Here is a 461373-nt window from a genome sequence, read left to right as displayed (position 1 = left end):
ATAAACGCCCCTATGATCAGCACGTCTATCATCGCGGCAGGCTCATAAGTACGTTTATGCTTTAACATGCCTTTGGCATAACGACCTGCACCCAAGTGCATCCAGTCTTGTCCGCGCTCTTTCATGATACCTAGTACTTGCTCGTAATGCAGCATCTCCTCGCGTATGAGTTGTGCCAGTTTGCACTGCAAATCATGGGCAAACTCATAGCGAAAGATAAGGTTCATCGCTGTTCCCGCTGCCTTTTTTTCGCAGTTGGCATGATCTTGAATAATTAGAGGTATATTATTCACTGCTGCATCAATCCAAGCTTGCGAAGTACGCGCGCCCAAAAACTCATAGACAGCGCTCATATCAACTTTGGTAGGGGGTCGTAGTTGCTGGCCATCCTCGTCTTGTACTCTACTATCATCGCTGTCGTCCGCAAAAAAGACTGATGAAGTATTATTGGTCTGTGTTATCTCTAAGTGTTCAACATTCATAATCTAGTAGCTATCCATAAAGTATTAAATTTCATCACTGTGCACCGATTATATCAAGTCAGCTGCCATTGAGGCATGACTTTGAGACTAAATAACTATTGAAATGATTACTTACAGTTTAACTTTACTCCTTAGTCGTCTACTCGATATGCAATACGTAAGTTATCAAAGCCTGATGGAGCATAGGGTATCACTACAGAGCAATGTCAACATTTAGCCACAAAATAGCATATCCTTGTTAATTTTTTGATTTGATAGTAGGATAATATTTTGCGGTGTAGTTACAATCAAACATCAATCCCAAGATTAAATCATCAAGCGCCAAATACTTTGATGCCAAATACTCTTAAGCCATGTGTTTTTGAGTATTTATATGTCATCTACATTCAACAAAAACCTGATAGTCATAACTATTACCAAATCATAAGGACATCTGTATGAGTCAGTATTCTCAAACCAACCGTATCCAAAAAGGAATTCTTGCCATTGACCAAATCTTGTACGACTTTATTGAAAATGAAGTCCTACCCAAAGTTGGTTTTGACTCAGACAGCTATTGGTCAGGGTTTGAGAAGGTTATCAAAGAATTTACGCCGCGTAATAAGGCACTGCTTGCCACTCGTGATGAGATGCAAAAGCAGATCGATCAGTGGCATCTACAACATCCTACCAAAAACGGCGAAATCGATACCGCAGCTTATAAGCAGTTTTTGCAAGAGATCGGTTATTTGTTGCCAGAAGGTGAGGACTTCAAAGTCAGCACGCAAAATGTCGATGACGAGATTGCACATATCGCAGGCCCGCAGTTGGTAGTACCTGTACGTAACGCTCGTTATGCATTGAACGCCACTAACGCGCGCTGGGGCAGCTTGTATGATGCCCTATATGGCACAGATGTGATTAGCGATGAAAACGGTCAAGAAGCCACTGGCGGCTACAACCCAACTCGCGGCGCCGCCGTTGTCGCTTATGCCAAAAATTTCTTGGATGAAAACTTCGCTTTGGCCTCAGGGTCATACCGTGATGCAACAGGCTTTAGAGTTGTAGATGGCGCGCTTGAGATTGTACAAGGCGAGAGCAGCACCAAGCTACAAGATGCGAATAAGTTCGTAGGCTACGTCGGTGATGCCAATAGCCCAACAGGAGTATTGCTCAAGAACAACGGCCTACATGCCGAGATTCAAATCGATAGCGCTCATCCAGTGGGCAAGGATGACCCTGCTGGTATCAAAGACGTCTTGTTAGAGTCTGCTATTACTGCGATTCAAGATTGTGAAGATTCTATCGCTGCTGTGGACGCCGAAGAAAAAGTCGAAGTTTATCGCAATTGGTTAGGTCTTATGAACGGCGATCTGCAAGAGACCTTTGAGAAGGGCGGCAAGACGCGTACGCGTAAGCAAAACCCAGACCGCGAATATACGACGCCAGATGGCGGTAAGCTGATTTTGCCCGGCCGCTCGTTACTGCTTATCCGTAACGTCGGTCATTTGATGCAAAACCCAGCCATCTTAGTTGATTTGGGTGACGGGCAAGAACAAATCTTTGAAGGGCTTATGGATGGCTTGATCACCCCGTTATTAACTCTAAATGACCTAAAAGGCAAAAGCGAGCTATCCAACTCACGCAAAGGCTCTATGTACATCGTTAAGCCAAAAATGCATGGTCCTGATGAAGTCAAAATGGCAAACGACTTGTTCAATGCGTCAGAGGACTTATTAGGTCTTGAGCGTAATACGCTCAAAATTGGCATTATGGATGAAGAGCGCCGCATGACAGTCAATCTAAAAGAAGCGATTCGTCAAGCTAAAGAGCGCGTGATCTTCATCAATACAGGCTTCTTGGATCGTACAGGTGATGAGATGCATACTAGTATGAATGCTGGCGCGTTCGTACCTAAAGGGGATATGAAGTCGCAAGCTTGGCAGCCAGCCTACGAGCAGTGGAACGTTGATATTGGCCTTGAAGTTGGCTTGCAAGGTCATGCACAAATCGGTAAAGGCATGTGGGCGAAGCCTGATGAGATGAAGGAGATGATGGAGACCAAGGCGGCGCATCCAAAATCAGGTGCTAGTACCGCTTGGGTACCCTCACCAACAGGCGCGACTTTGCATGCTATGCACTATCATCAAGTCAACGTTGCGGACGTACAAGACGAGCTAAAATCTCGCGCGCGCGCGAGTCTCGATGATATCTTAACCATACCGCTTGCTGCTAATACTGATTGGAGCGATGAAGAGATACAAAACGAGCTTGATAACAATGCGCAAGGTATCTTAGGTTACGTGGTACGCTGGGTTAACCAAGGCGTTGGCTGCTCAAAAGTGCCAGATATCAATGATGTGGGTCTCATGGAGGATCGCGCAACACTGCGTATTTCAAGTCAGCATATTGCCAACTGGCTCCATCATGACGTGGTGAGTGAAGAGCAAGTTATGGAAACCATGAAGCGTATGGCAAAAGTCGTCGATGAGCAAAACGCAGGTGACAATAGCTATCAGCCTATGGCAAATAATTTTGAGCACTCTTATGCCTTTAAGGCTGCTTGTGATCTTGTATTCAAGGGTCGCGAGCAACCAAGCGGTTATACTGAGCCTTTATTGCATCAAGCTCGCCTAGATCTAAAGGCTAATTTTTAAAAGTAAATAATTAACCTGCTTGCAAGCTCGTTAAGAACAGCGTCATCTATCTTAGGATAGGTGGCGCTTTTTTGTGGGTAAAAATTTATTTATCAATGAATACGGTTTTCTCGATAATAGTTATAGGTATTAAATACAATATAATGATATTTTTTTCGGTTTACGAATGTTGTCTAAGGCAAATAAAACGTTGTCTCTAGAGAATATTTGACACACAGTAGAAACAATTAGCTCAAAAAAATGTTGCAAATTATGTCAGAGTTGTTATGCTTATAGCCGAAGTATGAGTTTGGTAACGGATGTTACACATTGAAGTGTTAAAAGCCAAATTTTACATAAGGGTTACATGTAAGCATACGATTCTTTAAGTAATGGTTTTTTACCTGATAGTGATAGACATACCACACTTTTTTGAACAGATTCCGGTCGTCAGTTACATATTTTATCTTTTGAGGATTTGTGACGATACCATTACGGGCACCAGCTAATGATAGCCAGCCTACTACTAAAATTGTAAGTGGAGATACCCCATGAAAAAACTACTTTTAGCCACAGCAGTTGCTGCTCTATCTGTATCAGCAGCGCAAGCTGCTCCAACGGTCTACGGTAAGATCTTTATCACTACTGATTATGTCAACGCTGATAACGATGTCGATGACTCTGATTCGTTGCAAATTAACTCTAACATCTCGCGTATTGGTTTCAAAGGCTCTGAAGCTATGACCGCTAATACTGATGTTATCTATCAATTAGAGTATGGCATTGCTGTTGATGGTGAAGATAGAACGTTCCAAAGCCGTGATACCTATCTTGGTCTTGATAACCAAGACTTTGGTCAGTTCCGTTTTGGTCGTAACTATTCAGTTGTTGATTATGTTAACAACGTCACTGTTAACGAAGGCTACTGGGATAACCTAGGACCAGCTAGCGCTGACTTTGGTGATGCTAATCTTATCGATGCATTGAACATGACAGATGCGAACCGTGTTAATAACTCTATCGTCTGGATCGCGCCTAAGTACAACGACTTACCATTAGAGCTAGCCCTTATGTATGGTGCTGACGAAGATTTTGTCGTAGACAGCGATGATCGTAGTGAAGGTTTTGGTGCATCATTGATGTTTGATCCAGGTATGGGCTTTACCGCTGGTGTTGCTTATAGTAATGATCTAAACATTCCAGGTAGTATCCTACGCGGTACGGCTAGTGTTGATCTAAGCAATTACGTTGCTTACCCTGTAACCGTTGGCGCTATGTATCAGCAGACTGATTTCGATACTAGCGATGACTTTGGTAGTGAAAACGAAGACGGTTTTGTAATCAGCGCTGAGATGGGTCTAAACAACTTCGCTCGCCCAGCGACTGTCTATGCTCAGTATAACAACACGTCAAACATTGATGGTTTCGACAATGCTGATTCAGATCAGTTGGTCGTTGGTGGTACGTACGAGTTTAAGAAAAACATGATTGCTCATGCTTATATCGGCCAAAACTCAGCAGATCTTAACGATGTTCAGCTTTTACAAGATGACGGCGAGACGCTTGTTACTCGTGGTAACGATCTTGACGTATTCGCTATCGGTGGCGGTTTAGAATATATCTTCTAAATTTAACCCCTTAGAGCTAGTACAAAAAACTCATCCTTCGGGGTGAGTTTTTTTATTTTATAATCAATAGTGTGTTTTAAACAGCAGCGTGTATTGAATAATAGGTTCCGTAAAATTAATAGTAACAACTGTGTAAATTTTGGTTTTTCATATTACTGTAATATTTGTTTGGTAAAGTTGTGTCTAAGTAATGCTTCTAGCTCATATATATAAATGTTTTATAGAGTAGCACCTTGCCATTATATGTATCAGCCAATTTATCACTCAAATCGTAAAGTGGAGATATCCTTTGAAAAAATTACTTTTAGCCTCAGCAATTGCAACGCTATCAGTTTCTGCCGCTCAGGCAGCGCCAACTGTCTACGGTAAAGCATTCGTGACTGCTAACTATGTCAATGCTGAACTTGACCGTCAGTCTATGGATCTACCTGGTGATACTATCAACGGTAACGAAGATAATAGTTCGGTGCAGGTTAGTTCGCACTCTTCACGTATAGGGTTCAAAGGTTCTGAGCCGATAACCGCAAATACTGATGTGATCTATCAATTAGAATATGGCATCGCCGTTGATGGCGAAGATAGAAACTTCAACAGTCGTGATACTTATTTGGGTCTGACTAATCAGAATGTTGGTCAATTCCGTTTTGGTCGCAACTACTCAGTGATTGATTACATCAACAATGTCTCGCGCAACGAAGGGTATTGGGACAATATTGGCGCTAGTAGTCTGGACGATAGCTCTATCGCTAGCGCTTTGACATTAACGGATGGTACTCGTATCAATAACTCGATCGTTTGGATCGCGCCAAAGTACAACGATTTGCCATTAGAGCTTGCTTTGCAGTACGGCGCTGATGAGTCTCTTGTCTCTAGTAATGACGAGCATGATAGCGGCTTTGGTGCTTCCTTATTCTTTGACGCCGGTACAGGCTTTACCGCTGGTATTGCTTATGATAAAGACATGAGTATCAGTAATACCAATGACTTTGATGAGGTGATTGATCCTATTACGGAGGAAGTATTAGAAAACTCTTTTTCTGAAACGACAGGCGGTGATATATTACGCATCACAGCTTCTGCCGATTTAGGTAAGTACATGGCTTACCCGATTACTTTGTCTGGTTTGTATCAGCAAGCGGACTATGACTATCGCGGAGCTAAAGAAGAAGATGCTTTTGTTATTAGCGCTGATATGATACTGACTAACTTTGCTCGTCCAATGCAAGCTTATATCCAATATGATAAGACCAACAACGTTGGCGGTATTGATAGCTTAGATTCTGACCAAATCGTTGTTGGTGGTAAGTACGAGTACAAAGACAATATCATCGCTCATGGTTATGCAGGGATTAACTCAGCTGACAGTGACGACATCAATGCTGACGTATTCGCTATTGGTGGCGGTTTAGAATACATCTTCTAGTCTAAGCCTTGTATCGATATTATTGTTAAGAGCTCATCCTTCGGGGTGAGTTTTTCATTAAAGAATTTTACTTACCAATCTTGACAAAATTACGAAGTGGAGACACTTTATGAAAAAACTACTTTTAGCTACAGCAGTTGCCGCACTGTCTGTATCAGCTGCTAATGCTGCACCTACTTTATACGGTAAAGCCTTCCTCACTACCGATTATGTTAATGCCGAGCTTGACGTTGAAGAGACTGTAGACACTGATTTTGACGGCGATATACAAAGAATCAATAACGATAGTGATTCATTGCAAGTGAACTCAAACATCTCACGTTTAGGCTTTAAAGGCTCTGAGGCCATCACTGCCAATACTGATGTCATTTATCAGTTAGAATACGCTATCAACATCGATGATAGCGGCGATGACAACATTGGCTTCAAAAGCCGTGATACCTATCTTGGCCTGGCTAATGAGCAATACGGTCAATTCCGTTTTGGTCGTAACTACTCGGTAACCGATTATGTTCTTGATAACGTACTAGTGACCAAAGGCTATTGGGATAACATTGGTGCCAGTAGTATTAATGGCGGAACCGTTGCTGAAGCGTTGACTATGACTGATGGCGGCCGTATTAACAACTCTATCATGTGGTTTGCGCCTAAGTATAATGACTTGCCATTAGACTTAGTACTACAGTACGGTGCTGATGAGACTTTTGTCTCTGATAGCGATGATCGTGACGAAGGTTACGGAGCTTCATTGAACTACAACCCAGGCACAGGCTTTACGGTTGGTGTGGCTTATGATAAAGACATGACCATCAATGGAGACATCCTGCGTGGTACCGCAAGTTTAGATCTAAGTAACTACATTACTATGCCAATTACAATGGGACTGCTATACCAGCAAGCTGATTATGATGGTCTTGGTGAAGAAGACGGCCTAATCGTTAGTGCCAAAATGGGTCTAGATAACTTTGCTCGTCCAGCAGCTATTTATGCGCAGTACAATAAAACAGATAGCTTAAGTGGTCTTGACGGCAATGACTCTGACCAGTTTGTGGTTGGTGGTCAGTACTTCTTTAAAGACAATATGATTGCGCATGCTTACGCTGGTTATAACTCTGCTGATTTAGACAATGATAGATTCTTTACCCGTGAAGATGTAGACGGTGATAATGGTGAAGTTGTTAGTGTTCGTGGTAGCGGTGATGCAAACGTTCTTGCTATCGGTGCTGGTCTAGAATACTTATTCTAATCTAAATGCAAGACATGGTTTATTAAGAACTCATCCTTCGGGGTGAGTTTTTTGTTTGCTTTATTTAATCTTTAGAAATAGGTAAGCTTAAACTATCGATTTTAAGAATGGTTTGCATAGCTATCAGTCAACATTTTAATAAATAAGTAGAGATATGTTATGAATAAGCGACTCATCGCCGCGTCGATTATCAGTTTACCTATGACAACAACTTATGCCGTGCCAGAGATCTACGGCAAAGCTTTTGTCACGGCCGATTACGTTGATAGTCAAGCAGACTACAGTCATCGTAGTGATGTTTCTGATTTATCCGATAGTGGCTCATTACAAGTCAACTCAAACTCTTCGAGACTTGGATTTAGAGGATCTGAGGCGATAACAGACAATACGAGCATCATTTATCAGCTGGAATATGGCGTTGATTTTGATGGTGAGGGCAGCCGCAATCTGTTGAGCCGAGATACCTATTTAGGTCTCAAGGGCAAAGGTGTTGGCGAATTTCGTTTTGGTCGCAACTCCTCTATTTTAAGTTATGCTTATGAGCCTGTCGTCACCAGAGCTTATTGGGATAATTTGGGCAAAACTAAGCTGGGTTCTGATGAGCTCGTCTCAGCGCTTAATATGATTGACTACACGCGCAAAGACAATTCAGTCATATGGATAGCTCCAACTTATAAGCATTTTAACCTAGTGGCGCAGTATGCAACTAATGAAAGCCAGAGCATAGGGCGTGATGATGGTTTTGGGGCGTCTTTAACTTATGATAAAGACGGTATTAGAGCTGGCGTGACCTACAGTCAGGATATCGAGGTACGCGGTAGTATTAATGCCTCAAGTGAAGTTACTGACGGTGATGATGAGCAAAGTCTCGACTATAGCGGTGAGGTCATACGCGCTACGCTGACGGTAGATCTAGATGAATATATTGATATACCAGCGCCGCTCACAATGGGGCTGCTATACCAGCAAGCGGATTATAATTTTAGAGGGTCTAAAAAAGAAAAAGGGTTGATTGCGAGCGCTAAGGCATCACTAGATAATTTTGCGCGTCCTACTAGCGTATATCTGCAGTACAACCAGACAGACAACCTAAATGGTATTGGTAACAATAAATCCAAACAGCTGGTGCTGGGTGGTGAGTATGATTTTAAAGACAATATCATCGCTCATGCTTACATCGGCAAAAACTCAGCGGACTATACTGATCTTGTGAATCAAAGCCGCGGCGTCGCTGATATTGAGGTCTTAGTCATTGGCGGCGGTCTTGAGTATTTGTTTTAATCTCATTGCCCAAAATGAGAGATTTGAGCGAGTTTAGCTTTTGCTCTATATTTCATGGCGTATTTTTAGTAAAATCCTTCTTTACCAATTATTGATGAGTACTATGACCAAATTTATATTTGTGACCGGTGGGGTCGTGTCCTCACTAGGAAAAGGAATCACCGCTGCTTCCTTAGCCGCCATATTAGAAGCGCGCGGCGTCTCTGTAACCATGACCAAGATGGATCCGTATATCAACGTCGATCCCGGTACTATGAGTCCCTTCCAGCATGGCGAGGTATTTGTCACCGAAGATGGCGCTGAGACAGATTTGGATTTGGGCTACTACGAGCGTTTTCTGCGTCACTCAAAGATGAGTAAGAGCAATAATTTCACCAGTGGCCGTATCTACCAAAACGTACTTAATAAAGAGCGCCGCGGTGAGTATTTAGGCGGCACGGTACAGGTCATTCCGCATATCACTGATGAGATCAAAAGTAAAATTCTAGCCAGCGGTGAGGGCTACGACATCGCCATTATCGAGATTGGCGGTACGGTTGGTGATATCGAATCACTGCCCTTTATGGAAGCCGTGCGTCAGATGCAAGTCGAGCTGAGCCGCAATAGAGCCATGCTGATGCATTTGACACTAGTACCTTATATCGCCAGTGCTGGCGAGACCAAGACCAAACCGACTCAGCATTCGGTCAAAGAGCTGCGCTCTATCGGCCTGCAACCTGATATCTTAATCTGCCGCTCTGATCACCATATCTCTCAAGACAACCGCCGTAAGATTGCGTTATTTACCAACGTGGAGGAGCGTGCGGTTATCATGTGTGAAGATGCACAAAGCATCTATCAGATACCTCGTACGCTTTATGAGCAAGATCTTGATGATTTGATTTGTGAGCGTTTTGGTTTAGACGTACCAGAAGCCGATTTGAGCGATTGGGATAAAGTCGTTAAAGCGCAGCTCAATCCTGTATCCACGGTCACTGTTGCTATGGTCGGTAAGTATGTTGAGCTACCTGATGCCTATAAGTCGATTAATGAGGCACTGCTTCACGCTGGCATCACTCATCAGACCAAAGTCGTCATTGACTATATCGACGCTGAACATCTAGAGAGCGATAATGCTCTATACGCGCGCCTAAGTGAGGCTGATGGCATTTTAGTCCCAGGTGGCTTCGGTGAGCGCGGTACAATGGGTAAGATAAAAGCCATTACTTACGCCCGCGAAAACAACGTCCCGTATCTTGGGATTTGCTTAGGTATGCAGCTGGCAGTGATTGAGTATGCGCGTAATGTGCTAGGTATTGATGCTAATTCGTCAGAATTTGATCGCAAAACGGCAGAACCTATTATTGGTCTGATTACCGAGTGGTTAGACGAGCGCGGTGAGCTACAGATTCGTAGTGATGATTCAGATCTTGGCGGTACGATGCGCTTAGGCGCGCAGCAAGCGGAGCTGGTCGCAGGTAGTAAGCTTGCGCAAATATACGGCGCTAACAATATCACCGAGCGTCACCGTCATCGTTATGAGATGAACAATCGCTATATTGAGCCACTAGAGCAAGCGGGCATGATGATATCAGGCTACTCTGCCAAGCAGCATCTGGTCGAGTCGGTTGAGATCAGCGAGCACCCTTGGTTTATCGCGGTACAGTTCCATCCTGAATTTACTAGCTCGCCACGCGGTGGTCATCCGCTGTTTAATAGCTTTGTCAAAGCGGCAAAGAATTATAATGATAAATAAGCTATAGCAATTGTTTTAAACTTTAGCCAATAAAAGACTAATCTACGGATTGGTCTTTTTTTATATCCGATTGAGACGTTTAGCCCTCAATCTTTATCAAATAATGAACTAGGTTGAATTATGAGCTGAAAATAGCGAGAGAGACGATTACGTTCGTGGACTTTTCTTTATCGTTGTATCGGTTACAATAGCGATAAGTCTTAACATAAATTGTTGATAACAATAAATAGGAAAACGAATAATGGATAATGTATTACAGGCGCAGTCACATATTGAGCTAAAGACCCCTAATAGCAAAATTATCAATATTGGCAACGATCAGCCGTTTGTACTTTTTGGTGGGATGAATGTCCTTGAATCAAAAGAGATGGCGTTTGAGATCGCTGAACAATACATCGAGATATGTGAGCGTCTGGGCATCGGCTATGTGTTTAAAGCCAGCTTTGATAAAGCCAATCGCTCAAGCCTACACTCATATCGAGGCCCGGGGCTCGAGAAGGGTATTGATTGGCTCGGACAAATCAAAGAGAAGTTTCAAGTGCCGATTATTACTGATGTGCACGAGCCGTATCAAGCGCAGCCCGTCGCTGAGGTATCTGATATTATCCAGCTGCCTGCGTTTTTATCCCGTCAGACGGATCTGGTAGAGTCTATGGCAAAGACAGGCGCGATTATCAATATCAAAAAAGCCCAGTTCTTAGCGCCGCATGAGATGCGTCATATTATGAATAAATGCTTAGAGGCGGGCAACGACACCCTCATCTTATGTGAGCGTGGAAGTGCTTTTGGCTATAATAATCTGGTTGTCGACATGCTCGGCTTTGATACGATGAAGCAGATGAATGTGCCAGTGTTCTTTGATGTGACGCATAGCTTACAGCAGCCAGGCGCTCGTAGTGATAGCGCAGGCGGGCGCCGCGAGCAAATAACGACGCTTGCGCGTGCTGGCATGGCAACGGGACTAGCAGGGCTGTTTTTGGAAGCGCATCCTAATCCAGAAACTGCGAAGTGTGATGGCCCATGCGCGCTCAGAACCAGTCAGCTTGAACCTTTTTTAAGCCAGCTCAAGCAGATCGATGATCTGGTAAAAAGCTTTGCGGTGTTAGATACTCATTAAACAAGGGTGAGAGCAACAGAGTAGCTAAATTTGTAATAAAAGGATAAGGCAATGGCGATTAAGATGGCAAAGGTCAGCATTGAGAATATCGATGATGCTGAGGGTTTGGATAGTGTGATGACTGCGCTACAGAATATAACTGGCGTCGTTGCGGTAGAGCTTGATGCGGATACTAATACAGCGCTTATCCGCTATGACGATACCGATACCAGCATTCATGCGTTCACCGCAGCGATTAGTATGGTCGATTATGTGACGCAGCCATTTCCGATTGACGCGCCGCAAAACCCTGACAATTAAATTTTAATCATGAGTAGTCGCGAACTTCTTTACCAAACTGAGTTGATGTTGGTACTGATATCGCTTAGGGTATAAAGGTATTAGCTTATTCCAAGCTTATAATTAACATTAATTTGATCTAATAAAGGAGCCTAGCATGGCACATCAAACTAGAATTATTAAGATTGACGGTATGACTTGTGACAAATGCGTAGAGAGTGTACACGGCGTGACCACCGAGCTTGAAGGTCTCATCAGCATGACGGTTGAGCTACCAACCAATCAGGCGACCGTTACTTTTGATGACACTATGACCAGCGCGGACGAGATCGCTGCAGTCATTACTGAAGGCGGTTTTGATGCCGAAGTCGCTAACTCATAATTTTAGAGTACGATCTCAAAACCAGCTATCATGGCTGGTTTTTTTAATGGCAGTCTCATTACTGAGTGGTAGCAAGGCTATTCACTACTGATAACCGCTTAATCACTTGCATTAGCGGTAATAGCAACCATCTTATTACTATAGTATGTTTTTTAGTATAATAAAATGCATTGCTAAAAATTGTATCCCTATCCATCGTATTTTGAGTTTTATCTATGACTGATTCTAGCGCCGCGACTGATTCTAACTATGATGCTGGTACTGCCAACAAGGTCAGCAATGAGGTTAACACCGATGTTGAGTCAAACACTCAGCAAGCGCCGCAACGTGCGCATTTGCAATTGGCGATTGACGGTATGTCGTGCCAAGCCTGTGCCTCGCGTATTGAAAAAGTGCTCAATAAAAAGCCCTCTATCTATGAGGTGAGCGTCAACTTCGCAGGTGAGACTGCCAATGTTGACTACAACCCTAGCGAGACCACACCAGAGCAAGTCACAGAGTGGGTCAATAAAACAGGCTTTGTCGCCAACCTGCAAGCTGGTGACTCGCTGTTTGCGCAAAACGATGAGGATACGGCAACCAAAAGGCCATGGCGACTGATTGCGCTTTGGATATGTCTGGTGCCATTTTTGGTAGGTATGGCAGGCATGCTAGTAGGACAGGGTATGGCGTGGATGCCGCCAGTATGGATACAGTTTATCTTGGGGACGATCGTCCAGTTCGGTTTGGCATTGCCTTTTTATAGTAGTGCTTGGGCGTCACTCAAAGGTGGCCTCGCTAACATGGATGTACTTGTGGTCATCGGTACCGTGACTATTTGGGCGTATTCTACTTATCTGTGGCTGACGCACGGTGATGGCAGTCTGGCGAGTTTGTTAAATATCGAAGGTCATGGCCCTGGGGTATATTTTGAAGCCGGAGTGATGGTCATTGCCTTTGTACGTACAGGTAAATATCTAGAAGAGCGCACCAAAAAGAGAAGTCTAAACAGTATTGATTTACTGCTATCGCTCACCCCAGATGAAGTTGAATTAGAGCAGCCCAATGGCGATTTTCACAATGTTGCTCTAAAAGACGTGCAAATTGGTGATATCTTGCGGGCTAAGCAAGGTAGCCGCGTGGCAACCGATGGCACTGTTGTTGACGGTAGTGGCTGGTGCGTTGAAGGTCATTTGACAGGGGAGTCGGTACCGCTCAAAAAAGACGTTAACGATACGCTACTGGCAGGTGCGCTCGTTGAGAATGGTAGCTTGCTGTACCGTGTCAGCGCCAAAGGCAGTGATACTAAGCTTGGCGATATGGTACAAGCGCTCAGCGACGCCCAAGGCTCAAAGGCCAAGCTGGCGCGCCTTGCCGATAGAGTCACCGCTATTTTTGTGCCCGTCGTAGTGGCCATTGCCGTTGCGACTTTTGCACTGACATGGTGGTTTACCGGTAGAGTCGATACCGCACTAATGCATGCTGTATCTGTCTTAGTCATCGCCTGTCCTTGTGCGTTAGGCCTTGCCACGCCTGCTGCGATTATGGCAGGGATGGGGGTCGCGGCGCGTCATGGCGTCTGGTTCAAAGACGCGCAAAGTTTAGAGGCAGCGGGCGATATAGATACAGTTGTGCTGGACAAGACAGGTACGCTAACGATAGGTAAACCTGTGATTGTCGATCAAGTTATGGTCGATAAGTCGTTAGCTGTCGATGATGTGTTACAGATTGCCGCAAGTGTGGAGGCTCATGCCAGTCATCCGCTAGCGACTGCCCTTATCAATGCAGCTATAGAGCGCAATCTGCCATTACTAGACGTCACTGACGTCAGCGTCATCAAAGGCGCAGGTATTCAGGCCACTATCGCAGGCTTAGGACTCATAAAGGTGGGCACAGCTGAGTTTGCTGAACTAAATTTACCTAAACATATGCCCAAGGTTTGGAGTATTGCCAGTACGGTCGCCGTCAGTATCAATGATGAACCGCTTGGCGCTTTTGCACTAGCAGATGATCTAAAAGACGATACGCCGCAAGCGATTGCCGCCTTGCAAGCCGCTGACATTAATGTGGTGCTTATGAGTGGTGATAAGCAGTCTGTGGTCGATCATGTGGCAGGGCAACTGGGTATCACCAAAGCTTATGGCACGATGAGTCCACGCGACAAGGCCAGTCAGATTGCCAAACTTCAAGCAGCAGGTCACAAAGTGGCAATGGCAGGTGACGGCGTCAATGATGCACCCGCTATGGCGACCGCTGATGCCAGTTTTGCGATGTTTGAGGGGACTGATGTGGCACAGCACAGCGCGTCTGCACGCTTGATGGGCGAGTCGCTCATGCATATTGATGCGGCGCAAAAGATCGCTCAGGCCACGGTACGCAATATCAAACAAAACTTATTTTTTGCGTTTATTTATAATTGCTTGGGTATTCCTCTGGCAGCTTTTGGATTTTTGAACCCGATGATAGCGGCAGCAGCGATGGCGCTTAGCTCCATATCAGTCTTGATGAATGCCCTACGTTTAACGCGCTTTAAGACTGAGGTTGAGCTGACGAATACCGTGTCAGGTTCTAATGCTAAGGTGAATACTAGCAAACCAAAAGTGATAGACGCTTAACATTTGCAATCATAAAATCTTATTTGTTTATCATGTATTTTCGCGCTCTAACTGACGCGATGAATCGCTTATTGTTGTCTCGAAGATGGGCGATGTTTGACAAAATTTATGCTATGATGCCAAGCATTATCACGAAATTTATTTTTGTTTATAGCTTGCCCTTTTTATCCCACAAACTTGGCATGACCAAAGGAACGATTAGACATTATGTACGCTGAAGAAACCACTAACGATATCGCTATCAAAGACATCCGCGCTCGTGAAATTTTAGACTCACGAGGTAACCCAACGATTGAAGCTGATGTGATCTTAGCTGATGGGACTATTGGTCGCGCTGCTGCACCAAGTGGCGCGTCAACAGGCTCACGTGAAGCGCTTGAGCTACGTGATGGCGACAAGGATCGTTATATGGGTCGCGGCGTCAAAAAAGCAGTGGCTAACGTCAATAGTCAAATTCGTAGTGCTTTGATGGACAAAGACGTCACCGAGCAGCAAGCGATTGATGATGCAATGATTGCTCTTGATGGTACCGAAAACAAGGACAACTTGGGCGCTAATGCTATGCTTGCAGTGTCTCTTGCTGTTGCCAAAGCTGCTGCAAAGGCGCAAAGATTACCGCTACATCAGTACATCGCTAATCTGCGCAATCAGACGTCGCTGACGATGCCGGTACCTATGATGAATATCATCAATGGTGGCGAGCATGCGGACAATACGGTTGATATCCAAGAGTTTATGATTGAGCCTGTGGGCTTTACCAGTTTTTCAGAAGCATTGCGTGCCGGTACCGAGATTTTTCATAGCTTAAGGTCGGTGCTTAGATCACAAGGCTTAAATACTGCTGTTGGTGATGAAGGCGGCTTTGCTCCTGATCTGCGTAGCAATGAAGAAGCCATTACTGTCATTATGCAAGCGATTGAGCAAGTAGGTTATAGCGCAGGCAAAGACATTTACCTAGCGCTCGACTGCGCCGCTACTGAGTTTTATAAAGACGGTAAATATGTCTTGGCAGGCGAGGGCAACAAGTCCTTTGATAACCAAGGGTTTTCCGATTACCTCGTTGGTCTTACTCGCCAGTACCCTATCATTTCTATCGAGGATGGTTTAGATGAGTCCGATTGGGAGGGCTGGAAGTATCTAACCGAGCAAATCGGGGATAAAGTACAACTGGTCGGCGATGATTTATTTGTGACCAATCCTGCTATTTTGCAAGAAGGCATCGATAAGCATATTGCTAATGCTATTTTGATTAAGTTTAACCAAATTGGCACCTTATCAGAGACGCTTGATGCTATTTATTTAGCGAAGAAAAACGGCTACGCCACGATTATCTCGCACCGCTCAGGTGAGACTGAAGATAGCACGATTGCTGATCTTGCCGTAGGTACCGCAGCAGGTCAAATTAAGACAGGCTCCTTGTGCCGTTCAGATCGCGTTGCTAAATACAACCAGCTTTTGCGTATAGAGCAGCAAATTCGTGCCAGCTATCGCGGCGCTGATGAGTTCATCGGTTTACGCGGTTAAAACCATTCAAACAAAGCAGTGTGTGATTTTGTACCCAATGACATACTGCTTTTTATTTGTACTTAGTATCCTTATATTTTGCGCGCCTACTATGAAATACTTTAGCCAGTTTATACTATTAGCTTTTGCAGTTGCTGTGTTGATGGGCCTGCAATATCAATATTGGCTGGGTGAAAACGGTCGATTTGAGCATAGTAAGCTCAGTGCCCAGATTGATAATCAGCAGCAGCTCAATGACAACCAAGTTGCAGCCAATAACTTACTACGCACTGACGTAAGCGATTTAAAAAATGGACTTGAGGCCGTAGAGGAGCACGCGCGGCTAGATTTGGGGTTGATCAAACCCAATGAAACCTTTGTTCAAATATCTACTGCACCAACAACGCATAGTCAATAACATAGCATATGGCGATGCTATAACTTATCATTAGTATGAGCTCTTTTTTTATCACGAACCTCTCACATGAATAAAACCCCTAAATTGCATGCAATGATTGTCGCTGCTGGTCGCGGCAGCCGCTTTGGTGCGTCTGTGCCTAAGCAATATACTATTCTCGGCAATCAGACTCTATTGCAGCATAGCGTTGGGAGATTAGCTCAAAGCGAGCAGATTACCGAGTGTTTGCTCGTTGTGGCAGCAGATGATAATACAGCGCAAAATCTAAAATTTGCAATGCCTGTTTTCTACGCCACTGGTGGTACTGAGCGTTGGCAATCCGTCAGCGCAGGGATAGAGGCCATCATGAGTAAAGGCGCAAGTGATGATGATTTGATTCTTATTCACGACGCAGCACGTCCTACTGTGCCTTTAACAGATATAGATGAGGTTATTGCGGCGGCCAAGCTTGAGCCTTATGGCGCTATTTTAGCAGCACCAGTAGCGGATACTCTAAAGCAAGCGCAGCAGGACGATACCTCACGGTGCTACGTCTCTCATACTGTTGATCGAGAGGGCATGTGGCAAGCACAAACCCCGCAAGTCTTTCGTGCAGGAGCGCTCACAAAAGTACTTGAGCATGTGGCGCTGCAACATTTGAGTATCACTGATGAAGCCAGTGCTTTTGAGTATCTAAACTTACCAATAAGACTCGTTACTGGTAGTCGGCAAAACATCAAACTGACCTACGCCGATGATGAGCTACTCATTTTATCTTTAATACAGTCACAAAAATAATTTGATGAGCTACCGCAAAATGTAGGGTGGAGAGCGTAAATAAAAACAACTCTCATCTATATATTCAATATTTGATATATAATTGTCAATAACTAATAATTATAATTCTGACTAGTCAGAGAAATTATGTTTTGCTATTGGTACGTAATTAGCCTATGATGTAACCATCTTAATACAATAAATATAAAACAAATTAAATCAATAATATAAGACTAGTTTTAGTAGTTATTGATTTACAAACCGTATAATAATAAGGAGAGGCTGATTGTCACCTGTGCATGCTATGACAAATTCAGATACCAAAGATCTTTATCAACTGGTTTACATCAGCCGCATTACTACTGCTGGACTTGTAGGTTCTAGCACACTCAATGATATTGCAAAATTAGCGACACAGAACAATTACAACAACGATATTACGGGTATCCTTTGTTACGGCAATGGCTACTTTTTTCAGTGTGTCGAAGGTCGCGAGCAAGACCTGACAAACCTAAAAAACCGCTTACTATTAGATGATCGTCACAAAGATTTAAAGATACTAGACTTCTCAGAACTTGATGAGCGTCATTTTTCTGGATGGTCGTTACGCTCAATTGTACTTGAGCGCTGTATGGTCAAGGATATGAGAATCAAGGCATTGATGCCTTTTAAACCTTATAATTGGAATTGTGATGAATACTTACAGTTCTTAGAGGTATTGCATCATTTATATGATGATATTGATCAAAAAGGTGAGTCTGATACTCAGCCTATTAAATATAGTGCGCTTGGCGTGACACTTAGCAAAGTTGTCGGTGAACACCAAGCTTTCTTTTTAATTCAATCTGTACTAGCCTTATTAATCATTATGACTATACCTTGGCTACTTATGGCGGATAAAATCTAAAACCTAAAGTTTAATAAAAGCTGGCACTTGTTGTCAGCTTTTTTATGCCTTAGGTATGAGGGATATACGAGCAGTTTTGCAAACACAAAAACATAAAAAAACCTTCAAGCTCTATCATAGAGTTTGAAGGTTTTGAAATGCCAAAGCATTTATATATGGCGTCCCCAGGGGGATTCGAACCCCCGTTACCGCCGTGAAAGGGCGGTGTCCTAGGCCTCTAGACGATGGGGACTAGGTACTACGTCTTCAGCTGCTTTCACCATTTATGCCGAAGTGGTGCATATTCTAATAGCGTCGATGCTTACTGTCAAGCCTTTTTCGACGTTTTTTCAACATCAAATATCTTTTTTTGAGTGCACGTCTTGGATGTAGATTTTTACGTTTGAGATGGTAGCGAATCCATAGTGAGGTAATAGCACTAATCGTCAAAGCAAGTGCCATATAGCCAAAGATAGTGCCCCATACCATGTAATGTGGTTCCATAACCAAATCCCTCTTAGTAAACCTAGCACTTTCAATTACAAATCACTGAGGTTATGTTGATGACTTAGCTCATCTAAGGGATGTCTTTAGGTTATGCTAGCTATCAATAGCCATATCTTCACCAATCACATACCAAGATGTCAAAGTACAAAATAAATACTAAAGCGCTATGAAAGGCATATACCTAACCTTAAAATTAGTCGCTGTCTTATTAGTATCTATTAACTTTGAGCGATAAACCAGTGCTGGCAAACTAAAGTTACATGTTACTTATGTTTGTTAGCATCAGCTTCTATGTGAGTGTCTGTAGGTTCTGCGTATAATGCATTGGGCAGCATAGGGTAGTGATTGAGAATATGACAGAATAGCTCGGCTGTTTTTTGGGTATCATATAGCGCCGAATGGGCATCATTACCGTCAAACTCAAGCCCCGCCGCCTTGCAAGCGCGGGCGAGTACTGTCTGACCAAAAGCAACCGCTGCGAGTGTCACCGTATCAAACACTGAAAACTGATGAAAGGGGTTGTGGTTTTTGCTATTGGTACGCACAACTGCAGCGTTCAAAAAGTTCAAATCAAAGTGTGCATTGTGACCGATTAGCACGCACTGGCGGCAGTCCTCAGCTTTTCGCACTTCTTTTAGACCCTTAAATATTCGTCGCAGAGCAGTTTTTTCATCTTCTGCAATAGCTTTACGCATTGGGTTGTTTGGGTCTATACCCGTAAAATCCAGCGCGCGCGGCTCTAAGTTTGCCCCTTCAAAAGGCTCAATATGAGCGTTCAGCGCCGCGCCAGGATAAAATACCCCTTGCTCATTCATCAAGATAGGAATACAAGCGATCTCTAACAGGGCGTCAGTTTGCGCGTTGAATCCTGCAGTTTCGACATCGACGACGACTGGTAAGAACTTACGAAAGCGCTCTTTTAAGGTCATTGGCGCTGGAATGTTAGTGGTATGATCATCTGTTTGGTCACCCACTGGTTTTATATCGGTCGTCGTATCGATAATATCCTTGTCTACTACAGCTACATTTGTATTATGGCTTGTATTACTTTGAATGGTCATATCAGGTTGTATCACTTGTTATAAGGGGTGGTGTTAAACTTTTAGCGACCAAGGCAGGGTTTCACCCGCCATGAGCGGCGTTAAAGTTGAGCCATCAAAGTAAGGGTAGTCACTGGGCACTTGCATTGGGGTTTTTACCAAAGTAATAGTACTCTCATTCACAGGCAAGCCATAGAACTGTGGCCCAAAACGACTGGCAAAGCCTTCTAATTTATCTATCTTACCGACACTATCAAAAGCAGTGGCGTACAAAGGCATGGCGATCGCTGAGCTATAACAACCCGCGCAGCCGCAAGCGTTTTCTTTTTGATCAGTAGCATGCGGCGCTGAATCTGTACCCAAAAAGAACTTGGGATTACCACTGGTCGCCACGTCGAGTAGCACCTTTTGATGTTTTTCGCGCTTTAGGATAGGTAAGCAGTAAAAATGCGGCTTGATACCACCAAGCAGTAAATGGTTGCGATTAAACATGAGATGCTGCGGGGTAATTGTCGCTGCAATCTGGTTGCCTTGTGACAGTACAAAATCAGCGGCATCACTGGTCGTGATATGCTCTAGTACGATTTTTAGCGTTGGAAATTTTACGATAATTTGCGCTAAGACATCATCTAAAAAGCGTTTTTCACGATCAAAGATATCGACATGATCGTGCGTGACTTCGCCATGCATAAGTAGCGGCAGATCGTGTTTTTCTAGCGCTTCAAAAACATCTACCAGACCATTGATATCTGTAACACCATCTGCAGAGTTGGTCGTCGCTCCAGCGGGATAGAGTTTGACCGCCTCGACGATGCCAGATTTTGCTGCGTTTTCGATATCTTGTACGCTAGTATGGTCCGTCAAATATAGCGTCATACGCGGGTCAAAGCCAGTTTTGCGCTCAGCTACAAGGTTACTCTCTTCTAGATGCCTGAGAATACGAGCGCGATAATTACGAGCCTCGTCAAAGGTTTTGATTGGTGGTACTAAGTTTGGCATGCAGATGACGCGGTTAAAACTCTTAGCTGCATGAGCGACAGTCGTCGCTAGCGCTTGATTATCACGTAGATGAATATGCCAATCATCTGGCTGCAAAATAGTAATTTGTGTTGTCGAATCAGTAGTCGGGTTCATAGCACTCTATTATTAGATGTAAAGATTGAGGAGGGTGATCGTTGATCGTATTTGGCTGTGGTCATAGTAACAGATTTGCTAGCTTGACTGAATATGCACGTCGCCTCTATGCCTAATTTATTGAACCCGCTGTTCCTGCAATTGTTAAATTTAAAGATGAATCCATAGATAAAGGGCGGTTTGGCGTAGTGATACTTTTGCCTATAGTAAATATGATGTACACTGAGCGTCTTATTGACCGCTTAATGTTTATTAGCACTCTTTTGTATTATCAACTTATCATAACAGGAGTTATTTATGGCTCAGCTTGATCCCAAAAATATTAATAAAATTGTACTCGCCTACTCAGGTGGTCTTGATACCTCAATCATCGCCAAGTGGCTACAAGAGACTTACGACGCTGAGGTCATTACCTTTACCGCTGACATCGGTCAGGGCGAAGAGGTTGAGCCAGCTCGCGCCAAAGCACAAGCGATGGGTATTAAACACATCCATATCGAGGATCTACGTGAAGAGTTCGCTCGTGATTATGTGTTCCCGATGTTCCGCGCCAACGCGATTTATGAGGGCGAGTACTTATTAGGTACTTCTATTGCGCGTCCACTAATTGCCAAGCGTTTGGTTGAAATTGCCAAAGAACACAGTGCTGACGCCATAAGCCATGGAGCGACGGGTAAAGGCAATGATCAAGTACGCTTTGAGCTTGGTGCGGTGGCTTTATCACCAGATGTGGTAACGATTGCTCCTTGGCGTGAGTGGGATTTGTCGAGCCGCGAAAGCTTGATGGACTATGCCAAAGAGCATGACATCGCTATCGACTATGCAGGCAACAAGACCAAGTCGCCTTATTCAATGGACGCCAACTTGCTACACATCTCTTATGAGGGCGGTATCCTAGAAGATCCGTATGCTGAAGCAGAAGAAGATATGTGGCGCTGGTCAGTCAGTCCAGAGAACGCGCCTGATGAGGCTCAGTATTTAGAGTTAGAATATGAAAAAGGTGATATCGTTGCAATCGATGGCGAAGCGCTAAAGCCTTATGAGGTGATGATTAAGCTTAACGATATTGGTGGCAAGCACGGTATTGGGCGCTTAGATATTGTCGAAAACCGCTACGTCGGTATGAAGTCACGTGGCTGCTATGAGACACCAGCGGGTACGATCATGCTAAAAGCACACCGCGGTATTGAGTCATTGACCCTTGATCGTGAGGCGGCGCATCTAAAAGATGAGCTGATGCCGCGCTACGCTAAGATTATCTATAATGGGTATTGGTTTAGCCCTGAGCGTATGATGCTACAAGCTATGATTGACAAATCACAAGAATATGTCAACGGTACCGTACGCGTCAAACTATACAAAGGCTGCGTGAGCGTAGTCGGTCGTAAGTCAGATGATTCCTTATTTGATGAAAAAATTGCTACTTTTGAAGATGATGCAGGCGCGTATGATCAAAAAGATGCTGAGGGCTTTATCCGTCTAAATGGTCTACGTTTAGCTATCGAAGCCAGCCGTGGTCGTGATTTGTCAAAATAACGCAGCTCTATATCAATCAAAGAACAATAAAAATCTAAAGAGCAATAAGAAAGAGGCATCAAATATGATGTCTCTTTTTTTATAGCTTTTATAACCTCTTCATCTTTATAACTTCCTTACCTTTATTATTTAAAAGACTAATGCTCAGCATTGTCACTTATTTTTTCTATAACTTCTTGTTGCTGGGCGCTCTCACGCTTATCTTTTTGGACAACCTTTTGAGTCACACTAGTTCTAGGATCGGCCTGCTTTGCTTGATACTTAATCATGGCCAAAACGCTCAAGAAAGCTATGACTGCTAGAGTAATCCAAATAACAGGATTCTTCCAAAGTGGGTACGACTTAAAAGACGCGGTGCTATCAGCGCTAGTGGCTTGTGCACTGTCAAGACCACCGAGTAGTGCTAGGTTCACAAGTGGCGGCGTAGGAGCACTAGCGGGCTCTGAGGCAATCTGCAAACGATTGCGACTTAAATAGATATCAGCTATTTTTGCCAGCTGCAATAACCAGCGCTGATGCGGTAATGCAATAGCGCTCATAGGCTCGAACATGAGTAAGTCATCATGCTGATCGCGCTGAACGTTTTGGGCTGAGCGCCCAATCGCTTTTAAATAATTAGGCGTCGCTTGTTGCATGTCCTGTACGGGATGCACTTGAGTACTATCAAAGCCTGTTAGCTGATACCAATAGCTATCAAACGGCGAGATGTTGTTTGTTTTTACAATCTCAGTTCTCACAATTTCAGCCTGTACGACCTCAGTATTTGATACAGCCAAATCTGCTGGCACGTTGTTTTTGTGCTCAAGCGTATGATCAAAACGCGCTGCTGCCAAAAACTGAGGCTGCAGTGCAAACCATTTATCTAGCTCCTCACTATCTAATTGACTATATTCTGACAAAATAGCCAGCTCACGTATAGCGATGACGCATAGTGAAGTCAGTAGGGTGTTAACCTTTATAGGACTAGCATCGATCTCGTCGGCGATACGAGAACAGGCTTGCTCGATAGTGGCACTATCTAAAAAAAGGGTATCGGTAACATCGTGACGATGATAAAGCGCGCTTTTGATGGTCTCAAAGCTCATGGCATTATGTTGGCGCAGATCTTTTATTGCGCTACGTCCAAATAGTTTTTTGCTGACGGCTTGACTACTGTGACGCTGATGATAGGCAAGTAATGCGCTGACAATGGCTTGCAGGCTTGCTGTGGTAGCGCGGCGTGCTTGCGGTATAGACAGGGCTGCTGCATCGGCTAACAAGGATACTATGGGCTGCGTATCTTGATATAGAAAATCATACATCGACACGCTGGTCGGTGAAATAGTCGTCATAATCTGCTAGCATCAAAAATGTACACCTATATTACGGTGCTAAAGAGCCTGATACAATCCCCTCTTACAGATTTTATCGTCATATCCAAAAACCTATTTTTCTACTTGTTTTTTTGTTTAATTGAAACGTTCATTCTTTTAAGTGGTGTTACTACATTTTAGGATCACAACTATGGATAATAAATCCAGCAAGCATATTTTAATTAATATTAAAGCGCAAACTTTAGCGTTATGTAGTGATGAAGCTGTTCTTAAGCAGTATAGAGTCTCTACTGCCAAGAGTGGTATCGGTAGCCGGCAAGACAGTGGCTGTACACCGCTGGGTCAGCATATTATCGCTCAAAAAATCGGCGATAAGGCTTCTAAGAACACCGTATTTGTCGGTCGCGTGCCTACGGGTGAGATTTACGAGTCGAGTCTTGGCGCTCAGCATCCTAACCGAGATTGGATACTCAGTCGTATCTTATGGCTAAGAGGTCTTGAAAAGGGTGTTAATAAAGGATATAACGAGCGCGGCGGCTGCGACACATTTAATCGTTATATCTATATTCATGGTACACCTGACAGCGAACCTATGGGAATCCCATACTCGCATGGTTGTATCCGCATGCGTAGTGATGAGGTTATCGAGCTGTTTGATTGGGTAGAAGAAGGTACACCTGTCACTATCGTTGAAAGCTAAGAGCAAAGGTTAAAGGTTAAAGGTTAAAGGTTAAAGGTTAAAAGCAAGCTAACTTCGACTCGTTGAACAAACAAAAAAAGACAGCTCATTTGCATAGTGCTGTCTTTTTTGATGTAAATACTACCAAAACGGTGTTTGCTCGCGAACTTTAGATAGGCGCTTATTGCAGCGTTTATGACTCTTTGCAAGCTTAGCTGCGAACCATCCTGCGCCATACAAGGCTTGGCTGTCTGTCACTGATTTTTGTTGATAGCGCTGCTGATACTGGCTGTAGTCGTGATATTGTCCTAGCGCCTTTTGTGCTTTTTTTAGACGCTTTAGCCAGCGCTCGCTTTTCTTTTTTGAATACAAAGGCGCTGCAAACGCGCTTAGGTAACGTAAGTCCTTGAGGCGGCGACGTACTTTATGCAGTGCCTCTATATCGCTGTTATTTGAATTACCAGCGCTTAACTCTCTAAAATCTTGCTCTGCTTTTAAGCGTTTACTATCTCGTTTGGATAGTATTTTTGGGAGTTTATCTCGCGCAAGCTTATTTGTCTTGGTATCAGTGCTTGCATCGCTCATGGTAAATGCAATGAGCTCAAGTAAAGTTAGCTGAAAGTCGTTAGCGCGCACCGCGTCAATAGGGGAGATTTTGATCTTGTCGATTTGCGTGCTCCAATCGACGCTTGGCGCACCTTGCTCAATAAGCGCAGGCTCGATATGCGTGATTATATTCGTCAAGTCGCGATACTCACCGAGAAGTCTTTGTGTCTGCTTGAGGATAGGCTGCCATTCAGGGTTGATTTGTTCTGAGAATTTTTTAAATGATTTTAGCGCTACTCGTAAGCGATGGATACCGATGCGCAGTTGCAGAATATGCTCGTCATCGTCGCTACCTGCCACAATGGCGCTACTGTTCGGCAGTATCTGCAATAAACAATTATGAACTGCTGCGCGTACAAATACAGGCAGGCTAGTGTCTTTATCGATATCGAAGTGCTTAAAATCTGTCTTGACCGCTGGGCTGTGCGCTTGTTCGTTAATTAATAAACCGCCACGCTCCGCTTTAGTCACTGTTGATAGGCACAGCTTATAGCGTTTGCACCATGTCTTGGCAGTAGCGAATAAAAAGTCCACTTCTCCTGATATCAGTTCAAACTCTATCTCCTGAATAGGGTAGCGCTTTTTGGTACCACTAATAATTTCACCATAATCATAGGCAAGCTCAATAGCGGTTTTATTGCCATCCTCTTTTTTACTATCGTCTTCTATGATGCTAGTGCCTTCTAGCAGGCGTGTGATACGCATGACATCAGTGACGTATTGACAGGTTAACTTTTTACTTAGTTTTTTGAGATTAAAATCTGTCAGTATAGGTTCGATTGGAGTGTCTTGATACAAGCTAAGATCAGGCAGTAGCGTATCTGTCATGAGCATGAGATTGACTTGCTCGTTATCTAATATCGCATTGTGCTCTGTGCGCGCGGCAATACCATCGCCGCCAGCTTTGATGGTCTGAACCCAAGTGTCACCCTCTAAGCGAATACGTAGACCAATACCAGCTTGAGCCAGTAGTTGCTTTGGCGTATCAAAATAATAAGCCGCCATATGCGTTTGTTTAGAGGATTTGACCTTGGTTTGACGCATCAGACCTTTGAGCCGCGACTCTGGCACTAGAAATTTCAATTCTATCTCTTGCATCATGTTCTCCTATATTGTGTAAGTTTTGCCTGCTAAGCTTGGCATACATTACAATCATCGTATGAGAGAGGGCGGCTGATGACAAGTAAAGTTTTGACGTTTTGGCAATAAAAAAGCCACCCTACGTGTAGTAGAGCGGCTTTTAGTTTTAGATATTGAGCTTAGCGTTTAAAGCCCAGTTTCTAAAGTTTGGCGATTAGCCGAACTGGTTCATGGTGTTTTTGCCACCACCAGCTTTTAGAGCGTTGTCACCTGAGAAGATCTCTTTGTGATCATCACCAAGGTCAGAACCCGCCATAGCTTGGTGCTTCACGCATGAGATGCCTTCGCGGATCTCTTTACGTTGTACGCCAGCGGCATAAGCAAGCATACCTTCTTCACCGAAGTAGCCTTTAGCCAATTCATGTACGCTAAGAGCAGTCGTGTGATAAGTAGGTAGAGTAATTAGATGATGGAATACACCCGCTTCACGTGACGCATCTTTTTGGAAGTTTTTAGCGGCTTCATCAGCAGCAGCGTCCAATTCAGAACCGTCATAATCAGCGCTCATTAAATCATCTTTATTGTAAGCTGAGATGTCTTTGCCTTCTTCTTCCCACTGAGCGATGATCTGCTTACGGAAGTTGAGCGTCCAGTTGAACGATGGGCTGTTGTTATAGACCAGCTTCGCTTTTGGCTCTTCTTCTTTAATACGATCAACCATCATTTTGATGTGTTCAACGTTTGGCGTAGGTGTCTCGATCCATAGTAGATCAGCACCATTTTGCAAAGCAGTTACGCAATCAAGTACGACGCGATCGATGTTCGTGTCTTCACGGAACTGATACAAGCCATTTGCTAAACGAACAGGACGTACTAGTTTGCCGTTGTGCTTAAGCAAGCTGTCGTTCTCGTTAGCGTTCTCTAAAGTGACTTCTTCCATTTCGATAAAGTCGATGTATTTAGAAGCTAAATCACCTGGCTCCTCAGATACTGGGATTTTTTGCGTGAGTGATGCGCCTTCAGAATCGGTACGAGCAACGATGATACCGTTTTCAACACCTAGCTCTAAGAATGCATAGCGAATTGCATTCAATTTAGAGATAAAGTCTTCATGTGGTACGGTTACTTTACCCGCTTGGTGACCACATTGCTTGGCATCAGATACTTGGTTTTCGATCTGGATAGCACAGGCACCCGCTTCAATCATTTGCTTAGTGAGCAAGTAAGTCGCTTCTTCGTTACCGAAACCGGCATCGATATCGGCGATGATTGGCACAACGTGTGAATCGAAGTTTTCGATTTTCTCTTGAATAGCTTTGGTGTCTTGACCCGCTTCTTCGGCAGCATTTAGCTCACGGAAATAGTCGTTTAATACTTTGGCATCTGCTTGACGAAGGAAAGTGTAGATCTCTTCGATAAGCTTAGGTACTGACGTTTTTTCGTGCATAGATTGGTCAGGTAATGGACCAAACTCAGAGCGAAGGGCGGCAACCATCCAGCCTGATAGGTAGATATAAGTTTTTGACGTCGTGCCAAAGTATTTTTTCTTAGCATACATGGTTTGCTGAGCCACAAAACCGTGCCAAGCGCCTAAAGACTGCGTGTACTGAGACGAGTCATTGTCATAATCTTCCATGTCTTGACGCATGATGTCAGCGGTGTACTTAGCGATGTCCAAACCTGTTTTGAAACGGTTTTGAACCATCATACGGGCCGCATCAGTCTCGCTGATGTTCTGCCAGTTACCGTGCTTTTGCTTAAGTTCACGTACTAAATCGATTGCTGACTTGTAAGTAGTTGACATCTATTGTCTCCTTGGTGGGGTGTTAAAACTTGCGAAAACTAAATTAAAAAGGTTAGCGAGCGTTATAAGTTACTATATTTTTAGTTACTGTATTTTGATCGTTGTTTTAAGCATCAAAATAAAACGAGCATCGCAGCCTGTGCTTAATGATAACAAAATCTGATGATATAATGATAAGTTTATACTGAGATACTTATTAGTAGTCATACTTAGTGGCAGTAATAATATAATGGTCTAATAAATCTGCTTTTGATATAGGTATGTCAGCTTGCGCTAAAAGCACTAAAAGCACTTATGCTGTATACTTCAAGGCCTCAATGGCATTCACTATAGCCATTTTATCAAGATTTATCTAATTTATGACCGTTATCTTTGGTATTCAATATAGTTATAGTATAATAAAATCATGTACTTAAATAAGATAAATAGTATTGTGTTTGCATCGACGTATCTATTGAATTTGATAATAACCGATTTTAAGACATCAGCAGCATAACTAAGCGCCCGTTTTTGAGCGGTGCACGTTTAAGGCAAAGAGACAAACGTATGAATTTGCAAAGGGTTGATTTAAATCTATTGGTGCATCTAGATGTACTGCTTCGAGAAAAAAACGTCACGCGAGCCGCTGAGCAGTTGGGCATCACGCAGCCTGCGATGAGTAACATATTGCGCCGATTGCGTAAGCTGTTTAATGATCCTTTGATGGTGCGCTCATCAGAGGGCATGACGCCAACAGAACGTGCGCTTGAGCTGCAACCTCGCATCAGAGAGATACTAGCAGATCTAACCCAAGTTCTCGAGCCGCGTACTGAGTTTCGCCCTTATAGCACCTCAAGAGTTTTTCGAATTATGACCTCAGATTATGCTGAGGCAACTTTGGTGCCTAGACTGGTCAAAGCACTGCGCTCTGAGGCTCCTAATGTTATCTTAGATTTTTTGACGCCATCGGACGTCTCTTATCGGGATATGGAGCAGGGGCGCGTCGATTTAGCTATTAACCGTTTTAACGAGATACCACAAAGCTTTCATCAAGTGCTCGTATGGCGTGACACCTTTAGCTGCCTGTTGTCATCAGAGAGTCCTTATGCCAATCGCTTTAATCTCAAAAACTACCTAAAGGGTCAGCACGTTTGGGTCTCCAAAACAGGTATGGGCGTAGGGTTTGGCGTGAATCCTGAAAAATCTGGCGGACTTGGTTCTATTGATCAGGCACTTCAGCGCTTGGGTCAAAAACGTCAAATTAGCGTCTTTACACGTCACTATCAAATGCCCGCTATGCTCGCTGCCAATAAAGATCTCATAGCGACGCTACCTACTCGCGTCGCCCGTATGCAAGCTAATAACGATAGTATTATTATGGAAGATCCACCGTTTTTTATTCCTGAATTTGAGCTCACAATGGCATGGTCACCGCTTTTGCAGCATCATCCTGCCCATCGCTGGTTACGTCAACTGATCATGCATGTGGCGCGCCAAGTCGTCGCTGATGAAGAAAGCCAGCAGCAGGACATTCCTGTGATTAATAAACTCTTTTAATATTAGATTATCACTCAAGCCAAAACCAGTACTTGTAGTGCTGGCTTTTTTGCTTGTGCCTTTCTATTATATCGATAGAAACCTATTAAGCTATTCTTTATAAATCAGTCACATCTTTAACATTTAGAACACATAACTTCATATCTTGTAAAATTAAAAGCCTAAACGTCTGTTACTATGATTTGGTGTTAAATAATAAATAGTATTCAAAAAAAGATAATTTGATGCATTTGCATCAACAAATTCATATTAATAAGAAGGACATAAATCATGGCAGATATTACTACGGTAAACCCAGTAACGGGTGAAGACATTAAAGAATATAATTATATGAGTAACGATGAGGTCAACAACATTGTTGAAGCCTCGCACGAAGCTTTTTTAGAATGGCGTAAAACGAGTCATGAAGAGCGTGCCAAAGTAATTAAGTCTATCGGTGAAACTTTAGCCAAATATAAAGAAGAATTATCAAAACTGATGACTGAAGAGCGTGGTAAGCTTTATAATCAAAGTTTAAGCGAAGTAGATTTGTGTATAGGAATTTGCGACTATACTGCAGAGAAAGGCGTTACCGCTCTTGCCGATGATGTACGCGATATCGAAAATATGAAAAAAGGTATCGTCACTTATCAGCCGATCGGTGTTATTTATGGTATGCAACCTTGGAACTTTCCAGCTTATCAAGTATTCCGTTATGCCATTGCTAACTTGATGGCGGGTAACAGTATTTTATTGAAGCATGCCGCTAATGTGACAGGCTCTGGCTTATTAATCGAAAAAATCTTTCATGAGTCTGATCTGCCAAACGATCTATTCCGTACCATCTTAATTGACCATGATCAGTCAGAAAAACTGATTGGTAATGATAAAGTGCGCGGTGTTACGCTCACTGGTAGTGATGATGCAGGTAAGGTTGTTGGTCAACAAGCGGCAAAAGTCCTCAAAAAAGTTGTGTTAGAGCTTGGCTCAAATGACGCCTTTATTGTTCTTGAAGACGCTGATTTAGATCTTGCTGTAGAGACTTGTACGCAAGCGCGTCTTATTAACAATGGTGAGACTTGTGTTGCAGCGAAACGTTTCATCGTTGTCGATAGTTTGTATGATGAGTTCCGCGATCGTATTGTTGAGAAGTTTTCGAACACCAAAGCTGGTGATCCTATGGACGATAGCTCTGATATTGGCCCATTAGCACGCAAAGACTTGCAAGAGAAATTGCACGAGCAAGTCGAAGAGAGTGTCAAAAAAGGGGCTACGATTTCAGTTGGTGGTAAATTACCAGAAGGTAAAGGTAACTTCTATCCAGCTACGATTTTAGAGAACGTAAAGGAAGGTCAGCCAGCTTATGATGATGAGCTATTTGGTCCAGTCGCTTCACTAATTCGTGCCAAAGATCAAGACGATGCTATGCGTATTGCCAATGACAGTCGATATGGTTTAGGCGGCGCTATCTTCTCTAAAGACGAAGATAAAGCTATCCGTTTAGCAAGCGAGCAATTTGATACTGGTATGGTTTATATCAATGGCTATGGTCTTGCAAATCCAGCGCTACCGTTCGGTGGCGTGAAAAACTCAGGTCATGGCCGCGAACATGGCGGCTTTGGTATCAAAGAGTTTGTAAACATTAAAGGTTTGCATATTCATAGTAGCTAAGATCCTATACGGTCTTCAAAGCTAAGATGATTGAATAACAAACGATACAAAGCCCAGTCACTTATATATTAAGCGACTGGGCTTTTTGTGTACGTGTCATTTTTAAGTTGGATAATATTAAGAGATATACTGTGATTATTGGTCAATGTACAGAGTCAATGGTAGCACTGGTAGATAGTCATTATTTTTTAACAAATCACTATCGAAGGTCAGTATTCCTTTAGCGATAAGCAGTAGTGTCCAAGGTAGCAGTTGATGCTCAAGTTTTTGTACACGTTTTTGCAAGCTATCAGCAGTATCTTTGGGATTAACTTCCAATAAAGCTTGGGTCAAAACAGTACCTGCATCAAGCTCTGCTGTGACAACATGAACACTACAGCCATGATAGCGCTCGCCAGCTCTGATAACTCTGTTGTGAGTATCAAGACCCTTATAAGCGGGAAGTAAAGAGGGATGCAAATTAATCATTGGAGCGATAGAATGCTGGATAAAATCTGAACTCAACACTCGCATAAACCCAGCCAACACAATCAAGTCAGGTTGCCACGCTGCAATTCGGCGACTGGCATGGCTCTCAAAAGTCTTGATGCCCATGCGTTTGCCATTGGCAACATGCGACAATACGGCTACTGGGATATCAGCGTCTGTCGCACGCGTAACTGCATAAGCATCCTCACGGTTACTGATAACTCCAACGATTTCTATTGGAAGCTCGCTTGAGTGCATAGCATCAATCAAGACTTGCAGATTACTACCGCTACCAGAGACTAAAACAGCAACGCGCAACGGCTTAGCTGCTTGACTCACTCTCAAATCAGACATTATCTATAAACCACAGCTTCATCTTGACGATTAATCATTTCACCAATTTGCCACGCTTTTTCACCTGCATCATTTAGCGTATTGATTGCCGCTTGTGCTTTGTCTGCTGGCACTACGATAACGAAGCCAACACCGCAGTTAAAGGTGCGATACATCTCGCTTTGCTCGATATTACCTTGCGCCTGTAACCATGTGAATAACTCCGAGAACTGCCAGCTACTCGTATCGATACTAGCGGCTAGGTCATCTGGCAATACACGTGGCAAATTGTCAGTGAGACCGCCGCCTGTAATATGTGACATAGCATGTAGAGCTTGATTGCCAAGAGTGTCTTGTAGCGCTTTGATGGCCTCGACATAGATACGCGTTGGTGCCATCAGTGCGTCTTGGATAGATTGACCATCTAACTGCTTATCGCTGCTAATGATATCGATACCGCTGACCTCAACGACCTTACGCACCAGTGAGTAACCGTTTGAGTGTGCGCCGCTCGATGCAAGAGCGATTAACACATCACCCTCGGCAACGTTTTCACCCGTGATGACCTCGCTTTCTTCAACCACGCCAACACAAAATCCAGCCAAGTCATAATCATCGTCTTGATACATGCCTGGCATCTCAGCGGTCTCGCCACCGATAAGGGCACAATTTGCAAGCTTGCAACCTGCGCCAATACCTGTGACTACAGTCGCTGCGACGTCGATATCAAGCTTGCCTGTCGCGTAATAATCTAAAAAGAATAATGGCTCAGCCCCGCATACCAGCAGATCGTTGACGCACATGGCGACCAGATCAATACCAATAGTGTCATGACGATTCAGTTGCAAGGCCAGTTTAAGCTTAGTGCCAACGCCATCAGTGCCAGAGACGAGGAGGGGTGAAGTGTAACCGGTTGGGATGCGGCACAGCGCACCAAAGCCGCCAAGACCACCAACCACTTCGGGACGAGTAGTGGCTTTTGCTACGGATTTGATTCGTTGTACCAATGCATCACCTGCATCGATATCGACGCCTGCATCTTTGTAGCTTAAAGAAGTCTTGTCACTCATGGTCATCTCACAGTCATATATAGAAGTTAAAATAGCAGTCATACAAAGTTTAATTAAGGTGCGCGCATTATACCCAAAAACAGTAGGCACCCGCAAAACAACTTACCACTTTTGGGCGTATGCTAGATATAAATGTCAAATAAAACGTCAAAACACAAAAAAAGACTGCTTTTTTACTAAAGTCTGCAATAATGTGTGACATTAGGGCATCTCCAACAAGCCCTCCCATATTAGTCATCAGTACTCATCGCTATCATATAAATGAGCTTAATCGTAGGATTACGATCAATGATTACCCAGCCTATAGATCCCTTTTTTCGGCGTTTGTTTTTAGTTACTGTTATCGTAGTCTCACTACTACTTTTGTACTTATTGACGCCAGTGATTATCCCCTTTCTTGTCGCTTTTATTCTCGCCTATTTATTCAACCCTTTAGTCAAAAGATTGTCTAAGTATGTCAGACGCTGGATTGCGATTATTGTGGTATATACAGCGATTACGACTGGTATGGCAATACTAATGTGGTGGCTTATACCTACGCTATGGCATCAGTTGCAATCTGCTTGGGAGTATTTGCCAAAGGTTATAAGCTGGTACAACGATGTGGTAAGAGACTGGTTTAGTACCAATACCAATGTCGTTATGCCCGCGTTAGAGGTCAGCGGTTTTTCTGATACTTTGGTTGAGTATATGCAGACGCATTACAACATCTCTGATGCTAGCCTCTGGATGAGTCAACTCGTTGCCTCGAGTATGAGCTTTGTCAATAACGCCGGCTTGATTGTCTTAGTTCCTATTTTGACGTTTTATTTTTTGTTCAACTGGGATAAGCGTCTACATAGTTGGAAGATGGCGATACCAGCCGCCTATAGCAAAAAAGTCATTGGCATCGCTCAAGAGTGTGATCGCGCGCTCATGGAATTTGTAAAGGGGCAGCTGCTGGTTATGGTGCTCTTGGGGGTAGTGTACGCGGTGCAGCTACAATTAATAGGGCTGGAGCTTGGACTCACTATTGGGATGTTAGCCGGCGTTGCCAGCTTCGTTCCTTACTTAGGGTTTGGTTTGGGTTTTATCGCCGCTATCATTGCCGGTCTCTTTCAGTTTGGCTTTGACTGGTTTTATTTGTCGCTGATCGCAGGCGCGTTCTTGGTAGGGCAGGCGGTTGAAGGTTACGTATTACAGCCATTACTATTAGGTGACAAAATCGGTCTATCGCCGCTATGGGTTATCTTTTCGGTATTGGCAGGCGCTAGTATATTAGGGTTCGTTGGGATGCTTATCGCACTACCAGTATCAGCGGTTCTTAATGTCTTGTTTCGTCATCTGTATGGCTATTATCTAACTACAGACTTTTATAAAGGACGTAAGCAGTTAGAGTTATTTGAAAAAAAATAGCACAAGCTTTGGATACCAATGTAGTGACTTGGCAAGTATAACGGTGAAAGGACTTGTCAGTCATTTTGCAAATATGGTATATATAGGCGCAGTGTCTGATTATCATTGCTTGTGGTGACAAGAGCGATATTTAGACAAATGGATTAGCAATTTTACTGGTTTATGGCAAACAAGGATGTGACTCATAGAGCAATCAAAACTATGAAACATTTAGCGTCTACCTCTGCATAGCATATGGGGTATAGCGCAAACTTAAGTTGGTGAGCAATGGCCCAATCACAGCTAAGTCTCAATTTAGACATCAAGCACGATGCAAGCCTTAGCGACTTTTCAGGTCCAGGTTGGATGTCAATTATCGATGCAGTACGGCAGTTGCATGTCGGTCTGATCGGGCAGCTGTATCTGTTTGGTAGTCCTGCTACTGGCAAGTCGCATCTGCTCTCCGCCATTTGTGAGTCGTTCATTGATATGGACAAATCTGCAATTTGCTTATCTTTAAACGAGCTGATTCATACCGATGTCAATGTACTGTCCTCTTTGGAGAATTTCGATGTCATTGCTATTGATGATCTAGAGGTGTTAGAGCAAAGCCGTCAGTGGCAAGAGGCACTATTTCATCTGATCAATCGTAGCCGTGAAGGACAGCGTCAGCTATTATTTGCAGCCAATAAGCCTGCAAGCGAGCTACCCTTTGAGCTCAGAGACTTGCTGACGCGATTGGCACAAGCGCCGACTTTCAAGGTACCTGATGGGCAAAACATATCGGATCGCCAAGCGCTATTGCAGTCCATTCTTCGTCGCCGCGGCTGGCAGTTTGATGAGCGTATACTCCATCATTTACTAAGCGAAGGCCCGCATCGTATCGGCGCGTTAATAGAGGTCTTGGTTTACATACAGCCCATGTTCTCAAATCTGGGTCGTAGTAATATATCAAAAGCGGTCATCAGTGATGCGCTGCGTACTATCGATGAGCAGACATTAGCCGCTGAGCTTGCTGATATCACTCAAGAGACGCAAACAGACAACCAAATTGCCAATCAAGATCAACATACTATGCCGCTAGATTTTTAATAGATTTAGGCTTTTTGAGTTGATGACATCTATTGTCATTGAATTTAAAGAGGTGGCATTTCACCCTTTTAACCCTTTATAGGACATATTATGACTCTCTCGACAGCCTTACTCAAAAAGCTAGCTGTAGGTACCTTAATCGCGGGCGTAAGCTCAGTATCTATGCTCTCGCACGCAGCAGTGACTTTACTTGTTGATGACAATATCAAAGTTACCGCAATCAACGGTCAAGAGATCAAGCAAAGCGTGTTTCAGCCTTTAACCAAGTCATTTACTCTACAACCTGGTCAGCATGCTATTACCGCCAAATACGATCGTCTGTACAAGCTGCCACGTGACGAGCATGACTATTTACGTTCAGGTAATGTCAGTGTTACGGCAAATCTAGCAGACAACCAGACGTATCGCCTCACTATGCCTAACCAGCCAGAAGAGTATACAGCTGCAAAGGAATATGCTGAGCGTCCAACGCTCGCGGTACAGCAAAACAATACGATTATTGCCAGTCAGCAAAGCATGAGCGGCAATCAAGGTGGAATATTTTCAGGGATAGGCAAAGCATTGGGCGGCGTCTTTGGTGGTAGTGGTGATGCAGAATTACAAAACCAGCAAGCCATAGCAGCTCTAGGCCAGCCTTCTGCTGCACCTGTGGCAGCGACGCGCAATACCACTAATACAAACGCAGTGGTAACGACTGCTCCAGCTGCAACGCTTAGACCAACTACGAGTACCTTAGATAACTTTATGCAAGTATGGTTACAAGCGACGCCAAGCGAGCGTGAAAAGATACGCCAGTGGATACAGCAATAAATTAACACCATTAGACGAAAAAAAGCACCTAGTATACTAGGTGCTCTTTTAAATGACGCTTTAGCTATCAAGTACAGCTTATTTGGCTAAAAACGCATTATACATCCAAATGAGTTTTTCTTGTTGTTGTACGTACTCATCGAGCAAGTCAGCAGTACCTTGGTCATCACTTTGCGCGGCTATTGCAGACACTTCGCGCTGCTCTTCAATAAGTGCTTGCAAACCAGTAACGACGCCTTGTACACAAGCGTTACCATCATGAACGTTTTTGTCCTCATTAATGCTAGCGTGCTGTGCAAAATCGCTATAGGCATGAAGTGGCGTTTTGCCTAGCGTTAAAATACGTTCAGCGATTTCGTCAATTTCAACTTGCAAGTTGGTATAAAGTTCTTCAAATTTTTCGTGTAAAGAGAAAAAGTGCTCGCCTTTAACGTTCCAATGATAACCACGAACATTAATATAAAAGACGTGATAGCTCGATAGTAAGTTGTTTAACTTGGCGACAATCTCACTCATATCTGCTTTTTCTAGACCGATTTGATTCGTTGTATTATTACTCATAATATTGTCCTTGTAATTGAGTGTTAATTTGCACAGCAAGAAATTTGGGATCTACTTCATATCTTTGCTATACAAGTTAGTTTTTACGATAAAAGTAAATAGGTTTAGCCTCTTAATGACTTCTACTATAGCAAGTAAACATCAATAAGTTAAATTGAATAAACTCACGTACACGATATGTTTTATAAAATTACAGTGCCATAAGTGTTAATATTACAGGCTTTTTATTTTGGCAGTTGTATATTTGCAGTTTGCAAACCGCGAATAGGCACTACCTCTTGCAGATGTTGGCGTACCGTATCAATAGGAAATTTTTCTGCCTTTAGGCGTTTGGGTATGATTTGGCTGCCTTGCTGACCCTTAAGCTCAAACATCATAATCAGATAATCATCCGTCTCATCCCAGCTCTTAATTGCGCTCCATGGAACAACCGCTTGCTGGGTCGAGCCTGCGCGCATTTGCATACCGCGCATTTGCGGGTTTTGCATCAGATTTGGCTGACTGACAGGCATCGCCATTACCAGGCCATGTTTTTGTACCCCAAGTTTCATCTGACGCATCTCATCAGGCATCTCTTGCTCAGCCACTTGTTTATCAAACTGCTTTTTGACGTACCATTTAAACCCAAGGGTACGAACCAGCATATAGATAGCGACTGAAACCAGCATAAGCCAAAAGATAATCGTTGAATAACCCGTCAAAAACACTAATCCTGCGAGTGCTAAGATGACTACAACTGCCATGATGATCCACTCTTTTGTCTTAAAGCTTGAGAGACCAAAAGAGGGGCTAGCACTGGCAAATAGCTCGTACTGTGCTTGATGGAATTCGGCCTCGGTCATGTTTAAGGCGATAGGTTGCAGCGTGTAGGGGTACAAAGCCATAAAAGTTTCTCAGATGCTTGATGGTTGGATGCTTGGGTTTGAGGGCTTGGCAACTAAAAGTGTGATGGTTAGATGACTCATTATCAGACATCTAAGCTTACGCGCCAAGCTTTGATGCGCTTATCTTACCGAAAAGCGCTCCTAAAAGAAACAGATTAGCTTATCTATAGTCAAAACGTGGTCAAATCTGTCATGGCTTGGTATCATAGCAGCTGTTTTTTATTTTTTGACATTCCTCTTTTACCACTTTTAGCGTTACAGGCACCCCTTATGATTGATCCAAAACTCTTACGCGGCGATTTGAGCGATTTACAACAGCAGCTGGCCACTCGTGGCTACGAGCTTGATATGGAGTTCTGGCAAACCATCGAAAATGAGCGTAAATCGCTACAAGTCAAAACCGAAGAGTTGCAATCGCGCCGTAATGCGGGTGCTAAGCAAGTAGGCGCGCTAAAGAAATCAGGCGAAGATGCCAGTAGTCTACTCAGTGAGATGCAAAGCGTTAGCGGTGAGATTAAGGCAGCCGAAGACGAGCTGCGCACCTTACAAGAACGCATTACCCAAGCGGCGCTACAAATCCCTAATCTGCCAGCTAGCGATGTGCCCGCGGGTACCTCAGAAGACGATAACGTCGAAGTACGCCAGTGGGGAGAACCGCGCCAGTTTGACTTTGACGTAAAAGACCATACGCATATCGGTGAGACGCTCGGTATGCTTGATTTTGAAGCCGCTGCCAAGATTACGGGTAGCCGCTTCAATGTACTAAAAGGTCAGCTAGCACAGCTGCATCGCGCGCTGATTCAATTTATGCTCAATACCCATACGATGAAGTACGGTTACACTGAGACTTATGTGCCTTATATTGTCAACAGTGAGAGCTTAAAAGGCACAGGTCAGTTGCCTAAGTTTGAAGATGATTTGTTTAAACTGACCAATCATACCAATAACGAAGATACGGACTTTTACTTGATTCCAACGGCGGAAGTACCGATGACCAATTTGGTACGCGGCGAGCGTTTGGATATCAAAGAGCTACCATTGAAGTTCACCGCGCATACGCCTTGTTTTCGTAGTGAAGCGGGCTCACATGGTCGTGATACCCGTGGTCTAATACGCCAGCATCAATTTGAAAAGGTCGAAATGGTCAATATTGCTACAAGTGAGCAGTCCGATAGCTTGCTAGAGGCGATGACCGAGCAAGCAGAATATATCTTACAGCAGCTAAATCTGCCTTATCGTACCATGCTGCTCTGTACCGGTGATATGGGATTCTCTGCGCAAAAGACTTATGACATCGAAGTGTGGTTGCCAAGCCAAGAGACATACCGTGAGATCTCTAGCTGCTCAAACTGTGGCGATTTTCAAGCACGCCGCATGGGTACCCGCGTCAAAGACGGTAAGCAAACCAGTCTTGCGCATACGCTTAATGGCTCAGGTCTAGCGGTCGGTCGTACTTTACTTGCGGTTATGGAGAACCATCAAAACGCCGATGGTAGCATCACCATTCCAGAAGTGCTGCGTCCGTTTATGGGCGGGGTTGAGACTATTTCGATTTAAAAACTCTTTTCATTTGAATACATACGCATAAGCCACACCATTTTTTGGCGTGGCTTATAGCTATTATGGTAACATTGCAGCTAAATTTTATACCTTATTTCTGAGTCTATCTCTTTATCCTCCATACTTCTTATTTGAATATTAGGACCCGCTATGCCCACCCCAATTAACGAACGCAAACTTGCCAATGCTATCCGTGTACTCTCATTTGATGCGGTGCAAAAAGCCAATTCTGGACACCCAGGCGCGCCGATGGGTATGGCTGATATTGCTGAAGTTCTGTGGCGCAAATTTTTGAGACACAATCCTGCTGATCCACAGTGGCACAACCGTGACCGCTTTGTGTTATCGAACGGACATGGCTCGATGCTGATTTATTCACTACTGCATTTATCAGGTTATGACGTCAGCGTTGACGACCTAAAGGGCTTTCGTCAATTGCACTCTAAAACCCCAGGTCATCCCGAGCTAGGTTATACGCCAGGGGTTGAGACTACGACGGGTCCACTAGGTCAAGGTATCGCTAACGCCGTTGGTTTTGCTATTGCTGAAAAGACACTAGCCGCGCAGTTTAATCGTGACGGACATAACATCGTTGACCACCATACTTATGCGTTCTTGGGTGATGGCTGCTTGATGGAAGGTATCAGCCATGAAGTGTGCTCACTCGCTGGCACGTTAGAGCTTGGCAAATTAGTCTTCTTTTATGATGACAATGGTATCTCCATCGATGGCGATGTCGAAGGCTGGTTCACTGATGACACCCAAATGCGCTTTGAGTCTTACGGCTGGCAAGTCATCAAAGTCGATGGCCATGATACGGATGCAATTACCCAAGCGACTGAGCAAGCGATCAAAGAGACTAGCAAGCCAAGCTTAATCATTTGCAAAACCACTATTGGCGCTGGTAGTCCAAATAAGCAAGGCAAAGCCTCCAGCCATGGTGCACCGCTTGGAGATGATGAGATCGCTTTAACTCGTGATGAGCTGGCATGGAAGCACGCACCATTTGAATTAGATGACGAAATCTATGAAGCATGGGATGGCAAAGCCAAAGGCGATGTCATGCAAAAGAACTGGGAAGCCAACTTTGCCGCTTATAAAAAGGCTTATCCAGAGCTAGCAAGTGAGCTAAAGCGCCGTTTAGAAGGCGAGCTACCAGCCGACTTTGAGACTCAAGCAAAAGACTATATCCAGCAAACTCAAGAGCAGGGCGGCGATGTCGCTAGTCGTAAAGCCAGCCAAAACGCGATTAATACTTTGCAGCCATTATTACCAGAGCTGATGGGCGGTTCTGCCGATCTCGCAGGCTCAAACCTAACACTTTTTAAAGATGCCAAGGGTATCGAAACTGATAGCGATGGCAACTATATCTATTACGGCGTACGCGAATTTGGTATGACCGCGATTGCCAATGGTATCGCATTGCATGGCGGCTTTATCCCTTATGTAGCAACCTTCCTCATGTTTATGGAATACGCGCGTAACGCCGTTCGTATGGGCGCGCTTATGAAGCAGCGTATCATCCATGTCTACACGCATGACTCTATTGGTCTAGGTGAAGATGGCCCAACCCATCAGCCGATTGAGCAATTAACGAGCCTGCGTACCACACCGAATCTGCGTACCTGGCGTCCGTGTGATGCAACCGAATCCGCTACGGCTTGGGTTGAAGCGATTAAGTCTGCTAATAATCCATCGGCACTGATCTTTAGCCGTCAAAGCTTGCCCCATCAGGCCCGTGACAGCGAGCAAGTCACTAATATCACCAAAGGCGGTTATGTCTTAGCCAAAGAGCAGGGTGAGCTAAAAGCAATTATCATCGCGACAGGTTCAGAAGTTGGCCTTGCGATGCAAGCGCATCAAACGCTTAGCGAAAATGGCGTTGGCGTCCGTGTGGTCTCTATGCCCTGTGCGGAGATCTTTATGGAACAAGACGCTGATTACCGCGACTCGGTATTGCCTGCCACTATCCGCGCCCGCGTCGCAGTGGAGGCCGCGCATGTGGACTACTGGTACAAGTTCGTCGGTCTTGATGGTAAAGTCATCGGCATGACCACTTATGGTGAATCTGCGCCTGCTAGCGATTTGTATAAAGAGTTTGGTATTACCGCGGATGCGGTGGTTGAAGCGGTAAATAGTTTGGCCTGATTTGTAGGCTGCGGCTTTAACCCAGTACTTAGCTATGATTCATAGTTAAATTGAAGAGATTGTAAGAGGAGGAGCTGCTGGATAATTCCGGTGGCTCTTTTTTTTGGTTGGTTTCTGGTGTGTTAATTTTTGGAGCTGATCCTGCCTTTTACATCCTGATTACTATCAAATCTCCAAAAAGATGGTTAGGTTAGTGTCTAGGCATGACTCTTGATGTAGGGTCAAACATTTAATATTACAAGCTTCATCCAAACTACGTGCTAATAGTATCGACAAGATATTCTCGGCGACGAAATCGTCAACATTTTATTGATATTTGTTTACCTTTCTGCTTAACTAAGCCTAAGTTTAATTTCTCAATAGTAAAACTTGTTTGCAAATCAAGTTTTAGAATAATACTTTTAGGGCACTCATATGGCAGCTTATATCACAGTAGGCGCAACTACCACACATGGCGGTAAAGTGATTACAGGATCACCTTATACCACCCATAACGGTGTACAAGTCTCTCGTAAAGGCGATAAGGTCATTTGTAGAAAATGCAAAAAGGTTACTACTATTCTGACAGGTGATCCTACCTTTATCGTTGATGGCGCACCGATTGCCCGCAGTGGTGATGTAACGAGCTGCGGCGCTAAATTGATTGCTATTCAGCAGTCGTTTTGCGAATCAGATTTTGAGGTAGCTGGCGTTGAGCAACCAGAATTTGAACAGCCAGCGCCTCTGGTGTTTCCTAAGTCTGACCCAGCAGAGGTGTTTGCAAGCTTTGCTGCTAATAATGAAGAGAGCCCTCAGACTGAAATGTCTGATGAGGCGTTAGGGGTTTGGGTTGACGTCACTACCCAGCAAGCTTTAGATGAGGGTGGTCTCTGGGCTGGAGCAGGTACACGCGAAGAGATCATTTACCAAGAACGTCTAAATTCTTTATGGATAGATGTCAATGGTGATCGCGACAAATACTATGAGGGTGTACGTAAGATTGGAGATGAGGCAGGATTAGTCTTAGATATCATGTCATTTCCATTGGGCGCAGGTGCTGTAGCTGCAAAAACTGGCGTTAAAGCTGGGCAGTATGTTATCAGGAGTAAGGCGAAGTCAATCAATAAAGCGAAAATTAAGAACAACAATCAGATTGATGATGATTTAGGCAATAAGCCTTTAGGAGGAGCGCATCGTGCGAATCAATACTCTCATAACTGGCAAAAAGCAAGTTTAAAAGATGCAAGAAAAAAATTTGCAGGAGATAATCCAAAGGTCACTCATACCGAGTCTGGTAAAATAATACATGAAAACAGAAAGACGGGTGTACAAGTCGTTTATGATAGAGAAGGTGATTATTTCACAGTAATAGATAATTCAATCAAGGGTAAACGCAAATATCTAGATTTGAATGGTAATGTGCCAAATAATAAGACATTATCAAACGGTAAGAAAGCTGGTAGAAGTAAATCTGAGTATCGTGAAGCAACGCATTTCAAAGTTGAGCGATAAGGAGTAAATATATGAAAACTCGAGAAATTGTGGTGCCGATATCGAAGCAAGCCGAATTCAGGCTTGATTACGATATATGTGAAGATAATGACTTAGTAGAATATTCATTAAGTGAAGAAAAATTTTATAAGCTTTTCAATCTTGGTTTTTTTCATCAATTGAATGCAGAATTAGATTTAATGATTGATGATTACGAACAGGAGGAGATATTAGAAAATAAGTTAGATCAATTAAAAGTTTTTATGAACAGCTTTATGCAGCAGCATCCAGACAATCAGATTCTTAATGATCTTAATGAACTTTTTCAAATTGCTTACGAAAAGCGAACAGGCGTGTTTTTCTTTTTTTAAATATGTTTAGCTGCAAAAATATGGAATACTTTTTAAAAAACTTAAAATGGCTTATCAATGCGTTTGCTTTAAAACCTGAACTTCTATAGTCAATCCAAAATAAAATTGGTACAACCCATATCATGAAACAGTTTAGGTAAATTATTCTCCATCCACCCTTGGCGCAAAAACTTCGCCTGTGCCCATTTTTTCTCAATAGGGTTTAAATCGGGACTATAAGGCGGTAGAAATAGCAGGCGATGACCATGTCTATTGAGCAATCTCTGAACGCGTTTGTGAAAGCTAGCGTTATCCATGACAATCACGCATTTAGTTTTAAGGCTTGGTATTAGCGTGTCTTTGCACCAGTTGTAGAATATATCGCCATTGATATTCTTTTCGAAGTAATCTAGGGCAAATAACGCTTTTTTATATAAGGCACCAATAACGTTGGTGCGCTTTTTACCTTGCCAGTTATAGCAATCAATGCAAGGGGTTCCAATAGGTGAATAACCATGAGAACGAATGGTTTCAGCCTCGAAGCCACGCGCGTATATGTATACAATTGCATAGCCTTGAGCGATGTAGTCGCCCAGTTTACTTAGATATTTAGCTCTGTTTAATGGGCAAGCTTTTGGATGCTCTAAGGTCTTTTTTTTGACTGATACCAAGACGTTTTAAAGCGGCCTCGATGCCCGACTTACTACATCCAAAACGCTGTGCTCTTTCGTACATGTAATCGTCAGGATGTTCTTTAACATCATTAAGTAGCACGTCATCTGGTATTTTATAGGGTTTGGTTTGCCTGGTTGTTTTGCTATGAACACGTCTCTTCCAGTTCTGTATGGTGGTTGGGCTGAGATTATAGAATTCAGCTGCCTCGGCAAAGGTCATACCCTCGTCTAAGCTTTTTAGTACTTGTTTGCGAAAATCTAGCGAGTAAGTCATGGTCTTTATAATAACAATTGGGTTTGATAATTAGTTTATAACACTTTTAGGTGGGATTGACTATACTATTCTGACAGGTGATCCTACCTTTATCGTTGATGGTGCACCGATTGCCCGCAGTGGTGATGTAACGAGCTGCGGCGCTAAATTGATTGCTATTCAGCAGTCGTTTGCCGAGTCGGACTTTGAGGTGTTTAGGGTTGAACAGCCTGCGCCTAGGATGGAGCAACCTGAGCCTTTAGTATTTCCTAAGTCGGATCCTGAGGCTTTGTTTGCTAGCTTTGCAGCTTCTGATAGTGATGAAAATATCACTGTAGATAATTACGATGAAAACGGTAACTATTTAGGTACTTATCGTTTAACAGACGGAACTAGCGATTTGTCTGCTTCAATCGCTTCCCCTATGCCAATACCTTTCCCAGGTTCTTTATCACTTCCTAGAGTACCAGCAGGCGTCAGACCCTATCCTTTTACAAACACATATGACCTCCAAAATCCTAAAAATCCATTTGGAAAAAAGTGTCAAGACTTACTTAAAAAAATAAGTAATATAAGGGAACAACTTCATAAGCGAAATAAAGAATTAATTGAAGATGAAAATAAATTACCAGAAAGAGGGATAAATCTTCCAAATTGGGCTACAAAACGTGGTCATCGTGCAATAATACGTATTCAAGAAAACAACCTAAGAAAGAAGGAACAAGAATATGACCAAAACTGCCAATTTCTCGCATAAAGTTGAGATATATAATATAGCTGGCGAGGAAAAATGCTCTTTAATCTCTAATACGATTAAAGAGAATAAACCTGTATTAAGAAGTCTGGTTTACGAAAATCAATTCTTAAACGATTTAGTTATCGACAACCTGATGTTCGAGTTTGGGGAGTTTGACTATACTAAATTTAATAACATTCGTATGACTTCAACAGATCTAGTTGGTGTTTGGGTTACTGATGCTATTTTTTCAGAGTGTGAAATATCAGATGTCTTAGTATATGACTGTACGATGTATGGAGACATATTTAAAAATTGTACGTTCAATAATGTTATTTTCAAAGGTGTTAGTTTAGGAGGAAGCGTATTTAATAACTGTACTTTTGATGACTGTAAATTTACTTCAGATCACATTAATCATTTTACTGATTTATCAGGAGCTATTTTTTCAAACTGTACCCTAAAGAAAACTATTTTTGACGATATTGATATAGATAAAGACACAAAATTACCTCTATAAAATTTTTTCTGGTTCAACTTATTAAGATAATGAGGATTGTAGCTAGTGAAGAAGATGTGCGTAGTTTCATCTGGTTATCAAGAATTCAAGTTGTGCCATTAGTAAGTAGAGGGTAGTTATGAAACCACTATTATTTGGACTATGTTTACTATCTATCTCATTCACTGCTTGTCAGGCAGAGCCTACTACCGAGTATTACCTAACGCCTATTGTTACCGGGCAAGTATTAGATAAAGATACTAGTGAGCCTCTAGATGGGGTAACTATTATTTACACCAGTAGAGAGTTTGTTGAAACAAATAAAGATGGTTTTTTTAGATTACCTGCTATTAAATATGATGTATCTTCTTCACCTGATTACTGGGAATTAAATCAAATAAGTGAAAGCAGCATGGCAGTGCATAGAGAGAACTATAGAAGAAAGTCTTACTGGAACTTCGGTTTCCCAAGACTTAAAGTAAGCAGGTCTTTTGAAGTACCTGAATACGTTCATATAGGCGAGATATACCTTGAAAGATTGCCTTCTGGTGTAAGCATGAATGATGTCGAAGACGACTTTATTGAAAATATGACGTTTTGTCAGCCAAATGAGTCACAAAAAGAAGTGAACTGTATTCCTATGCCAGACGGAGTGAACCGTGAAGATCTTAAGTGAAATTAGCTTATTTAGTCTCGTTTGCCTGATAGCTCTGGTAACTACTTCTTGTATTGCGCAAGAGCCTGAAGTACTTTATGTGACACCTGCTATAAAGGGTCAGCTTATTGACGGGCAAACCGAACAGCCCATTAGTAACGCTACGGTTTATCTAACAGACGACATCCAAGACACCTCTGATGACACAGGTCGCTTTGAGCTGCCCGCTATGCAAAAGATAGCTACAGATGAGATGGACGCAGACTATTTCAATGCAATAGCTGAAGATGCCAATATCATGATCGATACGCAAGGCTATCAGCGACGTCTGTTCGCAATTGATGGCATAGCTCAACCTGAGAGTACTGATTTGAAGACTGCCGTTACTGTTGATATGGGCAATGTTTATTTGAAGCCGTTACCTAATGATGTGCATCGTTATGGAACCGTATATGAATATATAGGCAATATGCCCTACTGCCAGCCTACTGAGTCGCAAAAAGAGGTCAATTGCATACCTGTACTAGAGGGTAAAAGCTATGAGCAAGTCAGTCCGAATCAGCCTATTCAATAAATAGTTTTTAACGAGAATTTGATGGATCTAAAAAGCCTAAATCACTTAACTCAGTCTTTATTATTAGCTACGACGCTATCAGTCGGCTTAACCGTTTCAGCTTGCTCAGCGGAACCTTTAAATATCACTGAATCAGTAAAGCAAAATGATCCTAAACAAACATATGAACTTGGCCTTGCCTACTACGAGGGTGATTCTGTTCCTGAAGACGATGACAAAGCTTTTGAGCTATTTCAAGTAGCTGCCGATCAAGGCTATGCGCCTGCTGAATACTATTTAGGTCTAATGTATTATGACGGTTTGGGAACAGAAAATGACTATCAAAAAGCATTTGCATGGATGCAAAAAGCAGCCAATCAAGAATACGCTGATGCTCAATTTAGTCTCGGTATTATGTATGGAAGTGGAGTAGGTATTGATCAGGATTATGAAAAAGCCATGCAATTGTATTTATTAGCAGCTGATAATGGATCTTTTAATGCTCAAAACAATATTGGCACGATGTACTATTTTGGTAGAGGCGTCACACAAAGCTATACTAAAGCTTTTGAGTGGTACAAAAAAGCTGCTGAACAAGACGTGGGTCTCGCACAATTTAATCTTGGTGACCTTTATGAACAAGGTCAAGGCGTGCCACAAGATTACGAAAAAGCATTTGAATGGTATAAAAAAGCCGCCGATCAAGGCAATCAAGAGGCTAGTAACAGAATCGGCAAACTAGTAATAGACGGAAAAATAGATAATAAAGATATCGTTATATATAGTACTGAAGATACTGGACTCACATTAGGTGATATTGAAGAGATGAGCCAATGATAATGATGACTGTATGAGCCAGTAGTTTTTAGCTCATGCAGTCACTAGTTTATGAAATGTCTAACAACTCCATCACTCCGCCAAACCATCCAACATCGTCTTCACTTCAGTCACGTATTGACCCAAAAGGCTATCAATATAATGCTTTTATGACTGTACAATGTATGGAGACGTATTTGAAAACTGTACGTTCAACAGTGTTGTGTTTAAAGGTGTCAGTTTAGGGGGAAGTGTATTTAATAACTGTACTTTTGATAATTTCAAGTTCACATCAGATCATATAAATCATTTTACTGATCTATCAGGTGCTATTTTCTCAGAGTCCACATTAAAGAAAACTATTTTTGACAATATTGATATAGATAAAGACACAAGATTACCCCTATAAAATCACTTCTGTTCCAACTCCCTGAAATGATTGGAGTACTACAGGTGGATCGTTTACGAAAGCAGTAGATAATAAAGTCTCCTTATTCACTAAAGGTGATCCTAAATGCTTGCTAGAGGAAACCATGACTATCATTTAGTCTTAAATTCTACAACACGAATCAATATTTTAGTTCAATTGTTGGTTCAGGTTGTTTTTAGTGAGTTTTCATAGGATGCGCCCAGCGCATCAACGCATGAATAGGAAACAGATAGATGAATATGTTTATTTACGCAAATGACCATACACTAAATATTATATTTCGCTTACTTCACAAACTTTGCGTCCGAGCGCAACACGATAGCTTTTGCCGAGGGACGAGGTACGCATAAACCATTAAAGAAAACCGACCCATACCTCGCATATTTCCCCACTGTTAAAGTAGCAGATGCTGAGGCTAATCATTTGTCTTTTTATACTTTTGATATAAGACCAAGTAAATGAAATAGCCTTTAACTTTGAGTAGAATAAAAGCATATTGGTGCGTGGAACGCACCCTACAGCACTTTTTAAGCCATAAAACGTCTTATCCTTGAACCAAAAAGAATGACTAGAAAATATTCTAGTCACTCTTTTTTAAATCTGGCAACCCTTAGTTCGCCGCTACCAGCTGACCTGATATCTCAAGTGGTATGTCATTACCAACGAGGTTTGGAAACGCGGTAACGCCGTAGTCGTATCTGTTAATGGTGCCTGTTGCCTTAAACTTGATAACAGGTTGACGGGTGGCAGGGTCATTTTGAACGTTGTTGAGTTTGACCTTGACGGTTAGCGGCTTGGTTTGTCCTAGCACCGTAAAATTGCCAGTAACGTTCGCTTCTTTTGCGTTAATCATGCTGACCTTTTTGGAGACAAAGGTCATTGTCGGATATTGCGCGGTGTTGAGCAGCTCTTTGCGGCGCAAAAAAGCGTTACGCAGAGTGCCACCTGCATCGATGCTGTCAGTTTTTACTGTAAAGTTGATGGTTGTGCTCGTAGGGTTTTTTGCGTCATAACGGATTGAGCCATTCATATCATGAAACTGACCTTCTACCATACCATTGCCAAAGTAGGCGACTTGAAAGTCTACTTGAGTTTTGGGTAGATCCAGTTGCCATTTTTGCGGAGTCGCGGCTTGAGATATCGTAGGTAGGGATAGCAATAAGCTAGCGGCGAGGGTGGTGTTCATAATTGCGGGGTTCATACTCATAGTCCGTGACGCACTGTAAAATGTGTTTGTATTGTAATAGGTAATAAGGGAGTAGCCTACTATATTTGGCACTTTACCCTGTACGATTAAAGTTATCAGTCATTGCGTGGGTAGATTGATAAAGTCATATAAGTGATAATAATGAAACGTTTTGGCATAAAAAAGAGCGACTAAAATAATTTAGTCGCTCTTTTGTTTTAAGGTAATTGCAAGGTTTATACCTAATTAGCCCTCAAAGGTACTGTACTCTTCGTTTTGACCGACGATCTCAATGAAATTTGGGTTTAGATCAGACAGTTTTTGAGCACCAGTGAGGAGCATGGTTGATCTTAGATCATTATTGATGTGCTCAATGACGGATTGTACGCCTTGTGCGCCGCCAAGGCCCAGACCATACATCATCGGACGACCGATAGCGACGGCGTCAGCACCCATAGCCACAGCGCGAACGATGTCGATACCACGACGTACGCCGCCGTCTAAGATAACAGGTACGCGGCCAGCAACGATCTCAACGATAGGGGGTAGGGCAGTAATGCCAGCAGGGACACCATCGATCTGACGACCGCCGTGGTTTGAGACTTGAATAGCATTGGCACCTGCGCGGATGAATCTATCGGTATCATCAGGACGCAAAACACCTTTGACGATAACGGGTAGTCCTGTGAATGTCTTAATAAATTGAATGTCTTCGGTTGTGAGTGAGGTCTTTTGATCAAAGAAGTTACCAAAACCGCCCTTTTTAGGATCATGGTTGGCAAAGGTAGCATCAGGACGGAATGGGCTGCCCATAGCTTTAAAGTCCTCTGGCTGGCCTGGGCCTAGAGCGTCAGCGGTCAAGATAATAGCGGTATAACCAGCCGCTTTGGCACGACTTAACAGTGAGCGCGTTACTTTTATATCATTGTTCCAGTACAGCTGAAACCATTTTGGACCCGTAGTGGCCTTGGCGATCTCCTCTAGCGTTGCGTTTGAGGCACCCGATGAGCAATACAAGGTATTAGCAAGACCTGCGCCGCGAGCGGTGTCTTTTTCGCCTTGCTCATGCACCATCATATGTGCGCCCATAGGCGCTACCATGACAGGAGACGGCATATTTAGACCGAGCAGACGCGTTGAGATGTCGATATCATCGTTGGTTAAACCGACTAAGCGCTTGGCTGCAATGCGATAATCATTAAAAGCACGGCGGTTTTCACGTAGGGTCCACTCATCACCTGCGCCGCCTGATACAAAGGCATAGCCTGCTTTTGGAATAGCGGCGCGTGCTTCAACTTGCAAGCGATCTAAGCTAATAATATTGAGTTTTTTCTCAGCCGTGCTTGCCATATAAGGTACAGCGGGACGGCTGGCATCGTTTGCTGCTGCGAACACTTGGGTGCTCATTAGCGGTAGAGCACCAAGACCGACGCCTGCGGCGCCTAATAACTTGCGTCTTGAAATCGTTTTTTGCTTAATTCGTGAGTGGTATTTACTGATGGTTTCATTATTCTTCCTTTAATTAATGAGAACTGATATGAGCATTTGTCAGAGCATTATAATAAATAATGAATGTTTGATGTTAACTATTTATTAACTATGCGCTACGACAGTTAATTAAAACTTCAAATTACTGATTATTTGTTATATATTATTACAGGTTAGTAACTTCTTGTGATTTGATCTATCCATTCTCTAACTTTTTTTGTCGCCGAGTCAATATTATTGTTTCAATTATATTAAGGACTATTATGGTTTTATTCAAAAAATCCATGCTGACTCTTGCCAGTCTGACCCTGTCAGTTGCGGCGTCTGCAGCGTCCGATACGGGCATTAGTGTCGATAAATCCAACATTACGACTCGTGCTGTATTGCCAGACTTTACTGTTGGCATGTGTGATGATGCCGCACCTACTTTAACCAAACTCAAAGATAATCTGTATCGTCATACCAATGGTTCAGGGCTTGCAGTCCAAAGTGGTATCGTTATGATTACTGATGAAGGCGCGTTAGTTGTCGATGCAGGCGCGACTTGCGCGGCCCAGTGGCTTAGCAAAGAGATCCAAAGCCGCTTTGGTGTTCCTGTCAAATACAACGTCTTGACCCATGCTCACGCCGATCACATGGCAGGTAGCAGGTAGTCAAGTGTTTCAGCAGCAAGGCGCGACCATCGTCGCTCATAGAAACGCGATCGAGCCTGTCATTGGCGAGAGAATGCCGTATGCTATTCCAGATAAAGTGTTCGATGAAGACATGACCATTACCCTTGGCGGCGAGACCGTTGAGCTACACCGCGTCGATCCTAGTCATTCAAATAGCATGACCATGGTACTATTCCCGCGCCAAAAAGCCCTACAATGTACTGATGTCTGTCAAAACAAAACCATGCCATACAATGACTTTTTAGACTTTTACTATGATGGCTGGATTGACACTTTAGATTGGGTCATCGCACAAGACGTCGATATCATCGATATCGGTCATTACACGCCCGCGACCAAAGCTGAGCAAGTGGCGCTACGTGATTACATGGTCGATTTGCACAAGCAAGTTCTGACGCTTGAGCGCGCAGGTCAAAGCTGGGATCAGCTCTATCGCAATGTTAAGTTTAGCCCAGAGGTACAAAGCTGGACTAACTTTAGCAATATGAAAACTCTCAATACGCTTGGCATGCACCGCTGGGTAAAAAATCATCGCCGCGGTATGTGGTAGGCTACTGTTTATTAAAAGCCAAAAGCTAAAAGCTAAAAGCTAAAATTTAATAGTGATAAATGAGTTGTTAGAATCATCTAGCAGCTCTTTTTTATGAGTTAACATATTCATAGGGTCACTCAAACTAGGATATATTATGAAAACTATCCATCATCCTGCAAATAAACGTGGCGGCTCCTATCAGGGTTGGCTAAAATCTAAGCATACCTTTAGCTTTGGCGACTATTACGATCGCGCGCGGGTCGGCTTTGGCGCACTTAAAGTCATTAACGATGATCATATCGAAGGCGGGCACGGACTTAGCTCACACTCTCACCGTAATATGGAGATTGTTAGTATTCCATTATCGGGCACGCTGTTGCACAAGGATAATATGGACAACGAGAGTATCATCAAAAGTGGTGAGATTCAGATCATGTCAGCGGGTACAGGCGTCGTACATTCTGAGAGTAATGTCAGCCTAGATATACCTGTGAAGTTCTTACAAATTTGGCTAGAACCTAACAAAAAAAACGTCACTCCGCGCTATCAGCAGGTCAGTATTATTGATTTGCTAAAGCATAACCAATTCGCTCAAGTGCTATCACCAAATGCAGATGACGCAGGCTTGTGGATTTATCAAGAGGCGTGGTTTAGTGTCGGTGAGTTTGATGCAGGCGTGACCAAAACTTATGCCTTAAATGACACCAGCAGTGGCGCTTATGTCTTTATGATTTCAGGCAGTGTGATTATCGATGGCACTGTATTGCAGCCGCGTGATGGCTTGGGTATTACCGAGACGAATAAGTTTGCGATGGATGTCATTAGCAAGGCGCAGGTACTGGTGATGGAAGTGCCAGTTAGATAACTATTCTAAGAATATAGGTTAAGGATAAAAACCATGTCTCTTATGTCCAGTTTCAAAGGTGTTTTGGGCGAAACCGTTATTAATGTCGCTATGTGGCTCAAGCTTGAAAAAGACATTTATCATCGTTTAAACAATATTACCTTGCCACTAGCTAATGACGGTAGTACCCAGATCGATCATATCATTGTTTCAGTGTATGGCATCTTTGTGATTGAAACCAAGAATTATAAAGGCTGGATATATGGTAGAGAAAAGCAGCGTCAGTGGACGCAAGCCTTCGCAAATGGTCAAAAATTTAAATTTCAAAATCCACTTCGGCAGAATTATCTACACATCAAAACGCTAGCGGATCTGCTTGAGCTGGATATGAGTTACTTTCATTCTATGATAGCCTTCATTGGTGAGTGCGAGCTTAAGACGCGTGATGAGCTGCCAGAGCATGTACTAACGAGCGGTATGGCCTCTTATGTAAAGAAAAAACAGGATAAGGTACTCAGCGAAGAAGAGGTCAAGTCTATCGTTGAGCAGATTGAGACTAATAGATTTAATAAATCTTGGCGTACTAATCGGCAGCATAAAGCCTATTTAAAAAATAAACATAGCACTTCAAAGAAAAACAACTCTAACACTACCAAAGAGTCTGAGAGGCAATTAGACGTTAAATCATCCTCGAAACTAACAGCAAAAAAGACGCTTAAGAGTAGTGAGGTACATCAGTGGTCAGGTCAAGTTGAACAAGATGATCCGTCGAGAATGCCATTTACGAGCGAAAACGCGGTTTTTATGACGCCGTTTGAGGTTGTAGATGACAAAAGTGAGTCGCTTAGGGCGTTTGAGCAACCAATAGCGATTCTTGAAGACATTAAAAAGCCTACTATTTTGGCCCAAACCATGACTTGTCCAAAATGTAATAGCGAGATGCTCAAGCGCGTGGCTAAAAAAGGCGCGCGTCAAGGTCAGGTATTTTACGGTTGTAGCCAGTTTCCCAAATGCCGCGGGGTGATGAATATCAACTAAGAATCATTCGACATCTACCGCACAAATCTCAGAGCGCACAATAAAACGCTTACCCTCTGGTATCTCAAGCGAAAAACTTGCGCCGCGACCATTGACCACATCGATAGTTAGATCGGTATGTTGCCACAGCTTATGCTGCGCACGACCCATATAAAACGGACAGCCTGCCAGCTCACCGACGAACACATCTTGAGCGCCAGTCTTAAACTCGCCTAACGGATAGCACATCGGCGAGCTGCCATCACAGCAGCCGCCAGACTGATGGAACATGAGATCGCCGTGTTTGGACTTCAATAGCTCGATTAATTCGGCGCAAGACGCTGTCGCTGCAAGTTTCATAGTGTACTCCTTGTCTTTTAGTCAAGATTTTCCAAAATTGCCCTGTCATAACATAAAAGGTCGCATTGTTCTTAGTCATACTATTAATAGTATGGCATCAAAAACAATACGACCATTTTTTAGAGTTTCAATGACAAGTGATAGCAATACTGATATAACATCGCAATGCTACCTGTTAATCACTACATGGTATAGTCAATCACAATACGTCCCTCGATCTTGCCATCACGCATACGATCGAAGATATCATTGATATTCTCGAGTGGTTCAGCGGCAACGGTCGCTTTCACTTTGCCTTTAGCTGCCATATCTAACGACTCTTGTAGATCAAGGCGTGTACCGACAATTGAGCCGCGAATAGTAATACCGTTCAATACCGTATCAAAGATAGAAACTGGGAAGTCGCCTGTAGGTAGGCCATTACAGACTAAAGTACCACCACGTCTTAACATGCTTAGTGCTTGCTCAAACGCTGTAGAGGATACCGCTGTGACTAGTACTCCATGCGCGCCGCCGATTTCCTGTTGTAGGTACTCGCCAGGATCTGTGTTTTTGGCATTAACAGTGACTTTAGCGCCGAGTTTTTCGGCGAACGCTAGCTTTTCATCATCAATATCGACCGCAGCAACATTAAGTCCCATAGCCACAGCATACTGTACCGCCATGTGACCGAGGCCGCCGATACCTGAAATCACTACCCAATCACCAGGCTTGGTATCCGTCATTTTTAGGCCTTTATAGACAGTGACACCTGCGCATAAGACAGGGGCAACCTCTACAGAGTCGACGCTTTCTGGGATAATGCCTACATAGTCGGCGTCCGCCAGGACATACTCTGCAAAGCTACCATTGACCGAATAGCCTGAATTTTCTTGCTTTAGGCACAACGTCTCCCAGCCACCTAAACAATGCGTACAGTGTCCGCAAGCAGAGTAGAGCCAGGGCACACCGACTCGGTCGCCTTCTTTGACGTGATGGACGTTGTCGCCGACAGAGGTGATGATACCGACGCCTTCGTGTCCAGGGATAAATGGTGGACTTGGTTTGACTGGCCAATCTCCTTCAACGGCATGAAGGTCCGTGTGACAGACGCCTGAAGCCTCCATTTTTACTAAGATCTGACCGGCACCTACGGTTGGGATGTCTACTTCTTCAATCTGTAGCGGTTGATTAAACTCATGTAGGACAGCTGCTTTCATTTTATTAGCCATGTTACTTACTCCTTGAAATTGCTTTATAGATTAATGCTTTATAAACATTAATCAGTGAGGCGCCTTATGGGTCTAATCATAAAGCGCTGTGAACAAGTGTTTAAAAGAAGCCCATCGCTTTAGGACTATAAGAGACCAGCATGTTTTTGGTTTGCTGATAATGGTCGAGCATCATTAAGTGGTTTTCGCGTCCAATGCCGGATTGCTTATAACCGCCGAATGCAGAATGCGCAGGGTAGATGTGATAGCAGTTGGTCCATACGCGTCCAGCTTGAATACCACGTCCGAAGCGGTAAGCTTTGTGTACACTACGCGTCCAAACGCCAGCGCCCAGGCCATATAACGTATCATTAGCGATACTCATCGCTTCTTCATCGTCTTTAAAAGTCGTGACCGCAAGTACGGGACCGAAGATTTCTTCTTGGAACACGCGCATGTCGTTAGTGCCTTCAAAGATCGTCGGCTGTACGTAATAGCCATCGCCAAGATCGCCGTCATGTTTGGCACGCTCGCCGCCGACCAATACTTTTGCGCCTTCTTTTTTACCGATATCTAAGTAAGATAAGATTTTCTCTAATTGATCAGAGCTGGCTTGCGCGCCAATCATAGTATCGGTATCGAGTGGGTTGCCCATCTTAATGGCTTTGACGCGCTCAACACAGCGTTTGATAAACTCATCATAGATACTCTCATGCACCAGCGCGCGTGAGGGACAAGTGCAGACCTCGCCTTGGTTCAGGGCGAACATAACCAGACCTTCGACCGCTTTATCCAAGAAGTCATCATCTTCATCCATAATATCGGCAAAGAAAATGTTGGGGCTCTTGCCGCCCAGCTCTAGCGTTACTGGTATGATGTTTTCGCTAGCGTATTGCATGATAAGGCGACCAGTAGTGGTCTCGCCAGTAAAGGCCACTTTATTAATACGCGGATTGGAGGCAAGAGGCTTACCTGCTTCGACACCAAAACCATTAACGACGTTGACGACACCTTTTGGTAGAATGTCAGCGATGCCAATGGTCTCAAGCATAAACAGGATAGAAGCTGGTGTTTGCTCGGCAGGCTTTAGTACCACACAGTTACCAGCGGCAAGCGCGGGAGCGAGCTTCCATACGGCCATCAGAATGGGGAAGTTCCACGGGATAATTTGTCCGACAACGCCGAGAGGCTCATGGAAGTGATAAGCAACGGTGTCTTCATCGATCTGGCTGATGCCGCCCTCTTGCGCGCGGATAGCACTGGCAAAATAGCGAAAATGATCAATGGCGAGTGGTATATCAGCGGCTAAAGTTTCGCGTACCGCTTTGCCGTTTTCATAGGATTCAGCGATAGCAATGGCCTCGAGATTGGCCTCCATCTTATCGGCAATTTTGAGTAGTAGATTAGCGCGCTCAGTGACACTAGTTTTGCCCCAAGCATCTTTGGCGGCATGCGCGGCATCTAAGGCTTTTTCGATATCGGCTTCTTTTGAGCGTGCCACTTGGCAGATGGTTTTGCCATCGATAGGACTTGGGTTATCAAAATATTCACCATCAGTGGGCGGCGTCCATTCTCCATTAATAAAGTTGTCGTACTTGTCACGGAACTGAACGGTGCTATCTTGGGTGTTGGGATAGGGGTATAACATAAACGATTCCTTGTTAAGTTGGTGCTATCAGTACAGGCTAACTCTTGCCTGTGGGTCTACTTAATAGCGTATAAAAAATATAATAAAATTAAGTATTTATAAAATAGCTTTTACTCTTAGCGGTGTTTTATATAAAAGCTATTACCTTATCCTACTAAGCTTTTGTAAGAAGTGATAGTGACTAATAATAGTCATATGTTAGTGCTGCGATAACTTTAAGTTATCAATGCGCAAGTTGTTAAAAAGGTTCGCAAAGCCTGATGAGCTGTTATAATAATTGCCATTTATTTAGCCTACCGCGCCTTGGTAGCTCACTTATCTTTTAGACTACTGGTTTGGATCTATGCGTCAATCTTCTGCTCTTGATATCTTGCAAACAGGCCAAAATGTCTTTTTGACTGGCTCAGCAGGCTCAGGCAAGACTTATACCCTCAATCAATATATTAATTATCTGCGTGCACGCCGCGTCCCTGTTGCAGTGACGGCTAGCACTGGTATTGCTGCAACGCATATGAATGGCACGACGATACATAGCTGGTCGGGCATTGGCATCAAAGATGAGCTGACGGATCGAGATTTGACCAACTTATCGCGTAAGCAATTTTTAGCCGATAGACTCAAAGACACTGCTGTCCTCATCATTGATGAGATATCGATGCTCCATGCCAAGCAGCTCAATCTAGTCAATCAAGTGCTCAAACACGTGCGCAAAAACGATAATGCTTTTGGCGGGATTCAGGTCGTCGTCGCTGGTGACTTTTTTCAGCTGCCGCCTATTGGCAGTCGCGGCGAGAGCAATCGGGACAAGTTTGCCTTTATGTCTGAGGCTTGGCTTGATGCCAAGTTCCATATCTGCTACTTATCCGAGCAGCATCGGCAGGTAAGCGAGGCGGCAAATGGTGGTTTAGATTTGGATGACATTCTCAATCAAATTAGGCGTCAAGAAGTCACCTTTGAGGCTATCGAGGCGCTAGAGGCAACCTACGATCAAGACGTCGATATCAGTCGCACACGGTTATATACCCATAATCTCAATGTTAATAAGATCAATGACAAGGAGCTTGCCGCGTTAGAGGGCGAGACCATGCGCTTTGAGGCAAGTGCCACAGGGGATAGTAAGCTCGTTGATACGCTCAAAAAAACCGTACGTACCCAAAATGATCTGACGCTAAAGGTCGGTGCTAAAGTGATGTTTATCAAAAATAACACTGAGCTTGGCGTCTCTAATGGCACGATGGGCGAATTGGTTGGTTTTGCCGCAGTAAAAATCGATGACAAGGACAAAGCCCAAAATGATGCTTTAATAGCGAGCGATAAAAAAGCTATTGAAATCGATGATAATGATGGGGTCAGCACCGAGCAAAAAAGTGCAAAACAACAAGAAAGGTCTAAATCTAAACAACCTGCTACGCAAAAGATGCCCGTCGTCAGGCTCAACTCAGGGCGCGAGGTCGTCGCTGAGGTAGAGGAATGGATCATCGAAGATGAGAGCGGAGAGGTATTGGCAAGCTATGAGCAAGTGCCGCTGTGCTTAGCATGGGCGATTACTATCCATAAATCGCAAGGCATGACCTTGGACGCCGCTGAGATTGATCTGTCGCGTACCTTTGAGCTGGGTCAGGGTTATGTCGCGCTCTCACGCCTTAAGTCACTGGCAGGACTACAACTGCTTGGCATGAACGATATGAGCTTGCAACTAGACCCATTAGCACGCGGAGCCGACAAGCGCTTTTTGACACTATCAGAAGAAGCGGATGCCAATTACGCGATGCTTGATGACAAAAGCATGAAACAGGCGCATGATAAGTTCATCCTAAAGTCAGGTGGCACCCTGAGTCAATCAGTAATCGATGCTTATGAGGGTCTACAAAAGCGTCGCCGCGAGCGCATAAAAGCGGTGCAGGACAAAAAGCAAAAACTAGGCAACCAAGTCGCTGATAAGTCAGAAAGCACGCTATTATTGACTAAGATGCTGCTGGAGGAGAGCTTGTCCATTGCCGAGATCGCGCAAGAGCGCGAGCTGGCGCAGTCGACAATCATGCGTCATATCAGTGAGCTCAAACGCCAAGATCCAAGCCTTGCCTGTGATCATCTGCGTCCTAATGATGAAGTCATGACCGCTGTTGGTAATGCTTATGTAGCGATTAAAGTGGCCAATAATCCTAATGACTTTAACGATGATGGTAGCGTCAAGATTAAGCCTATTTACGAGAGTCTTAAACAAAGCGTGGACTATAATGCTATTCGCTTGGCACTCATATTTATCTCGCCTTAAATTATCGTGCTTTGAGTGTTACCGTGCTTTGGTTGTTATCGTGCTTTAAGTATTATCGTACTTTAAACAGTCGCTATGTCACAATGATAAGCGCTCTGTCCCTACCTTTTATAGCGATGCCTTTTTATGCCTGATTTTTCTAGCGCTATTTATCAATTGACGCCCAATCCTATCAAAAATACCGCTGTCACTAGCGCGCATGCTCAGCCACTGCGGGTGGCGATTAATGGTTTTGGTCGTATCGGGCGCAATGTGCTACGAGCCATGATAGAGCGCTTTGAGGTGCTTGGACGTGCTATCCACATCGTCGCTATTAATGACTTAGCGCCTGCTGATATCTTGTTGCATCTGTTAAAGTTCGATAGCACTCATGGACGCCTAAGCCGTCTTGGGGTGAGCGCCGATATCATAGAGGATGATAGTGAGACGCAGCTGTGCTTGACCAAAAACAGCCATACTTACTGTATTCGTATGCTTAGTGAGCCTAATCCTTCGCAATTGTTGTGGGCGACGCTTGAGATTGACGTTGTACTAGAATGCACAGGTCATTTTCGCTCTTACGAGCAAGCTAGCATGCATATTGACGCAGGTGCGCGGCAGGTGATCATAGGCGCAGCTCCCTTTGATACGGTTGATGCTTGTATCGTCATGGGTGTTAATACTGATATGCTTACCTGCAAGCTACCGATTATCTCAAGCGTCTCTTGTACCACACAAGCCCTAGTACCACTTATCGACACGTTGGACAAAGCCTTTGGTGTACGCTCAGCGATGATGACAGAGATTCATGCGGTGACTGCTGATCAAAACGTCCTCGATCAAGCGCACCGCGATCCGCGCCGCGCTCGAGCTTCAGGTCACAATATTATCCCAACTACATCAAGTAGTATCGCCGCCACCGAACGCGTCCTACCCGCAATGGTCGACAAGATTAATGGGCATTCTATTCGCGTACCGACTATCGATGTCGCTGCCATAGATGTTACCTTTGTTTTGAATACGCCCGATGTCAGTATTGACGCTATAAAGAGTGCACTACTAACAGCTAGTCAAACGCATCTATTGGGGATTATGGCTTATACCGATGAGCCGTTGGTATCGAGTGATTTTATCCATCAGCCAGAGTCGCTGATTATCGATGGTCAGCAGCTCATGCAGGTGGGCAGTCAGTACAAAGTGTTTGCTTGGTACGATAATGAATGGGGTTATGCTAATAGGCTGCTTGATATGTGCTTACATCTAGCATCGAGCAAAGCGCATCGCCATAACTAAAAGCATCGGCAAAATAATTTGATTTTTTTGAGCTACGCGCTTGCATTCTCATATCATATCGCTATAATGATGCACAAATGGAGACGTGGCAGAGCGGTTGAATGCACCGGTCTTGAAAACCGACAAGGGTTCATAGCCCTTCGAGAGTTCGAATCTCTCCGTCTCCGCCAAATTTGATAGTTAATATTTTAAAGAAAAGCCCTAATCACTTGCTGATTAGGGCTTTTTCTTTATTGGACAAAAATTAAAATTAAGTAAACTTAATGATTGATTGTAAGTGAATTAATGTTTATTATTTTGACCTCTTTAAACTCAAGGTCGTAATAATGAAAAAAATAATACTGTTGGCTGTTATGAGTGCCAGTCTTTTGGGCTGTGGTAGTGATGACTCTAGACCAGGAGTAATGCCTGGTATACCAAAACCAATCAAACCTTCTACTCCTACCAATCCTTCTAATCCATCCAACCCTACAAATCCACCTACAGACTCTGGTAATCCTCCTAGCGAACCGGTTGAACCTGCTAGTGTGCTACTGTCAGGTATTTACACAGGTATCACAGGACAAGGTGAGATCGCGCAGGGCTTAGTAGATGACAACAAAAGAATATGGGTGGTCTATTCTGACAATCTGCCGGATGTGTATCCACTAGGATTTGTAAGTACCAATCAGAACGTAGTAGGTAATAGTGGCGAGTTTAGCGTCAATGGTAAGAACTATTCTTATGATGATAGAAGTTCTTTTGATGTGACGATTACTGGCAATTATAAAACAGCTAAGACAATAAAAGGGCGAATATTTGATGTACCCTCAAGATCTACTACCTATGAAGTAGACTACGACGACGCGTTATCTGCCAGAAAACAAAGTCTAGCTGCTATTAATAAAGTATTTACTGGTATCGCTTATATTACAGGTGATACAGACGCAGGTGAGCTCGTTCTTGATGTCAAATCAAACGGTTCTTTTACGGGTGAAGATGAATCGGGTTGTAGAATGAGTGGTAAATTCACCCTAGCGACGTCGCAAAGGTACTTTGATAGTACAGTGACATTTGGCGGTGCGCCTTGCTTTGCACCTAGAGAGACTATTACGGGAGTTGCGCTATTAGATGAGAACAATGAGCTAATAGTCATCGGTACAGACGCGAATAGAAGTAAAGGAATTTACTTTAGTGGTGAAGAATAATAAATAATTCTTAAAGAAATATATAATATTAATAAAGCCCTAATCACTTGCTGATTAGGGCTTTTATTGTGGGCAGCACTTTAAGACATTACTTAAAATAAATATTACTCTAACGCGTTATTGAACTCAATAGTTTGACCATCGGCCAAAGTTAGTGTGCCATCAACAATGCTGATAGTGACCGCCTGCGTGTTTCGAATAGCGCGCATGACGTTGATGTCCTCAATACTACTATCGATGATAATCTTGCCAGACTGTTCAGGCTCGATAGTCGGCACAAAACTCGTTAATGGAACATTAAACTTTTTGCCCTGAGTGAGCTTGGCGTCTTTCATCATCAGCGTACCTTCAAAGCTCTCGATAGGTACACTGCCGTGATTGGAGAGCATAAACTGCATTTTAACCTGATTGAGACTATCGCTGTCGCTGGTTTTGACAGGGAGCAGGGCAACGGGATAAGTTTGTGCAGTTACCGCGCTATTGGATTGATTGGCGACAACAGGGCTCTTTTCTCCCGTTGGATTATCAGGATGCAGGCGCTCGTACTCGCGCTGTTGTAGTAGTGCTTTTTCAATCGTAGTACGCGGCATCGCTCCTGACTCATAAGCGCCGCTAAGCTTCATACGTAGCATATAGCGACTCAAAACCTGCCTATCGCTCTCAGGCAATTGCTCAAAGGTATCACCCAATTGCGCCTGCCATTGATCCGAGTTGGTCGGTATGGTCTGTTTTGCTGGATCATTTTGCGGCATAGAGCAGCTAGTTATCATCGGTACAACCCCTAGCGATAAGGTTGCAAGTAGAGCAGTACTCAAGCGCTTTATCATGATTCACTCCTTATAAGCACACATGTTATGTCTTATTCTTAGAGCTTTAATATACCGCGTTTACTCAATGAATGGGAATGCTCATCACGTTATCTTTTGCAAGAGTTAGCTCAATTTAAAGTTAGCACAATAAAGGTAAGCCAGATTAATGGAAAATAGAATAAGCAAGCAAAAGGTAAGTATAAAAAAAGGCTAAGCACTCTAGTAGCGCTTAGCCTTTTGTATTTTGCCTTTTTAAATCTTAAGCCTTTATTCGTCTTTTTCTAGCTCAGATAGAGAATGAATAATACTGTTGTTGTGCGTAGTAATAATCGCCTGATCAATAATGCGCTGACTTACGCCATGTTTACGTAGGGTTTCGATAAAGACCTCATCGTGCGCAAGCGTGTAGTCTTGATGATCACGGTCAAGACCTTGACGGATGTAGAGACGTATTAACCCCTGAATACGTTTAAACCCTAGCTCCTCTGAGGTAGCCGTCAACAAACCAATCATCTCCTCAGACAAACGGATACTTACTGGGCGCATCACCTTTTGCGGATGATCTGAGAACTTATTTTTTATATGGACAGGTATCATAATAAACCATTGTTTGTAGTGATATTATAAGACAAAACACTAGGATGAAATCAATTAAGCAAAACTATGCTCACCATACAACAAATACTGCCAAAAGAACACCTTATTGTTCAACCGCTATAAAACCTATAAGCACAAAAAAACCTCTATCAATAATAGATAGAGGTTTTCGTTGTTTGTACAATTAAATAGGGTTCAAACAACTAAATATGGCTCCTCAACCTGGGCTCGAACCAGGGACACACGGATTAACAGTCCGACGCTCTACCAACTGAGCTATTGAGGAATAAGGGGTGATAACGACTGGTTACTATCAAGCGATAAGCTTGTTTGCGTTATGTGGAGCACATTTTAGCCAAGTCTCTTGGTTGTGTCAACCTAGATAAGCGAATAACACTAAAATTTATTAAATATGCGTAAGCTTATACAGCGAGCATACTGGCATAAAAAAACCCTCATCAAAGTGATGAGGGTCTTGGCAAATGCCATAATCGAATCTAAAGAGTACTGCTAAAATTTGGCTCCTCAACCTGGGCTCGAACCAGGGACACACGGATTAACAGTCCGACGCTCTACCAACTGAGCTATTGAGGAATAAATCACTGCTGACAGTGAACTTAGCATCTGTTCTAATGAGTTCGTGCTAAGTGGGGCGTATTCTAACAAAGATAAAAAATACGTCAAGCTTTTTTGTCTATTTTTTTTATTTGGCTAAATATAGAGAATGAGCAGCTTGTCATCTTAACGGATGACTCTTGATGGGCTCTTTTGTCTATTTTTAATCTATGATAATAGTTTGTGTCAGTTGATTGCGAAGTTACAACAATAAAGGTGCAGCCTTATACTATAATTATTTGGACGCTGACTATTTAGATTTTATACAACAGCGAACGCCTTTAATAAGATAAAACCAATAAAAGTAGGGACTCTATTATGAATAATAACGCTAATAAACTAAGCATCGTTATTACTGGTGCAACCTCTGGTATCGGCAAGCAGTTGGCAAAAGATTATCTATCAGATGGTCATACTGTATATGCCGTTGGCCGCGATGATGAGGCGCTCGCTGAATTAAAAGAGTTGGGTGCCAATCCTATCGATTTGGACTTGATGGACCGCGATAAAGTGATAGACGCCTTTAATGATATCGATAAGATTGACTTAGCCATTTGCGGCGCGGGCATGTGTGAGTATTTAGACATGCCAAACTTTGATAGTGAAGCCTTTATGAAGGTAATGTCAGTCAATATGGGTACGCTGTCACACGCTATTGAAGGCGCATTGCCAAAGCTAATTGAGTCCAAAGGTCGCTTGGTGGGTATAGGGTCGGCATCCGCTTATGTACCGTTTGCACGCGCTGAGGCTTACGGAAGCTCAAAAGCGGCAATTCACTATCTTATGAAAACCTTGCAAATCAGTCTTGCGCCTTTTGATGTTGCGGTCAGCCTAGTCGTTCCTGGTTTTGTCGAGACGCCAATGACCAAACAAAATGACTTTCCGATGCCCTTTATTCAGACGACTGAGCAGGCAAGTCAAGCTATTCGTGATGGTATCAATAGCGGCGATGACGTTATTGAATTCCCCAAAAAGCTCACGCTACCGCTCAAAACATTGGGCGCATTGCCAGATAGGGTTTGGCAGCAAGTCAGCGAAAAGCTCAATAAAAAGTAAGAGGCGTACGCTGCAAATATTAAGCCGCTATTTTTACATTTATCACAGATAATAAAGTTATACAAAGGAAAAGCCATATGTCGTTTATGCGTCGCAAACGAGCATCAAAAGAGCAGCTGACCCATAATAAGGACAGCAGTAAGACGGACACTAGTATCAGTGATGATTCAAAGGGATCAAATAAGACTCGCGTGGCTATTATTGGCTCAGGGGTATCAGGTTTGAGTTGTGCTCATTACCTAGCCGCGCATCATGACGTGACTATATTTGAAGCCAATGATTATATCGGTGGTCACGTCAATACCATTGATGTGGCGTTGCAATATGGCAAAAAGACCAACGACGACAACGTCGAAAAAAGTGCAATAGATACTGGCTTTATTGTCTTTAATGAGCGCACTTACCCTAACTTTTTTCGTCTGCTTCATGAGCTACAAGTCCCGTTTCAAGCGACTGATATGAGCTTTTCGGTTAAGAACATCGCTCGCAAGTTTGAGTATAACGGTCATACGATCAATACCTTGTTATCTCAGCGCAAAAACGTACTTAATCCAAAGTTTTGGCAGTTTGTCAAAGACATTGTGCAGTTCAATAAGCACATTCGCAAACTGCGTCAAGATTATGATAGCGTGCGCGTGCAAGGCGGCGATGTCAGTGCATTTACCGAGCAAACCTTGGGCAGTTATTTGGCAGGTGAGCGCTATGGTCAGCTATTTACAGACAACTACTTGTTGCCTATGGTGTCGGCGATTTGGTCGACTAGCCTAAAAGAGGTACAAGCCTTTCCATTAGTGTTCTTTGCTCAGTTCTTTGACAATCATGGCCTGCTCGATGTGGTTAATCGCCCGCAGTGGTTCACTATCAAAGGCGGCTCTAAGCAATATGTGAATAAGCTGGTCACAAAGTTCGTTAAGGCGGGCGGTACAGTGCGGGTCAATAGTCCTGTAGAGTCTGTCACTCGCCATGATGATAGCAGTGGTGGATCAGTTACATTAAACGTCGTGAGCTACGACGCAGCAGAGCAACAAGCCCATAGCGAAGAGCTGGTCTTTGACGAAGTTATTTTTGCTTGTCATGCAGATACCGCGCTCAAGTTATTAGCCGATGCAAGCCTTGATGAGCAAGAGGTGTTAAGTCACTTTCGCTTTACGGAAAACACGGCGGTTTTGCACACTGATAGTAGCGTCTTACCCAAAAAGTCACTAGCATGGGCCAGTTGGAACTATCTAATAGATAAGCAGACGAGCATTGCAAATCAAGAACAGATGGGCAAGGAGTCGCCAGCTAACAAACCGGTGCTGACTTACCATATGAATATATTGCAGCGCTTGACCAAGCAGCATAATTATCTAGTCACGCTCAACCATGATATCGATCCGGCGCAAGTGATCAAAAGCATCGATTACAGTCATCCAGTATTTGACAATGAGATGATTGCAGCGCAAGGGCAGTGGGCGCGCATCTCTGGTAGTGGCTTGCATACGCACTTTTGCGGTGCTTATTGGTTCAATGGCTTTCATGAAGATGGCGTACGTAGTGGACTGCGCGTTTGCCAAGCGTTAGGGAGCGCTATTGAGATCAAAGATGAGGTCGATGCCAGTCATATCCCTGATAGTGATAGCACCCATACGCCGTTTCGCTATAGAGATTTGCCCGTTAAAGCTGACAAAAAAACGCGCCAACTCAAAAAACGCCAAGTGCAGACGGCAACGACCAATCAAGAGCTGGTCGCTTATGTCGCAAGCTTGCAACTGACAAATGCGCCTAGTAAAGGCAAAACCAAAAAACGTGGTTTTTTCTTTGGCCGTAAAGCCTAACATATGAGAGAGTCATGAGCACAAATCCTGCTAGTGAACACAAGAGTATGACGAGTGATAAGGGTTTACCACATCAGCTGTTTAGTGGCACCACTTGGCACACCCGCTTATTGCCAAGCATACATAAGTTTGCTTACCCTTATCGCTATTGGGGCATCAATATCAGTGCGCTCGCAGCAGGGCAGGATCTACCTGAGATCAATCTATCAGTGTTAGGCAGTAAATGGCTCAAAAGACTGCCCCTGTTCTCAGCCAAACATAAGGCATTACAGCAGTTTTTTGCCGATGATTATTTGCAAGAAAAAGCAGATGATACTCAAAAAAAGACAGATGATAGTAAGACTAAAAGTAGTGATAACGCTATACAAGCGCTAAATGAGCGTCTGACTCAAGCCTTTGTGACTCAAACAGGTAGCAAGCCTACAGGCGATATGATGGGTATGCTTGTGTGCCGTAATGCAGGATTGTATTTTAGCCCAGTCAATTTCTATATAGGCTTTGATAGCAAGCAAACCCCTACGCACTTATTGGCAGAGGTTTCTAACACCCCTTGGGACAAGCGTCATTACTATGGGTTTTTATTACAAGGGCAAGAGACCGAATTTTGCCATGACAAAAACTTTCACGTCTCACCCTTTAACCCCATCGATCAGCTCTACCGCTGGCAGGTGAAAGTGACTGATCAAGATGACGACTGCTTGCACGTTCGCATTGCGATCGATATCAGTGACAGACGCGGTGAGGTGCTAAAGACTGGTATAAAAATGTCAGGCGTGCCAATGACGACGCGATCGATACAGCATAGCTTACGCAAAAACCCGCTAATGAATATGACCTCATTGACCCGTATCTACTGGCATGCTTTTAAATTATTTGCTATCAAAAAAGTGCCTTATATTAATTATGATGAAACGCTTGCTGATAGTAAGCAAGGGCGTGAAGAAAGTAGCAAGGACAGTAAGTACTATAAATAACCCCTTTATCTCTCTGCAACTGTATGAAAGGATGATTAAACGATGTCAGTACGACCGACCGAACGTCAGCCGACGACCCGATTAGAAAAGATTAATGCCCGCATGAGCCAAACGCTCAGTGACAGCGCTATCTTACAACCTGTCAATAAAGGCATGAATAACCTAGCTCGAAAGGCAATATTTCAGGCGCTCAAACGCGTTCAGTTTGGCGGCATTACCATTATTGAAGCGTTTACGCAGTCTATCGATACGCATAGTTTCGGTGATAAATCTTTGAGTCTAAAAAGTAGCTCAGCAGTAGGGCGTCATGCCCTGCATGTGACGTTGAGAATCTATGATATCAGTGTCTATCGTCAGCTATTGTTTGGCGGCTCTATCGCCTTGGCAGATAGCTACATCAATGGCGAATGGGACACCGATGACTTAACGGGGTTGATACGCTTAGCGGCGCGTAACTTAGCCGTACTCAATAAATTAGAGAACCGATTTGCTGGCATTAGTAAAGCGTTTGAAAAAGCCAAGCATCAGCTACGTAGCAATGATCAGTCTGGCTCTAAGTCTAATATCTTGGCGCATTACGATTTGGGCAATGATATGTATCAGCGCTTTTTAGATGAGACCATGATGTATTCATCTGCTGTTTATCAAAACTCCGAGGCGACCCTGAGCGAGGCGCAGCAGCATAAGCTTAAGCTGATTTGCAAGCGCTTGCAACTGACAGCCAACGATCACGTCATTGAGATTGGTACTGGTTGGGGCGGTTTTGCTATTTATGCGACCAAAAATTACGGCTGCCAAGTCACCACGACGACGATATCTGACGCTCAGTACGATGAAGCCAAGGTGAGAGTAAAGGCTGCGGGCCTGTCAGATAAAATTACTTTGCTCAAACAGGACTACCGTGAGCTGACAGGGCAGTATGACAAGCTTGTCAGTATTGAGATGATCGAAGCGGTTGGTCATGAGTATTTGCCAACCTTTTTTGCCAAGTGCAATAGCTTACTTAAACCAACAGGGCTTATGGTGCTACAAGCTATCACCTTTAATGATCAAAACTATGAGGACTATATAGATTCCGTCGATTTTATTCAGACGCATATCTTTCCAGGTGGTTGCCTGTTGTCTAATCAAGAGCTAAATACCCAGTTTACTAAGCAGACGGATATGGTCATCAAGCAATTACATGATTATGGTTTTGATTATGCGCACACATTACGCGACTGGCGCATAGCCTTTATGTCGCAGCGTAAAGAGATCAAAGCTTTGGGCTATGATGAAGCCTTTATTCGTCTGTGGGAGTTTTACTTTTGCTACTGCGAGGGTGGATTTTTGGAGCGCACTATTGGTGTGGTGCAGCTTACTGCAGTCAAACCTGACAACATCGATATATTGCATTTTTCTGATTCGCCTGCAGCTGATCTGATAGATAAGCCTACTGACACTACAACAAACCTGCGCAGCGCTCCTAGCACTGCGGCTGCGTTTGGCTAAAAGTACACTACTGAGCGTTTTACCAGATTTACAATTAAATGACCTAAAGCTATAACGATTACTAAATCTATATACATCATATTAAAGTACAGTTAAAGCATAAAAAATAATTGGGACCTGTGTTTGGTTATTACAAAAGGATATTATTATGGGCTATACATTTGTTTATCTAGTTGCTGTTGCTATGTTTTTAGGCGTAGATTTTGTCTGGTTATCAACGATGAAAGGGCTGTTTTATGAGGAACGTATAGGTCATCTGTTGGCGGATGAACCTAATATGATGGCGGCAGCTGTGTTCTACATGTTCTATATCTTAGCGCTATGCATTATCGTCCTTTATCCGCAGATAAAAGCGAACGCCTCTATCGGGCACATTTTCTTATTAGGTGGTTTACTTGGCTTGATGGCTTATGGTACTTATGACTTTACTAATCTTGCGCTATACAAAGGGTATACACTTGATACTGCTTTGGTAGATTTTACTTGGGGTGGCTTTTTAACAGGTACAGTGAGTGCTGGCACGGCTTGGTTGGCTTATCGCTTTAACTGGCTAAATAAGACGGCATCAGCTTAGGTGTTTGAGCTACAAGAAAGAGCGGTTTAATTTAGGTTAAGCCGTTTTTTTGCTGTTATCAATTTGCACTAGATATCCGCCTGCTGTATAACTGACAGATAAATTTTGCAACGATAAACGTTACAACGACCAAGGACAACTATGGCTCAATCTAATACCTCATCTACTGCCAAAAAAGCACCGCTAAACCATGAGCTTTATATGTCGATACTGATGACGCCTGATATGGCAAACTTCATTGGTAATGTTCATGGTGGCGACTTACTTAAAATGCTCGACCAAGTCGCTTATGCTTGCGCCAGTCGCTACAGTGGTAACTATGTGGTGACCCTATCCGTTGATCAAGTAATGTTTCGTGAGCCTATCTATGTCGGTGAGCTCGTTACCTTTGCCGCTAGCGTTAACTATGTCGGCACCACTTCGATGGAAGTAGGTATACGAGTAGAAGCAGAGGACGTGCGCGCACGTACAGTCCGTCATACTAACAGCTGCTATTTTACGATGGTAGCTATCGATGATAATGGTAAACCTACGCCAGCCCCGCCGCTTGATCTAAAAGATCCTATGCGTCAATGCCGCGCCGATGCAGCGCTTGAGCGTAAACAGTTACGTATGCAAAGCTCACACCGTCCCAGCTGTGATCTAGACGCGCCAGTCGAGAATCCGACAGCTATGCAAAAGCAGGACAGCAAAGATTTGTAGCATTTTTATAAATAGCGGTAATTACAAATAGCGATAAGAACGATTAAGCATAAAAAAAGGTCACTTATAAAGTGACCTTTTTAAATTAGACATACGTGTTAATTATAAGTTATTTCTTTGGTGCATTAGCACCGATGAACCATGCATCTTTATCTACAACGCGGCTTACCTCAGTTAGCAAATCAGCGGTATCTTCATCGCCTGCGTCACCCGCAGTATCGATCGCTTCACGTAGCGTTTCAGCAATTTTCTTATAACGGTTAGTCAGCTCACGAACATGCTGATCCACTTCTGTAATATCAGTGGGATAAGTTTCTAATATTGAATCTTCAGCGACGCGTTTAGAGATACCGTTTGCTTTGCCGCCCAAAATGACAATACGCTCTGCTACAGTATCAAAGGCTTCAGTTAAACGATCATAGGTGTCATCTAGTAACTGATGCACACCAATAAAGCCAGTACCTTGCAGATTCCAATGGCACTGCTTGGTGTCCATGCTCAGATCCATCAAGTTTGCTAGGTTTGAATTAAGTAGGTCTACCATTTTTTTGGCAGTGTCGTCATTGATTCCACTCGCGTAACGTTCTCTCATATTATGCTCCATTATTTATTAGAATTTAGATTATTTATTTAGCTTAACTGATTTCGATTTGGGTGTTGCTCAATTTCAGTATCTATACTAACAGTTTGAATTGATGATTGAACCCTAGACTATTAGGCTTTGTTGAGTGGTCATGTAATAGCTTTGTTAATCGTGAAAAGCTTTGTAAATATATCGTCTAGCGTGTAAGTTTTATACCCAAATCTTGATCGATATAGAGGGGGTGAATCAATACGTCTATCCTCTATTCGTCTACAAATCAATCAAACAGCGCTTACTAAGTAACCTTCAATAAACGACTTCTGAATACTTAGCACAAATAACACGTTGTTTTAGCTCTTTTTGCTAAGTAAGACTTGGTGTAAATAGCCTTTAAAAATAGTGCTAAAACCCCATAATGTTATAAACCTATTGAATAAGACAGTTCTTATGCGTATGCCTGAACCGCGCTCGTCGCGTCAGTTAAATCAATTGGCCTCTCAGTTACAAGGCGAAGCTGAAATTGTTGGTGTCAATGCGTCTGGAACGCAAATATCGAGTCGCGCCTTTGAGATGGTGACTGACTTTGAGCCTGCAGGCGATCAGCCGCAAGCCATCGATAAGCTCGTCAAAGGGATTAATAGTGGTATGGATGAGCAACTGTTACTTGGCGTGACAGGCTCAGGTAAAACTTACACTATGGCAAAGGTCATATCCGAGTGTCAGCGCCCAACGATCATTATGGCGCATAACAAGACGCTGGCGGCGCAGCTATATGGTGAGTTCAAATCGTTTTTCCCGAACAACGCCGTTGAATACTTCGTCAGTTATTACGATTACTATCAGCCTGAAGCCTACGTCGCGGCATCCGATACCTTTATCGAAAAAGACAGTGCTATCAATGATCATATCGATCAGATGCGCCTGTCAGCCACCCGCGCGCTGCTTGAGCGCCGTGATGCAATCATCGTCGCTTCGGTCTCTTGTATTTATGGTCTAGGTGATCCTGAGAGTTATCTTAAGATGCTGCTCCACATTGTTGTCGGTGACAAAATAGATCGCACCGCAACGATCAAGCGTTTGGTTGAGATGCAATATACTCGTAACGAGCTGGACTTTGGGCGTGGTACGTACCGCTTGCGTGGTGAGCTACTTGATATTTATCCAGCTGAGTCTGAGCAATTGGCAGTACGCGTGCATCTGTTTGATAATGAAGTTGAAAAAATTACTTGGTTTGATCCGCTAACGGGTAAGACCGTGCGTAGCGTGCCGCGTATTACTATCTATCCTAAGTCACATTACGTCACCCCGCGTAATAAGTTGGATGCGGCTAGTATCACTATTCGCGAAGAGCTTGAGCCGCGCCTTGAGTATTTTCGCGATAATAACAAACTGATTGAAGCGCAGCGTCTTAAAGAGCGTACCCAGTATGATCTTGAGATGATACAACAGCTCGGCTACTGTAACGGTATCGAGAACTACTCACATCATCTCTCTGGTCGTCCGTGGGGTGAGGCGCCGCCAACACTGTTTGATTATATTCCAGAGGATGCGCTGCTGTTTATCGATGAGTCGCACGTTACCGTCTCGCAAATTGGAGCAATGTATAAAGGCGATCGCTCGCGTAAAGAGAACTTGGTCAATTACGGCTTTCGTCTGCCTAGTGCGATGAACAATCGACCTATGAAGTTTGAAGAGTGGGAGCGTATCAAACCCAAGACTATTTATGTGAGTGCGACGCCTGCACTGTATGAGTATGAGCACAGCGAGCAAGTGGTCGAGCAGGTCGTGCGTCCAACGGGACTTATTGATCCTGAGATTGAGATACGTCCCGTGCTGACCCAAGTCGATGATGTGTTATCTGAGATTACCAAGCGCCGCGAACTTGATGAGCGTGTGCTGATTACCACTTTGACCAAGCGTATGTCCGAGGATTTGACCAGTTATCTTAAAGAATACGATGTCAAAGTCGCCTATCTGCACTCAGACATTGATACCGTTGAGCGTATGCAAATCATTCACGAACTGCGTACAGGCGTGCATGATGTTTTGGTCGGCATTAACCTCTTGCGTGAGGGTCTAGATATGCCCGAGGTGTCACTGGTGGCGATATTTGATGCCGATAAAGAGGGCTTTTTGCGCTCAGAGCGCGCGCTGATTCAGACCATTGGTCGCGCCGCGCGTCACTTAAACGGCAAGGCCATACTCTATGCCGATCGCATCACGCCAAGTATGCAAAAGGCGATAGATGAGACCGACCGTCGCCGCGAAAAGCAAGTGGCATTTAACCTTGAGCACAACATTACGCCAAGGGGCGCGCGCCGCAGTATCACGGACAAGATCGATACGGGTGATGATCTGGACGCTAACGACAATCAAGCGATTCCGGTCAAGAGCAATCTGCCAGATGTTGATATCAGTATTTTACGCAGTCCTGATCTGCTCGCCAAAGAGATCAAGCGCCTAGAGAAACTTATGAAGCAGTTCTCTCGTGATCTCAAGTTTGAGGACGCCGCAAAAACCCGTGACAAAGTGCTAGAGCTAAAAGCGCATCTGCTTTAAGAGCGTTGATATACATATTATTAATATTTAGCAAAAGGCGAGTTATCCTTTGGGTGGCTCGCTTTTTTACGTTTAGCTATTTTTACTGTTTACTGTTTACTGTTTACTGTTTACTGTTTACTGTTTACTGTTTATTAAAGACAAGCAACTTATAAAAAATAAGCAGCCTTCTTATAAATAACATACTTTCAAATCATCCTTACCAACCACAAACGCAGTTTTACATATCCTAGCTTAAAATAGTTGGGTATCTCTTATACTATAAACGTATGCCGTATGACCTTCAGGTTATATTTAACGTGATTCACAAATAGGTCTACTTGCAAAATCAAAACTATTTTATTAAGGCTACGATTATGGATGTTGCATCGTTATTTAAAAAAGGCGTAGAAAAACAACTACTTGATGTTGATGACTATATCTTTACGCCTGAGCGCATTGATATGGTGGTAGATGAGGGCAACCTGAACTGTGTGCTTAATAGCGATGGTTCAGTCAATATTTTTTATAGCAAAGAAGGTATCACTGACGTGAGAGCTGCTGCACGCAAGCATCCTTTTACCGATTTTGATACCGAGCTCCATCATGGTATTTATGACGATGTCATCGAAGATTTGATCGATGGTGTCAATGAGATTATCAATAGTCATTCTAAGTACTTTCGCATGAATAAAGTGTTACCTATGACTGCCGCTTTAGGTGACACTGACTTGATAAGCGAGAACGACAAGTACTAATAAGTAAGTACTAGATTTTAATGAATAGTTATCAAACCAGTTAAGAGATTTTAGTAGTCATTTGGAGCATTATTATGGATGTCGCAGCACTGTTTAAAAAAGGCGTAGAAAAAGAATTACTAGATGTTGATGATTACATCTTTATACCTGAACGTATGGATATCGTCGTCGATGAAGGCGATCTGGTTTGCGTATTAAATAGCGATGGTAGTGTCAATATATTCTATACCAAAGAGGGCATTACTGACGTAAGAGCGGCTGCGCGTAAGCATCCTTTTACCGCTTTTGATACTGAATTGCATCATGGTATTTATGATGATGTTATCGAAGATTTGGTTGAGGGCGTTAATGATATTATTAATACCAGCTCAAAGTACTTTCGGCGCAGTAGAGTATTACCTGTTGCTATGCAGCCTGAACCAATAACTCAAAATCATATCTAAACTTTACTGGCGCAATCTCAGTCATATTACCTAAAAAGCACCCCATACGCTAAATTGACGTATAGGGTGCTTTTTTAGTTTTGTATATTTTAATAGTATCTTGACTAGCGGCTTATGGCGTAACGATACTGCCATAGCAGCTTTGTAGCGACTTTGCGACCACTCGTGCGACTAGCTGCGTGCGGTAGCTTGCATCAATAGCGGCATTACCTAGCTCAACGATAGTTACTTGCTGCGGGGCTTGTTCGCTAACGCAGCCACATACTCGAGATTTGACCGCTTCTTCTTGAGCCTCGGTCATAGCGGCACTCGCAATCTGCCACGTCTTTTGACTCTCGATTTGACTGCGGCACTGATTGTCGATAGCGGCTTTGAATACGTTCATGCCGATCTCATTAGCTGCTCCTATAGCGTCACCTGAATTGTTGGTTCCACCCGTTGTGGTACAGCCTGCAAGTGCAAAAGCTGTAAGCATCGTAGCTGGCAGTAATAGTTTTTTCATAACAGTATCCTTTAATTATCAATAAATAAGCACTAGCGCATAATAACTGATTTTATGACTAAAAGTGCGGCTCTAATACTTAAACCTATCACTTAATCCTATGACTAAATTAAGGGCAGGCGCATCCCTCAAACATTGCGGGCAGCTTAGGTAGGTGAGGACGCAGTCGTTTAAGTCAGTCACCATATGTAGAAGTAGCCCCAGTCCAATTATCCTAAAAGGTTTGCGCACAAATAACATTGCCATATAGACGATCATCGCATAGTAAGTATGAAGCGGATGAAAGTTGATACTACAGCGATCGGGCGAAAATATTGGCGTGGCTAGTAAATGGTCTAAATCAACGAGCATAGTAGCAAGCAAAATTAAATAGACGCGTTTGTAGTCCTTACGAAAGAACACGTAAGCTATGAGTAGCGGCATACCAAAATGTAAAAAGTAATGGATAAGCGTCTGATTCATTGCTTTTGGGTTCAAATAGACATGAGCGCTCAGTATAGCGCTAGTTAGTAATCAATTGCCGCTCGCAACAAACAAAAAACCAGCTAAGACATAAGGTCCAAGCTGGTTTTGACAGATAATAAGATAGTTGTACTTAGTAGTCTCTAGACATTTTTACTATGCTGCTTTGACTGAATGTCTTTTGCTAACTTATAGCACTCATCGACATGATCGGTAGCGATTTTTTTGAAAATAGTATAGCCCATAGTCGCGGCAACCAATTGACCACCTAATGGAATAAACTTGGTAACTTGCTTAGCAGCAATTCGACCACCAAAACCCTGAATGGTCTTTTTAACGATACCACGCGTAGCCATAAGACCTGCAAAGTCTACTGTACGATCTTTTAGGGCTTTCCAATGAATCTCACGCGACTCAAGATCAACTGCTGACTGACGGCCTTCAATGAGACCAAAACGTTCGCTAATCTCTGGAATGAGCTGAGTGAGCATACCTGCATCAACAGCTACGTCAAAAAAAGGCACTGGTATGACTGCCACGCCAGCTGAATATTTAGCGCGTTTTTTGACCAATTTATAGCAGTCTTTTTTGATTTGTTCTAAATCTAAATTTGGGTCAATGGTATTAGGAAGTTTTTCAGCTTTTGGCGTCGTTTTCATAAAATATCCTTTTAAGTTACACAATTATTAATACATATATAGAAGTAATTTGCTGCCTAACAGTGTAGTCAATTATGAGCGTTATACCATTATAGCTTTGTAGCGAAATGCAGAATATTGGCTTAAGATTGCACAGTTTTTGTAAATACAATGACCTATTTTAGGTCTATCTCATTTACGGTAATACCAATTAGTTAAAGTCACAGCACTAGAGCGATATCTATAATTATCATTGTGACCCTTTATAAAAGCCAGTAGAATACGCTCATGCTAAATTTAACTCCCCGTTATACGGGTACTCGCATCGACGAGCTACCCGCCGCACTGCAGCCACTTGCTGCTCACTCTTTTACTCTAGCCAGACTATACGCAGGTCGCGGTATCACTGCGCCTGATGAGCTAGAGACTGGCCTTTCGGGTCTACTGCCAGCAGAGCATTTGCATGGTGTTAGTCAAGCCGTTCGTCTCTTAGATAAAGCTATCGATGAGGGTTTACGTATCCTTATTGTTGGTGACTTTGATTGTGATGGCGCAACGAGCACTGCGCTTATGGTGCGGGCGCTGAGCGCTATGGGCGCGGTCGTTGATTTTATCGTGCCTGATCGCTTCAAGTATGGGTATGGTCTGACCCCTGAGATTGTCGAGTTGGGTATTCAGACGTATCATCCTGATATGATTGTCACCGTTGATAACGGTATCTCAAGTCATGAAGGTGTGGCACGCGCGCAAGCTGACGGTATCATCGTTATCATAACCGATCATCATCTCACCACCAAGACCGTGCCGCCTGCTGAAGCTGTGGTCAATCCTAATCAGATAGATTGTGGCTTTGCTAGTAAAGCACTTGTCGGCGTCGGCGTAGCGTTCTATGTCTTAGGACGCTTGGCGAAATTGCGCCGCGCGGCAGGTAAGTCTACTGTGCAAGTCAGTCAACATTTAGATCTAGTCGCGCTTGGCACTATCGCTGATGTCGGCGTACTCGATAAAAACAATCGCACGCTCGTACATCATGGGCTTACTGCGATTCGCCAAGGGCGCTGTAGCCTTGGAATATTGGCGCTTCTTGAACAAGCAGGGCGCGATCCCAAGCAGATGCAAGCGCAGGACTTTGGTTTTGTATTAGGGCCACGTATCAATGCCGCCGGTCGCATGGATAACATGCGTATTGGTATTGACTGCCTGCTGACTGAGGATTGGAGTACCGCGCAGCGCTTGGCTCATGAGCTTGAACAGCTCAATCGTACGCGCCGTCAAGTCGAAGGCGAGATGCGCGCGCAAGCGGATACTATCGTACAAACCTTGATCACCGACAATGGTGATGATGAGGCAGTAGATGATAACGATGACGATACCATCTGCCATGATCGCACACATAAAGAGAGTGCTCGCAATACAGAAACCAATGACGGTGCAAAAACTAAGGCGAGCCGTAGTATCATTTTATATAAAGATGACTGGCATCAAGGCGTTATCGGTATCGTCGCAGGGCGGCTAAAAGAGAGCCATTACCGTCCTAGCATCGTCTTTGCGCCCGCCAATACAGAACGTACGGGTGATGATGATCCTATTAAAGGTTCAGCGCGCTCTATTGCTGGCGTGCATATCCGTGATGCTATTGAGCAAGTAGCTGAGCAGCATCCTAATCTGATTAGCCATTTTGGCGGGCATGCCATGGCGGCAGGTTTGACTCTAAAACGACGCAATTTTGAAGGCTTTGTCAATGCTTTTGATGCGGTCATGGCACAATTAGAGGATGAGGTATTTGCTGAGCAAAAATTTACCGATGGGCCTTTGCAGGCTTGCGACTTTAGCTTAGGATTCGCTGAGCATTTAGCCAATGCCAGTATTTGGGGTCATGGCTTTGCGCCGCCGATATTCGACGGTGTCTTTGAGGTGCTTAGTTTTAAGATACTAAAAGATAAGCACCTAAAGCTATCTCTGCGTTATCCTGATGTGCAATATCCTATTGAGGCGATTTATTTTAACTTCGATAACGAGGTGTGGGATTACCGCGCGCAAAAAGTGCACCTGCTGTTTCAGTTGGATATTAATGAATGGAACTCTAAGCAAAGCTTGCAGTTGATGGTTAGAGATTTGGCTATAGTGGCATAGCTTGTCAAAATACAGCTACACTTATCAAACCAATACACATAAAAGCGTCAACGTCATGCGAAGTTGGCGCTTTTTAGTATCGCCACTCAAGCGTTGGAAATTGCCAATCAAAGCGAATCGCTAGCATTCGTAGCGTAAAGATAGTCGCCATCGTAACGATATCAGTGATCCAATCGCTAAACCCTAAGTTACGCAGCGCAAAATAGAGCATACCGCCTGTTAAAGCGGCGGAGATATAAATCTCTTGCTGCAACACCAGCGGAATCTCATTGCAGATCATATCGCGGATGATACCGCCGACGATGATCGTGATGACGCCAAGTAGTAGCGCTACAGGGACATTGGCGCCCATGCTATCCGCGACCTTGATACCGATTAAGGTAAAGGCAGATAGACCAATAGTGTCAGAGAGTTTGAGGAACTTATCGACTCGTACGGAGTTTGGGTGAAAGAAAATCTGCATAACCAGTGATGAGATAGTAATGACGGTCAAGTAGCTCATATCGACCATCCAAAACAGCGGGTGACGATCTAAGATAACATCGCGTACTGTACCGCCGCCGATTGCCGTGACGATAGAGACTAGCAAACAGCCAAAGACATCGAAATTTTTGTGCTTAGCCAGTATCGTCCCTGAAATACTACAAGCGACGATACCGATCATATCGAATAAATACAGCAAAGAGCGCGGATCAAAAGTGGTTATCACTGCCGTGTCTAGGGCAATAGTTAGCATGAGCGACTCTCATTTTTAATCATTTTAATATGCAAAGCGTTTTACTTGTCACTTGACCAAGCGGATAGAAGGTAGATGCCAATCAAACTTTAAGGCAAACATACGTACCCCAAAGATAACCAGAAGCATAATAAATTCGTTAATACCCGCGCTGATCCCTAGGTACTGAAGGCACAGATAAGTCACTGAACCTATGACGCTGGCGGTAATATAAATCTCACGCTGCAATACCAGCGGTATCTCATTACAGATAATATCACGTAGCAACCCGCCAAGAATCGCTGTCCATACGCCCATCATTACTGCAATGAAGGGTGATGCGTCCATGTTTAACGCCACCTTAAACCCAATCACGCTAAAAGCGGCCAGACCAATAGCATCAAAGAGTTTGAGAGCATTATCGATCTTGTGATACAAATGAAAAAATATCTGCAAAATAAGGGAGGTCATGGTAATCACAATGACATAGGTCAAATCCGTCATCCAAAACAGCGGATGTCGATCCAATGCCATATCTCTTAAAGTACCGCCGCCGATAGCGTTGACCATCGACACCAAGATACAGCCAGCAATATCAAAACCCTTGTGCTGCGCCAGTAAAGTTCCAGCAATGGCGCAGGCAATGACCCCAACCATATCTAACAAATACAATAAAATATCGGGGAAAATTAAATCATTAACCATAGTGATATTGCCAGTTGTTGACGTGTGGAGTATTAAAAATAAGAGTGCATACCGTGTTTCAAATCAAGGGTTTACGCTAAAAACTTTGACAATGCAGGGCGCTAACCATCCTTTGCAAATAATATCAGCCCAACAACAATCAATCCGATACCTACTAATCCCATCACTGATGGCAGCGCATTACCTAGCAGCAAGATACCACCTATCAAGGCAAATATCACTTCGCTTGCCTGCGTTGAGTCGACGCCAGCCACTTCGCTGGAGGTCACGGCTTGATCACGAGCATACAAAAATATAGTCGTTGCCGCGACCCCTGCCAATAAAGCCACTAATAGAGTATTAAACAGCTGCGAGGTATCGGGTAATTTGGGACGCACTATAATGCCTAAAGCGAGCCAAAATGGCAAACTCCCAAGCGTCATCAGCCATACTTTATTAAAGGCGTTTTGTAGAAGCGTAGTCTCAATCGTTGGAATACGAGCAATTAAGCCTTGGAGCACAGTAGGATGCGCCGCGAGTGAGTGAGCACAAACATCCTCTGTAATCATATCTGCGCCTGATATGACATCATCAAAAGCAGGTCTAGCGGCTAACGTTGGTACTGTATCATCAGCACTACCTTGTTTCGCCTCGTCTTTTTTAACGTTGCTATTCTTAGCCTTGATGCTTTTGGCATTGATGCTCTTAGAATTAATGCTCTTAGAATTAAACGACACTTGCCAGACGAGCTGATTACCAATGGGATAACAAAAGGCGGCTAGGAGGGCAGGCAATGCGCCCAGCAGAAGCATCTCAGCCATATTGATATCTGATACGGTAGAAGCACGCAAACCTTCGCTGACATTGACCAGTACTACGCCGATAAACACCAGCAAGGCATAAATGATAAATTTCCTATCAAAGCGTTGACCAAAGGCGAGCAGCACCAATAAACTGGTCACAACTGTAAACATAAAGGTCGCAGCGACTACCCAGCCGGCGACGTGATCCGCGGCGTAGCAGATGCCAGTGTAAAAGACACCAAAACCGATACTGCCTGTGATACACCAAAAGCCCCAGTGCTCAATAAATAAAACGCCAAGCGCTTTAATACGTCCAAAACCAAATTGCAGGACAATAATGGAGGTGATAATGAGCCACATAAATACGTAGCGTAGGCTCGCTGACCAAAACCAATGACCACCAGCATCACTCATCAGCTCATTTAAGATGAAAGTTGAGCTAAAAAACGCGCCCGCCAATAAGCCTAGTAAAATCAGTTTGACCATCTCACATCCTTTACCTAAGCTTGTTTGTCTATACTCAGTTCAGTAATAGAAGCGCTATTTGCCTTTAGCATCCGCCCAAATAATCTTGTGCAGTTGCAACTGAAAGCGAACGGGTAAGGCATCAGCGAGCATCCACTCGGCAAGCTCGCGGGCGAGCACCGGCACCTCGGGGCTGAGGTCTTCATTGACATCGTCTGCAACATTAAACATCGGAGAGAACCAGACGGTACCGACCAATTCGTTAAGTTGATACTCAATGAGTTTGGTCTTTGCCCAGTCATAATCAGTGCGGTTCATAATCACAAACTTGATCTGATCATGCGCGGTTAAGTGGTTTAGGTTTGACCATAGATTCTTATCCACCTCGCCTGAGCTTGGGGTTTTAAGATCCATAACTTTGCTCACTGCTGTCGGCACGTCCTTAACACTCAATGCGCCCGCGGTCTCAAGTGATATCTCGTAGCCTTGACTCAATAAGCGCTTCATCAGCTCAATAGCATTAGGCTGCGCGAGCGGCTCACCACCTGTAAGACAAATACGGGTGCAAGGGTAGCTTTTGATGGTATCGATGATAGCCTCAAGCGACTGACGTACCCCTCCTGTAAACGCATATTCAGTATCACAGTAGACACATCTGAGCGGACAGCCCGTTAAGCGTACAAATATCGTCGGCAAGCCTGAGGTGATGGCTTCACCTTGCAAGGAATAAAAGATCTCAGTCAGGCGTAGACCGGCTTCGGGGTCAGTGACAGGTATCGATGAGCTGCGGAGTAGGGTCTCAGTCATAAGATTATCTAATGTGTTTAATGGTAAATTAAGAGAATTATAACGTAAGCGGCGCTATTAAAGGATGCTGTAAAACTAAAAAGAAGATGCTAAAGGTTGCCCTTCGCATCTTCTTTATTCTTAAGTAGTAGTCAGCGGCTACTACTTAAAGTGTCATGATTAATCTAAACGAAGCAGCTCATTAACTGCTGTTTTAGCACGGGTTTGCGCGTCAACTTTTTTGACGATGATAGCCGCGTATAGACTGTGCGTACCGTCCTCTGATGGCAGGCTACCTGGCACAACGACTGAGCCTGCTGGCACGCGACCACGATGAATCTCGCCCGTTTCGCGGTCATAAATCTTAGTGGATTGACCGATATAGACACCCATAGAGATGACCGCGCCTTCTTCTACAATGACGCCTTCAACAATCTCAGAGCGCGCGCCGATAAAGCAGTTATCTTCAATGATGGTCGGGTTGGCTTGTAGTGGCTCAAGCACGCCGCCGATACCTACGCCGCCTGATAGGTGGACGTTTTTACCGATTTGTGCGCAGGATCCAACCGTCGCCCATGTATCTACCATCGCACCTTGATCGACATAAGCGCCAATGTTGACGTATGACGGCATCAGTACCGCGCCTGCTGCGATATACGAGCCCTTGCGAGCGACTGCTGGTGGTACGACGCGTACGCCTGCTTCTTTAAACTGCTCCTCACTCCAATCAGCAAATTTGGTTGGGACTTTGTCATAGAACTGGATATGATCGCCCGCTGCTTGCACATAATTGTCGTTTAAGCGAAACGAGAGCAGTACTGCCTTTTTTGCCCACTGATTGACGACCCATTCGCCATCCTTTTTTTCAGCCACGCGCAAGCTGCCATTGTCTAATTGCTCAAGCACTTGCTTAATAGCATCGCGCACGTCCTGTGGCATGGTCGCTGGGCTGTACTCGTTACGGTTTTCAAAGGCTTGTTCGATAGTTTGTTGTAATGACATAAAAATCCCTAAAAATTAAATAAAAACGGCTTAGTAAATAAAATTTTGCCTGCTGTATTGTCGCCAATTTAGCAGCTTTTAGCAAATAAGTTCAGCATAAGCGCCTAAAACATTAGGCATCTGACGTATGACGCTCTATCCATGCCAAGATATCTTGATAAACGGTTTGGTTGTCTTGCTCATTTAATGGCTCATGGCGCATATTGGGGTAGAGTTGGATGTCTACTTGAGTAAATTTTTGCTTTTTTAGATGACGAACAACGTTGTTGACGCCGCTACCCATATCGCCGATAGGATCGTTTTGACCACTGACAAATAGCATCGGAAAGTCTTTGCTAATAGTAGTCGCCCAAGTTTTGCGCAGACCAGTATCCATCAAGCTAAACAAGGTCAAAAAGCCATTATTGGTAAAGTCAAAACCAGTAAGCGGATCAGCTTCATAAGCGGCGATATTGTCAGGATTTTCGCTAATCCAAGCAAAAGGTGAGGAGGATATGCGATTATTTAATTGACTATTAAGAACTTTGTTCATCACTTTTGCAAATATAGGGTTGGTCTTTTTCGGCGCCGCTTTTGCGAGTAGTTTGTTAATAGGTAGCAGAACTTTAGTCAAGGGGTTAGCGTCAGCAGTTCCCATAAGGATCGCCCCTGAAAAATCATGCGCGTGGTGCTTGAGTACATTACGGATGATAAATGAGCCCATCGAGTGACCCATAACGAAATGCGGTACCTCAGGATGACGCTCTTTTAGGTTATCTGCCATAACGATGACGTCTTTGAGTAGCGATTGAACCGGATGCTCCTCACCGAAAAACCCCAACTCATCTGGCGACTTGACCGTTTTGCCGTGACCAAGCTGATCGTAAGTGGCAACTGCAATACCCTGATCTGCCAAGAACTGCGCAAAGTCGCTATAGCGCGCGCTATGCTCACACATACCATGTACGATAAGCAGTGTTGCTGTGATTTTGGTACTATTATCGCTCGGCTCAAAAAAGGTGTGATGCAGATAATGGCTATTGTCCGATGAGGTGATTTGTCCAGTCGTACTCATAAAGATTCCTTGATAGATTGAGTGAATAATATAGTGTTCTTGTCAGCTTATTGTAGGTTAGAGTTAGGCTTTGCACGCTTGAGCGCCTTTGATGGTTCTTACCACGAATGTTATCTGCTTTTGCGGTTAAAGGGTTACTATCCAAAATGACTAAGTCGGCTAATACTAAGGTATAGGCGTATGCTAAAACTAATTTAACGACAAAGCTATGTGTGGTCAAACCTATTTATGTCGTTATCTTACAGTAGACTCACTCAGTAGCGCGCCTATTTATGCTTTACTAGCGCATCTATGAAGTGATTACTATCTATCATTGTTTATCGTAAAAGTGCTTTTATCATTATGAAAAAATTACCTATAAAAAAACTACTCTTAGCAGGAGGCGGTCATGCTCATATTGGTCTGCTACGCCGTTTGCGTACCAAACGCCCTGATCATTTAAATATAGCGATGATTAGCGAGCAGTCGCAAAGTCTGTATTCTGGCATGTTACCTGGCTGGATGGCAGGACATTATAGCCTGTCTGATATTAGTATCGATGTCTTATCTTTATGCAAGCAGGCAGGTGTCAACCTCATCAAGAGCGCGATTACCAGCGTAGATGCTGACGCGCAAAATGTGGGAACGGCTGATGAGGGTCATCACAGTTATGATGTGTTGTCACTCAATACAGGAGCGGATACTGATTTGAGCTGGCTTGTACGCGCCCAATTGCCTTTGAATCAAGACTCTTTTGATCAGATGCCTAAAGCCGACACCCCAAATAATAGTGTCATTCCTATAAGACCACTCCATCATTTTGTGCAAGCATGGGAGGACATCCTAGCAGACGCGCGGCAACGAAATCATTACCAATTGGCTATCGTTGGCGCAGGAGCGGCGGCGACCGAGATCGTTATGGCAGCAAAAGTTGCCCTACAATCGATTAATCCCAATCATCAAGTCTATCTGATCTGCGGGCATGATTTGCTATCAGGGTTCGATACCAAATTCACTCAGCGCGTGATCAAGCAGCTTGAGCGTTTGGATATCCCAATCATTTATGAGCGCGCGCAAGATTACGTAGGCGGCGAACTCGCTATGGATACCAAGTCTATGCCTATAAATAGCGTCATTGCCGCAACTGGCGTGATGGGAGCAGCGTGGACGCAGAGTACCACTCTTGAAACAGTGGATAAAGGCTTTATTGCTGTGAATTCAGTACAACAAAGCAGCTCACATGCTAATGTGTTTGCGGTAGGTGATGTCGCCACCCGTACCGATACGGATATGGCGCATTCGGGCGTACATGCAGTACATGGCGGCGCGATAGAGGCTGATAATCTAATGGCGTACTTAGCTGATGAGTCCCTAAAAACGTATAAACCGCGCTCGCGTACTTTGTATTTGCTATCCTGCGGCGATAAATACGCTATCGGTAGCTGGGGCAGTTATAGTCTACAAGGTCACTGGATTTGGTACGTCAAACGCTATATCGACAAGCGTTTTGTCGATTCATATAAGTAGGATTCTGTAAAGGCAATATCAGATAAATTGATTTATAAAACAATAGTTTATCTATATCAATTATTAAGTTACACGGACTATCACCCCGCGTCACAATAGAAAAATTAAATAGTGTAATAATAAATGAGTTATCACTCAAAAATACTATTTATCTTTAAAGTTTTCATATATTCTGCTTGTATAGTCAATACTAAACAAAATGGATACGTTACTTAATAACGCGAAACTGGTATAAATTTTTCTGGCTTGCTGCGTCTACGCAGACAGAGGCTGTGAAAAATTCATCCCAGTCCCGCTGTATCATTTTTTATACTGAACTGACTATATGTGTAGAGAAAAAACATCTATAGATAAGATGTGCCACTCTATAATTAAAATATTTTAAAAATCACAACTGTCATCACTCAAAGGTCATACGCTATGAAATCAACTATCGAGCTGCTTGAACATACGGATTTTCCTGCTATTAAGCGCCGTAAATTAACCACGCTGCAAGTCAATCTAGGTTACCTGTGCAATATGTCCTGCGTGCATTGTCATGTGGCAGCAAGCCCTTATCGTACTGAGATGATGTCGCGCGAGTTGGTTGAGCTGATTTTAAAAGTACTGCAAGCACAAAATATCGATACGCTTGATCTCACAGGCGGCGCACCTGAGATGCATGACGATTTTAAATACTTAGTCGTCGAGGCTCGTAAACTTGGCGTTAAAGTCATTGATCGCTGTAATTTGACGATCTTGATGGAAGAAGATTTTGAGAATATGGCGCAGTTCTTAGCGGATAATGGCGTCGAAGTAGTCGCCTCACTGCCTTGTTATTCGTTAGAGAACGTCGATAAGCAGCGCGGCAAAGGCGCGTTTGATGACAGTATTTTAGGGCTACATAAATTAAACGCGCTTGGCTACGGACGTGCAGATACAGGTCTGATTTTGAATCTAGTATATAACCCACAAGGCGCGACCTTACCGCCCAATCAGCAGATGCTAGAGGCGGACTATAAACGTGAATTAAAAGAGCACTTTAATATAGAGTTTAATCAGCTTTTTGCGTTGACCAATATGCCGATTCAACGTTTTGGTGCGGTACTATTGGCTAAGAACGAGTTCCATCCTTATATGGATTTGCTCAAAGATAACTATGATGCGGGGAATCTTAAAGAGGTGATGTGCCGCTCGACCATTAGTGTTAATTGGCTCGGCGAGCTGTTCGATTGTGATTTTAACCAGCAGCTTGAGATGCCTGTACCCAATAAATCGCGCCAGCATTTGCGCGATCTGCTCACCCAAAATCCTACTGGTGACGATATCGCTATCGGTGACCATTGTTACGGCTGCACAGCAGGGCAAGGTAGTAGCTGCGGCGGCGCTTTAGAAGACGAAAAAGTAAGTGCGACTTAGAGCTAGTTCTAAGCACCTTGATTTAAAAAACTTATCAGCATTAACGGAGCTCATCTCATGCTTATAACTAAAACTCCATTTTCTAAAGCTTTAACGACCAAAGCCCTTATTGCCGCAAGCCTTATGCTATCAAGCGCTGCCTATGCTGATTTTAACCACAGTGCTTGGGACAGTTTACTAAATAAAAACGTCAACATGACCAACGGGGGCAAAGCATCTGTCGTTAATTACAATGGCATGAAAGCGGACCAAAGCAAGCTTGATGGCTATTTGGCAGCGACGGCTAAGGTCAGTCGGTCTGAGTTTAACCGCTGGAGCAAAGATGAGCAATTGGCGTTTTTAATCAACGTCTATAATGCGGGTACCGTAGATTTAGTGCTGACTAAGTACCCTAATATAAAGTCGATTAAGGATATCGGCGGTATATTTAGCTCGCCTTGGAAACAAGACTTTGTCAACGTACTGGGTAAAAAGCGCTCGCTTGATGATATCGAGCACAACCTGATTCGCGGTTCTGGGCGCTATAATGAGCCGCGTATTCACTTTGCGGTGAACTGTGCTAGCATTGGTTGTCCTGCATTGTTGGATGATGCTTACACAGGCAGTAAACTCGATAAACAATTAGAGCAGGTCACTAGTAAATTCTTAGCCGATAGCAGTCGTAACCGTCTCAAGGGCAGCACACTTGAGGTCTCACCCATATTTAAGTGGTATAAAGAAGACTTTGAGAGCAACTGGCGCGGCACCAAAGATTTAGAAGGGTTTTTGGCGCGTTATAGCTCGTCATTAGGACTTAATAAATCACAAACTGCTGACTTAAAAAGCGGCAAGACCAAGATCAGTTATACCAATTATAATTGGAATTTAAATAAGAAGTAGTGAGATAGCATGCCCACGGTTTCTATTATCGTTCCTATACTCAACGAGGCAAATAATCTGCCTCGTTTGTTTGCGCATCTCATTGGGCTAAACCCATCACCGCAGCAAGTTATCTTGGTTGATGGCGGCTCACATGATGACTCTTTGGTGTTGGCTCAAAAGTTTATTGCAGATTTAAAAAACGATAATCAATCAGGTATCGACTGGCAAGTGATTAAGTCACAAGCAGGTCGCGCGCGGCAGATGAACAAAGGCGCGTCCTTAGCGACAGGCGACATACTACTATTTTTGCATGCTGATACTAAGTTGCCGACTCAAGCTGTTACTGATATAACCACTGCTATCCAAGTTAAAGGATGGGGTCGTTTTGATGTACGTCTAGACAGTCCTGATTGGACGCTAAAGCTAGTCAGTAAAATGATTAACTATCGCTCGCGGTTGACTAGTATTGCCACGGGCGATCAAGCTATTTTTATTAAAAGAAAAGTTTTTGAAGAAATAAACGGCTATCCCAATCAAGCCTTGATGGAAGATGTCGAGATCAGCAAACGCTTAAAATCTATCGGCAAACCTGTTTGCTTAAAAAGCAAAGTCATTACCTCAGCACGGCGCTGGGAGCAGCACGGCACTTGGCGCACGATAGTTCTGATGTGGCAGCTGCGCTTTGATTATTGGCGCGGCGTATCGGCTGATAATATCTGGCAGCGGTACTACCAATAAAAGAATAAACTTTCACCATGAATCAAAAACGATCCACTTGTATTATTCTCTTTGCTAAGTTTCCCGCTCGTGGCATGGCAAAGACGCGCTTGCAGCCTGCGCTTGGAGTTGCAGGCGCAGCTTGTATGGCGCGACAATTGCTATTACATAGTATTAGTCAAGCGCTAGCGACGGGGTTTAGCGTTGAGTTATGTGTCAGTCCACCTCCTAATGATCCGTGCTGGCAGACGCTAGGTTTGCCTGAGTCATTAATATGGTCAGCACAAGCTGATGGTGATTTGGGAGAGCGTATGTATACGGCTAGTACGCAAGCTTTGGCAAAGTTTAAAAAGGTGTTGTTGATAGGAAGCGATTGTCCCAGTTTGACAGCGGCAGTGATTCAAGATGCCGCGCAGCAGTTAGACAACTCACATAGCGTGATGATTCCAGCCTCAGATGGTGGATATGTGCTGTTTGGTTTTAAACAAGCTGATGCTAGCTTGTTTTCAAACATTGAATGGAGTACCGCAAGCGTTGCCTGTATTACCCAGCAGCGCATACGTGACTTAGGATGGTCACTTACAAAACTAGATACTTTGCATGATATCGATGAGCCAGAGGATTTACAGTATCTGCCTAAAGGTTGGCTTGATGGTTATAGGTAATTCAATATAAAAACGATGCAGCGAGATGAAAATTTATTTTTCGCAGCATCGAGCGGCGTAGGCACAGCACGCAAGAAAAACAAACTTTGATTGAGCGACTTGATAGCTACATATCTAATTTATTTGGATTCGACTATATAAGCTAAATAACGATTAATTTCTGATGATTTGAAATGCAAAAGCCATCAAATAATTTGATGGCTTTTTTACGCAATAGCGATTGATACTATTTAGGCAATAGCGCGCTAATCTTTGCTTTTACCTCATCGCTCATAGCGTCTACTGGCGTCACTAGTGCTTGTGCTAGCGCATTATGAGCAATAGAGTCAGGCTGCTCGCTTGCGAGTAGGGTGACGGCCTCTTTGATAACTTGCTGCGCATTATCCGCGTTTTTCATCAGGTTCTGAATCGCATAATCAGCACTAACGTCTGCCTCAAAAGGGTGCCAAGAGTCAAAATCGGTGACTAGCGCAAGCGTGGCATAAGCGATGCTAGCTTCACGCGCCAGCTTAGCTTCTGGCATGTTAGTCATACCGATAATATCAGCGTTCATTTGGCGATACCACTGCGACTCAGCACGAGTAGAAAATTGTGGCCCTTCGATACAAACGTAAGTCGCCTTTGGATGACACTCACCCTCAGATATTTGCGCTTGAGCGTAAGCACGAGTCAAAATATCAGCAACTTTGGTACATAAAGGATCAGCCATCGAAACGTGAGCGACTGCGCCTGTACCAAAATAAGTACTAGCACGATGCTTAGTCATATCGATCATCTGATCAGGGACGACCATATCTAACGGTTTAAGCTCTTCTTGCAATGAGCCGACCGCTGATACTGACATTATATAGCGTACCCCTAAAGTCTTCAGCGCATAGATATTAGCGCGATAAGGCACTTTTGACGGTGTAAACTTATGCCCTTGACCATGACGTGTCAAAAAAGCAACGGTCACGCCATTTAATTCACCTAAGACAATATTATCGGATGGCTTACCATAAGGCGTCGAGATGCTGACGCTACGCTGGTTAGTCAAGTCTGCCATTTGATATAGACCGCTGCCGCCAATGATAGCGATGTCAGCCAAGTGTTTTACAGTGTCTTCTTCTGTTGAAGTCATAGAACGTTTCCAGATGTTTAACAATAAGTATTTAGCTAAAAAACTCAATAAGACAGATAACTAATTTTTGAACAGATACTGCTAGCGTTTAGTAACTCTCTGAAACACACCCTGAGCCAGTGCTTTAACAATCATCGTCTGACTTTGTGCAAAGCCTTTGTACTTGGGTAAATCGTCTTCTATATCTTCTACTCGGCTATCATAGAATAGATGCATCGTCGGATCAGGCAGGGCATCGACATTAGGATAGTTGTCGGTTGGCACTAGCATAAGCGCGCCGCCCATCGCCTTCTCAACACTTGGTTTATGACAGCGTTTGCAAAGTCCACGGTTGATATTTGGCGGTAATTTCCAACGGCGAAAACGGGTTTTGTTAATATCTAATTCGCTTAGATCTGACTTAAATAAGACTGTCACATCATTGTATGCTTTACCCGTATATTCTTGGCAAATGGTGCAATGACAGATAAAGCGGCCGATAGGAGCATAATTTATCGTATAAGTATTACTATAACAAGAGCAAGAGCCTTGTTGCGGTGTAAATGCTTGGCTCATAAGATAATCCTTTTTCGGTAGGCAGTTTATTATTGCTTCAAAATATAACACTATTATGGCCTGTGAATGTAGCTGCTTTGCACAAAGGTGGTAAAAGCGCTTTGACAATAAAAAAAGAGACCTAAGTAGATCTCTTTTAATCACTAGCTTATCTGATTACTAGCTAGCAGCCCAATTTACCCTCAGCCTCAAGCGCTTTTTTGCTACGAATTGGTGCTGGACAATCCTCACCATAATATTGACGATCGGCAAAGTAGCTTGAGCGTACCATGGGACCGGCCCAGATACTAAAGAAGCCAATTTTTTTGCCATAGTCCATATAGCGCTGAAACTCGTCTGGATGCACATAACGATCAACTGGTGCATGGTTTTTACTAGGTTGCAGATATTGACCAATAGTAATCATATCGACGTCGTGTGCTTTTAGGTCATCGAGTAGGGCATAAATCTCTTCTTCAGTCTCACCAAGACCAACCATAAACCCGCACTTGGTAGCGATATCAGGGCGACGCTCTTTATAAAGCTTGAGCAAGTCTAGTGAATGCTGATAGTCAGAACCGGGACGGAAGGCTTTGTATAGACGGGGCACGGTTTCGATGTTGTGGTTAAAGACATCTGGCGGTGTTTGTGTCAACAAATCTAAAGCCACTTCCATGCGACCACGGAAATCTGGTACGAGTATTTCAATTAAGCAATTCGGGCTAAGCGCTCTTGATTCATTGAGCACTTCAACGAAATGCGCCGCGCCGCCATCTTTGAGATCATCACGATCGACAGAGGTAATGACCGCATATTTAAGACCTAGGCCTAAAATCGTCTCAGCGGTATGACGCGGCTCGTCTTTATCTAGCTCGTTCGGACGACCGTGTCCGACGTCGCAGAATGGGCAGCGACGGGTACAGATATCACCCATAATCATAAAGGTCGCCGTACCATCAGCGAAGCACTGGGGTAGGTTAGGGCAAGCAGCTTCTTCACAGACGGTATAAAGCTTTTGCTCGCGCAGTGTGGCTTTGATACGTGCCACCTCGCTAGGTGACGACATCTTAACCCGAATCCAATCTGGCTTTTTTTTGGCCTCGACTGTCGGGATTACTTTAATTGGGATACGGGCAACTTTATCGTAGCCACGCAATTTTTCGCCTTGCACCGCTTTTTTGGGTTTGGCTTTGGCAGCAGGGACATAACTTTGAACGGCATTTGTCATAATCAATGATCTCTTAACCCTTGATAGGATAAGGGTTTATGGAATTATCGGCATGCTTTGTAAGTGCCTTTATTATAGCAGATATTGCGCTCAGGTTTTATTATTCAACCCTTTACTCTATAGCTTGTTGTGGTTTAAATTATCGATATCTATGCCCAAATCGCTAAATACTTCAATAGCCGCGCGAAAGGCTTCTTGGGTGGCGGGCGCGCCGCAGTAAGGCAGACTGTGCATGAGCACTTCTTGAATCTCAGCAACACTTGCGCCGTTATTAATCGCGCCGCGGATATGACCTTTTAGCTCGTTTGGGCTTTTTTGTGCAATCAAAAAACCTATCGTAATGAGTGAGCGGTATTTGCGAGGTAGGACGGACTCATCTTGCCACGTTGTACCCCAAGCGTGCTCGACGATCCAGTCCTGTAGCGGCTGGGTAAAATCTGTCGCCGCTTCTAACGAGCGCTTGACATGCGCCTCTCCCATGACTTCAGTACGTACTTTGAGACCATTGTTATAATTATCTGACTTATCGTTGTTGTTCATGATTTGTCCTATTGCAGCGGTAAAGTTTCGATTTGCTCTAGATGTCGAAGTAAACTTCTAAATATATAAGCGCTTAACTATTTAAAAACAGTATAACAAATAACTAAAATCTGTTTAATACAGGTTCAATTCGTTCAATGATGAGACCATTTTTATAATAAATGTTCAATATCGCTATCGTATGAGGTCTTTTGTTGGCTGAGCCATTAACTTTTTAGTCGTTTTAGGCTATATTAGCAGGAATAATTACTCCGCTTATTATTCAATAATATAGTCACTCAAAATCACCCTTATCCAAAATTGCACACGAATGCAGGCAGTCACACTGACTACCCACGCCGTGTGCTCACTCCAACTGACAAGGAAGACCTATATGTTAGAAGCTTATCGTAAACATGTCGCAGAGCGTGCTGAGCTAGGAACGGTACCACTACCGCTTAGCGAAAAACAAGTTGCTCAATTGGTAGAGATTCTAAAAAACCCACCAGCAGGCGAAGATGAGTTCCTAATGAACTTGTTAGAGAACCGTATCCCAGCTGGCGTTGACCAAGCGGCCTACGTAAAAGCTGCATTTTTAGCTGCTATCTTAAAAGGTGAAGCATCATCACCACTTATCAGTAAGCAAAAAGCCGTTGAAATCCTAGGCACTATGCAAGGTGGCTACAACGTACAGCCATTAGTTGCGGCACTAGATGATAAAGAGGTTGCTCAAGACGCTGCCGAAGCACTCAAGAAAACTTTGCTAGTGTTTGATGCCTTTAATGACGTCACTGAAAAAGCCGAAGCAGGCAATTCAATTGCTAAAGAAGTGGTACAGTCTTGGGCCGATGCCGAATGGTTCACGGGCCGTGCCGAGGTACCACAGAAATCGACTTACACAACGTTTAAAGTGACTGGCGAAACCAACACCGATGACTTGTCACCAGCGCAAGATGCGTGGAGCCGTCCTGACATCCCATTGCATTCATTAGCCATGCACAAAAACTCTCGCGACGGCATCACTGCTGACGAAGAGGGCGTTGTCGGTCCAATGAAGCAGATCGAAGCGCTAAAAGAAAAAGGCCATCCACTCGCTTATGTTGGTGACGTCGTTGGTACGGGTTCTAGCCGTAAGTCTGCGACCAACTCAGTACTGTGGCTGATGGGTGAAGATATTCCTAACGTGCCAAACAAACGTGGTGGCGGCCTGGTACTAGGTAACAACATCGCTCCTATCTTCTTTAATACTATGGAAGATTCTGGCGCATTACCAATCGAAAAAGTAGCGGTTGATAACCTAAACATGGGTGATGTGTTTGACATCTATCCGTACGAAGGCAAAATCACTAAGCATGACTCTGATGAAGTATTGTCAACGTTCAAGCTAAATTCACCGACCTTGCTTGATGAAGTTCGTGCTGGTGGCCGTATTCCATTAATCGTTGGTCGTGGTTTGACTAATCGTGCTCGTGAGTACATGGGTCTTGGTCATTCAGACGTATTTGCTAAGCCAGAAGAGCCGGCTGATACTGGTAAAGGCTTTACCCTTGCACAAAAAATGGTTGGTAAAGCTTGCGGCCTGCAAGGCGTACGTCCAGGTATGTACTGTGAGCCTAAGATGACTACAGTTGGTAGTCAGGATACTACGGGTCCAATGACTCGTGATGAGCTAAAAGATTTGGCATGTTTGGGCTTCCAAGCAGACCTAGTTATGCAGTCATTCTGTCATACGGCTGCTTATCCAAAGCCAGTTGACGTTGAGACTCAGCACACACTACCTGACTTCATCATGAACCGCGGCGGCGTCAGCTTACGTCCGGGCGATGGCATCATTCACTCGTGGCTTAACCGTATGCTACTTCCAGATACCGTTGGTACTGGTGGTGACTCGCATACTCGTTTCCCAATGGGTATCTCGTTCCCAGCTGGTTCTGGTCTGGTCGCATTCGCAGCAGCGACTGGTGTTATGCCACTTGATATGCCTGAGTCTGTCCGTGTCCGCTTCGTTGGCGAACGTCAGCCTGGTATCACGCTACGTGACTTAGTCCATGCGATTCCTTATCAAGCGATTAAAGAAGGTTACTTGACTGTCGATAAGAAAGGCAAAATCAACGAGTTTAACGGCCGTATCCTTGAAATTGAAGGTTTAGAAGACCTAACGGCTGAGCAAGCATTTGAGCTATCTGATGCCTCAGCTGAGCGTAGTGCTGCTGGTTGTACTATCACCTTATCTGAAGAGTCAGTGACTGAGTACTTGAACTCAAACATCACGCTGCTTAAGTGGATGATTAGTGAAGGCTATGGCGATGCGCGTACTATCAGCCGTCGTATCGAGCAAATGCAAGAGTGGCTCGCCAACCCAAGCCTAATGCGTGCTGACGAAGATGCAGAATACGCTATCGATATGACCATCGATATGAGCACGATTAAAGAGCCGATTCTTTGCTGTCCGAATGATCCAGACGATGCAAAAACCTTGGCTGACGTCGCTGGTGATACTATTGATGAAGTCTTTATCGGCTCGTGCATGACCAACATCGGTCACTTCCGTGCAGCAGGTAAACTGCTACAAGACGTACCAGCAGGTAGCCTGAAGACTCGTTTATGGATTGCGCCACCTACTAAGATGGATGCGCGTCAATTGATGGAAGAAGGGTACTACAACATCTACGCTCAAGCTGGCGCTCGTACTGAAATGCCTGGCTGTTCATTATGTATGGGTAACCAAGCACGTATCGCACCGAACTCTACTGCGGTATCGACTTCTACCCGTAACTTCCCGAACCGTCTAGGTCAAGGCGCTGATGTATACCTAGCCTCTGCAGAGCTTGCTGCAGTAGCCGCGGTACTTGGTAAATTGCCAACTAACGATGAGTACCAGCAATACGCTGGCATGCTCAACAGCATGGGCGAGGAAGTGTATCAGTACATGAACTTTGACCGTATGGAAGAGTACACTGAAGAAGCGGATAAAATTAACGTTGCTCAGTTGACCTAGTATTTGCTTTCAAGCTAATTAGTTAGATAAAAATAAACCCCGTATCTAAGTGATACGGGGTTTTTTATGTTATGACAAAACAAAATATAAATAAAGTTTGCAAACTTTTATTGAGTGATTATAATCAAAAGCGTTCGCTTATTTTTAGTGAGCAACTTTGTTCTAACTGATTATCACTATGGAAATTAAAAATATGCTTGATAAAGCGACGCCGCCACCCTTACCACAGAATACTGTCAATAATAATCATGCTGCAGAAGCAAACTACGGGATTATTGATTGGTTTAAAAAAGGCTTGAGAAACTATGTTAACTTCTCTGATCGCGCTCGCCGTAAAGAATATTGGTATTTCTTCTTAGTGCAAATGGGCTTGATCATCGCAGCGATGGTGCTCGATGCAATTATATTTAGCTCGGAAACTGGGCTGTTTTATATTATAGTTGTGCTTGGGCTATTCTTACCTGGCATTGCTGTTTCTATACGCCGCCTTCACGATACTAATCGCTCAGGATGGTGGTTTTTGATATCCATTGTGCCGCTAATAGGCTCTATCATATTGCTAGTGTTTATGGCTAGCGATACTAAGCGTGAAACCAATCAATGGGGTCCGCCAGCAAAGTAAGCTTGAGATTATTATTTAATTTTAGATAATATTAAAAATACAGCCAAAACATATCATTTAAAATCAAAATATAGTGTTTAACTATTAAGAACCTAAAAACCCTTTATTAATAAACTTTTGCCAAAATAAAGGGTATTTTTAGGACTTACTTACCCTGATAAACTGGCTTACGCTTCTCCATAAAAGCGCTAATACCTTCTTTAAAGTCATCGGTCACTGCCATTAAGTTTTGCTGTTCGACTTCCATATCGAGTGCTTCATTGAGTCCAGAGTAAGCATGGACATTTAGCATATGCTTCATAGAGGCAAGAGCCTTGCCTGGTAGTTGACTCAAACGTGTGGCTAATGCCATAACCTCGCTATCTAGCTCCTCAGCGCTGACGACTTTATTGACTAGATTTAGGCGTGCGACATCTTCTGCCTTTAACTTATCACCAAGCATGACCAGCTCAGTGGTTTTGGCAGCGCCGATTAATTGATTTAATAGATAAATACCGCCTGCATCTGGAATCAGACCAATATTGACAAAGGCTTGCACGAATTTTGCATTATCACTAGCAATACGAAAGTCACAAGTGAGCGCTAGATTCATACCTGCTCCAGCGACTGCACCTTCTAGCTTTGCAATGATAGGTTTATGAATATTACGCAGTTTTAGGCTGACTTCGGCGACTTCGCGCAGCATAAAATCAAGTTTGGCGACCAGCGCTTCGGACTCCATACCATTCTCAAGCATCTCTCCTATGTGACCGCCACTAGAGAAGTTATTATTTGCGCCTTGCAAGACAATAACGCGTACCTCATCATCTTGGTCCGCTTTTTCAAGAGACTCTAGCATTGCTTGCTTGAGCGGCGTACTAAAAGCATTGAGTGTTTTGGGATCGTTCATGGTGATAGTAGCGATATGATTGTCGCTTTGATAGTCGACGAGAGCCTGAGACATGTTATATCCTTTAAAAGGTTGGGAGTGACCAAATACTATAGCAGTTTATGATAAGGATAAACCCCATTCTATGCACTTTAACGCCACTATAAGACATTAAAACGACTCGTGCAAAAATACTACTGTAAAAGCGGGTCTTTGTGACTTATCCTAATACAGGATACCAAGTTGCTTTGGTCAAGTCGCTTTAACCGTATCCAAATACGGATACCTGAACACTAATACCAACACAAGGAAGTCGTTATGCCATTTATCAAGATCAATAATACCAATATATATTATGAAGACAGCGCGCCAGATGATCAGCAAAAGCCTGTTATGCTCTTTGCTCACGGACTGCTATGGAATACGCGTTTGTTTGAAAATCAAGTAGAGCATTTTAAAGACGATTATCGCTGTATCGCTTTTGACTTTCGCGGGCAAGGGCAGTCACAGATTACCAAAGACGGCTATGATATGGACACGCTGGCAGGTGATGCAATTGAGCTACTCAATATACTAAATGTCGATAGCTGCCACTATGTTGGACTATCAATGGGTGGTTTTGTCGGGCAGCGCGTCGCTATTAAGCGCCCTGATCTATTAAATACGCTGACGCTAATAGATACCTCTGCTGATGCTGAGGATCCGGACAATATTCCTGGCTACAAGAAGCTTGTGACTGCAATTCGCTTTTTGGGAATGAAACGGGTGAGCAAAAAGGTCATGCCGATTATGTTTGGCACGACCTTTTTGAACGACAAAGCACAAAAAACTGCCCGCAAAGAGTGGCTGTCCATGCTACAGAGTAATCGTAAGAGCGGCGTCGTCAAGGCAACAACTGGAGTAATTGAGCGTCAAGGCATCTATGATCAGCTCGGCAGCATTACCACACCGACGCTCATCATTGTGGGTGACGAGGATGTGGCAACGCCTTATAGCAAGGCTGAGCGTATGCACTTTGCTATCGAAGGCTCTAAGCTTGCGGTCATTAAAGGCTCAGGACATACCTCAACGGTAGAGGCGCCTGATGCCGTCAATAAAGTGATGAGCAAATTTTTAGCCCGCCAGTCTTAGTACTCGTCAGTCCTAGTATCAGTCATCTTAGCTAATTTTTAGTACTTGCCAGCTGCATATGGGGTTGTCGTTTTAGCGCAGCCCCATACTCTGAGCTGATGATACCTATCATAACCAGCGCAAGCGCGATAATATGATTCATGGTCATCATCTCGTCTTTAAAGAACATTACCCCCATTACCGCACCAAACACAGGTAGTAGGTTCATAGCCAATGACGCCCGATTAGCGCCAATCTGAATGACGCTCTCCATATAAAACAGCTTAGAGATAATGGAGATGAATATCGCAATATAAAGCAACATGAGCCAGCCACGCCAATCTGGAAAGTGAATACCGTTTTGTGCCAAATCATAACCATAAAACGGCGTCGCAACCACTAAACCTGCCAAACTCATCGCCCACATGAGACTTGCCCAATGAATCTTGGGTGCATGACGTAGTGCAATAGAGTAGGCAATATAAATACCTGTGGTCACTAAAGCCAAAGAGTCGCCAAGCGCAAAGTTATATTGCGATAATATAAAAGGCTGTCCCCCTGTCAAAATCCAAATCACACCGATAAAAGCAATCCCAATGCCTAGCCACTGCAATAGGTGCGGATTATCCTTGTAAATAAAAGCGCTAAAACAAATCACTCCAAAAGGTATTAGTGCCGTAATAATAGACACGTTGACGACGGATGCTCCCATTGAGAATGCGCTATATAGAACAATATTAAATAAAGCAAAACCACCCCCGCCAACGATAAACAACCACAGCCAATGCTGCTTAATCACCGCCCAATCTTTTTCAATAAGCTTGCGAGCAAAAAACGTCAAGATAAGGGTGGCAATAAACCAGCGAAAAAACGTCATCTCATACGGGGTTAGCCAGCCTTTGCCAAGCTTGCCTGTCACGTTGCTTGTCGCCCAAAGTAGGGGCGCTAATAAAAGCATAACGTAAGGTGCTGGTAATCCATTTTTAACCATAATAAGTACTCTTTAAACCAGCTTAGTTATTGAATGTTTTAAACTTAATAAAACTCATAAAAATGATGCACAGGCCCTTGACCTTGCCCCACCTCAAGCTTGTCTGCGTGTTGTAGCGCGCCAGTTAAATAGGTTTTTGCTTTTGCGCAGGCAATATCTAATGGCTCGCCGCGCCCCCAATTGGTCGCAATCGCGGCTGACAACGTGCAGCCTGTACCGTGACTGTTTTTGGTATTGACACGCACGCTTTCAAACCATTGATGCACGCCGTCGACGTACAGCAAATCTGGCGAATCGTCTTGCTGTAGATGTCCACCCTTCAAAAACGTCGGTACTGCTAGCTGTTTGGCTTGCGCTAGCATCTCGTCACGATTTTTGGCTTCATCTTCACCAAGCAGATCTGCCGCTTCTGGTAGGTTGGGCGTAATGAGTCCGACTTGGGGTAGCAGTTTGCGCATCGCTGACAGTGCATCTGCGTCAAGCAGGCGGTCACCACTTTTGGCAACCATGACGGGGTCTAGTACCACCTTTTTAGGTTGATATTTCGCTAAGGCCTTAACCACGCAGTGAATCATGTCAGCGCTGCCCAGCATACCGATCTTGACCGCATCGACGCGCACATCACTAAACACCGAGTCAATTTGCGCGCGTACCATCTGGGTAGGTAGCATCTGGATTTGCTGGACGCCTTGGGTGTTTTGCGCGACGACGGCGGTGATCACGCTCATCGCATAGCCGCCATTGGCGCTAATGGCTTTAATATCAGCTTGAATACCCGCGCCGCCAGTACAGTCAGTACCCGCAATCGTTAAAATATTGGCGATCATTGTTTTGCTCCTAACAAGGTTTTGGCGGCGATTTTTGGATCGAGAGCGGCGCAAACTGCTGACACTACAGCGATACCATCACAGCCTGTGGTATAAACATCAGCTGCATTGTCTTGACCGATACCGCCGATAGCCACGCTAGGCAATTGACTCTGTGCGACCAGAGTTCTCAAGCCTTCTATACCGATAGGCGGCGCGTGATTAAGTTTGGTTTGAGTGGCAAAGACAGGACCGATACCGACATAGTCCAGTTGCGAGAGATGCTTGGCGTGCGCTACTTGTAGCTCATTGAGAGTATTAATCGACAGTCCCAGCCAAACGTCCGCGCCTAAAATAGCTCGCGCTGCATCGATTGCCATATCGCCTTGACCAAGATGTACGCCGTCAAGCTGGGCTTTTTTGGCAATAGCAACGCGATCATTCATCACGAGTGGCACGCGTCCAGCGATGGCTTCTTTGAGCGCGCAGGCTATCTGGTACAACTCATCATCGCTAGCGTGTTTATCGCGCAGTTGTACCATCGTGACGCCGCCGTCAATCGCTGCGCAAACGGTATCAATCAAACCGCGCTCCGTGCACATGGCGCTATCGGTAACTAAGTACAAGCTCAGTGCCTCGCTAGATTTGTGCGTGGTTTTTGGGGTAGAGGTATTCATATAATGGTCACCTTGGCATTGTTAGAGACTTGATCGGCGTCTAAGTGATAAAGGGCGTCCAAGAATTCAACGTAGAAGCTACCAGGACCTTTGGCTGCCTTGTCTGCCAGCTCACCTGCTTGTCCGTAATAGCAGAGTGCACTGATGACAGCGCCTGTCAGATTATCGCGGTTACTACCGATAAAGCCGCCGATTAAAGCCGTCAGTGCACAGCCAATCGCGGTCACACGAGTCATCATAGGTACGCCATGATGTACGCTCCATTGCTGCGTGCCATCAGTGACCCAATCGACCTCGCCTGTGACGACGACGACTTTGGCATGTTTGGTGAGAGCTTCGGCGGCAACTTTGGCTGCCTCAACGGTATCGCCACTATCAGGACCACGGCTTTGACTACTCATACCCGCTAGTGCCAAAATCTCAGAGGCATTACCACGGATGACATCAGGCTTGAACGCTAATAAGCGCTCACAGCTTTGCAAGCGGTAAGCGGTAGCGCCGACTGCTACAGGGTCTAAGACCCAAGGGATATTTTGCTCATGAGCGACTTGTGCGGTTGTCAGCATGCTATCAAGCCAGTCTGGCGATAACGTGCCAATATTGATGGTGAGCGCATGAGATAAGCGCACGAACTCTGGTGCTTCTGTTTGGGCATGTACCATAGCAGGCGAGGCACCAGCGGCTAGTAAAACATTGGCTGCGGTGCTCATAGCGACAAAGTTAGTGATGTTGTGTACTAAAGGCGCTTGAGTACGAAATGAGGTAAAGCAAGAATGAATCGATTGAGGATGCATTTTCTCTCCATAACTAAAAATGGCAGGCGAGAAAACACATAGCATCACGAGTGGATACGGTGACGGCTATACACTCCCTACGCCAGTATGATCTGGATCAGGTTCTAAGGGTACATCTCAGCCTAACGGCGCCCCTGTGAATAACGTTTTGATATTTTATATAATAACTTTTAGGATAAAGGTTTTAATCAATCTATACCAATACAAAGCATCTTACCGAGCTTATCAAAGTAATACAATACAAGACTTGGTAAATCTAACTTACATTCTTGAATTAAATTCATTGCTGTTGTTATTAATTGTCCCAAACACTTCGGCGCGATTGACGATCTCAGTCGCCCAAGCGCGGTGAGTCGCAGGCTCTAACATGGTATTGTTAAATTTAAACACCGCTTTTGCCTCAGTATGGAGGATAGCTTGCGCCTCATCAAGCATATTTATCGGCACACAATAAGCCTGCTGCACTAAGGCAATTTGGCTGGGGTGAATGACGGTTTTGCCTACCAAACCCAAACTAACATCGCGTCCAAGCTCTTGCATAAACAGCATCGGCTGATCGAGATATTCAAAGACAGGGGCAGACAGATAAAAGCCATGCGGCACAAAGCAGCCCAGCAGCTGATAGGCCAAAGTACCTATAGGCGTGTCATAGACGATACTGTTTTTGGGGCGGCGCAGGCGCAAGGTGGCAAACAAGTCATTGCCACCGATACGTAGGGCAAAGACTGGCTGACTAAAGGCTTCTTTAAAGCCGATAGCCAGCTCTTGATTATGGTGCGGATTAAACAGCGCAGCAGTCTCAAGCGTTGGCATCAACAGCTGATCGTCACTTAAGTTCTGACAGGCCATACGCCAATTGGACAAGCTACACATATCGACTTTGGGCATGACAAAACCGTCGAGCAGATCGATATGAGGATAATCTGCTAACTGCTGTAGCATCATCGGATTACGTGGACGCACAAATACTAGCGGGCGCGTTGGCTGGCCTTGAATTTTTGCCTGAGTATTATTTGATGGCTTATTAATGGTATCTTTATGCGCTGACCAAGTACTTAGCAGAGTCTGCAAACGCTCAAGTGCCAGCTCGACATCATTGTGGCTGACCGCATCCTCAAGGCAGATAATAATACTGTTAATCGTCGGTAACTTATCGCGCTTAATCACTTGCCAAATATCCTCACGAGTGGCTGGCATATATAGGCTAGCACCTAACTGATAAGGATGGTAAGTGATCGGCTTAATCATATCGTGACGCTCAGTGATCAGATGCGTATAGGACTGAGTATGGCTATAAATATTTGATTCGTTGTTTGACGTATCTGACATAGTAGGCATCATAAATAAGTGAGTATAAAATTTTAATAGACAGGATTTATCAAGGACTAGGTCGTTAAATGCTAATCTTTTTAGCTACGCTGCTTGATCAAAGTAATGGCTTGATAAGGCAATATTTTATCACCTAAGACGTTAATAGTGATATCGCGATCGTCGCATAAATGCCTTAATAATACCGTATCCCGATGATCGGTGCTCGCCAGCAAAATGCGCTCAGGATCACGGCGTAATATCGCTCGCGTCGCTTCGGCAATGGTCGGTTTGATACGATTGCGATTAGTAATATGATAATCCGCCGCTATTTTATCTATAAGCCGAGCAGTCTGGTAGCGTGGCTGCTTAAAAGTTGGCAAACGTTGCAAGGGCTTCGTCAAGGCGCGGCGCGCGGCATCACTATGATCGACGAAGGCTAAGCTATGATCTACCTCTACTAAGTTATCATAAAATACACTGCGATGTAGTCCCGATTGTGGCTCGGTATACAGGCTACGCGATATCAGTCCTGACACCGTACTATTTAGTAGACCTGATGGAATGAGCCAGTCCTCCTCGCTCGCCGCAAGCCAAGCGACACCTGCTGGGTCAGCGAGTGTCAGGAGGGGAATAACGTCTTTTCCTTGATGAAAAATAGTAGCAAAATGAGGATGACTGCTATCGTTAAATGGCTGAAGGCTACGTGCCAACTCCTGATAAATCGCGCCTTTGCCTGTCCAGCCATCGACAAATATGATAGGACTGTTTGGATGAGCATCTAATATCATCTGCATAGCGATAGGATCCAGGCCGCGATCACGAATGATGCTAATGCCATAATGCACACTGGGCAAGTTATAGTCGCTATCGCTATCGTCTGATAGGGCACGCTGCAATAACACGCCAATCGGCAAACCTGCCCGCACTAAGCTGATCAGTACCAGCGGATGCTCATTATCGACTGTCTGCACAAAGATATCGTGCAATGTATAAGCCAAATTAGCAATATCAGTCGCTGTTCTATCTGTACCTTGCGCTAATGCCTGCTGGTATAATTGCTCGTGCATCGTCGTTGGTGCTTGCTCTAGGGTCAACATGTCCGAATAATGACGCTGCCCGCTTTGAATCAGCGCCTCTTTTTGTTGAGTAGGCACATCGGCAACCGCATCTTTATCGACGATGTCGAGCAGTACGGTGACGTCAGAAGATAGGTAGCTGCCTGAGCCGTATTTATCTAATTTTTGTATATTATGATGGGTCATAAAGATGTTTTACTTGTATAAGCGATTGTTATTAATATTCTAAAATCAAACTTACTTGCGACTAGTATGGTCATGCATTTGACCATGATTGGGCATGCCGTACCAGTCAAGCAATTGTAGAAAGGGTAAATCTGCTAAGCTATCACCAAAACCAAAACTTGGACGTTTGACATCTAAATGCTGGTCTAATAAAAACTGCACCGCGTGACGCTTATGCACCGCATGTGGCAGTATCGCAAGATTATTAGCGTTCACATGGACATAAAAGTGTCGCTCAAAATCACGTATGAGTGTAGGCAATTTTTTAGCCAATTCTTTTAGCGCTTGATGGTCTTTTTTTGCGTGCTTTATCGCTAGATAGATGGTTAATTCTTTGTTACTAGAACCAGTACTAAAGCTGTCGATATGCGGCGTAAATACCAGATGACTGTTCTCATTTTTGCTATGAGTTGCAAATAGCTGGCTAAGCTGGTGAAGCTTGTCTTGCAAAGGACTTAGCTGCTGATACATATGCTGCTGCCACGCGCTCAAAAGCTTACCATCATTGGTCAAAACAATCGCGCCATGAGTCAGCACTTGCCAGCTGTCAAAAGGCAGTTTAACGCGTTTAATCTCGTCTCGATCGCGTGCAGTGACGACTATCAATTCAGTGCTCGCAAGGAGCCAATTAAAAAAGCTCGCTTGACGCTGGCTCATAAAACTTAACGGCTCGCCTTGTTTATTTACCGTGGCGCAGACTAAGCTCTCAGATTTAGCCGTTGGCAAGTCCCAAGCGTCGATCTTACGCTGCGTTTGAAATAGCGTATCGTCTAAATCCATGAGCGCGTAGGGTTTGATGATTTCGGGGTTGGTCTGGAAGAAAGGGGTGGTCATAAAAGTGTCCGTTAATGAAGTATAAAGTTAAAAAAGCTGGTCGCGTAACCCACCTTTTCGTAAGTTTAAACGGTGGGTTACGCTTCGCTAACCACACCCTAGGCTAAATCTAGACTTCCATCATCACAACCTACCACCAAAACATTATCTAAACCTTGCCACATATCATCCACACTATCAGCAGCCGTTTCCACGCACAATACAATCAAATCCCAATCGCTAGGCTCGACATTATAAGCAAAATTAGTCATGCCCAATCCATAATTGTCATGAAAACTGATCATGGTAGTAATCGCACCACCGAGTGCGATAGGCGAGCGCGTTAAGGCGCTAAACTTCACTTTATTCTGTGAGTCAGTATTTTGCTCAAGCCATTCTGCCAATAAAAACGGCAACCACACAAACTCATTACTACCGAGTACTAAAATCCGCGCAGGCAACTGTGCTTTATCAAACGTCGCTCGTCCACTAAAACGGGTAAATGAGGACTGAAACCCTGCAAGATAATCAGCAAAGCCATCGGTACTATCGAGTGTCGGAAAGCGTCCCCAATTGCCAGTATTACCCAACGGCTGCGAGCCTGCTTCTGTGGTATCTACCGAAGGCATAACGATAGGTTCAGGATTGGGTGCATCCGTCCATTGCCACGCCCCAGACAATAGATGATGACGCTGAAAGTCGATATCAGGCAAACGAGTAGAGATGTAGTCATCAGCATCAGGTGCCTCTTGATTGAGTGACCAATCCACCAAAGTCGTTAGATGCACTTGTTCTAACTGGCTTAGACCAGAGTGACGTAGAGCGGTCACCACGTTAACGCAAGTATTACCCGTTGAGGCTTCGTCATCGACCATAATCAAGGTCTTGCTGGCGAGTAGCTGCTCTTGAGTGATTCTATCAGAGCTTTGATAAATGAGATGCTGGCTGGCGTGACTATGATCTTCGCTAAACGTCGTCAGCAAAGTCTCCTTATTATTATCGCTATGCTGGGCATGGCGCGTAGAGTTTAGTAGTAGCGCGTTAGAATAGCGCGTTTGTAGCGCTTGATGAACGCCTGCCGACAATCCCACGGCAGTCTCCGCCATACCTATGACCAAAATGGGTTCAGGCAGATCGTTAGGCACTAAACTTGCCAAATGCGTAAAAGCAGTGCGCATGGTACTAGGCGCGACAGGAATATGCCGACCTAAGACTTTTGAGACAAACAAAAAAGCACGTTTGGGATTGATACGCTGCGCAAACCCAAGTAAGTCTTCTAATTGACAAGGGGTATTATTATCTAGTGCGCTATTGGTTTGATAAGTTAAATTCAAGGTACCGCGAGGTAGGGTGATGCTCGTACTGTGTTGCTGATTTGGCATTCATATTCCTTGGTGTTTCTAATTTTCGATATTTAGTAACGTTATAATTTTATATAAGTGTAAAGGGATTTTAACCCTGACAACCCACCAGCCATAGCGCACTGCGGCTTTGTTTGCTTAGTTGTGGTGTGCTCAACGTTGAGGTTGATACAGAGTGTGAGTTATTCAAACTAATACCAGCGCTGGCAAGCAGGGCAGATAATAACTGAAATTTCACTGCATAGTTCATATTTTGTGCCTGTTCATGAACGAGGCTGGCTGTCACCATACCGATGACCTCGCCTGTTGGCAATAATAAGGGACTACCACTAGAGCCAGGTTGGATAGGCGCGGTAAATTGCATATAGCGGATATCATCGCCAAACCCTGTCAACCCCGAGATACAACCTTGGGTCACTTGCAACTGACTACTGACGCCTGATAGCGGAAAGCCTAAGGTGGTAATGGTCTCGCCTAATATATCTGAGCACTGCTGGGCAAGTGGTAGATGGCTCGGTAGTGGCTCGCAAACTTTAATGATAGCTGAATCACTACCGATGTCGCTCATCACCACTTGCGCCTCGCGGTCAGGCTGCCCTTGCTGACGGATACCTATCATCGCTGCCGACTCAATGACATGATAGCAGGTCAGTAGATGATAGGAATCAATCGCGAACGCTGTACCCGTCCACGTCTCGCCAGGGGTGACATGACGCGGTGGGCGCGATTCATTATTGCGCTGGTCTCGTTGCTGCTGCTGCGCGGATTGAATGAGCGCATGAGTATCTGGCAGGCGAGTATCTAAGCTCACCTGCACGCGCTGCTCTAGGCTTGTTAGCCCTTGGGTTGAGCTCTCACCCAGCGCCCTGCACTTAAACTGACCATTACGCTGATAAATCTCTAATATTATAGCGGCTTTGACATGACGCTCATTGGCTACAAATTCATAATGAATAGCACTATCATTCAAAGTCAGACTGATAGTGTCTAATTCAACCGCTGGTAAATCTAAACTCGGCTCGTAGTAAGTATAAGCAATGAGTTGCAAGTAGCTCACGTTTTGCGTCTCAAACAATTTTGGCAAATTAAGTTGCCATGCGCTTGGGTTGTTAGCATCATCTAGCTGCGCCCAGTCTTTGGACGCATGTAGATAGGCGGGACTACAAGCGGCTTTTCGTCTGTCATCTAAAGGCAACCAAAGCAGACCGAGCTGCTGACCAAATGTAAGCGAATTATTGGCTGTAAAAGCGACTAAGCAGTTGGGTTGCTCAATAACCGTATTTGCGCCTAACACTAGCGTCGTCTGTGCGCTCATCGCTTACCCTCTGCTTGAGTTTTTGTCATGGGCTTAGTCCCTAAATTTACCCTTATAAATATACAGTTATGTTGTGCATAAGCGTATCTATTCTAACGGTTTTTGCAGAGAATTGGAGGGCAAAGATATTTTGATGAACTTAATCAATTACCGTGAACATAAGTCTGATAGATAATTAAAAAACAATGTACTAGAATATGCCGCTGAACGAAACTGGATTTAAAAGTAGAGCTATATTACTGCAAATTGGTGAGCATTACTCTTTACTCATATTTCCTAGGTCCTAGCACTCATTCTTGGGTCAGCCGTGCTATCTGAGCACTTTTTTATAGTAGTCAGTGATATGGAAAATAACTTTGAGGTGGATTCAGTATCTCGCCGCACGCAGTACTTTCGAGTGATCTTGATGGGTGTCAGCGCTTTTGTGATTAATACTACAGAATTTGTCCCTGTAGCACTGCTCAGCGATATCGCCAAAGACTTTTCGATTACAGCCGCTGAGACTGGCTGGATGTTGACGCTGTACGCTTGGGTCGTCGCTCTTATGTCATTGCCTCTGATGCTATTGACCAGTAGGTTTGAGCGTAAGCGCTTGCTACTGGCTATATTTGTAGTCTTTATTGCCAGTCATGCTTTATCTGTATTTGCATGGAGTTTTCAGGTTCTCTTGGTGAGCCGAGTAGGGATTGCCTTTTCGCACGCGATATTTTGGTCCATCACTGCAGCGATAACGCTGCGAGTAGCGCCTGAGGGCAAGCGAGCATTAGCGCTTAGTATATTGGCTACAGGGACGTCTTTAGCGCTGGTATTAGGCGTGCCTATAGGGCGTATATTAGGTCAATGGTTTGGCTGGCGTACCACCTTTGCAGGTATCGGAATCATCGCTTTTATCGTGTTTGTGCTACAAGCAAAGCTGCTGCCCACATTGCCCAGTATGTTTAACGGCTCCTTTAGAAAAATTCCAGAACTGCTTAATAATCCTTTGTTGGTCAGCCTTTATTTATTCTGCTTTATCATCTTTACCGCAGATTATGCCGCTTATACTTATATCGAACCTTTTTTAAATCGGGTCGGCGCGATGAGTGAGAACTTAGTGACGCTTATTTTATTATTATTTGGCGGCGCAGGACTCATCGGCAGTTATATATTTAGTCGCTGGAGTGACAGATCGAGCACGACCATGATGCTAGCATCCACGGTGCTCATAATAGGCGCAATGCTACTCATGTCATGGACGGCAACGTCGATATGGTTATTTGGCATAGTCACCATAGTTTGGGGTACCGCCATGATACTGCTGATGTTGACCATCCAATCCAAAGTGATAGAAATCGATATTAACGCTCAAGACATGGTGATGGCGATGTTCTCTGGCATCATCAACTTAGGGATAGGTACGGGTGCATTGCTAGGCGGTTACGCAGTCACCTATATCTCACTCTCAAGCGTGGGTTACGTCGGCGCTGCTATTGCTGTGTTAGCGCTGCTACTCGTTATCGTTATGATCAAGCGGTTTCCTGAATTACGTGCCAACAACCATTAAATCATTACCTATGATAAAGGCGCATCTTATTATAGGTAATGACCCAGAATAAAAACGACCTTACTATAGTGCTTGCTCTTCTATCTTCACACTGGTCATAATCGAGCGTACCTGACAAGGTGTGATTTCTTTGACGATATCCTCAAGTTTGGGCTTGTCCGTGAGTCCAAGCCAATAACCAAATCCCACTTGCGTCAGATCGACGCCGCTATGAGCCGTATAACCGATACCACCTGAGGGTCGCGAGTTGATCTCAAGGACGCGGTGCAGGCCTTCATCATCAGCTTTGGTCTGTACGCTGACGATACCGTCGCAGCCAAAGGCTTTAATCAGCGGAACGACAACCTCCATAACCGGCTTCTCATAACCAATGTGCTGAACTTTTCCCGTCTTATGACGGGTGATTGCGGCCAAGACTTCGCCATACTCACAGACCACGTCGATAGAGTACTCTTGCCCTGGTAAAAAAGGCATAAGCAGCATAGGAGTAGGGCGCTCTTTTACCATTTGACTATTGGTATAAGCACTTATAAATTGCTGGGTATTTATTTTTTTGGCTTCGGTAAAGTACAAGTGCTCAAAACTATCGTAGGCCTCATCTGACGCTTTGCTAGAGTCAAGCCGCCAAAATCCTTGGGCAAAGATACCTGTGACTGGCTTTACGCATAGCGGCTGATGACTATGCTGGGCCAGAAGGGCTTTTAGCTCAGCGGTAGTATCAAACCGCCAAGCGTCTGCTACGGGGATATTATGAGCATGACATTGCTGCATAAAGGCAAACTTATCATCGATAGACTCTAAGGCGTCAACGCTCGTTGCGCCCGTCAATAGACGAATACCAGCAGCGCTAAAGGTATCACGGTGCGCTTCATAATCGATACCATTGCGACCCGTGAGGAGCACCTTTACCTTTTGTTGTTGGGCTTGCTCTAATACAAACTGCCAACGCGGCATAGTAGGCTCAGCTTCAACAGGGTTATCTGTCAATGACTCATCATCGCTGATACTTAAATGGGGCTCTCGATAAATACTATCTGCACATTCAAATATCTCAGGTCTATTATGACGATGTGAAGCGATTACGTGAAATGGTGTGTTAGATGTTGCTTTGAGAGCTTGCAAGCTTGCGAGCATATCGCGCTGGCTTGACTGTCCTTCTGCAAGCCAAACACTGGCTATATCTGTAGTAGTACGAGTGTCGCTGGGCATAATTAATCCAATGAATCGGTGATGAATATCAGCATTATTATATACACTGTCATAAGCTATAAATACCATAATCGAGCATTAAAAAGCTGATGGCATCCATGCTACTATAGGGCAATCAGACTACACTATTATAGACAATCAAGGATTATTCATGAGCCAAACCCAAGTCCAACAACTGGTTGCTGGTGCCAATGCGCCACTGCCAACTGATAATATTAGCATCCGTATTTTGAGTCAAAACGCGATTGATTGCGCCGCTTACCGCTTAACGAGCGAGGGCAAGGTGCGCGGCGATGGCGATATGATATTTTATGGGCAGACCCGCAGCGATGATGGTAGCGTGAGCTTTCGAGGGCACGACAGCGATGGATTCTTTGATATTAATCTGCCAGCGCAGCCTGCAACTATAGATAAGATTGCTCTGGCGTTCTCAAGTGCGCAAACCTTGGCACAGATCGGCGATGTCGACATCCAAGTATTGCAAGGCAGTCAAGTGCTATTAACGAGTCAGTTGAGCGCGAGCGGTCGCAATGAAAAAGCGATTATCTTAGCAGAATGTTATCGTCGTCAAGGCAGCTGGAAGTTTCGCTTTATCGCTCAAGGATTTGAGGGCGGCCTAAAACCTTTGTCCGAGCATTTCGGCGTTGAAATCAGCGATGATGCACCTGTGCAAGCACAAAGCCAGAACCAGTCTATCAATACCCAAAAGCCTATGAACACCCAAAAGGCAGGTAGCACTCAAACCAGTACACCGCCGCCGATTCCCGCTAGTCCTTCAATTAACCTTAGCAAAATCACCTTAACCAAGAATCAATCCAGTATTAATCTAAAAAAACGCGACGATTTTGGCAAAATATCAGTCAACTTAAATTGGAATCAGCGCCCAGATACCGCTAAGCAAGCGCCCAAAAAAGGGCTGCTGGGTGATCTGTTTAAGCAGCATAAATCAGGTGGAATTGATCTTGACGTTGGCGCGATGATTCATCTCAAAAACGGTGAGAAAACGTTAATCCAAGCCTTGGGCAATCGTTTTGGTAGTTTGCAGTCTGCGCCTTATGTCCTATTGCGTGCTGATGATAGAACCGGACAAGTCAGCGGCGGCGAGTGGCTCGATATCAATGGTCAGCAGTGGGCTCAAATTGAAGAGGTGTTTATCTTTGCCTTCATTTACGAGGGCGCGCCAAACTGGGCACAAACAGACGGGGTCGTAACCATTCATGTGCCTGATCAGCCGCCAATCGAGACCAGATTAACTGAAGGCTCAAATAACTCACCAATGTGCGCCATTGCACGTTTAGTCAATCAGCAAGGCAGTATCAATGTTGAGCGTATCAACCAATACTTTAAAGGTCATCAAGAAATGGACAAGGCTTTTAATTGGGGCTTTAGCTGGAAGCGGGGGAGTAAGTAAGCGCTTTAGTATAAGTAAAGCAATAGCATGATAAACCAGTCCACATTAACAAAAACCGCCTAACGATTAACGCTGGGCGGTTTTTTGACTCTAATAAATCTTTAAATAAATAGCATTAAGCATGCGGCGTGATAGCTGGCATCAAGTCATGAAAAGTGCGACCAGAGGCCGTCTCGCCAATGGCGTGCATTTTCCACTCATTATTATGACGATAAACCTTTGCCATAATCATTGCCGTATGTGTCCCTTGTGATGATAAGTTATAGCGTGCGACCTCAGTATTGTTATTGGCGTTTACGATACGGCAAAAGGCATTCTCTACCGTCTCGAACGTTTGACCGGTAAAGCTATTGACAGTAAATACGAGAGAGACCACATTAGCTGGCACACGTGCAAGATCAACATTGATGACTTCATCATCGCCGTCGCCATCGCCTGTGCGGTTATCGCCCGTGTGCACGATACTGCCGTCTTTTGACTGTAATTGGCTAAACCAGATGGCATCGACCGCTTGCTTATTACTATCGAACATAATGCATGACGCATCCAAATCGATAGAGTCGCCGCCACTACCGCCGCCAAACAACTTACCTAAGAACCCGCCTTTTTTATCCTGAGGACCTTGGAATACATCCCAGCCAAGACCTAGCTTGACTTTGGTAAGCTCGCCGCCTGCTTCTTTACTTAGAGAGATCTTTTGACCTTTTTGTAGACTAACTGCCATGTCGTTATCCTTATAATAGGTGTGCGTGGAATAAATCGCGAATAAGCAAAAATTTATTTGAATACAAAAAATAAGTTATAAAATATTATCTAAAAATCCACCGCCGCCGCCGCGTCCACCTGAGCTACTACCCAAGATGCTTTGTAGCCAGCCCTGATAGCTATCACGATTACGCGAGCATATGATGACTTTTCCTGAGCCTGAAAAGTTAAGTACCATGCCCTCGCCACTAGTGACTGAATTGATAATATTACTCATGATGCCTTTTTTCTTGCTCGTTGAGACCGAGAGTTTGTACTCAAGGTTTGAGTCCCAGCAGACCACATGACCATTATCAATAATCACGTCTTTGTCAGGTGTGACCTCAATTTCGAACAAGGAGCCAAAACCTGAAACGACAACTTGGCCTTTGCCTTGCGTTTGCATGACCATAAAGCCGCCGGTATCTCCAAACACGGCGCCGCCAAGGTTACGTTGAATATTGGCTCTGATATCGACACCTGTTTGTGCAGCGACAAAAGCGCCATCACTTAACGTATATTGCTGCGCGCCGACATCGATGATTTGCATGTCACCGTCAAGGGTAGGGGCTAGCAAACAATCGCCTTCGCCGCCTGTGGCCTCAATCTGCTGTTGAAACAGGGATTCGTCATTGGCAAAGCGGCGCATAAGCGACTGCATAAGGCCGCCTTGCAATTTACCTTTGAGCTCAAGGTTGGACTCCATCATCACCATAGCATTGGCTTCGCAATAAATTGAATCACCCTTTTTTAGATTACAATGCAAAAAGGGTTCAATAGTACCAATTAAGCTAAATGTCGCCGCCATGAGTTGCCTATCCTTATGCTAATAATTTTGATGTGTGCCTTAAAGCTCACGTATAAATATTAAACCCTAAATAATTTTAAAGCTACCAAACACGTAAAGAGACGTCCTTGATAGCTTATGAAATAGTTATTCTAAAGAATTAGAATATCAGAGAGCCGCGACTATACATTAACGCCATAAGAAGACGCTAATGGTCCAAGACCACCGCTAAAGCCTTGACCAACGGCGCGGAATTTCCAATCGCCGCTGTGACGATAGAGCTCACCAAAGATCATCGCCGTCTCAGTGCTACCATCTTCTGATAAGTCATAACGGGCAATCTCGCTATTACCATTGTCATTAACGATACGAATATACGCCTCGCCGACTTGACCGAAGTTCTGATTACGGCTTTGACCTTCATAAATAATAGCACATAGCGCAACTTTGCTCACATCAGCAGGAATGCTGGCTAGATTGACTTTGATTTGCTCATCATCGCCGTCGCCTTCACCCGTACGGTTGTCACCTGTGTGCTCAACCGCGCCATTATCTGACTTTAGGTTATTAAAAAAGATAAAGTCCTGATCATTACGTACTTTGCCTGACTCGCCAACCAAAAATCCGATAGCATCTAAATCAAACTCTTGACCGTCGGTGGCACGTGGATCCCAGCCCAAACCAACAGTAATGTTCGTGAGGCCCGGTGCTTCTTTTGATAAGTTTACGTTGCCGCCTTTTGATAAGCTAATAGCCATAAAATTGTCCTTTGGTTTTATAATTAAAGTGAGATAGAACACACGACGCTAGATAATTTTGAACTCTCGTATTTATCCTTTAATCTAATTGCTTACATTTAGATCATATAAGAACGTCAAAACTGCGTGTGGTTACGTTTTACTATACTAATCCCATAGCGAGTAAGCAAGGCGAATTTTGTCTATACGCTATATGTTTACTAAGACACACTACACTTGTAACTTAACGATACTTCTGCACATTAAAAATACTGCTATTTGACTTTTGCCCTAAGTTTAGAGTAAAAAAATAGGTTATATCAACGGTGTCGATATAACCTATTATCAATACTTTGCTAATCCAGCTGCCGAATCTTTGGGTCGGCATCGTCAGCAGAGTTTAGCAGAGCCTCCATCTTACGATGCTTAAGCGAGGCTAGTAGCGCCCAACCAATAAAGGCAATACCGATAAGACCAGTGATCAGCTCTGGCACATGGAACTTGACGGACAGTAGCATGATGACGGCAAGCGCACCGATAGCATAGTGAGCGCCATGCTCAAGATAGATAAACTCATCAAGCGTGCCTTTATCGACCAAAAAGATCGTCATTGAACGTACAAACATCGCACCAATGGCCAGACCTAACATAATGACGATAACGTCGTTGGTAATTGCAAAAGCGCCAATCACACCGTCAAAACTAAACGAGGCATCGAGCACTTCTAGATATAAGAAACCGATAATACCGCCGCGCATGATAGCGCTAGTCGCTTGACCGGTACTATTGCCTTGCTCATCTAGCTCCTCTTCAAGATCACCCTCTAGCATTCCAGAGATAACTTGAACGCCCAAATAGACCAAAATACCCCAAACTCCTGCGATCAATACTGCAGCCGCTTGCGTCTCTGCTGCAAAGGATACGGCAATCATTAACACAATTAGCGCCACAAAGACACTCATCGCATCGACTTTACCTAGCTTTGCAAGGCGGCTCTCAAGCCACTCAAACCAATGAATGTCCTTGTCATCAAAGACAAAGTTTAAAAATACCAGAAGCAAGAAGATACCACCAAAGGCTGAAATCTCAGCATGATGCGCCATCAAGCGAGCTGAGTACTCTTCAGGATTGTTCAATGCCAAATCAATAACTTGCATCATACCCAAGTCAGCAGTCACTGCGACGATAACGATAGGGAAGACCAGACGCATACCAAAGACGGCGATCAAAATACCGATGGTCAAGAAGATCATTTTCCAAAACTCATCCCAGCCTTTGAGCACTGAGGCGTTAACGACCGCGTTATCAAAAGATAGCGAGATCTCCATCACCGCCAAAATAGCAGTAATCGATAGCGTAGCGATTAGCCCGCCGATACCACCATGTGAATATCCCCACCAAGCGGCTACTGCCAAGGCAATAGCGGTGAAGATAAAATCTAAATAAAAATGTCTCATGACACATCCTGTCTGATTGTACAGTGCACTATAAAAGTCAAATTTGAGCGCTCGCTTAAAAAGGTCTAAGCTATAAAAAGGTGACTATAATAAGCCACCTTGGAACGCGAATATTTATGCTGCTTTGTCATAAAAGCCATTATATAGCGTTTAATAATGAATACTAATAATGATGTCGACGCTACGTTCTAAATCTAGCTATATGTATTGTGGCAAAATGCCAAATATAAAGTGCTTGACCTTGTATTTGGCAAGTCGTTACACAAAAATACGATAACAAGCGCGATCAGTAATAGACCATCACTCGATATCGTATAAAGACCAGCAGCTAGATTAAATAACTATTGATAAGCTATATTAGATATCAACACCGTACTGCTGACACATAGCTTGCAAGCCACCTGAATAGCCTTGACCGACGGCGCGAAACTTCCATTCGCCATTGTGACGATACACTTCACCAAACACCATCGCGGTTTCGACAGAATAGTCCTCTGCTAAGTCAAAACGGACCACTTCAGTGCCGCTCTCTTCATTAACGACGCGGATAAAAGCGTTGGCAACTTGACCGAAGTTCTGACTACGAGCAGCAGCGTCATGAATAGTCACAGTCACTACCACCTTGTCGACGTCGCTTGGTACTTGGGTCAGATTGACTTTGACCACTTCATCATCGCCATCACCTTCGCCTGTGCGGTTATCACCAGTGTGTTCGACTGCGCCATTGTCAGATTTGAGCTGATTATAAAAGATAAAGTCATGATCACCGCGTACTTTGCCCGCCGTATTTAATAAAAACACGCTAGCATCAAGATCGAATTCGGCACCAGAGGTCGCGCGCTCGTCCCAGCCAAGACCAATCAGCAATTTGGTTAGATTGGGATCAGTTTTGGTGAGCGATAAATTACCGCCTTTATTTAATGATAAAGCCATAGTGGCATCCTTTTTATTAGAATAAATGTATTTACTGACATCGAATCAATATCATCATAATTCAGTAACGCTCTATCATAACAACAAAAAAAGGGCGAATCAAAGCAGCATTAACGGTGTTTTGGTTATCAGCGCTGACGTATCTCAAAGCTTTGATGGATAGGTTTTTTGATATTAAAATCAAAGCCAATGGTCTGATGCGTGATATCTGTAATGTCATAGCGCTCAAGCAACTGCTCGTCCAATTCAAAACGGGTAAAGTTGTTTGAGAAGTAGAGCACACCATCAGCAGTCAAACGATTCATCGCGCGATTGATCAAGGCAGCATGATCACGCTGGACATCAAAGGTGCCTTGGAACTTTTTAGAATTAGAAAAAGTCGGCGGATCGATAAAGATAACGTCAAACTGCTCAGTATTGTCTTTGATCCACTCAAAAATATCGGCAGCGACAAAGGCGTATTTACTACCGCTCAAGTCTAAGCCATTCAGTGCAAAGTTTTGCTTACCCCAATCGAGATAATTTTGTGACAGATCGACGCTGGTGACTTTTTTGGCACCAGCTAAGGCCGCGTGGACGCTGGCAGTACAAGTATAGGCAAACAAATTGAGCACCGATTTGCCGCGACTATTAGCCTTAATGCGCGCGCGCATATTACGGTGATCGATAAACAAGCCGGTATCGAGGTAGTCGGTAAAGTTGACATAAAAATAAGCGTCGTCTTCACGTACGATATAGAACTTACCTTTTTTCTCAGTAGTGGCCTGTTTGCTGTATTGATCGTTGCCAGATTGACGGGCGCGAGTCTTGATAAAAACTTGCTCACGGTTGATATTAAGCACCTCACGAATACCCATTAGCGCAAGATTAAAGCGTTTTTTGGCGGTTTCTGGTGGTATGGTTTTGGGCGGCGCATACTCCTGTACGTGCGCGTAATCGCCGTAGAGGTCGATGGCGACTTTGAAATCTGGCAGATCAGCATCGTAGACGCGCACATTACTAACGTTATCTTTTTTAGAGAGTTTTTTGAGTTTGCTCAGATTTTTTTGCAAGCGATTGATAAAGTCTTGACCTTCTTCGACATCGATTTCGCGCTTCTCAAACTGTTTGACCAGATTACCTGTTTGCGCTGCAATCAGTTTGCCGTAGCGAAAATAAACGGTGATTGCACCATTATGACAGCGTAGAGTTTGCGGCTCTTTGATCGGTAAGATATCGACTTGCTCGACATTGGCGGCCAAAATACCGAGCATAGGATCAACACCGCTACCTGCGAAGCTATCTTGGATAATGAGTCCTAATGATTGGTACAGCGGTCTTATCATATCCTCTTCACCTAAGCGCTCGCCATAGGGCGGGTTAGTGATAATTAGAGGATTGCTCAAGCGACCATCTTGCGCCATAGGACGTAGCGTGCTTTTGAGCTGATTCAGCGCCTGCGTCTCGATATCGAGTAGGGGCAGCAAGTCTTGAAGACCTGCTGCAATTACATTTTTTTCGGTGGCGATAATAGCGCCTGCATCCGCATCAAACCCTAAGATAAGCGGCAAGGTATCAGGCTGCTCAAGGGCAATAGCTAGCGCCTCGCAATGACGAGTTTGCGCCTCATCTATCATCGCCTGCCATAGCGTCTCATCATGATGCTGCCACTCATAAAAGCCAAACTGATTCGCTGCTTTGTCAATGCCGACTGCGTAATCACAATGCATGAGCAGGGCTTCGATAATAAAAGTACCCGAGCCGCACATAGGATCTACAAGAGCGTTATAGAAAGGCGTACCATCGTTGTTTTTTTGGTGCCAGCCTGCACTATAGAGTAGAGCGGCGGCCAAGTTTTCTTTGAGCGGGGCGTCGGTCATAGCGACGCGATAGCCGCGGCGGTGCAAGCTAGTACCAGATAGATCTAGATACAGCTCAGCTTGCTTATCATTAACAGTTGCAAATATCGCAAAATCTGGGTTTTTGCTATCGACGTTAGGACGACTCTCAAAAGCTTCATTAAAGGTGTCGGCAATGGCGTCTTTAACCCGCAGCATCGCAAATTGCTGGCTGACGGCTACGCGCTTATCAACAGATAGGCGAATAGCAAAGGTCTGCTCTAAGCTAAATTGCTCAGTCCAATTGACGGACTTGGCGAGGCTATATAGCTGCTCTGCGACATCGTATTCGGTATTGATGTTTTTGCGCTTAATGAGCATAAGCACTCTAGACGCCACACGCGACCACAGGCAAATAGTGTAGAGGTCACGTAGCGTACCCGTTACCGTCAGACGCCCAGTGCTCTTGATATCGCTTGCAATACCGAAGCTATCAAGCTCAGTTTGCAGCGGCGTCTCAAGGCCATCGGCACAGGTAATAATAAAATCGTAAGATAGCTCCGTTGATGCTACTGGAATGGAGGCGGGCGCGGTTGGTTCGGTCATACAGATACCTGGCTAAAAAAGCGAATCAAAGAATAATAAGATAACCAACGATTTTATCACACATCAAGCGTTATCGCTTAAGAGTAGTTGTTAAAGCAAATTTACAACACGATTTTTTAGAAAAAAAGGAGTGGATGTAACATCAGATACTCTAAGCCTACTTACTATCTTTGGTTAAAGAGACATCAGGCTCTATAGATTGCGTCGTTGTCGCAAAAGGCTTGGTCGGGATAGGGTAGTCGACATCTTTTGGCATGAGCAGACGCATGTGCGGATAAGGGGTTGAGATACCAGCGGCATCAAAAGCATTTTTGATATGCTCTTGCATGTCCTCTTTAATCTTGGGCATGCGGGCGACTGAGGCGGGTTTGACCCAAAAGCGCACGATAAAAAATACGCCATATTCGCCAACTTCAGCTACAGTCGCTGAGGGTTCAGGACGCGAGAGTACCACTTCTGTGTCGGTAAGTACCCCAAGTATTTGCTCACGTGCCTGACTGATATCATCTTCAAAAGCGATACGCACGCGCACGTTAAAGCGCACAAAGTTCTTGGAGGTCAAATTGGTGACCTCAGAGGAGGCCATGTTGGAATTGGGAATAATTACAGTTATATTGTCACGAGTCAAAATATGCGTCGTGCGCAGGGCTATGACCACCACGCGTCCCTCATTACCATTGATATTGATCCAATCGCCGACCTGAAAGGATTGCTCGAGCAAAATTGTAATACCCGCGATAAAATTAGCAAGCGTAGACTGCGCGGCAAAACCAACCGCCAAACCGACAATCCCTAAACCTGCAACCAGTGAGACAATATCAAAACCAAACTGCGCCATGACGCTGGCTAGACCCAGCACCAGTAAGATGACGGACAATATATTTTTGAGAAGCTGCTCAATGGAGGCATTTAGCCCATAATGCTGAAGCACTCTATGAATAATTTGACCCGATGAGGTCCAGAGTACGTAATAAATACCAGCCCAAATACAAGCTTTAGCTGTGGCTTTTACGGTAGCAGGTTCAAAATTAATCTGACTCATAATAGCAATGAGACTTGCCACAATCCAGATATAGCGCAGTACTGAGCGCATGATTTTTTCGCGGCGATCACTTAGGTGAATTCGCTCTTTGTTATGCTTGATTAAGTAGATAAGCAGCCAATAAAAAAACCCTAATATTGCCAGCAATATCAGGATTTTTATGCCAGTACTGACCAAATCAACCGCTTGAGCAGACCAATCAAGAGAGTCTTCTTCTAATGAGCCGCCAATTGCTAAATACAAGCTGGTATAGAGATCACGCAATATCTCCTTAAAAAAATCAGCAATACCAGCGAATGTCATTATCTTATCCACGCTCCGTTCAATTATGAAGTGCTAACTTTGTTAGAGCCACGCAAACAGACTCTAATTTTAACCTAAGTAATGAGTGGTTTTGTAGCAGTAATAACATTTAAACTAAGAGTTATCTTTTTGGGTATCGATAGTTTGATAAGGGATGTCCATTTTATGCTGGACATCACGCAGCGCTGTGCGTAGTCCTTCCAAAATAGTAGGATGATAAAAAGGCGCATCAAGAAGTTGTTTTACGGTGATATGGTTGGTGATAGCAGTAGCGAGAATATGCGCAATGTATTCTGCATCTGGACCTACCATGCTTGCCCCTAGTACTTTGTCTGTCTTTTTACAGCCGTAAATATGCAAAAGCCCGCAGTTGACACCCATAATGCGGCTACGCCCTTGATTATCAAAGCTGGCTTTGCCAATCACAAATTCCAGATCAGATTCATCTTCAATCTCAGGCAATGACATACCGACGTTGATGATTTGCGGTGCACAGAACACAATAGACATAGGCGTCGCAGGTTTGCGCAAATAAGCACCTGAGTTGTCTGGGCATACAGAACTCCCTGCGCTAAAGCCTTCATCACTTGACACATGCAACAGCGGAATATGAGCATTGGCATCACCGACGATATAGACCTCAAGATCGCCTATTTTCCCTGTATTGATATCTAAGTTTTTTGGACGGTTCTTATCATCAAGCTCAACGCCAAGATTCTCAACCCCCACCTTGTCGATACTGTTACGGCGTCCCGTAGCAACCAGTACATAGTCGCCCTGCCAGTAGCCTTCAATATCGTCTTTGTCTGTGTAATTAATAAAGGCGACTAGATTACCATTGTCGTTATGCTGAGTACCAAGCTCGTCGATACTGCTGTTTAGGTTCATCGTCATCTCACCGCCTAAGCAGTCGATAGCTTTAGCATTAATATCATCGTCTTTGAGACCTGCTACGCGGTTTTTTTGATTAAAAAGAGTTACAGACACACCAAGACGGGCAAAAGATTGTGCCAGCTCTAGACCTATTGCGCCTGCGCCGATGACGGCTATCGAATCAGGGAGATCTGACAACTCAAACACGGTGTCCGAAGTCAGTAACGTATCACCAAGCTTATCCGCCCAGCCATCAGGAATAAACGGCTTACTCCCTGTTGCAACGATGATTTTGTCCGCTTTGATTAGCTCGTCATTGACTTCAATGAGACCATCTTTATTGATATGCGCGCGTCCTGATATTTTTTTATCATCAGGCCAGCTATCAACTTGTTTTTCAAGAAAGCTCTCAAAGTGACTACGCTCTGCTTGGACGCGTGCCATCACCTGTTTGCCGTTGATAGTCACGTCACTATGAATACCGAACTCTTCAGAGTACTTGGCTTCATGGGCACGCTCTGCTGCTGCAATAAGCAGTTTACTTGGCATGCAGCCTACAGTGACACAAGTCGTTGTCCAAAAGCCATCATTGATAATGATCGTGTTTTTGATGGTTTTATTAGCCTGACGAAAAGCATTTTGACCCGCAGTACCAGCACCGATAACCGCAACAGTCACTTTGCGAGTTATGTCTTTTTTGCTTGAGTTGTCGTTAGTCGTTGAGTCGTTATTCATAATAGTCCTAGATAAATGATTTATATTTTAATGACATAAGTGTATATAGGCTTGGGATGAGCGCTACCTTTAAACCTCTAAGGCGTGAGCATTTGTAACAATCTATCGGTATAGCCTTTGGCACGTAGATTACGCTGCGCGTGAGTCAGATCACCTTGCTTATCGAACACAAAGGCCGATCGCACCAGCCCCATGGTCATTTTGCCATACATGTTTTTTTCTTTAATAACGTCAAAGTACTGGCATAGTCTCTCGTCAGTATCGCTAATGAGCGGGATATGCAGGTCATGCTTGTCGATAAAGCTTTTGTGAGAGTCAGCGCTATCACGGGAGACGCCAATAATACTATAGCCTAGATCTTCAAAGGTGCTCACATAAGTCGTAAACTCAGTGGCTTGCAAGGTGCAGCCTGGCGTGTTGTCTTTGGGGTAAAAATAAAGTATCAGTCCTTTATCTGTATGCGCGATCAGCTCTTTTAGACTGATATTATCTTCAATAAAGTGACCATCAAGCTTACGTACTAAGGTAACAGGAAAGTCTGGTAACTCAATTGTCTCTGAAGTTGGTTTTGCCATAATAGATTTGCCTTTTTTGTTATAGTTTGCTTATCGCATATCAGTCTTACACTTTGTTTAGATATTGGCAACGGCTAGCAACAAAAAAAGACTGGTAGTGACCAGTCTTTTATAAATCTTTACTTAAGCTTAAATAGCAAATATAAGCTATGCAGGTTTTTGCGGCTGCTTGAGATCTAAACCTGTCGTGCATTGTTGCAAATCTCTTTGCATTTTTTTGACATAAGGTAGGCCTGAGGGATCTTTTTTGTCCATGGCGTAGCTCTCAATCTCCCACATCTGACCGATCGTCATATTGCTGCGCACACCAATAGTGCAATTACACAGCTTAGTTGCGGTGTTTTTGTCTGCGACTTTATATTTGACTGCGCCATTGACACAGGTATTAATATTGTCTTGCTTAATGTTGGTTGCGTTCGCTTGTGGAATAGCGACAAGACCGAGCAGGGCTAAGGGTAATACGTGCAACACCTTCATAATAATCCTTTAATTAACAACAAACGTCGTCATAAGATAGCAATTATAGGGCATAAATAAAACCATAGGCGTGCTGTCATGATGCAATCAAATGTTACGCTTTTATGCACAAGCTTCGTCTATAAGATAGACTCTACAACCGTTATTATCATCATCGATAGTGTGTAGGATCAACCGCGCCTGCTTGAGCGAACCCCTGGCGACGCAGCACGCAGCTGTCGCAAACACCACAAGCGCGGCCTTGGTCATCGGCCTGATAACAGGAGATAGTCTGAGCATAGTCAACGCCAAGTGATAATCCAAGCTCGATTGTTTGCGCTTTGGAGAGCTGTTGCAGTGGGGTTTGGATGCTCAAGTGATGGCCTGTGACGCCCGCTTTGGTCGCAAGATTTGCCATAGTTTCAAAGGCGGCAATATATTCAGGGCGACAATCTGGATAACCTGAATAATCGACCGAGCTGACCCCGATGACGATATGATTGGCATCAGTGACCTCAGCGACGGCTAAAGCGTAGGATAAAAATATAGTATTGCGCGCTGGCACGTAAGTATTAGGAATCGCATCATTATCGATCTCATCACGATTTTTGTGGGAGAAGGTATCAGTATCGCCATCTGGTACGATCATGCTGTGATCCGTAAGCGAGGAGCCGCCAAGTTGCGCAATATCGATATCGATGACGCGGTGATCGACTCCAGCCGTTTGCGCAATAGACTTTGCTGCGACAAGCTCGCTATTATGACGCTGACCGTAGTTGAAACTGACGGCGGTCACACTAGCATAACGTGCCTTTGCCCAATACAGGCAGGTCACAGAATCTAGGCCGCCCGATAGTAGGACAACGGCATTTTGTGCGCTATCGATAGTATTAGAAGTGGAGTCAGTCATAAGCCTCTCGTTATATTGCGTAACGTCTAGTCTCACGTGTGACGCTTGCTACTAGAAGTAATATTTGCGAATAAAGCGCGCTATTTTAGCAAATTTACCGTCAAGATATAAGCATAGTATAATGATATGCTACGCGACTGGGATGACGCACATCTACAGCGCTTGGCCTCGATATTTAAAGCCATGCAAAATGTAGCCCCGTCACAGCTGGCAGATCGAGAACTGTTTGATTTTGAAGGACTAAGCTTAGCGCGCAATGATAATGAGCGTGCTTTTGAGGGGCAAAACATACAAGTGGGACAAAGCGCTAGTCTCAAAAAGATGAATCTACCAGTGGCTCCATCAACTCAAGACTTTCACTCAAAACCGACTCAAAGCGGCGATAGTAGTCATTTGCCACAACATCACAATGCCATGCAAAAAATTCCGACAATCAACCCTATCCTCTAAACACAAAAAAACCAGCGGTTTATAAGCTGGTTTTTATTTGATGCTTTTAAGAGCTTGATTTGTCAAATACAGGCAACGGATCAAAACTAACCTCAGAGCGTGGCAGCCGCGCCACATCACGCATACGCCAATCAGCTGCGCCATCACTACTCACTTGTAGATAGTACTTGGCTTTGAGTGGGTCAATATCGACTTGAGCCGTATATTTATTACCGTCTTGATGTTTTAATACCACATCGCGATCTTTTTTGATATCAGTGGCATGAGAGATGGACAATTCTAGAGTATCAGGGTAGGTAAGCGCTGTGCCATTTTTGAGGGTACCTGTCTGCACACTTTGTTCAGGATAGTTGAGATAAAAGACAATATCGCCGTTCTCTGAAAAGCGCATATCACCATGCAACTCTAAATCGTAAGTGAGCTTATCTCGCGATACGTCATGATACAGAGTTTTGCCATCCATATACCAATCATCGCGCACCACGCTATCACGAATCTGATAAGAGTAATACACGAAAAAAATACAAGCGACGACCACAAAGGCGGGTAAGCCAATGACAAAGATGATCACCATGTAGTTCTTGTACCAAGGCTGACTATCCTGATGCTTAAAGTTCGATGATGAAGTAGACATAAAACACCTGCTATATAATTAATGACGTAACTTACTGTTTATTAACTATCAAGGTACTAACGAACAAGACCAAGTCATTAGTCTTGAGTGATAAAGACATTATCCTTACTCACGCTATACTTACCATCTTCGCTGACGACATTCAAAGTAATAGGCGTTTGTCCAGGTTCTACGACAGCAGGGTCGCCATAAACGCTAACGGACATATCAAAGCTCTCGCCAGCTACTAGTGGCACATCATTAAAGCGTAGCTGCAAACTTAAACCATCTTGTGGTTCCAAGGTAATTTTGTAGGTGTGTTCATCTTGAGTTTTGTTCGTTAACTTGACGATGTAGCTGTTCTCGATCATACCTTGGGCGTTAATAGACGATAACTGATTGCGATCACGGCGAATATCGATCTCTAAGGGGACACGATCGGTTAAGGCAAAGACAAGCCCACCGCACAAAATAGCAAGCAGTGCTAAATACGCGAACAGGCGAGGACGCAGCACGCGACTAGGTTTCTTTTCAGCCAGCTGGCGCTCAGTAGTATAGCGGATTAGGCCACGCGGATAGCCGACTTTATCCATGATCTCGTTACAAGCATCGACGCAAGCGGCGCACTGGATGCAAGCCACCTGCAGACCGTCTCTAATATCGATACCTGTTGGGCAGACCTGTACACACATAGTACATTCAATACAGTCGCCTAGATGGTCAGGATTGGTGCCCTTTTTACGTGGACCACGTGGTTCGCCGCGCTCGTAATCATAGGAGACAATCAAAGTATCTTTGTCGAACATGACGCTCTGAAAACGGCCATAAGGGCAGATCTGGATACACATCTGCTCACGCATATAGCCTGCATTGGCATAGGTGGCGAAGGTAAAGATAAACATCGATACCCATATCCAAGTCGGCCAATCAGGAAAAGGGATAAACCCTAGCATCTGCCAACTACCAAAAATATACTCAGTACCAGCGACATAACTGACAAAGGTGGCTGCAGTGATAACAGAGAGTATGAACCAAATCAAATACACTAAACTACGCTTAAACACTTTGGTTGGACTCATTGGGGCTTTATCGAACTTGATACGCTTATTACGATCGCCAATGACCCATTTTTCGATATGCTGGTACAAATGTGTCCAAATAGTCTGTGGACAAGCATAGCCGCACCATACACGCCCTGCAAATACGGTGACCATAAACAAAGTAAACGCAGCAATTAATGCAAAAGCGGCGATAAAGTAAAAATCTTGGGTCAAAAACGTCATACCAAAGATATAATAATGCTGAGAGGGTACATCAAACCAAATCGCTTGCCGCCCATCATAACGCAGCCACGGCAACAATAAAAACAACGCCAAAAAAAAGTACATACTAGCGACGCGAATATTTTGATAAAACCCTGTCACAAACCGAGTATGGACACGCTGTTTGGTCGCATCTAGGTCAATTTGTTTGATAGGGATTTTATTAGATTGCGATTCTGACATGACATGCCTCTCAAAAGAATCAGTCTACTATGAGCCATAATAGCTATGTATAGCGCCGCTCAATAAGTACGGGTTTAAAACCTCGATTGTGCTCGCTAAAAAACAGGCTACCGATAACAGATATTTTATCATTACCCCTACTATAAATGGGGAGATAATCAAAAAAAACAATCGCTTATCGCAGCATTAAAAAGTAATGATTGAAATACTAACGACATCACAACGCTAAATACAGGTATATAAAAAAATATAAAAAAGGAGAGCTGCAATAACAGTTCTCCCTTTTGGTGTTCATCCATTTATACAATAAACGTCTAAAGCTCAGTCTATAATAATATGCTTAATTAGCTACAGTTGCTTGTTCGTTGTTTTGACTATTAGTAGCAGTAGCAGTCATAGGCGCAGCTGCATTACTTCTGTCAGACAGTGAATATACGTAGGCTGACAATAGCATAATACGCTCATTACCAAGCTTAGTTTCCCATTCAGGCATAACGCCTGCACGACCATAGCGTAGGGTATCACGAACCGTTTCGCGCTCACCGCCGTACAACCATATATTATCGGTCAAGTTCGGCGCGCCCGTTGAAATCATGCCCTTACCTTCAGGTCCATGACACAGTACGCAGTTAGTAGGCTCTTTAAAGATACTCTCACCCTGAGCAACTAGAGTTTGATCAAGCTCACCGTTACTAGTACTGCCATTGTTTGGAGATAAAGAAAGTACATATTCAGCTACTGCACGTATGCCTTCCTCACCAAGCTGATCACGCCATGCAGTCATACCACCCACGCGGCCATTGTGTAGCGTTGTAAGAATATGATCAGCACCGCCACCATATAACCAATCATTGTCTGTTAAGTTAGGATAGCCTCTAGCACCTTTAGCATTAGAACCATGACAGACAGAGCAGTTTTGCAAAAATAGACGGCTACCTACTTTGAGTGCATTTGGATCTTGTGATAGCTTCTCTACGGCTGGCGCAAGCTGGGCAACCTTCTCATCAATACGGGTTTGAATATCCGCTGGTGGATTCTCACTACGACGCATAGTCGTCTGCAATTCGCTCAGCTCATTGAGTATAGTCGTCGCCTCTGTTGCACCAGCTCTAGCTAAGATAGTTTGCTCAAAGTTACTGGTAAAGATTCTATCATTCTCTTCAAGCTCGCTAAAAAGCTCGTTCTTTGACGTCCAAGGAACCGTTTCGCCATCGACTTCAACAGTAGCAACGCCATTCCAATGCGACGGCAAGATGGCTGGAAAAAATATCCAGTAAGCCACGCCCCAAACAATAGAGCCAAAAAATATTACCAGCCACCATTTTGGCAGCGCTTTGTCATATTCTCGAATACCGTCGTACTCATGACCGGTTGTACCGTCTTCTTCTACATCAGGTTTGTACTTAAGTACAAATAATAATACCCCAAGAATGAAAACCCAGCACCCAATACTAAGTATGGTTATCCAAGAACTCCAAAAAAATGTCATGGTTTATCCTTATTGCGCTGCTCATCAGACAAAGATTGAATATGCTCGTCATCAAGCGCAAGTTGTGCATCTTCTTCGAAGCGTTTTTTATTTTTTGGTGAATACGCCCACCATGCAACGCCTATAAAAGCGATGAAAGCAGCTACCGTTGCAAATATTTGTAAATCACCAATACCCATTAGCGCTGTCCTTCCATTGCAGTACCGAGCTGCTGCAAGTAAGCAACTAAAGCATCAAGCTCAGTGGCACCAAGTACCGCATCTGGCGCGCCATCGATGTCCTCTTGCGTATAAGGAACACCGAAACGATCACGGAACAATTGCATTTTGCTCTGAACTTTAGCGCCATCAACTTCACTCGTTGCAAGCCAAGGGAAACCTGGCATAACAGACTCAGGAACTAAAGATCTGGGCGCGATTAGATGCTGCTTTTGCCAATCTTCAGAATAACGTCCACCCACTCGTGCTAAATCTGGCCCCGTACGTTTTGATCCCCAAAGAAAAGGGTGATCCCACGTCGATTCAGCCGCGCGCGAGTAGGGACCATAGCGCTCAACTTCAGCGCGTAATGGACGTACCATTTGCGTATGGCACACATGACAGCCTTCACGGATATAGATATCCCGACCTTCAAACTCAAGCGCTGTCCAAGGTTCCATTGCAGGCAGAGGCTTGTTCACCCCGCCTTCTTCAGCAGGTTTATAGTCATATATTAAGGGTACGATCTCAACAAGCGTTGCAAAGCTGATTGCGATGACGATACCGATAACGAGCAAACCTGTGTTTTTTTCAATAATTTCATGCGGTGTACCAGCCATGATTGCTCCTTATACTTTAGCGGTCTGTGGTTCATCAACACTAGGATTATGATCTGTAGGATCAGCGAGCATTACAGGCTTACCTTCTGGCATCTTAATAGTGCGATAGACGTTATAAGCCATGATGAACATACCTGATACATAGAGCAGACCACCAAAAGCACGACCTATGTAAGGATAATGCGAGAACTCAACCGTATCAACAAAGCTATATACCAGTGTTCCATCAGGGTTGGTTGCAAGCCACATCATGCCTTGACCGATACCTGATATCCACATAGAGACGATATAAAAGATAGTACCTGCAGTCGCTAACCAAAAATGCGTGGTAATCAAACTGATTGAATACATCTTAGGCTTGTTATAAATACGTGGAAGTAGCACATATAGTGAGCCGATTGTAATCATACCGACCCAGCCAAGAGCTCCTGAATGCACGTGACCAATAGTCCAATCGGTATTATGCGACAAAGCGTTCACTGTCTTAATAGACATCATCGGACCTTCAAAGGTCGACATCGCATAAAAGGATAACGCCACAATCATAAAGCGAATGATCGGATCGGTACGCAGCTTGTCCCAGCTACCTGATAGCGTTAATACGCCGTTAATCATACCGCCCCATGATGGCGCGAATAGAATAATTGAGAAGACCATCGCCAGCGACTGCGTCCAATCTGGAAGCGCAGAGTAATGAAGATGATGACCACCTGCCCACATGTATGCTGCAATCAAAGCCCAGAAATGCACAATAGACAAGCGATACGAGTAGATAGGACGACCAATCTGTACCGGTACAAAGTAGTACATCATGCCCAAAAAGGCTGCTGTTAGATAAAAACCAACCGCGTTATGACCATACCACCACTGTACCATCGCATCGGTAGCACCGCCATATAGCGAATAAGACTTAAAGGCGCCGACAGGGATTGCCATACTGTTGACAATGTGTAGTAGCGCAATAGTAATAATAAACGCAGCAAAGAACCAGTTCGCCACATAGATATGTGACGTCTTACGCTTAATCAAAGTACCGAAGAAGACGATGGCATAAGATATCCATACTAAAGCGATTAAGATATCAATCGGCCACTCAAGCTCAGCGTACTCTTTAGTCGATGTTAAACCCATAGGCAGGGTAATGACAGCAGCAACAATGACTGCCTGCCAGCCCCAAAAGGTAAACCACGCCAAATATGGAGCGAACAGCCGAGTCTTACAAGTGCGCTGAACAATATAGTAGGACGTGGCAAATAGCGCACAACCACCAAACGCAAAAATGACCGCATTCGTATGTAGCGGTCTTAATCGGCTAAATGTCAGCCATGGAATGTCAAAATTGAGTGCGGGCCAAGCCAATTGTGATGCAATGAATACACCAAGGCTCATGCCGACAATGCCCCAAATGACGGTCATCGTCGTAAAGAATCGCACGATAGTGATTTCATACTCACTATCAACGGGGGCGATTGCTGTGTTTTGTAAACTCATGGGATGATTCCTATACAGCCTAAATTATCAACAGAATTAACCATAACTACATTAGAAAATTGAGCGGTAGGGTCTTATCGTATAAAACAGGGAGTATCTTAAACGCTTACATGGGATTAGTGTAATAAGCGCAAAATATCGGTGCTCGATCAAGACTGAACATTACACAAGACAAAGGGGATAAGATAAATATCAAAGCTAAACAGTAGGGTGGTGACCATCATTAACTGTTTGCATAACTCTTAAAATCACGTCTACGTAATGTTTGGTTAAAACTCCCGACTCTGTTTAAGGGTATTGTAACGCAATATTAAGTAAATATCATCAGAACTGTGACCCAAAATACAAACTCTTTGGTAAATTATTTTGCAGACAACTTATTATTAAAAGAACGCTTATGCCCTTGAATTATGATTTGGCTACTAATTACCGAACAGCGATTACCGTGACTTTTTGTTACTATTTTATGATAAGTGCCAAGTTGGGGTTTTACTTATCGCAGCTTAGCCGACTATAATGAAATGGAAAACGGTCTAAGACCAAAATAGGATGCTTAGAGTCACGTGACTTTAACAAGTCAGAGGCGTTTAGCGAATAGCGCTTATATTTTAAGCGAGTCACTCCTAAGTATCATCCCCTTTTAACAATTTTGAATGCCTACATGGTTAAACAATGAGGCATTTATTAAGGATAATAATATGGCAGTTTTTTTGACGGACGCATGGTTTGATGAAGTTGAGCAATTAGGTCAGGACGCAGGCGAGCTTAATTTGCCGCCAGCACTCGCTAACATGGTCATTAATCTAAAAGTCTCTGACGGTGATGAGGTTATCGAAGCTAACTTTGCCGATGGATTATTACATCGTGGTCTTAATGATGAGGCGACCACTACTTTACTGCTTGATCGCGAGACCTTGCAATCTATTATCACAGGGTTTGATATGAACCAGATCATGGGCGCCTTTATGAGTGGCAAAATTCGCGTTGAAGGCGATATGTCGCAGCTTATGGCTGTTCAGACTGCTCGTCCAAGCGCTGAGCAAAAAGAGCTGTTCAAAAAAGTAAAAGCTATGACCACTATGGCATAAGAGCAATGGCTTAAAAGTAAGTTCACTATAGAAGTATGATAATTAAGCTTCCAATTAAAAAGAGCCTCTAATGTTTAGAGGCTCTTTTTTAGTGCTAGTGGGTAGTAAAAATTTTAGTTACTGATTCTCTTTGTAGATTGCTGCTTGCAGCCAGATATTTGCTTGTATGTAATCATTGACTTCAATAGCATTGTTCTGTTCTGTGTTTACAGCGCCAATACGCACGACGAATGGATCAGCGTCTTGCTCGCGCAAGATGACCACATCAAACAAAATAATGGACTGACCATTAAAATGAGTCTCTTGCTTACCCAGTACTTGTCCTTGACACCATGCCTCATCTTCTTGACCTAGAGTATCACCAAACAAGTATGCACACATATGACCTAAATTGATCTCAATAGGCGCCATCTGCTCTTTGGTTTCAGGCTCCCACTCTTTGATCTGCTCTTGAACGTCCTTTGGTACTTGACCGTCATTGGCGGCGACAATGTCATTAAAAGCGCGGTGATAGCGAATAGCATCGACATCTTCAACCAAAATAGTCTCACTTTGCTCGCTTGGACTGATCTCATGTGCCCACGCGCTAAAATTGACGAAGTAAAGCTCGTCCTGCTTATAAAGCTGATGGTTGGCGGTATAGAGCTGATCAAAAGCATAAATAATACTGCCATCAACAGTGCGCAGCCTTAGCACTGCATCTTGAGTATTTTCGTTAACGATAATACGCTCGATTCGGCATTTGAGACCGTAAGGACCGTCCACGCAAGGGTAGGCGTTAATAAAGCACTCAGGCTTGCCATCACGCATGGCGAGTACTTGATTAATATGGCAGGGCTGGTTTTCTGAGAGCAATAAGCATTTGTCCTCAGCACTAGCATTGCCATTGAGACCCTTTGGCATAGTCGCTTTTTCGATCATGAGTTGGAGCCACTCAGGCACATCACGGCTCAAATCGTCCGTTAATATGCGCCAATGGTCACCATGACCGGCAGTTTGCTCATCGCTCAAAGTTACTTTTGTGGGGGTTTGTACATTCTTATATTGATAGTTAATAGTCATGAGAGTACTCAAAATGTAGTCAGTCGCAGGATCTGATTATAAAAGCTTGCTTACATAGAGATAAATAAGTGACCGATAACGGTTAACAATACCTAGCCATAATAGGCGCACGCTTTTTCAGTCCTGTTAATGGGTGAATTCGTCCTTAGCATACAATGCTTCTTAACATACAATATATAGGTATGAAAATAACCAATAGCAAGCCCTTCATAAAAAATAATGATATCGCCTTTATTTTTGCCAAAAAAAATACGCGCAGTTTATATGAATCACTGGCACATAGGATCTAATTTGTGTCAAACTAGCCATTTTTTGGCGACCAGCACCAACGGTATGTCTAAAACCCTATCTGTTAGTAGGGCTTACTTTTTGGTGGCAGTTTTGATAACGCTTGGATTGTCAGACAGCCTTTGAGCTATTTTAAAATGCAAGCCATCTACTATAGATAAGATAAAGAGTTTAACTATGTTTCGTCCTTTAGCGTTATTTATTGGCTTGCGGTATACCCGAGCAGAGCGCAGTAATCGATTTATCTCCTTTATATCCTTGATATCTATGGTCGGTCTGACTTTGGGTGTGGCAGTACTTATTACAGTGCTCTCTGTGATGAACGGCTTTGATCGTGAGCTTAAAACGCGAATACTAGGTATGGTGCCGCAAGCTACTGTTATCTCGTCAGAGGTGATTGGCAACTGGGAACAATTAGCAGATCAAATTGAAGAAGATCCTGAGGTTACCGCTGTCGCGCCTTTTATTCAGCTTCAAGGCATGTTGACCTCAAACGGTCAAGTGGCTGGCATCATGGTGACGGGCGTCGAGCCTGATTACGAAAAGAACGTCTCTATTATCAACGATAATATGGTTGAAGGCGACATTGACACCCTAAAAAATGGTGATTTTAGTATCGTTTTGGGTGAGGAGATGGTGCAATCATTAGGCCTGCGCTTAGGCGACAAAGTGACGCTGGTATTGCCAGAAGCCTCACCTTCTGCAGCAGGCGTGATACCACGCTTTAAGCGCTTTACCTTAACGGGTATCTTTAGCATTAGCCCAGAGGTCGACAGCTTGATGGCGTTTATTCCAATGGGTGATGCAGGCAAGTTGCTGCGTTTGCCAGAGGGCGCTCAGGGTATTCGTATGAAGCTTGACGATCTATTTAATGCACCACTTGCTGCGCAAAATGCCGCAGATATCGCACCTAATCAGCTCTATCCTAATGACTGGACGCAGACGCATGGCAATCTATTTGGTGCCATCCAAATGGAGAAAGCCATGGTTGGCCTGCTGCTTTTCTTAATCATCTTAGTTGCCGCCTTTAATATCGTCTCAAGTCTTGTGATGCTCGTCACTGACAAAAAAGCTGATATCGCCATCCTCAAAACCTTTGGTGCTTCTCCGCGCCTGATAACGCAGGTCTTTATGGTGCAAGGAGTCGTCATAGGAGTGATTGGTACCGTAGCAGGAACGGTTCTTGGAGTCTTATTTGCGCTCACAGTGAGTGATATTCTAGGCTTTATTAATCAAAGCTTTGGCCTTAATCTATTTGACGCCTATTTTATTAATTACTTGCCCTCGCAGCTGCGTTTGACTGATGTGGTGCTTATCACTGGCGTATCATTTGTCCTAAGCTTTTTGGCAACGATATATCCTGCGCGCCGTGCCGCTAGAATCCAGCCCGCTCAAACGCTGCGCTATGAGTAATAGCTGACGTTTGAGTAACGCACGAATTTGATACTATCTATCAATTTATTACCTGACAAAAATGATTATAAAGGAAGCGCTATGTCTGCCATTTTAGAGGCGACCAACATTAGCAAGATATATGACGAAGGGGCCGTACGTACTCAGGTGTTGACGGGTCTGGATCTAACCGTCAATGCAGGCGAGCGTATTGCTATCGTTGGTACCAGTGGTTCAGGTAAGAGTACGTTGCTGCATTTATTAGGTGGGCTTGATACGCCAACCAGCGGTGAGGTCTGGTTACATGGTAAGTGTCTTAATCAGATGAATGAGACTGAGCGCGGCGCAATGCGTAACCAGCATCTGGGATTTATTTATCAGTTCCATCACTTGCTTGCAGAGTTTACGGCGGTCGAAAATGTAGCTATGCCGCTACTGATGCGTCCAAAGGTCTCAACCACTGATGCTCGCGCGCAGGCGATTGAGATATTAAATAATGTCGGATTGGATCACCGCCTCAACCACAGACCAGGGGAGCTATCAGGCGGCGAGCGTCAACGCGTTGCTATTGCCCGCGCTTTGGTGACGAAACCCTCACTCATACTCGCTGATGAGCCGACAGGTAATCTAGATTATGACAATGCGCAAAGTGTCTTTGGGATGCTCTCAGAGCTACAAAGCACTATGCAAACGGCGCTACTTATGGTTACTCATGATCGCAATCTTGCGGCGCTCGCTGATCGCCAGCTATTGCTGCGTAATGGGCATTGGGAGACGTATTAGTTTATTTTGTCCAACAGGATTTGACCAAGTAAACGAGTGTGATTTGACTTTGATGGTTAAGGAGTAACAACGATGTTTAAGTACGATGATCCGATTGCCGCTTTTGGGAGCGCAGAGGAAGGCAATGACCCGATAAGACCTTATCTAGATCCTACCCTATACGACACAGTGGATAGAGACAATCAGATAAAGATGCTCAAGGCGGTGTTCGACGCCATTACTTTGGGCGGCGTAGATTACGACTTGAGTGCGCAAACCAGCGCAGAGGGTAGAATGCGTTATACGCTCACTAAAAATAGTGAAGTTGTGATAGTCCTATTTATGGAAAGTAACTTTTCAGATCTTGTTATTGAAGCGATTAACGCCACGCAAAAAAGTTAAGAATAATTCATTTAAACCCTAACCTTTAAAGAGTGTTAGTTACTATTAACGCTTTTTTTTAACGCTTTCTTTTTTTCTTTTTCGCTCGAAGTCGTTGACGATTTTGCCAACTACTAACCGTCTTATAGCGCCAAATTGCTTTGAAGGCTAGTCCGCAAATAATACTGCTGATAATAGCCAATATGGTAAGACCTAAGCAAAACGCCGGCAAAGAGACAAATCCCTTGTAAGTCACAAAGGGATTTGCACCATCTGATAATACCCATAAACTAAAATCTGCAATCATTCTGCCAATCAGCCGAAGACTGATCATTGGCACGTCCATAATTTTGGCACCAATATAGTAGCCTGCGTAAAATATAGGTAGGGTAGTGAGCGGGTTAGTAATCCATGTCAGACCAAGCGCCATAGGGACGTTGGCTCGAAATATCAGCGCGCCTATCAAGGCTAGCAGCATCTGACCGGGTAGCGGAAAAAAAGCGCTTAGCACACCGATATATACCGCTTTATTTAAACTATGACGATTGAAATGCCACAAGCGTGCATCTGCCAAATGCGGCGCAAATAGCTTCATTGTGCGACTTTCTAAAATCTTTTCTGGTGTCGGTAGCAGATTTTTGAGACGTTTTTGAGACACAGGCTTGCCTTGAATGATTATTTAAAGCCCGCTCAACGTCTAACGAGAGGCTGGTAGGTCGTGATTGTAAACGTGAGAAGATGCCAATAACCTTAACACGATAACGAGTATAGGGTAATATAAAAAAAATTGCTAATATGCGGCTAATAAGTTACTAGTGTTCAGAGCATGTCATCCGACTAATAATAGATGAGCATCACTAAGCAAGGAGTATCAGTGTATTGGTTGATAGGAAGTCTGATTATTAGTGTTATGCTCGGGGTTTTATCCGTTGCAAACCCTCTTATCTTTTCTGCCACTTCGCTATTCATACCTGATACTTATGCGTCAGTACTTATCTATGTTCTGAGCGGTATTTCTCTTATTCTGATCATCTTGAGCACGCGTCAAAGGGCACTCACGGATAAAGGCTCAGCCTCTTCTAAACCTATTTATCATCTACTGTACTATACGTTTACTACGGCGCTCATTCTACTGCTGGTAGTGGGTAGCGCGCTACAGGTTGTTAGTCACTATCAGCAAGCAGAAACTACAAAAATCACTGATTCTATGCGGGTGTCAGCGCTGGTCACCATCGAAGGCGTCAGTGACAGTGTGTACGATACACAAGCGAGCAGTGGTTATCGGCAAGTCGCTACTATCAGCCATCATGCGCCGCAAGTCACTCAGATGACGGCAGCTGAGCTCAACGCAGATTTAGTAGATATACATAATACCGATGACTCAGTATATAAAGTATTGCTAAGTGCTTATCCCAAATCCTCAAACGAGTCTCTTAACCGACTAAATGACTTGCGTCCAGGCGATCAGTTGTTTATGAGCTTGACCCTAGCGCCGCTTGCCACATCAGAGCAGGCAATGAACAATCCTTCGGGTTTTGACAGTTATCGCTGGCTGCGCGCGCGTCATATCGACGGGGTAGCCACTATCAATCAAGTCGGCATGCCGATTGCTAATATTACAGAGCCCTCAGCACTTAATATTGAGCCATCAGCGCTTAACATTGAGCCATCAGCGCTTACGACCCAACAATCACCCTCTTATCTTACCGTTTTTCGTACCCGTATTGATCAAGTGCGTTGGCAATTACGCCAGCATTTTTATCACAACTGGGGCACGCAAACCGAAGCTGAGCAACAAGCAAAAGCCGTCACACTCAGTTTGCTGACGGGCGATCGTAGTCTAATCAATCGTAGCACCAAAGACTTGTATCAGTTAGCAGGCATCTCGCATTTGCTCGCCATCTCAGGCACGCATGTATTGTTTTTAGCCATTGTTATGGCAGGGCTTGCGACCTTTGTATTTGATCGCAGATTACCTGTGCTTTATCGCTATGTGCCGCGCTGGCAGGTGCGCTGGCAGGTAATGATCGTGGCTGCCTTTATTTATGCGCTATTTACAGGTTTTGATGTGCCTGCAGCGCGTACTGCTTGGACGCTGCTGGCTATAGGGGTGGTGCGTTTAACCCTGCTACCGCTAAGTACTGTGCGCGTGCTACTTGGCTTAGCCATTGTTATGGCATGGGTCGATCCCTTTGTGTTGTGGCAAGCGGGTTACTGGCTGTCCTTTATCGCTGTGGCTTTGCTACTAAAGTATGAAAGCGCTTATGGATTGCAAAACAAGACAGTGTCTCGCTCTTTGCAAACTAATTCGCCTCAAGCCTTAAAAGGTAAAAAAACAGCGCAATGGCTATCCGCCTTTAAGCGCTTATTTAAGCTGCAATGCTGGTTGTTTGTCGCTTTGCTGCCAGTGACGCTATTACTCTTTGGTAAGGCTTCGTTATGGGGCTTGGTTATTAACCTGTTCGCTATTGGACTCTTTGGCTGGGTGATTGTACCGCTCAACCTACTAGCAGGGCTGTGTTATCTGGTTGCGCCTGTCATAGCAGATATGATTTGGGCGCTTGTGAGTACCCTAGTAGCAAGTCTGCACACATCAATATTGTGGCTGACGTCGTTGCCTACACTCTTTGATGCATGGGTTTATACCCCTGTAAATGCAGCGATATTGCTCATGGCTTTTTTGGTGCTATTGCCTTGGCTATTGCCACGCGGACTCATTAGCCGAGTGCTGGCGGTACCACCCTTGACGCTGTTAGTAATGAGTGTCTATGCCAATCAGCAAACCTTAGTGCAGCTGCCAACTTTGTATATATTGCCAACAGGGGACAGGTACTTAAGCGCCGCTGTACTACGATACCCAGCTACTGATCAAAGTGTTAGCAGTTGGCTATTTTTAGCTGATCACATGTCTCAGACTCGCACTAGAGCCAATACGCTGAGCGCGCAGCAGCTCTCAAAAAGCTTGGAGCAGCAGCTAGGGACGCTCTCTGTCAAGCGCTTGGATGGTATCGTTGTACAAACCGCATTAAGCGCTTCAAACAATCAGAAAAGCAGCACTCAAACTACCAATATAGAATCTACTGACATTCTACTTAAAACCGTCTTTGAACTCGTGCAGCGTATACCCGTCAGTCAATACTGGCAGGCAGGTCGTCATGATCTTTGGCAAGATAAACAACGAGCTTACCAATTCAAAAGTGGTACTGATAAATCAATAACCGCGCAGCGCTGTCATGCGGGCAAGACTTGGCAGATGGCAGATAGTGAGCTTGCGATTACGGCGCTGACAGGGTGGAGCGAGATTGATGATGCTAGTGTATGGGACTGCGCCATAGCGCTCGATAGTGGTATGCCTATTCAAGTAGTAAAGTACAATCCAACTGATCCGCTACAATCGCCTTTGTTATCTGACAATAAGCATTCGCGTATCGTACTAGACGCCGCCACTCACAACCGAGTCTGGCAGATGTGGTCGCTATTATGTGACATCAAACCCTTTACCGCTGACCAAGAGGTAACTTGGCTTAGCCATAGTCGCTCACAGGTAACTGGCGAGGTATTAGCTCAGCACCGGGTAGCACAAACACATACTTATAATGGGATCCTCTTGCCAGCTGCGCTTGCGCTTGATGATGATCCTTAAACATTGGGTAAAACGCGAGGTTTTATAGTTTCTAATAGCCAAGCTATTGAAGCCGGAGTAGAATGCCACCATACTTATAGCTTAGTTTATCGATTTAGCATGTTATCAACCTAGGAAGCTCTATGCCCAACTGGCCACCAGACCCTAATAAACGTCCTGAAAACTCGGCAAACCAGATGCAGCCCGCGCCGCAGCCGAATGGACAAGAATGGCGTCTCATTGAAAAAACTTTACTAGCCAGTGTACAAGAACAACGTCGTGCACGGCGCTGGAGTATCTTTTTTAAGCTCCTCACCTTTGGCTATATTTTATTTGTATTATTAGCATTTAGTCGTAGTTGTAGCAGTGACAAGCCTGCAGGTATTGATGGTTTTGATACCAGTCAGCCGCACCTAGCAGTGGTGGAGTTACAAGGGGTCATTAGTAATGCTGATGTGGCTAATGCTTATGATGTCAATGATGCTCTAACGCGCGCTTTTGAGAATCCTAACTCTAAGGCAGTTGCTCTTGATATCAACTCGCCGGGTGGCTCTCCTGTGCAGTCTGATGAGATTTGGCAGACGATGGTCGATCTGCGTGCTGAGTATCCAGACAAAAAGCTCTACGCAGTTATTGGTGATATAGGGGCCTCTGGCGCGTATTATATTGCCTCAGCGGCGGATGAGATTTATGTCAACCCCTCAAGTTTGGTCGGCTCCATTGGTGTGATTATGCCAAGCTATAATATCGAGGGCTTGATGGACAAGGTTGGCGTAGAGGATCGTACGATTACCGCAGGTGAGTACAAAGATATTTTAAGCTTGTCTCGTCCCTTAACTGAGTTTGAAGAGCAACACGTCGAAGGCGTGCTGGCCAATACGCACAAGCACTTTATCAATGCGGTCAAAGAAGGTCGCGGTGATCGACTCAAAAACCCTGAAGAGAATAATCTATTTTCGGGACTGTTTTGGACCGGTGAGCAATCTATAGATTTGGGACTGGCGGATCAAACGGGTAGTATCTCAAGCCTTGAGAAGCAGCTTGAGCTGGACAATATCGTTAATTATACGCCAATAGACCCCTTCCAATTGTTTATGGATCGATTTGCAGTCAAGCTTGGTGCAGGTGTCGGCTCTAGTATCTCTCTTGATTTATTATCAAAAGAAGAGAGCGCAGGCCAGATGCGCTAAGTGTTCTATACCTATTTCGTGTATGATGATAAAGGCTGAGTATAGTGATATGCTCAGCCTTTATTTATGTCAAGATTCACAGTCTATGTACAATTTAATGAGAGCCTGATATGAGCGTCATCACCGCGCAAACCTTTGCATCCCTACCAGTATCAACCAAAACACAAAAACCTGTCTTGCATTTTGCGCATGCGAATGGAATGCCAAGCGCAGTGTACGCGCCTTTTTTTGCAGGCTTAAGTGAATTTTTTACGATTGAGTATATACCGCTGTTAGGGACAGATCCCGATTATCCTGTTGATAATCATTGGCGGCGTCTTACCCAGCAAGTGATAGATAGCGTCGAGCGTACCTGCGAGGAGCACGGTACCGCGCAGCTCGTCGCTGTCGGTCACTCGCTCGGTGCTATGTGTACGTTGCAAGCGTTATACAAAGCGCCCAAACGTTTTAATCAGGCAGTGCTTATGGATCCGCCATTGATATATGGACGTAGCAGTTTTTTGATGCACCTAGCCAAAACGGTAGATAAATTGCCCATGATGAATAACCAATCGATGGATAAGTTGTCGCCATCAGGAATATCCAAACATCGCCGTGATGTTTGGGATAGCCGAGACGATGCTTATGAGCAAATGCGTAATAAGCGTTTTTTTAAGGATTTTGATGAGCGCAGTTTTAAAGGTTATATCGAGCATGGGTTACATACTCGCGCTGATGGTAAGGTCACTTTGGCTATTCCCAAAAAAAGCGAAGTTGCTGTCTTTAGAACCAACCCCTCATTGTATTGGCTAACCCCAAATCATGCTCCAAAGCCACCAGTTGAGCTAATCATTGGACAGGAGAGTGTTTTTTTAAAACGTAAATTTCCACAAAAAATAAAAGCGCGCTTGGGCATAGATTTTCAAACTCACCCAGGCGGTCATATGTTTCCGCTTGAGTACCCAGATAGCGTGGCCGCGCAAGTGCTAACGCTCATTAAAAAACAGCTAAAAACCTAAATAAAATATTATGCCGATTGTATCAAGTGCTACTGATAACGAGATGACAAACCACAAATCCACACCGCTATTTTCAACCTTTAGTGTGATTGCGCTGATGGTCTTTATGGTGATGGGATTTTTTATCAGTCAACTCATAGGCGTGTATATTGCAGTCAAGCTGTTTTTACCCGATGCAGACACGTTATCAATGGGTACGCTATTTTATATCGGCAGTAACGATGGCACTGTCGTTAGTGTCTCAATTATCATCACCAGCTTGCTTATCACCGCTATTACTCTAGGTATTATTCGTATAAAAGGCGGTAGTATAAGTCAGTACTTAGCGTTTAGACCTTTTTCAGTCGGTATCGGTATAGGAATGTTTGCGCTGCTACTGCTGTTTGCAATTGCTAGCCAGGCAGTGACCTATTGGGTAGAGGCGACGCCGCTGATCTTCGTTGACCCTCTGTATCAGTCGGTAAGCTCAGTGTGGCTGCTTATCTTTGCGATGGTGATAGCAGCGCCTGTCTACGAAGAGTTGGTGTTTCGTGGTATTTTGTGGTCAGCGATTAGTGAGCAGTTTGCAGGCTCGCGCGGCACTATTGTTGCCAGCGTAATTACTAGTTTGATATTTGCGCTTATTCATATCCAATACGGCTGGTATGAGATCAGCACCATTGTCTTATTAGCACTGCTGTTTTGTTATGCGCGTATCAAATCAGGCTCTTTGTGGTTGCCTATTTTGCTACACATTATCAATAACGGCATCGCTATGTGGCTGTATATCTCGCAGGTGGGCTAAACATCAGGATTAAGCTGCAAAATCTCATCCGCTGCCCGTTGTATGTCTTTGATCGTCAAGTCAGGCTTACCACTTAAGGCTTGACGCCATCTGCGCGCGCCTGCTAATCCTTGAAACAGACCTAAGTAGTGCCGCGCCATCGTCGGTAAGCGCTCGCCTTTATTCACTTGCTGCTCTAGGTACGGATAAAGCTTGGCTAGAATATCTGAGCGTCTAGGAATAGGAGCATCCCATAAGCCATTAGCTTCTGCTAATAGGTAGGGGTTGTGATAAAACGCGCGACCGATCATTACGCCATCGATATGCTCTAAGTGCGCTTTTATATCTGCCACAGTTTCTATACCGCCATTGATCTCTATCATTAGATCTGAAAAGTCTTGCTTGAGGCGGTAAACATCATCATAGCGTAGTGGCGGGATTTCGCGGTTTTGTTTGGGACTAAGGCCTTGCAGCCAAGCAGTACGCGCATGCACAATAAAGCGCTGACAGCCAGCGTCAGCAACCGTTTGGACAAAGTCGCTCATAAACTCATAACTGTCAAAATCATCGATACCGATGCGGTGCTTAACGGTCACAGGAATATCAACTGCCGCTTGCATATGCTTAACTAAGCCTGCAACAGTTTTGGGCTCTGCCATCAGACACGCGCCAATCTTGTTATGCTGCACGCGATCAGAGGGGCAACCGACATTGATGTTGACCTCATCATAGCCATACTGCTGGGCAAATACAGCGCACTGGGTCATCTCGTCAATATCAGCGCCGCCAAGCTGTAACACTAAAGGATGCTCGCTCACATCAAAGCGCAAATGCCTATCTCTATGACCGTAAATTAGCGCGCCTGTACTTATCATCTCGGTATACAAATACACCTGCGGGTTAAACAGACGCGCAAAAAAACGATAGTCCGTCGTCGTCCAATCGATCATGGGTGCAACAGATAGGCGTTTTTGTGTCATATCCAGCATATTGATCGCCTTAATACCTCATAACTGCTCAAAAAACCTTTCCTTAGAGTCCAATAGCCTATCACTCTGTACGATAAACCAAATCGTCAATTTTTTTCATGTCAGGTAAATTATAAAAATACAGTCCCATCATAATACCGACAAAGCCGATGAATGCTATGTACAAAGCAGGCGCAAAACTAATATACATAGTCGCGTAGGCCAGACCGAATGGGATAAGACCACCAACGATACCATAAGTAATATTGTAAGAAAAAGACATACCCGTCAGGCGTACATTGGTTGGAAACAGTTGTATCAAAATAGCAGGCATCATCCCGACAATACCTGCACAAAAGCCTAAGATCGCAAACATGATTAGGATATAATCACCGCCTGCCTCCAGATGGTAATAAAAAGCGAATATCTGAGCGATGAGCAAAATAGAACCAACTGCTAAAACCTTACCAAAGTTTTGGTAGTCTGAGATGATGCCATAAAAAATACAGCCCAAAATCATAAATACTACGCCAAGACTATGAGCAAATCCAAACAAATCACTATCGGGGGCAAAACGCAGCTCAATTAAATCAGGCAATATCAATACGATGACTAAAGTGATGCTAGATATAATCAAGGTCAACATCATATTGATAAATATCGAGTGCTTGCAGTGTTTAAATAATAACGTGAAAGGTTTATTGGTATAACTGATAGTCTTATCAATATCGTGTCTTGTGCTTTTTAGATCAACAAAAAAAGGCGTCTCATTAATAGTGCGCCAAAACAATAGCGGTAAAAAGCTTAAAGTGGCAGCGACAAAGAAGGGAATGCGCCAGCCATAGTCTACCATCTGCTCAAATGTCAGCGTGTTATTAAGCCATATAAAAAAACCATTAGAGAATAGCACTCCTACAAAAAAACTAGCCGTCACATAAGCGCAGCCAACCGAGAGGTATTGACGCGGGACATGCTCTGCGACAAATACCCAGGATAAAGGTACAAAAACGCCAAACGCCATGCCCTGTACCAAACGCAGTAAAATAAATAGCGCAGGGGCGAATATGCCCCACTGCGCGTAGGTCGGCAGGCACGCCATCGCAAGTAAGCTTATTGCGGTAACGAGCATACTCATAAGCAGGACGGGTTTGCGCCCCTTTATATCGCCATAGCGCCCAAAGAGTATACCGCCTAGAGGACGCGCCAGGTAGCCAACAGCAAATAGACCTAGCCCTTGTAGTTTTGCGGTGTTTACATCGATGGTACCAGGGAAGATAGCAGTCGCAACTGTATCGGCAATATAGAGGTAAATCAAAAAGTCGAAAAAAGTAATCGCAGTGCTCAGACAGATAAACAACACCGTATTTCTATCTTTAGATGACATCAACTCATAGTGAGCAAGAGGGGACATAAGCGTTCAATCCACAAGTAAAAGTAGCGATCAAAATCTCTACTCGTATATCTAAACTAAAATAGATCAGTCATTTTAAAGACTAATCATCAAAAAAGCATATAGGTATAAAGGAGTAGAGTTATAACAACCAATCAATAGGGAGGAGCGACATTATAGTAAGCCAAATGTGATCCGCCATATCGACGCGCGGCTCGCTATCATAAATAATGGGCTTACCATCTTTAATAGTATGCCACTGCAAGGTATCGTCATCTATAAGTTTGACCTCATAAGCCTGCGCGAGTAGATCATCACTTAATGCTTGGTGCAATTGCTGTGCCAGCTCGTCGTCGTTGATAATGACGCCCATTTCGGTATTAATATTAGCAGAGCGTGGGTCAACGTTGTACGAGCCGATAAACACTTGATGGTCATCGATGGCAAAGGTCTTGGCGTGCAGACTGGTTGATGACTGGCTACGAGCTTTCCACAGTTTGTTTTCACGTTTCTCTTCACTTGCCGTTGATTTTAGCTCGTATATTTTGATGCCAGCGCGCAAAAGCTCAGGTCGCCATTTACTATAGCCTGAGTGTACAGCGGTCACATCGGTGGCATCAAAAGAGTTGGTCAAAATTCTAATCTCAATACCAGATTTTGCCAAGGCGACGAGGGTCTCAACGCCATCTTTGGTCGGTACAAAGTAGGAGGAGATAATCGTGAGCTTCTCGGAGGGACTACCAAGTAGCGTACGCAGTTGATGCACCAAGTTGGTATCGCTGGCAACGGTTTTGGTCAGCTTGCCGACATCATCACTCAAAAACTGCATATCCGTCCAGCGAAATGGCACTTGTTTATTGACCAAATCTTTGTCAATAGTAGAGTCCTCAATCGCATTGCGATATACCGCCAAGCTACTGTTTGCGTTACTTTTCTCTTCTTCTTTAAGCTTGTTTAAACCGTCTAAAAAGTCAGTAGTCGCCCCTTTGTCTAAAGTGACTAGAGTTTCGATATCAAAGGAGATGGGCGCTGACCAATAACTGGTAAAGCTATTATCAATGTCGGCGACGACTTTACCAATGAGTAAAACATCTAAGTCTGCAAACTGGCTGCTTTGATCATTACTTAAGTATTCATTACCAATATTACGGCCACCGATAATGGTGATTTGCTTATCAAAAATCATGCTTTTATTATGCATACGCCGATTGATACGCGGCAGACCGGTGACAAAATTTAGGGTCTGAAATTTGCGATGCATCAAAGGATTGATAATACGTACAGCGGTATTAGGGTGACTGGCAAAGCGTAGCAAGGTCTGATCAAGCTTAGCATTACTATTAAAATCATCTATAAGCAGGCGCACGATAACGCCGCGCTCAGCGGCCTCCCACAAGTCTTTGAGCATGAGCTGACCGGCTTGATCATTGTGCCAGATATAGTACTGTACATCGATGCTACGTGTTGCCATATCCGTCAAGATGCTACGCGAGGCGAAGGCATTGGCGCCAGTGACAATCGGATGATAGCCTGAGAGCTCTGGATGAATGTCGTTTTGCTCACTGATCGCATTGATCAAATCAGTGCTAACACGCACAGTATTGTCATTACTATTGTCTTGATAAAGCGCATTTAGCCGTGCTGATAGGTTTTGGCTATCAGGTAGGTGCGGCTGATTGGGCAGAGCCTGACAGCCACCAAGCGCTAGAGATAGTCCAAGTACCAGACTTAGATGCAGACGACTTGGGGTTAAATGAGACAATGACATAACGGGTTTACCTTAATGAGCTTGAAGTGCTAAAGAATACAAGAGGATAATAGCACTAATTGAATCAGACCAAATAGCTGTACTCACTGCAGATTTTTAATAGAGCTCTTTATTCGGCGCTCATCTTATCAGTTGCATCTAAAGCTGCCTAGATAAACTACGTTACTTTTTGCGAGTGATAATCGACATTGTTTTGTGCCTCATGCTGGTTTGCTTACTGCTGTCAAAAACTTATCAAAGTCAGCTTGAGAGTGCTTAATATTCAACAGACATCATCAAAGCAGATGTTTGAGATAAAGTGACATGTTATGATAGCGGTCAGTAAAAATTAGCCCAAACATTAACTAAACATTAATAAGAGCAAGAACCACGGAAAAAAGTGTTATGAGTGATTCGCAAGAGCAGAGTAATCTTATAGACAGTGATGATAGTGGCCTAGATACAAACTGGCGTTCTGACGCGTTAGATTTGGACGCAGGCTACGGCATGCAAACGATTGCTGTACGCGCAGGACAGCACCGCAGCGATGAAGGTGAGCACTCAGAACCTATCTATACGACTAGCTCCTACGTCTATGCTTCAGCAGAAGACGCTGCGGCCCATTTCAATGGTACTAAGACGGGCAATGTCTACTCGCGTCATACCAATCCAAGCGTACGCACTTTTGAGCGCCGCTTAGCCGCGTTAGAAAACGGCGCGCGCGCAGTAGCAACTGCCTCTGGCATGGGCGCAATCTTAACCATGTGTTTGGCGTATCTTAAACAGGGCGATCACCTGCTCGCTGCCAATCAACTATTTGGCTCCTCTATCGGACTGTTTAACAATTATGTTGCCAAGTTTGGGGTCGAGGTCAGCTATGTGGATTGCTTTGACAACGACGCTTGGGCGAATGCGGTTCAACCGAACACTAAGGTGATCTATTGCGAAAGCCCGAGCAATCCATTAGCACAAATTTGCGATATCGGCTATTTAAGTGAGCTATGCCGCGCTAATGATATCTTGTTAGTCGTTGATAATTGCTTTGCTTCTCCTGCCATTCAGCGTCCACTAGATTTAGGCGCAGACGTGGTGATTCATTCGGCAACTAAATACTTAGATGGTCAAGGCCGCGTATTGGGCGGCGCACTTGTGGGTAGCGACAAGCTTATGCAAGAGGCGTTTACTGTGGTACGCTCAGGCGGTATCAGTATGAGCCCGTTCAATGCGTGGGTATTTACCAAAGGACTTGAGACTCTTAAATTACGCATGCAAGCGCATTGCCAAAATGCCAACCAAGTCGTGCAGTTTTTGGTCAATCACCCCAAGGTCAGATGCGTACATTTTTCAGGCTTACCTGATCATCCTGCTCATGACTTAGCGACCCGTCAGCACCATATGAAAGACGGCTACGGTGCCATCATGGGCTTTGAGGTTGCAGCGTCTGAGACTCATGATGCAAAAGCGGCGGCTTGGCATGTGATAGACTCAACTACAATGATCTCCATTACCAACAACCTTGGTGATGCTAAAACGACGATTACCCATCCTGCGACCACCACGCACTTTCGCCTAACCCCTGAGGCGCGCGCTGAGGCTGGCGTCAAAGATAGCTTGATACGTCTGTCAGTGGGGCTAGAAGACGCTGAGGATATTATCAAAGATTTGGCGCGCGGTTTAGACAGTTTATAAAGATAGCGCTATAATCACTTATTACAATTTTACTTATTTATCAAAACCACTCGTTTATCAAAAGAAGAGGCCATTATGAACATTCAAGCACTCATGCAACAAGCGCAAACGATGCAAAAGAAAGTCGAAGCCAACGTCGAGAACGCCAAAAAAGAGCTGGCTAATAAAGAAGTACAAGCAGAAGCGGGCAGTGGTCTGGTCAAAGTGACCATGACTGGTCGTCACGTGGTCAAGCGTATCAGCATTGATCCAAGTCTTTTAGAGGACGAGCCTGATATGATCGAAGATTTGATCGCTGCCGCTATCAATGATGCGGTTCGTCAAGCGGATGAGTTATACGAAGAAACGATGACAGGCGCGACCTCTGGTATGGGCTTGCCACCTGGTATGCAAGGCATGTTCTAAACTTTGACATTCAAGTACCACTGCAAAGATGCTCAGAGATGTTGACTCTAGCAGTCAAAACATGGGGTTGTTATCACGACGATACGACCCCATTTTTATACCTATCATTTAGTATTCATTGTTAATAGCGAAAGGATGACAATTTGCTTACTGCTAAATTTGATCAGCTCGTCAAACAGCTACGTATTTTGCCAGGTGTAGGGCAAAAGAGTGCCCAGCGTATGGCGCTGCATTTATTGACCAAAAAGCGCCCTCAAGGTATGGCGCTCGCCCAAGCGCTCGACGAGGCAATGCGCGATATCGTTGAATGTCAACGCTGTCATAGTTTTAGTGATGATAACGTCTGTCCCTTATGCCAAGACCCTAGGCGTGATGAGACCACTCTATGTGTGGTTGAGACTGCCGCTGATGTGATGGCCATTGAGCAAACGGCAGGCTATCGCGGCCTATATTTTGTATTAGGCGGACATTTATCTCCGATTGATGGTATTAGTGCGGATGATCTTAATATCGATCAGCTGGTTTGGCGGGTTAAACAAGAACCCGTTGACGAGCTGATACTGGCGACAGGGACAACCGTAGAGGGGCAGACGACCGCGCACTTCATCAGTGAAGCGGTCAGTCGCCATGTCAAAAAGGTCACACGCTTGGCACAAGGTGTGCCCATGGGCGGCGAGCTTGAGTACCTTGACAGCATGACCTTGGGGCAAGCGCTACAAAATCGCTCTTTTTTATAAATTAAAATCTGTAGTAAGCTGCTTATTGTAGTAGTCAAATTGACTTATAATAAGTGAGCAATTGCCCATTTGTGTTGCTATACTTTATTTTTAGTATCTAATCTTAAACGTTGCCAGCGTTTGACCGTTCTGGCAACGTTTTCTTCTTATTCCTATCTATGCAGGTATCTGCCCGTGTCCCATGTTCTAACTGATACAAACACTCAAGTGTCCGATGCTAGTATTTTAAAAGCAGACAACATGCAGACATCAATGCCCAAAGAGCCCGATATCGATGCTTTGTTAGACATCGCCGATGAGGCCAAGGTTACTTGGGTACGCGAGCAGTATCAGTTAGGGGCAGTCATCAAAGCGCTCAAAGTGTGCGGGCGTGTGGCATTAGATACCGAATTTATCAAGCGTGATACTTACTATCCGCGTTTGGCACTTGTGCAGCTTAATGTCGGCGATCATATTTACTTACTTGATGCACCAAAATTGCAATTGAGCGAGTTTTGGCAAGCGCTAACAGAAGTGGATGTGGCTATTTGGCATGCCTGTGGCGAGGATTTAGGGATATTTTATTTGCTATCAGGTTGCCCGCCATTGACCAATATTTTTGATACCCAAATTGCACTGTCTTATTTAACAGGACAGTTGCAAATGGGTTATCAGCAGGCGCTAGATGAGCAGCTCGATATGCACATTGATAAGGAGCACAGCCAGTCCGATTGGCTCCAGCGTCCATTAACCGATGAGCAAGAGCAGTACGCTATTGATGATGTGCGCTTTTTGCCTGCGCTGTATTTAAGTATAGAGCACGCGCTCAAATCAAAAGGTTTATACGATTATGTCTGGGCCGATTGCCAGCTCTATGCCTCAGAGCTATATGAGACGCAGCATATCGAAGATGATGCTATGTATTTGACCATGGCAGATTATCGATACAACGCGCAGCAAATGGCAGTTTTGCAAGCGGTAGCGACTTGGCGCGAGCAGCTGGCGCGCGCGACCAATCAGCCGCGCACCTTTGTCATCAAAAAACAAGCGGTACGTGAGATCATCACCGAAAAGCCTAACACCATGCGTGAACTGGCGCACAAGACGACCATGCATCGTAGTATGCTGCGTCTATATGGTGAGGAGTTACTCACTATCATCAAGGATGCAAAGGCGCTACCTGCGGCCGAGCAACCAGCGCTCATAGCGCCGCCTTATCGCTCAAAAAACAAAGTACTCTCAAAAGCGGTGCAACAGGCAATAGACAAACAAGCTGAAAAGATAGGCGTGCCTACCAGCGTGCTCATGCGCAAAAAGTGGCTACATCAGTTATATGAAGTGATTGCCTATGACAAGGATTTGTCTGATATGCCACTAGGTTTACAAGGCTGGCGCTATGAGTGGGTCACGCAGACTTTGATACCCGTCATTGAAGAGCACAAGGTTGAGCTAAAGCAGGGCATGGGGGTTAGGTAGAGCTAGTCACGATTAAACGCTCCATTGTCTAAGAAATACACCACTTGCCAAGCGACTTGCTTTTTAAAAAGCATACCCGTGTGCGTGACAGGCAAAATAATATGATCAGTGGCGCCGGCAAGCTGAGTCTCGCTCACATAAACGGTACCATCATGCGCTAACCGCTTAACAGTCAATGAGCTATCCGCTTTACGTAATTTACGATTATGATAACTTAAAATGGGCTGACCTAAACCTTGCGCTTTATTGCCTGCAATAACGCCAAGCTCGATACCTTTTGGCAGTGGCGCAACTGTACCATCCAACGCTTGCTCATAGGATTTACCGACGATAGCAGGCGCTAATCGCCAGATATAATCGCCACTTACGCTGCCCAAGTGGGGCGTTCCCAAGGTGACGCAGCGCCCGATTTTCCACTTGGGGTAATGTGCAACAAAATCTCGAATGATCAAACCGCCTAAGCTATGACCGACGAGATCTATCGACTGATCAGGAAAGTGATTATTCTTAAGCCACTCATTGAGTCGTGCGCTATTGGTTTTGATGCCATCGCGCATGCTGCGATAGCCGTACTGGTGAGTCCTATAGCCTTGTGCTTGCAAGCGTTTGGCTAATGGGCGCATGACCCAAGCGGTTTGATGGAGACCGTGTATGAGGATAACGCGGTTTTTTTGTGACATGTTTGTTTTGATACCCTAGGTTATAAAATGAGCAGACTTCGCTATCATAAAGGAGTCGTGACGAACTGGCAAAATAAAACCTCCATATCAATGATTAATATGGAGGTTTTTTAATTCAAAAATTTTTAGTGCTACATATAGTTTTCGATACTTGGGCATGAACACATCAAGTTTTTGTCGCCATAGACATCATCCACGCGAGCAACACTAGGCCAGAACTTATGCGCGCGGATATAGGGCAGCGGGAACGCAGCGGTATCACGGCTGTACGGATGCGACCACTCGCTATCGGTAATCATCGATGCCGTATGCGGCGCGTTTACTAGTGGATTGTCCTCTAGTGTCCAACCGTCATCGCCAGCTTTGGCTTTCATCGCCTCATCTTTGATAGATTTGAGCGCGTCGATAAAACGATCTAGCTCCTCTTTAGATTCAGACTCGGTCGGCTCTATCATGAGCGTACCTGCTACTGGGAAACTCATCGTTGGCGAATGGAAACCGTAATCCATCAAGCGCTTGGCGATATCGCTCTCAGTGATGCCCGTCTCTTCTTTTAGCGGACGGATATCGATGATACATTCGTGCGCGACGCGGCCGTTTTTGCCCGTATAGAGTACAGGGTAGTGATCCCGTAAGCTGTCAGCGACGTAGTTGGCATTAAGAAGCGCCAGTTTAGTGGCTTCAAGCAGACCGTCACGGCCCATCATCGCAATATACATCCATGAGATCGGTAAGATACTCGCAGAACCATACGGCGCGGCTGATACCGCTGAGCAGTCATTTGGCGCATTGTGTACAGGGCTTAGGACATGGTTGGCTTTAAACGGTGCTAGATGCGCTTGCATACCGATAGGGCCCATACCTGGACCGCCGCCGCCATGCGGAATACAAAAGGTTTTGTGCAAGTTCATGTGCAAGACGTCTGCGCCAACATCAGCAGGTTGCATGATACCGACCTGAGCGTTCATGTTAGCGCCGTCCATATAGACTTGACCGCCGTGCTTATGAATGAGGCTACAGATATCACGGATACCTTCTTCAAACACGCCATGCGTCGATGGATAAGTGATCATCAACGCGCCTAAATTGGCACTGTGCTCCTCGCATTTTTCTTTTAGATCATCGATATCGATGTTGCCGTTGTCGTCGGTTTTTACCACAACGACTTTCATACCCATCATAATGGCAGTCGCAGGGTTGGTACCGTGTGCTGACATAGGAATCAGGCAGATATCACGATCCGTCTCGCCTAGAGACTCATGATAGCGGCGAATGGCTAAGAGACCTGCGTACTCACCAGAGGCGCCAGAATTGGGCTGCATAGAGATATCATCAAACCCTGTGATGGCTTTGAGCTGCTCTTGTAAGCTATCGATCATCTCGATATAACCGCCAACTTGGTCGCGCGGTGCAAACGGATGCACGTTGGCAAATTCAGGCCAAGTAATCGGTAGCATCTCACTGGTGGCGTTGAGCTTCATAGTACAGCTGCCAAGCGAGATCATACTGCGGTTCATCGCCAGATCTTTGTCTTCTAGTGACTTTAAGTACCGCAGCATCTCGTGCTCAGTATGATGCGAGTTAAAGACGGGGTGGGTCAAGATATCATCAGTACGCAGATGTGCGCTATCGAGTGATACGCTCGCATTTTGGGGTAAGTCATGAGACTTGCTGACAAACAATTGCGTCAATACTTTAAAATCTTCAACATCACTGGTTTCACTAAAGGCGACCCCAATCTTGGTATCGCCATGACGCCATAAGTTATAACCGACATTATCCGCGTTTTCAAAGATTTGCGTCGCCATTTTCTCAGAGCCGCAGTCGACAACGACGGTATCAAAGAACTGGTCATGGACGACGCTTACGTTATTATCGTTATCGCTATTATTTCTAATCACATCAGCAAAAGCAGTAGCAAAGGCATGGATGCGAGTGGCAATGCGCTTAACGCCCGTTGGACCATGATAGACGGCGTACATACCAGCTAGGTTAGCGAGCAAAACTTGTGAGGTACAAATATTTGAGTTGGCTTTTTCGCGGCGGATATGCTGCTCACGCGTCTGTAGTGCCATGCGCAGAGCGGTATTGCCTTGCGAGTCTTTTGAGACGCCGATGATACGACCAGGGGCTGAGCGCTTAGCTTTGTCCAAAAACGCAAAGTAGGCGGCGTGTGGACCACCAAAACCCATTGGAATACCAAAGCGCTGAGTGCTACCGAGCGCGATATCTGCACCCATATCCGCAGGAGACTTTAGCAACACCAAACTCATGATGTCGCTGATCACAGAGGTATAGGTTTTCTTTTCTTTGACCGCGCTGATGACGTCAGTTAAGTCTTTGACATCGCCTTCAACCCCGACATACTGAAAAATTGCGCCAAAATAATCGCCAGACTTAGCGAGTTCAAAATCACCAACGATGACATCCCAACCAAAATACTTGGCACGCGTATGAATGACATCCAAAGTCTGCGGATAAATACGCTCATCGACGAAGAATTGCGTGGATTTGCTTTTGCTCATGCGCTTAGACATCGCCATCGCTTCAGCTGCCGCAGTCGCTTCATCTAATAGTGAGGCACCAGCAAGCTCAAGACCAGTCAGATCGATACAAACTTGCTGGAAGTTAAGCAAAGCTTCTAAGCGACCCTGAGCGATTTCTGCTTGGTAAGGCGTATAAGCGGTATACCAGCCTGGATTTTCAAGTACGTTACGCTGAATGACTGCTGGCATGCGTACAGGCGAGTAGCCTTGGCCGATATAGCTTTTATTAACAGTAATGTTATCTGCCATCGCGCGCAGTTTGGCAAGGGCGGCGTGCTCACTCATCGCCACAGGCAGATCTAGCGCTTTATTTAAACGTACTGGCGCAGGGACAGTATCATCAACGAAAGTGTCCAAATCGCTATAGCCGATAGCGCTGAGCAAATCTGCTTGCTTGGCATCGTTAGAGCCTAAATGGCGATAGACAAATTCAGCTTCATTAAACAAGCCTTTAAAAGTATCGAACGTCGGTTGTTGAGAGAGAGTCATGACAGTCCTTAAGTAAGCTTTAGATATTGAGTATTGAGAGTTAAAAATGGCAAGCGGCTTATCTTGATCTTGCTACACGTAATGCACAAATTGCGCGTCATCGAAACGAAACTGAGCGCTATAAATACCATTGTCCGCACGCTCGCCTGCGCCAATCATCATGACCACATGATGATCATCACCAAGACTAAGCAAACGCTTCATCGCAGGCTCATCGAAGCCGCCCATAGGGCAACTATCAAATCCGTGTGCACGCAGGGCTAGCATTAAGTTTTCAGCCGCTAAGGCTGTATTATTGGTTGCCCAGTTTTTGACATCATCAAAGGTATAGTAAGGGGATTTGATCGGTCCTTTGACTTGGCGAAAGACTTGCGTCGCGCTCCATTTAGCAGCCGATATCACGTTGGCAGGACCACGCAAAAAGTCTAAAGCGACCACTTTGGTATAGTAGTCTTTGACCTTTTTGGGTATCGGGGTTTCTGGATACTCGCGTAGTATCTGCTGCGCGTGATCGTGCCAGATATCAGTGCGAGCGACGACAGCGATTAGGCGCGCTGAAGTTTTTGCCGCGTTTTGACCCATACAGTTTTTGATCGCTTTTTTGCGCTTTTTGTCGCTATCAATGACATAAAACTCCCATGGCTGTAGATTGCTCGAGTTCGGCGCGAGCATAGCTAAGCGCAGGCAGTCGGCCATTACCTCATCTGGAATAGGGGTGTCAGTGAAACGGCGTACCGAGCGGCGCGACTCAACCACTTCGCGAAACGCTTGTAATTGCGGCGTATGCTCAGGCATAGCGAGATCAGGGTTTGGGCTGGCGTTCTCAGTAGTCATATACAAGTCCATACTGGCGGCAAAAGGAGGTGAGTGATAAATAATTATCAACAGTCTAGCTATTTGGTAGAGATAAGCTTAGCCAATAGCAAGTACTGATAATAATGTTGATCTAAAGTAACATTAGCTGGACCAGCCTAGGTTCAGACAAGTTCAGATAAGAGGTATAACGTTTATCGGTACAGATACCAGCGGATGCCAGTATCTGTATTCTTGCCAATATCTGTACTATTCAAGTGCTAGCGTTTGCAAATGATAGCTGTTAGTTTTTGAATACCTAAAAAGCAATTACAGCTCGTTTTCGTACTCGTCAGCCGTCATCAAGGCCTCAAAATCATCCATATTGTCAGGTTTCATTCTAAAGAACCACCCTTCGCCGTATGGGTCTGAGTTGATGATTTCTGGATCGTCTTCTAATGCTTCATTGATAGCGACAATCTCACCTGATATTGGCGCGTATACGTCAGAGGCGGCTTTGACAGATTCAACCACTGAGATCTCATCATCAACGGCAATCGTATCGCCCACATCTGGCAATTCGACGAATACCACATCACCTAATAGGTCCTGCGCGTGATCAGTGATGCCAACGGTAATGGTGCCGTCGTCTTCTAGACGTAACCATTCGTGACTGGCGATGTACTTAAGTTCTGCTGGGATATTGCTCATGGTCTCTCTCCTAAATGATAGAGGATGGTTTAAAAAGTTAGAGTGTAAAGCGAATACGAACCAAAACCAAGAGGAAGATAAAATCTACCCATCAGCTTTGATAATTAATCAAATTGTTGTTTACCATTACGTACAAATGGTAGCTTGAGTACGCGAACGTCAACGAACTTGCCCTTACCGCGTAGATCCACTTGTACGGTATCTTCATCAGTGATGCTGGCAGGAACGCGGGCGATAGCGATAGAGTGTTTGAGGCTAGGGGAGAAGGTGCCACTGGTGATAACGCCAGTTTGCTCTCCACTTGTCCCCTGATTAATGGTCACGCTCATGCCTTCACGCAATACGCCGCGGGTGGTAAGTAATAGGCCCACTTGCTTCATCGCCGTATTGTCGTCTTTGGACTGTTTACGCTTGCTGACCATAGCGCTGCGACCAACAAAATCACGCTCGTCTTTGAGCGCTAAGGTCCAGCCCATGTTGCTCTCATACGGGCTGATGGTCTCATCCATATCGTGACCGTAAAGGTTCATGCCCGCTTCCATACGCAAAGTATCACGTGCACCAAGCCCTGCTGGTTTTATGCCGTGCTGCTTTAATAACTCAAAAAATGCAGGCGCGTCATCACCGTGCATGATGACTTCGACGCCATCCTCACCCGTATAACCTGTACGGGCCACGAACCAGTCTGTGCCTTCGATATCAGTAAGATCAGCACCAACAAAGGGCTTAAGTCCCGCTAGTGTCTCACCCCAGCTCGGCTTTGCCTCAGCTAATTTGGCGACGGCATTAGGGCCTTGAACCGCGAGCATTGCAAGCTCGGTGCGCTCGGTAATAGTGATATCAAAGTCTGTAGCGACTGTATTAAATTGTGCGATGTCTTTATCACGAGTGGCAGCATTGGAGACAATACGGTATTCGCTCTCATCTTCGGTCATGAGATAAACGATCAAATCATCAATGATACCGCCGTCTTCATTGAGCATAGGCGAGTACAGAGCCTTACCAACCGTTTTTAGTTTGTCGACATCGTTTGCTAGCAGCTTTTGTAGCCAAGCTTTACTATCAACACCCTTAACATCGACGATCACCATATGCGACACATCGAACATACCTGCATCAGTACGCACCGCCTCATGCTCTTCGATTTGTGAGCCGTAATGAATAGGTAGCTCCCAACCCGAAAAATCTACCAGTTTGCCGTCGCTATCAACGTGCGACTGATATAAGGGAGTGCGCTGCGGCGCTTGAGTATTAAGAGCATTGTGAGTGTCGGTCATAACAAATCCTTGTAAACGCTAGTCGCAGTAACGACTAAAGCGTTAAGCAGTAGTGGGAGGCAAGTTCGCTTGGCGTAAACTTGACTTTAAAGGTAGCACAAAAGGGGTGCACAATAAATAAAGCATAGACCAAACAAGCGCGTAAGCTCGTTTAGCAAAAGCCCTATCTGTCCTGTGACCTGAGATTTTCAATACGCCGTTATAATATTAGCTTTTAATTGAAAGTTAATAGCAACGTATTTTCTCCCCTTCGGTGGGTAAGGGTAATAATGCATCACCTTTACCGCTCTCCAGATTTGTTATGCCTAAGGTATGGGTTAATATGCGTTTAAACGTAACAGCATAAACCTAATAGACATGGGTTATTCAGTCCTTTGTACCTGAGCGATTGGCAGGGTAGATGCGCCTTCGGTGGTCTCATAACATAATCATAAACTCGTATGAGACTCTCTCCTGAATAACGCCTTTATTATGAAAGGTTCACTGACCTTTTACAAGTCATGGCCTGATAAATTTTATAAGAATAGTATTTTGATGTTAAAGGCTAGACCATATCGATTTACCATACCCAAACGTAAAGCCGCTAATGATGCAAAGCTGATTTGTGCTAATCTACAATGAATTCAATTTATAGGCCAATTTTATGCATTGTGATATTTATAAATTCCCCAAGCACAGCGATATGTATGTTTACATCGCCCGTCCTGATTTCCCTGATGATACTGATGAGCTCAAAGACTGGCTTGGCGTGTTGCCTAAAGACTTTCGGTCGACGCTTGGTCAAAGTAAGTTTGTGATGCATCTGGATTTGGATAGCACCTCTAAGCTGGCTCGCGTTGATAAAGATGAGGTACTCGCCAAATTGCAGTCGCAAGGCTATTATGTGCAAATGCCGCCGCAAGACGTGATGCGCCGTCAAGCTGAGATGCGTGCTAAAGAAGCGCAAGACAAAAGGTATGACTAAAACGCTGTCCACGTATGCATTTGGGTATAAAGCCGTGTTAAACTAGCGGTCTATGACACTTCTTTTGCACGCTAGCGTTTTAATGACTCATTACGCTTAGCGCTACACGTTCGATAGTGGCTAATAACCTAGGTATATAAAACACGTATGGATTGGTTAAAAAATATTTTACAGTTTCTGCCTTTAGATACGCTGAGTGATATCCTCGGTGAGATCGTTATTTGGTGGAGTCAGATGGTCAAAGGTGTACCGCCTGCGGATCTGCCGATGTACGCTTATATAGGTGGCACGGTCGTCGTCCTACTATTATGGCTTCTCGTCGCTCGTATGCTACCGCGACCACTGGGCGGTATGACTTGGATGGTACTATTTGCAGTACTGCTTGCGCCAGGAACGGCTTTAGGTGATCCAAGCTTGCTTGCTCCTGCGAGTATCGGCGTCGTCTACGCGCTTATGATGAAAGATACGACAGCGGCAATCAATAGTGCCTTACCGATACTAGTTGTACTGGTAGTCGGTTTATTTATTGGGTTTTTATGGCAGCTTATTCGCGGCGCGTTTGAATCTAGCCTTGCCAAAGCACGCGCAAATTCTGCTGAGGATACTCAGGCGACGATGCAATTAACAACAGGTCATCTGGCAATGGATAACTACGCCGCCAAAGACAGCCTAGACGCTAGCAGCGCCGATAGTACTAATGCTAATAGTATCAGCCTGCATAAGACTCAAGAAAAAGTACCACTTACGCAGGCACCTATCGTTGAGACTGAACCTAAAAAGGTGAGAAAAGGCTTTTATAGTGAAGAGTCTGCCGCGCAAAGAGTGATTAAACGAGTCAAACCTTCTGTTGAATTAGATAATCCTGCCAACAAAAAGCACAATGAGGAATAAAAAGCACAATGAAGGATAGTAAGTATTAAAGTAGCTAGATATCATAGCAAGTAGACAAGGCTTTAAAAGACACTTTTGGGTGTCTTTTTTTATGACTACCGAAGAGTAATAGATACCGAAGACGAACGCATGAGTATTTTGGCATTAACAGCGCCTGTGCTACTCTAAACCATCCCTTTTTATACGTTAATAACAATGATAGAGATCCAATTATGAGTATTGATAATTCTGCCACTAGTGACAACCTCAAAACCTTTACGGGGACCAATAATTATATTGCAACTGATGACTTGCAACTGGCGGTCAATGCGGCAATGACCTTGCAAAAGCCACTTTTGATCAAAGGCGAGCCGGGTACGGGCAAAACTTTACTGGCAGAAGAAGTCGCCCAAAGTCTAGGTATGCCGCTTATCACATGGCATATCAAATCAACGACCAAAGCTGAGCAGGGACTATACGAATATGATGCGGTGTCGCGTTTGCGTGACTCGCAACTCGGCGATGACAAGGTCTATGATATTGGCAACTACATCAAGCCGGGTAAATTGTGGGAGGCGTTCACCAGTGAGGAGCGCTGCGTCTTATTGATCGATGAAGTCGATAAAGCAGACATTGAATTTCCCAATGACTTATTGCATGAATTAGACAAAATGTCTTTTTATGTCTATGAGACAGGCGAGACGGTTACTGCTACCCAGCGCCCTGTGATTATCATCACTTCAAACAATGAAAAAGAGCTACCTGATGCGTTTTTGCGTCGTTGTTTCTTTCATTATATTGACTTCCCTGAAGAGCAAACCATGCGTCAAATCATCGACGTGCATTTTCCTAATATTCAAGAAAAGCTGGTCAATGATGCGCTTGATATCTTCTATAAGCTACGTAATATCCAAGGTCTTAAAAAACCGCCTTCAACATCAGAACTGGTTGATTGGCTCACATTGTTGCTCGCCGATGACATGGCACAAGAAGAGTTAGAAGAGAATTTGCGCGGTGAAAAGTCCATTCCGCCATTATATGGCGCTCTGCTCAAAAACGAAGCCGATGTCAATTTATTACAGCGCTTTGCCAATATGATGCGCCGTTAACACCTGCCAGATAGGTATTTTATGTTTGTAAAATTATTCTATACCCTGCGCACTTATGGCGTACCCGTCAGTACGCGTGAGCTACTCGATCTCAACGCAGCGCTAGATAAAGGCCTGATGATGCAGCACGCATTATCATCACAGGAAGCGGACACAAAGCTGCCTGCCTTTGCCAGTCGTGAGGATATGTATCGACTTATCAGACTGTGTATGGTCAAAGACGAGCGTCACTTTGACAAGTTTGATCGGGCGATGAGCGACTATTTTGAAGGCGTCGATAGCTTAGATATTGATGAGTTGATGGGCAAGCTTACGGATGTGCCACAGGAGTGGTTAGATCTAAAACTTGATCCCAAAAACCTCACCGAAGAGCAGCGGCGTCTACTCAAAAAATACGGCTCACTTGAGGAGCTCATGAAGGCGCTTGAGGAGCGTCTCAAAGAGCAAAAAGAGCGTCATCAAGGCGGCAGCAAGTGGGTCGGTACGGGCGGCACATCACCTTTTGGTGCTTATGGCGATCATCCAGAGGGCGTGCGCGTGGGCGGGGAGTCGCGTAAGCGCAGCGCCGCTAAAGTATGGGAGCAGCGTAAATATCGCAATCTTGATGATGACAATCTGCTCGGCACGCGCCAAATTCAGATGGCACTACGTAATCTACGCCAGTTTGCCCGCACCGGTAGTGACGATGAGCTAGATATCCATGAGACTATCAAACGCACTGCCAAAAAAGGCGTACTCGATATCCATATGCAGCCTGAGCGGCGCAACCGCGTCAAAGTGCTCATGCTATTTGATATTGGCGGTAGTATGGACATTCATGTCGATGCTCTAGAGAAGTTATTTTCTGCGGCGAAAAACGAGTTTAAGACGTTAGAGTTTTTTTACTTTCATAACTGCCTATACGATTATGTCTGGCAAGATAACAATCGCCGCCATAGCGCGCGTATGCCGACCTATGAGCTACTCAATAAATATGGGCGCGAGTATCGGGTTATCTTCGTTGGAGATGCGTCAATGTCGCCATACGAGCTGATGACGGTCGGCGGTAGTGTTGAGTATATGAATAACGAAGCAGGGGTAGTGTGGCTCAAGCGGGTGCTCGATCACTTTGATAAAGTCGCTTGGCTTAATCCTGAGAACCCCGCCTACTGGCACTATACACAAACCATCAATGAGATAAAAAAAGTGTTCGATAATAAGATGTATCCCATGACTTTGCACGGCGTTGAGGACATGACGTCTTATTTGGCGCGTTGATTTTTTATCCTTGTGCTATCGTAGCGCTTTAAACCCAAAGGTTTGAGGCGCTATTTATCTATGACCACTCCAACCATCACGCCCATCTCTTTTTTGTCGTGTTTATCAATACTTGGCGCGTAGAGCGCAGAGGCAATACCGCCATCCAAAAATAGCGCATTTGGGCAGCTTAAATTGTCCTTGAATAAAGAAGCGAAAGCGTAAAAGTTCACCAGCTCATTACTATTAACGAGCTGCACGCTACCATCCTCACAAACACCGACACCGTTACGAAATTTTAGTGAAGTGCTATCGGCATTAAACTCTGGGTGAATGTCGCCGTTTATGACTAGCATCGGTCCTGATTGGGTGGCGTAACTGGGTCTTGCTTCACCATTTTTAATTAACGTATCCAAAACATTACTTTCAGTAATTTGTACTAAGCCTGCTTTATTCCACCACAATACACCATTAGGCAGTAAATGAAAATTGCCACCGCCTTCGTTTAAGTTAAGCGCGCGAATCTCTTGACCCTCTATCACCGTATAACCAATAGGGGCATACGCTTGATTATACATACCTGCGTTCATCGCAAAGGCTAGGGTTTGCTCATCTGGCAGGCGAGCTAAAAGAGTGTCAAAGGTCAAAAGCGTCTGCTTTTTATCATCTTGCCAAAACAGTTTGAGCTGATAGTCATCGCCAGCAAGCGCTTCTTGACTAATCTGACACGCACTATAGCTAAAAGGGCTATCTTGACTTGAGCATGACCAGTCTTTATTCGATATGTCTGTGATATTTGAATCAACAGGCTGGCAAGCGCTCAACGTTAATGCCAAAAAGACAGTAACGCTTGCCATGATAGTAGTAGGGTACATACTTACTTTAGGTTCTCATTGATATCTTCTGTAACGTCTTCAATAGATTCTATACCGTAGCTGCGAGTTTTTTTACCTTTGTCTCGCGAGTCTTTGTTATAAGCAATGAGCGCATCATTATCAGGCAAAAAGGTATGAGCATCCGCCATTACCCACATCTGGTTAAAGACATCTGCGCGCGCACTGTGATCGAGCAAAGCGCCTTCGTCTGTAAAGTAATAAAACTTAGATAGTAGCTTGATCTGACCGTCATCTAAGCGCCGTGCGATATGATAGGGCTTTAATTGACTAGGATGCTCAAGTCCAACTGCACCGACGATACTGGCGAGAGATTTGAGGGTGTTTTTGTGAAAGCTAGCTACGCGCTCAGCTTTGCTTGGCACATCAAGCGCCTTTTGGCGATACGGGTCTTGAGTCGCAACGCCTGTCGGGCAAGTGTTGGTATGGCATGAGCGCGATTGAATACAGCCCACTGCAAACATAAAGCCGCGCGCTGAGTTACACCAATCTGCACCCAGAGCCAAAAAGCGGGCAATATCAAAGCCTGAGACGATCTTGCCACTAACACCAAGCTTAATCTTGTCACGAATACCAGCACCAACTAGAGTGTTATGCACGAGTAAAAACCCATCAATCAGCGGCATACCGACATTATCCATAAACTCGACAGGGGCGGCTCCCGTACCACCCTCAGCGCCATCAATAACGATGAAATCAGGATAGTTGTCAGTCTCCATCATTGCTTTGACAATCGCCATAAACTGCCAAGGTTGCCCGACGCATAGCTTAAAGCCGACAGGCTTACCCCCTGATAATTCGCGTAATTGCTGCCAAAATGCGACAAGTTCGAGTGGCGTGCTAAATGCGCTATGCGAGGAGGGCGATACGCAATCCTGACCCATAGGCACTTGGCGCGTATCTGCAATCTCTTGAGTGATTTTTTCACTAGGAAGAACGCCGCCCTTACCTGGTTTGGCGCCTTGTGAAAGTTTAATCTCAATCATTTTAACTTGCGGCTCGATGGCTTTCTCGGCAAAAGATAAGGGATCAAAGCTACCATCGTCATGACGGCAACCAAAATAACCCGTACCCAGCTCCCAAATCAGATCGCCGCCGAACTTGCGGTGATACGGACTGATCGCACCCTCGCCAGTATCGTGAGTAAAGCCGCCCATCTTGGCGCCTTGATTGAGTGCCATAATAGCATTAGCGGAGAGACTACCAAAGCTCATCGCTGAAATATTAAACACCGACATGTCATGCGGCTGCTGACAATGCTCGTTACCAACCGTAATGCGAAAGTCTTGTTTTTCTAATGGGTGACTAACTGCCGATTGCAAAAACCACTCTTTACCATGATGATATAAATCATCTAGTGTCCCAAAAGCATTGGTATCGCTGACATTTTTGGCACGTTGATACACAAGCGCACGCTGCTGACGTGAAAACGGGACTTGTTCTTTATCATCTTCAAGTAAATACTGGCGAATCTCAGGACGAAAGTCCTCAAGCACGTAGCGGATGTGACCGGCGATAGGGTAGTTGTTTAATATAGAATGCTTGGATTGAATGAGATCATAAACCCCGATGGCGACTAATGCCCCACCGATGAGAATGAGCCACCAGTTGGTCAACAGTAAGCCTGCCAAAAAGAGTAAAGCGGCTGCAGCCAAGGTGCTATAGCGTAGCAAAAGACCAATGAGGTAGGAGTCTGATTTAGGTTCAGCGTTTAGGTTGGTACGAGATTGGGGCATGACAAGCTCAGCTATTAGAAACAAAAAAAGGCGATAAGCGGTTGCATAAACAACACGCCTTATTATAACTCGATAATATAGTGACTAAATGATAGTTGAGTAACGATAAGCTAATGTTTGGTTGTTTATTAAATATTCAAGCGCGCTCAATCCGCTCAGCCAACGCCTGCAACTTCGGCACAATCTGTGCCGCATACTCATCCGCATCCCAATTCGCCCTTGGCACGCTAGCATTGAGAGAATAGCCATAATGACTTGTAGTGGTATCGAATACGCCAACGGCTACTGCCAAGATATCGGGCGAGAACTCACCGTCTGATAGGGTATAGCCGTTTGCCTCGTAGAATTTCGTCGCCTTAATTAACATACTTTGTGCTTGCTGATAGTGTTCTTTATTTAGCTGATCTTGCAACTTACTATCAATAACACTTTGCCGAGTTGGCGTACTGACTGCATAAAAAGCGCGTCCGATAGCGGTTTTATCAATGGGGACAGCAGAGCCCACTTGTAGATTGACCGACAGGCGCGCGGGGCTACGATGACACGCCAAGTAACGCATCTCGCCTTCAACCTCTGTCGCTAGATTGACTGATACTTCATGGTCAATGGCGAACTGGCGCAGTAAAGGCTCAGCGATTGCTACCATATCATGACGACTCCATGCCGATGCGCTCAGACGTACCGCGCTGCTACCAAGCTGATAATGACCATGCGGCGTGGTACGCAAAAACCCAAGCGCGGTTAAGGTATGAATTAGACGAGTAACCGTGGCCTTAGGTAGTCCGCTCATCTGACACAGTTGCTGATGGCTCAATACTTCATCGTTTTCGAAAGCTGCTAATAGAGCTAATCCGCGACCCAAAGCGGCGACGAATTGTCGGTCTTCATCGACTTTACTTTGCTTAAGTAGATCCGTAGTGCGCGACAACAAGGAGACATTTGCCATTGTATTTTTAGTCATGATGTTCCCAAACTTAAATTAAGTATTTACAAGTCAAATTATTTCTGCTTTAATAGTTTTACATTATGAAACTTAGTTTCGCACAGTGAAACTTCAACGTCAAGTATAGTATTTAATTTGTTTGACAAGATTGAGCGATTCAACCAAACCGCACGTCAAGGAGCACGACATGGCACCTATTACCAACACCCGTACTAATGCTAGCCCAAGCTTTGATTGGGAAGATCCGTTTTTACTTCGTGATCAGTTAACTGACGAAGAGCGCATGGTCACTGACAGCGCGCGTCAGTTTTTTCAAAAAGAGCTGATGCCTGGCATCCTAGAGGCCAATCGCAATGAGAACTTTGATCGCAATATTATGCGTCAAATGGGTGAAATGGGACTGCTTGGCGTAACGATCGAAGGATATGGCTGTGCAGGATTATCGAGCGTAGCTTATGGCTTAATCGCTAAAGAGATCGAAGCGGTAGATTCAGGATATCGCTCAGCGATGAGTGTCCAGTCAAGTCTTGTGATGCATCCGATACATGAGTACGGTACCGAAGAGCAAAGAGAAAAGTATCTGCCAAAGCTGGCCTCAGGTGAGTATGTCGGCTGCTTTGGTCTAACAGAGCCTGATTCAGGCTCAGATCCTGCTTCTATGTCGACGCGTGCACGCGCTGTTGATGGCGGTTATGAGCTCACTGGTAGCAAGATGTGGATCACCAATAGTCCTATTGCTGATGTATTTGTCGTCTGGGCAAAAGATGACGAAGAAAAGATTCGCGGCTTTATCTTAGATAAGGGTATGAAAGGTCTATCAGCGCCGAAGATTGAAGGCAAATTCTCCCTGCGTGCGTCTATCACCGGTGAGATCGTCATGGACAAAGTATTCGTCCCAGAAGCCAACGCCTTCCCAGATATTCGCGGCTTAAGCGGTCCCTTTGGCTGCTTGAATAAAGCGCGTTACGGTATCGCATGGGGTTCTATGGGCGCCGCTGAGTTTTGCTGGAAAGCGGCGCGTCAATACACCCTTGATCGTAAGCAATTTGGTCGTCCATTAGCGGCGACGCAATTGGTGCAATTGAAGCTTGCTAACATGCAAACAGAGATTGCGCTTGGTTTGCAAGCGGCTCTACGCGTTGGTCGCTTGATGGATGAGCATAACGCCGCGCCTGAGATGATATCACTCATTAAACGTAACAACTGCGGCAAAGCGCTTGATATCGCCCGCGTTGCCCGTGATATGCATGGTGGTAACGGTATCTCTGATGAGTATCATATCATTCGTCACGTGATGAACTTAGAAGCGGTCAATACCTATGAGGGTACGCATGATATTCATGCACTGATCCTAGGCCGTGCACAGACGGGTATTCAAGCTTTTTTTTAATACACTAAAAAGCACGATTTAAAAATAATGACGCACGTTACTGTTTGGCTACTCAAGGCTTAATGGTCGCGTGCGTTTTTTAGTTTTATTTAATTATTCGAAAACAGCACCGCAGAACGTTTCGAGATAAGGAGACTATTATGGATGATATATATATAAAAGATGCCAAGGTTCAAAATAATAACGATACGATTAACAAGGATAATCAAGGCGCCTTACAAGGGATAAAGGTCTTAGATTTATCCAGAGTGCTCGCAGGGCCATCTTGTACGCAGGTTCTCGCAGATCTGGGCTGCGAGGTGATTAAGATTGAGCGTCCAGATATTGGTGACGAGACTCGGCACTGGGCGCCGCCTGCCTTTAGCGATGGCACTTCTGCGTACTATGCAACTATCAATCGCAATAAAAAATCACTCACTGTCGATATTACAACTAAAGCGGGTCAAGAGATTATCAGACAGCTCATTAGCGATAGCGATATCGTCGTCGAAAACTTTAAAGTCGGCGGGCTCAAAAAGTATGGCTTAGATTACGACAGCCTCAAGGAGCAACACCCGCGTTTGATCTACGCCTCATTGACAGGCTTTGGGCAGACGGGTCCTGATGCTAAGCGCCCAGGTTACGACTATATTATTCAAGGTCAATCAGGACTGATGAGCATCACAGGACCTAGTGATGGTCAGCCGCACAAGGTTGGCGTGGCCGTCGTTGATTTGTTTGCAGGCTTGCAGCTGACTATCGGTATTCAAGCCGCGCTCATAGCACGCCAGCGGACAGGTCGCGGTCAGCACGTTGATGTGGCGCTACTCGACAGCGCCCTTGCTATGCTTGCCAATGTCGGCATGAATCATCTAGCATCAGGCGAAGTGCCGCCAAGACTTGGCAACCAGCATCCCAATATTGTCCCTTATCAAGTGTTCGCAGGCGAGAGCGATCAGCACTTTATCTTAGCGTGTGGTAATGACAGTCAATTTGCCAAGCTATGTGAGCTTATGGATATGGACTGGCATACCGATAGCCGTTTTACCACTAATCCCGCTCGCGTCAAAAACCGCAAGGTATTATGTGACGAGCTGGTAGTTAAGTTCGCAGAAAAGCCACGTGATTATTGGTTAGATGCCTTAAATCAAGCAGGCATACCCTGTGGTCCGATTAACAACGTTAGTGAAGCGCTAGCTACGCCGCAAGCACAGGCGCGCGGTATGATTGTCGATTTTGCAGCGCAGGGCAGTCCCGTACGAGCGCTGGGCAATCCGATTAAATTATCCGAGTCGCCCGTCAGTTATCGTACGCCGCCGCCGCGTTTGAGCGAGCATACCGATAGTACGCTTGCTGATTTGGGTTATGACACCGACACTATCGCTAAGCTGCGCGCCGATGGAATTGTATAAACAATGAATTTTAGACAAAGGAATGCTTAGTATGAAAAATAAAATGAAAATATACAGCCACGACAATCTCAGTCTGCACCGGCCACTGCCGTATTATTCTTATGGCAAAATGCATGAGCCTTTAGAGATACCAGAGCGTATGACCGAGCTACTCAAAGCGCCAAAAGCGCTGGGACTAAGCGTAACCACTGCTAGAGATTTAGGCATGACGCCGATACTCGCGGTACATGATTTTGGTTATGTTGAGTTCCTCAAAAACGGCTATAGCGAGTGGATGGCAGTAGAGGAGGATTTAGGGCCGCAAGTACAGACAGGGATATTTGTGCCTTATGATAATCCTGGTTTGGGTATCATGGCAAAGGCTGCTAAGTACCAAGCTGATGATAGTGCGCCTATTAGCGAGCATTCGTGGACGTCTATCTACTGGTCGGCGCAAACCGCGTTGACAGCAGCTGATGCGCTACTAAGCGATGATAGCGGTGACAGTGACATGCAGTTGTGCTTCTCACGTCCGCCCGGTCATCACGCGCGTAAAAGCGCTGCTGGTGGATTTTGTTATCTAAATAACGCTGCCATCATCGCCGAACATCTGCGCCAAAAGTACTCAAAGATAGCCATCATCGACACCGACATGCATCATGGTCAGGGTATCCAAGAGATATTTTATGATCGCAGCGATGTGCTTTATACCTCAGTACATGGCAGTCCGATCAACTTTTATCCTGCGATTACTGGGCACGAGTTTGAGAGAGGTAGAGGCGCGGGCACAGGCTACAACATCAACTTTCCGATGCCGCACGGTACTGATGAGGCAGGCTTTTTTGACTATGTTGATCAGTCTATTGCAGCGGTAGAACTTTTCAATCCTGACGTTATCGTACACGTATTGGGCTTTGATGTTTACAAAGACGATCCAGAAGCCAGGTGTTCAGTCAGCACTGAGGGTTTCAAAATCTTGGCACAAAAAATGATGGCGCTAAATAAGCCTATCATCGTCTTGGTCGAGGGCGGTTATTATATTCAAAAGCTGGATGATAATCTAAATGCGTTCTTATCAGGGTTAATAGAAAGCCGCGCGAGTGATTAAAAAAGGTTGTTAACCATTTGCTAATACCTGTTCACCATTGATTATTAGCGATTAGGCAAAAAGCCCAAGCGCTGCTCGATCTGCTCGGCTAGTTCAATTAATACGGCGCTGACCTCTTCGCGTTTGGCGTCGTACTCCACTTGTAAAAAGCTCACTGCCATGCCTGCGACCGCGTTGCCTGCCGCGTTACGTATGTACGTCCCTAAGCAGTACATGCCATCACGCAGCTGACCGTCATCCAAAGAGATCCGGCTACTATGAATGGCGGTGAACTCATCGGACAACCGAGCAAAGTTATCGACGCTATTAGGAGTAATGGCCTTTGGTAAACCGTCTTCATAGAGCGACTTGACTTGATGCATAGGCAAGGTTGAGAGCATGGCTTTGCCTGTTGCCGAGAATACCGCTGGCACTCGTACGCCTGCGCGAAAGGTAAAGCCCAGCGGCGCTGGCGCTTCATGACAGGCCAAAAACACCACCTCACTCATATCAAGTTTCGATAAAGTCACCGTATGCTGAAGCAGTATTGGATAGTGCATGATCAAGTCTTTAAAAAGCTGGATGATACCTTGCTGCTGCTCGTATTTACCAGCCCAATACAAAAGGTATGACCCCAGATGAAAGCGATTGTCTGCGTCTTTATAGATGACGTGCTTGGCTAGCAAGCTTTGCAAAATATTATGAGTTGAGCTGCGCGGCAGGCTTAATTCTTTGGCAATATGAGCGGCGCTCAAGGGCTGGGTGCTTGCGGTAATCAAATCTAGTATCTGAAAGGTTTTATCTAATGCAGGGACGGCAATCGTGCTCATAAGTGACCTATAAATAAAGGTAAATAATAACAAGTAGAATTAAATGATAATAAAGGGTTATCAATAAAGCTTTTCGAGCAAACATTTATGTGGCAACGAAAGTGGTAATAGGGGTTGCAAAAGTTATCCTATCGTTCCTATAATGATGTCTCATATATAGAATAGTTGTTCAGTATATTGAACAATAAAAGTCTTAGCAATCACTAATTATGACTATAAGTACTCTATAACATTCAATACAAGTTTTAAAAAAAATAAGTTTTTGAATATAGTTTGCTAGTCATCACATTTATCATTAACAGGGAGCGTTACTATGTCAGATACTTCATTTTCGTTATCGAATCCAGAGCTACTCAAACAACAGTGCTTAATCAAAGACGGCTGGCATGCGGCAAGTGATGCTGAGACGATCGACGTTACGAACCCTTTTAATGGTAATGTCATCGGTCATGTGCCAAGTCTGACGAGCGAGGACGTCAATGCAGCGGTTGAATATGCTCATAAGGCACAAGTAGAGTGGGCAGCCAAAACCCCGCAAGAGCGTTTTGATCTATTGCAAAGATGGGCAGACCTCATCGATGATAACAAAGAAGATCTTGCGATCTTGATGACCGCTGAACAAGGCAAGCCGCTCACTGAGTCGCGCGGCGAGATCGGCTATGCTAATAGCTTTATCCGCTGGTTCGCTGAGGAAGGCAAGCGCGTCTATGGCGATGTCATTCCAGCCACCAAAACATCACTGCGTTACGTTGTTCTCAAGCAGCCCGTTGGTGTGTGCGCAGCGATCACCCCTTGGAACTTTCCAGCGGCGATGATCACTCGTAAAGCTGCGCCTGCTTTAGCTGCGGGCTGCACTATGATTATCAAACCTGCAACCGAAACCCCATTTTCAGCATTAGCGCTAGGCGTCTTGGCAGAGCAAGCTGGTATTCCTGCAGGCGTCATTCAAGTGGTCACGGGCAAATCATCGGTCATCGGTAACATTCTAACAGGGGACGCCCGTATTCATAAGCTCTCATTCACAGGCTCAACCGAGGTCGGTCGTACTTTGATGGCTCAGTGTGCGCCTACTATCAAAAAGCTCTCACTAGAGCTAGGCGGTAACGCGCCATTTATCGTCTTTGATGATGCCGATTTAGAAAAGGCGGCTGATGGTCTTATCGCCTCCAAATTCCGTAACGCTGGTCAAACCTGTGTCTGCGCCAATCGCGTTTATGTACAAGATAGCATTAAAGACAAATTCTTAGAGGTCTTTGTCAAAAAGGTCGCTGAGCTTAACGTCGGGGATGGCATGAGCGAAGGCGTTGATATTGGGCCACTAATCAACAAAAAAGCACTAGAGAAAGTCCAAGCGCTACTCAAGGACGCTTTGGACAAAGGCGCGACGCTTATCACAGGCGGTAGCACCAATGAGGCATCAAGGCTAAGCTATAACCCAACTGTGGTCACCGATCTAAACACGGACATGGATATCGCTACCGAGGAGATCTTCGGCCCCATCGCTACTATTTTTACCTTTAGTGATGAGAGCGAAGCTATACGCTTGGCCAATGACACTATCTACGGCTTAGCTGCTTATTTTTATAGCTCAGATTTTGCCCGTGCATGGCGCGTCACCGAAGGTCTAGAGTACGGCATCGTCGGTCACAATACGGGTCTAATCTCCACAGAAGTCGCGCCCTTTGGCGGCGTCAAACAGTCAGGCTTTGGCCGTGAAGGCTCAAAATACGGTATCGATGAGTACGTCGTTACCAAATACTGGTGCTCTGATGTTAGCTAGTACCAGCTTGACAGCATATAAAAACGCTAAGAGCGAAAAGTTAAAACCATAAAATCTAATGAGTGCTAATAAAAGGACAAGTCTCATGACCACGACTACTAATATGACTAATAAAGATATACTTGCACGCCGCAAAGCGGTTTTGCCAACTGGACTTGGCGTCGCCTTTCCTGTGTTTGCCGCGCGTGCCAAAAACGCTGAAGTTTGGGATGTAGAAGACAATCGCTATATCGATTTTGTCGGCGGTATCTCAGTACTAAACACAGGTCACAGCCATCCAAAGATTACCCAGCGCGTCCATGAGCAGGTCGATAAATTCACCCATACTGCCGCGCAAATGATCAACTACGAGATCTATGTCGATCTCGCCGAAAAGTTATGCGAAAAAGCACCGATTAGCGGTGAAAAGCGCGCGTTCTTTTTGACGACTGGTGCAGAAGCGGTTGAGAACTGTATCAAGATTGCTCGCGCTAAAACAGGTCGTCCAGGGGTTATCTCATTCGTCGGCGGCTGGCATGGTCGTACGCTAATGTGCATGAGCCTGACGGGTAAAGTCATCCCTTACAAAAAGAATTTTGGTCCAATGCCAGGTCCTGTGTTTCATGCACTGTTTCCAGCAGAAGAGCTTAACGTCACAGAAGAGCAAGCACTGCATAGCTTAGATATGATCTTTCAAGCTGATATCGATCCTACTGAAGTGGCGGCAATGATCATTGAGCCCGTACAGGGCGAGGGCGGTTTTCACCAAGTGACGCCATCCTTTGCCAAAGCATTGCGAGCTATCTGTGATGAGTACGGCATCGTGTTGATTTTTGATGAGGTACAGTGCGGCTTTGCCAGAACCGGTACTTTATTTGCCACTGAGCAGCTAGGTGTTGAGCCTGATCTGATGACTAGCGCCAAGAGTTTGGCAGGCGGTTACCCCATATCAGCCGTCATAGGACGCGCGGACATCATGAATGCCCCGCAAATTGGCGGTCTTGGTGGTACTTATGCCGGTAACCCTATTGCTGTCGCGGCGGCGTTAGCGGTACTTGAGGTCATCGAAGAGGAAAACCTACTTGAGCGTAGTATCCAAATCGGTGACAAGATAGCGGCTTATGTCAAGGGTTTGAACCTAAGTAGTATTGGTCATATTCGCCACAAAGGCGCGATGCTTGCCTTTGAGCTGATCGATAGTGACGGCAAACCTGATGCTGAAGCGACTGCCACTCTAAAAGCCAAAGCGTTTGAGCATGGCTTATTACTCGCCTCTTGTGGTATGCATGGCAATGCGATTCGGGTGATGGTGCCGCTCACCGTTGAAGATGAGGTCTTGCAAGAAGGACTCGACATTATTGGTAATATTTTAAAATCTTAATATATAAATATAATGAATTACGTTATATTAGTTAATATATGTTGACCAATAATTAAGATAACCGCTTGCAGTATATGATTTCAGAGTAGCAAGGTTGCTTTTAGGATTGATGTCCTAGTACTAAACTTAGCAAAAGCGCCTTGCATGATAAGGCGCTTTTATTTTTGTGAAAAGCAGGATTCATAAGCAGTAATGAAAAACAGTTAACACAAAAGACATATCGAGAGTACGCCAGCACACGCTGTCGTTTTATTATCAAGGATGACATACGGACAAGGAGCACACTATGTCTGCAATGAAAAAATCGCTAGGGGTGGTCGATATTATCGCCCTAGCATTCGGGGCCATGGTCGGTTGGGGCTGGGTCGTTTTAGCCAGTGGCTGGGTGGTTTCAGCAGGAACTTGGGGCGCGATTACTGCGTTTTTGATCGGTGGTATTGCGGTCGTCATGATCGGAGTCACTTACGCCGAGCTATGCTCCTCCATGCCGATTACAGGCGGGGAGCATACGTATACGCATAGGGCACTTGGGGTCAACGTCTCCTTTATTTGCTCATGGAGTATGCTCTTTGGCTATTTATCGGTCGTCGCCTTTGAAGCGGTGGCGCTACCGACGGTCGTAGAATACCTCATACCCAATTATAATCAGGGTTATCTGTGGAATGTGGCAGGCTGGGATGTTTATGCGACGTGGGCGGGCGTCGGTATGGCAGGCTCTATTTTAGTCACATGGCTCAATACGCGTGGTCTAGAGGTGAGTGCTTGGTTCCAAAAGACCGCCGTAGCAGGCATTTTGATCGTTGGTGTGTTATTGTTCATCGGCGCAGTGTTGTTTACGCCTGAGAATAGTACTGCTCAATTGTCACCTGCGTTTGTTGGTGGTATTGGCGGTATTATGGCAGTTATTGTCATGGTGCCCTTTATGTTTGTAGGTTTTGACGTCATTCCGCAAGCGGCAGAAGAGATGGACTTAACTCGTCCTAACATTGGTAAATTCTTGATTGTCTCCTTAATCGTTGCGGTCATTTGGTATATCGCTGTTATTTGGAGCGTGGGCGTCACCTTGCCATTAGCGCTAGCTGAAACCTCTACGTTAGGTACCGCTGATGCGATGGAAACGGCATGGAGTGGTAAATGGGCTGGAGTGTTATTGGTCATCGGCGGCGTACTGGGTATCATGTCAAGCTGGAACGCCTTCTTGATCGGGGGTAGTCGTCTGCTTTATGCGATGTCAAAAACACACATGCTCCCTGCATTTTTGGGTAAACTGCATCCTAAGCACAACACTCCTATCAATGCGATCTTGTTGATTGGTGGACTTGCAACACTTGCGCCGCTATTTGGTCGCAAAATGCTGGTTTGGATTGTGACTGCAGGTGGTTTTGGCGTTGTCATTGCCTACACCTTAGTCGCCTTGTCATTTTTGGTATTGCGTTATCGTGAACCTAATATGGTACGTCCATTCAAAATCCCTGCGGGTAAAGCGGTCGGGGTCGTGACGATTATTCTAAGCTTGGGTTTATTCGTGCTATACCTACCTGGTATGCCATCCGCGCTTAGTGGTATTGAATGGTCAATATTTATTGGCTGGACTATCTTAGGTATCATTTTCTTTGCCTATGAGTCGATCAAAAACCCAGGTAAGAGCAAAGTGGTTATGGATAAAGAGCTTGAGGAGCTAAAAGTAGTCAACCAGCACTGGCTCACACAAAACCCACCTAGAAGGTAAGTCATAAGCACAGAAGAGCCTCGAATACAAAAAAGCCTAACGATAACGTTAGGCTTTTTGTTTGATTAAAGATTAGTTTCCTAAAGCAGCTAGAGATTAAGACTTATCACGAATAAGCTTATAGTTTAAGAATTCAGTGATACCTAATGTGCCAAGCTCACGACCAAATCCTGAGCGTTTAACACCGCCAAATGGCGTGTTGGCCTCAGATCCAGACGGAGCATTAATGGTGACCATACCGACTTCTAACTTGTCAGCGATATCAGCGGCGAGATCGGCATCTTGCGTTTGAATAGAAGCGCCTAAACCAAAGGGTACGTCGTTAGCAATCTCAATAGCATGAGCGATATCGCGCGCTTTGTATATGACAGCGACCGGGCCAAATAGCTCTTCGCTATAGACGTTCATAGAGCTGTCAACATCAGCGAGGACGGCAGGCGCAAACCAAGCACCTGCTTTGTCATTACTCATGCCGCCTTCAACCAGTACCGTAGCCCCGCCTTCGATTGCGCTATCAAGCTGCTTTTGTAGATTTTCAGCAGCGCTCTGTGAGGACATAGGACCGATAAAGGTATCTTCTTGCATAGGATCAGCGGCTGAAATACCGCGAACCGCATCAGTAAAGCCTTGTACAAAGGGCTCATAGACGTCTTCTACTACAATCAGACGTTTGGCCGCATTACAGGCTTGTCCTGTATTACCGAAGCGACCAACAATAGCGTTTTGCACCGCTTGAGCGATATCAGCATCTGCGGTCACGATAAAGGCATCAGAACCACCAAGCTCTAGCACGACTTTTTTAAGCGCGCCGCCAGCTATTTTGGCTACTGCTGCACCTGCACGCTCAGAGCCTGTCAATGACACGCCTTGTACACGCTTGTCTTCAATAATAGTCGCCGCTTGATCGTTAGTGGCATACACATTATTATAAACGCCTTCTGGAAGACCGGCATCTTTTAGGATATCAACGATGACTTCTGCGGTATTGGGACACTGAGGCGCGTGCTTTAAGATAATGGTATTGCCAGCGACGACGTTTGGTGCGACAAAGCGAGCAACCTGATAGTGCGGATAGTTCCATGGCATGATACCGAGCAGTGCGCCAACGGGAAGTTTTTTGACTGAAGCTGAGCCTTCATCCACATCGATGGTATTAGGCGCTAGTAGCTCTTGGGCGTTGTCCGCATAGTAGCGATAGATCTGCGCAACTAGGCCAAGCTCACCTTTGGCTTGTGCGACAGGCTTGCCCATTTCAGTGGCAATGATACGTGCCAACTCATCTTGACGCTCGTCATAGATGTCAGCTACTTTATTGAGTATATCTGTGCGCTCGCTAAGCGAGGTTTTTTGCCACTCTTGATAAGCACTGTCTGCTTTTTCAATAGCATTTTGGATATCTTGGTCGGTGGCAGTAGTGTAGGTATTTTCAACTTCGCCTGTAGCGGGATTGGTAACTTGATATTCGCTCATATATGTTCCTTGGGTTAAATTCCATTTTAGTTATTTTATAAAAATCATAATGATAACTAGAGGGTAAGCAAGAATTGCCTACGTACTCATGACGATAATATAGCATACGATACGGATGCCTATACGCAAATAATCGATTAAACAAAACCTATTGACAAAAATATGTTGGCTAAATTAATGACTTACTTAGACGGATACGACCGGCTACTGTATTTCTTACGCCCATCCGTCTTGTATCACTTTTGATTATATAAAAGACTAGGACTGACCGGCTGGCTGCTGTTGAGTGATACAGTGAATATTGCCGCCGCCATAGACAATCTCACGAGTTTGCACGCCTATGATTTGATGATGAGGAAAGATATTCTCAAGCTGGGCAAGCGCTAGGCCATCGTTACTATCCTCGTATTGCGGTACGATTACCGCGTTATTACAGATTAAAAAGTTAGCATACGAGGCAATACATAAATCACCAGATTGGCGCGCTTTGGCATCATCAGACGGCGCGATGTTATAGTTTTTGGGCAAGGTAACCGCCTCCTTGGTACAGCACAGCTTATGCACCTTTAAACGTCTACCCTTTGCATCTGTCATATGTGATAACTGCTGATAGGCTTTTTGTGTGGCGGCAAAGAATGGGTGAGTCGGGTCGTCGGTGAACAGACACACCGCTTCGCCAGGACGGGCAAAGCAAGCAATGTCATCGATATGTCCCGTGGTTTCATCAGGATCAATACCATCGTCTATCCACAGCACCTTTTGCGCATTTAGATAAGCTTTGAGGGTGTCCTCAATTTGTGACTCATTTAAGTGCGGATTACGCCCAGGGCTCAGCAAGCACATGCGAGTCGTCAACACGGTACCTTCGCCATCAACATGAAACGCGCCGCCCTCCATCACAAAGTTGTCTGTGCGGTAGCGCTTGATATCTAAATAATCACATAGGCGCGCAGCAAGCTTATCGTCATTGTCCCAAGGCGCGTACAGACCATCAACGTTGCCGCCCCACGCATTAAATACCCAATCACAAGCGCGCAGCTCTCGGTTATCGTTAATCAAAAACGTCGGAACAATGTCACGCGCCCACGCATCATCACTTAGCATGGCGATGACTTCGATATTCTCAGGCAAGCTATCACGGCACTCTTGATAATCTATAGGATTGACGAGCACGGCAACCGCGCAAAATGGCTCAATTGCCAATGCTACTGCTCTATAAGCGGCTTTGGCAGGGACCGCATTATCACGCCAATTATCCGCCCGGTGCGGCCAGACCATCCAAACCTTGTCTATAGGCTCAAACTCAGCTGGCATGTAAAAGCCGTCTGCGACTGGAGTAGAATTCAAGATTAAACTTTTAGATAAGGGTTCTTGTCTTTGTTTATTGGATGTCGACATATAAACCACCTTTATAAATAGGCTATTGGGTTAATAAGCTTTTGGAGGTAATCGCGTATTAGCCATGAGTCAGTAAAGTGCCATACATGGAGGGACGGCGGTCGCGAAACACGCCCCATTGCTGACGATCACGGGCAAGCTTATCCAGATCAAAACTGGCACTTATGATCTCAGGTTTATCCGCTGACGCTTCTTTAATAATCTCGCCGCGCCCATCAGTAATAAACGAGCTACCGTAGAATGACATGATGCTATCAGTGCCTTTTTGCGTTATCGTCTCTGAACCGATACGGTTAGAGGCAATTACGGGTATGAGATTGGCGGCCGCATGACCTTGCATACAGCGCTGCCAGTGTCCCTTTGACTCTATACCAAGCGTGGGCTCATCGCCAATTGCTGTGGGGTAGAGTAGTAATTCGGCACCCATTAGCGCCATACTACGCGCGCATTCTGGAAACCATTGATCCCAGCAAATACCCACGCCTATCTTGGCATATTTAGTCTTCCACACCTTAAATCCTGTATCCCCTGGGGTAAAGTAGAACTTCTCAGCATAAGGAATGCCATCTGGGATATGGGTTTTACGATAAGTGCCAAGTACCTCGCCATCAGCATCAATGATGGTCACACTATTAAAAAAGGTATTGCCTGAGCTCTCATAAAAGCTAATGGGCAAGACTACTTTTAGCTCTTTCGCTAGTGTCTTAAAGTGCGTGATAGCGGCGTTATTCTCGACGGTGCTTGCCATTTTAAAATAATCAAAGTTGTGTACTTGGCAAAAATAAGGCGTCTCAAATAACTCTTGCAGCAAAATGATATTGGCACCCGCTTTTGCAGCCTTAGTGACCAAGTTGCTTGCTGTATCGATGTTCTTTTGCTTATCCCAACCACAAGCCATTTGGGTCGTTGCAACGGTAACCGTACGCATAAGAAGATTCCTTTTAGTGATAATAAATAGAATATAGGCCAAAACGATTCAGCGAAGTTGAAATAGCTTTTTATGGTGTGCTTTGCCTATACCGACTGCGAAAACATCATTCCAATCTTGCGCTACAACACGACGTATCCGTTTTACTTAATTGGTAATCAATAATGGGCAATTACCGATTCGCAATTGCCCATTGTGTTGTAACAATACTGTATCGTTAATAGTTGCGCTTATTACCGCTTACGCCATCAAAAACCCCAAACCTAAGAAGGTCACAACGGACAGTCCAGCACCGAGCATGGCATAAGGAAACTGCGTAAAGGCATGTTGCATCGGAGAACACCCAGCGCCTTGAGCGGCAAGTAATGAGGAGTCACTAAAGAAACACGCGTGACTACCAAAAGAGGATGCTGATAGTAAGGCACCAATCATCAGCGGTGTGCTTACGCCAAGCGCTAAAGAGATTGGGAAGACAATCGGCATCGCAAGAACATATAGACCCCAGCTCGATGAGGTCGCAAACGTCAAGAACGCCATCACTGCAAAAATAACTGCTGGGAAAATAACAACTGTCATGTAAGGCGTAATGGCATCGATAACATACGTGGTCATACCCAGCTCATCATTGATCGCTTTTAAAAAGAAGCCGCCGACAACCGTTGATAATGGATACAGCATGACTTTGAAGCCTTTAAAAATTGCCTCAACTTGAGTCTCGAACGCCAAAATACCTTGTATCCAGTACACAACAACAGTCACAAAACAGGTCAGTAGAGCGCCGCGTAGTAAGTCAATCTCAAAATAAATAGTTGAGATAATGAGTAATATCATTGGAAAAGCAAAGTTTGCAATATTGGCTTTAAATGATAGTTTGCGTTTGGCTTTAACGTTAGAGACCAGTTGCTCTTCGACAAATGCCTCAGGAACAGGGTTGCCCGCTTTAGCGCGTTTTTCTGCTCTTTTCATTGGGCCCCAATCACCCAAAATACCATAAGCGACTAAGAATACGATGAGTAGAGCAAACCAAGCATAGGCCATATACGGGATAGCAGTAATATAAAGACCAATACCTTCACCATCGCCTGCAACACCGTTCTCTTCTAGTAGTCCTGCAAAGTATACTGCCCAAGTCGATATGGGGACAATAATACACATAGGCGCTGCGGTAGAGTCGACGATGTAAGCGAGCTTCTCACGGGAGACGTGATAGACATCGGTCAGTTTTTTGACAGAGGTCGATACTGCCAGACAGTTGAGATAATCATCGATAAAGACTACGACACCTAACGCAAAAGTGGCTAGCAAGGATTGCCGGCGCGACTTGATGATTTTTTGTAGCCATTCACTAAAGCCATCCAAGCAGCCGCTAATCTCAAGCAACTGAATGAGACCACCCATCAGACCACAGACCAGGACGATCCAGATAATCGTCTCATTGCCCAAAACTGCTGACATATTATCTGCAAAAGGGGTGATCAAATCAAAAGGGTTGAGCATGACAAGTCCTGCCACGCAGCCTGCTATCATTGACTCAAAAGGACGTCTGGACACAATAGCGACCACAAGGACCAGTAAGGTCGGCAATAACGACAACGCGCCCCAAGACTGGTCCGCATCATGGCTAGTGGCTAGCCAGGCAAAAACAAGATAGATCGCAACAGCTGCGACTACGGTCAAAAACACTCGCTTATTATGATACTGCTGCTCAACTGCTTTGTTGAGTTTCATGTTCATAAATACACTCCCTGTAAACGCTCATTATTTTTATAGAGCAAAATCACTCTTATTTATGGTCGGCAAGTTGTCATCTATCCACTTGCCAAAAACCATCACAACACTCCTTTGTTGTGATGGGGTCATGCTAACAAGTAAAACAAATCGCTTGATTCATATAGCCACTACAAACCAGTGCGATCCTTTAGGGCATACCACCACGATCCCATGACAGAGTAAGGCACACGTAGCGCGCGCCCACCTGGGAAGGGTATCCATGGGATCTTGGTAAAAGTATCAAATTCATCAGTTTTGCCGTTGATAGCATCTGCTAAGATCTGACCAAATAGGTGCGAGCCGGTGACGCCATGACCGCTATAGCCATGAGCAAAATAGACACGCTCGTGTAATTTACCTAGCTGGGGTACGCGCGAAAATGACAAGGCAAAGTTACCGCTCCACGCGTAATCGACTTTAGCGTCACGTAGCTGCGGAAAAATTTTGTGCATATTAGGGACGATTTTGGCAGCGATATCCTCAGGATCTTGACCACCGTAAACAGAGCCGCCACCAAATAACATGCGTTTGTCGGCTGATAGACGATAATAGTCCAAGATATAACGCACATCCTCGACACAAACGTCAGAGGGAATCAGCGTATCAGCTAAATCACCGAGAGGTTCAGTAGCGATAATCTGGGTGGATACTGGCATAACGCGGTCGGTGAGCTTGGGGATGACCTTATTAAGATAAGCATTACCGCAGATAACCGCTTGCTTACAAGTTACTGTGCCAAACTCGGTAATGATTTTGATCGCATCATCACCATACTCAACGTCGACAACCAAAGTATTCTCGTAGATAGTGCCGCCCTTTTGCTCAACAGCTGCCGCTTCGCCTAGCGCCAAGTTTAGCGGATGAAAGTGCCCGCCTGAGTGATCGATGATGCCGCCGACATAAGCGTCGGTATTGATATACTGCTCGATGCCTTGCTTGTCCAGCATCTCGCGATCATGCATACCGTGGCTTTCCCACAGCGTATGCGTATTTTGTAAGTCCTTTAATTGACTGGCATTAAAGGCGGCAAAGATGTTTTTTTCTTTAAGATCGCAGTCGATATTATAGTCATGAATAAAGCGGCGAATGATTTTGCCGCCGCGCGTGACCAATTTACCCACAAAATCTGCGTTCTCTTGACCATAAGACTTTTTGATCTTCTCAAGGCTAGCATTAAGCCCATTAACGATTTGACCGCCGTTACGACCAGAAGCACCCCAACCAATCTGCGCGCCTTCTAGTACCACGACTTCGTGATCGCTCTCAAGCAAATGCAGCGCTGCTGAGAGGCCACTATAGCCGCCGCCAACCACACAGATCTCAGCCTGAATGTCGTCTTTTAATGTGGGACGATCAGGCTTTGGGTTACGACTAGCAGCATAGTAGCTGTCAGGGTACTTTCCTTTGTCAGAGTAGTGCGGAATATTGCGCGTATTGTTGCTCGCATGACTAGTCGGCTTACTCGTCTGCGTGTTTTGCTCATTGGGCGGTGTAATAGGGCTATTTGACATCTTAGACATCCTGTAGATAAGTGAGGTATTCAAGATTGGTAACTTGCTGAGCAAAGCGCTTGGCTTCTTGCTTTTTGACTGCAGTGAGCAGCTCAATCATCTCGGTTGGGAATAGCGCATCGATCAGATCGCTCTCTTCAAACTTACGAATCGCTGAGAGCCAATCTAACGGCAGCAGTTTAAGCTCAGTCTCATCATAAGTAATATCATTGATAGGGTTTGGCGCTTCAAGCTTATTTTCAATACCATAGAGCATGCCGGCGAGTACGGCGCTACAGACCAGATACGGATTAGCATCAGCACCTGATACGCGGTGCTCGATACGGCGCGCGCGCGAGTCGCCACCTGGTATACGGACTGCCGCCGTACGATTCTCATAGCCCCATGAGATATTGTTTGGGGCAAGTGTCCCTGGAGTAAAACGGCGATAAGAGTTGACATGCGGGGCGAACAACAAAGTGCAATCAGACATCGTCGCAAGCAGACCTGCTACGGCGTGACGCAGCATGTCTGAGCCTTCATCACTACCATCATCAAAGACATTGTTACCGTCTTTGTCGAGCAAGCTACAATGCACATGAAAGCCATTACCAGATTGCAGACCAAAAGGTTTTGCCATAAAGGTGGCGGTCAGCTTACGTCGTGCGGCAACGGTTTTGACCACTTGTTTGAACAGTACCGCATCGTCAGCAGCCTTTAAGGGATCATCGACATGCAACAGATTAATCTCAAACTGACCACAGCCATTCTCAGCTAAGGCGGCATCGACTGGGATATCGAGTTTTTTGCACTGCTCGTAGATCTCGTCCAAAAACTCATCGAACTGCAGCAAATCATTGATACTTAAAATGGAGGTTTTGTTGAGCCTTAGACCACTCTTTGGACGAATAGGCGGTTTGGGCGTCTCACCCTCAACATAATCAACCAGATAAAACTCAAGCTCAGTTGCCATAACAGGCGTAAGGCCAAGCGCTTTAAAGCGTTTACTGATGTAATCGAGCACGTGTCTGGCATCACCATAATATGGCTCATTGTCTTCGGTATAGAGCCAAACCGGCAATAGTGATGAGGGCGCACTAGTATTTAATAGTGGAAAAGCGGCACGACCAGTAGGACGAGCAATAGCGTCTATATCGCCATTAGACTGAGAGGACTCGATGACATCTGCGCCCCAAATATCGACACCCAAAATAGAGAGCGGCAAGCGGATACTACCGTTTTGCGCTTTGTCCATTTGATCAAAAGGAATACGCTTACCTCGTAGTAAGCCGTTGATGTCGCCTGCTGCAATATAAACATATTGTGTATTGTCTGTAGAGTCGACCATTCCGTTGGTTGCCGTCATATCCGTTTTCCTGTTGAAGTAATAAAAACTGTGTTCTATGTATCATAAAACCAGAGTGATAAATCGTATCGATAATAAACGCTAACCTTATATTTCTTCTGCCAAATGAGTGACTTAGCTAATGACGGTTCGCATTTGCGAGTTATGCTATTGCTATCTTTAGTATGGCTAATGAATTACAATATATTACCGAAACTTATAGTTGTCAATTTTTATTTAAAAAGTATCGTAAATAGGCTTTAAAAGTCGTTTTTAATCATTAATACAAAGAAGTGTGATTTATAGTTTACATTTTGATAAGCTCCGTGTTAAATTTCAATAGAGCAAAAATGTATCGCGACTACAACTTCACCTACTACTATATTTTTACCTACTACTTAGGAATCATTTTATGCAGCCATCTAAACCTATTATCGCCATCGTATCTTGTCACAAGATGATCGACGGACAACCGGGTCAGTCGGTATATCAAAAATATATCGATGCGGTACAGCACTATGGTGGCAATGCGATTTTATTGCCCAATACGGCGGCTGAGGATGACAATTTTGACGCGCTGATGACTATGGTTGACGGGATTTTATTGACAGGAAGTTATAGCAACGTTGCACCAGACAGATACGGCGCGACCCATATTGAAGAAAAACAAGATCTTGGCCGAGACGCGCTGAGCTTTAAGCTGCTCGCTTATGCGGACAAAAATGACGTGCCCCTGTTGGCAATATGCCGCGGACACCAAGAGATGAATGTTTATTTTGAGGGAACGCTATATCCTGATTGGCGCGATGTTGAGGGGTTTTTTGAGCCACATTTAGAGGACAGTACTCAGCCTCTAGAGGTACAGTATCAGCCCGTACACGATGTGCTTATTCAGCCTGACGGCAGATTGGCAGCGTTTGGAGACACTTGGCATGTGAACTCACTACATAAACAGGCTATCAATAAAGTAGGTGCGCGCTTATTTGTCGAAGCAGTCGCCCGTGATGGGATGATAGAAGCAATAAGCTTATTAGAACATCCCTTTATGATTGGTGTACAATGGCATCCTGAGTTAAATTATGCGCAAGATCACTTGTCCAAGTTTTTATTCACGGAATTTATCGACCATGCCCGCAAAAAATCTACCAAGCAGTAAGCACCAAGACCATAAAACGACTTTTAATGATGATGAGGTTAGTAATAACCACACCATTGATAGTGATGACAATAGTGACGATGAGGCGTGCGCCAGTGCAAATAGTCTCAATCAAGACGTCGACATCGATAACGGCTTAGACAATGAAGCTGAAAATGACGGGTTAGATACTCACGCTACTCCGCAAAAAAGCGAGTTGCAAGAAGAGAATATCGGCAAAAAGGTCAATCAGCTGCGCCTAGCTAAGGGCTACTCGCAGCGTAAACTTGCTAGAATGGCGGGACTCACGAATACTTCTATTAGCTCCATCGAGCGCAATAAAGTCAGTCCAGCGGTCAATACCCTAAAGGCGATACTCGAGGTGTTAGGTTCTGATCTTACTACCTTCTTTAGTGATGAATGGCAAGCGCCAAAAGCCAGAGTGGTCGTCACGCCAAAGGACTTGTTAGAGATTAGTGAGCCTGGCTGCCGTGTATCGCTCAAGCAAGTGTACAACCATAGCACTACTAAAAATCTTGGATTCTTGATAGAAACTTATCAACCAAACAGCTCGACTGAGGAGAAGATTGCTCATGAAGGGGAGGAGATCGGCACAGTCATCGAAGGCAAGATTTTGATACGAATCGATGAGACAACTTATTTGCTTAACAAAGGCGACAGCTACGTCATCGACACCAATCGCCCGCACACGTTTATGAATCCAAGCGATAGCATTGCTCGCGTTATCAGCGCCCATACACCGACGACTTACTAATGAGTATTATCATCAAAGCTATGAGTGGTCACACTTTTCTCGTTTATCGTTTTTTTATTCATGCTTTTAGAATTTAGGCGATCAGTTTGTTTTTCTAATATTATCTTAGACTCGCCCATAGCTTTTGGCGACTTTTTTAATAGCTCAACTTTGGTATTGTTGACCCTTTTATGTGTGGACTCCACCATAGGGTTATCCGCTTTGAGCTGTTTTTTTACTCTTTTGGCGGCGGAGACATTGACAAGTAATTGCTCTTCAAAAAGTGCTTGATCATAGAGCGCATTGTAAACGGCCAAAGTTTCGCTAATCATCTCACGCATGGTAAATTCATTGGTCATCTCAGGCCGAGTTACGCTCTCAAGCTGATGCCTGACCGTTTTACACAAGGCCACAGCGTTGTATTTTTTGACCAGTCCCTGTGGGTACAAGGGCTGCAAAATCTCACTAAAAGCAGCTTGATCCCAGCCTACTACAGGCGTACCTAAATGAATAGCCTGTAGAGCATTAATACCGATGGATTCAGGCTGATTGGCTAGTGCCATGACAATATTGGCCGCTGATAACCACTCGCGCATATCATTGCGCTTGCTACCTACATAAGTAATGCGCTCAGCCAAACCTAATGCATTAGCGCGCTGACGAAAATCCTCATGCGCCACATCACTCTCGCGGTAATCCTCATCCATAATGATGACATGAATCAGCGGAAAATCCTCTTGCAGATTCCCTAAGATGTCAATCAGCCATTCTTGACCATACTCATTGCCGATAATCGTAGGAAACACCAGCCATTTTTTGTGTTCAAGTTCAGGGTATTCTGCAAAGGTATGACGCAGCCAGTATACTGATGGATTGTGCCGATAAGGATAACGCCGTGTATCAACGCCGCGGTAGATGCGTTTGATAACTTTGGGATCGGCCTCTTCTCGGCGCAACCCCTTTTTTAGATAATTGGTTACGCTATCTGATACGGTGATGATGGTGTCGACATCGAGCAGGGCTTGCGAGTACTTATTGATCGGATAAAAGCCGTACATTGTAGAGACCAGTTTTGGTCTACGTTTAACTTTGGCTCTTTTAAGCGCCAAGTGTAGTATCCAAGCAGGCGTTCTTGAATGGATATGTATGACATCAGGGCTGTATTTTTCGACTAAGCGCCGTAAGGTGTTGACCTGTAACAATGACAACCAAGACTTTTTATTCATGTGCAGCTGATGATAGATATTGCCATCACGCTCCAAGCGCTTGACGAGGTCATTATCTTTGTTAGCGCTGGCAACAATGATAGAGGTATGACCGTTTTTGACCAGAGCACGCCCAAGATGAAAAATACCGCGTTCGGATTCATCGTGCTTTAGGGAGGAGAGCAGGCGCATAACGATCATAATAGAAGGCGACAACCATAAAATATAATAAGTTGAGAATATAGTAAGCTGATATTGTCAGTCATAAATACAAAAAACTCAACCTTATAACCAGATTGAGTTCTATAAATAGGGTTAAGTACTTTTTTGCTGACACTTTTGGTAAAGTATCTTTGCGAGCATCTCTTTCCTACCTTTTCTTTTGAAGATGGTCGGCATTGGGTAAAATTTGCTTTTCGCTCAAATACTTCCAATAGCGCTGCGGCATGTGCTGTCTATGCAGGCGAGTGTTCTTGCGCTCTTTGATATTGACATTCGTAAAGTAGCCTTGCCAAAAGCGCTGATAGCGCTGCTCATCCTCGCTATGAATGCTCGCAGGATTGCGTAGTACCGCGTCATCAAGATCGGTGATGGTTTGTAATTCAGCGGGGCGCGTCGGTGTGCTCAGGCTCTTGTCATAGTAGATACCATAACCGCGTGCTAAGTCATAGATTGCCCAATGCTGATCTTGATAACGCTGACGAAAATGCTCGCCAATTATCGGCAAGACATTAAAATCCGGTTCAACTCTAGCAAAATAAATGTCGTCAGTAGTATGCTCAAAGCGTACAAAAGCCTCCATCCGATGCTTTTCGCGGTGCACAGACTTAACAGTCTGTACCAACTCCAAAACGTCTAGATGACCCAAATCTTCCAAAACATTACGCCGAGGAAAATCAATCGCATATTTAACGATATGAAATAGCGTCGTACCAATATGATCTTTTTCAGATAAAAACCCCCATAAGAGCTTGCGCATACCAGAGCGACCAAGCAGGGCATTGAGTTTTTTGAGGACACGCTGCGCTTGCTCGTCACAAGTTGTCAGAGTCGTGGCCGCGCTAATGAGCGAGGGTACATAACGATCCTCAGCGACAAGCTGCAATAGCTCATGGTTTTGCAGTTTGTGTTCATAGACGTAATAGACCGCACTGAGCCAACCCTCAAAGGTCGGCTCATATATCAAAATAGTCGGCGTCACCTGACCCACTGCAAAGTTATCTTTTAAGACAAGCTGCGACATAAATCATCCTATAGCTATCTGATCGTTTTAAACAAGTTTACGAGCATGTTAAAACAGTGCCAGCTGACCACTACGCTGATCTTTGTATTTGGTTTGCGTTTGTGCAAGGACATACTGGCGAAAGTTGTCACGTGTGAGATGCGATAGATGCTCGTTTTTACCTGTCGTGGCAATGAAGTATTTGGCACGATTGACCGCTGCTCCCATTTTCTTTAGGTGCTCTAAGGTCAATTGATTGAATTTGCGTGCTTTGACGATTTTCTTCGCGGTTCTAGTACCAATGCCTGGTATACGGACGATCATCTCATAAGGTGCGGTCTGAATATTTACCGGAAAACGCTCGCGATGACGTATCGCCCAAGCCAGCTTTGGATCACAGTCTAAGTCCAAAAATGGGGATTCAGGCTCGACAATTTCGTGCGCACCAAAACCATAAAAACGCATGAGCCAATCAGCCTGATATAGACGGTTCTCGCGTACCATAGGGACAGGCGTGCCAATCGCTGGCAGACGAGTGTCAGAGAGCATCGGTACATAGCCTGAGTAGTAAACACGCTTGAGATCATACTCTTTATAAAAATGGCTAGACAGCTGAATCACTTGCAAATCTGTCTCATTGCTTGCACCGACAATCATCTGACTGGTTTGACCCGCTGGCGTGAATTTCGGTGCTTTTTTATGCTTTTTTTGGCTCTCGCGGATGGTGATGATTTCAGTCTTTACTGTTTCCATCGGTGCTTTTAATTCGTCATGCGACTTCTCAGGGGCAAGCAGTGCCAAACCTGATTTGGTCGGTATTTCAATATTGACACTGAGACGATCCGCGTACAGACCTGCTTCTAATAAAAGCTCTTTTGAGGCCCCAGGAATGGTCTTTAGATGAATATATCCATTAAAGCGCTCACGAGTACGCAGTAGCTTTGCGACCTCAACCAAGCGCTCCATCGTATAGTCGCCACTCTTAAAAATACCTGAGCTCAAAAATAGCCCCTCGATATAGTTACGACGATAAAACTGCATGGTGAGATCAACCACTTCTTCAACGCTAAAAGCCGCGCGCGGAGTGTCATTGCTTTTGCGAGAAGTACAGTATGCACAATCATAAATACAATGATTGGTGAGTAAGATTTTGAGGAGGCTGACGCAGCGACCGTCTTCGGTATAGCTGTGACAGATACCTGTCGCTGAAGCATCACCCAAACCGCCGCCTTGATTTTTGCGCGTGCCAGCAGATGATGAGCAAGACACATCATATTTGGCCGCATCGGCTAAGATGTTGAGTTTGCCTTGAAGTCTTTCGTAATTGATGGTTGCCATAGAGGAGATTACCAATTCGTTAGTAGGGTGCTATTTTACCAAATTACGCGGTAAGTCTTTGTATTTATTGCAGAATTGATAGCTCTATACGACAACGGTTGTCGCATAAAAAAACCTCAAATCTTTTGAGAAAATTTGAGGTAGTTCAACTAACAACGATAAAGTCTAGTCATAAATCACTTTCATGATCTCATACTCGACCACGCCTTTTGGCGTTTCGATACGGGCTTCGTCACCTTCAGACTTGCCAATAAGACCACGAGCGATAGGGGAATTGACTGAGATTTTACCTGCTTTAAAGTCCGCTTCATCGTCGCCTACGATCTGGTAGCGTTTTTCTTCTTCGGTGTCCATGTTTTCAATGACGACTGTGACACCGAATACCACGCGGCCTTCTTGTTTGAGGGTTGAGATATCGATCACTTGCGCGCCGCCAAGCTTGGCTTCGATGTCACGAATACGCGCTTCACAAAAGCCTTGTTGCTCACGTGCAGCATGGTATTCAGCGTTTTCTTTGAGGTCACCATGTTCGCGCGCCTCGGCGATAGAGGCAGTAATACGCGGACGATCGACCGTTTTTAACTGCTTTAATTCGGCTTCTAAAGCTGCGTGTCCTTCTAGAGTCATAGGGTAGCGTTGCATGATTTTTCCTTTAACCAATAACATCACACCACCTCCTACTCCTAGCGGATAGTGAGATGGTGCTAGTGGGGGTTGAATCTAATAATAAGAGAGGGCTTAGCGCTACGATAGCCAGTAATGCTACATGAGCGAAACAGACGTACTAAAAAGCATAGTCGCAGTCTTGCCACTATGCTTTTTTAAAAGTACGGGTATAAGCCAACAAAATTGTCGTTACGCCTAATCTACTGAATTTATCAAATTAAGTCAATAGAGTAAATATATACCGCCTGACAAGTCAAGCTCGACACGTTGAGTTAAGCTATAGGTTTGGCCTGTGCATGCAAGTCTTGTAGCTTATAAACATCGAAAGGCAAATCAATGGCGTAAGACTTACAAACTGCGTCAGCCGCGCCTAGAGTCGTCACATAAAACACTTTACCTTGCAAAGCGCTGCGGCGAATAGAGAATGAATCCTCTTGTGCCTGCTTGCCTTCAGTGGTATTGATAATAAGGTCGATTTTGCCATTTTTCAAGGCATCGACAATGTGCGGGCGACCCTCAGTGACCTTGTTGATTTGCTGACAGTCAATACCAGCATCAGCGAGTACCTGTTGCGTGCCAGTGGTCGCTACGATATCAAAGCCATAATCAACCAACTGGCGGGCGATAGGGGCAATCTGCGCTTTATCGCTATCACGTACCGAGATAAAGACCGTTTTGCTCTCGCCGTCAGTGGGCAAACCAGGCAGGCGCTCATTACTACCAATAACCGCTTTATAAAAGGCCTCGCCAAAGGTTTTACCAACGCCCATGACCTCACCCGTTGATTTCATCTCAGGGCTCAAGATTGGATCAACACCTGGGAACTTGGCGAAGGGGAATACGGACTCTTTGACCGCAAAAAACGACGGTACAATCTCCGTCATAAAGCCTTGATCTTTGAGCGACGTGCCTGCCATACAGCGCGCGGCAACCTGTGCAAGGGAGGTACCGATACATTTAGAGACAAAGGGTACCGTACGCGCCGCGCGAGGATTAACCTCTAAGATATAAACGGTCTCGCCTTTGACCGCGAACTGAACGTTCATCAAGCCAACCACACCAAGCTCTTTTGCCATAGCGATAGTCTGCTCGCGCATGACATCACATAGCTCATCTGATAGTGAGTAAGGTGGCAATGAACAGGCTGAGTCGCCGGAGTGCACGCCTGCTTGTTCAATATGCTGCATGATGCCGCCGATGACCACATCAGTGCCATCACTGACACAATCGACATCAACTTCAATAGCGTCGTCTAAGAAGCGATCTAGCAGTACCGGCGCTTCATTAGAGGCTTGAACGGCGGTGCGCAGGTAATGTCTAAGTTCATCTTCGTTATAGACAATCTCCATCGCGCGGCCGCCGAGTACGTATGAAGGGCGTACGACTAATGGATAGCCGACGTCTTTGGCTTTCACTAAACCGTCCTCTAAGCTCGTCGCAAGCGCGTTTGAGGGCTGAATGAGGTTTAACTGATGAATCATGTGCTGGAAGCGTTCACGATCTTCTGCGCGATCAATAGCGTCAGGACTGGTGCCAATGATGTTGACGCCTGCTGACTCCAAAGCGCGGGCAAGTTTCAACGGGGTTTGACCACCGAACTGAACGATGACGCCATCAGGTTGCTCTATACGGACGATCTCAAGCACGTCTTCTAACGTAATCGGCTCAAAGTAGAGGCGATCTGAGGTGTCATAATCGGTCGAGACCGTTTCAGGGTTACAGTTAACCATGATGGTTTCATAGCCATCTTCACGCATGGCAAGAGCGGCGTGTACGCAGCAATAATCAAACTCAATGCCTTGACCGATACGGTTAGGACCGCCGCCGATAACCATGATTTTTTTCTTGTTAGTCGGATTGGCCTCACATTCGCTATCGTAGCTTGAGTACATATAAGCGGTGCTCGTCGCAAACTCTGCTGCTGCCGTATCTACGCGCTTATAAACAGGATAAATGTTTAAATCCCAACGCTTTTTGCGCAGCTGTTTTTGTGAGACGCCAAGTAATTTCGCCAAACGTAAATCCGACAAGCCTTTACGCTTAAACTGACGAAGGTTGGTCTCATTTAAGCCGGCAAAGCCTAGCGAGCGTACTCGAGTTTCAGTCTCGATGATATCTTCAATCTGCACGAGGAACCACGGGTCAATATTGGTCAGCTTAAACACTTCATCAACGCTCATGCCGATACGAAAGGCGTCGCCAATATAAAAGATGCGCTCAGGCGTTGGAATAGTCAGGCGATTGGTAATCTCGCTACGAGCTTTGCTGGTGCTAACTTTAGCTAAGTCAATTTGCTCATCAAAACCATCTGCACCCGTCTCTAAGCCGCGCAGTGCTTTTTGCATAGATTCTTGAAAGTTACGGCCAATCGCCATCACTTCACCGACCGACTTCATCTGTGTCGATAAGATATTATCTGCTTGCGGGAATTTCTCAAAGTTAAAGCGTGGAATCTTGGTGACGACATAATCAAGCGTTGGCTCAAAGCTTGCTGGCGTTGCGCCACCAGTGATATCGTTTTGCAGTTCATCCAAGGTATAACCGACGGCTAATTTGGCGGCGATACGCGCAATCGGAAAGCCTGTTGCCTTTGAGGCGAGCGCTGATGAACGCGACACGCGCGGGTTCATCTCAATGACGACCATACGGCCTGTCTTAGGATTGATACCGAACTGTACGTTTGAGCCGCCCGTCTCAACGCCGATCTCACGCAGTACCGCCAGAGACGCATTACGCATGATTTGATATTCTTTGTCTGTCAAAGTTTGTGCTGGGGCGACAGTGATAGAGTCGCCAGTGTGCACGCCCATCGGGTCAAAGTTCTCAATGGTACAGACGATGATACAGTTGTCATTTTTGTCACGAACGACTTCAGTTTCGTACTCTTTCCAGCCAATCAAGGACTCATCGATCAGGAGCTGATGAGTTGGCGATAAATCAAAACCGCGCTCGCAAATCTCAATAAATTCATCGCGGTTATATGCGATACCACCACCTGAACCGCCCATAGTGAATGAGGGGCGTATGATACACGGATAGCCCATTTTTTCTTGGGTGGCAAAGGCTTCTTCCATGGTATTGGCAGTCTCAGCGCGCGGACATTCTAGACCGATACGTTTCATCGCTTGGTCAAAAAGCTCACGATCTTCTGCCATCTCGATGGCGTCTTTGGTCGCACCAATCAGCTCACAGTTGTATTTTTTGAGTACGCCATGCTTGTCCAAATCTAGCGCACAGTTGAGTGCGGTCTGTCCGCCCATCGTCGGCAAGATAGCATCAGGTCGCTCGACATCGATGATTTGTTCAACGGTTTGCCAAGTAATCGGCTCGATATAAGTGGCATCCGCCATATCGGGATCAGTCATGATGGTGGCTGGGTTTGAGTTGACCAAAATAACTCGGTAGCCTTCTTCACGAAGAGCTTTACACGCCTGCGCGCCTGAATAGTCAAACTCGCACGCTTGGCCGATCACGATGGGGCCTGCGCCAATGATAAGAATGCTTTTTATGTCGGTACGTTTTGGCATAATGTTTTTAAGTCCTATTTTGGCGGTTTAAAATTTAATTAATATCTGTATGGTTGGACTGAACTGAGTTTGAATCGTCAGGTAAATTGTCCCAGTAATCTGTATCAAGTTTTTTTATGCTAATAGTTTGTTCAATCTGAACACCTAATCCGTATTTGTAAATATATTCAGCTAATTTTTGACCATCTATTAAGACGATTCGTGCATTGGATAGGTTTTGAGCATAAGTAATAGCATCAGCGGAGAATCTAGAAGTAGTAATAAAGACACCTTTATTTGCGTTATCACCTAATAGGGCACCAGCAAAACTTTGAATATCTGGACGACCGATAGCACTGCCTTTGTTATAGCGTTTAGCCTGAATATGTATTCGGCCTAAACCCAATACATCTTCATAGATTTCGCCATCAATACCACCATCTTTGGTGTATGGCGTCACTCTCCCTGCTTTTTCAACAGCACCGCCATAACCCATTTTTTGTAGTAGCTCAACAACTAGACGTTCAAACGCTATAGGCGTTTTAGTCAAAATAGTATCTAGTATCTCGTCATAAGTTTCTTGACGAATAGTTTCGTAGGAGGCATAAAGTTGTTCTTGTGGTGTATTAGTGTTTTGGTTAACACTATTTTCTCTAACACCTTGTATTAGCTCGATTTCAGCTGGTTTTTCTATCTGTCTTTCTGCCATTTTTCGCTTAACAAAGATATTAATATCTTCATTACTCTTACCTAAAAAAGATTTTCCTAAATCATTAATTTGGTAGTATCCTCTTTTTGGTCTGTCTAATATTCCTGTTAAAGCAAAATAACTTAATGCCCAAGAAATCCTATCAACTAATATAAGCCCATTACCTGATTCATATTCCTCTGATGCTTCTTCCTTAGTAAGGTTAAAATGTTTTATAAGAGGTTCAGTAAACTCTGATTTTTTCCATACTTCACCGTCTTTTAAAAGCAATAGTATAGGTTTTCTTAAATCATCAAAATGTGGAATACTCATTACTATTTTTTCGCCTTTTCCATCATCTGCGCAAACTTAGCAAATAATTCAGCAGCGTCATGCGGGCCAGGACTCGCTTCTGGATGACCTTGGAAGCTAAAGACGGGTTTATTGGTCAGCTCAATACCTTGGTTAGTTCCGTCAAACAATGAGCGATGGGTGACTTTGACGTTATCGGGTAAGCTGGTTTCGTCAACCGCAAAACCATGGTTTTGACTGGTAATCATCACCAAACCGGTGTCCAAATCTTGTACAGGGTGGTTAGCACCATGATGACCGAACTTCATCTTCATCGTATCCGCGCCGCTGGCAAGCCCAACGAGCTGATGGCCTAAGCAGATACCAAAGGTCGGAATATCCGTCTCTTCGATGATATGACGCACGCTATCGATAGCATAATCACAGGCTGCTGGATCACCAGGACCGTTCGATAAGAAGATGCCGTCTGGGTTCATCGCCAGTACGTCGTCAATTGGCGTTTGCGCAGGGACGACGGTCACGCGTGCGCCGATATCGACCAGCATACGTAGGATATTGGTCTTGGTGCCGAAGTCATAAGCGACGACATTGTATTTGTGCTCGATATGGCTACCAAGCTGCTTATAGAACCCGCCCGTACCGCTATCATGGCTACCAGGTGCATCGCGGTTGAGTAGGGTGTCGGATAATTCCCACGTACCTGTCGTCCACTCAAAGCCATCTGGATGAGTCGCTTCTTTTGCTAGATCCATACCCTTGAGACCTGCGAAGTCTTTTGCCAGTTGGATGGCCTGCTGTACATCATCGTCACTGATGGTCTCGCCATTTGAGGCGGTCATGATGCAGCCGTTTTGAGCACCTTGCTCACGCAAAAGACGAGTCAATTGACGGGTGTCAATCTCAGCGATAGCCACGGTATCGTGACGCTTAAGGTAGTCGCTTAGTGATTCGGTGTTACGAAAGTTTGAGGTGACCATTGTCGCATCACGGATAATGAGACCCTCAGCCCATACCTGCTGTTTAAAATCGATATTGCCCGCTTCACTGTCCTCATCGTTGGTACCTGTATTGCCGATATGCGGGTAGGTGAGGGTGACCAATTGACGCGCGTAGCTTGGGTCTGTGAGGATCTCTTGATAGCCTGTCATCGCTGTATTAAAGACGACTTCACCGACGCGGTGACCTTGGCTGCCTATACTGATACCGCGAAATACTGTACCGTCTGCTAGTGCCAAAATTGCTTGTGTCTGGGTCAATGATTTCAAGGATTGCCTCCGCTATTAGTGATAAGTGTCATCGAGTTTTGTTTATATAAAGGGCTTCTCGCGTAGACCTTTAGTAGCCTCATTTAAATTAGATAATGATTACTTGATAAAGAGGCTGCGAGCAAAAATTTTCCACAAAAAAGCGAGAAGACATCATAGATGGAATTTACAACACTCACAAAATAGTGAAGAGGTAACTCGCATCATGTCCACTCGCTTAGGCATAGATTTTGCGCATTATACTAGAGTTTTATGATTAGAGCTAGCATTGTACGTGTGAATAAATGCTATGAGCATACCTCTTATTCAAACTGATAATGCAGACTCAAACCGTAGTAATCAGGCGCAAGGCTGGTGGCAATATGCAACTTATCATCATAGCTTTTGGTGAGATACATACTACTAGCAATGCCTAATAAGGCACCAGCAAAGACGTCGCCTGCGTCATGCTCATCGGACTCTATTCTACTGTAGCCGACAAACCCTGCGCCAATGTAGGCGGGAATACTATACTCAAATCCGTAACGTTTATGGATGAAACTGGCCCCTTGAAAGGCGACTGAAGCATGACTTGAAGGAAAAGAGTTATCGCCCTCAGCATTAGGGCGCTCTTTATCAACGACGGCTTTTAGCGCATAAGTTGTCGCCACAGTGGTGCCAAAAGATCGATAAAACTGTCCGCGACCTGTTTTGTCATCAAAATAATAGGTGCTACCATAGGCGATTGCTGGAATAGCTACCGCAACGACGCTACCTGCTTTTTCTAGGTTTGAGTTACTGTCCGCGTAACTGACATTCATTATTAGTGAGCTGCTAGCTACTAGTAATAAAGACAGGGGCATGTGGCTATTCATAGCAAGGTTTCCAAAGATGCTTTTGTTTATGACTGTCAAAGTGGTATTATTCGCATCACTAATGAGTGTTTAGGGCGCCCCCATTTTAGGGTAATTAACTCTTATAACCTATGAAATTTTTATCAAATTTCAATCGTCCGTTTTTGATATAGTCGATACCAAATAAAACAGATACGTCGTGTTGTAGCGCGAAATTGAAATAATTTTTTCTTGCGTGCTGTGCCTACGCCGCTTGATGCTGCAAAAAAACCATTTCAATCTCGCTGTATCGTTTTTATATTGAACTGACTATAGCTAATTTTCAAGATTTTACTTATTAAGTACTACAATGCTTTTTTATAATTAACAAGGATACGTTATGATTTATCAATATTTAGAAAAAAAGCCTGAATTTGCCAGCCCTTTTAACGGCTGGGTCGCTGATACGGCGCGCGTTATAGGCGATGTATATTTAGGTCATCAAGCAAGCGTCTGGTTTGGCGCGGTTATTCGCGGCGATAATGAGCGCATTCATATTGGCGACTATAGTAATGTACAAGAAAATAGCGTGATTCATACTGACGCAGGCATCGAGGTCAAAATCGGCAATCACGTGACCATCGGACATTTGGCTATGTTGCATGGCTGTGAGATTGATGATAATAGCTTGATCGGTATCGGTGCGGTGATATTAAACAATGCCAAAATCGGCAAAAACTGTATCATCGGTGCCAAGGCATTGGTGACAGAGGGCAAAGTGATTCCAGATAATTCTCTTGTAATGGGCGCACCTGCCAAAGTCGTCAAAACCTTGAGCGATGAGCAAGCCGCTATGCTAAAGCTCTCTGCTATGCATTATGCAGATCGCTGTCAAAAGTTTAAGACCGGTCTGGTTGAGATTGAGCAGCCAGAGTAAAGCTCTGTCAGAGAGGCTTTTTTTTGCAAAATTATATATAAATGGCTCTACACCACTAGCATCATAACCAGCCAAATAATAGCAAAGATAATAATGCCAAAGACCATACCGCGAAAGACATCGTGGCGTACTGAGTAATCATTACTATAAGGCTTGCTATGAGCGCTATCACTTAGATTCAAGGCGCTAACGCTATCAGCGCCTGAGCTTTTACCAACGACAAAACCGATAATGATACCCAGCAAACACAGCGCAGGCGTAAATAACCAAAATATATCACCGCTACCTATGCCTAGCACTGAGCGAATAACAACGATAGCTAAGTCGATAACCAAACCGCCAAATCCATAAAGCGCGCCATTTAATAGCGCATATACGAGGCGCTCGCTAAAGGATTGATACTCCTCGCCCATTCGGCGACGCCTAATCTCTTTGATTGAGTGTGCAGGACGCCGAGGCTTGGCAAACACACTCGGTTTTGGCTTTTGCTTAATAGGTTTCATAACGTTTTTTGTCATTTGGCTTGTATTGGGTGGTTGTACTTTATAGTTGTACAGACATGATGGTAAGCTAGCATGATTTTACGTACTTAGTCGTCTATTTACTCAACTTTTGCGTGTATTATTTACCAATTTTGTTATTTCTGAGATTTCAATATGAGCACATCATCTGCAAACGATTTACGTACGTTAGCGCTGTTCGATCTTGATCATACCTTACTCGATGTCGATAGTGACTATCTGTGGGGCGAGTATATCGTCAAACACGACCTCGTAGACGAAGCCGAATATCGTACTGCTAATCAAAAATTCTATAACGATTATATTGAAGGCACGCTTGACGCCACTGAGTATAACGAATTTGTGGCGCAGTTTTTGAGCACTCTGCCGATGGATAGACTTTGTGAGCTGCGCGAAGACTATATCAAGTCAGAGATTGAGCCGCATATCAGACCAAAAGCGATGGAGGTATTGTGTCATCATATTGAACAAGGTCATGACGTGGTGATTATCTCAGCGACCAATGACTTTGTGGTGTCTGCTATTGCTAAGCGTTTTGGGATAGAAGACGCCAATGTATTATCAACGCCTCTTGAGATCATCGATGAGCGCTATACGGGCAAGCTTGCGGATAAGCCCAATTTTAAAGAAGGTAAAATTTATCATCTGGATAAATGGATCGATAAAAAACAGTTGAACGGCATTAAATTTGAGAAAACGTATGCTTATTCAGACTCCAAAAACGATATCCCGCTACTTGAATGGGCGGATGTGGCAGTTTGTGTATCACCCGATAAGGCTTTGCATGCGCATGCGTTAGCACATCGCTGGGCAGTTGAGGATTGGTCGATTTAGCTTATAATTACTCAGCGATGTCATTGTAATGAGTAGTCGACAACATCGATTTTAATAATAATTATTTTTGACGTAGGCTGGGTGTTTAACACAGCTTCAGGACTTTGCAAATTTAAAATGCTGGGTTAAAAATCCAGCCTACAACAGACACTATTACTCAGTAAAAACCACAGGAAAATCAATGGAAATCAATCCCTATCAAGAACAAATCAAAGACTTATCTGAGCGTGGACAGGATCTTCGGAGGTATCTTTGACTTCGATGGTAAGCAAGAGCGCTTAGAGGAAGTCAATTTAGAGATGGAAAGTCCTGAGTTATGGAACGATCCAGAACGCGCGACCAAAATCAGCAAAGAAAAGAGTTTTCTTGACGGTGTTATCGATGTGGTGGTCTCGCTTGAAACCACGCTAGAAGATGCGTCGGCAATGCTTGAGCTGGCGGTAGAAGCTGAGGATGAATCTCTGCTTAAAGATGTACAAAATGAGCTGGATAGTGCCGAGCAGCGCGTTGCTGACTTAGAGTTCCGCCGTATGTTTAGCGGTGAGATGGATCCCAATAATTGCTACTTAGATATTCAATCGGGCAGCGGCGGCACTGAGGCACAAGACTGGGCAGAGATGCTACTGCGTATGTATACGCGCTGGGCGGAAGCTCATGGCTTTAAGGTGGACGTCATTGAGGTGTCCTCTGGCAGCGTCGCGGGTATTAAGTCGGCGACTATCGAGATCAAGGGCGATTATGCCTTTGGCTGGCTACGTACTGAGATTGGCGTACATCGTCTCGTGCGCAAGTCACCGTTTGACAGTAATAATGGTCGTCATACTTCGTTTGCCGCCATCTTTGTGTCGCCTGAGATTGACGATGATATCGAGATCGATATCAATCCAGCGGACTTGCGTATTGACACCTACCGCTCATCGGGCGCAGGTGGTCAGCACGTCAACACCACGGATTCTGCGGTACGTATCACTCACGAACCAAGCGGCGTGGTGGTGACCTGTCAAAATGAGCGTAGTCAGCACGGCAATAAAGCGACCGCAATGAAAATGCTCCGCGCCAAGCTCTATGAGCTTGAGATGCAAAAACGTATGGCGTCGCAGCAAGCGGTCGAGGATAATAAGTCTGATGTCGGTTGGGGTAGTCAAATTCGCTCGTATGTGCTTGATGATTCGCGTATCAAAGACTTGCGTACGGGCGTTGAGATCTTTAATACGGGTGCGGTACTCGACGGCGATCTCGATCAATTTATCGAAGCGAGTCTTAAGGCAGGATTGTAAAAACACTTTCGATATTTAAATAAATCCAAATTTAAGGAAAATTATGCCAAGCGTTAATAGTTATTTTGATGACAAAGTCACGTCCATCGCCTTTCAAACGGCTACGCTTCCCGCTACTGTCGGCGTTATGGAAATTGGTGAGTACGAGTTTGGCACCAGCGAATTTGAAACCATGAGCGTAGTCAGTGGTGCGTTGACAGTCAAATTGCCTAAGAGCGATGAGTGGCAAACTTTCAAGGCTGGCGAGTCATTCACAGTAAAGGCCAATCAAAAATTCAATGTCAAAGTAGATGTAGAAACGGCTTATTTATGTACTTATGGTAAGTAGTGGTTTTTAGATACGGACTAGAACACTACTACTATAAGAACGCCAAGTGTAATGCTTGGCGTTTTTTATGCGCAATACTTTTTTTACACAGTATTACACTTTATGTGCGTCAAACACACAGCGCCGTATTAGATATTTACCTATGATTAAGCTCATAAACTTTACTTTTAAGGGTATAGCACATGGCAACAGCGACTGAGCAAGTCATAGACGATCTGCGTCACGATTATGAGCGCTTAGCTCGCCGCGCTAAGCTGCGTTATGTCAGCGATGATGAGCCAGGATTTACGCGAGTACGTTGGGGTCGCGGCTTTACTTATCGAGATGCTACGGGCAAGACGGTCAAAGACAAAGCCTTGCGCCGACGTTTTGAAGAGCTGGTTATTCCGCCGATGTGGACTGAGGTCTGGATATGCCAAGATGACAAAGGACATCTGCAATCGACAGGGCGTGATCTCAAGGCGCGCAAGCAGTACTTGTATCATCCAGCATGGAACAACGTGCGCGATGAGGCTAAGTTCGATGCGATGATAGGGTTTGGCGAGGCGCTACCTCTCCTGCGAGCACAAGTTGAAGTCGATCTGGAGGCCGAGTCCTTATCGCGTACCAATGTGCTCGCAGCTGTAGTCAAACTGCTTGAGACCACTTTGATCCGTGTCGGCAATAGTCGTTATGCCAAGCTCAATAAAAGCTATGGTTTAAGTACTCTGCGTAGCAAACATCTAAGCGAAACGGATGAGGGACTCGCTTTTGATTTTGTCGGTAAAAGCGCTAAAGAGCATCATATCGAGCTGCAAGACGAGCGCTTGATAGAGATTGTACAAGCCTGCTCTGAGTTGCCAGGGTATCAGATATTTAAGTATTTAGATGAAAATGGCGATAAACAAGAGGTTGATAGCGGCGATATCAATGACTATTTGCGTGAGCATTTATGCGCTGACAATAACAATAACAATAACGATGACAGCTGTACTGACAAGCGTTATAGCGCTAAGGATTTTCGTACGTGGATGGCAAGTGTGCTCGCGGCAAGCTTTTTATATGATGAATTGCAAGGCAAAGATGGCGATGAGATTTTAGCAAGTGCACCTGATAGTAAAGCGCGTCAAGACTTAGTCACGCAGATGGTAAAAGATGTGGCTGATGAGCTGGGCAATACGCCATCTGTTTGCCGCGCATCCTACATTCATCCGCGCGTTATCGAGCAGTTTTTGGCAGGGCAGTTTTATGAGCCGTACAAGCAGGCGCGCCAAGGTCGTAGCAAAAACTTCCAAAGCCAAGACGAGAAAGCTTTACTTAACTTTTTAAAAGCGTCTAACCCTGATGACTTGTCTTCAGCAGCATAAAAATGAGACAGTATGTATTGAAATAAATATGCAAATGCGTTATTAATAGACAAACGTTAATGGTAATAGGTCGCTACCGTGAGAGATTCGGTATAGACTTTGATAACGACTTTATTTTTAGTTCATTATTTTGCTAAAGGATTAGCTTATGACCGCTGCCAATCATACTCAACCAATCAGCTACACTGATTATTATAACAACTTCACTATGGATGCCTTACTAGAAGAGATCTTTGGCACTCATGTCGAGGATCGTCTCAATGCCTATACCGCGTGCTGCGGTCGTCATGTACGTGATGGACGAAGAGACCATACCGCACTGGTGCACGAAGATAACGCAGGCAAGATTACCCGCATGAGCTTTGGCGAGCTTGATGATGCTAGCAATACTATCGCTCAGCTCCTTAAGTCTTACGGCGTACAGGCAGGCGATAGGGTAGCGACTATGCTGCCGCGTACGCCTGAGCTACTCGTTATCGTACTGGCCACTTGGCGTTTGGGCGCGATATATCAGCCGTTATTCACCGCTTTTGGTTATGACTCTATCAAATACCGTATGGACAAAGCTGCGACCAAAGTCGTCTTTACCGATAATGACAATCGCAGCAAGTTTGAGGATTTAGCGAAGCGAACTAAGATGGTATTGGTCGAGCGTGCAACTGACGAGCAGACTTGGAATGATGACAATTATTACGAAAAATTTGCCGAAATGGCGTCTGAGTCAGAACCTATCGCTGCCGCCGAACTAGATACAGATGCGCCATTTCTACAGATGTTTACCTCAGGTACTGTTGGCAAATCAAAAGGTGTGAGCGTGCCTTTATCGGCGCTTCCTGCGTTTTATCTCTATATGCGTTATGCCATTGACCTACGCGAGGACGATCACTACTGGAATATGGCTGATCCTGGCTGGGCATATGGCTTGTATTATGCGATTACAGGGCCGCTACTAATGGGCGTAACCACTTACTTTAATGAAGCAGGCTTTGATGCGACCAACACTCGCGACTTTATGCTACGCCACAAGATTACCAACCTTGCCTCCTCGCCAACCGCGTACCGTATGATGAAATCAAGCGGCGTGTTTGAAACCTCCAGCGATTCTGCTAACGAGTTATCCTTGCGCTGCGCTAACTCGGCAGGCGAGACCCTAAATACCGAAGTGGTGAGCTGGATTGAGAGTCATTTAGGCTGCAAAGTTTGTGATCAGTACGGGCAGACAGAGACAGGCATGACGTGCTGTGAGCATCATGCTCTCGATCATGATTGCCCAGTAGGTTCTATGGGCATGGCATTGCCAGGACATACGCTGGTGGTCTTAGATGATGATATGCAAGTGTTGCCTGATGGTGATCAAGGTCAATTGGCCATAGTAGTCAGTCAGTCGCCCGCGTTTTATTTCCCAGGTTATAGCTGGAATGAAAAGCAGGCGTTCTTTGAGGATTACTACCTGACAGGGGACGTGGTTGAGCGTCATAGCGATGGGACGTATTGGTTCTCAGGGCGCGATGATGACATTATCACCACCGCAGGATATCGCGTCGGTCCGACCGATGTCGAAAACACGGTTATGGAGCATGACGCTGTTGCCGAATCGGCAGCGGTCGGTGTCCCTGATGAGATACGCGGTCACAATATTAAGTCGTTCGTGGTACTCAAAGACGGCATAACAGGTAGTGATGAGATTGCTCAGCAAATAAAAGACTTGGTACGCGAGCGCCTATCGACTCATGCTTATCCACGCGAGATTGAGTTCGTTAGCGCATTGCCAAAGACGCCAAGCGGTAAGATACAGCGGTTTTTGCTGCGTAGCTTATCTGCTGAGTAGTCTGTTGGCCCAATAAATCTTACCTATTCAAAATTTAAAATATAAATAAGGAAATAATATGCAAGTTAAAGATAATAGCTTTTTGGTCACAGGCGGTGCTTCAGGACTCGGCGAGTCAGTGGTTCGAGCGCTTGTGGCTCAAGGTGGCAATGTCGTCATCGCTGATCTCAATGAGTCAGCAGGACAAGACTTGGTCAGTGAATTAGGAGATAAAGCTCGCTTTGCCCGTTGTGACGTGACGAGCGGCGATGAGGTACAAGCGGCTGTTGATTTAGCAGAACAAGCATTTGGCGGCTTACAAGGCTCTATCAATTGTGCAGGTATCGCCGTGGTACAAAAGCTGCTCGATCGTGATAATAATCCCGCTGATCTTGAGCAGTTCACTCGCGGCGTCACTATTAACCAAGTTGGCTCATTTAATGTCGCACGTTTAGTGGCTTCTAGTATCGCTAAGCGCACAGCGGCCAACGCTAGTCCTGACAATGAAAAAAACACAGATAACGGCATCATTATCAACACCGCCTCTATCGCAGCCTTTGACGGTCAAGTCGGGCAGGCAAGTTACGCCTCATCAAAGGCAGGTGTGGTTGGTATGATGTTGCCGCTGGCACGTGAGCTGACTCGTCACGGTATTCGGGTGATGACCATTGCGCCGGGCGTATTTGCGACGCCGATGATGAATACGATCCCTGAAAAGGCGCGCGAACAATTAGAGGCCGCCGTACCGTATCCCAAGCGTTTAGGCGACCCAAATGAATTTGCCAAATTGGTCACTCATATCATCGACAACGCTTATCTTAATGGCGAAGTAATACGTTTAGATGGCGCTATTCGTATGGTGTAAGTCATTTGCAGTTCACTCTCTAAAGAGACACAAAGCTTTTTTCACTTAACCTTCATTATTTTTGCATACAGAAATCTTATTTTGTTTGCTATATTTATAAGCGTTTATTCTTAAATAAAGTAGATTCTTTATGTCTCTGTCTACCAATAACATCAGCCAGCCAAGCAAGAGCAAGCATCCCAAGATCAGGGTGCTTGCTCTTTTTGCTATCGGTCTAGTCGCTGCAGGTATTATAGGCCTGGTTCGTTACGACAAAACCCCTTTTCGCACCCAAGGCTCTTATGCCAGCACAATTGCTATTCCAAGTAACGTAGCGATTGATAAAGTCTTCGTCGATAAGTCCGAGCGCACTATGCAACTGCTGGACGGTGATAGAGTCATCAAATCCTATCATATCGCCTTAGGAGAAAATCCCGTCGGACATAAGCAGCAAGAGGGCGATGAGCGCACGCCAGTCGGTACTTATACGCTCGACTACAAAAACGAGAACTCCATCGCCTATCGCTCTATTCATATCAGCTATCCAAATAGTGCGGACAAGGCACGCGCTAAAGTTCTTGGCGTCAGTGCAGGCGGTGACATCATGATTCATGGGCAAATGAATGGGCTAGGCGATTTGGCTTGGTACAATCAGCAGCGTAACTGGACGGACGGCTGTATTGCAGTCACTAATGATGAAATGGACGAAATCATGGATCTCATCACCCTTGGCACAACGATCGAGATTGTAGAATAGATATTTTTAGCCTAACTGAGTTATCGATAAAAAACGTCTGTTTAAAACTTATCTCTTCTTTCAATATCTTGCTTGAAAATTTGCGCGGTATACCTATTAATAATATAAGCTTGATATCATTGTTTTTGGTAGGGTTTTAATCAAAGCTATATATCATCTGCTTTGGCCCTCACACTATAAAGTCATTATTTATTATTGACAAGGGCTAATTGGGAGTTGAAATCATCTCCTTTGTCCCTTATATAGATAGCAACCCAAGGTTAGCGGCGTCATTACATACTTATAAAAGTCGCGGCTAGCCATTTATTATTAGAGGATACTTTATGAGATTCGAAAAATTTACGCAAAAGTTGCAAATCGCTATACAAGAAGCGCAGAGCCTCGCTCTAGGTCATGACCATACCGGCATAGATCCCGTGCATCTACTGGCTGTCTTATTACAAGATGAGTCGAATTTGTCCATATGTCAGCAGGCAGGTGCGTCCATTCCTGCGCTCAAAAACGGCGTCGCCAAAGCGTTAGATAGCCAAGCGACCATTAGCGATCCCACAGGGGACGTTAACCTAAACCCAAACTCGGTCAAAATCTTGAACTTGGCAGATCGTCAAGCGCAAAAAGAGGGTGATGATTTTATCGCGACCGAATGGGTGCTTTTGGCATTAGCGGAGCAAGGCGAAACCAAAAAAATATTCGAGAGTGCAGGCGTTACGGCTAGCAAAATGAAAGACGTCATTGAGCAATTGCGCGGTGATGATACGGTTGATAATCAAAACGCCGAAGATCAGCGTGATGCGCTTAACAAGTACACGATTAATTTAACGCAGCAAGCTGAGGCCGGTAAGCTTGATCCCGTGATTGGCCGTGATGAAGAGATTCGTCGTACCATTCAGGTGCTCTCACGCCGTACCAAAAATAACCCTGTGCTCATCGGTGAGCCAGGCGTCGGTAAAACCGCGATCGTTGAGGGTCTAGCGCAAAAAATCATCAATGGTGATGTGCCAGAAGGGCTACGACGTAAAGAAGTGTTGTCACTTGATTTAGGCGCGCTAATCGCAGGCGCTAAATTTCGCGGTGAATTCGAAGAGCGTCTCAAAGCGGTGCTCAGTGATCTAGCTAAGCAAGAGGGCAACGTTATCTTATTTATCGATGAGCTGCATACGATGGTCGGTGCGGGTAAGTCTGAGGGTGCAATGGACGCCGGTAACATGCTAAAACCTGCGCTGGCTCGCGGTGAGCTACACTGCGTTGGTGCAACTACATTGGATGAATACCGCAAATACATCGAAAAAGATGCCGCGCTTGAGCGTCGATTCCAAAAGGTACTCGTCGATGAGCCAACCGTCGAGGACACTATCGCCATCTTGCGCGGTCTCAAAGAGCGTTATGAGCTGCATCATGGTGTCGATATTCAAGATAGCGCCATTATCGCTGCGGCGCGTATGAGTCATCGCTATATCACAGATCGCAAACTGCCTGACAAAGCGATTGATTTAATCGATGAGGCCGCCAGTCGTCTACGTATGGAGATGGATAGCAAACCTGAAGCGCTAGGTAAGCTCGATAGCCGCTTGATACAGCTTAAGATGCAGCGTGAAGTACTCAAAAACGAAGAAGATGCAGGCGCGCAAGCAGAACGCAAAATGCTCGATATGCAAATCGACGAGCTCGAAAAAGAATACGCTGATCTTAATGAAGTGTGGCAAGCTGAAAAGGCATTGGTCAAAGGCAGTCAACAGCTCAAAGATGAGCTAGATAAAGCCCGTATCGCTTATGATAAAGCCAGCCGCGAAGGCGATTACGAGACCATGAGTAAGCTGCAATATGAGACCATCCCGCAGCTTGAGCGCCGTATCAACGAGTCGGATTTGGCTGAACAAAAAGAGCAAGCCGGTGAGCCTGCAGGTGCTAAACTACTACGTAATAAAGTCACCGATAACGAAATCGCAGAAGTCGTTGCCGCAGCTACAGGTATCCCTGTGAGCAAAATGATGCAAGGCGAGCGCGATAAAATGATCGCTATGGAAGATAAACTCCATGAGCGCGTTATCGGTCAAGACGAAGCGGTGGAAGCGGTGGCTAATGCGGTACGCCGTAGCCGCGCAGGTCTATCTGACCCCAACCGTCCTTCTGGCTCGTTTTTATTCTTAGGGCCCACAGGTGTTGGTAAAACAGAGCTGACCAAGTCGCTTGCCAACTTCTTATTTGACTCTCAGGACGCTATCGTGCGTATCGATATGAGTGAGTATATGGAGAAGCATAGCGTTAGCCGTTTGGTGGGCGCGCCTCCAGGATATGTCGGTTATGAAGAAGGCGGTACACTGACCGAAGCGGTACGCCGTAAGCCCTATAGCGTCATCTTGTTTGATGAGGTCGAAAAAGCGCATCCTGATGTGTTCAATATCTTGCTACAAGTGTTAGATGATGGGCGTTTGACCGATTCGCAAGGCCGCGTTGTAGACTTTAAAAATACCGTTATTATCATGACCAGTAACTTAGGTTCACATAAGATTCAAGAGATGGTCGGTGAGAGTTACGAGGATATCAAAGCTGAGGTTATGGAGTCGGTCGGGCAGCATTTTCGTCCAGAGTTTGTCAACCGTATCGATGAGATCGTGGTCTTCCATCCGCTCGGTATGTCGCAGATGGCGGGTATCGCTGAGATTCAGATTGATAGATTACGTCAGCGCTTGCATGAGCGTGAGCTCGATATCGAGTTGTCACATGATGCGATGAACAAGCTTGTCGCAGTCGGTTATGATCCAGTCTATGGTGCGCGTCCACTCAAACGCGCCATTCAGCAAGAGATCGAAAATCCACTGTCGATGAAGCTCTTAGCTGGTGACTTTGTCGCAGGAGATATCATCAAAGTTGAAGTAGATGCTAATGACAAACTGACCTTTGGTAAGTTGCGAGTCAGTTAATCGTACCGGTAGTATTATCCCAAACCCCTTATCTGCGAGCGCAGGTAAGGGGTTTTTTATAGAAAAACATAATCTGTACGCCAATTGTGCTCTTGCTTGCTATATTAGAAATATAGTCAATTTTGCCTAAAAATAAATAGGGATAAATATTATGACCATTTATAGCAAATATAATAGCGCACCACTAGCCATAGCCGCATTACTAGTAAGTACCGCCGCTTGCTCTGAACCGACAACAGCCAATATAGAGCAAAGTAGCTCAGCGAGCATGTCACAAGCCAATGATACTAAAAAACCTGAATTTACGACCCAAGCTGTCGCGACCTTTAATGAGCCGTGGGCGATGACTGCTCTACCAAAAACAGGAAATGACGCGCTTAAGTTACTAGTCACGCAAAAGTCAGGTGAATTGCTTGTGGTCGATACGCAGACGGGAGCCAAAACTCAAGTCGCAGGTGTGCCAGAGGTGGCTTATGGCGGACAAGGCGGCTTAGGAGATGTGACTTTAGCGCCAGATTTTAGGATGACTAATGCCATTTATATCAGTCATGCCGAAGCGGGTAGTGGTGCTGATAGTAATAAATATGGGGCAAGGGTTATCAAAGCGACGCTTAGCGGTTTAGATACCGATAAGCCAAGTCTACAAAACATCAGCACTATCTGGCAGCAAAACAAAAAAATCGATGGGCAAGGACATTATAGTCATCGCTTGTTGTTCTCACCTGATGGACGCTACCTTTATATCAGCTCAGGCGATCGCCAAGAAAAACAGCCTGCGCAAGATATGAGCTTGAATCTTGGCAAAATTATCCGCTTGCATCCTGACGGGACTATCCCTAGTGACAATCCTTATGCCAACAACAACGACATCAGCGCCCAGTTTTGGAGTACGGGTCATCGAAATGTACTCGGTATGGCGTTCGATGAGTCGGGCCGACTATGGAGTAACGAGATGGGACCTCGCGGCGGTGATGAGTATAATTTGATCGTCAAGGGCAATAACTATGGCTGGCCTGTGGTCTCAAACGGTCGTAATTATTCTGGTACAGACATACCCGATCATGATACTCGTCCTGAATTTGAGCCGCCTAAAGTCTCTTGGACGCCTGTTATTTCACCATCATCTCTAAGTATCTACACCTCAGGCAGTCAAAACGACTTTCCAGCCTGGCAGGGCAAGGCTTTGATGAGTGGATTATCCTCCAAAGCGCTTATTGTTGTTGATATGGACGCGGCAGGCAGTGCCAGTGAGCGCTATCGCTATGATATGGGCGCAAGAATTCGTAATGTGACAACCGTAGAGGGTCAGGTATGGCTGCTTGAGGATGGCGATGATGGCAGATTGCTACAGCTATTGCCTCAATAACAATACTATCGCTCAATCACACTGCTACTGTTTTGATAGAGCAGTAGTTTTATTAATAGTGAAACAATGTTTTTAGTTGATGATATTGAGGTTTGTTTCTATTCAATAAGGACTTGTAAGTACTTGGTTTATATTTGATAGTTGTGCGTTATCTTGTTAAGGTAAAACTCCTAAAAAATTAAGGTTACTTAGCGAATGGATCATGTAAAAGTTGAAAGGCTTGGCCCTTTTCCTAGGGTAAACAAGTCCGTCTTCATCACATCGAGTATTCTCATTGTTGGTTTTATTATTTTTGGCGCATTTTTCACTGAAACTGCTGGTGCGCTTTTTAGTTATCTGCAAAGCTTTATTACGACTAATTTTGGCTGGTTCTTCATTTTACTTATGAATGTGGCTTTAGTCTTTTGTATTTATCTTATAGCAAGTCGCTATGGTGATATACGTTTAGGTCAGCAAACCGAGCGACCGCAGTACAGTCTGGGGTCTTGGATCGGAATGCTATTCTCAGCGGGTATCGGTATTGGCCTGGTTTATTGGGGTACTGCTGAGCCGTTATATCATTATATGGCACCGCCTGTAGGTGAACCTGAGACCATGGAAGCTGCCAAACAGGCGATGAATATCTCATTCTTGCATTGGGGACTTCATGCTTGGGCAATCTATACTATCGTTGCCTTATCATTAGCTTACTTTCACTTTAGACGTGGATTGCCACTCTCTATTCGTTCAACGCTATACCCGATATTAGGCCAGAGAATCTACGGGCGCTGGGGCCATACTGTTGATATCTTAGCGGTATTTGGCACGATGTTTGGCGTTGTGACCTCACTAGGCTTAGGGGTCATGCAGATCAACTCAGGACTTGAAAACCTATTTGGTCTTCCTAATAGTCTTGGTGTGCAATTTGCGATCATTGCCTTTATTACTCTGCTGGCTTGTGGTTCTTTGATGCTTGGACTTGATAAAGGTATCAAGCGCTTGAGTGATATCAATATGGGTTTGACAGGTTTGCTATTAGCATTCATGGTCATTTTAGGCCCAACACTATTTATCTTTGATAGTTTCTTTGAAAACATTGGTAATTACCTAGCGGCAGTGGTCCCACTTAGTTTTTGGGGCGAGTCGTATAGCGGTACTGATTGGCAGAGCGGTTGGACGATATTTTATTGGGCATGGTGGGTAAGCTGGGCACCATTTGTTGGTGTATTCATTGCGCGTATCTCTCGCGGTCGCACTATTCGTGAGTTCACTTTAGGTGTGCTACTAATACCCATGACTATTTTGTTCTTTTGGTTCACAGCTTTTGGTGGCGTAGCTATCCATATGGAGCTACTTGCTGCCCTTGATCCTGCTCTAGTAAGCCCTGGACTAATAGAGGCAGTACAAGCAGATACAGGTAGCGCAATCTTTAAGTTGGTTGAGTATTATCCGTTAACGAAACCACTTACTCTACTAATTGTCATTATGATTGTTTTGTGGTTTGTCACCTCGTCTGACTCTGCAAGCTTTGTCATTGACATGCTCACCGCAGGCGGCGATACCAACCCACCAAAGATTCAGCGTCTGTTTTGGGCGACGATGGAAGGGTTTATTGCCGCAATTTTGCTCGCTGCAGGTGGGCTTGGTGCATTGCAAGCGGCGGCTATTGTAGCAGGACTACCCTTTGCTATCGTCATCTTTGTCATGATGTATGCCTTGTGGCGTGGTCTTGGCCGTGATCGCTTGATTCTTTATCGTGCGCAGCAGCGTTTCATTACTGATGAGTCTATTGATCATAATACAGCTAATGAGTTCACTGATGAGCATCTACTAAAAGGGCCACCAAAGATCGTTAAAGGTGACTAAATATTCATCATAGCGTTTAGACCCTAATTTATAGGTAAATTAGGGTCTATTTTTTGTCAAATATTTAAGTTTGCTTTGGTCATTTGATAAAACAAACTTGAATGTTTCACTAGTATTTTTAATAAAGCTAACACTGTTAGGTTAGCGTTAAAGTTGATAATTGGCTCATACCTTGGTATGGTGACGCAATTTTAACTTTTGGAACCCCTATGGATCATGTAAAAGTTGGCCGATTAGGGCCTTTTCCGCGGGTAAATAAACCTGTATTTTTGACTTCTGCGATTTTGATTATTGTTTTCATTATCTTTGGTGCATTATTCAATGAGCAAGCAGAAATTGTTTTTAACGAAGCCAAAGCTTTTGTATCAATACGCTTTGGTTGGTTCTTTATTGTCGTGGTCAATCTGGCGCTCTTGATGAGTGTGTATCTTATCTTTAGCCGCTACGGTGATATTCGGCTGGGCCATCAAACCGAGAGACCTGAATATAACCTGATATCCTGGATCGGTATGCTGTTCTCAGCAGGTATCGGTATTGGACTATTGTATTGGGGTACCGCTGAGCCGCTATACCATTATATGGCGCCGCCACTTGGTGATCCTGAGACCGTTGAAGCTGCCAAGCTTGCGATGAATATTTCATTCTTGCATTATGGTTTTCATGTCTGGGCCATTTATGGCATTGTCGCTTTAGCACTGGCTTATTTTCATTACCGCGTTGGCTTGCCCTTAGCCATTCGCTCAACGCTCTATCCGTTAATCGGCAAAAAGATTTATGGCTCTATGGGTCATACGGTCGATACCCTAGCGGTATTTGGTACGATGTTTGGTGTGGTAACGACGCTAGGGCTTGGGGTATTACAGATCAATTCAGGTCTTGATACTTTGTTTGGTATCCCAAATAACATTACCACGCAGATTGTGTTGATTGCTGTGATTACTGTGTTTGCAGGGATGTCACTGTTCTTGGGACTAGATAAGGGTATCAAGCGCTTAAGTGATATCAATATATTCTTGACGATCGTGCTACTGAGTTTTGTGATTATCTTGGGTCCGACGCAGTTTATCCTTAATAGCTTCGTCGAGAATATTGGTAATTATCTACATCAAGCCATACCATTAGGGTTATGGACAGAATCGTATGAAGGTGAAGAGAATTGGCAGCAGTATTGGACTATTTTTTACTGGGCTTGGTGGATTAGCTGGTCACCATTCGTTGGTGTATTCGTTGCACGTATCTCTCGTGGTCGTACGATTCGTGAGTTTATCTTAGGCGTGTTATTGATACCAGTTACCATACTATTTATCTGGTTTACCGCTTTTGGCGGTGCTGCGGTCAATATGGAGCTTATGGCGGCAGCTGATCCTGCTATTATGAGTCCAGGTTTGGTTGATGCTGTACGCGCAGACAGTGGTAGTGCGATCTTTGCGTTGATGGAATTTTATCCCCTGACTAAAGCGGTATCCTTCTTGATTATCGTGATGATCGTACTCTGGTTTGTCACCTCATCAGATTCTGCCAGCTTTGTCATTGACATGCTGACCTCAGGTGGTGATACCAATCCGCCAAAGATTCAGCGACTGTTTTGGGCAGGTACAGAAGGTGTTATCGCTGCAGTACTATTGGCAGCAGGCGGGCTAGGAGCCTTGCAGGCGGCATCCATTGTCTCAGGTTTCCCTTTTGCCATTGTTATTTTGATTATGATGTACTCGCTTTTGCGCGGTCTAAGCCGTGATCGCTTGATACTTTATCGTAATCAGCAGTGGTTTATCACCGAAGAATCCGCTGAGCATAATTCAGCCAATGAATTCCGTGATGAAGAGCTACTAGACGGACCGCCTCCGATCGATAAAGACGTTTAAATATAAATTGTAGCTTTTATTGATTAATGCCTAGCTTTTATAAGCTGGGCATTTTTTTGCATGGTTAGTAAGAAGTTTTCACTAGCAGTGAGTTATAAGTAATCAAGCCATTTACGACAGACAAAAAAACAGCCTATTATGAGAATAGGCTGTTTTTGATGGTGCTTGTGATTTTTGACGTTATTTAGCAGACTTATCATCTTGGTTAAGCTGTACGTAGTTATCAAAGTTCTGAGCGTAATCCGTCAAGTTATCGCTGAGCATTTGGCGATACTGTTTGACATAGAACTCAACAATATCGTCTTTTTCTTTGGCAAAATCTTCACCCTTAACGAAGCCAATAGAGGCGACTGAAGCGCTATAACGGGCAGCGGCGTATAGTAGTGATGCGCCTACTTGACCCGAATGTGCGTCTGGACCTAGCTGGCTGTTAGCCACGCCAATGATAGCGTCAGCACGCTGATAAAACGCCTGCATCTCAGGAGTAATCTCGACAGTGTTGTCTGTATTTAAACCATCTTGCTGAATAGGGTCATGATTTTGAACATTATCTTGTGACATAAGGGACTCCTAATAAGGGTAGTATGAGCATTATAAAATTTACAAACCGGCATCTGCTTTTAAAATATCGGCTTTGTCTGTTTTTTCCCAAGTAAAGGCGGTCTCAGAGCCTGGGCGACCAAAGTGTCCAAAAGTCGCCGTTTGCTGGTACATAGGCTGGAGCAAGTTAAGCATACGCGTAATACCGTAAGGGCGCAGATCAAAATGCGTGCGAATCAAGCGAATAATCTCATCGTTACTGATCTTGCTCGTTCCAAAGGTATTGACCGAGATAGACGTCGGCTCAGCGACACCGATAGCGTAACTCACTTGTACTTCACAGCGCTCAGCTAGACCTGCAGCGACAATGTTTTTGGCGACATAACGTACCGCATAAGCAGCGCTGCGATCGACTTTTGAGGGATCTTTTCCACTAAAGGCACCGCCGCCGTGACGCGCCATACCGCCATAAGTATCGACGATAATCTTGCGACCTGTGAGCCCCGCGTCTCCAACAGGGCCACCGATAACGAACTTGCCCGTTGGGTTAATATGATAGCGGGTTCCTGCGTGTAGTAGCTCAGCGGGCAGTACCTGCTTGATAATATTCTCCATAATAGCTTCCTGCAAATCGCTTTGCGAGATACTAGGATCATGCTGGGTGGAGAGGACGACCGCATCGATAGCCACAGGGCGACTGCCATCGTATTTGAGAGTAACTTGCGCTTTGGCATCAGGGCGCAGCCATGGCAGATCGCCTGCGCGGCGCAGCTCAGACTGGCGCTGCATAAGACGATGGGCGTATTCGATGGGAGCTGGCATCAAGACGTCAGTCTCATTGCTTGCATAGCCAAACATAAGCCCTTGATCACCTGCGCCTTGCTCTTCAGGATCAGTGCGGTCAACGCCTTGAGCAATCTCAGGAGACTGTTTGCCGATCATATTGATCACCGCGCAAGTCTCACCATCGAATCCTAAATCTGAGTGATGATAGCCGATACCATTGACCGTATCACGAACGAGACGCTCGATATCGATATTGGCGGTCGTAGTAATCTCGCCCGCTAAAACAACCGCACCTGTTTTGACAAGGGTTTCGCAGGCGACGCGCGCTTGTAAGTCTTCACGCAGAATAGCATCAAGAATGGCATCTGATATTTGGTCAGCCATCTTGTCAGGATGACCTTCGCTCACGGATTCTGAAGTAAATAAACTGTATTCACGCATAATAGGGTCGCTTAATGGTAAGGACTGGAGTTTACAAGCTCAGTCATTAGTAAAGGTATAGCAAAATATAGGAATAAAAAATTAGCACATTTTACCGTGTATCGCGCCAAAACTCTAGCGGTGGATAGGACTATGACGTAACGTGATGTTGACGATATGATCTGTGGCTATCCAGCGCCTGACTTAGACATAAGCTATAACTCTAAAAACGCCAGTTTATCTTTAAACATACACTCTGCAAAGACTGGACACGCGCCGCATTTAGGGGTACGCGCTTGACAGGTATAGCGCCCATGCAAGATAAGATAGTGATGCGCGTCCATTATCATATCCTCAGGTATACGCTCGACCAGCTTTTGCTCAACGATCAGCACATTTTTGCCCGTGGCAAGCCCTGTACGATTGCCTACGCGAAATATATGAGTGTCGACCGCCATGGTAGGCTGACCAAAACCGGTATTGAGAACAACGTTCGCCGTCTTACGCCCGACGCCTGCTAATGACTCAAGATCTTTACGGTTGTCAGGCACTTGGCTGTCAAACTTATCAATCAAATCACGGCAGGTCTTGATGATGTTTTTCGCTTTGGCATTATATAGACCGATGTTTTTGATATAAGGTTTAAGCGCCTCCTCGCCTAATTCCAAAATCGCTTCAGGGGTATTGGCGATAGGATATAGCTGATCGGTGGCAATATTCACGCTGATATCTGTCGCTTGTGCTGAGAGGATAACCGCGATGAGCAGCTCAAAATTACTCTCAAAGCGCAGCTCAGTGACAGGCTCTTCAATCGTTGCCGCTAGCTTTTCAAAAAAAGGTCGCACATCACGATTGGGCATACGCCGTGATGGCGGCGTGTCAGCGGTTTTGTGTTTGACTGTTTTACTCATATCAAGGGTCTTTATTTAATTTTTGAATACATTCAATTTATGCACTTACCAGCTGAAGTAGAGCATTCAAAGCTGCGCAAGAGCGCTCTGTAGCGCTTCTAGTTCAGCTTGTTTTGAGGCATTAGGGCGCGCGCTGAGCTGTTTTTCAAGTTTTTTGATTTTGCTACGTAACTTGGCGGCGGCAATGGTATTTTTTGCTTGCTGCTCACTGATATCTAGGGTCTGCGTGGCGGCGTTATTGAGCTTGGCCTCCATCATGCTGACGACAGGCTTTTGGTTACGACTACCCGTTAGCTGGCGAGTCACGCGATTTAGATGCGTGTGATAACGATGGCGCAAATCGTCTTGCTCTTGCATGCGTTGTGACGCTGATAGCTGCCTGTCCACTACAACCAAATCAATGCAATCAACAGGACATGGCGCGATACATAACTCGCAGCCTGTGCATAGATCAGTAAATATCGTATGCATATGCTTACCAGTACCAACGATAGCGTCGACAGGGCAGGCGGGAATGCATTTGGTACAGCCGATACAGTCATCCTCACGAATGATCGCGCGTACTTCAGTGGGTCGCTCTGAGCGCGCATCGATTGGCCACTGCGATGGCGCAGCCGTTAGCGATTGTTGCTCATCGATAGAGGTCAGTATTTGTCTAATGGCATCAGTGACTGGCTGACCGCCTGGTACGCATTTATTAAAGGGTTCATTGCCCGTAACGATGGCAGCAGCATAAGGCAGGCAGCCATCAGGATGCTCGCATAGGCCACACTGAGTCTGCGGCAGACAGGCATCAATACGTGCAATAGTCTCTTGAACCTCTATAGGCTGCTCATCTAAAGCTAAGGTATCAAACAAAATAGGGAGATGATCGAGACGGGTAATGGTTGACATCGAATAATAACCTTGCTGACTTTGGATCTAAAAATAGTATGAGCATTGATAGCTAAATGCAGATTGTCAAACGTAAAAATATATAGATAGCGGCTACAGACTAACGCCTTCTTCGTGCGCAATTTGAGCAATAAGGTTGTAAGCAATACTGCCTTTAAAAGGTATCTTTGGCAAGTTTGAGAGATCAAAGAAATCTGCATGAGAGAGTTCATCTTCTTGGAGCACAATATCACCGCCTGCATAAGAGGCACGAAAACCAAGCATCAAATTAGAAGGATAAGGCCAAGGCTGACTACTGACATAGGCAATATCTTTAAGAGTAATGCCAACCTCCTCGCCAACTTCACGCACGACCGCATGCTCCAAGCTTTCGCCTACTTCGACGAAGCCTGCAATCAAGCCATATTGCAAAGGCAGCTTGAGGGTACCGTAGCGATGATGATGCGCCAATAGTATCTGCGTCTCACCTGTACTAGGGTTAGGGCGAGTGATAGCTGTGATAACACAAGGCTGTACGCGAGGATACTGACGCAAATTGCAGATGGGACATACCATAGAGCGATCGTTTTGCGCGGCTAATATAACAGGAGCGGCGCAGCGACTACAGAACTGGGTATCTGCCTGCCAGCGCAGTAACTGCATGGCTTGACTGAGCTGATCGCAAAGGGCGGCTGGCAGCTCGGTTATCAGCTGACGATAAGCCACAAACGCAGTTGTGTCGGTTGAGGGCAGCTTAATATTATGAGCAAGTGCGTAGTCATAACTAATCGCTATCGTCTCAGCTGCATCATCATAGGCGACCACCTGAGACGTTGTGCTATCAGACACAGAATCAGATCTAACTGCGCTATAGGGCTTAGGGAGCCTGTGATGAGGCACCACACTCTCAAAGAGGTGCACACGACCAAGCTGATACTTTGGCGCCTCGCTGCTATTAGCATCATTTGGATGCGGCAGCGCTACGGACAAAGGACGCATACCATCAGGCGTTTGTTGGCAAAGGATAGTATCGTTGTTGAGTATAAAAGCGCAGGTCATCGCACACTATCCAAAATTAGAGTTATAGTATTATTGCAACAGAGCATCACTACAAAGCCTAGCAGCACTATGAAGCCTAGCAGCCAGCCGCCTTTAACGAGTCAGTTTAAAAGAACATCACGCAGCGAGCAATTGACTCAAACTATACTGACCCACATCAAGAGCTTGCTTATTTTGTGGTCTGTTATGCTCAAATCCATCGAGATGATAGTCTACGGCCATAATCACATCAGCAATATGGGCAAGCGTTTGATCCTCTATCGCTACTCCCTGCGCTATACGATCCTGTAAATAAATGACCAATTGATTGAGCATACTAGCAGAGGCGGGCAGCTGCAAAAAACGGACCGCACCAGCGACTTGTTTTAAAGACGTCGGCAGGGTCTCAATAATGGACATCTCGCGCGCGTTGTCTGCTAAGTAATCTGTAATCGATTGCTCAGCACTAGCGATACTACGGCGACTCTCTTGAACCAGAGTATTGTAAGCAGAGTTGAGCTGATGCAAAGAGATACGAGGATTATTCAAAGGCAGATACACCGCTCCAGGTGTGTGCATCTCAGCCATCGCTATCATAGCGTTCTCAGCCTGCACTAGCGCTAATAATAGATGATCAAAATCCTTGGAATCAGGGTTTTGCCAGTTTGCAGTCGCTGCTGCGGCCTCATCTAAACTATTCGCTGCATCCGATAAACCAAGCAAACGTAGCGCTGAGCTCAAAGCGCGCAGATCATCGGTAATTTGCGTGGTCGTTACCTGGTGCGATGGGAGAGTGGCGGTTAGGTTGGCACGCGCATAGTCATCGACTTGTTTTTTGATAGCATTGATTTGATCTTGGATAATACTATTGAGACTATCAACCAGCGCGCGATTGGGACCGAATAAGAACTTGCGCATTTGCTCAAGTTGCGGCTCTTGAAGTCGGTTGCGCGCGTATTGTATGCGCAGCGCTTCTACTTTAGCGTTATCGCGCTTACAGGCAAAACTGACCAAATCAGCAAACCGCTTATCCATCGCCGGCAGGTAGCCATAAAACTGCTGCTCTAGATAAATAAGCGTATGTTTTTGATCCAAACTCAAAGGCATAATAGCCGCAAGATCAGTGACCGCGGCCGAGGCGGCTTGCCAAAATAAGCTATCGGTATGAGCGGCGATCAAATCGCATGCATCACTCATAGCGTTAAGCTTTTGCTCATCTTCTGGCGTCAATTGACCTGCTTGATGTAATAAAGCCACACCAAGACCGCTACGATAAGCATAGGTCAAAAGCTCGCTGTCGAGATTTAGAGTATCTAATACCTGAAAGTTTTGTTCAGGATTGGCGATAGTGACGCTACTATTTCCAAAGGCACTAAAGTAGTCAGACGCTATGGGATCAGCGCCGCTGTGGGCACGCAACTTGTTGATAATAGGTAATAATAACGTAGGCTCTACCGTCTCTGTTAATAGTACAAATTCAACATAACGATCAAGTGTCATGATGGCCTCTGATAAGTCCATAATGAGTGCGGTATCGTTTTGCTCGGTGTTATCATGGATCCGCTGCAATCCCTGCGCGATAGCAGCGCTAAGGACTTGTCCACCTGCCAAAGAGATCAGCTCAAAGACGCAAGACAATTGCTCAAGCGCTTCCACGGAGTCTAGCAATAACGGCGCTTGCTCATGATGATCGTTAAACTCAGTTAAATGCCTCTCAACCTGAGTCAATGTGGCAATAATCTCATCATATAACAGATGCAGAGATGGCAGATTAAAATTGGTCACACTTAAGCTTGGGGCGAGTAGTTTTATTTGCTCAGACTGGCTCATAATTTTTATTCCGTGTAGTGCCGATAGCAAGAGAGGGTAGACAAGGCTGCCATAAATGAGTTCTACAATAATGCAAATCAAGCTTTGTGTCTATGAGCATCCGCTCAGCAGCTTATCATTACATCTGTCTGTGATAGGTGCAAGCTGTTATCTTTTTGGGGCGTTTATTGCGATATCTGAGCTTTTATTTCAGGATGTTTATCTGCCAAAGAGGCAAACCAGTGCTGATTGGCATCCTCATCTAAGCTTGATGCTAATAGCAAGGATGCCAATTCAGAAAAATTAGCATGCCCCGCTTGACCGCCATCTGTCTGGATGTCCTCTTCAATAGCGAGCGTAACCTGACCCCCGGTCATCGCTAGATAGACTTCGGCTAGGATTTCAGAATCTAGCAGTGCCCCGTGAAAGGTACGGTCTTGCTTACCGACATTTAAGCGACGTACGAGTGCATCTAGAGTGTTTTTTTGTCCAGGGTATTGCTGCTTTGCCATTAATAGAGAGTCAGTCACTTGTACGCGCTCGGCAAAGTCTGATAAGCCTACTTTGGCAAATTCCATATTCAAAAAGTTCATATCGAACGAAGCGTTGTGAGCGATAATCTCAGCACCATCCATAAAGTCATAAAGATCTTTTGCGACTTGATCAAAGGTGGGTTTGTCGGTCAAAAACGCCTCTGAGATACCATGAATACGGATAACCTCTTCATCCATACCGCGCTGCGGGTTGATATAGACGTGAAGTTTTTCACCCGTAAACTTGCGCGCCACCATCTCAACAATACCGACCTCAATAATACGGTCGCCACCCAATGCCTCAAGCCCTGTGGTCTCTGTATCCATGATGAGCTGGCGATCAGTCTCATGACGATGGATGGGCTTTGGAAGCAAAGGACGAAAGTGTGGATTGGCGCGGCTGGTATCGCCATCAAACTTGGGAGCTGCGCTGTCAGTTGTAGGCATATCGCCGGCTTGATTATCAGGGTTTGTCATATTAGTACTCGTAGTAGCAGTAGTATTTGGCTGAGTATTAGGCAAGTCTGGCTCTTGTGCGTTTAACTCATCCATCATATTAAAACCTAAAGGATCAAAATCGATCCAGTCGTCATCAGGCATTATTTGCGCTTTTTTTTTATCTATATCAGGTTCTGATAACTGGCGAGGCGGCTCATGACTAGAGGTGACACCGAGGTTTGCCAGCTCGTCCGCCTTCTCGTTACCCGCGTGACCGGCATGACCCTTGACCCAGTGCCAAGCGACCTTACGGTTCTGACAATGCTCATCTAGCAATTGCCACAAATCTTGGTTGGCAACAGGCTTTTTGCTTGCCGTTTTCCAGCCTCGCTTTTTCCAGCCCTCAATCCACTGTGTTATGCCTTTTTGAACATAACTAGAGTCCGTCCAAATCTCAATTTTTTGCGCCTTTGGACTGTGCTCAAGTGCCTTGATCGTGCCCATAAGCTCCATACGATTATTGGTCGTCGCATCAGCGCCGCCATATAAATCCTGCGTACGTCCATCGCTAAATATAAGGTGCGCGCCCCAGCCCCCAGCGCCAGGATTACCTTTACAAGCGCCGTCAGTGTAGGCAACTGTAGTATCTAGTTTGGCATCTAAAGGGTTAGGAGCGACTGATAAAGATGGATTGTCTGACATAAAAACTCAATGAATTAAGATAAAAATAGAGGATTGCGTAGGGTCTTAGACGCAGATAAAAAACCAGTATCGAGCGTATTTTAGCAAATAATAGCTGTGAGATTTATGCCTTTGATTATAGCAAATACGTCATCGATAGGGGCGACTGTCAGCAATAAACTCCTAAAACCACATATCACAACAAAACCAGATTTATTTTTTTGCTAAAATTATCGCAAACGCGCATTGCATCGCTTCTACCTTATTATTTAGGAAAACCCTAGCATGTCATTACTTCAAACCGTTAGACGTCACCGATTAGCAGCATGTAAAGTTGTCTTGGTTGTGAGTAGTGCCTTAGTATTTATAGGCTGTAGCAACGACGACACCATGGCGGATAGCGTAGTAGCTACCGCGGCACCTAACTTGTCTATATTTGACGGCTGCTATACGGTCAGCCATGATGAGCCTGCTCAAATAAAGGTGAGCGAGATTGATGGGATGCGCGTGATGCAAATGAAAGAGCCTGCCAGTAGCGGGCGAGTTTGGGATGATCCTGAGCCTTTAGAGGTGCTCGATAACAGTGAAATACCGACTTATTTCTCTATTGACCCTGACAATGTCGATGCCCTCATCGCGCGTCCTGATAGAGTGCTGGTACTCGCCCATGTCAAGCCTGTCTATGCTAATATCGACCCGCTACTTGACAGCGAATATCTATCCTACATCTACCGCGGCGCTAATACCATCTACCGCGTCGAGTGCGATGATATCAATACCGATATTTTGGCTAATCCGCACGCCGATATCGTCATTGATAATGTGAACGAAAGCATTTGATATCGCTTGATAGAATAGGTAAATCTTGTCAATCAAAAACGATTAATTGAGTTAAAAATATGAATTTTTTGGGTTATGTGGTGTTGGGCGGCCTATCTTATGCAGCAGGCTGGGCGGTTCGACTTTATTTGCTTGACAAAAACCCTGAGCAGCCTTATCACCTAAAACATCCAGCGATTTTGGGTTATCTGGCTGGCTTCTTTATCGTTATGCTAATTGTATCGTGGATGCTGGGGCGCTATATCCTTGGGCATGTCGCTCTTGATCTGCCTTTTATTATAGTCAACAGTCTCGTTGCCACCTTTGTCTACTCATTTGGTCTTAATCCAGAAAAAGCCAATTATGACGTTCCAGACTAGGACAAGTTTGAGACGATTAGCGCGATTAAGCGAGTAAATAAAAACACGGTTAATGAGTCTCTCATTGACCATGTTTTTGCTACAAGTACTACCTGATAGCTATGGTGAGCGAGTTATTTTGACTCTTTAGCGGATTTCTTCTTGTCCTTGTTTTTATTCTGCGCCTTTTCATCCGTAGTCTCTGATGGTTTGTCACCGTCTTTGGCTGCTGTCTGCTCATCTTTCCAAGTTTTGTACTTTAGCAGATCCTTTTCCATCAGCTTGAGACAAAACTTGAGTACCAGTGCATCATCGATCTGACCGATAAACGGTATAAAGTCTGGAATGATATCGATAGGGTTTAGGACATAGAGTAGGCCAACCACTGCTGCTGATATGGTCTTGTAGGGAATGTCGCGATAATTACCTTGATAGTAGTCTTTTACTAGGCTTAGCAAAAGGAGCAAATCCTTGGCGTAACGCTCAAGACCGCGACCATTCTCAAGTTGATCATTTAATTTATCTTCTTTACCTAAGATAAGCTTCATATTGTCGATGAGGTTTTTATTGTCTTTGTCTTTTTCTTTGTCAGCCATTTTTATATCCTTAATTTTGGTCGTTAGTTATTGTATGTCAGGCGCTCCTTACTATAGCAAGAGTCGTGAGTGCATCCAAATAAGACTATGAGTGACTGTGTATCGTTTTGTTGTGATAAATTAAATGTGGCAACTGATTCTACCGCTTTGAGCTGCGTTATAATGCGAGGTCAAAAATAAAGACTGAGCGCGCGTTACGCTTTTGTAAAAGACGTTCTTAGTATCTATTTAGATAACTAAGGCGTGTTGAACATTCAACCATGGCACTGCTGATCGCTGCTAGTTTATCAAAGCTGTGTTCCAGACACGGCGCAAGTCAAAGATAATGTCTAGACCTTAGCTAGACTTGCAACACACTGCTTATATAGAGCTGGGGGGCAATTTTAGCATCAGCCTGAAAGGACAGGACTCTTTTTTGCCGCTCCTTTGATAAAAATAGACGCTTAGAATGACTAAACTTACTATTTTTATCTTGCTTCTAATTTAAGAGCAGCGACTAAAAAATAGTCTCTGTCAGTGCGTATTTGTGAATGTTCAATACGCCCTAGCATCAGTCAAATTACTAAAAGGTATATCAATGGTTACTATCTTATCAAGACTAAACCGTCGCCAGTTCTTACAGCGTTTAGGCGCAGGTGCAAGCATTGGTATGCTGGCAAAGCCAAGTGTAGCAAGCACACTAGCGCTTGATGGTTTTGATAGTAGTCCGCTAACCAAGGATGATTTACCTAGTACGGTTACCCATAATACTATATCAGTAGCGCCGCCTACTTGTATTACGCCTACTATCGAGACGCGACTATTTGCCAGCTCCAACGTCGGCGGTAGTGATGAGCGCAATGCATTGGGACTCCAGCGTTTGGCTTGCGCTGGGTTTAGAGTGGACAATCCTAGTATCGTTAGCCGCCAGTATTTGCGTTTTGCTGGTACGGACTCGCAGCGAGCCGGCGACTTACAGAACATCGCTACAGGGGCGATAGCCGCGCCCAAATTGCTCCTTGGCGTGCGCGGCGGCTACGGGGCCATGCGCATGCTACCTATGATCGACTGGGCGACATTAGGACGTATCATGACAGAGCGCGGTACGATACTAGCAGGCTTTAGCGATGTGACTGCCATTCAGTGCGCACTACTGGCACAAGGCGCTATGAGCTCGCTTGCCGCGCCTATGCTCTATAGCGAGTTTGGCAAAATAACGCCAGATCAAGTCAGCTGCCGTCAGTTCGCCCAAGCACTTAGCGATCCAAATCTGAGCATAGAGATCAATAGTGCGGCGCTCACTGGCGACAATTTGCCTGCCATTTTGGCAACCAATGATAGTCAGGCGATGACAGGTACGATATGGGGCGGTAATCTGAGTGTGGTGTCATCGCTAGCAGGTAGCGCGTATCTGCCGCGTATCGATGGCGGTATTGTGTTCTTAGAGGACGTCGGCGAGCAGCCTTATCGCATTGAGCGTATGCTCTATGATTTGTACCTAGCAGGTGTGTTCAAGGATCAGCAGGCGATTGTCTTTGGCTCACTTACAGGGACTGGCGAGGATAGCTACGATAAGCGCTATGACGTCGCCACAGTAGTGCGTCAGCTGCACAAGCTCACAGGTCTGCCTATCTATAGTGGTATGACCTTTGGACATATCGCGCAAAAACATAGCTTTCCATTGGGAGCGAATTGTACTATTCGCCCAAATACAGTTGGCGGCTATCAACTTAGGTTCTCAGATTATCCCACTATTGAGGCTGGTGCTGTTAATGTTGAAGGGCTGTGGGCTTAGCAGGTCTACAGCCAAACCCCAAAAATAAGTTGGTAGATAAACTTGCTTAAAAGTACAATCTCGCTAAAATTGTTAGCACATAATAAATCCCTTTCTTGCATGGCTAATCACGCGCTTGTTGCGTGATTAAGTATCAAAACACAGAGAACTAAAAAACATGGCTAAAACACCAGTAAACAAAAAAGATAAAACAGACAAGGGTAATTTTGAAGAAGCGCTTTGGGATGCTGCCAACAAATTGCGCGGTAGCGTCGAATCCTCAGAGTATAAGCATATCGTCTTAAGCCTAATTTTCTTAAAGTTCATCAGTGATACTTTCGAGCAGCAGCGCCAAACCCTCATTGATACAGGCTTTGAGAAGCATATCGACATGGTGCAAGCCTATACCAAAGACAACGTGTTTTATTTACCAGAGGAGAGCCGTTGGCAGTTCATCCAGCAAAACGCCAAGCAAGAAGACATCGCGCTGAAAATCGACACGGCGCTTAGTACGATAGAGAAGACCAATCCCTCGCTCAAAGGTGCATTGCCTGACAACTACTTTTCGCGTTTAGGTCTAACCGCCAGTAAGCTTGCCGCGCTGATCGATGTGGTCAATAACATCGACACCATCGGTAATCCAGAAGAGGACACCGTCGGGCGTGTCTATGAGTATTTCTTAGGGAAGTTTGCCGCCACTGAAGGCAAAGGTGGCGGTGAGTTCTATACGCCCAAATCCGTGGTCAATCTCATTGCAGAAATGCTAGAGCCATACCAAGGCAAAATCTACGATCCGTGCTGCGGCTCGGGCGGTATGTTCGTGCAGTCCATCAAGTTCATCGAGAGTCACCACGGCAATACCAGAGATGTGTCTATCTATGGGCAGGAATACACCAGCACAACGTACAAACTCGCTAAGATGAACCTTGCCATTCGCGGTATCGCAAGCAACTTGGGCGATGTGGCGGCCGATACGTTCTTTAAAGATCAGCACGAAGAGCTAAAAGCCGACTTTATCATGGCCAATCCGCCTTTTAACCAAAAGGACTGGCGCGCGCCTGATGAGCTGGTCGATGATCCGCGCTGGGCAGGCTATCCAACACCGCCGACCGGCAATGCCAACTACGCTTGGATATTGCACATGATATCTAAATTATCTGAGCACGGTACGGCAGGGTTTGTGCTGGCAAACGGTTCGATGTCGACCACCACTAGCGGTGAGGGCGAGATACGCGAGCAAATTATCAAAAACGATCTCATCGATTGTATGATTGCGCTACCCGGGCAGCTGTTCTACACCACGCAGATTCCGGTGTGCTTATGGTTCATCAGTAAAGATAAAGCGGCGACATCTGCCAAAGCGCAGGCGCAAGGGCTACGTAATCGTACGGGCGAGACGCTATTCATCGATGCGCGTAATATCGGTAGCATGGTTGATCGCACCCATAAAGAATTTACCAACGATGATATTGAGACCATTGCCAATACTTATCATACATGGCGCGGTGAAGCAGAAGCAGGCGGTTATGAAGCCTATAGCGATGAAGCAGGCTACTGTAAATCGGCAACGCTGGACGATATCAAAGCCAATGATTATGTGCTGACCCCAGGGCGTTATGTAGGGGCTGCAGCAATCGAGGATGATGGCATACCGTTTGAAACGAAGATGTTAGAACTCAGCCAAACGCTATATGCACAGATGCAAGAGTCACAAAAACTAGATGCAACCATTTGTCAGAATTTGGAGGGTTTGGGTTATGGCGAGTGATTGGGAGAAAACGACGCTAGATGAAGTTTGTATTAAAATAACCGATGGTGCTCACAAAAGCCCAAAGTCCGTTGACTCTGGAAAGCCAATGGCATCTGTAAAAGATTTAGAGTTCTATGGTCTGAATCTTGAAACTGCGCGTCACATATCAGAAGAAGATTATGATGACCTAGTTAAGCAAGGTTGTAAGCCAGAACTAGGTGATGTATTAATCGCGAAAGATGGCAATAGCGCATTAGACACAGTATGTACTTTTGAAAAAGATGCTGAAGTTGTACTTTTATCCTCGGTTGCAATACTAAGACCTAATCCTGAGAAAATTAACTCAAGATTTCTCAAATATTATTTCTTATCCTCTCGAACTATAGAATATTTAAAAAGAAATTTTATATCTGGTGCTGCTATTCCTCGTGTAGTTTTAAGAGATTTTAAGAAAGCTGAAATATCACTCCCTTTTATACCCGAACAAAAAACCATTGCCCACGTTTTAGGTACGCTTGATGATAAAATCGAACTTAACCGCCAAATGAATGAAACGCTAGAAGCGATGGCGCAGGCGTTGTTTAAAAGCTGGTTTGTTGATTTTGATCCTGTGATTGATAACGCGCTTGCGGCTGGTAACGCTATTCCTGATGAATTTATAGAACGTAGCGATCAGCGTAAAGGCATTAAGAAAAAAGGAAATTCAGATATCAACCATTTATTCCCTAATGAGTTTGAGTTTACTGAGGAAATGGGTTGGATTCCGAAGGGGTGGTCGGTTAGGAGTATAAAAGACATTGGAAGGGTAGTTACTGGGAAAACACCATCTAAAAAAATCGATAATGCCTACAATGAAGATGGAACGCCATTTATTACACCGACAGATATTGATGATCTACCCTTTATTATTAATACGAATCGCTATCTGTCAGAAAATGGTGTAAATGCAGTTAAGAATTCAAGAATAAGTGCTGGTTCAATTTGTGTAACTTGTATAGGAAGCCAAATGGGAAAAACAACTATTTCACCGTCTGCTTCAGTAACTAATCAACAAATTAACTCTATAACAAACTGTAATGAGTTTTGGCGTAATTATCTTTTCTTTAATTTACGTAGAAGAAGAGAAGAAATATTCCATCTAGGAAGTAGCGGATCAACAATGCCTATTCTTAACAAATCGAATTTTGAAGCTTTACCAATTCTCTGCCCTAATGAGAAGCTCCTAATTTCATTGGATTCACACTTTCAAAGTACTATAGACATCATTTTAGAAAACACTAAACAAAATCAAACCCTCGCCAAACTCCGCGATACCCTTTTACCTAAGTTAATGTCGGGCGAGTTGCGTATTTCTGATACATTGTAGGGTGCTTTTTAAGCACCATTGGCGAGATTATGAACCACAAACGGTGCTTGGAAAGCACCCTACGTGTGATTCAATTTTAATATGGTTTGGTAAGGTGTCGTTCCACGCACTATTGGCGAAGTTTTGAATGATGAACGTTGCTTGGAAAGCACCCTACGTGTGATTCAGGTTTAATATGGTTTGGTAAAGTGTCGTTCCACGCACCATTGGCGAAATTATGAACCACAAACGGTGCTTAAAAAGCACCCTACGCGTGATTCAATTTTAATATGGTTTGGTAAGGTGTCGTTCCACGCACCATTGGCAGGATTTACAAACACAAATGGTGCTTGGAAAGCACCCTACGTGTGATTCAGGTTTAATATGGTTTGGTAAGGTGTCGTTCCACGCACTATTGGCAAAATTATGAACCACAAACGGTGCTTGGAAAGCACCCTACGTGTGATTCAATTTTAATATGGTTTGGTAAGGTGTCGTTCCACGCACTATTGGCGAAGTTTTGAATGATGAACGTTGCTTGGAAAGCACCCTACGTGTGATTCAAGTTAAAGATGATTTTGTAAAGTGTCGTTCCACGCACTATTGGCGAGATTTTGAATCACAAACGGTGCTTGGAAAGCACCCTACGTGTGATTCAGGTTTAAGATGGTTCTGTAGGGTGTCGTTCCACGCACCATTGGCGAGGTTTTCGAATTATAAACGGTGCTTGGAAAGCACCCTACGCCCGATTCAGGTTTAAGATGGTTCTGTAGGGTGTCGTTTCACGCACCACTAAAGTCTAACAAATAAACGGTGCTTAAAAAGCACCTTACGCAAGATTTGAGTTTATGAATGTTTTAAATGTAAATTCTAAATAGGTTATAAAATAGTGCCACAATATATACGCTCATACACTAAAGGCGCGACCTACTTTTTTACATTGGTTGCGTATGAAAGACGGCCAATATTTTGTAAAGATGACTTTTTGAAAGCCTTTAAAGCAAGTATAAAAACAGTTCAGCAGCAATATCCTTTTGAAATTTTGGCATGGGTACAGTTGCCTGATCATTTACATTGTATTTGGCAGATGACAGACGAGGATACTAACTATAGTCAATGCTGGTCACGTATAAAGCGCCTTACAACAAGGGCTTGCCCGCAATATCATCTGGCATCAGATGACTTAAGTACTTCAAAGGTTAATAGAAACGAGAAGGGATTGTGGCAGCGCCGCTTTTATGAACATCAAATTCATAGCGAAGAGGATTTTATAAATCATATGAATTATTTGCACTACAATCCTGTCAAACATGGATTAGTCAAAAAGGTTGCTGATTAGCCATATTCTAGCTTTCATCGTCATGTAAAAAAGGGCAACTATCCAGCCGATTGGGGAGCAAAAATCATTGAATTACCAGAAAAATTTGCTAATAATTTAGAGTAAGATGTTTTTGTAGGGCAATTTATCACAAAAAAATATTAGTAAATTGAACATTCTTGTAGGGTGCGTTCAACGAACCATCCATAAGATTTCAAACTTTAAACGGTGCTTAGAAAGCACCCTACATGTGATTCAGGTTTAAGATGGTTTTATAGAGTTTCGTTTCACGCACCAAAATATTAAAAAGGACATCCTATTGAAATTCACCGAAGATCGGCTAGAACAAGCCATTATCGAGCTACTAGCAGCCGAGGGCTATCCGCACAGCGTAGGCGCGGCACTTAGTCTTGAGACTGGCCGTAATCCTGATGACGTGCTCATCAAGTCCGATCTTCGTGCGTTTCTAGCGACCCGTTATCAAGCCGACTCAATCACTGACTATGAGATTGACGCCATCATCCATAAGCTCGACTACCTGCCTGCATCCGATCTGTACGACACCAATAAAGCCGTTATGAAATGGATCGCTGATGGATTTTTACTCAAGCGCGAAGACCATACCCAAAAAGACTTATACATCCAGCTGATCGATTATCAGGCACTCGATAACAACCGCTTTCGCATCGTCAGCCAAATGGCGATACAAGGCTTTGAGACTCGTATTCCCGACGCCATTCTCTATATCAATGGCTTACCACTGGTGGTGTTTGAGTTTAAGAGCAGTATTCGTGAAGACGCCACTTTGTCTAATGCTTACGATCAGCTGAACAGCCGTTATAAGCGCGATATCCCAGAGCTGTTTAAATATAACGCGCTATGCGTGATTAGCGATGGGGTCAACTCAAAGATGGGTTCCTTCTTTGCGCCTTACGAGTTCTACTACTCTTGGCGTAAAGTCACGGGCGATGAGAAGTTAGAGAAAGACGGTATCCATTCCCTTTTGACCATGATCAGCGGCTTATTTGATAAAGCGCGCCTGCTCGATGTCATTCGCAACTTTATCTATGTACCTGACACCTCTAGCAAGGACGACAAAATCGTTTGTCGTTATCCGCAGTATTATGCGACCACCAAACTGTTTGATAATATTAAGCGCCATATGAAAGTGCTAGATGCAAACGGCAAGGTTGATGAGAGCGATGCTGTACGTGATGGCAAGGGCGGGACGTACTTTGGCGCGACGGGCTGTGGTAAGAGCTACACTATGCTATTTCTCACGCGTTTGCTGATGAAAGACGCGGCGCTGGGTAGCCCAACTATTATCTTAATCACAGACCGCACCGACTTAGATGACCAGTTATCCAAAACCTTTACCAATGCCAAAACCTATATCGGCGATGAGAACATCACCAGTGTCGAGAGTCGTGCTGAGCTACGAGAGAAGCTAAAAGATCGCAAGAGTGGTGGCGTGTTCCTCACCACTATTCATAAGTTCACCGAAGACTTAGCTCTACTCACAGAGCGAACCAACGTTATCTGTATCTCAGATGAAGCGCACCGTAGTCAAATCAATCTCCAGCAAAAAATCACCGTGAGTGAGGATGGCGTAAAGAAGTCTTACGGCTTTGCCAAATACTTACATGACTCATTGCCCAATGCCACTTACGTTGGCTTCACAGGCACACCGATTGACGCCACCCTAGATGTCTTCGGCCCAGTCATCGACAGCTACACCATGGTCGAGTCGGTATTTGATGAGATCACCGTGCGTATCGTCTATGAAGGTCGCGCCGCCAAAGTGCTACTTGATAGCAAACAGCTTGATGAAGTCGAAAAATACTATACCCATAGCGTAGAGTCGGGCGCAAATGAGTATCAGGTCGACAAGAGCAAAAAAGCCATGGCGAGTATGTCGACCATCTTGGGTGATCCTGACCGCATCAGAGCTATCGCCGAGGACTTTGTGCAGCATTATGAAGCACGAGTAAGCGAGGGCACCACCCAAAAGGGCAAGGCGATGTTCGTCTGTAGTAGCCGAGTGGCCGCCTATCAGCTCTATAAAGACATCATAGCGCTGCGTCCTGAATGGGATGAGGTGCGAGCATGCGAGGAAGGCTCAATCTTATCAGAGAGCGAGAAGAAAAAGGTCAAACCCATGGAGCGAGTCAAGATGATTATGACACGTAGCAAAGACGATCCAAAAGACTTGTGGGACAAACTAGGCAATAAAGACTACCGCAAAGAGCTGGATCGTCAGTTTAAAAACGGCAAGTCTAACTTCAAAATCTCCATCGTCGTCGATATGTGGCTCACAGGCTTTGACGTACCCTTTCTCGATACCATCTACATTGATAAACCGCTGCAAAAGCACAGCCTGATTCAGACCATCTCACGGGTCAACCGTAAGTTTGAAGGCAAAGAGAGCGGCTTAGTCGTTGATTATATCGGTATCAAAAAGCAGATGAACCTGGCACTCTCGCATTACACTGGCGGTCAGGTACAAAACCTCGAGGACATCCAAAAGTCAGTGGTGGTGGTCAAAGATCACTTGAGCTTGCTTGATACCGTCTATCATAAATTTGACTCTTATTCTTATTTCAACGGCACGCCACTAGAGCAGCTTAACTGCTTAAACGCAGCAGCTGACTTTGCCCTGCAATCTAAAAAGCTAGAAAAACGCTTTATGGATTTAGCCCGTCGCCTAAAGTCTGCCTATGACATTTGCGTGGGTAGTGAGGCGCTCACAAAGGCGCACAAGGACAAGATTCATTACTACCTAGCTATACGTACCATCATCTTCAAAATCACCACTGGCGGCGCACCTGATACCGAACAGATGAATCAAAAGGTGCGTGATCTGGTGAAAGACGCGCTGATGAGTGATGGGGTAGAAGAGATCTTTAAGCTGGGTGGTGATGGTACAGACGGCGCGATTGACATCTTCGATGAAGATTATCTAGCCAAGCTTGAGGCGATCAAGCAGCCTAATACCAAGCTTGAGCTACTACAACAGCTACTGGCAAAAGCTATTGTTGAGCTGAAAAAAACCAACAAGGTAAAGGGCGTTGATTTTAGTAAACAGATGAATGCTTTGATCGAAAAATATAACGACCGTGATGAGCAAGATGTGCTACAACCAAAGGTGATTAGCGACTTCTCCGATGAGATTATAAAAATGTATAACGAGCTGCGCGCAGAGATGGCGTCCTTTGGCGAGATGGGTATCAACTTTGAAGAAAAAGCCTTTTATGACATTCTGCTATCACTGGCGCATAAGTATGACTTTACCTATCCAGAAGATAAGCTGGTGGCGCTGTCAAAAGAGGTAAAAAAGCTCATCGATGAGAAGGCTAAATACACCGATTGGAACAAGCGTGATGACATCAAAGCGGAGCTACAGTTTGACTTGATGGTATTGCTCGACGCGTGGGGCTATCCCCCTGTGGATTCAAAAGAGGTCTATAAAGAGATATTCGAGCAGGCTGAGAACTTTAAGAAGCATAAAGTGGTTTAGACAGAGCAGATATGTTTTTGATTTAATCGCCTCTTAATATAGTCGATCCACTATAAAATAAATACAGTGCTACTGAGATGAATTTTATGCAGCATCTGGAGTGACGGAGTCGCACAGCAAGCAAAGAAAATTTATACCAGTAGCACGCCGTAAAAGCTGCACTCTTTTTATTTAGGACTCACTATATGACGTTTAAACCGAACATTTTGATAGCTTACACATAAAAAAAACACCGCAAATCATAACGATTTGCGGTGTTTTTAGTACTGCTATAATGGTACCCGGAGCCGGACTTGAACCGGCACGCTATTGCTAGCGAGGGATTTTAAATCCCTTGTGTCTACCAATTTCACCACCCGGGCAAAACTTGTATTATCTAATACGTCAATCAGTTGATAGACCCTCTGATGACTAGATAAGTGCTCGCTATTATAAGCCGTTATATTAAGAATGCAAGCCAAAATTAACGCAAATCTTATAAACAGTGAGCAAAATAAATGGAGGCTGGGGTCGGAATCGAACCGGCGTCTACGGATTTGCAATCCGCTGCATAACCACTGTGCTACCCAGCCAAGGGTCACTATATTAGCAAAACTAATTTAAATTACAAGCTATTTTTTGGCTAAAGGCCTGTTATTTGTCAATCACCTGTGAGTAACTGTTTAATAACGACCTACTATTAAAGCAGCGCCTAGCGTTTGACTAGACTCGTTAGATAATATCTTTGTTATTGCGCTGAGCTTTTTTGATATCACGATAGGTTGCAGTGCATATAAGTACTAGTACCCCGAGTGTTATCGCAGGCCAGATCAAAATATAAAGTCCATAGATAAAAGTGCTATCCATACTGTCTTCTCCTGTTTGCTGATGAATAACGGCTATGACATAAATGACTAGCATTCATACTATAACCGTCATTTTGTATTAAATCTTTGGTACTGGCTGCACTTTGGCTTTTTTATCATAATCACCAACGCGCTGTTTGATGAGATCAAAGTCAAAACGCTCATTACTCATCAAGCTAATGATGATACAAACAACAGCGCTGACACCATAAGCCGTTAAAGAGGCGAGTAGTACCATATAATCACGCAAAAACCCTGTTGCAAATATCAGCATCAAGATAAAAGTGACGGCAGCGGCGACGAGGCCCATCTTGCGACCTAAGAAGCCAAAAACCATCAATCCAATAACGACAGCTGCACCGACGCTTGCCATAACTTCGAAGAATAGAGCGGTAAATCCAGTAATAGAGACCAGCTCAAAACGGGCAATACAGAAGAATAACAGTGCTACTAGTACCGCGGCAGTAAAGGCAGTATTGGTGACGCGATTCCAGTACACGCTAGCGATAACAGGGAATACAACCGCGCCCCATAGTGCGCCGACAAATACGAGCATGACTAAAATATCAAGCTTAAAGCTTGCAAATATCAGTCCTGCTGCCGTCGCGACAATCATCGTGCCACGACCGACGAGCATCATCGTTTTAGGTTTCACGCCGCCTTTTTTGGCGATGTTTTTACCATAGACATCAGCCATCATAATAGTCGATAGCGCCGACAAATCAGAATCCGCAGTCGAGGATAACGACCCTATGACCAAGATAAAGAACAAGGCAATAAAGACTGGATGCAAGTACATACTGACCATTTGCGGAATCAAGTTGTTCATATTGCCATCGAGAGGCTCGACACCGATAGTGAGTGCCATAAGACCTATCATACCTAGGCCAATAACGATACCTGCGTAGCCGACAGTAGCGGTAACAAAGGTCGCTTTGATCTTGGTTTTGTCAATCGCAAACAGGCGCTGAGTAATCGTCTGATTACCGATAGCATAAGCCAAGACAGCAACGAAAAAAGGTGCGCCCTGTTGCAAAAAGGCTTCAGAGGAAAAGAAGTCTTGCTGCTCTAAAGTCAAATTAGATAAACCACTTACCATAACCTCAGGGCCGCCCATAGAGAACAAGACGGCTGGAATAATGACCACACCGATCGCCATCAAGGCAACTAATTGCGCAAAGTCAGTAAAGACTGAAGCGCGAAATCCAGAGGTTAAGGTATAACTGAGTACGCCCACGCCTGCGATGATTACCCCAGTTTGAAACGACAATGGCGATAATACAGATACTAGCGCACCTGCGGCGGTAAAGTTGACCATCAAGCTAATTAAGCTGCCCATAATGTTGGATATGGCTAAAATTAATTGGCTTGATGAGCCATGACGGGCGTGAATAAGCTCGCCTAACGTGTGACCGTTGGGCGCAAGTTCACGAAAGCGCATACCAAAGGGGTAGATGAACAAAATCATCAGTGCGCCCCAAAATCCGTAATGTATGGGACCTGATACGCCGTATTTATAGCCAGATGTGGCCGCTGCATAAAATGACGCCGCCCAGATCCAAGTGGCGGTCATGCTGGCTGCGCCCATACCGAATCCAACGCCGTGACCTGCGACCATAAAGCCGGAGGTTGATTCTTTGTCTTTTTTAATGAGTAAAGATAATAAATAAGTACCACCATAAAACGCCAGCAGTAACAAAATGACGGTCAACGATGAGAATTGAAACAATGACTCAGTTTTCAAACTTATACCTCGCAATTGTTAGGATAAAATAGTAGTTATTACATATGCAAAATCACATTATTTACAAAGCTTACAAAGCTTACAAAGCTAAAGAGCCCACAAATTACTGCTTATAGTAAGACCTATAGCCCTAGTTATCTGTAATACGCAAAATGATAGAGACTACTCTATATAGGCGTCTATTTATGAATAAAGCATAAGCTATAGAGAGCAGATATAGAGTAGCGGTTAAGCGGCCTGTACCATATGACTTTCAGGGAAGAATGGCTTTGTAGAGCAGATATGAGCTAACAGAACATAAGTATTTAACTTAGAGGCTCTATACGTATTGGTAAGCAAAGCAGATGATAAACTTGCGATATGTTTTAGCTATGTTAAATGTTTGTAACTCATTTGCGTCACAAGAGTAACCTATTGACCGATGAACCTCAAATTAAATGACTGTAGAGTCATATTTGTAATAGAGGTTGTGGACACAAAAAACCCGCAAAGATTTTTAATCCTTGAGGGTTTTAGAGTGATGTTTAGGGTAGCTAATGAGCTGCGGTGTTAACTCAAGATTAGGCTATCATCATCAACCTTTTCGCCGCGCGTTTGCTCAAACATATCGAGTAAATCATGAACCGTCATGCCGCGACGAATATCGCCAGCCACATCGAGTACGACTTGACCTTGGTGTAGCATAACCGTACGCGTGCCATGTGCTAAGGCTTGCTGCATAGAGTGGGTGACCATCATTGTCGTCAGATTATTGTCAGTGACGATCTTGTCTGTGAGCTCTAAAACAAAAGCGGCAGTCTTAGGATCAAGGGCTGCGGTGTGCTCATCAAGCAAAAGGATTTTGGAGGGTTGCAAGGATGCCATAAGCAAGCTGACTGCCTGACGCTGACCTCCTGAGAGCAGACCCATACGATCGGTCAAACGATTCTCTAAACCAAGCTTTAGCACCGATAACTTTTCACGAAATAGATCGCGATTATTTGGGTTAAGAGCAAAACTCAAACCACGTTTGCCGCCGCGCTTATAAGCGAGCGCCATGTTCTCTTCAATCGTCAATGCCTCACACGTGCCTGCCATCGGATCTTGAAAGACGCGAGCGACCCAATGCGCGCGCTCATGTGCACTTTTTTTGGTAACATCGATACCATTTAACAAGATAGAGCCGCTATCGACGCGAGTGGTACCGCTAACGGCGTTCAAAAACGTCGATTTACCCGCGCCATTCGTACCGATAACAGTGACAAACTCGCCATCTGCAATATTTAGATCAATACCGCGTAGTGCTGGGTTTTCGATAGGGGTGCCTGGATTAAAGGTCAAGCGTAAATCATTTGCTTGCATCATAATCGTGATTCCTTATGTTTGCTGATCACGCATCTTGTAGGGCGTATTGGATAATCAAACATGTCTAATAATATAAGCGAGCGTTAAACTTTTAGCTTACGCGACAAAAGCTGAGTTTTGGCCTTAGGTAGTACCAGCGCCAATACCACGAGTAGAGCAGTAATCAGGTTGAGATCCTGCGGACCAAAGCCGATACTCCGTAGCGTGTCACTTGATAAAGCGACTTGAATAAATAGCTTATAAAGTACTGCACCGACGATAACGGCAAAGGTAATGAGCCAAATACGCTTAGCAGGGATTATTGTCTCACCAATGATAACCGCAGCTAGGCCGATAACGATAGTACCGATACCGATAGAGATATCAGCGACGCCTTGCGTCTGCACAAATAGCGCACCTGCTAGGGCAATTAAGCCATTAGAGATTGCCATACCGATGATGGTCATCCATGAGGTATTGATGCCTTGCGCTTGCGCCATACGCAGGTTTGAGCCTGTTGCGCGCATCGATAGACCAGACTCAGTACTATAGAACCAGTCCAAAAACAATTTGGCGACCAAAACCACTGCACCAATGATTAAACAGCGCATCCAAAAGCCATTGTCATTAGTCACAAGTGAGCTAAATACCGTCGTCTCACCTAAGAGCGGTAGGTTCGGCGCGCCCATAATACGCAAGTTGACTGAGTATAGTGCAACCATAACCAAGATACTGGCGAGCAATTGCAAGATACCAAGCTTGACGTGTAGCCAGGCGGTGACGATACCAGCAACCGATCCTGCGAGCATACCAAAAGCGCAGGCAATCCAAGGATTGATACCGGCGACGATGGAGATACCGGCGACAGCGCCACCAAGCGGAAAGCTACCGTCAGCGGTCAAATCAGGAAAATCAAGCGTACGAAACGAGATGAGTACACCTAGGGCGACTAAGCCGTAGATAAGACCACTCTCAAGCGCACCGAAAAAGGCAATTAAGGACATAAGAAATCAATAAGTCAAAAGCGCTGCAAGTCACAACGACTAGGCGGTGAATGAAACAGATTTAATAACCTGCAAGAAAGGACTTGGTATTATAAAACAGGTAGCATTTTAAGATAAGTATCATTTAAACGTCAGTATCTCAAACCTTAAAAAAGCGCATTGAGCGCTTAAAAAACAACCCAGCGAGTTCCAATCTTGACTGGCTTAGCTGGGTTGTTTGCACTCTTATTATCTAAAAATACTATTCTACCACTTCTTTAGCATTATCAATAACCGCTTGTGGCAAAGTTACGCCTTGTTCCTCAGCATTTTTTGGACTGACGTACAAATCAAGCTTTTGCGGAGTGTAAACAGGGATATCACCTGCGCTCTCGCCATTTAAGATACGGCTAACGATTTTGCCCGTCTCACGACCCAAGCTATAGTAATCAACGCCAAGAGCTGCAATTGCGCCGCGCTCAACAGAGCTAGTATCAGAGGCAATAAGTGGGATTTTGCTCTCTCTTGCAACTTGATACAGCGACTCATAGGCGGAGACGACATTGTTGTCCGTTGACGTATAGATCATATCAACGCGGCCTTCTAAGCTACGAGCTGCCATGGCAATATCGTTGCTACGCGCAGCAGGCGCTTCTTGTACCGAGATGCCCATAGGCGCAAGCTTCTCTTTTAGATTCTTTAAGATGATCGTTGAATTGACCTCACCTGGGCTATACACATAACCGACGTTTTTAAGACCTGGGATGATCTGACGCATCAAGTCAATTTGCGGCTCATAAGGAAGCGCATCTGAGCCACCTGTAACGTTAGTGCCTGAACCATCAAGACTAGTAACAAGCTTGGCTTCAACAGGGTCGGTTACTGCTGAGAACACTAGCGGAATACTGCTGGTCGCGGCTGCCACTGACTGCGCTGATGGCGTACCAATAGCGACGATGACGTCTGACTCATCAGCGACGAACTGTTTGGCAATCTGACCTGCAGTTGCCGTATTGCCCTGCGCACTTTGGAAGTTGACGTTTAAGTTCTCGCCTTCGGTAAAGCCTTGTTCAGCCAACTCATCGATCACCCCTTTACGGACATCATCAAGGGCAGGATGCTCTACGATTGCGGTAATTGAGACCGTCTTGGTCGGTAGCGTCGTATCACCGCCCGCTGCGCCGTCGATAGTCTCAGGATCATCGGTTGGTGCTTGATTACAGCCGGTCAAAATAGCAGTACATAGACCGCCTAGCATAAAAGCTTTACGAAAACGATTGGGGTTAAACATAAGTCTTACTCCTAAAAATAAAAGGGTATCCATACAAGGTGTTGAGTTTTAACGGTTTTAAACATGAAAGCGATGCGATCACTCGTCAGTGTTTGGTGTTTGAGTATCGACGTTGATAGCCTCTTTGAGTAGCGCAGCTGGTATACTCACGCCTTGCGCCTTGGCATGTTTGGGACTGACATACAAGGTTAGCTCGTTCATGACCTCAGGTGTGATACTGCTAGTGGCTTCACCATTTAATACGCGATATACCATCTTGCCTGTAGTACGGCCAAAGTCATAATCGTTAACGCCCAGCGCTGCTGTAGCGCCGCGTCCAACACTGAATTCATCAGAGGCGATCACAGGTATTTTGAGCTCATTGGCAGCGTTTGCCATCGCCTCAAATGCCGAGACGACATTATTATCGAGCGAGGTATAAATAATATCAACACGGCCACCCAAGCTGCGCGTCGCCATAGCGACATCAGTAGGACGGTTAGCAGTGACTTCTAATATATCAAGCCCGCGTGCAGGTGCTGCTTCTTTGAGCTGCTTTAGGACGCCAACTGAGTTAGCCTCACCTGGACTATAGACATAACCTATGGTCTTGGCATCAGGGGCAATCTGCTGAATGAGATCAAGCTGCGGCTCGATAGGCAGCTGGCTTGATAACCCTGTGACATTGTCTTGCATAGGTACATTGTTAGCATCAATGAGCTTAGCGCCTAGGGGATCAGATATTGCCGTATAAATGATAGGAATGCTGGTCGTCGATGCAACCACAGACTGTGCTGATGGGGTAGAGATAGCTACGATGGCATCTGGCAGATCGCCTGCAAACTGCTTAGCAATTTGTCCAGCGGTAGCAAGATTGCCCTGCGCACTTTGAAAGTTGACGTTTAGATTTTTGCCTTCGGTATAACCTTGCTCTGCCAGCTCATCTAATATACCGCGCCGGATCTCATCAAGTGAGGGATGCTCAACGATTTGGGTTATAGCTAGGCTTTTGGTCTCTATACTATCTTCAGTTGCATTGGTGTCTGCCGTATTAGAGCAACCGATCAAGCCCAGCGCGCCAATAGTAGCAGCATATAGATTGAGACGTAGAGTCGTGGCAAAAGTCATAATAGAAGAACTCTTTTATTAAGTGAGGGGCATATCAGTGCTGATGGTATTGTAACCTTTGCTATATTATGACAGCAAGGTTACCTTGTGCAATAAGAAGCGCAATAAAAAGTACACTATCTAAGCCAAAAGGCTCAATCAAAAACACGCCAAAGGCTACGAAATAGCCAAGCAATGACATAAAAAGGTATCTCTACTATATCTATAAAGAAAAACCAATCCCATGCATCCCAGTCAACATGACGCTGTCGACGCGATGTGGGTTTGATGTCTGATGTAAACCAAAAAAGCAGTATACTAATGAGCGCGCAGCCAATAGCTATCCATAATGCGGTTATATCACTAGTCATGTACCAATAAATGATAAGTCCAAATGCCGTATAGATAAGAATATCAGCTAGCAGCCTAAGCAATATCATAAGACGCCCCAGGAACCGCAGCTTACTTAAGCAAGGGTGTCACCAACGACGCACTCATCAGGTAAAGTCACAACGGTCAGTCCCGTTTTTGGATCGCCTGTTGATAGTACCATGCCCTCTGATACACCGAATTTCATCTTACGCGGGGCAAGATTGGTCACGCAAATTACCTTTTTGCCCGTTAATTGCTCAGGCTCATAAAACTTACGGATACCACTAAACACATTACGCGGCTTGTCTTCACCAACGTCTAAGGTAAATTGCAATAACTTGTCCGCGCCCTCGACGTGACTACACTCAACCACGTGCGCGACCCTCATCTCAACCTTAGCAAAGTCTTCGATACCGATGTAGTCATCAGCAGTATCTTCAGTTTGTTCAGTATTTTTCTTATCGGCTACTGCTTTAGTGTCATTACTAACTGCTGGCGCGTCTGTTTGTGTAAGTGACGCTTTTGAGTCTTCAACCATCGCCGCCACGTCTTTTTCTTCGATACGCTGCATAAGCGGTTTAAACTTATTGATCTTGTGGCCTAGCAGCCACTGATTACGACTGGCGAAGCTTAAATCATCAATATTTAAGAACGCTTTGGCATTGCCCGTAAGCTCAGGCAGTACAGGCGCAAGATAAACCATCAGTTGGCGGAAAATATTAATCGCCACCGAGCAGACGTCTTGTACTTCTTGCTCAGTGCCCTCGATCTTAGCAAGCGACCAGGGCTTCTTGTCATCAATATACTCATTGGCCTTGTCCGCGCATTGCATAATTAGGCGCATGGCTCGCGCAAACTCACGATTCTCATAAGCGGCGGCAATCTCATCGCCCGTCTTGGTGATATCTTCTAGTAGCGTTGACTCTACGCAAGTATCAGACAGCATACCGTCATACTTTTTGACCAAGAATCCTGCACTGCGACTGGCAATATTGACCACTTTACCGACTAAGTCAGAATTAACCTTTTGCATAAAGTCTTCTAAATCAAGGTTAATGTCCTCGACTTTATCAGAGAGTTTACTCGCAAAGTAATAACGTAAGTACTCAGGATGCAAGTGCTCAGCGTAGGTTTCAGCCTTGATAAAGGTGCCGCGTGATTTACTCATCTTCTCGCCATTGACCATCAAAAAGCCGTGCGCGAAGACACCCGTTGGCGTACGGAATTCACTACCTGCGAGCATAGCGGGCCAAAACAGCGCATGGAAATAGACGATATCTTTACCGATGAAGTGATAAACCTCGGTTTTGTGCTCATTCTCTTGCATCCAGTAGCGATCAAAGTCCAGCTCGTTATCGCCGCCTTTGCGCTTATCACACAAGTTTTGAAAACTTGCCATGTAGCCCACGGGCGCATCTAGCCAGACATAAAAGTATTTGTCTGGCTCATCACTTGGGGTATCAGGAATTTTGAAGCCAAAGTAGGGCGCATCACGCGAGATGTCCCAGCTGGCAAGACCGGCATCAAACCACTCTTGGAGTTTGTTGGCAACGGAGACTTGCAAGCGATTGTCACTGCGTGTCCAGTCTTTTAAAAACTGCTCAAACCCTGGCAAATCAAAGAAGTAGTGCTTTGAGGTTTTGAGTACAGGCGTCGCATCTGATAACGTCGAATAAGGGTTGATCAGATCTGTCGCATCATAGGTGGTGCCGCAGACTTCGCAGTTATCGCCGTATTGATCCATCGCACCGCATTCAGGGCATTGACCTTTGACAAAACGATCGGCTAAGAACAGCTGTTTTTCGGGGTCAAATAATTGCTCGACGTCGCGGGTACTGATATGTCCTGCGCTATTAAGACGACGATAAATCAGCTCTGAGAAGTGCTTGTTTTCTTCTGAATGAGTGGTGTGATAATTATCAAAATCAATCAAAAATTTTGCAAAGTCCGCTTCGTGCGAGGCTTTGACTGAGGCGATTTGCTCCTCTGGCGTAATACCGTTAGACTCAGCTTTGAGCATGATAGCGGTGCCGTGAGCATCATCGGCGCAGACATAAGTGACCTGATGGCCCTGCGCTTTCATCGCCCGTACCCAAATGTCGGTTTGAATGTATTCTACAAGATGGCCTAAATGGATGTAGCCATTGGCATAAGGTAAGGCACTGGTTACTAAAATCTCACGCACGTTTATCACCTATATTTTTATCTAAAAAGGGTAGTGGTCAATCGCTCTAGGCATCATTGCCATTATCAACAAAGAGGAGTGCAAAGAACGGGACGCACCAAAATAAAAAATTGTGCCTATGATACCGTAATTTAGCCAAAGTTGTGATAGTGCTTAGTAATAAACCTATGCATTGATGCGATCCGTGTAGCACATACTCATTTAATCAGTTTAAAAGTCAAAACCAAAAAGCCCACTAAGCAAGTGCTAAGTGGGCTTTAAATTATATTAAACCGTTTTAAAGGGTACGTTTAGAACGATCCAAGCTTAGAACGATCCGAACAAAGTACCCAAAGTGATGACAGCAATAACAGCGATGAGTGGAATTACCATCGTAACGACGGCTAGATTAAGATAAGACTGCTTATGGGTCAGACCACAAATAGCAAACAAGGTGATGACCGCGCCGCTATGGGGCAAGGTGTCAAGACCACCTGCTGCCATGACAGCGACTCGGTGCATCAGCTCAGGGTCAATACCCGCTTCAACCGCCATTCTGAGATAATCCTCACCTAATGTCGATAGGGCAATACTCAAACCACCAGAAGATGAGCCTGTGATACCGGCAAGCGTAGTCATAGCAACCGCTTCTGATATCAGCGGATTATTGGGATTGAGGTTTAAGATACTATCACGAATGATAAGAAACCCTGCAAGCGAGGCGATAACCGCGCCGTAACCCACCTCTGAGGCGGTGTTAAATATCGGCAACATCGAATCATAAGTACCACGGTTAATGGTTTTTTGTAGATTACTCCAGTGACCGATGCGCAGCACAATCAGCACGATAATAGCGATGACCAAAGAGATGATAATAGACCAAAGACCTAGTGAGCCTTCGATATTAAGATCAGGGAACTGCGTTTGTAAGCTGCTAAAGTCCATCGCAGGAAAGATAAAGTAGGTGAGCATGGCGTTCAATGCGATAACCAAAACCAGCGGAATCATCGCAACCACAAAGGAGGTTTGATGAGTGTTGCGCGCTTCACTTGTTGTCGCTAGGTTGCTCTTAGCGACGTTCTCTTGCGCGACGTTTTCCTGAACAGGCTCTTTTTTGGCATCGATACCACCGACGCCGACGTCTTCGTCGTCATGCTGACCATAACCTTCACCTGCGGCATTGGCTTTTTTGGCGCGTGATTGTAACCACAGCCATCCACCAATGAACATGATGGTACCGCCGATTATCCCTAAGATGGGCGCTGCAAAAACGTTAGTATTGTAATAAGGGATAGGAATAGCGTTTTGAATCGCAGGCGTACCGGGCAGGGCGGTCATAGTAAAGGTAAAAGAGCCTAGTGCGATAGCCGCTGGAATCAAGCGCTTAGGGATATCAGCCGCTCTAAATAAGTCCTTGGCGATAGGGTAGATAGCAAAGGCTACAACAAATAGCGAGACGCCGCCGTAGGTCAAGATAGCACAGACTAAAATCACCGCAAGGATAGCTTTGCTTGCGCCAAGCTTTTTGACTACGGTATTGGCAATCGCGGTTGCGGCGCCTGAGTCTGCCATCAAACGCCCAAAGAGTGCGCCTAGTAAGAATATAGGAAAAAACTTCAGTAAGAATCCGCTAAGTGCGCCCATAAAAATATCGGTATAGGCAGGGATACTCGTCAAAAAATCACCCGATAGCAATACAGCCAATGTTGCCATAATCGGTGCTAAAATCAGTACAGAATAGCCGCGATAGGCAAAAAACATGAGCAGTAATAACGTGATGACAATAGCAAGTGTGCTAAACATAAGCCTTCTCCTTGGCATAAAGTAGACCGCGAATAAATGGTATCCGCGGCCCTATAAATTATTTAATCAATCAGTGTGTATAACGCTAATATAAAAATGCTGACCATAGTACTCAAAGCAGCTATAGGATAACCAGTCGCTATGATATAACGACTGTTATCGAAGCCTCTATCTCTTATCGATACGATATAGCTGCTATCTTTACTATCATCTTAACGTTCTTACCTAGTCGCTAAGATGATAATATGCTAAGTTAGCACATATGTTGTATACAAGATATATTGATACAAGGTGTATTGTTTTAAATTTTCTGTAGATTATGGGTTAATATTAAAAAATGCTAAATTAGCAAGGAGCTGAGCATGAGTCAATCAAAAGTATATAGTACGGCACAAGATGCCCTAAAAGGTATCGTGAGTGATGGACAAACCCTCGCTATTGGCGGTTTTGGCCTGTGCGGCATTCCAGAAGCGCTTATTGAAGCGTTGCGCGATAGCGCTGTCAAAAATCTTACTTGTATTAGTAACAACGCTGGTGTCGATGATTTTGGCTTGGGACTATTATTACAAACTCGCCAAATCAAAAAAATGATCTCATCATATGTGGGCGAAAACAAAGAGTTTGAGCGCCAATACTTGGCAGGCGAGTTAGAAGTTGAGCTGACCCCGCAAGGCACATTAGCAGAAAGACTACGTTCAGGCGGCGCAGGTATTCCCGCGTTCTATACTGCGACAGGCGTCGGTACCTTAGTTGCTGAAGGCAAGGAGACCCGCGACTTTGAGGGTCGTACTTATATTCTTGAGCGTGCATTAAACGCGGATATCTCCCTCGTCAAAGCGCTAAAAGCGGACAAAGCAGGTAACTTAATATTTAGTAAAACCGCGCGCAACTTCAATCCAGACTGTGCAACAGCAGGCAAAATTACCATTGCTGAGGTTGAGGAAATCGTAGAGACAGGCACGCTTGATCCCAATGAGATACATCTGCCTGGTATCTATGTGCAACGTATTGTACTCAATAGCGCTCCTGAAAAACGCATTGAGAAAATTACGACAAAAGCCGCTGAGAGCGCTTAAGCACTAAGTTGAACTAAGATAAAAAAGAATACGATAATTTTTAAGGATAAATACCATGGCATGGACAAGAGAGCAAATGGCGCAGCGCGCCGCACAAGAGTTGCAAGATGGTTATTACGTCAATTTAGGCATTGGCCTGCCGACACTGGTGGCCAATTACATCCCTGAGGGCGTAGACGTTTGGCTACAGTCTGAGAATGGCTTATTAGGTATCGGCGAGTTTCCGACCGAAGATAATGTCGATGCAGATTTGATTAACGCCGGTAAGCAAACGGTAACCGCAAAACCTGGTGCTAGCTTTTTTAGCAGCTCAGAGTCGTTTGCGATGATTCGTGGTGGTCACGTCAATCTGGCGATACTTGGCGCAATGGAGGTCTCAGAAAACGGTGATCTGGCCAACTGGATGATCCCCAAAAAGATGGTCAAAGGTATGGGCGGCGCGATGGACTTGGTCGCAGGCGTGCAACGAGTGATTGTACTCATGGAGCAAGTGAACAAACATGGCGATCCCAAAATCCTTGCCAACTGTGAGCTACCCTTGACTGGTAAAGGCGTCGTTGATCGCATTATTACCGAACTTGCAGTGCTTGATGTCACAGATCAAGGACTTAAACTTGTCGAACTAGCCGATGATGTCAGCTTCGATGAGCTACAAGAAAAAACCCCAGTAACCATAATCCAGTAAGCACGATTATTCAATAAGTCCATTTAATAAAAAATTAAAGTAAGGAATAAAAGTATGGCGACCGAACTACAACATGATTTGACAGGTAAAGTAGCACTAGTCACAGGCTCAGCTAGCGGCATCGGACGTGATATCGCTGAGACTTATGCCAAGGCAGGCGCTGCAGTCGGTATTGCAGATATCAATTTGGATGCCGCTCAAGAGACAGTCGATGCTATCAAAGAAGCGGGCGGTCAGGCTCTAGCGATTGAGATGGATGTCACCTCAGAGGATGCCGTCAACGCAGGTGTGCAGCAGTTGGTCGACACCTTTGGCGGTATTGACATTCTTGTTTCCAACGCCGGTATTCAGATTATCAACCCAATTGACAAAATGGCATTTGATGACTGGAAAAAAATGCTCGCTATTCATCTAGATGGCGCTTTTTTGACAACCAAAGCCGCTGTCAAGCATATGTATAAAGACGACAAAGGCGGTACGGTTATCTATATGGGTTCGGTACACTCACACGAAGCCTCACTCTACAAAGCGCCTTATGTTACCGCCAAGCATGGTCTATTAGGGCTGTGCCGCGTACTGGCAAAAGAGGGCGGCGAGCACAACGTACGCTCGCATGTGATTTGCCCAGGCTTTGTCAAAACCCCACTGGTCGAAAAGCAGATCCCTGAGCAAGCCCAAGAGAAGGGCATTAGCGAAGAAGAAGTCGTCAACGATATTATGCTAGTCAATACCGTTGATAAAGAGTTCACTACCGTTGATGATATCGCTCAGTTGGCATTATTTTTAGCCGCATTCCCAACCAATGTATTCACAGGACAATCCATCGTCGCCAGTCATGGCTGGTTTATGAACTAATTGATTAATGAGCCTAAGCCTTTATCCGCTTGCTTATAAATCACCCATCCGCTAGCATCTTCTTTATGAGATAAAAAAGAGCCAATATTATTGGCTCTTTTTTTATTTATAATCAAATCTTCTCGCATCGCACAGAGCAATTATAATGAACTATCAAGATATCGCGTTAACGTTAAGCGCGGCCGTTGAGCAGCAGCAGTTTACGCCCGCAATGAATCAACTACAGGCTTTGCGCCCTATCGATAGCGCTGATGTGCTTGCGCTGATGGATACGACGCTCGCTTGGCAGTTATTAGAGCGCCTGCCCAATCGCTCAACTATATTTGCGTACCTAGAGCCTGATGTACAGGTCGCTATGGCGCACAAGTTCCCGCGTGAGAGTATGGCAATCTTGATAGGGGAGATGCCAGCGGACGCGCGCACTGACCTGTACAAGCATCTTAACCAAGAGCAGCGCGATGCCCTGCTGCCCGCATTAGCGCAAGCCAAACGCGAAGACATTCGCAGGCTATCGGCCTACGAGGAGCGTACCGCTGGGGCTTTGATGACCTCTGATTATGCCACCTTAGCGCCAAAGATGACGGTGGCGCAAGCGCTAGATGCTCTAAGATTAGAGGCACCTGACGCTGAGACGATTTATCATGCCTATGTCATAGATGAGGCCCGTAAACTCCTAGGCGTGGTGTCATTACGAGTGCTCATTTTAGCGTCCCCTGAGCAAGTGATTAGCGATATTATGATGAGTAGTGTGGTGTCATCTAACGCCTCTGACGATCAAGAAGACGTCGCCAAAGCCGTAGCTCGTTATGATCTCATTGCACTGCCAATTACTGACGATAATGGCGCTTTAGTTGGTATCGTCACTCATGATGATGCGATGGACGTTGCTAGCGATGAAGCCACCGATGACTTTCATAAGTCAGCTGGCGTCACGACTATGGTCGGTAGGCTCAAAGATGTGAGCGTCAGAGTGCTGTATCGTAAGCGCGTCTTTTGGCTGGTCTTATTGATATTTGGCAATCTACTCTCAGGCTTTAGTATTGCCAACTTTGAAGATGTTATTGCTGCTAACTTAGTACTAGTGTTTTTCTTACCGTTATTAGTCGATAGTGGTGGTAATGCAGGCTCACAGTCTGCCACTTTGATGGTACGGGCACTTGCTACTGGCGATGTGGTGATGAAGGATTGGTTTTCACTACTAGGCCGTGAGGCTTTAGTTGCACTTATGCTAGGAGCTACGATGGCGGTCGCTGTCGCTATTATCGGCTATATCCGCGGTGACGCTATCGTATCGGTGGTGCTAGCGCTGAGTATGGTGTCGGTAGTTATCATTGGTAGTGTGATCGGCATGAGTCTGCCTTTTGTACTCAACAAGTTAGGCTTTGACCCTGCCACGGCCAGTGCGCCTTTGATAACTTCAATAAGTGATGCCTCAGGCGTGCTTATTTACTTATTCATCGCTTCAAAGTTTTTGGCGATATAAAGTCGGCTTTAAGCATTAACTAACAAATCATTCGTTCACACTAAAAGGTAACAATCTGTTGACTCATAAGAGTTGCTGGTTTTTTAATAGTGTCAATTGGGCTACACTGAACCTCCAATAATGATTGATGATCCAGCCCATAAAAACCATCTTTTTATAAGAAGTAAAAATAGCTATGTTCAACTTTATAAAAAAAATAACCTCTGACAAACCTGAAACCCCGCAGCAGCAAGCACAGCGCGATAGTGCAGTGGACAAGGTATTGCTTGGCTATGAAGTCGGCACTATTAGTATCGCTACTATGGTGACTGGGCTTGAGCGCAATGGTGATGAGCTGACTTTAGATTTGCGTTTGCCTGTTAACAGTGACCCTGAAACCATCCAACAGGAGCTTGGGCAACTACTGCATCCGCACGGCATCAAGACCATTCATATGAATGTACGCCTACCTGCACCAGCCAAAGGCACAGGGTCAACGTTGCCAAAACAAATGCCAAAGACGATCAATGCTATGGACGCTCAGAGCCAGCCAGCAGCAAAACCTGATAGCATGTCTAAAACAACCCCTAGTACTAATGATACTGACGCCGAACCACCGATTACCAAGGCTGCGCCAACGCAAGCCTCCCTAACTGCGCATCCTCGCATTCGTCATATCATCGTCGTCGCCTCTGGCAAGGGCGGCGTTGGCAAATCAACAACGACGGTCAATATTGCGTTAGCTTTACAAAAGCTTGGCGGGCGTGTCGGTGTGCTGGACGCTGATATCTATGGCCCTAGTATACCAACGATGCTAGGCGTCGCCGATGTCAAACCGCAACTAGAGAACGAGCAGTTCGTCCCAGTTGAGGCGCATGGCCTTGCAATGCTATCTATTGGTAGCTTGCTCGATAGTGATAATACGCCTGTTGCCTGGCGTGGTCCCAAAGCTACTGGCGCATTGATGCAACTGTACAACCAAACCAACTGGCCGCAGCTTGATTATCTGGTGATAGATATGCCGCCAGGTACAGGTGATATTCAGCTGACACTCGCTCAGCGAATACCAGTGACAGGAGCGGTGATTGTGACTACTCCGCAGCATGTAGCGCTGTTAGATGCGCAAAAAGGCATTGAGATGTTTAATAAGACCAATATTCCCGTACTTGGCGTGGTTGAAAATATGGCTTTGCATACCTGTAGCAACTGCGGAACTACCGAAGCTATTTTTGGAGTCGGCGGCGGCGAAATTATCGCTGAGCAGTATCAAGTACCGTTATTAGGTCAGTTGCCTCTCGCTAGCGGTATTCGCGCACAAGTGGATAAAGGTGAGCCTAGCGTACTCGCTGATGATGAGTTTGCATCATATTATATAAATATCGCCAAAAACATCGAAGCCAATATTAATAAGTTCGCTAAGCCTGTTGATGACAAGCGGATATTTTAGAAGGGTAACTCATGATCAATAGCATAAAAAGGGATTTTTAGTGAGCATAATGACCTATGATAACTATCTGAAAAGGCTACCTAAGCAGCATAAGTTATTAAAAATGCTGCGTCCGCCCGTGTATGAGATTGAGTTATCAAATAATCAATTGAATGCGACGGCTTACTATAAAGACGGCAGTACCAAAAGCCATCAGGTTAATGCTAACTTTAGCAACCGCCGTCTGCTATTTATAGACTTCTCTACTGCTACACAAGCAATAGTAGACTTACTATCTAAATTTCCCAAACACTCTTATGGGATCAGTGGTATTGCTATTATTAATGTCAGCGAAGCGTTATTGGATGGATTAACGCCTGTTGAAACTAGGATGATCATAGAATTAATTCACGTTGCATCAAACCAAGCAAAAAGAAGAGCAGTAAGTACAGTAATCAGCTACCAAGGACAATCAGTAGCTGATGAATCAGATAAATAATAAAGGCATGGATAAAACTGATATAAACAATCCTTTATATCTGTTATAAAATCTATAAATCAGCGTCTGAGTTCCGTATAATCACCAGTACCAAAACCTCTTACAAATTTATAAGTTACATATTGTACTCAATAGTTAAGGATAAAAATGTCTATCAAGTCTGATCGCTGGATTCGTGAGCAAGCTCAAAATCATGGCATGATTGAGCCGTTCGAAGCAGGTCAAGTGCGCTTTAATGATGCAGGCGAGCGTCTCATTAGCTACGGCACCTCAAGCTATGGTTATGATGTTCGCTGCGCGCCTGAATTCAAAGTCTTTACCAACGTGCATTCTGTCGTTGTCGATCCTAAAAACTTCGATGAAAAGAGCTTTATCGATATCGTAGGTGATGAGTGTATCATTCCGCCCAACTCGTTTGCCTTGGCGCGTACGATGGAGTATTTCCGTATTCCGCGTGATGTCTTGACGATCTGCTTAGGTAAATCGACTTACGCTCGCTGCGGTATCATCGTTAACGTCACGCCACTAGAGCCTGAGTGGGAAGGGCATGTCACTCTAGAATTTAGCAATACGACCAACTTGCCCGCGCGTATTTATGCAGGTGAAGGGGTCGCGCAAATGCTGTTTTTTCAGAGCGATGCCGATGACGTTTGCGAGACCAGCTATAAAGATCGCGGCGGTAAATATCAAGGTCAACGCGGTGTGACTCTGCCAAGAACCTAAGCTAAAAATTAGAAAGGGTTCTAAGGTTAAAGCTCTTTTAAACAGGCAGCAAAAAGCTGGTCGTATACAATACGACCAGCTTTTTGTATTTTATACTTAGACTATTTCAACACTTTTAAACCTGCTTTGTTATCGCGTTTGGGTTTTGGCGCAGCACTAGGGCTCTTTTTAACAGCTCCTTCTGCATCGTCTTTAGGCTGATAGTTATCATACTCGTTAGGATCAAAGAACATTCCTTGCGAGTTCTCTTTGGCATAAATACCCATGACTGCTGTCAGAGGTACCCAAATCTCCTGTGACACTCCGCCAAAACGCGCACTAAAGTGAATATAGTCGTTTTCCATACTCATATTGCCTGTCGCACGGCTGGCGATATTTAAGACAATACGACCATCTTGCACATGCTCTGTCGGTATTTGAACATTTTCAGCAGTCGCATCTACCATAAGATATGGCGTCAATGCATTATCTTCTATCCATTGATAAAGCGCACGTACCATATAAGGACGGGTTGGGGTAATGGAGGTTGTTTCACTCATGTTCTAACTTCCTATACTAACAATTGTAAAAGGTTCATTTTTTTTGATTTTAAATCAGCGCACGCTCTTTTTAAAGCTATCTCTCTCAAATACGCGAGTTTGGTAGTCAAGTAGAGGACGACTAATAGCACGAGGTAGCTCGATATTCATCTCCTCAAGTCGCCATAATAGCGGCGCGAGTAACACATCACACCAGCCAAACTCATCAGCCATAAAATACGATTTATGGGCGAATAGAGGTGATAAAGTAATAAGAGAGTCTGCTAATTGCTTTTTTGCGACGCCAGCTTGTGCCTTATTAAAACTGTCTGGGTGCATAAGTAGGCGCTTACCTAGTACCAGCCAGTCGTGCTGAATACGCCATGCCAATTGACGAAACTGCGCGCGCTCTTGCGGCGTGTCGGGCAGTAGCTTATTGGCGTGATAACGCTCTTCTAAATACTCAAAGATAACGTTGATCTCATACAGAGCAATCTCGCGCTGTTGTAGCACTGGCAGAGTATGATAAGGGTTTAGCTCCGTCAAATCCTCAGGCCGCTCAGAATGTAGGCGCGATAAGTAATAAGCGAGCTTTTTTTCTTCAAGTAATAGGCGTACCACATGACTATCGTAGCCGTCGTCCGCATACAAAATCAGCTGACTACTTGGAATGTCATTCGCATCAATCATGAAAGCCTAATGTTAATAGTGAAGATTGCCATCGTAAACAAAGTCGCCTTATTTATCAAGATAGCATGCGTAAACAGTGACGAGTATTACCTTAACCTTTCTCTATGGTTTTGCGATTTCATGAATAAATGTCAAAACAAAAAAAAGCACCACCGAAGTAATGCTTTTTAATTCATCTGATATTTTAAATATCGCTCTATTTAACGTCTTTCCAGAACTCTTTATTGAGTAAGTATACTGGAATAAGAAGCACTAATAAGAACAAAATAACAAAGAAGCCAATCACTTGACGATCATGACGAACAGGCTCGCCCATCCATGCCATAAAGTTAACCAAATCACCGACTTCAGATTCAAACTCTTCGGTACTCAAATCATTTTGCAAGTTATTTAATACGTGAGGCATTGCTGCATTTTGTAGTACTAAATTATTTGCGCCCCAAGGACGACTTGGATCTTCATAAAATGACAAGAGGTAAGTATAGACCCAATCATCACCGCGTAATCTGTTAACCAGCGATAGATCAGGTGGCGCTGCACCAAACCAAGAGGCTTGGACTTCAGGATCAATTTCAGGATTAATAAAATCACCGATCTGATCGGTTGTCACCATCAGATACTTTTCGACCAGCTCTGGCGGTATCTCTAAATCCTTTGCAATACGAGAGTGACGTACATACTGCGCTGAGTGACACCCAGCACAGTAGTTCATAAACATCTTAGCGCCATTTTGTAGCGAGCCTTTATTAGTAAAATCAATAGGGGCTTCACTACATAGCAGATGCTCTTCTACGCCTTCAGCGTTGACGAAGCTGCCACATCCGCCGCCGCCTGCTGCCATAGCAGTACCTGCTGTCAACATCAAAGTCGCACCTAAGCCCAAACCGGTTAGGGATTTTGTTAAGGTGTTCATCAGTGACCTCCGGTAACGCGTTCAGGTGGCTGTTTGCACGTCTCAATAGACGTATAAATAGGCATCAATAAGAAGAATAAGAAGTACAATACGGTAAAGATACGAGACATTAGCGTCGCTGTTGGCGTTGCAGGCGTCGCACCTAGGTAACCGAGTACTACAAAGCTGATAGCGAATATAGTCAAGGCGATTTTTGATAGTATGCCTTTATAACGCATGGAGCGTACCGGCGATCTATCTAGCCAAGGTATCAAAAATAGCACTGCAATCGCGCCACCCATAGCAATAACGCCGCCAAGCTTATCAGGAACCGCTCGCAAAATTGCGTAGAAAGGCGTGTAATACCAGACGGGTGCAATATGCGCTGGTGTCTTCAGTGAGTTGGCAGTCTCAAAGTTTGGTGGCTCAAGGAAATAACCACCGCCCTCAGGGAAGAAGAAGACCACTGCAAAGAATAAGATAAAGAAGACTACGATACCGACCATATCATGCACAGTATAGTACGGATGGAACTCGATACCGTCTAAGGGTACGCCGTTCTTATCTTTTAGCTTTTTGATGTCGATACCATCAGGGTTGTTAGAACCCACGTGATGCAAAGCGACCAGATGCATAAAGACAAGGCCGACAAGTACTAGTGGAATCGCCACAACGTGCAAGGCAAAGAAGCGGTTGAGAGTAATACCTGAGATAATGTAATCACCGCGTACCCACTCAGCTAGGCCATCACCAATGACAGGTAGCGCTGCTGGTAAGTTCAAGATAACCTGCGCGCCCCAAAATGACATGTTGCCCCATGGCAATAGATAACCAAAGAAGCCCTCTGCCATTAGCGCAAGATAAATACCCATACCGATAAGCCAAATAAGCTCGCGAGGCTTTTGGTATGAGCCATATAACAGCGCTCTGAACATATGCAAGTAGACGACAACAAAGAATGCTGATGCACCAGTCGAGTGCATATAACGAATGAGCCAGCCGCCTTTGACATCACGCATAATATATTCAACAGAAGCAAAAGCACCTTCTGCGCTAGGGTTGTACATCATTGTCAGCCAAATGCCAGTAACCAGCTGGTTGACGAGTACGATCATTGACAATACGCCAAAGAAGTACCAAAAGTTAAAGTTCTTTGGTGCGTAGTACTTTGACATATGGTATTCGTAGGTTTCAGTCGCTGGAAAACGCGCGTCCACCCAATGCATTAACTTTTTACCCATACTCATATTAAGCCTCTCCAACCGTCAAGATAGACCCATCCAAACTATAATCTGGAACAGGTAGGTTAGTCGGTGCAGGAACGCCACTATAGACGCGACCTGCTATGTCATACTTAGAGCCATGACAGGGACAAAAGAACCCGCCATACCAGTCATTGCCACCTAAATCAGCCGCACCGACGTCAGGGCGGTAGTTTGGCGCGCAGCCCAAATGTGTACAGACGCCTTCAACTACCAGCAAACCTGGCTCTAAAGAGCGAGTCTGATTCTTGGTGTATTCTGGCTGCAGTGACGCATCAGAAGTGGGATCAGCCAAAAGCGGTTCTACGGCGCTTAGAGTGTCTACCATGTCTGGAGTACGCTTTACCACAAAAATAGGTTTGCCGCGATATTTGACGACGATCATCTGACCCTCTTCTATAGAGCCGATATCTTGAGTCACAGCAGCGCCTGCAGCTTCAGCTTTAGCACTTGGCGTCCACGAGCGCACAAAAGGGGTTGCAACAGCAGCTACCCCAGCTGCACCAATCACGGCAGTCGAGGCAATAAGGACTCTACGACGTTGTACATTAACGCCTTCGGTGTTGCGCATTGATACTTCCTCCAGGTGAATGACATGGGATTATCCCACACTGGGTTTATGGCTTAAAGGATTATAGTAAAAAAGGCAAGCCAGATTAGGCTATACCTAGTTTTGCTAATTGTTACTATTCTAAGCTATTTTGGTCATAAAATAAATTGTACGGTTAAAAATAAAACAACCTCAGTAGGCTTAATTGAGCTATTGAAATAAAAAAAGCACCTAGAGCCTACTGGTTATCAGTACCTAGCAGTAGAATCAAGATACTTTTGATTAACAATTACTCTCTATTTCACAAAAACGTATTACTATAGGGAATGATACTTGAAAACGGAGCAATGTTCATTAACTTTAAGTTTTGAGCACACTAATTATATAAGTTTGCGCCTCATTTATATCTATGTTTTGAGCCTATTGGGCCTCTAAAATCTCCCAGCGCTCAAGCTTGTTCATCATCTCATCTTCAATTATCAGCAAACGCTCGCTGGCCGCAGTAGCACTATTGAAGTCCTTGGTGAACCAAGAGCCATCCGCTAGCTTATCTTGCAGATCTTTTTGTTCTGCCTCTAGCGCTGCAATCTCCTTAGGCAAGTTATCAAGTTCACGCTGTTCATTGAAGTTTAGCTTTTTGACTGTTTTTTTTGGGGTAACTGTCGAAGGGGCTTTGTTGCTTGATTTGGTCGCCGTGACCGTTTTGGTAGCACTTGCAGCCTGCATACGGTTTTTTTGCACCAGATACTCTTGATAGCCGCCGACGTATTCTTTGACTATTCCTTTACCCTCAGCATCTTGGTCAAACACCCAAGTCGATGTCACCACATTATCCATAAATGAGCGATCATGGCTGATAAGTAAGATAGTACCGTTAAAGCTGCTAACAGACTCCTCTAACAGCTCAAGAGTCGCCATATCTAAATCGTTGGTTGGCTCATCAAGTACCAAAATATTGGCAGGTTTTAATAGCTGTTTGGCTAAAAGTACGCGGTTACGCTCACCTCCCGATAAAGCTTTTACTGGAGTACGAGCGCGTTCTGGCGCGAACAAGAAATCTTGTAAATAACTCATAATATGCGTCTTACGACCACCGACTTCGATAAAGTCTGAACCCTCTGAGACGTTTTGCGCGACTGTTGCCTCAAGATCTAATTGATCTCGCAGCTGATCGAAAAATGCAATTTCTAAGTTAGTACCAAGCTCAACACTGCCCGTTTTGATCACTTCATCATCAGACATGTCGAGTATAGCTTTGATAAGGGTCGTTTTACCTGCACCATTGGGACCAATAATACCGATCTTGTCACCGCGCATAATCGTCGTCGTAAAGTTATCGACCAGTACGTTACCATCGTACTCAAGATGCAGGTTTTTGACTTTGCAGACCAGCTTACCGCTTTTCTCGCCTTCACCCATCGTGATATTGACGTTACCGACTTTCTCACGGCGCTCGCTACGCTCCTCGCGCAAGGCTTTTAGTTCACGGACACGGCCCTCATTGCGGGTACGCCGCGCCTTGATACCTTGGCGAATCCAAACCTCTTCTTGCGCTAGTTTTTTATCGAAATTAGCGTTGTTCTTTTCTTCTGCAAGCAGCTGCTGCTCTTTAAGCTCTTGATAGCGCGCATAGCCTTTTGCGCCTTGTGTCACGTCATAACTGGTCAATTGACCTCGGTCAAGCTCAACGATGCGCGTGGCTAATTTATCGACAAAGGCTCTATCATGGGTGACAAATAGGAGAGTCAAACCCTGCCAGTCAAGCAAAAAACGCTCAAGCCACTCAATACTATCAACATCCAAATGGTTGGTTGGCTCATCGAGAAGTAGCATGTCAGGTTTGGTCACCAAGGCTCGCGCTAATAATACGCGGCGCTTACGACCACCAGACAAGGAAGACAGATCATCTTCAGGATCAAGCCCCATAGTAGTAATAAGGCGGCGAGCTTCGCGCTCTAAATCCCAACCGTGTACCGCATCGATATCGTGTTGTAGCGTTGCCATGCGCTCGCAGGCATCCATATCACCATCAGCGCACAGGTCGGTTTGCTGATTGTAGCTGATGAGTAGATCAGCGGTGCGGCGGCTACCGCCCATGACGATATCTAGTATCTTACCGCTGGTTTCAGGCACGTCTTGCTCGAGCATAGCAACGCTTGCACTACCACTGATAATGACTTCGCCACTATCAGGTTGCAAAGAGCCGTTAATGAGTTTAAATAGGGTAGACTTGCCTTCGCCATTACGACCAATCAAGCAAACGCGCTCGCCTTCATTAATGCTAAAATCAATACCGTCGAGAACGGGCGCTACGCCAAAGGCGAGATGGATGTTTTTTAGATGTATCAGTGCCATAGATTGTCTTAAGCTTATATATAGTAGTGTGAGTGATGATGAGAGAATACACTGGTGAATAGTAATAAAAAGGTGGTACCTCGTTGCCAGCAGTATAACATGTCACCCGAGTAGTTTTGTGCCACCCGCAACTTTTATCCTGATATTTAGAGCGTCATCTGGTATAGACGACCATACAAATTACTGATAACCAAAACACGTTTACTAAGATACAGATCACAATCACAAACAGTGAGAACACAATGAGCACATCAATAGTCAATAAATACAATGATGACAAACAGAACAATGATTTGCAAAATGCGGATAAAGGGAGCACCTCCGATACGCAAGATCAGATGATAGACTTGCAGATGAGTATGGCGCATCTTGAGCGGACAATGGAGCAATTAGACGCCGTGGTAACGCGGCAAGATCAGCATATCCAAACGCTACAGCGCCAATTGCAACTCATAAATAAGCAGCTACAAAACCAAAGCGCTGATGAGGGCATTGCACCATTTGATATTATGGCGGACAAACCGCCTCATTACTAACTGGTGACCAAATAGTCATAATCGGGCAATAGTGTATCTTTTTGGTTGTCTTAATGCTCAAAAGCGATTAGTATCTGTCGGCTCTATAACTGCCTGCTCACTATGGTATGGCTAATCTTTTGGATGTTCGGAGAAATACTATGCGCGTTATCTTTAACCTCAAAACTCTAACATTAGCTATAGCAGCGCTGTCTGCTACTAGCCTAGGCCATACCGCTGGTCTTGATCGCTCGGGTCAAGACGTGACGGCTTTCTTTCAAGACGGCGTCTATGCTGAAGCAGTTTACACTTACATTGATGCAGATGTGACGGGTAAAGACTCATCAGGTAATAAAATAGATGATATCGCTGAGGATTATGACTTTTTTCGTTATGGCGTAAAAACAGACATTAATGACACGTTTAGTATCGGTGTTCTATATGACGAGCCTTTTGGCGCGGCAGCAGACTACGTGGGCGAGAATAATTTTATAGATCAAAACCCAGTTTCTCCAAGAAATGGTGAAGAAACCAATGTCGAAGTTCGCACCGAAAGCCTAACGGGTATTTTAGGTGCAAAATTTGGCACAAATAAAGAGTTTCAGGTTTATGGTGGTCCAGTAGCTCAGCGTGTACAAGCAGATGTGCAACTACGTGGTCCAGCTTATGGTCCAGCTAATGGTTACACCACGAATATTAGCACTGATCAGGATTATGGCTGGATAGCTGGCCTGTCTTATAGCAAACCTGAAATCGCATTACTAGCAGCATTGACATATCGTTCAGAGATTGAGCACACAACAAACGCTGGCGAAAGTTATCCTCTAGCAACTGCAATTGGAGGCTCTATACCACCAGTAGCTGGTGGACCGTTCGCTTTTCCAACAAATAGAAGTGGCGATATAGAGATAACAACACCTGAATCAGTCAACTTTGATTTCCAGACGGGTATTAACCCAACAACTTTAGCTACTGCAAGAGTACGCTGGGTACCTTGGGGTGATTTCGCAATCGTACCGTCACTTTATAACGAGGTGAGCACTGCTAATCCTGCATTCCGTCCTGATGGTTTACCATTAGTCAGCTATGATGACGATCAGTGGGTCGTAGAGTTAGGACTTGCTAAACGTTTATCGAAAGCGTTAGCGGTTAGCGGTAACATCGGCTGGGATAGCGGTGCAGGCGATCCTGTCACCTCACTAGGCCCTATCGAAGGCTACTATAGTGTAGGCCTTGGTGCTAAATATAACGTGACTGAAAACTGGGCGGTATCAGCAGGCGGCAAGTACCTATGGTTCGGTGATGCCGAAGGTCAGATACCGAGCGGACAAATCGTCAGTGACTTTGAAGATAATGATGGCTTTATCTTAGGTGCCAAAATCTCTTATCAGGCTAAATAGTCACTCTGGTAAAGAGTAAGTTAAAATAAAAATGGTAATTCAACGAAAAAGCGATCCTTTCAGGGTCGTTTTTTTGATTTGAGCGAAGTAGATTAGGCAAAAAGCTAGACTTATATATTCTATCGCATATATATAAGTCATTTAAACTATCAACACAGAACTATTTTATTTAGAAACCAGCATATATCATGTACTGTTCAGTCATAATGGAGAAATAAAGTACTTTAAATGTTGTTTTAGTGTCAAAAAGCCATTACTATTCAATTTAGGACATCGTCTACATATTTAGTAACACTTACTTATATTGACGATTAAACAACTGGGATGTTTGGAGAAATACAATGCGCGCCACCTTTCACTTAAAAACCCTCACAGTAGCTATCGCTGCTCTATCGTTCGCTAGCGCTGCTAGTGCTGCTGGCCTTGATCGTTCAGGTCAAGATGTTACCGCCTTTTTTCAAGATGGTGTCTACGCTGAAGCTGTTTATACCTATATTGATGCTGATGTTAGTGGTAAAGACAGCGCTAATCAATTTCCAACTAGTAATAACTATGTAGAGGGCAACGATACTGGCGATATCGCTGAAGACTATGATTTCTTCCGCTACGGGGTTAAAGCTGATATCAACGATACATTTAGCATAGGTCTGATCTATGACGAGCCATTTGGCGCATCAGCTGAGTATACGAAAGGTAATTTCGTATCAACTGGAGATCTTAATACTAACATTAGCAACGTAACAAACAATCAGTTTACAAATATTAATGTTGCTAGAGGAACTTTAAATGCTCTTGACGCCGCTGGTAATAATTTACCGCCAGGAACTACTATAGCAGATCGAGAATCTCTTAGAGCAGCGATAGCAATCGTTGATGCCGAAGCAGGTAATGCAGGAGACAACACTAAAGTTGAAGTTCGTAGCCAAAGTTTAACAGGTCTACTTGGTGCTAAGTTCGGGGCCAATAAAGAGTTTCAACTATATGGTGGTCCAGTTGCTCAGCGTATCGAAGCCAATGTAAAATTACGTGGTACAGCTTATGGTCCCGCTAGTGGTTACACTTCTAACAACAATCCAGATATGGATTATGGTTGGATTGCAGGTATGTCTTATAGCAAGCCTGAGATTGCGCTGAAAGCAGCGTTGACTTATCGTTCTGAAATTGATCATGATATAGATATCTTTGAATCATACCCTGTTTTTGGTGATCTAACTGAACAAGGTGCTCTTCAACAAATTCCCGCTGGTACACCAAATCGCGAAGCAATTGCCGCAGCTGCAGGTGCGGCAGCAGCATCTCGAACGTCTAGATACGAAGTGACTACTCCTGAGTCTGTCAACTTTGATTTCCAGACAGGTATTAACCCAACGACTCTAGCTACCGCAAAAGTACGCTGGGTACCTTGGAGTGACTTTACAATTACGCCACCCTTGTATAATGAAGTCAGTAAGCGTAGCTTTGGTCCAGATGGCTTGGACTTAGTTGAATATGAAGATGACCAATGGCAAGTAGAGCTAGGTCTAGCTAAGCGCTTAGCGCCAGCCCTAGCTGTCAGCGGAACTATTGGTTGGGATAGCGGCGCCGGTGATCCAACGACGTCACTAGGTCCTGTTGATGGCTACTACAGTGTTGGTCTTGGTGCTAAGTACAACGTTACCGAGAACTGGGCTGTATCAGCGGGTGGTAAATATCTATGGTTCGGTGATGCAAAAGGCCAACTACCAACAGGAAAAGTTGTTGTCGATGCCGAAGACAATGATGGCTTTATCTTAGGTGCAAAACTATCTTACCAAGCAAAGCAGGGCTTCTAATTTAGTGATTAGAAACTAACCTTTGAAAAAAAACGATCCTTAATGGGTCGTTTTTTTATGGGTGTTTATATTTTAAGTTAAGGGAATAAAGAGATTTTTAGATCAATCATGAGCGTTAGATGCATCTCTAATCTGCTTCTATAGGATTAAAGGTCTATCAAACAGCTTATATAGAAACTAGAGGTCTAGGAGCAGGCAGGTAACGTTTATGTTTATAACGTGAAATGCTGATATTAAACGTTTAGGGTAGATAGTGCTGTGTGAACAAGACAATAGTCCAAGCAAACTGTCTTATGTTCAAAGAGTACAAGGTAGCTATTATTTAGTATCAAACAAATACAGGCAGTAAAAAACCTCGCTACTAGAACAGTAACGAGGTTAGTAACTATAGAAATAAAAATAGAAATAGAAATTCAGCTAACGCTTTACTTACTTATGCAAGTTTAGCTCCATCTCTTTGAATTTGGCTGAAACCGTAGACTTAGGTCCACCTGTCATCTTACTGACTACAAAGATGGCGATAGTGCTCAAGATAAAGCCTGGAATAATAGCGTACAGCCAATCGTTTAGTGCCATGCCGTTCATTTCAAATGGACCATATACCCAAAGGATAACGGTTAAAGCACCAATGACCATACCAGCGACTGCGCCATTACGGTTCATACCACGCCATGTTAGACTAAAGATAACTAACGGTCCAAATGCAGCACCGAAGCCTGCCCAAGCATGAGAGACGAGTTCTAATACTGAGCTGTCTGGGTCAGAGGCGAGTATTATCGATACCACAGCGACGACGACAACTGAGATACGACCTACGAGTACCTGCCGCGCTTCTGGGGCGTCTTTATCAAAGAATAGCTTGTACACATCTTTGGTCAGTGAGCTTGATACTACTAATAGCTGTGATGAGATAGTACTCATAATAGCGGCCAAGATAGCAGCCAATAAGAACCCTGATACAAGGGGGGTAAATAAGAACTGCGTGAATACTAAAAAGATCGTCTCAGGATCGTCCAAAGTCATTGAGGTTCTCTGCACATAAGCGCGACCTGCAAAACCTGTCATGAGCGAGCCTATTAAACTCACAACCATCCAGCTCATACCGATATTACGAGCCGTCGGCACATCTTTGACCGAGCGTATCGCCATAAAACGTACGATAATATGGGGCTGGCCAAAATAACCTAGACCCCATGCCATGAGTGATGCAATACCCAAAAAGGTCATACCGCTAAAGACATTTAGTAGAGCAGGATCGATGTTTCTGACCGCTGTTGTGACCTCAGATACGCCGCCCAAATCAGTAAAGGCAACAATAGGTACGATGACAAGCGCAAATAGCATGATAACGCCTTGCACAAAATCGGTCATCGATACCGCTAAAAAACCACCAAACAAAGTATAAGCTACAACGACGCCAGCAGTGACCCATAGGCCTGTGCTGTATGAGAGATTCAATGAGCTTTCGAACAATTTACCACCGCCCACTAAGCTTGCAGCGGTATATACGGTAAAGAACAAAATAATGACAATTGCTGAGATAACACGCAGCATGTGTGATTTGTCTTCGAATCGATTAGCAAAATAATCGGGGAGGGTAATGGCATTGTCAGCTACTTCAGTGTAGACACGTAAGCGCGGCGCTACAATGATATAGTTCAGAAGTGCGCCTAAGGTCAAGCCTAGCGCAATCCAAATACTAACCACACCAGAACCATACATATAGCCTGGCAAACCGAGTAATAGCCAGCCTGACATATCTGAGGCGCCTGCTGATAAGGCGGTGACCGCAGGACTTAGGTTACGCCCACCGAGCATGTAGCCCTCAGTGTCGTTGGCTTGCTTAAAATAGGCGTATATACCGATACCTATCATCACTAAAAAGTATGCGGCAAGTGAGATTAATACACCACTAGAAACTCCGTTCATATCGTTATCCTTAGCCAAAAACTATTGGCTTTAGTTATGTCTATAAGTAAAACTTACTTTATAATAAAATTATTTGTCGATAAAGTTTCAGTGTCAAAAAAACAAAAAAGCCATTCTATTCAAGTAATGGCTTTATATTTTTGCTATTTATCCACTAGCTAGTTGCAGCTACATCACCTATTTGTTAGAACGGGTTTCTAATAAATAGATAATGATAGAACCAAAGTGGCAACTACTATTTTTACTATAATATGCATTGAAGCTCATTGCTGAGTTATCTAACGAGTCAAACAATGGCAAACAAGATTTTATAATAAAAATGAGCAAACATTTAGCTAAAATACCATTATGGGTTTATCTAAAATATTTGTATGGTTTATACTTTTATTCTTAGCTGCATTATTTTTAACTACGTTTATCGCGCTGACGTTACCACCAAGTTGTTAGCGTAACTGCTTGTTACAATAACAAATGACGGTGGGCATTGTCACAAATAAATTGTAAGTACGCTAAACTCATTAGTTGTATACGGCCTAAAACGACAAAACGATACTGCAATCATGATCAGTACCGTTTTATGATTTGTTAGTAAAATAACACGTTTCTTAAATGACTTAATCAATAGGCGCTAGTAAATCTAATAAGGCGCTCACGCTACTAGAACGTGTCAATTTAGGGTTAATCACCACGCCTAAATAACGTTGCAGCTCAATATTATCAGCCATATTGATACGTTCTAAATCTTGGCTGATCAGCGTCTGTGGCAAGACCGACCAGCCAAGGCCTACGGATACCAGCATACGAATAGATTCTAATGGATTGGTGCTCATCGTTGCATAAGGCTTAAGATTATGCTTAGCAAATTCTGCCAACGTGATTTGACTGGTGAAAGTATTGGCTGAGGGCAAAATAGCAGGATAGCGCGCTAGTTGCTCCAAAGTGACATTGGTCTTATTGGCAAGTGAAGAGAGGGTGCCTGTCATAAAATACAGTGGATCTGACCAAAGCGTATGGTAAGTGAGGCGTTTGTCATAAACGGGCGGCAAAGTCAAAAAAGCCAAAGACAGATCACCATCTAGTACGGCCTTGTGCGCTTCTTCTGAATCTACAAAGTGCACCTCTAACTGTACGGCAGGATAAGCTTGAATAAAATGCTTGAGTACTGGCGCTAAATGATGCAAACCAATATGATGACTGGTCCCTATGACCAATTTACCTGATACAATATGCTCTGCGTGTTGCAAGTTGATTTTGAAGTTCTCGTAATCCTCAAGCCAGCGTTTAGCATGGGGTAGCATCTCGCTCGCCGCTTGCGTTGGAACAATACCGCGACCTACGGTATCAAAGAGAGTGATTTTGAATTCGTCTTCTAGATTTTTGATGCGTTTACTGACCGCAGGCTGAGTAATAAAGAGCTTTTCTGCCGCCCCTGATATGCTACCTGTATGCATTACAGTCACAAACGTTGTCAAATTAGTGGTATTCAAACCGGTGTCCTTAGCTATTTAGTCAGCTATAAATAAAAGTTGGCTCGTGTGAATGCTGGTGATTGTAAATAAAAAGTTTGCGTATATGCAAAAATCATCAATTATTATTATAGGATTAGACTGGTATAATCACAAGACTCAAAGACATTTTATTTGATTATAAAACGATAAGTTATCAATTAGCGGATACATATGCCCAATGGTATCAAAACGACATTGAGATTTTATCAAACAATACTTATAAACTATTTAATGCTTAAATTACTTTTAGATTGACTCTTATTTATCTCGACTTTTCAATGGCATCCCGATTCAGAACTATACTTAGATCGATTGATCATTAGTCACAAAGAAGGACAGCAAAATGACTGCGCAAACTTTATATGACAAACTTTGGAACGCCCATGAAGTCACCAAACGTGACGATGGTTCAAGCCTCATTTATATCGACCGTCATCTATTACATGAGGTCACAAGTCCGCAAGCCTTTGAAGGGTTAGATCTAGCCAACAGAACCCCTTGGCGCTTGTCTGCGAACATCGCAAGCCCAGATCATAACGTACCTACAGTCAGTCGTGAGCGCCGTGAGGGCGTACAAGGTATCAAAGATAAAGTATCGCGCTTGCAAGTGGTTACTTTAGATGATAACTGCGCTAAGTTTGATATTGCAGAATTTACCATCAACGATGCACGTCAAGGTATCTTGCACGTGGTTGGCCCTGAGCAAGGCTTGGTTTTGCCTGGTATGACGGTTGTCTGCGGAGACTCGCATACCGCAACTCATGGCGCACTTGGCTGCCTGGCACATGGTATTGGTACCTCAGAGGTCGAACACGTGCTAGCGACGCAGTGTTTGATTCAAAAGAAATCAAAAAACATGCAAATTCGCGTCACAGGTAAACTCGGTGTTGGCGTGACCCCAAAAGACGTCGTACTGGCTATTATTGCCAAAATCGGTACGGCAGGTGGCACCGGTCACGCTATTGAATTTGCCGGTCAAGTGTTCGAAGACATGAGTATGGAGGGTCGCATGACCGTCTGTAATATGGCGATTGAGGCGGGCGCGCGCGTTGGTATGGTTGCGGTTGACGACACCACTATTGAGTATGTCAAAGGCCGTCCTTACGCACCAACTGATGAGCAGTGGGAGCAAGCCGAGAGCTACTGGCGTACCTTGTATTCCGACGATGACGCGGTGTTTGATACTATCGTTGAGATCGACGGTAGCTCTATTGCGCCGCAAGTATCTTGGGGAACCTCTCCTGAAATGGTCGTCGATATCACTCAATCTATTCCAACGCCTGATCAAGCGGCTGATGAGGCACAAGAAGAAGGCTGGCTGCGCGCTTATACTTATATGGGCTTACAAGCAGGTCAAAAAATTACTGATATTGAGCTTGACCGCGTATTTATCGGCTCTTGTACCAACTCACGTATCGAAGATTTGCGTGATGCGGCGTCCGTGATTAAAGGTCGCAAAGTTGCAGATAGCATTAAAGAAGCTATCGTGGTCGCAGGCTCAGGACAAGTCAAATTACAAGCAGAGTCTGAAGGTTTGGACGCTATATTTACTCAAGCAGGTTTTGAGTGGCGTGAGCCGGGCTGCTCGATGTGCCTTGCCATGAACGCCGACAAGTTAGAGCCAGAGGAGCACTGCGCATCGACATCCAACCGCAACTTTGAAGGGCGTCAAGGTACGGGCGGGCGCACGCATCTTGTGAGTCCTGCAATGGCCGCCGCTGCCGCATTAGCGGGCCGTTTTGTAGATGTACGCACGTTTTGATTTAAGCGTAGCACACTGATATTTTAAGGAATGATTATGCAAGCTTATAACACCCAAACCGGTATCGTCTGTCCGCTTGATCGCGCCAACGTCGATACCGATCAGATTATACCTAAGCAGTTTTTGAAATCTATTAAACGTACAGGCTTTGGCGTTAACTTATTTGACGAGTGGCGCTATCTAGATGAAGGCGTGCCTTCGTTAGATGGCTCTGGGAACAACGATACGCGTCCTATCAACCCTGACTTTGTACTAAATCAGCCCCGCTATGAGGGCGCGACTATACTGCTTGCCCGCCGAAACTTTGGCTGTGGCTCTAGTCGAGAGCACGCGCCTTGGGCACTATCTGAGTACGGCTTTCGTACGGTGATTGCGCCAAGTTTTGCCGATATCTTTTATAATAATTGTTTTAAAAATGGTATGTTGCCGATTGTGCTCGATGAAGAGATTGTCGATAAGCTTATGAAAGCGACTATCGCTTTTGAAGGGTATCAACTTACTGCTGACCTTGAGCGTCAAGTGGTGATAACGCCAACGGGCGAAGAGTATGCGTTTGAAGTCGATGAATTTCGTAAGCATTGCTTGTTAAATGGACTAGATGACATCGGACTGACTTTGCAAAAGAGTGATGACATCAAGGACTATGAGCATAAAATGATGCAAAAAACCCCTTGGATATTTAACCAAGTACGTGCTTAAAAAGCAGAAGATCAGCGTTTATTACATGGTTAAAAATGAATATAATGTTGAGTTATCAGTACTAAATGGCTAGAATGAATAACCATCGTTTCACTTATATGATGAATAGTAGTTATCGCTATGAATAAAAAACGTTTTGCTGTTTTAACTCTAATAACAGGCCTATCTTTGTCAGGATGTCAGATCTTGACAGGGTACAATCAAATTGATGATGACAATACGCTGATAACTGCTCAGGCGCTTGATCCCATTGCAGGCGAGATTAATCTGAGCTGTCAGGGGACTTATCACTGCGAAATCGTACAAATAGACAAAACGCCTATTATCTCAGCGCAAAGTCATGAGCCTGTCAATCCTACGATGCTAGCTGTGATGCAAAGTACAGATACGGCGAGTAAGATGCCTTTTAGTGATCGGTTTAGGACAACGATAGCGCCAGATATAACGCCTTTATCTGATAAAAATGCTATCAAGATAGTACCGCTATCAGTGTCTAATATCGAGGGATTAACCACTTACTATATACGTCTCAAACCTAGTAAGCGCGAAGTTCAAGTTAATTTTTATCCTGAAAATAATCTAGGTTACATTGAGCGCTTTGCGATGATTCATGAGTTTACTCAGCCAGGTAATTACGAGCTACGAGCGTACCGTAAAAAACCGAGTAGTACTGAGGGAAGTTTGCTAGAAAATGCCTCTCCTAACCCTTTATGTGTAGATCTTACCTTTAATGGTCGCCTGCAACGTCACTTTTGTAAACTGGCAGATATTGAGCGCCAAGGCGAGTTTGTCGAGAGCAGCGTAATAGAAGCATCTTAATACCTGTCTTATTTAAAGTTATCAATCAATTACCTATCAAAAAACAACAAGGATTTATATGGCAAGCATTTTGACATTAGCAGGCGATGGTATCGGTCCTGAGATTATGACCCAAGCCGTTGATGTGTTAGAGGCGGTAAACAAAAAGTTTGATTTAGGCTTAACTCTAGAGTCAGGTTTGATCGGTGGCGTCGCTTTTGATGCAACAGGCGAGCCATTGCCAGATGAGACGCTTGAGCGTGCTCGTGCTGCAGATGCAGTATTACTTGGCGCAGTCGGCGGTCCCAAATGGGATACGATTGAGCGTAGTAAACGTCCTGAGCGCGGCTTACTCAAGATACGCAGTGAGCTTGGCTTATTTGCCAATTTGCGTGTGGCAAAGCTATATCCGCAGCTTGCCAACGCCTCAAGCATTAAACCTGAGATCATATCAGGTCTTGATTTATTGATTGTACGTGAGTTGACAGGTGGTATCTATTTTGGTGAGCCGCGCGGTATTCGCACGCTAGATAATGGCGAGCAGCAAGGCTACAATACTATGGTGTACAAGACCAGTGAGATCGAGCGTATTGGCAAAGTGGCCTTTGAGCTGGCAAAAACGCGCGCTCAAAGCTCTGGCAAACCTGCCAAGATATGCTCGATAGACAAGGCTAATGTACTAGAAGTCACTGAGCTGTGGAAGCAGACGATCACCCAAATGCAAGAGAACGACTATAGTGATGTAGCACTATCACACATGTATGCTGATAATGCCTGTATGCAACTTATCCGTGATCCCAAGCAGTTCGATGTCATGGTAACAGGTAACATGTTCGGTGATATCTTATCCGATGAGGCGGCTATGCTCACAGGCTCTATCGGTATGCTACCGTCAGCGAGCTTAGATGAGGATGGCAAGGGTATGTACGAGCCTTGTCATGGCTCAGCGCCTGACATCGCAGGACAAGACAAAGCCAATCCTCTAGCGACTATTTTGTCTGTGGCTATGATGCTGCGTTATACTTTTAAGCAAGAGGCGGCAGCGCAAGCGATTGAAGCGGCAGTGAGCGACGTGCTTGACGATGGTCTACGTACCGTTGATATTTTAGACAAAAATGAAGACAACCTCATCTGCGTAGGATGCGTGCAAATGGGACAGGCAGTATTGGCTAAGCTGGACTCATAACAAATACATCGACTCACCTTAGCAAGTCAAGCTGCCCATAAACTACCTAGTGGTTTATGGGTTTTTTGTTATATGTATACTTTTAAGTGACATAGTGAGCACTATTTAACAAAGTTGTTATCATAGACCCAATTCGTTAACACAAAGCTGTTATATAACTCCTCAGTACTATGACATTATCTTAAGCGCCAGTAATATAAGAACTATAACGAGTAGATTACCAATTATTTTAGGAGCTCAGCATGTATCAGTTAAAAAAAGTATGTACGATGATGGCTGCATTGGGATTGTCCAGTGCTATGCTAATAAATTCAGCTAACGCAGCGACAAGCAATGATAAAAGTCCTGTGACTAATGGCGTTAGTCAACAACTCAAGGGCGATAGCAAAACGGTCAACTCGCTCAATGACTTGTTACCAACCATCAAGTACACCACTGAAAATCTGCCAAAGACTGCTAGAGAGGTCAACAATGCCACGTGGTCAGTCGGGGAGAAGATAGATCGCAATACAGGGACTAAGTTGCAAGCCCTGCTCAATTGGCATCAGCACGGCGTAGGCCCAGTGGATGGATATTGGGGCAAAAATACTCGTAAAGCGATGCAGGCCTTTCAAAAAGCCAATGGTCTCAAAGTAACTGATAATTTAAATGACGAGACTTGGCAAGCGCTTAGAGCCAGTGAACGTCTTACAAGTCAGCCTGTACTGGTTCGTTATACGATAAAAGAGGGCGATGTCAACATCAAAACGACAAACATTCCTGCTAGCGCAGAGGGCAAGTCTGAGCTTGAGGGCATGTATTATGAAAGTATAACTGAGGGACTTGCAGAGAAGTTCCATATTAATGAGAAGTATCTTAAATCTCTCAATCCTAATACAAGCTTTCGTGCAGGCGAGACGATCACAGTCTACAATCCTGGCAACCCTAATACCAAACCTGTGAGCCGCGTGGTCGCTGACAAGGGTACGCAGACGCTATATGCCTATGATGACAACGACAATCTAGTTGCCAGCTATCCTACCACAGTTGGTAGCAGCGCGACGCCCTCACCATCGGGTACGCATACGGTCGAAGTCAAAGTACATGAACCTAATTATACTTATAGCGCAGACGATGGTGGTCAGCTCATCATTCCACCAGGCCCTAATAATCCAGTAGGCATCGTATGGATTGGACTGAGCAAGCCCTCTTATGGTATTCATGGCTCACCAGATCCTGCTCGCATTAGTCGTCAAGCCTCATCTGGTTGCGTACGTCTGACCAACTGGGATGCGCTAGCGCTACTAGGCACCATTAAAGATGACGCTACTGTAGAGTTTAGATAGATACGTTGTCTTAAAGACAGAATATTAAGCCAAAAAAATACCGCTGATTGATAGCGGTATTTTTTTTGGAATAAGCGTAAAGTTAGCATTAACTATGTAGCTCTGATATCGGTTGTTTTAAGTCAGTTGTTAAACCGATAATCGATGCCAACCCTAATGCAATACGGCTTATAATTAATTAATTCTTACCACGGTAAGTAATGCGACCTTTTGACAAATCATAAGGCGTCATCTCAACCTTAACCTTGTCACCAGTTAGAATGCGGATGTAATGCTTACGCATCTTACCTGAGATATGCGCGATAATCTCGTGTCCGTTTTCTAAACGAACTTTAAACAATGTGTTTGGAAGGGTATCGATGACTTCGCCTTCAAATTCAATAATATCGTCTTTTGCCATATTTGTATCAATCACTCAAAAATAAGCGGATATTATACGCAAGTTTGAATACTAAAGCAATGGCGAACCCAGTTTTTGCTTGACAGTGTGTATATGGTATGTATGCCAGGTTATAGTCTTATTATCAAAGCCTAATCTGGCAGGTTTAACCAAATAGGAGTTAGCGGCGCATTAGGGAGTCGCGCTTGATAGCGCTCAGGATAATAAGCATTGATAAAATATAGGCCATCACCTGAGGCAGTGGGCGGCGCAATAGTACGATCTTTTTTAGCTAAGATATTTAAAAAGTCAGCAGGCTGTAATTCATGCCTGCCAATAGCATACAGCGTACCCATTAGATTACGCACCATGTGATGCAAAAACCCATCTGCTTGAATATCAAATACAATAAATTGGCCGTGAGCAAAAAGCTTGGCATGTTCAATGGTACGTACAGGTTGATTGGACTGGCAGGCGGCTGCGCGGTAACTGCTAAAGTCATGAGTCCCTACGATATCAGCCGCAGCAGCTTGCATAGCGCTGAGATCTAATGGCTCGTAGATATGCGTGACTTGATGATTTAAGATAGCTGGCCGCTGAGGCTGGTTCAAAGTAATATAACGATAGCGCCGAGCAATCGCTTTAAAGCGCGCATGAAAATCAGCGGGCATAGGCTCAATCCAGCGCAGGGCAACATCATTAGGAAGTAAGCTATTGACGCCGCGCAGCCAGTTGCGCGCAGGTCTATGAGCATGAGTGACAAAATGCGCGATCATATTACCAGCGTGTACGCTTGAATCAGTGCGACCAGCAGCGATTACCTCTATTGGCTCATTAGCCACTTTACTAATAGCGCGCTCCAAGACTTCTTGCACGCCCAGCACCTCTTTTTGCCGCTGCCAGCCGTAATAGTGCGTTCCCAAAAACTCAATGGCAATCGCTAGTGTATAAGTTGGTCTATCATCGCAGACTGTAGATTGGGTCATAGCAAGGTCGTATATAAAGTGAGTTTAAAACGCAAAAGAGTAAATACAGTTAGTATTTAACGTTTTCTAATTGTAGTCGCTGTTTGACTGACATTATTGGTCCAGCGTTGTCGTCTTCGAGCAGGCGATGGATAACGTAGTAACAGCCATAGCAGGCGCGCGTAAATAGCAGGAATGGTCAAGCGGCCGCCTGCGATAACGTGATGATCATACTGCCAACTGCCTGCTGCATAACTGTCACTAACGCCGCCAAAGGGGCACTGGCTGGCACAAATCACCATATGACCTTGCTCATATGCCTGATCTAAAGCCTCAGCCAGCGCTGCTGAATAAGGGACGTTACCTGCACCAAAGCCTAATAAGATAATGCCGCTTGGCGGTTGATCGATAAGCGCCTGTAATTGCTTGCTTAAGATATCAGGATGATTGGGCATACAATAGATCGCATGAACATAAGCGTGTTTAGCATGACTTTGGACATCAGCTACTACTGTATATTGATCGTCGAGCCAATGCTGGCGGCGCGTATCGGTGAATAGTTTGATATAGCTATTAGCAGGATAAGCAGCTCTTGAGTGTCCAGTAAACGCCATAAAATCATGGCTGTGTATTTTTTGTACGGTTTGCGCCGGCCACGATTCACCGCCAAAGCTTATCTTAACCCCAGACTCACCAGCGCTAGCCAGTTTGATTGAAGCTATCAGGTTATCCCAAGCATCGCTATGCTCATCTATCGCGTAGTCTTGTATGACCTCAGGATCTAGTAAAGGGCGCATACTACCTGTGACGACCAAACACAAATCACTACCTGCAAATGCCTCAGACAAAAAAGCACCTAGATAGCTTAGGGTGTCAGTGCCTGTGATCAAGACAAAACGGCGAGAGCCTTTACTATAAGCATCTAATACCAAAGTATAAAAATGTACAAAGTCACTAGGCGTTAATTGACTGCTGTCTTTGATTAAAGCGTTATCAAGCCAAGTGGTCGCAGGCAGATTAAGGGTGTGGCTATGCGTAGTAATATGCGATTGCACAATAGGCAAAAACGCAGTAGCGTCTAGGGGCGCAAGCGGACGACCATAGCTGCCAAAGGTGCCACCAGCATAGATAATTTGTAAGGTATCAGGTTGGATCATAGGTTATAAGGACTTAGTAAAGAGATAAAAAGCGAATAAGCCAAGCATTGAAACACTTGGCTTAGCTGCGGTAGTATCATTATGCAGTGCGCTCAAGCATCATTTGTGCCTGCTGCTTTTGCTCACTATTGCCTTGAGCGATGACTTCGTTCAATAAGCGTTTGGCACTATCATACTCGCCTAGTCTGACATACTGTGTGGCTAGGTCTAAGGTGACCTGATTGGTATCTAGCGTTTTAACAAAATCAAAGTCAGCTGCAAAGCGCGAAGTCAAGTCAGCGGCTGATTTATTATCGTCGCTGTCTGCTACCTCAACTGGCTTAGCTTCTGTAGGCGCCAAAGCGTCATCAAAATCAAAGCTATCCTCTATGGGTGTATTGTCATCAAATAGCATAGGCGTGTCAGCTTGGTCGCCAGCGCCCTGTGCAGCATTATCAATAGTGACAGGAACACTGTCTTGAACTGAACTGCCCAAAATTTGACTGTCTTCAAAAACAAAATCGCTCCGTGTTGTGTCATCCTCATCTAGGGACAATGTCAAACTATCACTTGGCGCATAAGTGTCTAAGATTTTGTCATCAGTCTCAGTTTCGGTCTCAAGGTCGGCCAAATCTAATACAAAATCTTCATCATTGGCATCGTTATACTCATTGCTCTCTACATCTAATTCACCCGAAACCAGACCACCGCTTTGACTGACGTCATTACTATCACTATTATTGGTATTAATGCTCTTTGAGTCTGCCTGTAGATCAAAATCAAAGAAGCTATCGTCATTAGTAATAGCTTCTGAAGCAGGCTCATTGACAGGTGGAACAGTAGATGCCTCATCATTTAAATCAAAGCTGTCATCGAAATCAAAGTTTGTATCCAGATCCAAGTCGCTTGAGTCCAAACTCTCTAAAGGTGTGCTATCTACAACATAAACTGGCTGCGTGCCATTAGTTTCAGTGCGGCTATCGTCTAAGAGGCTCTCTTGAGTATCACTATCATTGTCTTCTAGATCATCCAGCGTCAGCTCAAAGATATCGTCGCTTGCCATACTAGAATTACTGATAGTATCTATGTCATAAGAGCTATCAGTATAAGAGCTATCAGTATAAGAGTTATCAGCAGTATCAAAATTAGCTAAATCCAAATTATCAAATGAATCATCAAGCGAGTCGGTAGGCTCAAGAGGGCTGGCGCTCTCCACTAGGTGATTTTGGACACTCTGTACAGGTTCATGAGCGCTGGTATCACTACCAACCTGTACAGAGCTTTGTGGCAAGTCAAAGTCTATAGCCTCAACGCTTGATTGATCAAAGCTACTTACAGGCGCTGCCGCAGAGGTCGTCTGATCTTGTAAAAGCAAGGATTTTAGCTCGTTTGCTTGTGGTATTGCCTGAGTATTGTTTTGGACTAGGTCATCGTAAACACGGTTAAATTCGCTGAGCTCATTGGTTGTTGCATATATACTGAGGAGCTTAAGCGATAGCTGCTCGTCATGAGGTTTACGCATAAGTCCGCGCTCTATCGCTTCTATCGCTTTGTCATAGCGCTGCTGGTCTATAAAGCGCTGAGCGATTGTAATATCATCAAATTTCGTTGCACTATTTACCGAAGGCTGCGGCATACGATTCGATGAGACTGGTACTGCTCTGATCGTCTCTTTATTTGTACGCAGGGGTGTGGACGACGCTGGTTGCTTAGTTTTATTGCGACGTAATACCAAAATAGCGATCAATAAGATGAGCACCAATCCTGCAACGATATATAGCATATTATCCATAGTTATTCTCATGTCTACGATAACTATTCAAGCCATCTGCTTGATAGTTGAATCTATTATTGATCACGCAACTCTTTTAGGCGGGCTTGTAGCGCTGCTAATTTTTGATTTTGTAGTTGTATCTTTTGGGTATAGCTGCTCAAGGTGCTATTCGTATCAACTAGACTTTGAGCTTGATCGGCAGTGCTTTGTCTTGTTGCTTTAAGTGTGGATAATATATCTGTGTTCAATCCATTGCCTGCCTCTGCACTAGCCTTGGTTTGCGTGCCATCAGCACTACCATCGCGACCAGGCGCTACAACAGAAAAGCGTGCTTTTGGTAGCTTCTTTATAGACGCCGGCTCGTTTTGACGTCCAACAATTTGAGTCGTCTCAGTATTGGGCTGTAAAGGCGCTCTGCGTTTGGCTTTGGTTTTTTGTGCGCGCTGAACATATTTTCTTTGCGCATCGATAGCTGCCTGTAGTTTTTGCTGAGAGGGTACAACATCGTAATCAGGTAGAGTGAGCTGAGCATCGGCTCTGAGTTGACCGGCATCTTTATTTATAAAAGCATTAGGGTTTTGCTCTTTAATCTGCGTCATCACTGTTTTTATGCTTAAGTTATTTTGCTCAGCGATTTGCTGCGAGATAATCCATAGGTTGTCGTTAGGCTGTACGGTATAGCTTGTAGCAGTAGCAGTAGCAGTAGCAGTAGCAGTAGCAGTAGCAGTAGCAGTAGCCGCTGTACGAGTTGCCGAAAGCGCCTTACTAAAAACCGCTTCACTACCTAAACTTGAGGGTTCTGATAAGGTTTTAGACGTATCGATAGCTGCCTTAGTTGCAATAACGGCGCTACTCGGTTGAATTTGGCGAGTCACTTGGATACTCAAGGTATCAAGTCGCAGGCTCGAGCCTGTATCAGGCGCTACGTTGTTTGAGACAATAAGGCTAGTATTATTAGCTGATTCACTGGTGCCTAATTGAGCTGTATTGTCAGTAGCAGTAGCGATTTTGTCTGCTATAAAAGGCTCATTAGCAAGGATGTTTTTATCCGCAGAGTCTATAGTCAAAGCACTAGCAGCAGAGCGATTAACTGGATTACTAGTAACAGAGCGATTTACTATAGTCTTTGTTTCGCTATCAGAATATGTATTTATCGCACTAGTGCTACCCAAAACATTGTCCACTTTGGGTGCACTGACAGCGCTACTCATACGTGAGGTAGTAGCTAACGTCGGCAAGTTAGCAGTTTGTATGGGTAGTAGCGGCGGCGGCATGCCAGCTCTGAGTGTGAGAGGTTTGGCATTGCTGAGGGAGGTAACGGGTAAATTTGGTTGTCTTGCACCTGATATCACAGTACTAACGACTGGCGTCTTCGATATCTTGTTAGACGCTACGTTAGACACCTTAATGGGCAAATTGCCCTCTAATGGCATAAGCAAAGTTTTGGGTATTACTGTGCGCTGCGCGCCGTCGTTGAGCGCTAGTACTAAATCTGCAAATGGTTTGGATACAGGCTGCGTGGTACTGATAATCAGCTGGCCTGTAGTCTCTGAGGTGGGCACGAAATTGACGCTCATAGAGTCCGTCGGCATCATACCCATCTGCTGATAAATGGCTGTACTTGCCATATCGATAGAGAAGTCTTTGCTGCGGATATCAGTGACTGAAATACTGGCAAAAAGAGGTTTGTGCTGAGCGGAGCTTACAACAGTCTTGCCAATGGTAGCCGCTTGCGTGCTAGAGGATAGCACCGCGTAGCCTACTGAGTATAGTAGTGCTCTTGAGACCGCATAATGTAGAGTCGTTGAGCGATGAGAGGAATACCAAGACATGCAAAACCCTTTAGAATATAAACCACTTACAGTGTTATAACAAAATAAAGATTAGTTTACCAGCTTATTTCTAGGACGTGTCCTTAATTGAATTAGCAAAGCAAAAATGAGCGATATTTTTGTGAATAGAAGGATGCTTTATAGAGAGTATCTTTGTGTTTTTTAACGACCTAAAACAATGACTACCTTTGATTATTCATCCTTATTTAACTGCTTAATTTGGCTAAACCGTTTTTTATTTGATGTTATCTAGCAGCATAGCATCACCGTAACTAAAGAACCGATACTCGTTTTTTATGGCATGCTGATAAGTTCGCTCGATGGCAGCTTTGCCTGAAAACGCAGACACTAGCATGAGCAGCGTTGACTTGGGTAGATGAAAATTCGTCAACAATCGATCCACGACATTAAATTCAAACCCTGGATAAATAAAGATATCGGTATCTCCAGACCAGCTGGCAAGAGGTTGTCCATTGATAGCTGTTCTTTGATAAGCGCTCTCAAGCACACGCGTCACAGTAGTACCAATAGCAATCACTTTGTTGCCGCGAGCATGCGCCTGATTGATTAGCTCAGCGGTCGCTTGCGGTAAGTGCGCATATTCGCTATGCATTTTATGATTGAGTAGGTTGTCAGTCTTGACAGGCGCAAAGGTTCCAGCGCCAACATGCAAGGTGACAAAAGCGGTATCAATCCCTTTATCTTTAAGCGAGGTTAGTACAGCTTCGTCAAAGTGTAAGCTGGCAGTAGGTGCGGCAACGCTAGCGAGCTTGGCAGGATCATGAAAAACGGTTTGATAACGAGTATTATCAGTGGCATCAGCATGACGCTCAAAGTAGGGCGGAATAGGCAGCTCACCATAGCGCTCCAAATCAGGCAGAATAGGCGCATCAAAAGCGACTATAAATAGATTATCTTGACGACCTAGCATGACCGCACTCATCTGACTATCTGCAAGCAATAGTCGCTGTCCGAGTTTGGGTGCTTTACTGGCTTTGATATGACAAAGTGCAAGAGGTTTGGCGCTTGGCACATCAGTATTGGGTAGATCGACATCTGATGCTGTAATCAGACGCTCAACGAGCATCTCGATTTTGCCGCCCGTATCCTTTTGCCCAAATAGCCGTGCCTTCATCACTTTAGTGTCGTTAAAGACAATAAGGTCGCCACTATTTAACAACTTCGCCAGGTCGGTAAACTGCTGATCTTTTATCTCCCCACTTGCGGTTAGATAAAGCAGTTTAGAAGCTGAACGCTTAGTAAGAGGATAGCGTGCGATCAACTTGTCAGGCAACTCATAATCATAGTCCTCAACGTTTAGATACTCTAACGCAAGGTTATCGGTATCAAGTTTGGTGCTAGCTGCAGAGTGAGAATGGCTCATAATTAGTCTTTAAATAGAGAAAATTTTGGCAATATTGTAGCAGAAATCGGCAGACCCTATTCACCAATGACCCTATAGCACATCAAGAATTATAATCATTACAAAATAGCCTAAGCGCTTTAAATAATTGATAAAAATGACAAGTAATCTACATGCTACATTATGAATATTGAATCTAAAACAGGTTAAGCTGCGGGGCGACTTGAGTTTCAGGTACCAAAGAAGAGTAGGTGACGCCAACTAACCTAATAGGCAAATTGCGCGGTATGTCATTAAACAATTTCTTAAGCCAATAATGAGCTGATTGAGCACTAGTAAAGGCGGTAGATAACGTATGCGCGCGCGTTATCTGCGTAAAGTCTGCGTACTTCACCTTCAAAGTTATCGTATAAGCCGTTAGGCGCTTTTGTTGTAGTTGGCTAAAAGCGTCAGCGTTTTGTTCAAATATTTGTGCAAAGAGGGCAGTGTCATCACTTAAGTTGTCTCGAAAAGTAGTTTCTGAGCCTACAGATTTATGCTGGCGCTTGGACTTGACAGCGCGCTCATCGCGTCCATGAGCAATGTCGTGATAAAACTGCCCTCGCTTGCCAAACTCACTAATCAATAATGCAGCCGGCGCGCGCTTAAGATCAGCGCCATTAGTGACACCCATAGTATGTAAGCGTTTAGCCGTGGCTTTACCAATGCCATGAAAGCGCTCGATAGGTAAGGTGCTAATAAAAGCGTTAGCATCCTCTGGTGTAATGACAGCAGTACCATTAGGCTTATTAATATCAGAAGCAATTTTTGCCAGCATCTTGTTAAATGACACGCCAGCGGAAGCTTTTAGTCCAGTTTGCGCTAATATCTGCGCGCGTAGCCAATTGGCCATAAGCGTCGCTGAGCCTTGATGAACGCTTAGCCCGGTTACATCAAGATAGGCCTCATCTAGCGATAATGGCTCGACATGCGGCGTAAGGCTGAGCATTATCGCGCGTATATCAGCGCTAACGGCGCGGTAAACCTCAAATCTTGGCCTGACAAAGATAGCCTCAGGACAACGTTTTCGAGCCTCATAGCAAGACATCGCTGAGCGTACCCCAAATTTGCGTATCTCGTAACTGGCAGCAGCGACAACGCCGCGACCGCTTGGATCCCCACCTACGGCTATAGGTTTGCCTCGTAGCTCTGGAAAATCGCGCTGCTCAACACTGGCATAAAAAGCATCCATATCTAGATGAATGATTTTTCTTAAATTTGGCTTTAGAGGAGAAGTCATAGCTCTTTACTTACCCGCACTTGTCTCTTTATAGCTTTAGATTAATCGAAAAAATGGTTAAGTGTAAGTCGTTTTTTAGATGTAAATAGTAGTGGCGTATATAATTATACTTGAATATACTAGTTATATAAGAGAGTGCAATAGTTATGTAAGAAAAACTTATAAGTCAACTTTAGTTTTGATTAATAGTCTTATTTAAAGGGCTAACTAAAGTATTAAAGACGGCAACTAATATTTTGAATGCAACTTCTACAAAATTTGCTACCGTTTGTCCTTAAATTTATACCGTTTATCATAAATAGTATATTTGTACTATTACAGTTATTGCTACTAAGTTCTACACTGATACTCAATGATAGAAAGTATTAATCAATGGATAGCTTATACTCTTATATCGAACCGAGCTATAGAGGCACTATCTATTATTTTTTGCACTACCGCCAAAGTCAATCAAGAAGAAGTAAATGTCTTGAGACAAAGAATCAAGGAGCTGATCATGAATAATGAATTAAAAGGAAGCGATTTGACACGTGCGATGCTTGCATGGGGTTATGAGCAAATATGGTGCGCTGTCGATGACGATAACGACGAACAGGCGATGAGAGATCACTGTGGTAATGATTTTACGGCTTGTATAGTATCGTGTGATGGGCAATATTTTTACTGCGATCAAGGCACACCTTGGGCCTGCGCCGTACCGATCAAGATTATTGCTGTCAAGCAAGAAGAGGTCGATATGTACACGCAGTGCATAAGCTAAAGTCACAAAAAAACCTCCAAAATAGGAGGCTTAGTTGATGTATATGGTACCAGTGGTCGGACTCGAACCGACACGCTTATTAGGCAACGGATTTTGAATCCGTCATGTCTACCAATTCCATCACACTGGCATATCTGGTGATACTAGCAGCTAAGAGCATACTTCTTACTCAAATCAGGTTGCAGGGTAAGCTGTATAGGCTGCGTATTATAACAGCTAGACTTTGAGCGTCAAGAATTATTTATTATAATTGTTGAGTGCCTTATCCTACGAATGCACGTTCAACTGCATAATCCGCTTGCACGCCCATACGCGGAGAGACAGTCAAGCCAAAATCGTCCAATATCGCTGAAACGTCAGCGTTAAACGGCATACTACCGCAGATCATCACTCGATCATCCTCTTTATTCATTGGCGGCAGGCCAATATCTTCAAATAGTTTGCCTGATTTCATAAGATCAGTGACGCGGCCTGTGTTTCTAAAGTCTTCACGGGTAACGGTAGGATAATAGATAAACTTTTCACGGTACCATTCTCCAAACAACTCATCGTTAGGCAGCTCTTCTTCGAACATCTTTTGATACGCCAAGTCATGCTGATGGCGCACGCCGTGTACTAATATAATTTTCTCAAAACGCTCATACACTTCAGGGTCGCGTGCTAATGCTAAAAAGGGCGCAAGACCTGTGCCTGTTGATAACATATATAAATGCTTGCCCGGTAGTAAGTCATCAAGCACTAGCGTACCCGTTGGTTTTTTGCTGACCAATAGCTCATCGCCAACTTTGATATGTTGCAAGCGTGAAGTGAGAGGGCCATCTTTGACTTTAATTGAAAAGAATTCTAAATGCTCCTCATAATTAGGACTAGCAATAGAGTAGGCCCGCAGTAGTGGTCTACCGTCGACGACGATGCCTATCATCGCAAATTCGCCGTTGCGAAAGCGTAAACCATCGTCACGCGTGGTCTTAATGCTGAACAGATCATCACTCCAGTGATGAACCTCTGTGACGGTTTCGGTGCGAAGTTTTGACATAAAGCCCTCGATTATTTCTGATTATTGATTGATACAAAGCGTTTTTAGCGCTGTCGTTTAATATTTATGTGCGTGTCGTTGTAGCAGTTGGTGTCTTAGTCCTAACCGTCTTTTATGATATAACTACTGACCATTAACTCTGTAAAGGTGCAAGCTTGCTAAAAGTGCAAACGCGACTTATGAGCTATTGTTAGTATCAAAGACAAAAATCTCTGTGATAAATAATGTCGGCTATGATAACAAACTTTAAAAATAAAATCTGGTAAGCGCCATTGGCCTAGCATGATAAAATAGAATATCGTTAGTAAGTTTTATTAATATTAACGACTCAGTCTCATATCAATTTTAAACAAGGCAAACCTAGATGGCTCATGTTTTACCTATTATTGGCTATCACCGCGCGCCTTTATCACAAAAGTTTGGCGTGCCAAGACAGCCAAACCTTGTCGCTGTGCCAAGCATCATAGAGATGATCGCACCTTTTAATACGCCAGCTGCCTTTAGCGGATTAGAAGCCTTTAGCCATATATGGGTCAGCTGGCAGTTTCATCACAACGATATAAAAGCTGCCAATAACAATGAGACCCCATCTTTTCGTGCGCAAGTACGACCACCAAGGCTTGGCGGTAATCAAAAGATGGGGGTGTTTGCCAGTCGTAGTATGTATCGTCCATCAGCTTTAGGATTATCAGTGGTTAAACTTGAGCGTATCGATATTATTGAGGGCCGCGTATTATTATTAATAAGTGGCGCTGATATGATAGAGGGTACGCCTATTGTTGATATTAAACCGTATATCGCTTATAGCGACGCGTTAAAGGACACTAGTAGTGGTTTTGCGCCGATAGCACCTATATCTTTAGACGTTGAGATAACCCCTCAGGCATTTGATCAGATCTTATCTATTATTGATACTCAAAATAAAGGTGATACCCAAAAGACAGGTTTAAACGCTATGATAGATGACGTGCAAACGCGATTGACGCCAGCGGATATCGAGCATATCAAAGCCTTGATCGCTCAAGATCCTCGCCCTGCTTATCGCCGCTGTGAGATAGGCACTACTTTTATCATGCGCTACAAATCAGTTGATATCAGTTTTGGCCAGATAGAGGCAGGACAACTACAAATCACTGCTATCACTGCACTTTAATAAAAGAAGATCCTTATGTCCACTCCAAAATTCTCGCTAGTAATCGATCTACGCTGGTGCCTTGATGAGTTGTTGGCTGATAAAGTTATAGACTCGCGCGGCTATAACCTTGTAATGACCAGCCGCCGTGACAAGGCTCAGCATCCATTAGTGACTATTAGTGAGTTTGGTCTGCCAAATGCTCATCTGATTCATCAGCAAGCTAAGAGCCAAGAAGGCGAGCAAAAACTCACGCTGGCATGGCTTAATCTATGGTTAGCTGCCAAAGCCGATATGAGCTTAATACGTATTGATCCCTTAAAGATTGACGTGCCAGCAGTTACGCAGATTATGTCTTTTGAGTATGCACGCTCGCAGCATATCTTACCGATAGAGGTCACAACCGACGAGGTCGTTGTAGGGACTGATCAGCCGTTCTTTGTAGACTGGCAAGCCACTATCGATAAAATTATTCAAGGGCGACGCTATCGTACGGTCTATATTAGTCCCGAGCAGATTAACCGCTATCGCCAAGAGTTTTATCAAGTCACGCAAGCGATAGCAGGAGCAAATACCCTGCATAAACGCGCCGCTGCTGATGTCACCAATGTCGAAGCCTTATTGCAATTAGGTGACAAAACCAATCCTGATGCCAACGATCAGCACATCGTCAAAGTCGTCGACTGGCTGCTTCAATACGCCTTTGAGCAGCGCGCCAGTGATATTCATCTTGAGCCGCGCCGCGAGACGGGCAAAGTGCGCTTTCGTATCGATGGCGTGCTGCATACGGTTTATGAGATGCCGCTTGCGATTATGGTCGCGGTTACCGCCCGTATCAAAATACTAGGAAGGCTGAATGTCGCTGAAAAACGCAAACCGCAGGATGGACGCCTAAAAACTCGCACGCACAACGGTATGGAGACGGAACTGCGCTTATCGACTCTGCCAACTGCTTTTGGTGAGAAGTTAGTGATGCGCGTCTTTGATCCTGAAGTTTTAGTGCGCTCGTTTGCGCAGTTAGGCTTATCGGGCAAGCAGCTTGAGATGTGGCATGAGCTGACTGCGCATCCCAATGGTATTATCTTGGTTACAGGCCCGACAGGATCAGGCAAGACGACAACGCTATATAGCACGCTTAAGCAATTGGCGTCCGAGCAGGTCAATGTCTGCACTATTGAGGACCCTATTGAGATGATTGAGCCGGCGTTTAATCAGATGCAGGTCAATACAGGCATTGATTTGCATTTTGCCGATAGTATTCGCTCGCTCATGCGCCAAGATCCAGACATCATTATGGTGGGCGAGATACGAGATTCTGAGACGGCAAATATGGCAGTGCAGGCGTCTTTGACCGGTCACTTGGTGCTCTCAACCTTACACACCAACGATGCGCCAAGCTCACTTACGCGTTTGCATGATTTGGGCGTGCAACCTTTTTTGACCTCAGCGACGATACTTGGTGTCATGGCGCAGCGACTACTACGCACACTTTGCCCGCATTGCAAAACAGGCAAACCTGTACCTGCAGATAGCGATATCGCGATTCAGTGGCAAGAGCTTGTACAGCCTTGGCGCGCGCCTTTGCCTGCGCAGATCTATACCGCGCCTGGCTGTGAGCATTGTCGTCATACGGGCTATCAGGGACGTATTGGACTGTACGAGATTATGCCTTTATCTAATGAGATCAAAAAACTCGTCGCCGCTGATGCTGATTTAGATACCCTCAAACAGCAAGCCTACCGCGAAGGCGTGCAACCGCTCAGACTCTCTGGTGCCAAGCGTATTAGTGAAGGGGTGACTAGTATAGAAGAGGTCATGCGAGTGGTGCCCTTACAGTAGTGACTCATCTTAACTTAAGCAAATAAATGCTTGCCAAAGCAGTACTTTATAACGCTGACTTACAAAGCTAGTCACTTGAAATGTGCTCTTTGCGTGTCAATCTAATGACCACGATAAGCCTATTTACTTTAAAGTAAAAGGTCAAACCTATGTTATAACGAGAGTGTATATGTTTACAGACAGTCATTGTCATTTAAATCGTCTCGATTTGAGCAAATATGATGGTCAACTATCAGGCGCTATCGATGCCATGAAAGCGGCTAACGTCACGCGTGCTATGGCAATTATGTGTGATTTTGCTGAGTATGATGAGATCAATGGTATTATCAAGACATATAGTGATGAGCAATTAAACTTGGGGATGAGCGTCGGTATTCATCCTTGTGAGGATATCGATGTGTTGCAATCAGCAACTGTAGAGCGCTTGATTAAGACTGCCGCCTGCGACCACGTCTGGGCAGTAGGGGAGACGGGGCTAGATTATTATTGGTCTACCCAAAACGCTCATGAGCAACGCGAGAGCTTCGCGCGTCATATCCATGCCAGTCAAGCGCTCAAAAAGCCGCTAATCGTACATATGCGTGACGCTAAAGAGGATACGCTTGATATCCTAAAATCTGAGAACGCAGAGCACGGTATTATCCACTGCTTTACTGAGGATTGGGAGACAGCCAAGCGCGCGCTTGATTTGGGTTTTTATATCTCCTTTTCAGGAATCGTTAGCTTTAAGAGCGCGCAGATGATTAAAGAGGCGGCGCAAAATATGCCTAAAGACAGAATGCTGATAGAAACAGATAGCCCCTATCTAGCGCCAGTACCTAAGCGCGGTCGTCCCAATGAGCCCGCTTTTGTGCCGTATGTTGCTGATTGCTTAGCTGAGCTACACGGGTGTACGACTAAAGAGATCGGTACGCTCACTGCAAAAAACTTTGAAAATTTACTGGCACAGTATCGCTAAAATCGTTATGCTATGACCAATCAGTCATTTATATTTAAATCTGTTGCGTCATCAAGCAGTTACCAGACATTGTCAAGCTAAGGTTTTCCTATTGATGCCATACGCTTAACGCTGTCAGATTTTAGGAGATAATATGAGTCGTCAACACCAGTTCAAGATACGAGAAGAGAATATCTTAGCAATGGCTGAGCAGCTGCTGCTTGAGTCGGGTGATGGCGATATCACATTAGATAGCCTAGCTGACCAGCTTGATTTAGCTAAGGGTACGCTCTATAAGCATTTCTCTAGCAAAGATGAGCTGTATCTGCGCATTATTATTCGCTATGAGGAGCAGCTCTTTGAGATCAATCGTATCGATGATTGTCCCTCAGCTGGTATCTCGCGCATGATATTTCAGCAACTGATGAATCCGCAAAAAGCGATGCTGCTCAATCAAATTGAGGAGCGCCTGGCCGCTTCGGTCACAGGGCTCAATCGTCTATTTGGTGAGCTGTACGATATTCGTCGTCAGCGCATGAAGCGGATGCTCGATATTATCAGCACTTATCTTAAAGATCAGCAGAGCAGCTTGAGTACCCGCGACTATTTATCATCATTGTGGGCAATGGGTCAAGGCGGCGCAGGACTACTAAATTCAAGCTTCTATCAGCGTTATTTGGGTCGTCGTGATACTTTGCGCTATGCTTTGGTTCAGCAAATGCTAGAGCTGCCAAGTCATTATCCTGCACATACCAATGAAGTTATTGATGAAGATATGCAAGAGCTGGTCGAGCAGATTGATACCGAATCAGAAGAGCATCGTAATACTAACTATTGATGATCTCAAAAAGTATAGGTGCAACATGCCTGTTACGCCTCAATCAGCACTTTATCTATTACCTACGAGATTGCCCTATAAGGTTAGCAACCATCATGCTAGCCATTACGCGGCTGCAAACGGTAAAAAAATTGAGCAAGCCTGCGTTATTTATATCGATAAATCGGTTACTCCACTGCCTGTAAACATCTCGCCTCAAGCAGGTTTCACTCTCGTTGAGATATTAGTCGTCGTTGTTATTCTCTCTATATTTGCAGGCATGATTAGTCTGTCTGTCGGTAGCAGCGACTCCCGCAAAAACCGCGCCTTTTATGAGCATATAACCGATTCACTCAGTTATGTCAGACTACTCTCTGCTGAGCGCATGCAGCCTATGGGACTGGCTTTGCAAGCAGACAAGCAAGGTCAAGTTGCCCCCGTTATCATGACCTTATCTAATCCTTATATTGCTTATCAGAGCTCTGTAGAAGCTACTGACATAAGTAGTACACCGAAGAATGCTATGGAGCTGTCAGCAGATATTGCAAATAATGAGCAAACTCAAGCGCCCAGCTGGAATATTGAGCCAGACATCACGCTACCTGCTATGCCAGCTGGGGTGAGTGTTAACATCCAAAGATTAGACGGGGCTAGCTCAAATAACGCCACAGAAACGAGAGTCCTACAGCCTTGGTTCACCGATCAAACTGTGCCACAAGTCTTATGGTTTGGGACAGGACAGGCAACCCCTGTCACTATTGAGATACGTCATGACTCCCGTCTAGTGGGTGAGGTCATCACCATTATGCCCGATGGCAATATAGTGATAGGGCAGGAAATATAACAATGCCTGACTCCTCCAAAGCCGTCTATCCTAAAAGTAGATCAGCGCATCAAAGCGGCTTTACCTTAATCGAAGTGATGGTAGCGCTGGCTATACTCGCCGTCGTCGCAGTTGCCGCTAGCCGCGCCAGTAGTGCTTATCTAAGCTCGGTAGATACTCTGCGTACGCGTACGCTGGCGCACTTTGTGGCGCAAAATGCTGCTAGTGACTTGTATATTCAAAAAACATGGCTGACGACCAACCGTAGTCAGATGACAAGTGAGCAAGGGCGCGACTGGCAAGTGGAGATGATCCCCTCTGACACCTTATCTTCTGCATTAAAGCAAGTGACTATAACAGTCGCTCCTGTCGTTGACGGGCAAACGCGCTCTGTGGTCACTGATATCACTGTCATGATTAGTGATCCAGAGCAAGAGGTCGGTAGCCTAGACTTGTCCGTGCAAGCACAGTCGCCTCAAGCACAGCCTACCCAAGCGTTAAGAGGCATGCAGTGAAGTATGAGCGCGGCTTTACGCTGCTTGAGTTGATGGTAGCCATGTCGATATTTGCGATGCTCGCTGTGGCAGGCTGGCAAGTATTTGACGGCGTCAATCGAGCGCGAGAACGGGCGCAGTATCAAGCAGATAATCTAGCGCTCTTGCAGTATGCTTACTTGCAGCTACAACAAGATATGGGACAAATCATCCCTTATCAGATACCCTCTATTGAAAACAACAATAACGCGCTCACATCAAACCTTAATAATCAAACCAGCAGTGCTCAAGCTAATAATGCTCAAACCAACAGCGCACAAGTCAGTCCTGCCGAGCCATTTATGAGCATAAGCGCTGAGACGATAAGCTTTATCCGTTTTGCCGATCCAGACCCTAGGTATCAGAGCAGTCCTACTATCGTTCGCGTTGATTACGTGTTTGCTGATCAGCAGCTTATTCGTCGTCAATATCTGAGTCCTCAAGGCGATAGTATCAACGGCGATTTTGAGGGGATCAGCTTAGATAGTGTAATATTAAAAGATGTGAGCGATGGACGTATGCAAGCCTATTTACCAGAGCCAAGTAGTACTTTTCCACAAGATAATCCAAATACCAATAACAATACGGACACCGCTGCAACTGCGCAAAACCCCCTACTACCAAACGGCGTTGGTATGAGCTTTACGTATCAAGACGTTCCAATCACTTGGCAATTTGCTCTAACCGAGCCATAAACCGAGCAGCATAGGAGCATAGGAGCAAGGCAATGAGCACGACAGCGAACTCCCAACGCGGTGTAGCGTTACTGACGGTTTTGCTATTGGTTGTCAGTATTACTGTGGTCGCAGGGGCTATGCTTGCCAGTCAAAAAATTGTCATACGCCGAAGTGGTCTGTTGCTTAATCAAGATCAACTCTTGCAAGATATCCATGCCGGCGAGCAACTGGCAGTAACGATGATCCGCGCTGATAACGAGCTCAATAATACCGATAGCACGCAGGATATTTGGGCGCAGCCGATACCGCCTTACGCTTTGGGCGCGCATAGCATAAGTATTGAGCTGCGGGACGAAGCGAGCCGCTTTAATATCAATAATCTGTATCAAAATGGCGCGGTCAATAGCGCGGCGCTCGCCATATTACAAAAATTACTAACGCAATTAAACTTAGAGCCTGATATTGCTACGGCTATTTTAGATTGGCAAGATGCAGATAGTGAGGTATATAAAGATGGCGGTGAAGAAGGAGCGGTATATGGTTCAGGCTCGCCTGCACGCACTTTGCCTAATCAGCCCTTTATCAGTGTCGATCAGCTATTAGACGTTTCAGGTATAGATGATAAGGCTTTAGCCGCACTACGCCCGTACATTACAGCGGTGCCTTATGACTTGCCTATCAATATCAATACCGCAAGCCCTGTACTATTAGCGTCCTTGGTAGAGGGTGCAACCACTGAGCAGATGCAATCATTAACAGATTTGCGTACTCAGCAGGTAATGGGGTCTATTGATGAGTTGTGGCAACTGCCAGCGCTTATGAGTGTGACTGATGAGCAGCGCCAAGCGTTAACACCGCTTTTAGCCGTTGATAGTCGAGCTTTTAGCGGCCTTGTCACAGCCAATGATAGCGATGGTAAACAGCGATTTGCGCTCATTTTGATCAAAAATGTGCTTGATGAGGGTAATACGACAAACAATGAAAGCGGTGCAGTTAGTAGCAATTCAAATAATCAAAATACGAGTGGTAACAATGTAAATAGCGGTGCAAATGATGTCAATGGCAGTGCAAATAACGCTGCGGCTAGTAGCAGCGAATCTAGCGCTGACAAAACTGTCAAAGTGATTAATCGTCGCCTTTATGCGTTTAGACCCAGTTTTTAGACATTTGCCTTGATTACCGAGTTATCGTCAGTCCATTGTAAAAACGATACAGCGTAACTAATATTAATTTTGCGCAGCATCGAGCAGCGTAGGCACAGCACGCAAGGAAAATTGATATCAGTTACGCGTTAAAATTCAATGTATCTGATTTATTTAGTATTTACTATATCTAGAGGTTAGCGTACTCAATCATCCAAAAGCGTCTCCTCAGAGGACTTCCAGTTGTAGGCCCCATAAAACAGCATTTGCGCTTGGCGGGTGCAATTATGCAGCATCAGCTGCTTTTTTTCTTCAATGTCGCCCAAATCCACTTCGTCGTCGTGATCTTCTGAATAAGTCAAATCTAGCCAGTCTATGATCCAAGAAAAAAACATATTGAGACCAGCTGCAGCGAGCAGACGCAAATCATAAATATTGATATGAGCAAAGGCAGGCTGGAGCGCCAAATCATCTGCTAATAATATGCCGTGTTTGGTCATCAGCTCGCTAATAGATTTGCGCACAGCCTCTGAGCCACCAAAACGTTCGCTAACCAAAAACTGCCAATAGCGCGGCTGAGCGCTAACGGTTTGCAAAAATAGCTGAATACTCTTAGCAATTTGCCGATCAAAGCTGCGTTTGCGGCCTATTTGTAAGCTGCTGCTCAATGCAGCAAAAGTGCTGCCTAGCTCCTCATCTACCAAAGCTTGTCCAAGCGACTCCATATCATCAAAATGACGATAAAATGCCGTTGGCACCACGCCTACTTCACGCGTGACTTGCCTGAGACTTATCGAGCTAAACGATTGTCCCATCATACACAAATCGAGCACTGCATTGAAAAAAGCATGCCGGGTTTGAAGTTTTTTTTGTTCGCGACTACTCATAATGATTCAAAGTTTATTGTTGAAGGTTCATCATACGCATTTTGCTAGAAAATTACGAATAAAATACACAGCTTTTGTTAGACCACTAACTATAAAATAATGTCTTTCTAGCACTTTTTTTAGTTAAATAACGGTGCCCCAATGACCTTGCAATTCTTGCGCCAACCGATAAGCTTCATGGTCATTCATACCGGTGATAAAGTCCAAGATATTTAGAATATTGTGATAAATATTGCCTGAGAGCGCTCTTTGCTGCTCATCCAAATGTGGTTTGAGGAGGCTAAACAGTCTTTGCTCTTCAAAAGGCTGCGGGGAGGTGACCAGTTGCGTCCACGCCAGCGGCATAAAGGCATCGAGCAAGCGGCGCAGGCACTGGTTGGCCATAAGCTCCATCCGCACCTTGCTCGGATGATTAAATATTTTCTCGCGTGCCAACAGTTTGGCCTCAGTGATGCCGCTTTGCACACTGATATCACAGTGAGCAAATAAGCTGCCTTGTAGGGTGCCCGCTAGCATCTCATCGCGGTTTATCACAAAGGCGTCTGTGACCGTATTGACCAGACGCATCATAGCTCGTGCACGTAGTGCCGCTAGGCTTTGCCTGATTGACATAGTGGAGGACAAAGGAGTAGGGCGCTCACCTATGAGTTTATAAAAAATATCCGCCACTTCATCAAATTCAAGCATATTGAGATGAATACCGTCCTCTAGATCAATTAAGGCATAACAGATATCGTCCGCCGCCTCTAGCAGGTAGGCAAGTGGATGACGCTCAAAGCCATTATGTCGCTCTGAGCGCGGTAAACATAGGGTTGCTGCCAGCTCCTCCATCTGCGCCGACTCACTGGTAAAACAGCCAAACTTTTGAATCTTGCTACGTGCCTGATTTGCTCCTTGCTTGTTGCTATCGCTCTCTAAACTGTTTGTATTGCCATTTGGGTTACTGTGAGTGGCAAGCCAAGGGTATTTCATAAACGCGCCTAAAGTGGCACAGGTTAAACGCATACCGCCATTATCAGGATGATGCTCGTTACGCACTAATAGGCGAAAGCCCTGTGCGTTGCCCTCATAAGCTAAGACATCTAATTGCTCGCTTGGGGTGAGATAAGCCAAGATAGGCGCACGATCAGGATGCATAAACCAATCGCGAATCGCATATTCGCCTGCATGGCCAAAGGGCGGATTGCCAATATCGTGAGCCAGACAAGCAGCTTGTATAATGACGCCGACATCAGCGGGCGAGACGCCCAATGGTAGACCGTTTGGCAGCTTATCATGGAGCTTCTCTGCTGCCATGATACCAAGCGAGCGCCCAATACAGGACACCTCTAGCGAGTGTGTTAGGCGCGTATGAATGCCCAATTGATTGGTTAACGGATGTACTTGCGTCTTTTGGTTGAGCTGACGAAAGGAGTGCGAGAACACCAGCCTGTCATAGTCTTTGTGAAAGGAGGAGCGCGCACTATCTTGTACAGGCGCTTGGCTTTTACTACCCAAGCGCTGGGCACTAAATAGACATGCCCAGTGGTCGCTTGCGCTGCGTGGCTTAGGGTTTGCATCCGTCATTTATTATCCATTTTATCTAAATTGTAGTTATTGTTACGCCTTAGTATAATAAAAAAGCCAGCACTTAGGCTGACTTTTGGTTGTTCTGTGTCATAACTGGCGATGTTACGACTGTCACTGCTCTAAACGAATAAAATAATTAGACGTTAAAACGGAAATGCATCACATCGCCATCTTGGACGATATAGGTTTTGCCTTCTAGGCGAGATTTGCCCGCGGCAGCAGCGCCTTTTTCGCCATTATATTCGATGAAATCATCATAGGCGATGACTTCTGCGCGAATAAAGCCACGCTCAAAGTCGGTATGAATGACGCCAGCGGCTTGCGGTGCGGTTGCGCCAACCTCAACTGTCCACGCCCGCACTTCCTTGACGCCTGCGGTAAAGTAAGTCTGCATATCGAGCAAGTCATAGCCGCCACGAATCACCTGATCGAGACCCGCCTCGTCCATACCCATATCTTCTAAGAAGTCTTTTTTGTCATCTTCATCGAGCTGCGCAATTTCAGATTCAATCTGATTGCACAAGGCGATCACGATTGACTCTTCGCCTGTCGCATAATCACGTACGGCGTCAAGATACGGATTATTTTCAAAACCATCCTCCGACACGTTAGCGATATACATGGTTGGTTTGAGCGTGATCAAGCCATAACTTCTAATAAGTTTTTTCTCATCGATATCTAAATTCGCGGCGCGCGCCGCCTTACCTTCAGCCAGTAATGGCTCGACTTTTTTAAACACATCAAGCAAAGCTTGCGCGTCTTTATCACCGCCTTTGGCCTTTTTGGTTTGGTTGTGAATGGCGCGCTCAACGGCCTCTAAATCAGCCAGTGCCAGCTCAGTATTAATGGTTTCTATATCATCGATGGGGCTGACGCGACCATCGACGTGGACGACGTTGTCATCATCAAAGCAGCGTACCACGTGGGCAATGGCATCGGTCTCACGGATATTGGCTAGGAACTGATTACCCATGCCTTCACCTTTTGATGCACCAGCGACGAGGCCTGCGATATCGACGAACTCCATCGTCGTTGGCATAACGCGCTCAGGATTGACGATATCAGCAAGCTTTTTTAGCCTTGGATCAGGGACAGGCACGATGCCAGTGTTGGGATCTTTGGTACAAAACGGAAAGTTCTCTGCCGCGATACCCGCTTTGGTCAAGGCGTTAAATAAAGTGGACTTGCCCACATTTGGTAGGCCAACGATGCCGCAATTAAAACCCATAATGGTCTCTCAGTAGTATTAAAAATAGTGTTGTAAAATAAGGGAGGACCGAGCGCTTGGAGCGTCGTCCAAAATTGGGCATATTGTAGCAAATTTGCTAGGGGATGGGTGAGTTGTTACTTTGTATTTATACCATAGCGCACAGGCCTTTTTATGGGTACTCTATAACTACCTTAAGAGTAATGCCTTTATATTTACTCTCCTAAAGCATTCGCAAACAAATTTATCAAAACAATATGATGGGCACTTAATAACGATGACAATCTTTGATACACGCCAGTACAATTATCCACAAAACTTTGTAGACATAAAACCCAAGCTTGCACGCCTTGAACAAGCTATCGAAAAGTTAGAGGCGAATTTGGTGGATGCTGATGACAAGGTCATTGATGAGCGCCTGCATAATAATTTGGGACTCAAAGTGGATTACGCCCGCGAGCTTAATCCTAATCAACTGCTTGCGGCCACTACTACCCAAGGCAAAGCGCTAGTCATCGCTGGAGCAGGTTCGGGTAAGACTAAAACGCTGACCTACCGTACTAGTTATCTGTTAGAAAATGGCGTTGCGCCTAAGCAAATACTATTACTGACCTTTACCCGAAAAGCGGCCAATGAGATCAAAAGCCGCGCAAAAACCTTACTCACGAATACACTGTCTGATGAAGAGTTATCCGAGGACATCTTACCCACTAGCAAGATGATAAGCGATATCACCAGCGGCACTTTTCATTCATTCTGTAATCGGCTACTACGACAATACTCAGGGCTACTCGGTATCAATCCACGCTTTACTATTTTGGATACCGGCGACGCCGAGGACGCTATTGATCTGATCTATAAAGAAAAAAAGTACCCTGCGCAAACACAAAAACAAGCCTTTCCGCGCAAACGCACCTTACAAAATATCTTTTCCACCTCCAGAAACCGCCGTATCCCGATCAATACTCTGATCGAAGACAGCTATCCTGATATTGCCATTCATATCCCTATCATTGAGCAATTGGCTATCGACTTTCACGAGTACAAACGCGCCAACCATTTGTACGACTTTGACGACATTATCAGCCAAGTGGTCCGCCATCTAAAGTCTAATGATACCTTCCGTCAGCTCTTGCAAGACAACTATCGCTACGTCATGGTTGATGAATATCAAGATACCAATATTCCGCAAAAGCAGCTCATCGATCTCATCTGTGCGCCCGCGTCTGTATCGCTGATGGTCGTCGGCGATGATAATCAAAGCATCTACGCCTTTCGCGGTGCAAATTATGAAAATATTTTGCTCTTTGGGGAGACCTACCCTGAAGCGAGTCTGATTAAGCTTGAGCAAAACTATCGTAGTACGCCTGCTATTTTAAGCTATATCAATGCCTTGTCTGCGCAAATCACTTTAGGCTACCAAAAGCAGCTGTACTCAAACGCGGCTATAACAGGCGCAAAACCCATCTTTAGCCGTGCTAGCGATGAGACAAAAGAGGCCAAATACATCGCTAATCAGATTATTAAGCACAAAGCTGAGCATGACTATAGCGACTTTGCGGTACTGTGCCGAACCTCCTTTCAGTCCAACTATGTGCAGCTGGAATTTATGGAGCGCCGTATTCCCTTTATCGTCGTCGGCGGTATTAAGTTCATTGAGCGTCGCCATATCAAGGACGTCTTAGCCTTTATTAAAATTCTGTATAACCCCAATGACACGATTGCGTGGCATCGTATTTTGACCTTATTTAAGGGCGTTGGGGCAGTCACTGCTACGCGCTTAACGCAAGCGATCAATAGTGATGACAACTCGTTTGAACCCTTGCTATTACCCAAATTTAGTAAGAAAAGCCCACAGCTTGCACCGCTGCATAGCACCTTGAGCAAAGCGCAACAAGCGCAGTCGGTTGAGACGATTATCGATCTGGTGCTCGACTTTTATATTCCTATTTTAAAGACGGTTGAGGAAAACTGGCGCGAGCGTAGCGAGGATTTTCGTGTGCTCAAGAACTTGGCGACTGAGCATAGTAGCCTAGATAACTTTTTAGAGAACTTAGCCCTTGATCCACCCAACGATTCAGTGGCAGCGATGGATGCTCCTGAGGATGACGACACAGACAAGGTCACTATTTCAACCATTCATAGCGCTAAAGGGCTGGAGTGGCCAATTGTTTTTGTGAATTCCTTAGTTGATGGCATGACCCCGCACCATCGCTCATTAGATGACTTTGAGGAATTAGAAGAGGAGCGCAAACTATTCTACGTGGCCTGTAGTCGCGCCAAAAACAAGCTGTACTTAACTGCGCCTGATTACTTCGCCAGCTACTCAGGTTATTTTGATAAGCCCTCAAGGTTTATTGCTGAGCTGTCCGCTAGCGAGGTTGAGGTTAAGTCATCTACTAAAGGATTAGCGGCGCTGGCAAGTGCAGATCCGGTATGGTGGTGAGGTGAACGTTTTAATCACTACTACACCGATTCTAAGCGTTGATGATAATAAGTACTATAAGCTTACGCATCAGACTCAACGCTTTGTTTCTTTTGTTCCTTGGAGTAGGAGTCTTCAACAGTAGTCACGCATCTAGTCTCAACATAAGAGCTACTATAAGAAGCATCTGTGCTCATCGGATAAATCTTTAAACGCTCTAATTCTGCTAATAGATCTTCAATGACTTCATCTTTGCGAGTCACAAAGGTAGACGCAAAGCAGCGCCAAAACGTCCAGCCTGCACGCTCCAAAATACGTTGGCGTTGCATATCACTATCCCATTTATCAGGTCCATGATATCTATCACCGTCACATTCGATAGCCAAGCTGTTATCTTCTTCGCCCTCAACAACCATATCGATTCGATAAGCACCCGCCTTAACTTGTGGAATAACTTGGTAGCCTCTTTGAGTGAGAATATCAAAGACTTCTGTTTCAAAAGGCGATTCACACTTATCACGCAGCGTGGCGACTTGCTCCTCGTCTTGCATAAACGGTGCTTGAAAGTGCTTTATAAGCTCAGCTCGATAATGATCAGCCTGACTAAGATGACTCAGCTCAATACTACGCACTAGATACATTCTATCGCGCGCTCTTGAGGCCGCTACGTTCAAGCGTTGGGCGAAAGTATTCCCTGTCAATGCATGAGCATCTCCTGGCGCTACTACGAGTGATAAGAACATAATGTCGCGCTCTTTACCCTGAAAAGTTCTAGCGTCACCGCAAGCAATATCAAAAGCCGTCATTAAGGTTTCATCTAATTCTTTATTAAGTATATCCATAACACTGTGTGCTTGCTTATTACCTAGCAATGAGACGACACCGATAGTTTTACCACTATAGGTGGGGTCAGATACTATCGTTTTGATTTCATCGACAATAAATCTGACTTCTGATGGGTTGATATCAGAGCCTTTGATTCGGTAGCCGTCGGTAACATAGATGTCAATCAATGGCGGATCTAAGCGTTCTGAGGGTTTGGCTTTACGCAAAGGGATCAGCTCGTGATTATAAAATTCACGTTTTGAGAACTCAATAATAGGGGCTACACTACGAAAGTGCTCTTTTAACATCACACTACTATCGGCAAAGACAACTTGAAATAAGTCGTATATGGAACGTTCAGGAGACATAAGAGAGTCATACAATTTAACCTGATTGTTCAAATATGTAGATTTTAACTCTTGAATTTTCTGAATATTTAAACCAACGCCTTCTGGTGATACCTGCTTATCGTCGCCAACGATTAAAACCTTTTTTGCTCTCATAATCGCTGGCAGTGCCGTTAGATCAGACTGAGACGCTTCATCTATAATTACTAAGTCAAAACTACCAAACTGTGCGGGCAAGGATTCAGAAATACGATAGTGCGGCATAATCCAACACGGAATAGCGGCGCTGGCACCAGCGGCGGCTTCGCGAGCTTGTCGGCGATAGTAATGAGCATTTTTGCCCGTACCTTTACCTATACGCATAATAGCAGAACGGTATTTCTCTAAAGAACGATGAACGAATGGTGTAATATTTTCTGCGACTTTTAACCATGCTCTTTTGACGATAGTTTCTTGATAAAGTCTAGCCAAATCTGTTTCCAAATGACTGCGAGTCTTGGTCAACTCAACCAACTCTTTTCGACCATCTATACTGTCTATAAAGCTCGTTAATCTTTTAAGACGCCAAATTTGCTGCCAGTTATCAGGTAGTAAGTGGTCTGATGACAATTGATCTTGTGTCTCAATACAAGGCCTAGAGCGCAACTGCTCAGCCCAAAGTGGAGCACCACTGTCTTCAATAGTTTGCGTAATGGCAGCGACTACCTCTAGATCAGAGCTAAAATGATGCACCCGTTGTAGTTCACTTACCAAACCATTCCAAATTTCTTGTAACGCATCATCCGATAATGCTTGACTACCAATTTGTTGATTAAAAAAGAACGTTATCTTTTCAGTGATAGTGCCATTACAACTTTCAAGCTTGCTAAGCAGTCGCTCTTTTAGGGTTAGACTCTCTAGCAAATGATATCTTTTTAAATGTTGTTCGATAACCTCTCTGATTTCAGTTAAAACAGCTTTATTGTCATACGCTGATGATATGATATCCCATTCTATAAATATAGATTTTAAGGCTTGTCTGATGTTGTGCTGTAAATTATTGCTACCAACAACGGCTTCATATAAATGTACAGCTGAATTTAGGTCAGGTAGGGTATTGAATGAAACTTCAAATACGGGCAAAGATAAATCATGCGATAGAGCATTCCAACGAACGACTAATTCTTGAGATTTTTTTCTAAAGTCTACATAGCTAGATATATATTGCCAATCCTCTACAGTTTTAGGTTTCGATGACACTATCGTAATATCTTCAAGGCTTTTCTTTTGAGCAGATTTACCAAAGATTCCAGCTAATCCAAAGGGTTTTTGACCTTCAGACAACTTTCTGACTGCATCGGTAAGTTCTGTATTCGTATCGAAGTCATCACTCATGCTGATAGGTTTAGTTAAATAAACCGTTCTCTCGCTAAAAGTCGATTTAATGTCATCATTAAGTATATTGAAATGCTTAATGATGTCTTGCTTGGTTTTATCAGCTAAATGGTTTTGGATATCACCAGTCCAATTTTGGTTGGCAGCTTCAAGCTTTTGGATGAGTTCAATTAAGCGAGATAGGTTAGAGGCTGTATCGTGAGCTATGCTTATCGTGCTAGCACTGGGGTTCACTAAACTTGGTAACGCTCCTAGCTTTTCAGCTTGCTGCGATTCATTGAGATAAATCAAATCTTTGTGTAGTTGTCTTATGGCATTAATAGGCGGAAAGTCTGTAGTAGCAGGTATTTCTTTATTGAGATAATTCAGGTCGTCACCGAGCTTTATTCTTGCTGTCATCAGCTCAGTAATATTGTGAGGATTGAACCGAGGTTGAAAGGTATCCTCTATCCCTAACGTATCTGGAAAACTCTTGATAAGCTGCTGGTTTTTAGCCACCTCAGTCGCGGCATCTATAGGTTTTATGGTTTCATTATCTATAACGATATCATCAAGGTTTAAGCGCGCCCAAGCCGTGATCTTATTATCAGTGCTGGCTAACTGCGCATGAACAGTATCAATCTGATCATCCAGCATAAGAATGTCTTTTTTGTAGGCTTCACGATTGAGGTTAGATACCTCACTCGATATCTTTTTAATCGTATGCTCAAATTGTTTTAGACCGTCGTTTTCACTAGTCAAGAGACTTACTGCCAGCGGACGAATAGATTCAGGTAGTTTGTCTTGCAACACTTTAAGCGCAGGGTCTTTCATCGACGTCACTAGAACTCCTTTACCCAATGCTAAGTAGTGACAAATAACATTAGCAATAGTATGCGTTTTACCAGTACCAGGTGGTCCTTGGACGACAACACCGTCGTGGACATCGAGCTTCTGTATGATTTGTACTTGTTCACTGTTAAAGGCTTTTGGGAAGTATAGCTCGGCTGGCGTGCTAGTATAGCTTTCACTACCGCTGACCATAGATAGTCCGCGATAAGTAGGTAGTATGACCGCTTTATTCTCTGTAGCAGGTTCAGTCAGCATCGACATCAGTGCACTTGGTAAATGAATATCGTCGCTATCTTTGAGCTCAGTTGCAAACTTATCTAAATCTTGCAAAAATATATTATTGCTTCTAGGACGCGCCATAATGACCCAAGTGTCGGTCACAATAAGATTATGCTGCGCTTTAGGTATTTTACGTTCATCAGTCATCAATTGATCAGGCCAATAAACGCCTTGAGCATCAAGTAGAGTAACTGCTGATTTTAAGATAGACTCATAGCTACTTGGTAAAAAAGGATTTAATAAAACATCTTCTGAGTTGTAAAATTGAGTATTAACTTCTAATAAGTGAGCTAAACCTTGGTTTTCATCCATCGAAAAAGGCTCAGTTTCAATTGTAGGAGAGGAGGGATTAGGCTTTATAAGGAGCGCCATAGTCACTTTATCTAATGTGATTTCAACAGACTGCGTTAATAGGGGATACTTTATTTGCCTACTATTTTGCTCATCATGTCGCAAAGCAATGCCCACACCCCACACTAGTTCGAGGGACTCAGCAGCTAGATTTCCTTGAAGCATTTGATTGAGCTTAAATAACTTTGAATATAGAGCAATACTTTGGCGTACGAGTTTCTCTTTGACTAGCCAAGGCTTCCAGATGTTTTTAATATAATCACGAAGTTCAATCTCTAAAGCTTCTTTTTTAAAAAAGTCCTTTAAATATATTTCTTTTTCTAAGGGCACTTCTAGCTCTGACTGTTTACGGTCTTCAACTTCAAATGGCGTAAAGGCTTCTTCATAAGCGACAACAACATTATCTATTAAGTTCTTTTCACTGAGCTTTTCTTTCAAAACAGGCAAGTCATCGAATTTTATTGGGAATTTTATCCAGTTTTTTAACAATACATTTTTAGGCTCAGGAGCTGAGTTTTCATGTAATCGCTCTAAACGTAGCCAAACTTCATCAGAGGAATCATTTATGATATTTAAGCTAATACCCGGTAAGCCTATTATTTGTTCCTCAGTACCAGTAAATTCACTATGTCTGACAAAGTTCTGAATAGGTGTTTTTTTCATTATGGCGCATTGTTTAACAAATTCGATTTGAGAGGCTAGTCTTTGGGTATAAATACTCATCTAAAAAATTCCGAGTCATCAAAAATAGTATTGATTACTTTATCAAGAAAACAAAGACCAAACTATAGCATAGAATTAAATTTCTCGACTTTTGAATTAAGACAATGTGCTTATTGCTTTTTATTTTAAGGACTAACCCCCAACCGTCTTAGAGAACACATTGATCACCACAACGCCTAGAATGATCAAACCGATACCCGTTATCGCTGGTATGTCGATACTTTGTTTAAACAGGGTCACTCCGATAATAACGGTCAATACAATACCCACACCGCCCCAAATGGCATAGGCGATACCTAAAGGAATCGTCTTTAGCGTCTGCGACAAAAAGTAAAACGAGCCGATGTAGAGTACTGCCATCAAAACAGTAGGCACTAAGCGGGTAAACTGTTCAGACTTGACTAAAAAGGTCGTACCTAATACTTCAAAGACGATAGCCAACGCCAAAAATCCATAGCCGATCACAACAGGATTCATAAAAAATTATCCTAACCGTAGATATTCAAAGCTATGTAATGCGCCCTTAATAAAACAAATCAAGTCGTGAAATTTGGTGCACATACTTAGTAAAGATAAAAATAAAAAAGTTATATAACCAAAAGTAAGAGTTAACAAAATATTTTGTCAAATAGTGGTTTAAAATCTACAGTAATGCGTTACCATATCGCATTAAACTTCTCTATGCTCTTAGCGAAAAGGATAGGCTATGCGTTATGACGTGATTGTGATTGGTGCAGGTATGGTCGGCACCGCAGCCGCTTGGCACTTACAAAAAAACGGCTCTAAAGTACTGATGCTAGATAGAAAATTACCGGGTCTTGAGACCTCATACGGTAACGCCGGTCTCATCCAGCGTGAAGCCATTCATACCCATCCTTTTCCGCGTCAGATCACAGAAATGGTGCGCGTATTACCGAATCAAGGCACCGATATTCGCTATCGCATACCCGCATTGCTGCGTTATCATCAAGCGCTATTACAATACTGGAAATTCTCAACGCCAGATTCGGTCAAAAAGATTGAATCAGAATGGCAAACGCTGATTGCTCATTGCACCAGCGAGCATCAGGTCATGATCGAAGCCTCAGGCGCTGATAAGCTGATCACCCGTGATGGCTGGCTACAGTTGCACCGCTCAGAAGAGACGCTTAAAAAGGCCGCCAAGACCGCTATTGAAGATCGCGAGCAGGGCGTTGAGCACAAAGTTCTCAGCCTAGATGAGTTAAAAGCGATGGAGCCTAATGCTAGTTTTGAGGGTTTTGTCGGTGCTATTCACTGGCTCAACTCTTGGCAAGTCTCAAACCCAAGTGCACTGGTAAAAGCATACGCTAAAAACTTTGAAGAGATGCAAGGGATAATTAAAGAGAGCAATGTCAAAGAAATCACACCTTCTGATAACAACGATGGCAAAGGCTGGCAGGTGGTGACGGATAACGAAACCTATCATAGCGATCATTTGGTTATTGCGGCAGGTCCTTGGTCCAATGAGCTAATCAAACCACTGGGCTACAATCTACCTCTGTTCCCGATGCGCGGCTATCATCAACACTTTAAGATCAGTGACAAAAACACCATCCATCATAGTATGTTCGATATGGACAAAGGCTTTGTCATGGGCCCGATGCAGCAAGGCATTCGTATCACGACAGGCGCTGAGATGACGACGATGGATGCACCCAAAAACTTCGGTCAACTAAAAACGGTATTGAAACTGGCAACTAAAATACTGCCTTTAGAGGATGCGGTAGAGAGCGAGGCATGGGCAGGATCGCGTCCTTGTATGCCAGATATGAAGCCTGTCATTGGGCCTGCGGATAAGCATGACAAGTTATGGTTCGCCTTTGGGCATAGTCACCAAGGCTTTACTTTGGGGCCAATTACCGGTCGTCTGGTCGAAGAGCTAATCCACGACAAGCCGCTAACGGTTGATGTTGAACCATTTAATGCCCAACGTTTCGCTAAAAAATAATTTTTAAACTAAAGTATATAAGGATAAATAATGATTAAGAAACTGCATAGCAATCAGCGTATGAGTAAAATCGTCGTACATAACCAAACCGTGTATCTGTGCGGTCAAGTTGGTAACGCCGAAGACGATATCCAAGCGCAAACACTAACCTGTTTAGAGAAGATTCAAACGCTACTAGAAGAAGTAGGTGGTGACAAATCTAAACTGCTATCTGTGACAGTTTGGATAAAGGATATGTCTGACTTTGCGGCGATGAATGAGGTATGGGATAAGTGGTTCGAAGGCATTCAACCGCCCGCCCGCGCTTGTGGTGAATCAGCTCTAGCACGTCCTGAGCTACTCGTTGAGATGATCGCTATCGCCGCTGAGTAATACGGTATTTGCATTAGGGCGTGTTGAACATTCAACCATGGCACTGCTGATCGCTGCCAGTTTATCAAAGCTGTGTTCCAGACACGGCGCAAGTCGAAGATAATGTCTAGACCTTAGCTAGACTTGCAACACACTGCTTATATAGAGCTGGGGGGCAATTTTAGCATCAGCCTGAAAGGACAGGACTCTTTTTTGCCGCTCCTTTGATAAAAATAGACGCTTAGAATGACTAAACTTACTATTTTCATCTTTGAATCGCCCAAAAAATAGTCTCTGTCAGTGCGTATTTGTGAATTATCAAACACGCCCTAGTTATACTAAATAAAAAGGACACGATAGTAATATTGTGTCCTTTTTATTTGTGTAGAGATAATGACAGGTCAGACTATATATTGACCGCTTAATCGCCGAGAGATAACCGTTTAATACGCGCCTTCGCTATAAATAAGCTCATAGCTGTGGCTGTATATTTCAACGATATTGCCAAACGGGTCTTCCATATAAATCATACGGTAAGGTTTTTCGCCGGGGTAGTAATAACGTGGTTTTTCCATACGCTTTTTGCCGCCAGCAGCGACAATGCGTTCAGCGAGCTCTTCCACGTTTGGATCTTGAACACAGAAGTGAAAAATACCTGTCTTCCAGTATTCAAAGTTGTTTTCAGGGTTTTCTTGATTTTTAAATTGAAATATTTCAACACCGATACGGTCACCAGTTGAGAGATGAGCGATACGAAAACTGCCCCAGCCTGAGCCAAAGACTTCCGTACACATCTCACCAATAGGGCTGTCATCTTCAACGATTTCGGTCGGCTCCATGATGGTGTACCAACCCATTACCTCGGTATAGAATTTTACCGCTGCTTCTAGGTCAGGGACGGAAAGGCCAATGTGCGAAAAGCTTCTTGGATAGACGTTATTCATCATTCATACTCCTGTTTTAATATGGGAGTAGTTTACAAAGCTATATCCATTACGTAAAATTATCATTTATTATAAAGATAAGTATATATCGTAATGATGAATATCACGTGGCTACGCACATTCTTTACCCTTGTTGAAGTGGGACATTTTACCCGCACTGCCGAGCGCCTACATATGACCCAGTCAGGCGTGAGTCAACACATACGTAAGCTTGAAAGTCAGTTAGATGTCGACTTGCTCATCCGCCAAGGGAAGCAGTTTTCACTAACGGATGCCGGCGAGGAGTTATATAGGGAAGCGGATGATATCTTGCAGCGTCTAGCAAATCTAGAACAGCGTATCGGTGATGACCCCGCCTTTGCAGGGTTAGTGCGACTGATGTCTCCTGGCAGCGTAGGCTTAAAGTTGTATCCAAAGCTTTTGAGCTTACAACAACAGTATCCACAGTTGGTGATTGACTATCGCTTTGCACCAAATAGCGATATAGAGCGAGCGCTTGCGAATCACGACATTGATATTGGGTTTATGACGGATATCTCAGATGATGAGGGAATAAGTTGCCAGTCAATAGCTCAAGAAGCGCTGATACTGGTGACGCCTGCGACTACTAATGAACCAAGTTGGGAGGCGCTCATTGAGCTTGGGTTTATCGATCATCCTGACGGTGCTCATCATGCCAGTATGCTACTGAGCGCCAATTATAGCGAGTTCCAGCATATTAATGACTTTAAGAAAAAAGGGTTTTCTAATCAAATTGGCTTGATTTTGGAGCCTGTTAGTAGGGGGCTTGGCTTTACCGTATTACCAGCACACGCGGTTGCAGCGTACGCAAACCCTGAGCTTATTAGCAGTCATCGTTTGCCAATACCAGTGAGTGAAACGTTATATCTTGCCGTGCGGCGACAGCAAGCCCTATCTAATAGAATGCACACTGTCATTAACGAGGTAAAAAAGTGGTTGTAAAATTATAAAGAATAGCGATATTTAGATTTGATGTTAGTCAATGAATGAACTTGCGGGCTATTTCTATTTCATAACTTGCCCTAGCTTCATGGCAGCGGCAATATTGACCGCGGTAGTCTCAATATTTTCATAAGCGTTGTTTAGTACCTTATCAAGGGTGTCCAGCTTTTGAATACTCGGCATGACGACGTCAAACCCAGTAGTCTGAGTAGGATTTAAGCCGTCAACGCTACCGCAAATAGCGATTATAGGCTTATCATTTGCTTTTGCCATCATGCTAATACCGCCAGCGACTTTACCCATTAAAGTCTGCGCATCAAGCTTGCCTTCACCAGTAATCACCAAATCAGCGCTAGCAATATGCTCTTCTAGACTAACGGCCTCAGCCACGGTATCAAAGCCTGATTTAAGATTAGCTTCGCAAAATGTCGTTAAGGCAAAGCCAAGACCGCCTGCTGCCCCTGCGCCTGATATATTTTGACAGTCCTGATAGCCATGCTGTCCAGATACCATTGCAAAGTGACTCAAGGCCTTATCCAATAGTGCGACTTGCTCGGGACTGGCGCCTTTTTGTGGTCCAAAGATAGCACTGGCACCAGATTTTCCGCATAATGGATTGGTCACATCGCAAGCGACTTCAAAGACCGTGTTGCGCAGCTTTGGATGAAGGGTTGAGCCGTCTATCTGCTTTAAGTTGGCCAGTTCGTTACCGCCTTGCGCCAAAGGCTTGCCTTCATCGTCACAAAAAATTATTCCTAATGCCATGAGCAGACCAAGACCAGCATCGTTGGTGGCACTACCACCCAGACCGATAATGATGCGTTTGACGCCTTCGCTCAAAGCATCAGCGATAAGTTCGCCAACACCGTAGCTGCTGGTAATGAGTGGATTTCTTTCTTCGTTCGTTAATAAGTGCAGACCGCAGGCTTGAGCGATTTCAATCACCGCCGTCTTATTTTCTAATAGCAGATACTTGGCAGTAATCGGTCGCATTAATGGATCGTTCACAAGCACGTTTTTCCAACGTCCACTAAGCGCGTAGGACAACACCGCAGAGGTGCCTTCACCGCCATCTGCCATGGGCAATAATGTATAGTCGGCATTGGGAAAAACCTGACTAAATCCAGATTGTATAGCGCGGCACACCTCGATTGCTTCTAAGCTTTCTTTAAACGAGTCAGGGGCGATTAAAATTTTCATGAAGTGCTCTTATAATTACGTAAGTTTGGCTCGTGTAATTAGACTAATCATATCATTATAAATGAGATAATCTGCTACCATAGTTCCCTGTTTCATGTATAACCTTTAGGATGCTTCCCTTGATCACATTTACTGCGCCGACTATTACCAATACAGAAAATAATAACTTACGCCAAGAACTGCAACAGATTATAGATCTAAAGACCAAACCACTTGGCGCACTTGGGCGCTTAGAAACGCTGGCGCTGCAATTGGGCATGATTCAAGGGACGCTCACACCGCATATTGAACAGCCACAGATTCGAGTATTTGCTGCTGATCATGGTTTAACTAAGCATGGAACCTCAGCCTATCCAAGTGCCGTCACTGCGCAAATGGTATATAATTTCTTGCAAGGTGGCGCTGCTATCAATGTCTTGGCACGTCAGCACAATATCGAGCTAAAGGTAGTCGACGCTGGGGTGGATGCAGACTTTGCCAATTCTCCTTTTAAAGACCACCCGCAATTGCTCAATTATAAAGTTCGTCATGGTAGCCGAGACGCGCTAACAGAACCTGCCATGACCGAAGCGGAATGCTTGGCAGCGCTAAAGAACGGTATGAAAGTGGCCGAAGATTTAGCAGGTAATCTGTTGATCGTCGGTGAGATGGGCATCGGCAACACTTCAGCGGCGAGTCTTTTGCTGGCACGATTAGGTGATGTACCGATTGCTGATTGTATTGGTCGTGGTACGGGGCTTGATGATGCAGGGCTACAGCATAAGACGGATATTTTAACGCAAGTATTGCAGCGTCATAGTGAGGCACAGTCTCCATTGGACGCGCTTGCTGCATTAGGCGGGCTTGAGATAGCCATGATGGCAGGTGCGCTGATTCAGACCGCCAGTGAACGACATATTTTATTAATCGATGGCTTTATTGCCAGCAGTGCTTTACTGGTTGCGGAGCGCCTAGCGCCTGGTGTCGCCCAATATGCTATTTTTGCCCATCATTCAGTCGAGCCAGGACATGCGCATTTATTAAAATTACTAAACGCTGAGCCGTTACTTAATATGGGTATGCGCTTGGGCGAAGGTAGCGGCGCGGCGCTTGCTTATCCATTATTGCAGTCCGCTTGTGCCATTATCAATGAGATGGCAAGCTTTAGTGATGCGGGTATTAGTGAGCAAAACAACTAATGTCACAGCCATTAAAGCAGGAATCAAAACAGTCATTAAATCAGCCAGAGCCGTCACAGCAGTCATCGTCTAAAGTAAGTGTTGGGCAGTTTATAAAGCACGAATGGATATTGTTACTGGTCGCCATTCAGTTTTTGACCCGATTGCCAGTCCCGTCATTCAAAAACTACAATCCGCAATGGCTACACCAGAGCAGCCGTCATTTCCCCGCAGTCGGTTTGCTGGTTGGGCTACTTTGCGCTGGCGTGTTTTGGCTTGCTAGTGTTTTATTCACGCCCCTCGTTGCTGCGGTGCTAAGTACGGTATTCGGGATTAAGCTTACGGGCGCTTTTCACGAAGATGGTCTTGCAGATAGCTGCGATGGTTTGGGGGGCGGTCTGACTCGTGAGCGCACGCTGACTATCATGAAAGACTCGCGCTTGGGGACATATGGCGTGTTAGGTCTGGTCTCTGCGCTATTGCTAAAGATTTCCTTGTTAGCCACCATGCCGTTATCGGTGGCTATCGTCGCGCTGATTATTGGGCATACTGCGTCGCGTTTGCTATGTATTAGCCTGCTTGCGCTGCTGCCGTATGGCGGTGAGATAGAACATGCCAAAGCCAAGCCGATGGCGCAGCAGCTGACACCGTTACAAGGATTGTTCAGTAGTGGTTGGTTGCTCGTGGCAGGAGTTTTAGTAATGGTTATATTTCCTAATGCCATACAGCAGATTAGCATCGGTCAGTGGTTATTAGCCTTAGTGTTGGCGCTAGTTGCCACTGAATATATGCGGCGCTTATTACGTAGGCGTCTGAATGGCTATACTGGCGATGGTTTAGGGGCGACACAACAGCTGAGTGAAGTCGCTATTTATGCTGGGCTCGCTGCCTCTATACCTTTTTTATAATTCAAAAGAAATCTTTAGAAAAGGCTAATTAATCAATGACTCTTTATATCTGGCGTCATCCTAAACCTATTGCTGCTGAGGGTATTTGTATTGGGCAAACGGACATAGGGGTAGATAGGCGTAAATTAAAGCGTCTTGCCAATCAAATCGAGCGATTTACCCGTTTGCATCAATTACCTAAAGTCATTTGGGTAAGCCCATTACAACGCTCCCTAAAAGTCGGACAGATACTGGCGCAACGTGGTTTTCAGTATCGAGTCGCGCCTGAGCTTGCTGAGATTAATTTTGGCGAATGGGATGGTCGCCCTTGGGAGCAAATCGCTAAGCAAGAGATTGACGACTGGTGCGATAACTTTGCGCACTTTACGCCAGATAATGGGGAAAGTCTGCAGCAGCTATTTGACCGTGTTGAAGGCTGGTTGGCGAAAAGGCTCGTTGAACAAGGCAACACCCCAATACTAGCAATAGGTCATGCGGGCTGGATTAATGCTGCCAAGATGATTACCAGTGGACAAGATATACCACAAGTCGCTGCCGACTGGCCACGTTCAGTGGATTATCTAGAGCGCATTGATATAGCATTGTCTTTATGATTTGATGCTCTTTGAAGACATTGAGAAGTGAGTAGTCAGACACCCTTTATGTTCAGAAATGAACGTAAACTATATATTGCTATTTTTAAACAGGTACCTAATCATTAAAGCTATGAAGTTTAGACAAGATATCAACGGTCTTAGAGCTATTGCAGTCATCGCTGTAGTACTGTTCCATTTCAACGCTTCTTGGATGCCAGGCGGTTTTGCAGGCGTTGATGTCTTCTTCGTCATTTCAGGTTTTTTGATGACAGGGATAATATTTCGAGATATTGATCAAAAAAGATTTTCGCTTTCGAGATTTTATGTGGCTCGTGCGAATAGAATTATTCCAGCCCTTGCACTGCTTTGTACGGTGCTGCTTATCTTTGGTTGGTTTTTTCTAACGCCGCCTGAGTATCGACGTTTAGCGAAGCATGCGGCTACGAGCATAGGTTTTGTCTCCAACTTTATTTACGGCACAGAAACAGGCTATTTCGATGTGGCATCTCATGAGAAGTGGTTATTGCACAGCTGGTCGTTGTCAGTGGAGTGGCAGTTTTATATTGTTTATCCGCTGATATTGGTTGCCCTAAATAAGCTTGTGTCTTTAAAAGCTATGCGCATTATAGTGCTGCTATCGACAGTGTTTGGTTTCTTATTTAGTGCCATAGCAACTTATCAATGGCCTGTTTTGTCTTACTATTATCTGCCTACTAGAGCTTGGGAGATGATGCTTGGCGGGGTCGCTTATCTTTATCCTTTTACTCTAAAACCGCAACAAAAAAGAGCGCTTGAATGGATAGGGCTATTCCTAATAATTGGCTCTTACTTTTTAATATCAGCTGCTAATCCTTGGCCAGGTTATTTGGCTGCTTTTCCTGTAGTCGGTGCTTTTTTAGTTATTCAAGCGCAGCGTGATACTAGTGTATTCACTAGCAATATTATCTTTCAAAAATTAGGGGCTTGGTCTTATTCGATTTATCTATGGCATTGGCCTTTGGTCGTCGCTATATACTATTTTTCATTGAGTGAGGCTTATATTTATCTGGGCATGGCACTCTCAATTGTGCTGGGGTTTTTGAGTTATAAATACGTAGAAAATATTCGGTTTAAAAAAGCACTTACGAACCGTTCTAGTTATTTTTATAATAAACCGCTTTTGATGGCAGTAGTTATCATAGTCATAGGTGGTACCTTGTACGCTAAATCTGATGAGATCACGCCCCATAGGTTGACAACAGATCAGATATCCATCATTAATCAGCAACAAGAGGATCCTAGAGAAGCCGTTTGCGGTAAAGTTGAAAATGGTCACTCTCCTGCTTGTATTTATGGCGAGGGTGAAATCAAAGCTATTGTTATAGGCGACAGCCACGCTCAAGCTCAAAATGTTGCTATTGGTGACAGAGCGGCGCTTCACGGAGGCAGTATTGTAAGCTTTGGTATGGCAGCTTGTCCTACGATAAAAGGGGTATTCAAAGTTGACGATAATGGCAAAAACCCAGATTATAATTGCGGACAGCTGGTAGCTAACGTTATTACTACCGTGGCGACACAGTATCCAGATATACCTGTTATTATCATAAACCGCGTGTCTGAATACCTGAATGGTCCCAACGAAGAAACCACTACTTTCTCCTTATCACCCAATAAATTTGTCGATAAGATTTTTATGGACATAACAGATGACTACAAAGAAAACATAACGGGTCATATGGTTGATACGATATGTGAATTCGCTAAAAACCATCCTGTTTATTTACTCAAACCTACGCCTGAAATGAAGAAAGATGTGCCTATCACTATGTTTAGATCAATACTATTGAAAGGCGCTAATAGCAATATTAAGATGCCAGTTGATGAATATGACCAGCGTCATCAAGATGCTTTTAGAATGCAAAACGAAGCAGCAGAGCAATGCGGTGCAAAAATACTAGATCCTCTTCCTTACTTGTGTGACAAACAATGGTGTTACGGCGATATAGATAAGGTACCTCTTTATTTAGATGATGATCACTTAAGCCTCTACGGCTCAAAAGTCATCGCGCCCGTTTATGACGAAGTGTTAATTTCAAATTAATGGCACATTTTTAGCCTTTAATATGATTCATCATCAAATCTATAAATACAAAAAAGCCAGCAACATAGAGTCACTGGCTTTCTTTAGACTTAAACGAGATGTTCTAAAAATTACTCTTCAGAAGTCTCTTCGCTCTCAGCATTGTCTTCTTCTACGTCAGCATCTTCGTCATCGCCATCTTCAGAAAGAATGGTGACCAAGATAGTTGCCGTAACGTCATGATGCAGCTGAATATCAACACTGTACTCGCCGATTTGACGTAGCGTGCCTTCAGGCAGCTTAATCTCAGCGCGGTCTACTTCTAGACCTGAGTTAGTCAAAGCTTCAGCGATATCGCGCGTACCAATAGAACCAAATAGCTTGCCTTCGTCGCCTGATTTTGCACGCATAATGACATTAACGTCAGTTAGCGCATCAGCACGTTCTTGAGCAGTAGCGACTTCTTTAGCTTCTTCAGCTTCAAGTTCAGCGCGGCGCGCTTCGAACTTTTCGATATTCGCTTTAGTAGCAGGTAGAGCCTTGCCATGAGGGATAAGAAAGTTACGTCCGTAACCTGGTTTTACATCGACAGTTTCACCGAGTTTACCCAGGTTGACGATACGCTGTAACAAAATAATTTGCATGAGTCACTCCTAGTTAACAGTTAACCCTGATGATTATCAGTGTACGGTAATAGCGACAAATAGCGAGCTTGCTTAATAGCAGTGGCAAGCTGACGCTGATACTTTGTAGACGTACCGGTAATACGGCTCGGTACGATTTTGCCATTGTCACTGATGTACTGTTTTAGCAATTCAACATCTTTATAATCGATGTGAGTGATGCCCTCAGCAGTGAAACGGCAGAATTTGCGACGGCGATAGAAACGTGCCATAAGTATTCTCCTTTAATTAGTCTTCACTGTTGTCGTTATCATTGTCGTCTGAACGACGTGGAGTAGTAGCTTTGCGTGCACGTTTTTCATCGGCATTTTTAGCTAACTGCGACTCTTCAGTGACCGCTTCATCACGGCGCATGACTAAGCTACGGATGATGGCGTCGTTATAACGGAACAGCTCTTCAAGCTCAGCTAAAGTCTCACCGTCAGTTTCAACGTTAAATAAAACGTAATGAGCTTTGTGAATCTTGTTGATTGGATAAGCCAGTTGACGGCGGCCCCAATCTTCTAGGCGGTGGATTGCGCCGCCATTGTCTTGAACTAACTTGATGTAGCGCTCAACCATGCCGACGACCTGGTCGCTTTGGTCTGGGTGTACAAGTAACACCAGTTCGTAATGTCGCATTTGGACTCCTTACGGATTAGTAGCTACCGGCCCTATGCAGGTAGCAAGGAGATTTATAAGGTAAACTTAGTCTTAAATTTTATAAAATGTAGTGTCAGCTTTTATAAGCATTAGATTTTATAAAGTAGGGACGAGAAGCTTAGGATATAAAGCGCCGTATTATAGCAGCACTCAAAGGTTAATACAAAGTCTAATATCATATCTTCGAAAACAATACTTTCGAAAGCGAGCACTCACAAAAAAGCAGCGACCAAGCGCTGCTCATTCTGTACTGATTTGCACCTACTTTATTTTTGGCTGTTTGACCAACTGGCTACTATCCGCTTTTACCACTAAGGTTTTAGCTAGTTTATCATGCCAACCAATGTTCTCAGCACTTTTAGACGCCATATAATAATGTACGGCAATGACGACAAAACCTAAAAAGCTAGTAAAAGAAAACAACAAGTTATAAATAATAAATAGCAACAAGGTACGCATACCGATCAGTTTGATAAATGACGGCAGGCGATGAGTCGTTTGATCAACAACGCGAATACCTGTGAGTAGCTTACCTAATGACTGTCCGCGCATAGTGATGAACACCAGCTGCAAAGCAAATAGACCAAACACCATCACTTGCGACATCATCAACGTAGAGCTTGGCAAGCTCTCCATCAAGGTCATAGAATACTGATAAGCGGCGTCCATATCTTGGATGTTTTCAAACTTGCTATAGTCAATATCAAGCTTAGTCAGCGCAAGTACCAAAGGCAAAATCGCAAGTACATATAACAATGCATTAATAACCGTTGCTAGCATGCGAGACATGATAGGCGCTAATACCACATCGCCGAGCACCTTGTCCGTCGCTAGCGCCTTAGGGCCAGATTTATTGAGCGAGACATTATTTGGCTTATGCAGAGGATTACTCGTCATGCCACCTTTGACGTCCGCTTTTGGGCGCTCAGGTTTGCCGTACAATCTATCAAGAGAGACGTTGTTGCCACCTTGAGCGCTGTTGGGCGTATCCTCTGGAAACACGGTCACATTATTAATAATTGAATCGTCATGACTGGTATCATTAGTCACAACTGTGCTGGGTCTGTACACAGGCTGATTGCCCGTCAGATTACCGATTCGTTGCCACTGATCTAAACCTTCATGCCATATCAGATCGTCCAGCGTCACTTCACCAGAGGCCAGCATGATGTTGAGCTGGTTTAAATCATAAGGACCTGCTTGTACGTTATTTCGAGCGAGAAAAATTTGCATAGTAGGTTATTTCTTAATTCGCTATTTATGAATTATAGTATTGGGTCAAAGTTGCTTATAACAAGAGTACTGTCATAAAGCCAGCACTAACTCTAAGTACCTTATTGTAAACGTTTGCAATAGCTTTTGTCAGCCAAACTTTGCCAGTTAAAAATAGTTAAAGAGTAAATACAACTTAGGGCCTGCCTGCCATCTCATTAAAAACAATGAAAATGAGCAAACAAACCCTAAAAGGTAGTGCTAATGACTCTTTATGCTGACGTTACGCGACTTATAAATAATTATGAGTCGCTACAAAACGCTATTTAGCTTCTTCACCTGCTAAGAAGAACCAAGTATCTAGGACTGAGTCTGGATTTAGTGACACCGAGGTAATCCCTTGCTCCATAAGCCAAAACGCTAGATCAGGATGATCCGATGGCCCCTGACCACAGATACCGATGTATTTACCCGCCTTGTTACAAGCTTCAATAGCCATAGATAGCAGCTTTTTGACAGCTGGATCACGCTCATCAAATAAGTGTGAGACGATACCTGAATCACGATCAAGACCTAGGGTGAGCTGGGTTAAATCGTTTGAACCAATCGAGAAGCCATCAAAATGCTCTAAGAACTCATCAGCGAGCAGAGCGTTGGTTGGCAGCTCACACATCATGATAATGCGTAGACCGTTCTCGCCGCGTTTAAGACCATTATTTTCTAGTAATTCAATGACTTGCGCCGCTTCATCAACGGTACGCACAAATGGAATCATAATCTCGACGTTGGTCAAACCCATCTCGTCACGTACGCGTTTGAGCGCTTTACACTCAAGCTCAAAGCAGTCACGGAAGTTGTCAGAGACATAACGACTGGCGCCGCGGAAACCGAGCATTGGGTTCTCTTCTGATGGCTCGTATAACTTACCGCCCAAAAGATTGGCATATTCGTTCGATTTGAAATCTGACATACGTACGATAACCGGCTGATCCATAAAAGCAACAGCGAGCGTTGAGATACCTTCAACCAATTTATCAACATAAAAATCAACAGGGGAGGCATAACCAGCGATACGCTCAGTGATGGCTTGTGATATCTCACGTGGCAGACTATTCATGTTCAGCAATGCTTTTGGATGCACGCCAATCATACGGTTGATAATAAATTCAAGGCGGGCAAGACCAATGCCTTCGTTTGGCATCTGTGCAAATGAGAAGGCGCGGTCTGGATTACCGACGTTCATCATAATCTTAAAGGCAAGCTCTGGCATAGACTCAATAGAGTTGGTCTGCACGTCAAAGTCGATCTGACCTTCGTAGATGAAGCCTGTATCGCCTTCAGCACAAGAAGCAGTCACGTCTTGACCATCGACCAAAATTTCAGTGGCATTACCACAACCGACGATAGCAGGAACGCCAAGCTCGCGCGCGATAATAGCCGCGTGACAAGTACGCCCACCTCGATTGGTGATAATAGCAGAGGCACGCTTCATGACCGGTTCCCAATCAGGATCGGTCATATCAGAGACTAAGACATCACCGTCCTCAACCTTGTCCATCTCGTTCAAATTACTGACAACGCGCACTTTACCTGAACCGATACGCTGACCGATTGAGCGACCCTCACAAAGGACTTTGGTGTCGCCTGTGTTGATAACGTAGCGTTCCATAACGTTGCTGTCTTGACGGCTCTTGACGGTCTCAGGACGCGCTTGGACGATGAAGATCTCGCCGCTATCACCGTCTTTGGCCCATTCGATATCCATTGACTGACCATAGTGCTTTTCGATGACCACCGCTTGCTTAGCAAGTTCGGTCAGCTCATTGGTCGATAATGAGAACTGCATGCGCTCTTGTTTTTCGACATCAATGACTTTAACAGATTTAGCCGTGCTGCCTTCATCGCCGTAGACCATTTTCTTGTGTTTGCTGCCCAAGTTGCGGCGAACCACAGAAGGCTTATCATTAGCAAGCAGGCGCTTAGAGACATAAAACTCATCAGGGTTGACCGCGCCTTGCACGACCATCTCGCCCAAGCCATAGCTTGAAGTGATAAAGACCACTTCATCAAAACCACTTTCGGTATCTAGCGTGAACATGACGCCCGCAGCGCCCGTCTCTGAGCGTACCATACGCTGAATACCAGCAGATAGCGCCACGCCTTCGTGCTCAAAGCCTTTATGTACGCGATAAGAGATAGCACGGTCATTGTACAAGGAAGAAAAGACTTCTTTAATAGCGACAAGCACGTTATCGATGCCGCGAATGTTCAGATAAGTCTCTTGTTGACCAGCAAATGAGGCATCAGGTAGATCCTCTGCTGTCGCTGACGAACGGACGGCAACCGCGATGTCTTCGCCGCCACTCATCTCTTCAAACGCTTGACGTACCTCTTTTTCAAGATCTTCTGGCAGCTCTTGCTCTATGATCCAGTTACGGATTTTTTTACCCGTAGCAGCAAGCTTATTAACGTCATTAACATCTAAGGCTTTAAGCTCATTGTTAATCTTATCAAGCAAACCCGTTTCTGTTAAAAAACGGTTAAAAGCATCTGCCGTAGTCGCAAAGCCGCCAGGAACACTAACGCCCAAATCAGATAGGTGACTGATCATCTCACCGAGTGACGCATTCTTGCCGCCAACCGTATCAATGTCGTTTTTTCCTAGCTGATCTAGATTGATTACAAGTGCTGAAGAGTGCGCTGCCATGATAACTCCAAAAAATAAGGTTATTTAGTAAGGATTATAATGGTGGATTATAACGCTATATTTAGCAGATTTCGAGAGGTGCAATCAAAATTTTTTGAAAATTTACAAACTATAGCGTCAAAAAAGTAGTTTTTACCAAATTAAGTCTATCAATACCATAAACAGACTATATTGATGTATAAGACAATAGTATGGCGCTTGGCTCAAATCTGGGGCAGTTATGGTAACATTGGTTGGGATTACTGACTTATATATAGGTATAATGACTACAATCAATTGAGGTACTTAGCTATGTATTCAAGCCATCCATCCGAACCAGACATGCCTACTATTCAAAATCATCATGCGCTCAGCTTAGACAACTCACAAACGATAAGAACGGCGTTTTTTATATCAGACGGTACTGCTATCACTGCTGAGACTTTGGGTCGCTCTATTTTGAGTCAGTTCGCCTCAGTACCTTTTGAGACCAAAGTATTGCCTTATGTCGATAGCCTAGAGCGTGCTGAGAGCGCGGTTGAGCAGATTAATTTGGCTTATCAGCGTGATGGTTTACTGCCTTTTGTTTTTGATACGATTGTGAGCGACCAGATTAGAGAAAAAATCAATTCTGCGCATAGCTGCAACTTGGATATGTATGAGGGTTTGATTGGGCGCATTGCAGAGGAAATAGGGGTTGAGCCAGACGCGCACTCAGGCCATGCTCATGATAATGTAGACTCTGAAACTTATAAAGAGCGCATCGATGCGGTGCATTTTGCTCTGGATAATGATGATGGCGCGCGTACTCGTCATTATAGTATGGCAGATATCATCTTAATTGGTGTCTCACGCTCAGGCAAAACGCCAACCTCTTTATACTTAGCGCTACAATTTGGTATTCGCGCCGCCAACTATCCACTAACCGAAGATGACTTGTACGATAATCAACTGCCCAAATCACTACGTGAGCACAAAGACAAGCTGTTTGGTCTGATGATTGACACCGATCGTTTGGTAAAGATACGCCAAGAGCGCCGAGCAGGCAGCCGCTATTCTAGCTATCAGCAGGTGCAACAAGAACAGCGCGCCATACAAGGTATTTATACCTCACAAGGTATACCCAATCTTGATGTTTCAGAGATGTCTGTTGAAGAGATCGCCACGCGTATATTGCAAATGACGGGTCTTAAACGCCGTATTGGTTAGGGCGTGTTTGATACTTAAGTTTTAGATACTTAAGTTTTAAGTGTTTAAGTTTTAAGTGTTTAGATTTTAATAGCGTCATAATAAAACTCAATTAAATAGATAGCATGGCTATCGTAAATAAAGAGGGTCCAATGGGAAGTAAAAATAAGAACGAGACGACAGATCAAAAAGACATCAATCATGATGAGACCAATAACGTTGGTGAAGATACGCAGACTGAGGTCTCAAATAAAGAGGGCGGCAAAGTTGCGCTGCCAGAGCAGACACACGATCAGAGCAAACAGGAAAAAATTGAACAAACGCACGAGCAAGTCACTGATGATGTTATGCATCACCCCGATCTGGTTAACCCGCTCGATGATAAGCGTATCGATATCAAATCAGGCTTTACCAAAGACTCACAGCGTATCAAAGGCGATAAGCATGATTTTGAGTACGATGCTGTCATCCTAGGAGCCGGTCCCGCTGGTGAAGCGGCTGCTATGAAGCTGACTAAGTCTGGCAAAAAAGTCGCCGTCATCGATCCACGTGATCAGGTTGGTGGCAACTCAACGCACGTCGGCACTATTCCAAGTAAAGCCCTTCGCCAATCGGTATTTAACCTCATTAATTTTCGCCGTGATCCTATGTTTACCAAGGCGCTTGAGTATCAGCAAGTCCCACTTAACAAAGTACTGGCGAACGCACGCAAGGTCATACGCAGTCAGGTTAGTACCCATACGCGCTTTTATGAGCGCAATAGAATCGATGTGATTCAAGGTTGGGCAAGCTTCGTCGATGCCAATACCTTGCGCGTTGAAACGGATGAAAACATCTTTGAAACCGTCACCTTCAACAAAGCCATTATTACCGTGGGTAGCCGTCCTTATCGTCCTGATATCTTAGACTTTGATCATCCGCGAGTTTTTGATTCTGACAAAATTCTTCAGATGGATTATGTTGTCAGAAAGATCATTATCTATGGTGCTGGCGTGATTGGCTGTGAGTACGCTTCTATCTTTACCGGTCTTGGTTATAAAGTTGATCTGATCAATAATCAGGGCAAACTGCTCAGCTACTTAGATAGTGAGATCAGCGACGCTCTAGCGCATGACTTTAGACAATTTGGTGTGCTTATCCGTAATAATGAGGAAATTGATCATCTTGAGACACATGATGATCATGTGGTCTTGTATCTAAAGAGTGGTAAGAAAATCAAATCCGACGCTATTTTGTGGTCAAATGGACGCTCAGGAAACACAGAAGGGCTAAATTTAGCAGCAATTGGTTTAGAGGCCAATAGCCGTGGTCAGCTCAAAGTCGATGATACATACCGTACTGAGGTTGAGAACATTTACGCGGCAGGTGACGTCATCGGTTGGCCCTCTCTTGCCTCTGCCGCTTATGATCAGGGGCGCTGCGCGGCGGCATTTATGACAGGGGATAGCGACGCAGAACCGGTCTCTAGCGTGCCAACGGGTATCTATACCATTCCTGAGATCTCAAGTATCGGCAAGACAGAGCAGGAGCTCACGGACGAAAAGGTTCCTTATGAGGTCGGGCAGGCGTTCTTTAAGCATCTAGCGCGCGCACAAATCATCGGTGAGCGTACTGGCGTACTCAAAATACTCTTTCATCGTGAGACGCTAGAGATACTAGGTATTCATTGCTACGGTAACCATGCCTCAGAGATTATTCATATCGGACAGGCGGTGATGAAATGTAACGCAACGCTTGAATATTTTGTCAATACCACCTTTAACTACCCAACGATGGCAGAGGCGTACCGAGTAGCGGCGCTAAATGGTCTCAATCGGGTATTTTAATTATCCTGTGAATTGAAAAGTAACTTAGATTTAATATTAAAAAACGTCTACTTAACGGTAGGCGTTTTTTTTTAAAGTAGGGTTAGGATACTTTAGGTTCGGTACGCTTACGCAAAAGCAGCAATAGGACAAAGTACAATAGCCACAAACCCGCCAGCGCATAAAAGCCTGTAGCGACTTGAGAGAAGCTTGCGCCCATCTGATTAAGCTGTACTGAGGTGTTAATCGCAGGCGTCGTCGGTACCAGCCAGCGCAGCACTTGTAGCACCTCAGGCAATTGACTGGCAGGCCAAGGATAACCACTGACAAAAAACAGCGGTAGCGAGCTGAAAATAAGAATTTGCATGCTTCGCTCGCGCTGACGCAGCCAAAGTCCAAACACGCAGCCGAGGGTCGCCACCGTCGGGCAGAACAGCGTCAAGAACAACAAGCTACCAAGCATGTTTTGTCCACGCGGATAATTATTAAGCTCAAACGTCCAGCCATAATAAAAACAGCCCACAACGAAGCTTAGCGTAGCAAAGGCTGCGATACGCCCAAGCCAACCGCGAATAGAGGTGGCGTGCCTGAGCTGCTCATACCAAGTTCCGATGAGCATGGCGACAGCAATCAGTAAGGTCTGCTGCAAAATAATAATAGATACCGCAGGTACGACATAAGCGCCATAGCCTTCGGTTTGATTATATAAAGGGACGATCTGTAGCGGCACGGCCTGCGTGTTTTGGGCAGCAGTAGACGCATAAGCCCCTTGAGCGACGTTTTTTTTGACCTCAATGCCTGCCGACACCGTACTGACTGCCTGCAAAAACCCCATCTGTACGTTTTTGTTTAATAAGAAATAGCCGCCATTACCCAATACGCTGACACTCGCCGCTTTTCCTGAGAGTACTTGCTGCTCAAGCCCGCTTGGGATAATCATAAAGCCTGCGATGTCATCCAACCATATGGCAGCTTTGGCGTCTTGCTCAGTAGCGAACGACCGAGTTTCAAGTTGCGGACTGGCGCTAGCGTAACGCGCAATCGTGCGCGATAGAGTGCTATTGTCATAATCGACGATGCCTACGGGGACATTGTTGACCACTTCAGTGGAGTATGGCCAGGGATAAAAGAAGCCGTAAATGATAGGGGCGATAATCAGCATGAGCAGCACGCCTTTATCTGTGAACACATCCTTTATCGTTTGCAAATAGCTGTCCCAAAAAGTTTTGGGTGCCAAGCTTTGATGAGTCGATGGCTTATCAGAACTGATAGGATTAGGCGTTGAGGACGTAGACATTAGCGTGCTCCCCAGCGCTCAGGATGAGCCAACGCGCGTTTGGTGAGTAAGGTGCTCAGCAGCATTGTCAGACAGCTTGCCAATAGCAAACCGTATACGATAGGCAAGGAGATAGCGACAGGGGCTGCCATCTGTAATTGAGCGATATGGAGCTTAAGATAGTGGGTTAAGGGTAGCGCGTCGGCCCAATATTTAGCGTTATCACTAATAGCAATATAGGGATAAGTGACCCCAGCAAAAGCATAAGAAGGCACGGAGATAAAGCCGGTAGAGGACAGTCCCATGCGCAAAGAGAACGACCCTAGAGTAAAGATGGCTCCTAGCCAAAAAGACAATATCATCAGCAGACTAAAGGCGGCATAGGTAGTCAGCATAGCATCAAGAGCAATGTTATCTTGCGGTGTTGCCAGCCATAGCGTTAACGCAGCCCATAAACTATAAGCCAGTACTGGCCAAAAATACTTACCCAGTAATCCAAATAAAAGTACTGACAAGCTTGCTTTTTTAGTCATATGGTCAAAGGCTACTGACTCACTATATATAACCTTGTATCTTGAATAATCGCTTAATACTATCGATGAAAGTTGATAAAATAAAGCAGTTATTCATGAGCATTGAGAGTATGAGTATAACCTTAGTGCCTAGACACTGTGTAAGAGATTATGCCCAATGCTCATCCTATCATCTTAATATTCTGAATGGTATCCAAGTGCCTCGACATCTTATCAGATGCCATGAGTGACACTGCATAAACAAGGGAAGACAATAAGATGACACATTATATAGGCATAGACGTTAGTAAAAATAAGCTAGATATTGCATGGCTCAAAGACACTGACAAACTAAAATTCAAAACTAAATTCTTTAAAAATGATCACAGTGACTATGCTGCTCTTATCAACTGGCTAATTGCTAACATTACTGATGACTTAAACAACATCCACATAACCCTTGAAGCCACAGGCGTCTATCACGAGAACATCGCCTACTACCTATTTGATAAAAAGCTTAACGTCAGCATCATCAATCCTGCTTACGTCAAAAGCTATGCTGCTAGTTTAGGAAGTCGCAACAAGACGGATAAAAAAGATAGTATGTTATTAGCCCGCTACACCTATAGTGCTAAGCCTAAATTGTGGACACCGCCGCCAGCAGAGGCGCGTCACCTCAAGTCTTTACTGTCGCGCTTAGACGCGCTACAAGAAGACTTACAACGTGAGCTGAATCGATTGGAAAAAACGGAGGCCACAGACACCGCTCCTATCGTTAAAGCGTCTATTGAGCAGATGATAGTCTCTTTGCAAGCCGCCATTGTTAAGCTCAATGGTGATATTGATGACCATATCGATGGTCATCCCAATTTAAAGCAAGACCAATATCTGCTACAAACTATTAAAGGCGTCGGCCCTGTTGTCTCAAAGCAGATGATGTCGCTGATGCATAATAAGCAGTTTAGTCAAGCGTCGCAAATGGCAGCCTTTTTAGGTCTAGTTCCCAAGCATAGTGAATCAGGGCTATTTAAGGGCAAGTCTCGCTTAGCAAAGAATGGCTCAAGTGCCGTAAGAGCTAAATTGTATATGCCGGCGCTAGTCGCCATTAAGCATAATCCCGACATTAAGGCGCAGTATGAGCGACTGCTTGCTAAAGGTAAGTGCAAAATGCAGGCTGTCTGTGCGGCGATGCGTAAGCTTGTGCATATTTGTTTCGGCGTGGTTAAACATCAGCAACCTTACCAAGCAAGAGTTGAGCTAATTAACACTTGATTTGGCTTTTTTAAGATGGTATCTCTTTGCTCGCCAAGCGCTGCTCGCTATCAGTTAAACGCCTCAAGTCAGAAGTACCAGTATGAATATAGCGATACCATTGTCCAAGCGTTCTATCCCGTAGTTCACGACCAATAGTCGTCGCGCCAATGACCATCGCCAAAATATGTAGTAGCGCCGGTATCACCGTTGAGCCCAAAAACTGCTGATAGTTATTAACTGCATTAAACAAGCTGGTGCGCTGAATGGATATGGGCGAGTAGGCGATAGCCGCTTGAGTGGGCGACATGCCTTGCTTGATGAGGCGCTGTATCTCAACGCCTGCTGATAGTGTGCCAACAACGCCCTGCACACTGGTCTGGATGATGCCTGAATGTGTGCCGTATTGTGCATTGACTTGCAGAATAATAGGGGCAGGCTGGCTTGAGTTAATACGGTTTGAGAAGTTCTCGGGGATAATAACCAAGGCATAAATATCACGTTGCAAAATAGCCGCCTTGGCATCAGCTTGTGTATGATAAAGCTGTTTGACCCTCAAACTAGGGCTGGCGTCTAAATAACGCACTACTGTATTGGCAACAGGCCCGCGATCTTCGTCCATAACGCCAATAGGCAAGTTAGTGATCTGCGTCTGCGAAAATATACACCACACCAACAAGATAGTCGCCAGTGGTATCCACAGCACCATGGCTAGATCCCAAGGATTTTTAAACAAAAACTGGCGCTCATAAGTCGCACTACGCACAAAAACTTTGCCAAGCTCAGTTGAAAACATAGCCTACTCTTGGAGAAGTGACGAGTCGATAGTGACAATAACGCTCATACCAGCGCGTATACGCGTATCAGGACTGACAGGACGCGCTTTAATCTCAAAGGTGCGCACATCAAAGCCATCGTCATTATTGGTCGGGCGCCAAGTGGCAAAGTCAGATAAGCTAGAGCTGGCATAGACTATAAATTGCATATCGAAAGGGTTATTGGCTGACGATAGCGCAGGAATAGTCCCAGTAAACTGCTGACCGATAGCAAATTGATTGAGATAGGTTTCAGTGACGTTGAGGACGACCCACTGATCATCAGTATTAACCAAGGTCAGTATAGGTACGCCTTGACCGATGACCTCACCTGTATTGACGATGACTGAATCCACGACCCCTGATATCGGACTTTTTAAATTGGCTTCCTCGCGGGCGACCAAAGCCTCTTCTAATTGCGCGTCCACTTGTGCTACTTGCGCCGCCGCCGCTGATTTGTCTTCACTGCGTGCGCCCTCCATAGCCAGCTCGTATTGCAGGCGCGCCGCTTCGGTCTGATCTTGGGTAGCTAAGTACTGCGCGTACGCTTCATCACGTTTTTGCCGTGCTATTAGTCCCTCTTCATAGAGGCGATTGACACGCTGATAGGTGTTTTGCGCCAAATCTGATGCCGCTTTATTCGCTTGCCAAGCCGCTTTTGCTTGCGCGATTTCCTGCGGGCGGGCGCCATTCTGTGCTTTGTCCAACTGACTTTGCGCTGCCTGCTTGCCTGCGCGTGCTTGGTTGATCTTGGCGTTGATCTCAGGGGAGTCCATCTCTATGAGCTGCTGTCCTGCCTGGACCATATCGCCCTCACTCACTAGTATCTTGGCGATGCGTCCAGGGACTTTAGCTGCGATAGAGGTCTGACGCATTTGCATCTGTCCTTGCAACGTAATAGTCTCAGGCGCACTGTTTTGACTACTTTTAAATAGCCCATAAGCGATCAGACCCAGCACACCAAGGATGACGAGGGCAAGTATGGATTTTTTGATTACCGAAGAGTCCTTATCCTTGTCTGTTGTACGCTGATAGTTTGTAGAGGGATGCTCAAGATCATTTGTAGTGTGACTATCATCCGCTAAGTCTGCTTTGTTTAAATCATTATGAGAGTCAGTCATGACTGCAAAATCCTGTAGCAATAAAGTAAAAGGCTGGTGTTAAAAGTTTTAAAATAATTTTTATTTAAATGTCACGATCGAAAGTGACATGATCATAAGTTAAATAAGTAGTCGCTTATTGATAAACATGGATCGCAACAGGTTTTGAGTTTTCTATGGATTCAAAATTATAAATCGCCCCAAAGGCTACGATAAAGGCGGAATAATACAGCCATAGCATAATGACGACCGCTGCTGATAGTGCGCCAAATTCAGCACTATAGTTATTAAAGTTTTGCACATAAATGGAGAACAGTACCGACAGTACAATCCAAAGTATGGTGGCAAGCGCCGCGCCTGGCATCAGCTTTTTTAATGCGACAGCATCACGATTTGGCCCAAAACGATACAAAGTCAAAAAGCTTAGAAATATAATACCTGCAAGTATAGGCCATCTGCTCCATAGCGCTATCGTCTCAACGAACTGCGAAAAAGGAAAATAGGCGGCTACCAAGGGCACAAGGGCAATAGAGGAGATAGCAACAATCACTACCATGACAGCGGCTAAGGTTAAGCTTAATGATCGAATCGTGCTCTGTATAAATCCGCGCTCCTCATTAATATGAAAGGCCAAATTGATAAGCAAAATCAGATATTTGATACCTTTAGAGCCTGCATATAGAGCAAGCACACTTGAGAGCAGTAGACTAAAGGTCAAGCGCGAGTTGGTATTGGAGGTCAACTCAGTCAGGCGACTGTTTATGACATCGTAGACAGAACCCGGTACATATGCTTGAAGCAGTGCAATCTGCTCTTGCATTTGAGTAGGCGAGAACAGCAAGCCATAAATCAGTACAAATACCGCCATCACAGGAAATATAGATAAAAAACCAAAGAACCCTACGCTGGCGCAATGTGCCCAAACCGTAGAGGTGTTCGCTATACGCCACGTTTGTATTATAGGCTGCGCCGCGTTCGTTATTTTGCTCGTCAAATTTGTCATAGAGGAGTCATTCGCATTAGGGTGAGTAGTAGAGTAGTGCTTAGTAGTTGCTGTTTAATACTGCCTTTAAATAGCTATAAAGTAAGTAATTTTTATATTAAATTATTCGGTATACAAAGTGGGTAGCCTAATATCAGCGGCATTGAGATACGCGTTGAACGCTAGAGGTGTACCCGTGCTCTGCATCAAGGCGGCAAGCGCCTGCACATAATCGTTAGCGGTTTGCGCCTGCTCGGTACGTGCTTTGAGCGCTTGCGTCTGCGCTTGCACAACCTCTATCGTCGTATTGACGCCTTCATCTAGTCCTAAGCGCCGCAGACGCAATACTTCTGTCGCCAAGTCAACATTGCTCTGAAGGGCTTGATATCGCGCTTGTGCATTATTGACATCGTTCCAGTTCTTCTCGACCAATAGCAGCAGATTATCACTAACTTCAATCTCTGAGAGATCCGCTTGGCGTATTTTAGCGCTGCTAGATGCTAGTGATGCCGCTTTATCCAGCCCGCCCCATAGCTTCCAGCTTGCTGACACCCCTGCAATCCAGCTCGGATCTCGCCCGACTTGACTATAGCCATAAAGCATAACCGTAGGCTTGTAGCCTGTGTCAGATAGCGCATGCAGCTGCTCAGCTTGCGCGCGCTTGGCGGCGACTTTTTGGAGTCCAGGATGCTGAGCGAGTGCTAAGTCTTGAAAATAGGACACATCAGGCAGCGGACGACTCGATACAAACAAAGGCGTGGTCGGCTTGATACGATATTCTGTACGTAGCAGACGCTGCAAAGCGATCATGGCTAGGCGCGCGTCATTATTAGCTTTGATAGATTCGCTTTTGGCATCTGCAAGCGCTGACTGTGCCTCTAAACGATCAACGCGAGAGATAAAGCCTTCTTCAAACAAGCGCTTTGCCATATAGTCAGTCTGCTGCAAGGTATCATAAGCATCCTCACGCAGATACGCGGCAATGATGGCCAGCTGCGCCTTAAAATAGCGCTCAATCAGGGTGTTATATAGCTCGTTCTTATCCAGTACACTATCAGCTATCGCCTCTTGTGTGCGAGCGTTTGATGCGCCAGTCAGACTATCGGTGCGCCCAGCAGTATAAATGGGCCAAGCAAAGCCAAAACCTGCGCCCGAGGTAGAGCCTGAGCGCTCAAAATTATAAGACTCAGGAATACGCTCGCCGAGCATCTCACCAAAATTAGGCAGCATTGTTTGCGGCGGAATAGTAGGCGTTAGACCATTGGTATCAGCGCCGACGTTATTGACGCCATTGATAATCTCATTACGTAGGGAGGATAAATCCACATCCTCTTGCACTTTATAAGTACTCGCTGAGACTTGTGCAAATACAAAAGGTCTGTCTATGGTGGACAGCGCCTGGGTTTGATATTCGCTTGAGGCAATCGCCGCCTGATTGGCGGCCAGCTTAGGCGAGACTTGCAACAAGATATCTTGTGCTTGCGCTAAGCTCAAAAAACTAGAGACTTCCAGCGGGTAGCTATTAGCAATTGTCTTACTAGTGATAGGGTCAATCAGGGTATTTAGCTTAGAAGTTGCATTTTGAGTTAACGATGAGGGCGCTTCCATACTTGTCTGCATATTGCTATAGCGCGCGTCACCTGCATCTATAATTTGTGTCGTGTCATCTGGTAGCGCTGTATAGTATAAAGCAGGTTCAGTACCGATATCTGCAAGCGTCGATGTCGAGAACGCGACAAGTGAAGCGACAGCAATAGCGCAAGATAAAGGTGAAGTGATACATTTCATAAAGGATAAAGACCTTGCAACAAACCAATACATTTAGATTTTGAGCTATACAGCCCTAGATGCTTATGGGTATATTATAGACAGTAGTGACGTAAGTATCAGCATTATCGCAAATCTAGTCTTACAAACTACTAAAAATTGAATTTATAATAGGTGCAGGGGTAATCAATGGCAGGGTATATATTAGCGTTAGATCAAGGCACCACGTCGAGTCGAGCCATACTATATGATGACCGTGCACATCCTATTGAGATGGCGCAGCAGCCCACCACCTTACAAACCCCAAAGGCCGGTTATGTCGAGCAAGACGCCCGCCAAATCTGGCAGACACAGATTAGCTGTGCTCATGACGTCATCAATCAAGCAGGACTACTTGCAACGGATGTCAGCTGTATTGCTATCACCAATCAGCGTGAGTCGATTGTCATTTGGGACAAGCAGACAGGGCTGCCACTTGCGCCAGCCATTATTTGGCAAGATAGACGTACTGCGCCGTTTTGTGAACAGCTAGCTGCTGATAGCTCAGCCAATAACATAAGCCAGCAGGTACGAGATATCACAGGGTTGCGACTCGACCCTTATTTTAGTGCCAGCAAGATCTCTTGGCTACTTGAGAATCATCCGAACATAAAAGCGCGCGCAAGTAGTGGACAAATCGCGGTCGGGACGATAGATAGCTGGCTGATATATCAGCTGACAGGCGGCGAGCATGTCATCGATATCACCAACGCCTCACGCACGCTTCTTTTTGATATTCACAAACTTGAATGGTCGCAAACGCTGTGCGCGCGTTTTGATATACCTATGGAGGTATTGCCCAAAGTTGTCGCCTCAGATGGCGATTTTGGTAAAACCAAAAAGGGGTTGTTTGCTAAGCAGATTCCTATTCAGGCGGTACTAGGCGATCAGCATGCAGCACTGTTTGGACAAGGCTGTCTGGACGCGGGTATGGCCAAGAACACTTATGGCACCGGCTGCTTTATGCTGATGAACATCGGTCAAACACCAAAACTTAGCGCGCATAAGTTATTAACGACCATTGCATGGCAACGAAAATCAATGCCTACTCGTATCGATAACTTATCACTTAATCAAATCGTGCAGTCAGGCAAGCGCATTTTGCAGCCACCAAAGCGTGAGGTAACCTACGCGCTAGAGGGTAGCGTGTTTATGGCAGGCGCTATTGTACAGTGGCTACGAGATAATCTAGGCATGATCAAACAAAGCTGTGATGTCGAGGATTTAGCGCGGCAAGTGGACAGTAGCGATGATGTGGTTTTGCTGCCTGCGTTTACTGGTCTTGGCGCGCCTTACTGGCGCTCTGATGTCAGCGCAAGCATCACGGGTATGAGCCGTGGCACGACCAAAGCCCATATCGCACGCGCAGCATTAGAGGCAGTGGCTTATCAAACCTATGATGTACTTATTGCTATGCAAAAGGACAGCCCGCATCCATTAACAGAGCTGCGCGTTGATGGCGGCGCTGCCAATAATAATCTACTAATGCAGTTTCAGGCAGATCTACTGGGCGTACCTGTATTGCGCCCAAAAGATACCGAAATTACGGCTAAGGGCGCCGCGCTATTAGCAGGTCTAAAAACGGGACTTTATGATGAGTCTACTATGAGTGCGTCGTGGGAGGTTGAGCGTATATTTGAGCCAAGTATGTCTAATGAGATCAGAGAAAAGCATTTACACAAATGGCAAACGGCTATCGATAGGGCACTGCTGAGCCTATGATGCTGTTATGAGTACTTATAGCATGATACATGTTGTAACGTAAGAGCATCGTTATTCTGACGCTGTTTACATAGTTAGCCTATCGCATATTGTGCTTTAGTTCATATACTAATGGCGAGCTTGCAAATTTATAGTTCAAAAAATAAATTTCTATATAAACAATAACTAATAATTTAAGGATGATTTTATGAGTAACAATGATGCCCGTATTATAGGTGATACTGAAATTGTAGCTGCTGATGGTCGTGAACTAACTGATGCTGAACGTATTAGAGCTGAGAATGAGTTGCGTACGCCTGACGCTGGCGTGACCGAAAAGAAGGTCATTATGAATGATCCAGATAATATTGATCGCAGTGAAATCAAGCATATGTCAAAAGAGTCTAAAAAAGACTTAAATGCTGATATGATCACAGGAGAGCCGGGTTCGCATCCAATCGGTACTGGTATTGGTGGTGTAGGCGGTGCAGCAGCAGGCGCCGCAATTGGTTCTATGGCAGGTCCACTAGGTACGCTTATTGGCGGCGCTATTGGTGCTATCGCTGGTGGCGGTGCAGGTCATGCTTCAGCTGAGGCGATTAACCCTACTCACGAAGAAGCCTACTGGCGCGCTGAATTTGCCAATACTGACTATCATGCGCAGGGTCACGATTTTGATCGCGATGCCCATCCAGCTTATGCTGTAGGGTATGCTAATCGTCATCGTTATCCAGCAGATGCTCGTTTTGAAGATCATGAAAGTGAGCTTGAGCAATCATGGAACGAAGTCAAAGGCGAGTCACGTATGCAGTGGAATGAAGCGCGCGTAGCCTCACGTGATGCATGGAACCGCGTTAGCAAATAAGTATTCATATTAATATAAATGAATATTTACCAGACTTTTATTAGGGCTTTCAAACCATGTTTTGAAAGCCCTTTTTAATGCTGTTGAGAAAAAAATAAAAGTATCGTATTGACGTTCAACAATAACAATAAGTGTCAAAAAGTTGTGCTAATCTTAGTCTGACAATAATAATGAACATAGAGCAAATGACTGATACCTTAGCAAATCAAAATCTCAAAACTGCATCTGATGCTGCACGTTTTTATCAAGGTAAATCAAGCCAAGGCTTAGCGCCTGGGCTATGGACTTTGGTATTGTCACAAGTCACCACTTGGATATTTGCGCGCTCGTTGATGAATGCAGCCATACTTGGGTTCTTTTATGGTATTGCAGGTGCTCTAGCTTACGCTATGTACTATTTTAGCTTTATCACTGGCGCTCATATTGTCGACAGCCTACGCTTCAAACATGGCTTTGATAATATGCAAACCTTTATGCAGGCAAAGTTTGGCAGAGTGGGCGAGCATTTCTTTAATGCGGTTATTAGCTTTCGATTAGTCAGTGAAGTCTTTAGCAACTTGTTAGTATTTGGCTTTATCACTACCTTGTTTGTCGGCTTTAATGAGACTTATATTATCTTATTTATCGCGGTGGCCACTTTGATCTACTCGTCTATTGGCGGGTTGCATACTGCGCTTAAGACAGATGTTGTGCAGGCACTGTTGACGATTGGGGCGATAGCGGTACTGTCAGTAGCTATGTTCACCCATCCGCTGTTTTCATTGAACGAAATTATCAACTCATCAAATAGTACTGATAATAAGGGCTGGATACTTCTTATAGTCGCTTTTATTCAAGTCTGGAGCTATCCGGCTCACGACCCTGTGATGACCGATCGCGGATTTTTGGCAGATCGCTCAACCACCAAAAAGTCGTTTTACTATGCGGCTCCCATCTCTATCATCTGTATTGTACTGTTTGGCCTGCTTGGCGTATTTGCGCAGTTAAATAATGCTGGTGGGGCGACAGAGGTCACCCAAACGCTCAGCACGCTATTTTCACCTTTGGTTATGATGTTATTTAGCTTTGCGCTCATAATCTCAGCGATATCGACGCTCGACTCTACTTATGCCAGCGCCGCTAAGCTGGTAGCTGTCGATATGAAACTCATCAAACCTACAGTCAATAATGGCAGGCTGGTGATGCTTGGATTTTTATTGGTGGGTTTGGCATTTATTGCGACAGGTAGCAAAGACTTATTTGATGCAGTCGCGGTGAGTGGTACAGCCTCACTATTTTTGGCACCAGTAGTATTTTTTAGCATTTGGTCAAGCTGGGAGGTCAAACCTTGGGCGATTGTTATCAGCTTTGTCTCGGCGCTTAGCGCTGGCATTATTTATATGCTTGAGAACGGTGGATACCTCGCTGTGATGACGCCTATATTTGGCGTAGAGCACAAGTACGACAAGTTATTGATACTCTGTGTTATGGCATCCGTTATTGGTGCGATAGCTTTTGTGATAGCAAGAGTAAAACCTACCGCGAATCGCGCTCACATTGACTAAAGCTATTACACTGACACTGACACTAAAGCTATTACACTGACAATCATATAAAGGGTCTTATGACTGAATCCAATCGTAGTAACACTCGCCGCTCTTTTTACATAGCTACTGCTAATCTTTTAAACTTTGCCAATGCAGAGCGCATCTACTATGACAACGCGCCAGCTTATAATAAACAAGATTATGCACACAAACTAAAAGGCTTGTCAGATCTATTGGCAAAAGCACATGCTGATATTATTGCAGTACAAGAAGTATGGGACAGTGATGCGCTCGAGGACTTGGCAGTGGCATTAAAATTCAAGCCTGAACATGCTGTTATACCACTAGCGAGTAATAATACAGCTAGCGTGCATACTCGCGGGCTTGGTGCGCAAAAAACGCCTGCAGTTGGTATTATCACTCGTTTTGAGCAATTAGAGAGCAGCTTACTTGAACAAATTGCACCAAAAGCGGTCATCGATATCCCTGATGTAGGGCCTTATGAGCGCTTTAACCGTCCGCCACTATTATTACGAGTCAATGCCTTTGGGCAGCCAATCACTATAGTTACAGCGCATTTAAAGAGCAAACGTGCTTTTTTCTTGCGTGATGACGATGGTAATTTATTAGAAGATATGGATGATCCAAACATACGCATCCGTGCCAAGCTCCGTAGCTTATGCATGCGCGCAGCAGAAGCGGCTTCTATCCGTTTGTCTATTATCGAGCGCCTTTATCATACCCGTGAGCCGCTCATACTACTAGGTGATATGAATGATGTGACCGGTAGCGTGACTACTCAGTTGATGACCGAGACAGGGGAGGTAAATTATGATAAAAGTATGCGTGACGTATCATTATTTGACGCAGCTCGCGTGCAAGCTCGCTATGGATGGATGAAAGACGTTGCCTACACGCATATTTATCAAGGTATGCCTGAGGTTATCGATCAGCTATTTGTTTCTGAAGAGTTTTTACCTGAGAGTAAATTTGCCCTTGGGTATGTAGAGAGGGTCGATTATTTTAATGATCATCTCAAATGGGATTATGCCGATAGACCCACTGATCATGGTATAATCAGGGCTAAAATAAAGCTTAACGGTTAACGTTATCAATCGTTAATCGATACATTATTATTTGACCTATTTATGTCTTTTGCTTAATAATGTATAAGTATTTATAAATGCCTACTTATTAAACGTACAGTCAGGTCTGATGCCATTTGCACTAAAACGTTGTGGCATGAAAATTGCTAATATCAAGGTGTTACATTAACACCAGATTTAGCATCGATTAATAATGACGGTAGACAAAAACATAAGGCGTAACGCTAAGAGGTTTGTAATGAGTGAGAATAAAGACGACAAGATAGAAGACGTACTTGTAGATTCGGAACTGGCAAAAATGCTCGTACCGAATAAATTTAAATTTACCAGTCAGCAAGGCCGCGTACGCCGTCAAAAATTATTGGCAGGCGCCAAAAAGCTAAGTGAAACGCAAGCGATTAATGACATTACTCTAGCTGCTGTGTGTGAAGAAGCGGGTATTCCCAGAGCCTCTGCTTATCACTTCTTTCCTAACATTGAAGCGATATTTTTGGCACTGCGTTTTTTGAATGCTATTGAACTATTAGAAATACTAGCAACCGTTGAGACAGGTGGCTATGATAGATGGCAGGGGTATTTGACTGCACTTATCGACCGCTGCGTACAGATATTTCATGAAGACCAGACCAAGGCTAAGCTGATATACGATACCAACACCCCTGATTTTGAAGGCGATAGCTTCGGTGAAGACATCGATCATCAAATCGTTAATTTGGTATACAAGCGCTTATCTGAGCGTTATGAGATGCCAAGCTTTGACGATATTCAAGACACTATGTTGATAGCTTATAGCATCATTAATGCAATCTTTACTTTGTCGTATCGCCGTCATCAAGCGATTACAGATGAGTATATACAAGAAGCAAATACAGCATTCATCGCTTACTTGCGCTGTTATCTGCCAGAGAAACTACCAGCAAAAAAGGGTTCATAAATTGGGCTCGCCTATGGGTCTGAGTCAATATTAAACTCATAGGTGGTCTGTACTATATATTGGTAATCTATATATCCACGCAAAGAAGCCAACATTGATATGTTGGCTTCTTTGTATTAGGCGACAATCTATTTAGTTACTGGTCAGCGAGGGTATACGTCGCCGTTGGTTTAGGCATAGGAATAATAGCACTGCTTTGAACCTGACTGTCTACAGGCATGACTTGACCGTTACAGATATCATTTCTAGCATCTAGTGGTTCATACTGCTGGTAATAGTCGTTAATGTGTTTAATCAGGGCGGCGCTATCTATATCAGTATTGGCATTAATATAAGCTTCTCGAGCTTGTTCCAACCATCGATCAGCCATCCTAAAATGAGGGCTTGATTCGCGCCAACCGCGAGCACAGTGATCTGCTGCCGCCCAAATAAGAGACACCTCACTAAAGGCCAGCTCACGCGGTGCACTATCGATACCGCCTGAATCTTTGAGCGCACTCAATGTTGCCCAAAGGTCAGGGCGCATCATATCAGAGGTTTGAGGAATGTCGCTGACAAGTGCAATGCTTTGCTCTTTATTATTCTTTAGCGCATAAAAAATAGTACTGCCCCTCTCATACGCATAGTCAGCGATAGCGGCGCGGCTATTCATACTATATTTGTTGTTGGCATAAATAAGCCAAGCTTGCGCCTTGTACGCTAGATACTGTTGACGCGCAGTGACATTTGACTGCTCATAGGGCTGCAACTGCGCAATCATACAAGCGATATCGCGCTGCTGTGAGGTCTGATACTTAGACGTTTGTAAGTCATTATCATCACAGGCGCTAATTTGATTGGTAACCATGCTACTGACGACAGGGCTTTCTACTATAGGATTAGTCACTGGTTGGACATCAGTTTGGACAATAATGGGCTGTACTACGATAGGTTGAGAGACTGGGGTAATACGAGTAGTACTGGCAAAGTCTAAATCTGCAGAGGCAGACGAGGCGATAAGTGCTAGCAACATCGCTGATAGAGCAGCTGGGAGATGGCGCTGACAAGTCAGTATTTTAGTTTTGAGGTCTGAGGCAGTCATCATAATACAAACCTTTTATTAAGGAGATAAGTGTTCGGCGCTTTAAAGAGATCAGGTACACATCAAACGTTACTAAAAACCGCTATTTAAAACTAAGATAACTCTACTTATTATAAAGTAGAGTTATCATTTAAACGCTTGTTCTTACTTGGATCATCACGCTTAAACAGCTCTTCATCAAACTTAAAGCGCAGTCTAAAGTAAGCGCCTTGCTGCGTACTATCATCATAGGCGATATCATCATCTTCAAAACCCATGAAGTTGTAACCCAGTGATAACCATAGATTGGTCATAGGACTATAGCCGACCTCAGCACCTAGCATATACGCTAGATCATCTGCTTGATCATTCCAGTAAGTACCCGCTTGCAAGCCGACATCCCAGCGCTCGCTAAGATCATAAAGTCCGCGCCCATAGACGGCGTGAGCAGTGTTATCACTTGAGATGCCATCGGCTTCGTATTCAGTATATTTACCAGCGTAACGACCAGACAAAGTCAGTGGACGCGTCGGATGGTAGTTGCCGTTCCATGACCAAATAGTGGTGTCTTTACGATAAGTGTCATCGCCAGTATTGTTGTCATCCAAACGATACTCAAGCTTGGCTAGCATATCAAGCTGATTGCTATTTAAATCACGATAAGCTGCGCCCAACTGAAAACGGTTAACCGTACGGTCGCCATCATCGTAATCAATGCGCGAGTAAGTATCTTTTGCAAGCAAAGTGATATCGTCAGTATAGCGATAAGCAATACCTGCACTACCTAGCAACGTATCACTAGACTCGCCCCAGCGCTTCTCCAAACGCCCTGAGGCCTTGTAGTCCTCTTGTGCTAAATACTCAACACCAATACCGGCTGCGGTTGCGGTATTGTTCTCTTCGCCTTCTAAAGACTCAACACGCTCAAACAGTGTATTAAGGGTCAAGCCTTCTTGCACGTACCATTTGTTTTTGAGACCAATAGCCGCTTCTGCTTCCCGAGCACTGATAGCATCGCGCATACGGTATTCGCTATAGACCTTACCATCTTTCATGTAGTTGGCATCAAACCCGATGACGGTACGTTGACGCTCGTCGGTATCATCGAGACCATAGCTGCCTGACAAGCTATTGATTAAGTCATGACGCGCGTACAGACGACCTAGATTGCCTAGCGGCGTCTCGCCACCAACGGAGGTAGCGTTACGTGAGCTATTCTCAATATCTTGCTCATATTCAGCAAATACTAAGCTGTTATTGAGCTTAGGCAGGCGTGCGGTAATACGAGCGCGAGCTGTCGTACCTTCGATATCTTTATCAGCAGTACTGACGCCATTGAGTGCAGATTGATTGATAATATCATCATCAAATAAAGTATCGTCTGTAGGATCGATGGTATCTGTAGCTGCTTGAGTATTACGTGAAGCTGCAGTTGCGTCTTGCTTGTAATAGCGTACACCAAGCTCACCGACGACATTTTTGCTTAGGCGCTGCTCAATACTGGCCTGAATGCCTTCGCGGCTCGCCTCAGTAGTATGATCTTCTGTGCGTACGCCCTCAAGCTTAAGCGCGGTCTTCTTATCATTGATAAGATGAGTAATCTCGATACCAGACTCAGTACGTCCCGCCGTTAATGGAGACGCGCCAGTAACGAAGCCTTCGTCAGCGTCATTGTAATAAGCTTTTGCACGGGTATTTTTCTTATCATCATAGTCAAGCTCGATACGTAGTGCATCACCGTCAGCGTCTTGCACGTCTAGTTCATCAGCATTGATCTGATTGCTAGGCTGATAATTTGGATTTTCAGCTTTGTTCATCGCATATTCAGCGACTAGCTTTAACTTATCGTTAAACTTGATGACACTGTTAACACTAGCGAGCTCTTCTTTGTTAAGGGGGTCATCACTATTGACGTAACTACCACCGATAGAGACCTTATCATTTATCTGCTGCTTGGCTGCAATACCACCGACGAAATAGTCTTCGCCGCCTTCGTCTACTTCTACAGTGACGCGGATGTAGATTGGATTACCGTCCAAGTCTTGACTGGCAATCGGCGTTTTTAAAAATAAGCTACGACTAATAGGGTCAATCTCATAATCAGCAAAGCGAGTAAGCGTCTCACGGCGTACGATTAGACCAGGGTTATTGGCATCACGAGTAATAACTTCAACAGTCTCAGAGTTCTCAAGTACCGCATCAAAGTTCTCAGCAAGCGGGTAGGGGCCTGATATGCCAAGGCCACGCGTCTCATTCACACGCTGCGATGAGCTAGTTTCGGCAAGAAAAGTAGTTACGCGCGTATTAGCATCTTCGTACTGCGCTTTTAGACCGGTAAGCGTACGATTATACTGACCAAGTTTGATACCATCATCATTGTCGATCTGAGTCTTTAGGTCACCATAAAAGGCAAATGAGCGACCTTTATCTAAGCGTACATAGAGCTTACTCGTTGACTGCGCATCAAAACCTTTAGCTGATGAGTCGCCATAGACAGGGTAGTACTCGCCAGGTTCGATATCACGGAACAAGCGCTCACCTTTTTTGTCACTATCATAAGCAAGCGTCAATAGATAATCACCGCGAACTTTGCCTTTGAGGAACATTGCTGCACGGCCCGTCGCTGAGTAATCATCATTACCCGAAAACTCATGAAGCTCTTCTTCAAACGCGCCTTGAGCATCAGTGATACTACTACCATCAAAGTCTTTTAGTGAAATGGCGCCTTCAACGATACCTACAGCAATCAGTGGACGCAGCTTTGGAATAAACTGCAGATCGATAACTTGCTTGCTACTGCCCGTATCAATAACAAGCTCACCTTTACCCGCGACGCTTGGCGCAATAACAGGGATCAGTATCTCACCGCCATTGACAGTAACCTGCGTGCCCGCTTTATCTTTACTACCGTCAGGTAAATTGATACGACCGATATTGGTATCGATAGTGATCGGCGTTGACGCCACATAAGGACGGTTGTCACGATCCTTTAAGCTGACAACAATCTGGTACTCGCTGATACCATCAGCTTCAACCAAAGCCTCTTGAGTACGGTATTTAATCGCCTGCAAACTGTCAGGAGTCGTCACGTCAATAGACTGCTCAGAGATAACCTGGCCATTAACATCAGTGGCTACGCCGCGCAAAGTGTTACGACCACGCTTTAGATCAACGGCGTAGTAGTCAAACGCGGTGACGTTTTGCTTTTCTTGCTCAGCCGTTTTACCGATTTGCTCAGCTGATACCACTTTATCATTAGCATATAGCGTAAAGTTTGAGCCTAGCGGCGCTTGTACCTGTACCATCTGTTTATAAGAGGCAAGCTGTTGATTATTGCTCAAATTAATAAAAGCAACGTCGTTGTTAGCAACTTCTTTTAGGTACTCTTCGAGCACTTTTTCTTTGGGTTGAACGACTTTTGTGACGTCCATATTAACGCGCTCAGCACCAGGCTTGACAAGCTCTGTTACTATCGCTGAATCGCATTTGATACTTTGGTCTAAGACATCATTAGACTTACAACCACTAGCATCGACATTATCGGTATAATCGCGATCATAGATAGGTTCTAGATCAAGCTTGCTCTTAACCGCTTGTTCTAAAGTGTTATTTTTGGCACTGATACTTTTGCTACGGGCGACAAGCTCAGTATTTAAGCGCTCAGTACTATCGCCTATACCGCCAACGATAGCGAAGTCAGCACGGTGCAACTCGCCATACTTAAGGTCAACAAAACGGCTACCACCATCTCCAGCGTTGCGATTACTTTGGGTAATCAGCTCACTGGCAGCAGGTATTGTCGTGCGGTCAACTTTGAGCACGTGCGTCTTGGCACTAACGCCATAAAAGTTATATTTACCTTCAGGATCGGTGACGATGAAGTTACCGTTTTCCATATAGATACGTACGCCAGCCACGCCAAGCTCGCCATCTTCTTTTTGCTGAATACCATCGCGGTTAATGTCGTGATAGACCTTACCGATGATGATACCGTCGGTGTTCATAAGGCCACGGCTAACGTCGATTTCCCACTGCGATTCCATCGAAGCAAAGGTATTGCCGCGATCATCACGAGCGACAGCGGTGGCACGGTTGATACCGTCGCCACCTAATGATGAGGCACCGATAAGCACACGATAAGTAACGTTTTTGGTCTCGCCAGCAGCTAGCGTACCTAAACTTAGAACTTGATACTTGCCATCTACTTTAAACTCAGTCGTCTGTGCCTGATTGATATCAATATCGGTATCAGCATCGCCCGCGCCTTGACTGATACGTGCACTACCTTTGACATAATCAAAACCGCGCGGCAACGCGTCTTTTAGCTCGACATCGAATGCTGTGGCTGCGCCATTATTGGTAACGTTAATGCTGTAGTTGACATAATCACCAAGATCAGCTGATTTGACATCACCTTCTTTTACCACTTGTAGTCTGGCTGACTGATCCATGACAGTGATGTTGCTGCTAATATTACTATCGATATTAACGCGATCACCCTCTGGCGTGATACAAGCATCAAGCGTTACCGCTAGAGTATCGCCTTGTAGCGTCTGAATGATCTCATCATCGATGGCATTAGCGTTGTTTTGGGTAGGCGCCGCGACTTGATATTTACCTGTGTTGTCGCCTGTCTCTGTTGCTTTTAGAGAGTATTTATCGCCTGTAAGCTCTGAGGTAATCGTCACCCATACTTGATCTTTGGCATTAGGCTGCACGTTACACTGCGCATAGTTGGCTTCAACGTAGACATTTGAGCCTACTTGAGTGCTGTTCTGAGTAGTATCAAAATTTTCGTCTGTAAAACCAATACTTGGCTTGACAATAATCAGTCTGTCGGTTGCAGCGGCTGTTACGGATTCGTCCTGGACCACTACGGCGCCAACCTTGATCTCAGCAGTATCGCCACTAGTAGCGTTACGATCGGTTAGCGCTTGTACAATAAGCTGAATGCTCTCGGCTTGACCCAAGGCAATTTGAGCGCTTAATCCGTCTAGGACAAGCTGTTCATCAGCACCATCTATAATACCGTTATTATTGATGTCTTGATAAACGACAAAGTTAGACAAAGTATTCGGGTAGTCAAAGCTGACGACGACTTCTTCATCAAAGGTACCGTTATTCGATAGGACGTTAATCCACTGAACCGTATCGCCGGCGTTGACAGTCTGTAGTGCAGGTTGAGTGATGCTGACGTCATACTGAGGCAGGGTTAAAGATTTAAAGCTGACCTGATTTGAGGTGCCTGTTTGCGTACTGTTGCCAACTTTATAATTGGTCTGTGCAATATTATTAATCGTGGTCACGCCCTTGCCATCTTCGGCATGAGCGATATTTGCTTGCATAAGTAGCATCGACGCTGCCAACGTCGTCAGGGCAGTTAGTGCGCCTGTACGGTAGCGAGGGTTACGAGACGAAAATACAGCTTGACGCATATTCGGTAATCCTACTTATGAAAGAAAATATAATGGATATATAAAGATAAAGGGTAAAAGTGGAGTTTTCTTAACCAGATTAAGAAAACTCCTTTGATCATGATTCAACAATTATGGAGCTGGGTTAGTACCTGTTTGTGAAATAGTAGCAGAGAAGTAGATATTACCAACTTCTTGACCCGTTAGAGTAGCGAAGGTGCCACCAACAGTCTGACCTGAGATATCAGCTGCCGCCGGAGCTGAGTTGTTTGACGTATCAGAAACGTAGTCACCTGCGTAAGTCAGTGTACTGGCTAAAACATCTGACAATGTAACTGTGTTAACTTCAGTGTTGGTAAAGGTGTTTGTTGCCTCAAGTTTGTAGAACGCACACTGATCAGCAGTTGCAACGACATTAGCAGTGGTCCAGTTGCTTATCGATTGTGGATCAGTACCACAAGCTGCCGCTGCTTGGAATTTGAATAAATCAATACCTTGCATAGTTGTCTTTGAACTTTGAGAGATATCATCAGTAGGAGCAGGCGTACCTTCTACTTCACCTTGTGGCAAGACTGTAATAGTGATCGTTTCATTTTTACCGATATCACTGTCTTGACCATTATTACTACCTGAACCATTGGTATCGACTAAGACGCCAATATTAACGGACTCTCCAGGGGCTAGGCCATCTGTATCTGCGTCATTAAGATCGTACTCACCATTACCATTAGGAGTTAATACAGTCTCACCGTTATCTAGTATACCGTTACCATTAGTATCTACAAAAACAGTAGTGATGTCGATAGCATTTCTAGGATCATCACTATCAGTCACTTCAACAGTAAACAACACTTCATCAGGAGCGTCTGCTTCTGTAACATCAGTACCATCATTGCTGATAGTATAGGTGTAACCATTGCCCGTACTCTGTAATGGAACTTCCTTATCAGGAGCGTCAGTGATGTTTAAATCGCGAGTTTGATTGCTCGGAGTAACGGTCGCGTCATCATTGTTGTCTTCACCGCGGTTATTAGGATCATTCGGATCCTCAAAAGTGTTATCAACATTATCGTCAGTACTATCTGTGATATCAGGGATGTTATCACCGTCTAGATCGTCTGTAACAACAGCATAGTTAGTAAAATCACTAGCATCAGTAGCGCCATCAGATTTTTTAGCACGGAAAGTAATCGTAACGGTCTGACCCTGAGCGACATTTACACCACTAGCTGTAATTGTTCTGCCGTCTGACGAAATAACTGGTGCAGTAGTATTACCAGCGCCAGAAGTCGTAGGCGCTCTGTAGTTCGGCTCACCAGTTTGGATAGCTACTAAGCCATTAGGAAGCGCATCTGTAATAGTGATATCAGTACCATCAGCAGTACCTTCGTTCTCAACAGTAATTGTGTAGTCAACATAAGCATTATCATTGTTCAAATCGATAATGTTGTTATTAAGGTTTGAGTTTGCAGACTTTGTAATAGCATAGATAGGGGCAGTAGTAATAGCATTGTCTATGTTAGTAGCTGTAGCAGGCTCACCTTTACCTGTTAGATACTGGCTGGTCGCTGTGACGGTCAATATGCCATTGCTATCAATAACACGATTATCATCAGATATCGCTGTTATAGTGATATCAGCCGATTCACCAGGTGCAAGCTCAATAGAATCGCCTCTATTAATAGTAACAACGCCACCAACAGGATCACCATCAGCACCAATCTTTTGGTAAGTGATAACAGTATCGTCTAAGTCATAATCAAAATTATCATTTGCTTGATTGACTAGATCAATAGTATAAGTATCGGTAACGTTACCTTCGTTCTTTAAGGTATGAGTAAAGTCGACCGTTGCACTAAGTGGTGCTTCGATATCGATATCTGCGTTATCGTCAGCGTTTTGATTGCCATCGGTCAAAGTTGCAACTAAGCTAAAAGCACCAGTTTCAGTAACATTAATAGTCACTTCATTTGATTCAGCAGTTTGAGGGTTGTTGACATCGCCTGCGACATTATAGGTAGCAGTTGCAACGTTTTTGACTTCAAACGCATCTTCTTGATTATAGGTTACGGTATCAGCACTGGCAGTGCCAGCGATACCCATAGCAGCAGTAATGCCGACGGTGAGCACTGAGTATTTAAAAGCGTTAGGTTTCATACGGTAAATCTCCTAAAGGGTGTAAATAAATAGTCCAAAAACGAACTATTCAACGATGGTGTTCAGTGCCACAGCGGCAGACTTCTTGGCGGGTAGTAATTTAATATTCCAGCGCAGGGTACGGTACTCAGAATATGGAATCTTGACCATCTTGCCATCAACTTTACGCATAAGCGGCATATCGGCGTAGTTCTTGCCATCGATACTCGCTTGTGCGCTAGCGGGCGTTGCCTCACCATTAAATGCCATGTTGGCAGGAATAGGCAGGATAACGGCCAAATCGTTAATGTCTTTATTGATAGTATTGGTATAGTTGGCTTTGTACTGAATGACAGTACCAGCGGGCGCCGTACTTACAGGGGCATAAGTCACTTTGCCATCAGCGTCCTTGACAACCTTATTAGCTGTTAATTCCATTTTTAAAGCATCTTCAGCGTAAGCTGTACCTAATAAAGTAGTAGATGCTAGTGTTGCTAGTAGAGCTGCGCGTAGTAGTTTAAAAGTTTTCATATCATAAGCCTTGTTCAATGTATTACTTGTATAAATTCTAATCATAATCATCGATGCAACATCTGTGCCACACTGAGTGATAAAGGTAAATAAGGACAAGTGAGATAAGAGACAACTTTCATGGTTGTATTATCACAAAATAGTAACAATCAGTCATTACAAAGAAGATAAGTGGTAGGTAGGAGTAGTTAAATGGTAATAGAAGTGGGTGTATCTCTATATCTGCGGTTAATTGTCATAAATAACAATCATTTATAAGCTAAAATCTATTAGTCGAGATGTTTTTAGAGCCACCAATTTGAAGCAGTCTATGTTTGTAAATAGCTCAAAACCGAGCAATTTTATGAATATCAATAGTATGTGCATATGAATAGTAAAAAATCTTATTACATATTGAATATAGTATATTGAATGCATTATACACAAAAAAGTGCCCATAAGCACATTTAATGCTTATGGGCACTTTACTAACAAAGGGTAATATTAACGATTGGTTTTGATTTTTACCGAGAACTTCATTGTCGCCGTGCCTTGGGGTACTAAAGGATTAATAGTAGTACTAATAGCAGTATTAGCTGAATTCAATGCAGCTGGAGCCGTCACAGTCGTACCATTACCTGTAGTAGTCGTTGTTGCAAAAGAGTTGCCTCTATAATCGGCAGTCGCTGAAAAATTAGACGTTGCATCCGATACTACTAGATTCTGTATATCGAACCCTCGCGCCGTAGTAGAAGTATTGGTAGCAACGATCTGGTAAATGATACATTGACCAGGCGTTGCTGCCAACGGATCAGCAGAACTACTAAAGGCAGTATCGGCAGTACCCTTACAAGTAGCATCTAGCGCTTGACTCTTAACCAGAGTCAAGCCTTTGATATCGGTTCTGTCGGTTACTGGAGCGACAGTAGGCGCGCCTGTACCGCTTGCAGTGAGTTTTACTACAGTATCTTCTGAAAAACCGATTTCAGCATTCTCTGATGAGACATTATAACTGATCGTAACCGTACCTGTAGGTGCGATACCGTTAGGCAGGGCAGTCTTGATATCATATACGCCGCTGCTATTAGGTGTGATACCGACAGCAGTTTGTGCTGGTGCAGAACCATTAGGACCATCTGGATCATAGGTAAGGGTCACAGAACCAGGTACAATATTTACCGCGTCTGCTGTACCGTTATCATTGTCAGTTATCGTAAACGTCAATCTACCTGCTACATCACCTTCAGTATTTTGACCCGTGTTAGTAATAATCGTTTGATGAGTGGCTTGACCTGCGGTACCTGAGGTCGGCGCGATTTCTTTAACAGTTGGATTAGTGAGCGTCAAATTACGTTTGATAGTACCTAATGGCTGAGTAGAGTCGTTACCGTCATTACCAGTAGCATTAGTTCCGTTGGTAGAGTCGGTATCATCGACAGGGTAGAATTGGTTGACGTTTTCGACAGTGCTGTCTGTGCTATCGATCAAAGTGTTGTCAGTAGCTGGATTGTTATCTAAATCATCAGTGACTTTGACATGGTTCAAAGCGTTATTAGCTAAGGCAGTATTAGGGTCTTTTTTGACCGTAAAGTTGATCGTGATGCTACCATTGACTGGGATATTTACTCCTGTCAACTCAAAGCCTTTATTCGTCTGATTGAGCGTGCCTTTGGTTGCACTACCACTAGTTGTAATGCTATTTGTCGTCAATGCTTGTGCAATAAGCAGGCCCGCTGGCAAGTTATCGGTAATGGTGATATCAGTTGCATTAGCAGAGTATGCGGTCGTTGGATTCTTAATAACGATCTGATAAGTAGCCGTGTCATTCGCATTGTTTAGATCTAATGCGTTAGTTACCGTCTTAACGATACTAAAAGTAGGCAATTTAGTCACTGATTTATCATTGTTAGTCAGTGTTCTATTGGCAGCAGGCAGTAGTGCACTAGTAGCCGTGAGTCTAAGATTCTGTCTATTACCGCCTTTGTTATCTTTGGTTTTGGCATTGATAGTGAACTTGATGAACTGACCTGCCTCTAAGGTAAGGGTGTTTCCATTGACAGTAGCAACTGAAAGATTGGATTGCGTTGATACAGGAGTGTCGGTACCCGGTACTTGGCCTGCATTATATATAGAATAAGACACTGTAGAAGCTGTAAGATCATAATCAGCATCGTCATCTGTCAAATTCGCCAAGTTGACAGTATAAGTATCACTACGGTTACCTGTGTTAGTCAAGGTATGCTGAAACACTGCAAAACCGTTGGGAGCTACGTCTAGATTTTCATTGATGGTATCATTTGGAGTACCATCTTCATTGTTTGCAGTTAATGAAAAAGACAGACGCTCTGATACTCGAACGATAACTTCGTTAGATTTAACTTCTGGCTGCTTAACGCCAGCGACATCATAGTTGGCAGTTGCAATGTTTTTGATATCAACATTAGTAGTAGTAGTACCAGTGGTAGTGTTAGTTGCCATAGCACCAGTTGAGATACCTAGAGCAGCGGTGACGCCGACTGCGATCAGACTATGTTTAAAGGTGTTTGGTTTCATAGAAGACTCCGAGACAAAAAATGGTAAAGATTCAGTTAATTAAGTAATAAAAATTTGGTAAAAGACTTAGTTAGCTAACGGTCGTATTGAGAGCTACAGCAGCAGACTTGTTAGCAGGCAGTAATTTGATGTTCCAGCGTAGAGTGCGATATTCAGATAACGGAATCTTGACCATTTTGCCATCGACTTTGCGCATGAGCGGCATATCAGCATAGTTCTTGCCATCGACACTAGCTTGAGCGCTGGCAGGAGAGGCATCGCCAGTGAAAGTCATATTGGCAGGGATAGGCAAGGTCACCATCAGATTATTGATGTCTTTATTTACAGTGTTGGTGTAGTTGGCCTTGTACTGGATAGTGGTGCCAGCAGGTGCGGTGCTGACAGGGACGTAAGCGACTTTACCTTCAGCGTTTTTGATGACTTTACTAGCAGATAAATCCATCTTGAGTGCGTCATCAGCGTAAGCGGCGCCAAACAAAGCGGTAGAGGCGACTACTGCTAATACTGAATTACGTAAAAAGTTAAAATGCGACATATCAAAATCCTTTCTATAACGGTGATATTTGGATACTCGCAGCACAATGCTTTCGACATAAAGGATATGCTGAAAACGACAATAGACAACTGGTTTTGTATTAATTATTGAAGACAGTGCTTTGATAGTGCTGGGAATTTTTCATAACTGCATATTCACAGAATGATAATAATATGTCATTGAAAAGGTGATAAATGGCAGTTTGAAGTAGCTGAATGGTATACCGAATTTTTAGACTAAGTGATAAAACCTTTACGACGGTCGGTTGAGATTTTGAATAAAAGCATATGCTTCAGCTTACGTACAGCAAACCCAAAACTGCCTGACTAATATCACTATTAGTCAGGCAGTTTTGAGTTAGTTAGGTAGTAGTATGATCACATTACTGACTCGTACCATATTTAGTGTTGAAGTAAAAATCACGTTTAGAGCGCGGCGGTAATACAAGCGATTTAGTAGTTACTATACCGTTTGCACCAATAGCAGGACTGCTAGAGATGTTGTAGTCAGCAGTAGCAAGCGCAGGATTAGCGAGTACCGATGTTACAAGAGCACCAGCTGTACCTTTTTTCTGCAACACATCGTCCATAATAAAGTTATCAATCTTTATATTAGCGCGGTTGGTCGCCGTGATTTTGTATGCAATACACCTGCCAGGTGCTATACCTTCAATCATTGCGGTACTAAACCCTATAAGGGGAGTAGGCGCGTCATTGATACCGGCGTAGTTTAGTGTAGCAGGGCAGTCGTTTATGTACTGAGATTTTTTAAGCACTAAAGCGACGTTTTCGGCAATAACACGACCAAAGTCGTTATTTGGATAGTTATAAGTAGTCGCTGAAAATCCAGTATTACGACTGTCACTAGTAGTACGAATAGGATAAGTGTTTCCTGTTCGACTCTCAACAAGGCAAAGATTTGTATTATTACCTAAAGTAGTTCTAGGAATACTAATCTGATAAGCACCAGTCGGTGCCCCAGTTTTGAGAACTGATTGGGTTGGATAAGTAGTTCCAGGGTTTGCACAATTTGCCAACCTCACCGTACTTCCGCTGATACCTGACTCTTGAGGAGGATTAAATACGCCATTAAAATAGTTTGGTCTATTAGAATAGGTACCGCTACTGATATTAGCATTGTTTGCATCAGCCTGAGTATCCGTGATTCCGCCATTGTCATTGAATACAGTACCAGAGAAAATATACTGCGGAACATAGCAATAGTTATCTAAACTAAGAAAGATCTGCTGGTTTGTCGGATTGTCATTATTAAAAATACGAAAATCAGCATTGGAGTAACGAACTTTTACAGATTTTACAGGTTCTGAAAATTGTACAGATCCCTGACAAGTTGTACCTAAAGCGTTGGCGGGGCAATTGGAGGTATTACCAAGAATGTATAACCCTACTCCAGGTGTGTTTGGTCTAGAATCATTAAAAGAACGAATTCTCGAATCAGTTATTGCTTGATAAGAGCCATCAATAATACTTCCATTTGCAGTAACTCCTGTAAACAGAACATAATCATCAAAACTGTTTCCATTACTACTGTTTGCAAAGTCAATGTCAAAAGCACTAAGGGCAACATTAGTTAAAAATATTGGCTGTTCTGTAATTCTATTGCGAAAATCAAATTCAATCGAAGTAACTGATTGCATATTAGGAAAGTCACGGAATACATTAAATACGCCTTTGTTGCTTACTGTTGTTGCAGTAAAAGAACTATTACCTGTAGGAGGCCCGTTGCTCTCTGTTATTGTCATCTTGATTTGTAACGGAATACTACCTGCAGCGTCACCCGCTACATTTACAAAACTGCCTAAAGAGGATGCTAATCTCGAATAATCTGAATCATCTAAACCACTTTTTTCAAAACCAGCATCACAGGTTGCACCGGGGTTAGTAGCTAGTGCATAGGACGATTGACTACTAAAAAGTAAAGTCACACACACAATAAAGATAAGTACTCTAAGGATAGACATACTCGTAAAATACGAATATAGAGAATGATGAGTGTTGTACATATTCTTGTGTCCTATGATCTAACTCTACCGAGTAATAAGCCATCTAGTTAAAACAGTAATGCTAATATAACAAGCTATACTAGTCATAGTCGTTACGAAAGCCTAACACTATATTATGAAAGGTAGATATAGTAGGACGAAGTGCAAATGAAGGGAAATTTTATATATAAATGGGCACTTTTGGAGATAAAAGTGCCCATTTAGAGTAGAAGTAAAAATTGAGATAAACCGATAACTATCAATTAGTTCGACTGAGTCGTACCGTACTTGGTATTGAAATACAGTGTCGCTAAAGTAGGTTGACTGGTTGCTGCCGCTAAATTAAAGAAATTGGATTGAATCGTACCATTGGTATCGTAAGCGACGCTTGGACTGGCAACTGAGGTCGGCACAAATAACGGTGCTGGGCGCTTGAATACTGAGACCACAGGCGTACTTTGAATGGTATCACTAATCTGCACTTGCTGAAGTCCGATATGACCACGGTTATAAGCCTGAATGCGATAAGCAATACAATTACCTGGATCGACATCGCTAATAGGGTTGATACTAAAGCCTAGCGTTGGGTTCTCACTGCTACCAACACTTTGATAGTTGAGGCTATCATTACATTCATGAACGTATTGAGACTTGATCAGTACTAGAGCAGCATTTTCAGCGCGTACTTCGCCAAAATCTAAATTGCGAGAACCATTACTCTCAGTTTTATAGTCAAACACACCATTGACTAAGGTAACTTCACGCTTATCTGGCGTGGTATCTACCGTATAATCCCAAGTGCTTGGCTCATCCTGCACCACGCAGACACGAGTTCTATTAGTAAGCGCGCTGGCAGGTACAATAAAGTTGTATCTGCCTCTGGTCGCTTGCGTGTCTGAAACGGGCTGCGGATTGGCTGACGTAGTTGTGATATTGGTACCATTACAATCAGTCAAACGTATGCTCATGCTCGCATCATATATGCCAGATTCAGTCGCACTATCAAAGACTGTATTAAAGTAGTTGGCATTACCCGTAAAAGTAGAGGATATATCTTGGCTGGTGGTGCTGCTTGCTGTAATGCCGCCATTATCATTAAAAACAATGCCTGAGAAGGTAAAATTACGTTTGCCATTAGTAATTGTACATGTCCAATTATCACCATAGGTAAGCTGTAAACTACTTGGGCTTAGAGTTGCTACTGTTGTACTATCTGATTTCTGACATGTGTAGGAAGCTCTATAATCTGTCAAATTAGTAGTGCCTGAAGCCGATTCAGTCAAAGTATAGGTTTTAGTAGGATCTACCTTGAATACTCCCGTCGTACCTGTTCCGTTTGTGACAATATTACCCTCGCCGGATGTCGTTGTAGAAGTAATATTATTAGTGACGACAATGTTATTTGAATTGTCTTTTATCTGAACTACAAATTCATCTGTGTCAGCTTTACGAGGCTCAGACAATACCTTCTTGTAAGTGAGTCGCGGCTGTGGCTGATAGCAATAGCCATCGAATCTGATATCAATAAGTTGATCACCTGGGTCATTGAATTGAACTCCATCACCATCATCATCGCTTTGATCATAATAATTTAAGTTAGTATTATTGCCATATGTAATGTCTACTTTAACGACAGGTTGATTAAAGCTTACTGAAACTTTGCAATCACTATCCAAACCACCACAACTGACACTGCTGGTCAGATTTGTTTGCCGATAAGGTGCTGTACTGGTAATTCCAGCGCCTTTGGATTGTAGGATTGGACTAATCGTTGTCCCTGTACTAGTAACCCCTGTAATGGTAGCTTGGTCAAAAAACTCAAAATATCTATTGCCAGCAAAGTCTCTGCCTGCATAGTTAGTATCTATATCATAAATACTAATGCCAACATTACTAAGAGCTTGAGGTTGATTGGTGAATCTATTATTGAAGGTATAAGAAGCGGTTCGTGTGCTTGCTTTATCAGCAAAATCTTGATAAAAACGAAAAACTTGAATGCCACCAGTAATATCCGATTGATATATATTTGTGCCTCCAGTATCTAAAGTACCGCTAGTACTCAAAGTATTGGACGCTATTAAATAACTCTCATTTTTAATACCAATAATACTTTCATTGGCTCTAGGAGCGGGCGGTGAAACAACTGGCGCTAGACTGGTATAATCTGAAGTTGCAAATTCATCAGAAACAAAATTAGCAGGACAGGTAACGGCAGCCAATGCTGAAGTTCCAGACAATGTAAGTAAGGTTAACCCTATATGATGAGCCGGGCGACACAAATTTTTGATAATTTTACTACAAACATTCTGCTTCATAACGTTTCCTTGTAGATTAAATAATCTATATGCATCATCATAAAATAAACTTTGCGCCTTTAACACCTTTAGGTTAAAAAAATTATTAGCTTAACTTTAATAAAGGTCTAACCATATCTAAAACTATTCAGTTATTAGCAACTAAAATTTAGCCATATTCCTTGTAGACTAAGCCTAAAGTTATCAATATTCATATAATTACTATTCATTATTTTTTTACTAAATACTTGTTAATTTGTCATTTCTTCAAAGCCATAAACAATTCGTTGTGATGCGCTTATAATAGATAGATATAGTCTCCTAACTATTGACCGCTTTTTTATAGTTACTTATTTGTAGCTTACCGAACCATTTTGTTCTAACGATAATCTGTCATAAGACAGACAAGACTTAAAAAGGATTGATGAAGATGAATTATTACAAGGACGTAGACAGCATAGAAACCCAAGAGTGGCTAGATGCTTTTGAATCTGTGATTAAGCATACGGACAAAGACCGGGCGCAGTTTTTACTCAAAGCGCTATACAACATGGCGGTACAAGAGGGCCTACCCTTTAACCGCTTAGACACTGCTTATATTAATACTATCGCTGTCGAAGATGAGCCGATGTACCCAGGCGATCACACTATCGAGCGCAAAATTCGCGCTTTGATCCGCTACAATGCGCTCGCTATGGTCATGCGCGCGAACAAAAATGATGATGACTTAGGTGGTCACTTAGCGACTTTTGCCTCTAGTGCGACATTGTATGAGACCGGTTTTAACCATTTCTTTCGCGCCGCAAGCGACCATTTCGGTGGGGATATGATCTACTACCAAGGTCACTCAGCGCCGGGTATTTATGCCCGCTCTTATTTAGAGGGTCGCCTCGATGAAGAACAGCTTGATAATTTTCGCCGTGAAGTCGGTGGTAAGGGTCTCTCAAGCTATCCGCATCCGTATCTGATGCCAGATTATTGGCAGTTCCCGACCGTCTCTATGGGTCTTGGCCCCATTATGTCGATCTATCACGCGCATGTACACCGCTATATGGAAAACCGCGGTCTACTAGAAGCTGAAGGTCGTAAGATTTGGGCGTTCTTAGGAGATGGTGAGACCGATGAGCCTGAGAGCTTGGGCGCGATATCCTTGGCAGGACGTGAAAAGCTCGACAATCTGATTTGGGTAATCAACTGTAATTTGCAGCGTCTTGATGGACCGGTACGTGGTAATGGCAAAATCATTCAAGAGCTAGAGTCGGTGTTTCGCGGGGCAGGTTGGCGCGTTATCAAGGTCATTTGGGGCGGTCAGTGGGACACGCTGCTTGACAAAGATGAGACGGGCGTTCTTAAACACCGTATGGAGGAAGCCGTCGATGGCGAGTATCAACTTTACGAAGCGCGTACGCCTGACTTTGTCCGTAAAGAATTCTTTGGTAAGTATCCAGAACTAGAAGAGATGGCAAATGAGCTCTCTGATAAAGATATCTCACGTCTAAATCGCGGCGGTCATGATCCAATGAAGGTATATGCTGCCTTTAGCGAAGCGATGAAAACCAAGGGTCAGCCAACCGTTATCTTAGTCAAAACTGTCAAAGGTTATGGGTTGTCGGATCAAGCACAAGCGGTAAACAAATCGCATCAGATCAAAAAGCTGGATCAAGAAGCGCTGGTGTACTTTCGTGATCGCTTTGATCTGCCTTTTACCGATGAGCAGCTAGAGACGCTGCCGTTTTATCGCCCTGCCGAGGACTCTATAGAGATGAAGTATCTCAAGGGTCGTCGTGAGGCATTGGGCGGTCATCTGCCTAATCGCCGTAGTGGTCATATTCCCCTCAATATTCCAGAGCTTTCGATATTTGATCGCGTCCTACAAGGCAGTAAAGGCAAAGAGCAGTCGACCACTATGGTGTTCGTGCGCCTGCTATCAGCGATGCTCAAAAACAAAGACATTCAAGATCGCGTTGTGCCTATTGTGCCAGATGAGGCGCGTACCTTTGGCCTTGAGGGTATGTTCCGTCAATTAGGGATTTACTCTGCGGCAGGACAAAAATACACGCCGGAGGATAGCGAGGCGTTGATGGGTTATAAAGAAGCCATCGACGGGCATATGCTAGAAGAAGGTATCAATGAAGCGGGCGCGATGAGTACGTGGATAGCACTAGCGACCAGCTATTCAGTCAATGCTTTGCCGATGATACCACTATATATTTACTATTCTATGTTTGGCTTTCAGCGCGTAGGCGATCTTGCTTGGGCGGCAGGCGACTGTCAAGCGCAGGGCTTCTTGTTGGGTGCAACAGCAGGGCGTACGACATTGAATGGTGAGGGCTTACAGCATCAAGATGGTCATTCGCAAATATTGTTCAACACCGTACCCAACTGCGTCAGCTATGATCCCTGCTTCGGTTATGAGCTTGCAGTCGTGATGCACGACGGTTTGCGCCGTATGTATGGCGAGGGCGAGCGCGTCTACTATTATCTGACACTCATGAATGAAAACTACGATCAGCCAGCTATGCCAGAGGGCGCGGAAGAAGGCATCAAGCGCGGCATGTATCTATTAGAAGATAACGGCTCAAGCCAAGTGCAGCTGCTCGGTTCAGGCGTGATCTTGCGCGAAGTACAAAAAGCGGCGCGCATCTTAAAAGATGAGTTTAATATCACATCAAACGTCTGGAGCGTGACCAGCTTTAATGAGCTGACCCGCGATGGTATGGCCTGTGATGACTATAACCGTCTGCATCCCATGGACGATGAAGTCGTGCCTTGGGTCACAGAACTGCTCGCACCGCATGAAGGCATCGTGGTAGCAGCGACTGACTATATGCGTAACTACTCAGAGCAGATCCGCGCTTGGCTCCCTGATAACCGTCCTTATACTACGCTTGGCACTGACGGCTATGGTCGCTCCGATACCCGCGAGCAACTGCGTAGCTTCTTTCATGTCGACGCGGCACACATTGTAGTAGCGACGTTGAAGCGCTTAGCAGATGAGGGCGAGGTGGAAATGCGTTTGGTCAAAGACGCCATTTCAAGCTTTGATATCGATGCCGATCAGCCACCTGCTTGGCAGACGCAGCCGCAGTACGATCATTTCCCAGATGCGCCAGCGCCAGCTTCTGACAATATCAACCCAAATCCTGTACCTGAGTTTGTCGGTGAAGACGACGATGAAATCACAAGTGAAGGCCGTGCTGAAGATCAAGCCGATGCCACTTTGCTTAACGATGATGACGTCGCAGAATAAACCTCATGACTAATAATCACACGACTAGGTAATTAAAAGACAAGGATGGACAAGATGGAAATTAAAGCCCCAGATTTAGGTGTTGATAGTGCTGAAGTCAGCGAGATCATGGTAGCAGTCGGTGACGTCATCGCCAAAGACGACAACATTATTTTGATTGAGTCTGACAAGGCCTCTGTTGAAGTACCAAGCTCAGCTGCTGGTAAAGTGACGAATATCAATGTGGCTGTCGGTGATCAAGTCAGCGAAGGTATGGTACTCATTGAGCTTGAAAGCGACGAGGGCAACAATGACAGTAGTGATGCTAAAAGCGACAATCAAAGTTCAGATGAAGACAAGGCTAAACAAGACAAGGCTAAACAAGACAATAAAGAACCCTCTGAATCTGACGATAACCAGGAGCAAAAGGCTGATATTAAAAATGCTGACACGGCAGGCGAAGATAAATCTACTACCAAGTCGGGCGCTAGCACCACCCATGCGCTACCAGATTTAGGCGTAGATGAAGCACAAGTTGCTGAGATTATGGTTAGTGTTGGCGATACGGTGAGCGCGGATCAATCCATACTATTGATTGAGTCGGATAAAGCCTCTGTTGAAGTGCCTGCGCCAGAGGCAGGTACGATTGAGAAAATATTGGTTGAAGCAGGTGACATGGTCGCTAACGGTCAAGACTTTATTATTATCAAAGGGAGTAGCTCACAAAGTAGTGATAGCGACAAAGCGGATACTAAATTCTCTCAAGACAAAGAGTCCAGGAGTAAAGCGTCTGAGAACAAAGAGCCTGCCAAATCAGAATCTAAAGATAGCTCGGACGCAAATACCTCTGCGCAAAACCAAACTACGGGTGAGCCTAAGCAAGTAGCTAAAGGAGCGGATAACAAGCTGACAGAGCGTGAGGTCAATCAAAAGTTGACTGAAGTGTATGCAGGCCCCGCCGTACGTAAGCTGGCGCGTCAATTGGGTATCGATATTACTCAAGTTAATGGTTCAGCGATCAATGATCGTATCCTAAAAGAGGATTTGTTCGCACATGTCAAAGAGCGTATTACCACACAAAAGGCGGCGCCTACTAGTAGCGTGCAAGCTGGTTCAGGGTTGCCAAGTTTGCCTGATATGAGTAATACAGAGATTTGGGGAGAAAGCGAAACGGTAGATTTAAGCCGTTTGCAAAAAGTCTCAATCCCGCAGCTCAACTACAATACCTATTTGCCGCAAGTGACGCAGTTTGATTTGTCAGACATTACCGAAACCGAAAAGCTACGCGGCGAGCTCAAAGGCGGCATGAAAGCGGAAGGTATTGGCTTTACCATACTAGCCTTTATTGTCAAAGCGACCGCTTATGCGCTGACTCAGCATCCGCGCTTTAACAGTCATTTGAGTGATGATAATACGCAAGTCATCCTACGCAAAAGTGTCAATATGGGTATTGCCGTTGCTACTGATGACGGTCTGATTGTCCCTGTTATTAAAGATGCTCAGGACAAAGGTCTCAAGCAGATCGCCGTTGAGATCGGTGAGCTGGCAGCAAAAGCCCGTGATAAAAAGCTTGGTACCAAAGATTTGCAAGGCGCAAGCTTTACCATATCGAGTCAAGGTAACTTGGGCGGCACCGCCTTTACACCTTTGGTAAACTGGCCACAAGTAGGTATTTTAGGCGTGTCTGAAGCGAGTATGCAACCGCGCTGGAATGAGAGCACACAAACCTTTGAGCCGCGTTTGATGCTGCCATTATCTTTGTCTTATGATCACCGCGTTATTAATGGTGCTGATGCTGCTGTGTTTACTCGCTATATTACAACCTTACTCGCTGATCCGCGTCGTATTCTACTTTAGTACTTAGCTTATAAAGTAATAAAACAGCCAGTTTAAAGATAAAAAAGCCAGCTATTGAGCTGGCTTTTTTTGGTGTTTAGCATAAGTCGATTAAAACTGTTTGACAAAGGCAACGCCGTATACCCAAGGATCTATATCCACAGAGCCGATATCATTACCATTTAACTTGACGTCTGTTTCTATATCCATATAGCGTGCGTCAATACGGAATGATTCTGTTGGTGCAAAGGGAATATCTACGCCGACATGACCTGCAACGCCAACACTGTCATCAAGCTCTAAATCATCACCAGTACCGATTCTTTCTTTAAAAAAGGTAGTGTAGTTGACACCCACGCCCACAAAGGGCTTGATGTTCATTGGCATCATACTATTATCAAAATGATACTGCACAGACAAAGTAGGTGGAAGATGCTGAGTTTTTGCATCGATTTGATTACCGCCCGCGTCAGTTAGGGTAATATCATGATGAAAAGGAATAGCGGCTAGTAGCTCGATGCCTACATTGTTAGCGATAAAATACTCACCTGTAAGAGTCGGGCGAATATCATCATCGACATCAACCGACAGCGCACCATTTAATAAGGTGCCGTTATCGCTTTTGGGTACAACGCCATGCGCGCCTGCGCCTAGCGTCCAAGTACCCGCAGGAACAGCAAAAGCCGTTGTCATCATCATTGCAGTCGCAGTCGCTAAAACTAGGGATTGTAGTTTCATCATGTATTCCTTAATACTAAAAGTGAGTGATAGACCGCCGATGAGGGATGGCATCAGGGGTCAAAGGCCAATAGTAGCTTTAGGATCAGCTCTTATCGTTCTACCTACAGTATAATATAAAAACCTTACAGATGGTAAGGATTTAAAGCTAAATTGACGCCAAAGATATTAAAGGTATCTTGGACGTCACATATTTTGATCGTTTAAGATGGTGACTTTAATTAAAATAAGTGCACAATGATTGATGATGAAGTAGTGATAGTAAACGCTGTCTTTTATAAAAAGGGGTCGATAATACCTTATGATTGGATACTGTAGTAACTCACCGCTTCGCTGCGAGAATGCTCGAAATATGACTTTGGTTAATCAGTCTAATAGCGCGTGTCCTGATTGTGGTTTATCTTTAATACCGGCTAATGATGTCAGTCGCAATTTGAGTATTGATCATCGTGTCTTGCAATTTGGTCTGATAGTCACTGTTTTTGTCTTGCTTGTATTGGTCTACGTTTACTACGCTGCATCTGTATAAATAAAAGGTAAGCTCGATGTTATTTGCTTTAAAATATTCAAGCAAAACGTTTTATAACGATTTCAACAAAATATTAATTTATATGATATTTTATTGATAGCGCTTACTATCAAATCTAAACTCATTTATTCTACGAATATTGATTTTACTTATGCTGACAGAGGCGACGTAAAACAAATACTAGTAGCAAATACTCTCAAAGTGACTCAACTATAAACTAGATCGGTGTTATACCGCATAGGAACGGCATGCTACTCCAACCTGTACGGCGCTTGCGTCATTTTGTCTATAATATTTTACAAAATGATGAACACGATACTTGGCTAAGTCGTTACGTCGATTACTTCCTGATTGTTTTGATTATGACCAACGTCGCCGCGGTCATAGCTGAGTCTGTAGATCATTTGTACTATCCTTATCAAGAGTACTTTACGTTATTTGAAAACTTCTCCATCGTTATATTTTCTATTGAGTATTTGCTAAGACTATGGAGCGTGGCTGAAGCAAAGCCTGATAATACCACGTGGCGACAGCGCTGGGAGTGGCTCAAAAGCCCGTCTGCGCTTATCGACTTGGTCGCCATTGCGCCCGCCTTTTTAAACTTTTTTGTCACCATAGATCTGCGTTTCTTACGTATCTTGCGTCTATTTAGAATCCTAAAACTAACCCGCTATTTTGTCTCAATGCGCATTTTGCTGGTGGTCATTAGTAAAGAAAAGGGCTCGTTTCAAGCGGTCATCTTTATTTTAATTATTATGATTGTCACTGCATCAAGTGGTATTTATTTGGTCGAAAACCACGCGCAGCCAGAAGAGTTTGAGTCGATACCTAAGGCGATGTGGTGGGCGGTGGTTACTTTGACCACGGTCGGCTACGGCGATGTTACGCCCATCACCAACGCAGGCAAGATACTAGGCGCGATTATCACTATATTGGGTGTAGGCTTGGCCGCTTTGCCTGCAGGTATTTTGGCGACGGGCCTTGCCAACGAGCTGGCGCAGCGCCGAGATGAGTTGGAACAGGATTTTCGTGAGCAGCTGGTAGATAGTGATTTTGATTTGGTACAAAATCAGGTCATGATTGATAAGATTCGCCGCGAGCTTGGACTCGATCGTGAGCAGGCTCAAGATATTGTCTTGCAGGTGCTGCGTGAGCAAGAGCTTGAGCGCCGAGAAAAAGAGATGCGCAAAAAGAATTTTTGTCCGCACTGCGGTGAGCCGCTTGAGTAATCGAATCTGTCATACATAAAAAAGGTGAGACACTAAAATGTCTCACCTTTTTTATGCTCATTTTTGTACTTACTAAGAGCGATTGTTGACAGGCATTAGCCGCCTGATTCTGACGACACAGGTGCTAGCGGCATGGGTAGTACGCGGGCAAGCTCATGTGCTATTAGTTGCGCCGCTTTTGGGATATCGTGCTCATCTAGCGGTAGATTTTGCAAAGTTAAATGCCAGTCCTCTATACCTCGGCGTAAACTTGCAATCCATACGGCGCTACAATCGCGAGGAGATTGTCTTAAATTAACTTCAAAGGCGCGGTTGCCTTCATCATCACTTAAATGCACTTCACCAGCGTTGAGCTTACCTAACGGATGACCGTGATAGGAGCTGACAAGCATGGCAATATGTTCGATATGCTCTGGTATATCGGCGAGCGCTAGGCGAATTTGTTCTTGATCAAGCGGCGCGCGGTACAAGGATTGATCGCCGCGATCTTTACTGTTTAGGCTGTCTCCTTGATGCCTGACGGACTCCGCTTTGTCCCGTAATTGCTTAAACCAGACGATATCGTCGATAGTGCAGTTTTTGTCATACAGCACGCAAGCAATATCAAGATCTATAGCGTCTTGGTTTTTTTTAAAACGCTTGAGTAATCCTTTGGTCTCAACTTTGGTGAACTCATAATTTAAAGCAAAAAACAAAGTTTCAGCGTTTAATCCTAAAGCGCTCAGACTGTCTGATAGGGGCGGGGTAACTTGGGCATAAGGGGTAGACATGGTTAACCTTTTTTATTAAATAGTGTTGTTTATTAGCAGCAAGTAGAGCGCTTATCGCAGGCTATCTACTGATTCTTTGTTAAGTACCGCTTGATATAGCAAATCAGGTTTGGCACTAATGAGTCCTTTACCAAATCCGCGTAGCCACCAGACCAATTGCGAGGTTAGATTGACCGTGGCCTTAATCGTCAACGTATCGTCGTCATTATCGGTGACCGTCTGATCCACGCTCAGTTTGCTTTCAGTCAAGCTTTTACCCGCTCTTTTGGTAAATCTCAGCTCAACTTGAGTGTTTTTGCCGTGATCTGGTAGCTGGCTGAGCAAATGATGGGTAAAGCCCATACCGCCTGCATCAAGGTAGCTGTCAAGCTCAAAACCCTCAGGCGTGACAGATGGCGTGTCTAAAATCTCAACGCTCTCAAAGCGGTGTAGGGCAAAGGTGCGTATGATCATCTCAGGGTCATCCGTGCGGGTTGCGAGCATATAGATAATGACGCCGCGCTGGATAATAGCGATAGGGTTGAGAATATATTCGCTCGCCTCAGACTTGTTGCTACGCGTATAGCAAGCTCTTATCTGCATCTGATAAAACAGCGCATGATAAATATTATCTTTACTTTCTAGGTCAACATGCGGCGCAATTAGAGGCTGGGTCGCAGGTTCAATACGCACGCGATCTATCCAAGAGTGAGTGACTTTACTGTTTTTGAGCTGGCGCCGCGCCAAATCAAACCAGGGGAATAGCTCATCTAAAATAGCGGGCGGCAGTAGTTGGGTAAGATTGGCCTCAACCATGTTGAAGGCGACCGCTTGCGATAGGTTCATATGCGGTAAGCTTTGCAGCGGAGCATCATCACGCCAGCGCCAGCCTTGCGGATTGGCATTATTTTTTTCTATAGGAAAGCGTTTTGCCAAGGCATTTAAATCTCTTTGTACCGTACGCAAACTGATATCAAAACCTGCCAAAACCAGCTGCTCATATACGTGCGTAGTCCCTACCCAGCGATTGCGTTGCAACTGTGACAGCACTTGCCATTGCCGCGCAGTAGTTGCCGCGCCATGACGATTATCCGTATTGTCGTCTTTAACAATGGCTTGAGTATCGGCTTGTAGGCTCTCTGTCTGAGACACAGTCATTGGTAAATACCTTTATCAATTTGTTTTAATTGTTATGAGGTCAAAGTTATTAAGTTACTAAGTTATTAAGTCGCTGGCAGTTTGCAAGTGTTATGCGCTTATAAAAAACAGTAGTGCTCGTTTATTTATCATCGCAGAAAAGAGTGAGAGCGTCTAGACATGATTGCATAGCTTTGCTTGCGTAGCTTTGCTGGTTTATCTTTATTGACTAGGTGGTACAGCGGTGCTTACTCTTGTTCCTTATCACTTAAATCTTTAATCCGCTTTTCGTTTTGAGCGTCTTCTTGTATGGCTTGCTGCTCTTTTTTTTGACGTTTTTGTTTTTTCTTCTTTTTACTCTTTTTAGCTTCTTTTTTTGATACGCTATCATCGGCGACGTCATCGTTTTGATTGTCATCCCAGAGCATTAAGCGGCGTAGGACTTTGCCAAATAAGGTGTCTTTGTGGTAGCGCTTCTTTTTATTAAGGGTGTCGATAGGCAGGCCAGTCATTAGTGTCAAGGCTTCGTTGATCGTATGAACACCGTAAATTGAGAACTGCTTATTTTCAACTGCCTCAATGATATCATCACGTAGCATGAGCTGCTGACCGTTTGCCATAGGGATGACGACGCCTTGCTGTCCGGTTAGAGCTTGCTCGCGGCAGGCATCGAAAAACCCTGCGATTTTGGCATTGATACCACCAACCGCTTGCACCTCGCCCAGCTGATTCATCGAACCTGTGATGGCAAGCGCTTGATCGATCGGCACGTCGGCTAGGGCAGATAGGAGCGCGCAAGCTTCGCTAACGGTCGCACTATCGCCATCGATATGCGCGTAGCTTTGCTCAAAGGCGAGGGAGGCACTAAAGTTTAGCGCATGGTGCTGGCTAAAGAGCGCGCGTAAATAGCTGGTCATAATCAGCATGCCTTTAGCATGCAAACTACCGCCCAAATCAACATCACGCTCGATATCTAAAATCTCACCAGTACCTATATTGGGCTGGATAACTGCGGTCAAGCGCGCAGGCATACCAAACTCACTATCGGCGTAGCTGACGACGGTGAGGGCATTGACTTGACCAACGGCTACTCCTTGAGTCTTGATAAGCTGCTGACCGTTTTTAAGCTCATCCCAGTATAGATCGCGCAGGTAGCCTGAGCGCTCGTCCATATCGGCTATCGCTTCGGTGACGTGCGTGGCATCGACTAAGGTTTCGTTATTAAGGCGCGCATGACGATTAGACTCATGAAGCAGTTTGATTAGCCGATCACTGTGCAGACTCAAACGGTCTTGCTCTTCAGCTTGCAGGCTCAAGTGCTCAAGTAAAGCCGCTTGCGCGCTACTGTCGAACGGATAAAGTCCTGCGTAATCTATAATATCTGCCATCTTGGCAACCAAAGCCAGTTCATGCTCATGAGTGCGTTTTACGTCATCATGAAAGTCGGCGCGTACTTTAAATACCGCATCAAATTCAGGTTCTAACTCTAATAGCTCGTAATATAGATCAGCCTCACCCAGCAAGATCACCTTGACACTCAAATCTACAGGCATGGGCGCTAAGGACAAGCTACCGGTCAAGGTCAGCATTTGCTCTAGGCTTGAGAGCTTGATTTTACGTGATTGCAACGCGCGTTTGAGTCCTTGCCACGCATAAGGATGCTCAAGGACGTGGCTGGCTTCAAGCAGCAAGTAGCCGCCGTTGGCGCGGTGTAGGGCGCCTGCGCGAATCATACTGACATCAGTGGTAACGGTTCCTAACTGAGTGATTTGCTCGACATGACCTAATAGATTAAGATGCGTCGGCAGATCCTCAAATACCACAGGCGCGCCGCTATTAGGCACGTGCGTCACCATAACGTTGACCGCGTAACGACTCGGCGTTGTCGCAAGGAGGGCGGTGACAAACTCCTCATCATCGGCGTTTACGATTCGCTCTACATGGTTGACCATATCGGCGAGCATTGTCGTCAGGTATGAGCCTACCGCTGGCAGGGCTTCAAACTGCTTTTGAATAGGCGCAAACAGGGGCTGTAGCGTGCGCGTTGCAATATCACGGTGCATGGCTTCTATGGCGTCATTGGCATCATCTTCTAAGCGCTCAAGAGCAATCGTTAATTGGCTTAAGCGCTTATGCATGTGATTTTTTTGGGCAAAATTGCGCCGTGTATTGTTGTAATCCTCAGCTGATGTATCAAGGGTTTTTGGTTTATCAGAGCTTGTAGACGCATACTCTTTAGTATCTAGCTCAATACTGGTATCTTGTTGAGGGTCTATAACATTTGTATCATTTAAGGATTGTGTTGCCAACTGACTTGGATGTACAAACATCGCTTTGTTGTCAGAGGGGCGAAAAGTCAATGCTAAATCATACTGTTTACCCTCAGCATTGAGCGCATCATAGGCTTGGCTCTCTTGCGCGTGCGCGTCATTTTTGATCGCCTCAATCTGGCTTTGATACTGATCACTGTAAAAGCGCTGACTCAAACGCTTTTTAGCCTGTTGCCAAAGGGTACTGATTTGCTCTTGCAATACAGGTGCCTGACCTGCGGGTAAGGTGAGAGCAATAGGAGTGCGTGGGTCTGAAAAATTATACACATAGACCCAGTCATCAGGGGTTGGCGCACGAGCAGCACTACGCGCGAGCAAACGGGTGATAATCGTACGTTTGCCTAAGCCATTCTCACCTGCGGCAAACACATGATAGCCGCTCGCTTGAATATCTAGCGCCGTACGCAAGGCTTTTAATGCACGCTGCTGCCCAAAGCCAATATCTAAAGGAGGCGCTGCGCGAGTATCTTTGGGGAGCACTCTATGATTGCTATAGCGTTTGAGCTGATCAGAGCTGAGCTGGCAGCGCTTTTTAACGTCGATAAAAATAGGGTGAGGCTTGATAGTCGCGTCGCCTGATTGCTCAGCGCTAGGCGCTAATGTGTCGTCTATTAAGGTTTGAGTCATAAAGTTTTAGGTTTCGTCTTAGGCTTATCTGTCAGGCATAGCCAATAGATAATAGTAGGTAATAGGCAAGCGTTACAAAGCATTAGGCTCTAACGTCAAATACGTTCTAGCATAGCAGATTCTTTAAGCGACTACTTATTAGCGTAACGACTTTTTAATATAAGCTATATCGGCAAAACAATATAAATTATTTTATAAAATAGAGTATGAGAGGTCAGTATATGTCATTTATGATAGGACTAAAAAACGAATAACGCATCAATAATCCCAAAGATAGTATAAGATGACGGACATCAGCGCAATGTCAAACTATTCAATGTGCAACCCTCGTGATAAAATGAGAGTTTCACACGACAAAATCGGACCCATCGTCTTATGCCAGCATCCTCAAACGCTACTGCCAAGCCCGCTATAAATGCGCATAACCCTACAGGTTTTTCTGGACTTGATAGTACAGGTTTCGTCAAGATAGGCGCGCAACTGCCTAAGCTTGCTGGCATTTTATCAGAATCAGTACAAGCGTTAGCATTAGACATATCCGCCTTAGATCAGCGCACCTTGCTACTATATTTAGATAAGCTATTATTATGGAACAAAGCCTATAATCTGACAGCTATTACCGATCCTGTAGAGGCGCTAACTAAGCACATTGTCGATTGCTTAGCGATTATACCGCATCTGCCAGCAGGCTCGCTGCTTGATATTGGTACTGGGGCGGGTATGCCAGCGGTGATTATCGCCATCTGTCAGCCTGAGCGCCGGTGCATAGCTTTAGATAGCAATCAAAAAAAGATACGCTTTATAAAGCAAATCAGCAGCGAGCTTGGACTTGGCAATGTGCAGCCTATCGCTTCTCGTATTGAGGCGCATGACGGCGAGTACGATGTGGTGACCTCACGCGCTTTTGCCAGCTTACATGACTTTGTCAGTGCAGCGCAGCCACAATTGAAGGCGACAGGCCGCTTGTGCGCGATGAAAGGCAAAGCGCCAACTCAAGAAGAGCTACAAGAATTAGAAAATGAATGGCACGTTAATACTATAAAACTAAATGTCCCAAGATTGCATGACAGTCGGCATTTAGTTGAGATGACACGTTTGTAAGATATAGACCTATATTAATAATACTGAGTGAGTTTATGGAAATCATAGCAATTGCCAATCAAAAAGGCGGCGTTGGCAAAACCACCACAGCGGTGAATTTGGCGGCAAGCCTTGCTGCTAAACGCAAACGGGTTCTTTTGATTGATTTAGACCCACAAGGCAATGCAACCTCTGGCACCGGACTTGACAAAAATGACTTGTCGCTGAGCATCACGGATGTTTTGCTCGATGGCGTTTTGCTACAGGACGCTTTGGTGACGAGTCCTGCTGGGTTCGATGTCATCGGTGCCAATCGCGAGCTTGCAGGTATGGATACCACGTTGATGGGACAGACCAATAGTCATGAGCTGCTAAAAACGGCAATGAGCGCTTTGAGTGATCATCAAGCCAATACTCAAAGCAAACCTTATGATTACGTCGTCATGGACTGCGCGCCAAGTCTGAACCTGTTGACCATTAACGCCTTAGTCGCAACAGATGGTGTCATCATCCCTATGCAGTGCGAGTACTATGCGTTAGAGGGTTTGGCTGACTTATCACAAACCATTGAGCGCTTGACTGAGCTTAATCCAAAGCTATATATCCGCGGCGTTGTCAGAACGCTGTTCGATGCGCGAAACACTTTGGCGCGCGATGTCTCAGCTGAGCTTGAGGCGCATTTTGGCGATATCATGTACAAGACTCATATTCCAAGAAACGTACGCTTAGCAGAAGCGCCTGCTCACGGTATGCCAGTTATTGCCTACGAGAGATGGTCTAAGGGCTCGCGCGCTTATCAAAAGCTGGCAGCAGAAGTCATCAAACAAAGCAAATAAAAGCACGACTTTTATCTACTCGCAAACATCAATGGTTTTTGACAGCATCAAAACGATGTTTTGTGAGATTGATTCATCCAAAAGCTGGGTTAAGTGAATGCTTGGTAAATAATATTGCCATCGTTTTTCTGTCATTAAACGCCGCTTTCATTTATTATCGGTTATAATCGAGCTTTTATTTTAGTGTTAGAGGAATTGGGAATCATGGCGAAGAAACGTGGATTGGCTGCCAATAGAGGCCTTGATGCCCTGCTTGGGTCAATCAAAAAAGAAAAGCAAATCACCGCCAGCGCCTTACAAGATGATACGGTTGTACGTGATGACGTTTTGCCAGAGGCTACCTCAAGTACTCAAGCGCCGGCCCAGTCTAAGCTTAAAAGCAATAAAAAGTCTAAAGCGGATACCGACACCAATATAAAGTCAGAGAACATAGAGCTAGTAGATAGTTTGGAGCTAGTAAATAGTGTAGAGCTAGATAGTAAAAAACCAGAAGCTGCTGCCAATATAGGTAGCCGAGCGCCGCGTCCTAACAACAAGACTTATAAAGATAAAGGTGGTGCTGAAGACCAAATTAGCTTGGTGCAAATAGAGGTCAGCTTATTGCAAGCGGGTAAGTATCAGCCACGCCGTGATATGAGTGAGACGGCATTGACCGAGCTGGCATCCTCAATTGAGCAGCACGGTATCATGCAACCTATTGTTATCCGTCCGCTACTTGCCACAGAAAACAAAAGCAACGATATCGTTACGCACGAAATCATCGCAGGTGAACGCCGCTGGCGTGCGGCTAAAATGGCAGGTAAAACAGTCATTCCAGCAATAGAGCGCGCGCTGTCTGATGAGCTCGCTATTGCCTTAGCCTTGATTGAAAATATTCAGCGCGAAGACCTATCTGTCATTGAGCAAGCTGCCGCTTTGCAACGCTTTCATAGTGAGTTTGGTATGAGTCATGCCATGATCGCCGAGGTCGTGGGTAAGGCAAGAACAACAGTCTCAAACTTACTGCGGCTCAATCAATTACATGATGCGGTCAAAGATCATCTGGCTAATAGCGCTCTTGATATGGGTCATGCGCGCACCTTGCTTGCGCTGTCATCAGAGCAGCAGCCTATCATCGCCCAAAAAATAATCGACGGTAATATGACCGTACGTGAAGCTGAAAAACTGGTCAAATCTATTCTCAAACCTACGCCTAAAGCTGATCGCAGCGAGTCAGCACCCGCTCATGATGCCGAGCGATTGACCCAGCGCTTAACCGACGCACTAGGTGCTGAGGTTAAACTCAAACACAAAAAAGACGGGCAAGGTAGCGTTGAGATTATCTTTCACAACCAAGATGAGCTTGCCGCTATCATCAAATATATAGAGGCGCAGCGCTAACGTGCGCTTTTTATACCTTAAATCAGGCTAACATCACCGGTTTAATACTCGATTTTTGATGCCTATTATAGTTATTACTATCTAATTATCTGATACGAGAGTTGTTATGTGGGAGCTGGTAACGGCGGGCGGTTGGCTAATGACGCCTATAGTGGCGTGTTCGATAGTGGCACTGATTATTATCATCGAGCGCAGTTATAATTTACAGGTCGGCAAAATTGCTCCCAGTTGGTTACGCGAACAGCTCATTACCCGTTTGCGCGATAATGGCGACATCAAGCGCGCGCAACTGATAAATGTCAAAGAAAAAACGCCCCTAGGTGATATCCTAGCAACGGGTTTGCTCTATCGTCAGTATGGGCTTGAATCTATGACCATGCATATGCAAAACCGTGCAAGCGTGCAAATACATCAATTAGAAAAAAACATCAATATGCTCGGTACTATAGGCGCTATTGCGCCGCTGCTTGGCTTGTTAGGTACAGTTTTAGGTATTATCTCCTCGTTCTTAGCGATTACAGATAACGCCATGCAAGATCCGACATTGCTCGCAGCTGGGGTGTCACAAGCATTAATCACTACAGCGGCTGGCATGATCGTCGCGATACCAGCACTAGTGGCGTATCGTTATTTTCAGCGCCGTATCATTGATATCAATGCGCAGTTTGAAACTCAAGCGGGCCTTATGGTGCAGGAATTATACGATTATCAGTTGTTAGATTCTTCATCAAACAAAGTCTTCACTAAAAGGGCTGTCAATATGAGTCAGGCTATTAATAAAGTGCTGCACGCTGATAATAATACGATCAACGCAATTTAGTCCATGTAGAGACCACTATGCGCTTTAGAAAACCTACTGTCGAGCCGCTTGAGATTAACTTGACGCCTATGATAGATTGCTTGCTGTTCTTAATTGTATTTTTACTGCTTGCGACCTCATTTAATCATTATAGTCGTCTAAATTTGGTTCTACCAGAAGCGCAAGGGGTAGCGCAAGCAGAGCAAAAACAGAGCATCGAGGTGGCTGTACAAGAGGATGGCAGTTACTTAGTCAACGGTATTAGTCTAGCTAATAGCAGTGAAGCTGAATTGACAAGCATGCTGCAACAAGAGGCTGGCAGTAACCGTGACCTGTTGTTTGTGATAGCGGCTGACGGCAATGCAACCCACCAATCTGTAGTCAGAGTTATGGATATCGCAGGTAAGCTTGGGTTTTTAAACTTAAATATCAGTACGGTTGTGCCGCAAGGTCAGCCTATACCGCAATGATTTATTGACTGAGTATACTTTAGCTATTATCAATGATGAGCGTTTTATACCTTTATATCTTTATAATCACGTCAGCCTTGTCATACAAGGGCAATGCATTTTTATATCAAAACTGAGGCTTTTATGAGCCAAGCTTTTAAACCTAGTCGCAAAAAAACACTGAGCAAACAGCGCTTAGTGTTGACAAACAAGCCTGATAGTGTACCCAAACATAAGACGCTACTACGCTTACTTAGGTACCTAAAACCTTATTGGTGGGCACTTATGCTCACTGTTTTAGGCTTTGCTATCAATGCAGGGACAGAGATCTGGGTCGCTAAACTGTTGCAGTACATCACAGATGCTATCAATCAAAGCGATCGCTCCAAACAAAACTTGTTTCCATTACTGATTGTTTTATTATTTTTAGTACGCGGTATAGGCAGTTTTTTGGGTAATTATTTTACTGCTTTGGTATCGCGAAACTTGGTTTATAAGCTACGCGTGCAGGTATTTAATAAATTGCTGCGTCTGCCAAGCGCGTTTTATTTAGCCAATCCAGCGGGTACGATCTCCTCCAAACTCATCTTTGATGTCGAGCAAGTGACCGCTGCCAGTACCGACTCGCTTAAGACTCTATTACGTGATGGCTTGACTGTTATCGCCTTGATGGGTTTTTTGCTTTATAGCAATTGGCGTCTGACTTTAATCTTATTTTTGGTATTGCCGCCTATCTTATTGCTCATTCGAATCGCCTCGAAGCGCTATCTAAAGCTATCAAAGAGCATTCAGCAGACCATGGGCGAGGTCAGTCATATCACAAACGAGGTCATCAGCGGCTACCATGTGGTCAAAAACTACGGCGGTCAAAGCTACGAGTCAAAGCGTTTTGATGCCACCTCACTCAAAAACCTACGCCAAGGTATGAAAATCGTTGTCACCAACAGCATCAATACGCCTGCAGTGCAGCTTTTGATGGCGATGGCGATGGCAGTAGTGGTGTGGCTGGCGCTACGTCCTGAAGTTATCAGCGGTTTTTCGGCGGGTCAGTTTATCTCATATATCGCCGCTGCAGGTTTGCTAAGCAAGCCTGTGCGCTCTTTGACAGACGTTAATCAAAAGCTGCAAAAAGGTATCGCTGCAGGTGAGTCGATATTTGCGCTACTTGATGAGCCAGAAGAGGCGGATACAGGTACACTTAGCCCAAAATTGTCAGGGAATATCCATTTAGATCAGGTAGGTTTGGTCTATCCTGATTCAACGGTAGCGCTGAGTAATTTTAGTTTAGATATCAAATCAGGTGAGACGGTCGCTTTGGTTGGGCGTAGCGGCGCTGGCAAGTCCTCACTGGTTAATTTGCTTACGCGCACTTTGACCACATCCTCAGGTCAAATCACTATGGATGGCATGGCAATCGAAGACATTACGCTTGAGAGTCTGCGCGCGCAAATCGCTATTGTCAATCAGCAAGTCGTGCTCTTTAATACCACAATATTTAATAACATTGCTTATGGTAGTCTGGCTAATAAGACGCAAGCTGAGGTCGAACAAGCCGCGAGAGATGCCTTTGCTCATGACTTTATCACCGCGATGCCAAGGGGTTATCAAAGCGAGATTGGCGCTGAGGGATTGCAGCTCTCTGGCGGTCAACGTCAGCGCTTATCTATTGCACGCGCGCTACTAAAAAACGCGCCGATACTGATATTAGATGAAGCCACCAGTGCGCTCGACAACGAGTCCGAGTACTATATTCAACAGGCGCTCGATAATGTCATGAAAAACCGTACAACATTAGTGATTGCGCATAGGCTTACGACCATTGAATCTGCCGATCGTATCGCGGTGATGGATCAAGGTCAGATCGTCGAGTTAGGTACTCATAGTGAGCTTATGGATAAGCAAGGATACTACGCACAGATGTATGAGCGTGACTTTGAATAGCGTGACTGTGAATAATATTTTTGAATAAGGTTAATACTAAAGTAAATACCATGGCAATACTTACGATAATGACACCGAGCATAGTCTCAAATGAGCCTTGAGAAAACAATGACAGAGGCTTGGCAGCGCCAAGCGGCTTGGCTTTGGTTACTATTGCCGCTAAGCTGGTTGTACGGCCTGCTCATGCTACTGCGCCGCCAAGCATACAAACTAGGTATATTTAAGAGTTTTCGTGCGCCTATTCCTGTTATGGTTATCGGTAATATCACCGTAGGCGGTAGTGGTAAAACGCCTTTGATTATTGCTTTGGTTAAGTATTTACAGAATCAGGATATAAAAGTTGGGGTCATCAGCCGAGGTTATGGCGGTGATAGTAGCCAAATGCCAGCACTAGTTAAAGCAGATAGCAATCCAAGCCTAGTTGGTGACGAGCCTTGCTTAATCGTTGGCGTCACGCAGGTTGCGATGGCGGTATGCCCCAATCGCCAGCAAGCGATTGAGACATTACTAGCGGCGCATCCCGACACACAGCTAATAATCGCTGATGACGGTTTGCAACATTATGCATTGCAGCGTGATATTGAGTGGATAGTGGTTGATGACAGTCGCGGCTTTGGTAATCAGCAATTGCTCCCAACAGGGTTTTTGCGTGAGCCGATGTCGCGCTTTCAGGGTGCATGCGTGATCCACCATCAAAAGCCTAGTGAGGTAACATCTCTAGACAAGCCCTTATCACTGACAATGAGTTTGCAGCCTGCTAAGTTACAGCGTTTATGGCCGCCCAATAGTAGAAGATTGAGCGCTACTCCTCAAGCTGGCCAGCCCGTCCACGGCGTCAGCGGTATCGGTTATCCCAAACGCTTTTTTGAGACGTTAAAGACACTTGGGTTTGAGGTTGTTGAACACCCTTATCCTGATCACTATGATTTTAGTCTTGTTGAGCTATTTGAGTATCAAGATCATCCTATCATTGTCACTAGTAAAGATGCGGTGAAGATAAGAGCGTTGCTGATGCAAGAGCAAATCTTAAGCACCCAGCAGCAAGCGCTTGTCGATAGATTATGGGTATTGCCTGTAAGCGCTGTCTTATCTGATAGTTGTTATCAAATGCTACATCGCCAGCTACAGGCTTTAAATATAACTGTCCCAAACACCTTCAATCATTAAGCCATATCATAGGAGTCACTTATGACGACTAACTTGCCAGCCGCCAAAACGCATATTGTCATTCCAGCACGGTTTAAGAGTACGCGCTTGCCAGGTAAGCCGCTACTTATGATACACGGGATGCCTATGATACTGTGGGTTGCGCAAAAAGCAAAGGCTGCTCATTTCGCTGATGATATGTGTATCGCAACCGATGATGAGCGTATTGCGGCAGTATGCACGGATGCTGGGTTTGAGGTGGTTATGACCAGCCGTGAGCACGTATCAGGTACAGATCGTTTAGCTGAGGTTGCTCAAATAAAAGGCTGGGCGGATCGTGATATCGTCATCAATATGCAAGGCGATGAGCCGCTAGTGCCGCCGCTACTCCTAGAGCAAGTCAAAGATTTGCTGGTAGCAGATAGCGATAGCGTTATGGCGACTTTGTATGAGCCTATCGAGGACTATGATACCTTTATGCGCTCCTCTGTAGTCAAGGTGGTTAATCATGCTCACGGCGATCAGCAGCGTGCGCTTTATTTTAGCCGCGCGCCCATTCCATATGATCGTGATATGGCGTTAGCACAGAGTAGTTTGACAGGTGAGAGTAGCTGTCCAAATGTATCAATACCCAAAGCGGCCAGTCGCCACTTAGGTCTGTATGCGTACCGCGTCAAATTACTACAGCAGTTTGTAAGCTGGCCGCAAACGCCACTTGAGCGACTTGAGAGTTTAGAGCAGCTACGCATTATGGAGAATGGTGGTCATATCGCTATTGCCGCCGCGAGGATTCAACTACCAGCAGGGGTAGATACTCAAGAGGATCTCGATCGATTAAATGCGATGAGTTTAGACGAATTTCAAAGCACTAGGCTATAACTGCTAAAATAGCCTAAGTAGTAATAAAGTGAGTTTACCGTTTAAGCTGTAGGACAACTGGGCACTGGGATAACATAGTAAATATGACGGACATAACAAAAGCGACAGACGCCATTTACTTTGCGCCGCTACTGCCTTGGCAACATGAGTTGTGGACGCAGCTGACCCAGCGAGTATCGGTGTCATCAGGTCAGCTACCGCATGCACTTTTAGCTGCCGGCATGTCAGGTATGGGCAAGCGCGCCTTTGTGTGGCGTCTGGTCGCTTGGCTGCTTTGTTACGAGAAACACAAGCATCCGTTAGGGGCCTGTGGTCAGTGCGAGAGCTGTCAATGGCTTAGATCTGGCACCCATCCAAGCCTACAGGTGTTACCCTTAATAAGCCTGCCAGTGAGCGCCGAGCATAATCAGCAAGAGAGCAAACCTAAAAGCACAAAGTCTGCCAAAGCGATGAGTGCTTCGGCGCTAAAAATAAAAGTTGATGATATTCGTGCGCTGCAACCTTTTATTTATCAAGGCGGGCAGGGTATGCGTATTTGTATCTTAGATCATGCCGAGCAGATGACCATTGCAGCGGCAAACGCGCTACTCAAAACATTAGAGGAGCCGCAATCTCAGGTACATCTTATTTTGATCAGCGACATGCCAGCAAAGCTTCTGCCAACGATAAAAAGCCGCGTACAGCAATTACCACTACAGACTATCGATCATAAACTTGCTTTTGACTATGTCAAAGAAGCGTTGGGCGGTACTATCAATCGCGAAGCGGTAACAGATGATGCTATTGAACAGCTACTACAGCTAGCAAATGGCGCGCCACTAGCAGCGATCATGCTTGCACAAGCGCCTTGGTATCATAAACGTGCGCTATGGATAACTGTCTGGCAGGCACTGCGAGCAGGCAAGCGCAGCAGTACAGCGGCGAGTGATTATTGGCAGTCTCAGCTCAGTATTACCGAATTCATCAGACTATCAGAGCTGATGCTACTGGATATGCGCCGTATCAGTCTTGGGCTTGAGAGTATGCAGCAAGATATTGATCTGTCGGTCACACTTGCAAAGTATCAGCCGCTCGATAATGCGCTAAACCAGTTTGCGCTTAGCCTACAAGAGAGCAAAGTCGCCCTACAGCAAAACGTGCAAGAAAAATTTGCTTATGATAAGCTGATGCAAGAGCTTGCGCAGTTGTAACGCTAACCGCAACAGCATCTACTTTACTCTTAAATCTATTTAGGGCGTGTTTGATAATTCACAAATACGCACTGACAGAGACTATTTTTTAGTCGATTCAAAGATAAAAATAGTAAGTTTAGTCATTCTAAGCGTCTATTTTTATCAAAGGAGCGGCAAAAAAGAGTCCTGTCCTTTCAGGCTGATGCTAAAATTGCCTCATACTGTGTTGCAAGTTAAGCTAAGGTCTAGACATTATCTTCGACTTGCGCCGTGTCTGGAACCATTTTAGCGATCAGCAGTGCCATGGTTGAATGTTCAACACGCCCTAGTTTATAACCCTACCTTTGAGGAGCTGACAATGGCTATGCCTGGACGCGGCGGTATTTTAACCTGTCATATCGAAGACATTGCAACGCTATATGCCAGTTACTTATCCTTTGTCAGTAATGGCGCTTTGTTTGTGCCCTCCAATCGGGTTCAGCAGTTAGGTGATGAGGTGTTCATTGCCGTGACTTTGCCCAATTCAAACGAGCGTTTGCCGATGAATGGTAAAGTCGTTTGGATTAATACCAAAGCGCAGGCCAACCGTCCCGCAGGTTTTGCGGTACAAATTGGCACTGATGCTGCTGGACAAAGAATTAAGAATGAAGTTGAACGTTTACTAGCAGGCAAAATTGATAGTTTGCAATCGACTTATACGATGTAAAAGATAGGCGTCTAATAACGTGGCGGTACATACATATCATCAGGGATAGGCTCGCGGTAATATTCATTATCGCGTTTGCGCTCAGGCAGTTCAACTTCTGCGCGCGGCACTTCTTTATAAGGAATTTGCTCTAATAGATGAGCAATACAATTAAGGCGTGCACGCTTTTTACTGTTGCCTTCAACCACCCACCACGGTGCCTCTGGTATATGGGTACGTTCAAACATCGTCTCTTTCGCTTTGGTATAATCCTCCCAGCGCCGGCGCGATTCCAAATCCATTGGTGAGAGCTTCCATTGCTTAAGCGGATCATGGATACGGCTCATAAAGCGCGAGTGCTGCTCATCGTCAGTAATCGAAAACCAGTATTTGACCAGACGTATCCCTGAGCGTACTAGCATACGCTCAAACTCAGGTACCGATTGAAAAAACTCCTCATACTGCGCGTCCGTACAAAACCCCATGACTCGCTCAACGCCGACGCGGTTATACCAGCTGCGATCAAATAATACAATCTCACCTGCAGCGGGCAGGTGTGCTACATAGCGCTGAAAGTACCACTGCGTTTGCTCACGTTCAGTTGGCGCTGGCAGAGCAGCGACTCGGCAGACCCTCGGATTAAGACGCTGAGTAATACGTTTAATCGCGCCGCCTTTACCCGCCGAATCGCGCCCTTCAAATATCACCACGATGCGCTCACCGCGATCAACCGTCCAATCTTGTAGTTTGATCAGTTCGCGCTGCAGGCGTACTAATTCTTGAAAATACAGGCGACGATCGAGCCTGTCTTGATCGCTCATCTCAAAGCCATCAAAACGAAAATCACGCATATAGTCATCGATTTCGTTCTCAACCTCCTCATCATAGGTGTCGATTAAGTCTTCGTGCATTTTGCGCCGCAGCTCATCATTGAACACCTCTTTGTCCATACGCTCGATAAAGTTGTCTTGCTCAGCGTGACTTAGCTCATCTTGCTCTTGCGTCGTTAGCGATTTTGGGTCGATTGCTGAGGGTATTTTCGCCATTATTATTTACTCCTTTATAGCGCTTTATTATCTTATGCTAAAAGATCATCGTCTTGATTTACTCTAGCATATCTATCAACAAAATTTTAAACAGGCTACGATTTGCTACTTGTTGCTTTGACGTTGTAGTCACCCTATTTTGTAATATATATTTTAGACAAAAAAATACCCTCCAAAGTATTGAAGGGTAATTTAAAATCTAACAGTGCTTTATTAACTTAAAGAGTAACTTACTTCTCTAAGATACAAGTCACACCTTGACCACCAGCAGCGCAGATTGAGATTAGCGCGCGGCCTGAGCCTTTTTGATCAAGCAGTTTGGCAGCAGTGGCTAAGATACGACCACCAGTTGCAGCAAACGGGTGACCAGCGGCGAGTGATGAGCCGTTGACATTGAGCTTACTACGATCGATTGACCCTAGTGGTGCGTCTAGTCCTAAGCGCTCTTTACAGAAGCTCTCATCTTCCCAAGCCGCTAGCGTTGAGAGTACTTGCGAGGCAAAGGCTTCATGAATCTCATAAAAGTCAAAGTCTTGTAAGCTAAGATTTGCACGCTCAAGCATACGCGGTACGGCATACGCTGGCGCCATCAGTAAGCCCTCTGTCGTGCCTGACTTACCAATAAAATCAACGGCAGCAGTCTCTTGATGAACGATATAAGCCAAAGTCTTAAGACCGTGCTCTTTTGCCCACTCATCGTTAGCTAGCAGTACACATGAGGCGCCATCAGTCAGCGGAGTTGAGTTGGCAGCAGTCATTGTCGGGTTGGCGTTTCTTTTGCCAAATACAGGCTTGAGCTTGGCCAATTTCTCTTTAGTGGTGTCAGGACGCAAGTTATTATCGCGAGTCAGACCTTTATACGGGGTGATCAAATCATCAAAGAAACCGTCGTCATAAGCGCGGGCAAGGTTTTGATGGCTGTTAAAGGCCAGCTCGTCTTGGGCTTCGCGGCTGATGTTCCACTCAAGGGTAGTAATCGCTTGGTGCTCGCCCATAGATAGACCTGTACGCGGCTCACCATTTTGCGGCGCATCGATCAAGTCTTTTGGATTTAGACCCATCAAGGCCTTTAAACGCTGCTTGTTGTTTTTGGCTGCGCCTAATTTGATCATGACTTTACGTAAGCCATCACCGATAGCGATAGGTGCGTCTGATGTGGTATCCACACCGCCGATAATCGCAGAGTCAATAAGACCCAAAGCGATTTTATTCGCTGAAGCAAAAGTCGCTTGTAAGCCAGTACCACAAGCTTGCGAGATATCATATGATGGTGTGTGCGGATCAAGCGCTGTGTTAAGGACAGATTCGCGCGTCAAGTTGATATCGCGGCTAAGTTTCATGACTGCGCCTGCAACCACTTCACCGAGTACTTCGTCTTGTAAGTCAAAGCGCTCAATCAAACCATTTAAGGCTGCGGTTAGCATGTCTGTATTGCTAGCATCGGCGTAGGTGCCATTTGAGCGTGCAAATGGGATACGATTACCACCGATAACGGCAACACGCTGCTGGTTTGTACTTAATTTAGCGCTAGATTTTTTCTTAGGCTTGGCGCTAGACTTTTTGCTAGCTTTAGTGTCAGCAGCTTTATCGTCTTTACTGTCTTTTTTGTCAGTTGCTGCAGGCTTAGCTTCCGCTTTTGGTTTAGCTTCCGCTTTTGACTTAGTCGCAGGCTTTGTGTCTGCTTTGCTATCAGACTTAGTCTTAGCTTCATCTTTTGCAGCCGGCTTAGCTGGAGCTGCGTTTGATTCGCTGTCTTCAGTTGCCGCTTTTTCGCTTGCAATATCCGCTTTAATTTTCGCTTTTTTGTCAGCGTCAGCGCTTTGGGCTTGAGTGTCTACAGGTTTGCCGTCGCTATCGACGATATCTGTCGCTTGCTTAAGATCAGCGATAGAATCAAATTTTGAATCACTTGCTTTGGCTGTGTCTTTGCTGTTAGTAGCGTTTGTGTCAGTTGTAGCATTGCCTTTTACAACGGTGCTTTCAACGATAGGGCTGTCTTTTTTGTCGCTCATAACGGTGTCCTCATACTTGTAGGTTAAAAATAAAAGAGCACTTATAACACTAAGTGCTGTGATCTTGTAGCTATCAATGGTGCCTATGATAGTGACTTTTTGAATATTACGTGTAGCTGTTTAGCAAACTGAAGAGTTTATATCTCATAGGTCATCTTTATATACTTATACTTAGTCCATATTATTTAAAATATGGACGTAAACAGCAATTGTAACCACTATTGATAGGCAACTTTGATAACATATTGTTATATCTAAATCAGTTAGCTATAATTTGTTGTGTTTATTTTAACATAAGCTTATCGCTTTTAAAGCAACAGATAGTAACTGCCGTGTCTATAAAACTGGGCATAAATAGGCAAATTATCAGTTTATAATAGGCTATCTACTCATATTTTGTTTAAATACAGTGAGAAGGTATTCTACAAATGATAATTAAGATATCTTTTCATTGATATTATTCATTATTTTATATTTATTAATCGGAGCATACTATGTCGGACCGTTACGGTGATTTTGTTCAATCCTCATTAGGCAAAAAAGTTGCAAAAAATTTAGGCTTACCGCAGCCTGTCACTCTTGATCGTTTTGAGAGTGGTCAGCGCCTAGTACGAGGTAGCGTACTCGTAGGCCGTGCGGCAGGTGATGATAGCCGCGTCAGTGTATCAATCGCACGTATCTTATCTGAGCTGCATGCTGAAGTATTCGTTAATAGCAGCGACGATATCAAAGACGCTTTAGCTGATGCAGGCGTTGAGGCGAAGGGTAACACTGGCGGGGATGATAAATTCAAAATCTTGTTATTTGATGCTAGCAACATAAGCGACGCTGAAGGTCTCAAAGCGGTTTATGAGTTCTTTCATACTGTTGCTCGCCGGGTCGAGAAGTCAGGTCGCGTGATTATTGTTGGTCGTCCGCCTGAGTCTATCGACGATATCGAAACGGCACTAGCGCAGCGCGCGCTTGAAGGGTTTATCAAGTCAGTGGGCAAAGAGTTTAAGCGCGGTATCACAGCGCAGCTCATCTATGTCAATGAAGGCGCTGAGGACAACCTAGATTCAACGGTGCGCTTTTTTACCTCAGCGCGCTCAGCTTATGTTTCAGGACAAGTCGTACGTGTAAGCGAAGGCAATACAGTTGATATCGATTGGACGCAGCCTTTGGGCGGCAAAACCATGCTAGTGACAGGGGCAAGCCGTGGTATCGGTGAGGCAATCGCTCGCGTTCTAGCCCGTGAAGGCGCCCATGTTATCTGCCTCGATGTTCCGCAGCAGCAAGCGGACTTGCAAAAAGTCGCCAGCGAAATCAGTGGTTCAGTCTTGACGGTCGATATCACAAGCGAAGACGCAGGTCAAGAGATTGCGGCAGCGGCGCAAAAACGTGGCGGACTTGATGCTGTCATCCACAATGCTGGCGTCACTCGTGATAAGACACTTGCCAAGATGGATGAGCAAAAGTGGGATATGGTAATCAATATCAACTTAGGTAGTATTGCTCGAATCAATCGCTACTTGCTTGATAACGAGGTACTCAATGAGGATGCGCGTATCGTTTGCGTCTCGTCAATCTCAGGTATCGCAGGCAACATGGGTCAAACCAACTACGCGACCTCAAAAGCGGGCGTTATCGGCCTTGTCAATTCGACAGCTAAGCAGTTGGATAACAATGATAAAGGCATGACGATCAATGCTGTTGCGCCAGGATTTATTGAGACGCAAATGACAGAAGCGATTCCATTTGCTATTCGTGAAGCAGGTCGCCGCATGAACTCTATGAGCCAAGGCGGCTTGCCAGTTGATGTAGCCGAAACTATCGCTTGGTTCGCATCACCTGCCTCTGGTGGTCTTAATGGCAATACTGTACGGGTTTGTGGTCAAAGCCTGCTCGGTGCATAAGCGTTTGCTTGTTGTATACTTTACGGGTTGTATAAAAAGTTATTTTGAGAAATAATAATATAAGTTATTGATAACCTTTATTATATTCTTACAAAATCACAAATTATTACTATTAAATATAAATTAAGCTGCCCTAGGGTGGCTTTTTTATGATAAAAACACAGCCTAATCTACCAAATTTGCTCTTGCTTTACTTTTTGTATTTAAGCTTATTATATTTAAACCTTGCCTTATTAGGATTGACTTATGTCAGACAAATATTATGATGCGTTGCCAAAAGCGCATACTACTTACGCCAATATCATCAAAAGCTTGCTGCCTACTGGTGAAAAGGCCAGCAAAGACTCATTGCCAAACGCCACTTATCATGTCGAGAACTTGCATATCGATCAAAGCAATCTAGACGATTATCGCAAGATTTGCGGTTTTGCGGACAATGGCAAGATTCCGATTACCTATTTTGCAGTGCTATCACAAGCGCTACAGATGAATATGATGGTCAAAGAGTCCTTTCCTTTTGCGATGCTAGGACTTGTCCATGTAGACAATAGTGTCACTCAGCACCGTCCTATTGGTGAGCGCGAAACGGTGACTATGTCTGTGGCGTTTGCCAATCTACGTGAACACAATCAAGGTCAGCAGTTTGACTTTGTGACGACTGTCAAATCAGGGGATGATGTCGCTTGGGAGGGCACATCAACGTATCTATCTCGCGGCAAAACATCTAGCAGCAAAAGCAAAAAGAGTGCGCCGCGTCCTGTCACTGTCAAGCCGATGATCGATGAAGAGGGCGTGCACAGTGTTTTTGAGGTGCCAGAGGATATCGGTCGCCGTTACGCCTTTGTTTCAGGAGATTTTAATCTTATTCATTTGCATCCCTTGTCTGCACGCGCGTTTGGCTTTCCAAAAGCGATCGCCCACGGTATGTGGTCAAAGGCTAAGAGCTTGGCGCTTATCGCTGACTTGCCTGATGCTTGTAAGGTTGAGGTGTCTTTTAAATTACCAATATTTTTGCCATCAGAAGTAGAGCTGATCTCAGAACCTGTGGCTAAGCTTAACGACGCAGCAGACAAGTGCGTATTTGGTCTCTATAGTGCCAAAAACGACAAGCCGCACCTGACAGGTCATATTGAGCTTGTAGACGCGGACGCCTAGTTATTCGTTATGCTAAGGTCTTATTCTTAGCTAGGCGCTTATTGCTAGCTGATAGGCGCTTAGCAAAAGCTATCACTATCGCTTTATGACAAGCGTATTTTTTATTGACTATGAATAGAACGATTATGACTGAATCTACTCAAAACTTGGATGTGACATCTAGCAACGACGCTAAGATTGATGACGCTAAAAGTAATGACGCCAATGTTCAATACATTGATACTGATAACGGTATTGCCCTCAATCAAGCTTTGCAGCCCTACTTTCGCCCCGATAAGCAGACTATTGTTTGCGGCGCGTTAGATGATGACAAGATAGCTGCACTGGTAAAAGCGGGTGTTGAACTGGTTATCAATCTGCAACCTGATGACGAGCTCGTCTTTGATGAAGCTGATGCAGTCCAGCAAGCAGGCATGAGCTATGAGCAGCTACCTATTAGTGGGGCCAATGATCTCAAGCAGCTTAACATCTTAGCGTTTGATAATATTTTGCGACAGCACCATGGCAAAAAAATTGCGATGCATTGCGGCTCTGGCAATCGTGTTGGTGCGGCGATAGCCCTGCGAGCAGGATGGCTACGCGGTCGCAAGATGGATACTGCTATGGCGCGTGGACAAAGTCATGGACTGACTGGTTTAGAAGAAGAAGTGCGTAATCGCTTGCTCGTTCCGCGATAATCAGTGTACAGTCCAAACACCCAACACAAAATAGGCGACCTTTGGGTGGCCTTTTTTTATAAGTAATAAAAATCAATTATTTAAGTCACTATAAACGGAAGTATTATGACCAAGCATACTGATACCGACTTTGAGCTGCGTATCGCGCAGATATTTAATGATTTGCAATTGGATGACGCGCCAGCGGGCGGAGCACTAGTTGTCTATCAAGCAGATATACGCATCGCACAAGCGAGTGTCGGTATGGCGCAAAAAGATATACCTTGGCAGGCTGATACCTTATCCTTGAATTTTTCGACAGGTAAAGGGGTACTCTCAACCCTTATTCATGTTTTGGTGTCACAGGGTTTACTCGACTATGATACCGCGATTGCCAGCTATTGGTCAGATTTTGCCGCTAACGGTAAAGCAGATATCACTTTAAGGCAGGTTCTATCCCATCAGGCCAATCTATTTGCGATCTCCTCTATTGAGACCGATAGCGAGACATTGATCGACTGGCAAGCGATGCTGGCAAAAGTTGCGGCTATGCCAATGACTAAACCTGATGCCAACAGCAAAACTGGCGATGAGTATGAGAGCGCCTATAGCGCCCTAATCTTTGGCTGGGTGCTTGGTGGATTAATAGAAGCGGTCACTGATATGACTCTAGCACAAGCCCTGCGTCACTATTTAACAGAGCCGCTAGGGATAGCAGATAGCTGTTATTTTGGCGTGCCTGAGGCCAAGGTCAATACAGTGGCTAAGCTCGTTAAAGACTTTGAGCCATCAGAGCAAGACAGCCTGCAACCCTCTTCACAAACAGGTGCTAAGCGTCACAAACCGGTATTGAGAGTAGACTCACCTAAAACCCTTGAGATGTATCAAAGCCTGCCAAGCTATCACTGTTGGCAACAGCGCGCCTTGGATAAGCAAGTTGAATCGTCAAACGCGCAAACAGAACTAAACACCGCTCAAATCAACCGCTTGTACTTTGATCATAGCGCTATCAATGCCAATAACTACAGAGCTGCGCTCGTACCGTCCAATCGGCAGCCGATAAATTATCATACCGATGAGGTACTAAAGGCCGTTATACCCGCCGCCAATGGTGTGGCATCAGCGAAGGCACTAGCAACTATTTATGCCATGTTAGCAAACGGCGGCGTTTGGCAAGGCAAAACCATCATCGATAAGCAGACATTTACGCAGCTAGCGGCAGCACAGTCAAACAGTATGGACGCGGTTATGCCGGCAGCAATGAATTGGCGTCTTGGGTATCACCGTCTATTTAGCGTCTGCAATGAGACGGATATTGGGTTTGGTCATATGGGTTATAACGGTTCTGTCGCTTGGTGTGATCCAGCGCAGCAATTATCGTTTGCTTTTGTCCATAATTTTGATACCACGATGCTTAATGATATTCGTCAGTTTGCGCTGACAGAAGCGGTTTTGTCTTTGATAAATAAAAACTAGCGCTTAGCAGATGACGCTTAAACCTATCACCCCACCTAGTTGATATCAGGCGTCATCTTTAATAATTTAGGTGCGCTTAAACCATGGACAAAGATAGAGATGAGTATCACAATACTACAGACTACCCATAGTTTGATGGCGTCCTCATCGGCAAAATAGCCTTGATTGAGCGCATAGGAGAGGTAATATAGCGTACCGATACCGCGGATACCCAATGCTGATATAGCATATTTTTCGGTGCGATGCATATCGAGTCCAGACAAAGCGATAATGCCGCCAAGCGGTCTTATTATGAGCAAAAAGACAAAGCTTACGATATAGACTTGCCAAGTGAGCTCAAAATTAGACTGCAATCCTTGACCGATAAGCATACCAAAAGTCACCAGCACAAGTGACATGAGCAAACCCTCAGACTGCTCGGCAAAATCGTGTAGTTCTTCGTGATAGCTGTGCTCATGTTCTGAACGTCGAAACGAAAATGCGGCGACAAATACTGCGATAAAACCATAGCTATGTACGTACTCTGCGATCCCATAGGACAATAATGTCAACGCGATAACAACGTAGCCTTGCGAGATAATGGTCTCACGAGAGTGCCTGGAGAATACCGCTTTTGCCATCAGTTTACCGACGATGACACCGACAAGCACACCGACGCCGATCTGCCATAACACATCTTGCAAAAACCATGAACCCAGCATCTCAAGGCTAAAGCGCTTACCTTCACTATAGGCCTCTGCTATCTTTATAGCCAAATAGACAAAAGGAAATGCCAAACCATCATTGAGCCCTGCCTCTGAGGTCAAAGTAAAGCGCGGCGTATCTTCACCGCCTGTATTAGGCGGCCCAACTTGAATGCTAGAGGCCAGCACAGGATCAGTCGGAGCCAATACCGCACCCAGCAAAATAGCAGCGCCAAGGCTTAAACCAAAGGTGTAATAGCCAAGAATCGCCATCGCAAAGATACAAATGGGCATAGTGATCAATAACAAACGTACGGTTGGACGCCACATCTGCCAAGCCAATTCGGTATCGATCTTGATGCCTGCGCCAACCAAAGAGACGAGTACAACGACCTCAGTGAGCTTTTCGATAATGATGCCGTTCTCTAACGGATCCAAAAATGATAAGGTAAGCCAAAAGTAGCCAATAATGGCACCAAAGCTCACCTGTAGCATAGGTAAAGAGATTGGAACACGTTTGGATATGAGCGGAAATAAAGAGCCAAACAAAAAGGCCATACCACCGATTAATAACAGCAGATTGTAATTCTCAATCATAAGGTTTGTACGCACCAATATTGTAGTTTTTAATTTTTAGTTTTTAAGATGTAAAACGCTTGTCAATAAAACCTCATTTATCATGACGATAAACCGTCAGTGTTTTCGCAAAAAAACGTTATCAAAGACGCAAATACGTTGTGTTTTGGTAGAGTGTCCTACTCACAAAAAAGCCAGCACGAATGCTGGCTATATCAGTACTTCTTGACTGTTAACTTTATAGAGTCTTAGCGCTCAACTTGACTCACATCACGTACCGCACCTGTATCGGCGCTAGTGGTCATCGCTGCGTATGCTCGAAGAGCAGGGGAGACGTGACGCTCGCGATCCACTGGTTTCCATGCATTGCGCTCGCGCGCTTCCATCTCAGCGCGGCGCGCGGCTAAATCTTCATCGCTGACATCCATATTGATAGTTCTATTAGGAATGTCAATATGTATAGTATCGCCCTCGATGACAAGACCTATCGCGCCGCCCTCTGCTGCTTCTGGGCTGGCATGACCGATTGACAAGCCTGAGGTGCCACCAGAGAAGCGACCATCGGTGAGTAGAGCGCACTGCTTGCCCAACCCTTTGGACTTAAGATACGTCGTTGGATAGAGCATCTCTTGCATACCAGGACCACCTTTGGGCCCTTCATAGCGAATAATAACCACATCTCCTGCGACAATTTGATCCCCTAGTACTGCCTCAACAGCCGCATCCTGTGACTCAAATATACGCGCGCGCCCTGTAAACACCAAGTTGCTCTCATCAACGCCTGCGGTCTTGACCACGCAGCCGCGCTCAGCAATATTGCCGTACAGTACCGCAAGGCCGCCATCTGCCGAGTAAGCATGCTTGGCGCTACGAATACAGCCTGACTCACGGTTGACATCGAGATTAGGCCACTCTTTGGCTTGTGAAAAGGCCTCAGTCGTACGTACGCCGCCTGGGGCTGCAATATAACGCGCGCGCGCCTCAAGATTATCAGGATTCATAATATCCCACTTATCGATAGCCGCGCGCATAGAGGGACTATGGATCGTTGGAATGTCTGTTTTGAGCAGCCCTGCGCGATCAAGTTCAGCGAGTAATGCCATAACGCCGCCCGCTCTATGCACATCTTCCATGTGGTATTTTTGCGTAGCAGGGGCAACTTTGGATAGACAAGGTACGCGTCGACTGAGACGATCGATATCTGCCATCTTAAAGTCAATTTCCGCCTCATTAGCCGCGGCTAATAGATGCAAAATCGTATTGGTTGAGCCGCCCATAGCGATATCGAGGCTCATGGCATTCTCAAACGCCGCTTTGCTCGCGATAGAGCGCGGTAATACTGAGTCATCATCCTGCTCGTAACGGCGCTTGGCTAGATCGACAATAGTACGACCTGCTTCTAAGAATAGCTCACGGCGCAAGGCATGGGTGGCAAGTAGTGAACCATTACCAGGTAACGATAAACCTAGCGCTTCGGTCAAGCAGTTCATCGAGTTGGCAGTAAACATGCCTGAACATGAGCCGCAAGTAGGACAGGCAGACACCTCGATCGCTAAGACATCCTCATCGCTTATCGTATCGTCAGCGGCGTCCATCATCGCATCGACTAGATCCAATTTGCGAATGGCATTACCTTTACTATCTGTCGCTTGTGCATCGCTTTGACCGTCATTGTTATGGCTATGAGCGACAGTACTGGCAATCACTTTACCTGCCTCCATAGGGCCACCTGAGACGAAGACGACTGGGATGTTCAAACGCATAGCTGCCATAAGCATACCAGGGGTAATTTTATCGCAGTTAGAGATACAAACGAGCGCATCAGCACAGTGAGCATTGACCATATATTCAACAGAATCTGCGATCAAATCGCGACTGGGCAAGGAGTAGAGCATACCGCTGTGACCCATAGCAATACCATCATCAACTGCAATAGTATTGAACTCTTTGGCCACGCCGCCTGCTTTTTCAATCTCACGGGCGACCAATTGTCCTAAATCTTTTAGGTGCACGTGACCCGGTACAAACTGCGTAAAAGAGTTTGAGATTGCGATAATAGGTTTGCCAAAATCACCATCGGTCATGCCAGTTGCGCGCCATAACGCTCGTGCGCCTGCCATATTACGACCGCCAGTAGAGGTTTTTGAGCGATAATCCATGGGATATTCCTTACGTTTTAAAAGGGTGTTAATTTGACACAGGAGTGAGTGCTTTGAGGGTTAATAATCGCTAGTGATAGGTTTATAAGCGAATAGCTGTCTTAAATTATTCGATACGCTCCAAAATAGCCGCCTCAAACCAAGGCAGCTTGTCTTTGTCAGCTTCAAGTTTGGCAATAAGGGCTAAAGCATGCGTCGCTGGCAGTTGCTGATAGTCGCTACTGGCCTCAAAGATAAGTACGGACTCATCAGTTGCGCTGTCCTCATCAATACTGACCAGTTTTTGTTTGCCGTTTTTATAGAGTACATCGACACGGCCAAAAAACTGCCAGTCTTTAAAGGCCGCTTTGATAGCATCCTCCTTATTTTGCATGTACAGCTGCTCGGTGGCTTTGCCTGTATTAGTCCATTGCAAGCGCACGGCTAACTGCAAGGCTTCGCTAAATACGACGACAGAGCCGACCACTTTGATGTGCCAAGGCGTCGATATCAGTGCTTCATCGATACCGATAAGTGTGGCAGCATCCTGAGCGCTCATAGGCGTATTAAATTGAGCAAGCAAGTCAGGCGTTAAAGGATGGCTCTGCTTAACAGCGTCGTCTAAGCTATCATAGTGATACAAAAACGGCAATGGTTCATCTTGCGTCACTTGTCTTTTAGTGATTTTACAGTTGTGAATATGCCATTTGATCAAATCATCAGTGATGGCGTCTGCAAGTATGTAAGCGTTTGGATCTATAGTCGGTTTGACACGGGTATCAAGTGGTATTTGCTCATAGGTTTCATGAGTATAGGCTACTGCGGCGTCCCCGGCATCGTGGTCTGGCTGTACTGATATTTTATCGTATGATTGCGTCGAATCCATAGAGTTATCGTCGTCAAAATAGGCTCATAGTATAGCATTTTTGCGCTACTTCTCGCTAATCAATAGTAGCTATATAGGCCATTTAGGCGGCAATAGATGACGTGATAAATAATAGTTTTAAAACAGGTGCACCTTGTAGTTTGCCCCTATATCGTTCACTATAGTTACGCTGATATAAAGGCAAGCTTACCCAAATAAGGATAAAATAATGAGCCAAAACAATTACGACGATAATAATATTTTTGCCAAAATGCTAAACGGTGATATCCCGCATCACAAGGTCTATGAGGATGATAAAACTTTAGCATTTATGGACATTATGCCGCAAGCAGAGGGTCATGTGCTGGTTATCCCTAAGCAAAAAGCGGTTGATTTAGCTGATCTTGAACCTGAATACGCGGCAGCGGTACTGATGAGTGCTAAAAAGGTAATGAGCGCGCAGCGAGAAGTGTTTGCACGCGAAGGTATTATCCAAATGCAATTAAACGGCGCGCAAGCGGGCCAAACGGTATTTCATTATCACATTCATCTGATACCAGGCAGTATTCATGAATTGGGCGTTCATGCAGCTGCGCAGGCGGACAATGACAAGTTAGCTGAGCTGGCACAAAAGCTTGCAGCTGCAATTGAAGCGGCATAAGTCAAAAACAAAAGCTAGCAAACCTTGCAATATAGCGTTCAACCTTTAAAATAGCGGCTTGCTTTTATTAATATATTTGACTAAATGTAAGCCGTTTTTTATGTCTATAGATACCTTGGATACTCCTGATTTGCACCTGCATCCTGCGACGACCCATCCGTTGTTGCAGCCGCTTAATATCGGCGGCTTAACGATACAAAACCGCCTGATGGTTGCGCCTATGGCAGGGGTAACGGACAATCCGTTTCGCAAATTGTGCAAATCCTTTGGCGCAGGTCACGCGGTCAGTGAAATGATCATCGCGGATACTGCTCTGTATGCACGCAAAAAATCTCTCTATCGTGCCAACTTTGATGGTGAGATTGCGCCGATATCCGCACAAATTGCAGGGGCAGAACCAGACAAGCTTGCCGAAGCGGCACGTTATCAGGTCGATAATGGCGCGCAGATTATTGATATCAATATGGGCTGTCCTGCCAAAAAAGTCTGCCGTAAGCTTGCTGGTTCAGCACTATTGCAAGACGAGGAGTTGGTCGCAAGGTTGCTCGATACAGCGGTCAACGCGGTCAACGTGCCTGTGACCATAAAAACGCGTTTGGGGTTTGAAAATGGTCGCGAGAATATATTACGGGTGGCCAAGCGCGCTGAGCAAGCAGGGATTGCTGCTATTGCCATTCATGGGCGTACGCGCGAGGATATGTATACCGGCAACGCCAGATATGAGCTGATACGCGCAGTCAAAGACAGCATTGGCATTCCTGTCATTGCCAATGGCGATATCGATAGCGCCGAAAAAGCTCAGCAAGTATACGAGATGACCGGTTGTGATGCCGTTATGATTGGACGCGCGGCGCAAGGGCAACCGTGGATATTTCGAGATATCGAGCACTATCTGCGTACAGATGAGCGTCTGGATGCGCCAAGTGTGAGTGAGATTAAAGATATTGTACTCACGCATTTACAAGAGCTATATGCGTTTTATGGCGAGTACTCTGGTTGTCGTATCGCCCGCAAACATATTGCTTGGTACACTACAGGTATTCCAAACTCCAACGCCTTTCGTCAAGCGATGTATGGTGAGGAGAGTACCGCTGGACAATTTAAGGTGGTCGAGCGCTTCTTGCAAGCACACGAATAGCGCTATACCTGTAGCACTGTGCCTGCTCTATTGTTTGTGCAGTATGTTTTTATCATAGCATATGAGTCATGATTTTAAGTTGCTTATGACTTTAATTGGCTTATGACTCCAGGTTACTTATGGTTCTAGATTCTCATCATAGATTTTTTCGTGCACACGCTGCGTCCTCTGCGGCGCTTTTTCTTTTTGCCAAGGGAAACGGCCCTCTAGCTCCACTTGCAATGATAAGCTCAAAAACGTACGAATCAGCACAATAAGGCCTAAAACCAATACGCCGCGCAAGGTCGGTTCTGTAACTACCGTCGCCATAATATCAGCGGCAATCAAAACCTCAAGTCCTAGCAAGATAGACTTGCCAACCGTCTGCCTGATTTCGACATAAGTATCATGATTAAAGCCGCCTGTCACCTTGATGCCTCGGTACAGTGCGTAAAATAGTCCTAAAAACATAATCAGAACACCAATCACCTCAACGATTTTGGCAATTAAATCGATATAGTGCGCTAAGGTCTCAATCAAAACATTCTCCTACCTTTACAAAGATGTTTATTTTATCAAATGAGCACGGCAGTATTGTGACACCTTGTTTTAATTCGATACTTGTTTTTATGCAACAAATGAAAAATCACCAAAAGTTGTTTACGCTTTGAAATACCTCTTATAAAAGCAATAGCTCCTTTTGTCGCTGCGTTCTAACAATAAACTTGACAAATTTTAGCCATCAACTAACAATGGTTAAGCGACAAAATATACAGCAGATTTGATAAGTAATCTTTGCTATTTTAAATGTAGGCATTAATATGGAATGTTAATGTATCGATAACCACCAAAAAAAAGGACATCTTATGGCTAACCCCTCGAAAAAAACGATTTCTAAATCTGTTAAAGGCAAAAACATTATTATTACGGGGGCATCAAGTGGTATAGGAGAGCGTACCGCTTATTTGCTAAGCGAATGCGGCGCGCACGTTATAATGCTGGCACGTACTGAAGAAAAACTAAAAAAGGTCAAAGAAAATATCGAGGAGCTTGGCGGTAAAGCCAGCTACTATCCTTGTGATTTGACAGACATGGATGATATCGAAAAGGTGGGCGAACAAATCAAAGCTGATTTTGATCGCATTGATGTGCTAGTCAATAATGCTGGGCGCTCAATCCGCCGCTCGGTTCACGAATCTGTCAATCGTTTTCATGACTTTGAGCGTACGATGGACATTAACTACTTTGGCGCGGTCAAAATCATTTTGGGCTTTTTGCCCGGTATGATAGAGCAGCAAGCCGGTCAAATCGTTAATATCTCATCGATCGGGGTTTTGGCAAATAGTCCACGCTTTGCCGCTTATGTCGCCTCAAAGTCTGCTCTTGACGCCTTTAGTCGCTGCTTGGCCGCTGAGGTCAAAGGCGATAACGTGACAATTACTAATATATTTATGCCGCTGGTGCGCACGCCTATGATTGCGCCAACTAAGCTGTATCGTTATATGCCAGCGCTGATGCCTAATGAGGCGGCACTAATGATCGCCAAAGCAATCGTAGATAAGCCTAATAGTATCGCTAGCAATATGGGCAAGTTTGCCTCAGCTACTTATTCACTAGCGCCTGCGATCAACGTTGGTATTCAGTCGATGGGTTATCGTATCTTCCCAAGCTCAGATGCGGCGCTCACGACAGACTCCAAACCCAACCTCGCTCAGCGCGCCTTTGCCAAAATCTTGCCAGGTGAGCATCACTAATTGCCTATATCAGTATAAAAACATCACCACAAAAAAGGAATGCATTGGCATTCCTTTTTTTATGCACTATCTCATGAAGCGCTCTAGCCAAACACTCGCCATAGTATCCAAAATAGTCCTACCATGATGATAACGATGATAAGGAGGCGCTTAACAAGATAGGGGATAACAGGTTTTCTGTAGCCGATATCATCCAACTGACTCTCAACTCCGCGCTGCAAGCTTTTAAAGCCTTGCTCAGGTGGCGTGGATTTGACACGGTCTTTGACTAAAGGATCAAAGCCTTCTACCTGTTGCTCTTGATCAAAGCTAATGGCACTATTGGGAATGCCTTGCTTGCTTGCGATACTATTAAGTTTTTGCTGCTGCTTGTTTTTGAGCGTCATCTCAAAGGCATCAATGCGCGCTTTGGCAGCATCCATACTGATATTTTCATCTTGCGCTAGGTTTTTTATCGCCATGACAAGATTGCCTTTTTCGATCATCATTATCACTGATTTTGGCAGTTTTTTTTGCTTAGTGCTTGTATCGGTATTAGAGCCATCAGGGTTAAACATATTTATCCTTAAGCGTCAATTGCGCCGCTCAATGTGAGTAGTAGCACTTTTATTATAGCAACTTTATTGTGCTTAATTTTAGCCAAAAAAATACCGCAATTAAACAATTACGGTAAATTTACTTTTGAGTCTAAAAGACGCTTATAACGCTTTCCAGCGCTGGATAGATTCTTTGATAACTTCTTTAGCTTCGTCCACATCGCCCCAAGATTCAACGACAGTCGTGCCCGCTTTTTTTAAGTCTTTGTAATGGCTAAAGTGGAACTGTAATTGATTAATAAGCTGCTTTGGCAAATCGTCCAAGCTATTGTAAGCGTTGCCTGTATCACGGTCATCAGCAGGAACGACAACGACTTTGTCATCGACTTCGCCGTCATCAACGAACTTCATCACACCGATGACTTTCGCTTTTAAAAAGACGCCAGTAGGCAGAGGCTGCTCTGTGATGATGAGCGCGTCTAGCTCGTCGCCATCTTCATCGAGGGTTTGCGGAATAAAACCATAGTTGCAAGGTTTGGCAAAAATCTGTGGATCAACACGGTCAAGCTCAAATACAGCAAGCTCGCGGTTCCACTCAATCTTGTGGCTGCTACCGGTTGGAATCTCAACCACGACGTTGATAATACCGCCGTCTACATCACCTGCGTCCAAAATTTTATTAAAATCTGCCATAAAGGGCTCCTAATGAATACGTTTTTAGCAAAAAAATGTGAGAAGTAAAAGGTAAGAGGTTACTACGGTTTGCGAGTATAGCAAGTTTACGACATATTTTCCTATTTTGCTTAAGTCTAAGCTGGCACGATATTATGCAAAATAGGACTCAAAAGCTTAAAACACAAAAGTTATGATTTAGACTCTTGTGCTAGAGCGTTTATCGTTTTAAGTTTTAGGTGCAAGAGGTCGCAGCTCGATGAAACCGGCGTGACGCTTAGCGATATTATCGATAAGTTTTTGCGTCGCTTGCTCATAAGATAATGAGTCGGTGTCCATAGTGACAAAGTCTGCCAAACGTAGCATTTGCATACCCGCGTACCCGCAAGGGTTAATAGCATTAAAAGCGGACAGATCGCAATTAAGGTTGAGCGCAATACCGTGATAGCTAAAGCCGCGCTTAATCTTAAACCCAAGAGAGGCGATTTTGCCGAGCATAATTGTCTCACGCTTAATAGTATGGTCAGAGTCAGGCATGTGACTATATAAGTAAACGCCTGGGGCATCGCGGCGTGCATGAGCGCTGATGTTATCTTGGCTATCCATAAACGCCAAGCAGTCATTGAGCACATCCTCTAATGCTTGCTCAGCATGGGAGACGAGGTTACGTACGCTCCAGCCCAAACTGTCCAAATCAAATAGCCAATAAAGCACCAATTGCCCAGACCCATGCCAAGTGACTTGCCCGCCGCGATCGGTTTGGATAATAGGGGTATTGGTATGTTGCAAAATATGCTCTTTTTTGCTCGCTTGCCCCAAAGTATAGACATCATTGTGATCGACTATCCACAGCTCGTCAGGGGTGCGCTGCGTATGCTGTTTTTTTAATTCAATGCGCTCAAGGGTGCGTGCCAGCATCGCTTCGTGGGTTGCTACGTAGTCAGCTTTAGACAATGATCTAATAATCAGGGTATCACTGGTTGGGTGCGTATAATTTTGCATAGTCGTCACAGTATTAGAATATAGGGCTCATGCTTTAAATTGCGCTTCTTGCCCTAATAAAGAGGACTAAGCGCAATGATGGCAATATGAGAAAACAATGGTGGTCATAGACAAGTGTAGCAGCTGTGCTTAATTTTACTATACAAACCTACCAGTACGCTAAATACACTTTTCATTGTGATAGGCTTGCGCTACATTAAGTGGCAACTGACAGTGGCTCACACTGGCTTACTCTAGACATGACAAGGAAGACAAATGACAGATAATGATGTAATCACTCAAGATAATACACAGATGCATACAGGTCGTACCATGAGCATTATTAATACCGTTGAGGAGATGCAAGCGCAGTTTACGCGTATGCAAGCGCTCAGTCGTAGCCAGCCGATTAATGACTGGTACGAGCGTGAGACGCAGCTCGACAACCTCGAGCTATTGCTTAGTGATAACCAAGAACAGATTGCCGAAGCTATTAGCGAAGATTTTGGCTATCGTAGCCAGTCTGAGACGCAGTTCGCTGAGCTGTTTCCAAGCTTTACGGGTATCAGTCACGCTAAAAAGTACGGCAAAAAGTGGATGAAACCGCAGCGCATGCCGATATCCGCTTTGTATCGTCCCGCGCACAATGAGATTCAGCCGCAGCCTTTAGGACTGGTCGGTATCATGGTGCCATGGAACTATCCGCTGTTTTTGGCGATAGGACCGATGATTGATGCGCTCACTGCAGGCAATCGCATCATGATCAAGATGAGTGAAGCGGCGCCTAAGTTTGCTGAGACGTTTGCAAAACTCGTCGCGCATTATTTTTCGCCCGATATGGTCTCTGTAGTGTTAGGCGAAGTTGAGATTGCCGAAGAATTTAGCAAGCTGCCCTTTGATCATCTGCTTTATACCGGCTCTACTGCTGTCGGCAAAAAGGTAATGGCAGCCGCTGCGCCCAATCTGACTCCAGTAACATTGGAGCTTGGTGGTAAATCCCCTGTTATCGTTTTAGAAGGTGCCAATTTAGAGGCGGCGGTCAACCGCGTTATGATGGGCAAAACGCTTAATGCAGGTCAAACTTGTATCGCACCAGATTACGTACTGATTCAGCGCAAGCATCACGATGAATTTATCAGACTTGCAAGAGAGTGGATGGATAAACACTATCCAGATATCGAAAACAATCCTGATTACTCGCGTATTATCAACATCTCACAGTTCAAACGCGTACAAGGCTATATCGATAGCCTACAAGGTCAAGGCGTCTATCCATTGACCGAAGTGGGATCGGATATCGAGACGCGCTTGATGCCGCCTGTCGTCGTCGTTGAGCCAACCTCTGGTAGCGAGGTGATGAAGAATGAAATCTTCGCACCCGTATTACCGCTCATGCATTACGAGACACTCGATGATGCCATTAGCTTTGTAAATGCGCGTCCTCGTCCACTAGCGCTGTATGTGTTTGGCGACAATCAATATGATATCGACAGAGTGCGCTCAAATACGGTATCGGGCGGCTTATGCATTAACGAAGTTATCTTGCATGTGGTGCAGCATGATCTACCGTTTGGCGGCGTTGGACATTCAGGTACTGGGGCTTATCACGGCAAAGCAGGATTTGAGCGTTTAAGCCATATGAAGCCTGTGTTTGTGCAGACTAAGCTCAACGGTATGAATTTCTTATTACCTCCTTATGGCGGATTCTTTAAAAAAGCGATGGGTATGTTCTTAAAATAAAGAGAATCTAAAAGATTAGAAATATAAAAGCGCTTATGGATATAGGCGCTTTTTTTATGATTATTTTTTAATTGCATTAGTAATGATGATAAATTATGGTTAGTTATTAATTAACAAAAATATACTCTAAGGAATTAATCATGACATACATTTTATCTTTATGTCGTCGTGTAGCAATGTTGTTAGTGTTGCTGATCATTTTTAGCAGCTCAGCTTTTGCTGCCAGCGAAAAGGATATAGATCTGATATCGCAATATGATCCAGCACCTGGAAAAGCGCATCTATATATTCTAAAACGTTCAAATTTGTTATTTCAGGACATCGCGTTGACATTATCGATTGATAAATATGACTTAGATAATATAAGTACCAGTGAGTATTATCTCATTGAGATGTGGCCTGGTACGTATACTGTATATGTGAATAACTTTTACCCAGCAGATCGTAAATACTACCTAAAATCTAACAGAAATATTAGTCTGAAAGCTGGCGATAGTGTTGTTTTTGGTATTAACCCTAAACACGAGTCAACCTATTATTTTAAATCAGAAGTTGAAAAGTCAATTGCAAAGCGAGAACTTAAACAATTTATCCCTGCAACTGAAATTCCAGGTGCAACTTTAAGGGGGTATAATCAATCAAATAAGTGGATGGGACCTAATAAGAATGGTATAGCAGATGGCGTAGGTAGTGCACAGTTTTCTAATGGCTTGGCTTATATTGGCCGAGTAGATTATGGAGATTTGACTACCGAAGGTCGCTTACAATATCCTAATGGGGACTTTTACAAGGGTGAATATATTGGAGCAGAACCTTATGGCAAAGGCATGCTGTCTGATAAAGATGGAAATGTTATTTTCTCAGGAGATTTTCGAGATGGCTCGCCCTTTAATGGTTTGAGTAATGTAGGTGGTAAGGTTGTTAATAAATACAATTACGGCCGTGCCGTAGAAACCAATCCAGAAATTTTGGCGCAAAAAAAGATTGATGAAGACGACAAAAAAGAAATTGCTAAAGTTGTGCAAACCGCAACTAAAGTCAAAACCAGTATTAATATAATTGAGAGTGAAAAGGACGACGCGCAGGTAAAGTTTAATAAACAAGAACTAGAATTTCCAAAGCAATGTCATTGTACCTTCAATTTTTGTTTGGACTCATATAACTCTGAGGATACTTATGAGGAAAGACAAGCCACTAAGCGGTTATGGGCGGCGCGTGACCAAGCGTGCCGAGAGTGGCGTAGTTCAGGAGGCAGTCTGGCAGCAAGGCAAGCACAATTAGATAGCAAGCTCGCTGAGGCAGATGAAAAATTAGCGTCATTAAACCAAGAGTTTGAGCAAGCAAAAGAGCGTGATCAGCTAGCTCGTCAACAGAAATTAACAGAGCTTGCGAGTTCCAGAACAGAACGTGTTGCTGCGCATCAGAAAAAAATAGAACAAGAACAGGCCGAAAATCTAAGAAAAAATAAAGAAGCATGCGTAGGAAGAGAAACGTATTGTGGCTGCGCAGTTTACTTACAACCTGAGCAGGTCAAAAAGATGGTAACTTGTGAGAAATAACAGTCTAGACGACATAATTGTAATGCTTAATTTAATACTGTAAAACAAATAATAGGATCGCTCATGCGCCAATGGATTGCACTCAGTGTATTATTGCTCAGCTCGTTTTTTTGGTCGATTGTTGGCATGTCGACCGCCTCTGCTGCAACGAGCTCAGCGGCGTGTGATACACCCATTAAGTTTGGCGCGTTGACATGGGAGAGCGGTCAATTCACAGCAGGCGTGCTCAAATACATCACCGAAAGTGGCTATGGCTGCACGGTCGAGGAGGTGCCTGGCGCAGGTCCTGCGCTTGAGACCGCACTGTCACAAAACGATATTCAGATCATAAGCGAGCAGTGGGTAGGGCGCTCACCGATTATGGAGCAAGCCATCAATGACAATAAAGTGGCGGTCATTGGCGATACGCTAAAAGGCGGCGCAACCCAAGGCTGGTATGTTCCACAATATGTAATAGATGACAATCCAGGTTTACGCCGCTATGAAGATCTGCCCAAATACGCGGAGCTGTTTCGTGATCCACAGGATCCAAAACGTGCGCGATTTATGAATTGTCCTTCTGGCTGGGCATGTGAGATCTTTAATACGCGCCTGCTCAAAAACACAGGTTTAGATAGTGTCTTTAACAATGCACATCCAGGGACAGGTGCGGCGCTCGATGCCGAGATTGCTTCTGCTTTTGAGCAGCGCAAACCGCTGCTATTTTATTACTGGCAGCCAACAGGCTTGATCGCCAAATACGATTTTGCACCGATTGAGTTCCCTGAGCATGTTGATGAGTGCTGGCAAGACCTGTTAATCGCAAATGGCACCTCAGACTGCGTCTCAGGGTTTCCCGTATCACCACTCAAAATCGCCGCCTCAACGCCTTTTATTAACGATAATCCTGATCTGGTTGAGGCTTATAAAAAAGTACAGTTCACCCCTGATCAGCTTAACGGCGCTATTTTAGCTATGAGTGAAAACAAGCGCAGTGGCGATGAGCAAGCCTTACTGTTTTTGCGTGAAAACCCTAGCGTCTGGCAAGAGTGGCTATCGGCTGACGCAGCAAGCAATTTGGCCACAGCTTTAGGTATAAACGCCTCGGGAGGTAGTGCGGGTGATACTGATGTAAACACGCCTCTTGATTCTGTTGAGCCTACAAATAGCTTATTGGCGTTATCATCAAGCTTCCCCTCATGGTCACTTGAGGACTCGCTTAACAAGGCATTGGCAACTGTCGTCAGAGAATACGGCGATGTGTTTCGTAGCATTAGTAGTGTGACATTAACTTATCTATTATTGCCCATTGAGCGCGCTTTAACCTTTATACCGCCTTGGCTTATTATTGCAGCCGTTGCAGTATTGGCATGGTTTGGGGTACGTAAGATATGGTTTGCGCTCGCTTGCGGCGCTGGGCTGTTTTTGATCGGCGCTTTTGGACTATGGGGCGCTTTGGTCGATACTCTGGCGCTGCTGATCGTATCAGTACTGGTCACTATCGTTATAGGGATTCCCATTGGCATTGCGATGTCAGGGAGCCAGATACTACGCAAGATAATCACGCCGATACTCGATGTTATGCAGACGATGCCAAGCTTTGTTTACCTGATACCTGTGCTCATGCTGTTTGGCATTGGTAAAGTGCCCGCGCTGTTTGCAACGGTCATTTATGCTTTGCCGCCACTGATACGTTTAACAATGCTTGGTATCACTCAAGTCAATCACGAGATGATTGAGGCGGGGCGCTCATTTGGTAGTACTCATTGGCAATTGCTTATCTGGGTTAAGCTACCGCAAGCCTTGCCCAGCATCATGGCTGGGGTCAATCAGGCGGTCATGATGTCGCTTGCGATGGTGGTACTGGCATCCATGATTGGCGCGCCAGGTCTAGGCGAGGATGTATTGCAGTCTATTCAAACGCTCAATATTGGGCAAGGTCTACAAGCAGGTACCGCGATTGTCATTATGGCGATTATCATTGACCGTATTACCCAAGCGTTTGGTCAAGGTAAGCGTGCGCGTCAAAAAACCATTGAAGCGGGTCGCCAGCACATAGGGTAGAGCGTCTTGAGCATTCACAATAGAGAATAATAATGAATCATATTCAACTAGAAAACATCAGCAAAATCTATAACGCTAGCTCTAGTCAAGCCAGATCGGTGCTAGCTCTACTAGCCGAGGGTATGGACAGCGTCGAGGTTAAAAAGCAGACAGGATATTCAGTAGGGCTTTATGATATCAACCTCGCGATTAAAGCAGGCGAGCTACACTGCATCATGGGGCTATCAGGTTCTGGTAAATCAACCTTAATACGCCATCTCAATCGTTTAATCGATCCGACCTCAGGTAAGATATGGGTAGATACATCAATTGATGCCAATACCACTTTGAATGAGATATCAAACGATAGGTTTGCCAAAAGCCTATCAGGCTCTGTAAGCGCAAATTCGCCAGCTACCATATCCGATGCTGCTATCAATATACTTGAATTGGACGACAAGGCACTACAGCACTATCGTCAGCAAACGGTCAGTATGGTGTTTCAGCACTTTGGTCTGATGCCGCATATGACGGTTATACAAAATGTGGCTTATGGTCTACGAGTGCGCAAGATGAGCACGAGCGAGCGTCATGATATCGCGCGTCACTGGCTGAATGAAGTTGGGTTGCCCAATCTTGAGAACAGCTATCCTGATGAACTATCTGGTGGTATGCAGCAGCGCGTTGGGCTGGCGCGAGCGCTGGCGATGGATACGCCTGTACTACTAATGGATGAGGCATTCTCGGCGCTTGATCCTCTGATTCGGGCGCAATTGCAAGATCAGTTATTAGAGCTACAAGCACGTCTTAATAGAACGATTGTGTTTATCACCCATGACATCGATGAGGCGGTTAAAGTGGGTCAACGCATTAGTATATTGAACGGCGGACGCTTGGTACAGACGGGCACGCCAAGTGAGCTACGCGCCAATCCCGCCGATGATTATGTCGCGCAGTTTATGAGTGCAAAGGCTTAATGCTTTACATAGCATTTTGAGAAAACAAAAAACGCTAGGCGGATGAGTACAGGCTTAGCGTTTTTTAGTTTAAGATATAAAGCCTTTAAAATCAGTTATACTTCCAAAATCATTAAGGGTTTGGCTCTAATAATTAACCTTACCATTATTTTATTTATCTCCTCTTTTATACTTATCAGGTTGTCCTATGAGTGCACCTTTTACGCCTATCATTACCTCCTTACTTGATAATGATTTGTACAAATTTACTATGCTCCAAGCCATGTTGCACCAGTTTCCGCAGACTCATGGCGTCTACCGCTTTCGCTGTCGTAATAATGCGGACACCGCCTATCCGCTAGCAACTATTAAGGAGGCTTTGGAGCAGCAGTTAGATAGCTTGTGTGAGTTGCGATTTTTGCAAGATGAGCTTGAATATCTGCGCGGTCTGCGCTTTATCCGTTCAGATTTTGTCGATTATTTAGAGTTATTTCAGCTCAAGCGTCGATTTATCACCGTGAGCACTGACGAGAAAAGCCGCTTGCATATCGATATCGAAGGACCTATGATTCAGGCGATGTTCTTTGAGGTCTTTGTCTTAGCTATCGTCAATGAGCTATATTTTGACGCGTTATCAGATACCGCCGTCATAGAAGAAGGGCAGCGCAGGCTTGATGCTAAGGTAGCTCTACTTCATCAGTATGTTACGCAGCAAACGGCAGGAGAGCCGCCTTTTATCATCGCCGACTTTGGTACTCGTAGACGCTTTAGTAAAGGCTGGCAGGCGCATGTGGTTGAGACTTTGCATAAGGCTGAGCCTAAAATCGTGGGCGGCACCTCCAACGTCTATCTCGCCAAAACTTTGGGAATGACCCCAATAGGCACGATGGCGCATGAGTTTATGCAAGCCTTTCAAGCCTTGGATGTGCGCCTGCGCGATTCACAAAAGGCAGCGCTTGAGGCATGGGTGCATGAATATCGCGGCGATTTAGGAATTGCGCTGACGGATGTCGTCGGCATGGATGCGTTCTTGCGCGATTTTGATCTGTACTTTGCTAAGTTGTTTGACGGATTGCGTCACGATAGCGGCGACCCTTATATCTGGGGCGACAAAGCCATTGCTCACTACCAAAAGCTTAAGATAGATCCCAAGACCAAGATTTTGACCTTTAGTGATGGTTTGGACATCCAAAAGGCTTGGGACTTACATCAGTATTTTAAAGATAGAATTAGGACTAGTTTTGGTATCGGTACCAACTTGACCAATGATATGGGTTTGACCCAAATCAATATTGTCCTAAAACTAGTCGAATGCAACGGACAGCCCGTAGCCAAGATATCAGACAGTCCTGGCAAAACTATGATCAATAATGATACTTATCTAGCATATTTGCGCCAAGTGTTTGAAGTTGATGAACTGGATTAACTTTCAGAGTCTACGCTGATAGAGTCCTCTTCAGCGAACGCGGCATCCAAGGCTTGTTGCACGGCATTGATACGCGTCTCGCACACACGGTAAGCGGCGATGGATTCTTCAACCGTCGTCATTAGATTATCGATATCCGGCTCGTCTTGTTGCTGAAGCTGAGCGGCATTGGTTTTTAGGATATCATAAGCCGCCTTAAAGGTTTTTGGGGCGGCTTTTTTGCGTTTGCGAGCAGGGGTTGTCATAGCGTTTCCTAGCGTGTTGAGTTTAAAAAGTCTTGTTTAAAATGTTTAATTATCGGCTATCATAAATTTTTCATCATGAGTAGTATTGCCATCGCTAACGTTACTATCAATGATAATGTCTTTAATGCGCGCAGTTGCACTGCCGTCTTTTAGGACAATAGTCAGCGTTTGGTCAGCATATAACTGAGTACTGCTGGTGAATATCTGTTTGCCAGCTTTATCTGTCAGCAAGGTATAGCCTTGATTGAGTACCCGTGCGGGTCGATGCAAGAGCACGATATCACGTAGATGTGCGCTTTCACGCTGTGCTTGTATAACTTGCTGCTGGGCACTTTGAGTGATCGTTTTTTGATAGCGCTTAACCTCTTTGCCAGCAGTGGACGCGTGCTGGTAGGCGCTATCTTTTATTAACTGATGGCGCTCATCGCTAAGGCGCTTAGCTTGTCTAATCTGTCTATGAGCGCTTTGTTGTACGCTTTGCCACGCGTGCTTACTGTCTCTTTGTAGGGCGGTGAGCTGTCCGACTGTTTGCGTTTGTACTTGACTCAATTGACGAGCACACTGCATGTCAGCTTGAGTCAACTGATGACGTGCAGCCTGTTTGATTTGAGCTTGATATGTCAGAGTTTGCGTGATCAAGGCAGCCAGATGACTCATAATTGCTGCGATGACTTTGGAGGGCGTATCAAAGCTGGTGTGCGCCACCTCATCCAATATCACTTTGTCGCGTTCATGACCGATACCGACCCATACGGGGATGGGCTGTTCTGCGACCAGAGCTGCCAGCTCATAGTCGTTGAGATAAGCCAAATCACCGACCGCACCACCGCCGCGTATAATAACGAGTAAATCAGGCAAGCAGTTATAGCGCTCTAAAAACTGCTGCTGAGCGCTGACAATCGCTTGCCGAATCTCACCTGGGGCATGATTGCCCTGAAAGGTCGCATGATGATAGTGAAAATGACAAGCGCCTGTCGAGGCCAGTCTGTTGGCGTCCGCTTGAAAATCGCCTAAGCCTGCTGCTTTTTCGGGAGCGATAACAAGAACATGCTCGATATCAAATGGACTTGGCAATTGCGCGTTTAAGGTCAATAGGCCTTCACCGCTTAGGCGGTCAACCATTTCGGCATACTGGCGCGCCAAGTCGCCCAAAGTATAGCTGGGGTCAATATCCTCAATAGTGAGCGAAAAACCGTATTGCGCATGAAAGTTGGCGGATATCTTTAGCAAAACCGTTAAATCACGGCTAAGCGCCATACCGGTTGCGCGTTCAAACTTAGCAAGCACGCGGGAGGCTTTAAAGCGCCATAGATTGCCGCGGCAGCTGGCCACAACTTTACCATCATCGTCCTTTTCGGCTAATTCAAAGTAGTAATGACCGCCTTTACTGGATAGATTGCGAATCTCAGCTTTGACCCAGACTCTATGATCAAAGGTTTGTTTGATGACCATATCGACAGCAGATAAGTAGTCGCTTAAACGCAGTACGGTATTCTCGAGAGTATCATCCGCCTCGGCAAGCTCAGCCTCTAGCGTTGCCAAATCTTTGGCAGGGGCGAGGACTTTGGCTGATTTGGGCATTGAGAGATTGGGTTTACGCATAATAAGGGAACCACGATGTTAACGCTGAGTGAGCAAAAAGTTTAAAGGAGTAGTTTACCCAAAACACATAGCAAAAAAAAGCAAAGCCAATAAGCTGCTGTTTGATCGCATACTTATTGGCTTATTTTGTTATGCAAAATTGCTGGCATTTTGGCTGAGCGATAAGTTACTGACAGCGAAAACTGATAGCGTACTCGTAATCGTCATCACGAGATAAGTTAGGTGTGCCGGTACCAAATATTGACCCCACTACAGCGCCCACTTGTCCAACCATTCGCCCTGAACGCTCATCCAAAATCCCATTGTATCTTGCCTCGTCTTTGACGATGATGACCTGCTTATTGCGGCAAGTTTTTTGAGCACTGTCGATAGCGTTTTGTTGCGCGCCTACTTTGGTGTCAGCAATACCTGTAGTCTCAAAAATTGAGCCTTCGCGCTGAATCACTGGCGATGAGGGCGTGCTTTGACAAGCGCTTAAAGCAAGTACAGCGGCAAGTGCAGCCGTCAACGTCGTAGTTTTAGTCAATGAAGTCATAGCAAATCCTGCTAAAAGGGGAAAAAAGATAAGATACGCTCGACATTACCTTATTTACGCTATCGGCGCTAGAGATATTATCAATACGTTATAAAGATCTTAAAATGACATAAACACAGACAGACACAGCAAATCACTTGAAATAATAATGATATCTAGGATAATTGAATCACAATTTTAACCAATGACGCTCATTATGCCTCTAATATGTGCCCCTGCTGGCGTGCTCGAAGTCGACGCGCTGTGGCAAAACGACAACCCAAATGATCCCAATACTGATACGGTCGCGCTATTGTGTCATCCTAACCCCTTGTTTGACGGTACAATGAACAATAAGGTGGTGACCACTATGTACCGCTTTGCTCGTGACAATGGTATGCACGCTGTGCGTTTTAACTTTCGCGGTGTGGGCGAGTCAACAGGCGAGCATGATTATGCTGAGGGTGAAGTCATTGATGCGATGACCGTGTTACAATGGATTGCAGGACAGACAGGCGCACGCAAATTGTGGCTTGGTGGTTTCTCCTTTGGAGGATACGTGACTGCACGCGCCGCTGAGCAAGTGACAACGTTGCCACATATCTGGGGGCTAAGCGATTTTGAAGTAGCTAATGTGGCACTTATCGCGCCCTCGGTTGAGGACAATGACGTTAGTGATTTGAGCCTGCCTATAGATAGAACGTTTGAGATCTATGGTAATGCTGACGGCGTCATTAGCCCTGATGTTATGCAAGCTTTTGCCGAGCAGCAAGGTATTGCGGTCAGCGTGGTCGATGGCGCAGGACATTTTTTTCATGGCCGATTGTCTGAGCTCAAAGCGCTACTTGAACAGCATAGCTTTGGTAAGCCTATATAACCGTTTTGCCTTTTTGTTTATTTATACCTAAATTTATCCAATAACGAGTCCTATTATGAGTCTATCGCCCTTGCAACGCTATGAGCAAGCCATCGCTACTGATGAGTTTACCCGAGATGAGCAGCAGCTTGAGGCTATGAGTTACTTGGATAACTTGTATCATCAGCTCAATACAGGCTCTGAGCAAAAAAAGAGCTTTTTTAGCTTTTTAAAGTCCAAACCCGAAGCGCCCAAAGGTTTGTACATGTGGGGCGGGGTGGGACGTGGCAAGACTTGGATGATGGATATGTTCTATGACTCGCTGACTATTGAGCGCAAGATGCGTCAGCATTTTCATCATTTTATGCAGCGCGTCCACCGTGAGCTAAACGCTTTGCAGGGACAATCTGACCCGCTTGAAAAAGTCGCCGACATCATTTATAACGAAGCCGTTGTTATCTGCTTTGATGAGTTTTTTGTCTCTAACGTCTCAGACGCCATGATATTAGGCGATCTGTTCACTATGCTGTTTAATCGCGGCGTAACGCTGGTGGCCACATCGAACATTGAACCCTCAGGTCTGTATAAAGATGGCTTGCACCGTGATCGCTTTATGCCTGCTATCGCTGAGGTTGAGCGCCATACGACGGTCATGAATATTGACGCAGGCGTTGATTATCGTCTGCGCGTATTACAGCAGGCTGAGCTGTATAAATCGCCGATGACGAAGAAAAACCACAATTGGCTCGCTAACCGCTTTGCTAGTCTCTCAAGCAACCAAAAAATTAGCAACGAGCCTATCATTATCAATGGTCGCGAGATTGCCATAAATGCGCGCACGGAAGACATTTTATTCTGCGACTTTCGCCAACTGTGTATGCAGCCGCGCTCTGCCAACGACTTTATCGAAATCGCTAAGCAATTTAACACCGTGCTCATCAATGCGGTACCTGCCTTAGATGATGATTTGCGTGACCCCACGCGCCGATTTATTTACTTAGTGGACGAGTTTTATGATCGCCGCGTCAAGCTTTTGGTACGCGCGCAGCAGTCTATCCTCGAGTTATATCAAGGCGAAAAACTTGCCTTTGAGATTGAGCGTACGCGTTCACGTCTGCTTGAGATGCAATCAGAAGACTATTTAAAAATGGCGCACCGCGTTGAAACCGCTACCTAATGCTCTAGAACAGACAATAAAAAAGGATAACCCATGAGCGTTGACGATAAAAACGACAACAAGATAAGTGCTGTAGATATCTCGCAAGACTCTGAGATTCAAGCGAGTGATGAGCAACTAATAGCTTGGATTAACTCTAGGCGTAGTATCGGTAATTTAGAGATGCCAGCACCATCAACTGAGCAAATAAAAGCGGCTATTGAATGTGCAGCCACTGCTCCTGATCATAAAAAACTGCGTCCTTGGCGCTTTATTGTGACGCAAGGCGAGGCCCGCCGCGACTTAGGTCAAGCGCTCGTCACTGCCGCCAAAGCAAAAGCTCAGCAAGAAGGCGAGACATTGTCTGAAAAGACTATTCACAAAACTGCCAACCTACCTTTGCGTGCGCCCGTTATCATTACAGTAGTCACGCACATGCAAGCACACAAAAAAGTGCCGCCTTTTGAGCAGATGCTTAGTGCAGGCGCTGCCGTACAAAATCTGATATTGGCGTTAAAGGCACAAGGCTATAGCACCGTATGGCGCACAGGTCTGCTCTGCAATGAGCCTGCGGTAAAAGCGTACTTCGATGTTAGCGCAGATGATTATGTGACCGCTTTTGTTTATACTGGCAGCAGTCCCACTCAAAAGCCTGTGCGTAAACCTATAGATATCGAGCCTTTAACACGTTTTGAACACTGATATTCGCTATTGAATGTTAAAAATAATATTTATAATAAACGGCACTAACGCGCGTTACCATCTTATTTGCGCAATACGGATTACTAATTATGACAAACGCTACTGACCCAAAAGACAATAAAAATAATGGTAATAAAGACAATAAGAGCAGCGGCGATAAACAAAGTGGCCTGCTTGCTAGTATTATTGAGCGCGCGACCAAGTCAGGTTTGGGACGCAAAAAACTCAATCCAAGTGCGGTGGAGTCTGCTGTCGCCGAAAACATGGACAAGATCCACAAAAACCCAACCAAGCTGCGCTTAGCATTTTTGGGCGGCGGTAGTTTTGGTACGGCAATGGCTAATCTGGCGGCGCGTAACGGCTGCGATACGACGCTTTGGGTCCGTAATAAGCGCACGGTCAAATCTATGGCTAAATTGCAGATGAATAAACAATATCTGCCAGGCTATAAGCTCGATGATCGCCTCAAATATAGCCACGACTTAGAAGCCTCTGTAAAAGACAAAGACATTATATTTTTAGCGGTGCCCAGCTCAGCCTTTCGTGAGACGCTACAAAGCATCGCGCCCTTTATCACAGGGCAGTCGATAGTCTCATTGACCAAAGGCATGGAGAAAGATACTTTTGCCATGATGAGCGATATCATCAAAGATGTGCTACCTGAGGTAAATTTTGGCGTGATGTCTGGGCCAAATCTAGCCGTTGAGATTATGAAAAACATGCCCTCAGCGACCGTCATCGCCAGTAGCTCTGAGCCACTGCGTCATGCGGTGCAAGCGGCTCTGCACAGTGCGTTTTTTCGCGTCTTTGCTAGTGATGACGTGCACGGAGTTGAGCTTGGCGGCGCTCTCAAAAACATCTATGCCATCGCTATGGGCATGGCTGTTGCCTATGAGGTTGGCGAGAACACCAAAGCTATGCTGCTTACCCGAGCTTTAGCGGAGATGAGCCGTTTCGGTGTTGAGACAGGCGCTAATCCTTTGACGTTTTTAGGCTTATCTGGCGTGGGCGACTTATACGCCACTTGCGGCTCAGAGCTTAGTCGTAATTTTCGTATTGGTAACATGCTTGGGCGCGGCATGAGTATCGATGCTGCGGTCAAAAAGTTAGGGCAAACGGCTGAGGGCGTCAATACTATTCAGCAAGTACATGAAAAAGCGAGCAAAGAGGGTATTTATATGCCAATTACCCATGCGCTTTATGCCGTCATTTACGAAGATAAAGCAGCGCTTGGCGTTGCTCTGCATTTGATGGAAGCCGGCTTTCGCAGCGACGTTGAATTTGTAATGCCGCATGATCATAGCAATGCCTCACTAACCGCGCAGATGAAAAAATCAGCGGACGATCAAGCCGATACGTCTGCCCAAGACAAAGATTAGGGGCTGTTAGTTTTATTCATAAGTACGGCTAATGGCTACCATTGCAACTCATAAGATACAAGGCTAAATACACAAGGACAGTGATGAAAATTATATTAATGCGTCATGGTCAAGCAGAAGATATTAGTCGTCCAGATAGCGCGCGGCAACTGACTGAATTTGGTCACAGCCAAGCGGTGCAAACGGCTGAGTATATTATCAATAACTTTAACCCAGATCACTTTGTAGTCAGTCCTTACGATAGAGCGCAGCAAACACTCGCTGAACTACAAGCGCTTGCGCCTAATGTGCCTGTGACCGTGCAAGATAATATTACACCATCAGACAATGCTAATAATGCGTTAATTACGCTTGCCACTATAGAGTCTGAGTGCATGGTGGTTGTCTGTCATATGTCTATTATCGCCAATATAGCAGGCCTATTGACCAACGACTATCCAGAGGGCTTTTCTTTAGCAGAGGCGCGAGTGTTTGAGATGGACTTTGTTATGTCTGGTATGGCAACTGAGAGCGATCGTTTTGTTCCTATGCAGCCTTAGTCATAACCCTAGCCCTATACAGTCTCATTCGCTATTTAGATTTTAGATGTTGATACCCTTTATAAGTAAGGACACGTTTAGTGTTACATGTCTGGTTACGCGCACAATACAGTCCTTTAGCCGTCTGGCATGGGGACACAAAACAGTGGCACGCTGTCGATAGCTGGCAGCAGCTGTCCAATATCTATGGCAGCAAATCTAGCAATAAAACCTTATGTTTGTACTTCCCCTCAAGCTATATACTGCAAGTTAATACCGAACTTAGTAGCGCGCAGCTCAAGCAATTGGGCGTGGTAGGCAAGCAGTATTTGTTTGAAGAGACTTCTCTTACGCCTGTTGAGCAGTTGTCAGTGCGTCAAGTGAGTCAAGGTAGTCATCATCATCTGCACGCACTTGCCAAAAGCGATATTGAAGCGTGGCAACAAAGTGCAGCATTAGTGGGTATGCGTATTAATGCCTTACTCCCTGATTATTTATTGTTACCAGTGCTGGAGGAGGGTGCCGGTCAGCAGGTCACTTTATATCAAGATCGCTATACTATGCTTATGCGTCAATCGCTACGCCTGGGCATGGCAGTAAGTTATCTACCGCTTATGCTTGAGCATCTGCCGCATCTGAGTGAAGTAAGTATCGTACCTACAATCGATTCTACTCACACAGAGGCTGACGATGATGCTGTTCTAAATAACACTGAGTTAAGTGATGCTGTATTGAATGAGGGTATCAGTCTACAAAAAGAGTCCATTGATCCCAATGAGCAAACCGCCGCTTATATTGCTGAGCAGCAGATACTCTTGACTACCGCCCACCCGCTGATACCTGCTGATCATCCTGAGCGTCATGAGCTTAATTTTGCTATTCGGCTAAACGATGCCAAGCTTGCGCCTTACCTGCGCGTTGCTATGATGGTCGCCCTATCAGCACTGGTATTACAAATGGCAACGGATGGAGCGCAGTGGTATCGATACAATCAAGCGACAGCTGCTACCCAAACGGCAATAGCTGCGCAGTATCAGTCTTGGTTTGCAGATGAGCGCCTCAATTCGCGTACTCAGCTACGTACTCAGATGAGTCCAAAGCTACGTACTGATGCTCAAGGGCAAACGCCGCATATGGCAGCCTTATCTCGTATATCGCCGCTAATCAAACAGTCGTCACTACAAGCAAAAGCTTTGGTAATGGCACCATCGTCTTTGAGTTTCACTTTGATCGCGTCTGAGCGTAATAGCTTAGATCAGTTCACAAGCACCCTAATAGAGCAAGGACTGAGCGCATCTTTGGAGCGTGTCAATGCTAACGAACAAGGACAATTTAGCGGGCAGATGACTATTGACGTGATGGAGGCGGCGCCATGAAGCTGATGCAAAGGCGCTCAAAGGATAAGCCGTTAGATCAAAGTACTGTAGATCAAAGCACTTTAGACTCTAATAGGTTAATTGATCGGGTGAGTCGATATCAAAATGGTATAGGTACGCGCTGGCAAGCTTTATCATCGAGAGATCAGCTTGCTTTGATGATTTTATCACTATTCTTGCTGCTATTTGTCGGCGGTTACGGCGGCTATACTTTGCATCAAATGGCCAAAGACAGCAAAGAGAACTATCAAGAACAAATCGCCGATTACTTTTGGCTGCGCGCACAAGCTGGTAATATAGACAGCAATGCTTTGATAAGTAATAGCGCACAAGGCGAAGCATTACCGCCTGCAAGCCGCGTTACTACGTTATTAAGCGGTGCAGGCATTAGAGACGCGCAAGTTGCTGCAGTAGGTGAGTCGGTACAGATAAGTTTTATGAATGCCAGTCAAGCGGTAGTTAGCGCCGCTCTTAGTCAACTGACGCAGCAAGGATGGCAGTTTACTCAGATGACTATGGAGCAAGACGAGACGAGCAAAGCGATCACGGTACAAGCGACTATGACTTTGTGAACGCTTTATAAGAGACAAGTATCTTATTCTCTTAATTGAGGGCGCTGCCTAAAGCTTTGTTTGTTCAATTGCCATCGATAGCCGCTGCTTGAAAAGCATATGAGTTGACGCAATACAGTAAGCAATCATCAGTATCAGTGACAGCGCTTGTCAATTATAGCGCTATGCTATATACCATTGGAGGTGCTTATTATGTCACGCAATGTAGATTCCAACTCAGAGGCGCAAACTCGTAGAACCAAGACCGCCGAGATTGAGGCGCTATCAGATCCAAGGCGTTTTGACGTACAAAAAGAGTACGGCGTGGCGCGTCAGAATGCGATGAGTAATAAAAAACAGCGCTCACTAATCGCTTACAATCATCTGACTTATTTGTTGTATGTCGTCAGCTACTTTACCGCAGGTCTGCTGTGGGTCGTACCCATCGTCATGAACTACTCAAAACGACAAGAAGCAGACGGCTCGTGGCTTGCTACCCACTTTGATTGGCAGATTAAGACCTTTTGGTACAGTATCGTCTGGTTTGTGATTGGCATTGTCATTGTACTCTTTGCGCTCAGTGGTTTTGGGGTCAGTATGATGCTAGAGGCCGGCGATAACTTAGCTATTGGTTCGATATTACTGACAGGTTTTGGTTTGATTATCATCATCGTAACCTTTATATGGCATCTGTACCGTATCGTACGCGGCTGGATAGCTTTAACAGATAATCGTCCTGTACCTTAATATATTACTTGTGCATGGGCTAAATTAGGCGAGCTATTAATCAAATCTTAGTCTTATTTCTGTTAAGCTGATATAATCGCAGCGCCTGATTTTACCCTTTATTCATCATTACTCTAAGCAAGGTCTATCGCCACTATGTCTTATACCTTACTTCGCCCCTTTTTGTTCAAAATGGATCCTGAGCACGCTCACGACATGACATTGTCCTTGTTGCACAAGGCACACAAGGCACGGGCTTTGGGCCTAGTGTACGGGCAGCCGATGCACCCGACAGAATGCATGGGTTTACAATTTCCAAATCCAGTGGGCTTAGCCGCAGGGTTAGATAAGAACGGCGATTATATTGATGCCTTAGCAGAGCTGGGTTTTGGTTTTATTGAAGTTGGTACCGTCACGCCTAAGCCGCAGATAGGTAATGAGAAGCCGCGACTGTTTCGAATCAGACAGGCGGATGCTATTATTAACCGCATGGGATTTAATAATCAAGGCGTTGATTATCTCATTGAGAACGTCAAAAACTGCAAATACAAAGGCAATATCGGTATTAATATTGGCAAAAATGCCAGTACCCCTGTCGAGCAAGCGGCTGATGATTATGTCTACTGCTTAGAGCGCGTCTATCCGCATGCCTCGTATATCACTGTTAATATCTCATCGCCCAATACCAAAAACTTACGTGATTTGCAAAGTGGTGAGGCGCTAACCGAGCTGCTAGCTACTATCAAAAACCGCCATCAGCAGTTGGCGACTGAATATGGATTCTATGTGCCGCTCGTGCTCAAAGTCGCGCCTGATTTAGAACCAGACCAAGTAGATTATATCTCCCAGCAGTTATTAGACTTTGAGATTGACGGTCTTATCGCAACCAATACTACTTTGAGCCGAATAGGCGTTGAGGATTTACTCGATGGCGATCAAGCAGGTGGTTTATCAGGTCGCCCTGTCAGCCATATTAGTACTCAAATATTGCAACAGTTTGCGGATCAATTAGGCGATAAAGTCGCTTTGATTGGAGTGGGCGGAATAGATAGTCCTGACAAAGCGGTCAAAAAGATAACAGCTGGTGCGGACTTAATACAGCTCTATACTGGCCTGATTTACCGAGGCCCTGGACTGGTACAATCAAGCATTCAGGCGATTGGCGGCTATTATGATGCGATGGAAAGTGACATCAACAGCTAAATGGTGCCGTCCTAAAAGTCGCCGTTTCAACATAGCTATCCTCAATAACAGGCGGTGATATGAGTGGCCTAGATATAATGATTGCCTTTGTCGTACTTATTGGCTTATGGCGCGGCTTTCAAGTGGGTTTGATCAAGACAGCAGTTGGTCTTGTCGGCTGGTTTATCGCTTTGATTGCAGCGACGCGTTTGGCAAACTCTATAGCGCCGCAGTTATCTGGCATCGTTGAAAATCCAGTGCTGCAAATGGCATTAGCATTTTTGCTTGTGGTCTTAATAATATTAGCAGTTATACATACGCTTGCTTTTGTCTTCTCAAGTGCTCTCAAAACGTTAAATTTAGGCGTCGTTGACAAGCTGGCAGGCGGCGTATTAGGCGCCGCCAAAAATATATTAGTGATCTTAGTGATACTGAGTATCAGTGCCCCTTTATTGGTACAATTACCGCAGTGGGAGACCTCAGTTATTGCCCCTGAGCTTATGCCTTATGCTCCTATGGGTAAGGAGCTTGCGTCAGATATGCTGGGCGTTGCGTGGAGTCAGATCAATCAGTCATAGTTTGGACTGTTGTATTAAGTTTTAAACTGCTGAATTAATGACTTTTATGCGCACTATATTTGCATTTAGACCTTTATAAAATTAATTTTGACAGTATTTAGTGCACATCATGTTTTTCACCCATTTATTTTATAAGTAAGATAAATAATCAGTAGCAAAAAACGTTTTTGATAAGTTTACTCATGTATGATCTAAAATAGGACATAACTATGTGTGGAGTCGTTGGGGTTGCAGCTCATGAACCCGTTAACCAAATTCTTTATGATGGTCTAACGATGTTACAGCATCGCGGGCAAGACGCAGCGGGTATCGTCACTTTGCAAGATGGCAGGCTCTATTTACGTAAAGAAAATGGCATGGTACGTGACGTATTTATGAACCGCCATATGATTAAACTGGTTGGCAAATTCGGTATCGGTCACGTCCGTTACCCAACAGCGGGCACCTCGAGCAGTGCTGAAGCGCAGCCCTTTTATGTCAATTCTCCTTATGGTATTACGCTCGCTCACAACGGCAATCTGACCAATGCTGAGAGTCTGGCTAAGTCTTTGTACATAGAGGATCGTCGTCATCTCAATACCGATTCAGATTCTGAGGTTTTACTCAACGTGGTCGCGCACGAGATGCAAAATCTAGGTAAGACGCATCCGAGCGCTGATGATATATTTGAGGCGATAAAAGCGGTTTACGGCCGCGTTGAAGGCGCTTATGGCGTAGTCGCTTTGATCACAGGTCATGGCCTGATTGCATTTCGTGATCCCAATGGTATCCGTCCGCTCGTATTCGGTGAGCGCCTAGCAGCTAACGGCGGCACAGAATATATGGTTGCCTCAGAGTCAGTCGCCTTGACGGGTTCAGGGTTTAGCATTATTCGTGATGTAAAGCCTGGCGAGGCAATATTTATTGACTTAGATCATAACCTGCATACTCATCAGTGTGTCGAGCCAAAAGAGTACACGCCGTGTATTTTTGAATATGTATACTTTGCGCGTCCTGATTCAATTATGGATAATATCTCAGTGTACAAATCACGCCTGCGCATGGGCGAGAAGCTTGGGGACAAAATTCTTAAAGAGTGGGGCGAGGATCATGATATCGACGTGGTCATTCCTATTCCTGATACTTCGCGCACCTCAGCGATGGAGCTGGCGCTTAAGATGAATATCAAGTACCGTGAAGGCTTTATGAAAAATCGCTACATCGGTCGCACCTTTATTATGCCAGGTCAGCAGCAGCGCAAAAAATCAGTCCGCCAAAAACTAAGTGCCGTGCCGCTTGAGTTTAAAGGCAAAAACGTGTTGTTGGTTGATGATTCTATCGTACGCGGTACCACCTGTCATGAGATCATTCAGATGGCACGAGATGCTGGTGCGCGCAAAGTGTTTTTTGCTAGTGCCGCGCCGCCAGTTAAGTATCCTAACGTCTATGGCATCGATATGCCTGTGCGTAGCGAGCTAATCGCCTCAGGCCATAGCGTAGAAGAAGTACGCAAAATCATCGGCGCTGATCGCTTAATTTTTCAAGATTTAGATGACTTAATTGATGCAGTAAAAGATACCAAACATAGCAAGGTTGAAGGCTTTGATTGCGCAGTATTTAACGGCTGTTACATCACAGGTCAAATCAATGAAGCGTATCTTGATCACCTGCAAGAGCTGCGTAATGACACTGCTAAGATCGGCAAAAAAGGCGTGCAAATTGTCGCTGATACGCCAGTCGATATGATGGGTGTTGAAGAGTTATAATTCTAAGTTTGTAGTGCTAAAGAAAAAAGGCTGATCTCGATTGCGAGTTCAGCCTTTTTTTTGGCTAAAACTTAGCCTAACATACGCGCAAATAGCCAAAGTAAGCCATTAATAGTCGCAATGCCAACGAGCATACTGACGAGTAGCTGACGACTAATGTGATAAATAAATAGCACGGCAGTTAGCGCACCGATCTGTGCCAGTAGCAAGTGCATCTCAGCACTATTTAGGCGCGTACCCAAAGATAGCTCTTGATAGGAGAGGCTGGTTAAGATAAGCAGTACCATCACGGACAACGGCAGGCTCTCATTAAGGCGATGTAGCCAAGGAGTGTCGAGTACCTTTTTGGGTATGAGGACAGGTAGGGCGCGAGTCACAAAAGTCACCGCCGCCATAGCAAGGGTCGCTAAAATGAGATAACTACTCGTCATGCGTCACCCCCTTTGCACAGCGCTGTAACCAAAATCCGCGCAGTAAAATTAGCAGCATACAAATGCTTATAGCGACAAGTAGTAGCCAATCTTGAGTAAACAACGAGGCTAAAACCAGCGCTATGGCGGCAATACCAATTGGAAAGTAGCGCTTAATAGTTTGAAATTGCTCATAAGCTAAAATGGCAAACAAGCATACCAGTGCAAAGTCCAAATGCGGCACCAAATCATTGAGCGCGCTGCCTATCATAACGCCAATAGCAGATGCCAGTACCCACCAGCTTTGATTAAATAAGCTAATAGGCAGTATCAGAGCACGCCGCGTCTCATTAGGCAGACTCGTCATTACCGAAAAAGTCTCATCGGTGAGTGCAAACAGACAGTAGGTTTTGGCAAGCTTATGCGAGGGCATATAGTTGAGTAGTGGCATCGCATAAAAGACATGACGCAGATTGATCGCCGCGATGTTGGTGGCGATATTACCTATTGGCAGAGTGCCGCTGAGCATAGGTAAACAGGCATATTGCGCTGCTCCTGCGTAGAGCAAGAGGCTGAGCATAATTGTCGCCCACACAGGAATGCCTGCTACTTGCGCGAGTACCCCAAAGGCAATGCCCGCTGGCAAATAACCCATCGCTACAGGAATGCTTTTTTTAAAGCCTGTCGCCCAGTCGTAATGAGTGTGATGCGGCGGGTTTGCTTTATTTAAATCTAAATGTGTGCTCACAGAACATCCTAATTTGCTTCTTATGGTTTTTATCTAAAACGTGCGCTAACTCTCAGGTTGTCTTTTTTGATAACTACCTGTCATATATGTTTGATACAAAAACCCGCCTAGAATAATGACGCGCAGTAATAACAGCGCCCAGACGCTTAGCCAAATACCTGTCATATCCCACTGCTGATATAGCAGCCAACTGAGCGGAAAAAAAACAACGGCTAAAATAAGCGCTGCATTACGAATGACCTTACCCGCCGTCAAGCCAAAGAAAATACCATCAAGCCAGTACGCACCGACACCAACAAGCGGCAGGAGCACAGCATAGATGTGATAATCATCAGCAAGAGCGAACACTGCATCAATGTTAGTCATAAACTCTAGATACGTGGGGATGATAAGCCACCATATTAGACTTAGCATTAAAGCTAGGCCATAACTGACCACACCTGTGCGCTTAACGATAGTGCGAAAGCGTTGCCAGTCGCGTCTGCCTGCGGCCTGACCGCTCAAGGTTTCAGCCGAGACCGCCACACCATCTAAGGCAAAAGCTGAGATGCTCAGTACTTGTAATAAAATAGCATTAGCAGCAAGTACCAAGTCACCACTTTGCGCCGATAAACGTGTCACCCAAGCAAAGCTTAGGGTCAAAATAAGGGTGCGAATAAAAATGTCTTTATTCAAAGAAAATAGCCTAAGCATTTTATATCTAGCGAAGTCTTGTGGATTTGCGCTAAATAATGCCGACCAAGGTAACTCTAAATGACGACGGCTTAACCACAGCGCTAGCACTACACCAAGCCAAAAAGCGATCGTCGTTCCCAGAGCCACACCGACCAAGCCCATATCTAAGGCAAAGACAAAAAACAGCGTCAATATAATATTAATTATGGCGATAAAGCCTTGCTGATAAAGCATATATCGCGTTTTACCTTGACCGGCAAACCAGCCAATAAAAGCAAAGTTCATAAGCTCAGCGATCACGCCCCAAAAGCGCACGTCAAGATAGGTTTTTGCAGCAATGCCACTATCAGGATTAGCCGATAGCGCTTGTAAACCGTAGTCAATAAGCCAAGGCTTTGCTACTAGTAACAGCGCGCCGATTCCAAAGGCCAGCAGCAAAGCTCGTTGCAAAATAGACAATAGCGGTGAGGGTTGATGAGTTCCTGATTGACCCTTTATTAACTGGTTATGAGCCAGCTGACCAACGGCTTGTGCGGACAGACCTGAGGAGGCGTATTGTAAAAAGTTAAAGCTTACCAGTAGCAAGGATAATAGCTGTATCGCCAAACCCATTCCCGCTAATTTGGCGGTATCATTCATGTTGCCAACGATAGCGGTATCAATCACGCTTTGTAGCGGCATCGCTAAATTAGCTAATAATACAGGCAAGGCTATCGCAATGATATGCGCATAGCGGGTATCAATAGGCGGGTTTGCCGGCGTGTGATTGGAAGAGGGCATCGACATAGGAGGTCACTTATACTTAGCGTATACGTAATGCTTATAATTGAGCTGAAACTGACAAGCTAGCACATTCATTCACCAAAGCACTTAAAAATAAAAGCACCCAACACTCATGATGATGAGTTAGGTGCTTTTATCTAACGTTTTGGCGAAGCCTTAATTTAAGTCTATTTTTGATTCTAATGACTTAAATTGAGGCTTAGTCTACCTTCAATCCTGTTCGAACATTTTAGGATCATTAAAGGTAACAATCTCTTCTTCAAACTCAGGTTTTACTTTGACCACAAAATCATCGCGCGATAGACCCATACGTAGCGGGATAGAGCTTGCGATATAAGTAGAGGAGTAGGTACCTGCCAGCAGACCGATAAACAATGCTACCGAGAACCAATAGAGGCCATCGCCGCCCAAGAACATCATGGCTAGCACGACCAAAAGCACCGTTGAGATGGTCATAATAGTACGGCGCAGCGTCTCTGTGAGCGATAAGTCAACCGTCTGGCTCGGCGTGATACCACGTACGCGGCGAAAGTTCTCACGGATACGGTCATAAACGACGATCGTATCGTTGAGTGAATAACCAATTAATGCCAAAATTGCCGCCAGCACAGTCAAATCAAAAGGCAGACCAAATAGCGCAAAGACACCGATAGTCACCACCGCATCATGAAATAGTGAGAGCACCGCACCAAGAGAGAGCTTAAACTGAAAACGCAAGGCAACATAACCGAGCATACATAGTAGGGCTAACGCCAAAGCCATAACTGAGTTTAAATAAACCTCGTTACCGACCTGACTACCAATGATGTTGACGTTGCTAATCTCAGCTGTGTTACTTGGCAAGGCTAGAGCTTGAGTAAGGCTAGTGCTCAGTCCATCGATATTATCAGACTGAGGGGGCAGGCGTACGAGTAGCTCCTCACGCGTGCCTAAATACTGCACTACCGCATCATCAAAGCCATTACTAGCTAGTGCCTGTACCACATCGATCTGTTCAACAGGCTGCTCATAGCGCACATCAGCGGATACGCCGCCGGTGAAATCAAGCCCTAAGTTTAGACCATTAACAGCGATGGCTATAATACTGGCAATTACCATAAATAAAGACAACAGTGCCATCGGCTTTTCTATCTTCATAAAGGGTATAATACGCTGATTACCAACGGCTTTGATACCGCCTTCAGCCTGTGCTGCAGCATCTTCAGCGGCGCTATCATGAGCACTTATCGGCTCGTCTTTGACAAGGTCAGGCGTTTGCGCGGCTAATGCAGAACCTACGCGGCGTGACTGTTTTTTAGAGTTGCCTTTATCAAGCTTATCAGTAGTGGCGCTGTCATTGATGCGACTGCTTTTTTGGGTATTGCTCCCTTTACCATCACGGCGCGGCTTATTGCGGTTGCGGCGGCGTTTATTCGGATCATTGCTAGAGCCACTGCCTGAACCACCAGAGGTTGGCGTGTTATTGTTCTCTGGGTTATTGTTATCATTAATCGCCATAGTATTCTCCTAACCGATGCTCAGACGTTTGATTGATTTGCGCTTGCCATAAGCAATTTGAACCAGCGCGCGCGTGACCAAAATCGCCGTAAATAACGAGCTGACGATACCGATAGCTAAAGTGATGGCAAAGCCTTTGATAGGGCCTGTACCGATGGCGAATAGAATAAAAGCAACCAGTAGGGTTGTGATATTAGCATCAAAAATACTACTAAAGGCGCGATCAAAACCTGCCACGATAGCAGATTTTGGCCGCACCCCATTTGCCAGCTCCTCGCGTATGCGCTCAAAGATCAGCACGTTGGCATCGACCGCCATACCTATAGTCAAGACGATACCGGCAATACCAGGCAGAGTCAGCGACGAGCCTAATATCGACATAATAGCGATAATAATAATAACGTTAATCGCCAGCGCCACATTAGCAATGACCCCAAATAGACGATAAAAGATAATCATAAAGGCGAAGACTAGCAGATAACCCACTTGCGTTGAAAACAGACCCTTTTCGATGTTTTCTTGTCCTAGTGACGGGCCAATGGTGCGCTCTTCGACGAAATACATCGGCGCGGCAAGGGCACCTGAGCGTAGTAATAAGGCTAATTCAGCAGCTTCAGCACTGCTATCGAGTCCAGTAATACGAAAGGATGAACCCAAAACGGCCTGAATATTAGCGCGGTTGATGACTTTGGTCTCGGCATACGGCGTACGTATCTCTACCATCTCGCCAGTCGCTGCATCCTCTTCATAAGTGATTCTTTGCTTATTTTCAATAAACAAAACTGCCATCTGGTTGCCAACAGCGGTGCGCGTGGCGTTTTGCATGAGCCTACCACCAGCGCTGTCCAAAGTAATACTGACCTCAGGCATACCGCTCTCGTCCACACCTGTTTGCGCGTTGGTGACCTTGTCCCCTGTGACAATCGCTTGACGCTCTAATAATACAGGCGGACCATCTAAGCTCTCAAACGGGAAGGCTTCGGTACCCGCAGGCGGAATACCGCCCGTATAAGTCTCACTACCTTCAGCAACCAGGCGAAACTCAAGATTGGCCGTACGACCAAGGACACGCTTAGCTTCAGCGGTATCTTGTACCCCTGGCAACTCAACAACGATACGGCTAGCGCCTTGCGATTGAACCAAAGCCTCAGTCACGCCAAGCTCTGCAATACGATTACGCAGAGTCGTCAAGTTTTGATTGACCGCGTAACTATTGATCTCATCGATAGTAGCATCGTTGTATGACATGACTAAGGCAGGGCCTTGCTCATCGATAGACGATTGCAGATTAAAAGTGTTACCCATCGAGCCTTGCAAGATGTTTTGCGCGCGATTACGGCTATCGGTATCAGCAAAGTGCAATACGATATTAAGACCATCTGTTTTAATACCTGTGACCGCCACGCGCTCAGCACGCAATTCACGGCGCATATCACGGCTAGCACTAGTTAAGCGCTGCTCTAATGCCTTATCCATATCGACTTCGAGTACAAAGCGCACCCCGCCGCGCAAATCTAGTCCAAGCTTCATGGGCTTAGCCCCGATATCACGCAGCCACTGCGGCGTCGTTTGCGCTAAGTTTAGGGCTACGACATAATCCTCACTCAAGTTCTGCTTAAGCACCTCTTGCGCTTTGAGCTGCGTGGTTGGATTATCGAGACGTATAAGCGCACTGTTACCTTCAAACGTACCATTATGGTAGTCGATACCAGCTGACTCAAGCAGACTCTCAGACTCTGTCAAGATACCCTCAGACAGCTGAGTACCTGCAGCCGCACTAGTTATCTGTACGGCAGGTTCATCAGGATAAAGGTTTGGGGCTGCATATAGACCGGCTATGATAAGCACGACGGTAATGATCAGGTATTTCCAAGCGGGATATTGCATAATCACTTCTTAAAGTTGATAACATAATGGGTTAGACAACTTGTGTGCCTATTGTGAGCTCAAGCGCACAAAAGTGACCGTTGAAGCGGCCACTTCTATATAATAGTGCACATTTAATAACTAAAGGTTATACGCTCTCAATAGTGCCAGCAGGCAAGACTGAAATAACAGAAGCGCGCTGCACTTTGACATCAGTATTGTTGTTTAAGCTTACAACAGCATAGTCACCTTCTAGGTGCTTGATACGGCCCATCAAACCACCAGCAAAGATAATCTCACTACCAACGGTCAAAGCACTAACCATCGCGCGATGCTCTTTGGTACGCTTTGACTGCGGGCGAATAACTAAGAAGTAAAAAATAGCAAAGAACGCAACGGGCAGTAGAATCTGACCAAATAGTGAAGCACCACCAGCGGCGCCAGCTTCAGCGGCATGAGCAGATTGGATAAAAAAGTTCATAATTTCTCTCAGTGATTAACTAACGATAAAGATTTGAGCACAATAATAAAATTAAACGCATAGTAACAAAAAATCTTTGACTTGGTAACTGTTTATCATAGGCTTGGCATTATTTCACCTAAGCAAGTGCGTATTTTAACTACTATCGATGTTATCGTTCATTGACTGTACAAGGTATAAATCTGCTTGGTGCAAAAAACACCTATTATATAAAGTCAAAATAACAGTGATATCCGTCCAAAGTTAATTAAGATGAAACACTAAAATACAGTAGTACACATAGCAGTATTAAAATCATTAGGCTTGTCGTTATAAGACTTTGGCAAGCCCAAAATCTTTTAAAAGTGCTAGCGCTAACTATTGAATTTATATGCGGCAGGTACCATCAAAAACAAGTGCCTGTTATTGTGAAAAGCCACTAACGGTGCTACTATCATTATCGTTTAGCATAACTCATTATGCTCCTTTTTCTCATTTGTTTAGGTTACCTAACTTGTCCACCATATCTATGTTTGTCTCTACGACCAGTCATCCGCAAGCGCGCGAGAATGACGTCCCCGAAGAACCTGAGCCGATAAACAGGCTCATCTTTTCTAGCAGCAAACGAGCAGTGATGCTGGCTGTAGCCTTGCTCGCGCTAGCTCCGCAGTCCGTGCTAGCGGCGGCGGCAACGACAGCATCTGCGGCTACAGCAGCGCCGACAGCGACGAGTATTGCTTTACTCATACTCTTTGTGGCTATTGCTATTGGTATCTCGTTTTTGTGCTCGCTTGCAGAGTCCGTTCTTTTGAGTATGACGCCGTCTTTTATTGCAGATGTGCAAGAGCGTAATCCCAAAAAAGCAGCCATGCTCAAGCGTCTTAAAGTCGATAATATCGATCAGTCGCTTGCCGCTATTTTGACCTTGAACACGGTTGCGCATACTCTAGGCTCCATCGGTGCGGGTGCGCAGGCAACGATTGTATTTGGTAGCACTTGGTTCGGTCTGTTTTCAGGGGTGATGACTCTAGCGATTTTGTTCTTATCAGAGATTATCCCAAAGACTCTTGGTACTGTGTACTGGCGTCAACTGAGCGGCATAGTTGCTCTGTTTGTACGCGGTATTATTGTGCTTTTATATCCGCTGATATGGATATCAGAAAAATTGACCAAGTTGCTGGTTCGCGGCAAAGAAGCCAACGTCTTTAGCCGCCGAGAGTTTGCAGCACTAGCCAGTATCGGCGAAGAGTCAGGGCAGATTGATCCACTTGAATCACGAATCATTCGCAACTTATTAGCCTTTGGTGCGATTAAAGTCGAAGACATTATGACGCCGCGTTCAGTGATGCTCGCCTTTGAGCAAAAAAAGACCGTTGCTGAGCTTTTGGTCGATAGACCCAAATTGACCTTTTCACGTCTGCCTATTTATGATGAAGATTTGGATAATATTACAGGTTTTGTGCTAAAGACAGATATGCTACTTGCCAAAGTCAATCATGCGATGCACAAGCCACTAACCCAATTTAAACGTGATATCACTTTTGTCTTCTCAAAGATGAAACTGTTTGATCTACTAGAGCTTATGCTCAAAAACCGTATTCATATTGCGGTCACTGTTGGTGAGTATGGCGAGGTCAAAGGCCTTGTCACCTTAGAGGATGTTTTTGAAACTCTGCTTGGACTTGAGATTGTCGATGAGATCGATCGCGTCGAGGATATGCAAGCCTTGGCAAGACAGATGATGGATCGCCGAGTTGAGCGTTTGGGTATGAAGATCAGTGATGATGAGCAAGATGATGACAGCAGTGGTATTGGTGAGACTAGAGCTTAATCGCTCACTGCCTAATCACTGACTTAGCTTTAAGTAACAGATAATACTGCGAAGAAGCACACAGCTTGTTACATGACTGTGAGAATTGAGTGCTAGGCTAAAGCTATTAATCAAAAGAATATAAAACACTAAGGATGACCATGAAAAGACTCTGGGATAAAAGCTTGCTTGCTTTATTAATTAAAAGCTCAAGCGTGGCAGCAGCAGCCGTGCTAGCAAGTACAGTAAGCATCAGTGCGCAGGCCGCTACTATGACCGAGGCCTTGGTACAGAACTATGCTTCATCAATGAAGGCTTCGGCAAATAATAAAAACATCAGCCAAGTATCGCGTTTGGTTGCTGATGATGCGCTTATCTCTTTATCTAGAAAAGGTAAAACTACCAGCTTAGATAAAGATGCCTATCTAAAGCTTTTGCAAAATAGCTGGAATCAGACTTCAAACTACCGTTATGACATTACTATCGATAATATCGTGACGACCGGTGAGCAGGCTCGCGCGAATGTGACGACGACTGAGAGCTGGGTTAAGGATGGCAAAGACGTTTCATTTGTGACCAATTCACGGGTGACTTTGACCTTGTCAACGGGTAATGCCTTGTTGTTACGTGCAGTATCGCAAGTGACTATTAATTAAAGCGATTATTCATTAAGGTGTAGTTAAATCCTAAATGAATGTTTATGTAGCATATGTTATCAAGTGCTCAAATACGCCATTGACTCAAGTCAGTGGTTTTTTTATAAAATATTAGCTATTAGTCAAATTTGCGCTATTCTCGTTGAACATGATATAAAGTTATGACTTCGTCCAACCTATTTTATATTTGAGTACTGGCTACAAGGCACTACTCAATATTTAAGTGGTATTAAAAATCTAAGCACTATCTTTACTCTGCTACTGGTTTTTAGTCTATATTGCATACTATACTGTCATTCTCCTTTATTTTTCTCATATCGTTAGGAAGCACCCCTCATCATGTCTACTGTGTCCTCAAAATCTCGCTCATTTATCGCTCTACCTTTGGCGCTTGCGGTATCGACTCTGCTCATTAGCGCTTGTAGTAACACATCAACGGTAAAAAATACGGGAGCAACTACGAAACCTGTTATCAATAAACAACCCGCTACGCAGCCTACGGTGAATACAGCGCCAAGTAGCACTGATTATTCGACTGCATATTTAGATGCTGAGAGTTTAGATGAACTAGCGGACTTGTTAGAAGCCACTGATATGACGATGGTTGAGGGCAATAAACTGGTGATTCAGCAATATGGTGATTTGTGGAATCGTCTGCGCGCAGGCTACCGCATGAATATGGGTCAGCCGATCTACAATCAGCGTATTGAGGCGCAAAAGGGCTGGTTCACCAGTCGCCAAGACTATCTTAATCGTTTGACTGCGCGCTCAAGCCGCTACCTGTATCATACTGTACGAGAAGCTGAGCGCCGCAATATTCCAACCGAGCTTGCCCTATTGCCTATCATTGAGAGCTCCTATGATCCAGGCGCGACCAGTAGCGCTGCCGCCGCTGGCATGTGGCAGTTTATTCCAAGTACAGGTCGTATCTACGGTCTTAACCAAAGCAGCACCTATGACGGGCGCCGCGATGTCATTGAATCGACGCGCGCCGCTTACGACTTTTTGACCGCACTATACAATCAGTTCGGCAGCTGGGAGCTAGCACTGGCCTCTTATAACGCAGGTCCAGGCCGTATTCAAAAAGCTATCGATGCCAATGCGGCTCAAGGCTTGCCAACGGACTACTGGTCGCTCAGACTACCGACAGAGACCATGAACTATGTACCGCGTTTCTTAGCCGTTGCTGAGATCGTCTCAAAGCCTGAGCAGTATGGCGTGTACTTGCCAGCTATCGCTAACCGTCAGCATTTTCGCAGCGTTCCTGTCAATTATGGGGTAAGCCTAGCAGAAGTCGCGCAAGTGACAGGCGTGAGCTATGATGAGCTTGAGCGCCTCAATACTGCGCTTATCTCAGGTCGAATTGATCAATCAGGCCCGCAGCGCGTAGTCATTCCAAACGATGTCGATAGCAATGTCGATGCTAAACTTAGTACCCTAAGAGGTAATGGTAGCAGCAATGTGATCGCTGCAACGACGCCTGCGACGCCAAGCTATAATAATCAGCCCTATACTAGCTCGTCTTTGCCATCTACTGGCAGCGGTTTGGCTGACTATGCTGCAAGTGCTACGGTGCCGCAGCAGACGACCAGTTATATCTCGCCATCGGTTACGCCTACTAGTAGCTCTGTATATAGCAATAACACCTCGCTACGTACTGAGCCTGCGATTACCAGCAATGAGACCAAAAAAATCAATGCTGAACTACAAAGCAGTAATAGCTTGCCGACCACATCAGCGTCAATTACCAGTAACAATACGATCGTCCAAGAGCCGCCACTGACTAAAGAAGAGCGCGACTTTATTGCCAGCCAAATCCAAAGACAGACTAATGAAGTCAGCCAAGCGATCAGTCCGGTCGATGGCAACATCAAGTTGTCCGCGATACAAACGCAGCAGTCTATATTAGAGGCGAGCGGTAAAGAGAAGAAAATCACCTTTTCATCAGGCGCAAGTACTAAGCCTAGCAAAGCAAAACCGCAGGGTACACGCAGCACCTATACTGTCAAACGCGGCGATACGCTCTCTAACATCGCCAGCCGCGCTGGGCTAAACTGGCGTGATATTGCACAATGGAACCAGATTGACCCAAGTGCTAATCTATTATCGGGTAGCACCTTGTACCTTTATAACGCCAAAACTATCGCGCCTATTAGCAGTAGCAGTGAGACTGCCAGCCAGCCTGAGAGTTACGTGGTACAAAGCGGCGATACGCTCATAGGTACCGCCAACCGTTTTGATATGTCAGTGACCCAGCTAGCCACTTACAATAATCTAAGCAGCCGCGCTGATCTACTCATAGGGCAAAAGCTCTGGCTTGTCCCAGGCAAAGTAAAAGCGCCTGCGAGTACACCTGCTGCGCCATCGACTAGATCGAGCAGCTCATCGAAAATACCGACCAAGAGCTATACAGTCAAATCGGGCGATGGCCTTATTGCCTTAGCGCGTCAGTTTAATATTCCAACGTCAACACTGGCTAACCTAAACGGACTGAGCACTACAGACTCTCTATATGTCGGTCAAAGACTAGTCGTTCCAGCGAGCGCCAATGTGAGCACAAATCGCAGCAACGACACCACTAGTAATAGCTCAGTGTCTACAACGAACTATACGGTAAAATCAGGTGAGACCTTGATCGGAATTGCTAATAGCTTGGATGTGAGTGCTAGCGAAATTGCGGCTGTTAATAGTAGTTTTGATGCGCGTGCACGCTTACAACGTGGTCAGACGATTAAAGTACCGGTGTCAAAGGACACAGTCGAGCGTCAGCTAAATGACAAACCTGTAAGCTACAAGGTTCAATCTGGCGACACACTAACAGGCGTCGCTAATCGTTATAATATCGGCTTAAGTGAATTGGCTGCTGCTAATAACTTGACCACAAGATCCAATCTCATCAGAGGACGTACGATTACGATTCCCGCCAAAGGTAGCGCTCCAAGCAGTGCTAGTAGCAGTAATAGCACTAGCAGCAGTGGCAGTACTGCAACGAGCAGTAGTGGTAAGAAGCTTAACAATACTGAGAATTACAAAGTACAATCAGGTGATGGCTTGATTGCGCTGGCACGCCGCTTTGGCGTTTCGGTTGAGGACCTCGCGGCAACGAACGACATGGCTAGTAATGCTCAGTTGCAGCGCGGACAGACAATTAAAGTACCCAAAGTGACTGTCAGCTATACTGTAGGTTCAGGCGATAGCTTGATTGGACTTGCACGCAAGTACGGCGTATCGACACAAGAGCTTGCAGATATGAATGATATCGCAGCAGACACCATGCTACAACGCGGACAGCGCTTAACAGTGCCTAATCGTTGATCTTGATCATTAAATACAAATATCGTTAAGCACAAAAAAGCGGCTCTTATTGAACTGACCCCCATAAGTTGGACACCACTTATGGGGGTTATTTTATGCGTTACGATCTAGACTTTAAGATCAAAGTCATTGCATACTACAAACAAGGACATAGTAGCAGTGCGACAGGTGAAAAGTTTTCTGTAAATCCAAGGTTTGTCAGCAAATGGACTGAACAATATCAACATGGCGGTATAGACGCCATTAAACCTAAGACCAGTAAAACTAAATACAATAGTGAGTTTAAGTATAAAGTGCTCGCTGTAATGTTAGCAGAAGGACTAAGTCAATCTGAAACTGCCCTTAGGTTTACTATCAGCTCACCTGCACTTATTAGCCACTGGCATAAAGCCTACCGCCTCTACGGTATGTCTGGACTCATATCCAAATATAAAGGTAGTACTATGGCATCTCCTATCACAGACAAACCTGATAATGAAAAGACCTTAGCAGAGCTCAAGCGTGAGAATGAGTATTTACGAGCGGAGAACGCCTATCTAAAAAAGCTCGATGCCTTGCTCAAGGAAAGGAAACAAGCCGCGATAAAGCAAGGCTCATCGAAGGACTAAGGCAGCAATATGCGTTATCTGACTTACTGACCATAGCAAAGCTTGCAAGGAGTAGTTTCTACTATCATAGAGCACAGCTTTGGAGTGAAGATAAATACGCCGATCTCAAACAGCGTATCAGTGATATCTATCATCACCATAAAGGTCGGTATGGCTACCGTCGAATCACCCAAGCACTCAAGAATGAGGGTTTAATTCATAACCATAAACTGATTGCCAGGCTCATGGGACAGCTTAAGCTGACTGCCAGAATCAGAAGGCAAAAGTATCGATCCTACAAAGGACAGTGCGGCGTCATAGCTAAGAATAGAGTCAAGCGCAAGTTCAGGGCGAGTGCGCCTAATCGCAGATGGTTTACTGACATTACTGAGTTTAAAGTGGGCGGTGATAAGTTGTATCTGTCTCCTATACTAGATTGCTATAACAATGAGATCATCAGTTATACGCTCTCAAGACGACCGGTATATGACTTAGTGAAACAGATGCTAGATGGTGCGCTTAAAGGTATACCTAAAAAACGCAAGGAGGAGTTGACACTGCATTCAGATCAAGGCTGGCATTATCAGATGAAGCCGTTTGCAAAGTCGCTTAAAGCGAATCATATTAAGCAAAGTATGAGCAGTAAGGGCAATTGCTTGGACAATGCATTGATGGAAGGCTTCTTCGGTACGCTTAAGTGTGAGACGATTTATATTGAGAAACCAGAAACTATTGAAGCGTTAGAGAAACAGATTCATGAGTATATTCACTATTACAATCATGAGCGTATTCAGCTAAAACTAAAAGGACTAAGCCCTGTACAGTACAGAACTCAGTCCTTGTTATAAACTTAAACCGTCCAAGTTTCGGGGGTCAGTTCATATAGGAGCCGCTTTTTTAGGTCTGTTGAACTTAAGCGATATCAATCTAATCTACTCAAAGTACAGGCTAATCAAGACTATACAGTTTGCGTCTTTAGGGTTTGCAGGTAGTTTCTGATATTACTAACATAGTGCATCGCTTGACCATAACGGCTGTTTGAGGCTCTATTTTCTGAGAGATAATCATAGACGTTCGCCCAGCTCTTATCATCTATCCCTTGCGCGCGCAGCTCACGTTGAATACGTTTTACCGCGTTTGGTCCCATATTATAACCTGCTAAGGCAAACCAGATGCGATCAGTCTTTGGCACATCAGCAAAATCTGCTTTGACCTGCTCAAGGTAGCGCGCGCCGCCACCGATACTTTGATATGGATCAACGCGATCTGAGACGCCCATCGCTTTAGCCGTGCTATTGGTAAGCATCATAATACCGCGTACACCCGTTGGCGACACTGCGCTGGCATCTAAGTGCGACTCTTGGTAGCCCATAGCGACAAGCAGCTCCCAATCGTGATTGTAGTTTTGTGCCTGCTGCTGAAACGACGACTGATAATCGGGCAAAGTCTCAGTCAAGGTTTTTTGAAAATGATCCTGACTATAGGCATCTTTTAACAAGTTTTGATTATAAAATGCGGCCAGCTTTTGCGTGTCATCGAGCTTAATGCTATCACACAAAAAAGTACTGGCTTTTTGTGATAGCGGATCATCTGAGCCATTAAAGCTCCAGCTCACCTTTGGATGCAGACCATTATCAGTTAAATTACTATCATAACCGCAGCTTAGATTGACTGAGGACACGCCAAGCTGACTTTTCAGTTGCGTACTGGCTGTCGTCAATGCCATATCCGCTGCGCCTGCTTGAACCGCCTTTAGCGCCGCTTGCTCATTGGCATAAGCCTTTAGGTTGACGCTAACGCCAAGCTTATCAGCGTAATCACGCACTAAGTCATAGCCAAAACCATGCTGAAAACCATCGGTAGCAAAATAAGTACTATCACCAGGTACGGCTGCGATGGTCAGCGTCTGCTCAAGCATGACATTGTCATATGCTGCGACGTCGTTATTCATAGTTGTCAAACTCTCAGCTGGCAAAGATAGCATAGCGATACCTGAGACTTGAACGAACTTTTTAGATTTTGCAAAACGAACTTTTGAGAGGGTGGGGCTTGATGGAACGAGGTTACTTCTAGTGGTAAGCGCGCGCTTAGAGGGCTTTAATAAATGCGATATACGGCGTTTAACCCCTTGCGTTGACACTTTGACACGATAAGTAATACGTTGCATGGATGTCTCCTGATTTTAGCCATCCTACTTATCTTAAACGTACCTGACAGATCCAAAAGCAGTACGTTTTCAACCGTGCTTTAGCCTATCATTAATAGATTGGAGCATAGTCTTGTTCTATTAGCGCTCATCGTATGCCAATCATTAATTAGCTGACGTAAGCAAGTAATCTATTTATGCAAGCTGAGTTAAGACGTTCAATTAAGAAAATGACGCGCACAGCATTACGAAGGATAGTATGCAGATGATTCCTTCATCAAAACAGATTAAATGGCGCTATAGTACAGATAAGGTCATGAAAAAGTTATAAAACAACAGCAAGTGCATCAATACAATAAAAGAGTATTCAATGCAGGTTGTACGATGTCAAAGCATACTAAGCATACCTTGATAGGCTGTTATCTAGCGGTATCAATAACACAAAGATAAATATTATTAATTTATAACGAATATTGCGCTTTGTTATTGCCGCGATACTATAGGTATAAAGACTGTATTTTAAACAGTATATACGCTAATAGCACCATAACCGGAAGCTATAATAAATGGAATGCTTCATGACAAAGCAGTCTTTTACATCTTATTACTATGAGGGTTTTATCGCTATTATTCAAGTGGGGTTAAGTAAACGGCGATAAAACTTAACAGTGAGGGTATAAGCGGTCAGATTTAGGCCAATAGAGGGTTTTTTGCAAAATTTGGCATAGGTCACTGACAAAATCTTTAAATTAAGCAGGGTTGTCTATATCGATAAAGGTGACAGGCAAGCCAAAATGCTTAGATACCAGCTCCCCTAAAGCATTAATGCCGCCGCGCTCTGTGGCATGATGACCACAAGCGAAATAATCGACACTAAGCTCACGCGCGCTATGAGTGGTACGCTCTGATATCTCCCCTGAGATATAAGCATCACAATTCATAATAGCGGCTTGCTCTATCATATCCTGCGCGCCGCCTGTACAAATACCAACGCGTTCGATAAGTCTAGGCTTATTGTCTGCATAACTAGGGATATGTAAAGGCGTACGTTGTAGCGCTTTTTGGATAGTGGCTTTTAGATCGTCGGCACTTTGCGGCGTACAGGTAGCGATATTGCCAACAGGATGCGTCTCATGAGGGTAGAGTGCCCCTGTTATATTCAAGCATAATGCCTTTGCTAATATAGCGTTATTGCCAATAATGGGATGAGCATCAAGCGGTAAATGGTAGGCAATAAGTGAGATGCCATGTTGCATCAGTTTGCGGATACGTCGACCTTTCATGCCTGTGATCGTATCGTCTTCGCCTCTCCAAAAGTAACCATGATGTACCATAATGGCCTCAGCACCAGATTCAATCGCCGCATCGATCAGTGCTTCACACGCAGTCACGCCAGTAACGATGTGCGTGATAGGACGACCTCCGTCTACTTGCAACCCATTTGGCGAGTAGTCTTTGAACGCATTCGCTTGCAGGTAATCATCACAGAACTGCGTTAGCGCTTGCGCGCTGATAGGTACGTTTGATGTTGATACTTCTTTGGTATGCGTTGTCGTTTTAGTTGTCATAACTTCTCCTAACCGTAGCGCTGTAATAATCGTAAATAAAACTTATAAAGTATTTGTTTAGTTGTAGTGTTGCAAATGGGTAGATAAGCACAATAACGCAATAAGAACACGATGAGTTACCTTTGTATGAATAGGGCCTTTATAATTTATGCATATCCGTAGGCTCAGCGTATATTATTACTAATTATTAGCTTTGCATAATACAAATTATAGAGGTTTTGTATGTCGTTATCTTCAAACACCAATAAAAAGTCATCACTGTGGAAGTGGGTGCCGTGGGTGTTATTGTTAATCGTAAGCGCTGGGTTTGTCTGGTTGTTTACCACTATGCAGCAGGCGCCCTCACAAGCTTGGGAGCCGCCCAAACCGCCCGTCATTGAGCAGCCTAGTCCCAACCTAAATACCCCTGTCCCTGTGTCATCGTATCATGATGCGGTTGCGCGTGCGTCTCAGTCGGTGGTCAATATCTATACCACGCAGACGATGGCAGAGCATCCGTATATAGATGATCCTGTGCTGCGCCGCTTTTTTGAAAATCATGGCGATCAGCAGTCTCAAGGAGCTACTAACCTAGGCTCTGGCGTCATTGTATCAGAAGATGGTTATATCGTAACCAACGCCCATGTGGTTGAAAAGGCCGATGAGATTACGGTTGCCTTTAGTGATGGCCGCAAAAGTCGCGCCAAAGTCATCGGCACTGATCCTGATAGTGATCTTGCTGTGATTCGCGTCGATATGACGGGATTGACGCCATTAGGGTTTCGCGAAGAGCCTATTCGTGTGGGCGACCTAGCTTTAGCGATTGGTAACCCATTCGGTGTCGGGCAGACCGTTACTCAAGGTATTATCTCAGCCACAGGTCGTACTGGTCTGGGTGTCAATAAGTTTGAGGATTTTATTCAGACTGACGCGGCGATTAACCCGGGTAATTCAGGCGGCGCACTCGTCGATGCTCGCGGTGAGCTGGTCGGTATCAATACCGTGATATTCTCCCGCTCTGGCGGTTCGATGGGTATTGGCTTTGCCATCCCAACGGCGCTCGTTGAGCAGGTGATGAATGCACTGATCAAAGACGGTCGCGTGAGCCGCGGCTGGCTCGGGATTGAGATTCAGTCGCAGCTGCGTGATCCCACTCAGCTTGAGACTACAACGGGTGTTGAGGTATTGAACGTCGTACCACAGGGCCCTGCTGCCAAGAGCGGCTTGCAAGTGGGTGATATTATCCTCACTATCGATGGCGTTGAGATGACTGATGCTAATACGCTCATTCAGTACGTGGCACGCAAACCGCCAAATACTGCGCTCAATACACAGATTCTACGCCGTGGCCAAAACGCTGAAGTCGAAGTTGTATTAGAGGAGCGTCCAACGCAAGAGGCCGTACAGCGCCCTGTCGTGATGCAGCAAGAGGGTCTAGGCGGTCGCAGCAACCCGCACTTGCAAGATGATGGCGACACGCCCATGATGACAGAGGCCGAGCGCGACCGTATGCGTGAGGAGCTGATGAAACTCTTTGAGCAAGACGCTGCCGCTCAGTAAAGAGTAACCGTAGATCACAAAAAACGCGCTGTCCTTGTTAGGGCGGCGCGTTTTTTTAACGATTTCTTAACGATGACATTTGGCCTGTTATCTTTCAATAAACTCATGACTGATATGGATGACGCCCTGTACCGTGCAGCAGCAGGGTAGTATCTCATCTTCTTCTATCATAGCTAGCGGCACAAAAGGGTAGTCCACAGGATGGGAGCTCTCAATACGGCGCACGCGGCAGCTGCCACAATAACCCTCACGGCATTGAAAATTTACCTCATGACCGGTACGCAGCAGGCCATCAAGCAAGCTCTCATCGTCATGCAAGTAGAACTGTTTTTTGCTGGTCTTTACCCATGTCATAATTGAGCCTATATGTGCTGCTTATCTATATCTGTTAGTGTTCAACGATATCGTACTCAAAGCTTACAACTCAAAGTCATCAAAATCACTCTCTGATAAGTCTGAATCTATCTGACCGACCAGATACGAGCTAATCTCCGTCTCTTGCGGCGCGACTTGCACGTTGTCTGACGATAGCCACGTATTGATCCACGGAATTGGGTTAGACTTTGAGTTTGGGAACGCAGACGGCAAACCAACCGCTTCCATACGCAGATTGGTAATGTACTCAATATACTGGCACAAAATGTCTTTATTGAGACCGATCATCGAGCCGTCTTTGAATAGATAACCCGCCCATTCTTTTTCTTGTTCCGCCGCTTTACGGAAGATCTCGATACCTTGCTCATGGCACTCTTTGGCGATCTCCACCATCTCAGGGTCGTCTTTACCATGACGCATAAGGTTGAGCATATGCTGCGTACCCGTTAAATGCAGCGCCTCATCACGCGCAATGAGTTTGATAATCTTAGCATTACCTTCCATCAGTTTGCGCTCAGCAAAGGCAAACGAGCAGGCGAATGACACATAAAAGCGAATGGCCTCAAGGACATTGACTGCCATAATGCACAAGTATAATTGCTTCTTTAAAGAGCGCAAATCAATCGTAATCTCTTTGCCATTGATATTATGCGTGCCCGAACCGTACAGACTATACAGCTGCGAGTTACGATACAGCTCATCGTAGTACTCAGCGATGTCGGAGGCGCGCTCCAAGATATGCTCGTTCTGCATAATGTCATCGAACACGATACCTGGGTCATTGACGATATTACGAATGATATGAGTATAGCTGCGCGAGTGAATGGTCTCGCTAAATGACCAGGTCTCAATCCACGTCTCAAGCTCAGGGATAGATACCAGTGGCAGCAGTACAATATTAGGGCTACGACCTTGGATCGAATCGAGTAGGGTCTGGTATTTCAGATTACTAATAAAAATATGCTGCTCATGCGAGGACAAATTGCCATAATCAATACGGTCACGTGAGACATCAACCTCCTCAGGACGCCAAAAAAACGACAGCTGCTTTTCAATCAATTGCTCAAAAATCGGATGCTTTTGTTGGTCATAGCGGGCGATATTAACGGGCTGACCAAAAAACATCGGCTCTTTCATCGCGTCATTTGGGGTTTGATTAAAGATTGAATACGTCATGGGACTGCCTTTAGTGGTTATGCGGTTGTTAATAGTTAAGGGTTATAAATTCTCTAAAGATATCTGCGAGGATACTGGTTCATCATTCATATAGGCTTTTATAATCTCGCTCAACTCTCGATCATCGAGTCCTGCCAGCTCACCGATATGACCCTTACCAGTGTCACGCGCATCAGGGTTTTGCGCCTGTTTTGATGCTGCTCTTTTTGCAGGTCTTTTAGATGACTTCTTCACGGTTTTTACCGCTTTAGGTGCGTCATTGGTCTCAAGTTGCGCGCGTACCTCGTCCAAATTCAGCTCTACTTGTACGATATGAGAGCCACCCTCGTCTAGGTCTGCAAACACATTTGGGATAAAAATCCCACCATCTTTGATGATTGCGGTATAGCTCACGTCTGTGACCTCCGTCGTTTTTGTGCCATCTTTATTATAGGCATAAAGCTTGAGCTTAAAATGCTAAGATTTAATAGTACGTTTCGTTAACGCTTACGCGTTGTCAGGCTATCATACACTTTGTTATTTTCTCTTTTGCCTACGGCTAGCACATAAACCACCACCACATCATCTTTTACGGTATACACCAGCCGGTAGCCTATGGTGCGTAGTTTGATTTTATAGGCGTCTGCATGTCCTGAGAGCTTTGACGCTGGCACATGAGGGTTAGATAAGCGCTGCTGTAGTTTTTTCTTAAACTGCTGTTGAATACTTGGCGCAAGCTTTTTCCACTCTTTTAATGCTAAAGGATGAAACTCAAGATTATAAGTCATCCAACGTGACCTTTATAGGTATCTGCCCGTCCTTCATCCGTGTGTCAACGGTTTGGCTTAATGCCATATCATCCATTGCTTCCATCATACGCTCAAAGACGTCTGTTGAAACTAAGTAAGCCACGGGTTTATTGTGGTTTAAGATAGCAATGGATTCACCGTCTGACTGTTTGATCAGTGCCGAAGGGTTAGTCTTGAGCTCTGAGATACTGGCTGTCTGTGTCGCAAATATCGGTTGCATGATTCATTCTCCGCTAATACTAAGCTCTAAATATAGGGCTAATTTTAGCACGAAAATTAGGTCTTATTTATTACTGTTTTAAATTTAAGCATTTTAAGTAGCCAATCCCGCCTTCCGCTTGTATCTGCCTAGCCGCTGGCGTGCAGTCTATAATGTCTGGTAGCGTTCCAACGTTCGAGCGACCACTCCCAGACAGAGACTGCATCGCCATCAGCGTTGGCAGGATACCGCTATAGTCGGGGCTAAGAAGCCTCTTTAGGGCAGGGTTAGTCTTTCTTAATAACTTTGCCTTTTGCGCTTGGTTTGTAGGGTGGGTTAGCGATAGCGTAACCCACCATTTATAATAGGTCATCGTTCGAATCGGTGGGTTACGTTTTACCTTCGTTCTCTACGAGAACTTGGAAAAACTAACCACACCCTACATCGCGAGCAAACATCAGCTTTGTAGGTTGGTATCGAAGGATGAGACCCAACAGATTATCTATTTAAATTGTTGGGTGTCGCAAGCTCCACCCAACCTACGCTTGCTACCAATCAAATCATTCTACCCAAATCAAATGGCTCCAATGGATGCTCTTGTGCTTGGTGGTGCCAATAACTCATTTTTTCATGATACCTTGCTGGATTCTCGTCATTAAGCTCACTGTAAATCTCAGCCATTTTATGAATGGCTATGCGACTGCCTCGATTGGCTAACGCTTCAAGCTTGGGTAGCATAGTCGTAATACAAGCAGGGTATGAAGTTTCATAATCTTCTACGATGAGCATGCTTTTAGCTTCAATTGATCCGGCTTCAATGAGCATTTTGAACACATCACTTGGGTCATCTTCTGCCCACATCGGATTGGCTTCACTGATATTATCAGCACCCTCATTCAAAGAGGACATGACCAGTATTACCATATATTCTGCGCGTTCTGGTTGAACTTGGCTATAATAATCAACTAGCTTTTTTAGATAAGTGATGGCTTGATAATCATCTTTGGGCAAATATTCCCCTAAGAAGTAGACGCTAAACAGCCGTCTTAAAATCTGGGTCGCAGTGTCTTGAGAGATAAATTCCCCTTCTGCCAATAACTGCTGTATTTGAACCGCATTGTCATAGCTGTCCGTATCATCCACCATTGGAAAATCTGCAATGTTAGCATTCATAATATGCTCATCTGCAAACCGGCGTAGCTCTACGATCTCTTCCGCTTTTTTTATATCGTTAGTAACTGCTGTCTCACGAGTGATTAGCGGATGATTTAACGCTTGCTGGTAATAATAACCACACTGATCACTCGCATCATCCTCTATCTTTTCGCCATTTTCAGCGTTGGCATCGCTATTGGCAACCAAAAAAGGCGTCGTCAAAAATAGCGCTGATACTAATACCGATATCCTAATATTTTTCATAGCACCATCCTTGTGGCTTTATTTCATCTTTTCATAGTTATCAGCTTATACTTGTTGACCGCTTTTGACTACTAGCGTTCTGAATGACTTGTAGCCAATCCCGCCTACCGCTTGTATCTGCCTTGCCATCGTCGTTGGCAGTATACCGCTATGGAATTTGCGAAAATGCAAATTCCCTTGCGCTCGGACGAAGCAGCGCTTCGTTATTTCCTCGCTCAGGGGCTAAAGAGCCTAGTTTGGACATCGCTGATCTTTCTTACCAATAACGCTATTTATGCTTATTTTGTAGGGTTCTTTTTAAGCAACGTTAAACTTAACTTTCAAACTATTGGTGCGTGGAACGCACCCTACATCACGAGCCAACATAAGCCTCAGAGTTGAATATGTTTTGCGTAGGCTGTGGCTTTAGCCCAGCATCTTGGTTTTGCAAAATCGTAACTCCAGCCTAAAATAACGGCTATGTTCTAAAGGTAGGTTGGTGTCGAGGAACGAGACCCAGCAGGTTGCTCATTTTACTTCGTTGGGTGTTGCAAGCTTTATCTAATCTACGTGCTTAGCAGTAACTCTACGATTGATAATCATCAAGATACTTCTGCATCCGCTTAGCAGATTCATCCTCTTGCTCATTCTTATTTCGTTTATGTAACCAATTAGGAGTAGGTCGTGCAGATTTTCTATGATGATAGATAGCTGTTTGCAACTGCCGACATCGAGTAGTAAAGTCTTCTGAAGATAAATCATTTGATAAAATAAAGCCTATTAACTCTCTGTTAATATCTTTCAAACGAGACATCTCTTTGATAGTATCTTTCTGCTCTGCAATCATCTTATAAAAAAACAGGAAAACTGGTAACAAAAGAGATAATATGTTCGTAAATAAAGCTCTCAACGTAAAATCATTTAGAATACCTAAGACGAATATAAAGGTTACAATAGTAAAGAGAGTAATCGTAGCTATCTTTACAACTTGCTGTCTTAATTCGCTATCCCAGTTAAGGTTCTGTTGCTGACAAAAGGCAATTGCTTGAGGATACTTGAATGTCGCAGCCTTAATAGTATACCAGTCTTCAAAACCTGCATAATTAGGATGTTTTTTTTCGAAAGTCTTACAATTTTTCAGAATTATACCAAAATCGGGTTTTTCACCAACATTAATTTTATCCCACTCTAACTTAAAGACACTTGTATCGAAGGTTTCTTGTATTTTGGCAGATGTTTCTTTCATTCTCTTTGTAAGTTGGCTAATAACTACAACGGAAATAGCAGCCATTATACCGATAGGAGCAGATATGTAACTTATATCTTTACTTTCAAAGCCTAGTGTCGAAGAAAATGTATTATTATTAAAAACAAAAACTAATATACTAACAAATAATGGAGTAACAACACCAATCATTAAATTTACAATCATCCATCGTTTTATATCAGAATACATTTGTCTTTGAGCTTTTAATTTCTGGATATTATCCTGCTTATTTTGGCGATAGGCTATGTCGGTCATCTCTATTATCCCGTGTAAATCGGAAAGTCAGCACCAAAAATCTTTCTCCATTCTTTCATAGCATTTTCATGATCTTTGTCTGTAATTTCAAAATAACTAGCAGTATCTGCTATCTTCACATCATTTGCTGCCTTGCTTGAAATCTTAGTTTTGTCATCAAGACTAAGAGTATTTATATCACCTTGTATCCCTTTAGGGTCTTTGACGCTACTATAAATTCTTTTAATTAAATAATTCAAAAAACTTCTAAAGCTTACATCTAGATAACTCGATGGGTTATTATTTTCATAGTATTCTAATATCATACTTTCAAGTAAATACGAAGACATAGATGGCATAGTAGCTCTACGTTGCCAGTATTTGATAAGCCTAATAATGTCTAAAACTTTACCTTCATGATGTTTATTGATAGCTGTAACTCGCGCTCTATCAATTCTAGGATCGGTCTTCATCCAGTTACCGTAGCCATCAGGAATGAGATAATAGCTTTTCCCTAATAAATCTTCTGTGGTCATAAATGCTGGAACAATATCAAAATTCCAATCATAACTATCTAACGTAAAACTTACCGATTGCATGTTTCGATGTATATCAGCCTTAGTGTAATGAGGTATAGACTTCAACGATGAAATAAATTTATTTATTATCTTTTTAGAATTAAGATTTAAAGATTCTGAGTGACGGAAATTTTTATAGTCATCTGAAAGCTGTGGGGTTTCGAGATACACAGTTCCATCGTAGCCTTCTGTCCAAGTACAACCATTAGCTTTCAAAGTAAATATCATGTCAATATCGTCAAGCTCACGTATTTTAGTTTTCCTTGCAAATGAGCCGTAGTCAATATTTCTATCGCTATATAGTGGTAGAAAGTCACTAAAATTATTTATCTTACCTTTTAAGAAATCTCTACTACGACGCGCCTTGTCAACTTTTTGACTTTCCAAATTTACTGTATTACTCATAAACTGATTAAAAGCTGAATTTACTGTGCTGGGCATTATTTTATCCTTGATAGATTAAAGTTTATAGCGATAAACAGCGAGCCCAACCCAAAAGCCAAGCCCGCTTTCAAACCTAAATCTTACAAGCCCCGCCAGCACAATCATCTTCCATATCCGCTTGTGCGTCGTTGGCACCATCACGGGTATTGTGATAATACAGCGTCTTCACACCCAGCTTATACGCGTTTAGCAGATCCTTAAGCAATATCTTCATCGGCACACGACCGCCTTCATAGCGAACGGGGTCGTAGTTGGTATTCGCCGAGATACTTTGATCGACGAACTTTTGCATGATAGCGACGAGCTTGATATAGCCATCGTTATTTGGCATTTGCCACAGTAGCTCGTATTGACCGCGTAATTTTTCGATCTCTGGCACCACTTGTTTGAGGATGCCATCTTTTGACGCTTTGATAGACACTAGACCGCGTGGTGGCTCGATACCGTTAGTAGCATTAGCAATCTGGCTTGAGGTTTCAGACGGCATCAGTGCAGTGAGGGTCGAGTTGCGTAGACCATGTTCGGTAATCTCGCTGCGCAAGGTTTCCCAGTCCAGATGCAAGGGCTCTTGGCAAATCTTATCCAAGTCCTTTTTGTAGGTATCAATCGGCAAGATACCTTGCGAGTAGGTGGTCTCGTTAAAGGCAGGGCACGCGCCTTGCTCTTTTGCCAGTTTATTTGAGGCTTTAAGTAAGTAGTACTGCAAGGCTTCAAACGTTTGATGGGTGAGACCCAATGCTGAGTCGTCTGAATAGCGTACGCCATTCTTCGCAAGGTAATAGGCATAGTTAATCACGCCCACACCGAGGGTACGGCGACGCATGCTGCCATTATGAGCGGCTTTGACGGGATAGTCTTGATAGTCGAGTAAGGCATCGAGCGCACGCACGATCAGTTCGGCCGGCTCTTCGATATCGCTGACGTTATCGACTTTGCCTAGATTAACGGCTGATAGCGTACATAGGGCGATCTCACCCTCTTCATCATTGATGTTATCAAGCGGCTTGGTCGGTAGGGCGATTTCCATACACAGATTAGACTGGCGAATCGGCGCAACTGTCGCATCAAACGGGCTATGGGTATTGCAATGATCGACGTTTTGGATGTAGATACGACCCGTGCTGGCGCGCTCTTGCATCATCAGGCTAAATAGGTCTGCCGCTGGTATTTGGCGCTGACGGATAGACGCGTCACCTTCGTATTTGGTGTAGAGCGCTTCGAACTTGTCTTGATCTTCAAAGAAGGCATCGTACAGACCTGGGGTATCATCAGGGGAGAATAGAGTGATGTCTTGCCCTTTGATCAGACGTGTATACAGGGTTTTGTTTATCTGTACGCCGTAATCCATATGACGTACGCGGTTGTCTTCGACACCGCGATTGTTTTTGAGGACAAGAAGTGATTCCACTTCTAAATGCCATAGGGGATAAAACAGCGTTGCCGCCCCGCCGCGCACGCCACCTTGTGAGCAGCATTTGACTGCCGTTTGAAACAGCTTATAGAACGGAATACAGCCGGTATGCTGCGCTTCACCGCCGCGGATAGGGCTACCAAGGGCGCGAATACGGCCAGCGTTGATACCGATGCCGGCGCGCTGCGATACATAGCGCACGATAGCGCTGGTAGTGGCGTTGATAGAGTCAAGGCTGTCACCACACTCAATGAGCACGCACGAGCTAAATTGGCGTGATGGCGTGCGTACGCCCGACATGATCGGCGTGGGCAAAGAGATTTTAAATTGTGAAGTCGCATCATAGAAGCGCTTGACGAAGTCTAAACGATTGGACTTATCGTAACTGGCAAACAAACACATACCGACGAGCATATAAAGGAACTGCGGGCTCTCATAGACGGTCTTTGACACGCGGTCTTGCACGAGGTACTTACCTGCCATTTGCTCAACGGCGGCGTAAGCCAGATTCATATCGCGCCAGTGATCTAGGTAGGCCTCTAACTCATCAAACTCGCTACGGCTATAATCAGCTAGGATATGCTCATCGTACTTACCTGCATTGGTGAGGGTCGTGACATGGTCAAACAGATGCGGCGGCTCAAACTGGTTGTAGGCGATCTTGCGCAGATGGAAGATTGCAAGGCGAGCGGCTAGGTACTGATAGTCGGGCGTATCCTCTGAGATGAGATCAGCGGCTGACTTGATGATAGTTTCGTGGATATCGCGGGTTTTGATGCCTTCATAGAACTGAATGTGTGATTTGAGCTCCACTTGCGACACTGACACATTATCGAGTCCATCCGCTGCCCACTCGATGACCTTGTGGATTTTATCCAAATCTATAGGCTCGAGGCGTCCGTCGCGTTTGGTTACTTGAATCTTATCGATATGTGTCATGTTGTCCCTCATCCAATGTTGTTATTTGTCAAAATCTTAGCGATTGCTTTTGTAGCGCTAGGTAGAGCGGTAACCCCTAATGGTTTAGAATATTACGTCTATACGCCCACTTTTTTTAGGCCAAACGATGCCGCAGCCCTAGTGACGAGAAAATTCACTGAGCACTACATATAGCGTGTTTGTTGTTAAGTAGGCACAATATAGCCCGAATATTTTGAAAATACTATATTGATTTTAGATTTTATTTATGTTGTCACAAGAGCGAAGGGGTGTGATTTTGACGCAAAGGGCGATGTGGCAAGGGGTAGAAGAATTTAAAGGATTTTATAAAATTTTTTGTAAAAATGAAAATATGCGCTTATTTACTAAATGCATATAAACGCACTCAAATTTTGCGCGCTTATAGCATAAAAAATCGCCACCCTAAAAAGAGTGACGACTATTTGATATTAAGATAGCTTACACGACTAAGCGTACTGTTTTGGCCTCATCAAGTGCTGCATATAGCGCGTTGACTTGCGCCGCTTCGGTCAAGTACAGATTGACGCGTGCTGAATGAAAGCGACCTGTTTTAGACGGCTTGACTTCAATAGAGGCCAAATCAAAATCTGGGAACTGGCTACCAAGAATGAGTTTAACTTCATTGAGCAAACTATCATGCTCGCCTTCGTGACCAATAATGCTCAGCGGGTAATCCATTGGAAACTGCCATAGCTCGATATTTTGGATATCCGTTTTTTTGCCTTTTAAGATACCGTCATTAGCGACAAGTTCAGTCACTTTAACATCTCTTTTGCTATCGGTCTGCGTTGTGGCTTGGTTAGCGTTGCTTTGATTGGTGTTGTTTTGATCAACAGTGTTGTTTGGATCATTACTCATAATAGAGTCCTTATTGTTGTTTGACAGCGCCCAACTAAGTTAAATCAGTAAGCTTGGCCAGATCGCTTTATGCACTCTATATAGTGATTGGTCAGTGGTTTTTCAAGAGTGAATACTCAGCTATATAGCAGGCACAAAAAAGCTGAGACTCGCTCAGCTTTTTGGTTTGATTTGTACTCTATATAGCGGTGCTTAGAGTTTAGTCATTCTCTAAGAACGAACGTAGATGCTCAGAGCGTGACGGATGACGCAGCTTACGCAAGGCTTTGGCCTCTATCTGACGGATACGCTCACGCGTCACATCGAACTGCTTGCCGACTTCTTCTAGCGTATGATCGGTTGGCATATCGATACCAAAGCGCATTTTGAGTACGCGTGCTTCACGCTCTGTCAAGTTGCCTAAAACGTCACGCGTCGCCTCACGTAGGCCCGCTGAGGTAGCATCATCGACAGGGCTTGAGATCGTAGAGTCTTCGATAAAATCGCCTAAGTGCGAGTCTTCATCGTCACCGATAGGCGTCTCCATAGAGATCGGCTCTTTGGCAATTTTGAGTACTTTACGTACCTTGACTTCGTCCATCTCTAGACGCTCGCCTAATTCCTCAGGCGTCGGCTCACGGCCCATCTCTTGCAATAACTGACGCGAGACACGGTTGATCTTATTAATAGTCTCAATCATGTGTACTGGAATACGAATCGTACGCGCCTGATCGGCGATAGAGCGGGTGATCGCCTGACGAATCCACCACGTCGCATAAGTTGAGAACTTATAACCACGGCGATATTCAAACTTATCGACCGCTTTCATCAAGCCAATGTTACCTTCTTGGATTAAATCCAAGAACTGTAGACCACGGTTGGTATATTTTTTGGCGATTGAGATGACCAGACGCAAGTTAGCTTCGACCATTTCCTTCTTGGCGCGGCGAGCCTTGGCTTCACCGACCGCCATGCGCCGTGCTACATCCTTCATATCGACAATTTGCATATCGAGCTGCTGCTCGTAATCACGGATTTTGCGCTGCAATAAAATCACATCATCAACGACTTTCTCTAGCGTCTCGCCAAATGCAGGCTTGCCTTTTAGGCGCTCAATGAGCCAATCAACATTGGTCTCATTACTGGGAAAGGTTTTGCGAAACTCTTCGCGCGGCATGCGACCACGGCGGATGACCAGACGCATGATTTGACGCTCTTGTTTGCGCACATCATCATAGACATCATGCATAATCGCCATGACCTGATCTGACATGCGGTTGTTAAGTTTGAGCATCATAAAGCGGCTAGCAAGTTGCTCATAAGCTTCGACGGCTTGTGCGCTACCGCGTCCATAGTCTAATAGGGCCTGCTTGGCAGTAACGAATAACTCTCTGATTTCCTCAACACGTAAACGCACCTCTTCAGGGTCGATACCACTGGTTTCTTCTTCTTCGACCTCGTCATCGCCGCCGTCAACATCATCCTCGTCGTCTTCGTCATCATCGTCTTTTGCATTGACTTTTGGCTTGATGATAGGGGCGTTTTCTTTTTCTTCTTTGATACGCTCACGCTCTTCTTTGGCGCGCTCTTTTTCTTCTTTAGCCGCCTGCTTATCTTCTTCGGTTTCAGGATCCAAAAACCCTGTGATCACATCAGAGAGCTTTTTGTCGCCATCGAGTACGCGCTGATATTCATCAAGGACGAACTGCACGGTACCGGGCCAATAAGCCATTGCGTGTTGGACGTCACGAGTTCCTTCTTCAATGCGTTTGGCAATGGCAATCTCGCCTTCACGAGTAAGCAGATCTACTGTACCCATCTCACGCATATACATACGCACAGGGTCTGTTGTGCGACCAGGCTCAGTCTCTACCGCTGCAAGTACCGCCGCCGCTTCATCCGCCGCCGCTTCGTCATCGCTTGAGTCATCATTCATCAAGATGTCATCAGCATCAGGCGCGGACTCAAAGATTTTGATACCGACGTCGGTTAGCATCTGAACGATATCTTCGATCTGATCACTTTCGGTAATAGAATCGGGAAGCTGATCGTTCACCTCAGCATAGGTAAGGTAGCCTTGCTCTTTACCCATCTGAATCAAGGTGGCCAGCTGAGAGGTGGACTTAGAAACTGACTTATCGTTCATAAATACTCGCTTTTTTTGTACAGACATTTTTATGAGATGACAACGAGACGTTTAAAGTAGGGTTGACCCTAATCACAGAGAGGTCAAAACCGCGTCAGACTTATCAGTAGTAATAAAAATGAATGGATATCAATTGGTTCTTACCATCAAAAATACAGCACCTAAAAATGCTCAACACTCAAAACGGATAACAATAGTAACGGCGTAGTTTAGCACAGACTCTATGAATGACGTTAAAGCGCGCTAAAGGTTTTTAGCAATTATTGTCATTAAAGAAACTGCTTTGCAGCGCTCACTTGTTACTTTTAAATAATCATTATTCTTAGTAAGGTTTTAATGATTTGTATGTGTAATCAATGGGGATTATAGTGATTATTTTAAAGGGCTTGAGGCGATAAGACTATAAATACTCTATTTGCGCAGGCTCAATGATACTAAATCTGACTGCTCGCCATTTGCGTAGATTGCTCAGCGCGCTTACCCCGTAGCCAGTTGCTCAGCTGCTGGGTTTGCATATTGACGATCGCTTGCTTGATATGATCAGGGTTTTTTACCAGCTCTTGCATCTTCTTTTTCATAGTACGCTCAAGCAATTGACTGACCAACTCTTCAACCAAGTCATCAAGGCTGAGCACGTGTCTGTCAGTCAAAGCTTTATAGAATCCGCCCCAATTGCGACTCAGCATAGGCTGATGGCTTGGACTTAGGTTAGATAAGACAAAATGCGCGGCAGCGTTTGCATCATTAGGCAAATATGGCAGGCAGCGCTGAATGGTACTAACCACATCAAATAGCGCGCCATCTTGCAGATCTTGCCAAGCGAGCGGACGCACGATGTCAGGCGCGGCTCGCTGCATAATGTGCGCCGGTATGTTGATACGATCAATGCCTGCTTGCTGCCAAATGGATGTAATCGGATCATCGATAAGCGTGCGCGGTTGAAACAAAAAACACAGTTGCAGCTGCTGACTGATGGTCATGTCGCCATCAAAATCTAGTAGTGCATCTTTGGCCTCAGTGTTTTGACTACGCTTGCCGCCAAGCCTTTGGTAAATATCGTTATTGAGCAAATAACGAAAACTGCTGCCTTTGGGTAAAGAGGTCGTCAAGGTGCGCACTTGTGACATCAGCTTGGCTTTACCTTCGGCAAGGCTCAAGTCATAGCGCTCACTTAAATAAGCAAAGATATACTGCGATAAGGGCATAGCGCCAGCTATCTGCTCGCGCATGGCATCCACGCCATTGGCCTTGATAAAGGTGTCGGGATCATGGCCATTGGGTAGATTCAAAAAGCGCAGCTCTTTGTCATCACCAAGCACGGGCAGGGCAACTTCAAGCGTACGCCAAGCGGCTTTTTGTCCTGCGCTATCGCCGTCAAAGCTCAAGGTTAGCGTTGGATTCATGGTCAAAAGGCGCGCAATTTGACTCTCATTAATCGCCGTACCCATGGAGGCCACAGCGCCATAGATGCCCGCTTGATACAGAGCAATGACATCCATATAGCCCTCAACTACCAGCCAGTTATCCGCGCGCTGCTGCCGTGATTCATAATAGCCGTAGAGCACATGCTGCTTATGAAAGACAGGGGAGTCTGAGGAGTTGATGTATTTGGGCTTGACCTCGTCATCGAGCGCCCGCCCGCCAAAGCCTATGGTACGTCCTTGATTATCACGAATCGGGAAGATCACCCGATCACGTAGCAGATCGTAGTCACGCCCAGACTCAGACTGACGCACTAGTCCAAGTGCCTTAAGGCCTTCGATGTCCTGCGGGAACTGATGCTCTAGATGCTGCCAGCCAAAGGGCGCATAGCCCAGTCCAAAGGTCTCAATGATAGAGGCGGAAACTCCGCGCGCGGTAAAGTAATGCATAGCATGCGGATGTGTGCTCAGGCTGTGCTGATAAAAGGTTGCGATCTGCTCTAAAAGATCGTATAAATTGCCGTCTTGGTCCGCTTGATTGTCCTGAGAGCCTGGCAGGCTAGCGCTGGCATGCAAGTCCCAAGTAGGTGGTAGGTTGTGACTGTCATCAAAGCCACTATAATCGTAATTATTATCATAAGTACCGCCAATGTCAGTACTGCCAATGTCATTACTACCAAAACTGCCGACATCATAGTCTGCGCCGTAAGCAATATCCTCTGGCATACCTTGAGAACTATGGTCATTGTTATCTATGCTAGTAGGCTGACGATGATGTTCAGGCGGCGCTGTTTTATCGGACGTATTACGGCTACTTGATGACGCTGATAGCGGCGTCGCTACATCTTGTGATGTAACAGGTTGCGATGTAACGGGATGCGGCTTGCTTGGCTGCGGCTTGGGCGCGCGGCGCTGGTAGCTGACGTTTTTTTGCTCGTCTTTAGGGACTTCTATACCCGTCTGCTTGGAGAGCTCATTGACCGCCTCGATGAAGCTGAGACTTTCATAATCGCGCAAAAAGCTAATGGCATTACCGCCGACACTACAGCCAAAGCAGTGATAGATGTTTTTTTGTGGATTGACATAAAACGAGGGTGATTTTTCACCATGAAACGGGCAGCAGCCTTTATACTCACTACCTGCACGTTTGAGCGTCGTATGACGACCAATAATGCTAATCAAGTCAGCTTGGCTATTGAGTTGTTCGAGGATATGGTTTGGGATACTCATACAAAAAACAGTTTACCATAAAGCGATAAAAGGGGAGCGCAAAACCAAAAACAAGGCCAACGCTAGAGTTGACCTTGAATAGAATAATATGAGATTTGACTGACAAAAATTTGAGTATTGCTTTTACTTTGAGCAGTGAGCCAATTTAAGTACTAAGTCAATTTAAGTACTAGCCTATTTAGCTACTAAGCTTACTTAAGGACTGCAGTTACTCAAAAGTTACTCGGTATCATCCATGTCATCAGTATCGTCAACATCAGGTACATCTAACTGAACGCGATCACTGACATTGTCATCAGGTAGCGTCGTACGGCGCGTAGGATTGATGTTTTGTGGATCAACATTGGCTTCTCTAGCCGCTGATGCAGAGCTACCTTGACTGGTGATTTGTTCAGATGATTCCTCAGGCAAGCCAAGACCAATATTAAGACCTGAGCGCGAGGATGAAAAATCAATAGCATTGCTTGCAGTAGAGGTATCACTCGTTGGGAGTCTGAGCTGCGCGGCATCACGTACCATCTGAGTTTTGGTCGCGCCAGTATACTGACCATTTAAAGCAGTAGTATTAGAGGTATCAGCACGGCCAAGTTTACCAAAGGTGATTTTGTTCAGCCAAGTGCGGTCGCGTTTGGTATCGAGTTTGACGCGGCCATCGTTAGTTAGCGTATCAGGATAGTTAATCTGTAGCAGGGTTTTGTACTCTTGAGCCAAGTCATCTAGTCCGAGTTGCTCGTGACTGTAAGCCAGAACTGCCAAGGCTTTTGGCGTAGATTCACTTTGCGGATAAAACTGAAAGACCCACTTGGCACGATTGGCGGCGGCAACATAAGCTTCGCGCTCAATGTACCAATTAGCAGCGTCAAGTTCGCTCTCGGCAAATTGGTTGTACAAAAACGTCATACGCTGAGCGGCATCTGGCGCATAAGGGCTACTAGGGTATTTGTTGATTAATTCTTGAAAATTAGCAAAAGCAATACGCAAGTAGGAGGTATCGCGTTCAGCTTGATTGGTCTTAAAAATATTAATGCCGCCTGATGGCCCTTGCATATTGGCCACGCCGCGTACATAGTAGGCATAGCTCACTTGCGGGTTGGAGGGGTAGAGGCTGATGAAACGATCAGCACTACTAGCAGCTGACTCGTACTCGCCCGCCTCGTACTGCGCGTACATAGTATCAAGCAAAGCTTGCTCGGCATATTGCCCAGTTGGGTAAAAGGTACGTAAGTTGCTTAAGTCTTCTACCGCTTGGGTGTAACGACCTTTGTTTATCTTTTCAATCGCATCGCTGTAGTAGCCTTGCTCAGATCTTTCAGCGGTGGCTACCGCATCGACATCATTACCCGTTAAGTTCTTAAAGGTCTGACAACCGACCAAATTGACACTGAGTGCCAGCACCGTTATTGAGGACAGTTTGATCATCGTATTGCGAGCAACGTGCATACTTCTTCTCCGACACAAAACGCATAATAGCCTTGATGCTATATGCATATAATAAAGTGATAATAAGGGCGCAGCTTATAAGCGCTGTGATTGCCTATAGGTATAGTTTATATCGTACAAGCTTAAGTGTGTGCATTATAGTGCCATAGCATACAGCAAAATATCGATAACTTTGTACAATAAAATGTAGGACGTCTGTTTTTTGACCCTCATATTTGCAGTTTAACACGCGTCACATTGGTGAGCGATAGCAAATGCTACTAGCTTCGATAAACACACAGTCCGTTACGACGACGTTAGATTCGTACGCTTAGTTCGTATGCCTATTTGGCATGCTCAGTGAGATAGTAGCGCATAGTCAGACAAGATAACTGCGCGTCACTATAGGGCATAAAGTGCTAGCATGGTACACTAGCTTTGAGAACAGCAAACCTGCATAAAGTCACTCGATAAGAGCCATTTAATAAAAACTTACTTAGTAAAGGCTATTTGATAAAATAGTTTCGCTAGTAAATGTGATAGATACGAATCTGCTATGAGTAATAATGACATGACAACCCAAGTGGCATCAACTAAGGCGGCGTCTGCTCAAGCCTCAGCGGCAAAGACGCCAGAGAATTTAGCGACACAGACGCCAGAGAATAAGTCACATGATGACAATAAACCTTTAGACGCGCAACAATTCGCTGGAGCAGACATTGATCTTGAAGCCAGCAATCTTGAAGATGATTTAAATGATGCTGATTTAAAAAGTGCTGATGTCGAAGACAGTGACGCAATAGATGATGACGACGATGAAGTGGATAACGACATAGGACAAGCGGTTCCTGTCATTATCGATATGAGCTATACGGTAGCAGACAACCAAGCAGGTCTGCGTATTGATAAGCTGGCGGCACTTGCCTTTACCGACTTTTCGCGTGCTCAATTACAAGGCTGGGTCAGCGATGGCAGTTTGCTATGTAATGGTAGTATCCAAAAGCCCAAATACCGCGTCAAAGCAGGGGACGTCATTCATCTATCGACGACGCTACAGCAGCATAGTAGCGATCAGCCAGAGAACATCCCTATCGAAGTCATATTTGAGGACGATGAGGTATTGGTCATCAACAAGCCTGTCGGTATGGTCGTGCATCCTGGTGCGGGCAATCAGACGGGTACCCTCGTTAATGCGCTGCTATATCATTATCCGCAGCATCATCATCTACCGCGCGCAGGACTCGTGCACCGTATTGATAAGGACACCTCAGGACTACTACTTATTGGCAAAACCAAACCTGCGCAGATGGCGCTTATGGCTCAGCTCAAGGACAAGGCGGTATATCGCCACTATCAGTGTGTGGTGGCAGGGGATCAAGCTAGCCTAAAACGTCATCAAACTATCGATGCGCCTATCGGTCGCCATCGCAATCAGCGCACTAAGATGACGGTGATGACCGCAGGGCGCGAGGCGGTGACGCACTTGCTCGATATTACTGCGCTCAATGACAATTATTGCCTATTGGACGTCGGACTTGAGACAGGGCGCACGCATCAGATTCGTGTTCATCTAAGTCACATAACTTATCCTATTGTCGGTGACCGCGTCTACGGTGGACGTCGTCAACTGCGTGCAGGTCTCACAGAAGCACAGCGTACAGCGATTAGCAGCTTTCCTCGTCAAGCCCTGCACGCGTATCGATTAGGGTTTGTACATCCTACAACGGGCGAGGATGTTGAGGTAATGGCACCGATTCCAGAGGATATGCAGGCTTTGATTGCGCTATTGAGTGATGACTAAGCTGATCGTTTAAGAGACAATACTCAAAGCAAATAATACCTTAAGGACAAGAGATTTAGGGGAGACGCTATGACTGCTCAAAGCCAGCCTATTACGCTTGTAGCACACTTAAATGACATTGCAGTCTTTCAAACTCGCGCTTTTAATGACGAGCCAAACGTATTATTTGATGATACATCTACTCTAGGGCAGGCAAGCTACGGCGACTTTAATCTAGGCTTGCATGTCAGCGACGACCCCAAACCAGTATTACATAACCGTATGCAACTGCTCAGCGCTATCAATGAGCAATTGAAGGGTTATCACCTTGCGCCCATAGCGCGTTTGCATTGGGTCAATCAAGTACATGGCAATCAGGTGCATGATATTGACAATACTACTATCGGTATGCAGCCTATTGCTGCTGATGCTATGGTTAGTATGCAAGATGATATGGGACTGGCAATTATGACCGCAGATTGCGTACCTATTGTGATGTATCAGCCAGATAGTAGGCAGATAGCGGCTATTCATGCAGGCTGGCAGGGGCTAGCTTGCGGGGTCATAAAACAAGCCGCCAAGCGCTTTGATAAATCATTATCAATTATGGCATGGATGGGCGCTTGTATTAGTCAAGCGCACTATGAGGTGAATCGACAAGTTCAAGATAAGCTGCTGGCAGGATGTTTCGATCACAAATTATTAGATGCCGCTCGTTTAAACGAGTTTGAGCATTTATATAGTATAGCGTCAGAGGTCGATGTCAGTAATGATGCCACCGCTAATACTAACCTAGCTGACAATTCACAAAGCGCGGAGCAATACTTACACAAGAACCTTGAAAATCTGTCAAATTACGCTACAGTAAATGCAGACAAAATTAAGCTCAACTTACCGCAGCTGGCAGCGGATCAATTAACAGCTTTAGGTATAAAGTTAAAGACTGATCTGCCAATAGACTGTAGTTACGCTGATACTCGCTACTATTCTTATCGGCGCCAGACGCATTTGCATCAGCCTGCTACAGGACGTATGGCGCTAATCATTGTACGCAGCCGTCCTTTATAATATTTTAACCCCTTTATCAGACATTATTAGAGCTTGTATGAATACACCTGCTACCTCATCGCAAACCACTACCGACGCCAAAGCAGTACCTAGCGTCACTATGGCAGTTATCTTCCATAGTAATTATGGTCATACCAAACGCGTGGCGCACGCTATCGTCGAGGGCGCGCGCCAGCAGCTGCCCAAGTTGCAGGCACGGGCGGTAGATGTATATGAGGTAGATTGGGACTATTTAGATCAAGCCGATCTATTGGTGTTTGGTAGCGCCGTCTATATGGGCAGCGTTACCGCTGAATTTAAGACCTTTATGGATGAGACCTCAAAGCGTTGGTACAACCGTATATGGGAAGGCAAGTGGGCGGCAGGATTTGCCAATTCAGGTGGTCTTAGTGGAGATAAGCTTGCCGTATTACAGCAGATCAATCTGTACTGTATGCAGCACGGTATGAACTGGATCGGCCTGCCTTTAATGCCGACAGGTCATGAATCCACTGATCTTAATCGTTTATCGAGTTTTTTGGGACTGATGACGCAGTCGCTTGATGGACCACCTGAAAAGACTCCAGGCAAAGGGGATATCGATACTGCTATCTGGTTCGGCAATCACTTAGCAAAGACTATTATCAAGCATCAACCCTCAGATCAGTAAACCCACGATAAACGAATACAGACGTCCATAACGGGCGTTTTTTTTTGCTTTATTTTTTGTTTAAAGTATCTGACTGCAAGTTAACTGGATTAATAGTAGACAGTGATTTTGTAGTGGGCAATGGGTTGTTTGTCGACCCTTTAATCGTTTGAGCCGCGGTTACTGGAATAGGGCTACCGCCAAATCCGAGAGATTGACAGCCTGTAAGGAGCACGCTTGCAAATAGGGTATAAAAAAAGGGCGAGTTGTGGGCAAAAGGATTTTTCATAGCGCTTATTATCACTAGTGTTTGAAAGGTAACTCAATGCATTATGAATTAAAACAGGAGAGTTTTGTTATTGGTTAGTGTTAATAGAGTCACTAAAAGCGTCACAGTACTGAAATTTTTTTACTTAATCAATATAATTAGACAATATTCGGTAAATATTGATTGTACTTAGATATTGGTATTTGCAGGTGTTCAAGATTAAATATAAGCCAACATAACAAGATGTGTTTTTACTCTTAGCTGATTAAGAGCTAGCTTTTTACTATTGTAGACATGTTTTGAGATAAATAATTTAAATGCTATGGTGTGAGGATATTATGAAGCCATTTTACAAGGTGCTATCGATGCTTGCTATCGGTATCTCCTCAAGCGCTGCTATGGCAGAGGCTACAAACCTACCTAACGTCAGTCCTGCTAACAGTGATCTGGTCAATCGCGGCGCTTATATCGCGCGCGCGGCTGATTGTATGGCTTGTCACAGAGAAGATTATACAGGCGGCGTTGCTATCGATACACCGATGGGCAGTATCTATGCGACTAATATCACGCCCTCTAAGCGCTATGGTATCGGTAACTATACTGAACAAGATCTCAAAAAAGCGCTGCGCAAGGGTCGTGCGCCTGATCACATGATCTATCCTGCGATGCCTTATCCTTCATATCATGGTATGACCGATGAAGACATCAGTGCGCTATTTGCCTACTTGCAAACGGTGCCTGCAGTAGACGCGGCGCCTGAGTATGAAACAGATCTACCCTTTCCTTTTAATATTCGTAGCCTGATGTATTTTTGGAACTTTATAAATGTACCCGCTTACGAAAACAGGGAGGGTCTAACTGCCATCCAGCAGCGCGGTGAATACCTTACCAACAATCTAGAACATTGCGGTACTTGTCATACCCCGCGTGATATGACGATGGGTGCTGATAATAGTATGTACCTATCGGGTGCGCAATTGGGCAATTGGTATGCTCCTAATATCACCCCTGACAACTCAAGCGGCATCGGTAGCTGGAGCGAGCAAGATATCGTCACCTATCTGCGCACAGGCGAGCTAGACAAGCGCGCTTATGCAGGTGGCCCTATGGGTGAAGCAGTCGCTCACAGTACCCGCTATCTAACGGACGATGATTTGGGCGCAATTGCCGCTTATCTAAAAGTAGTCCCCGCAATTGAGACAAAGGATACGATCACTGAGGTAGATACCAAAAGCTTACCTGATCCTATCAATGCCTCGATCACTCATGATTTGCTAGCTCAAGACGACTACCTAACACAGGCAAAACTTGGCGTTGATAGTAGCTCGCCTGAGGGTCTATATCTAAATGCTTGCGCCAGCTGTCACGGCGTCAATGGCTACGCGCAGCCTGATGCTGGTTATGCCCCTATTGTTGGTTTGACAAGTTTGCGCCGTGACAATCCAGACACCTTGATCAACGTGATCCTGCACGGGGTAGAGGGAGCAACCAATATCCGACCGAATATGCCAGGTTTTAAAGATCAGCTGAGCCATCAGCAAATCGCTGATATCACTAATTATGTTCGGACTAGCTTTGGCGGTCTTGCCAGTAGTGATGTGAGCGCAGACTATGTCGATACTGTTGCAGCAGGACAAGATCAACGTCCGTTTTTGATAAAGTATGCAGGCGTGCTTGCCATACTCGGTATCATTGTCGCGCTCTTAATCCTTTTCTTTGTTATTAGAGCCATCATACGCTCGCGTCAACGCGCTTAGTAAAACAGATGAGTAAAAGCACTTAGTATAGATATCATTTATTAAAGCGCTTTGAGTATAGATAACAAACTAATTTACAAATATATAGGTCAATGATCAGGTAGTAAAAGATAAAGAAAGTCACAGTGATATCAATATATATCTTGATGACAATAGCTACCTAATACGGTCATACCACAAGGACACCAATATGAAAGATATGCTTCAATCACCAACGCGGCGTCAACTGCTCTCTATGATTGGTAAGACTGCGGGCGCAACCGCGATGTATCAGGCGATGACGACCTTGGGGTTTGCCTCAGAGTCCACCTTTAAGGAAGAGCTCAATTTAACAGGTGCACCTGCAGGTGCTAGTATCATAATACTTGGGGCGGGGCTGGCAGGTTTGACAGCCGCTTATGAGCTGCGTAAGGCAGGTTATAAAGTTAAAGTATTAGAGTATCAAAACCGTGGCGGTGGTCGTAGCTGGACACTCAACAGCGGTGATAAATACACAGAGCTTGGCGGCGAAGAGGTCACTTGCGACTTTGAGGAAGGCAATTATTTTAATGGTGGTCCTTGGCGCTTGCCAAGTCATCACTATGGCGTGTTTCATTATTGCAAAAAATTTGGTGTTGAGCTGCAGCCCTTTGTTCAGACTAATAATAGGGCGTACTTGCATCGTACCAATCACTTTAATGGTGTGCCGCAGCGTTTGGGTGATGTCAGAAGCGATGTTAAAGGCTATGTCTCAGAGTTACTATCAAAATCAGTGAATGTGGGCGGACTGGATCGCTCGGTCAATACCGAAGATAAAGAAAAGCTGCTTGAAGGGCTAAAAGGCTGGGGCGTATTAGACAATAATTATCGTTATGTGACTAGCCATGCCACCAGCAAGGTTCGCGGGTATAGTGTCTACCCTGGCGGTGGCCTTATGCCGAAAGAGCAGCCATCAGATGTCCTACCGATGAGTGAGCTATTGCAATCTGGTGTGTGGTCAGATTTGTACAATAACTTTGATGTTTACGTACATCATCCAACGATGTTTCAGCCAGTCGGCGGCATGGGCAAAATTGGCGATGCGTTCACACGTGAATGCCGTGACATGATTGAGTTCAACGCCAAAGTCACTAAGATTCATCAAGATGATAGCGGCGTGACTATTGATTATGTCGACAGCAATAACCCTAATGGCGGCACTAAGACTGAGCGCGCTGATTGGTGTATCTGCACCATTCCTTTGACCGTATTGACCCAGATGGACATTAACGTCTCAAAACCTATGAAAGAGGCCATGTCAGCAGTGCCTTACGATACTGCGTTTAAGGTAGGTCTGGAGTTTAAGCGCCGCTTTTGGGAGGAAGATGAGTGGATCTATGGCGGAGTCACGTACACTGATATGCCCAATATACAGATTGCCTATCCTTCTGAGGACATGTTCAAGACAGGAACAGGCGTGCTGCTAGGAGGGTACGGCTATGGCCCAACGTCGTATAAGTTCAATGCCTTGACCCCGCAGCAGCGCATTGACGCCGCTTTAGCTTATGGCAAGCATATCCATCCGCAGTACCCCGAAGAGTTTCGCTCGGGCACCTCTGTAGTGTGGCACCGTATCCCTTGGACATTGGGCTGCTACGGTATCTGGAGTGAGTCAAGCCGCGAGAAATACTACAATACACTGTGTCAGATTGACAATCGGATTGTACTTGCAGGCGAGCATTGCTCACATATCCCAGCATGGCAAGAAGGCGCTATTTTATCAGGGCTAGATACCGCCACGCGCTTGCATCAAAGAGCAAAGGCTGTATAGCCAGCTGTCATAGATAAATAGAGTAAGAGGCAATTATGAAAGATTTAAGATATTCACTATTGACGGCTATGGTCGCTATGACGGCATTGTCTGGCTGCTCATCGAACGCGGATGCACCGACGCTAGCTGAACCTGAGGCACAAACTGCGACGGCAGAGAGTTATGACTTTGCCGCTGGTCGCAACAATGGTTCATGGGGCGCGGTGTACATGAGTGAAGAGGAGCTGGCAAAACCTCAGGTCGATATCGTCAGTTACGCCAACATACCTGCTATGGCAGAGGATCTAGAGGTCCAAAAGTGGAATCAGGTGTTTGGTGAGGGTAACGCCTACCATAGCACTAATGGGCGCGAGCTTTATCATCGCTCATGTGCTGCCTGTCACATGCATGACGGTCAAGGAGCGTACGGCGCAGGTTACTATCCGCCGCTCGCTGACAACAGCAAGATGGCCTCAAAATACTACACGATAGGCATCCTAATTAACGGCCTGCGCGGTATGCCATCGTTTCATATGATGATGAACGATGAGCAAATGGCAGCCGTGACGCAGTATATTATGACCGATCTCAATGGACTTGAGGCGACCGTTACCGCTGCTGATGTGGCGCAAATAAGACATGATAATCCACCAGGATACGATCCAAGTGAATAAAAATAAAAAAGCGCTCGATTATACTATCGAGCGCTTTTTTTAGAGCTATTTAGGGTTGGGCGACCAGACCGGGGACTTGATAACCCCTTGTCCTGACTTACCAAAAGCCTCACCACCATTCAATGATTTGATAGTAATGACGCCTTTGCCACCTTGCGTGGACGCGTAGACCACGCGCTTGCCATTGGGTGAAAAGCTAACCCCTTCATCCAGACCCGTGTTACCGATGTTAGTGACGACTTGACCGTTACTATTCATAATCGCCGCTGATGAACCACTCAAAAATCCAATTTGCGTGCCATCATTGTTGAACTTAGGCGTCGTGGCATAGCCACTATTAGACACCTTTGAGATACGTCCTGAACCAAACTCATAGCGATAGATTTGTGGTCTATTAAATCCTGTTTTGTCAGAGACAAAAACAAAGGATTTGCCGTCAGGTGCATAAGTGGGCTGCACTTCGCTGCTTGGCCAATTGGTCAGTTTGCGCAAATTACCGCCGCCAGCACTAATTTCATAAATATCAGCGCTCCCCTCAAAGCTACTTGAGAACAAAATCTTGCTGCCATCTGGTGAGAATGACGGGCTCATATTACTGCCTTTGTACGGCGTAACTGTCGTGGCACCGCCGCCGCTGATATTTTGTACATAGATGACAGGGTAGGATTTGTCTCGCTGCACCGTATAAGCGATACGATTGCCATCAGGTGACCAAGCAGGCGAGAAGATAGAGCCATTGACTTCTGTAATAGTGCTAGCATTTTCGCCATCGGCGTCCATGACCTTTAGACGCGAGGTTTTATCAATGCCTACGCCTGTCTCTTCGATGTAGGCGATGCGCCCTGAGAAGTCGCCTGGTATTCCTGTGATTAGCTCATAGACTTTGTCCGCGATGACGTGACCTGCGTAACGCAAGCTTTGGCTGTTGTTATCAGCGCTCAAGGTTTGTTTGCCTTCAATCACGCGGCCTGCTTTTACATCTATGACTTCGTAATCGGTGACGATCTTGCCGCGATTGCTGCGCGTGCTACCGACAACCAAATAGGGAATCCCTAAACTTTGCCAGACAGGCAGCGTACCTGATAGCTCATTGATACTGCGGGGCTGCTGCGGCAAGCCTTGACTGGTAACACTAAGCTCGGTTCTGTTTAAGTCATTTAATATAACTGATGATAAAACAGAGTCGCCTGCAAATGGTACAAACGCCACTTGGTTTTGCTGAACAGGAATCTCATAATCCAGCTCCAAAACAACGGGCGCTGCCAACAAGCTTTGCGCCATAAGTAAGCTTGACGCGCCAGTGAGTAGGGTGAGTAATAGTTTTTTGTGAGTACGCATAACCAGATCAGACTCCTAAATAAGAGGGATGTAGAATTATTTGAGTATCAAAATAGGCTAATTGAGCAGTCGGTGCAACACGACTAGGGTAATAGTCGTTAATTGCTACCTTTAAACTGTATGTTAAAGGTCGGGTATTTGGGGTCATCAGTATCAATAGGCAGATTACCTGTATTTAGTACTGCTTGGCGTGCCGCTTCATTGACTGCGCTGTCAGGCCCAGAGGCAGTAACATTTGCCACATCTCCGTTTGAGCGCACCGTGATGGTCAAAGTAGAGCGCTGCGTTGACCCTCTAGCGGCTACTGGAGGCTGATAGTTGCGCTTAATAAGATTAATAATCTCACTATTGCTTGCGCCTCGGCTACCGCTAGCTGAGCTACTATTCCCAGATTTGCTGCTAGTTGTCGCACTATCGCCTGATACTGTCGATTCGCCATCAGATAAACTAAAGCTCTTACCAGCACTACCAGAGGTGATCTCTATATTGCGCTGCTTAACCGTTGGTTTTTCAATCTTGGGCGGATTGAGCTGTTTATCTCGAAACGTTTTGAGTCTGTTTTCAACAGCTTGATCATCCTGCTGTTTTCTTTGCTCGATGCGCTTTAATCTCTCTTCAGTAATAGCCTGCTGCTCAGCTGACCACTGGGCAAGCTGTCGCTGGTATTCTTCTGATTGCTGAGTATAGCGCTCTTGCTGCTCTTGACTCATTAGTATTGGCGTATCAGTGCCATCATCTGATTGCAAAAATACAGGTACGCTTTGTGAAGTTGGCGAGGCAGTCTCTGAAGTCTGCGAGCTATCAGAACTATAAATATTAGGATTGACAGGCTCGCTAGTTGCATCAGTATTTATGCTGCTACTCGGATTATCGCTCGCTTGTTGCGCGCTTGCCGCTGCGCGATTGGCAAGGATCTCGCTTTGCATTTGGGCTAGCTGCTCAGGGGATACCATGGTCGTCTCGATGCTGCCAGCGGTTTCGATAACAGGCGTCTGATAATTGTATATTAAGAGTCCTAGGACGACGCCGTGCGCAAGCAGGCTCAAAAACATAGGCCAAGTTAGCCCATTGCTCTCAGGCTCAGTCGGTACAAAGACAGCAGGCGCATTATTCATGGCATGAATACTCATAAATGAGAGTAAATAATTGATTATAAAACGTTTATGATAAATATAATGCTATTTTAGCACTATATCTATCGTTATTTAATCTCTTATAATGTTGAGATCAAATCTGCGGGGCAGGGAGGGGCGCACCTGTTAGCAGTCCAACCTTCTCGATACCTGCTTGCTGCAAGCTTGCCATAAGCGCGACAATAGAGCCGTATTGATTGTTTTGATCGGCATTAATCATCACTTGTACCGGCGCCTCACCTGAGCTTAGATATTGCGCCTGCAAGTTAGAGAGCACCTCTATCAGCTCAGGCTCACTAATCGGCATATCCATATTGTTCTCATAACTAATAAAGATCTCGCCGCTATCGGTCAAGGAGACGATGACGGGTAGCTGGTTTTGAGTCAACGTGCTCGCCTGCTCTTTAGGCAAATCAACATCGACGCCTGTAGTCAGCATGGGCGCTGTCACCATAAAGATGACCAGTAGCACCAGCATCACATCGATATAAGGCACGACATTCATATCGGCATTGAAGGCTTTTTTGGGCCGCTGGTAAGGACTAGATTTCATAGCCCAGTTGCCTTGTTTTGCGCAATACTAGTCTCGCGTTGTAGCATGCTTTGCGCGCTGGTTTCGCGCTGTAGCATACCCGTCATCTCATCGCAAAACAGCGCGCGCGACTCATAGAGTCTGCCAGATTTGGCAGTGAAGTGATTATAGGCAAGTACTGCAGGAATAGCGGCGAACAGTCCCATAGCCGTAGCAATAAGTGCCTCTGCGATACCAGGTGCGACAGAAGCAAGAGTGGCTTGCTCGGTTTGTGAGAGTCCTAAAAAGGCATTCATAATGCCCCATACCGTACCGAATAGACCGATATAAGGGGCAACAGAGCCGATACTGGCAAGGGTGGCGATACCAGATTCTAGCATCTGCTGCTGACGTCCTAAGCCCACGCGCAGTTTGCGCTCAACGCCGTCGATAATGTCGTCTTTAGGTTGGCGTTTTTTGTGCATTCTAAGATACTCAGAGAACCCGACATAAAATATCTGCTCAAGTCCCTGACGATCAGGCGATCCTTGAATGCCTTGATAGAGCTTAGCGAGGTCTTCACCCGACCAAAACCACGTCTCAAACTGTGTGTCAAAACGCTTAGCAGTGCCTAAGCGCGCACTTAGGCGAAAGATAATGACCCAGCTAAGTAGAGACGCTAATAATAGTAGCGCCATAACGAGCTGTACCAATAAACTGGCATTGGTAATAAGGTCAATAATATTTAGTGATTCAGGCATTTAGAACGCTCGCGGATTAATAGCATTAAATGAAGTAGTCGGCACATTTTAAAAGGTAATGCGTTATAAAGATAGCAGCCTCTGACAATAAAAATACTTAATGTAAGCTATCAGAAGGTGATTACCTGTATAAAGGCAAAATAATGTCTCAAAGTGTAATGACAAATATTTAAAATCTTATCCCTTTATTCTAGCTTTTATACCCGCAAGGCACGAGTAACGATTGAAATAGTGCCTTTATTTATCTAAAATGTTGCGCTTTGTTAACACAACCTTTAGAGCAGTCATTCTCTTGTTACAAAGAGATGGTTATCACCTGTAGATACTAGCATACAGACGCTAATACGTTAGCGGCAAATGAATTAGGTGATATTACTCTTAGTACGGCGGATGCTGTATTTCTCACAAGCAAGCTGGGCGCACGACTTATGAATGCAATAGAACGCTACTTTGGGATTAATGGTGACAATACCACCATCAAAACAGAAATCCTCGCGGGTATTACCACCTTTTTGACGATGGCTTATATCATCTTCGTCAACCCCAATGTCTTAGCAGAAGCAGGTATGGATAAAGGCGCGGTATTCGTCGCCACTTGTCTAGCCGCTGCCATAGGCTGTTTTATCATGGGTCTTTATGCCCGCCTGCCAGTCGCACTAGCGCCAGGTATGGGACTCAACGCCTTTTTTACTTATGGCGTGGTGCTAGGCATGGGTTATGCTTGGGAGACTGCCCTTGGTGCTGTATTCTTATCTGGGTGTTTGTTTATCCTGCTTAGCTTATTTAAGATACGTGAATGGATTATTAATGCCATTCCTAATGCACTCAAGCAAGGTATTGTGGCGGGTATCGGGGCGTTCTTAGCGTTTATCGCTCTGCAAAGCTCAGGCATCATCGTCGGACAAGATGCGACTTTGGTCACCCTTGGCGATATGAAATCATTTTCACCAATGATGGCCGCGCTAGGCTTCTTTCTTATTATTGGCCTTGTGTACAAAAAAATACCGGGCGCGGTAACCATAGGTATCTTAATCATAACGGCAATCAGCTTATTGGCAGGTCAAACGCAGTTCACAGGTATCATCTCAGCGCCGCCGTCTATCGCACCGACCTTTATGCAATTAGATATTGCAGGCGCGTTTGATATCACGATGATTAGCGTTATCTTTGCCTTTTTATTCGTCGATTTATTTGATACTGCTGGCAGCTTAGTCGGTATCACAAGTAAAGCGGGCCTTATTGATAAAAACGGTAATATCCCGAACATGGGTAAGGCGCTTCTTGCAGATTCGACTGCTACCGTAGCAGGCTCTATGCTCGGTACGTCATCGACGACTAGCTATATCGAAAGCGCGTCGGGAGTTGCCTCTGGTGGTCGTACAGGCTTGATGGCAGTAACCGTTGGCGTACTATTCTTGCTTAGTATCTTCTTTGCGCCACTAGCAGGTATGATTCCTGTTTATGCTACTGCTGGTGCGATATTCTATGTGTCAGTGTTGATGCTATTTACTTTAAAGGATATCAACTGGGAAGACTTAACCGAAGCGGCTCCCGTCGCTGTCGTGCTCCTGCTAACGCCGCTAACTTATTCTATCGCTGACGGTATTGCGCTCGGGTTTATCACCTTTACGGCAGCTAAGTTTATGACGGGTCGATTCTCAGAGATTACCATTCCAGTCTGGGTGTTAACGATTGTCTTATTAGCTAAAATCGTATTTTTATAATCCTTAACTTCTCAAACCAAAACCCTCTTTATCTAAAATGATAAAAAGGGTTTTTTTATTATAAATAGAGCGCTTATTTCTTAGTCTTTACATTAAAATAGTTGGACTACTGTATCTCGTTTACGGGCGCTACTATCTGCTTGTTTTTACATCACATATCTACGCAAATAAATACTCAATAGCATTGGTCACAGCGTTTTTTCATGCTAGTATGAAGAGGTTAAGCGCATCACCTCAATCAACGCCGTAGAGGTTTTTCTTACAGTGAATTATTCATGCAAGATTCGTATTTTAAGTGAACTTAAAATGCCAATCACTCCTTTCACTACAAACAAGAAGAAGGCACTAATGCCGCTTAATTTTTTATTGCCTTTATATTGTTAATGTAGTCCGTTTAGTACGCAAGCGACCTACTTAACCGTGTCTGACTCGCTCAGACCTGCCTGTTTAGTGATGGCGCGGTTTTGCTTTTTATATTTTACAAACGATAGTGATGCAAAAGAGAGGATGCATGGCTCGCGTATTGTATTATAAAAGCTTTGACGCCCCATTTATTATGGTTTTTAAACGATAGTTATGGAGTTGGTATGCATCCGATAGATAAATTTACCCCACAAGAGCCCATCTTGTTTAAGCCAACCGATCTGCTGGCGCCTGAGTACCTAGAGCATTCGAGTGATGAGCTGTATGCGCGTATCTCGCCGTTATATAGCGTTGATGAAGATCAGTTTTTGACGCAATTATTACCCCTTGCTAAGCCGACTGATCAAGAGCGCGAGGATGCCACCGAGCAGACACGCAAACTGGTTGAGTACGTGCGTAATGATGGTAAAGCGATCAAGATGGTGGACTCGTTGCTGCTTGAGTATAGCCTCGATACCCAAGAGGGTATCTTGCTCATGAGCTTAGCTGAAGCCTTGATTCGGGTGCCAGATAATTACACCGCTGATGCACTTATCCGTGACAAAATGAGTGTCGCTGACTGGAAGAAGCATCTCAAAGATGACAATGGCTTTATGGTCAATGCCTCAACGTGGGGCATGATGATGACGGGCCGCGTGGTCAGTATCGATAGTCGTACGACCGCCTCAGGGTTTTTGGATCGCATGACCAAAAAGATGGGCGAGCCGATGATTCGCGGCGCTATGCAAAAAGCCATGCGTATCATGGGGCATCAGTTTGTGCTGGGCGAAACCATAGAAGAGGCCAACAAAAACAGTCAACCTTATCGCAATAAAGGCTATACCTATTCGTTCGATATGCTCGGTGAAGCGGCAGTTACTCACAAAGACGCGGAAAAATACTTCAATGATTATTTGCATGCGGTCAAATCAACCGCCAATGTCAAAGTAGCCGAGGGCATGCCAAAGCCGTCTGTCTCTATCAAGTTATCGGCTCTGCATCCCCGTTATGAGGCGACGCAAGAGGCGCAAGTGATGGGGCTACTACGCCTGCGCTGTATGCTCCTCATAGAAGCGGCGCGCGAGGTCAACGTTGATATCAGTATTGATGCTGAAGAAGCTGATAGATTAGAGATCTCCCTCAAACTGTTTGAGTCGCTGTACCGTGATCCTTTAACCAAAGGCTGGGATGGTTTAGGTCTGGTGGTACAAGGGTATTCAAAACGCGCTATCGCGGTATTTGCATGGATCGCGCGACTGGCGACGGAAGTTGGGGATCGTATTCCACTGCGCTTGGTCAAAGGCGCATATTGGGATACTGAGATTAAGCTCGCCCAGCAAAAAGGTCTGTCAGGCTATCCGGTTTGGACGCGTAAAGAAGGTACAGATACAGCCTACCTAGCTTGTGCGCGTTTCTTATTATCAGAGCATCTGCGCGGACTTATCTGGCCACAGTTTGCCACGCATAACGCACATACGCTGGCATCTGTGATGACCATGAGTAGTCATCGCGACTTTGAGTTCCAGCGCCTACACGGCATGGGCGATGCGCTTTATGATCATATCTTGCAGACTTATCAAATCCCTGTACGTATCTATGCCCCTGTTGGTGCGCATCACGATTTGCTGCCGTATCTGGTGCGTCGTCTGCTTGAAAACGGTGCCAACAGCTCGTTTGTGCATCAGCTCTTAGATAAGTCTTATCCGATTGATAAGCTTACCGTACATCCATATGACAAACTACTTGCTAATAAGCATTTGCATAACCCTGATATTCCATTGCCGCTTGATATCTATGGCGCGCGCCAAGCTAGTTTTGGCTCTAACATCTTTGTAGAGTCGCAGTGGACGCCACTAAAAACAGCTATCAATGCACAACTAGAAAAAACATGGTCAGCGACTTCTATTATTCATGGTAAGGCCATTAGTGAATACGATGACAATGGAGTTACGCAGGCGCTTGAAATTCATAGTGTCCGCGCCCCTTGGAATCATGAGGTTGTAGCAGGCAAAGTGCATTTCGCTAACGCTGAGATTGCAAGGCAAGCTATTGACGCCGCTGTTGCAGGACAAAAAGAGTGGCAAGCTGTACCAGCAAGCAGGCGTGCTGATATCTTGCGCCAGATTGCTGATCTTTATGAGGCAAGTTACGCTGAGCTAATGGCGCTGTGCCAAGTGGAGGCGGGCAAGACCACGCAAGACAGTATTGATGAGATCAAAGAGGCGGTTGACTTTTGCCGCTTTTATGCCGATGAAGCTGAGCGTTTAGATAGCGCTGCATATGAGTTTACCGATCTAAATGGCAAGTCGTCCAGACAAGTCTACAAGGCGCGCGGCACTATTGTCTGTATCAGTCCATGGAACTTCCCACTTGCTATTTACACAGGACAAATCGTCGCAGCGCTAGCGGCAGGTAATACTGTGGTCGCCAAGCCCGCCGAACAAACCAGCTTAATCGCACATTTTGGCGCTCAGCTTATGTACCAAGCAGGCGTACCAAATGAAGCCTTGCAACTGGTTATCGGTGGCGGCGAAGTAGGGGCGGCGCTAACTGGTGCTGATAGTTTGGATGGCGTCGTGTTCACGGGCTCAACGCAAACTGCTCAGCGTATCAACCAAAGCTTAAACACTCATGCGCAAGCGAGCGGTGAGCTACCGATTTTGATCGCTGAGACAGGCGGTCAAAACGCTATGATCGTTGATTCAACTGCGCTACCTGAGCAAGTGGTCAAGGATGCGGTACTATCCGCCTTTGGCTCGGCAGGTCAACGCTGCTCGGCTTGTCGCATTTTATGTATTCAAGACGATATCGCTGATAATTTAATTGAACTGCTTCAAGGTAATATGGCAGAGCTCATCGTAGGCAATCCAACCTACGCGGCAACTGACGTAGGCCCTGTAATCGATAGTACCGCCAAACAAGGTCTTGAGGCGCATATTGAGCGTATGCGTGCAGAGCCGACGGCGACGATACTGGCGCAGACGCCAATGAGTGCAAGTTCTGTCATCGATGAAGATGATGCTACCTTTGTATTGCCAACGGCGATTGAGGTTCAGAGTATCGATGTGATTGGCGGTGAGCATTTTGGTCCGATATTGCACGTGCTACGTTACAAAGCGCGCGATTTGGACAAACTTATCGATGCGATTAACGCTACAGGCTTTGGTCTTACCTTGGGTATTCATAGCCGCATTGAGAATATCGCTGAACATATCGAGCGCCGCACTGTGGTAGGTAATACTTATATTAATCGTAACCAAATCGGTGCGGTCGTTAACGTCCAACCCTTTGGTGGTTGCGGGTTATCGGGTACTGGTCCTAAAGCGGGCGGTCCACATTATGTGGCGCGTCTTATGAAGCTGGCTATCGAAACCGTAACGACTGCCTCAAAAAGCGCAGATCAAGCCGCCTTTAATCCTCAAACCCAAACCCAGCTTGTATAAGGAGTTGCACTATGACAACTGAATTTAAAAAAAATCATGCGCAGGTTTGCGAGTCTTGGCGATTACTCGGCGCTGTCAACCGCGCCTCTTATCTAGAAGCGGCTATCCCTAAGCTTGCGCTATTAACCGGCAATGCGACCAAAGCCAAGCGCTTGTTTCATCATTTACTAAACGCCGCCCCTAAGCTTGACGAAGTCGAGCGTATGACTGGCGCGACAGGAGAGTCTAATGATCTGTATATGACTGCGCGCGGCAAGACAATGGTCATTGGAGGGGAGTCTGCTACTACGATGGCCGTGCTCGGTCAGCTTATCGCAGCACTGCTCACTGGCAACGAGGTAATATTGCATTGCCCCAGCCAATATGAGATGTGTGATGAGGCGGCAAAAATACTCTATGACACCGGTATCAGCGATGATGTACTAAGCGTCGCTAATGACGCACAAACGGTGACTTTACTGTATATTGACCGCCTAGCACAAGTCGCCGTCGCTGGAAATACTAGCGAGATACAAGAGATCAGTCAGACGCTTGCAGATACGGACGGCATCTTAACCCAAGTTATCCCTGTCAGCGATATGGACGGGTTATCTGAGATGCTTACGCCCGATTATCTTCATCGCTTCATGACAGAGCGCGTCATTACTATTAATACAACGGCTATTGGTGGTAATGCCAGCTTGCTTGAGCTGGGTACTTAATTTAGACTTATTCGCCTATATTAAACATAAAAACCCGATAGTTGAGTGATACGCTATCGGGTTTTTTGTGTTTGTGTGGTGTGAACCTAGATTATGATCGAGCTAAAGACTACTCATTATAATTAACCCATACCCAACCATTCTCAAGCCATTCGTTGACTTCATCAAGGTCGATATCTTTGACATCTTGATAGGTGAGATGCTCACCATTGGCCAAACGAGATAGCAAAGCTGCTGCGCTATTCTCAAGATCATCAAGCCGTTGACCATTGGCATATAGCGTCACAGCATCATTGGTTTGGCTGTAGAGCAAGCGATTGCTATAGTCAGCTTGCAGCGTTGCGCCGTCCATCAAGGCTTGCATAAGCTCATCTGTATCTAAAGTCTCCTCGGGTACCAGCACATCATATTGACGTTTGCTCACGACTTCTAACACGGCTTGACGAATAATATCGTCGCCGCGCTTAGATTGCAGCATTTGTAATAGCTGCTCTTTAATTGCATCAATACTATCGGCTTGCAATGCGCCTGAGGCTTGCAGCGTTTGTGGCAATAACATTGGGATAAATAAATCGCTATCACTGGTGGCGATATCAGCTAAGCTGTCGATAATTTGCATTAAGTTTGGACGACGACAGCCAAACGAAAAGGTTAAGCAGTCATCTTGTGCTACTCCAAAATGAGAGAGTTTCGGCGGCACATAAAGTACATCCCCCGCTTCTAGTATCTCATCAAAGATAATCTCGCCCATATCATCAAACAATCGAATCGGCTCATTTGCGACAAACTCGGTACCTTTATCACAGAATTTGCCGAGCTGCCAACGCCGTGATCCATATCCTTGTGCCAAAAACACATCGTAATCGTCATAGTGTTTGCCCACGGAGCCGCCTTTTGGGGCGAAAGATACCATGATATCATCACGCTGCCACTGCGGAATAAAATCAAACGCTTGCCAGAGTTGCCCCAGCTCAGGTGACCACTGTTCCATATTTTGCACCAGTACAGTCCACTGTGCTGGCAAATTATCAAAATCTGCTTCTGACAATGGGCTCTTTTTGAGTTGCCATTGTGGCAATCCTTCGTGCTTGCTCGCGGCTTGGATTAGCAGGCGTGCTGAAGCGTC

The 461373-nt window shown here is 44.8% G+C and carries 383 protein-coding genes, 7 tRNA genes, 3 pseudogenes and 3 riboswitches (2 of these 396 only partly in view); of the genes and pseudogenes, 194 read left to right on the top strand and 199 right to left on the bottom strand.

Going from position 1 to position 461373, the window contains the following annotated elements; translation table 11 throughout:
- Positions 1-482, bottom strand: partial view of a tRNA-(ms[2]io[6]A)-hydroxylase gene (locus ACR64J_RS09085; RefSeq protein ID WP_317198661.1) — the 5' portion only. It extends 244 nt beyond the left edge of the window; 482 of the gene's 726 nt are visible here — the first part of the coding sequence; it begins with the start codon at positions 480-482; its stop codon lies off the left edge, out of view.
- 437 nt (positions 483-919) lie between these two features.
- Between ACR64J_RS09085 and ACR64J_RS09080 the strand changes: the two genes are divergently transcribed.
- From ACR64J_RS09080 to ACR64J_RS09015, 14 genes are all read left to right on the top strand, one after another.
- Positions 920-3118, top strand: coding sequence for a malate synthase G (locus ACR64J_RS09080; RefSeq protein ID WP_435949371.1), 2199 nt, complete (start codon positions 920-922; stop codon positions 3116-3118).
- A gap of 530 nt (positions 3119-3648) precedes the next feature.
- The gene (locus tag ACR64J_RS09075; protein WP_435949369.1) at positions 3649-4725 is read left to right on the top strand and encodes a porin; all 1077 of its coding nucleotides are present in this window, start codon (positions 3649-3651) and stop codon (positions 4723-4725) included.
- 289 nt (positions 4726-5014) lie between these two features.
- Positions 5015-6148 carry a porin gene (locus tag ACR64J_RS09070; protein WP_435949368.1) on the top strand — a complete coding sequence of 378 codons (1134 nt, stop codon included), beginning with the start codon at positions 5015-5017 and terminating at the stop codon, positions 6146-6148.
- Between the two features lie 109 nt (positions 6149-6257).
- Positions 6258-7394, top strand: a complete 1137-nt coding sequence (locus ACR64J_RS09065; protein WP_435949367.1) for a porin — start codon at positions 6258-6260, stop codon at positions 7392-7394.
- Positions 7395-7553: 159 nt separating this feature from the next.
- A complete protein-coding gene (locus tag ACR64J_RS09060; RefSeq protein ID WP_435949366.1) occupies positions 7554-8675 on the top strand; it encodes a porin in 1122 nt (373 codons plus the stop codon).
- A gap of 103 nt (positions 8676-8778) precedes the next feature.
- Positions 8779-10410, top strand: a complete 1632-nt coding sequence (locus ACR64J_RS09055; protein ID WP_435949364.1) for a CTP synthase — start codon at positions 8779-8781, stop codon at positions 10408-10410.
- A gap of 241 nt (positions 10411-10651) precedes the next feature.
- Entirely contained in the window at positions 10652-11527 is an 876-nt protein-coding gene (gene kdsA / locus ACR64J_RS09050; RefSeq protein WP_435949363.1) for a 3-deoxy-8-phosphooctulonate synthase, read from the top strand.
- A gap of 51 nt (positions 11528-11578) precedes the next feature.
- Positions 11579-11827: a heavy-metal-associated domain-containing protein gene (locus ACR64J_RS09045; RefSeq protein WP_317198654.1), complete on the top strand. Its 249-nt coding sequence runs from the start codon at positions 11579-11581 to the stop codon at positions 11825-11827.
- Between the two features lie 136 nt (positions 11828-11963).
- Positions 11964-12188 (top strand): heavy metal-associated domain-containing protein, encoded by a 225-nt coding sequence (locus tag ACR64J_RS09040; RefSeq protein WP_317198653.1) that lies wholly within the window; start codon positions 11964-11966, stop codon positions 12186-12188.
- Between the two features lie 215 nt (positions 12189-12403).
- Positions 12404-14782, top strand: coding sequence for a heavy metal translocating P-type ATPase (locus ACR64J_RS09035; RefSeq protein WP_435949362.1), 2379 nt, complete (start codon positions 12404-12406; stop codon positions 14780-14782).
- 207 nt (positions 14783-14989) lie between these two features.
- Complete coding sequence (gene eno, locus ACR64J_RS09030) at positions 14990-16306, top strand: phosphopyruvate hydratase (RefSeq protein WP_435949361.1); 1317 nt, start codon at positions 14990-14992, stop codon at positions 16304-16306.
- A 91-nt stretch (positions 16307-16397) separates the two neighbouring features.
- Positions 16398-16703, top strand: coding sequence for an FtsB family cell division protein (locus ACR64J_RS09025; RefSeq protein ID WP_317198650.1), 306 nt, complete (start codon positions 16398-16400; stop codon positions 16701-16703).
- Positions 16704-16769: 66 nt separating this feature from the next.
- Positions 16770-17480 (top strand): 2-C-methyl-D-erythritol 4-phosphate cytidylyltransferase, encoded by a 711-nt coding sequence (gene ispD, locus ACR64J_RS09020; RefSeq protein ID WP_435949360.1) that lies wholly within the window; start codon positions 16770-16772, stop codon positions 17478-17480.
- Between the two features lie 274 nt (positions 17481-17754).
- Positions 17755-18366 carry a BLUF domain-containing protein gene (locus tag ACR64J_RS09015; RefSeq protein WP_435951059.1) on the top strand — a complete coding sequence of 204 codons (612 nt, stop codon included), beginning with the start codon at positions 17755-17757 and terminating at the stop codon, positions 18364-18366.
- A 156-nt stretch (positions 18367-18522) separates the two neighbouring features.
- On the opposite strand, the gene ACR64J_RS09010 is transcribed toward ACR64J_RS09015, so the two are convergent.
- The 4 genes from ACR64J_RS09010 to pyrC form a co-directional block, all read right to left on the bottom strand.
- A tRNA-Glu gene (locus ACR64J_RS09010) sits at positions 18523-18598 on the bottom strand.
- A gap of 53 nt (positions 18599-18651) precedes the next feature.
- The gene (locus tag ACR64J_RS09005) at positions 18652-18849 is read right to left on the bottom strand and encodes a hypothetical protein (protein WP_317198648.1); all 198 of its coding nucleotides are present in this window, start codon (positions 18847-18849) and stop codon (positions 18652-18654) included.
- 266 nt (positions 18850-19115) lie between these two features.
- Complete coding sequence (rnt, locus tag ACR64J_RS09000; protein ID WP_317198786.1) at positions 19116-19781, bottom strand: ribonuclease T; 666 nt, start codon at positions 19779-19781, stop codon at positions 19116-19118.
- A 165-nt stretch (positions 19782-19946) separates the two neighbouring features.
- Positions 19947-21026: a dihydroorotase gene (gene pyrC, locus ACR64J_RS08995; protein WP_317198647.1), complete on the bottom strand. Its 1080-nt coding sequence runs from the start codon at positions 21024-21026 to the stop codon at positions 19947-19949.
- Positions 21027-21323: 297 nt separating this feature from the next.
- On the opposite strand from pyrC, the gene ACR64J_RS08990 reads away from it, so the two are divergent.
- Positions 21324-22562 (top strand): argininosuccinate synthase, encoded by a 1239-nt coding sequence (locus tag ACR64J_RS08990; protein ID WP_435949359.1) that lies wholly within the window; start codon positions 21324-21326, stop codon positions 22560-22562.
- Between the two features lie 137 nt (positions 22563-22699).
- Here ACR64J_RS08990 and ACR64J_RS08985 read toward each other — a convergent pair whose 3' ends face one another.
- Positions 22700-23893 carry a hypothetical protein gene (locus ACR64J_RS08985; protein ID WP_435949358.1) on the bottom strand — a complete coding sequence of 398 codons (1194 nt, stop codon included), beginning with the start codon at positions 23891-23893 and terminating at the stop codon, positions 22700-22702.
- A 172-nt stretch (positions 23894-24065) separates the two neighbouring features.
- Between ACR64J_RS08985 and ACR64J_RS08980 the strand changes: the two genes are divergently transcribed.
- Positions 24066-24575 (top strand): L,D-transpeptidase family protein, encoded by a 510-nt coding sequence (locus ACR64J_RS08980; protein ID WP_435949357.1) that lies wholly within the window; start codon positions 24066-24068, stop codon positions 24573-24575.
- 120 nt (positions 24576-24695) lie between these two features.
- On the opposite strand, the gene ACR64J_RS08975 is transcribed toward ACR64J_RS08980, so the two are convergent.
- Together ACR64J_RS08975 and ACR64J_RS08970 are read right to left on the bottom strand one after the other, a co-directional pair.
- Positions 24696-26261, bottom strand: a complete 1566-nt coding sequence (locus ACR64J_RS08975; protein WP_435949356.1) for a CHAD domain-containing protein — start codon at positions 26259-26261, stop codon at positions 24696-24698.
- A gap of 193 nt (positions 26262-26454) precedes the next feature.
- Entirely contained in the window at positions 26455-28044 is a 1590-nt protein-coding gene (locus ACR64J_RS08970) for an isocitrate lyase (RefSeq protein ID WP_435949355.1), read from the bottom strand.
- Positions 28045-28590: 546 nt separating this feature from the next.
- On the opposite strand from ACR64J_RS08970, the gene ACR64J_RS08965 reads away from it, so the two are divergent.
- Both ACR64J_RS08965 and ACR64J_RS08960 read left to right on the top strand, forming a co-directional pair.
- A complete protein-coding gene (locus ACR64J_RS08965; protein ID WP_435949354.1) occupies positions 28591-29580 on the top strand; it encodes a LysR substrate-binding domain-containing protein in 990 nt (329 codons plus the stop codon).
- A 270-nt stretch (positions 29581-29850) separates the two neighbouring features.
- Positions 29851-31230, top strand: a complete 1380-nt coding sequence (locus ACR64J_RS08960; RefSeq protein WP_435949353.1) for an NAD-dependent succinate-semialdehyde dehydrogenase — start codon at positions 29851-29853, stop codon at positions 31228-31230.
- A 135-nt stretch (positions 31231-31365) separates the two neighbouring features.
- On the opposite strand, the gene purN is transcribed toward ACR64J_RS08960, so the two are convergent.
- Positions 31366-32052 (bottom strand): phosphoribosylglycinamide formyltransferase, encoded by a 687-nt coding sequence (gene purN, locus ACR64J_RS08955; RefSeq protein WP_435949352.1) that lies wholly within the window; start codon positions 32050-32052, stop codon positions 31366-31368.
- Positions 32052-33101, bottom strand: coding sequence for a phosphoribosylformylglycinamidine cyclo-ligase (gene purM / locus ACR64J_RS08950; RefSeq protein ID WP_435949351.1), 1050 nt, complete (start codon positions 33099-33101; stop codon positions 32052-32054). Before purM ends, purN begins: the two co-directional genes overlap by 1 nt.
- A gap of 288 nt (positions 33102-33389) precedes the next feature.
- Between purM and ACR64J_RS08945 the strand changes: the two genes are divergently transcribed.
- The 3 genes from ACR64J_RS08945 (at position 33390) to ACR64J_RS08935 (ending at position 36377) form a co-directional block, all read left to right on the top strand.
- A complete protein-coding gene (locus tag ACR64J_RS08945) occupies positions 33390-34496 on the top strand; it encodes an AI-2E family transporter (RefSeq protein ID WP_317198637.1) in 1107 nt (368 codons plus the stop codon).
- A gap of 267 nt (positions 34497-34763) precedes the next feature.
- A complete protein-coding gene (hda, locus tag ACR64J_RS08940) occupies positions 34764-35567 on the top strand; it encodes a DnaA regulatory inactivator Hda (RefSeq protein WP_435949350.1) in 804 nt (267 codons plus the stop codon).
- Between the two features lie 90 nt (positions 35568-35657).
- A complete protein-coding gene (locus tag ACR64J_RS08935; RefSeq protein ID WP_435949349.1) occupies positions 35658-36377 on the top strand; it encodes a DUF2057 family protein in 720 nt (239 codons plus the stop codon).
- 78 nt (positions 36378-36455) lie between these two features.
- Here ACR64J_RS08935 and ACR64J_RS08930 read toward each other — a convergent pair whose 3' ends face one another.
- Both ACR64J_RS08930 and ACR64J_RS08925 read right to left on the bottom strand, forming a co-directional pair.
- Complete coding sequence (locus ACR64J_RS08930) at positions 36456-36938, bottom strand: Dps family protein (protein ID WP_317198634.1); 483 nt, start codon at positions 36936-36938, stop codon at positions 36456-36458.
- Between the two features lie 224 nt (positions 36939-37162).
- A complete protein-coding gene (locus tag ACR64J_RS08925; RefSeq protein ID WP_435949348.1) occupies positions 37163-37822 on the bottom strand; it encodes a YcxB family protein in 660 nt (219 codons plus the stop codon).
- 270 nt (positions 37823-38092) lie between these two features.
- Here ACR64J_RS08925 and serS point away from each other — a divergent pair, with 270 nt between their 5' ends.
- The 4 genes from serS to ACR64J_RS08905 all read left to right on the top strand — a co-directional run bounded on the left by serS (position 38093) and on the right by ACR64J_RS08905 (position 43371).
- Entirely contained in the window at positions 38093-39379 is a 1287-nt protein-coding gene (gene serS, locus ACR64J_RS08920; protein ID WP_435949347.1) for a serine--tRNA ligase, read from the top strand.
- Between the two features lie 153 nt (positions 39380-39532).
- Positions 39533-41530 (top strand): transketolase, encoded by a 1998-nt coding sequence (tkt, locus tag ACR64J_RS08915; protein WP_435949345.1) that lies wholly within the window; start codon positions 39533-39535, stop codon positions 41528-41530.
- A gap of 414 nt (positions 41531-41944) precedes the next feature.
- Positions 41945-43021 carry a PAAR domain-containing protein gene (locus ACR64J_RS08910; protein WP_435949344.1) on the top strand — a complete coding sequence of 359 codons (1077 nt, stop codon included), beginning with the start codon at positions 41945-41947 and terminating at the stop codon, positions 43019-43021.
- An 11-nt stretch (positions 43022-43032) separates the two neighbouring features.
- Positions 43033-43371, top strand: coding sequence for a hypothetical protein (locus ACR64J_RS08905; RefSeq protein ID WP_435949343.1), 339 nt, complete (start codon positions 43033-43035; stop codon positions 43369-43371).
- Between the two features lie 89 nt (positions 43372-43460).
- Here ACR64J_RS08905 and ACR64J_RS08900 read toward each other — a convergent pair whose 3' ends face one another.
- Positions 43461-44021, bottom strand: coding sequence for a transposase (locus tag ACR64J_RS08900; protein WP_435949342.1), 561 nt, complete (start codon positions 44019-44021; stop codon positions 43461-43463).
- The gene (locus ACR64J_RS08895; RefSeq protein WP_435949341.1) at positions 43960-44298 is read right to left on the bottom strand and encodes an IS630 transposase-related protein; all 339 of its coding nucleotides are present in this window, start codon (positions 44296-44298) and stop codon (positions 43960-43962) included. Before ACR64J_RS08895 ends, ACR64J_RS08900 begins: the two co-directional genes overlap by 62 nt.
- Before the next feature lie 37 nt (positions 44299-44335).
- Between ACR64J_RS08895 and ACR64J_RS08890 the strand changes: the two are divergent.
- The 7 genes and pseudogenes from ACR64J_RS08890 to ACR64J_RS08860 all read left to right on the top strand — a co-directional run.
- Positions 44336-44410: pseudogene (locus ACR64J_RS08890) on the top strand (hypothetical protein); the annotation flags it as partial.
- Positions 44411-44518: 108 nt separating this feature from the next.
- Entirely contained in the window at positions 44519-45034 is a 516-nt protein-coding gene (locus ACR64J_RS08885; protein WP_435949340.1) for a hypothetical protein, read from the top strand.
- On the top strand, positions 45006-45533 hold the full coding sequence (locus ACR64J_RS08880) for a pentapeptide repeat-containing protein (RefSeq protein WP_435949339.1): 528 nt from the start codon (positions 45006-45008) through the stop codon (positions 45531-45533). Before ACR64J_RS08885 ends, ACR64J_RS08880 begins: the two co-directional genes overlap by 29 nt.
- 118 nt (positions 45534-45651) lie before the next feature.
- Complete coding sequence (locus ACR64J_RS08875; protein ID WP_435949338.1) at positions 45652-46188, top strand: hypothetical protein; 537 nt, start codon at positions 45652-45654, stop codon at positions 46186-46188.
- On the top strand, positions 46172-46741 hold the full coding sequence (locus ACR64J_RS08870; protein ID WP_435949337.1) for a hypothetical protein: 570 nt from the start codon (positions 46172-46174) through the stop codon (positions 46739-46741). Before ACR64J_RS08875 ends, ACR64J_RS08870 begins: the two co-directional genes overlap by 17 nt.
- 21 nt (positions 46742-46762) lie before the next feature.
- Positions 46763-47557 carry a tetratricopeptide repeat protein gene (locus ACR64J_RS08865; RefSeq protein WP_435949336.1) on the top strand — a complete coding sequence of 265 codons (795 nt, stop codon included), beginning with the start codon at positions 46763-46765 and terminating at the stop codon, positions 47555-47557.
- Positions 47558-47717: 160 nt separating this feature from the next.
- Positions 47718-47945 (top strand): hypothetical protein, encoded by a 228-nt coding sequence (locus ACR64J_RS08860; RefSeq protein ID WP_435949335.1) that lies wholly within the window; start codon positions 47718-47720, stop codon positions 47943-47945.
- A gap of 631 nt (positions 47946-48576) precedes the next feature.
- On the opposite strand, the gene ACR64J_RS08855 is transcribed toward ACR64J_RS08860, so the two are convergent.
- Positions 48577-49167, bottom strand: a complete 591-nt coding sequence (locus tag ACR64J_RS08855) for a YceI family protein (RefSeq protein WP_435949334.1) — start codon at positions 49165-49167, stop codon at positions 48577-48579.
- 231 nt (positions 49168-49398) lie between these two features.
- Positions 49399-50559, bottom strand: a complete 1161-nt coding sequence (locus ACR64J_RS08850) for an alpha-hydroxy-acid oxidizing protein (protein ID WP_435949333.1) — start codon at positions 50557-50559, stop codon at positions 49399-49401.
- 365 nt (positions 50560-50924) lie between these two features.
- On the opposite strand from ACR64J_RS08850, the pseudogene ACR64J_RS08845 reads away from it, so the two are divergent.
- The 3 genes and pseudogenes from ACR64J_RS08845 (at position 50925) to ACR64J_RS08835 (ending at position 53728) form a co-directional block, all read left to right on the top strand.
- A pseudogene (locus ACR64J_RS08845) lies at positions 50925-51864 on the top strand (MBL fold metallo-hydrolase).
- Positions 51865-52000: 136 nt separating this feature from the next.
- Positions 52001-52711: a pirin family protein gene (locus tag ACR64J_RS08840; protein WP_435949332.1), complete on the top strand. Its 711-nt coding sequence runs from the start codon at positions 52001-52003 to the stop codon at positions 52709-52711.
- 33 nt (positions 52712-52744) lie between these two features.
- Positions 52745-53728: an NERD domain-containing protein gene (locus tag ACR64J_RS08835; RefSeq protein WP_435949331.1), complete on the top strand. Its 984-nt coding sequence runs from the start codon at positions 52745-52747 to the stop codon at positions 53726-53728.
- Positions 53729-53731: 3 nt separating this feature from the next.
- Here ACR64J_RS08835 and ACR64J_RS08830 read toward each other — a convergent pair whose 3' ends face one another.
- The 3 genes from ACR64J_RS08830 to exaC all read right to left on the bottom strand — a co-directional run bounded on the left by ACR64J_RS08830 (position 53732) and on the right by exaC (position 56905).
- The gene (locus ACR64J_RS08830; protein WP_435949330.1) at positions 53732-54067 is read right to left on the bottom strand and encodes a DUF779 domain-containing protein; all 336 of its coding nucleotides are present in this window, start codon (positions 54065-54067) and stop codon (positions 53732-53734) included.
- Positions 54068-54249: 182 nt separating this feature from the next.
- The gene (gene adhP / locus ACR64J_RS08825; RefSeq protein WP_317198620.1) at positions 54250-55278 is read right to left on the bottom strand and encodes an alcohol dehydrogenase AdhP; all 1029 of its coding nucleotides are present in this window, start codon (positions 55276-55278) and stop codon (positions 54250-54252) included.
- A gap of 100 nt (positions 55279-55378) precedes the next feature.
- Positions 55379-56905, bottom strand: a complete 1527-nt coding sequence (exaC, locus tag ACR64J_RS08820; protein ID WP_435949329.1) for an acetaldehyde dehydrogenase ExaC — start codon at positions 56903-56905, stop codon at positions 55379-55381.
- Between the two features lie 343 nt (positions 56906-57248).
- Between exaC and ACR64J_RS08815 the strand changes: the two genes are divergently transcribed.
- The 4 genes from ACR64J_RS08815 to ACR64J_RS08800 all read left to right on the top strand — a co-directional run bounded on the left by ACR64J_RS08815 (position 57249) and on the right by ACR64J_RS08800 (position 61639).
- Positions 57249-59180 carry an AAA family ATPase gene (locus ACR64J_RS08815; RefSeq protein ID WP_435949328.1) on the top strand — a complete coding sequence of 644 codons (1932 nt, stop codon included), beginning with the start codon at positions 57249-57251 and terminating at the stop codon, positions 59178-59180.
- 126 nt (positions 59181-59306) lie between these two features.
- Positions 59307-60452: a type I glyceraldehyde-3-phosphate dehydrogenase gene (locus ACR64J_RS08810; RefSeq protein WP_435949327.1), complete on the top strand. Its 1146-nt coding sequence runs from the start codon at positions 59307-59309 to the stop codon at positions 60450-60452.
- Positions 60453-60531: 79 nt separating this feature from the next.
- Positions 60532-60622, top strand: a tRNA-Ser gene (locus tag ACR64J_RS08805).
- 156 nt (positions 60623-60778) lie between these two features.
- On the top strand, positions 60779-61639 hold the full coding sequence (locus ACR64J_RS08800) for a hypothetical protein (RefSeq protein WP_435949326.1): 861 nt from the start codon (positions 60779-60781) through the stop codon (positions 61637-61639).
- 104 nt (positions 61640-61743) lie between these two features.
- Here ACR64J_RS08800 and ACR64J_RS08795 read toward each other — a convergent pair whose 3' ends face one another.
- The 4 genes from ACR64J_RS08795 to ACR64J_RS08780 form a co-directional block, all read right to left on the bottom strand.
- Positions 61744-62466, bottom strand: a complete 723-nt coding sequence (locus ACR64J_RS08795) for a hypothetical protein (RefSeq protein ID WP_435949325.1) — start codon at positions 62464-62466, stop codon at positions 61744-61746.
- A 249-nt stretch (positions 62467-62715) separates the two neighbouring features.
- Positions 62716-63045, bottom strand: coding sequence for a CopG family transcriptional regulator (locus ACR64J_RS08790; protein WP_435949323.1), 330 nt, complete (start codon positions 63043-63045; stop codon positions 62716-62718).
- A 210-nt stretch (positions 63046-63255) separates the two neighbouring features.
- Positions 63256-63331: transfer RNA gene (locus tag ACR64J_RS08785), tRNA-Asn, on the bottom strand.
- 232 nt (positions 63332-63563) lie between these two features.
- Positions 63564-63639, bottom strand: a tRNA-Asn gene (locus ACR64J_RS08780).
- 339 nt (positions 63640-63978) lie between these two features.
- On the opposite strand from ACR64J_RS08780, the gene ACR64J_RS08775 reads away from it, so the two are divergent.
- The 6 genes from ACR64J_RS08775 to ACR64J_RS08750 all read left to right on the top strand — a co-directional run bounded on the left by ACR64J_RS08775 (position 63979) and on the right by ACR64J_RS08750 (position 70274).
- The gene (locus tag ACR64J_RS08775) at positions 63979-64716 is read left to right on the top strand and encodes an SDR family NAD(P)-dependent oxidoreductase (RefSeq protein ID WP_435949321.1); all 738 of its coding nucleotides are present in this window, start codon (positions 63979-63981) and stop codon (positions 64714-64716) included.
- 77 nt (positions 64717-64793) lie between these two features.
- The gene (locus tag ACR64J_RS08770) at positions 64794-66533 is read left to right on the top strand and encodes an NAD(P)/FAD-dependent oxidoreductase (protein ID WP_435949320.1); all 1740 of its coding nucleotides are present in this window, start codon (positions 64794-64796) and stop codon (positions 66531-66533) included.
- 14 nt (positions 66534-66547) lie between these two features.
- Positions 66548-67507, top strand: coding sequence for a DUF1365 domain-containing protein (locus ACR64J_RS08765; RefSeq protein WP_435949319.1), 960 nt, complete (start codon positions 66548-66550; stop codon positions 67505-67507).
- A gap of 42 nt (positions 67508-67549) precedes the next feature.
- Positions 67550-68998, top strand: coding sequence for a class I SAM-dependent methyltransferase (locus tag ACR64J_RS08760; RefSeq protein ID WP_435949318.1), 1449 nt, complete (start codon positions 67550-67552; stop codon positions 68996-68998).
- A gap of 148 nt (positions 68999-69146) precedes the next feature.
- Positions 69147-69572, top strand: a complete 426-nt coding sequence (locus ACR64J_RS08755) for a DUF2177 family protein (RefSeq protein ID WP_317198610.1) — start codon at positions 69147-69149, stop codon at positions 69570-69572.
- A gap of 141 nt (positions 69573-69713) precedes the next feature.
- Positions 69714-70274, top strand: coding sequence for an acyl-CoA thioesterase (locus tag ACR64J_RS08750; RefSeq protein WP_435949317.1), 561 nt, complete (start codon positions 69714-69716; stop codon positions 70272-70274).
- A 109-nt stretch (positions 70275-70383) separates the two neighbouring features.
- Here the strand turns inward: ACR64J_RS08750 and dps are convergent, their stop codons facing one another.
- Entirely contained in the window at positions 70384-70866 is a 483-nt protein-coding gene (gene dps, locus ACR64J_RS08745; RefSeq protein ID WP_317198608.1) for a DNA starvation/stationary phase protection protein Dps, read from the bottom strand.
- A 438-nt stretch (positions 70867-71304) separates the two neighbouring features.
- Between dps and uvrB the strand changes: the two genes are divergently transcribed.
- From uvrB to ACR64J_RS08730, 3 genes are all read left to right on the top strand, one after another.
- The gene (gene uvrB, locus ACR64J_RS08740; protein WP_435949316.1) at positions 71305-73416 is read left to right on the top strand and encodes an excinuclease ABC subunit UvrB; all 2112 of its coding nucleotides are present in this window, start codon (positions 71305-71307) and stop codon (positions 73414-73416) included.
- A gap of 356 nt (positions 73417-73772) precedes the next feature.
- Complete coding sequence (locus ACR64J_RS08735) at positions 73773-74153, top strand: hypothetical protein (protein WP_435949315.1); 381 nt, start codon at positions 73773-73775, stop codon at positions 74151-74153.
- A gap of 74 nt (positions 74154-74227) precedes the next feature.
- A complete protein-coding gene (locus ACR64J_RS08730; protein ID WP_435949314.1) occupies positions 74228-74596 on the top strand; it encodes a hypothetical protein in 369 nt (122 codons plus the stop codon).
- Positions 74597-74708: 112 nt separating this feature from the next.
- On the opposite strand, the gene ACR64J_RS08725 is transcribed toward ACR64J_RS08730, so the two are convergent.
- The 3 genes from ACR64J_RS08725 to ACR64J_RS08715 all read right to left on the bottom strand — a co-directional run bounded on the left by ACR64J_RS08725 (position 74709) and on the right by ACR64J_RS08715 (position 76219).
- Complete coding sequence (locus ACR64J_RS08725; RefSeq protein ID WP_435949313.1) at positions 74709-75098, bottom strand: hypothetical protein; 390 nt, start codon at positions 75096-75098, stop codon at positions 74709-74711.
- A gap of 72 nt (positions 75099-75170) precedes the next feature.
- A complete protein-coding gene (locus ACR64J_RS08720; protein ID WP_435949312.1) occupies positions 75171-75575 on the bottom strand; it encodes a DUF6122 family protein in 405 nt (134 codons plus the stop codon).
- A 128-nt stretch (positions 75576-75703) separates the two neighbouring features.
- Positions 75704-76219, bottom strand: a complete 516-nt coding sequence (locus ACR64J_RS08715) for a hypothetical protein (protein ID WP_435949311.1) — start codon at positions 76217-76219, stop codon at positions 75704-75706.
- Between the two features lie 267 nt (positions 76220-76486).
- Between ACR64J_RS08715 and recJ the strand changes: the two genes are divergently transcribed.
- Entirely contained in the window at positions 76487-78331 is a 1845-nt protein-coding gene (recJ, locus tag ACR64J_RS08710) for a single-stranded-DNA-specific exonuclease RecJ (protein ID WP_435949310.1), read from the top strand.
- A gap of 73 nt (positions 78332-78404) precedes the next feature.
- On the opposite strand, the gene ACR64J_RS08705 is transcribed toward recJ, so the two are convergent.
- The 6 genes from ACR64J_RS08705 to ACR64J_RS08680 all read right to left on the bottom strand — a co-directional run bounded on the left by ACR64J_RS08705 (position 78405) and on the right by ACR64J_RS08680 (position 83840).
- Entirely contained in the window at positions 78405-79067 is a 663-nt protein-coding gene (locus ACR64J_RS08705; protein ID WP_435949309.1) for a trimeric intracellular cation channel family protein, read from the bottom strand.
- A 48-nt stretch (positions 79068-79115) separates the two neighbouring features.
- On the bottom strand, positions 79116-79751 hold the full coding sequence (locus tag ACR64J_RS08700; protein ID WP_435949307.1) for a trimeric intracellular cation channel family protein: 636 nt from the start codon (positions 79749-79751) through the stop codon (positions 79116-79118).
- Positions 79752-79852: 101 nt separating this feature from the next.
- A complete protein-coding gene (locus ACR64J_RS08695) occupies positions 79853-81019 on the bottom strand; it encodes a multidrug resistance efflux transporter family protein (protein WP_435949306.1) in 1167 nt (388 codons plus the stop codon).
- A gap of 54 nt (positions 81020-81073) precedes the next feature.
- Entirely contained in the window at positions 81074-81805 is a 732-nt protein-coding gene (queE, locus tag ACR64J_RS08690; RefSeq protein ID WP_435949304.1) for a 7-carboxy-7-deazaguanine synthase QueE, read from the bottom strand.
- Between the two features lie 159 nt (positions 81806-81964).
- Complete coding sequence (gene dapD, locus ACR64J_RS08685; RefSeq protein ID WP_435949303.1) at positions 81965-82786, bottom strand: 2,3,4,5-tetrahydropyridine-2,6-dicarboxylate N-succinyltransferase; 822 nt, start codon at positions 82784-82786, stop codon at positions 81965-81967.
- A gap of 112 nt (positions 82787-82898) precedes the next feature.
- Positions 82899-83840 (bottom strand): alpha/beta fold hydrolase, encoded by a 942-nt coding sequence (locus ACR64J_RS08680; protein WP_435949302.1) that lies wholly within the window; start codon positions 83838-83840, stop codon positions 82899-82901.
- A 342-nt stretch (positions 83841-84182) separates the two neighbouring features.
- Here ACR64J_RS08680 and ACR64J_RS08675 point away from each other — a divergent pair, with 342 nt between their 5' ends.
- From ACR64J_RS08675 to ACR64J_RS08655, 5 genes are all read left to right on the top strand, one after another.
- Positions 84183-85346, top strand: coding sequence for an FAD-dependent oxidoreductase (locus tag ACR64J_RS08675; RefSeq protein WP_435949301.1), 1164 nt, complete (start codon positions 84183-84185; stop codon positions 85344-85346).
- Positions 85347-85766: 420 nt separating this feature from the next.
- Positions 85767-86744 (top strand): arsenosugar biosynthesis radical SAM (seleno)protein ArsS, encoded by a 978-nt coding sequence (gene arsS, locus ACR64J_RS08670; RefSeq protein ID WP_435949300.1) that lies wholly within the window; start codon positions 85767-85769, stop codon positions 86742-86744.
- A 57-nt stretch (positions 86745-86801) separates the two neighbouring features.
- Positions 86802-87623, top strand: a complete 822-nt coding sequence (locus ACR64J_RS08665) for a DUF547 domain-containing protein (RefSeq protein WP_435949299.1) — start codon at positions 86802-86804, stop codon at positions 87621-87623.
- A gap of 9 nt (positions 87624-87632) precedes the next feature.
- Positions 87633-88343: a TIGR04283 family arsenosugar biosynthesis glycosyltransferase gene (locus tag ACR64J_RS08660; RefSeq protein WP_435949297.1), complete on the top strand. Its 711-nt coding sequence runs from the start codon at positions 87633-87635 to the stop codon at positions 88341-88343.
- A gap of 17 nt (positions 88344-88360) precedes the next feature.
- Positions 88361-88987: a TIGR04282 family arsenosugar biosynthesis glycosyltransferase gene (locus ACR64J_RS08655; RefSeq protein WP_435949296.1), complete on the top strand. Its 627-nt coding sequence runs from the start codon at positions 88361-88363 to the stop codon at positions 88985-88987.
- Positions 88988-89213: 226 nt separating this feature from the next.
- Here the strand turns inward: ACR64J_RS08655 and mtnP are convergent, their stop codons facing one another.
- The 4 genes from mtnP to ACR64J_RS08635 all read right to left on the bottom strand — a co-directional run bounded on the left by mtnP (position 89214) and on the right by ACR64J_RS08635 (position 92409).
- Positions 89214-90107 (bottom strand): S-methyl-5'-thioadenosine phosphorylase, encoded by an 894-nt coding sequence (gene mtnP, locus ACR64J_RS08650; protein ID WP_435949295.1) that lies wholly within the window; start codon positions 90105-90107, stop codon positions 89214-89216.
- Positions 90108-90188: 81 nt separating this feature from the next.
- Positions 90189-90662, bottom strand: a complete 474-nt coding sequence (locus ACR64J_RS08645) for a GFA family protein (RefSeq protein WP_435949294.1) — start codon at positions 90660-90662, stop codon at positions 90189-90191.
- A gap of 163 nt (positions 90663-90825) precedes the next feature.
- Positions 90826-91869: a lipoyl synthase gene (gene lipA, locus ACR64J_RS08640; protein WP_435949293.1), complete on the bottom strand. Its 1044-nt coding sequence runs from the start codon at positions 91867-91869 to the stop codon at positions 90826-90828.
- 117 nt (positions 91870-91986) lie between these two features.
- Positions 91987-92409, bottom strand: coding sequence for a carboxymuconolactone decarboxylase family protein (locus ACR64J_RS08635; RefSeq protein WP_435949292.1), 423 nt, complete (start codon positions 92407-92409; stop codon positions 91987-91989).
- Between the two features lie 373 nt (positions 92410-92782).
- On the opposite strand from ACR64J_RS08635, the gene acnB reads away from it, so the two are divergent.
- Positions 92783-95386: a bifunctional aconitate hydratase 2/2-methylisocitrate dehydratase gene (acnB, locus tag ACR64J_RS08630; RefSeq protein ID WP_435949291.1), complete on the top strand. Its 2604-nt coding sequence runs from the start codon at positions 92783-92785 to the stop codon at positions 95384-95386.
- Between the two features lie 178 nt (positions 95387-95564).
- Complete coding sequence (locus ACR64J_RS08625; RefSeq protein WP_435949290.1) at positions 95565-96008, top strand: DUF805 domain-containing protein; 444 nt, start codon at positions 95565-95567, stop codon at positions 96006-96008.
- Positions 96009-96153: 145 nt separating this feature from the next.
- Here the strand turns inward: ACR64J_RS08625 and ACR64J_RS08620 are convergent, their stop codons facing one another.
- On the bottom strand, positions 96154-96951 hold the full coding sequence (locus tag ACR64J_RS08620) for an enoyl-CoA hydratase/isomerase family protein (protein ID WP_435949289.1): 798 nt from the start codon (positions 96949-96951) through the stop codon (positions 96154-96156).
- Positions 96952-97194: 243 nt separating this feature from the next.
- On the opposite strand from ACR64J_RS08620, the gene ACR64J_RS08615 reads away from it, so the two are divergent.
- A complete protein-coding gene (locus tag ACR64J_RS08615; RefSeq protein ID WP_435949288.1) occupies positions 97195-98007 on the top strand; it encodes an alpha/beta fold hydrolase in 813 nt (270 codons plus the stop codon).
- Between the two features lie 31 nt (positions 98008-98038).
- Here the strand turns inward: ACR64J_RS08615 and ACR64J_RS08610 are convergent, their stop codons facing one another.
- The 9 genes from ACR64J_RS08610 to ACR64J_RS08570 all read right to left on the bottom strand — a co-directional run bounded on the left by ACR64J_RS08610 (position 98039) and on the right by ACR64J_RS08570 (position 107355).
- The gene (locus tag ACR64J_RS08610) at positions 98039-98977 is read right to left on the bottom strand and encodes a DMT family transporter (RefSeq protein ID WP_435949287.1); all 939 of its coding nucleotides are present in this window, start codon (positions 98975-98977) and stop codon (positions 98039-98041) included.
- Positions 98978-99021: 44 nt separating this feature from the next.
- A complete protein-coding gene (thiD, locus tag ACR64J_RS08605) occupies positions 99022-99804 on the bottom strand; it encodes a bifunctional hydroxymethylpyrimidine kinase/phosphomethylpyrimidine kinase (protein ID WP_435949286.1) in 783 nt (260 codons plus the stop codon).
- Complete coding sequence (thiE, locus tag ACR64J_RS08600; protein ID WP_435949285.1) at positions 99801-100460, bottom strand: thiamine phosphate synthase; 660 nt, start codon at positions 100458-100460, stop codon at positions 99801-99803. The genes thiD and thiE overlap by 4 nt, the downstream gene beginning before the upstream one ends.
- Positions 100457-101254 (bottom strand): hydroxyethylthiazole kinase, encoded by a 798-nt coding sequence (gene thiM, locus ACR64J_RS08595; RefSeq protein ID WP_435949284.1) that lies wholly within the window; start codon positions 101252-101254, stop codon positions 100457-100459. Before thiM ends, thiE begins: the two co-directional genes overlap by 4 nt.
- Positions 101255-101311: 57 nt before the next feature.
- A riboswitch (TPP riboswitch) is annotated at positions 101312-101400 on the bottom strand.
- Positions 101401-101515: 115 nt separating this feature from the next.
- A complete protein-coding gene (locus ACR64J_RS08590; RefSeq protein ID WP_435949283.1) occupies positions 101516-102583 on the bottom strand; it encodes an HpcH/HpaI aldolase/citrate lyase family protein in 1068 nt (355 codons plus the stop codon).
- Between the two features lie 80 nt (positions 102584-102663).
- Positions 102664-103827 (bottom strand): cysteine protease StiP domain-containing protein, encoded by a 1164-nt coding sequence (locus tag ACR64J_RS08585; protein WP_435949282.1) that lies wholly within the window; start codon positions 103825-103827, stop codon positions 102664-102666.
- 51 nt (positions 103828-103878) lie between these two features.
- On the bottom strand, positions 103879-104700 hold the full coding sequence (locus tag ACR64J_RS08580) for an HAD hydrolase family protein (protein ID WP_435949281.1): 822 nt from the start codon (positions 104698-104700) through the stop codon (positions 103879-103881).
- A gap of 98 nt (positions 104701-104798) precedes the next feature.
- Positions 104799-106061 carry a phosphoribosyltransferase domain-containing protein gene (locus ACR64J_RS08575; RefSeq protein WP_435949280.1) on the bottom strand — a complete coding sequence of 421 codons (1263 nt, stop codon included), beginning with the start codon at positions 106059-106061 and terminating at the stop codon, positions 104799-104801.
- A gap of 70 nt (positions 106062-106131) precedes the next feature.
- On the bottom strand, positions 106132-107355 hold the full coding sequence (locus tag ACR64J_RS08570) for a S1 family peptidase (RefSeq protein WP_435949279.1): 1224 nt from the start codon (positions 107353-107355) through the stop codon (positions 106132-106134).
- Between the two features lie 343 nt (positions 107356-107698).
- Here ACR64J_RS08570 and ACR64J_RS08565 point away from each other — a divergent pair, with 343 nt between their 5' ends.
- Positions 107699-108898, top strand: coding sequence for a sugar transporter (locus tag ACR64J_RS08565; RefSeq protein ID WP_435949278.1), 1200 nt, complete (start codon positions 107699-107701; stop codon positions 108896-108898).
- Between the two features lie 63 nt (positions 108899-108961).
- Here the strand turns inward: ACR64J_RS08565 and ACR64J_RS08560 are convergent, their stop codons facing one another.
- Positions 108962-110107: an ATP-grasp domain-containing protein gene (locus ACR64J_RS08560; protein WP_435949277.1), complete on the bottom strand. Its 1146-nt coding sequence runs from the start codon at positions 110105-110107 to the stop codon at positions 108962-108964.
- Between the two features lie 151 nt (positions 110108-110258).
- Between ACR64J_RS08560 and ACR64J_RS08555 the strand changes: the two genes are divergently transcribed.
- Complete coding sequence (locus tag ACR64J_RS08555) at positions 110259-111518, top strand: TerD family protein (protein ID WP_435949276.1); 1260 nt, start codon at positions 110259-110261, stop codon at positions 111516-111518.
- A 115-nt stretch (positions 111519-111633) separates the two neighbouring features.
- Here ACR64J_RS08555 and ACR64J_RS08550 read toward each other — a convergent pair whose 3' ends face one another.
- From ACR64J_RS08550 to queC, 11 genes are all read right to left on the bottom strand, one after another.
- The gene (locus tag ACR64J_RS08550; RefSeq protein WP_317198564.1) at positions 111634-112242 is read right to left on the bottom strand and encodes a TerD family protein; all 609 of its coding nucleotides are present in this window, start codon (positions 112240-112242) and stop codon (positions 111634-111636) included.
- A 75-nt stretch (positions 112243-112317) separates the two neighbouring features.
- On the bottom strand, positions 112318-113070 hold the full coding sequence (locus ACR64J_RS08545) for a TIGR00266 family protein (protein WP_317198563.1): 753 nt from the start codon (positions 113068-113070) through the stop codon (positions 112318-112320).
- Positions 113071-113231: 161 nt separating this feature from the next.
- Positions 113232-113807, bottom strand: coding sequence for a TerD family protein (locus ACR64J_RS08540; RefSeq protein ID WP_317198562.1), 576 nt, complete (start codon positions 113805-113807; stop codon positions 113232-113234).
- A 335-nt stretch (positions 113808-114142) separates the two neighbouring features.
- Positions 114143-115243 (bottom strand): DUF475 domain-containing protein, encoded by a 1101-nt coding sequence (locus ACR64J_RS08535; protein ID WP_435949274.1) that lies wholly within the window; start codon positions 115241-115243, stop codon positions 114143-114145.
- A 357-nt stretch (positions 115244-115600) separates the two neighbouring features.
- Positions 115601-116176: a TerD family protein gene (locus ACR64J_RS08530; RefSeq protein ID WP_317198560.1), complete on the bottom strand. Its 576-nt coding sequence runs from the start codon at positions 116174-116176 to the stop codon at positions 115601-115603.
- A 128-nt stretch (positions 116177-116304) separates the two neighbouring features.
- The gene (gene rlmKL, locus ACR64J_RS08525) at positions 116305-118599 is read right to left on the bottom strand and encodes a bifunctional 23S rRNA (guanine(2069)-N(7))-methyltransferase RlmK/23S rRNA (guanine(2445)-N(2))-methyltransferase RlmL (protein WP_435949273.1); all 2295 of its coding nucleotides are present in this window, start codon (positions 118597-118599) and stop codon (positions 116305-116307) included.
- 157 nt (positions 118600-118756) lie between these two features.
- Entirely contained in the window at positions 118757-119944 is a 1188-nt protein-coding gene (locus tag ACR64J_RS08520; protein WP_435949272.1) for a mechanosensitive ion channel family protein, read from the bottom strand.
- A 114-nt stretch (positions 119945-120058) separates the two neighbouring features.
- On the bottom strand, positions 120059-121552 hold the full coding sequence (locus tag ACR64J_RS08515; protein WP_435949271.1) for a dihydrolipoyl dehydrogenase: 1494 nt from the start codon (positions 121550-121552) through the stop codon (positions 120059-120061).
- 77 nt (positions 121553-121629) lie between these two features.
- Entirely contained in the window at positions 121630-122127 is a 498-nt protein-coding gene (locus tag ACR64J_RS08510; protein ID WP_435949270.1) for a peroxiredoxin, read from the bottom strand.
- A 147-nt stretch (positions 122128-122274) separates the two neighbouring features.
- Positions 122275-122604, bottom strand: a complete 330-nt coding sequence (locus tag ACR64J_RS08505; RefSeq protein ID WP_435949269.1) for a hypothetical protein — start codon at positions 122602-122604, stop codon at positions 122275-122277.
- Between the two features lie 151 nt (positions 122605-122755).
- A complete protein-coding gene (gene queC / locus ACR64J_RS08500) occupies positions 122756-123493 on the bottom strand; it encodes a 7-cyano-7-deazaguanine synthase QueC (protein WP_435949268.1) in 738 nt (245 codons plus the stop codon).
- Between the two features lie 120 nt (positions 123494-123613).
- On the opposite strand from queC, the pseudogene ACR64J_RS08495 reads away from it, so the two are divergent.
- A pseudogene (locus ACR64J_RS08495) lies at positions 123614-123943 on the top strand (tRNA 2-thiocytidine(32) synthetase TtcA); the annotation flags it as partial.
- Positions 123944-123989: 46 nt separating this feature from the next.
- Here ACR64J_RS08495 and ACR64J_RS08490 read toward each other — a convergent pair.
- The 6 genes from ACR64J_RS08490 to ccoN all read right to left on the bottom strand — a co-directional run bounded on the left by ACR64J_RS08490 (position 123990) and on the right by ccoN (position 129858).
- Entirely contained in the window at positions 123990-124577 is a 588-nt protein-coding gene (locus tag ACR64J_RS08490) for a FixH family protein (protein ID WP_435949267.1), read from the bottom strand.
- Positions 124578-124654: 77 nt separating this feature from the next.
- On the bottom strand, positions 124655-126061 hold the full coding sequence (ccoG, locus tag ACR64J_RS08485; protein ID WP_435949266.1) for a cytochrome c oxidase accessory protein CcoG: 1407 nt from the start codon (positions 126059-126061) through the stop codon (positions 124655-124657).
- Positions 126062-126401: 340 nt separating this feature from the next.
- Complete coding sequence (gene ccoP, locus ACR64J_RS08480) at positions 126402-127550, bottom strand: cytochrome-c oxidase, cbb3-type subunit III (RefSeq protein WP_317198551.1); 1149 nt, start codon at positions 127548-127550, stop codon at positions 126402-126404.
- Positions 127547-127729 carry a cbb3-type cytochrome c oxidase subunit 3 gene (locus ACR64J_RS08475; RefSeq protein ID WP_317198550.1) on the bottom strand — a complete coding sequence of 61 codons (183 nt, stop codon included), beginning with the start codon at positions 127727-127729 and terminating at the stop codon, positions 127547-127549. Before ACR64J_RS08475 ends, ccoP begins: the two co-directional genes overlap by 4 nt.
- Positions 127729-128367, bottom strand: coding sequence for a cytochrome-c oxidase, cbb3-type subunit II (ccoO, locus tag ACR64J_RS08470; RefSeq protein WP_317198549.1), 639 nt, complete (start codon positions 128365-128367; stop codon positions 127729-127731). The genes ACR64J_RS08475 and ccoO overlap by 1 nt, the downstream gene beginning before the upstream one ends.
- Before the next feature lie 9 nt (positions 128368-128376).
- The gene (gene ccoN, locus ACR64J_RS08465) at positions 128377-129858 is read right to left on the bottom strand and encodes a cytochrome-c oxidase, cbb3-type subunit I (RefSeq protein WP_317198548.1); all 1482 of its coding nucleotides are present in this window, start codon (positions 129856-129858) and stop codon (positions 128377-128379) included.
- A gap of 698 nt (positions 129859-130556) precedes the next feature.
- Here ccoN and ACR64J_RS08460 point away from each other — a divergent pair.
- Positions 130557-130946 carry an SCP2 sterol-binding domain-containing protein gene (locus tag ACR64J_RS08460; RefSeq protein WP_435949265.1) on the top strand — a complete coding sequence of 130 codons (390 nt, stop codon included), beginning with the start codon at positions 130557-130559 and terminating at the stop codon, positions 130944-130946.
- A gap of 117 nt (positions 130947-131063) precedes the next feature.
- Here ACR64J_RS08460 and ACR64J_RS08455 read toward each other — a convergent pair whose 3' ends face one another.
- Positions 131064-132008: a hypothetical protein gene (locus tag ACR64J_RS08455; protein ID WP_317198546.1), complete on the bottom strand. Its 945-nt coding sequence runs from the start codon at positions 132006-132008 to the stop codon at positions 131064-131066.
- A 465-nt stretch (positions 132009-132473) separates the two neighbouring features.
- On the opposite strand from ACR64J_RS08455, the gene ACR64J_RS08450 reads away from it, so the two are divergent.
- The 3 genes from ACR64J_RS08450 to ACR64J_RS08440 all read left to right on the top strand — a co-directional run bounded on the left by ACR64J_RS08450 (position 132474) and on the right by ACR64J_RS08440 (position 134852).
- Positions 132474-133709 carry a lipoprotein-releasing ABC transporter permease subunit gene (locus ACR64J_RS08450; RefSeq protein WP_435949264.1) on the top strand — a complete coding sequence of 412 codons (1236 nt, stop codon included), beginning with the start codon at positions 132474-132476 and terminating at the stop codon, positions 133707-133709.
- A gap of 81 nt (positions 133710-133790) precedes the next feature.
- Positions 133791-134471 carry a lipoprotein-releasing ABC transporter ATP-binding protein LolD gene (gene lolD, locus ACR64J_RS08445; protein WP_435949263.1) on the top strand — a complete coding sequence of 227 codons (681 nt, stop codon included), beginning with the start codon at positions 133791-133793 and terminating at the stop codon, positions 134469-134471.
- Between the two features lie 72 nt (positions 134472-134543).
- The gene (locus ACR64J_RS08440) at positions 134544-134852 is read left to right on the top strand and encodes a hypothetical protein (RefSeq protein ID WP_435949262.1); all 309 of its coding nucleotides are present in this window, start codon (positions 134544-134546) and stop codon (positions 134850-134852) included.
- A gap of 58 nt (positions 134853-134910) precedes the next feature.
- Here ACR64J_RS08440 and ACR64J_RS08435 read toward each other — a convergent pair whose 3' ends face one another.
- A complete protein-coding gene (locus tag ACR64J_RS08435) occupies positions 134911-135489 on the bottom strand; it encodes a DUF2062 domain-containing protein (protein WP_317198542.1) in 579 nt (192 codons plus the stop codon).
- Between the two features lie 216 nt (positions 135490-135705).
- Between ACR64J_RS08435 and ACR64J_RS08430 the strand changes: the two genes are divergently transcribed.
- From ACR64J_RS08430 to ACR64J_RS08415, 4 genes are all read left to right on the top strand, one after another.
- Positions 135706-138474 carry a ComEC/Rec2 family competence protein gene (locus ACR64J_RS08430; protein ID WP_435949261.1) on the top strand — a complete coding sequence of 923 codons (2769 nt, stop codon included), beginning with the start codon at positions 135706-135708 and terminating at the stop codon, positions 138472-138474.
- A 122-nt stretch (positions 138475-138596) separates the two neighbouring features.
- Entirely contained in the window at positions 138597-139643 is a 1047-nt protein-coding gene (sppA, locus tag ACR64J_RS08425; RefSeq protein WP_435949260.1) for a signal peptide peptidase SppA, read from the top strand.
- A 110-nt stretch (positions 139644-139753) separates the two neighbouring features.
- Positions 139754-140641 (top strand): alpha/beta fold hydrolase, encoded by an 888-nt coding sequence (locus tag ACR64J_RS08420; RefSeq protein ID WP_435949259.1) that lies wholly within the window; start codon positions 139754-139756, stop codon positions 140639-140641.
- A gap of 10 nt (positions 140642-140651) precedes the next feature.
- Positions 140652-141425, top strand: a complete 774-nt coding sequence (locus tag ACR64J_RS08415; RefSeq protein WP_435949258.1) for a CPBP family intramembrane glutamic endopeptidase — start codon at positions 140652-140654, stop codon at positions 141423-141425.
- Here ACR64J_RS08415 and dusA read toward each other — a convergent pair.
- From dusA to ACR64J_RS08400, 3 genes are all read right to left on the bottom strand, one after another.
- Entirely contained in the window at positions 141422-142393 is a 972-nt protein-coding gene (gene dusA, locus ACR64J_RS08410) for a tRNA dihydrouridine(20/20a) synthase DusA (protein WP_435949257.1), read from the bottom strand. The two genes, ACR64J_RS08415 and dusA, sit on opposite strands and share 4 nt — an antisense overlap.
- A gap of 61 nt (positions 142394-142454) precedes the next feature.
- Complete coding sequence (locus tag ACR64J_RS08405; RefSeq protein ID WP_435949256.1) at positions 142455-143783, bottom strand: MFS transporter; 1329 nt, start codon at positions 143781-143783, stop codon at positions 142455-142457.
- Positions 143784-143904: 121 nt separating this feature from the next.
- Positions 143905-145530, bottom strand: coding sequence for a phospholipase D family protein (locus tag ACR64J_RS08400; protein ID WP_435949255.1), 1626 nt, complete (start codon positions 145528-145530; stop codon positions 143905-143907).
- Between the two features lie 384 nt (positions 145531-145914).
- On the opposite strand from ACR64J_RS08400, the gene ACR64J_RS08395 reads away from it, so the two are divergent.
- From ACR64J_RS08395 to ACR64J_RS08380, 4 genes are all read left to right on the top strand, one after another.
- Complete coding sequence (locus ACR64J_RS08395) at positions 145915-147198, top strand: O-succinylhomoserine sulfhydrylase (RefSeq protein WP_435949254.1); 1284 nt, start codon at positions 145915-145917, stop codon at positions 147196-147198.
- 75 nt (positions 147199-147273) lie between these two features.
- The gene (locus ACR64J_RS08390; RefSeq protein WP_317198533.1) at positions 147274-147603 is read left to right on the top strand and encodes a YbaB/EbfC family nucleoid-associated protein; all 330 of its coding nucleotides are present in this window, start codon (positions 147274-147276) and stop codon (positions 147601-147603) included.
- A 143-nt stretch (positions 147604-147746) separates the two neighbouring features.
- Complete coding sequence (gene recR, locus ACR64J_RS08385) at positions 147747-148340, top strand: recombination mediator RecR (protein WP_435949253.1); 594 nt, start codon at positions 147747-147749, stop codon at positions 148338-148340.
- Between the two features lie 174 nt (positions 148341-148514).
- A complete protein-coding gene (locus ACR64J_RS08380; protein ID WP_435949252.1) occupies positions 148515-149795 on the top strand; it encodes a ribonuclease D in 1281 nt (426 codons plus the stop codon).
- A gap of 2 nt (positions 149796-149797) precedes the next feature.
- Here the strand turns inward: ACR64J_RS08380 and ACR64J_RS08375 are convergent, their stop codons facing one another.
- The 5 genes from ACR64J_RS08375 to gcvT form a co-directional block, all read right to left on the bottom strand.
- Positions 149798-150475, bottom strand: coding sequence for a lipase family alpha/beta hydrolase (locus ACR64J_RS08375; RefSeq protein WP_435949251.1), 678 nt, complete (start codon positions 150473-150475; stop codon positions 149798-149800).
- Positions 150476-150606: 131 nt separating this feature from the next.
- Positions 150607-153510, bottom strand: a complete 2904-nt coding sequence (gcvP, locus tag ACR64J_RS08370) for an aminomethyl-transferring glycine dehydrogenase (protein ID WP_435949250.1) — start codon at positions 153508-153510, stop codon at positions 150607-150609.
- A 72-nt stretch (positions 153511-153582) separates the two neighbouring features.
- Positions 153583-154344, bottom strand: coding sequence for a nitroreductase family protein (locus ACR64J_RS08365; RefSeq protein WP_435949249.1), 762 nt, complete (start codon positions 154342-154344; stop codon positions 153583-153585).
- A gap of 288 nt (positions 154345-154632) precedes the next feature.
- Positions 154633-155013, bottom strand: coding sequence for a glycine cleavage system protein GcvH (gene gcvH, locus ACR64J_RS08360; protein WP_317198526.1), 381 nt, complete (start codon positions 155011-155013; stop codon positions 154633-154635).
- 104 nt (positions 155014-155117) lie between these two features.
- Entirely contained in the window at positions 155118-156290 is a 1173-nt protein-coding gene (gene gcvT, locus ACR64J_RS08355; RefSeq protein WP_435949248.1) for a glycine cleavage system aminomethyltransferase GcvT, read from the bottom strand.
- Positions 156291-156447: 157 nt separating this feature from the next.
- Positions 156448-156594: riboswitch (glycine riboswitch) on the bottom strand.
- Between the two features lie 53 nt (positions 156595-156647).
- Positions 156648-156756, bottom strand: a riboswitch (glycine riboswitch).
- 177 nt (positions 156757-156933) lie between these two features.
- On the opposite strand from gcvT, the gene ACR64J_RS08350 reads away from it, so the two are divergent.
- The 4 genes from ACR64J_RS08350 (at position 156934) to ACR64J_RS08335 (ending at position 160490) form a co-directional block, all read left to right on the top strand.
- Positions 156934-157254 carry a YcgL domain-containing protein gene (locus tag ACR64J_RS08350; RefSeq protein WP_435949247.1) on the top strand — a complete coding sequence of 107 codons (321 nt, stop codon included), beginning with the start codon at positions 156934-156936 and terminating at the stop codon, positions 157252-157254.
- A gap of 147 nt (positions 157255-157401) precedes the next feature.
- Entirely contained in the window at positions 157402-158145 is a 744-nt protein-coding gene (locus tag ACR64J_RS08345; RefSeq protein ID WP_435949246.1) for a hypothetical protein, read from the top strand.
- 212 nt (positions 158146-158357) lie between these two features.
- Entirely contained in the window at positions 158358-159233 is an 876-nt protein-coding gene (locus ACR64J_RS08340) for a MoxR family ATPase (protein ID WP_317198522.1), read from the top strand.
- Between the two features lie 21 nt (positions 159234-159254).
- Positions 159255-160490 (top strand): vWA domain-containing protein, encoded by a 1236-nt coding sequence (locus ACR64J_RS08335; RefSeq protein WP_435949245.1) that lies wholly within the window; start codon positions 159255-159257, stop codon positions 160488-160490.
- A gap of 50 nt (positions 160491-160540) precedes the next feature.
- Here ACR64J_RS08335 and ACR64J_RS08330 read toward each other — a convergent pair whose 3' ends face one another.
- The 3 genes from ACR64J_RS08330 to ACR64J_RS08320 all read right to left on the bottom strand — a co-directional run bounded on the left by ACR64J_RS08330 (position 160541) and on the right by ACR64J_RS08320 (position 164059).
- The gene (locus ACR64J_RS08330) at positions 160541-161344 is read right to left on the bottom strand and encodes a phosphodiester glycosidase family protein (protein ID WP_435949244.1); all 804 of its coding nucleotides are present in this window, start codon (positions 161342-161344) and stop codon (positions 160541-160543) included.
- Between the two features lie 2 nt (positions 161345-161346).
- Complete coding sequence (locus ACR64J_RS08325) at positions 161347-163098, bottom strand: FMN-binding glutamate synthase family protein (protein WP_435949243.1); 1752 nt, start codon at positions 163096-163098, stop codon at positions 161347-161349.
- 136 nt (positions 163099-163234) lie between these two features.
- A complete protein-coding gene (locus ACR64J_RS08320) occupies positions 163235-164059 on the bottom strand; it encodes an IclR family transcriptional regulator (protein WP_435949242.1) in 825 nt (274 codons plus the stop codon).
- Positions 164060-164228: 169 nt separating this feature from the next.
- On the opposite strand from ACR64J_RS08320, the gene ACR64J_RS08315 reads away from it, so the two are divergent.
- The 3 genes from ACR64J_RS08315 to ACR64J_RS08305 all read left to right on the top strand — a co-directional run bounded on the left by ACR64J_RS08315 (position 164229) and on the right by ACR64J_RS08305 (position 167909).
- Positions 164229-165431 (top strand): acyl-CoA dehydrogenase, encoded by a 1203-nt coding sequence (locus ACR64J_RS08315; RefSeq protein ID WP_435949241.1) that lies wholly within the window; start codon positions 164229-164231, stop codon positions 165429-165431.
- Positions 165432-165571: 140 nt separating this feature from the next.
- A complete protein-coding gene (locus tag ACR64J_RS08310; RefSeq protein ID WP_435949240.1) occupies positions 165572-166822 on the top strand; it encodes a CaiB/BaiF CoA transferase family protein in 1251 nt (416 codons plus the stop codon).
- Positions 166823-166853: 31 nt separating this feature from the next.
- Complete coding sequence (locus ACR64J_RS08305) at positions 166854-167909, top strand: histone deacetylase family protein (RefSeq protein ID WP_435949239.1); 1056 nt, start codon at positions 166854-166856, stop codon at positions 167907-167909.
- Between the two features lie 44 nt (positions 167910-167953).
- Here ACR64J_RS08305 and ACR64J_RS08300 read toward each other — a convergent pair whose 3' ends face one another.
- Positions 167954-168718, bottom strand: coding sequence for an IclR family transcriptional regulator (locus tag ACR64J_RS08300; RefSeq protein ID WP_317198514.1), 765 nt, complete (start codon positions 168716-168718; stop codon positions 167954-167956).
- A gap of 313 nt (positions 168719-169031) precedes the next feature.
- On the opposite strand from ACR64J_RS08300, the gene ACR64J_RS08295 reads away from it, so the two are divergent.
- The 3 genes from ACR64J_RS08295 (at position 169032) to ACR64J_RS08285 (ending at position 173587) form a co-directional block, all read left to right on the top strand.
- The gene (locus ACR64J_RS08295; RefSeq protein ID WP_435949238.1) at positions 169032-170498 is read left to right on the top strand and encodes an NAD-dependent succinate-semialdehyde dehydrogenase; all 1467 of its coding nucleotides are present in this window, start codon (positions 169032-169034) and stop codon (positions 170496-170498) included.
- 103 nt (positions 170499-170601) lie between these two features.
- Positions 170602-171858, top strand: a complete 1257-nt coding sequence (gene gabT / locus ACR64J_RS08290) for a 4-aminobutyrate--2-oxoglutarate transaminase (protein ID WP_317198784.1) — start codon at positions 170602-170604, stop codon at positions 171856-171858.
- Between the two features lie 286 nt (positions 171859-172144).
- Positions 172145-173587, top strand: a complete 1443-nt coding sequence (locus ACR64J_RS08285) for an APC family permease (protein ID WP_435949237.1) — start codon at positions 172145-172147, stop codon at positions 173585-173587.
- Positions 173588-173683: 96 nt separating this feature from the next.
- Here the strand turns inward: ACR64J_RS08285 and ACR64J_RS08280 are convergent, their stop codons facing one another.
- From ACR64J_RS08280 to ACR64J_RS08255, 6 genes are all read right to left on the bottom strand, one after another.
- On the bottom strand, positions 173684-175057 hold the full coding sequence (locus tag ACR64J_RS08280) for an NAD-dependent succinate-semialdehyde dehydrogenase (RefSeq protein ID WP_435949236.1): 1374 nt from the start codon (positions 175055-175057) through the stop codon (positions 173684-173686).
- 258 nt (positions 175058-175315) lie between these two features.
- Complete coding sequence (gene aguA, locus ACR64J_RS08275) at positions 175316-176455, bottom strand: agmatine deiminase (protein WP_435949235.1); 1140 nt, start codon at positions 176453-176455, stop codon at positions 175316-175318.
- A 58-nt stretch (positions 176456-176513) separates the two neighbouring features.
- Positions 176514-177383 (bottom strand): N-carbamoylputrescine amidase, encoded by an 870-nt coding sequence (gene aguB, locus ACR64J_RS08270; RefSeq protein WP_435949234.1) that lies wholly within the window; start codon positions 177381-177383, stop codon positions 176514-176516.
- 240 nt (positions 177384-177623) lie between these two features.
- Positions 177624-179117, bottom strand: a complete 1494-nt coding sequence (locus ACR64J_RS08265; RefSeq protein WP_435949233.1) for a Na+/H+ antiporter NhaC family protein — start codon at positions 179115-179117, stop codon at positions 177624-177626.
- A 164-nt stretch (positions 179118-179281) separates the two neighbouring features.
- Positions 179282-180664 carry an NAD(P)/FAD-dependent oxidoreductase gene (locus ACR64J_RS08260; protein WP_435949232.1) on the bottom strand — a complete coding sequence of 461 codons (1383 nt, stop codon included), beginning with the start codon at positions 180662-180664 and terminating at the stop codon, positions 179282-179284.
- A 1-nt stretch (position 180665) separates the two neighbouring features.
- A complete protein-coding gene (locus ACR64J_RS08255; protein WP_435949231.1) occupies positions 180666-182009 on the bottom strand; it encodes a glutamine synthetase family protein in 1344 nt (447 codons plus the stop codon).
- A gap of 391 nt (positions 182010-182400) precedes the next feature.
- Here ACR64J_RS08255 and ACR64J_RS08250 point away from each other — a divergent pair, with 391 nt between their 5' ends.
- Both ACR64J_RS08250 and ACR64J_RS08245 read left to right on the top strand, forming a co-directional pair.
- Positions 182401-183144: a gamma-glutamyl-gamma-aminobutyrate hydrolase family protein gene (locus tag ACR64J_RS08250; RefSeq protein WP_435949230.1), complete on the top strand. Its 744-nt coding sequence runs from the start codon at positions 182401-182403 to the stop codon at positions 183142-183144.
- Positions 183116-183898 (top strand): cupin domain-containing protein, encoded by a 783-nt coding sequence (locus ACR64J_RS08245; protein ID WP_435949229.1) that lies wholly within the window; start codon positions 183116-183118, stop codon positions 183896-183898. The genes ACR64J_RS08250 and ACR64J_RS08245 overlap by 29 nt, the downstream gene beginning before the upstream one ends.
- Here the strand turns inward: ACR64J_RS08245 and ACR64J_RS08240 are convergent.
- The 8 genes from ACR64J_RS08240 to ACR64J_RS08205 form a co-directional block, all read right to left on the bottom strand.
- The gene (locus ACR64J_RS08240) at positions 183895-185283 is read right to left on the bottom strand and encodes a glycosyltransferase (RefSeq protein WP_435949228.1); all 1389 of its coding nucleotides are present in this window, start codon (positions 185281-185283) and stop codon (positions 183895-183897) included. The two genes, ACR64J_RS08245 and ACR64J_RS08240, sit on opposite strands and share 4 nt — an antisense overlap.
- Positions 185284-185452: 169 nt before the next feature.
- Entirely contained in the window at positions 185453-186325 is an 873-nt protein-coding gene (locus ACR64J_RS08235; RefSeq protein ID WP_435949227.1) for a TIGR03915 family putative DNA repair protein, read from the bottom strand.
- 48 nt (positions 186326-186373) lie between these two features.
- The gene (locus tag ACR64J_RS08230; RefSeq protein ID WP_435949226.1) at positions 186374-187642 is read right to left on the bottom strand and encodes a putative DNA modification/repair radical SAM protein; all 1269 of its coding nucleotides are present in this window, start codon (positions 187640-187642) and stop codon (positions 186374-186376) included.
- A gap of 165 nt (positions 187643-187807) precedes the next feature.
- Complete coding sequence (greA, locus tag ACR64J_RS08225; RefSeq protein WP_435951058.1) at positions 187808-188284, bottom strand: transcription elongation factor GreA; 477 nt, start codon at positions 188282-188284, stop codon at positions 187808-187810.
- A gap of 296 nt (positions 188285-188580) precedes the next feature.
- A complete protein-coding gene (carB, locus tag ACR64J_RS08220; protein ID WP_435949225.1) occupies positions 188581-191835 on the bottom strand; it encodes a carbamoyl-phosphate synthase large subunit in 3255 nt (1084 codons plus the stop codon).
- A 34-nt stretch (positions 191836-191869) separates the two neighbouring features.
- Entirely contained in the window at positions 191870-192835 is a 966-nt protein-coding gene (locus ACR64J_RS08215) for a restriction endonuclease (RefSeq protein WP_435949224.1), read from the bottom strand.
- Between the two features lie 2 nt (positions 192836-192837).
- Positions 192838-194070: a glutamine-hydrolyzing carbamoyl-phosphate synthase small subunit gene (gene carA / locus ACR64J_RS08210; protein WP_435951057.1), complete on the bottom strand. Its 1233-nt coding sequence runs from the start codon at positions 194068-194070 to the stop codon at positions 192838-192840.
- Positions 194071-194381: 311 nt separating this feature from the next.
- Positions 194382-194921 (bottom strand): phosphatase PAP2 family protein, encoded by a 540-nt coding sequence (locus ACR64J_RS08205; protein ID WP_435949223.1) that lies wholly within the window; start codon positions 194919-194921, stop codon positions 194382-194384.
- Between the two features lie 370 nt (positions 194922-195291).
- Between ACR64J_RS08205 and ACR64J_RS08200 the strand changes: the two genes are divergently transcribed.
- A complete protein-coding gene (locus ACR64J_RS08200) occupies positions 195292-195828 on the top strand; it encodes a gamma carbonic anhydrase family protein (RefSeq protein WP_435949222.1) in 537 nt (178 codons plus the stop codon).
- Positions 195829-195875: 47 nt separating this feature from the next.
- Here the strand turns inward: ACR64J_RS08200 and ACR64J_RS08195 are convergent, their stop codons facing one another.
- Positions 195876-196331 (bottom strand): hypothetical protein, encoded by a 456-nt coding sequence (locus ACR64J_RS08195; RefSeq protein ID WP_435949221.1) that lies wholly within the window; start codon positions 196329-196331, stop codon positions 195876-195878.
- A gap of 153 nt (positions 196332-196484) precedes the next feature.
- On the opposite strand from ACR64J_RS08195, the gene ACR64J_RS08190 reads away from it, so the two are divergent.
- From ACR64J_RS08190 to ACR64J_RS08140, 11 genes are all read left to right on the top strand, one after another.
- On the top strand, positions 196485-197183 hold the full coding sequence (locus tag ACR64J_RS08190; RefSeq protein ID WP_435949220.1) for an HAD family hydrolase: 699 nt from the start codon (positions 196485-196487) through the stop codon (positions 197181-197183).
- 181 nt (positions 197184-197364) lie between these two features.
- A protein-coding gene (prfB, locus tag ACR64J_RS08185; protein WP_435949219.1) for a peptide chain release factor 2 occupies positions 197365-198460 on the top strand; the annotation gives its coding sequence in 2 pieces (ribosomal slippage) (positions 197365-197436 and positions 197438-198460; 1095 coding nt in all).
- A 43-nt stretch (positions 198461-198503) separates the two neighbouring features.
- Complete coding sequence (locus ACR64J_RS08180; protein ID WP_435949218.1) at positions 198504-198788, top strand: pyrimidine/purine nucleoside phosphorylase; 285 nt, start codon at positions 198504-198506, stop codon at positions 198786-198788.
- A 182-nt stretch (positions 198789-198970) separates the two neighbouring features.
- Positions 198971-200134, top strand: a complete 1164-nt coding sequence (locus ACR64J_RS08175; RefSeq protein WP_435949217.1) for a DNA topoisomerase IB — start codon at positions 198971-198973, stop codon at positions 200132-200134.
- A gap of 148 nt (positions 200135-200282) precedes the next feature.
- The gene (locus ACR64J_RS08170; RefSeq protein WP_435949216.1) at positions 200283-201962 is read left to right on the top strand and encodes an AMP-binding protein; all 1680 of its coding nucleotides are present in this window, start codon (positions 200283-200285) and stop codon (positions 201960-201962) included.
- Positions 201963-202020: 58 nt separating this feature from the next.
- On the top strand, positions 202021-202806 hold the full coding sequence (locus ACR64J_RS08165) for an SDR family NAD(P)-dependent oxidoreductase (protein WP_435949215.1): 786 nt from the start codon (positions 202021-202023) through the stop codon (positions 202804-202806).
- Positions 202807-202936: 130 nt separating this feature from the next.
- The gene (locus ACR64J_RS08160) at positions 202937-203542 is read left to right on the top strand and encodes a L,D-transpeptidase family protein (RefSeq protein ID WP_435949214.1); all 606 of its coding nucleotides are present in this window, start codon (positions 202937-202939) and stop codon (positions 203540-203542) included.
- Positions 203543-203865: 323 nt separating this feature from the next.
- Positions 203866-206463: an ATP-dependent chaperone ClpB gene (gene clpB, locus ACR64J_RS08155; RefSeq protein ID WP_435949213.1), complete on the top strand. Its 2598-nt coding sequence runs from the start codon at positions 203866-203868 to the stop codon at positions 206461-206463.
- A 151-nt stretch (positions 206464-206614) separates the two neighbouring features.
- Positions 206615-207829 (top strand): PQQ-dependent sugar dehydrogenase, encoded by a 1215-nt coding sequence (locus tag ACR64J_RS08150; protein WP_435949212.1) that lies wholly within the window; start codon positions 206615-206617, stop codon positions 207827-207829.
- A gap of 195 nt (positions 207830-208024) precedes the next feature.
- Positions 208025-209674, top strand: coding sequence for a BCCT family transporter (locus tag ACR64J_RS08145; protein WP_435949211.1), 1650 nt, complete (start codon positions 208025-208027; stop codon positions 209672-209674).
- Between the two features lie 209 nt (positions 209675-209883).
- On the top strand, positions 209884-211536 hold the full coding sequence (locus ACR64J_RS08140; RefSeq protein WP_435949210.1) for a BCCT family transporter: 1653 nt from the start codon (positions 209884-209886) through the stop codon (positions 211534-211536).
- A gap of 180 nt (positions 211537-211716) precedes the next feature.
- Here ACR64J_RS08140 and ACR64J_RS08135 read toward each other — a convergent pair whose 3' ends face one another.
- The 7 genes from ACR64J_RS08135 to dnaQ all read right to left on the bottom strand — a co-directional run bounded on the left by ACR64J_RS08135 (position 211717) and on the right by dnaQ (position 219586).
- Entirely contained in the window at positions 211717-212097 is a 381-nt protein-coding gene (locus ACR64J_RS08135) for a DUF3144 domain-containing protein (protein ID WP_317198483.1), read from the bottom strand.
- 39 nt (positions 212098-212136) lie between these two features.
- Positions 212137-213303 carry a methionine adenosyltransferase gene (gene metK / locus ACR64J_RS08130; RefSeq protein WP_317198482.1) on the bottom strand — a complete coding sequence of 389 codons (1167 nt, stop codon included), beginning with the start codon at positions 213301-213303 and terminating at the stop codon, positions 212137-212139.
- A 194-nt stretch (positions 213304-213497) separates the two neighbouring features.
- A complete protein-coding gene (gene nth / locus ACR64J_RS08125) occupies positions 213498-214193 on the bottom strand; it encodes an endonuclease III (protein ID WP_435949209.1) in 696 nt (231 codons plus the stop codon).
- Positions 214194-214259: 66 nt separating this feature from the next.
- Positions 214260-215087 (bottom strand): RnfABCDGE type electron transport complex subunit B, encoded by an 828-nt coding sequence (locus ACR64J_RS08120; protein ID WP_435949208.1) that lies wholly within the window; start codon positions 215085-215087, stop codon positions 214260-214262.
- A gap of 93 nt (positions 215088-215180) precedes the next feature.
- On the bottom strand, positions 215181-216125 hold the full coding sequence (nudC, locus tag ACR64J_RS08115; RefSeq protein ID WP_435949207.1) for an NAD(+) diphosphatase: 945 nt from the start codon (positions 216123-216125) through the stop codon (positions 215181-215183).
- A 117-nt stretch (positions 216126-216242) separates the two neighbouring features.
- Complete coding sequence (locus ACR64J_RS08110) at positions 216243-217934, bottom strand: hypothetical protein (protein WP_435949206.1); 1692 nt, start codon at positions 217932-217934, stop codon at positions 216243-216245.
- A gap of 164 nt (positions 217935-218098) precedes the next feature.
- Complete coding sequence (gene dnaQ / locus ACR64J_RS08105) at positions 218099-219586, bottom strand: DNA polymerase III subunit epsilon (protein WP_435949205.1); 1488 nt, start codon at positions 219584-219586, stop codon at positions 218099-218101.
- Positions 219587-219850: 264 nt separating this feature from the next.
- On the opposite strand from dnaQ, the gene ACR64J_RS08100 reads away from it, so the two are divergent.
- Together ACR64J_RS08100 and ACR64J_RS08095 are read left to right on the top strand one after the other, a co-directional pair.
- On the top strand, positions 219851-220405 hold the full coding sequence (locus ACR64J_RS08100) for a hypothetical protein (protein ID WP_435949204.1): 555 nt from the start codon (positions 219851-219853) through the stop codon (positions 220403-220405).
- Positions 220406-220464: 59 nt separating this feature from the next.
- Positions 220465-220764: a hypothetical protein gene (locus ACR64J_RS08095; RefSeq protein ID WP_317198475.1), complete on the top strand. Its 300-nt coding sequence runs from the start codon at positions 220465-220467 to the stop codon at positions 220762-220764.
- Positions 220765-220877: 113 nt separating this feature from the next.
- On the opposite strand, the gene ACR64J_RS08090 is transcribed toward ACR64J_RS08095, so the two are convergent.
- On the bottom strand, positions 220878-221339 hold the full coding sequence (locus tag ACR64J_RS08090; RefSeq protein ID WP_435949203.1) for a YkvA family protein: 462 nt from the start codon (positions 221337-221339) through the stop codon (positions 220878-220880).
- Between the two features lie 577 nt (positions 221340-221916).
- On the opposite strand from ACR64J_RS08090, the gene ACR64J_RS08085 reads away from it, so the two are divergent.
- From ACR64J_RS08085 to ACR64J_RS08065, 5 genes are all read left to right on the top strand, one after another.
- Positions 221917-223113, top strand: coding sequence for an LD-carboxypeptidase (locus tag ACR64J_RS08085; RefSeq protein ID WP_435949202.1), 1197 nt, complete (start codon positions 221917-221919; stop codon positions 223111-223113).
- Between the two features lie 157 nt (positions 223114-223270).
- On the top strand, positions 223271-224860 hold the full coding sequence (locus ACR64J_RS08080) for a type I restriction-modification system subunit M (protein ID WP_435949201.1): 1590 nt from the start codon (positions 223271-223273) through the stop codon (positions 224858-224860).
- The gene (locus ACR64J_RS08075; protein WP_435949200.1) at positions 224850-226208 is read left to right on the top strand and encodes a restriction endonuclease subunit S; all 1359 of its coding nucleotides are present in this window, start codon (positions 224850-224852) and stop codon (positions 226206-226208) included. Before ACR64J_RS08080 ends, ACR64J_RS08075 begins: the two co-directional genes overlap by 11 nt.
- Positions 226209-227076: 868 nt before the next feature.
- The gene (locus tag ACR64J_RS08070) at positions 227077-227526 is read left to right on the top strand and encodes an REP-associated tyrosine transposase (RefSeq protein WP_435949199.1); all 450 of its coding nucleotides are present in this window, start codon (positions 227077-227079) and stop codon (positions 227524-227526) included.
- A 298-nt stretch (positions 227527-227824) separates the two neighbouring features.
- Positions 227825-231022 (top strand): type I restriction endonuclease subunit R, encoded by a 3198-nt coding sequence (locus tag ACR64J_RS08065; protein WP_435949198.1) that lies wholly within the window; start codon positions 227825-227827, stop codon positions 231020-231022.
- Between the two features lie 275 nt (positions 231023-231297).
- On the opposite strand, the gene ACR64J_RS08060 is transcribed toward ACR64J_RS08065, so the two are convergent.
- The 10 genes from ACR64J_RS08060 to ACR64J_RS08015 form a co-directional block, all read right to left on the bottom strand.
- A tRNA-Leu gene (locus tag ACR64J_RS08060) sits at positions 231298-231384 on the bottom strand.
- 136 nt (positions 231385-231520) lie between these two features.
- A tRNA-Cys gene (locus tag ACR64J_RS08055) sits at positions 231521-231594 on the bottom strand.
- 139 nt (positions 231595-231733) lie between these two features.
- Positions 231734-231922, bottom strand: a complete 189-nt coding sequence (locus ACR64J_RS08050; protein WP_435949197.1) for a putative transporter small subunit — start codon at positions 231920-231922, stop codon at positions 231734-231736.
- A gap of 24 nt (positions 231923-231946) precedes the next feature.
- On the bottom strand, positions 231947-233596 hold the full coding sequence (locus ACR64J_RS08045) for a sodium:solute symporter family protein (protein WP_435951056.1): 1650 nt from the start codon (positions 233594-233596) through the stop codon (positions 231947-231949).
- Between the two features lie 564 nt (positions 233597-234160).
- Positions 234161-234955 (bottom strand): ABC transporter ATP-binding protein, encoded by a 795-nt coding sequence (locus tag ACR64J_RS08040; protein WP_317200385.1) that lies wholly within the window; start codon positions 234953-234955, stop codon positions 234161-234163.
- A gap of 83 nt (positions 234956-235038) precedes the next feature.
- Entirely contained in the window at positions 235039-235938 is a 900-nt protein-coding gene (locus ACR64J_RS08035) for an ABC transporter permease (RefSeq protein WP_435949196.1), read from the bottom strand.
- A 241-nt stretch (positions 235939-236179) separates the two neighbouring features.
- Positions 236180-237208: an ABC transporter substrate-binding protein gene (locus ACR64J_RS08030; RefSeq protein ID WP_317200383.1), complete on the bottom strand. Its 1029-nt coding sequence runs from the start codon at positions 237206-237208 to the stop codon at positions 236180-236182.
- 78 nt (positions 237209-237286) lie between these two features.
- On the bottom strand, positions 237287-238315 hold the full coding sequence (locus ACR64J_RS08025) for an ABC transporter substrate-binding protein (RefSeq protein WP_435949195.1): 1029 nt from the start codon (positions 238313-238315) through the stop codon (positions 237287-237289).
- Positions 238316-238760: 445 nt separating this feature from the next.
- On the bottom strand, positions 238761-240851 hold the full coding sequence (gene metG, locus ACR64J_RS08020; protein WP_435949194.1) for a methionine--tRNA ligase: 2091 nt from the start codon (positions 240849-240851) through the stop codon (positions 238761-238763).
- Between the two features lie 306 nt (positions 240852-241157).
- The gene (locus ACR64J_RS08015) at positions 241158-242633 is read right to left on the bottom strand and encodes a GntP family permease (RefSeq protein ID WP_435949193.1); all 1476 of its coding nucleotides are present in this window, start codon (positions 242631-242633) and stop codon (positions 241158-241160) included.
- A gap of 362 nt (positions 242634-242995) precedes the next feature.
- Between ACR64J_RS08015 and ACR64J_RS08010 the strand changes: the two genes are divergently transcribed.
- The 7 genes from ACR64J_RS08010 to dcd all read left to right on the top strand — a co-directional run bounded on the left by ACR64J_RS08010 (position 242996) and on the right by dcd (position 249359).
- Positions 242996-243709 (top strand): CoA transferase subunit A, encoded by a 714-nt coding sequence (locus ACR64J_RS08010; protein WP_435949192.1) that lies wholly within the window; start codon positions 242996-242998, stop codon positions 243707-243709.
- Positions 243710-243764: 55 nt separating this feature from the next.
- Positions 243765-244394, top strand: coding sequence for a 3-oxoacid CoA-transferase subunit B (locus tag ACR64J_RS08005; RefSeq protein ID WP_317200377.1), 630 nt, complete (start codon positions 243765-243767; stop codon positions 244392-244394).
- 54 nt (positions 244395-244448) lie between these two features.
- Positions 244449-245249 (top strand): 3-hydroxybutyrate dehydrogenase, encoded by an 801-nt coding sequence (locus tag ACR64J_RS08000; protein WP_435949191.1) that lies wholly within the window; start codon positions 244449-244451, stop codon positions 245247-245249.
- Positions 245250-245394: 145 nt separating this feature from the next.
- Positions 245395-246732, top strand: coding sequence for a magnesium transporter (gene mgtE / locus ACR64J_RS07995; RefSeq protein WP_435949190.1), 1338 nt, complete (start codon positions 245395-245397; stop codon positions 246730-246732).
- A 175-nt stretch (positions 246733-246907) separates the two neighbouring features.
- Positions 246908-248158, top strand: a complete 1251-nt coding sequence (gene apbC / locus ACR64J_RS07990; RefSeq protein WP_435949189.1) for an iron-sulfur cluster carrier protein ApbC — start codon at positions 246908-246910, stop codon at positions 248156-248158.
- Between the two features lie 49 nt (positions 248159-248207).
- Complete coding sequence (locus tag ACR64J_RS07985) at positions 248208-248636, top strand: hypothetical protein (protein WP_317200373.1); 429 nt, start codon at positions 248208-248210, stop codon at positions 248634-248636.
- Positions 248637-248783: 147 nt separating this feature from the next.
- A complete protein-coding gene (gene dcd, locus ACR64J_RS07980) occupies positions 248784-249359 on the top strand; it encodes a dCTP deaminase (protein ID WP_317200372.1) in 576 nt (191 codons plus the stop codon).
- A 101-nt stretch (positions 249360-249460) separates the two neighbouring features.
- Here dcd and ACR64J_RS07975 read toward each other — a convergent pair whose 3' ends face one another.
- From ACR64J_RS07975 to ACR64J_RS07950, 6 genes are all read right to left on the bottom strand, one after another.
- Positions 249461-249898 carry a ClpXP protease specificity-enhancing factor gene (locus ACR64J_RS07975; RefSeq protein ID WP_317200371.1) on the bottom strand — a complete coding sequence of 146 codons (438 nt, stop codon included), beginning with the start codon at positions 249896-249898 and terminating at the stop codon, positions 249461-249463.
- A gap of 54 nt (positions 249899-249952) precedes the next feature.
- Complete coding sequence (locus tag ACR64J_RS07970) at positions 249953-250567, bottom strand: glutathione S-transferase N-terminal domain-containing protein (protein WP_317200370.1); 615 nt, start codon at positions 250565-250567, stop codon at positions 249953-249955.
- A 196-nt stretch (positions 250568-250763) separates the two neighbouring features.
- Positions 250764-251480, bottom strand: a complete 717-nt coding sequence (locus ACR64J_RS07965) for a cytochrome c1 (protein ID WP_317200369.1) — start codon at positions 251478-251480, stop codon at positions 250764-250766.
- Positions 251480-252685, bottom strand: a complete 1206-nt coding sequence (locus ACR64J_RS07960) for a cytochrome bc complex cytochrome b subunit (RefSeq protein ID WP_317200406.1) — start codon at positions 252683-252685, stop codon at positions 251480-251482. Before ACR64J_RS07960 ends, ACR64J_RS07965 begins: the two co-directional genes overlap by 1 nt.
- A 22-nt stretch (positions 252686-252707) precedes the next feature.
- Positions 252708-253292 carry a ubiquinol-cytochrome c reductase iron-sulfur subunit gene (gene petA, locus ACR64J_RS07955; protein ID WP_317200368.1) on the bottom strand — a complete coding sequence of 195 codons (585 nt, stop codon included), beginning with the start codon at positions 253290-253292 and terminating at the stop codon, positions 252708-252710.
- Between the two features lie 399 nt (positions 253293-253691).
- Entirely contained in the window at positions 253692-255626 is a 1935-nt protein-coding gene (locus ACR64J_RS07950; RefSeq protein WP_435949188.1) for an ATP-binding cassette domain-containing protein, read from the bottom strand.
- Between the two features lie 242 nt (positions 255627-255868).
- On the opposite strand from ACR64J_RS07950, the gene ACR64J_RS07945 reads away from it, so the two are divergent.
- The 3 genes from ACR64J_RS07945 to ACR64J_RS07935 all read left to right on the top strand — a co-directional run bounded on the left by ACR64J_RS07945 (position 255869) and on the right by ACR64J_RS07935 (position 259352).
- Positions 255869-256162, top strand: coding sequence for a SlyX family protein (locus tag ACR64J_RS07945; protein ID WP_435949187.1), 294 nt, complete (start codon positions 255869-255871; stop codon positions 256160-256162).
- 140 nt (positions 256163-256302) lie between these two features.
- Positions 256303-257541: an OmpP1/FadL family transporter gene (locus ACR64J_RS07940; protein WP_317200365.1), complete on the top strand. Its 1239-nt coding sequence runs from the start codon at positions 256303-256305 to the stop codon at positions 257539-257541.
- Positions 257542-257882: 341 nt separating this feature from the next.
- The gene (locus tag ACR64J_RS07935) at positions 257883-259352 is read left to right on the top strand and encodes an outer membrane protein transport protein (RefSeq protein WP_435949186.1); all 1470 of its coding nucleotides are present in this window, start codon (positions 257883-257885) and stop codon (positions 259350-259352) included.
- A 429-nt stretch (positions 259353-259781) separates the two neighbouring features.
- On the opposite strand, the gene putP is transcribed toward ACR64J_RS07935, so the two are convergent.
- On the bottom strand, positions 259782-261281 hold the full coding sequence (gene putP, locus ACR64J_RS07930; protein ID WP_435949185.1) for a sodium/proline symporter PutP: 1500 nt from the start codon (positions 261279-261281) through the stop codon (positions 259782-259784).
- Between the two features lie 614 nt (positions 261282-261895).
- Positions 261896-262768: a LysR family transcriptional regulator gene (locus ACR64J_RS07925; protein WP_317200362.1), complete on the bottom strand. Its 873-nt coding sequence runs from the start codon at positions 262766-262768 to the stop codon at positions 261896-261898.
- Positions 262769-263132: 364 nt separating this feature from the next.
- Between ACR64J_RS07925 and leuC the strand changes: the two genes are divergently transcribed.
- The 5 genes from leuC (at position 263133) to ACR64J_RS07900 (ending at position 268559) form a co-directional block, all read left to right on the top strand.
- Positions 263133-264551 carry a 3-isopropylmalate dehydratase large subunit gene (gene leuC / locus ACR64J_RS07920; protein WP_435949184.1) on the top strand — a complete coding sequence of 473 codons (1419 nt, stop codon included), beginning with the start codon at positions 263133-263135 and terminating at the stop codon, positions 264549-264551.
- Positions 264552-264587: 36 nt separating this feature from the next.
- Positions 264588-265250 carry a 3-isopropylmalate dehydratase small subunit gene (leuD, locus tag ACR64J_RS07915; RefSeq protein WP_435949183.1) on the top strand — a complete coding sequence of 221 codons (663 nt, stop codon included), beginning with the start codon at positions 264588-264590 and terminating at the stop codon, positions 265248-265250.
- 120 nt (positions 265251-265370) lie between these two features.
- A complete protein-coding gene (locus ACR64J_RS07910; protein WP_435949182.1) occupies positions 265371-266069 on the top strand; it encodes a hypothetical protein in 699 nt (232 codons plus the stop codon).
- A gap of 58 nt (positions 266070-266127) precedes the next feature.
- Positions 266128-267234: a 3-isopropylmalate dehydrogenase gene (gene leuB, locus ACR64J_RS07905; RefSeq protein WP_435949181.1), complete on the top strand. Its 1107-nt coding sequence runs from the start codon at positions 266128-266130 to the stop codon at positions 267232-267234.
- A 242-nt stretch (positions 267235-267476) separates the two neighbouring features.
- Positions 267477-268559 (top strand): L,D-transpeptidase family protein, encoded by a 1083-nt coding sequence (locus ACR64J_RS07900; RefSeq protein WP_435949180.1) that lies wholly within the window; start codon positions 267477-267479, stop codon positions 268557-268559.
- Between the two features lie 178 nt (positions 268560-268737).
- On the opposite strand, the gene infA is transcribed toward ACR64J_RS07900, so the two are convergent.
- The 7 genes from infA to dinB form a co-directional block, all read right to left on the bottom strand.
- Positions 268738-268959 (bottom strand): translation initiation factor IF-1, encoded by a 222-nt coding sequence (gene infA / locus ACR64J_RS07895; protein ID WP_021814850.1) that lies wholly within the window; start codon positions 268957-268959, stop codon positions 268738-268740.
- A 131-nt stretch (positions 268960-269090) separates the two neighbouring features.
- Positions 269091-269924, bottom strand: coding sequence for a tRNA pseudouridine(38-40) synthase TruA (gene truA / locus ACR64J_RS07890; RefSeq protein ID WP_435949179.1), 834 nt, complete (start codon positions 269922-269924; stop codon positions 269091-269093).
- 56 nt (positions 269925-269980) lie between these two features.
- On the bottom strand, positions 269981-271060 hold the full coding sequence (locus tag ACR64J_RS07885; RefSeq protein WP_435949178.1) for an asparaginase: 1080 nt from the start codon (positions 271058-271060) through the stop codon (positions 269981-269983).
- A gap of 79 nt (positions 271061-271139) precedes the next feature.
- On the bottom strand, positions 271140-272831 hold the full coding sequence (locus ACR64J_RS07880) for a FimV/HubP family polar landmark protein (protein ID WP_435949177.1): 1692 nt from the start codon (positions 272829-272831) through the stop codon (positions 271140-271142).
- Between the two features lie 56 nt (positions 272832-272887).
- Complete coding sequence (locus ACR64J_RS07875) at positions 272888-274645, bottom strand: type IV pilus assembly protein FimV (RefSeq protein ID WP_435949176.1); 1758 nt, start codon at positions 274643-274645, stop codon at positions 272888-272890.
- 235 nt (positions 274646-274880) lie between these two features.
- Positions 274881-276029: a tRNA preQ1(34) S-adenosylmethionine ribosyltransferase-isomerase QueA gene (gene queA / locus ACR64J_RS07870; protein ID WP_435949175.1), complete on the bottom strand. Its 1149-nt coding sequence runs from the start codon at positions 276027-276029 to the stop codon at positions 274881-274883.
- A 175-nt stretch (positions 276030-276204) separates the two neighbouring features.
- Complete coding sequence (gene dinB, locus ACR64J_RS07865; RefSeq protein WP_435949174.1) at positions 276205-277287, bottom strand: DNA polymerase IV; 1083 nt, start codon at positions 277285-277287, stop codon at positions 276205-276207.
- Between the two features lie 496 nt (positions 277288-277783).
- Between dinB and ACR64J_RS07860 the strand changes: the two genes are divergently transcribed.
- Positions 277784-278047, top strand: coding sequence for a hypothetical protein (locus ACR64J_RS07860; protein ID WP_435949173.1), 264 nt, complete (start codon positions 277784-277786; stop codon positions 278045-278047).
- A gap of 44 nt (positions 278048-278091) precedes the next feature.
- Here the strand turns inward: ACR64J_RS07860 and ACR64J_RS07855 are convergent.
- Positions 278092-278177: transfer RNA gene (locus tag ACR64J_RS07855), tRNA-Leu, on the bottom strand.
- 132 nt (positions 278178-278309) lie between these two features.
- A complete protein-coding gene (locus tag ACR64J_RS07850; protein ID WP_317200349.1) occupies positions 278310-279083 on the bottom strand; it encodes a ferredoxin--NADP reductase in 774 nt (257 codons plus the stop codon).
- A 364-nt stretch (positions 279084-279447) separates the two neighbouring features.
- On the opposite strand from ACR64J_RS07850, the gene tsaA reads away from it, so the two are divergent.
- The 8 genes from tsaA (at position 279448) to gspK (ending at position 287004) form a co-directional block, all read left to right on the top strand.
- Entirely contained in the window at positions 279448-280236 is a 789-nt protein-coding gene (gene tsaA / locus ACR64J_RS07845; RefSeq protein ID WP_435949172.1) for a tRNA (N6-threonylcarbamoyladenosine(37)-N6)-methyltransferase TrmO, read from the top strand.
- Between the two features lie 15 nt (positions 280237-280251).
- On the top strand, positions 280252-282054 hold the full coding sequence (locus ACR64J_RS07840) for a GspE/PulE family protein (protein WP_317200347.1): 1803 nt from the start codon (positions 280252-280254) through the stop codon (positions 282052-282054).
- 169 nt (positions 282055-282223) lie between these two features.
- The gene (locus ACR64J_RS07835) at positions 282224-283012 is read left to right on the top strand and encodes a TatD family hydrolase (protein ID WP_317200346.1); all 789 of its coding nucleotides are present in this window, start codon (positions 282224-282226) and stop codon (positions 283010-283012) included.
- A gap of 133 nt (positions 283013-283145) precedes the next feature.
- Positions 283146-283829, top strand: coding sequence for a TetR/AcrR family transcriptional regulator (locus tag ACR64J_RS07830; protein WP_317200345.1), 684 nt, complete (start codon positions 283146-283148; stop codon positions 283827-283829).
- A gap of 25 nt (positions 283830-283854) precedes the next feature.
- Positions 283855-284652 (top strand): prepilin-type N-terminal cleavage/methylation domain-containing protein, encoded by a 798-nt coding sequence (locus ACR64J_RS07825; RefSeq protein WP_435949171.1) that lies wholly within the window; start codon positions 283855-283857, stop codon positions 284650-284652.
- Between the two features lie 2 nt (positions 284653-284654).
- Positions 284655-285146, top strand: a complete 492-nt coding sequence (gene gspI, locus ACR64J_RS07820; RefSeq protein WP_317200343.1) for a type II secretion system minor pseudopilin GspI — start codon at positions 284655-284657, stop codon at positions 285144-285146.
- The gene (locus tag ACR64J_RS07815) at positions 285143-285859 is read left to right on the top strand and encodes a prepilin-type N-terminal cleavage/methylation domain-containing protein (RefSeq protein WP_435949170.1); all 717 of its coding nucleotides are present in this window, start codon (positions 285143-285145) and stop codon (positions 285857-285859) included. Before gspI ends, ACR64J_RS07815 begins: the two co-directional genes overlap by 4 nt.
- A 32-nt stretch (positions 285860-285891) precedes the next feature.
- Positions 285892-287004 (top strand): type II secretion system minor pseudopilin GspK, encoded by a 1113-nt coding sequence (gene gspK / locus ACR64J_RS07810; RefSeq protein ID WP_435949169.1) that lies wholly within the window; start codon positions 285892-285894, stop codon positions 287002-287004.
- A gap of 185 nt (positions 287005-287189) precedes the next feature.
- Here gspK and ACR64J_RS07805 read toward each other — a convergent pair whose 3' ends face one another.
- The 3 genes from ACR64J_RS07805 to ychF form a co-directional block, all read right to left on the bottom strand.
- Positions 287190-287870: a TetR family transcriptional regulator gene (locus tag ACR64J_RS07805; protein WP_317200340.1), complete on the bottom strand. Its 681-nt coding sequence runs from the start codon at positions 287868-287870 to the stop codon at positions 287190-287192.
- A gap of 123 nt (positions 287871-287993) precedes the next feature.
- Complete coding sequence (locus ACR64J_RS07800; protein WP_435949168.1) at positions 287994-289436, bottom strand: deoxyguanosinetriphosphate triphosphohydrolase; 1443 nt, start codon at positions 289434-289436, stop codon at positions 287994-287996.
- Positions 289437-289575: 139 nt separating this feature from the next.
- Positions 289576-290667, bottom strand: a complete 1092-nt coding sequence (gene ychF, locus ACR64J_RS07795) for a redox-regulated ATPase YchF (RefSeq protein ID WP_435949167.1) — start codon at positions 290665-290667, stop codon at positions 289576-289578.
- Between the two features lie 256 nt (positions 290668-290923).
- Between ychF and ACR64J_RS07790 the strand changes: the two genes are divergently transcribed.
- Positions 290924-293092, top strand: coding sequence for an ATP-dependent helicase (locus ACR64J_RS07790; protein WP_435949166.1), 2169 nt, complete (start codon positions 290924-290926; stop codon positions 293090-293092).
- A 62-nt stretch (positions 293093-293154) separates the two neighbouring features.
- Here ACR64J_RS07790 and ACR64J_RS07785 read toward each other — a convergent pair whose 3' ends face one another.
- Positions 293155-297741, bottom strand: coding sequence for an AAA domain-containing protein (locus ACR64J_RS07785; protein WP_435949165.1), 4587 nt, complete (start codon positions 297739-297741; stop codon positions 293155-293157).
- Between the two features lie 192 nt (positions 297742-297933).
- A complete protein-coding gene (locus ACR64J_RS07780) occupies positions 297934-298278 on the bottom strand; it encodes a DMT family transporter (RefSeq protein ID WP_435949164.1) in 345 nt (114 codons plus the stop codon).
- 229 nt (positions 298279-298507) lie between these two features.
- Between ACR64J_RS07780 and ACR64J_RS07775 the strand changes: the two genes are divergently transcribed.
- Together ACR64J_RS07775 and ACR64J_RS07770 are read left to right on the top strand one after the other, a co-directional pair.
- Positions 298508-299770 carry an NAD(P)/FAD-dependent oxidoreductase gene (locus tag ACR64J_RS07775; RefSeq protein ID WP_435949162.1) on the top strand — a complete coding sequence of 421 codons (1263 nt, stop codon included), beginning with the start codon at positions 298508-298510 and terminating at the stop codon, positions 299768-299770.
- A 33-nt stretch (positions 299771-299803) separates the two neighbouring features.
- The gene (locus tag ACR64J_RS07770) at positions 299804-300142 is read left to right on the top strand and encodes a RidA family protein (protein ID WP_435951055.1); all 339 of its coding nucleotides are present in this window, start codon (positions 299804-299806) and stop codon (positions 300140-300142) included.
- Positions 300143-300564: 422 nt separating this feature from the next.
- On the opposite strand, the gene ACR64J_RS07765 is transcribed toward ACR64J_RS07770, so the two are convergent.
- A complete protein-coding gene (locus tag ACR64J_RS07765) occupies positions 300565-301065 on the bottom strand; it encodes a lactoylglutathione lyase family protein (RefSeq protein WP_290189751.1) in 501 nt (166 codons plus the stop codon).
- Positions 301066-301158: 93 nt separating this feature from the next.
- Between ACR64J_RS07765 and ACR64J_RS07760 the strand changes: the two genes are divergently transcribed.
- Positions 301159-302028 (top strand): LysR family transcriptional regulator, encoded by an 870-nt coding sequence (locus tag ACR64J_RS07760; protein ID WP_435949161.1) that lies wholly within the window; start codon positions 301159-301161, stop codon positions 302026-302028.
- 63 nt (positions 302029-302091) lie between these two features.
- Here the strand turns inward: ACR64J_RS07760 and ACR64J_RS07755 are convergent, their stop codons facing one another.
- Positions 302092-303228: a glycerate kinase gene (locus ACR64J_RS07755; protein WP_435949159.1), complete on the bottom strand. Its 1137-nt coding sequence runs from the start codon at positions 303226-303228 to the stop codon at positions 302092-302094.
- A gap of 110 nt (positions 303229-303338) precedes the next feature.
- On the opposite strand from ACR64J_RS07755, the gene cobT reads away from it, so the two are divergent.
- From cobT to ACR64J_RS07735, 4 genes are all read left to right on the top strand, one after another.
- Positions 303339-304406 (top strand): nicotinate-nucleotide--dimethylbenzimidazole phosphoribosyltransferase, encoded by a 1068-nt coding sequence (gene cobT, locus ACR64J_RS07750; RefSeq protein ID WP_435949158.1) that lies wholly within the window; start codon positions 303339-303341, stop codon positions 304404-304406.
- Positions 304406-305293: an adenosylcobinamide-GDP ribazoletransferase gene (gene cobS / locus ACR64J_RS07745; protein ID WP_435949156.1), complete on the top strand. Its 888-nt coding sequence runs from the start codon at positions 304406-304408 to the stop codon at positions 305291-305293. The genes cobT and cobS overlap by 1 nt, the downstream gene beginning before the upstream one ends.
- 35 nt (positions 305294-305328) lie before the next feature.
- Entirely contained in the window at positions 305329-305886 is a 558-nt protein-coding gene (locus tag ACR64J_RS07740) for a histidine phosphatase family protein (RefSeq protein WP_435949155.1), read from the top strand.
- 112 nt (positions 305887-305998) lie between these two features.
- Positions 305999-307948 carry an acyltransferase family protein gene (locus tag ACR64J_RS07735; RefSeq protein ID WP_435949153.1) on the top strand — a complete coding sequence of 650 codons (1950 nt, stop codon included), beginning with the start codon at positions 305999-306001 and terminating at the stop codon, positions 307946-307948.
- A 110-nt stretch (positions 307949-308058) separates the two neighbouring features.
- Here ACR64J_RS07735 and rplI read toward each other — a convergent pair whose 3' ends face one another.
- From rplI to ppsA, 5 genes are all read right to left on the bottom strand, one after another.
- Entirely contained in the window at positions 308059-308571 is a 513-nt protein-coding gene (rplI, locus tag ACR64J_RS07730; protein ID WP_317200328.1) for a 50S ribosomal protein L9, read from the bottom strand.
- 20 nt (positions 308572-308591) lie between these two features.
- Complete coding sequence (rpsR, locus tag ACR64J_RS07725) at positions 308592-308822, bottom strand: 30S ribosomal protein S18 (RefSeq protein ID WP_010198808.1); 231 nt, start codon at positions 308820-308822, stop codon at positions 308592-308594.
- A 16-nt stretch (positions 308823-308838) separates the two neighbouring features.
- Complete coding sequence (rpsF, locus tag ACR64J_RS07720; RefSeq protein WP_435949150.1) at positions 308839-309231, bottom strand: 30S ribosomal protein S6; 393 nt, start codon at positions 309229-309231, stop codon at positions 308839-308841.
- A 282-nt stretch (positions 309232-309513) separates the two neighbouring features.
- Positions 309514-310485: an RDD family protein gene (locus ACR64J_RS07715; RefSeq protein ID WP_435949148.1), complete on the bottom strand. Its 972-nt coding sequence runs from the start codon at positions 310483-310485 to the stop codon at positions 309514-309516.
- A 301-nt stretch (positions 310486-310786) separates the two neighbouring features.
- Positions 310787-313171, bottom strand: a complete 2385-nt coding sequence (ppsA, locus tag ACR64J_RS07710) for a phosphoenolpyruvate synthase (protein ID WP_435949147.1) — start codon at positions 313169-313171, stop codon at positions 310787-310789.
- 321 nt (positions 313172-313492) lie between these two features.
- On the opposite strand from ppsA, the gene ppsR reads away from it, so the two are divergent.
- Both ppsR and sthA read left to right on the top strand, forming a co-directional pair.
- Entirely contained in the window at positions 313493-314359 is an 867-nt protein-coding gene (gene ppsR, locus ACR64J_RS07705; RefSeq protein ID WP_317200403.1) for a posphoenolpyruvate synthetase regulatory kinase/phosphorylase PpsR, read from the top strand.
- 326 nt (positions 314360-314685) lie between these two features.
- Positions 314686-316164 (top strand): Si-specific NAD(P)(+) transhydrogenase, encoded by a 1479-nt coding sequence (sthA, locus tag ACR64J_RS07700; RefSeq protein WP_435951054.1) that lies wholly within the window; start codon positions 314686-314688, stop codon positions 316162-316164.
- A gap of 82 nt (positions 316165-316246) precedes the next feature.
- Here sthA and ACR64J_RS07695 read toward each other — a convergent pair whose 3' ends face one another.
- Entirely contained in the window at positions 316247-317440 is a 1194-nt protein-coding gene (locus ACR64J_RS07695) for an ABC transporter permease (protein WP_435949145.1), read from the bottom strand.
- Positions 317440-317952 carry a hypothetical protein gene (locus tag ACR64J_RS07690; protein ID WP_435949143.1) on the bottom strand — a complete coding sequence of 171 codons (513 nt, stop codon included), beginning with the start codon at positions 317950-317952 and terminating at the stop codon, positions 317440-317442. The genes ACR64J_RS07695 and ACR64J_RS07690 overlap by 1 nt, the downstream gene beginning before the upstream one ends.
- A gap of 258 nt (positions 317953-318210) precedes the next feature.
- Between ACR64J_RS07690 and ACR64J_RS07685 the strand changes: the two genes are divergently transcribed.
- Complete coding sequence (locus tag ACR64J_RS07685; protein WP_435949141.1) at positions 318211-319203, top strand: IS110 family transposase; 993 nt, start codon at positions 318211-318213, stop codon at positions 319201-319203.
- Positions 319204-319213: 10 nt separating this feature from the next.
- On the opposite strand, the gene ACR64J_RS07680 is transcribed toward ACR64J_RS07685, so the two are convergent.
- From ACR64J_RS07680 to ACR64J_RS07665, 4 genes are all read right to left on the bottom strand, one after another.
- Entirely contained in the window at positions 319214-319978 is a 765-nt protein-coding gene (locus ACR64J_RS07680) for an ABC transporter permease (RefSeq protein ID WP_435949140.1), read from the bottom strand.
- A 3-nt stretch (positions 319979-319981) separates the two neighbouring features.
- Positions 319982-321118, bottom strand: a complete 1137-nt coding sequence (locus ACR64J_RS07675; RefSeq protein ID WP_435949139.1) for an HlyD family secretion protein — start codon at positions 321116-321118, stop codon at positions 319982-319984.
- Positions 321119-321233: 115 nt separating this feature from the next.
- The gene (locus ACR64J_RS07670; protein WP_435949138.1) at positions 321234-322100 is read right to left on the bottom strand and encodes a YihY/virulence factor BrkB family protein; all 867 of its coding nucleotides are present in this window, start codon (positions 322098-322100) and stop codon (positions 321234-321236) included.
- A 102-nt stretch (positions 322101-322202) separates the two neighbouring features.
- Positions 322203-323867, bottom strand: a complete 1665-nt coding sequence (locus tag ACR64J_RS07665) for a TolC family protein (RefSeq protein WP_435949136.1) — start codon at positions 323865-323867, stop codon at positions 322203-322205.
- A gap of 168 nt (positions 323868-324035) precedes the next feature.
- Between ACR64J_RS07665 and glpK the strand changes: the two genes are divergently transcribed.
- The 5 genes from glpK (at position 324036) to ACR64J_RS07640 (ending at position 330017) form a co-directional block, all read left to right on the top strand.
- Positions 324036-325607, top strand: coding sequence for a glycerol kinase GlpK (gene glpK, locus ACR64J_RS07660; protein ID WP_435949135.1), 1572 nt, complete (start codon positions 324036-324038; stop codon positions 325605-325607).
- Between the two features lie 328 nt (positions 325608-325935).
- Positions 325936-326451, top strand: coding sequence for a hypothetical protein (locus ACR64J_RS07655; RefSeq protein ID WP_435951053.1), 516 nt, complete (start codon positions 325936-325938; stop codon positions 326449-326451).
- A 185-nt stretch (positions 326452-326636) separates the two neighbouring features.
- On the top strand, positions 326637-327995 hold the full coding sequence (locus ACR64J_RS07650; protein WP_435949134.1) for a hypothetical protein: 1359 nt from the start codon (positions 326637-326639) through the stop codon (positions 327993-327995).
- A 59-nt stretch (positions 327996-328054) separates the two neighbouring features.
- The gene (locus ACR64J_RS07645) at positions 328055-329083 is read left to right on the top strand and encodes an endonuclease/exonuclease/phosphatase family protein (RefSeq protein WP_435949133.1); all 1029 of its coding nucleotides are present in this window, start codon (positions 328055-328057) and stop codon (positions 329081-329083) included.
- 238 nt (positions 329084-329321) lie between these two features.
- Positions 329322-330017, top strand: a complete 696-nt coding sequence (locus ACR64J_RS07640) for a TetR/AcrR family transcriptional regulator (protein ID WP_435949131.1) — start codon at positions 329322-329324, stop codon at positions 330015-330017.
- 136 nt (positions 330018-330153) lie between these two features.
- On the opposite strand, the gene ACR64J_RS07635 is transcribed toward ACR64J_RS07640, so the two are convergent.
- The 8 genes from ACR64J_RS07635 to ACR64J_RS07600 form a co-directional block, all read right to left on the bottom strand.
- On the bottom strand, positions 330154-331101 hold the full coding sequence (locus ACR64J_RS07635; protein ID WP_435949130.1) for a hypothetical protein: 948 nt from the start codon (positions 331099-331101) through the stop codon (positions 330154-330156).
- 107 nt (positions 331102-331208) lie between these two features.
- The gene (locus ACR64J_RS07630; RefSeq protein ID WP_435949129.1) at positions 331209-336512 is read right to left on the bottom strand and encodes a hypothetical protein; all 5304 of its coding nucleotides are present in this window, start codon (positions 336510-336512) and stop codon (positions 331209-331211) included.
- 111 nt (positions 336513-336623) lie between these two features.
- Complete coding sequence (locus ACR64J_RS07625) at positions 336624-338648, bottom strand: hypothetical protein (RefSeq protein ID WP_435949128.1); 2025 nt, start codon at positions 338646-338648, stop codon at positions 336624-336626.
- A gap of 45 nt (positions 338649-338693) precedes the next feature.
- Positions 338694-339158 (bottom strand): hypothetical protein, encoded by a 465-nt coding sequence (locus tag ACR64J_RS07620; protein WP_435949127.1) that lies wholly within the window; start codon positions 339156-339158, stop codon positions 338694-338696.
- A gap of 483 nt (positions 339159-339641) precedes the next feature.
- Positions 339642-341690 (bottom strand): hypothetical protein, encoded by a 2049-nt coding sequence (locus ACR64J_RS07615; protein WP_435949125.1) that lies wholly within the window; start codon positions 341688-341690, stop codon positions 339642-339644.
- A 70-nt stretch (positions 341691-341760) separates the two neighbouring features.
- The gene (locus tag ACR64J_RS07610; protein WP_317199023.1) at positions 341761-342225 is read right to left on the bottom strand and encodes a hypothetical protein; all 465 of its coding nucleotides are present in this window, start codon (positions 342223-342225) and stop codon (positions 341761-341763) included.
- A 382-nt stretch (positions 342226-342607) separates the two neighbouring features.
- On the bottom strand, positions 342608-344248 hold the full coding sequence (locus ACR64J_RS07605; RefSeq protein WP_435949124.1) for a hypothetical protein: 1641 nt from the start codon (positions 344246-344248) through the stop codon (positions 342608-342610).
- Between the two features lie 242 nt (positions 344249-344490).
- Positions 344491-346542, bottom strand: a complete 2052-nt coding sequence (locus ACR64J_RS07600; RefSeq protein WP_435949123.1) for a hypothetical protein — start codon at positions 346540-346542, stop codon at positions 344491-344493.
- Between the two features lie 409 nt (positions 346543-346951).
- On the opposite strand from ACR64J_RS07600, the gene aceE reads away from it, so the two are divergent.
- Together aceE and ACR64J_RS07590 are read left to right on the top strand one after the other, a co-directional pair.
- Positions 346952-349771 (top strand): pyruvate dehydrogenase (acetyl-transferring), homodimeric type, encoded by a 2820-nt coding sequence (aceE, locus tag ACR64J_RS07595; RefSeq protein ID WP_435949121.1) that lies wholly within the window; start codon positions 346952-346954, stop codon positions 349769-349771.
- A 54-nt stretch (positions 349772-349825) separates the two neighbouring features.
- A complete protein-coding gene (locus tag ACR64J_RS07590; protein ID WP_435949119.1) occupies positions 349826-351607 on the top strand; it encodes a 2-oxo acid dehydrogenase subunit E2 in 1782 nt (593 codons plus the stop codon).
- Between the two features lie 90 nt (positions 351608-351697).
- Here ACR64J_RS07590 and ACR64J_RS07585 read toward each other — a convergent pair whose 3' ends face one another.
- Entirely contained in the window at positions 351698-352324 is a 627-nt protein-coding gene (locus ACR64J_RS07585; RefSeq protein ID WP_435951052.1) for an OmpW/AlkL family protein, read from the bottom strand.
- Positions 352325-353101: 777 nt separating this feature from the next.
- Between ACR64J_RS07585 and ACR64J_RS07580 the strand changes: the two genes are divergently transcribed.
- On the top strand, positions 353102-354082 hold the full coding sequence (locus ACR64J_RS07580; RefSeq protein ID WP_317199017.1) for an ion transporter: 981 nt from the start codon (positions 353102-353104) through the stop codon (positions 354080-354082).
- A gap of 95 nt (positions 354083-354177) precedes the next feature.
- Here the strand turns inward: ACR64J_RS07580 and ACR64J_RS07575 are convergent, their stop codons facing one another.
- The 3 genes from ACR64J_RS07575 to ACR64J_RS07565 form a co-directional block, all read right to left on the bottom strand.
- Positions 354178-354852 (bottom strand): TerD family protein, encoded by a 675-nt coding sequence (locus ACR64J_RS07575; RefSeq protein WP_317199016.1) that lies wholly within the window; start codon positions 354850-354852, stop codon positions 354178-354180.
- A gap of 51 nt (positions 354853-354903) precedes the next feature.
- Positions 354904-355989 carry a helix-turn-helix transcriptional regulator gene (locus ACR64J_RS07570; protein WP_435949118.1) on the bottom strand — a complete coding sequence of 362 codons (1086 nt, stop codon included), beginning with the start codon at positions 355987-355989 and terminating at the stop codon, positions 354904-354906.
- Between the two features lie 227 nt (positions 355990-356216).
- Positions 356217-358925, bottom strand: coding sequence for an AAA family ATPase (locus ACR64J_RS07565; protein ID WP_435949117.1), 2709 nt, complete (start codon positions 358923-358925; stop codon positions 356217-356219).
- Positions 358926-359300: 375 nt separating this feature from the next.
- On the opposite strand from ACR64J_RS07565, the gene rsmG reads away from it, so the two are divergent.
- From rsmG to ACR64J_RS07515, 10 genes are all read left to right on the top strand, one after another.
- Positions 359301-360026: a 16S rRNA (guanine(527)-N(7))-methyltransferase RsmG gene (gene rsmG, locus ACR64J_RS07560; protein ID WP_435949115.1), complete on the top strand. Its 726-nt coding sequence runs from the start codon at positions 359301-359303 to the stop codon at positions 360024-360026.
- Positions 360027-360061: 35 nt separating this feature from the next.
- Complete coding sequence (locus tag ACR64J_RS07555) at positions 360062-360841, top strand: ParA family protein (protein WP_435949113.1); 780 nt, start codon at positions 360062-360064, stop codon at positions 360839-360841.
- 204 nt (positions 360842-361045) lie between these two features.
- Positions 361046-362221, top strand: coding sequence for a ParB/RepB/Spo0J family partition protein (locus ACR64J_RS07550; RefSeq protein WP_317199011.1), 1176 nt, complete (start codon positions 361046-361048; stop codon positions 362219-362221).
- A gap of 106 nt (positions 362222-362327) precedes the next feature.
- Complete coding sequence (locus ACR64J_RS07545; protein ID WP_435949112.1) at positions 362328-363041, top strand: MotA/TolQ/ExbB proton channel family protein; 714 nt, start codon at positions 362328-362330, stop codon at positions 363039-363041.
- 17 nt (positions 363042-363058) lie between these two features.
- Entirely contained in the window at positions 363059-363490 is a 432-nt protein-coding gene (locus ACR64J_RS07540) for a biopolymer transporter ExbD (protein WP_317199009.1), read from the top strand.
- A 123-nt stretch (positions 363491-363613) separates the two neighbouring features.
- Positions 363614-365410: a lipid A export permease/ATP-binding protein MsbA gene (gene msbA, locus ACR64J_RS07535; RefSeq protein WP_435949110.1), complete on the top strand. Its 1797-nt coding sequence runs from the start codon at positions 363614-363616 to the stop codon at positions 365408-365410.
- Between the two features lie 90 nt (positions 365411-365500).
- Positions 365501-366577 carry a tetraacyldisaccharide 4'-kinase gene (lpxK, locus tag ACR64J_RS07530; RefSeq protein WP_435949108.1) on the top strand — a complete coding sequence of 359 codons (1077 nt, stop codon included), beginning with the start codon at positions 365501-365503 and terminating at the stop codon, positions 366575-366577.
- A 21-nt stretch (positions 366578-366598) separates the two neighbouring features.
- Positions 366599-367435, top strand: a complete 837-nt coding sequence (gene kdsB, locus ACR64J_RS07525; protein WP_435949106.1) for a 3-deoxy-manno-octulosonate cytidylyltransferase — start codon at positions 366599-366601, stop codon at positions 367433-367435.
- Between the two features lie 83 nt (positions 367436-367518).
- On the top strand, positions 367519-368625 hold the full coding sequence (locus ACR64J_RS07520; RefSeq protein WP_435949104.1) for a DNA polymerase III subunit delta': 1107 nt from the start codon (positions 367519-367521) through the stop codon (positions 368623-368625).
- Positions 368626-368965: 340 nt separating this feature from the next.
- Positions 368966-369313, top strand: coding sequence for a PilZ domain-containing protein (locus ACR64J_RS07515; protein WP_435949103.1), 348 nt, complete (start codon positions 368966-368968; stop codon positions 369311-369313).
- Between the two features lie 11 nt (positions 369314-369324).
- Here ACR64J_RS07515 and ppk2 read toward each other — a convergent pair whose 3' ends face one another.
- Together ppk2 and ACR64J_RS07505 are read right to left on the bottom strand one after the other, a co-directional pair.
- Positions 369325-370338 (bottom strand): polyphosphate kinase 2, encoded by a 1014-nt coding sequence (gene ppk2, locus ACR64J_RS07510; protein ID WP_435949102.1) that lies wholly within the window; start codon positions 370336-370338, stop codon positions 369325-369327.
- Between the two features lie 230 nt (positions 370339-370568).
- Positions 370569-371828: an acetyl-CoA C-acetyltransferase gene (locus tag ACR64J_RS07505; protein ID WP_435951051.1), complete on the bottom strand. Its 1260-nt coding sequence runs from the start codon at positions 371826-371828 to the stop codon at positions 370569-370571.
- Between the two features lie 1016 nt (positions 371829-372844).
- Between ACR64J_RS07505 and ACR64J_RS07500 the strand changes: the two genes are divergently transcribed.
- From ACR64J_RS07500 to ACR64J_RS07485, 4 genes are all read left to right on the top strand, one after another.
- Positions 372845-374245: a 3-oxoacyl-ACP reductase gene (locus ACR64J_RS07500; RefSeq protein ID WP_435949100.1), complete on the top strand. Its 1401-nt coding sequence runs from the start codon at positions 372845-372847 to the stop codon at positions 374243-374245.
- A 246-nt stretch (positions 374246-374491) separates the two neighbouring features.
- Positions 374492-375400: a MaoC family dehydratase gene (locus ACR64J_RS07495; protein WP_435949098.1), complete on the top strand. Its 909-nt coding sequence runs from the start codon at positions 374492-374494 to the stop codon at positions 375398-375400.
- A 125-nt stretch (positions 375401-375525) separates the two neighbouring features.
- A complete protein-coding gene (locus ACR64J_RS07490; RefSeq protein WP_435949097.1) occupies positions 375526-376077 on the top strand; it encodes a beta-lactamase hydrolase domain-containing protein in 552 nt (183 codons plus the stop codon).
- Positions 376078-376182: 105 nt separating this feature from the next.
- Positions 376183-377532 carry a serine hydrolase domain-containing protein gene (locus tag ACR64J_RS07485; RefSeq protein WP_435949096.1) on the top strand — a complete coding sequence of 450 codons (1350 nt, stop codon included), beginning with the start codon at positions 376183-376185 and terminating at the stop codon, positions 377530-377532.
- Between the two features lie 35 nt (positions 377533-377567).
- Here ACR64J_RS07485 and ACR64J_RS07480 read toward each other — a convergent pair whose 3' ends face one another.
- From ACR64J_RS07480 to ACR64J_RS07470, 3 genes are all read right to left on the bottom strand, one after another.
- A complete protein-coding gene (locus ACR64J_RS07480) occupies positions 377568-378812 on the bottom strand; it encodes a cation:proton antiporter (protein ID WP_435949095.1) in 1245 nt (414 codons plus the stop codon).
- A gap of 227 nt (positions 378813-379039) precedes the next feature.
- Entirely contained in the window at positions 379040-380950 is a 1911-nt protein-coding gene (ilvD, locus tag ACR64J_RS07475) for a dihydroxy-acid dehydratase (RefSeq protein WP_435949094.1), read from the bottom strand.
- A 106-nt stretch (positions 380951-381056) separates the two neighbouring features.
- Entirely contained in the window at positions 381057-381815 is a 759-nt protein-coding gene (locus ACR64J_RS07470) for a hypothetical protein (RefSeq protein WP_435949093.1), read from the bottom strand.
- A gap of 208 nt (positions 381816-382023) precedes the next feature.
- On the opposite strand from ACR64J_RS07470, the gene ACR64J_RS07465 reads away from it, so the two are divergent.
- Together ACR64J_RS07465 and dusB are read left to right on the top strand one after the other, a co-directional pair.
- A complete protein-coding gene (locus ACR64J_RS07465) occupies positions 382024-382455 on the top strand; it encodes an HIT family protein (RefSeq protein ID WP_435949091.1) in 432 nt (143 codons plus the stop codon).
- A gap of 100 nt (positions 382456-382555) precedes the next feature.
- Positions 382556-383593 carry a tRNA dihydrouridine synthase DusB gene (gene dusB, locus ACR64J_RS07460; protein ID WP_435949089.1) on the top strand — a complete coding sequence of 346 codons (1038 nt, stop codon included), beginning with the start codon at positions 382556-382558 and terminating at the stop codon, positions 383591-383593.
- A gap of 117 nt (positions 383594-383710) precedes the next feature.
- Here dusB and ACR64J_RS07455 read toward each other — a convergent pair whose 3' ends face one another.
- A complete protein-coding gene (locus tag ACR64J_RS07455) occupies positions 383711-384112 on the bottom strand; it encodes a DUF1622 domain-containing protein (RefSeq protein ID WP_317198991.1) in 402 nt (133 codons plus the stop codon).
- Between the two features lie 326 nt (positions 384113-384438).
- Between ACR64J_RS07455 and ACR64J_RS07450 the strand changes: the two genes are divergently transcribed.
- Positions 384439-385326, top strand: a complete 888-nt coding sequence (locus ACR64J_RS07450) for an SDR family NAD(P)-dependent oxidoreductase (RefSeq protein WP_435949087.1) — start codon at positions 384439-384441, stop codon at positions 385324-385326.
- An 83-nt stretch (positions 385327-385409) separates the two neighbouring features.
- Here the strand turns inward: ACR64J_RS07450 and ACR64J_RS07445 are convergent, their stop codons facing one another.
- From ACR64J_RS07445 to lipB, 3 genes are all read right to left on the bottom strand, one after another.
- Positions 385410-385883, bottom strand: coding sequence for a hypothetical protein (locus tag ACR64J_RS07445; RefSeq protein ID WP_435949086.1), 474 nt, complete (start codon positions 385881-385883; stop codon positions 385410-385412).
- 141 nt (positions 385884-386024) lie between these two features.
- Complete coding sequence (locus ACR64J_RS07440) at positions 386025-386555, bottom strand: inorganic diphosphatase (protein WP_435949084.1); 531 nt, start codon at positions 386553-386555, stop codon at positions 386025-386027.
- Between the two features lie 207 nt (positions 386556-386762).
- Positions 386763-387536 (bottom strand): lipoyl(octanoyl) transferase LipB, encoded by a 774-nt coding sequence (lipB, locus tag ACR64J_RS07435; RefSeq protein WP_317198987.1) that lies wholly within the window; start codon positions 387534-387536, stop codon positions 386763-386765.
- Between the two features lie 255 nt (positions 387537-387791).
- On the opposite strand from lipB, the gene ACR64J_RS07430 reads away from it, so the two are divergent.
- From ACR64J_RS07430 to pncB, 5 genes are all read left to right on the top strand, one after another.
- On the top strand, positions 387792-389255 hold the full coding sequence (locus ACR64J_RS07430) for a coniferyl aldehyde dehydrogenase (protein WP_435949082.1): 1464 nt from the start codon (positions 387792-387794) through the stop codon (positions 389253-389255).
- Between the two features lie 140 nt (positions 389256-389395).
- The gene (locus tag ACR64J_RS07425; RefSeq protein WP_435949080.1) at positions 389396-390814 is read left to right on the top strand and encodes a hypothetical protein; all 1419 of its coding nucleotides are present in this window, start codon (positions 389396-389398) and stop codon (positions 390812-390814) included.
- Between the two features lie 63 nt (positions 390815-390877).
- Positions 390878-392857, top strand: coding sequence for a glycine betaine ABC transporter substrate-binding protein (locus ACR64J_RS07420; protein WP_435949079.1), 1980 nt, complete (start codon positions 390878-390880; stop codon positions 392855-392857).
- A 32-nt stretch (positions 392858-392889) separates the two neighbouring features.
- Complete coding sequence (locus ACR64J_RS07415; RefSeq protein WP_435949077.1) at positions 392890-393813, top strand: ATP-binding cassette domain-containing protein; 924 nt, start codon at positions 392890-392892, stop codon at positions 393811-393813.
- 187 nt (positions 393814-394000) lie between these two features.
- Positions 394001-395218, top strand: a complete 1218-nt coding sequence (gene pncB, locus ACR64J_RS07410) for a nicotinate phosphoribosyltransferase (RefSeq protein WP_435949075.1) — start codon at positions 394001-394003, stop codon at positions 395216-395218.
- Here the strand turns inward: pncB and xseB are convergent.
- The 3 genes from xseB to ACR64J_RS07395 form a co-directional block, all read right to left on the bottom strand.
- Positions 395215-395463, bottom strand: a complete 249-nt coding sequence (gene xseB, locus ACR64J_RS07405) for an exodeoxyribonuclease VII small subunit (RefSeq protein ID WP_317198982.1) — start codon at positions 395461-395463, stop codon at positions 395215-395217. The genes pncB and xseB overlap by 4 nt on opposite strands.
- A gap of 45 nt (positions 395464-395508) precedes the next feature.
- On the bottom strand, positions 395509-397065 hold the full coding sequence (xseA, locus tag ACR64J_RS07400) for an exodeoxyribonuclease VII large subunit (RefSeq protein WP_435949073.1): 1557 nt from the start codon (positions 397063-397065) through the stop codon (positions 395509-395511).
- A 166-nt stretch (positions 397066-397231) separates the two neighbouring features.
- The gene (locus tag ACR64J_RS07395) at positions 397232-397600 is read right to left on the bottom strand and encodes a hypothetical protein (RefSeq protein WP_435949072.1); all 369 of its coding nucleotides are present in this window, start codon (positions 397598-397600) and stop codon (positions 397232-397234) included.
- A 196-nt stretch (positions 397601-397796) separates the two neighbouring features.
- Between ACR64J_RS07395 and ACR64J_RS07390 the strand changes: the two genes are divergently transcribed.
- From ACR64J_RS07390 to purF, 11 genes are all read left to right on the top strand, one after another.
- Positions 397797-398456 carry an alpha/beta hydrolase gene (locus tag ACR64J_RS07390; protein ID WP_435949070.1) on the top strand — a complete coding sequence of 220 codons (660 nt, stop codon included), beginning with the start codon at positions 397797-397799 and terminating at the stop codon, positions 398454-398456.
- A 55-nt stretch (positions 398457-398511) separates the two neighbouring features.
- Positions 398512-399612: a cell division protein ZapE gene (gene zapE / locus ACR64J_RS07385; protein WP_435949069.1), complete on the top strand. Its 1101-nt coding sequence runs from the start codon at positions 398512-398514 to the stop codon at positions 399610-399612.
- A 33-nt stretch (positions 399613-399645) separates the two neighbouring features.
- A complete protein-coding gene (locus ACR64J_RS07380; RefSeq protein WP_435949067.1) occupies positions 399646-400293 on the top strand; it encodes a nitroreductase family protein in 648 nt (215 codons plus the stop codon).
- 89 nt (positions 400294-400382) lie between these two features.
- On the top strand, positions 400383-401672 hold the full coding sequence (locus ACR64J_RS07375; protein ID WP_435949066.1) for an NAD(P)H-dependent glycerol-3-phosphate dehydrogenase: 1290 nt from the start codon (positions 400383-400385) through the stop codon (positions 401670-401672).
- A gap of 83 nt (positions 401673-401755) precedes the next feature.
- The gene (locus ACR64J_RS07370) at positions 401756-402211 is read left to right on the top strand and encodes a SixA phosphatase family protein (protein ID WP_435949065.1); all 456 of its coding nucleotides are present in this window, start codon (positions 401756-401758) and stop codon (positions 402209-402211) included.
- An 80-nt stretch (positions 402212-402291) separates the two neighbouring features.
- The gene (gene gspL / locus ACR64J_RS07365; protein ID WP_435949064.1) at positions 402292-403566 is read left to right on the top strand and encodes a type II secretion system protein GspL; all 1275 of its coding nucleotides are present in this window, start codon (positions 402292-402294) and stop codon (positions 403564-403566) included.
- Entirely contained in the window at positions 403563-404138 is a 576-nt protein-coding gene (gene gspM, locus ACR64J_RS07360; RefSeq protein ID WP_435949063.1) for a type II secretion system protein GspM, read from the top strand. The genes gspL and gspM overlap by 4 nt, the downstream gene beginning before the upstream one ends.
- A gap of 192 nt (positions 404139-404330) precedes the next feature.
- Entirely contained in the window at positions 404331-404864 is a 534-nt protein-coding gene (locus ACR64J_RS07355) for a hypothetical protein (RefSeq protein ID WP_317198972.1), read from the top strand.
- A gap of 135 nt (positions 404865-404999) precedes the next feature.
- Entirely contained in the window at positions 405000-406046 is a 1047-nt protein-coding gene (locus ACR64J_RS07350; protein ID WP_435949060.1) for a quinone-dependent dihydroorotate dehydrogenase, read from the top strand.
- A gap of 59 nt (positions 406047-406105) precedes the next feature.
- Entirely contained in the window at positions 406106-406603 is a 498-nt protein-coding gene (locus ACR64J_RS07345) for a CvpA family protein (RefSeq protein ID WP_435949059.1), read from the top strand.
- Between the two features lie 209 nt (positions 406604-406812).
- Positions 406813-408348 (top strand): amidophosphoribosyltransferase, encoded by a 1536-nt coding sequence (gene purF, locus ACR64J_RS07340; protein WP_317198969.1) that lies wholly within the window; start codon positions 406813-406815, stop codon positions 408346-408348.
- Positions 408349-408419: 71 nt separating this feature from the next.
- Here purF and ACR64J_RS07335 read toward each other — a convergent pair whose 3' ends face one another.
- From ACR64J_RS07335 to yajC, 6 genes are all read right to left on the bottom strand, one after another.
- Positions 408420-408779, bottom strand: a complete 360-nt coding sequence (locus tag ACR64J_RS07335; protein ID WP_435949058.1) for an AzlD domain-containing protein — start codon at positions 408777-408779, stop codon at positions 408420-408422.
- Positions 408769-409413 carry an AzlC family ABC transporter permease gene (locus tag ACR64J_RS07330; protein ID WP_435951050.1) on the bottom strand — a complete coding sequence of 215 codons (645 nt, stop codon included), beginning with the start codon at positions 409411-409413 and terminating at the stop codon, positions 408769-408771. The genes ACR64J_RS07335 and ACR64J_RS07330 overlap by 11 nt, the downstream gene beginning before the upstream one ends.
- Positions 409414-409551: 138 nt before the next feature.
- Positions 409552-410961: an MATE family efflux transporter gene (locus ACR64J_RS07325; protein WP_435951049.1), complete on the bottom strand. Its 1410-nt coding sequence runs from the start codon at positions 410959-410961 to the stop codon at positions 409552-409554.
- A 213-nt stretch (positions 410962-411174) separates the two neighbouring features.
- Positions 411175-412455 (bottom strand): protein translocase subunit SecF, encoded by a 1281-nt coding sequence (secF, locus tag ACR64J_RS07320; RefSeq protein ID WP_435951048.1) that lies wholly within the window; start codon positions 412453-412455, stop codon positions 411175-411177.
- A 15-nt stretch (positions 412456-412470) separates the two neighbouring features.
- Positions 412471-414348: a protein translocase subunit SecD gene (gene secD / locus ACR64J_RS07315; protein ID WP_317198965.1), complete on the bottom strand. Its 1878-nt coding sequence runs from the start codon at positions 414346-414348 to the stop codon at positions 412471-412473.
- Positions 414349-414475: 127 nt separating this feature from the next.
- Entirely contained in the window at positions 414476-414808 is a 333-nt protein-coding gene (yajC, locus tag ACR64J_RS07310) for a preprotein translocase subunit YajC (protein WP_317198964.1), read from the bottom strand.
- Between the two features lie 613 nt (positions 414809-415421).
- Here yajC and ACR64J_RS07305 point away from each other — a divergent pair.
- From ACR64J_RS07305 to ACR64J_RS07285, 5 genes are all read left to right on the top strand, one after another.
- Positions 415422-416618 (top strand): CNNM domain-containing protein, encoded by a 1197-nt coding sequence (locus tag ACR64J_RS07305; RefSeq protein WP_317199046.1) that lies wholly within the window; start codon positions 415422-415424, stop codon positions 416616-416618.
- Between the two features lie 140 nt (positions 416619-416758).
- A complete protein-coding gene (locus ACR64J_RS07300; RefSeq protein ID WP_317198963.1) occupies positions 416759-417253 on the top strand; it encodes a nuclear transport factor 2 family protein in 495 nt (164 codons plus the stop codon).
- Positions 417254-417592: 339 nt separating this feature from the next.
- Positions 417593-420568 carry a LysM peptidoglycan-binding domain-containing protein gene (locus ACR64J_RS07295; RefSeq protein ID WP_435949057.1) on the top strand — a complete coding sequence of 992 codons (2976 nt, stop codon included), beginning with the start codon at positions 417593-417595 and terminating at the stop codon, positions 420566-420568.
- Between the two features lie 95 nt (positions 420569-420663).
- Positions 420664-421176, top strand: coding sequence for a helix-turn-helix domain-containing protein (locus ACR64J_RS07290; RefSeq protein WP_435949055.1), 513 nt, complete (start codon positions 420664-420666; stop codon positions 421174-421176).
- The gene (locus ACR64J_RS07285) at positions 421164-422003 is read left to right on the top strand and encodes an IS3 family transposase (protein ID WP_435951011.1); all 840 of its coding nucleotides are present in this window, start codon (positions 421164-421166) and stop codon (positions 422001-422003) included. Before ACR64J_RS07290 ends, ACR64J_RS07285 begins: the two co-directional genes overlap by 13 nt.
- Before the next feature lie 110 nt (positions 422004-422113).
- On the opposite strand, the gene ACR64J_RS07280 is transcribed toward ACR64J_RS07285, so the two are convergent.
- Together ACR64J_RS07280 and ACR64J_RS07275 are read right to left on the bottom strand one after the other, a co-directional pair.
- Entirely contained in the window at positions 422114-423322 is a 1209-nt protein-coding gene (locus tag ACR64J_RS07280) for a transglycosylase SLT domain-containing protein (protein WP_435949053.1), read from the bottom strand.
- 728 nt (positions 423323-424050) lie between these two features.
- Positions 424051-424869, bottom strand: a complete 819-nt coding sequence (locus ACR64J_RS07275) for a Nif3-like dinuclear metal center hexameric protein (RefSeq protein ID WP_435949052.1) — start codon at positions 424867-424869, stop codon at positions 424051-424053.
- Positions 424870-425091: 222 nt separating this feature from the next.
- Between ACR64J_RS07275 and ACR64J_RS07270 the strand changes: the two genes are divergently transcribed.
- Entirely contained in the window at positions 425092-426408 is a 1317-nt protein-coding gene (locus tag ACR64J_RS07270; RefSeq protein WP_435949051.1) for a S1C family serine protease, read from the top strand.
- A gap of 87 nt (positions 426409-426495) precedes the next feature.
- On the opposite strand, the gene yfaE is transcribed toward ACR64J_RS07270, so the two are convergent.
- From yfaE to ACR64J_RS07200, 14 genes are all read right to left on the bottom strand, one after another.
- A complete protein-coding gene (yfaE, locus tag ACR64J_RS07265) occupies positions 426496-426762 on the bottom strand; it encodes a class I ribonucleotide reductase maintenance protein YfaE (RefSeq protein WP_435949050.1) in 267 nt (88 codons plus the stop codon).
- Between the two features lie 63 nt (positions 426763-426825).
- On the bottom strand, positions 426826-427959 hold the full coding sequence (gene nrdB / locus ACR64J_RS07260) for a class Ia ribonucleoside-diphosphate reductase subunit beta (protein ID WP_435949049.1): 1134 nt from the start codon (positions 427957-427959) through the stop codon (positions 426826-426828).
- Between the two features lie 42 nt (positions 427960-428001).
- Positions 428002-428352, bottom strand: a complete 351-nt coding sequence (locus tag ACR64J_RS07255; protein WP_435949047.1) for a hypothetical protein — start codon at positions 428350-428352, stop codon at positions 428002-428004.
- Positions 428353-428438: 86 nt separating this feature from the next.
- Complete coding sequence (locus ACR64J_RS07250) at positions 428439-428726, bottom strand: type II toxin-antitoxin system RelE family toxin (RefSeq protein WP_435949046.1); 288 nt, start codon at positions 428724-428726, stop codon at positions 428439-428441.
- Positions 428716-428967 carry a type II toxin-antitoxin system Phd/YefM family antitoxin gene (locus tag ACR64J_RS07245; RefSeq protein ID WP_435949045.1) on the bottom strand — a complete coding sequence of 84 codons (252 nt, stop codon included), beginning with the start codon at positions 428965-428967 and terminating at the stop codon, positions 428716-428718. Before ACR64J_RS07245 ends, ACR64J_RS07250 begins: the two co-directional genes overlap by 11 nt.
- A 70-nt stretch (positions 428968-429037) precedes the next feature.
- On the bottom strand, positions 429038-429319 hold the full coding sequence (locus tag ACR64J_RS07240; RefSeq protein WP_435949044.1) for a hypothetical protein: 282 nt from the start codon (positions 429317-429319) through the stop codon (positions 429038-429040).
- A 182-nt stretch (positions 429320-429501) separates the two neighbouring features.
- Positions 429502-430365, bottom strand: coding sequence for a hypothetical protein (locus ACR64J_RS07235; RefSeq protein WP_435949042.1), 864 nt, complete (start codon positions 430363-430365; stop codon positions 429502-429504).
- 565 nt (positions 430366-430930) lie between these two features.
- Positions 430931-431866, bottom strand: a complete 936-nt coding sequence (locus tag ACR64J_RS07230) for an S-4TM family putative pore-forming effector (RefSeq protein WP_435949041.1) — start codon at positions 431864-431866, stop codon at positions 430931-430933.
- Positions 431867-431871: 5 nt separating this feature from the next.
- Complete coding sequence (locus ACR64J_RS07225) at positions 431872-432864, bottom strand: SMODS domain-containing nucleotidyltransferase (RefSeq protein ID WP_435949040.1); 993 nt, start codon at positions 432862-432864, stop codon at positions 431872-431874.
- Positions 432865-432940: 76 nt separating this feature from the next.
- Complete coding sequence (gene nrdA, locus ACR64J_RS07220) at positions 432941-435217, bottom strand: class 1a ribonucleoside-diphosphate reductase subunit alpha (protein ID WP_435949038.1); 2277 nt, start codon at positions 435215-435217, stop codon at positions 432941-432943.
- Between the two features lie 459 nt (positions 435218-435676).
- On the bottom strand, positions 435677-435916 hold the full coding sequence (locus tag ACR64J_RS07215; RefSeq protein ID WP_435951047.1) for a YbeD family protein: 240 nt from the start codon (positions 435914-435916) through the stop codon (positions 435677-435679).
- Between the two features lie 379 nt (positions 435917-436295).
- Positions 436296-438221 (bottom strand): RNA polymerase sigma factor RpoD, encoded by a 1926-nt coding sequence (rpoD, locus tag ACR64J_RS07210; RefSeq protein WP_435949037.1) that lies wholly within the window; start codon positions 438219-438221, stop codon positions 436296-436298.
- Between the two features lie 434 nt (positions 438222-438655).
- Positions 438656-440872: a DNA primase gene (locus tag ACR64J_RS07205; RefSeq protein ID WP_435949036.1), complete on the bottom strand. Its 2217-nt coding sequence runs from the start codon at positions 440870-440872 to the stop codon at positions 438656-438658.
- Between the two features lie 219 nt (positions 440873-441091).
- Positions 441092-442312 carry an outer membrane protein assembly factor BamD gene (locus ACR64J_RS07200; protein ID WP_435949035.1) on the bottom strand — a complete coding sequence of 407 codons (1221 nt, stop codon included), beginning with the start codon at positions 442310-442312 and terminating at the stop codon, positions 441092-441094.
- Positions 442313-442847: 535 nt separating this feature from the next.
- Here ACR64J_RS07200 and ACR64J_RS07195 point away from each other — a divergent pair.
- The 3 genes from ACR64J_RS07195 (at position 442848) to ACR64J_RS07185 (ending at position 445788) form a co-directional block, all read left to right on the top strand.
- Complete coding sequence (locus tag ACR64J_RS07195) at positions 442848-444092, top strand: RluA family pseudouridine synthase (RefSeq protein WP_435949033.1); 1245 nt, start codon at positions 442848-442850, stop codon at positions 444090-444092.
- Between the two features lie 69 nt (positions 444093-444161).
- A complete protein-coding gene (locus tag ACR64J_RS07190) occupies positions 444162-445139 on the top strand; it encodes a polyphenol oxidase family protein (protein ID WP_435949032.1) in 978 nt (325 codons plus the stop codon).
- 37 nt (positions 445140-445176) lie between these two features.
- Positions 445177-445788: a flavodoxin family protein gene (locus ACR64J_RS07185; protein WP_435949030.1), complete on the top strand. Its 612-nt coding sequence runs from the start codon at positions 445177-445179 to the stop codon at positions 445786-445788.
- Between the two features lie 49 nt (positions 445789-445837).
- Here ACR64J_RS07185 and ACR64J_RS07180 read toward each other — a convergent pair whose 3' ends face one another.
- Positions 445838-446056 (bottom strand): hypothetical protein, encoded by a 219-nt coding sequence (locus tag ACR64J_RS07180; protein WP_435949029.1) that lies wholly within the window; start codon positions 446054-446056, stop codon positions 445838-445840.
- Positions 446057-446373: 317 nt separating this feature from the next.
- On the opposite strand from ACR64J_RS07180, the gene ACR64J_RS07175 reads away from it, so the two are divergent.
- The 3 genes from ACR64J_RS07175 to ACR64J_RS07165 all read left to right on the top strand — a co-directional run bounded on the left by ACR64J_RS07175 (position 446374) and on the right by ACR64J_RS07165 (position 450234).
- Positions 446374-447792 carry a c-type cytochrome gene (locus tag ACR64J_RS07175; protein ID WP_435949028.1) on the top strand — a complete coding sequence of 473 codons (1419 nt, stop codon included), beginning with the start codon at positions 446374-446376 and terminating at the stop codon, positions 447790-447792.
- 190 nt (positions 447793-447982) lie between these two features.
- Positions 447983-449581 (top strand): flavin monoamine oxidase family protein, encoded by a 1599-nt coding sequence (locus tag ACR64J_RS07170; protein ID WP_435949027.1) that lies wholly within the window; start codon positions 447983-447985, stop codon positions 449579-449581.
- Between the two features lie 35 nt (positions 449582-449616).
- Positions 449617-450234 carry a cytochrome c gene (locus ACR64J_RS07165; RefSeq protein ID WP_317198941.1) on the top strand — a complete coding sequence of 206 codons (618 nt, stop codon included), beginning with the start codon at positions 449617-449619 and terminating at the stop codon, positions 450232-450234.
- Between the two features lie 45 nt (positions 450235-450279).
- Here the strand turns inward: ACR64J_RS07165 and ACR64J_RS07160 are convergent, their stop codons facing one another.
- The 4 genes from ACR64J_RS07160 to tolQ all read right to left on the bottom strand — a co-directional run bounded on the left by ACR64J_RS07160 (position 450280) and on the right by tolQ (position 453977).
- Positions 450280-451572, bottom strand: coding sequence for a translocation protein TolB (locus ACR64J_RS07160; protein WP_435949025.1), 1293 nt, complete (start codon positions 451570-451572; stop codon positions 450280-450282).
- A 98-nt stretch (positions 451573-451670) separates the two neighbouring features.
- Positions 451671-452687, bottom strand: coding sequence for a cell envelope integrity protein TolA (locus ACR64J_RS07155; protein WP_435949024.1), 1017 nt, complete (start codon positions 452685-452687; stop codon positions 451671-451673).
- A gap of 112 nt (positions 452688-452799) precedes the next feature.
- On the bottom strand, positions 452800-453258 hold the full coding sequence (tolR, locus tag ACR64J_RS07150) for a protein TolR (protein ID WP_435949023.1): 459 nt from the start codon (positions 453256-453258) through the stop codon (positions 452800-452802).
- A complete protein-coding gene (gene tolQ / locus ACR64J_RS07145; RefSeq protein WP_435949022.1) occupies positions 453255-453977 on the bottom strand; it encodes a protein TolQ in 723 nt (240 codons plus the stop codon). Before tolQ ends, tolR begins: the two co-directional genes overlap by 4 nt.
- Positions 453978-454405: 428 nt before the next feature.
- Here tolQ and ACR64J_RS07140 point away from each other — a divergent pair, with 428 nt between their 5' ends.
- The 3 genes from ACR64J_RS07140 to ACR64J_RS07130 all read left to right on the top strand — a co-directional run bounded on the left by ACR64J_RS07140 (position 454406) and on the right by ACR64J_RS07130 (position 460247).
- Positions 454406-455701, top strand: a complete 1296-nt coding sequence (locus ACR64J_RS07140) for an NCS2 family permease (RefSeq protein WP_435949021.1) — start codon at positions 454406-454408, stop codon at positions 455699-455701.
- 587 nt (positions 455702-456288) lie between these two features.
- Positions 456289-459546 carry a bifunctional proline dehydrogenase/L-glutamate gamma-semialdehyde dehydrogenase PutA gene (gene putA, locus ACR64J_RS07135; protein ID WP_435949020.1) on the top strand — a complete coding sequence of 1086 codons (3258 nt, stop codon included), beginning with the start codon at positions 456289-456291 and terminating at the stop codon, positions 459544-459546.
- An 11-nt stretch (positions 459547-459557) separates the two neighbouring features.
- Positions 459558-460247, top strand: a complete 690-nt coding sequence (locus tag ACR64J_RS07130; RefSeq protein ID WP_435949018.1) for a 1-pyrroline-5-carboxylate dehydrogenase — start codon at positions 459558-459560, stop codon at positions 460245-460247.
- Between the two features lie 109 nt (positions 460248-460356).
- Here the strand turns inward: ACR64J_RS07130 and ACR64J_RS07125 are convergent, their stop codons facing one another.
- On the bottom strand, positions 460357-461373 hold the 3' portion of the coding sequence (locus ACR64J_RS07125; protein ID WP_435949017.1) for a JmjC domain-containing protein. It continues 156 nt past the right edge of the window; only the last 1017 of its 1173 coding nucleotides appear in the window; its start codon lies off the right edge, out of view; its stop codon occupies positions 460357-460359.

The organism is Psychrobacter sp. DM8, from assembly GCF_051307025.1.
GTDB lineage: Bacteria > Pseudomonadota > Gammaproteobacteria > Pseudomonadales > Moraxellaceae > Psychrobacter.
The sequence above is the reverse complement of the archived record's forward strand: the minus strand, read 5'-3'. Positions and strand labels throughout refer to the sequence as shown.

Bases quoted from the DNA above. Each gene is read 5' to 3' on its own strand.
- ACR64J_RS09080 (WP_435949371.1), top strand. From the start codon at position 920: ATGAGTCAGTATTCTCAAACCAACCGTATCCAAAAAGGAATTCTTGCC.
- ACR64J_RS09075 (WP_435949369.1), top strand. From the start codon at position 3,649: ATGAAAAAACTACTTTTAGCCACAGCAGTTGCTGCTCTATCTGTATCA.
- ACR64J_RS09065 (WP_435949367.1), top strand. From the start codon at position 6,258: ATGAAAAAACTACTTTTAGCTACAGCAGTTGCCGCACTGTCTGTATCA.
- ACR64J_RS09060 (WP_435949366.1), top strand. From the start codon at position 7,554: ATGAATAAGCGACTCATCGCCGCGTCGATTATCAGTTTACCTATGACA.
- ACR64J_RS09055 (WP_435949364.1), top strand. From the start codon at position 8,779: ATGACCAAATTTATATTTGTGACCGGTGGGGTCGTGTCCTCACTAGGA.
- kdsA (WP_435949363.1), top strand. From the start codon at position 10,652: ATGGATAATGTATTACAGGCGCAGTCACATATTGAGCTAAAGACCCCT.
- ACR64J_RS09045 (WP_317198654.1), top strand. From the start codon at position 11,579: ATGGCGATTAAGATGGCAAAGGTCAGCATTGAGAATATCGATGATGCT.
- ACR64J_RS09040 (WP_317198653.1), top strand. From the start codon at position 11,964: ATGGCACATCAAACTAGAATTATTAAGATTGACGGTATGACTTGTGAC.
- ACR64J_RS09035 (WP_435949362.1), top strand. From the start codon at position 12,404: ATGACTGATTCTAGCGCCGCGACTGATTCTAACTATGATGCTGGTACT.
- eno (WP_435949361.1), top strand. From the start codon at position 14,990: ATGTACGCTGAAGAAACCACTAACGATATCGCTATCAAAGACATCCGC.
- ACR64J_RS09025 (WP_317198650.1), top strand. From the start codon at position 16,398: ATGAAATACTTTAGCCAGTTTATACTATTAGCTTTTGCAGTTGCTGTG.
- ispD (WP_435949360.1), top strand. From the start codon at position 16,770: ATGAATAAAACCCCTAAATTGCATGCAATGATTGTCGCTGCTGGTCGC.
- ACR64J_RS09005 (WP_317198648.1), bottom strand. From the start codon at position 18,849: ATGGAACCACATTACATGGTATGGGGCACTATCTTTGGCTATATGGCA.
- rnt (WP_317198786.1), bottom strand. From the start codon at position 19,781: ATGACCTTAAAAGAGCGCTTTCGTAAGTTCTTACCAGTCGTCGTCGAT.
- pyrC (WP_317198647.1), bottom strand. From the start codon at position 21,026: ATGAACCCGACTACTGATTCGACAACACAAATTACTATTTTGCAGCCA.
- ACR64J_RS08990 (WP_435949359.1), top strand. From the start codon at position 21,324: ATGGCTCAGCTTGATCCCAAAAATATTAATAAAATTGTACTCGCCTAC.
- ACR64J_RS08985 (WP_435949358.1), bottom strand. From the start codon at position 23,893: ATGACGACTATTTCACCGACCAGCGTGTCGATGTATGATTTTCTATAT.
- ACR64J_RS08980 (WP_435949357.1), top strand. From the start codon at position 24,066: ATGGATAATAAATCCAGCAAGCATATTTTAATTAATATTAAAGCGCAA.
- ACR64J_RS08975 (WP_435949356.1), bottom strand. From the start codon at position 26,261: ATGATGCAAGAGATAGAATTGAAATTTCTAGTGCCAGAGTCGCGGCTC.
- ACR64J_RS08970 (WP_435949355.1), bottom strand. From the start codon at position 28,044: ATGTCAACTACTTACAAGTCAGCAATCGATTTAGTACGTGAACTTAAG.
- ACR64J_RS08965 (WP_435949354.1), top strand. From the start codon at position 28,591: ATGAATTTGCAAAGGGTTGATTTAAATCTATTGGTGCATCTAGATGTA.
- ACR64J_RS08960 (WP_435949353.1), top strand. From the start codon at position 29,851: ATGGCAGATATTACTACGGTAAACCCAGTAACGGGTGAAGACATTAAA.
- purN (WP_435949352.1), bottom strand. From the start codon at position 32,052: ATGTCTGATTTGAGAGTGAGTCAAGCAGCTAAGCCGTTGCGCGTTGCT.
- purM (WP_435949351.1), bottom strand. From the start codon at position 33,101: ATGAGTGACAAGACTTCTTTAAGCTACAAAGATGCAGGCGTCGATATC.
- ACR64J_RS08945 (WP_317198637.1), top strand. From the start codon at position 33,390: ATGATTACCCAGCCTATAGATCCCTTTTTTCGGCGTTTGTTTTTAGTT.
- hda (WP_435949350.1), top strand. From the start codon at position 34,764: ATGGCCCAATCACAGCTAAGTCTCAATTTAGACATCAAGCACGATGCA.
- ACR64J_RS08935 (WP_435949349.1), top strand. From the start codon at position 35,658: ATGACTCTCTCGACAGCCTTACTCAAAAAGCTAGCTGTAGGTACCTTA.
- ACR64J_RS08930 (WP_317198634.1), bottom strand. From the start codon at position 36,938: ATGAGTAATAATACAACGAATCAAATCGGTCTAGAAAAAGCAGATATG.
- ACR64J_RS08925 (WP_435949348.1), bottom strand. From the start codon at position 37,822: ATGGCTTTGTACCCCTACACGCTGCAACCTATCGCCTTAAACATGACC.
- serS (WP_435949347.1), top strand. From the start codon at position 38,093: ATGATTGATCCAAAACTCTTACGCGGCGATTTGAGCGATTTACAACAG.
- tkt (WP_435949345.1), top strand. From the start codon at position 39,533: ATGCCCACCCCAATTAACGAACGCAAACTTGCCAATGCTATCCGTGTA.
- ACR64J_RS08910 (WP_435949344.1), top strand. From the start codon at position 41,945: ATGGCAGCTTATATCACAGTAGGCGCAACTACCACACATGGCGGTAAA.
- ACR64J_RS08905 (WP_435949343.1), top strand. From the start codon at position 43,033: ATGAAAACTCGAGAAATTGTGGTGCCGATATCGAAGCAAGCCGAATTC.
- ACR64J_RS08895 (WP_435949341.1), bottom strand. From the start codon at position 44,298: ATGACTTACTCGCTAGATTTTCGCAAACAAGTACTAAAAAGCTTAGAC.
- ACR64J_RS08885 (WP_435949340.1), top strand. From the start codon at position 44,519: ATGGAGCAACCTGAGCCTTTAGTATTTCCTAAGTCGGATCCTGAGGCT.
- ACR64J_RS08880 (WP_435949339.1), top strand. From the start codon at position 45,006: ATGACCAAAACTGCCAATTTCTCGCATAAAGTTGAGATATATAATATA.
- ACR64J_RS08875 (WP_435949338.1), top strand. From the start codon at position 45,652: ATGAAACCACTATTATTTGGACTATGTTTACTATCTATCTCATTCACT.
- ACR64J_RS08865 (WP_435949336.1), top strand. From the start codon at position 46,763: ATGGATCTAAAAAGCCTAAATCACTTAACTCAGTCTTTATTATTAGCT.
- ACR64J_RS08860 (WP_435949335.1), top strand. From the start codon at position 47,718: ATGTATGGAGACGTATTTGAAAACTGTACGTTCAACAGTGTTGTGTTT.
- ACR64J_RS08855 (WP_435949334.1), bottom strand. From the start codon at position 49,167: ATGAACCCCGCAATTATGAACACCACCCTCGCCGCTAGCTTATTGCTA.
- ACR64J_RS08850 (WP_435949333.1), bottom strand. From the start codon at position 50,559: ATGAGCACCCAAGTGTTCGCAGCAGCAAACGATGCCAGCCGTCCCGCT.
- ACR64J_RS08840 (WP_435949332.1), top strand. From the start codon at position 52,001: ATGAAAACTATCCATCATCCTGCAAATAAACGTGGCGGCTCCTATCAG.
- ACR64J_RS08835 (WP_435949331.1), top strand. From the start codon at position 52,745: ATGTCTCTTATGTCCAGTTTCAAAGGTGTTTTGGGCGAAACCGTTATT.
- ACR64J_RS08830 (WP_435949330.1), bottom strand. From the start codon at position 54,067: ATGAAACTTGCAGCGACAGCGTCTTGCGCCGAATTAATCGAGCTATTG.
- adhP (WP_317198620.1), bottom strand. From the start codon at position 55,278: ATGGCTAATAAAATGAAAGCAGCTGTCCTACATGAGTTTAATCAACCG.
- exaC (WP_435949329.1), bottom strand. From the start codon at position 56,905: ATGTTATACCCCTATCCCAACACCCAAGATAGCACCGTTCAGTTCCGT.
- ACR64J_RS08815 (WP_435949328.1), top strand. From the start codon at position 57,249: ATGCGTCAATCTTCTGCTCTTGATATCTTGCAAACAGGCCAAAATGTC.
- ACR64J_RS08810 (WP_435949327.1), top strand. From the start codon at position 59,307: ATGCCTGATTTTTCTAGCGCTATTTATCAATTGACGCCCAATCCTATC.
- ACR64J_RS08800 (WP_435949326.1), top strand. From the start codon at position 60,779: ATGAAAAAAATAATACTGTTGGCTGTTATGAGTGCCAGTCTTTTGGGC.
- ACR64J_RS08795 (WP_435949325.1), bottom strand. From the start codon at position 62,466: ATGATAAAGCGCTTGAGTACTGCTCTACTTGCAACCTTATCGCTAGGG.
- ACR64J_RS08790 (WP_435949323.1), bottom strand. From the start codon at position 63,045: ATGATACCTGTCCATATAAAAAATAAGTTCTCAGATCATCCGCAAAAG.
- ACR64J_RS08775 (WP_435949321.1), top strand. From the start codon at position 63,979: ATGAATAATAACGCTAATAAACTAAGCATCGTTATTACTGGTGCAACC.
- ACR64J_RS08770 (WP_435949320.1), top strand. From the start codon at position 64,794: ATGTCGTTTATGCGTCGCAAACGAGCATCAAAAGAGCAGCTGACCCAT.
- ACR64J_RS08765 (WP_435949319.1), top strand. From the start codon at position 66,548: ATGAGCACAAATCCTGCTAGTGAACACAAGAGTATGACGAGTGATAAG.
- ACR64J_RS08760 (WP_435949318.1), top strand. From the start codon at position 67,550: ATGTCAGTACGACCGACCGAACGTCAGCCGACGACCCGATTAGAAAAG.
- ACR64J_RS08755 (WP_317198610.1), top strand. From the start codon at position 69,147: ATGGGCTATACATTTGTTTATCTAGTTGCTGTTGCTATGTTTTTAGGC.
- ACR64J_RS08750 (WP_435949317.1), top strand. From the start codon at position 69,714: ATGGCTCAATCTAATACCTCATCTACTGCCAAAAAAGCACCGCTAAAC.
- dps (WP_317198608.1), bottom strand. From the start codon at position 70,866: ATGAGAGAACGTTACGCGAGTGGAATCAATGACGACACTGCCAAAAAA.
- uvrB (WP_435949316.1), top strand. From the start codon at position 71,305: ATGCGTATGCCTGAACCGCGCTCGTCGCGTCAGTTAAATCAATTGGCC.
- ACR64J_RS08735 (WP_435949315.1), top strand. From the start codon at position 73,773: ATGGATGTTGCATCGTTATTTAAAAAAGGCGTAGAAAAACAACTACTT.
- ACR64J_RS08730 (WP_435949314.1), top strand. From the start codon at position 74,228: ATGGATGTCGCAGCACTGTTTAAAAAAGGCGTAGAAAAAGAATTACTA.
- ACR64J_RS08725 (WP_435949313.1), bottom strand. From the start codon at position 75,098: ATGAAAAAACTATTACTGCCAGCTACGATGCTTACAGCTTTTGCACTT.
- ACR64J_RS08715 (WP_435949311.1), bottom strand. From the start codon at position 76,219: ATGAAAACGACGCCAAAAGCTGAAAAACTTCCTAATACCATTGACCCA.
- recJ (WP_435949310.1), top strand. From the start codon at position 76,487: ATGCTAAATTTAACTCCCCGTTATACGGGTACTCGCATCGACGAGCTA.
- ACR64J_RS08705 (WP_435949309.1), bottom strand. From the start codon at position 79,067: ATGCTAACTATTGCCCTAGACACGGCAGTGATAACCACTTTTGATCCG.
- ACR64J_RS08700 (WP_435949307.1), bottom strand. From the start codon at position 79,751: ATGGTTAATGATTTAATTTTCCCCGATATTTTATTGTATTTGTTAGAT.
- ACR64J_RS08695 (WP_435949306.1), bottom strand. From the start codon at position 81,019: ATGGTCAAACTGATTTTACTAGGCTTATTGGCGGGCGCGTTTTTTAGC.
- queE (WP_435949304.1), bottom strand. From the start codon at position 81,805: ATGACTGAGACCCTACTCCGCAGCTCATCGATACCTGTCACTGACCCC.
- dapD (WP_435949303.1), bottom strand. From the start codon at position 82,786: ATGTCATTACAACAAACTATCGAACAAGCCTTTGAAAACCGTAACGAG.
- ACR64J_RS08680 (WP_435949302.1), bottom strand. From the start codon at position 83,840: ATGAGTACGACTGGACAAATCACCTCATCGGACAATAGCCATTATCTG.
- ACR64J_RS08675 (WP_435949301.1), top strand. From the start codon at position 84,183: ATGAAAAAATTACCTATAAAAAAACTACTCTTAGCAGGAGGCGGTCAT.
- arsS (WP_435949300.1), top strand. From the start codon at position 85,767: ATGAAATCAACTATCGAGCTGCTTGAACATACGGATTTTCCTGCTATT.
- ACR64J_RS08665 (WP_435949299.1), top strand. From the start codon at position 86,802: ATGCTTATAACTAAAACTCCATTTTCTAAAGCTTTAACGACCAAAGCC.
- ACR64J_RS08660 (WP_435949297.1), top strand. From the start codon at position 87,633: ATGCCCACGGTTTCTATTATCGTTCCTATACTCAACGAGGCAAATAAT.
- ACR64J_RS08655 (WP_435949296.1), top strand. From the start codon at position 88,361: ATGAATCAAAAACGATCCACTTGTATTATTCTCTTTGCTAAGTTTCCC.
- mtnP (WP_435949295.1), bottom strand. From the start codon at position 90,107: ATGACTTCAACAGAAGAAGACACTGTAAAACACTTGGCTGACATCGCT.
- ACR64J_RS08645 (WP_435949294.1), bottom strand. From the start codon at position 90,662: ATGAGCCAAGCATTTACACCGCAACAAGGCTCTTGCTCTTGTTATAGT.
- lipA (WP_435949293.1), bottom strand. From the start codon at position 91,869: ATGACAAATGCCGTTCAAAGTTATGTCCCTGCTGCCAAAGCCAAACCC.
- ACR64J_RS08635 (WP_435949292.1), bottom strand. From the start codon at position 92,409: ATGAACAACAACGATAAGTCAGATAATTATAACAATGGTCTCAAAGTA.
- acnB (WP_435949291.1), top strand. From the start codon at position 92,783: ATGTTAGAAGCTTATCGTAAACATGTCGCAGAGCGTGCTGAGCTAGGA.
- ACR64J_RS08625 (WP_435949290.1), top strand. From the start codon at position 95,565: ATGGAAATTAAAAATATGCTTGATAAAGCGACGCCGCCACCCTTACCA.
- ACR64J_RS08620 (WP_435949289.1), bottom strand. From the start codon at position 96,951: ATGTCTCAGGCTCTCGTCGACTATCAAAGCGACAATCATATCGCTACT.
- ACR64J_RS08615 (WP_435949288.1), top strand. From the start codon at position 97,195: ATGCCATTTATCAAGATCAATAATACCAATATATATTATGAAGACAGC.
- ACR64J_RS08610 (WP_435949287.1), bottom strand. From the start codon at position 98,977: ATGGTTAAAAATGGATTACCAGCACCTTACGTTATGCTTTTATTAGCG.
- thiD (WP_435949286.1), bottom strand. From the start codon at position 99,804: ATGATCGCCAATATTTTAACGATTGCGGGTACTGACTGTACTGGCGGC.
- thiE (WP_435949285.1), bottom strand. From the start codon at position 100,460: ATGAATACCTCTACCCCAAAAACCACGCACAAATCTAGCGAGGCACTG.
- thiM (WP_435949284.1), bottom strand. From the start codon at position 101,254: ATGCATCCTCAATCGATTCATTCTTGCTTTACCTCATTTCGTACTCAA.
- ACR64J_RS08590 (WP_435949283.1), bottom strand. From the start codon at position 102,583: ATGTCAGATACGTCAAACAACGAATCAAATATTTATAGCCATACTCAG.
- ACR64J_RS08585 (WP_435949282.1), bottom strand. From the start codon at position 103,827: ATGACCCATCATAATATACAAAAATTAGATAAATACGGCTCAGGCAGC.
- ACR64J_RS08580 (WP_435949281.1), bottom strand. From the start codon at position 104,700: ATGACCACCCCTTTCTTCCAGACCAACCCCGAAATCATCAAACCCTAC.
- ACR64J_RS08575 (WP_435949280.1), bottom strand. From the start codon at position 106,061: ATGCCAAATCAGCAACACAGTACGAGCATCACCCTACCTCGCGGTACC.
- ACR64J_RS08570 (WP_435949279.1), bottom strand. From the start codon at position 107,355: ATGAGCGCACAGACGACGCTAGTGTTAGGCGCAAATACGGTTATTGAG.
- ACR64J_RS08565 (WP_435949278.1), top strand. From the start codon at position 107,699: ATGGAAAATAACTTTGAGGTGGATTCAGTATCTCGCCGCACGCAGTAC.
- ACR64J_RS08560 (WP_435949277.1), bottom strand. From the start codon at position 110,107: ATGCCCAGCGACACTCGTACTACTACAGATATAGCCAGTGTTTGGCTT.
- ACR64J_RS08555 (WP_435949276.1), top strand. From the start codon at position 110,259: ATGAGCCAAACCCAAGTCCAACAACTGGTTGCTGGTGCCAATGCGCCA.
- ACR64J_RS08550 (WP_317198564.1), bottom strand. From the start codon at position 112,242: ATGGCAGTTAGTCTACAAAAAGGTCAAAAGATCTCTCTAAGTAAAGAA.
- ACR64J_RS08545 (WP_317198563.1), bottom strand. From the start codon at position 113,070: ATGGCGGCGACATTTAGCTTAATTGGTACTATTGAACCCTTTTTGCAT.
- ACR64J_RS08540 (WP_317198562.1), bottom strand. From the start codon at position 113,807: ATGGCTATTAGCTTATCAAAAGGCGGCAACGTAAACTTATCAAAAGAA.
- ACR64J_RS08535 (WP_435949274.1), bottom strand. From the start codon at position 115,243: ATGAGACATTTTTATTTAGATTTTATCTTCACCGCTATTGCCTTGGCA.
- ACR64J_RS08530 (WP_317198560.1), bottom strand. From the start codon at position 116,176: ATGGCTTTATCATTAAATAAAGGCGGTAATTTATCGCTCACCAAAACT.
- rlmKL (WP_435949273.1), bottom strand. From the start codon at position 118,599: ATGACCGAACCAACCGCGCCCGCCTCCATTCCAGTAGCATCAACGGAG.
- ACR64J_RS08520 (WP_435949272.1), bottom strand. From the start codon at position 119,944: ATGACATTCGCTGGTATTGCTGATTTTTTTAAGGAGATATTGCGTGAT.
- ACR64J_RS08515 (WP_435949271.1), bottom strand. From the start codon at position 121,552: ATGAATAACGACTCAACGACTAACGACAACTCAAGCAAAAAAGACATA.
- ACR64J_RS08510 (WP_435949270.1), bottom strand. From the start codon at position 122,127: ATGGCAAAACCAACTTCAGAGACAATTGAGTTACCAGACTTTCCTGTT.
- ACR64J_RS08505 (WP_435949269.1), bottom strand. From the start codon at position 122,604: ATGAAGGTGTTGCACGTATTACCCTTAGCCCTGCTCGGTCTTGTCGCT.
- queC (WP_435949268.1), bottom strand. From the start codon at position 123,493: ATGACTGACTCCACTTCTAATACTATCGATAGCGCACAAAATGCCGTT.
- ACR64J_RS08490 (WP_435949267.1), bottom strand. From the start codon at position 124,577: ATGTCTACTTCATCATCGAACTTTAAGCATCAGGATAGTCAGCCTTGG.
- ccoG (WP_435949266.1), bottom strand. From the start codon at position 126,061: ATGTCAGAATCGCAATCTAATAAAATCCCTATCAAACAAATTGACCTA.
- ccoP (WP_317198551.1), bottom strand. From the start codon at position 127,550: ATGACATTTTTTTGGAGTTCTTGGATAACCATACTTAGTATTGGGTGC.
- ACR64J_RS08475 (WP_317198550.1), bottom strand. From the start codon at position 127,729: ATGGGTATTGGTGATTTACAAATATTTGCAACGGTAGCTGCTTTCATC.
- ccoO (WP_317198549.1), bottom strand. From the start codon at position 128,367: ATGGCTGGTACACCGCATGAAATTATTGAAAAAAACACAGGTTTGCTC.
- ccoN (WP_317198548.1), bottom strand. From the start codon at position 129,858: ATGAGTTTACAAAACACAGCAATCGCCCCCGTTGATAGTGAGTATGAA.
- ACR64J_RS08460 (WP_435949265.1), top strand. From the start codon at position 130,557: ATGGCAGTTTTTTTGACGGACGCATGGTTTGATGAAGTTGAGCAATTA.
- ACR64J_RS08455 (WP_317198546.1), bottom strand. From the start codon at position 132,008: ATGACTATTAACTATCAATATAAGAATGTACAAACCCCCACAAAAGTA.
- ACR64J_RS08450 (WP_435949264.1), top strand. From the start codon at position 132,474: ATGTTTCGTCCTTTAGCGTTATTTATTGGCTTGCGGTATACCCGAGCA.
- lolD (WP_435949263.1), top strand. From the start codon at position 133,791: ATGTCTGCCATTTTAGAGGCGACCAACATTAGCAAGATATATGACGAA.
- ACR64J_RS08440 (WP_435949262.1), top strand. From the start codon at position 134,544: ATGTTTAAGTACGATGATCCGATTGCCGCTTTTGGGAGCGCAGAGGAA.
- sppA (WP_435949260.1), top strand. From the start codon at position 138,597: ATGCCCAACTGGCCACCAGACCCTAATAAACGTCCTGAAAACTCGGCA.
- ACR64J_RS08420 (WP_435949259.1), top strand. From the start codon at position 139,754: ATGAGCGTCATCACCGCGCAAACCTTTGCATCCCTACCAGTATCAACC.
- ACR64J_RS08415 (WP_435949258.1), top strand. From the start codon at position 140,652: ATGCCGATTGTATCAAGTGCTACTGATAACGAGATGACAAACCACAAA.
- dusA (WP_435949257.1), bottom strand. From the start codon at position 142,393: ATGCTGGATATGACACAAAAACGCCTATCTGTTGCACCCATGATCGAT.
- ACR64J_RS08405 (WP_435949256.1), bottom strand. From the start codon at position 143,783: ATGTCCCCTCTTGCTCACTATGAGTTGATGTCATCTAAAGATAGAAAT.
- ACR64J_RS08400 (WP_435949255.1), bottom strand. From the start codon at position 145,530: ATGTCATTGTCTCATTTAACCCCAAGTCGTCTGCATCTAAGTCTGGTA.
- ACR64J_RS08395 (WP_435949254.1), top strand. From the start codon at position 145,915: ATGAGTGATTCGCAAGAGCAGAGTAATCTTATAGACAGTGATGATAGT.
- ACR64J_RS08390 (WP_317198533.1), top strand. From the start codon at position 147,274: ATGAACATTCAAGCACTCATGCAACAAGCGCAAACGATGCAAAAGAAA.
- ACR64J_RS08375 (WP_435949251.1), bottom strand. From the start codon at position 150,475: ATGTCACAAAAAAACCGCGTTATCCTCATACACGGTCTCCATCAAACC.
- gcvP (WP_435949250.1), bottom strand. From the start codon at position 153,510: ATGACTCTCTCTCAACAACCGACGTTCGATACTTTTAAAGGCTTGTTT.
- ACR64J_RS08365 (WP_435949249.1), bottom strand. From the start codon at position 154,344: ATGACTACTGAGAACGCCAGCCCAAACCCTGATCTCGCTATGCCTGAG.
- gcvH (WP_317198526.1), bottom strand. From the start codon at position 155,013: ATGAGCAATATCCCAGCAGAACTTAAGTACATCGCCAGTCACGAATGG.
- gcvT (WP_435949248.1), bottom strand. From the start codon at position 156,290: ATGACCGACACTCACAATGCTCTTAATACTCAAGCGCCGCAGCGCACT.
- ACR64J_RS08350 (WP_435949247.1), top strand. From the start codon at position 156,934: ATGCATTGTGATATTTATAAATTCCCCAAGCACAGCGATATGTATGTT.
- ACR64J_RS08345 (WP_435949246.1), top strand. From the start codon at position 157,402: ATGGATTGGTTAAAAAATATTTTACAGTTTCTGCCTTTAGATACGCTG.
- ACR64J_RS08340 (WP_317198522.1), top strand. From the start codon at position 158,358: ATGAGTATTGATAATTCTGCCACTAGTGACAACCTCAAAACCTTTACG.
- ACR64J_RS08335 (WP_435949245.1), top strand. From the start codon at position 159,255: ATGTTTGTAAAATTATTCTATACCCTGCGCACTTATGGCGTACCCGTC.
- ACR64J_RS08330 (WP_435949244.1), bottom strand. From the start codon at position 161,344: ATGTACCCTACTACTATCATGGCAAGCGTTACTGTCTTTTTGGCATTA.
- ACR64J_RS08325 (WP_435949243.1), bottom strand. From the start codon at position 163,098: ATGCCCCAATCTCGTACCAACCTAAACGCTGAACCTAAATCAGACTCC.
- ACR64J_RS08320 (WP_435949242.1), bottom strand. From the start codon at position 164,059: ATGACTAAAAATACAATGGCAAATGTCTCCTTGTTGTCGCGCACTACG.
- ACR64J_RS08315 (WP_435949241.1), top strand. From the start codon at position 164,229: ATGGCACCTATTACCAACACCCGTACTAATGCTAGCCCAAGCTTTGAT.
- ACR64J_RS08310 (WP_435949240.1), top strand. From the start codon at position 165,572: ATGGATGATATATATATAAAAGATGCCAAGGTTCAAAATAATAACGAT.
- ACR64J_RS08305 (WP_435949239.1), top strand. From the start codon at position 166,854: ATGAAAAATAAAATGAAAATATACAGCCACGACAATCTCAGTCTGCAC.
- ACR64J_RS08300 (WP_317198514.1), bottom strand. From the start codon at position 168,718: ATGAGCACGATTGCCGTCCCTGCATTAGATAAAACCTTTCAGATACTA.
- ACR64J_RS08295 (WP_435949238.1), top strand. From the start codon at position 169,032: ATGTCAGATACTTCATTTTCGTTATCGAATCCAGAGCTACTCAAACAA.
- gabT (WP_317198784.1), top strand. From the start codon at position 170,602: ATGACTAATAAAGATATACTTGCACGCCGCAAAGCGGTTTTGCCAACT.
- ACR64J_RS08285 (WP_435949237.1), top strand. From the start codon at position 172,145: ATGTCTGCAATGAAAAAATCGCTAGGGGTGGTCGATATTATCGCCCTA.
- ACR64J_RS08280 (WP_435949236.1), bottom strand. From the start codon at position 175,057: ATGAGCGAATATCAAGTTACCAATCCCGCTACAGGCGAAGTTGAAAAT.
- aguA (WP_435949235.1), bottom strand. From the start codon at position 176,455: ATGTCGACATCCAATAAACAAAGACAAGAACCCTTATCTAAAAGTTTA.
- aguB (WP_435949234.1), bottom strand. From the start codon at position 177,383: ATGCGTACGGTTACCGTTGCAACGACCCAAATGGCTTGTGGTTGGGAT.
- ACR64J_RS08265 (WP_435949233.1), bottom strand. From the start codon at position 179,117: ATGAACATGAAACTCAACAAAGCAGTTGAGCAGCAGTATCATAATAAG.
- ACR64J_RS08260 (WP_435949232.1), bottom strand. From the start codon at position 180,664: ATGTCAAATAGCCCTATTACACCGCCCAATGAGCAAAACACGCAGACG.
- ACR64J_RS08255 (WP_435949231.1), bottom strand. From the start codon at position 182,009: ATGACGGCAACCAACGGAATGGTCGACTCTACAGACAATACACAATAT.
- ACR64J_RS08250 (WP_435949230.1), top strand. From the start codon at position 182,401: ATGCAGCCATCTAAACCTATTATCGCCATCGTATCTTGTCACAAGATG.
- ACR64J_RS08245 (WP_435949229.1), top strand. From the start codon at position 183,116: ATGCCCGCAAAAAATCTACCAAGCAGTAAGCACCAAGACCATAAAACG.
- ACR64J_RS08240 (WP_435949228.1), bottom strand. From the start codon at position 185,283: ATGATCGTTATGCGCCTGCTCTCCTCCCTAAAGCACGATGAATCCGAA.
- ACR64J_RS08235 (WP_435949227.1), bottom strand. From the start codon at position 186,325: ATGTCGCAGCTTGTCTTAAAAGATAACTTTGCAGTGGGTCAGGTGACG.
- ACR64J_RS08230 (WP_435949226.1), bottom strand. From the start codon at position 187,642: ATGGCAACCATCAATTACGAAAGACTTCAAGGCAAACTCAACATCTTA.
- greA (WP_435951058.1), bottom strand. From the start codon at position 188,284: ATGCAACGCTACCCTATGACTCTAGAAGGACACGCAGCTTTAGAAGCC.
- carB (WP_435949225.1), bottom strand. From the start codon at position 191,835: ATGCCAAAACGTACCGACATAAAAAGCATTCTTATCATTGGCGCAGGC.
- ACR64J_RS08215 (WP_435949224.1), bottom strand. From the start codon at position 192,835: ATGAGTATTCCACATTTTGATGATTTAAGAAAACCTATACTATTGCTT.
- ACR64J_RS08205 (WP_435949223.1), bottom strand. From the start codon at position 194,921: ATGCCCCTGTCTTTATTACTAGTAGCTAGCAGCTCACTAATAATGAAT.
- ACR64J_RS08200 (WP_435949222.1), top strand. From the start codon at position 195,292: ATGATTTATCAATATTTAGAAAAAAAGCCTGAATTTGCCAGCCCTTTT.
- ACR64J_RS08195 (WP_435949221.1), bottom strand. From the start codon at position 196,331: ATGAAACCTATTAAGCAAAAGCCAAAACCGAGTGTGTTTGCCAAGCCT.
- ACR64J_RS08190 (WP_435949220.1), top strand. From the start codon at position 196,485: ATGAGCACATCATCTGCAAACGATTTACGTACGTTAGCGCTGTTCGAT.
- ACR64J_RS08180 (WP_435949218.1), top strand. From the start codon at position 198,504: ATGCCAAGCGTTAATAGTTATTTTGATGACAAAGTCACGTCCATCGCC.
- ACR64J_RS08175 (WP_435949217.1), top strand. From the start codon at position 198,971: ATGGCAACAGCGACTGAGCAAGTCATAGACGATCTGCGTCACGATTAT.
- ACR64J_RS08170 (WP_435949216.1), top strand. From the start codon at position 200,283: ATGACCGCTGCCAATCATACTCAACCAATCAGCTACACTGATTATTAT.
- ACR64J_RS08165 (WP_435949215.1), top strand. From the start codon at position 202,021: ATGCAAGTTAAAGATAATAGCTTTTTGGTCACAGGCGGTGCTTCAGGA.
- ACR64J_RS08160 (WP_435949214.1), top strand. From the start codon at position 202,937: ATGTCTCTGTCTACCAATAACATCAGCCAGCCAAGCAAGAGCAAGCAT.
- clpB (WP_435949213.1), top strand. From the start codon at position 203,866: ATGAGATTCGAAAAATTTACGCAAAAGTTGCAAATCGCTATACAAGAA.
- ACR64J_RS08150 (WP_435949212.1), top strand. From the start codon at position 206,615: ATGACCATTTATAGCAAATATAATAGCGCACCACTAGCCATAGCCGCA.
- ACR64J_RS08145 (WP_435949211.1), top strand. From the start codon at position 208,025: ATGGATCATGTAAAAGTTGAAAGGCTTGGCCCTTTTCCTAGGGTAAAC.
- ACR64J_RS08140 (WP_435949210.1), top strand. From the start codon at position 209,884: ATGGATCATGTAAAAGTTGGCCGATTAGGGCCTTTTCCGCGGGTAAAT.
- ACR64J_RS08135 (WP_317198483.1), bottom strand. From the start codon at position 212,097: ATGTCACAAGATAATGTTCAAAATCATGACCCTATTCAGCAAGATGGT.
- metK (WP_317198482.1), bottom strand. From the start codon at position 213,303: ATGCGTGAATACAGTTTATTTACTTCAGAATCCGTGAGCGAAGGTCAT.
- nth (WP_435949209.1), bottom strand. From the start codon at position 214,193: ATGAGTAAAACAGTCAAACACAAAACCGCTGACACGCCGCCATCACGG.
- ACR64J_RS08120 (WP_435949208.1), bottom strand. From the start codon at position 215,087: ATGTCAACCATTACCCGTCTCGATCATCTCCCTATTTTGTTTGATACC.
- nudC (WP_435949207.1), bottom strand. From the start codon at position 216,125: ATGACCTGCGCTTTTATACTCAACAACGATACTATCCTTTGCCAACAA.
- ACR64J_RS08110 (WP_435949206.1), bottom strand. From the start codon at position 217,934: ATGAGCCAGTCTGAGCAAATAAAACTACTCGCCCCAAGCTTAAGTGTG.
- dnaQ (WP_435949205.1), bottom strand. From the start codon at position 219,586: ATGTCAGACAATCCATCTTTATCAGTCGCTCCTAACCCTTTAGATGCC.
- ACR64J_RS08100 (WP_435949204.1), top strand. From the start codon at position 219,851: ATGTCATTACTTCAAACCGTTAGACGTCACCGATTAGCAGCATGTAAA.
- ACR64J_RS08095 (WP_317198475.1), top strand. From the start codon at position 220,465: ATGAATTTTTTGGGTTATGTGGTGTTGGGCGGCCTATCTTATGCAGCA.
- ACR64J_RS08090 (WP_435949203.1), bottom strand. From the start codon at position 221,339: ATGGCTGACAAAGAAAAAGACAAAGACAATAAAAACCTCATCGACAAT.
- ACR64J_RS08085 (WP_435949202.1), top strand. From the start codon at position 221,917: ATGGTTACTATCTTATCAAGACTAAACCGTCGCCAGTTCTTACAGCGT.
- ACR64J_RS08080 (WP_435949201.1), top strand. From the start codon at position 223,271: ATGGCTAAAACACCAGTAAACAAAAAAGATAAAACAGACAAGGGTAAT.
- ACR64J_RS08075 (WP_435949200.1), top strand. From the start codon at position 224,850: ATGGCGAGTGATTGGGAGAAAACGACGCTAGATGAAGTTTGTATTAAA.
- ACR64J_RS08050 (WP_435949197.1), bottom strand. From the start codon at position 231,922: ATGCTAGTCATTTATGTCATAGCCGTTATTCATCAGCAAACAGGAGAA.
- ACR64J_RS08040 (WP_317200385.1), bottom strand. From the start codon at position 234,955: ATGATGCAAGCAAATGATTTACGCTTGACCTTTAATCCAGGCACCCCT.
- ACR64J_RS08035 (WP_435949196.1), bottom strand. From the start codon at position 235,938: ATGTCCTTAATTGCCTTTTTCGGTGCGCTTGAGAGTGGTCTTATCTAC.
- ACR64J_RS08030 (WP_317200383.1), bottom strand. From the start codon at position 237,208: ATGTTTAACCCCAATCGTTTTCGTAAAGCTTTTATGCTAGGCGGTCTA.
- ACR64J_RS08025 (WP_435949195.1), bottom strand. From the start codon at position 238,315: ATGACTTTTGCCACGACTCTACGTCTCAATCTATATGCTGCTACTATT.
- ACR64J_RS08015 (WP_435949193.1), bottom strand. From the start codon at position 242,633: ATGTTTAGCACACTTGCTATTGTCATCACGTTATTACTGCTCATGTTT.
- ACR64J_RS08010 (WP_435949192.1), top strand. From the start codon at position 242,996: ATGAGTCAATCAAAAGTATATAGTACGGCACAAGATGCCCTAAAAGGT.
- ACR64J_RS08005 (WP_317200377.1), top strand. From the start codon at position 243,765: ATGGCATGGACAAGAGAGCAAATGGCGCAGCGCGCCGCACAAGAGTTG.
- ACR64J_RS08000 (WP_435949191.1), top strand. From the start codon at position 244,449: ATGGCGACCGAACTACAACATGATTTGACAGGTAAAGTAGCACTAGTC.
- mgtE (WP_435949190.1), top strand. From the start codon at position 245,395: ATGAACTATCAAGATATCGCGTTAACGTTAAGCGCGGCCGTTGAGCAG.
- apbC (WP_435949189.1), top strand. From the start codon at position 246,908: ATGTTCAACTTTATAAAAAAAATAACCTCTGACAAACCTGAAACCCCG.
- ACR64J_RS07985 (WP_317200373.1), top strand. From the start codon at position 248,208: ATGACCTATGATAACTATCTGAAAAGGCTACCTAAGCAGCATAAGTTA.
- dcd (WP_317200372.1), top strand. From the start codon at position 248,784: ATGTCTATCAAGTCTGATCGCTGGATTCGTGAGCAAGCTCAAAATCAT.
- ACR64J_RS07975 (WP_317200371.1), bottom strand. From the start codon at position 249,898: ATGAGTGAAACAACCTCCATTACCCCAACCCGTCCTTATATGGTACGT.
- ACR64J_RS07970 (WP_317200370.1), bottom strand. From the start codon at position 250,567: ATGATTGATGCGAATGACATTCCAAGTAGTCAGCTGATTTTGTATGCG.
- ACR64J_RS07965 (WP_317200369.1), bottom strand. From the start codon at position 251,480: ATGAACACCTTAACAAAATCCCTAACCGGTTTGGGCTTAGGTGCGACT.
- ACR64J_RS07960 (WP_317200406.1), bottom strand. From the start codon at position 252,685: ATGCATTGGGTGGACGCGCGTTTTCCAGCGACTGAAACCTACGAATAC.
- petA (WP_317200368.1), bottom strand. From the start codon at position 253,292: ATGCGCAACACCGAAGGCGTTAATGTACAACGTCGTAGAGTCCTTATT.
- ACR64J_RS07950 (WP_435949188.1), bottom strand. From the start codon at position 255,626: ATGGCACTGATACATCTAAAAAACATCCATCTCGCCTTTGGCGTAGCG.
- ACR64J_RS07945 (WP_435949187.1), top strand. From the start codon at position 255,869: ATGAGCACATCAATAGTCAATAAATACAATGATGACAAACAGAACAAT.
- ACR64J_RS07940 (WP_317200365.1), top strand. From the start codon at position 256,303: ATGCGCGTTATCTTTAACCTCAAAACTCTAACATTAGCTATAGCAGCG.
- ACR64J_RS07935 (WP_435949186.1), top strand. From the start codon at position 257,883: ATGCGCGCCACCTTTCACTTAAAAACCCTCACAGTAGCTATCGCTGCT.
- putP (WP_435949185.1), bottom strand. From the start codon at position 261,281: ATGAACGGAGTTTCTAGTGGTGTATTAATCTCACTTGCCGCATACTTT.
- leuC (WP_435949184.1), top strand. From the start codon at position 263,133: ATGACTGCGCAAACTTTATATGACAAACTTTGGAACGCCCATGAAGTC.
- leuD (WP_435949183.1), top strand. From the start codon at position 264,588: ATGCAAGCTTATAACACCCAAACCGGTATCGTCTGTCCGCTTGATCGC.
- ACR64J_RS07910 (WP_435949182.1), top strand. From the start codon at position 265,371: ATGAATAAAAAACGTTTTGCTGTTTTAACTCTAATAACAGGCCTATCT.
- leuB (WP_435949181.1), top strand. From the start codon at position 266,128: ATGGCAAGCATTTTGACATTAGCAGGCGATGGTATCGGTCCTGAGATT.
- ACR64J_RS07900 (WP_435949180.1), top strand. From the start codon at position 267,477: ATGTATCAGTTAAAAAAAGTATGTACGATGATGGCTGCATTGGGATTG.
- infA (WP_021814850.1), bottom strand. From the start codon at position 268,959: ATGGCAAAAGACGATATTATTGAATTTGAAGGCGAAGTCATCGATACC.
- truA (WP_435949179.1), bottom strand. From the start codon at position 269,924: ATGACCCAATCTACAGTCTGCGATGATAGACCAACTTATACACTAGCG.
- ACR64J_RS07885 (WP_435949178.1), bottom strand. From the start codon at position 271,060: ATGATCCAACCTGATACCTTACAAATTATCTATGCTGGTGGCACCTTT.
- ACR64J_RS07880 (WP_435949177.1), bottom strand. From the start codon at position 272,831: ATGGATAATATGCTATATATCGTTGCAGGATTGGTGCTCATCTTATTG.
- ACR64J_RS07875 (WP_435949176.1), bottom strand. From the start codon at position 274,645: ATGTCTTGGTATTCCTCTCATCGCTCAACGACTCTACATTATGCGGTC.
- queA (WP_435949175.1), bottom strand. From the start codon at position 276,029: ATGAGCCATTCTCACTCTGCAGCTAGCACCAAACTTGATACCGATAAC.
- dinB (WP_435949174.1), bottom strand. From the start codon at position 277,287: ATGACTTCTCCTCTAAAGCCAAATTTAAGAAAAATCATTCATCTAGAT.
- ACR64J_RS07860 (WP_435949173.1), top strand. From the start codon at position 277,784: ATGAATAATGAATTAAAAGGAAGCGATTTGACACGTGCGATGCTTGCA.
- ACR64J_RS07850 (WP_317200349.1), bottom strand. From the start codon at position 279,083: ATGTCAAAACTTCGCACCGAAACCGTCACAGAGGTTCATCACTGGAGT.
- tsaA (WP_435949172.1), top strand. From the start codon at position 279,448: ATGGCTCATGTTTTACCTATTATTGGCTATCACCGCGCGCCTTTATCA.
- ACR64J_RS07840 (WP_317200347.1), top strand. From the start codon at position 280,252: ATGTCCACTCCAAAATTCTCGCTAGTAATCGATCTACGCTGGTGCCTT.
- ACR64J_RS07835 (WP_317200346.1), top strand. From the start codon at position 282,224: ATGTTTACAGACAGTCATTGTCATTTAAATCGTCTCGATTTGAGCAAA.
- ACR64J_RS07830 (WP_317200345.1), top strand. From the start codon at position 283,146: ATGAGTCGTCAACACCAGTTCAAGATACGAGAAGAGAATATCTTAGCA.
- ACR64J_RS07825 (WP_435949171.1), top strand. From the start codon at position 283,855: ATGCCTGTTACGCCTCAATCAGCACTTTATCTATTACCTACGAGATTG.
- gspI (WP_317200343.1), top strand. From the start codon at position 284,655: ATGCCTGACTCCTCCAAAGCCGTCTATCCTAAAAGTAGATCAGCGCAT.
- gspK (WP_435949169.1), top strand. From the start codon at position 285,892: ATGAGCACGACAGCGAACTCCCAACGCGGTGTAGCGTTACTGACGGTT.
- ACR64J_RS07805 (WP_317200340.1), bottom strand. From the start codon at position 287,870: ATGAGTAGTCGCGAACAAAAAAAACTTCAAACCCGGCATGCTTTTTTC.
- ACR64J_RS07800 (WP_435949168.1), bottom strand. From the start codon at position 289,436: ATGACGGATGCAAACCCTAAGCCACGCAGCGCAAGCGACCACTGGGCA.
- ychF (WP_435949167.1), bottom strand. From the start codon at position 290,667: ATGGGTTTTAATTGCGGCATCGTTGGCCTACCAAATGTGGGCAAGTCC.
- ACR64J_RS07790 (WP_435949166.1), top strand. From the start codon at position 290,924: ATGACAATCTTTGATACACGCCAGTACAATTATCCACAAAACTTTGTA.
- ACR64J_RS07785 (WP_435949165.1), bottom strand. From the start codon at position 297,741: ATGAAAAAAACACCTATTCAGAACTTTGTCAGACATAGTGAATTTACT.
- ACR64J_RS07780 (WP_435949164.1), bottom strand. From the start codon at position 298,278: ATGAATCCTGTTGTGATCGGCTATGGATTTTTGGCGTTGGCTATCGTC.
- ACR64J_RS07775 (WP_435949162.1), top strand. From the start codon at position 298,508: ATGCGTTATGACGTGATTGTGATTGGTGCAGGTATGGTCGGCACCGCA.
- ACR64J_RS07765 (WP_290189751.1), bottom strand. From the start codon at position 301,065: ATGAATAACGTCTATCCAAGAAGCTTTTCGCACATTGGCCTTTCCGTC.
- ACR64J_RS07760 (WP_435949161.1), top strand. From the start codon at position 301,159: ATGATGAATATCACGTGGCTACGCACATTCTTTACCCTTGTTGAAGTG.
- ACR64J_RS07755 (WP_435949159.1), bottom strand. From the start codon at position 303,228: ATGAAAATTTTAATCGCCCCTGACTCGTTTAAAGAAAGCTTAGAAGCA.
- cobT (WP_435949158.1), top strand. From the start codon at position 303,339: ATGCTTCCCTTGATCACATTTACTGCGCCGACTATTACCAATACAGAA.
- cobS (WP_435949156.1), top strand. From the start codon at position 304,406: ATGTCACAGCCATTAAAGCAGGAATCAAAACAGTCATTAAATCAGCCA.
- ACR64J_RS07740 (WP_435949155.1), top strand. From the start codon at position 305,329: ATGACTCTTTATATCTGGCGTCATCCTAAACCTATTGCTGCTGAGGGT.
- ACR64J_RS07735 (WP_435949153.1), top strand. From the start codon at position 305,999: ATGAAGTTTAGACAAGATATCAACGGTCTTAGAGCTATTGCAGTCATC.
- rplI (WP_317200328.1), bottom strand. From the start codon at position 308,571: ATGCAAATTATTTTGTTACAGCGTATCGTCAACCTGGGTAAACTCGGT.
- rpsR (WP_010198808.1), bottom strand. From the start codon at position 308,822: ATGGCACGTTTCTATCGCCGTCGCAAATTCTGCCGTTTCACTGCTGAG.
- rpsF (WP_435949150.1), bottom strand. From the start codon at position 309,231: ATGCGACATTACGAACTGGTGTTACTTGTACACCCAGACCAAAGCGAC.
- ACR64J_RS07715 (WP_435949148.1), bottom strand. From the start codon at position 310,485: ATGCAAATTTTTCTCGCTCGAAATAACGTACAAGCAGGTCCTTATGAT.
- ppsA (WP_435949147.1), bottom strand. From the start codon at position 313,171: ATGGCAGCGCACTCTTCAGCACTTGTAATCAATCTAGATCAGCTAGGA.
- ppsR (WP_317200403.1), top strand. From the start codon at position 313,493: ATGCCTACTATTCAAAATCATCATGCGCTCAGCTTAGACAACTCACAA.
- sthA (WP_435951054.1), top strand. From the start codon at position 314,686: ATGCATCACCCCGATCTGGTTAACCCGCTCGATGATAAGCGTATCGAT.
- ACR64J_RS07695 (WP_435949145.1), bottom strand. From the start codon at position 317,440: ATGTCTACGTCCTCAACGCCTAATCCTATCAGTTCTGATAAGCCATCG.
- ACR64J_RS07690 (WP_435949143.1), bottom strand. From the start codon at position 317,952: ATGACTAAAAAAGCAAGCTTGTCAGTACTTTTATTTGGATTACTGGGT.
- ACR64J_RS07685 (WP_435949141.1), top strand. From the start codon at position 318,211: ATGACACATTATATAGGCATAGACGTTAGTAAAAATAAGCTAGATATT.
- ACR64J_RS07680 (WP_435949140.1), bottom strand. From the start codon at position 319,978: ATGTTTTCAACTGAGCTTGGCAAAGTTTTTGTGCGTAGTGCGACTTAT.
- ACR64J_RS07675 (WP_435949139.1), bottom strand. From the start codon at position 321,118: ATGACTGACTCTCATAATGATTTAAACAAAGCAGACTTAGCGGATGAT.
- ACR64J_RS07670 (WP_435949138.1), bottom strand. From the start codon at position 322,100: ATGACAAATTTGACGAGCAAAATAACGAACGCGGCGCAGCCTATAATA.
- ACR64J_RS07665 (WP_435949136.1), bottom strand. From the start codon at position 323,867: ATGAAATGTATCACTTCACCTTTATCTTGCGCTATTGCTGTCGCTTCA.
- glpK (WP_435949135.1), top strand. From the start codon at position 324,036: ATGGCAGGGTATATATTAGCGTTAGATCAAGGCACCACGTCGAGTCGA.
- ACR64J_RS07655 (WP_435951053.1), top strand. From the start codon at position 325,936: ATGAATGATCCAGATAATATTGATCGCAGTGAAATCAAGCATATGTCA.
- ACR64J_RS07650 (WP_435949134.1), top strand. From the start codon at position 326,637: ATGACTGATACCTTAGCAAATCAAAATCTCAAAACTGCATCTGATGCT.
- ACR64J_RS07645 (WP_435949133.1), top strand. From the start codon at position 328,055: ATGACTGAATCCAATCGTAGTAACACTCGCCGCTCTTTTTACATAGCT.
- ACR64J_RS07640 (WP_435949131.1), top strand. From the start codon at position 329,322: ATGAGTGAGAATAAAGACGACAAGATAGAAGACGTACTTGTAGATTCG.
- ACR64J_RS07635 (WP_435949130.1), bottom strand. From the start codon at position 331,101: ATGATGACTGCCTCAGACCTCAAAACTAAAATACTGACTTGTCAGCGC.
- ACR64J_RS07630 (WP_435949129.1), bottom strand. From the start codon at position 336,512: ATGCGTCAAGCTGTATTTTCGTCTCGTAACCCTCGCTACCGTACAGGC.
- ACR64J_RS07625 (WP_435949128.1), bottom strand. From the start codon at position 338,648: ATGAAACCTAACGCTTTTAAATACTCAGTGCTCACCGTCGGCATTACT.
- ACR64J_RS07620 (WP_435949127.1), bottom strand. From the start codon at position 339,158: ATGAAAACTTTTAAACTACTACGCGCAGCTCTACTAGCAACACTAGCA.
- ACR64J_RS07615 (WP_435949125.1), bottom strand. From the start codon at position 341,690: ATGAAACCAAACACCTTTAAACATAGTCTGATCGCAGTCGGCGTCACC.
- ACR64J_RS07610 (WP_317199023.1), bottom strand. From the start codon at position 342,225: ATGTCGCATTTTAACTTTTTACGTAATTCAGTATTAGCAGTAGTCGCC.
- ACR64J_RS07605 (WP_435949124.1), bottom strand. From the start codon at position 344,248: ATGTACAACACTCATCATTCTCTATATTCGTATTTTACGAGTATGTCT.
- ACR64J_RS07600 (WP_435949123.1), bottom strand. From the start codon at position 346,542: ATGAAGCAGAATGTTTGTAGTAAAATTATCAAAAATTTGTGTCGCCCG.
- aceE (WP_435949121.1), top strand. From the start codon at position 346,952: ATGAATTATTACAAGGACGTAGACAGCATAGAAACCCAAGAGTGGCTA.
- ACR64J_RS07590 (WP_435949119.1), top strand. From the start codon at position 349,826: ATGGAAATTAAAGCCCCAGATTTAGGTGTTGATAGTGCTGAAGTCAGC.
- ACR64J_RS07585 (WP_435951052.1), bottom strand. From the start codon at position 352,324: ATGAAACTACAATCCCTAGTTTTAGCGACTGCGACTGCAATGATGATG.
- ACR64J_RS07580 (WP_317199017.1), top strand. From the start codon at position 353,102: ATGCTACTCCAACCTGTACGGCGCTTGCGTCATTTTGTCTATAATATT.
- ACR64J_RS07575 (WP_317199016.1), bottom strand. From the start codon at position 354,852: ATGTCTACCCCTTATGCCCAAGTTACCCCGCCCCTATCAGACAGTCTG.
- ACR64J_RS07570 (WP_435949118.1), bottom strand. From the start codon at position 355,989: ATGACTGTGTCTCAGACAGAGAGCCTACAAGCCGATACTCAAGCCATT.
- ACR64J_RS07565 (WP_435949117.1), bottom strand. From the start codon at position 358,925: ATGACTCAAACCTTAATAGACGACACATTAGCGCCTAGCGCTGAGCAA.
- rsmG (WP_435949115.1), top strand. From the start codon at position 359,301: ATGCCAGCATCCTCAAACGCTACTGCCAAGCCCGCTATAAATGCGCAT.
- ACR64J_RS07555 (WP_435949113.1), top strand. From the start codon at position 360,062: ATGGAAATCATAGCAATTGCCAATCAAAAAGGCGGCGTTGGCAAAACC.
- ACR64J_RS07550 (WP_317199011.1), top strand. From the start codon at position 361,046: ATGGCGAAGAAACGTGGATTGGCTGCCAATAGAGGCCTTGATGCCCTG.
- ACR64J_RS07545 (WP_435949112.1), top strand. From the start codon at position 362,328: ATGTGGGAGCTGGTAACGGCGGGCGGTTGGCTAATGACGCCTATAGTG.
- ACR64J_RS07540 (WP_317199009.1), top strand. From the start codon at position 363,059: ATGCGCTTTAGAAAACCTACTGTCGAGCCGCTTGAGATTAACTTGACG.
- msbA (WP_435949110.1), top strand. From the start codon at position 363,614: ATGAGCCAAGCTTTTAAACCTAGTCGCAAAAAAACACTGAGCAAACAG.
- lpxK (WP_435949108.1), top strand. From the start codon at position 365,501: ATGAGCCTTGAGAAAACAATGACAGAGGCTTGGCAGCGCCAAGCGGCT.
- kdsB (WP_435949106.1), top strand. From the start codon at position 366,599: ATGACGACTAACTTGCCAGCCGCCAAAACGCATATTGTCATTCCAGCA.
- ACR64J_RS07520 (WP_435949104.1), top strand. From the start codon at position 367,519: ATGACGGACATAACAAAAGCGACAGACGCCATTTACTTTGCGCCGCTA.
- ACR64J_RS07515 (WP_435949103.1), top strand. From the start codon at position 368,966: ATGGCTATGCCTGGACGCGGCGGTATTTTAACCTGTCATATCGAAGAC.
- ppk2 (WP_435949102.1), bottom strand. From the start codon at position 370,338: ATGGCGAAAATACCCTCAGCAATCGACCCAAAATCGCTAACGACGCAA.
- ACR64J_RS07500 (WP_435949100.1), top strand. From the start codon at position 372,845: ATGTCGGACCGTTACGGTGATTTTGTTCAATCCTCATTAGGCAAAAAA.
- ACR64J_RS07495 (WP_435949098.1), top strand. From the start codon at position 374,492: ATGTCAGACAAATATTATGATGCGTTGCCAAAAGCGCATACTACTTAC.
- ACR64J_RS07490 (WP_435949097.1), top strand. From the start codon at position 375,526: ATGACTGAATCTACTCAAAACTTGGATGTGACATCTAGCAACGACGCT.
- ACR64J_RS07485 (WP_435949096.1), top strand. From the start codon at position 376,183: ATGACCAAGCATACTGATACCGACTTTGAGCTGCGTATCGCGCAGATA.
- ACR64J_RS07480 (WP_435949095.1), bottom strand. From the start codon at position 378,812: ATGATTGAGAATTACAATCTGCTGTTATTAATCGGTGGTATGGCCTTT.
- ilvD (WP_435949094.1), bottom strand. From the start codon at position 380,950: ATGGATTATCGCTCAAAAACCTCTACTGGCGGTCGTAATATGGCAGGC.
- ACR64J_RS07470 (WP_435949093.1), bottom strand. From the start codon at position 381,815: ATGGATTCGACGCAATCATACGATAAAATATCAGTACAGCCAGACCAC.
- ACR64J_RS07465 (WP_435949091.1), top strand. From the start codon at position 382,024: ATGAGCCAAAACAATTACGACGATAATAATATTTTTGCCAAAATGCTA.
- dusB (WP_435949089.1), top strand. From the start codon at position 382,556: ATGTCTATAGATACCTTGGATACTCCTGATTTGCACCTGCATCCTGCG.
- ACR64J_RS07450 (WP_435949087.1), top strand. From the start codon at position 384,439: ATGGCTAACCCCTCGAAAAAAACGATTTCTAAATCTGTTAAAGGCAAA.
- ACR64J_RS07445 (WP_435949086.1), bottom strand. From the start codon at position 385,883: ATGTTTAACCCTGATGGCTCTAATACCGATACAAGCACTAAGCAAAAA.
- ACR64J_RS07440 (WP_435949084.1), bottom strand. From the start codon at position 386,555: ATGGCAGATTTTAATAAAATTTTGGACGCAGGTGATGTAGACGGCGGT.
- lipB (WP_317198987.1), bottom strand. From the start codon at position 387,536: ATGCAAAATTATACGCACCCAACCAGTGATACCCTGATTATTAGATCA.
- ACR64J_RS07430 (WP_435949082.1), top strand. From the start codon at position 387,792: ATGACAGATAATGATGTAATCACTCAAGATAATACACAGATGCATACA.
- ACR64J_RS07425 (WP_435949080.1), top strand. From the start codon at position 389,396: ATGACATACATTTTATCTTTATGTCGTCGTGTAGCAATGTTGTTAGTG.
- ACR64J_RS07420 (WP_435949079.1), top strand. From the start codon at position 390,878: ATGCGCCAATGGATTGCACTCAGTGTATTATTGCTCAGCTCGTTTTTT.
- ACR64J_RS07415 (WP_435949077.1), top strand. From the start codon at position 392,890: ATGAATCATATTCAACTAGAAAACATCAGCAAAATCTATAACGCTAGC.
- pncB (WP_435949075.1), top strand. From the start codon at position 394,001: ATGAGTGCACCTTTTACGCCTATCATTACCTCCTTACTTGATAATGAT.
- xseB (WP_317198982.1), bottom strand. From the start codon at position 395,463: ATGACAACCCCTGCTCGCAAACGCAAAAAAGCCGCCCCAAAAACCTTT.
- xseA (WP_435949073.1), bottom strand. From the start codon at position 397,065: ATGCGTAAACCCAATCTCTCAATGCCCAAATCAGCCAAAGTCCTCGCC.
- ACR64J_RS07395 (WP_435949072.1), bottom strand. From the start codon at position 397,600: ATGACTTCATTGACTAAAACTACGACGTTGACGGCTGCACTTGCCGCT.
- ACR64J_RS07390 (WP_435949070.1), top strand. From the start codon at position 397,797: ATGCCTCTAATATGTGCCCCTGCTGGCGTGCTCGAAGTCGACGCGCTG.
- zapE (WP_435949069.1), top strand. From the start codon at position 398,512: ATGAGTCTATCGCCCTTGCAACGCTATGAGCAAGCCATCGCTACTGAT.
- ACR64J_RS07380 (WP_435949067.1), top strand. From the start codon at position 399,646: ATGAGCGTTGACGATAAAAACGACAACAAGATAAGTGCTGTAGATATC.
- ACR64J_RS07375 (WP_435949066.1), top strand. From the start codon at position 400,383: ATGACAAACGCTACTGACCCAAAAGACAATAAAAATAATGGTAATAAA.
- ACR64J_RS07370 (WP_435949065.1), top strand. From the start codon at position 401,756: ATGAAAATTATATTAATGCGTCATGGTCAAGCAGAAGATATTAGTCGT.
- gspM (WP_435949063.1), top strand. From the start codon at position 403,563: ATGAAGCTGATGCAAAGGCGCTCAAAGGATAAGCCGTTAGATCAAAGT.
- ACR64J_RS07355 (WP_317198972.1), top strand. From the start codon at position 404,331: ATGTCACGCAATGTAGATTCCAACTCAGAGGCGCAAACTCGTAGAACC.
- ACR64J_RS07350 (WP_435949060.1), top strand. From the start codon at position 405,000: ATGTCTTATACCTTACTTCGCCCCTTTTTGTTCAAAATGGATCCTGAG.
- ACR64J_RS07345 (WP_435949059.1), top strand. From the start codon at position 406,106: ATGAGTGGCCTAGATATAATGATTGCCTTTGTCGTACTTATTGGCTTA.
- purF (WP_317198969.1), top strand. From the start codon at position 406,813: ATGTGTGGAGTCGTTGGGGTTGCAGCTCATGAACCCGTTAACCAAATT.
- ACR64J_RS07335 (WP_435949058.1), bottom strand. From the start codon at position 408,779: ATGACGAGTAGTTATCTCATTTTAGCGACCCTTGCTATGGCGGCGGTG.
- ACR64J_RS07330 (WP_435951050.1), bottom strand. From the start codon at position 409,413: ATGGGTTATTTGCCAGCGGGCATTGCCTTTGGGGTACTCGCGCAAGTA.
- ACR64J_RS07325 (WP_435951049.1), bottom strand. From the start codon at position 410,961: ATGCCCTCTTCCAATCACACGCCGGCAAACCCGCCTATTGATACCCGC.
- secD (WP_317198965.1), bottom strand. From the start codon at position 414,348: ATGCAATATCCCGCTTGGAAATACCTGATCATTACCGTCGTGCTTATC.
- yajC (WP_317198964.1), bottom strand. From the start codon at position 414,808: ATGAACTTTTTTATCCAATCTGCTCATGCCGCTGAAGCTGGCGCCGCT.
- ACR64J_RS07305 (WP_317199046.1), top strand. From the start codon at position 415,422: ATGCTGGCTGTAGCCTTGCTCGCGCTAGCTCCGCAGTCCGTGCTAGCG.
- ACR64J_RS07300 (WP_317198963.1), top strand. From the start codon at position 416,759: ATGAAAAGACTCTGGGATAAAAGCTTGCTTGCTTTATTAATTAAAAGC.
- ACR64J_RS07295 (WP_435949057.1), top strand. From the start codon at position 417,593: ATGTCTACTGTGTCCTCAAAATCTCGCTCATTTATCGCTCTACCTTTG.
- ACR64J_RS07290 (WP_435949055.1), top strand. From the start codon at position 420,664: ATGCGTTACGATCTAGACTTTAAGATCAAAGTCATTGCATACTACAAA.
- ACR64J_RS07280 (WP_435949053.1), bottom strand. From the start codon at position 423,322: ATGCAACGTATTACTTATCGTGTCAAAGTGTCAACGCAAGGGGTTAAA.
- ACR64J_RS07275 (WP_435949052.1), bottom strand. From the start codon at position 424,869: ATGACAACTAAAACGACAACGCATACCAAAGAAGTATCAACATCAAAC.
- ACR64J_RS07270 (WP_435949051.1), top strand. From the start codon at position 425,092: ATGTCGTTATCTTCAAACACCAATAAAAAGTCATCACTGTGGAAGTGG.
- yfaE (WP_435949050.1), bottom strand. From the start codon at position 426,762: ATGACATGGGTAAAGACCAGCAAAAAACAGTTCTACTTGCATGACGAT.
- nrdB (WP_435949049.1), bottom strand. From the start codon at position 427,959: ATGACGTATTCAATCTTTAATCAAACCCCAAATGACGCGATGAAAGAG.
- ACR64J_RS07250 (WP_435949046.1), bottom strand. From the start codon at position 428,726: ATGACTTATAATCTTGAGTTTCATCCTTTAGCATTAAAAGAGTGGAAA.
- ACR64J_RS07245 (WP_435949045.1), bottom strand. From the start codon at position 428,967: ATGCAACCGATATTTGCGACACAGACAGCCAGTATCTCAGAGCTCAAG.
- ACR64J_RS07240 (WP_435949044.1), bottom strand. From the start codon at position 429,319: ATGACCTATTATAAATGGTGGGTTACGCTATCGCTAACCCACCCTACA.
- ACR64J_RS07235 (WP_435949042.1), bottom strand. From the start codon at position 430,365: ATGAAAAATATTAGGATATCGGTATTAGTATCAGCGCTATTTTTGACG.
- ACR64J_RS07230 (WP_435949041.1), bottom strand. From the start codon at position 431,866: ATGACCGACATAGCCTATCGCCAAAATAAGCAGGATAATATCCAGAAA.
- ACR64J_RS07225 (WP_435949040.1), bottom strand. From the start codon at position 432,864: ATGCCCAGCACAGTAAATTCAGCTTTTAATCAGTTTATGAGTAATACA.
- nrdA (WP_435949038.1), bottom strand. From the start codon at position 435,217: ATGACACATATCGATAAGATTCAAGTAACCAAACGCGACGGACGCCTC.
- ACR64J_RS07215 (WP_435951047.1), bottom strand. From the start codon at position 435,916: ATGGATTACCCGCTGAGCATTATTGGTCACGAAGGCGAGCATGATAGT.
- rpoD (WP_435949037.1), bottom strand. From the start codon at position 438,221: ATGAACGATAAGTCAGTTTCTAAGTCCACCTCTCAGCTGGCCACCTTG.
- ACR64J_RS07205 (WP_435949036.1), bottom strand. From the start codon at position 440,872: ATGAGTATCCCAAACCATATCCTCGAACAACTCAATAGCCAAGCTGAC.
- ACR64J_RS07200 (WP_435949035.1), bottom strand. From the start codon at position 442,312: ATGCACGTTGCTCGCAATACGATGATCAAACTGTCCTCAATAACGGTG.
- ACR64J_RS07195 (WP_435949033.1), top strand. From the start codon at position 442,848: ATGAGTAATAATGACATGACAACCCAAGTGGCATCAACTAAGGCGGCG.
- ACR64J_RS07190 (WP_435949032.1), top strand. From the start codon at position 444,162: ATGACTGCTCAAAGCCAGCCTATTACGCTTGTAGCACACTTAAATGAC.
- ACR64J_RS07185 (WP_435949030.1), top strand. From the start codon at position 445,177: ATGAATACACCTGCTACCTCATCGCAAACCACTACCGACGCCAAAGCA.
- ACR64J_RS07180 (WP_435949029.1), bottom strand. From the start codon at position 446,056: ATGAAAAATCCTTTTGCCCACAACTCGCCCTTTTTTTATACCCTATTT.
- ACR64J_RS07175 (WP_435949028.1), top strand. From the start codon at position 446,374: ATGAAGCCATTTTACAAGGTGCTATCGATGCTTGCTATCGGTATCTCC.
- ACR64J_RS07170 (WP_435949027.1), top strand. From the start codon at position 447,983: ATGAAAGATATGCTTCAATCACCAACGCGGCGTCAACTGCTCTCTATG.
- ACR64J_RS07165 (WP_317198941.1), top strand. From the start codon at position 449,617: ATGAAAGATTTAAGATATTCACTATTGACGGCTATGGTCGCTATGACG.
- ACR64J_RS07160 (WP_435949025.1), bottom strand. From the start codon at position 451,572: ATGCGTACTCACAAAAAACTATTACTCACCCTACTCACTGGCGCGTCA.
- ACR64J_RS07155 (WP_435949024.1), bottom strand. From the start codon at position 452,687: ATGAATAATGCGCCTGCTGTCTTTGTACCGACTGAGCCTGAGAGCAAT.
- tolR (WP_435949023.1), bottom strand. From the start codon at position 453,258: ATGAAATCTAGTCCTTACCAGCGGCCCAAAAAAGCCTTCAATGCCGAT.
- tolQ (WP_435949022.1), bottom strand. From the start codon at position 453,977: ATGCCTGAATCACTAAATATTATTGACCTTATTACCAATGCCAGTTTA.
- ACR64J_RS07140 (WP_435949021.1), top strand. From the start codon at position 454,406: ATGAATGCAATAGAACGCTACTTTGGGATTAATGGTGACAATACCACC.
- putA (WP_435949020.1), top strand. From the start codon at position 456,289: ATGCATCCGATAGATAAATTTACCCCACAAGAGCCCATCTTGTTTAAG.
- ACR64J_RS07130 (WP_435949018.1), top strand. From the start codon at position 459,558: ATGACAACTGAATTTAAAAAAAATCATGCGCAGGTTTGCGAGTCTTGG.